380 protein-coding genes, 3 rRNA genes, 5 pseudogenes and 3 riboswitches (2 of these 391 running past the window's edge) are annotated in these 461,373 nt (G+C 71.8%); of the genes and pseudogenes, 170 read left to right on the forward strand and 218 right to left on the reverse strand.

Features of this window, described 5'->3' with window-relative positions; genetic code table 11:
- Positions 1-1,318, reverse strand: partial view of a DUF6421 family protein gene (locus OHT61_RS03580; protein WP_329034970.1) — the 5' portion only. The gene continues 80 nt to the left of window position 1, outside the view; only the first 1,318 of its 1,398 coding nucleotides appear in the window; it begins with the start codon at positions 1,316-1,318; its stop codon lies off the left edge, out of view.
- A gap of 280 nt (positions 1,319-1,598) precedes the next feature.
- Here OHT61_RS03580 and OHT61_RS03585 point away from each other — a divergent pair, with 280 nt between their 5' ends.
- The gene (locus OHT61_RS03585; protein WP_329034971.1) at positions 1,599-2,249 is read left to right on the forward strand and encodes a glycerophosphodiester phosphodiesterase; all 651 of its coding nucleotides are present in this window, start codon (positions 1,599-1,601) and stop codon (positions 2,247-2,249) included.
- Between the two features lie 27 nt (positions 2,250-2,276).
- On the opposite strand, the gene OHT61_RS03590 is transcribed toward OHT61_RS03585, so the two are convergent.
- Positions 2,277-2,825 carry a GNAT family N-acetyltransferase gene (locus OHT61_RS03590; protein ID WP_329034972.1) on the reverse strand — a complete coding sequence of 183 codons (549 nt, stop codon included), beginning with the start codon at positions 2,823-2,825 and terminating at the stop codon, positions 2,277-2,279.
- Between the two features lie 179 nt (positions 2,826-3,004).
- Here OHT61_RS03590 and OHT61_RS03595 point away from each other — a divergent pair, with 179 nt between their 5' ends.
- From OHT61_RS03595 to OHT61_RS03615, 5 genes are all read left to right on the forward strand, one after another.
- On the forward strand, positions 3,005-3,586 hold the full coding sequence (locus tag OHT61_RS03595) for a DUF5134 domain-containing protein (protein WP_329034973.1): 582 nt from the start codon (positions 3,005-3,007) through the stop codon (positions 3,584-3,586).
- A gap of 86 nt (positions 3,587-3,672) precedes the next feature.
- A complete protein-coding gene (locus tag OHT61_RS03600) occupies positions 3,673-4,608 on the forward strand; it encodes a M56 family metallopeptidase (RefSeq protein ID WP_329034974.1) in 936 nt (311 codons plus the stop codon).
- A 34-nt stretch (positions 4,609-4,642) separates the two neighbouring features.
- Positions 4,643-5,350, forward strand: coding sequence for a phosphatase PAP2 family protein (locus OHT61_RS03605; protein WP_329034976.1), 708 nt, complete (start codon positions 4,643-4,645; stop codon positions 5,348-5,350).
- 7 nt (positions 5,351-5,357) lie between these two features.
- Positions 5,358-6,083 carry an HAD family hydrolase gene (locus OHT61_RS03610; RefSeq protein WP_329034978.1) on the forward strand — a complete coding sequence of 242 codons (726 nt, stop codon included), beginning with the start codon at positions 5,358-5,360 and terminating at the stop codon, positions 6,081-6,083.
- Between the two features lie 80 nt (positions 6,084-6,163).
- Positions 6,164-6,343 carry a hypothetical protein gene (locus tag OHT61_RS03615; RefSeq protein WP_329034979.1) on the forward strand — a complete coding sequence of 60 codons (180 nt, stop codon included), beginning with the start codon at positions 6,164-6,166 and terminating at the stop codon, positions 6,341-6,343.
- A gap of 174 nt (positions 6,344-6,517) precedes the next feature.
- Here OHT61_RS03615 and OHT61_RS03620 read toward each other — a convergent pair whose 3' ends face one another.
- Positions 6,518-8,008 carry an LVIVD repeat-containing protein gene (locus OHT61_RS03620; RefSeq protein WP_329034981.1) on the reverse strand — a complete coding sequence of 497 codons (1,491 nt, stop codon included), beginning with the start codon at positions 8,006-8,008 and terminating at the stop codon, positions 6,518-6,520.
- A gap of 193 nt (positions 8,009-8,201) precedes the next feature.
- Between OHT61_RS03620 and OHT61_RS03625 the strand changes: the two genes are divergently transcribed.
- Positions 8,202-8,849 (forward strand): DUF305 domain-containing protein, encoded by a 648-nt coding sequence (locus tag OHT61_RS03625; RefSeq protein ID WP_329043078.1) that lies wholly within the window; start codon positions 8,202-8,204, stop codon positions 8,847-8,849.
- A 26-nt stretch (positions 8,850-8,875) separates the two neighbouring features.
- On the opposite strand, the gene OHT61_RS03630 is transcribed toward OHT61_RS03625, so the two are convergent.
- The 8 genes from OHT61_RS03630 to OHT61_RS03665 all read right to left on the reverse strand — a co-directional run bounded on the left by OHT61_RS03630 (position 8,876) and on the right by OHT61_RS03665 (position 17,393).
- Positions 8,876-9,259 carry an ArsR/SmtB family transcription factor gene (locus OHT61_RS03630; protein WP_329034983.1) on the reverse strand — a complete coding sequence of 128 codons (384 nt, stop codon included), beginning with the start codon at positions 9,257-9,259 and terminating at the stop codon, positions 8,876-8,878.
- A 21-nt stretch (positions 9,260-9,280) separates the two neighbouring features.
- The gene (locus OHT61_RS03635; RefSeq protein ID WP_329034984.1) at positions 9,281-10,012 is read right to left on the reverse strand and encodes a class I SAM-dependent methyltransferase; all 732 of its coding nucleotides are present in this window, start codon (positions 10,010-10,012) and stop codon (positions 9,281-9,283) included.
- A 28-nt stretch (positions 10,013-10,040) separates the two neighbouring features.
- The gene (locus OHT61_RS03640) at positions 10,041-11,141 is read right to left on the reverse strand and encodes an NADH:flavin oxidoreductase/NADH oxidase (RefSeq protein WP_329034986.1); all 1,101 of its coding nucleotides are present in this window, start codon (positions 11,139-11,141) and stop codon (positions 10,041-10,043) included.
- Between the two features lie 144 nt (positions 11,142-11,285).
- On the reverse strand, positions 11,286-11,687 hold the full coding sequence (locus OHT61_RS03645) for a hypothetical protein (protein ID WP_329034988.1): 402 nt from the start codon (positions 11,685-11,687) through the stop codon (positions 11,286-11,288).
- Positions 11,688-11,856: 169 nt separating this feature from the next.
- Complete coding sequence (locus tag OHT61_RS03650; RefSeq protein ID WP_329034989.1) at positions 11,857-14,259, reverse strand: glycoside hydrolase family 3 N-terminal domain-containing protein; 2,403 nt, start codon at positions 14,257-14,259, stop codon at positions 11,857-11,859.
- Between the two features lie 52 nt (positions 14,260-14,311).
- On the reverse strand, positions 14,312-15,211 hold the full coding sequence (locus tag OHT61_RS03655; protein WP_329034990.1) for a carbohydrate ABC transporter permease: 900 nt from the start codon (positions 15,209-15,211) through the stop codon (positions 14,312-14,314).
- A gap of 5 nt (positions 15,212-15,216) precedes the next feature.
- On the reverse strand, positions 15,217-16,146 hold the full coding sequence (locus tag OHT61_RS03660) for a carbohydrate ABC transporter permease (RefSeq protein WP_329034991.1): 930 nt from the start codon (positions 16,144-16,146) through the stop codon (positions 15,217-15,219).
- 2 nt (positions 16,147-16,148) lie between these two features.
- Positions 16,149-17,393, reverse strand: a complete 1,245-nt coding sequence (locus OHT61_RS03665) for an extracellular solute-binding protein (protein ID WP_329034992.1) — start codon at positions 17,391-17,393, stop codon at positions 16,149-16,151.
- Between the two features lie 214 nt (positions 17,394-17,607).
- Between OHT61_RS03665 and OHT61_RS03670 the strand changes: the two genes are divergently transcribed.
- Positions 17,608-18,666 (forward strand): LacI family DNA-binding transcriptional regulator, encoded by a 1,059-nt coding sequence (locus tag OHT61_RS03670; protein ID WP_329034993.1) that lies wholly within the window; start codon positions 17,608-17,610, stop codon positions 18,664-18,666.
- Between the two features lie 255 nt (positions 18,667-18,921).
- Positions 18,922-20,007, forward strand: coding sequence for a WD40/YVTN/BNR-like repeat-containing protein (locus OHT61_RS03675; protein WP_329034994.1), 1,086 nt, complete (start codon positions 18,922-18,924; stop codon positions 20,005-20,007).
- A 46-nt stretch (positions 20,008-20,053) separates the two neighbouring features.
- Here OHT61_RS03675 and OHT61_RS03680 read toward each other — a convergent pair whose 3' ends face one another.
- The 4 genes from OHT61_RS03680 to OHT61_RS03695 all read right to left on the reverse strand — a co-directional run bounded on the left by OHT61_RS03680 (position 20,054) and on the right by OHT61_RS03695 (position 24,531).
- Positions 20,054-20,470 (reverse strand): universal stress protein, encoded by a 417-nt coding sequence (locus OHT61_RS03680; RefSeq protein WP_329034995.1) that lies wholly within the window; start codon positions 20,468-20,470, stop codon positions 20,054-20,056.
- Position 20,471: 1 nt separating this feature from the next.
- On the reverse strand, positions 20,472-21,965 hold the full coding sequence (locus OHT61_RS03685) for an APC family permease (RefSeq protein WP_329034996.1): 1,494 nt from the start codon (positions 21,963-21,965) through the stop codon (positions 20,472-20,474).
- Positions 21,966-22,096: 131 nt separating this feature from the next.
- On the reverse strand, positions 22,097-23,317 hold the full coding sequence (locus tag OHT61_RS03690) for a saccharopine dehydrogenase family protein (protein WP_329034998.1): 1,221 nt from the start codon (positions 23,315-23,317) through the stop codon (positions 22,097-22,099).
- Between the two features lie 536 nt (positions 23,318-23,853).
- Positions 23,854-24,531, reverse strand: a complete 678-nt coding sequence (locus OHT61_RS03695) for a uracil-DNA glycosylase (RefSeq protein WP_329035000.1) — start codon at positions 24,529-24,531, stop codon at positions 23,854-23,856.
- Between the two features lie 207 nt (positions 24,532-24,738).
- On the opposite strand from OHT61_RS03695, the gene OHT61_RS03700 reads away from it, so the two are divergent.
- Both OHT61_RS03700 and OHT61_RS03705 read left to right on the forward strand, forming a co-directional pair.
- Positions 24,739-25,737 (forward strand): N-acetylglucosamine kinase, encoded by a 999-nt coding sequence (locus OHT61_RS03700; RefSeq protein WP_329035001.1) that lies wholly within the window; start codon positions 24,739-24,741, stop codon positions 25,735-25,737.
- Between the two features lie 139 nt (positions 25,738-25,876).
- Complete coding sequence (locus tag OHT61_RS03705; RefSeq protein WP_329035002.1) at positions 25,877-26,800, forward strand: sirohydrochlorin chelatase; 924 nt, start codon at positions 25,877-25,879, stop codon at positions 26,798-26,800.
- A gap of 132 nt (positions 26,801-26,932) precedes the next feature.
- Here OHT61_RS03705 and OHT61_RS03710 read toward each other — a convergent pair whose 3' ends face one another.
- The 8 genes from OHT61_RS03710 to OHT61_RS03745 all read right to left on the reverse strand — a co-directional run bounded on the left by OHT61_RS03710 (position 26,933) and on the right by OHT61_RS03745 (position 34,119).
- Positions 26,933-28,006: a lactonase family protein gene (locus OHT61_RS03710; RefSeq protein ID WP_329035004.1), complete on the reverse strand. Its 1,074-nt coding sequence runs from the start codon at positions 28,004-28,006 to the stop codon at positions 26,933-26,935.
- Positions 28,007-28,170: 164 nt separating this feature from the next.
- Positions 28,171-29,682 carry an FUSC family protein gene (locus tag OHT61_RS03715; RefSeq protein WP_329035005.1) on the reverse strand — a complete coding sequence of 504 codons (1,512 nt, stop codon included), beginning with the start codon at positions 29,680-29,682 and terminating at the stop codon, positions 28,171-28,173.
- Between the two features lie 587 nt (positions 29,683-30,269).
- Positions 30,270-30,740 carry a DUF3618 domain-containing protein gene (locus tag OHT61_RS03720; RefSeq protein ID WP_329035007.1) on the reverse strand — a complete coding sequence of 157 codons (471 nt, stop codon included), beginning with the start codon at positions 30,738-30,740 and terminating at the stop codon, positions 30,270-30,272.
- Positions 30,737-31,108, reverse strand: coding sequence for a phage holin family protein (locus OHT61_RS03725; protein WP_329043079.1), 372 nt, complete (start codon positions 31,106-31,108; stop codon positions 30,737-30,739). Before OHT61_RS03725 ends, OHT61_RS03720 begins: the two co-directional genes overlap by 4 nt.
- Positions 31,109-31,282: 174 nt before the next feature.
- Positions 31,283-32,344 (reverse strand): YihY/virulence factor BrkB family protein, encoded by a 1,062-nt coding sequence (locus OHT61_RS03730; RefSeq protein ID WP_329035009.1) that lies wholly within the window; start codon positions 32,342-32,344, stop codon positions 31,283-31,285.
- Between the two features lie 63 nt (positions 32,345-32,407).
- Positions 32,408-32,626 (reverse strand): hypothetical protein, encoded by a 219-nt coding sequence (locus tag OHT61_RS03735; RefSeq protein WP_329035010.1) that lies wholly within the window; start codon positions 32,624-32,626, stop codon positions 32,408-32,410.
- Between the two features lie 210 nt (positions 32,627-32,836).
- A complete protein-coding gene (locus tag OHT61_RS03740; protein ID WP_329035011.1) occupies positions 32,837-33,280 on the reverse strand; it encodes a hypothetical protein in 444 nt (147 codons plus the stop codon).
- A 329-nt stretch (positions 33,281-33,609) separates the two neighbouring features.
- Positions 33,610-34,119, reverse strand: coding sequence for a DUF3592 domain-containing protein (locus OHT61_RS03745; protein WP_329035012.1), 510 nt, complete (start codon positions 34,117-34,119; stop codon positions 33,610-33,612).
- A gap of 502 nt (positions 34,120-34,621) precedes the next feature.
- On the opposite strand from OHT61_RS03745, the gene OHT61_RS03750 reads away from it, so the two are divergent.
- The 3 genes from OHT61_RS03750 (at position 34,622) to OHT61_RS03760 (ending at position 37,245) form a co-directional block, all read left to right on the forward strand.
- A complete protein-coding gene (locus OHT61_RS03750; protein ID WP_329035014.1) occupies positions 34,622-35,104 on the forward strand; it encodes an Lrp/AsnC family transcriptional regulator in 483 nt (160 codons plus the stop codon).
- A gap of 12 nt (positions 35,105-35,116) precedes the next feature.
- Positions 35,117-35,812: an HAD family hydrolase gene (locus tag OHT61_RS03755; protein WP_329035016.1), complete on the forward strand. Its 696-nt coding sequence runs from the start codon at positions 35,117-35,119 to the stop codon at positions 35,810-35,812.
- Positions 35,813-36,051: 239 nt separating this feature from the next.
- Positions 36,052-37,245: a serine/threonine-protein kinase gene (locus OHT61_RS03760; RefSeq protein WP_329035018.1), complete on the forward strand. Its 1,194-nt coding sequence runs from the start codon at positions 36,052-36,054 to the stop codon at positions 37,243-37,245.
- A 10-nt stretch (positions 37,246-37,255) separates the two neighbouring features.
- Here the strand turns inward: OHT61_RS03760 and OHT61_RS03765 are convergent, their stop codons facing one another.
- On the reverse strand, positions 37,256-38,248 hold the full coding sequence (locus OHT61_RS03765; protein ID WP_329035019.1) for an aldo/keto reductase: 993 nt from the start codon (positions 38,246-38,248) through the stop codon (positions 37,256-37,258).
- Positions 38,249-38,304: 56 nt separating this feature from the next.
- Positions 38,305-39,222 carry a glycoside hydrolase family 16 protein gene (locus OHT61_RS03770; protein WP_329035020.1) on the reverse strand — a complete coding sequence of 306 codons (918 nt, stop codon included), beginning with the start codon at positions 39,220-39,222 and terminating at the stop codon, positions 38,305-38,307.
- Between the two features lie 206 nt (positions 39,223-39,428).
- On the opposite strand from OHT61_RS03770, the gene OHT61_RS03775 reads away from it, so the two are divergent.
- Together OHT61_RS03775 and OHT61_RS03780 are read left to right on the forward strand one after the other, a co-directional pair.
- Positions 39,429-39,944, forward strand: a complete 516-nt coding sequence (locus tag OHT61_RS03775) for a DUF4232 domain-containing protein (RefSeq protein WP_329035022.1) — start codon at positions 39,429-39,431, stop codon at positions 39,942-39,944.
- A 124-nt stretch (positions 39,945-40,068) separates the two neighbouring features.
- A complete protein-coding gene (locus tag OHT61_RS03780) occupies positions 40,069-40,644 on the forward strand; it encodes a DNA polymerase ligase N-terminal domain-containing protein (RefSeq protein WP_443049601.1) in 576 nt (191 codons plus the stop codon).
- A gap of 257 nt (positions 40,645-40,901) precedes the next feature.
- On the opposite strand, the gene OHT61_RS03785 is transcribed toward OHT61_RS03780, so the two are convergent.
- Together OHT61_RS03785 and OHT61_RS03790 are read right to left on the reverse strand one after the other, a co-directional pair.
- Positions 40,902-41,594, reverse strand: coding sequence for a class F sortase (locus OHT61_RS03785; RefSeq protein ID WP_329035025.1), 693 nt, complete (start codon positions 41,592-41,594; stop codon positions 40,902-40,904).
- A 132-nt stretch (positions 41,595-41,726) separates the two neighbouring features.
- Positions 41,727-42,563 (reverse strand): hypothetical protein, encoded by an 837-nt coding sequence (locus OHT61_RS03790; protein ID WP_329035026.1) that lies wholly within the window; start codon positions 42,561-42,563, stop codon positions 41,727-41,729.
- Between the two features lie 695 nt (positions 42,564-43,258).
- On the opposite strand from OHT61_RS03790, the gene OHT61_RS03795 reads away from it, so the two are divergent.
- Positions 43,259-45,439, forward strand: a complete 2,181-nt coding sequence (locus tag OHT61_RS03795) for a discoidin domain-containing protein (protein WP_329035028.1) — start codon at positions 43,259-43,261, stop codon at positions 45,437-45,439.
- A gap of 72 nt (positions 45,440-45,511) precedes the next feature.
- Here the strand turns inward: OHT61_RS03795 and OHT61_RS03800 are convergent.
- A pseudogene (locus OHT61_RS03800) lies at positions 45,512-47,133 on the reverse strand (FAD-dependent monooxygenase).
- A 639-nt stretch (positions 47,134-47,772) separates the two neighbouring features.
- On the opposite strand from OHT61_RS03800, the gene OHT61_RS03805 reads away from it, so the two are divergent.
- From OHT61_RS03805 to OHT61_RS03820, 4 genes are all read left to right on the forward strand, one after another.
- Positions 47,773-48,000 (forward strand): type A2 lantipeptide, encoded by a 228-nt coding sequence (locus OHT61_RS03805; RefSeq protein ID WP_329035030.1) that lies wholly within the window; start codon positions 47,773-47,775, stop codon positions 47,998-48,000.
- Between the two features lie 82 nt (positions 48,001-48,082).
- The gene (locus OHT61_RS03810) at positions 48,083-48,889 is read left to right on the forward strand and encodes an HlyD family efflux transporter periplasmic adaptor subunit (RefSeq protein ID WP_329035033.1); all 807 of its coding nucleotides are present in this window, start codon (positions 48,083-48,085) and stop codon (positions 48,887-48,889) included.
- Complete coding sequence (locus OHT61_RS03815; protein WP_329035034.1) at positions 48,886-51,147, forward strand: NHLP family bacteriocin export ABC transporter peptidase/permease/ATPase subunit; 2,262 nt, start codon at positions 48,886-48,888, stop codon at positions 51,145-51,147. The genes OHT61_RS03810 and OHT61_RS03815 overlap by 4 nt, the downstream gene beginning before the upstream one ends.
- A 1-nt stretch (position 51,148) precedes the next feature.
- Entirely contained in the window at positions 51,149-54,007 is a 2,859-nt protein-coding gene (locus tag OHT61_RS03820; protein ID WP_329035035.1) for an NHLP bacteriocin export ABC transporter permease/ATPase subunit, read from the forward strand.
- Positions 54,008-54,064: 57 nt separating this feature from the next.
- Here the strand turns inward: OHT61_RS03820 and tkt are convergent, their stop codons facing one another.
- Complete coding sequence (gene tkt / locus OHT61_RS03825; protein WP_329035037.1) at positions 54,065-56,239, reverse strand: transketolase; 2,175 nt, start codon at positions 56,237-56,239, stop codon at positions 54,065-54,067.
- A gap of 467 nt (positions 56,240-56,706) precedes the next feature.
- Here tkt and OHT61_RS03830 point away from each other — a divergent pair, with 467 nt between their 5' ends.
- Positions 56,707-58,530, forward strand: coding sequence for a SpoIIE family protein phosphatase (locus tag OHT61_RS03830; protein WP_329035039.1), 1,824 nt, complete (start codon positions 56,707-56,709; stop codon positions 58,528-58,530).
- A gap of 313 nt (positions 58,531-58,843) precedes the next feature.
- Positions 58,844-60,643, forward strand: coding sequence for a sugar-binding protein (locus tag OHT61_RS03835; RefSeq protein WP_329035041.1), 1,800 nt, complete (start codon positions 58,844-58,846; stop codon positions 60,641-60,643).
- Positions 60,644-60,700: 57 nt separating this feature from the next.
- Here the strand turns inward: OHT61_RS03835 and OHT61_RS03840 are convergent, their stop codons facing one another.
- The 5 genes from OHT61_RS03840 to OHT61_RS03860 all read right to left on the reverse strand — a co-directional run bounded on the left by OHT61_RS03840 (position 60,701) and on the right by OHT61_RS03860 (position 66,395).
- A complete protein-coding gene (locus tag OHT61_RS03840; protein ID WP_329035042.1) occupies positions 60,701-61,609 on the reverse strand; it encodes a Gfo/Idh/MocA family protein in 909 nt (302 codons plus the stop codon).
- A gap of 124 nt (positions 61,610-61,733) precedes the next feature.
- The gene (locus OHT61_RS03845; protein ID WP_329035044.1) at positions 61,734-62,942 is read right to left on the reverse strand and encodes an ROK family transcriptional regulator; all 1,209 of its coding nucleotides are present in this window, start codon (positions 62,940-62,942) and stop codon (positions 61,734-61,736) included.
- A 91-nt stretch (positions 62,943-63,033) separates the two neighbouring features.
- Positions 63,034-63,900, reverse strand: coding sequence for a carbohydrate ABC transporter permease (locus OHT61_RS03850; protein WP_329043080.1), 867 nt, complete (start codon positions 63,898-63,900; stop codon positions 63,034-63,036).
- Between the two features lie 77 nt (positions 63,901-63,977).
- Complete coding sequence (locus tag OHT61_RS03855) at positions 63,978-64,958, reverse strand: carbohydrate ABC transporter permease (protein WP_329035046.1); 981 nt, start codon at positions 64,956-64,958, stop codon at positions 63,978-63,980.
- Positions 64,959-64,991: 33 nt separating this feature from the next.
- Positions 64,992-66,395: an ABC transporter substrate-binding protein gene (locus OHT61_RS03860; RefSeq protein WP_329035048.1), complete on the reverse strand. Its 1,404-nt coding sequence runs from the start codon at positions 66,393-66,395 to the stop codon at positions 64,992-64,994.
- A 136-nt stretch (positions 66,396-66,531) separates the two neighbouring features.
- Between OHT61_RS03860 and OHT61_RS03865 the strand changes: the two genes are divergently transcribed.
- The 8 genes from OHT61_RS03865 to OHT61_RS03900 all read left to right on the forward strand — a co-directional run bounded on the left by OHT61_RS03865 (position 66,532) and on the right by OHT61_RS03900 (position 76,058).
- Positions 66,532-67,578, forward strand: coding sequence for a zinc-dependent alcohol dehydrogenase (locus OHT61_RS03865; protein ID WP_329035049.1), 1,047 nt, complete (start codon positions 66,532-66,534; stop codon positions 67,576-67,578).
- 73 nt (positions 67,579-67,651) lie between these two features.
- Complete coding sequence (locus OHT61_RS03870; RefSeq protein ID WP_329035051.1) at positions 67,652-68,452, forward strand: sugar phosphate isomerase/epimerase family protein; 801 nt, start codon at positions 67,652-67,654, stop codon at positions 68,450-68,452.
- Positions 68,449-69,837 carry an MGH1-like glycoside hydrolase domain-containing protein gene (locus tag OHT61_RS03875; RefSeq protein ID WP_443049356.1) on the forward strand — a complete coding sequence of 463 codons (1,389 nt, stop codon included), beginning with the start codon at positions 68,449-68,451 and terminating at the stop codon, positions 69,835-69,837. Before OHT61_RS03870 ends, OHT61_RS03875 begins: the two co-directional genes overlap by 4 nt.
- Complete coding sequence (locus tag OHT61_RS03880; RefSeq protein ID WP_443049357.1) at positions 69,834-71,795, forward strand: amylo-alpha-1,6-glucosidase; 1,962 nt, start codon at positions 69,834-69,836, stop codon at positions 71,793-71,795. The genes OHT61_RS03875 and OHT61_RS03880 overlap by 4 nt, the downstream gene beginning before the upstream one ends.
- A 139-nt stretch (positions 71,796-71,934) precedes the next feature.
- A complete protein-coding gene (locus tag OHT61_RS03885) occupies positions 71,935-72,063 on the forward strand; it encodes a hypothetical protein (protein WP_329035053.1) in 129 nt (42 codons plus the stop codon).
- Positions 72,060-72,965 carry a LysR family transcriptional regulator gene (locus OHT61_RS03890; RefSeq protein WP_329035055.1) on the forward strand — a complete coding sequence of 302 codons (906 nt, stop codon included), beginning with the start codon at positions 72,060-72,062 and terminating at the stop codon, positions 72,963-72,965. The genes OHT61_RS03885 and OHT61_RS03890 overlap by 4 nt, the downstream gene beginning before the upstream one ends.
- A 103-nt stretch (positions 72,966-73,068) precedes the next feature.
- Positions 73,069-74,430, forward strand: a complete 1,362-nt coding sequence (gene hisD / locus OHT61_RS03895; protein ID WP_329035057.1) for a histidinol dehydrogenase — start codon at positions 73,069-73,071, stop codon at positions 74,428-74,430.
- A gap of 176 nt (positions 74,431-74,606) precedes the next feature.
- A complete protein-coding gene (locus OHT61_RS03900; RefSeq protein WP_329035058.1) occupies positions 74,607-76,058 on the forward strand; it encodes an amino acid permease in 1,452 nt (483 codons plus the stop codon).
- Between the two features lie 4 nt (positions 76,059-76,062).
- Here OHT61_RS03900 and OHT61_RS03905 read toward each other — a convergent pair whose 3' ends face one another.
- The 3 genes from OHT61_RS03905 to OHT61_RS03915 form a co-directional block, all read right to left on the reverse strand.
- Positions 76,063-76,680, reverse strand: coding sequence for a sigma-70 family RNA polymerase sigma factor (locus OHT61_RS03905; RefSeq protein ID WP_329035060.1), 618 nt, complete (start codon positions 76,678-76,680; stop codon positions 76,063-76,065).
- Positions 76,681-76,853: 173 nt separating this feature from the next.
- On the reverse strand, positions 76,854-77,624 hold the full coding sequence (locus OHT61_RS03910) for a hypothetical protein (protein ID WP_329035061.1): 771 nt from the start codon (positions 77,622-77,624) through the stop codon (positions 76,854-76,856).
- A gap of 107 nt (positions 77,625-77,731) precedes the next feature.
- Positions 77,732-78,109, reverse strand: coding sequence for a winged helix-turn-helix transcriptional regulator (locus OHT61_RS03915; RefSeq protein ID WP_329035062.1), 378 nt, complete (start codon positions 78,107-78,109; stop codon positions 77,732-77,734).
- 105 nt (positions 78,110-78,214) lie between these two features.
- On the opposite strand from OHT61_RS03915, the gene OHT61_RS03920 reads away from it, so the two are divergent.
- Positions 78,215-78,580: a DoxX family protein gene (locus tag OHT61_RS03920; protein WP_329035064.1), complete on the forward strand. Its 366-nt coding sequence runs from the start codon at positions 78,215-78,217 to the stop codon at positions 78,578-78,580.
- Positions 78,581-78,639: 59 nt separating this feature from the next.
- Here OHT61_RS03920 and OHT61_RS03925 read toward each other — a convergent pair whose 3' ends face one another.
- Both OHT61_RS03925 and OHT61_RS03930 read right to left on the reverse strand, forming a co-directional pair.
- The gene (locus tag OHT61_RS03925) at positions 78,640-80,055 is read right to left on the reverse strand and encodes a PepSY-associated TM helix domain-containing protein (RefSeq protein ID WP_329035065.1); all 1,416 of its coding nucleotides are present in this window, start codon (positions 80,053-80,055) and stop codon (positions 78,640-78,642) included.
- A gap of 138 nt (positions 80,056-80,193) precedes the next feature.
- On the reverse strand, positions 80,194-80,835 hold the full coding sequence (locus tag OHT61_RS03930; protein WP_329035066.1) for a DUF1345 domain-containing protein: 642 nt from the start codon (positions 80,833-80,835) through the stop codon (positions 80,194-80,196).
- A 255-nt stretch (positions 80,836-81,090) separates the two neighbouring features.
- Between OHT61_RS03930 and OHT61_RS03935 the strand changes: the two genes are divergently transcribed.
- Positions 81,091-83,421 carry an FdhF/YdeP family oxidoreductase gene (locus OHT61_RS03935; protein ID WP_329035067.1) on the forward strand — a complete coding sequence of 777 codons (2,331 nt, stop codon included), beginning with the start codon at positions 81,091-81,093 and terminating at the stop codon, positions 83,419-83,421.
- Positions 83,422-83,543: 122 nt separating this feature from the next.
- Here OHT61_RS03935 and OHT61_RS03940 read toward each other — a convergent pair whose 3' ends face one another.
- A complete protein-coding gene (locus tag OHT61_RS03940) occupies positions 83,544-86,933 on the reverse strand; it encodes a CARDB domain-containing protein (RefSeq protein WP_329035068.1) in 3,390 nt (1,129 codons plus the stop codon).
- A gap of 569 nt (positions 86,934-87,502) precedes the next feature.
- Here OHT61_RS03940 and OHT61_RS03945 point away from each other — a divergent pair.
- Both OHT61_RS03945 and OHT61_RS03950 read left to right on the forward strand, forming a co-directional pair.
- Positions 87,503-88,120, forward strand: a complete 618-nt coding sequence (locus OHT61_RS03945; protein ID WP_329035069.1) for a hypothetical protein — start codon at positions 87,503-87,505, stop codon at positions 88,118-88,120.
- Positions 88,121-88,332: 212 nt separating this feature from the next.
- Positions 88,333-89,040, forward strand: a complete 708-nt coding sequence (locus OHT61_RS03950; protein WP_329035070.1) for a DUF2470 domain-containing protein — start codon at positions 88,333-88,335, stop codon at positions 89,038-89,040.
- 214 nt (positions 89,041-89,254) lie between these two features.
- Here OHT61_RS03950 and OHT61_RS03955 read toward each other — a convergent pair whose 3' ends face one another.
- Positions 89,255-89,734, reverse strand: a complete 480-nt coding sequence (locus tag OHT61_RS03955) for a transglycosylase SLT domain-containing protein (protein WP_443049602.1) — start codon at positions 89,732-89,734, stop codon at positions 89,255-89,257.
- A 495-nt stretch (positions 89,735-90,229) separates the two neighbouring features.
- The gene (locus tag OHT61_RS03960) at positions 90,230-91,264 is read right to left on the reverse strand and encodes an ArsR/SmtB family transcription factor (RefSeq protein ID WP_329035071.1); all 1,035 of its coding nucleotides are present in this window, start codon (positions 91,262-91,264) and stop codon (positions 90,230-90,232) included.
- 238 nt (positions 91,265-91,502) lie between these two features.
- Here OHT61_RS03960 and OHT61_RS03965 point away from each other — a divergent pair, with 238 nt between their 5' ends.
- The 6 genes from OHT61_RS03965 to OHT61_RS03990 all read left to right on the forward strand — a co-directional run bounded on the left by OHT61_RS03965 (position 91,503) and on the right by OHT61_RS03990 (position 98,839).
- The gene (locus OHT61_RS03965; protein WP_329035072.1) at positions 91,503-91,922 is read left to right on the forward strand and encodes a hypothetical protein; all 420 of its coding nucleotides are present in this window, start codon (positions 91,503-91,505) and stop codon (positions 91,920-91,922) included.
- A gap of 50 nt (positions 91,923-91,972) precedes the next feature.
- A complete protein-coding gene (locus tag OHT61_RS03970; RefSeq protein WP_329035073.1) occupies positions 91,973-92,713 on the forward strand; it encodes a D-Ala-D-Ala carboxypeptidase family metallohydrolase in 741 nt (246 codons plus the stop codon).
- A gap of 197 nt (positions 92,714-92,910) precedes the next feature.
- A complete protein-coding gene (locus OHT61_RS03975; RefSeq protein WP_329035074.1) occupies positions 92,911-94,479 on the forward strand; it encodes an N-acetylmuramoyl-L-alanine amidase in 1,569 nt (522 codons plus the stop codon).
- A gap of 626 nt (positions 94,480-95,105) precedes the next feature.
- Entirely contained in the window at positions 95,106-96,518 is a 1,413-nt protein-coding gene (locus tag OHT61_RS03980) for a family 2B encapsulin nanocompartment shell protein (RefSeq protein WP_329035076.1), read from the forward strand.
- Positions 96,519-96,629: 111 nt separating this feature from the next.
- Positions 96,630-97,934, forward strand: coding sequence for a family 2 encapsulin nanocompartment cargo protein terpene cyclase (locus OHT61_RS03985; protein ID WP_329035078.1), 1,305 nt, complete (start codon positions 96,630-96,632; stop codon positions 97,932-97,934).
- Positions 97,935-97,951: 17 nt separating this feature from the next.
- On the forward strand, positions 97,952-98,839 hold the full coding sequence (locus OHT61_RS03990; protein WP_329035080.1) for a geranyl diphosphate 2-C-methyltransferase: 888 nt from the start codon (positions 97,952-97,954) through the stop codon (positions 98,837-98,839).
- A 129-nt stretch (positions 98,840-98,968) separates the two neighbouring features.
- Here OHT61_RS03990 and OHT61_RS03995 read toward each other — a convergent pair whose 3' ends face one another.
- Positions 98,969-101,203: a serine/threonine-protein kinase gene (locus tag OHT61_RS03995; protein ID WP_329035082.1), complete on the reverse strand. Its 2,235-nt coding sequence runs from the start codon at positions 101,201-101,203 to the stop codon at positions 98,969-98,971.
- A 659-nt stretch (positions 101,204-101,862) separates the two neighbouring features.
- Here OHT61_RS03995 and OHT61_RS04000 point away from each other — a divergent pair.
- From OHT61_RS04000 to OHT61_RS04010, 3 genes are all read left to right on the forward strand, one after another.
- Positions 101,863-102,273 carry an FKBP-type peptidyl-prolyl cis-trans isomerase gene (locus OHT61_RS04000; RefSeq protein WP_329035084.1) on the forward strand — a complete coding sequence of 137 codons (411 nt, stop codon included), beginning with the start codon at positions 101,863-101,865 and terminating at the stop codon, positions 102,271-102,273.
- Between the two features lie 203 nt (positions 102,274-102,476).
- Positions 102,477-103,031, forward strand: a complete 555-nt coding sequence (locus OHT61_RS04005) for a hypothetical protein (RefSeq protein ID WP_329035086.1) — start codon at positions 102,477-102,479, stop codon at positions 103,029-103,031.
- A 255-nt stretch (positions 103,032-103,286) separates the two neighbouring features.
- Positions 103,287-104,552 carry a DUF6357 family protein gene (locus tag OHT61_RS04010; RefSeq protein WP_329035088.1) on the forward strand — a complete coding sequence of 422 codons (1,266 nt, stop codon included), beginning with the start codon at positions 103,287-103,289 and terminating at the stop codon, positions 104,550-104,552.
- 75 nt (positions 104,553-104,627) lie between these two features.
- Here the strand turns inward: OHT61_RS04010 and OHT61_RS04015 are convergent, their stop codons facing one another.
- A complete protein-coding gene (locus OHT61_RS04015) occupies positions 104,628-105,095 on the reverse strand; it encodes a cupin domain-containing protein (RefSeq protein ID WP_329035090.1) in 468 nt (155 codons plus the stop codon).
- Between the two features lie 131 nt (positions 105,096-105,226).
- On the opposite strand from OHT61_RS04015, the gene OHT61_RS04020 reads away from it, so the two are divergent.
- The gene (locus OHT61_RS04020; protein WP_329035092.1) at positions 105,227-106,171 is read left to right on the forward strand and encodes a tellurite resistance/C4-dicarboxylate transporter family protein; all 945 of its coding nucleotides are present in this window, start codon (positions 105,227-105,229) and stop codon (positions 106,169-106,171) included.
- A gap of 332 nt (positions 106,172-106,503) precedes the next feature.
- Complete coding sequence (locus OHT61_RS04025; protein ID WP_443049603.1) at positions 106,504-107,700, forward strand: M23 family metallopeptidase; 1,197 nt, start codon at positions 106,504-106,506, stop codon at positions 107,698-107,700.
- A 131-nt stretch (positions 107,701-107,831) separates the two neighbouring features.
- Here OHT61_RS04025 and OHT61_RS04030 read toward each other — a convergent pair whose 3' ends face one another.
- The 12 genes from OHT61_RS04030 to OHT61_RS04085 all read right to left on the reverse strand — a co-directional run bounded on the left by OHT61_RS04030 (position 107,832) and on the right by OHT61_RS04085 (position 121,538).
- Positions 107,832-109,181, reverse strand: a complete 1,350-nt coding sequence (locus OHT61_RS04030) for an NADase-type glycan-binding domain-containing protein (protein WP_329035094.1) — start codon at positions 109,179-109,181, stop codon at positions 107,832-107,834.
- Positions 109,178-109,780, reverse strand: coding sequence for a phage tail protein (locus tag OHT61_RS04035; protein ID WP_329043085.1), 603 nt, complete (start codon positions 109,778-109,780; stop codon positions 109,178-109,180). The genes OHT61_RS04030 and OHT61_RS04035 overlap by 4 nt, the downstream gene beginning before the upstream one ends.
- A gap of 59 nt (positions 109,781-109,839) precedes the next feature.
- Positions 109,840-111,798 (reverse strand): putative baseplate assembly protein, encoded by a 1,959-nt coding sequence (locus tag OHT61_RS04040; RefSeq protein ID WP_329035096.1) that lies wholly within the window; start codon positions 111,796-111,798, stop codon positions 109,840-109,842.
- Entirely contained in the window at positions 111,798-112,241 is a 444-nt protein-coding gene (locus OHT61_RS04045) for a GPW/gp25 family protein (protein ID WP_329035097.1), read from the reverse strand. Before OHT61_RS04045 ends, OHT61_RS04040 begins: the two co-directional genes overlap by 1 nt.
- Entirely contained in the window at positions 112,241-114,091 is a 1,851-nt protein-coding gene (locus OHT61_RS04050; RefSeq protein ID WP_329035098.1) for a VgrG-related protein, read from the reverse strand. Before OHT61_RS04050 ends, OHT61_RS04045 begins: the two co-directional genes overlap by 1 nt.
- On the reverse strand, positions 114,091-114,813 hold the full coding sequence (locus tag OHT61_RS04055) for a CIS tube protein (protein ID WP_329035099.1): 723 nt from the start codon (positions 114,811-114,813) through the stop codon (positions 114,091-114,093). The genes OHT61_RS04050 and OHT61_RS04055 overlap by 1 nt, the downstream gene beginning before the upstream one ends.
- 3 nt (positions 114,814-114,816) lie before the next feature.
- Positions 114,817-115,254 (reverse strand): phage tail protein, encoded by a 438-nt coding sequence (locus OHT61_RS04060; protein ID WP_329035100.1) that lies wholly within the window; start codon positions 115,252-115,254, stop codon positions 114,817-114,819.
- Between the two features lie 84 nt (positions 115,255-115,338).
- Positions 115,339-115,488, reverse strand: a complete 150-nt coding sequence (locus OHT61_RS04065; RefSeq protein ID WP_329035101.1) for a hypothetical protein — start codon at positions 115,486-115,488, stop codon at positions 115,339-115,341.
- 3,281 nt (positions 115,489-118,769) lie between these two features.
- A complete protein-coding gene (locus tag OHT61_RS04070) occupies positions 118,770-118,928 on the reverse strand; it encodes a DUF6760 family protein (protein WP_329035102.1) in 159 nt (52 codons plus the stop codon).
- The gene (locus tag OHT61_RS04075; protein ID WP_329035103.1) at positions 118,925-119,407 is read right to left on the reverse strand and encodes a hypothetical protein; all 483 of its coding nucleotides are present in this window, start codon (positions 119,405-119,407) and stop codon (positions 118,925-118,927) included. Before OHT61_RS04075 ends, OHT61_RS04070 begins: the two co-directional genes overlap by 4 nt.
- On the reverse strand, positions 119,407-119,850 hold the full coding sequence (locus OHT61_RS04080; protein ID WP_329035104.1) for a phage tail protein: 444 nt from the start codon (positions 119,848-119,850) through the stop codon (positions 119,407-119,409). Before OHT61_RS04080 ends, OHT61_RS04075 begins: the two co-directional genes overlap by 1 nt.
- Positions 119,851-119,924: 74 nt before the next feature.
- Positions 119,925-121,538: a phage tail sheath family protein gene (locus OHT61_RS04085; RefSeq protein WP_329035105.1), complete on the reverse strand. Its 1,614-nt coding sequence runs from the start codon at positions 121,536-121,538 to the stop codon at positions 119,925-119,927.
- 341 nt (positions 121,539-121,879) lie between these two features.
- Here OHT61_RS04085 and OHT61_RS04090 point away from each other — a divergent pair, with 341 nt between their 5' ends.
- Entirely contained in the window at positions 121,880-123,406 is a 1,527-nt protein-coding gene (locus OHT61_RS04090; RefSeq protein ID WP_329035106.1) for a COG1470 family protein, read from the forward strand.
- Positions 123,407-123,429: 23 nt separating this feature from the next.
- On the opposite strand, the gene OHT61_RS04095 is transcribed toward OHT61_RS04090, so the two are convergent.
- The 3 genes from OHT61_RS04095 to OHT61_RS04105 all read right to left on the reverse strand — a co-directional run bounded on the left by OHT61_RS04095 (position 123,430) and on the right by OHT61_RS04105 (position 127,134).
- Positions 123,430-125,517 carry an ATP-binding protein gene (locus OHT61_RS04095; RefSeq protein ID WP_329035107.1) on the reverse strand — a complete coding sequence of 696 codons (2,088 nt, stop codon included), beginning with the start codon at positions 125,515-125,517 and terminating at the stop codon, positions 123,430-123,432.
- Positions 125,514-126,203 carry a DUF4255 domain-containing protein gene (locus OHT61_RS04100; protein ID WP_329043086.1) on the reverse strand — a complete coding sequence of 230 codons (690 nt, stop codon included), beginning with the start codon at positions 126,201-126,203 and terminating at the stop codon, positions 125,514-125,516. The genes OHT61_RS04095 and OHT61_RS04100 overlap by 4 nt, the downstream gene beginning before the upstream one ends.
- 292 nt (positions 126,204-126,495) lie before the next feature.
- Entirely contained in the window at positions 126,496-127,134 is a 639-nt protein-coding gene (locus tag OHT61_RS04105; RefSeq protein ID WP_329035108.1) for a helix-turn-helix transcriptional regulator, read from the reverse strand.
- Positions 127,135-127,263: 129 nt separating this feature from the next.
- Between OHT61_RS04105 and OHT61_RS04110 the strand changes: the two genes are divergently transcribed.
- The 3 genes from OHT61_RS04110 (at position 127,264) to OHT61_RS04120 (ending at position 136,968) form a co-directional block, all read left to right on the forward strand.
- Complete coding sequence (locus tag OHT61_RS04110) at positions 127,264-130,227, forward strand: helix-turn-helix transcriptional regulator (protein WP_329035109.1); 2,964 nt, start codon at positions 127,264-127,266, stop codon at positions 130,225-130,227.
- Between the two features lie 526 nt (positions 130,228-130,753).
- Positions 130,754-133,012 carry a M4 family metallopeptidase gene (locus OHT61_RS04115; RefSeq protein ID WP_329035110.1) on the forward strand — a complete coding sequence of 753 codons (2,259 nt, stop codon included), beginning with the start codon at positions 130,754-130,756 and terminating at the stop codon, positions 133,010-133,012.
- A gap of 77 nt (positions 133,013-133,089) precedes the next feature.
- Positions 133,090-136,968 (forward strand): S8 family serine peptidase, encoded by a 3,879-nt coding sequence (locus tag OHT61_RS04120; RefSeq protein ID WP_443049358.1) that lies wholly within the window; start codon positions 133,090-133,092, stop codon positions 136,966-136,968.
- Positions 136,969-137,441: 473 nt separating this feature from the next.
- Here the strand turns inward: OHT61_RS04120 and OHT61_RS04125 are convergent, their stop codons facing one another.
- Complete coding sequence (locus tag OHT61_RS04125) at positions 137,442-137,852, reverse strand: hypothetical protein (protein ID WP_329035113.1); 411 nt, start codon at positions 137,850-137,852, stop codon at positions 137,442-137,444.
- Positions 137,853-138,026: 174 nt separating this feature from the next.
- On the opposite strand from OHT61_RS04125, the gene OHT61_RS04135 reads away from it, so the two are divergent.
- From OHT61_RS04135 to OHT61_RS04140, 3 genes and pseudogenes are all read left to right on the forward strand, one after another.
- A complete protein-coding gene (locus tag OHT61_RS04135) occupies positions 138,027-138,305 on the forward strand; it encodes a hypothetical protein (RefSeq protein WP_329043456.1) in 279 nt (92 codons plus the stop codon).
- A gap of 45 nt (positions 138,306-138,350) precedes the next feature.
- Positions 138,351-138,443: pseudogene (locus tag OHT61_RS32470) on the forward strand (LuxR family transcriptional regulator); the annotation flags it as partial.
- A gap of 55 nt (positions 138,444-138,498) precedes the next feature.
- Complete coding sequence (locus OHT61_RS04140; RefSeq protein WP_329043088.1) at positions 138,499-139,860, forward strand: hypothetical protein; 1,362 nt, start codon at positions 138,499-138,501, stop codon at positions 139,858-139,860.
- 480 nt (positions 139,861-140,340) lie between these two features.
- Here OHT61_RS04140 and OHT61_RS04145 read toward each other — a convergent pair whose 3' ends face one another.
- The gene (locus OHT61_RS04145; RefSeq protein ID WP_329035114.1) at positions 140,341-140,763 is read right to left on the reverse strand and encodes a secondary thiamine-phosphate synthase enzyme YjbQ; all 423 of its coding nucleotides are present in this window, start codon (positions 140,761-140,763) and stop codon (positions 140,341-140,343) included.
- A gap of 180 nt (positions 140,764-140,943) precedes the next feature.
- Between OHT61_RS04145 and OHT61_RS04150 the strand changes: the two genes are divergently transcribed.
- On the forward strand, positions 140,944-142,011 hold the full coding sequence (locus OHT61_RS04150) for an NAD(P)-binding domain-containing protein (protein ID WP_329043089.1): 1,068 nt from the start codon (positions 140,944-140,946) through the stop codon (positions 142,009-142,011).
- A 34-nt stretch (positions 142,012-142,045) separates the two neighbouring features.
- Here OHT61_RS04150 and OHT61_RS04155 read toward each other — a convergent pair whose 3' ends face one another.
- Positions 142,046-143,857 carry an ABC transporter ATP-binding protein gene (locus OHT61_RS04155; RefSeq protein WP_329035116.1) on the reverse strand — a complete coding sequence of 604 codons (1,812 nt, stop codon included), beginning with the start codon at positions 143,855-143,857 and terminating at the stop codon, positions 142,046-142,048.
- 193 nt (positions 143,858-144,050) lie between these two features.
- Between OHT61_RS04155 and OHT61_RS04160 the strand changes: the two genes are divergently transcribed.
- Complete coding sequence (locus tag OHT61_RS04160) at positions 144,051-144,497, forward strand: MarR family winged helix-turn-helix transcriptional regulator (RefSeq protein WP_329035118.1); 447 nt, start codon at positions 144,051-144,053, stop codon at positions 144,495-144,497.
- A gap of 208 nt (positions 144,498-144,705) precedes the next feature.
- On the opposite strand, the gene OHT61_RS04165 is transcribed toward OHT61_RS04160, so the two are convergent.
- Positions 144,706-145,290, reverse strand: a complete 585-nt coding sequence (locus tag OHT61_RS04165) for a DinB family protein (protein ID WP_329035120.1) — start codon at positions 145,288-145,290, stop codon at positions 144,706-144,708.
- Positions 145,291-145,851: 561 nt separating this feature from the next.
- Here OHT61_RS04165 and OHT61_RS04170 point away from each other — a divergent pair.
- The 3 genes from OHT61_RS04170 to OHT61_RS04180 all read left to right on the forward strand — a co-directional run bounded on the left by OHT61_RS04170 (position 145,852) and on the right by OHT61_RS04180 (position 151,005).
- The gene (locus OHT61_RS04170; protein ID WP_329035121.1) at positions 145,852-147,684 is read left to right on the forward strand and encodes an ABC transporter ATP-binding protein; all 1,833 of its coding nucleotides are present in this window, start codon (positions 145,852-145,854) and stop codon (positions 147,682-147,684) included.
- Positions 147,681-149,462, forward strand: coding sequence for an ABC transporter ATP-binding protein (locus OHT61_RS04175; RefSeq protein ID WP_329035122.1), 1,782 nt, complete (start codon positions 147,681-147,683; stop codon positions 149,460-149,462). The genes OHT61_RS04170 and OHT61_RS04175 overlap by 4 nt, the downstream gene beginning before the upstream one ends.
- 181 nt (positions 149,463-149,643) lie before the next feature.
- Positions 149,644-151,005: an NAD(P)/FAD-dependent oxidoreductase gene (locus OHT61_RS04180; RefSeq protein WP_329035124.1), complete on the forward strand. Its 1,362-nt coding sequence runs from the start codon at positions 149,644-149,646 to the stop codon at positions 151,003-151,005.
- A gap of 104 nt (positions 151,006-151,109) precedes the next feature.
- Here the strand turns inward: OHT61_RS04180 and OHT61_RS04185 are convergent, their stop codons facing one another.
- Together OHT61_RS04185 and OHT61_RS04190 are read right to left on the reverse strand one after the other, a co-directional pair.
- Positions 151,110-152,645 (reverse strand): ATP-dependent DNA ligase, encoded by a 1,536-nt coding sequence (locus OHT61_RS04185; RefSeq protein WP_329035126.1) that lies wholly within the window; start codon positions 152,643-152,645, stop codon positions 151,110-151,112.
- Between the two features lie 103 nt (positions 152,646-152,748).
- Positions 152,749-153,540, reverse strand: coding sequence for a metal-dependent hydrolase (locus tag OHT61_RS04190; RefSeq protein ID WP_329035128.1), 792 nt, complete (start codon positions 153,538-153,540; stop codon positions 152,749-152,751).
- 157 nt (positions 153,541-153,697) lie between these two features.
- Between OHT61_RS04190 and OHT61_RS04195 the strand changes: the two genes are divergently transcribed.
- Together OHT61_RS04195 and OHT61_RS04200 are read left to right on the forward strand one after the other, a co-directional pair.
- Positions 153,698-156,211: a DEAD/DEAH box helicase gene (locus OHT61_RS04195; RefSeq protein WP_329035130.1), complete on the forward strand. Its 2,514-nt coding sequence runs from the start codon at positions 153,698-153,700 to the stop codon at positions 156,209-156,211.
- Positions 156,212-156,245: 34 nt separating this feature from the next.
- Positions 156,246-157,121, forward strand: a complete 876-nt coding sequence (locus OHT61_RS04200; RefSeq protein WP_329035131.1) for an acyl-CoA thioesterase — start codon at positions 156,246-156,248, stop codon at positions 157,119-157,121.
- 12 nt (positions 157,122-157,133) lie between these two features.
- On the opposite strand, the gene OHT61_RS04205 is transcribed toward OHT61_RS04200, so the two are convergent.
- Entirely contained in the window at positions 157,134-157,361 is a 228-nt protein-coding gene (locus OHT61_RS04205) for a DUF6011 domain-containing protein (protein WP_329035133.1), read from the reverse strand.
- A 190-nt stretch (positions 157,362-157,551) separates the two neighbouring features.
- Between OHT61_RS04205 and OHT61_RS04210 the strand changes: the two genes are divergently transcribed.
- The 3 genes from OHT61_RS04210 (at position 157,552) to OHT61_RS04220 (ending at position 161,506) form a co-directional block, all read left to right on the forward strand.
- Positions 157,552-158,508, forward strand: coding sequence for a DUF389 domain-containing protein (locus OHT61_RS04210; RefSeq protein WP_329035135.1), 957 nt, complete (start codon positions 157,552-157,554; stop codon positions 158,506-158,508).
- Between the two features lie 106 nt (positions 158,509-158,614).
- Positions 158,615-160,045: a DUF2252 domain-containing protein gene (locus tag OHT61_RS04215; protein ID WP_329035136.1), complete on the forward strand. Its 1,431-nt coding sequence runs from the start codon at positions 158,615-158,617 to the stop codon at positions 160,043-160,045.
- 129 nt (positions 160,046-160,174) lie between these two features.
- On the forward strand, positions 160,175-161,506 hold the full coding sequence (locus OHT61_RS04220; protein ID WP_329035138.1) for a chloride channel protein: 1,332 nt from the start codon (positions 160,175-160,177) through the stop codon (positions 161,504-161,506).
- Here OHT61_RS04220 and OHT61_RS04225 read toward each other — a convergent pair.
- Entirely contained in the window at positions 161,463-161,894 is a 432-nt protein-coding gene (locus tag OHT61_RS04225) for a DUF7144 family membrane protein (RefSeq protein WP_443049359.1), read from the reverse strand. The genes OHT61_RS04220 and OHT61_RS04225 overlap by 44 nt on opposite strands.
- Before the next feature lie 149 nt (positions 161,895-162,043).
- Between OHT61_RS04225 and OHT61_RS04230 the strand changes: the two genes are divergently transcribed.
- Genes OHT61_RS04230 through OHT61_RS04240 form a run of 3 tightly spaced genes read left to right on the forward strand, consistent with a single transcriptional unit; the run spans position 162,044 to position 163,714 of the window.
- Complete coding sequence (locus OHT61_RS04230; protein ID WP_329035141.1) at positions 162,044-162,619, forward strand: helix-turn-helix domain-containing protein; 576 nt, start codon at positions 162,044-162,046, stop codon at positions 162,617-162,619.
- Between the two features lie 19 nt (positions 162,620-162,638).
- On the forward strand, positions 162,639-163,178 hold the full coding sequence (locus tag OHT61_RS04235; protein ID WP_329035143.1) for a GNAT family N-acetyltransferase: 540 nt from the start codon (positions 162,639-162,641) through the stop codon (positions 163,176-163,178).
- A 47-nt stretch (positions 163,179-163,225) separates the two neighbouring features.
- Positions 163,226-163,714, forward strand: coding sequence for a glutathione peroxidase (locus OHT61_RS04240; protein ID WP_329035144.1), 489 nt, complete (start codon positions 163,226-163,228; stop codon positions 163,712-163,714).
- Between the two features lie 68 nt (positions 163,715-163,782).
- Here the strand turns inward: OHT61_RS04240 and OHT61_RS04245 are convergent, their stop codons facing one another.
- Complete coding sequence (locus OHT61_RS04245; protein ID WP_329035146.1) at positions 163,783-165,009, reverse strand: acyl-CoA dehydrogenase family protein; 1,227 nt, start codon at positions 165,007-165,009, stop codon at positions 163,783-163,785.
- A gap of 170 nt (positions 165,010-165,179) precedes the next feature.
- Between OHT61_RS04245 and OHT61_RS04250 the strand changes: the two genes are divergently transcribed.
- Positions 165,180-165,830: a TetR family transcriptional regulator gene (locus OHT61_RS04250; RefSeq protein ID WP_329035147.1), complete on the forward strand. Its 651-nt coding sequence runs from the start codon at positions 165,180-165,182 to the stop codon at positions 165,828-165,830.
- A gap of 18 nt (positions 165,831-165,848) precedes the next feature.
- Here OHT61_RS04250 and def read toward each other — a convergent pair whose 3' ends face one another.
- Positions 165,849-166,400 (reverse strand): peptide deformylase, encoded by a 552-nt coding sequence (gene def / locus OHT61_RS04255; protein ID WP_329035148.1) that lies wholly within the window; start codon positions 166,398-166,400, stop codon positions 165,849-165,851.
- Positions 166,401-166,514: 114 nt separating this feature from the next.
- On the opposite strand from def, the gene OHT61_RS04260 reads away from it, so the two are divergent.
- The 5 genes from OHT61_RS04260 to OHT61_RS04280 all read left to right on the forward strand — a co-directional run bounded on the left by OHT61_RS04260 (position 166,515) and on the right by OHT61_RS04280 (position 171,013).
- Positions 166,515-167,753 (forward strand): Mur ligase family protein, encoded by a 1,239-nt coding sequence (locus OHT61_RS04260; RefSeq protein ID WP_329035149.1) that lies wholly within the window; start codon positions 166,515-166,517, stop codon positions 167,751-167,753.
- A 34-nt stretch (positions 167,754-167,787) separates the two neighbouring features.
- Positions 167,788-168,516, forward strand: coding sequence for a type 1 glutamine amidotransferase (locus tag OHT61_RS04265; RefSeq protein WP_329035151.1), 729 nt, complete (start codon positions 167,788-167,790; stop codon positions 168,514-168,516).
- A 183-nt stretch (positions 168,517-168,699) separates the two neighbouring features.
- Positions 168,700-169,725 carry a 6-phosphofructokinase gene (locus tag OHT61_RS04270; protein WP_327121014.1) on the forward strand — a complete coding sequence of 342 codons (1,026 nt, stop codon included), beginning with the start codon at positions 168,700-168,702 and terminating at the stop codon, positions 169,723-169,725.
- A 111-nt stretch (positions 169,726-169,836) separates the two neighbouring features.
- On the forward strand, positions 169,837-170,787 hold the full coding sequence (locus OHT61_RS04275) for a cytochrome c oxidase assembly protein (RefSeq protein ID WP_329035153.1): 951 nt from the start codon (positions 169,837-169,839) through the stop codon (positions 170,785-170,787).
- Between the two features lie 67 nt (positions 170,788-170,854).
- Positions 170,855-171,013: a hypothetical protein gene (locus OHT61_RS04280; RefSeq protein WP_327121010.1), complete on the forward strand. Its 159-nt coding sequence runs from the start codon at positions 170,855-170,857 to the stop codon at positions 171,011-171,013.
- A 30-nt stretch (positions 171,014-171,043) separates the two neighbouring features.
- Here the strand turns inward: OHT61_RS04280 and OHT61_RS04285 are convergent, their stop codons facing one another.
- A complete protein-coding gene (locus tag OHT61_RS04285; RefSeq protein WP_329035155.1) occupies positions 171,044-171,586 on the reverse strand; it encodes a 2'-5' RNA ligase family protein in 543 nt (180 codons plus the stop codon).
- 174 nt (positions 171,587-171,760) lie between these two features.
- Here OHT61_RS04285 and OHT61_RS04290 point away from each other — a divergent pair, with 174 nt between their 5' ends.
- The 3 genes from OHT61_RS04290 to OHT61_RS04300 all read left to right on the forward strand — a co-directional run bounded on the left by OHT61_RS04290 (position 171,761) and on the right by OHT61_RS04300 (position 172,918).
- The gene (locus OHT61_RS04290; RefSeq protein WP_329035157.1) at positions 171,761-172,012 is read left to right on the forward strand and encodes an HU family DNA-binding protein; all 252 of its coding nucleotides are present in this window, start codon (positions 171,761-171,763) and stop codon (positions 172,010-172,012) included.
- 27 nt (positions 172,013-172,039) lie between these two features.
- Entirely contained in the window at positions 172,040-172,417 is a 378-nt protein-coding gene (locus OHT61_RS04295) for an SRPBCC family protein (protein WP_329035159.1), read from the forward strand.
- 126 nt (positions 172,418-172,543) lie between these two features.
- Positions 172,544-172,918, forward strand: coding sequence for a VOC family protein (locus OHT61_RS04300; RefSeq protein WP_329035161.1), 375 nt, complete (start codon positions 172,544-172,546; stop codon positions 172,916-172,918).
- Between the two features lie 270 nt (positions 172,919-173,188).
- On the opposite strand, the gene OHT61_RS04305 is transcribed toward OHT61_RS04300, so the two are convergent.
- Positions 173,189-173,317 carry an LPFR motif small protein gene (locus tag OHT61_RS04305; protein ID WP_267883626.1) on the reverse strand — a complete coding sequence of 43 codons (129 nt, stop codon included), beginning with the start codon at positions 173,315-173,317 and terminating at the stop codon, positions 173,189-173,191.
- Between the two features lie 335 nt (positions 173,318-173,652).
- On the opposite strand from OHT61_RS04305, the gene OHT61_RS04310 reads away from it, so the two are divergent.
- The 3 genes from OHT61_RS04310 (at position 173,653) to OHT61_RS04320 (ending at position 176,920) form a co-directional block, all read left to right on the forward strand.
- Positions 173,653-174,597 carry a hypothetical protein gene (locus OHT61_RS04310; protein ID WP_329035163.1) on the forward strand — a complete coding sequence of 315 codons (945 nt, stop codon included), beginning with the start codon at positions 173,653-173,655 and terminating at the stop codon, positions 174,595-174,597.
- A gap of 494 nt (positions 174,598-175,091) precedes the next feature.
- Positions 175,092-175,805: a lysophospholipid acyltransferase family protein gene (locus OHT61_RS04315; RefSeq protein ID WP_329043091.1), complete on the forward strand. Its 714-nt coding sequence runs from the start codon at positions 175,092-175,094 to the stop codon at positions 175,803-175,805.
- Positions 175,806-175,891: 86 nt separating this feature from the next.
- On the forward strand, positions 175,892-176,920 hold the full coding sequence (locus OHT61_RS04320) for an NAD-dependent epimerase/dehydratase family protein (RefSeq protein ID WP_329043093.1): 1,029 nt from the start codon (positions 175,892-175,894) through the stop codon (positions 176,918-176,920).
- 124 nt (positions 176,921-177,044) lie between these two features.
- Here OHT61_RS04320 and OHT61_RS04325 read toward each other — a convergent pair whose 3' ends face one another.
- The 8 genes from OHT61_RS04325 to OHT61_RS04360 all read right to left on the reverse strand — a co-directional run bounded on the left by OHT61_RS04325 (position 177,045) and on the right by OHT61_RS04360 (position 184,090).
- Positions 177,045-178,631: an alpha/beta hydrolase gene (locus OHT61_RS04325; protein WP_329035164.1), complete on the reverse strand. Its 1,587-nt coding sequence runs from the start codon at positions 178,629-178,631 to the stop codon at positions 177,045-177,047.
- Between the two features lie 160 nt (positions 178,632-178,791).
- Positions 178,792-179,571 (reverse strand): urease accessory protein UreD, encoded by a 780-nt coding sequence (locus tag OHT61_RS04330; protein WP_329035166.1) that lies wholly within the window; start codon positions 179,569-179,571, stop codon positions 178,792-178,794.
- The gene (ureG, locus tag OHT61_RS04335; protein ID WP_329035168.1) at positions 179,568-180,245 is read right to left on the reverse strand and encodes an urease accessory protein UreG; all 678 of its coding nucleotides are present in this window, start codon (positions 180,243-180,245) and stop codon (positions 179,568-179,570) included. The genes OHT61_RS04330 and ureG overlap by 4 nt, the downstream gene beginning before the upstream one ends.
- Positions 180,246-180,305: 60 nt before the next feature.
- Positions 180,306-180,971 carry an urease accessory protein UreF gene (locus OHT61_RS04340; RefSeq protein WP_329035170.1) on the reverse strand — a complete coding sequence of 222 codons (666 nt, stop codon included), beginning with the start codon at positions 180,969-180,971 and terminating at the stop codon, positions 180,306-180,308.
- A gap of 17 nt (positions 180,972-180,988) precedes the next feature.
- Entirely contained in the window at positions 180,989-182,710 is a 1,722-nt protein-coding gene (locus OHT61_RS04345) for an urease subunit alpha (protein WP_329035171.1), read from the reverse strand.
- Positions 182,703-183,014 carry an urease subunit beta gene (locus OHT61_RS04350; RefSeq protein ID WP_329035172.1) on the reverse strand — a complete coding sequence of 104 codons (312 nt, stop codon included), beginning with the start codon at positions 183,012-183,014 and terminating at the stop codon, positions 182,703-182,705. The genes OHT61_RS04345 and OHT61_RS04350 overlap by 8 nt, the downstream gene beginning before the upstream one ends.
- Before the next feature lie 14 nt (positions 183,015-183,028).
- Positions 183,029-183,331, reverse strand: coding sequence for an urease subunit gamma (locus tag OHT61_RS04355; protein ID WP_014157609.1), 303 nt, complete (start codon positions 183,329-183,331; stop codon positions 183,029-183,031).
- A 138-nt stretch (positions 183,332-183,469) separates the two neighbouring features.
- The gene (locus OHT61_RS04360) at positions 183,470-184,090 is read right to left on the reverse strand and encodes a TetR/AcrR family transcriptional regulator (RefSeq protein WP_329035177.1); all 621 of its coding nucleotides are present in this window, start codon (positions 184,088-184,090) and stop codon (positions 183,470-183,472) included.
- A gap of 107 nt (positions 184,091-184,197) precedes the next feature.
- On the opposite strand from OHT61_RS04360, the gene OHT61_RS04365 reads away from it, so the two are divergent.
- From OHT61_RS04365 to OHT61_RS04380, 4 genes and pseudogenes are all read left to right on the forward strand, one after another.
- Positions 184,198-185,193, forward strand: coding sequence for an ABC transporter permease (locus OHT61_RS04365; protein WP_329035179.1), 996 nt, complete (start codon positions 184,198-184,200; stop codon positions 185,191-185,193).
- Between the two features lie 180 nt (positions 185,194-185,373).
- A pseudogene (locus OHT61_RS04370) lies at positions 185,374-185,756 on the forward strand (ATP-dependent Clp protease proteolytic subunit); the annotation flags it as partial.
- Between the two features lie 7 nt (positions 185,757-185,763).
- On the forward strand, positions 185,764-186,072 hold the full coding sequence (locus OHT61_RS04375; RefSeq protein WP_329035181.1) for a hypothetical protein: 309 nt from the start codon (positions 185,764-185,766) through the stop codon (positions 186,070-186,072).
- Between the two features lie 363 nt (positions 186,073-186,435).
- Positions 186,436-186,608: riboswitch (cyclic di-AMP (ydaO/yuaA leader) on the forward strand.
- Between the two features lie 3 nt (positions 186,609-186,611).
- Positions 186,612-187,082 carry a C40 family peptidase gene (locus OHT61_RS04380; protein ID WP_329035183.1) on the forward strand — a complete coding sequence of 157 codons (471 nt, stop codon included), beginning with the start codon at positions 186,612-186,614 and terminating at the stop codon, positions 187,080-187,082.
- Between the two features lie 44 nt (positions 187,083-187,126).
- Here OHT61_RS04380 and OHT61_RS04385 read toward each other — a convergent pair whose 3' ends face one another.
- Positions 187,127-187,768, reverse strand: coding sequence for a LysE family translocator (locus OHT61_RS04385; RefSeq protein ID WP_329035185.1), 642 nt, complete (start codon positions 187,766-187,768; stop codon positions 187,127-187,129).
- Between the two features lie 72 nt (positions 187,769-187,840).
- Here OHT61_RS04385 and OHT61_RS04390 point away from each other — a divergent pair, with 72 nt between their 5' ends.
- Positions 187,841-188,755 (forward strand): LysR family transcriptional regulator, encoded by a 915-nt coding sequence (locus OHT61_RS04390; RefSeq protein ID WP_329035188.1) that lies wholly within the window; start codon positions 187,841-187,843, stop codon positions 188,753-188,755.
- A gap of 7 nt (positions 188,756-188,762) precedes the next feature.
- Here the strand turns inward: OHT61_RS04390 and OHT61_RS04395 are convergent, their stop codons facing one another.
- Positions 188,763-189,194 (reverse strand): ATP-binding protein, encoded by a 432-nt coding sequence (locus OHT61_RS04395; RefSeq protein WP_329035189.1) that lies wholly within the window; start codon positions 189,192-189,194, stop codon positions 188,763-188,765.
- Positions 189,195-189,424: 230 nt separating this feature from the next.
- On the opposite strand from OHT61_RS04395, the gene OHT61_RS04400 reads away from it, so the two are divergent.
- A complete protein-coding gene (locus OHT61_RS04400) occupies positions 189,425-190,387 on the forward strand; it encodes a helix-turn-helix domain-containing protein (RefSeq protein WP_329035190.1) in 963 nt (320 codons plus the stop codon).
- A complete protein-coding gene (locus OHT61_RS04405) occupies positions 190,315-190,545 on the forward strand; it encodes a DUF397 domain-containing protein (RefSeq protein ID WP_329035191.1) in 231 nt (76 codons plus the stop codon). Before OHT61_RS04400 ends, OHT61_RS04405 begins: the two co-directional genes overlap by 73 nt.
- Here the strand turns inward: OHT61_RS04405 and OHT61_RS04410 are convergent.
- Positions 190,538-191,686: an 8-amino-7-oxononanoate synthase gene (locus OHT61_RS04410; protein WP_329035193.1), complete on the reverse strand. Its 1,149-nt coding sequence runs from the start codon at positions 191,684-191,686 to the stop codon at positions 190,538-190,540. The genes OHT61_RS04405 and OHT61_RS04410 overlap by 8 nt on opposite strands.
- A 142-nt stretch (positions 191,687-191,828) precedes the next feature.
- On the opposite strand from OHT61_RS04410, the gene bioB reads away from it, so the two are divergent.
- The 4 genes from bioB to OHT61_RS04430 all read left to right on the forward strand — a co-directional run bounded on the left by bioB (position 191,829) and on the right by OHT61_RS04430 (position 195,767).
- Entirely contained in the window at positions 191,829-192,992 is a 1,164-nt protein-coding gene (bioB, locus tag OHT61_RS04415) for a biotin synthase BioB (protein ID WP_329035194.1), read from the forward strand.
- Positions 192,985-194,289, forward strand: coding sequence for an adenosylmethionine--8-amino-7-oxononanoate transaminase (locus OHT61_RS04420; RefSeq protein ID WP_329035196.1), 1,305 nt, complete (start codon positions 192,985-192,987; stop codon positions 194,287-194,289). Before bioB ends, OHT61_RS04420 begins: the two co-directional genes overlap by 8 nt.
- Position 194,290: 1 nt before the next feature.
- Positions 194,291-194,980, forward strand: a complete 690-nt coding sequence (gene bioD / locus OHT61_RS04425; RefSeq protein WP_329035198.1) for a dethiobiotin synthase — start codon at positions 194,291-194,293, stop codon at positions 194,978-194,980.
- Positions 194,981-195,071: 91 nt separating this feature from the next.
- Positions 195,072-195,767: a class I SAM-dependent methyltransferase gene (locus tag OHT61_RS04430; RefSeq protein ID WP_329035200.1), complete on the forward strand. Its 696-nt coding sequence runs from the start codon at positions 195,072-195,074 to the stop codon at positions 195,765-195,767.
- Positions 195,768-195,839: 72 nt separating this feature from the next.
- Here OHT61_RS04430 and OHT61_RS04435 read toward each other — a convergent pair whose 3' ends face one another.
- Both OHT61_RS04435 and OHT61_RS04440 read right to left on the reverse strand, forming a co-directional pair.
- Positions 195,840-196,211, reverse strand: a complete 372-nt coding sequence (locus tag OHT61_RS04435) for a fic family toxin-antitoxin system, toxin component (protein WP_329035203.1) — start codon at positions 196,209-196,211, stop codon at positions 195,840-195,842.
- Positions 196,208-196,435 (reverse strand): antitoxin, encoded by a 228-nt coding sequence (locus OHT61_RS04440; RefSeq protein WP_329035205.1) that lies wholly within the window; start codon positions 196,433-196,435, stop codon positions 196,208-196,210. Before OHT61_RS04440 ends, OHT61_RS04435 begins: the two co-directional genes overlap by 4 nt.
- An 876-nt stretch (positions 196,436-197,311) precedes the next feature.
- Here OHT61_RS04440 and OHT61_RS04445 point away from each other — a divergent pair.
- The 5 genes from OHT61_RS04445 to mug all read left to right on the forward strand — a co-directional run bounded on the left by OHT61_RS04445 (position 197,312) and on the right by mug (position 202,892).
- The gene (locus OHT61_RS04445; protein ID WP_329035207.1) at positions 197,312-198,649 is read left to right on the forward strand and encodes a hemolysin family protein; all 1,338 of its coding nucleotides are present in this window, start codon (positions 197,312-197,314) and stop codon (positions 198,647-198,649) included.
- Positions 198,646-199,665 carry a hemolysin family protein gene (locus OHT61_RS04450; protein ID WP_329035209.1) on the forward strand — a complete coding sequence of 340 codons (1,020 nt, stop codon included), beginning with the start codon at positions 198,646-198,648 and terminating at the stop codon, positions 199,663-199,665. The genes OHT61_RS04445 and OHT61_RS04450 overlap by 4 nt, the downstream gene beginning before the upstream one ends.
- 101 nt (positions 199,666-199,766) lie before the next feature.
- Complete coding sequence (locus tag OHT61_RS04455; RefSeq protein WP_329035210.1) at positions 199,767-200,603, forward strand: SGNH/GDSL hydrolase family protein; 837 nt, start codon at positions 199,767-199,769, stop codon at positions 200,601-200,603.
- 267 nt (positions 200,604-200,870) lie between these two features.
- Positions 200,871-202,313 (forward strand): adenylosuccinate lyase, encoded by a 1,443-nt coding sequence (gene purB / locus OHT61_RS04460; protein ID WP_329035213.1) that lies wholly within the window; start codon positions 200,871-200,873, stop codon positions 202,311-202,313.
- Positions 202,314-202,331: 18 nt separating this feature from the next.
- A complete protein-coding gene (gene mug / locus OHT61_RS04465; RefSeq protein ID WP_329035215.1) occupies positions 202,332-202,892 on the forward strand; it encodes a G/U mismatch-specific DNA glycosylase in 561 nt (186 codons plus the stop codon).
- A 79-nt stretch (positions 202,893-202,971) separates the two neighbouring features.
- On the opposite strand, the gene OHT61_RS04470 is transcribed toward mug, so the two are convergent.
- The 3 genes from OHT61_RS04470 to OHT61_RS04480 all read right to left on the reverse strand — a co-directional run bounded on the left by OHT61_RS04470 (position 202,972) and on the right by OHT61_RS04480 (position 205,727).
- Entirely contained in the window at positions 202,972-203,412 is a 441-nt protein-coding gene (locus OHT61_RS04470; protein ID WP_329035218.1) for a hypothetical protein, read from the reverse strand.
- A gap of 618 nt (positions 203,413-204,030) precedes the next feature.
- Positions 204,031-204,774: an ABC transporter permease gene (locus OHT61_RS04475; RefSeq protein ID WP_329035220.1), complete on the reverse strand. Its 744-nt coding sequence runs from the start codon at positions 204,772-204,774 to the stop codon at positions 204,031-204,033.
- A 5-nt stretch (positions 204,775-204,779) separates the two neighbouring features.
- Positions 204,780-205,727 (reverse strand): ABC transporter ATP-binding protein, encoded by a 948-nt coding sequence (locus tag OHT61_RS04480; RefSeq protein WP_329035222.1) that lies wholly within the window; start codon positions 205,725-205,727, stop codon positions 204,780-204,782.
- 108 nt (positions 205,728-205,835) lie between these two features.
- Here OHT61_RS04480 and OHT61_RS04485 point away from each other — a divergent pair, with 108 nt between their 5' ends.
- The 3 genes from OHT61_RS04485 to OHT61_RS04495 all read left to right on the forward strand — a co-directional run bounded on the left by OHT61_RS04485 (position 205,836) and on the right by OHT61_RS04495 (position 208,950).
- A complete protein-coding gene (locus tag OHT61_RS04485; protein ID WP_329035224.1) occupies positions 205,836-207,008 on the forward strand; it encodes a sensor histidine kinase in 1,173 nt (390 codons plus the stop codon).
- A gap of 4 nt (positions 207,009-207,012) precedes the next feature.
- Positions 207,013-207,663 (forward strand): response regulator transcription factor, encoded by a 651-nt coding sequence (locus tag OHT61_RS04490; protein ID WP_329035226.1) that lies wholly within the window; start codon positions 207,013-207,015, stop codon positions 207,661-207,663.
- Positions 207,664-207,792: 129 nt separating this feature from the next.
- Positions 207,793-208,950 carry an ROK family protein gene (locus OHT61_RS04495; RefSeq protein WP_329035228.1) on the forward strand — a complete coding sequence of 386 codons (1,158 nt, stop codon included), beginning with the start codon at positions 207,793-207,795 and terminating at the stop codon, positions 208,948-208,950.
- A 190-nt stretch (positions 208,951-209,140) separates the two neighbouring features.
- On the opposite strand, the gene OHT61_RS04500 is transcribed toward OHT61_RS04495, so the two are convergent.
- Positions 209,141-209,905 carry a GntR family transcriptional regulator gene (locus tag OHT61_RS04500; RefSeq protein ID WP_329035229.1) on the reverse strand — a complete coding sequence of 255 codons (765 nt, stop codon included), beginning with the start codon at positions 209,903-209,905 and terminating at the stop codon, positions 209,141-209,143.
- Between the two features lie 820 nt (positions 209,906-210,725).
- The gene (sigJ, locus tag OHT61_RS04505) at positions 210,726-211,610 is read right to left on the reverse strand and encodes an RNA polymerase sigma factor SigJ (protein WP_329035230.1); all 885 of its coding nucleotides are present in this window, start codon (positions 211,608-211,610) and stop codon (positions 210,726-210,728) included.
- A gap of 164 nt (positions 211,611-211,774) precedes the next feature.
- Here sigJ and OHT61_RS04510 point away from each other — a divergent pair, with 164 nt between their 5' ends.
- The 3 genes from OHT61_RS04510 (at position 211,775) to OHT61_RS32475 (ending at position 216,099) form a co-directional block, all read left to right on the forward strand.
- Positions 211,775-212,605 carry an alpha/beta fold hydrolase gene (locus tag OHT61_RS04510; protein ID WP_329035232.1) on the forward strand — a complete coding sequence of 277 codons (831 nt, stop codon included), beginning with the start codon at positions 211,775-211,777 and terminating at the stop codon, positions 212,603-212,605.
- A gap of 941 nt (positions 212,606-213,546) precedes the next feature.
- Complete coding sequence (gene pdxR / locus OHT61_RS04520; RefSeq protein WP_443049360.1) at positions 213,547-215,052, forward strand: MocR-like pyridoxine biosynthesis transcription factor PdxR; 1,506 nt, start codon at positions 213,547-213,549, stop codon at positions 215,050-215,052.
- A 693-nt stretch (positions 215,053-215,745) separates the two neighbouring features.
- Entirely contained in the window at positions 215,746-216,099 is a 354-nt protein-coding gene (locus tag OHT61_RS32475) for a DUF6221 family protein (protein WP_443049361.1), read from the forward strand.
- A 231-nt stretch (positions 216,100-216,330) separates the two neighbouring features.
- Here OHT61_RS32475 and OHT61_RS04525 read toward each other — a convergent pair whose 3' ends face one another.
- The gene (locus tag OHT61_RS04525; protein WP_329035234.1) at positions 216,331-216,816 is read right to left on the reverse strand and encodes a hypothetical protein; all 486 of its coding nucleotides are present in this window, start codon (positions 216,814-216,816) and stop codon (positions 216,331-216,333) included.
- 206 nt (positions 216,817-217,022) lie between these two features.
- Between OHT61_RS04525 and OHT61_RS04530 the strand changes: the two are divergent.
- Positions 217,023-217,547, forward strand: a pseudogene (locus OHT61_RS04530) (alkaline phosphatase D family protein); the annotation flags it as partial.
- Positions 217,548-217,806: 259 nt separating this feature from the next.
- Positions 217,807-219,282 carry a GNAT family N-acetyltransferase gene (locus OHT61_RS04535; RefSeq protein ID WP_329043096.1) on the forward strand — a complete coding sequence of 492 codons (1,476 nt, stop codon included), beginning with the start codon at positions 217,807-217,809 and terminating at the stop codon, positions 219,280-219,282.
- Here the strand turns inward: OHT61_RS04535 and OHT61_RS04540 are convergent.
- Entirely contained in the window at positions 219,209-220,432 is a 1,224-nt protein-coding gene (locus OHT61_RS04540; protein ID WP_329035235.1) for a trans-sulfuration enzyme family protein, read from the reverse strand. The two genes, OHT61_RS04535 and OHT61_RS04540, sit on opposite strands and share 74 nt — an antisense overlap.
- Positions 220,433-220,491: 59 nt before the next feature.
- On the opposite strand from OHT61_RS04540, the gene OHT61_RS04545 reads away from it, so the two are divergent.
- The 3 genes from OHT61_RS04545 to OHT61_RS04555 all read left to right on the forward strand — a co-directional run bounded on the left by OHT61_RS04545 (position 220,492) and on the right by OHT61_RS04555 (position 223,818).
- Positions 220,492-221,010: an Lrp/AsnC family transcriptional regulator gene (locus OHT61_RS04545; protein WP_329035237.1), complete on the forward strand. Its 519-nt coding sequence runs from the start codon at positions 220,492-220,494 to the stop codon at positions 221,008-221,010.
- A gap of 67 nt (positions 221,011-221,077) precedes the next feature.
- Positions 221,078-222,763 carry a DUF885 domain-containing protein gene (locus tag OHT61_RS04550; RefSeq protein ID WP_329035238.1) on the forward strand — a complete coding sequence of 562 codons (1,686 nt, stop codon included), beginning with the start codon at positions 221,078-221,080 and terminating at the stop codon, positions 222,761-222,763.
- 98 nt (positions 222,764-222,861) lie between these two features.
- Positions 222,862-223,818, forward strand: coding sequence for an ATP-grasp domain-containing protein (locus tag OHT61_RS04555; RefSeq protein WP_329035239.1), 957 nt, complete (start codon positions 222,862-222,864; stop codon positions 223,816-223,818).
- On the opposite strand, the gene OHT61_RS04560 is transcribed toward OHT61_RS04555, so the two are convergent.
- Entirely contained in the window at positions 223,737-224,222 is a 486-nt protein-coding gene (locus OHT61_RS04560; RefSeq protein ID WP_329035241.1) for a rhodanese-like domain-containing protein, read from the reverse strand. The genes OHT61_RS04555 and OHT61_RS04560 overlap by 82 nt on opposite strands.
- 151 nt (positions 224,223-224,373) lie before the next feature.
- Between OHT61_RS04560 and OHT61_RS04565 the strand changes: the two genes are divergently transcribed.
- The 6 genes from OHT61_RS04565 to OHT61_RS04590 all read left to right on the forward strand — a co-directional run bounded on the left by OHT61_RS04565 (position 224,374) and on the right by OHT61_RS04590 (position 234,203).
- Positions 224,374-224,883 (forward strand): SseB family protein, encoded by a 510-nt coding sequence (locus OHT61_RS04565; protein ID WP_329035244.1) that lies wholly within the window; start codon positions 224,374-224,376, stop codon positions 224,881-224,883.
- On the forward strand, positions 224,880-225,527 hold the full coding sequence (locus OHT61_RS04570) for a hypothetical protein (RefSeq protein WP_329035246.1): 648 nt from the start codon (positions 224,880-224,882) through the stop codon (positions 225,525-225,527). Before OHT61_RS04565 ends, OHT61_RS04570 begins: the two co-directional genes overlap by 4 nt.
- Positions 225,527-230,149, forward strand: a complete 4,623-nt coding sequence (locus OHT61_RS04575) for a putative T7SS-secreted protein (RefSeq protein ID WP_329035247.1) — start codon at positions 225,527-225,529, stop codon at positions 230,147-230,149. Before OHT61_RS04570 ends, OHT61_RS04575 begins: the two co-directional genes overlap by 1 nt.
- A 17-nt stretch (positions 230,150-230,166) precedes the next feature.
- Positions 230,167-230,517 (forward strand): hypothetical protein, encoded by a 351-nt coding sequence (locus OHT61_RS04580; RefSeq protein WP_329035249.1) that lies wholly within the window; start codon positions 230,167-230,169, stop codon positions 230,515-230,517.
- 729 nt (positions 230,518-231,246) lie between these two features.
- Positions 231,247-232,554: a hypothetical protein gene (locus OHT61_RS04585; RefSeq protein ID WP_329035251.1), complete on the forward strand. Its 1,308-nt coding sequence runs from the start codon at positions 231,247-231,249 to the stop codon at positions 232,552-232,554.
- 1,199 nt (positions 232,555-233,753) lie between these two features.
- Positions 233,754-234,203, forward strand: coding sequence for an Lrp/AsnC family transcriptional regulator (locus OHT61_RS04590; RefSeq protein WP_329043097.1), 450 nt, complete (start codon positions 233,754-233,756; stop codon positions 234,201-234,203).
- Here OHT61_RS04590 and OHT61_RS04595 read toward each other — a convergent pair.
- The 3 genes from OHT61_RS04595 to OHT61_RS04605 form a co-directional block, all read right to left on the reverse strand.
- On the reverse strand, positions 234,193-237,270 hold the full coding sequence (locus OHT61_RS04595; RefSeq protein WP_329035254.1) for an SMC family ATPase: 3,078 nt from the start codon (positions 237,268-237,270) through the stop codon (positions 234,193-234,195). The genes OHT61_RS04590 and OHT61_RS04595 overlap by 11 nt on opposite strands.
- Positions 237,267-238,433: an exonuclease SbcCD subunit D gene (locus OHT61_RS04600; protein WP_329035256.1), complete on the reverse strand. Its 1,167-nt coding sequence runs from the start codon at positions 238,431-238,433 to the stop codon at positions 237,267-237,269. Before OHT61_RS04600 ends, OHT61_RS04595 begins: the two co-directional genes overlap by 4 nt.
- 132 nt (positions 238,434-238,565) lie before the next feature.
- Positions 238,566-239,201, reverse strand: a complete 636-nt coding sequence (locus OHT61_RS04605; protein ID WP_329035258.1) for a YigZ family protein — start codon at positions 239,199-239,201, stop codon at positions 238,566-238,568.
- A gap of 82 nt (positions 239,202-239,283) precedes the next feature.
- Here OHT61_RS04605 and OHT61_RS04610 point away from each other — a divergent pair, with 82 nt between their 5' ends.
- Positions 239,284-239,700, forward strand: coding sequence for a CoA-binding protein (locus OHT61_RS04610; protein ID WP_329035259.1), 417 nt, complete (start codon positions 239,284-239,286; stop codon positions 239,698-239,700).
- 93 nt (positions 239,701-239,793) lie between these two features.
- Positions 239,794-240,609 (forward strand): aminoglycoside N(3)-acetyltransferase, encoded by an 816-nt coding sequence (locus OHT61_RS04615; RefSeq protein WP_329035261.1) that lies wholly within the window; start codon positions 239,794-239,796, stop codon positions 240,607-240,609.
- Here the strand turns inward: OHT61_RS04615 and OHT61_RS04620 are convergent.
- Both OHT61_RS04620 and OHT61_RS04625 read right to left on the reverse strand, forming a co-directional pair.
- Positions 240,606-240,782, reverse strand: coding sequence for a hypothetical protein (locus OHT61_RS04620; protein ID WP_329035263.1), 177 nt, complete (start codon positions 240,780-240,782; stop codon positions 240,606-240,608). The two genes, OHT61_RS04615 and OHT61_RS04620, sit on opposite strands and share 4 nt — an antisense overlap.
- 23 nt (positions 240,783-240,805) lie before the next feature.
- Positions 240,806-241,390, reverse strand: coding sequence for a helix-turn-helix domain-containing protein (locus tag OHT61_RS04625; protein WP_329035265.1), 585 nt, complete (start codon positions 241,388-241,390; stop codon positions 240,806-240,808).
- Positions 241,391-241,483: 93 nt separating this feature from the next.
- On the opposite strand from OHT61_RS04625, the gene OHT61_RS04630 reads away from it, so the two are divergent.
- On the forward strand, positions 241,484-242,350 hold the full coding sequence (locus OHT61_RS04630; protein ID WP_329035267.1) for a DMT family transporter: 867 nt from the start codon (positions 241,484-241,486) through the stop codon (positions 242,348-242,350).
- A gap of 121 nt (positions 242,351-242,471) precedes the next feature.
- Here OHT61_RS04630 and OHT61_RS04635 read toward each other — a convergent pair whose 3' ends face one another.
- Positions 242,472-243,224: an acyltransferase gene (locus OHT61_RS04635; protein ID WP_329035269.1), complete on the reverse strand. Its 753-nt coding sequence runs from the start codon at positions 243,222-243,224 to the stop codon at positions 242,472-242,474.
- Positions 243,225-243,370: 146 nt separating this feature from the next.
- Here OHT61_RS04635 and OHT61_RS04640 point away from each other — a divergent pair, with 146 nt between their 5' ends.
- Entirely contained in the window at positions 243,371-243,901 is a 531-nt protein-coding gene (locus OHT61_RS04640; protein ID WP_329035271.1) for a gamma carbonic anhydrase family protein, read from the forward strand.
- Positions 243,902-243,952: 51 nt separating this feature from the next.
- Here the strand turns inward: OHT61_RS04640 and OHT61_RS04645 are convergent, their stop codons facing one another.
- Both OHT61_RS04645 and OHT61_RS04650 read right to left on the reverse strand, forming a co-directional pair.
- Positions 243,953-244,615 (reverse strand): DedA family protein, encoded by a 663-nt coding sequence (locus tag OHT61_RS04645; protein WP_329035273.1) that lies wholly within the window; start codon positions 244,613-244,615, stop codon positions 243,953-243,955.
- A gap of 129 nt (positions 244,616-244,744) precedes the next feature.
- Positions 244,745-245,197 (reverse strand): DUF4442 domain-containing protein, encoded by a 453-nt coding sequence (locus OHT61_RS04650; RefSeq protein ID WP_329035275.1) that lies wholly within the window; start codon positions 245,195-245,197, stop codon positions 244,745-244,747.
- Between the two features lie 118 nt (positions 245,198-245,315).
- Here OHT61_RS04650 and OHT61_RS04655 point away from each other — a divergent pair, with 118 nt between their 5' ends.
- Positions 245,316-246,353, forward strand: coding sequence for a hypothetical protein (locus tag OHT61_RS04655; RefSeq protein WP_329035277.1), 1,038 nt, complete (start codon positions 245,316-245,318; stop codon positions 246,351-246,353).
- 69 nt (positions 246,354-246,422) lie between these two features.
- Positions 246,423-247,733, forward strand: a complete 1,311-nt coding sequence (locus tag OHT61_RS04660; protein WP_329043098.1) for an MFS transporter — start codon at positions 246,423-246,425, stop codon at positions 247,731-247,733.
- Here OHT61_RS04660 and OHT61_RS04665 read toward each other — a convergent pair.
- The 3 genes from OHT61_RS04665 to OHT61_RS04675 all read right to left on the reverse strand — a co-directional run bounded on the left by OHT61_RS04665 (position 247,695) and on the right by OHT61_RS04675 (position 250,846).
- Positions 247,695-248,540 carry a spermidine synthase gene (locus OHT61_RS04665; RefSeq protein WP_329035279.1) on the reverse strand — a complete coding sequence of 282 codons (846 nt, stop codon included), beginning with the start codon at positions 248,538-248,540 and terminating at the stop codon, positions 247,695-247,697. The two genes, OHT61_RS04660 and OHT61_RS04665, sit on opposite strands and share 39 nt — an antisense overlap.
- Before the next feature lie 95 nt (positions 248,541-248,635).
- Positions 248,636-249,805, reverse strand: coding sequence for an elongation factor Tu (gene tuf, locus OHT61_RS04670; RefSeq protein WP_329035281.1), 1,170 nt, complete (start codon positions 249,803-249,805; stop codon positions 248,636-248,638).
- Positions 249,806-250,126: 321 nt separating this feature from the next.
- Positions 250,127-250,846 carry a DNA alkylation repair protein gene (locus tag OHT61_RS04675; protein WP_329035282.1) on the reverse strand — a complete coding sequence of 240 codons (720 nt, stop codon included), beginning with the start codon at positions 250,844-250,846 and terminating at the stop codon, positions 250,127-250,129.
- A gap of 49 nt (positions 250,847-250,895) precedes the next feature.
- Between OHT61_RS04675 and OHT61_RS04680 the strand changes: the two genes are divergently transcribed.
- The 7 genes from OHT61_RS04680 (at position 250,896) to lnt (ending at position 257,776) form a co-directional block, all read left to right on the forward strand.
- Positions 250,896-251,618, forward strand: a complete 723-nt coding sequence (locus OHT61_RS04680) for a TVP38/TMEM64 family protein (RefSeq protein ID WP_329035285.1) — start codon at positions 250,896-250,898, stop codon at positions 251,616-251,618.
- 215 nt (positions 251,619-251,833) lie between these two features.
- Complete coding sequence (locus tag OHT61_RS04685) at positions 251,834-252,706, forward strand: undecaprenyl-diphosphate phosphatase (RefSeq protein ID WP_329035287.1); 873 nt, start codon at positions 251,834-251,836, stop codon at positions 252,704-252,706.
- A 336-nt stretch (positions 252,707-253,042) separates the two neighbouring features.
- Positions 253,043-253,450 (forward strand): ester cyclase, encoded by a 408-nt coding sequence (locus OHT61_RS04690; RefSeq protein ID WP_329035288.1) that lies wholly within the window; start codon positions 253,043-253,045, stop codon positions 253,448-253,450.
- Between the two features lie 201 nt (positions 253,451-253,651).
- Positions 253,652-253,825, forward strand: coding sequence for a hypothetical protein (locus OHT61_RS04695; protein ID WP_329035290.1), 174 nt, complete (start codon positions 253,652-253,654; stop codon positions 253,823-253,825).
- A gap of 259 nt (positions 253,826-254,084) precedes the next feature.
- A complete protein-coding gene (locus OHT61_RS04700) occupies positions 254,085-255,434 on the forward strand; it encodes an MFS transporter (RefSeq protein ID WP_329035292.1) in 1,350 nt (449 codons plus the stop codon).
- A gap of 130 nt (positions 255,435-255,564) precedes the next feature.
- Entirely contained in the window at positions 255,565-256,035 is a 471-nt protein-coding gene (locus OHT61_RS04705; protein ID WP_329035294.1) for a nuclear transport factor 2 family protein, read from the forward strand.
- A gap of 112 nt (positions 256,036-256,147) precedes the next feature.
- A complete protein-coding gene (gene lnt, locus OHT61_RS04710) occupies positions 256,148-257,776 on the forward strand; it encodes an apolipoprotein N-acyltransferase (protein WP_329035295.1) in 1,629 nt (542 codons plus the stop codon).
- On the opposite strand, the gene OHT61_RS04715 is transcribed toward lnt, so the two are convergent.
- Both OHT61_RS04715 and OHT61_RS04720 read right to left on the reverse strand, forming a co-directional pair.
- On the reverse strand, positions 257,700-258,605 hold the full coding sequence (locus OHT61_RS04715; RefSeq protein WP_329035298.1) for a Gfo/Idh/MocA family protein: 906 nt from the start codon (positions 258,603-258,605) through the stop codon (positions 257,700-257,702). The genes lnt and OHT61_RS04715 overlap by 77 nt on opposite strands.
- A gap of 34 nt (positions 258,606-258,639) precedes the next feature.
- A complete protein-coding gene (locus tag OHT61_RS04720; protein WP_329035300.1) occupies positions 258,640-259,851 on the reverse strand; it encodes an FAD-dependent monooxygenase in 1,212 nt (403 codons plus the stop codon).
- 79 nt (positions 259,852-259,930) lie between these two features.
- Here OHT61_RS04720 and OHT61_RS04725 point away from each other — a divergent pair, with 79 nt between their 5' ends.
- Positions 259,931-260,551, forward strand: coding sequence for a TetR/AcrR family transcriptional regulator (locus tag OHT61_RS04725; protein ID WP_329035301.1), 621 nt, complete (start codon positions 259,931-259,933; stop codon positions 260,549-260,551).
- A 40-nt stretch (positions 260,552-260,591) separates the two neighbouring features.
- On the forward strand, positions 260,592-261,104 hold the full coding sequence (locus tag OHT61_RS04730; protein ID WP_329035302.1) for a DinB family protein: 513 nt from the start codon (positions 260,592-260,594) through the stop codon (positions 261,102-261,104).
- Between the two features lie 31 nt (positions 261,105-261,135).
- On the opposite strand, the gene OHT61_RS04735 is transcribed toward OHT61_RS04730, so the two are convergent.
- The 11 genes from OHT61_RS04735 to OHT61_RS04785 all read right to left on the reverse strand — a co-directional run bounded on the left by OHT61_RS04735 (position 261,136) and on the right by OHT61_RS04785 (position 291,379).
- Positions 261,136-261,654 carry a hypothetical protein gene (locus OHT61_RS04735; RefSeq protein ID WP_443049362.1) on the reverse strand — a complete coding sequence of 173 codons (519 nt, stop codon included), beginning with the start codon at positions 261,652-261,654 and terminating at the stop codon, positions 261,136-261,138.
- A 75-nt stretch (positions 261,655-261,729) separates the two neighbouring features.
- A complete protein-coding gene (ung, locus tag OHT61_RS04740) occupies positions 261,730-262,449 on the reverse strand; it encodes a uracil-DNA glycosylase (protein ID WP_329035303.1) in 720 nt (239 codons plus the stop codon).
- Positions 262,450-262,540: 91 nt separating this feature from the next.
- Positions 262,541-264,121 carry an ABC transporter substrate-binding protein gene (locus tag OHT61_RS04745; RefSeq protein ID WP_329035304.1) on the reverse strand — a complete coding sequence of 527 codons (1,581 nt, stop codon included), beginning with the start codon at positions 264,119-264,121 and terminating at the stop codon, positions 262,541-262,543.
- Between the two features lie 120 nt (positions 264,122-264,241).
- Entirely contained in the window at positions 264,242-264,997 is a 756-nt protein-coding gene (locus OHT61_RS04750; RefSeq protein WP_327120833.1) for an SDR family oxidoreductase, read from the reverse strand.
- 22 nt (positions 264,998-265,019) lie between these two features.
- Positions 265,020-265,781, reverse strand: a complete 762-nt coding sequence (gene fabG / locus OHT61_RS04755) for a 3-oxoacyl-ACP reductase FabG (RefSeq protein ID WP_329035305.1) — start codon at positions 265,779-265,781, stop codon at positions 265,020-265,022.
- Positions 265,782-265,982: 201 nt separating this feature from the next.
- Complete coding sequence (locus tag OHT61_RS04760) at positions 265,983-266,366, reverse strand: DUF3037 domain-containing protein (protein ID WP_329035306.1); 384 nt, start codon at positions 266,364-266,366, stop codon at positions 265,983-265,985.
- Entirely contained in the window at positions 266,363-267,247 is an 885-nt protein-coding gene (locus OHT61_RS04765) for a HipA family kinase (protein WP_329035308.1), read from the reverse strand. The genes OHT61_RS04760 and OHT61_RS04765 overlap by 4 nt, the downstream gene beginning before the upstream one ends.
- Positions 267,248-267,349: 102 nt before the next feature.
- On the reverse strand, positions 267,350-267,817 hold the full coding sequence (locus OHT61_RS04770) for a hypothetical protein (RefSeq protein WP_329035309.1): 468 nt from the start codon (positions 267,815-267,817) through the stop codon (positions 267,350-267,352).
- Between the two features lie 868 nt (positions 267,818-268,685).
- On the reverse strand, positions 268,686-276,251 hold the full coding sequence (locus OHT61_RS04775) for a non-ribosomal peptide synthetase (RefSeq protein ID WP_329035311.1): 7,566 nt from the start codon (positions 276,249-276,251) through the stop codon (positions 268,686-268,688).
- Complete coding sequence (locus tag OHT61_RS04780) at positions 276,248-290,689, reverse strand: non-ribosomal peptide synthetase (protein WP_329035313.1); 14,442 nt, start codon at positions 290,687-290,689, stop codon at positions 276,248-276,250. The genes OHT61_RS04775 and OHT61_RS04780 overlap by 4 nt, the downstream gene beginning before the upstream one ends.
- Positions 290,690-291,160: 471 nt before the next feature.
- On the reverse strand, positions 291,161-291,379 hold the full coding sequence (locus OHT61_RS04785) for an MbtH family protein (RefSeq protein WP_329035314.1): 219 nt from the start codon (positions 291,377-291,379) through the stop codon (positions 291,161-291,163).
- An 825-nt stretch (positions 291,380-292,204) separates the two neighbouring features.
- Here OHT61_RS04785 and OHT61_RS04790 point away from each other — a divergent pair.
- From OHT61_RS04790 to OHT61_RS04800, 3 genes and pseudogenes are all read left to right on the forward strand, one after another.
- On the forward strand, positions 292,205-293,455 hold the full coding sequence (locus tag OHT61_RS04790) for a cytochrome P450 family protein (protein WP_329035316.1): 1,251 nt from the start codon (positions 292,205-292,207) through the stop codon (positions 293,453-293,455).
- A 212-nt stretch (positions 293,456-293,667) separates the two neighbouring features.
- The gene (locus tag OHT61_RS04795; protein ID WP_329035318.1) at positions 293,668-294,108 is read left to right on the forward strand and encodes a Rieske (2Fe-2S) protein; all 441 of its coding nucleotides are present in this window, start codon (positions 293,668-293,670) and stop codon (positions 294,106-294,108) included.
- A 91-nt stretch (positions 294,109-294,199) separates the two neighbouring features.
- A pseudogene (locus OHT61_RS04800) lies at positions 294,200-294,302 on the forward strand (IS5/IS1182 family transposase); the annotation flags it as partial.
- 100 nt (positions 294,303-294,402) lie between these two features.
- On the opposite strand, the gene OHT61_RS04805 reads toward OHT61_RS04800, so the two are convergent.
- A complete protein-coding gene (locus tag OHT61_RS04805) occupies positions 294,403-294,936 on the reverse strand; it encodes a hypothetical protein (RefSeq protein ID WP_329035319.1) in 534 nt (177 codons plus the stop codon).
- A gap of 388 nt (positions 294,937-295,324) precedes the next feature.
- Here OHT61_RS04805 and OHT61_RS04810 point away from each other — a divergent pair, with 388 nt between their 5' ends.
- Positions 295,325-295,792 carry a pyridoxamine 5'-phosphate oxidase family protein gene (locus OHT61_RS04810; protein WP_329035320.1) on the forward strand — a complete coding sequence of 156 codons (468 nt, stop codon included), beginning with the start codon at positions 295,325-295,327 and terminating at the stop codon, positions 295,790-295,792.
- Between the two features lie 58 nt (positions 295,793-295,850).
- Here the strand turns inward: OHT61_RS04810 and OHT61_RS04815 are convergent, their stop codons facing one another.
- Positions 295,851-296,765 (reverse strand): LysR family transcriptional regulator, encoded by a 915-nt coding sequence (locus OHT61_RS04815; protein ID WP_329035322.1) that lies wholly within the window; start codon positions 296,763-296,765, stop codon positions 295,851-295,853.
- A gap of 73 nt (positions 296,766-296,838) precedes the next feature.
- Here OHT61_RS04815 and OHT61_RS04820 point away from each other — a divergent pair, with 73 nt between their 5' ends.
- Entirely contained in the window at positions 296,839-297,876 is a 1,038-nt protein-coding gene (locus tag OHT61_RS04820; RefSeq protein WP_329035323.1) for a DMT family transporter, read from the forward strand.
- Here the strand turns inward: OHT61_RS04820 and OHT61_RS04825 are convergent.
- Positions 297,867-299,198, reverse strand: coding sequence for an aminotransferase class I/II-fold pyridoxal phosphate-dependent enzyme (locus OHT61_RS04825; RefSeq protein WP_329035325.1), 1,332 nt, complete (start codon positions 299,196-299,198; stop codon positions 297,867-297,869). The two genes, OHT61_RS04820 and OHT61_RS04825, sit on opposite strands and share 10 nt — an antisense overlap.
- Before the next feature lie 34 nt (positions 299,199-299,232).
- Here OHT61_RS04825 and OHT61_RS04830 point away from each other — a divergent pair, with 34 nt between their 5' ends.
- Positions 299,233-299,919, forward strand: coding sequence for a pyridoxamine 5'-phosphate oxidase family protein (locus OHT61_RS04830; protein ID WP_329035327.1), 687 nt, complete (start codon positions 299,233-299,235; stop codon positions 299,917-299,919).
- A gap of 130 nt (positions 299,920-300,049) precedes the next feature.
- Here the strand turns inward: OHT61_RS04830 and OHT61_RS04835 are convergent, their stop codons facing one another.
- The 3 genes from OHT61_RS04835 to OHT61_RS04845 form a co-directional block, all read right to left on the reverse strand.
- Positions 300,050-301,084 (reverse strand): EamA family transporter, encoded by a 1,035-nt coding sequence (locus tag OHT61_RS04835; RefSeq protein ID WP_329035329.1) that lies wholly within the window; start codon positions 301,082-301,084, stop codon positions 300,050-300,052.
- A 67-nt stretch (positions 301,085-301,151) separates the two neighbouring features.
- Positions 301,152-301,694 (reverse strand): Clp protease N-terminal domain-containing protein, encoded by a 543-nt coding sequence (locus OHT61_RS04840; protein WP_329035332.1) that lies wholly within the window; start codon positions 301,692-301,694, stop codon positions 301,152-301,154.
- A gap of 199 nt (positions 301,695-301,893) precedes the next feature.
- A complete protein-coding gene (locus OHT61_RS04845; protein ID WP_329035333.1) occupies positions 301,894-302,493 on the reverse strand; it encodes a PadR family transcriptional regulator in 600 nt (199 codons plus the stop codon).
- Positions 302,494-303,240: 747 nt separating this feature from the next.
- Between OHT61_RS04845 and OHT61_RS04850 the strand changes: the two genes are divergently transcribed.
- Together OHT61_RS04850 and OHT61_RS04855 are read left to right on the forward strand one after the other, a co-directional pair.
- Positions 303,241-304,041 carry a phosphotransferase gene (locus OHT61_RS04850; RefSeq protein WP_329035335.1) on the forward strand — a complete coding sequence of 267 codons (801 nt, stop codon included), beginning with the start codon at positions 303,241-303,243 and terminating at the stop codon, positions 304,039-304,041.
- Between the two features lie 239 nt (positions 304,042-304,280).
- On the forward strand, positions 304,281-305,102 hold the full coding sequence (locus tag OHT61_RS04855; protein ID WP_329035337.1) for a PhzF family phenazine biosynthesis protein: 822 nt from the start codon (positions 304,281-304,283) through the stop codon (positions 305,100-305,102).
- Positions 305,103-305,135: 33 nt separating this feature from the next.
- Here OHT61_RS04855 and OHT61_RS04860 read toward each other — a convergent pair whose 3' ends face one another.
- Both OHT61_RS04860 and OHT61_RS04865 read right to left on the reverse strand, forming a co-directional pair.
- Positions 305,136-305,915: a CPBP family intramembrane glutamic endopeptidase gene (locus OHT61_RS04860; protein ID WP_329035338.1), complete on the reverse strand. Its 780-nt coding sequence runs from the start codon at positions 305,913-305,915 to the stop codon at positions 305,136-305,138.
- A 91-nt stretch (positions 305,916-306,006) separates the two neighbouring features.
- A complete protein-coding gene (locus OHT61_RS04865; RefSeq protein ID WP_329035339.1) occupies positions 306,007-307,512 on the reverse strand; it encodes a glutamate-cysteine ligase family protein in 1,506 nt (501 codons plus the stop codon).
- Positions 307,513-308,004: 492 nt separating this feature from the next.
- Here OHT61_RS04865 and OHT61_RS04870 point away from each other — a divergent pair, with 492 nt between their 5' ends.
- Both OHT61_RS04870 and OHT61_RS04875 read left to right on the forward strand, forming a co-directional pair.
- Positions 308,005-308,601 carry a hypothetical protein gene (locus OHT61_RS04870; RefSeq protein WP_329035340.1) on the forward strand — a complete coding sequence of 199 codons (597 nt, stop codon included), beginning with the start codon at positions 308,005-308,007 and terminating at the stop codon, positions 308,599-308,601.
- A 284-nt stretch (positions 308,602-308,885) separates the two neighbouring features.
- Positions 308,886-309,092: a DUF5999 family protein gene (locus tag OHT61_RS04875; RefSeq protein WP_103759919.1), complete on the forward strand. Its 207-nt coding sequence runs from the start codon at positions 308,886-308,888 to the stop codon at positions 309,090-309,092.
- 70 nt (positions 309,093-309,162) lie between these two features.
- On the opposite strand, the gene gcvP is transcribed toward OHT61_RS04875, so the two are convergent.
- Positions 309,163-312,048, reverse strand: coding sequence for an aminomethyl-transferring glycine dehydrogenase (gcvP, locus tag OHT61_RS04880; protein WP_329035342.1), 2,886 nt, complete (start codon positions 312,046-312,048; stop codon positions 309,163-309,165).
- Between the two features lie 192 nt (positions 312,049-312,240).
- A riboswitch (glycine riboswitch) is annotated at positions 312,241-312,336 on the reverse strand.
- Positions 312,337-312,470: 134 nt separating this feature from the next.
- Between gcvP and OHT61_RS04885 the strand changes: the two genes are divergently transcribed.
- Entirely contained in the window at positions 312,471-312,851 is a 381-nt protein-coding gene (locus tag OHT61_RS04885) for a PRC-barrel domain-containing protein (protein WP_329035344.1), read from the forward strand.
- Here the strand turns inward: OHT61_RS04885 and OHT61_RS04890 are convergent.
- The 13 genes from OHT61_RS04890 to OHT61_RS04950 form a co-directional block, all read right to left on the reverse strand.
- Positions 312,764-314,218 (reverse strand): DNA polymerase IV, encoded by a 1,455-nt coding sequence (locus tag OHT61_RS04890; RefSeq protein ID WP_329035346.1) that lies wholly within the window; start codon positions 314,216-314,218, stop codon positions 312,764-312,766. The genes OHT61_RS04885 and OHT61_RS04890 overlap by 88 nt on opposite strands.
- Positions 314,219-314,293: 75 nt before the next feature.
- Positions 314,294-314,911 carry a MerR family transcriptional regulator gene (locus tag OHT61_RS04895; RefSeq protein ID WP_329035348.1) on the reverse strand — a complete coding sequence of 206 codons (618 nt, stop codon included), beginning with the start codon at positions 314,909-314,911 and terminating at the stop codon, positions 314,294-314,296.
- Positions 314,912-315,080: 169 nt separating this feature from the next.
- Positions 315,081-315,554 (reverse strand): bifunctional nuclease family protein, encoded by a 474-nt coding sequence (locus OHT61_RS04900; protein WP_006123076.1) that lies wholly within the window; start codon positions 315,552-315,554, stop codon positions 315,081-315,083.
- 53 nt (positions 315,555-315,607) lie between these two features.
- Complete coding sequence (ftsR, locus tag OHT61_RS04905) at positions 315,608-316,351, reverse strand: transcriptional regulator FtsR (protein ID WP_329035350.1); 744 nt, start codon at positions 316,349-316,351, stop codon at positions 315,608-315,610.
- Between the two features lie 42 nt (positions 316,352-316,393).
- Positions 316,394-317,143, reverse strand: a complete 750-nt coding sequence (locus tag OHT61_RS04910; protein WP_329035351.1) for an FHA domain-containing protein — start codon at positions 317,141-317,143, stop codon at positions 316,394-316,396.
- A gap of 190 nt (positions 317,144-317,333) precedes the next feature.
- A complete protein-coding gene (locus OHT61_RS04915) occupies positions 317,334-318,155 on the reverse strand; it encodes a DUF881 domain-containing protein (RefSeq protein WP_329035352.1) in 822 nt (273 codons plus the stop codon).
- 5 nt (positions 318,156-318,160) lie between these two features.
- On the reverse strand, positions 318,161-318,493 hold the full coding sequence (locus tag OHT61_RS04920; RefSeq protein ID WP_003970459.1) for a small basic family protein: 333 nt from the start codon (positions 318,491-318,493) through the stop codon (positions 318,161-318,163).
- Complete coding sequence (locus OHT61_RS04925; protein ID WP_329035354.1) at positions 318,490-319,410, reverse strand: DUF881 domain-containing protein; 921 nt, start codon at positions 319,408-319,410, stop codon at positions 318,490-318,492. Before OHT61_RS04925 ends, OHT61_RS04920 begins: the two co-directional genes overlap by 4 nt.
- Positions 319,411-319,507: 97 nt before the next feature.
- A complete protein-coding gene (locus OHT61_RS04930) occupies positions 319,508-322,003 on the reverse strand; it encodes a mannose-1-phosphate guanyltransferase (RefSeq protein ID WP_329035356.1) in 2,496 nt (831 codons plus the stop codon).
- Between the two features lie 109 nt (positions 322,004-322,112).
- Entirely contained in the window at positions 322,113-322,721 is a 609-nt protein-coding gene (locus OHT61_RS04935; protein WP_329035358.1) for a CDP-alcohol phosphatidyltransferase family protein, read from the reverse strand.
- 145 nt (positions 322,722-322,866) lie between these two features.
- Positions 322,867-322,983 (reverse strand): 5S ribosomal RNA (gene rrf, locus OHT61_RS04940).
- Positions 322,984-323,062: 79 nt separating this feature from the next.
- Positions 323,063-326,188 (reverse strand): 23S ribosomal RNA (locus OHT61_RS04945).
- A 304-nt stretch (positions 326,189-326,492) separates the two neighbouring features.
- Positions 326,493-328,018, reverse strand: a 16S ribosomal RNA gene (locus tag OHT61_RS04950).
- Together the 16S, 23S and 5S rRNA genes form the textbook arrangement of a ribosomal RNA operon.
- Before the next feature lie 686 nt (positions 328,019-328,704).
- On the opposite strand from OHT61_RS04950, the gene OHT61_RS04955 reads away from it, so the two are divergent.
- Positions 328,705-329,154, forward strand: a complete 450-nt coding sequence (locus tag OHT61_RS04955) for a PTS sugar transporter subunit IIA (RefSeq protein WP_329035359.1) — start codon at positions 328,705-328,707, stop codon at positions 329,152-329,154.
- Between the two features lie 76 nt (positions 329,155-329,230).
- Positions 329,231-330,901 carry a phosphoenolpyruvate--protein phosphotransferase gene (gene ptsP, locus OHT61_RS04960; protein ID WP_329035361.1) on the forward strand — a complete coding sequence of 557 codons (1,671 nt, stop codon included), beginning with the start codon at positions 329,231-329,233 and terminating at the stop codon, positions 330,899-330,901.
- A 75-nt stretch (positions 330,902-330,976) separates the two neighbouring features.
- Here ptsP and OHT61_RS04965 read toward each other — a convergent pair whose 3' ends face one another.
- Positions 330,977-331,891, reverse strand: a complete 915-nt coding sequence (locus tag OHT61_RS04965) for a hypothetical protein (RefSeq protein WP_329035363.1) — start codon at positions 331,889-331,891, stop codon at positions 330,977-330,979.
- 78 nt (positions 331,892-331,969) lie between these two features.
- Positions 331,970-333,946, reverse strand: a complete 1,977-nt coding sequence (locus OHT61_RS04970) for an acetoacetate--CoA ligase (RefSeq protein WP_329035365.1) — start codon at positions 333,944-333,946, stop codon at positions 331,970-331,972.
- Positions 333,947-334,166: 220 nt separating this feature from the next.
- Between OHT61_RS04970 and OHT61_RS04975 the strand changes: the two genes are divergently transcribed.
- Positions 334,167-336,536, forward strand: coding sequence for a glycoside hydrolase family 31 protein (locus tag OHT61_RS04975; protein ID WP_329035367.1), 2,370 nt, complete (start codon positions 334,167-334,169; stop codon positions 336,534-336,536).
- Positions 336,537-336,565: 29 nt separating this feature from the next.
- On the opposite strand, the gene OHT61_RS04980 is transcribed toward OHT61_RS04975, so the two are convergent.
- Positions 336,566-337,063 carry an NUDIX domain-containing protein gene (locus OHT61_RS04980; RefSeq protein WP_329035369.1) on the reverse strand — a complete coding sequence of 166 codons (498 nt, stop codon included), beginning with the start codon at positions 337,061-337,063 and terminating at the stop codon, positions 336,566-336,568.
- Positions 337,064-337,123: 60 nt separating this feature from the next.
- On the opposite strand from OHT61_RS04980, the gene OHT61_RS04985 reads away from it, so the two are divergent.
- Complete coding sequence (locus OHT61_RS04985; protein WP_329035371.1) at positions 337,124-337,948, forward strand: M15 family metallopeptidase; 825 nt, start codon at positions 337,124-337,126, stop codon at positions 337,946-337,948.
- A gap of 121 nt (positions 337,949-338,069) precedes the next feature.
- Positions 338,070-338,417: a DUF962 domain-containing protein gene (locus OHT61_RS04990; RefSeq protein ID WP_329035373.1), complete on the forward strand. Its 348-nt coding sequence runs from the start codon at positions 338,070-338,072 to the stop codon at positions 338,415-338,417.
- A gap of 141 nt (positions 338,418-338,558) precedes the next feature.
- Here OHT61_RS04990 and OHT61_RS04995 read toward each other — a convergent pair whose 3' ends face one another.
- From OHT61_RS04995 to OHT61_RS05010, 4 genes are read right to left on the reverse strand one after another with little or no spacing between them, the layout of a single operon-like run.
- Positions 338,559-339,164 (reverse strand): GTP-binding protein, encoded by a 606-nt coding sequence (locus OHT61_RS04995; protein ID WP_329035375.1) that lies wholly within the window; start codon positions 339,162-339,164, stop codon positions 338,559-338,561.
- Positions 339,145-339,582 (reverse strand): DUF742 domain-containing protein, encoded by a 438-nt coding sequence (locus OHT61_RS05000; RefSeq protein ID WP_329035376.1) that lies wholly within the window; start codon positions 339,580-339,582, stop codon positions 339,145-339,147. The genes OHT61_RS04995 and OHT61_RS05000 overlap by 20 nt, the downstream gene beginning before the upstream one ends.
- A gap of 9 nt (positions 339,583-339,591) precedes the next feature.
- The gene (locus OHT61_RS05005; protein WP_329035377.1) at positions 339,592-340,032 is read right to left on the reverse strand and encodes a roadblock/LC7 domain-containing protein; all 441 of its coding nucleotides are present in this window, start codon (positions 340,030-340,032) and stop codon (positions 339,592-339,594) included.
- Positions 340,029-342,827, reverse strand: a complete 2,799-nt coding sequence (locus OHT61_RS05010; RefSeq protein WP_329035378.1) for a sensor histidine kinase — start codon at positions 342,825-342,827, stop codon at positions 340,029-340,031. The genes OHT61_RS05005 and OHT61_RS05010 overlap by 4 nt, the downstream gene beginning before the upstream one ends.
- A 507-nt stretch (positions 342,828-343,334) precedes the next feature.
- Here OHT61_RS05010 and OHT61_RS05015 point away from each other — a divergent pair.
- Positions 343,335-343,799: a hypothetical protein gene (locus tag OHT61_RS05015; protein WP_329035380.1), complete on the forward strand. Its 465-nt coding sequence runs from the start codon at positions 343,335-343,337 to the stop codon at positions 343,797-343,799.
- Between the two features lie 18 nt (positions 343,800-343,817).
- Here the strand turns inward: OHT61_RS05015 and OHT61_RS05020 are convergent, their stop codons facing one another.
- The 5 genes from OHT61_RS05020 to OHT61_RS05040 all read right to left on the reverse strand — a co-directional run bounded on the left by OHT61_RS05020 (position 343,818) and on the right by OHT61_RS05040 (position 353,547).
- Positions 343,818-348,569, reverse strand: coding sequence for a hypothetical protein (locus OHT61_RS05020; protein WP_329035381.1), 4,752 nt, complete (start codon positions 348,567-348,569; stop codon positions 343,818-343,820).
- 73 nt (positions 348,570-348,642) lie between these two features.
- The gene (locus tag OHT61_RS05025; RefSeq protein ID WP_329035382.1) at positions 348,643-349,554 is read right to left on the reverse strand and encodes a hypothetical protein; all 912 of its coding nucleotides are present in this window, start codon (positions 349,552-349,554) and stop codon (positions 348,643-348,645) included.
- 67 nt (positions 349,555-349,621) lie between these two features.
- Complete coding sequence (locus OHT61_RS05030; protein ID WP_329035383.1) at positions 349,622-351,148, reverse strand: hypothetical protein; 1,527 nt, start codon at positions 351,146-351,148, stop codon at positions 349,622-349,624.
- 345 nt (positions 351,149-351,493) lie between these two features.
- Entirely contained in the window at positions 351,494-352,912 is a 1,419-nt protein-coding gene (locus OHT61_RS05035; protein ID WP_329035385.1) for a HEAT repeat domain-containing protein, read from the reverse strand.
- Between the two features lie 242 nt (positions 352,913-353,154).
- On the reverse strand, positions 353,155-353,547 hold the full coding sequence (locus OHT61_RS05040; RefSeq protein WP_329035386.1) for an ankyrin repeat domain-containing protein: 393 nt from the start codon (positions 353,545-353,547) through the stop codon (positions 353,155-353,157).
- Positions 353,548-353,865: 318 nt separating this feature from the next.
- Here OHT61_RS05040 and OHT61_RS05045 point away from each other — a divergent pair, with 318 nt between their 5' ends.
- Both OHT61_RS05045 and OHT61_RS05050 read left to right on the forward strand, forming a co-directional pair.
- The gene (locus tag OHT61_RS05045; protein ID WP_056787333.1) at positions 353,866-354,060 is read left to right on the forward strand and encodes a hypothetical protein; all 195 of its coding nucleotides are present in this window, start codon (positions 353,866-353,868) and stop codon (positions 354,058-354,060) included.
- A 37-nt stretch (positions 354,061-354,097) separates the two neighbouring features.
- Positions 354,098-355,711, forward strand: coding sequence for a hypothetical protein (locus tag OHT61_RS05050; RefSeq protein ID WP_329035389.1), 1,614 nt, complete (start codon positions 354,098-354,100; stop codon positions 355,709-355,711).
- A 10-nt stretch (positions 355,712-355,721) separates the two neighbouring features.
- On the opposite strand, the gene OHT61_RS05055 is transcribed toward OHT61_RS05050, so the two are convergent.
- Positions 355,722-357,221: an SCO1417 family MocR-like transcription factor gene (locus tag OHT61_RS05055; protein WP_329035390.1), complete on the reverse strand. Its 1,500-nt coding sequence runs from the start codon at positions 357,219-357,221 to the stop codon at positions 355,722-355,724.
- A gap of 100 nt (positions 357,222-357,321) precedes the next feature.
- Between OHT61_RS05055 and yczE the strand changes: the two genes are divergently transcribed.
- The 4 genes from yczE (at position 357,322) to OHT61_RS05075 (ending at position 360,801) form a co-directional block, all read left to right on the forward strand.
- The gene (yczE, locus tag OHT61_RS05060; RefSeq protein ID WP_443049363.1) at positions 357,322-357,990 is read left to right on the forward strand and encodes a membrane protein YczE; all 669 of its coding nucleotides are present in this window, start codon (positions 357,322-357,324) and stop codon (positions 357,988-357,990) included.
- Positions 357,987-358,751, forward strand: a complete 765-nt coding sequence (locus OHT61_RS05065; protein ID WP_329035391.1) for a glycerophosphodiester phosphodiesterase family protein — start codon at positions 357,987-357,989, stop codon at positions 358,749-358,751. Before yczE ends, OHT61_RS05065 begins: the two co-directional genes overlap by 4 nt.
- 46 nt (positions 358,752-358,797) lie before the next feature.
- The gene (locus OHT61_RS05070; RefSeq protein WP_329035393.1) at positions 358,798-360,162 is read left to right on the forward strand and encodes an MFS transporter; all 1,365 of its coding nucleotides are present in this window, start codon (positions 358,798-358,800) and stop codon (positions 360,160-360,162) included.
- 264 nt (positions 360,163-360,426) lie between these two features.
- On the forward strand, positions 360,427-360,801 hold the full coding sequence (locus tag OHT61_RS05075; protein WP_014044757.1) for an RNA polymerase-binding protein RbpA: 375 nt from the start codon (positions 360,427-360,429) through the stop codon (positions 360,799-360,801).
- A 155-nt stretch (positions 360,802-360,956) separates the two neighbouring features.
- Here the strand turns inward: OHT61_RS05075 and fxsA are convergent, their stop codons facing one another.
- The 4 genes from fxsA to OHT61_RS05095 all read right to left on the reverse strand — a co-directional run bounded on the left by fxsA (position 360,957) and on the right by OHT61_RS05095 (position 365,104).
- The gene (gene fxsA, locus OHT61_RS05080; RefSeq protein WP_329035397.1) at positions 360,957-361,553 is read right to left on the reverse strand and encodes an FxsA family membrane protein; all 597 of its coding nucleotides are present in this window, start codon (positions 361,551-361,553) and stop codon (positions 360,957-360,959) included.
- Between the two features lie 83 nt (positions 361,554-361,636).
- Positions 361,637-362,404: a polyprenol monophosphomannose synthase gene (locus tag OHT61_RS05085; protein WP_329035399.1), complete on the reverse strand. Its 768-nt coding sequence runs from the start codon at positions 362,402-362,404 to the stop codon at positions 361,637-361,639.
- A 549-nt stretch (positions 362,405-362,953) separates the two neighbouring features.
- A complete protein-coding gene (locus OHT61_RS05090) occupies positions 362,954-364,594 on the reverse strand; it encodes an amidohydrolase (protein ID WP_329035401.1) in 1,641 nt (546 codons plus the stop codon).
- Positions 364,595-364,663: 69 nt separating this feature from the next.
- Positions 364,664-365,104, reverse strand: coding sequence for an Lrp/AsnC family transcriptional regulator (locus tag OHT61_RS05095; protein WP_329035403.1), 441 nt, complete (start codon positions 365,102-365,104; stop codon positions 364,664-364,666).
- A 201-nt stretch (positions 365,105-365,305) separates the two neighbouring features.
- On the opposite strand from OHT61_RS05095, the gene OHT61_RS05100 reads away from it, so the two are divergent.
- A complete protein-coding gene (locus OHT61_RS05100; protein ID WP_329035405.1) occupies positions 365,306-365,716 on the forward strand; it encodes a hypothetical protein in 411 nt (136 codons plus the stop codon).
- Between the two features lie 405 nt (positions 365,717-366,121).
- On the opposite strand, the gene OHT61_RS05105 is transcribed toward OHT61_RS05100, so the two are convergent.
- On the reverse strand, positions 366,122-367,294 hold the full coding sequence (locus tag OHT61_RS05105; RefSeq protein ID WP_329035407.1) for an acyl-CoA dehydrogenase family protein: 1,173 nt from the start codon (positions 367,292-367,294) through the stop codon (positions 366,122-366,124).
- Between the two features lie 342 nt (positions 367,295-367,636).
- On the opposite strand from OHT61_RS05105, the gene OHT61_RS05110 reads away from it, so the two are divergent.
- The 8 genes from OHT61_RS05110 (at position 367,637) to OHT61_RS05145 (ending at position 376,898) form a co-directional block, all read left to right on the forward strand.
- Positions 367,637-368,899, forward strand: a complete 1,263-nt coding sequence (locus OHT61_RS05110; RefSeq protein ID WP_329035408.1) for a glycoside hydrolase family 18 protein — start codon at positions 367,637-367,639, stop codon at positions 368,897-368,899.
- A 257-nt stretch (positions 368,900-369,156) separates the two neighbouring features.
- Positions 369,157-369,876: a cupin domain-containing protein gene (locus OHT61_RS05115; RefSeq protein ID WP_329035411.1), complete on the forward strand. Its 720-nt coding sequence runs from the start codon at positions 369,157-369,159 to the stop codon at positions 369,874-369,876.
- Positions 369,873-370,931 carry a hypothetical protein gene (locus OHT61_RS05120; protein WP_329035413.1) on the forward strand — a complete coding sequence of 353 codons (1,059 nt, stop codon included), beginning with the start codon at positions 369,873-369,875 and terminating at the stop codon, positions 370,929-370,931. Before OHT61_RS05115 ends, OHT61_RS05120 begins: the two co-directional genes overlap by 4 nt.
- Entirely contained in the window at positions 370,889-372,142 is a 1,254-nt protein-coding gene (locus tag OHT61_RS05125; protein WP_329035414.1) for a hypothetical protein, read from the forward strand. Before OHT61_RS05120 ends, OHT61_RS05125 begins: the two co-directional genes overlap by 43 nt.
- Positions 372,139-373,029 (forward strand): hypothetical protein, encoded by an 891-nt coding sequence (locus OHT61_RS05130; RefSeq protein WP_329035416.1) that lies wholly within the window; start codon positions 372,139-372,141, stop codon positions 373,027-373,029. The genes OHT61_RS05125 and OHT61_RS05130 overlap by 4 nt, the downstream gene beginning before the upstream one ends.
- Before the next feature lie 100 nt (positions 373,030-373,129).
- Positions 373,130-373,642, forward strand: a complete 513-nt coding sequence (locus OHT61_RS05135; protein ID WP_329035417.1) for a hypothetical protein — start codon at positions 373,130-373,132, stop codon at positions 373,640-373,642.
- A 71-nt stretch (positions 373,643-373,713) separates the two neighbouring features.
- Positions 373,714-375,480, forward strand: a complete 1,767-nt coding sequence (locus tag OHT61_RS05140; RefSeq protein ID WP_329035418.1) for an asparagine synthetase B family protein — start codon at positions 373,714-373,716, stop codon at positions 375,478-375,480.
- A gap of 50 nt (positions 375,481-375,530) precedes the next feature.
- Positions 375,531-376,898 (forward strand): aldehyde dehydrogenase family protein, encoded by a 1,368-nt coding sequence (locus OHT61_RS05145; RefSeq protein ID WP_329035421.1) that lies wholly within the window; start codon positions 375,531-375,533, stop codon positions 376,896-376,898.
- Positions 376,899-376,966: 68 nt separating this feature from the next.
- On the opposite strand, the gene OHT61_RS05150 is transcribed toward OHT61_RS05145, so the two are convergent.
- The 5 genes from OHT61_RS05150 to OHT61_RS05170 form a co-directional block, all read right to left on the reverse strand.
- Positions 376,967-377,230, reverse strand: coding sequence for a GlsB/YeaQ/YmgE family stress response membrane protein (locus OHT61_RS05150; RefSeq protein WP_329035422.1), 264 nt, complete (start codon positions 377,228-377,230; stop codon positions 376,967-376,969).
- A gap of 130 nt (positions 377,231-377,360) precedes the next feature.
- A complete protein-coding gene (locus tag OHT61_RS05155; RefSeq protein ID WP_329035423.1) occupies positions 377,361-378,380 on the reverse strand; it encodes a hemolysin family protein in 1,020 nt (339 codons plus the stop codon).
- Entirely contained in the window at positions 378,377-379,705 is a 1,329-nt protein-coding gene (locus OHT61_RS05160; protein ID WP_329035425.1) for a hemolysin family protein, read from the reverse strand. The genes OHT61_RS05155 and OHT61_RS05160 overlap by 4 nt, the downstream gene beginning before the upstream one ends.
- Before the next feature lie 560 nt (positions 379,706-380,265).
- On the reverse strand, positions 380,266-381,198 hold the full coding sequence (locus tag OHT61_RS05165; protein ID WP_329035427.1) for a M56 family metallopeptidase: 933 nt from the start codon (positions 381,196-381,198) through the stop codon (positions 380,266-380,268).
- 4 nt (positions 381,199-381,202) lie between these two features.
- A complete protein-coding gene (locus tag OHT61_RS05170) occupies positions 381,203-381,604 on the reverse strand; it encodes a BlaI/MecI/CopY family transcriptional regulator (protein WP_329035428.1) in 402 nt (133 codons plus the stop codon).
- A 272-nt stretch (positions 381,605-381,876) separates the two neighbouring features.
- On the opposite strand from OHT61_RS05170, the gene OHT61_RS05175 reads away from it, so the two are divergent.
- Complete coding sequence (locus OHT61_RS05175) at positions 381,877-383,262, forward strand: LCP family protein (protein WP_329035431.1); 1,386 nt, start codon at positions 381,877-381,879, stop codon at positions 383,260-383,262.
- A gap of 75 nt (positions 383,263-383,337) precedes the next feature.
- Here OHT61_RS05175 and OHT61_RS05180 read toward each other — a convergent pair whose 3' ends face one another.
- Positions 383,338-384,693 (reverse strand): peptidase C39 family protein, encoded by a 1,356-nt coding sequence (locus OHT61_RS05180; RefSeq protein ID WP_329035433.1) that lies wholly within the window; start codon positions 384,691-384,693, stop codon positions 383,338-383,340.
- 183 nt (positions 384,694-384,876) lie between these two features.
- On the opposite strand from OHT61_RS05180, the gene OHT61_RS05185 reads away from it, so the two are divergent.
- Positions 384,877-385,491: a uridine kinase family protein gene (locus OHT61_RS05185; RefSeq protein ID WP_329035435.1), complete on the forward strand. Its 615-nt coding sequence runs from the start codon at positions 384,877-384,879 to the stop codon at positions 385,489-385,491.
- Positions 385,492-385,855: 364 nt separating this feature from the next.
- Positions 385,856-387,757, forward strand: coding sequence for an AAA family ATPase (locus OHT61_RS05190; protein WP_329035437.1), 1,902 nt, complete (start codon positions 385,856-385,858; stop codon positions 387,755-387,757).
- A gap of 54 nt (positions 387,758-387,811) precedes the next feature.
- Here the strand turns inward: OHT61_RS05190 and OHT61_RS05195 are convergent, their stop codons facing one another.
- The 11 genes from OHT61_RS05195 to OHT61_RS05245 form a co-directional block, all read right to left on the reverse strand.
- Positions 387,812-388,900 (reverse strand): hemolysin family protein, encoded by a 1,089-nt coding sequence (locus tag OHT61_RS05195; protein ID WP_329035439.1) that lies wholly within the window; start codon positions 388,898-388,900, stop codon positions 387,812-387,814.
- Entirely contained in the window at positions 388,897-390,261 is a 1,365-nt protein-coding gene (locus OHT61_RS05200; RefSeq protein WP_329035440.1) for a hemolysin family protein, read from the reverse strand. Before OHT61_RS05200 ends, OHT61_RS05195 begins: the two co-directional genes overlap by 4 nt.
- Before the next feature lie 191 nt (positions 390,262-390,452).
- Complete coding sequence (locus OHT61_RS05205; protein ID WP_329035442.1) at positions 390,453-390,932, reverse strand: PH domain-containing protein; 480 nt, start codon at positions 390,930-390,932, stop codon at positions 390,453-390,455.
- A gap of 41 nt (positions 390,933-390,973) precedes the next feature.
- Positions 390,974-391,822 carry an ATP phosphoribosyltransferase gene (hisG, locus tag OHT61_RS05210; protein ID WP_329035444.1) on the reverse strand — a complete coding sequence of 283 codons (849 nt, stop codon included), beginning with the start codon at positions 391,820-391,822 and terminating at the stop codon, positions 390,974-390,976.
- A 52-nt stretch (positions 391,823-391,874) separates the two neighbouring features.
- Positions 391,875-392,147, reverse strand: coding sequence for a phosphoribosyl-ATP diphosphatase (locus OHT61_RS05215; protein ID WP_031097852.1), 273 nt, complete (start codon positions 392,145-392,147; stop codon positions 391,875-391,877).
- 35 nt (positions 392,148-392,182) lie between these two features.
- The gene (gene ribH, locus OHT61_RS05220; RefSeq protein WP_073751806.1) at positions 392,183-392,668 is read right to left on the reverse strand and encodes a 6,7-dimethyl-8-ribityllumazine synthase; all 486 of its coding nucleotides are present in this window, start codon (positions 392,666-392,668) and stop codon (positions 392,183-392,185) included.
- Between the two features lie 26 nt (positions 392,669-392,694).
- Positions 392,695-393,984 (reverse strand): bifunctional 3,4-dihydroxy-2-butanone-4-phosphate synthase/GTP cyclohydrolase II, encoded by a 1,290-nt coding sequence (locus OHT61_RS05225; RefSeq protein WP_329035448.1) that lies wholly within the window; start codon positions 393,982-393,984, stop codon positions 392,695-392,697.
- Positions 393,981-394,625, reverse strand: coding sequence for a nicotinamide mononucleotide transporter family protein (locus OHT61_RS05230; protein WP_329035450.1), 645 nt, complete (start codon positions 394,623-394,625; stop codon positions 393,981-393,983). Before OHT61_RS05230 ends, OHT61_RS05225 begins: the two co-directional genes overlap by 4 nt.
- Positions 394,622-395,242: a riboflavin synthase gene (locus OHT61_RS05235; RefSeq protein WP_329035452.1), complete on the reverse strand. Its 621-nt coding sequence runs from the start codon at positions 395,240-395,242 to the stop codon at positions 394,622-394,624. Before OHT61_RS05235 ends, OHT61_RS05230 begins: the two co-directional genes overlap by 4 nt.
- Positions 395,243-396,316 carry a bifunctional diaminohydroxyphosphoribosylaminopyrimidine deaminase/5-amino-6-(5-phosphoribosylamino)uracil reductase RibD gene (ribD, locus tag OHT61_RS05240; protein WP_443049604.1) on the reverse strand — a complete coding sequence of 358 codons (1,074 nt, stop codon included), beginning with the start codon at positions 396,314-396,316 and terminating at the stop codon, positions 395,243-395,245. It lies immediately after the preceding gene.
- 188 nt (positions 396,317-396,504) lie between these two features.
- Positions 396,505-396,635, reverse strand: a riboswitch (FMN riboswitch).
- 67 nt (positions 396,636-396,702) lie between these two features.
- Positions 396,703-397,935, reverse strand: coding sequence for an ROK family transcriptional regulator (locus OHT61_RS05245; protein WP_329035455.1), 1,233 nt, complete (start codon positions 397,933-397,935; stop codon positions 396,703-396,705).
- Positions 397,936-398,078: 143 nt separating this feature from the next.
- Between OHT61_RS05245 and OHT61_RS05250 the strand changes: the two genes are divergently transcribed.
- Positions 398,079-399,308, forward strand: coding sequence for an MFS transporter (locus OHT61_RS05250; RefSeq protein WP_329035456.1), 1,230 nt, complete (start codon positions 398,079-398,081; stop codon positions 399,306-399,308).
- A gap of 174 nt (positions 399,309-399,482) precedes the next feature.
- On the forward strand, positions 399,483-400,874 hold the full coding sequence (locus tag OHT61_RS05255; RefSeq protein WP_329035458.1) for a uracil-xanthine permease family protein: 1,392 nt from the start codon (positions 399,483-399,485) through the stop codon (positions 400,872-400,874).
- A 12-nt stretch (positions 400,875-400,886) separates the two neighbouring features.
- On the opposite strand, the gene OHT61_RS05260 is transcribed toward OHT61_RS05255, so the two are convergent.
- The 6 genes from OHT61_RS05260 to OHT61_RS05285 form a co-directional block, all read right to left on the reverse strand.
- Positions 400,887-402,008, reverse strand: a complete 1,122-nt coding sequence (locus tag OHT61_RS05260) for a glycoside hydrolase family 6 protein (protein WP_329043103.1) — start codon at positions 402,006-402,008, stop codon at positions 400,887-400,889.
- A 549-nt stretch (positions 402,009-402,557) separates the two neighbouring features.
- Positions 402,558-404,270 (reverse strand): flavin monoamine oxidase family protein, encoded by a 1,713-nt coding sequence (locus OHT61_RS05265; RefSeq protein ID WP_329035460.1) that lies wholly within the window; start codon positions 404,268-404,270, stop codon positions 402,558-402,560.
- 56 nt (positions 404,271-404,326) lie between these two features.
- Positions 404,327-405,124 carry a carbon-nitrogen hydrolase family protein gene (locus OHT61_RS05270; RefSeq protein ID WP_329035462.1) on the reverse strand — a complete coding sequence of 266 codons (798 nt, stop codon included), beginning with the start codon at positions 405,122-405,124 and terminating at the stop codon, positions 404,327-404,329.
- A 232-nt stretch (positions 405,125-405,356) separates the two neighbouring features.
- A complete protein-coding gene (locus OHT61_RS05275; RefSeq protein ID WP_329035463.1) occupies positions 405,357-405,812 on the reverse strand; it encodes an Lrp/AsnC family transcriptional regulator in 456 nt (151 codons plus the stop codon).
- A gap of 109 nt (positions 405,813-405,921) precedes the next feature.
- On the reverse strand, positions 405,922-407,382 hold the full coding sequence (locus tag OHT61_RS05280; protein ID WP_329035465.1) for an aldehyde dehydrogenase family protein: 1,461 nt from the start codon (positions 407,380-407,382) through the stop codon (positions 405,922-405,924).
- A gap of 206 nt (positions 407,383-407,588) precedes the next feature.
- A complete protein-coding gene (locus OHT61_RS05285) occupies positions 407,589-409,055 on the reverse strand; it encodes a GuaB1 family IMP dehydrogenase-related protein (protein WP_329035467.1) in 1,467 nt (488 codons plus the stop codon).
- 315 nt (positions 409,056-409,370) lie between these two features.
- Here OHT61_RS05285 and OHT61_RS05290 point away from each other — a divergent pair, with 315 nt between their 5' ends.
- The gene (locus OHT61_RS05290) at positions 409,371-410,432 is read left to right on the forward strand and encodes a terpene synthase family protein (protein ID WP_329035469.1); all 1,062 of its coding nucleotides are present in this window, start codon (positions 409,371-409,373) and stop codon (positions 410,430-410,432) included.
- A gap of 61 nt (positions 410,433-410,493) precedes the next feature.
- On the opposite strand, the gene OHT61_RS05295 is transcribed toward OHT61_RS05290, so the two are convergent.
- From OHT61_RS05295 to fmt, 4 genes are all read right to left on the reverse strand, one after another.
- Positions 410,494-411,480: a sugar-binding transcriptional regulator gene (locus OHT61_RS05295; protein WP_329043104.1), complete on the reverse strand. Its 987-nt coding sequence runs from the start codon at positions 411,478-411,480 to the stop codon at positions 410,494-410,496.
- A gap of 138 nt (positions 411,481-411,618) precedes the next feature.
- Positions 411,619-412,302 carry a ribulose-phosphate 3-epimerase gene (gene rpe / locus OHT61_RS05300; RefSeq protein WP_329035471.1) on the reverse strand — a complete coding sequence of 228 codons (684 nt, stop codon included), beginning with the start codon at positions 412,300-412,302 and terminating at the stop codon, positions 411,619-411,621.
- Positions 412,303-412,442: 140 nt separating this feature from the next.
- On the reverse strand, positions 412,443-413,876 hold the full coding sequence (locus OHT61_RS05305) for an RsmB/NOP family class I SAM-dependent RNA methyltransferase (RefSeq protein ID WP_329035472.1): 1,434 nt from the start codon (positions 413,874-413,876) through the stop codon (positions 412,443-412,445).
- Between the two features lie 187 nt (positions 413,877-414,063).
- Positions 414,064-414,996, reverse strand: coding sequence for a methionyl-tRNA formyltransferase (fmt, locus tag OHT61_RS05310; protein WP_329035474.1), 933 nt, complete (start codon positions 414,994-414,996; stop codon positions 414,064-414,066).
- Positions 414,997-415,223: 227 nt separating this feature from the next.
- Between fmt and OHT61_RS05315 the strand changes: the two genes are divergently transcribed.
- The gene (locus OHT61_RS05315) at positions 415,224-415,751 is read left to right on the forward strand and encodes a hypothetical protein (RefSeq protein ID WP_329035475.1); all 528 of its coding nucleotides are present in this window, start codon (positions 415,224-415,226) and stop codon (positions 415,749-415,751) included.
- A gap of 72 nt (positions 415,752-415,823) precedes the next feature.
- Here OHT61_RS05315 and OHT61_RS05320 read toward each other — a convergent pair whose 3' ends face one another.
- From OHT61_RS05320 to pyrR, 14 genes are all read right to left on the reverse strand, one after another.
- Positions 415,824-417,968 carry a primosomal protein N' gene (locus OHT61_RS05320; protein WP_329035477.1) on the reverse strand — a complete coding sequence of 715 codons (2,145 nt, stop codon included), beginning with the start codon at positions 417,966-417,968 and terminating at the stop codon, positions 415,824-415,826.
- A 145-nt stretch (positions 417,969-418,113) separates the two neighbouring features.
- A complete protein-coding gene (gene metK, locus OHT61_RS05325; protein ID WP_329035478.1) occupies positions 418,114-419,337 on the reverse strand; it encodes a methionine adenosyltransferase in 1,224 nt (407 codons plus the stop codon).
- Between the two features lie 239 nt (positions 419,338-419,576).
- Positions 419,577-420,779, reverse strand: coding sequence for a bifunctional phosphopantothenoylcysteine decarboxylase/phosphopantothenate--cysteine ligase CoaBC (gene coaBC / locus OHT61_RS05330; RefSeq protein WP_329035480.1), 1,203 nt, complete (start codon positions 420,777-420,779; stop codon positions 419,577-419,579).
- A 175-nt stretch (positions 420,780-420,954) separates the two neighbouring features.
- Complete coding sequence (gene rpoZ / locus OHT61_RS05335) at positions 420,955-421,227, reverse strand: DNA-directed RNA polymerase subunit omega (protein ID WP_003970369.1); 273 nt, start codon at positions 421,225-421,227, stop codon at positions 420,955-420,957.
- A 106-nt stretch (positions 421,228-421,333) separates the two neighbouring features.
- Positions 421,334-421,951, reverse strand: coding sequence for a guanylate kinase (gene gmk, locus OHT61_RS05340; RefSeq protein WP_329035482.1), 618 nt, complete (start codon positions 421,949-421,951; stop codon positions 421,334-421,336).
- A gap of 38 nt (positions 421,952-421,989) precedes the next feature.
- Positions 421,990-422,313 carry an integration host factor gene (locus tag OHT61_RS05345; protein ID WP_024490957.1) on the reverse strand — a complete coding sequence of 108 codons (324 nt, stop codon included), beginning with the start codon at positions 422,311-422,313 and terminating at the stop codon, positions 421,990-421,992.
- A 244-nt stretch (positions 422,314-422,557) separates the two neighbouring features.
- A complete protein-coding gene (gene pyrF / locus OHT61_RS05350; RefSeq protein ID WP_329035483.1) occupies positions 422,558-423,397 on the reverse strand; it encodes an orotidine-5'-phosphate decarboxylase in 840 nt (279 codons plus the stop codon).
- Positions 423,394-424,503, reverse strand: coding sequence for a quinone-dependent dihydroorotate dehydrogenase (locus tag OHT61_RS05355; RefSeq protein WP_329035485.1), 1,110 nt, complete (start codon positions 424,501-424,503; stop codon positions 423,394-423,396). Before OHT61_RS05355 ends, pyrF begins: the two co-directional genes overlap by 4 nt.
- A 60-nt stretch (positions 424,504-424,563) precedes the next feature.
- Entirely contained in the window at positions 424,564-427,872 is a 3,309-nt protein-coding gene (gene carB, locus OHT61_RS05360) for a carbamoyl-phosphate synthase large subunit (RefSeq protein WP_329035486.1), read from the reverse strand.
- Positions 427,865-429,007, reverse strand: a complete 1,143-nt coding sequence (gene carA, locus OHT61_RS05365) for a glutamine-hydrolyzing carbamoyl-phosphate synthase small subunit (RefSeq protein WP_329035488.1) — start codon at positions 429,005-429,007, stop codon at positions 427,865-427,867. Before carA ends, carB begins: the two co-directional genes overlap by 8 nt.
- The gene (locus OHT61_RS05370; protein ID WP_329035489.1) at positions 429,004-429,615 is read right to left on the reverse strand and encodes a PH-like domain-containing protein; all 612 of its coding nucleotides are present in this window, start codon (positions 429,613-429,615) and stop codon (positions 429,004-429,006) included. Before OHT61_RS05370 ends, carA begins: the two co-directional genes overlap by 4 nt.
- The gene (locus OHT61_RS05375) at positions 429,612-430,898 is read right to left on the reverse strand and encodes a dihydroorotase (protein ID WP_329035491.1); all 1,287 of its coding nucleotides are present in this window, start codon (positions 430,896-430,898) and stop codon (positions 429,612-429,614) included. Before OHT61_RS05375 ends, OHT61_RS05370 begins: the two co-directional genes overlap by 4 nt.
- 2 nt (positions 430,899-430,900) lie before the next feature.
- Positions 430,901-431,917 carry an aspartate carbamoyltransferase catalytic subunit gene (locus tag OHT61_RS05380; protein ID WP_329035492.1) on the reverse strand — a complete coding sequence of 339 codons (1,017 nt, stop codon included), beginning with the start codon at positions 431,915-431,917 and terminating at the stop codon, positions 430,901-430,903.
- Between the two features lie 90 nt (positions 431,918-432,007).
- Positions 432,008-432,592 carry a bifunctional pyr operon transcriptional regulator/uracil phosphoribosyltransferase PyrR gene (gene pyrR, locus OHT61_RS05385; RefSeq protein WP_329035495.1) on the reverse strand — a complete coding sequence of 195 codons (585 nt, stop codon included), beginning with the start codon at positions 432,590-432,592 and terminating at the stop codon, positions 432,008-432,010.
- 221 nt (positions 432,593-432,813) lie between these two features.
- On the opposite strand from pyrR, the gene bldD reads away from it, so the two are divergent.
- Positions 432,814-433,314 (forward strand): transcriptional regulator BldD, encoded by a 501-nt coding sequence (gene bldD / locus OHT61_RS05390; protein ID WP_014157378.1) that lies wholly within the window; start codon positions 432,814-432,816, stop codon positions 433,312-433,314.
- A 179-nt stretch (positions 433,315-433,493) separates the two neighbouring features.
- Here the strand turns inward: bldD and nusB are convergent, their stop codons facing one another.
- From nusB to OHT61_RS05455, 13 genes are all read right to left on the reverse strand, one after another.
- A complete protein-coding gene (gene nusB, locus OHT61_RS05395) occupies positions 433,494-433,925 on the reverse strand; it encodes a transcription antitermination factor NusB (protein WP_015576379.1) in 432 nt (143 codons plus the stop codon).
- Positions 433,926-433,927: 2 nt separating this feature from the next.
- Complete coding sequence (efp, locus tag OHT61_RS05400) at positions 433,928-434,494, reverse strand: elongation factor P (RefSeq protein ID WP_329035499.1); 567 nt, start codon at positions 434,492-434,494, stop codon at positions 433,928-433,930.
- 73 nt (positions 434,495-434,567) lie between these two features.
- The gene (locus tag OHT61_RS05405; RefSeq protein WP_329035501.1) at positions 434,568-435,674 is read right to left on the reverse strand and encodes an aminopeptidase P family protein; all 1,107 of its coding nucleotides are present in this window, start codon (positions 435,672-435,674) and stop codon (positions 434,568-434,570) included.
- Positions 435,675-435,744: 70 nt separating this feature from the next.
- On the reverse strand, positions 435,745-436,545 hold the full coding sequence (locus OHT61_RS05410) for a Pro-rich N-terminal domain-containing protein (RefSeq protein WP_329035503.1): 801 nt from the start codon (positions 436,543-436,545) through the stop codon (positions 435,745-435,747).
- Positions 436,546-436,652: 107 nt separating this feature from the next.
- Positions 436,653-437,093, reverse strand: a complete 441-nt coding sequence (gene aroQ, locus OHT61_RS05415) for a type II 3-dehydroquinate dehydratase (protein ID WP_329035505.1) — start codon at positions 437,091-437,093, stop codon at positions 436,653-436,655.
- Positions 437,090-438,736, reverse strand: a complete 1,647-nt coding sequence (aroB, locus tag OHT61_RS05420; protein WP_329035507.1) for a 3-dehydroquinate synthase — start codon at positions 438,734-438,736, stop codon at positions 437,090-437,092. Before aroB ends, aroQ begins: the two co-directional genes overlap by 4 nt.
- The gene (gene aroC / locus OHT61_RS05425; protein WP_329035508.1) at positions 438,733-439,917 is read right to left on the reverse strand and encodes a chorismate synthase; all 1,185 of its coding nucleotides are present in this window, start codon (positions 439,915-439,917) and stop codon (positions 438,733-438,735) included. Before aroC ends, aroB begins: the two co-directional genes overlap by 4 nt.
- A 147-nt stretch (positions 439,918-440,064) precedes the next feature.
- Complete coding sequence (locus OHT61_RS05430; RefSeq protein WP_329035510.1) at positions 440,065-440,901, reverse strand: shikimate dehydrogenase; 837 nt, start codon at positions 440,899-440,901, stop codon at positions 440,065-440,067.
- On the reverse strand, positions 440,898-442,760 hold the full coding sequence (gene mltG, locus OHT61_RS05435) for an endolytic transglycosylase MltG (RefSeq protein WP_329035512.1): 1,863 nt from the start codon (positions 442,758-442,760) through the stop codon (positions 440,898-440,900). Before mltG ends, OHT61_RS05430 begins: the two co-directional genes overlap by 4 nt.
- A 101-nt stretch (positions 442,761-442,861) precedes the next feature.
- Entirely contained in the window at positions 442,862-443,347 is a 486-nt protein-coding gene (gene ruvX / locus OHT61_RS05440) for a Holliday junction resolvase RuvX (RefSeq protein WP_329035514.1), read from the reverse strand.
- The gene (alaS, locus tag OHT61_RS05445; RefSeq protein ID WP_329035516.1) at positions 443,344-446,013 is read right to left on the reverse strand and encodes an alanine--tRNA ligase; all 2,670 of its coding nucleotides are present in this window, start codon (positions 446,011-446,013) and stop codon (positions 443,344-443,346) included. Before alaS ends, ruvX begins: the two co-directional genes overlap by 4 nt.
- A complete protein-coding gene (locus OHT61_RS05450) occupies positions 446,013-446,309 on the reverse strand; it encodes a hypothetical protein (protein ID WP_329035517.1) in 297 nt (98 codons plus the stop codon). Before OHT61_RS05450 ends, alaS begins: the two co-directional genes overlap by 1 nt.
- Positions 446,310-446,316: 7 nt before the next feature.
- Positions 446,317-446,766, reverse strand: coding sequence for a DUF948 domain-containing protein (locus tag OHT61_RS05455; protein ID WP_329035520.1), 450 nt, complete (start codon positions 446,764-446,766; stop codon positions 446,317-446,319).
- 236 nt (positions 446,767-447,002) lie between these two features.
- Here OHT61_RS05455 and OHT61_RS05460 point away from each other — a divergent pair, with 236 nt between their 5' ends.
- Complete coding sequence (locus tag OHT61_RS05460) at positions 447,003-449,228, forward strand: ATP-binding protein (RefSeq protein ID WP_329035522.1); 2,226 nt, start codon at positions 447,003-447,005, stop codon at positions 449,226-449,228.
- 14 nt (positions 449,229-449,242) lie between these two features.
- On the opposite strand, the gene rpsD is transcribed toward OHT61_RS05460, so the two are convergent.
- Positions 449,243-449,857: a 30S ribosomal protein S4 gene (rpsD, locus tag OHT61_RS05465; RefSeq protein ID WP_014157362.1), complete on the reverse strand. Its 615-nt coding sequence runs from the start codon at positions 449,855-449,857 to the stop codon at positions 449,243-449,245.
- Positions 449,858-450,045: 188 nt separating this feature from the next.
- Here rpsD and OHT61_RS05470 point away from each other — a divergent pair, with 188 nt between their 5' ends.
- Positions 450,046-450,744, forward strand: a complete 699-nt coding sequence (locus OHT61_RS05470) for a DUF2470 domain-containing protein (protein WP_329035524.1) — start codon at positions 450,046-450,048, stop codon at positions 450,742-450,744.
- 11 nt (positions 450,745-450,755) lie between these two features.
- Here OHT61_RS05470 and OHT61_RS05475 read toward each other — a convergent pair whose 3' ends face one another.
- The 4 genes from OHT61_RS05475 to OHT61_RS05490 form a co-directional block, all read right to left on the reverse strand.
- Positions 450,756-452,132 carry a replication-associated recombination protein A gene (locus OHT61_RS05475; protein WP_329035525.1) on the reverse strand — a complete coding sequence of 459 codons (1,377 nt, stop codon included), beginning with the start codon at positions 452,130-452,132 and terminating at the stop codon, positions 450,756-450,758.
- A gap of 44 nt (positions 452,133-452,176) precedes the next feature.
- Positions 452,177-452,812 (reverse strand): vitamin K epoxide reductase family protein, encoded by a 636-nt coding sequence (locus OHT61_RS05480; RefSeq protein ID WP_329035528.1) that lies wholly within the window; start codon positions 452,810-452,812, stop codon positions 452,177-452,179.
- Positions 452,813-453,344: 532 nt separating this feature from the next.
- Positions 453,345-454,607, reverse strand: coding sequence for a histidine--tRNA ligase (gene hisS / locus OHT61_RS05485; protein WP_329035530.1), 1,263 nt, complete (start codon positions 454,605-454,607; stop codon positions 453,345-453,347).
- Positions 454,608-454,622: 15 nt separating this feature from the next.
- Entirely contained in the window at positions 454,623-455,309 is a 687-nt protein-coding gene (locus OHT61_RS05490) for an MBL fold metallo-hydrolase (RefSeq protein ID WP_329035533.1), read from the reverse strand.
- 148 nt (positions 455,310-455,457) lie between these two features.
- On the opposite strand from OHT61_RS05490, the gene OHT61_RS05495 reads away from it, so the two are divergent.
- Positions 455,458-456,252: a peptidylprolyl isomerase gene (locus OHT61_RS05495; RefSeq protein WP_329035534.1), complete on the forward strand. Its 795-nt coding sequence runs from the start codon at positions 455,458-455,460 to the stop codon at positions 456,250-456,252.
- 190 nt (positions 456,253-456,442) lie between these two features.
- Positions 456,443-457,672 carry a DUF349 domain-containing protein gene (locus OHT61_RS05500; RefSeq protein ID WP_329035537.1) on the forward strand — a complete coding sequence of 410 codons (1,230 nt, stop codon included), beginning with the start codon at positions 456,443-456,445 and terminating at the stop codon, positions 457,670-457,672.
- 113 nt (positions 457,673-457,785) lie between these two features.
- Here the strand turns inward: OHT61_RS05500 and OHT61_RS05505 are convergent, their stop codons facing one another.
- The 3 genes from OHT61_RS05505 to secF all read right to left on the reverse strand — a co-directional run.
- Positions 457,786-460,428: a RelA/SpoT family protein gene (locus OHT61_RS05505; protein ID WP_329035539.1), complete on the reverse strand. Its 2,643-nt coding sequence runs from the start codon at positions 460,426-460,428 to the stop codon at positions 457,786-457,788.
- A 169-nt stretch (positions 460,429-460,597) separates the two neighbouring features.
- The gene (locus OHT61_RS05510; RefSeq protein ID WP_329035540.1) at positions 460,598-461,149 is read right to left on the reverse strand and encodes an adenine phosphoribosyltransferase; all 552 of its coding nucleotides are present in this window, start codon (positions 461,147-461,149) and stop codon (positions 460,598-460,600) included.
- Positions 461,146-461,373 carry the final stretch of a protein translocase subunit SecF gene (secF, locus tag OHT61_RS05515; RefSeq protein WP_329035543.1) on the reverse strand. The gene runs 894 nt beyond the window's last position, so the window shows 228 of its 1,122 coding nt (coding positions 895-1,122); its start codon lies off the right edge, out of view — the gene reads right to left on this strand; its stop codon occupies positions 461,146-461,148. The genes OHT61_RS05510 and secF overlap by 4 nt, the downstream gene beginning before the upstream one ends.

The raw sequence follows: 461,373 nt of genomic DNA on the forward strand, positions 1-461,373 counted from the left end.
CCTCATAGAACATGCTCAGGGGAAACTCGTCCGGAAGCACGTCGTCGACGAGCTTACGGGGCGGTTGTTCGAGGTCCAAGGCGTCCGGGCCCTTGGCCCAGCGGGAACCCGGGTGCGGAGAAAGATAGGTCGCGACCAGGTCGTAGGCCGCGAACCAGTGGACCAGCTTCGGGCGGTCGATCCCCTCGCGGTAGAGCGTCTCGATCTCTCCGCAGAGCTGGTTGGTGATCTGCGGGGCGCGGGCCCAGTCGATCTTGAGCGTGTTGTCGGTCCAGCGCACCACGTCGTGCTTGTGGAGGTACGCGAAGAGCAGCTGGCCGCCGAGGCCGTCGTAGTTCCGCACGCGCTCGCCGGTGACGGGGAAGCGGAACATCCGGTCGAAGAGGACCGCGAACTGCACGTCACGGCCCTGCCCGAAGCCGTCCGCCTCCAGCTTCACGGCCTCCCGGAAGGCGGTGAGGTCGCAGCGCAGCTCCTCCAGCCCGTACATCCAGAACGGCTGCCGCTGCTTGATCATGAAGGGGTCGAAGGGCAGGTCGCCGTGGCTGTGGGTGCGGTCGTGGACCATGTCCCACAGCACGAATGCCTGCTCGCAGCGCTTCTGGTCGCCGAGCATGGCCTCGATGTCCTCGGGGAGCTCCAGGCCCAGCAGGTCGACCGACGCCTCGGTCACCCGGCGGAAGCGGGCGGCCTCGCGGTCGCAGAAGATGCCGCCCCAGCTGAAGCGCTCCGGGGCCTCGCGCACGGCGATGGTCTCGGGGAAGAGGACGGCGGAGTTGGTGTCGTAACCCGCGGTGAAGTCCTCGAAGGTGATGCCGCAGAACAGCGGGTTGTCGTAGCGCGTGGCCTCGAGGTCGGCCAGCCACTCGGGCCAGACCATCCGCAGCACGACGGCTTCGAGGTTGCGGTCGGGGTTGCCGTTCTGCGTGTACATCGCGAACACGACGAGGTGCTGGAGGCCGTCGGCGCGGTTCCTGGCGGGCTGGAAGGCCAGCAGGGAGTCGAGGAAGTCCGGGACACCGAAGCCGTCCGCGACCCAGCGGCGCAGGTCCGCGACGAGCGCGCGGTGGTAGTCCGCGTCGTGCGGGAGCAGCGGGGAGAGCTGCTCCACGGCGGTGGTCACCCGCTCGACGACGGAGGCCGCGGCCTCCGCGGAGGGCGCGTTCTCGGCCTCCAGGTCTATGGAGCCGTCCTTGGACTGCCAGGGGCGCAGCTCCTCCACGGCACTCTTGAGCGCGGGCCAGGCCGGGTGCTCCACGACCCGCTGGGCAGCAGTTGTCGCGCCGGCGGTGGCGGTCTGCTCAAGAATTTCCGTCATGACACTTCCTTCACGGGAGAACCTCGCGTCAAGTAACCGTATCCATGTGCGGTTCCTTCGGACAAGTGGAGGGCAGAAAATTATCCTGCCGCCCCCCATGCTCACCGTTATTTTTCCTGCCACACATCCGTAGGACAACTTCTTCCTCACGACTGGCCGGGCAGCCGCGGCCGGGCACGCGCGAACTGGTTCCCTGGGGGCAGGAGTCGCACGCAGGGCAAGGACGACGGACGGAAGCGGGAGTGTCTTGACTTTTCTCACCATCGGTCATCGCGGAGTCATGGGTGTCGAACCGGAGAACACGCTGCGCTCGTTCGCGCACGCGGAGCAGGCCGGCATGGACGCCGTCGAACTGGACCTCCATCTCAGCAAGGACGGCGCACTCGCCGTGATGCACGACGCGTCGGTGGACCGGACCACGGACGGGCAGGGACTGATCGCGGAGAAGACGCTCGGGGAGCTCCGTGAGCTCGACGCCGGACAGGGCGAGCGGGTGCCCGTGTTCGAGGAGGTGCTCGATGCCGTCCGGTCTCCGCTCCAGGCGGAGATCAAGGACGTGGCGGCGGCGCGGGCCCTGGCGGACGTGATGCTGCGACGCGGCCTGGCCGGCCGCGTGGAGGTGTCCTCGTTCCATGACGAGGCGGTCGCCGAGATCGCGCAGCTGGTGCCCGGGGTGAGGACCGTCCTCATCGCCAGCCGCTGGGAGGGCGACGTGGTGGACCGGGCGAAGGCGGTCGGTGCGGCGACCCTGGCCCTCAACATCCGCCGCCTCACCCTCGAGGTGGTCGAGCAGGCGCACGCGGAAGGCCTGAAGGTGATCGGCTGGGTCGTGAACACCCAGGACCACCTGCGGCTGGTGCGCGCGCTGGGCCTGGACGGAGCGACGACCGACTACCCGGAGATCCGCAGGTCGGGCCGCTTCACGGCGTGAACCCGGGATCCGGCACGCGGGCCGCCGCTAGAGCTCCTTCACCAGCAGCTCGAACGCCAGGTCGTCGCGCTGCGGAATCCCGAAGCGCTCGTCGCCGTACGGGAAGGGCGTCAGCTCTCCCGTGCGGCGGTAGCCCCGGCGCTCGTACCAGGCGATCAGTTCCTCACGGACCGAGATCACCGTCATGTGCATCTCCGCCACCCCCCAGTCGGAGCGGGCCGTGCGCTCGGCCTCGGCGATGATCACCTTCCCGAGTCCCGCGCCCTGCATCCCCGGCCTGACGGCGAACATGCCGAAGTAGGCGGCCCGGCCGCGGTGTTCGAGCTGGCAGCAGGCGACGGGGGCGCCCTCCTGCTCGGCGACCAGGATCCGCCCCGAGGGATCGGCGATGATCTCGCGTACCCCGTCGGCGTCGGTGCGCCGGCCCTGGAGGATGTCCGCCTCGGTGGTCCATCCCGCCCGGCTCGCGTCCCCCCGGTAGGCGGACTCGACGAGTCGCACGAGGACCGGGACGTCGTCCTCGGTCGCGTCGCGGAAGGTGAGTTCTGCCCGTGCCGTGGCGGGTGCGATGTCCATGGGGCTCTTCTCCGGTGAGGCGCTGCCGACTGTGCCTTCCCGAGACTAACCCGCCCCCCGACCGCCCCCGCGGGCCCGGGCGCGCTCCCCCAATACTTCAATGCGCCCCGGTAGGAGCGGGCCGGACGGGGCATCGATGGGACGACACCGGAGTCGTTCGCCGTAGGGGGAGGTGCGCCGTGCACGGACCGGCACTGTCCGGCTGGCTGCTCATGGTGCTGTGCGGGCTCACCGGGACGTACTGCCTGCTGCGCACCCGGGACGGTACGGCGCGGGAGCGCAGTGCGGCGCGCGCCGAGGCGCTGATGGGTTTCGGCATGGCCGCGATGGCGCTGCCCGCCGCCCTGCTCACCCTCCCGGGGTGGATGTGGGCCGTGTACGCCGTGACGTTCGGCGCGTCGGCCCTGCGCGCGCTCGTGTACGCGCGGACCGGAGGACATCATCTGCACCATCTGGTCGGCTCGCTGGCCATGGTCTACATGTCCGTCGCGATGATTCCGGCGTCGGCGCACGCCGTCGGAGGTCACGCGGGCCATGGTTCCGGTGCCGCGGGAGGCGTCCCCGCCCTGACGGGAGCGCTGCTCGTCTACTACGCGGCGTACGTCCTGCGCTCGGCGGGGCGGCTCATACCGGCGCCGGCGGCCGTGGCCGTGCCGGACGGCGGGGCGGCCGGCGTCTCCTGGGGCGCCCGGCCCGAGCTGGCACTCGCCTGCCGACTGACCATGGCGATGGCCATGTTCGCCATGCTGCTCACCCTGTGAGACAGCGGCCGTCCCCCGCCGTGGCGTACGTCACTTGACGCGCGCGGCCATATCCCGGGATACGGCGGACTCATAGGCTGACGCCCATGTTGGTCTCCCTGGCCCTGCTGCTGCTCGGTGCGCTGGCCGCCGTCGCGGCCCCGGGCCTGATGGCGAGGGCCCCATGGCCGGACCGGGAGCCCGTCGTCGCACTGTGGGTGTGGCAGTGCGTCGTGGCGGGTGTCCTGGTCTCGTTCGCGCTCTCCATGACCTTCAGCGCGGCAGCCGCCTGGCAGGCGGTCCGCGGTCATGTCTTCGCGCCCGCCCCGCACGGTGTGGTCGAGGCGTACGCCCTCGGCGCGTACGGGCCGTGGTCCGCGGTCATCGCCGTGCTGCTGGCCCTGGGAGGCGTGTGGAGCGGTGCGATGCTCGTACGGGAGATCCACCGGGCGGGCCGGCGGCGTCGGCTGCGCCGCACCGAACTGCTGGCGCGTTCCCCGCTGATGCCGGGCGAAGAGCCCGGCGACGGGCGCCTCGTGGTCCTGGAGGGCGAGCGCCCCGGTGCGTGGTGGCTGCCCGGTTCGGCACCTCGACTGGTCGTCACCACCGCGGCTCTGGACCGGCTGAAAGGCCGTCAGCTGGATGCCGTGCTGGCTCACGAGCAGGGACACGCCCAGGCCCGGCACGACTGGCTGCTGCACTGCTCGGGCGCCCTCGCGAACGGATTTCCGCAGATCCCCGTCTTCGCGGCGTTCCGCGACGAGATGCACCGCCTCGTCGAGCTGGCGGCGGACGACGTGGCGTCACGACGTTTCGGGCGGCTGACCATCGCCCTCGCCCTGGTCGAACTCAACGAGGACCGTGGGGTGTTCGGGCCCGGTCCGGCATCCGGCGCCCATGTGCCGCTCCGGGTCGACCGCTTGCTGGCACCGACGCAGCGGCTCTCCGCGGGGCACCGGCTGCGGCTGACGGCGGCGGCCGCGCTGGTGCCGGTCGTACCGCTGGTGGTGGCCTTCGTGCCGGGACTCCGCGCACTGGGATAGCCGGGCTCGCGTCCTTTCCGCCAGGATCGTCCCCATGCACTCGTCCTCACGCCCAGCGCATGCCGCCGTCCCCCTGCTCGTCACCGGTCTCGTCTGCGCGGCCCTCTCCGTGGTCCTGTTGTCACTGGTCGTCGTGCGCTGGCCGCCGCTGATCTCCGCGGACGCCACGATCGCCGAGGCGCTGCACCGCGACGCGGTGGAAGAACCGGGGCTGGTCCACGTCAACCGCGTGCTGACGGACTGGGTGTGGGACCCCTGGACGATGCGTGCGCTGACGGCGGCGGCCGTGATCGCCCTGTGGTGGCGGGGAGCGCGGACGCTCGCGGCGTGGGTGGCCGTGACGAGCGCCGTCACCACGCTCGTGCAGCAGGGGCTCAAGGCCCTCGTGGGGCGGGAACGGCCTCGGTGGCCCGATCCGGTGGACTCGGCGAACTACGCCGCCTTCCCCTCGGGACACGTGATGACCGCGGCGGTGACGTGCGGGCTCCTCCTGTGGCTGCTGCGCCTGCACGGCGCGCAGGCGCCGCTGTGGTGGGGCTCACTCGCCCTCGCCGCGGTGTCGGTGACCGGCGTGGCGCTGACACGCCTCTACCTGGGCGTGCACTGGCCGAGCGACGTGCTGGGCGGAGCGCTCCTGGGCGGGGCCGTGTGTGCGCTGTCCCTCGCCGCGTACGCACACCGCACCGGCGGGGCGCCTTCGGCGCGCAGACGCCCTTGCAGGCCGGTCGCTGGGCGCCGATGATCACGGCATGCAGATCAAAGGCGCGCTTTTCGACTTCTCCGGGACCCTCTTCAGGATCGAGCCCGTCACCTCATGGCTGCGCGCAGCCCTGGACAGCACGGGCACGGGCCTGGACGAGGCCGGCTTCGAGGGAGCCGTACAGCGGCTGACGGCGGCCGGAGCACTGCCCGGAGGCCCCGCGCCCGAGCGGATCCCGCCTGAACTGGCCTCCGCCTATGCCGTTCGCGACAGCAGCGCGCGCCACCACAGGGAGGCGTACACGGGCCTGGCCCGACAGGCGGGCCTGGACGCCGGCCTGTGCGACGTGCTGTACGAGCGCCACATGGATCCCGCCGCCTGGCAGCCGTATCCCGACGCCGGGGAGGTGCTGGGCGGACTGCGCGAGGAGGGGGTCCCGGTCGGCGTCGTGAGCAACATCGGCTGGGATCTGCGGCCCGTCTTCCGGGAGCACGGCCTGGACGGTCTGGTCGACGCCTACGTGCTGTCCTACGAGCACGGGATCCAGAAGCCCGATCCTCGCCTGTTCCGCACGGCGTGCACGCTGCTGGGGCGCGATCCGGCGGACGTCGTCATGGTCGGTGACGACCGCCACGCGGACGGGGGCGCCGCGGCACTCGGCTGCGAGGTGCGCTTCGTCGACCACCTCCCCGTGGCCGAGCGGCCGGGCGGACTCCGGGCGCTCGGTCTGACGGCACGACTCTCGGCGGAGGGCCGCGACACCCGCGGTTCGTGAAGGATTCCGGGAGGCGGTGTGAGGGATATCCCTGTCCCCGAGGGGGGTCGGCCGCTCTGACGGGGCCTAACCTGGTGGGCATGTCCCCGTATCCGAACACGTCCGCCCGCGTGCGCCCCGCCTCTGTGGTCAACGAAGCGATCCGCGACCTGTGGCAGCGCTCGGGGGGACTGCTGTCTCCGGAGGACGAGACCGAGTACCAGCGCCTGCTCGTGGAGTGGGCCGCCGCCGCGGGTACGAGCGTGCGGCCGGCCGCCTGACGCTTCGCGGGCCGCACACGCCCCCGCGGCTGATTCCGGCGATCCCCCGCATCGCCGGAGTCAGGGGTACAGCATGTCCCCGCGCCGCCCACCGGTCAATGAGACGGGCGTGCCCCGCCGGACGGAGACCGTCCGGCGGGGCACTCGTTCTCACCTGCGGCTGGAGCTGCCGGATCAGTGGCGGAAGTACTCCGGCTGCGTCTGCACGTTGAGCTCGGGCAGGCGCACCCGCTTGGCCGGGTCCGTCCGCCGGTCGTCGAGCTTCAGGACGTCGAAGCCCTTGGCGATGTCGTTGGAGTAGATGTAGCCGTTGTAGTAGTACGCGGACCAGGGGCCCGCGGTGGTGACGGCGTCCGTGGAGACGGGGCCGCGCTCGAAGTACGCGATCTCCTTCGGCTTGGAGGAGTCGGTGAAGTCCCACACGGAGACCCCGCCCTGGTACCAGGCCTGGACCATCAGGTCGCGGCCCTTCACCGGGATGAGCGACCCGTTGTGGGCGACGCAGACCTCCGTGTCGGCCTGGGGGCGGTCGATCTTGAAGTAGCTGCGGAAGACCAGCTTGCGCTTGTCGCCCTTGCCGGTGATGTCGTAGATCCCGTCCGCGCCCCGGTTCGGGCCGATCTCGTCGTTGCAGGTGGCGGCGCCGCCCCCGCCGAGCTCGTCCGTGAACACGACCTTGTCGGCGTCCTGGTTGAAGCTGGCGGAGTGCCAGAACGCGAAGTTCACGTTGTCCTGGACCCGGTCGATGATCTTCGGGTTCTCCGGGTCCTTGATGGAGAACAGCAGGCCGTCACCCATGCAGGCGCCCGCGGCCAGGTCCTTCGACGGCAGGACGGTGATGTCGTGGCAGCCGGTGGTCTTGGACACGCCCGGGTTGTCCGGCGCGCCCGGGTTGCCGCCGTCCGGGAAGAGGACGGGGAAGTTGACGATCCGGGCGTCCTGGGGAGCCTTGCGTGGCACCTTGATGACGGAGATTCCGTCGTGCGGCGGCTGGCAGTCCGGGAACGTCGCGTTCGGCGAGTAGGAGGAGACGTAGACGTACACGTCCTTCCGCTCGGGAATGATCGTGTGGGTGTGCGAACCGCATGCCGTCTCGACCGCCGCGACGTACTTCGGGTTGCGCTTGTCGCTGATGTCGAAGACCTTCATGCCCTCCCAGGAGGACTTCTCCGTGGCGGGCTGGGTGGTGCTGGCACACGAGTTGTCGCTGCGCGAGGAGTCGGTGGACAGGAACAGCAGGTTGCCCGAGACCGAGATGTCGTTCTGCGAACCGGGGCAGAGGACCTGCGCGACGGTCTTCGGCTTCTTCGGGTTGCCGATGTCGAAGATGCGGAAGCCGTCGTAGTTCCCGGCGAAGGCGTACCTGCCCTGGAAGGCCAGGTCCGTGTTGAGCCCCTGGAGCGCGTCCTTGGGGATGTTGGTGACGTGCTCGATGTTGTCGCTGTGGACTATCTCGTCCACGCCGGGTATCTCGCCGCTCTTGATGGCGGCCCTGGCTTCGGCCTGTTCGCCGGCGGAGACGCCACCGCGGGTGGTGGCGGCGTCGCCCGGGTCCGGCGTGGCGGCGGCGGGCCCGGCTGTCAGCAGAGTGGCGAAGAGCCCGGCCGCGGCTGCCGCCACACCCAGACGTCTGCGCCGCACGCTTGTGGTGTGCAACGAGGTCACTGCGTCCTCCCTTGTATCCGTTCATCGTGGAACGGTTCATGGACCCCGGCAGTATCGTCCCTCCCATGTACACACCAACAGATGGCAACACAGACGTAATGAAAGTTTTTGATCACCGCCCGGTGGAAGGTGTTAGGACGGTCTGCAACACAACCAAGTGCTCCTGGAGGTAGTTGTGCTGATACCCCGTCGGATGGCGCGCCTGCGCTCCGTCGCCCTGGTGGCCGTCCTCTCGGCCGCGCTGTTCGCGAGCGGGTGCGACGAGGACGGCGGCGACGGTGCGACGAAGTCCGCCGCGGACAGGGGCCCCTCGGTCATCGCTCCCGGGAAGCCGGGGGAGCCCGCCCGGACGCTGTCGCCCGACGAGGCCGCCGAGGCCGCCGGGGACGACACCCCGAACTCCGCCGACATCAGATACGCGCGGATGATGATCGAGCATCACCGGCAGGCGCTGGTGCTCACCGCGCTCGTGCCCGAGCGGGCGCGGTCGGGCTCGGTCGAGCGGCTCGCCCAGCGGATTTCCGCCGCCCAGAAGCCGGAGATCGCCGCCATGGAGGGGTGGCTGAAGAACAACGGTGCCGACGACCGCGAGGAGACCCATGAGCATTCCTCGATGCCGGGCATGGCGACCGAGGCCCAGCTGGCCGACCTGCGCGCGGCGCGGGGCCAGGCGTTCGACACGCTCTTCCTGCAGCTGATGATCACTCACCACCAGGGGGCGGTCACGATGGCCACCGAGGCCCTCGCGGACGGCAACAACGTGCTGGTGGAGGAGATGGCCAACGACGTCGTGGCACAGCAGACCGTCGAGGTCGAGCGCATGCGGGCGCTGATGACCTGAACCGTGCCGGGGTCGCGGGCGGGGGCTCAGCTCTCGCCGTGGCGCCGGGCCTGGAGGGTGGCCGCCCCGAGGACGCTGTCCAGCAGCCCGGGGAACAACGCGTCCAGGTCGTCCACCCGCACACAGTTCAGCTTCGCCGTGCCGCGGTAGAACTGGCTGACGACGCCGCTCTCGCGGAGCACCCTGAAGTGGTGCGTCAAGGTGGACTTGGACACCGGGAGGTCGAAGCGTGAGCAGGCCAGTTCGTCGGCCGCCCCCGCCAGCTGGCGCACGATCCTGAGCCTGATCGGGTCGGAGAGCGCGTGGAGCACTCCCTCGACGCGGATCTCCTCGCGCGAGGGGTGGGCGAGGACGCGAGCGGCGTTCGGCGTCGGCGTCACGACGGCTCCACTTCGGACGGGGGACTCCATTGTACGAGGGTCATCGAACTCCTATTCCGGGACCGCTGCCACCACGAGGCGGGCGCGCGGGCTCCCGTCCGGTCTCCGGCCGAGGCTCTCCAGCGGCAGGAGCCGGGTTCCGAAGCCCGCGCGGGAGAGATCGGCCAGGACCCCCGGCAGCGGGAACGTGCGGTAGTACATGATGAATCGCGGGCGCAGGAGGGCGTTGCGCACCCTCATGGCCGCATCGAAGCCGAACAGCGACCAGTAGGCCCGGGAACCGACCGCGGGCGGCGCGCCCACCGGGAAGACGAACAGTCCGCCCGGCCTCAGGGAGGCACGCACCTGGGCGAACAGACCGGGGCGTTCCGACGGCAGGAAGTGCCCGAAAGCTCCGAGGCTCACGGCCAGGTCGAAGACCGGCCGGAACGGCAGGGCCCGCGCGTCCGCCCGCACCCAGCCGACGTCGGGGCCGCCGCCGCCGGCCGGGTGCGATGCCCCGGCGACGGCGAGCATGCCCGCGCTGAAGTCGACGCCGGTGACGCGCTCCGTGCACAGACCCCGCAGCACGCCCACCCCGGCGCCGGTGCCGCAGCAGACGTCGAGGCCGCTGCCGAAGGGCCCCAGGGGCCGCACCGCGTCGGTGACGGCGTCGAGGACCCGGTCCGGGGTGCGGTACGGCGTGAGGTCGAACTTCGGGGCGAGCAGGTCGTATCCGCGCATCGTCGAGGAGAGCGCCTGTACGGCCAGTTCGCGGAGCGTGGGGCCCTGCGGAGTGGACATCGCGGTCAGCGTACCGACAGCGGTGGCGTCACACCGCCCGGCCGTACTGATCGGGCGTGCGGACCTCGCCGCCGAGCTCCCTCGACGCCCTGCGGGCGAAGTAGGGGTCGCGCAGAAGTGCACGGCCGAGCAGGACCGCGTCCGCACCTCCGTCGGTGACGATCTTCTCGGCCTGGACCGCGTCGGTGATCAGTCCGACGGCCGCGACCGGGAGGCCGGTCTCGGTGCGTACGCGTTCGGCGAACGGCACCTGGTAGCCGGGCTCCACGGGGATCCGCGTGTTCGGCGCCAGTCCGCCGGTCGAGACGTCCAGGAGGTCGACTCCGTGCGCGAGCAGCAGACGGGCCAGGCGGACCGTCTCGTCGGCGGTCCAGCCCTCGCGTGCGTCGTCCGCGTTCTCGGTCAGCCAGTCGGTCGCGGAGATGCGGAAGAACACCGGGAGTTCCTCGGGCCACACCGCGCGCACCGCGTCGACGACCTCCAGGGCGAGACGCGTGCGGTTCTCGAAGGAGCCGCCGTAGGAGTCGGTGCGGTGGTTGCTGTGCGGGGACAGGAACTGGCCGATGAGGTAGCCGTGCGCACCGTGGACCTCGGCGACCTGGAAGCCCGCGGCGAGCGCGCGCCGGGCGGCCGCCGCGAAGTCGTCGACGATCTTCTTGATGTCGTCGACGGTCAGCTCGGCGGGTGCGGGGTCGCCCTCGTCGTACCCGAGAGGACTCGGGGCGACCGTCTGCCAGCCTCCGGGCTCGCCGGCCCCGATGGGAGTGCCGCCGCGCCAGGGCAGATCCGTCGAGGCCTTCCGCCCGGCGTGCGCGAGCTGGATGCCGGGGACCGTTCCCTGGCTCAGGAGGAAGTCGGTGACGCGCCGGAACGCCTCCACCTGCCGGTCGTTCCAGATACCGAGGTCCGAGGGGCTGATCCGCCCCTCGGGACTGATGGCGGTGGCCTCCGTCAGGACGAGTCCCGTGCCGCCCACCGCGCGCGCCGCGTAGTGGGCGAAGTGCCAGTCGTTGACCGTGCCCGCGTCGGGCCCGGAGGCCTCCGCGCTGTACTGGCACATCGGAGCCATCCAGACACGGTTGGGGACGGTCAGCGACCTCAGGGTGTAGGGCTCGAAGAGTGCACTCACGGGGGGCTCCGATTCATCGGGACGCGACGGGGGCGGCCGGCCGGGACGCACCCGGTCGCCACTTCGTACGAGAATCACCGTACTACGAGAGTTACCGTACTACGACGAGCGTCGGATTATGAAGCCGCGCGACGGCCGCCCCGGTCAGCTCCCCGGGCGCAGCCGGCGCCTCAGCCCGATGTCGGTCTCGGCCGAGTAGACCTGGCTCCAGCTGCGTCCGGCTCCCGATGTCCACGTCACCAGGACGTTCGCCCCGTCCGGCTTGACCGACTCGACCGTCATGGTCCGGTTCCCGTCGCGCACGTCGCCGCGCAGCAGTTCACCGGCCTTGACCGTGACGGGCTCCGACCTGGTGTTCTCCGCCTCGGCCGCCACGGCGACGAGCGCCGCGGCCAGTTCCCTGGCCACAGCCGGGGAACACGTCCAGGAGGCGCGTACCGCGGGTCCCTCCACCTGGATGCCGACCCGTGCGGGCCCGTCCTCCGGGCCGGGGGCGATGCCGAGCACCACCTCTCGGCCGTCGGTGTCCTGGACCTCGACGCTCATCCGTGTCTCCTCCTCGTCCCGCTCCGGCCGGCGGACCTCGGACCACCGGTCCTCATGGAGTACCACGACGGGCAGGCCGGGCGGAATCCGAGGGCCCGTGACCCGGGCCGCCCGAAAGTTTCGACAGAGCCCCGCACCCCTTCGGATGACGGGTGCGGGGCTCCGCTCCTCACTCCTGGGCGCGCGGCGGTCCGAGCGACGTGGCGCACACCATGCGGCGCCGGTGATCGACGGTGCGCTCGGGTCCGGTGAGACGCAGCCGCACGGTGTGCTTGACGTCCGCCGCGTCACTGGACGTGGCGAAGCGGAGTTCGAGGTCTCCCGGTTCCACGATCCGGCGCCCCGCGGTCCCGGTGAAGGAGACCAGGTCCGCGTGGAAGCGGAAGCCGACCGTGCGGGACTCCCCCGCGGCGAGCGGCACCCGGGCGTAGGCGATCAGCCGGGCCTCGGGGCGCGTGGTCTGGGCTACCGGGTCGTGGGCGTAGAGCTGGACGACCTCGGCCCCGTCGCGGTCGCCGGTGTTGCGGACCGTGATCGCGATGTCCGTCTCTCCGTCGGTGGGAAGCTCGGCCGGCACATCCGGGCCGGGCTCCCAGGCGAACGAGGTGTAGGACAGTCCGTGCCCGAACGGGTAGAGCGGGCTCGGGTCGAGGTTGCTCACCCCGTTGGCACGGCCCAGCGGGGGCTGGAGGTACGTCCACGGCTGTCCCCCGGGCCCCTCGGGGACGCCCAGCGGCAGACGTCCGGAGGGGTTCACCCGGCCCGAGAGCACACCGGCGAGCGCAGGACCGCCCTCCTCGCCGGGAAAGAACGCCTGCACACAGCCCGCCAGCCGCGCGGCACGTCCGCCGAGCGCGTACGTACGTCCCGTCAGCAGGACCAGGACGACCGGGGTGCCGGTGGCCAGGAGTGCGTCCAGGAGTTCGCCCTGCCGCCCCGGCAGGGCGAGATCCGCCGCGTCACAGCCCTCTCCGGACGTGCCCCGTCCGAACAGCCCGGCCCGGTCACCGAGCACGGCGACGCAGACGTCGGCCCCGGCGGCCAGCGCGGCGGCCGCCTCGATGCCGGAGGTGTCCGTACCGTCCACCTCGCAGCCCTGGGCGTGGTCGACGCCCGCGCCCGGGAACTCCGCGCGCAGGGACTCCAGCAGCGTCGGAACCTCGATGCCCATCGGCGAGGCGGGGTGCTGGACCCCGACGTGGCTGGGGAAGGAGTAGCAGCCCAGCATGGCCAGGGGGTCGTCGGCGCGTGGTCCCACGACCGCGATCCGGCCGGTGCCGGTCAGCGGCAGAAGGCTGTCGGGGTTGGCCAGCAGCACACAGGACCTCTCGGCGAGCAGCCGGGCCAGGTCCCGGTTCCCGGGCGGGTCCAGGTCCACCGTGCCGCGCGCCCGTCCGGGCTCCACACCGTCGAGTGCGCCGGGCAGGACGGACGGGTCCGGGTCGAGCAGTCCGAGCGCGCACTTCTGGAGCAGGACGCGGTGCAGGGCGCGGTCCAGGAGTTCCTCCGCGACACGTCCGTCCCGCACGGCGGCGACCAGTTCGTCGCCGTAACTGCGCACGGTGGGCAGTTCGACGTCGACCCCCGCGGTCAGCGCGAGGCGGGCGGCGTCCCCGCGGTTCCCCGCCACCTTGTGCAGGGTCTCCAGGAAACCGATGCCGAAGTAGTCGGCGACGACCGTGCCGGTGAATCCCCAGGTGTCCCGGAGGAGTCCGGTGAGCAGGGAGGGATCGGCGGCGGCGGGCACGCCGTCGATCTCCGCGTAGGAGTGCATCACGGAGCGTGCGCCGCCTTCCAGGACGGCCATCTCGAAGGGCGGGAGGATCACGTCCGCCATCTCCCGGGCGCCCGCCCTGACGGGCGACAGGTTCCGTGCGCCGGCCGACGCGGAGTACCCCGCGAAGTGCTTGAGAGTGGCGACGATCCCGGCGGACTCGAGACCCCGGACGTAGGCCGTGCCGATGGTCGCGACCAGGTAGGGGTCCTCACCGATCGTCTCCTCGACCCGGCCCCAGCGCAGGTCGCGCACCACGTCCAGGACCGGCGCGAGTCCCTGGTGGACGCCCACCGACCGCATGTCGTGGCCGATCCGCCGGGCCATCTCCGTGACGAGGCCGGGGTCCCAGGCCGCGCCCCAGGCGAGCGGGACCGGGTAGGCCGTCGCACCCCAGGCGGTGAAGCCGGCCAGGCACTCCTCGTGGGCGAGTGCCGGGACACCGAATCTGCCGGCTGCGACGATCCTGGCCTGGGCGGTGGCCAGGGCGACGGCTCCGACGCCCGGGTCCACGGGAGCGGTGCCGAACGGCCGGGTGAGCTGGCCCAGTCCGCGGGTGGTGAGGTCCTCGAAGTCGACGGGGTCGACCATGTCGTTCTGGTGCGGCGCGACTCCGTCGCCCTCGGCGTCGGCACCCACCCAGATCCCGTACAGCTGGGCGGCCTTCTCCTCCAGCGTCATCCGGGACGCCAGATCGGCCACCCGCTCCTCGGGGCTGAGCGACGGGTCGCGCCACGGTCCGTCCACGGCCGGGGACGGGTCGGCCGGACGGGCCTGCGGTGCGGGGTGGATTGCCATGGCGGCAGGGGTTCCTCTCATGAGTGCGGTGGTCCGGGGCGGCGTCTGCGCTCTATTTGCCGCCCACCCCCATCAGTCCGTCGATGAGGGCGCGCCGGGCGACGAGGTACACGGCGAATATGGGGACGACGGAGAGGACGATCGCCGCGAGCACCGCCGGGATGTTCACTCCGAACTGGGTCATGAAGGTGAACAGCCCGAGCGTCAGGACGCGGTTCTCCTGCGACTGGGTCAGGATCAGCGGGAACAGGAAGCCGTTCCACGCCTGCAGGGCGGAGAAGATCGCCACCGTGCTGATCCCGGCCCTGGACAGCGGGACGGCGAGCTGCCAGAGCATGCGGACGGGTGACGCGCCGTCCAGGGCCATCGCCTCGTACATCTCCTCGGAGACGTCGCGCATGGTGCCGCTGAGGACCAGGACCGCGACCGGCATCGCGAAGGCGGCGGTGGGCAGGATGACCGCCCAGAGGGTGTCGTACAGACCGAGCTTGCCGATCATCAGGTACAGCGGCACGATCACCGCCTGGGCCGGGATCGCGACGCCCAGCAGGAACATCCGGAAGGCCAGCGACGAGAGGCGGCTGCGGGTGCGCACCGCCACGTAGGCCACCGGCACGGAGAGCACCAGGACGAGGGCGACCGTGGCGGCGGCGACGATCGCGGTGTTGCCGAGCAGTGCGGCGAAGCCGCTGTCCAGCACGGTCCGGTAGTTCTCGAAGGTCGGGTCGGCCGGAAGCGCGAGCGGGTCTCCGCCCAGCGCCTGGTCCTGCCGCATCAGCGACGCGGAGACCAGCGTGTACAGCGGTACCAGGACGACGACGAGCCAGATCAGCGAGCCGAGGCCGGCCACCGGGTTGCCGTGGGACCTTCGGCGGCGGACCGGGCGCGCCCCGCGGCCGGCGGCGGGCACCGGCCGGTGGGTGGGCGTGGCGGGACGGGTGTCGGTGGACATGGGCGTCACATACCTTCCCGGGTGGAACGCATGGCCCCGAACCCGCTGAAGCGGACCATGACCAGCGAGATGCCCGTGGCCACGACGACGAGCGCGGTGGCGATGGCCGCGGCGTAGCCGAGGTCGTACGTCTGGAAGCCGGTCCGGTACATCAGGTAGGGCAGGATCGTGGTGTCGGTGCCGGGTCCGCCCTTGGTCATGATGAGGACGGTGTCGAAGTACGTCAGCGATCCGACGACCATCAGCACCGAGGACGTCGTGATCGTGTGACGCAGCTGCGGCAGCGTGATGTGGAAGAACTGCCGCACCATGCCCGCGCCGTCGATGGCGGCGGCCTGGTGGAGGACTTCGGGGATCTGGCGGGCACCGCCCTGGTAGATCAGTGTGTGGAAGGGCATGAACTGCCATCCGCCGACGAACGCCACCACGAGCAGGGCTCCGGTGGACGATCCCATGACGTCGGGATCGATGCCGAGCCAGGGCCCGATCGTCCTGATCACGCCGAAGTTCGGGTCCAGCAGGGCGTGGAAGAGCATCGCTATGGCGGTGGTGGAGAGCAGCAGCGGGACGAAGAAGACCGCCGACAGGAAGGCGCGGCTGCGTTGGCGACCCGCCGCCCAGACGCCCAGCAGCAGTGCCACCGGGGTCTGGAAGGCCCAGCTGACCGTGGTGAGCAGCAGGCTCAGCCATGCGGCCTGACCGAACTCCTTGTCCTGGAACAGCCGGGTCCAGTTGTCCAGGCCGGTCAGGGTCGGGGAGTCGAGCCCGTCCCACCGGCAGAAGGAGAGGCAGACGGCGATCGCCAGGGGCACGACCGCGAAGACGGCGAAGAAGAGGATGCCGGGGAGCGCCCAGGCGACCGGGGGGCGGCCGGTGTTTCCGGCGGCCGCGCTCCCGCCGCCGCGCCTCTTCGCGACCGGGGTGTGGGAGGACATCGTTACCTGGCGGCCTTCATCGCTGCGACGAACTGCTCGGGCGTGCTCTTGCCCGCGAACAGCTTGCTGATCTCGGTGAGGAGCGGGGTGGCGTAACGGGCTTCGAGCGCCTGGTCCCACGAGAGGGTGAAGCTCGGGGCCTTCTGGACCATGGCGTACTGGTCTGCGGCGAACTGCGGATTGGGCGAACCGCTGAGCATCGAGGCCGCGTTGGACGTGGTGGGCACGTCGCCGTTGTCGACGAGGGACTGGGCGTAGGCCGTGGACGCCATCGTCTTCAGGAACGCGACGGCGGTGTCCTTGTGCTTGGTGCGGGCGTTGACCGACCAGTAGTTGGTGGGGTTGCCCACGACGTTCGCCGCGTCGCCCACTCCCCCGGCGACGGTCGGGAAGGCGGTCCAGCCGAGGTCCTTCTTCGCGAACTCGGGAGCCTTGCCCAGCTGGGTCGAGTACTCCCACGACCCCATGAGGTGCATGGCCGCCTTGCCCTTGTTGAGCAGGGTCGGGGCGCCGCCGTTGCCGTAGTCGACCGAGTTGAAGTTCGTGCCGAAGGCCCCGTCGTCGACGAGTTCCACGACGGTCCTGGCGGTCTCCAGGACCGCGGGGTCGCCCCAGCCGTCGGTGTCACCGTCCTGGATCTTCCGGAAGACCTCGGGCCCGCCGATCCGGTCCAGCAGATACTCCATCCACATCAACTCGGGCCACTTGTCGGAGCCCCCGAGGGCGAACGGCGTGATGCCGGCGGCCTTGAAGGTGGTGACCGCCTTCTGCAGGTCCTCCCAGGTCCGGGGCGCCTGGAGACCGTGCTCCTCGAACAGGGCCTTGTTGTAGAAGAGCATCACGGGCTGCATGCCGCGCATCGGGACCCCGTAGATCTTGCCGTCGAGGCTGCCGGCCGTCATGACGGACGGCAGGAAGCCCTCCTTGAGCACGGGGTCCTTCCCGACCGTGGAGGTCAGGTCGACGAGCTTGCCGGAGTCGACGTACGGCTTGATGGACCCGCCGCCCCAGTTGAAGAAGACGTCCGGGGCGCCGGGTGAACCCATGGCGCTGCGCAGCTTGTTCACGTAGTCGGTGCCCGGGACGGACACCAGCTTCACCTTGACCTCGGAGGTCTTGTTGAAGGCGTCGACCGCGGCCTGCTGGACCTTGACCGCGTCGTCGCCGTAGACGTAGGCGGTGATCGTGCCGCCGTCGCTCCCGCCGGCCCCGGAGCCGCAGCCCGCCAGCAGCCCTGTCATCACCATCGCCGCACCTGCGGCGGCCCACCTCGTCGTACGCGTGCCCTGAGCGAATATCCCCGACCGCATGACCGCACCTCTGTCGAATGTTTCGGCGTGCTGCTCGAATGTTGCCGGAACCGTACGATCGGGTGTGAGGCTCGTCAAGGGGTCGGGAGCAAGGATTCGCGCACCCCGGCCGGACCACCGCCGCCCGGACCGGGGAAGCTACGATTCGTGCATGAGCCCTGCAAAGGTCCAGCACCACAAGGAGAAGGCATCCTCCGGCGAGCCGACGGAGAGCACCGCCACGCTGGCAGAGATCGCCCGAGCGGCCGGAGTGTCGGCTCCGACAGTTTCGAAGGTGCTGAACGGCCGGGCCGACGTGGCCCCCGGCACGCGCGCACGGGTGGAGGAGCTCCTGCTGCTGCACGGCTACCGCCGCCGGCGCGGCGCCTCGCAGCAGTCCCAGCTGATCGACCTCGTCTTCCACGAGCTGGACAGCGCCTGGGCGATGGAGGTCATCCGAGGCGTCGAGAACGTCGCGCGGGAGCAGGGGCTGAGCCTGGTCCTCTCGGAGAGCGCGGGCCGGCTCACCCCGGGCCAGACGTGGGTGGACGGCGTCCTGGCCCGTCGCCCGGCCGGCGTCATCCTGGTGCTCTCCGATCTCGACGCGGCGCAGCGGGCCCAGCTGACCAGCCGGTCCATCCCCTTCGTCGTGGTCGATCCGGCCGGCGACCCCGGGGACGACATCCCGTCGGTCGGGGCGGCCAACTGGCAGGGCGGCATCGCCGCCACCCGCCATCTGACGGCCCTGGGGCACCGGCGGATCGGCGTGATCGGCGGACCGGCCCGCATGATGTGCAGCCGGGCGCGGCTGGATGGCTACCGCGCCGCCCTGGAGACGTCCGGGGTGGAGATCGACCCCGAGCTCGTCCGGGAGGGCGAGTTCAACCACGAGGACGGGTACACGGCGGCACTCGACCTCCTGCGCCTGCCCGAGCCCCCCACCGCCGTCTTCGCCGGCAACGACCTCCAGGCCCTCGGCGTGTACGAGGCCGCACGCGAGCTGGGGCTGCGCATCCCGGAGGACCTCAGCGTCGTCGGCTTCGACGATCTGCCGCTCACCCGCTGGATCGGGCCGCCCCTCACGACCGTGCGGCAACCGCTCGTGGAGATGGCCGAGACCGCTGCCCGGCTGGTCCTGGACCTCGGGCAGGGACGGCGGCCGGCGACCACGCGGGTCGATCTGGCGACGAGCCTGGTGGTGCGCAGCAGCACGGCTCCGCCGTCGCGCTGAGACGGCCGCGGCCGTGCGGCCCGGGAACCCGTGGGCACCAGGGCCGCGCCGGGCTCTGCCGGGCGCCCGGGGCCGCGCCGGGGCCGGACGGGTCATCAGTCCGCCGTTCCGGGGGCGGCCTGATCCCCCGTCCGGCCAGGAGCGGCCGCGTGATCCGGCCGGGGGCCGTGCGGGCGTCGTCGCTACGGGCCGTTGTCAGTGGCGGGGTGCAGACTGACCCGTATCCGGCACAACGGCGTCTCGGGAGGTCCTGTCATGACCGATGTACTCCTCACCGTGGGTACCCGCAAAGGTCTCTTCATCGGCCGCAGGCGGGGCGGGACATGGGAGTTCGGCGATCCGCAGTTCAACGCGCAGGCGATCTACTCGATCGCGATCGACACCCGGGGAAGCACTCCGCGGCTGCTGGTGGGCGGGGACAGCGCGCACTGGGGCCCTTCCGTCTTCCACTCCGACGACCTGGGCGCGACGTGGGCGGAGCCGAAGCAACCCGCCGTGAAGTTCCCCCGGTTCACCGACGCGTCGCTGGAGCGGGTCTGGCAGCTGCACCCCGCCGGCCCCGAGGCGCCCGACGTCGTCTACGCGGGCACCGAGCCCGCCGCCCTGTTCCGTTCGGACGACCGGGGCGAGTCCTTCGAGCTGGTGCGTCCGCTCTGGGAGCATCCGACGCGGTCCCGATGGGTGCCCGGCGGCGGCGGTGAAGGGCTGCACACCATCCTGACCGATCCCAGGGACGCCGCGGCCGTGACCGTCGCCGTGTCCACCGCGGGCGTGTTCCGGACCGAGGACGGCGGCGAACGCTGGACGCCCTCGAACAGGGGCGTCTCGGCTGTGTTCCTCCCGGATCCCGATCCCGAGTTCGGCCAGTGCGTACACAAGGTCACCCGTGACGCGGCCGATCCCGACCGTCTCTATCTGCAGAACCACTGGGGCGTGTTCCGCAGCGACGACGGCGGGAAGCGCTGGCAGGACATCGGCGCGGGCCTGCCCTCGGACTTCGGCTTCGCCGCAGCCGCTCACCCGCACCGCGCGGACACGTTCTACGTCTTCCCGATCAACGCCGACGCCGACCGGGTGCCCGCCGGTCACCGCTGCCGGGTCTTCCGCACCCGGGACGCGGGTGAGACCTGGGAGCCGCTGACGCGGGGTCTGCCCGACGGCGACCACTACGGCACGGTGCTGCGCGACGGCCTCTGCACGGACGACGCCGACCCGGCCGGCGTCTACTTCGGCAATCGCAACGGCGAGGTGTACGCGAGCGCCGACGACGGTGACAGCTGGCAGCAGCTGGCCTCCCATCTGCCGGACGTGCTGTGTGTGCGGGCGGCGGCACTCGGCTGACCCGCGCGGCCGGGCGACACGGCCCCGCCGGCCGGCCCGGGCCGGGTCAGACGTCGGTCGGCACGCACAGCACGGGGACGGTCGACAGGTGCAGGAGCTTGTGCGGGGTGGAACCGAGCAGCGCCCCCCGCATCGGGCTCTCGCCCCAGCTGCCCACGACGATGACCCGCGCCTCGTGGCGGGAGGCCGCCTCGATCAACGCCTGCGCCGGGCTCAGGTCGATGACTTCGACGGTGGTCGGCACCTCGGCCGCCTCCGCCGAGGCGACGGCGCGTTCCAGCCCCGTGCGTCCGGCCTGCCGAATGGCCTCGTAATGGGCGCGGTACTCCTCGCCGGTGGGGCCGGGCGGAGCGGCGCCGTACACGAGGACGAGCTTCTCGCCGAACGCGGCGGCCACCTCGATCGCCGCCCGCAGGGCACGCGCCGCCCCGGGCGACTCGTCGTACCCGAGGACCACCGACATCTCAGGACTCCCTGCCGTGTACGAGGTCGGGGTCGACCACACCTCGCCGCTCGGCCCAGAAGGCCGGCGACAGGAACCGCAGGACCACCATGATGACCACGCCGATCAGGATGATGGCGATGCCGATGACGAGCGGCGGGCCCAGTCCGAACCAGGAGGTTCCGCTGTAGGAGTTCGCCGGGTCGGACATGTCGATGACCGACCGGACGAGCAGCCAGGTGAGCAGACCCGCCCCGACCAGCGGACCGAGACCGATGAGGAGGAAGTTGCGCACGCTCTCGGTCAGATGGCGGCGGTAGTAGACCGCGCAGGCCAGACCGGTGAGCGCGTAGTAGAAGGCGATGAGGAGGGAGAGCGCGGTCAGCGAGTCGAAGAGGGCGTTCTCACTGATCTGGCCGACGATCAGGTACCAGGCGATGGCGATGCCTGCCACCCACCAGGTACTCACGTCGGGGGTCCGGAACCTCGGGCTGATGCGGGCGAAGTGCTTGGGCAGCGCGTGGCGCCGGGCCATCGACAGGGCGGTGCGCGAGGCCGGGATGATGGTCGTCTGGGTGGAGGCGAGCGCGGAGGTCGCGACCGCGAGGAGCACGATCCAGTCCCAGTCGCCCATGACCTCACCGGCCAGCAGGGCGAAGATGAACTCCTCCTCCCCGGCGTTCTCCACCAGATACTCCGTTCCGGCGAACGCGACGACCGCGAAGCCGACGGAGAGGTAGGTCACGAGCAGGATGACGGTCGACCACACGCCGGCCTTGCCCGGCGCGGTCGCGGAGTCCTCGACCTCCTCGGTGAGGTTGACGGCCGATTCCCAGCCCCAGTAGATGAACACGCCCAGCAGCAGACCACTGGTCAGCGCCGCACCGCCCGCCCCGAAGGGGTTGAGCCAGTCGACCGCGGGTGTGATCGAGTCGAAGTCCGTCGTGCCCGCGTAGACGCGGTAGAGCGCGACGATCACGAACACGAGGAGGAAGGCCACCTGAGCCAGGATCAGGGCGTTCTGCACCTTGGCCGACAGCTCGGTCCCGATGACGCACAGCCCGGTCATCACCACGATCAGGACGACGGTCAGCAGTTGGCGGACGAAGTCGTTCTCCGCCCAGCTGTCGAGCCCCACGGCGAGCAGTCCGAAGCTGACGGCGATGTCGGCCAGTGATCCCACGACCAGCACACCGGTCATCGCGATGGCCCAGCCCCCGAGCCACCCGGCCCAGGGGCCCATGGCGCGGGTCACCCAGGAGAAGGTCGTCCCGCAGTCCTGGTCGGCCTTGTTGAGGTAGTAGAAGGCCGACGCGATGAACAGCATCGGTACGAACGAGGCGAAGAGCACCCCGGGTGCGTAGATGCCGACGAGCGCCACGACCGGGCCGATGACCGCGGCCACCGAGTAGGCCGGGGACGTGGCGTTCAGCCCGATGACCAGCGCGTCGACGAAGCCGATCGCGTTCGGCTTCAAGCTTGCCGGTGGTGCTGATCCGGCACGGTCCTCTGCCATGCTCCCTCGCTCGGGTTCACAGGCCTGAAGAGAAGGCGGAATATTTCCTTCCACATGCTAGGGAGGTACCTCCCGGGGCGCACGTCCGGTGAGGCGCACAAGCGCCCCCGCACAAAGGCGTCTCACCGCCGTCACTGCTCGCGCATGCCCCAGGGAACGCCGTACTCGTTCAGCAGGTCGAGGAACGGCCGGGGCGGCAGGGCCTCGGGTCCGAGTACTCCGCTCCCGCCCCAGACGCCTTCGGCCAGGAGTTCGAGAGCGGCCACCGGGTTGATGGCCGTCTGCCAGACGACGGCCTGGGAGCCGTACTCGCGCATCGACCACTGGTTGTCGACCACGTGGTAGAGGTACACCTCCCGGGGCCGCCCGTCCTTGACACCCTTCACCCAGGTGCCGGCACAGGTCTTGCCGTGCATCCGCTCCCCGAGTCCGGCCGGGTCGGGCAGGCACGCGGCCACCACGTCACGGGGGGAGACCTCGGCGGCCCCCGTACCGCTCTTCACCGACACGGGATCCGTACGGTCCAGGCCCAGCTTGTGAAGCGTACGCAGGACACCGATGAACTCGTCGCCCAGCCCGTACTTGAAGGTGACACGGCGGGCCTTCAGCCAACGCGGTACAAGCAGGACCTCCTCGTGCTCGACGTTGACGCACTCGACGGGGCCGATGCCCTCCGGGAAGTCGAACACCTCCGGTTCGCTGAAGGGCTCGGTGGTGAACCAGCCCCGGTCCTCCTCGTAGACCACCGGCGGGTTCAGGCACTCCTCGATGGTCGTCCAGATGCTGAAGGACGGGGCGAAGTCGTAGCCCTCCACCGTCAGGTCGGCGCCGTCACGGATCCCGATCTCCTCGATCTCGTCGAAGAGCTCGTCGGAGGCGTAGCGCGCGAACACGTCCGAGAGCCCGGGCTCCACACCGATCCCCACCAGTGCGAGCTTGCCCGCGGCCTCCCAGTCGGCCGCCCGCTCGAACTGCGCGTCCCCCAGCTTGACCCCGCACTTCTCGTACGGGCGGGAGGGATGAGGCCGGGACAGGGACATGGCCATGTCGAGGTAGTGGGCACCGTGGGCGAGGGCTGCCTCGAACAGCGGCATGACGAACCGCGGGTCCGTGGCGTTGAGCAGGACATCGCACCGGTGTTCCGCGAGCGCCGCGCGCACGGCGGCGGGGTCCGAGGCGTCCAGCCGGGCAGCGCCGAACCGGGCCCCGCTCTCCCCCAGGAGGGCGACGGCGGTCTCGGCCCGCCCGAGGTCGTAGTCGGCCACCGTCATGTGCTCGAAGAAGGACCGACGGGCCGCGATGCGCGTGATCGCCGTACCCACGCCTCCCGCCCCGACCAGGAGGACACGCATGGGACACCTCTCCTCTGCCGTTCCGGCGCTGCGAACGGCTGCAGCCGGGCCGGCCGGTCCGGTGGTCCGGGGACGCTAGCAGCCGGGCGCCCCCACGACGCGCAACCGTCCGGAAGGTGTCCCGCGTCCGGGCTATCCGCGCCCCCGGCCCCCACTCCGACGGGCGCCCGAGCCGGTGGCTCCGCCGGGACGCCGGGCCTGCCGTTCTCGACCCGGATCCGCAAGCAGACACCGGGCCGTTACGCCAGCGCCTCGATCACACCGTGCGCGGTCACGGGGGCCACGCACAAGTCCGGCCCCACCGACGGGGGGATGACGGTGGGGCCGGAGGCTCACACAGGTGCCGGGGGGGGAGGCACCGACCGGAGCTCGGGTCACAAGGTCTCGTGCCCCGGAATCGGGAGCGCATGCAGCGTCGGTACCGGGAATCCGCCCAGGCGTCGCGAACAGCGCCCACGACGGCACGGGCCGTCGGACGACACGCCTCGGGCATCACCCGGGAGCGCCGTGGGACATCTGGTCCCGCGGCTTCCGGATCAGGGCAGACGCCAGTCGACGGGCTGCTGCCCCAGACTGCTCAGGAAGTCGTTCGTGCGGCTGAAGGGCCGAGAACCGAAGAACCCGCGGTCGGCCGACATGGGCGAAGGATGTGCGGACTCGACCGCGGGCAGATCCCCCAGGAGCGGGCGCACGTTGCGCGCGTCGCGGCCCCACAGCACCGACACCATCGGCTTCCCACGCGCGGCCAGTGCGCGGATCGCCTGCTCGGTCACTTCCTCCCAGCCCTTGCCCCGATGGGCGGCGGGCTTGCCCGGCGCCGTCGTCAGCGCCCGGTTGAGCAGGAGCACTCCCTGCCGCGTCCACGGTGTCAGGTCTCCGTTGGAGGGCCGGGGCAGACCGAGGTCGGTGTGCATCTCCCTGAAGATGTTCTCCAGGCTGCCGGGCAGACGGCGTACGTCCGGGGCCACGGCGAAACTCAGCCCGATGGCCATCCCCGGGGTCGGGTACGGGTCCTGACCGACTATCAGGACGCGTACGTCGTCGAACGGCTGCTGGAAGGCGCGCAGGACGTTCTGCCCGGACGGCAGATACGTGCGCCCGGCGCCGATCTCGGCGCGGAGGAAGTCACCCATCTCCGCGATCCGGCCGGCCACGGGCTCCAACGCCTGAGCCCAGCCGGGCTCCACAAGTTCACTCAACGGTCGCGCTGCCACGTGCGTCACCCTACCGGCCTACACCGACAACGTGATCATGCGGTCCTCCGCGGCCGCCGTCCTGGGGATAGGCTGCGCGTCATCCTCGGTCCTCCAGCCCCCGGAGTCGGTCCCCATGGTCACGCAGGCGTTCGTCGAGGAACGGCGGTGCCCCGCGCCCGGGTTGGCCGCAGGGGCCGGACGGCCCCCGTCCGAGAGGTGGGCGCGGTGAGCGACGGGACCGTCGAGCTGGTCCTCGGGGTGGACTCGGGTGGTTCCGGTCTGAGGCTGGCGCTGGGCGCCGTGGACCCCCGGTACCCCGTCCGTACCGCCGTCTGCGCCGAACCGGTGCGGACCGGTTCGGCCGGGATCGACGCCGCACACCTGCTGGAGCAGGTGCTGCCCGTGGTGCGCGGACTGCTGGAGGCGGCGGGACCGGGGGCGGCCGTGACCGCGGCGGCGATCGGCGCCGCAGGCATGGCGACGCTCGGTGACCGGCTTCGCGCGGAGCTGCCCGCCGCGCTCGCGTCCGCGCTGGGCATCGGACGCCTCGCCCTCGCCGCCGACGCGGTGACGGCGTACGCCGGCGCGCTCGGCCAACGGCCCGGCGCGGTGGTCGCCGGGGGCACGGGCATGATCGCGCTCGGCACCGACCTCTCGACGTGGCGCAGGGCCGACGGCTGGGGTCATCTGCTGGGCGACAGCGGCGGCGGTGCCTGGATCGGGCGGGAAGGGCTCGACGCGGCCATGCGGGCCCACGACGGCCGGCGCGGTGGTTCCCCGGCCCTGCTGGAGCGGCTCGAGACGGTCTTCGGTCCCGCGGCCGGTCTGCCCGGCCTGCTCTATCCGCGTACGGACCGCCCGGCGCTGCTCGCCTCCTTCGCGCCGGAGGTGGCGGCGTGCGCGGGCACGGACGGGACGGCGGCGACGATCCTGCGGCGGGCGGCCGCCCACATCGCGGCGGCCGCGGCCGCCGTGTGCCCGGGCCCGGCGGAACACCACACCGAGGCGTACGAAATCGCCCTGACCGGTGGGTTGTTCCGCATGGGCGAGGCTCTTCTCGGACCGGTGCGCGAGGAGTTGGCGGAGCAGGTGCCGCGGGCACGGCTGGTACCGGCGGCGGGCGATCCGCTGCACGGCTCGCTGGAGATCGCCCGGGCGCTGGCGGGAGCGGGACTGCGACTGCCGCCCCACCCGGCCCTGTTGTCCGTACCGGGAGTAACGTGAACAGGTCGGGCGATCCCCGCTCCGGTACAGAGCAGGTCAGTTGCCCGCTATGCCGCTCTACAGACATATACGGACAGATAACGCCCAGCAGCCCCCTCCCCGAACAGAGAGGTACCCAAAACCAGTAGCATGCGGCGCCATGAGCACCCCCACTGGGCCCGCCTCCGGCCTGCCAGTACGAATGCCGCGACCTCGCCAGTCCGGACGGCACCGCCGCCCTGAGCCCGTGGTCGCACCTGAGGGCGCAGCCGCGCTCGTTCTCGCCGTCCCCGGCACGCCTTCCCCGGCATCGCGCAGCCTTGCCGAGGAGGTCATCAGCATCGCCCGTTCCGAGCTGCCCGGCCTGAACGCGCAGATCGGTTACCTCGACGGCGACGACGCGGAGTTTCCCGCGCTCGCCTCCGTCCTGACCCAGGCCGCCGCCGAGCGCGTCGCGCGCTTCGAGCAGGCCACCGCGGCCGGTCGCGAGGTCGCCGCGCCGACCGGCCCGTCCGCCGTCGTGGTGCCGCTCCTCGCCGGCCCCGACAGCGCGCTGATCCGGCGCATACGGCAGGCCGTGATGGAGAGCGGCACGCAGGTGGAGCTGACCGACGTGCTCGGTCCGCACCCCTTGCTCGCCGAGGCGCTGCACGTCCGCCTCTCGGAGGCGGGGCTGGCGCGTGCCGACCGTGCCAGGCTGTTCACCGTGGCGACCGCGGCCGACGGAATCGTGCTGGCCACGGTCGGGGGCGAGGAGGCCGTGCAGGCCGCCGGCATCACGGGCATGCTGCTCGCCGCACGTCTGGCGGTTCCGGTGATGGCCGCGGCACTGGACGTGGAGGGCTCAGTCGCCGCCATCGCCGCCCAGCTCCAGGGGTCCGGCTCCGTACAGCTCGCGCTCGCGCCCTACCTCGTGGGGCCGGAGATCGACGCCGAACTGCTGGAAGCCGCCGCGAAGGAGGCCGGCTGCGCGACCGCCGAGCCCCTCGGCGCGTACCCGGCCATCGGCAAGCTGGTGCTCTCCCTCTACGCGACCACGCTGGGCATCACCCCGGCGACGCCGCAGGGGGCGCAGACGCACTGAGGCACCGACGCCGTGAAGGCTGTGGCGCGGACCGGCGGTTGCGGTTCGCGCCACAGCCTTCACGGCCGGTGTCCACGCGCTTCGCGCGGACACCGGCCCTCCCGGGCCGAGGGCGGACGAGCAGCCCGGGTGTCAGGCGAAGACCACGCAGGAAGCCGCCGGGACGTCGATGGAGCCCGCGGGCGACGGGATTCCCGTCTCCGCGTCGAGGGAGAACCAGCTGACGTTCCCGGAGCGCTCGTTGGCCGCGTACAGCCACTGCCCGGTGGGGTCCAGGGTGAGGTCACGGGGCCAGCTCCCTCCGCAGCCCACGGCCGCCACGAGGACGGGCTTCTCGGCCGTCTCGTCCAGGGCGAGCACGGAGATGCTGTCGCGCCCCCTGCCGGCGGCCCACAGGAACCGTCCGTCGTGCGACACCACCACCTCGGAGGGGTACGTACGCACCGCCTCGCCGTCGTCGTCGGCACTCCGGGGCAGCACCGAGGTCTCGCCCAGCGGTTCGAGCAGGCCGGTGGCGGCGTCCCAGCGGCACACGGTGAGGGTGGGCTCCAGCTCGTTGAGGACGTAGAGGTGTCCCCCGGACGGATGAAAGGCGAGGTGACGCGGGCCGGTCCCCGGACGCAGCACCGCCTCGGAGTGCGTGCGCAAGGAGCCCGTGCCGGGGTCGAGTGCGCAGACGCGCACGGAGTCCGTGCCGAGGTCGACGCTCAGCACCCAGTTCCCCGACGGGTCTGCGAGGACCTGGTGGGCATGGGGGACGGCCTGGCGCGCGACGTCGGGTCCGGCGCCCTCGTGCCGCAGGACGCAGGCGGCCGGGCCCGGCGAGCCGTCGGGCCGCAGGGGCAGGACGCTGACGCTGCCGGAACCGTAGTTGGCGGTGAACAGATGGCCGGCCCGGACGTCCACGTGCGTGGGTCCGTCGCCCTGCACCGGCTGCGGCTCGCCGATGAGCACCGGCGCGCCGCGGCCGCCGATGTCGAAGGCCGCTGCGGCACCCTCGGAGACCTCACTCACCGCGTACAGCACGGCGGCGCCGGTGTCGGGCAAGCGGCCGACCGCGAGGAAGGAGGGGTCGGCCAGGATGTCCGTCGACGCCAGGACCGACAGCTCCCCGGTGGTCCCGTCGACGTCGGCGACGGTGATCCCGAGTCCACCCGCCGAGGTGAACGACCCTATGAATGCCCGTCCGCCAGTGTTGGCGCCCATCGCGCTACCCCTCTTCACATGCGTCGCGATCTTCAGCGTCGACGGTAGCAGGCAGCCCCTTCTGGTCCAGACCAATTCGCGCCGCTTCGGCGGGCCTCCGACACGGGCGCCGCCGCCCCGGACACGCCGGCACCTGCCCGCCCGAGGGCGCGGGCAGCCAGGTGTCAGGCCCCCACGAGCGGAGCGCGCGGGGAGCTGTGCAGGGGGGCAGCCAGCTCGGCGAGCGCCCGCTCCAGACCGTGCAGATGGGCGAGCGCGGGTTCGACGGCACCCGCGGGCTGCGGTACGCCGACGGCAGCCGCGGCCTCACGACGGCGGCGGGCCGGGGCGGTCAGCGCCTCCACGGACGACTCCACCCGCCAGCACGCCGCGGCGAGCCGCGCGTCGTGCGAAGCCTCCGGATCCGCCGCGACGGAGGCCAGGCCCCGCACCTCACGTGCGCAGTCGTCGAGCAGGGCGAGCACCTGCCCCGCTCGCGCCTTCCGGGCGCGCAGCGGGCTCAGGGGGTGCACGAGCGGACCGAGGGACAGCCGCACGCGGCCCAGGAGCGCTTCCAGCTCCGCGACGCGGGAAGCGGGGTCGGCGGACGCCGATCCGGCGAGCCTCGCGGTGGCCTCGGCGGTGCAGGCGTGCACACAGCGCAGGGCGCGTTGGATCCACGCGTCCGTCGTGGCATGGGTGGTGACCGGCAGCACCACGAGCACCGCCAGCATCGCCCCGAGGGCCCCGACACCGGTCTCGACGAGGCGCAGCGCGAGCAGCGCGGGATCGAGCACCCCGAGCGCCCCGTACAGCGCTCCGGCCAGGACCGTCACCGAGAACATCATCCAGGTGTAGGAGACCGCGGCGGAGTAGAAGATCCCGAACACGCCGAGCGCCACCAGGATCGCCGTGGGCACCGCGGCACCGTGGAGGGGGGCGATGACGACGAGACCGACGGGTATCCCGATCAGCGTCCCCAGGATCCGGCGGAAGCCGCGGACCAGTGTCTCGCCGCGCGACGCCGTGTTGACGAACACCCACCAGGTCGCCCCCACGGCCCAGTACCAGCGCTGGTCGGAGAGGAGCTGGCCGGCCAGGAGCGCGAGTGCTCCGCCGGTGACCGCCTGGACGGCCTGGCGGGTCGTCGCCCGGGAGAGCCCTCGGCCGGCGACGGGTGCGAGCAGGGCGGCCACCGGGAGCCGGCGCTCGTAGCACCACAGTCCGAAACGGACGGACGACGCCGCCAGCAGCGAGAGCAGGACGGCGGAGAAGAGTTCCGGCAACTGGCCGGGCAGTGTGTGCAGGAACTGCGTGATGAAGAAGGACATGAAGGCGAAGACGCCGAGGGCGTGCCCGCGGGGCCCCCACCGCCGGGCGTAGACACCCGCCCCCATCACCGCGAGGAAGGCCAGGTCACGGGCCACCGGCTGGTCGTGCAGGGCGGCGGCCAGCGCGAGGACGGGCAGACCGGCCGCGGGAAGCAGCGCGGTGGTCACCGCCTGCCCCCGCACGGTCGTGTCGGTGACCGTGAAGAGGGCCAGCAGGGCGGCGAGCCCGCCGGTGATCGCGGCGACGAGCGAGTGCCCGGCGACGCCGCAGACGACGACCGCCAGCCCGATGCCGAGGACGGCCCTGGTCGCGTGCCGCAGCCGCAGCCGCCCCGGGTCCGGAGCCACGAACACCTTCTTCAGCAAGACTTCCCGCCCCTTCTCATGAAAAAGGGCGCCACGGAATCCGCGGCGCCATCGACAGGACCATCAGACCACGCTCACGGCCGATGGCTCAACCGACCCGAGTCCGACTGGACCATTGGCACACAAGAAGGACGCTTTTCCTGGACCAGAACCTTGCCATTGGCAGAGTCGGGACGCCATCGAGCAGTCGACCCGCCCACCCGGGGTCCCGCCGTCGTGCGCGCACTCCCGGAGACAGCCGCCCCCGGCGGGCCGCCCCACTCCCGCGTCCCGGTGCGGACGGGCCGCGGTACGTGGGTCCTCGGCCGGCGTCCTCGGCCGGTCGTCCGCAGCCAGTGGTCCTCGGCCGGCGGTCCGCAGCGAGTGGTCCTCGGCCGGCGGTGCACGACCGGCGGTCCTCGGCCGCCCCGAGGCGCAGCGGAAGGCCGCCGGGGCGCCCTGCGGACACGACGGAGGGTGCCGGGATCCATCCGGTCCGGCGCCCTCTCCCTCCGACTGCGCGTCGCAGGTCCCGCTGGTCCCACCCGGGGGCCGTGGCGCGCGCCACCGGACAGGCGTCCGGGGCCCATGCCGTACGGGCCCGCCGCTCAGCTCCTGCGGCGGCGGAACGTCACCCACGCGACGAGCGCGGCGCCCGCGGCGACCAGCAGCACCGTGCGGTTGTCCCGCGCCACCAGGGCACCCTCGGCCGCCTTCCGCCGCACCGGCTCGGGCGCCTTGTCCTCCCACAGGCTGCCGGCCTGTGCGGCCTTGGCCCGGACTTCGCCGGCCGCCTGGGCCGCCTTGTCCTTGACCGGTGACGGCACGGTGTCCTGCACCCGGTGGGCCGCTTCGGCCGCCTTGGCCTTGAGCTCGCCCGCCTTGACCGCGGCCTGCTCCTTGGCCTCGGCGGACTTCTGCCTGACCTCCGCCGTCTTCTGCTTCGCCTGCGCCTTCACATCGGCCTTGGCCGCCAGCGCCTCGACCGTCCGGCCGAGTTCGTCGCGGGCCTCCTCGACCTCCTGGCGGAGTGCCTCCGGGCCGGAGGCGTTCGGCTTGTCGTCGAATGGCTTGGTCATCGGTGGGCACTCCTCTTGATCTCGGCCACGTCGGCCTTCACGTTCTCGATCGCCTGCTCGGGGGCGGGGGGCGCCGCACGGACGACCTCCTTCTTTCCGGCGAAGGCCATCACGGCGGCGACGGCCCCGAGCACAGCGGTGACGATCAGGGCAGCGGCCCACACCGGCAGAGGCACCGCCAAAGCGGCGACGGCGGCGACCACCAGGGTCTGCAGCATCAGGAAGCCGACCAGTCCGGCCCCGCCGAACAGCCCTCCGCCCTTGCCGTAGTGCCGGCCCTTCTCCTTCACTTCCGCCTGCGCCAGCCGCAACTCGCTGCGCACCAGCTCCGTCAGCTGCTGCGAGGCCCGCTGCACCAGCTCGCCCACCGGCTCCGCCCCGGATGCGTGCACATCACGGTCGGAGCGCGGGGGGTACGGCTGCGTGTCCGACACGGCAGTCACCTCCTGTCCCTCTCCTCGATGAAGCCGGACGCCGTGGGGGCGCCCTGACCTTGCGTGAGCCGACGCGTACCCCGAACGGAGCGGTTCATCGGGTGGCGCTCACATCTCGTCCAGGCGGCGCAGGTCCTTCTCGTCCCACGTCCGGGTGGAGCGGGGCCGGGTGTAGGGCTCGGCCTCCGGCGGGTGTCCTCCCGCGATGGCCCGCTGCCTGGCCGTCTCGGCGTCGAACTGCAGGCCGAACAGGATGGCCAGGTTGCCGATCCACAGCCAGACCAGGAAGACGACGAGGCCGGCCATGGTCCCGTACGTCTTGTTGTACGAGGCGAAGTTGGCGACGTACAGGGCGAAGCCCCCCGAGGCGGCCATCCAGATCACCAGCGCCAGGACACTGCCCGGGGTGATCCATCGGAAGCCCTTGACCTTGGCGTTCGGCGCCGCCCAGTAGAGGATCGCGATCATGGCGGTGACGAGCACGATCAGCACCGGCCACTTGGCGTACGCCCACACCGTCAGCACGCTGTCCCCGATGCCGAGCACGCTGCCGGCCTGATCGGCGAGGGTGCCGGTGAACACCACGATGAGCGCGCTGACGACGGCGAGAACCATGAGGACGGCCGTCACCCCGACCCGCACGGGGAGGATCTTCCAGACGGGGCGTCCCTCGGGCATGTCGTACACGGCGTTCGCGGCCCGGATGAAGGCGGCGACGTAACCGGAGGCCGACCAGACGGCCAGGGCGAGGCCGACGATCGCGAGGACCGATCCGGTGCCCGCACTGTCCTGCAACTGCTCCACGGCCTGCGTGATGATGTCCCGGGCCGAGCCGGGCGCCAGCTTGCCCAGCCCGGACACGATCTTGTCCGTGGCGGACTTCCCCGTGATGCCGAGCAGCGACACCAGTACGAGCAGCGCCGGGAACAGCGACAGCACGCCGTAGTAGGTCAATGCGGCGGCGCGGTCGGTCAGCTCGTCGTCCCTGAACTCCCGCAGCGTCCCGCCGATCACGGCACCCCAGGCCCGTTTCGGCATCTTCGTGGGCCCGTCGGGCTCCGCCGCCTCCACCTCAGGGCCCGGACCGGCCTGCTCCGGATCGGGTGTCCCCCGGTCGTGCCGCCGCTCGTCCCGCCGGTCCTGCCGCCCTGGAAATCGCAGATTCGCCATAGGACTCGGATAGCCGCAGGAACGCTCCCTACACCCCCGGCGCGCGGCGGACCCCGGACGGCCTCAGGCGGCGGGCGCCTCTCCGCCCGCCCGGGCAGGGCGGCCCGGCACCGGGGCGGCCGGCGACCGCGGCGAGGCCTCCCCACCGCCGCCCACCAGACGCAGGTGGCGGCCGGCCGCGTGGCGCGCCGGTGGCCTGCGGAACACTCGGTCCTCGAAGCGGTCCATTCCGTACAGGAGCAGTCCGAGCGCGGGCAACAGCAGAAGCGCGACAGCGATCACGACACAGTCCTTCCCGACCGGCGACAGTCCATCGGGTGCCCCCGGGGGGCGCGGGTCAGCGACCACGGAGGTGAAGGTCCGGTGACCGCCGGCCGCGGGTGCCCGGTGCTGCGGGTGCGGAGGCCCGGTACCGGGCTGTCCGTTTCCCGGTTTCCGGGCACGCATCCCGGCTGCACCGGCCGCCTCGTGTCCGGTGCGGCCGGGTCGCCGTCACCTGCCGTACGTGGCCCGGCACAGGTCGACGATGCCCGCGGAGGCGACGCCCTGGCCCGTCGCGCACACGGACCGCATGTCGAACGTGCGCTTCGGCTTCACCCAGCGGGGTACGGCCCGGCGGGGGCGTTCGGGCCGGGCGAGGGCCGGTCGGCGCGACTGCTCACGCGCCCTCCTCGGCGCGGCCGGGGCTGCCGCTTCGGCCCGGTGGGGACGCGCGCCCTCGCGTTGCTTCCGCTTCTTCCCGTCCCCGTCAGGCCGCCGCCCTTCCGTCCTTCCGAGTGCGTCGTGGACGGCAGCGGGCGCGGAGGGCACCGCGGAAGCCTGTGCAGCGGGCGTGTTTCCGTACGGCCCGGGGGCGACCGGGTCGTGCCTGTCCGCGCCCGCCGGGACGGAGACACAGCCGGACGCACTCAGCAGGGCAACGAGCAGGAGGGACATCGACCGCAGCTTCATGCACTGGTGAACGACGGCCGGCCCGGCCGGACACGTCCGTCCGTTTCCGGATCGCCGCCGCACGGGACGACCCGCTCGTCCTGTCGGCGGACGGCGTGGGCAGCCTGCGGATCGCCCCGTCAGCGGAACGCTGACCGGCCGGGCCCGGGCAGTCTCCCGCCGGCCGGTCCCATGGGACGCGGGCGGGGTTCGGCGGGACGCACGGCCCCGCGACAGGCCCCCTTCGAACCCGTCACATCAGGACGGCTCCCGCGGCGCTCGCCACCGCCCCGAGCAGGAGGATGAGCATGACGAAACCGAGGTCCAGGACGTTGTCAGCGGTGTGAGGCTGCGGGGTCGAGCGTGAAGCCCTCGGGCTCGCCGGGCACGTAGTGGACGGTCACCTCCCGGCCGTAGGCGTCGGCCGGGTCCTCCGGAGCGGTGGGGAGGAGGGCGGTGACCGCCTTTCCGTCCCCGGTGGTGAAGCCGAGGACCGCGGCGTACCTGGTCCAGACACCCTCGCCGTCGTCCCGGACCGTCTTGGTGACAGCGATGATGCGGCCCGGCACGGCGAGGGCGGTGGCCAGTCGTGCGGACTCGCGGCGCAGCAGGCGGAGGTCGTGAAACAGGACGGACGCCATGGCGATGGTCAGCGGTCCGCCGGCTCCGAGCAGCGCCCAGGGATAGCCGTGGCTGATCGCGATGTCGGTGACCAGCCCCGCGTACAGGAGGAAGACCGCGAAGTTCGGGCCGGCCCGTCCGCTCAGTCCGTCCCGCAGCGTGTGCGCGACTTCGAACCGCTCCGGGTCCCCGGGCGGGTGGAGGACCGCGACCTCGCGCCCCACCCAGACCGTGTCCAGTCGGACGCCGCGCGGCTTCGTACGGCAGTGCGTGCCCCTGTCCGGTGACGGGGTCGGGAAAGGCGATGACCACGGGTATACCGGGCGTGCCAGGGGCGCCGTGTCGGGGGGCCCCGACCTCCACTATCCGCCCGGTCACCCGCACGGCCCGCTGCCGACGAGTGGCCCCCGCGAACGACAGCCCATAACCGACGACCGCCCACACGGCGCATGCCGCGCACCCCAGCAGCCGGATCGTGTGTCCATGGCGTCGCCCCCGTCGTCGTCGCGCGAGATGGTCTACCACGGTCCGGCTGCCGTCGGCAGGGGCAGGGACCCCGGTCGCCATCCAGCGTGGCCCTGCGGGTCATGGAGTCAACGGAGATCCGCTCTCACTCCTTCCGGCGCACCGCGCCCCGGCAGGATCCGGGTCACCCTGCCGCACGTCGGGACCCCCGCATCGGTAGAGTCGGTGACCCACGACGGAGCCCGAAGGAGCCGGCCGGACATGGCGGTGGACGCCCTCGACACCCGCATCCTGCGTCTGCTCATCGAGCAGCCGCGCACCAGCGTCCGCGAGTACGCGCGCGTACTGGGCGTGGCACGCGGCACCCTCCAGGCGCGCCTCGACCGTCTGGAGCGGGACGGCGTGATCACGGGCACGGGCCCCGCGCTCTCACCGGCCGCCCTGGGCCACCCGGTGCTCGCCTTCGTGCACCTGGAGGTCACCCAGGGGCACCTGGACGAGGTGGGGGACGCGCTCGCGGCCGTCCCGGAGATCATCGAGGCGTTCTCGACGACCGGCGGCGGGGACCTGCTGACCCGCGTCGTGGCACGTGACAACGGTCATCTCGAGGACGTGATCCAGCATCTGATCCAGCTCCCCGGCGTCGTCAGGACCCGGACGGAGGTCGCCCTGCGCGAGCGGGTGGCGTACCGGGTGCTCCCGCTCGTCGAGGCCGTGGGACGGGTGACCGCCGGCTCCGGCTGAAAGGCGTCGGGCATGCTGGAGGCCATGATGACCCCGCGCGTCCCGGCCCTCTCCGTGCTGTTCGACCTGGACGGAACCCTCGTCGACAGCGAGCCGAACTACTACGAGGCGGGTCGCCGGCTCCTCGCCCGTCACGGCGTAGGGGACTTCAGCTGGGAGGACCACACCCGCTTCATCGGCATCGGCACCCGCGAGACGCTGACGGTCCTGCGCGCGGAGTACGGCATCGAGGCACCCGTCGACGAACTGCTGGCCGGCAAGAACGCCCTGTACCTGGAGCTCGCCGGGACGTCCACCACCGCCTTCCCCGAGATGCGCACCCTCGTCGAACGGCTCCACGCCGCGGGGGTTCCCATGGCGGTCGCCTCGGGGTCGTCCCGGGCCGCCATCGCGGCCGCGCTCGCGGTGACCGGGCTCGACGCGTACCTGCCCGTGTACGTGTCCGCCGAGGAGGTCGAGCGCGGGAAGCCCGAACCCGACGTGTTCGTGGAGGCCGCCCGGCGGCTGGGAGTGGAACCCTCCTCCTGCGTGGTCCTGGAGGACGCGGCCCCGGGTGTACGGGCGGCGCACGCGGCCGGAATGCGCTGCATCGCGATTCCGGATGCCGAAGCGGCCCCGGACGACGCCGTGTTCGCCGGGGCCGATCTGCTCTTCCCGGGCGGCCAGGCCGAGTTCACCGCCGCCGCCGTGCTCGGCTGGCTCGCCTGAGATCAGGCGGGGCGGCTCTCCGACTGGCCGGATCCGGCGCCCGCGCCCCGGGCCGGGCGACCGGAAGCCCGGCGTGCGGATATCCTGATCACGCCGCGCAACCCGACGCACGTAACGAGGCGATGAGCCCGATGATGTCGCCGCCGCGGCAGTCGGAGCGGGCCACAATTCGAGATAGGTGTGCACAGGTGCTGGTTGCTGGACGGTACCGGTTGATATCCCCCATCGGCCGTGGCGGTATGGGTGAGGTGTGGCGCGCCACGGACGAGGTGCTGGGCCGTGCCGTGGCGGTGAAGCTGCTGCTGGGCGACCACGCCGACGCCTCGTCGACGGCGCGGTTCCGCCTGGAGGCGCAGACCGCCGCCCGTCTGAGCCACCCTCACCTGGTGGCCGTCTTCGACTTCGGTTCCTGGGAGGACCGCTTCTATCTGGTGATGGAGCTGGTCGAGGGCAGGAGCCTCGGGGACCTGCTGGAGGCCCAGGAGTCCGTCCACCCGGAGCAGGTGGCCCACATCGCCGGCCAGGCGGCCGCGGGCCTGGCCGCCGCGCACCGGCAGGGCATCGTGCACCGGGACATCAAGCCGGGCAACCTGATGCTGGACGCCGACGGGTCCGTGAAGATAGGCGACTTCGGTATCGCGCAGTTCGTCGACGACCCGTCGACCGCGCTCACGACGGCCGGCCAGATCGTCGGGACGAGCCTCTACCTCGCCCCGGAACGGGCCCTGGGCCGGTCGGCCGACGCCGCTTCGGACATGTACTCGCTGGGCTGTGTCATCTACCAACTGCTGGTCGGCCAGCCGCCGTTCCGGTCCGACACGGCGACCGCGACGCTCTACCAGCACGTCGACACCCCGCCGGTTCCGGTGAGACAGCGCGGGGTGGAGATCTCCCCCGCCTTCGACTCGTATCTGCTGGGCCTGCTGGCGAAGAAGCCGGAGGACCGGCCGAGCGCCCAGCAGGTGTCCGACTGGTTCCGCACCGACGCCTGGCGCGGGCGGCCGGAGCCGCTGCCCCGCCATTCGGCCCCGAGCCGCCGGAGCACCGCCCCGGCAGCACCCACGGCCGCTTCGGGGGGCCCGGGCACCGGGACGGGTTCGACGTACCGGCTGCCGCAGGCCTCCGGCCGCCGACGGGCCGCCCCTGCCCCGCGGGCGTCGAAGTCGGCGACCACCCGCACGAGCGAGGCCATCCGCCGCCGTCCCCGCGTGGCGAGCGCCGTGGCCGGGACGATCGCCTTCGTGGCGGCGGTCTACCTGGGCACGGTCCTGTTCGCACCGGACACCGGTGCCGCGGACACGCCTGACCCCGGCACCACGCCGACGGCCGGCGTCGGCTCCCCCGCCCCGGCCGACCCCTCGGCCGGGGCCGTGCAGGACGGCTCAGGCCAGGACGGTCAGCAGGACGGCGACGACGGGGACGGGGACGACTGAGTCCCGCGCCTCACCAGCGGGCGTGGACCTCGGCGCGGATCCGGCGGTCGTACAGGTCGCGTACGGCGTCCAGGGTGCTCTGCGGGAGCGGCGGGAGCGCGGCGGCCGCGGCGTTGGCGCGGGCCTGCTCCACGGAACGCGCACCGGGGATGACGCTGGTGACACCGGGCTGCTGAAGGATCCAGCGCAGCGCGGTCTGCGCCGGAGTGGCGCCCTCGGGCGCGAGTTCCGAGAACTCGGCGGCGGCGGCAACGCCGGTGGCGTAGTCGACGCCCGAGAAGGTCTCGCCCTGGTCGAACGCCTCGCCGTGGCGGTTGTAGGTGCGGTGGTCCTCGGCTGCGAAGACGGTGTCCGCGGTGTACCGGCCGGACAGCAGTCCGGAGGCGAGCGGGACACGCGCGATGATCCCGACCCCCGCCTCGGCCGCTGCGGGCAGGACCTCGTCGAGCGGCTTCAGACGGAACGGGTTGAGGATGATCTGGACGCTCGCGACACCCGGCCTGGCGATGGCGGTGAGCGCTTCGGCACAGGTCTCGACGCTGACCGCGTAGGCGGCGATCCGCTGCTCGGCGACGAGCGTGTCCAGCGCGTCGTACACGGCGTCGGAGGAGTACACGGCCGTGGGCGGGCAGTGAAGCTGTACGAGGTCGAGGGTGTCGACCCCGAGGTTGGTCCGCGAACGGTCGTTCCAGGCGCGGAAGTTGTCGAGGACGTAGTTCTCCGGCAGTTGGTCCGCGCGTCGCCCCATCTTGGTGGCGACGAGGACGTCCGCGTCCGGCCGGTCCTTCAGGTAGCGGCCGATGAGCTGCTCGCTCCGGCCGTCGCCGTACACGTCCGCGGTGTCGAAGAAGGTGATCCCGGCCTCGACCGCGGCGTCGAGGACGCCGAAGGCGTCCGCCTCCCGCACCTCGCCCCAGTCCCCGCCGAGCTGCCAGGTGCCCTGTCCGACGACCGATACGTCACGGCCGGTCCTGCCGAGTGTGCGCTGCTCCATGCGGATCATGGTACGCCGGTGTGCGGGGCCGGCGGCTGTGTGCGCCGCGGGCCCCGCACCGGTGCTCAGTCGCCGGTGGTCACGCGGACGTAGTCGACCACGAGCTGCTGCGGGAAGCTGGTGCTTCCGTCGGGGTCGCCGGGCCAGTAGCCCCCGACGGCCAGGTTGAGGATGAGGAAGAACGGCTTGTCGAACACCCAGGCGTTGCCGTTGAGGTCCGCGGGGGTGCGCCGCTGGTAGACGGTGCCGTCGACGGACCAGGTGATGGAGCCGGGCGCCCAGTCCACGGCGAAGGTGTGGAAGTCGTCGGCGAAGGCGGCTCCGCCTGGGAGGGTGTAGCCGGCGCCGATGCCGCCGCTGCCGGAGTAGCCGGGGCCGTGCAGGGTGCCGTGGACCGTGCCGGGTTCGAAGCCGACGTTCTCCATGATGTCGATCTCACCGCTGTCGGGCCAGCCCACACCGCCTATGTCGGCGCCGAGCATCCAGAACGCGGGCCAGATGCCCTGCCCGCGCGGGATCTTCATCCGGCTCTCGACGTGCCCGTAGGTCGAGGTGAACCTGCCGGAGGTGTTGAGCCGGGACGAGGTGTACTCGCAGGTCCCGTACCAGCACTGGTAGTTGCCGGGGTTCTCCTTGCGGGCCGTGATGACGAGGTTGCCCTGGCCGTCGAGGGCCGCGTTGGAATTGCCGGCGGTGTAGTACTGCCGCTCGTGGTTGTTGACGTTGTCGCCGGTCTCGGTCTGCCACTTGCCGCCGTCGACTGCCGAGCCGGCCGGCCCGTCGAACTCGTCGGCGAAGGCCACGGCGGCCGCCGCCCGGGGAGCCGTGGAGGACGCAGCCGTGTGGGGGTCGGGTGCGGCCGAGGCTCCGGCGGGAAGTGCGGTCAGGACCAGGGAGCAGCAGAGCAGGGAGAGGGCGGACAGGGTCGTGCGGCGCCGGTCGGCGGGGCGCTTGTGGGCCCGGTGGGGGGAAGGCACGGACATCACGTCATTTCGGTGGGGGATGGCGACGGATACATCGCCAATCATGCACATGACAGATATGCGTCGAGAGATGAACGCGGTAAGGGCTTACCCCCGGCGCATACTTCACTACTTGATTTAAGGCAGGGCCCACGCGGGCCGTCAAGGACTTGGTCCGGACCGGACGGGCGCGGGTAGAAGTCGGCCCGGCGGGGAAGCGACAAGTCATGCCCATTCGTACCGTACTCGTCCTTCCCGCAGTTCTGGCCCTTGCCCTGCCCGCCTCGGCAGGGGCCGCGACCGCCGCCCCGGCCGTCGCCCCCCAGGCGTGCCGTGAACCCGACCTGACCGTCGCCGCACGCGCCTCGGACGTGCCCGACACCGTGCGGATCAGCATCAGGAACCACGGACGGCACGCCTGTGTCGTCGACCGCATCCCCACGGTCGTCTTCGGCGACCTGGACGGAGCGGCCCTGCCGGTGCCCGGCGGCACGAGCGCGCCGTACCGCGTGGCAGCGGGCGGCACGGCGTACGCGGCGGTGCGCACCCTCGATCCGGCCACCACGGAACTGCGGGTCGTGCACCGGCTGACGGTCGCCGGTGATCCCGCCCACCGGGGGCGGACGTTCGGCGCGGCCGCCCTGGGAGCGCCCGGCGGCCTCCGGGTATGGGAGCCGGTCACCACCCGGTGGCACCGGTCGGCGGCTTCGGCGGATGCCGTGCTCGCGCGGCACACCGGCTGACCGGCCACACCGCCCCGGTACCGCCCGCCGCGATGCGGCGGGCGGCGCGCGGACGCAGAGTGGAGATACGCACCGTGCGGGGCCGTCCGGACCCGGCCACAAAGGGCGCCACCGTCCGACCCGCATCCCGGCGGAGGGAGCCGGCGTGGACAGCGAAAGCACACAGCGCTTCGTGGTGCAGATCCACGAGGCCCGGCGCATGCACTTCGACTTCCGGCTGGAGGTCGACGGCGTCCTGAAGTCCTGGGCAGTGCCGCGCGGCCCGTCCGACAACCCCAGTGACAAGCGGCTGGCCGTTCCGACGGAGGACCACCCCTTGGAGTACCGCGAGTTCGAGGGCGTCATCCCGCGCGACGAGCAGGGCAGCGGCACGGTGATCGTCTGGGACCAGGGCACCTACCGGCCGCTCGGCCACGACCCCGCGGGAGACCCCGTCCCGTTCGCCGAGTCCCTGGAACGGGGGCACGCGGACTTCTGGCTCGACGGGGCGAAACTGCGCGGCGCGTTCACGCTCACCCGCTTCCGCATCGACGACGGGGACGGCACCCCGGGCCCCGAGGCATGGCTGCTCATCAAGGCCGACGACCGCCAGGCCGTGCACGACCGGCCCGGCACCCCTGACCCGCACCACGCACGCTCCGCCCGCACTGGCCGGACGCTGCACCAGGTGGCCGTGGCGGGACGGGCGGGCAGGACCTGACCGAGCCGGCTCTGCGTTCAGCGGCGGCGGTGAACCGGTCCAGGACCAGCCCTCGCCCCCGTCGGCGCATCCGAGCGGGTGTTGCCCGGACGCCGGGGCCGTCGGCCGGGTCCACTATCCGGAGGGGTCGTCGTCACCCGTGGGATCGTGGGTCCGCCCCGCCCGGTCCGGCCCGGCCCAGCCGGCGGACATCGGGCCGGGAGCCCGGTGGTCTCCGGACTCCCGCGCCCCGTGCGCCGGCGGCGGGGCAACGGGCCTCAGGTGCTCTTGACCGAGGCCAGATGGGCGAAGACCACGACGTTGTCCTCGTAGTCCTTGGCCTTCTTGTCGTAGTTGCCGCCGCAGGTGATCAGCCGCAGCTGGGCGGTGCCCTTGTCGGCGTACACCCTGTTGTTCGGGAAGTCCGTCTTGCTGAACGTCTCGACCGAGTCGACCTCGAAGGTGGCGACGACCCCGTCCTCCCGGGTGATGTCCACCGTGTTGCCCGCCTTGAGGGTGCTGAGCAGGAGGAACACCGCGGGGCCGGTCTTCGTGTCGACGTGGCCCGCCACCACCGAGGTGCCCCGCTCGCCGGGGGTCGCGCCGTCCTTGAACCAGCCGGCCAGGTTCGCGTCGTTCGCGGGCGGCGGATCGAGCCGCCCGCTGGAACCGATCGACAGAGGGGTGAAGGGCGCGTCGACCGCGATCGACTTGATCGAGATGCGCTCCGGTTCGGAGCGGGGCAGACCCGACGGCAGGAGCGAAGGCGTGCTGGACGGCGCGGACGAGGCAGCCGACGCCGACGGTGCGGGCAGGGAGACGACGGCGGGAGCGGGCGTCACACCCGCCGAAGCGTCGAAGGAGTTGTAGACGAGGAGGAAGCCCAGCCCCACCGCCGCGACGGGCCACAGCAGGGAACGGCCGAGGGCAGGGGAAGCGGGTACGGATTCTGATTTCTGCGGGGCGGCCATGCGCGTGCTGCCTTTCGCGTACGGGGGATGGCGGGTCCGGCGTGGGCGCCGGGAAAATCGGCGCGGCCACCGCCCGGGTGGGGGCGGCGGCCGCGACAGGATTCATTCGGTGCTGCGGGTCGCCTGCCTGAGTCAGACCGCGGCGGTACCCGAGGCGTTGCGACGGCGCAGCTTGTACGCCACGGCGCCGATACCGCCGAGCATCAGCACCGAGCCCGCGGCCAGACCGCCGCCGGAGAGCGCCATCGCGCCACCGCCGGTGTGCATGCCGCCCTCGGGCTTCTCGTGCTTCCAGCTCTTCTCGCTGTCACCGCTGCCGGAGCCGGACTCCTTGTCCTTCTCCCAGTCGTCCGCCGACACGCCGGCCAGCGCACCGCCACCGGCGTGCATGCCGCCTTCCGGCTTCTCGTGCTTCCACGAGTCCGGCTTCTCACGGTCGTCGTTGTTACCGGAGCCGGACTCCTTGTCCTTCTCCCAGTCGTCCGCCGACACGCCGGCCAGCGCGCCACCACCGGTGTGCACGCCACCCTCGGGCTTGTCGTGCTTCCAGGAGTCCGGCTTCTCACGGTCGTCGTTGCTGCCGGAGCCGGACTCCTCGTCCTTCTCCCAGTCGTCCGCCGACACGCCGGCCAGCGCGCCACCACCGGTGTGCACGCCACCTTCCGGCTTCTCGTGCTTCCACGAGTCCGGCTTCTCACGGTCGTCGTTGCTGCCGGAGCCGGAATCCTTGTCCTTCTCCCAGTCGTCCGCCGACACGCCGGCCAGCGCGCCACCACCGGTGTGCACGCCACCCTCGGGCTTCTCGTGCTTCCACGAGTCCGGCTTCTCACGGTCGTCGTTGCTGCTGGCGGAGGAACCGCTGTCCTTGTCCCAGCCGTCCGCCGAGGTCACGGCGTATGCGGCGGGGGTGGTGACCGCGAGGACCGCCGTGACGGCGGCCGAGGCGAACAGGGTGCGGGCAGTGCGCATGGATACACAGTCCTTTCGCCACTCCCGCGTCGGCCGGCTGGTTGTCGGCTCATCGGATCACGGGTGCGACGTGATCCACCGTCAGTCCGATCGGGAGCGTGCACCACTCGGGGAGGCCTCATTGGGGCCATGCGGTGGGCCCATCGTGTGACAGGGAGCCAGATGTCACCCGTCTGACGGCACGCCACGCCGGGAGGAGGTTTGAGCGGCGACGATCATCGGTGTAGGGGGGCCCGGCCGCACCGTTGCGGGTCGCACCGCGACCCGGACGCCCCTCCCAGCTGCTGCGGGTCCGGCCGAGCGCCCGCCTGACGACCCGTCCGGGCGGCCCTGCCCGGCCGGTCACCGCCGGAATCCGGAGGCCGACGCGCCGGTGGAGGCAGGGCGCGCCGCCCTCCGGCCAGGCGCGCCGGACGCCGCGGACCGCCGGCGGCCCCATCGCCCAGGAAGCCGCCCGCCACTTCCTGAACCCATGCCGCGCCGAAGGGCGGACGTCGTCTCCACGGGGGGCGGCAAAAGGGGGAATCGAACGGCGTCGCCATCAGGCCTTGTCGCCAACAGCCCTCAGCACAACGGTTGTTGCACATCTATTGACGTGTTCGTAACAAGGGTGGAGTATCTCGCACAGTCGGAGAGAGCGCTCTCTGACTGTGCGCGTCGCGTCGTGTACCCGCCCCACGACTCAGGAGACCCCCATGTACGCACATCCCCGGCTCCGCAGCCCCCTCCCCCCTTCACGGGCCAGACGCAGCGGCGTACTGGCCGTCATAGCCGGAATGGTCCTCTCACTGCTCGCCCTCGTCCCCCAGACCCCCGCGAGCGCCGCGCCGTCGTTGCTCTCCCAGGGCAGGACGGTCACCACCTCCAGCCAGGAGAACGACGGCACCCCCGCCTCCGCGGCGGTCGACGGCAACACCGGGACGCGCTGGTCGAGCGCCTTCTCCGACCCCCAGTGGATCAAGATCGACCTCGGCGCCGCCGCCTCGGTGAGCCAGATCGTGCTGCGCTGGGAGGCGGCCTACTCCAAGGCCTACCGGATCGAGTTCTCCGCGGACGACAACAGCTGGAGCACCGCGTACTCCACCACCACCGGCCCCGGCGGCACGGAGACGCTGAACGTCTCCGGCACCGCCCGCTACGTCCGGCTGACCGGCACCGCGCGTGCCACCGGCTACGGCCACTCCCTCTGGGAGTTCCAGGTGTTCGGCACGACCGGCGGCAGCGACCCGCAGATCCCCGGCGGTGGTGACCTCGGCCCCAACGTGCTGGTCTTCGACCCCTCGACGCCGGGCATCCAGGCCAAGGTCGACGCGATCTTCAAGCAGCAGGAGTCCGCGCAGTTCGGCACGGGCCGCTACGCGCTCATGTTCAAGCCGGGCACGTACAACAACATCAACGCCCAGATCGGCTTCTACACCTCCATCGCCGGCCTCGGCCTCAAGCCGGACGACACGACCTTCAACGGCGACGTCACCGTCGACGCCGGCTGGTTCAACGGCAACGCCACCCAGAACTTCTGGCGTTCGGCGGAGAACCTCGCCCTGAACCCCGTCAACGGCACCGACCGCTGGGCCGTCTCCCAGGCGGCCCCCTTCCGCCGCATGCACGTCAAGGGCGGACTCAACCTCGCCCCGAACGGCTACGGCTGGGCCAGCGGCGGCTACATCGCCGACAGCAAGATCGACGGCCAGGTCGGCCCGTACTCCCAGCAGCAGTGGTACACCCGCGACAGCTCCATCGGCAGCTGGGGCAACGGCGTCTGGAACATGACCTTCTCCGGCGTCGAGGGCGCGCCCGCCCAGAGCTTCCCCGAACCGCCGTACACCACCCTGAACAACACTCCCGTGTCCCGCGAGAAGCCGTTCCTCTACCTCGACGGCAACGACTACAAGGTCTTCGTCCCCGCCAAGCGCACCAACGCACGCGGCGTCTCGTGGAACGGCACCCCGCAGGGCGAGTCCATCCCGCTGAGCCAGTTCTACGTGGTCAAGCCCGGCGCGACCGCGCAGACCATCAACGCGGCCGTACGGCAGGGTCTGCACCTGCTGTTCACCCCGGGGATCTACCACGTGAACGAGCCCATCGAGATCAACCGCGCGAACACGGTCGCACTGGGCCTCGGCCTCGCCACGATCATCCCGGACAACGGCGTGACCGCGATCAAGGTCGGTGACGTCGACGGCGTCAAGCTCGCCGGACTCCTCGTGGACGCCGGCACGCAGAACTCCTCGGTGCTCGTCCAGGTGGGTCCCGAGGGCGCGGCGGCCGACCACTCGGCGAACCCGACCAGCCTCCAGGACGTGTTCGTCCGGGTCGGCGGCGCGGGAGCCGGGAAGGCGACCACCGGCATGGTGGTCAACAGCGACGACGTCATCATCGACCACACCTGGCTGTGGCGCGCGGACCACGGCGACGGCGTCGGCTGGGAGACCAACCGGTCCGACTACGGTCTGCGGGTCAACGGTGACGACGTCCTGGCGACGGGCCTGTTCGTCGAGCACTTCAACAAGTACGACGTCCAGTGGTACGGCGAGAACGGGAAGACGATCTTCTTCCAGAACGAGAAGGCCTACGACGCCCCGAACCAGGCCGCCATCCAGAACGGCGACATCAAGGGCTACGCCGCCTACAAGGTGGGCGACTCGGTCACCACGCACGAGGGCTGGGGCATGGGCAGCTACTGCTACTTCAACGTCGACCCGAGCATCCGCCAGCAGCACGGGTTCCAGGCGCCCGTGAAGCCCGGAGTGAAGTTCCACGACCTGCTCGTCGTCTCCCTCGGCGGCCAGGGGCAGTACGAACACGTCATCAACAACACCGGATCACCGACCTCCGGTACATCGACCGTCCCGTCGCAGGTGGTGTCCTTTCCCTGAGCCGGGGTGAGATGAGCCCGGTCGGCTCATCGCGCGGTGCGGGGCCCGGCGGTACCACCGCCGGGCCCCGCGTCACGTCCCGAGGAGGGCGGACAGGTGGGCTGCCACCTCCGGTCCGCCCGTGGCTCCGGTACGCATGCCGAGGTACCCGTCGGGACGCACCAGGAACGCCTCGCCGCCCCGGGCGCCGTACGAGCGGCGGAACTCACCGAGGGTGTCGTGCACCGCGGGCACACCCGGTGCGGGCGCCCGCACCCCGGGACCGAGGACCGCGCAGGCGTTCAGCATGCCGTGCGCGGCGCCGAGTGCCTCGGCCGCCACCGCGCCGAACACCGCGGCGTGCTCCTCACGCTCCGCGTACAGCAGCAGCGTGTGGTCCCGCTCCCTCAGCAGGGTGAACAGCCGCACCGGGAACGCGGCGACGGCGTGGACGAGGCCGCCGCAGTCGGGCGCCCGGTCGCCGGGGGCCGGGCCCTCCGGGGCCGGGCCGGGCCCGGTGATCGGGCCGCCGCGGTAGCCGAGCAGGAGCTGGGCCTCACGGAGCAGCAGCGTCGTGCGGTCCTCGGGTTCGCTTCCGATACCGGCCCGTGCGTGGCGCAGCGTCCGCGCGACGACCTCCTCCCCCACGGGCCGGCGTTCGGCGTCGTAGCTCTCCAGCAGGCCGGGACCGGCGTGTCCCCGGACGGCCGCCGCGAGCTTCCAGGCAAGGTTGAAGGCGTCCTGGATGCCCGTGTTCATCCCCTGGGCGCCCGTGGGCGGATGGATGTGCGCCGCGTCCCCGGCCACGAACACCCGTCCTTCGCGGTAGCGGCCGACGATGCGGTGGCTGATGCGGAAGACGGAGGACCACCGCAGCGCCGAGGCGGTCGTGGGATGCGGGGAGAGCCGGTCGAGCACCGCCTGGATGTGCTCGATCCCCGGCAGCGGGCCCTGGTCACCGCTCAGGCCGTGTGACACACCGCCGGCGCCGTTCGCGCCCGCCCGGGAGAGTTCCGGGGGCGTCGGCATCGACATCCGGTAGCGGCGGTCACCGGGCAGCGGGATGCAGACGAGGAGGTCGTCCGTGCGCCCGTCGACGACATGGGTGGACCGGACGCCGTATCCGTCGGGCAGGTCCCAGTCGACCTCGACGTCGCCCAGCATGTACTCCTCGGGGAGAGAGACCCGCCTTCGAAGGGGAGTCCCAGGGTCCTGCGTACGACGCTGTGGGCGCCGTCGCAGCCCAGGAGGTATCCGGCCGTCAGTTCCTCGGTGCGTCCGGAGGGTGCCGAGAGGACGGCCCTGACCTCGCCGGAGTCCTGCTCGAACGAGAGGAGTTCGGTGCTCCGCTCGATCTCCCCGCCCCAGCGGACCAGGAGTTGGGCGAGGAGGCGCTCGGTGTCGTACTGCGGGAGGGCGGCGAAGCCGTAGGGCACCTCCGGGGGCAGTTCCAGGTCGATCCGCGCCTGTTGGGCGCCGTTGACGTAGAGGAGCTGGCCCCGCATCGGGACAGCCGCCTCCAGTGCTTCGCGCGCCATGCCCATCCGGTCCCAGATCTCCAGGGTCCTGGGCTGGACCCCCACGGCCCTGGCATAGGGCAGCCGCTCGGGGAGGCGGTCCACGATCCGGCACCTGACGCCCCTTCGGCACAGCTCGGCGGCCGCCGTCAGACCCACCGGCCCCGCCCCCGCGATCAGCACGTCGACGTCCACCACGGGCACCTCCCAGGGCCGGATGACTTCATTCCAATGCAGCACACCATGAGCGGTATGTCCATTTCGCGCCGCACGCTTCATTCACCGGCGACCGCAACACGCCACACCTTCTCCATATCTCGGAGGAGAAAGTGGGGTCACGAACACAACAACGCGAGAAATGCTTCATACCGGCACTCCGCCCATATTCGGAGGCCACCGAAAAAGAGAGCCTTGTTCATCTTCTTCGGCACCGTGAATGCGACCGGCCACCGAAACGGTCCTCATACCGGCTGTGCCCATTCCTGGGGCCCGGAACTCGGGCGGATCTGCACACCGTGTGCGCACAGCGATCACACCACGTGGGTCATAGCCGCTGGTCCGGACCACTGCGCGAGGCGTTTGGGGCGGGAGTGCCCCACTTGGGACGCCCGCGGCCGGACCGGCCGGGAAAGCACACGCCCGAATCTCGTGAAGGACCTGCCGCCATGAAATGAACACTTCTGCACGAAAGTCGATTTCGAGGCCGGATCGGCGACGGATCAGCCGCCGTCGGATTCGCTGTGCGCGGCACGGTCGTGCTTTGATCCTGGCCCATACGGAAGCCGCACCCCCGGTTTCCGTATGGAAGCAATTTCCATACGAAGGGCAGCGCTCATCATGAACTACACCCCCCAGGTCGAGACCGCCGAGATCTCCGACAGCGACCTCGACAACGTCTCGGGCGGCCTCATCGGCGGCCTCGCCGGCAACGTCACGGGCACCGTCGACAGCATCGTCCCGGTCTCCGGCATCGTCGGCTCGGTCACGGGTCTCGTCGAGTCGGCCACCGGTGTGAACACGGGCGCGGTCACCGGCCTGGCCTCCGGCCTCACCGCCGGTCTCTGAGAGACGGCAGTATCCACCGAGCCCCGGAACCCGTCGGTTCCGGGGCTCGGTGCCGACCGCCGACAGGTGAGGGAAGAGTTCCGTGCAGTTCCGTCAACAGGCGCTCTCCAAACTGCAGTCGCCCGAACAGCTCGACCTCCCGGTGCGCTTCGCCCGCCCCCAGGGGCTGCTCGTCCTCTGCGTCACCGTCGCCGTGATGGCCGCCGCCTGCCTCTGGGCCGTGACGGGGTCCGTCGCCAGCACACTCGACGCGCCCGGCATCCTCACGCACGCGCGCGGCAGTTACGTCCTGCAGAGCCCGGTGGCCGGCCAGATCACCGAGGTGCTGGCGGACGAGGGAGCCACCTTGCCCGCCGACGCCCCCCTGCTCAGGGTCCGTACGCAGGAGGGTGAGAAGGTCGTACGCACCATCGGCGCCGGCCGTCTCACCTCCGTCACCGCGACGATCGGAGCGGTCGTGGCGACGGGCGCCGACGTGGCGAGCGTCGAGCGTATCGAGGGCCCCGACGACCCCCTCGTCGTCCTGCTGTACGTGTACGGCGGCAGCGCGGCGTCGGTCCCGGTGGGCGCGAAGGTCGACCTCACCGTGCAGTCGGTGCCCGCCCAGCGGTACGGCGTGCTCCGCGGCAAGGTGGCCGCGGTCGGCCGGGCGCCGCAGACGCGTCAGCAGATCACCCGTTTCCTCGGCGACGCCCAGCTCGGGGCGCAGTTCTCCCGGCACGGACGGCCGCTCGCCGTCCTGGTGCGGATCGAGCGCTCGGGATCCACGGAGTCCGGCTACCGGTGGTCCTCGGCCGAGGGCCCCCCGTACGCGATCGGTTCCATGACCCTCGCCACCGGCTCCGTGCGCCTGGCCGACCAGCGCCCCATCGATTGGCTGCTCCCGTGACCGCACCCCACCCGTCCCCCGCCGCGCAGCAGCTGCCGCCGTCCGGCCGGGGCAGACACCGGCCGGAGAGCGGGCGCCGGTCGCGTCCCGCCCCGAAGCCGGGACGGACGAGGACCGTGCGCTCCCCCACGGTGCTCCAGATGGAGGCCGTGGAATGCGGTGCCGCCTCGCTGGCCATGGTGCTGGGGCACCACGGGCGCCACGTGCCGCTGGAGGAACTGCGCATCGCCTGCGGCGTCTCGCGTGACGGTTCGCGCGCCAGCAACGTGCTGAAGGCCGCGCGCGGTTACGGACTGCGGGCCAAGGGCATGCAGATGGAACCCGCCGCGCTGGCCGAGGTCCCCGCACCGGCCATCCTGTTCTGGGAGTTCAACCACTACGTGGTGTACGACGGCATGGGTCGCCGTCTGGGGCGGCGTGGCGTGCACATCAACGACCCGGACAAGGGCCGCAGGTTCGTGCCCACCGAGGACTTCGACACCAGCTTCACCGGGGTCGTCCTCGTCCTGGAACCCGGCGAGGACTTCCGCCGCGGAGGCCGCAGACCCGGGGTCCTCGCGGCCCTGCCCGCCAGGCTGCGGGGCACCACCGGCACGATGCTGGTCGCCCTGCTGGCCAGCCTGCTGCTGGTCGCCGTCGGGGCGACGCTGCCGGCCCTGAGCCGCACGTACATCGACATGTTCCTGATCGGCGAGCAGACCTCCCTGCTGGGGCTGCTGTTCGCCGCGATGGGCACCATGGTGGCCCTCACCGTCGCGCTGACCTGGCTGCAGCAGGCGAACCTGCTGCGCGGACGCATCATCTCGTCCACGCTCGGCAGCGCGCGCTTCTTCCGGCACCTGCTCAGGCTGCCGGTCACCTTCTTCGCGCAGCGCAGCCCAGCGGATCTCGTCCAGCGGCTGCAGTCGAACGACGCGGTGGCCGAGACGCTCGCCCGGGACCTCACCGCCGCGGGCGTGGACGGCATCGTCGTCCTGCTCTACGCGTTCCTGCTGTGGACGTACGATACGCAGCTGACCGTCATCGGGGTGGGGATCGCCCTGCTCAACGTGGTGGCGATGCGCATCGTCGTACGGCTGAGGGCCACCGGCACGCAGAAGCTCCGGGCCGACAGCGCCCGGCTGACGAACACCTCGTACACCGGCCTCCAGCTGATCGAGACGATGAAGGCCACCGGCGGTGAGAACGGCTACTTCCGCCGGTGGGCGGGCCAGCACGCGACGACTCTGGAGGAGCAGCAGCGCCTCGGGGTGCCGAGTGCCTGGCTGGGTGTCGTCGCCCCGCTCCTCGCGACGCTGAACAGCGCGCTCATCCTGTGGATCGGCGGGCTCAGGGCGGTCGAGGGGCACATCTCGATCGGTCTGCTCGTGGCTTTCCAGGCGCTGGTGACCAGGTTCACCGCACCGGTCACCCGGCTCAACGGGATCGCCGGACGCGTCCAGGACTTCGCGGCGGACGTGGCGCGGCTCAAGGACGTCGAGAACTTCCCGGTCGATCCGCTGTACTCGCGCCGCGAGCCCGCCGAGAGCACCCGCCGGCTGAAGGGCCACGTGACGCTGGAGGACATCACCTTCGGCTACAGCCCGCTCGACAAGCCGCTGCTCACGGGATTCTCGCTGGCGGTCGGCCCGGGACAGCAGGTGGCTCTGGTCGGCGGTTCGGGCAGTGGCAAGTCGACGGTGTCCCGGCTGATCTCGGGGCTCTACAGCCCCTGGGAGGGGGTGATCCGCATCGACGGACGGCGACTGGAGGACATACCCAGGGGCGCACTGGCGGCGTCGGTCTCCTTCGTCGACCAGGACGTCTTCCTCTTCGAGGGCACGGTCCGGGACAACGTGGCGCTGTGGGACCCGTCGGTCCCCGACGAAGCGGTGGCCGAGGCGCTGCGGGACGCCGCGCTGTACGACGTGGTGGCGCGGCGCCCGCGGGGCATCCACAGCCGTGTCGAGCAGGACGGGCGCAACTTCTCCGGGGGGCAGCGCCAGCGCCTGGAGATCGCCCGGGCGCTCGTACGCCGTCCCAGCGTCCTGGTGCTCGACGAGGTCACGAGCGCGCTGGACGCCGAGACCGAGCGGGTCATCATCGACAACCTCCGGCGGCGCGGCTGTGCCTGTGTGGTGATCGCGCACCGGCTGAGCACGGTGCGCGACAGCGACGAGATCGTGGTCCTGGACCACGGGACGGTGGTGGAACGGGGCCGGCACGAGCACCTGGTGGCTGCCGGGGGCCCGTACGCCGAACTGGTCAGGGAGCACTGACATGGCATCCGCACACCCCTTCCCGGCCACGACCGCCCCCGGGCTCGACCCCGTCATCGACGCGCTGGGGACACTCGGCGCACCGGTCGACTGCACGGGCCTGCGGAGTCTCCCGCTGGAGGGACCGCAGGTGCTGTGGCTGGTCACGGGCGGCGCCCTCGACCTGTTCGCGGTGGACGCGGCGGCGCAGGGGCACTGGCACTTCCTGGGCCGTCTCGAACCCGGGGCCCTCGTCCTGGGTCCGGTCGAGGGCCCCCGGCACACGCTGGTCGGCCGCCCGCTCCAGCACTGCGAGCTGCGCCGGATCGCGCTGCGCGAGCTGTACCGGCCCGCGCACCCGGACCAGGGCGGTTTCGACGGGCAGTTCCGCAGCCATTACGACACCGGCGACGCGACGCTCAGCCTGCTGGAACACGCGTTCTCGCTCGGTGTGGGGCGCAGTCGGCAGGTCCTGTTCGAGGCCCCGCTCGACGGGCGGACCACGGTCGACGAGGCGGTCGGCGACGACGACGTCCTGTGGCTGCCGGTGTCGCCGGGGGACGTGCAGTACGGCGCCGCCTTCAGCGCCGAGGCGGCCGGTGATCTGCTCGTCGACGCCGCGATGTGGCAGGGCATGGTCAATCAGCAGTTCCGTCTGCTGTCGGCGCTGGACCGCTGGATCGAGCAGCTGGAGCGGGCGCACGAGGACCGGACCGCGGCCGGGCTGAAGGCGGGCGAGGCCGTCCGCAAGGAGGCCGACGAGGCACTGCTGACGTCGATGGGCCGGTCGGGGAAGGGTGCCCCGCGTTCGGCGGGTGCCTCGGACGACGCGGTGTACGCCGCCTGCCTGCTGGTGGCGCGGGATTCGGGGATCGTGCTCTCCGCGCCCGCGACGGGCGGCGCGGTCAGCGACCGGATCGATCCGGTCGAGCAGGTCGCCGTCGCCTCGCGCGTCCGGACGCGCGCCGTGCGGCTGGACGGCCGCTGGTGGCGGACGGACGCCGGCCCGCTCGTGGGGCACCGTGCGGCGTCGGGCGCACCCGTGGCGCTGCTGTGGCGCCGCGGCCGTTACGAGGCCGTGAACCCGCTGACCGGGCGGCGCGCCCGTGTGGACGCGGACAGCGCGCAGGAGTTCGAGGAACGGGCCGTGATGTTCTACCGGCCGCTGCCCGAGCGGCCGCTGGGCAGAGGGCAGTTGCTGCGCTTCGCTCTCTTCGGCACCCGGACCGATCTGCGGAGGCTGGTGCTGACCGGACTGGTGACGGTCGCCCTGGGCTCACTGGTGCCGGTCGCGACGGGCCGGGTGCTCGGCGTGTACGTGCCCGAGGCCCGGACCGGACTCATCGTGCAGGTCTCCCTGGCGGTGATCATCGCCGGCGTCGTGTCGGCCGCTTTCACGCTGCTGCAGAACCTGACGATCCTGCGGATGGAGGGACGTGTCGAGAGCACCCTCCAACCCGCGGTGTGGGACCGGCTGCTGCGGCTGCCGACGAGGTTCTTCACCGAGCGGTCCACCGGGGAACTGGCGAGCGCGGCCATGGGGGTCAGCGCGATCCGGCGGGTGCTGTCCGGCACCGGTCCCGTCGTGGTGCAGGCGGGCACGCTGGGTGCCATGAATCTGGGGCTGCTGCTGTGGTTCAGTGTCCCGCTGGCGCTCACCGCCGTGGCGATGCTGGTGGTGATCGCCGGCGTGTTCCTCACCATGGGCATGTGGGAACTGCGCTGGCAGCGCAGGCTGGTCGAGCTGGGCAACAAGCTCAACAACCAGGCCTTCCAGACCCTGCGCGGCCTGCCGAAGCTGCGCGTCGCCGCGGCGGAGAGCTTCGCGTACGGGGCGTGGGCGGCGGAGTTCGCGCGGAGCCGTGAGCTGCAGAAGCGGGCCGGCCGGATCAAGAACGCGACGACGGTGCTCAACGCGGTCTATCTGCCGCTGTGTTCCCTGGCCGTCTTCATGCTGCTGGCCGGTCCGGCGCGCGGTTCGCTGTCGGCGAGCGAGTTCCTGACCTTCAACACGTCCGTGACGATGCTGCTGACCGCGGTCACCCAGCTCACCGGCGCTTTCGTGTCGGCGGCGGCCGTCCTGCCGATGTTCGAGCAGATCAAGCCGGTGCTGGACGAGGCACCCGAGGTGCGGGGCGCCAGCACGCAGCCGGGGCCGCTGTCCGGGGAGATCGAGGCGAGGGGTGTCACCTTCCGCTACACGGACGACGGTCCCGTGGTCCTGGACGACGTGTCGCTGACCGTGCGGCCGGGCGAGTTCGTCGCGATCGTGGGACCCAGCGGGTGCGGCAAGTCGACGCTCCTGAGGATGCTCATCGGCTTCGACCGGCCCGTGTCGGGCAGCGTCCTGTACGACGGCCAGGACCTCGCCTCGCTGGACCAGGCCGCGGTGCGCCGCCAGTGCGGGGTCGTCCTGCAGAACGCCCAGCCGCTGTCGGGGTCGATCCTGGACTGCATCTGCGGCGCCGAGGTCTTCACACAGGAGGAGGCGTGGGAGGCCGCCGCCATGGCGGGTCTCGCCGAGGACATCAAGCGCATGCCGATGGGCCTGCACACGATGATCTCCGGCGGCGGGGCGATCTCCGGCGGACAGCGCCAGCGGCTGATGATCGCGCAGGCCCTCGTGAGGCGCCCGCGCATCCTGTTCTTCGACGAGGCGACCAGCGCGCTGGACAACGAGACCCAGCGGACGGTGATCGAGAGCACCAGGTCGCTGCGGGCCACCCGGGTCGTGATCGCGCACCGGCTGTCCACGGTCCTGGACGCCGACCGCGTGATCGTCATGGCGGACGGCCGTGTCGTCCAGCAGGGGCCGCCCGCCCTGCTCCTCGCGGACACGGGCGGGCAGCTCCATGAGCTGGTGCGGCGCCAGATGGCCTGAACCGTCCGCCGCCGGGCCGGGAGGACGTCCGGCTCCCGCCCGGTCCCGGCGGGGGCCTCAGTCCCTGCGGCCGCCGGGCACCGCGACGTCCGCGGCGTCCCGGATGCTGTCGTGCGCCGCCGCCTCCACGGCCTCGGCGGTGATACCGAACTCCTCGTACAGGCGCTGGTAGTCGGCCGAGGCACCGTAGTGCTCCAGGCTCACGATCCGGCCGGCGTCGCCGACCACCTCGCGCCAGCCCTGGCCGACCGCCGCCTCGACACTGACCCGGGCGCGCACCCCGGGAGGCAGCACCTCGTCCCGGTAGGACTGCGGCTGCTCCTCGAACCACTCACGGCAGGGCATCGACACCACGCGTACGGCCAGCCCCTCGCCCGTCAGCCGGGCGCGCGCGTCGAGCGCGATCTCGACCTCCGAGCCCGTCGCCACCAGGATGACGTCGGGTGTGGCCTCGGCGGAGTCGGCGAGGACGTACGCACCGCGCGCCGCACCTTCGGCCGAGGCGTGGGCACCGTCCCCGCGGTCGAGCACGGGCAGGTTCTGCCGGGTCAGCACGAGACCGGCGGGGCGGTCGGTGTGCTCCAGGATCGTCCGCCAGCAGACGGTGGTCTCGTTGGCGTCGCCGGGGCGTACGACGTCGAGGCCGGGAATCGCCCGCAGGGCCGCCAGGTGTTCGACGGGCTGGTGGGTGGGGCCGTCCTCACCGAGCCCGATCGAGTCGTGCGTCCAGACGTAGGTGACGGGGAGCCGCATCAGGGCACCCAGCCGCACCGCGGGACGCATGTAGTCGCTGAAGGTGAGGAAGGTGCCGCCGTACGGACGGGTGAGGCTCTGCAGGCCGATTCCGTTGAGGACGGCCCCCATCGCGTGCTCCCGGATGCCGAAGTGCAGGGTGCGCCCGTAGGGGCCGCCCGCGAACTCCGAGGTCTGCCGGTCGGACGGGACGAAGGAGGGCTCGCCCTCCATGGTGGTGTTGTTGCTGCCCGCGAGGTCGGCGGAACCGCCCCACAGCTCGGGGAGCACCGGCGCGAGGGCGGTGAGCACCTCGCCGGACGCCTTGCGCGTGGCCATGCCCTTGGGGTCCGCGGGGAACACCGGGAGGGCGTCCGTCCATCCGTCCGGCAGTTCCTGCTTCCGCAGCCGGTCCAGGAGCGCGGCCCGCCCGCTGTCGGCGCCGCGCCACGCCTCGTAGCTCTTCTGCCACTCCGCCTTGGCCGCCCTGCCCCGCTCCCCCGCCTTGCGGGTGTGCGTGAGGACGTCGTCCTCGATGGGGAAGTACACGTCGGGGTCGAAGCCGAGGAGCCGCTTGGTGCCGGCGACCTCGTCGTCCCCCAGGGCCGCGCCGTGTGCCTTGCCCGTGTTGCGCTTCGTCGGTGCCGGCCAGCCGATGATCGTGCGCAGCATGATCAGGGAGGGGCGTGAGCGTTCCGCCTTGGCCGCCTCGATCGCGGTGAGCAGCGCGTCGACGTCCTCGACGTAGTCGCCCGTGCGGGTCCAGTCCACCGTCTGCGTGTGCCAGCCGTAGGCGGCGTAGCGGGCCGGGACGTCCTCGCTGAAGGAGATGTCGGTGTCGTCCTCGATGGAGATGTGGTTCGAGTCGTAGAACACCACGAGGTTGCCGAGCTGCTGGTGGCCGGCGAGCGAGGATGCCTCGGAGGCGACGCCCTCCATCATGTCGCCGTCGGACGCGAGGACGTACACGTGGTGGTCGAACGGGCTGGTGCCGGGGGCGGCGTCGGGGTCGAGCAGTCCGCGCTCCCTGCGGGCCGCCATGGCCATTCCCACGCTCGCGCCGAGCCCCTGTCCGAGCGGCCCGGTGGTGATCTCCACGCCCCGGGTGTGCCGGTACTCCGGGTGGCCGGGGGTCGCCGATCCCCAGGTGCGCAGGGCCTTCAGGTCCTCCATCTGCAGGCCGTACCCGGCCAGGTACAGCTGGATGTAGAGCGTCAGACTGGAGTGGCCGCAGGAGAGGACGAAGCGGTCCCTGCCGAGCCACTGGTCGTCCTCGGGGTCGTGGCGCATGACCTGCTGGAACAGCAGGTAGGCGAGCGGCGCCAGGCTCATCGCCGTACCCGGGTGGCCGTTGCCCGTCTTCTGTACGGCGTCGGCGGCCAGGACCCTGACGGTGTCCACCGCCCGTACGTCGACGTCGGTCCAGCCGGCCCGTTCCGCCACAGGGAGCGCGAGCCCGGGGTCACGGGTGCTGCCGGAAGAGGATCGCTCGGGCGCCATGGGTTGTCTCCCTCGGATGTGGCATCTCTTGACGACGGGGCCGTTCGGTGCGGCTCGCCACCCTTCGCATCCTCTGTTCCCTCGTCCCCGCCCGCACCCGGAGCGGGCCCGGGCGGCGAGCGGCCGCTGCGGGTGGCGGCGACACCTGTCCCGTCGCCCGGTCGCCTACCCGCGCGGGCGCCGGGCAGGCCCGTGGAGATCGCGTCCCGAGCGGCGGAACGGGCCGGGCGGATGAATGATGGGCGAAGACGTGGCCCGCCCGCGGGCGGGGCCGCTCCCCGGACGGAACGTTCTCTGCTCCGGCCGGCGCATCGACCGGAAGGGCATGAGCGCATGACTTCCCAAACGGCTGTCACGGCGGGGGAAGCGGCGTTCGCGGCGAGGGACGGCAGGACGCCCGGGTGGGAACCCGCCGGCCTCCCGGCACCGGCCGGGGCACGCCGCCCCCGAGGACACGGGGGCACGCCATGAGGGACGAGGACGGGCTGCTGGAGCTGGGCCTCATGCGGACCGTGTTCGACAGCCTGGGCGCGGGGGTGTTCGTCATCGACACCAGCGGCACGCTCACCGCGTCCAATCCCCGGGCGCAGCAGATGCTCGGCCGTTCGAGGGACCAGCTCCTCGGTCACGACATGCACGACCTGCTGCACCGCCGGAAGGACGGCGGCACCTTCCCGCGCGCCGGGTGCGCCATGCTCGCCGTACTGGAGAGCGGCCGGCCGGACGAGGGCAGTGACGAGCTGTTCCTGCGCGGGGACGGCAGTCTGGTGCCGGTCATCTGGGCGGCCACCCCGCTGCGGCACCAGGGGCGCCTGAAGGGCGTGGTGATCGTCTTCCACGACTTCAGCCTGCACCGCGACGCGGCGGAGCAGACCGCGGCCCACCTGGCGGCCCTGGAGGGACTCACCGCGCGGCTGACCATGGTGGCGGAGGTCTCCACGGTCCTCATCTCCACCACGGACACCCCGGAGATGCTGGACAGGCTGGCCGGGCTGCTGGTCCCGGAGATGGGCGACTGGGCGGTCGTCGATGTGCACACGTCCGGCGAGAAGGGCGGGATGCGGCGCGTCGCCGCCCGCAGCATGGACGACCCCGCGGCGGCCGACGCGCTCAAGGGCCCGCTGCCGCCACTGGCGGAGTCGTCGGGCTCGGCCGGTGTCCAGGCGCTGCGGAGCTTCCGCCCGGTCGTCCTGGACGAGGCGGCCCTGGCGGAGCCGCCGGACACCCCGCTCGCGGCTGCCCACCGGCAGCTGTTCGAACGTCTGGGCGGCAGGTGCGGTGTCGTGGTGCCCCTGCACACCCGGCGGCATGTGTTCGGCGCACTGACCGTGGCACGCGCGGCCGCCGGGGCGTCGTACACGGAAGCCGAACTCTTCCTGCTCGCCGACATCGGACGCCGCGCCGGGCTCGTGATGGAGGCGGCGGAGCTGTTCGAGCAGCAGCGCCATGTGGCGGAGACCATGCAGCGGCAGCTCCTCACCCCGCTGCCCCAGGTCGACCATCTGCGGCTGGCCGCCCGCTACCGTCCCGCCGAGAGCGCGGCGGAGATCGGCGGGGACTGGTACGACTCCTTCCTCCTCGGCGACGGCGTGTTGACGATGGTCATCGGGGACGTCGTGGGGCACGACCTCAAGGCCGCCGCCCACATGGCCGAGGTCCGCAACATGCTCCGCGCCCTGGCGTGGGACCGCACGGAACCTCCGAGCCTGATCATGCGCCGGCTCGACGAGGCGATGACCCACACCAGCGACGCCCCCATGGCCACCTGTGTCTTCGGCCGCATCGAGGGCCCGGAGGGCGGGCCCTGGCACTTCAACTGGGTCAATGCCGGGCACCCGCCGCCCCTGCTGATCACGGCGGACGGTCGCACCCGTTTCCTCGAGGAGGGACACGGCCCGCTCCTGGGCCTCAGTTCGGCCCTGCACATGGATCTGGGCTGGCCCGACGCGCGGACGGAACTCCCGGCCCGGTCGACCCTGTTGCTCTACACCGACGGCCTCGTGGAGAGCCGCGCCCGCGACATCGAGGCGGGGCTCGCCGCCCTGCGCCGGCACGCTTCGGACCTGGCCGGGCTCGGCATCGAGGACTTCCTCGACGAACTGCTCGCCCGCATCGACCCCAGCGGCGACGACGTGGCGCTGCTGGTTCTCCGCGTACCGGCCGCGGGGGTCGGGGCGGGCCCCCACGAGGCTCCCCCGCAGTACGCGCACAGTCCGGCGGCGCCCGACCGGGGCGCACCCGGCTCGCATGTCGAGGGCTCCCCGGTGCGGGACACCTCGGAACCCGCCTGACACACCGGGCAGTCCGGGCCGCGGCGTGGCGGAGCGCTGCGCGGAGTCCGGCAGGCGGGAGGCACCAGCCTCGGATCGCGTCGGCCCCGCGACGCCCGGCCCCCCCGCCCCACACAAGTCGACCCGCGGAAAAGGTACTTGTGGGCCGCTCCTGAGCGGTGGGCCATTTGACCGCGCACCGGACCTCATAGTTTACTTGCCTAGGCAAGTAAATAACGGCGAGGCGCGCCACCACTCACGCGGGCCCCGCCGCACCAGCACCATGAGCGAGGCGCCCTCACCGGGCCGCCACCAGCACGGGAGTCCTCCGCAGATGAGCACCGTTCGCCGCAGAACCGTCCTGTCGACCGCGCTGACCGCCGCCGTCACCTCGGCGGGGCTGCTGCCGGCCGCCGCCGAAGCCCGCCGGACACCTCCCCCCGGCACCGAACCCGCCCACCACGACGTCCTCTTCGTGGGCGCCCACCCCGACGACGAACTGCTCAGCTTCTGCGCACTGGGACAGTGGCGCGAGCGGTACGGATGGGAGACGGGCGTGGTCACCGTGACCCGCGGCGAGGGCGGCGGAAACGCGGTGGGCCCGGAGGAGGGGCCGGAACTCGGCCTGATCCGGGAGGCCGAGGAACGCGAGGCCACCGCCCTGGCCGGCATCCGTAACATCTTCTACCTCGACAAGCCGGACTTCTGGTACACCCTGTCGGCACCGCTGACCGCCCGGATCTGGGACGAGCCGGACACCCTCGAGCGCATCGTGCGGCTGATCCGGGAGACCACACCTCACACGGTGGTCACCATGGACCCCAGGCCGTTCGACCAGCACGGCGGACACCAGTTGTCGGCGAGGCTCGCGGTCGAGGCCTTCCGGCTGGCCGGCGACCGGCACGCGTTCCCCCGGCAACTCGCCCACGAAGGGCTGAACGTCTGGCAGCCCCGGCGGCTGCTGGCCCAGAACAACCGCTTCGACGGTCTCCTCGGCGAAGCGGCGGCCGCGCAGCACCGGACCGATCCGGACTCAGGGCTCCCCGTCGTCGGCTTCTGGTCGGGTCACCGCTCCCGGCGGCACGGTACGACCTGGGCGCAGGCCAGACTCAGCGCCGCCCGGCACTACCGCACCCAGGGATGGGGGACCCTCCCGCCCGAGGCCCCGTCGGATCCGGAGATGCTGAACTCGGAGTGGTTCACCGTGCTGGCGGACCGCGGGCGCCCCGTCCGCAGGCCCGTGCACCGGCAGACCGGACTCCTCCCGCTGTACGCGGAGTTCCGCGGCTGGGCGCACAAGGCCGGCATGCCGTGGCTGGCGAACAACGTGCAGCCCCCGTATCCGGCGCGCCCGACGACCACCGTTCCGGCGGTGGCCACCGCACCCGTACTGAACGGCCTCGAGGGGAACGGCGAGTACCCGGGCCCCGAACTGGCCCTGCGGTACTGGCAGGGCGAGACGCCGACCGCCGCCGACTGCTCGGCGACCGCCAAGCTGTCCCGGCACGACGACGACCTGTACGTCCTCGTCCGCGTCACCGACGAACGGGCCGGGGCGCCTCTTGACCGGGACGACGTCAAGCGGCACTGGCGCGCCGACTCCGTCGAGATCGCCCTCGACCCCCGGGGCGACGCGGACGACACGTCCGTGACGTTCAAGACCGGCATCGTGCCGCTCACGGCGGACGGCGAGGGCCCCGAGGCGGGGCGCGACGCCGACAACCACCAGGGCCCGGCCTCCATGACCGCTCCCGGCATGCGGGTCGTCAGCACGGTCACCGAGCCCTACCGGGGCTACACCGTCGAGGTGAGGATTCCCCTGGGCGAGCTTCCGGCGGCCGCAGATCCCGAGCGCTTCGCGCTGAACGTGCTGGTGTACGACTCGGACACCGATGACCGGACGGGGCAGACGCGGCTGGCCTGGGCGCCCTACGGCAGCGCGCAGGCCGACCCGTACGTCTGGGGGACGGCCCGGCTGGAGGGCTACACGCCCCCGGCGGACCGCCCGTCGACCCCGGCCCGGCCCCGCATTCCCGCGGACGCCGCGCGCAGCGAGGACTCCCCCGCCGCACTCGCCCAGGCCCGCCGTACGGGTGTGCCGATCGCGGGCGGACCGCGGGTGATCAGGGGCTGAGCGCCTTCGGCGGGCGGGGAGGGTGCGCGCGGGCGCCACCTCCCCGCCCGCCGGACCTCAGTCGGCGCTCCGCGCGGCCTGGTCGAGCAGACGCTGGATGCGCAGTCCGTGGGCCGCGTCGATACCGGTTCCGGCCCCGGTCCGTACGGCGGTGGCGAACTCCCGGCGGAGCACCGGCCAGCACTCCTCGTGGTCGATGCCGGCGGTGTCGTAGACCAGTTCCTCTCCGGCGCCGAAGAGTTCGACGCGGGTCCGGGCCTGGGGTAGCCGCACGCTGCCGGACAGGGACGCCTGGCTGACCGCGCCGTTCTCGTGTTCGCAGGTGAGCTCGACCCAGCGGCGCGGGTCTCCCGCGGCGCGGACGGAGACGATGGGCGCGACCGCGGTGTCGAGGATGTCCAGGAGATGCGGGCCGAGGTCGAGCAGGGCGCCGTGCTCCAGCCGCCAGGAGGTGGCGAACTCCCCGCCGAGGAAGGCCCCGTGCAGATAGCAGGAGCGGGCGCCGGTCACCTCGCGGGTGGCCGCCTCGGCGAGGAAGGCGCGGGTGACGGGGTGGTACCGCTTCGTGAGGACGAGCTGGGAGATCACCCCGTGCTCGGCGACGGCGTCCGCCACGGCGCGCGCGGAGTCGAGGTCGGCGCCCAGCGGCTTCTCCAGCAGCAGGGCACGGCCCGCGGCGGCCGCACGCGGGGCGAGGGCGGCCTGCACGGCGGGCGGCACCGCGAACGCCACGGCCTCGCAGGTGTCGAGGAGTTCCTCGAAGGAGGCGGCCACCGGGGCTCCGTAGGGCTCGGCGACCTCGGCGGCGGCCTCCGGGCGACGCGCCCAGACCCCCGCCAGCACCGTCTCGGGGCCGGTCGCGAGCATGCGGGCGTGCATGGTGCGCGCCCAGGGGCCGGCGCCCACGAGACCGACGCGGACGGGCTCGTGGGACCAGGTGGGCGTGAGGGGGGTGGTGCTGGACATGGTGCTCTCCGTCGGTTCTGCGGGGGATGTGGTGCGGCCGGTCACCGGTGGCGCCGGTCACGGCCGTGGTGGCCCTGCGGGCACACGGCGGGGCCGCACCGGTGGTGGTCCGGTGCCGTGCCCCTCAGGCACCGGCCCCGGCGAGGGCCGCGAGCCGGGCGTCGGCCCGGTCGGGGGCGTAGAGGTGGTCGATGACCATGCGGGCGGCCCCGGTGAGCGCCGCCCGGTCGCCCAGTTCCGAGGTGACGACCTGCAGATGGGCGGTGGTGCGCGGCATGGCCCGCTGGTAGATGAGTTCGCGTACGCCGGTGAGGAACGGGGTGCTCGCCAGGTCTCCGCTCAGCATCAGCACCCCGGGGTTGAGCAGGGTGACGACGGTGACCAGCACCTCGCCGACGCGCTGTCCCGCCTCGCGTGCGAGCCGGACCGCGTCGGGCTGGCCCGCGGCGAGGTGGTCGCGCACATCGGACCCCGAAGCGGTGGGCACGCCCGCCGCGGTGAGCTGACCGGCGATGGACCGGCCGCTGGCGACCGCCGCGAGGCAGCCGTAGGAACCGCACATGCAGAGGGCGTCGGGGCGGTCGTGCAGCCGGATGTGGCCGATGTCGCCGGCTCCGCCGTCGATGCCCCGGTAGACCTCGCCGCCCACGACGACTCCGGCACCGATACCGGTCGACGCCTTGACGAGGACGAAGGCACTGCAGTCCGGGTGCCCCGCGCGCTGTTCGGCCAGCGCCATCAGGTTGGCGTCGTTGTCGACGAACACCGGCAGCGGGCCGGCGGCCGGCATCGGGCCGACGTGCTCGGTCCAGGCGTCGCGCAGGCGCTCGCGCACGGGGAACCGGTCCCAGCCGGGCATGATCGGCGGCTGCACGATCTGGGCGGTCTCCCAGTCGACCGGCCCCGGCACGGAGAGCCCGATGCCGCAGACCCGTTCGGGTCCGACGGCGGCCTCGGCAAGCAGCGGGCCGAACCAGCGGGCGAGTTGGTCCAGTGCCCGGTCGGGGCCGTCCGCGATGACGAGGGTGCCGGTGTGCTCGGCGAGGACGGTGCCCGAGAGGTCCAGCACGGCGACCCGGGCGTGCCGGGTCTCCAGGTCGGCGACGAGCACCACGGCGTGCGCGGGGTCGAACTCCAGCCGGGCGGAGGGCCGCCCGCCGGTGGAGGTGCCGGTGGCGCCTCGCAGCCACCCCGCTCCGAAGAGCTGGTCGAGCCGGTGTCCCACCGTCGAGCGTGAGAGGCCCGTCGCCTGCTGGAGTTCTCCGCGCGTGGTCGCCTCGCCACTGCGGATCAGCTGGAGCAGATGCCCCGCGCTGGCCTGGTTTCCTGCCATCCCCGCCGTCCTCGCCCTGTCCGTCTCGCCTGTGCCCGTGCCCGCCCCCGGTGGCCTTCCGGCCGTCGTCCCGGGGACCCGGCTCATGGCGTCAGCTCTTGTCCGCACCGCTGGTCAGGCCCTCGGTGAGGAGCCGTTCGGCGGAGAAGAACAGGAGTACCACAGGGATGGTCAGGACGACCGACCCGGCCATCAGTACGGTCTTCGACACCTCGATGCCGTTGGCCAGTTGTTGCAGGCCGAGGGAGACCGTCCACCGGTCGGGGTCGGCCGCGAGGAAGAGGAGGGCGAACAGGAACTCGTTCCAGGCGATCATGAAGACGTACAGTCCGGTGGCCATGAGCGTGGGGAGCGCGAGCGGAAGGATGATCTTGCGTACGGTCTGCAGCCGTGACGCGCCGTCGATCGCCGCCGCCTCCTCGATGCTGAACGGGATGGTGACGAAGTAGTTCTTCAGCATGTAGATGGAGACGGGCACGGTCTGCGCGATGTAGACGATGGCGAGTCCCACGAGGCTTCCGGACAGGCCCATCTTGGCGAACATCACGAAGAGCGGCACGGCAAGCAGCGTCGCCGGGAACATGTACACGGCGAGGAAGAGCGCGCTGACCTGCCGGCTGCCGAAGAACTTCAGGCGGCTGACGGCGTAGGCGCCGGGCACGGCCGCCGCGAGGGTCAGGAGGACGGTCGCGATCGCCACGAGCGCCGAGTTGAGCAGCATCCCCAGGAAGCCCTGGCCGCCGTCGGAGGTGGACTTGAGGACGCTCTCGTAGGTGTCGAAGGTGAAGTCCTTCGCCGACACCCAGAGGTTGCCCGGGTCCAGGAGCAGGGAGTCGATGGGCTTCACCGACAGCAGGAGCATGTAGTAGAAGGGCACGATCGTGATCGCCGCGAGGAAGACGATCACCACCCAGCGCAGCACACCGAAGAACCGGTTCTCGAACTGCGCGCGGGTCAGGCGGCCCCGGGCACGCGGGGGCGACGTCGCCGGGCGGGCGGTGCGTCCCGGCTGTTCACGGGTCATCGTGGGGGTGGTCATGCCGATTCCTCCTGGACCTTCTTGCCGAAGAACTTGAAATAGACGCCCAGGAGGACCATGAGCACGACCGCGAGGACGAGGGCCTGAGCGGACGCGGCGCCGACGTCGAAGCGCGAGGTGAGGAAGTCGTAGACGCGGACGGCCACGACGTCCGTGCCCGAGCCGCCGCCGGTGAGCAGGTAGATGTCGTCGAACTTGTTGAACGTCAGGATGAAGCGCAGGACGGACAGCAGGGCGATGACGGGCATCAGCTGCGGCAGCAGGATGTGCCGGAAGCGCTGGGAGATCGTGGCGCCGTCGACCTCGGCTGCCTCCTCCAGTCCCGCCGGTACCGCCTGGAGGCGGGCCAGCATGAAGAGGAAGGCGAAGGGGAAGTAGCGCCAGGTCTCGAAGGCGATCACGGTGAGCAGCGCGAGCGGGATGTGGAAGTGGACGCCGAGCACGCCCACTTCGTAGGACCGGGTCGACAGGAACGCGATCGGGTCGTCCCACCCGAAGAGCTTGCGGCCCCACTCGTTGACGATGCCGTACTGCGGGCTGAGCGCGACCTCCCAGACGAACGAGACCGCGACCACGGGGGCGACGTACGGCAGGAGCATCGCGGCGCGCAGGATTCCGCGTCCGCGGAAGGGCCTGCGCAGCGCGAGGGCGGCGATCAGGCCGAGGACCACGGATCCCGCGGTGGCGCCGACGGTGTAGAGGAGCGTGGTGCCGAGGCTGCTCCAGAACCCGGGCGAACCGAAGACCTGCGAGAAGTTGTCGAGGGTCCAGCGGCCGAAGAGGCCGTTCTGCTGGATGTCGACGAGTTTGGCGTTCTGGAAGGCGAGCAGGACGGTCCACAGGATCGGCAGGATCACCACGACCAGGACCACCAGGAAGGTGGGCGTGACGAAGGCGAGACCTGACCGGTTCTCGCGCCGGCTGCTGCTCTGCGGTGGGACGCGGCGCTTCTTCGCACCGCTCGTTATGGAGCTCATGGGTCGGTTACCTCGGTGACGGAGCGGCTGCGGCTACTGGAGGGACTTCTGGAGGGCGGACACTTCGTCGTTGGCCTCCTTGGCGGCCTGCTCGGGCGAGATCTGACCGCTGGTCATCGCGCCGATGGCCTTGGCGACGGGGAGCTCGCCGTTGGTGGCGCCGACGAGGGTGCCCTGCCCCTGGGTGAGGCCCCAGCGCTTCATGTCGCCGACACCGGTGACGAGCCGGTCCAGGAGGGCCGGGGGGTAGGCCTTCTGCATGGACTCGCGGTGGTCGACTCCCATGACGCTGCCGCGCCACGCCTGCTGGAAGGAGCCGGGCTTCTCCGGGGTGCCGGTGCGGACGGGGATCTTGCCCTCGGGGGCCATGCCGAACCAGTCGGCGTACCCCTTGCCCATCATGTATTCGATGAACTTCCGGGACGCGCCGGTCTCCGCGGTCCTGGTGACGGCCCACGACGTGATCTCGCCGAACTGGGCGGGCTCCTTGCCGTCGGGGCCCTTGAGGGAGGTCACGATCCCGGTGTTGCGGGCCAGGAACTTCGGGTCCTTCTTGCAGTCGGAGCAGCTGGGCAGCGCGTCGTCGCGCAGACCGGCCATCTCGTCCAGGAGGAACGACGACCAGACGGCCATGGACGACTTCCCGGCGAAGTAGGTGGCGCGGGTGGTGTCCACGGTCTGGCTGCCGGGCGCGCCGTGCTTGCGCGCGAGGTCGTTGTACGCGGTGAAGGCGTTGCGGCACGCCGGGGAGTCGAGGGCGGGCTCGCCGGCCTCGTCCACCAGCTCGCAGCCGTTGGCGAGGGCGAGGTCCTCGAAGCTCTGCTGGGTGAAGACGTCCGAGGGGTCGGAGGCCAGGGAGATGCCGTCGCGGCCGCCCTTGTCGAGCTTCGCGGCCGCCTTGAGGGCGCTCGCGTAGCTGTCGGGTGCGTCGAGTCCGGCCTTGGCGAAGAGGTCCTTGCGGTACACGAGGATCTGGAGCCACGCGTCGGAGGGGACCCCGAGCCGGGTGCCGCCGTCGGCGGTGAGTGAGAGCGCGTTGCTGTTGAACGTCTCCGGGTGAAGGTCCTTGACCACCTGGTCGGCGACCTCGGTGTTGAGCAGGCCGTTGCCGTACATCTGCCAGACCTGGCCCATCGGGACGGCCCCGATGACGTCGGGGAGCTTGCCGGCAGCGGCCGCGGACATGATCAGCTGCGGCAGCTGGGTCTCGTCCACACCGACGAGGTCGACCTTGACGCCCGTCTCCTTCTCGAACCGGTCGACGACCTTCTGGGTCGCGGCCATCCGCGGCGGCAGGTTCTCCTGGGACCACACCGTGATCCTGTTGTCGGGCCGCTCGGCACCTGTGCTGCCGGAGCAGCCTGCCAGCAGACCTGCAGCCAGGGTCCCGGCGAGCCCGAGCAGGGTCGCCTTCGACCGTCGGGTCTTCATCACCATGCTGTGTCCTCACGCCACTTACGCACTTTCCTGATGCATCTCAGCATCACTTTTGCTTCTTGACAAGACATAACTCTGAGATATCTTCGACTGAAGTCAGCGAGCAACACCCCTTCCAGCACCAACGGAGCTCCCCGTGGAACGCGTCGTCCAGTTCACCGGCCCCCGCCAGGTCGAAGTCGCCGAGCACGAGAGCGCTCCGCTTCCCGTGGGGCACCTGCGAGTCCGCACTCGCTATTCGGGCATTTCCGCAGGAACCGAACTCACCGCCTATAGGGGTACGAACCCGTATCTGACGCGCACTTGGGACGCCGAGGCCAGGATCTTCCGGGACGGCGCGGCCGGCATCGAGTACCCGGTCGCCGGCTGGGGCTACTCGGAGGTCGGCGAGGTCACCGAGGTCTCACCCGAACTGGTCGGCACCCCGGGGATGCCGGTCACCGGCGATCTGGTCTGGGGCATCTGGGGCCACCGCAGCGAGGGCATCGTCCCGGCCGAGCGCATGGTCGGCCACACCCTGCCCAAGGGTCTGGAGCCGCTCGCGGGGGCCTTCGCCCGCGTCGGCGCCATCGCGTACAACGCGATCCTCGCCGCCGACATCCACCTCGGCGAGGACGTGGCCGTCTTCGGCCAGGGCGTCATCGGCCTGCTGACCACGCGCCTCGCCCAGCTCAACGGCGCACGCGTCACCGCGGTCGACGCCTTGGACGGCCGGCTGGCGACGGCCCGGGAGTACGGTGCCCGCAGCACCCTGAACGCCCGCGCCGACAGCGTCGCCGAGAGCATCCGCGCAGCCACCGGCGGGGCCGGGGCCGACGTCGCCATCGAGATCAGCGGTGTCTACCCCGCGCTGCACGAGGCCATCCGCTCCGTCACCGTCGGCGGCCGTGTCGTCGCCTCCGGGTTCTACCAGGGCGACGGCGCCGGCCTGCGGCTCGGCGACGAGTTCCACCACAACCGGGTCCAGCTGATCTGCTCCCAGATCGGCGGAGTGCCCCCGCAGCTCGCCGGGCGCTGGACCGTCGAGCGGCTCCAGCAGACCTTCCTCTCGCTGGTCGCCGAGGGCCTGGTGGACGTGAAGTCCCTGGTCAGCCACGTCGTCCCGGTGGCCGATGCGGCCGACGCCTACGTGCTGCTCGACGAGACCCCCGCCGACGCCCTCCAGGTCGTGCTGGAGTTCTGACCCCCGCGGTCCCCCACCCCGTACGAAACAGCCAGACCCCAGCGCGCCCACCGTCGGCGCCGAAAGGCATCCCATGCTGAAAACCGCCTGCCAGGAACAGCTCCTTCCCGGCGACACGCTCCAGGAGAAGTGGGCCTTCGCCCAGGACGCCGGCTTCGACGCCGTCGAGCTGCGGTCCAAGGGCGACTTCCACTTCCGCGACCGGCTGCCCGAGCTGAAGCAGGCCCTCGCCGACGGCGTCGTCATGCCGACCGTCTGCGTCGACATGCTCCACTTCTTCGCCGCGTTCGACGACGATCTGCGCCGGGACGCCCTGGAGCAGATGAAGTCGCAGCTCAGCGTCGCGGCCGAGATCGGGGCCCTGGGTGTGCAGACCCCCGCCTCGTACGGGATGTTCTCGCGCCGGCTGCCGCCCTTCGAGCCGCCGCGCACCGAGGAGCAGGACCGCGAGGTGCTGCTGGCCGGTCTCACCGAGCTGGGCGAGCACGCGCGCCGCGAAGGCGTGAGCCTCTACCTGGAGCCGCTCAACCGCTACGAGGACCACATGGTCAACCGGCTGGAGCAGGCCGTCGACCTGATCCGCACGGTGGGCCTGGACTCGGTCCGCATCGGCATCGACAGCTACCACATGAACATCGAGGAGACCGACCCGTCGGCCGCCATCCTCGCGGCCGCCCCGTACATCGGCCACGCCCAGGTCAGCGACTCGAACCGGTTCCAGCCGGGCGCCGGCCACCTGGACTGGCCGGCCTGGATCGGCGCGCTGCACAGCATCGGCTACGACGGCTACCTCGCCGCCGAGTGCCGGCTGACCGGCGACCCCGTCGCGGCCGTCCGCTCCATCCCCGCGTTCCTGCGGAGGTCCGGCGCGTGACGTCGCTGCTCGAAACCCCCGTGCCCGCCGTCGCCGATGACCTGACACTTCGGCACGGCGCGGCACGGGTACTCCTCGCCAACTGGACCGGCGGTTCGACCGTCCCGTCGCGGGGCCTGTACCCGCACCAGTGGAGCTGGGACTCGGCCTTCATCGCGATCGGGCTGCGCCACCTGTCCGTGCGCCGCGCCCAGCGCGAACTGGAGAGCCTGCTCGGTGCCCAGTGGTCCGACGGGCGCGTGCCGCACATCGTGTTCAACGCCTCCGTCCCCCTCGACGCCTACTTCCCCAGTCCGGACTTCTGGCGTTCGTCGGCCGACGGCGCCGCGGCGGGCGCGCCCGCCGGGACCGAGACGTCGGGCATCGTGCAGCCGCCGGTGCACGCGCTCGCCGCGTGGCTGGTCCACCTGTCGGACCCGGAGACCTCGCGCAGCCGCGGCTTCCTGCCCCGGGTGTACGAGCGGCTCGTGGCCTGGCACGACTACCTCACCGGGTCCCGCGACCTCGGCGGCGGCGGGCTGGCCGCCATGGTGCACCCGTGGGAGCCGGGCATGGACAACAGCCCCTGCTGGGACGGGCCGCTGCAACGCGTCGAGCCCGCGGCCCCGGGCTCGTACCGGCGTGCGGACCTCGACCACGGCCAGGCCTCCGAGCGTCCCACCGACCTGGACTACGGGCGCTACGTACGCCTGGCGGCCGACTACCGCGACAGCGGCTACGCCGATGTGCGGGGCTCGCACTCCTTCGCCGTCGAGGACCCGTGCGTCAACGCGCTCCTGATCGTCTCGGAGCACGCGCTCGCCCGGATCGCCGCGGAGACGGGGGCGGACCCCGCCCCCCACGAGGCGCGCGCCGCGCGCCTCACGGCCGCGCTGGTGGAGCGCCTCTGGTCGCCCGCCGACGGCATGTTCCTCTGCCGGGACCTGGTCGGCGGCGAGCTGATCGCCGAACGCAGCGTCGCCGGGCTCGTCCCGCTGATCGTCCCCGGGCTCCCCCAGGACATCGTGGACGCCCTGCTCGTCACGGCGGAGGGCCGGGGCTTCCGTCTCGGCGAGGTCCCGATGGCACCTTCGTACGACTTCGAGGGGCACGCCTTCGACCCCTCCCGCTACTGGCGCGGACCCGCCTGGTTCAACACCAACTGGCTGCTGGAGCGCGGTCTGCGGCTGTACGGGCGGACCCGGGCGGCCGACGCGCTGCGCGGGGCCATGCTCGGCGCGGCGGGCGGCAGCTCCTTCGCGGAGTACGTGGACCCGGTCACCGCGGAGGCGCGCGGGACGCGTGCGTTCGGCTGGACGGCGGCCCTCACCCTCGACCTGCTCGCCGCGTCCGGACCGGCGGACGACGGAGCCTCCCTCTCCCCGTCGAACGGAGCACGCTCGTGAACGGCACCGCGGACACCACCCTGGTCCGCGCGGGCACCTTCGTCGTCCTCGGGGCCGACGGCGGCCTGACCGGCCGCGGCGGTACCTCCCCGGACGGCCTGTTCCACCGTGACGCCCGGCACCTGAGCCGGTGGACGCTGACCGTCGACGGCACCGCGCCCACGGTGCTGGTTCCGTCGAGCGGCGAGCAGTCCGCCGGTTGCGTACTCACCCCGCCCGGCACCCGGGACGAGCCGGCCGCCTACGCCGTGTTCCGCGAACAGGCCCTGGGCACAGCAGTACTGACGGAGCGTCTGTGGTTGGTCAACAACCGCCCCGCGCCCGTCTCCGCGACCCTCTCGCTGACCGCGGACGCCGACTTCGCCGACCAGTTCGAGCTGCGGTCCGACAAGCGCAGCTACGACAAGGCCGGGGCGCGGCGCACGGCGGACGTCCTCCCCGACGGCATCGTGTTCGGATACGAGCGCGGCGAGTGGAGTTCGCGCACGACGGTCGGCGCGTCCCCCGCCCCGGCCGCCGTCCGGCCGGTCGACGGGGAGCCCACGGCCCACCGGCTGGAGTGGCTTCTCGAACTGCCGGCCCACGGCACCGCCGAGATCCTGCTGACCGTCACCGCGCACGCGCACGGCGCGCCGGCCCCGGCAGCCGCGGGCACGCCCGCGGAGGCGGTCGCCGAACAGGCCGCCGACACGGAGGCCTTCACCGGGGCACCGCTGCCACTGCCGGCGGACGCCCCCGCGGGCCTGGCCGCCGCGTGCGAGCGGGGACTGCGCGACCTGGCCGCCCTGCGGGTGCCGGCCACGGGACCGGACGGCGAGGACGTACGCGTCCCCGCGGCCGGCATCCCCTGGTTCCTCACGCTCTTCGGCCGGGACTCGCTCTTCACCTCGCTCTTCGCGCTGCCCTACCGGCCCGCACTCGCCGAGGCGACGCTGCTCGCCCTCGCGGCGACGCAGGGCACCGGCTACGACGTCGGCCGGGGCGAACAGCCCGGGCGCATCGTCCACGAGATCAGGCACGGCGAGCTGGCGCACTTCCGTCAGGTGCCCTACGGGCGCTACTACGGCGCGGTGGACGCGACCCCGCTCTTCCTGGTGCTGCTGGACAGCTACACCCGGTCGACCGGTGACACGGCCCTCGCGACCCGGCTGGAGAGCCGGGCCCGCGCGGCCGTGGACTGGATGTTCCGGGACGGCGGCCTGGACGACGGCGGCTACCTGGTCTACTCGCCCGACCCCCAGGGCCTGGTCAACCAGAACTGGAAGGACTCCGAGGGAGCCATCTGCTTCCTGGACGGCACCCAGGCCGAGGGCCCGATCGCCGTCGCGGAGGCACAGGGCTACGCCTACGACGCGCTGGTGCGCACCGCGCGGATCGCCCGGTGGCTCTGGGACGACGCGCCGTACGCCGAGCGGCTCGAAAGGGCCGCCGAGGATCTGCGGGAGCGCTTCCTGCGGGACTTCTGGATGTCCGGGCCCGACTTCCCGGCGCTCGCCCTGGACGGCGAGGGCCGGCAGGTCGACTCGCTGGCGTCGGACGCCGGTCACCTGCTGTGGTCCGGCATCCTCGACGACCGGCACGCCCGGCGGGTCGGACAGCGGCTGCTGGAGCCCGACTTCTTCTCGGGCTGGGCCATCCGCACCCTGGCCTCCGGGCAGCCCGGCTACCACCCGCTGTCCTACCACCGGGGCACCTCCTGGCCGCACGACAACGCGGTGATCCTGCTCGGCCTCGCACGCTGCGGCCTCAAGGACGAGGCGCGCACGGTCGCCCTCGGCCTGCTGGACGCCTCGGCGCACCACGGGCACCGGCTGCCCGAGGTGATGGCCGGCTACGCGCGGACGCAGCACCCGCGCCCGGTCCCGTATCCCCACTCCTGCTCCCCGCAGGCCTGGGCGGCGGCGACCCCCCTCGCCGTCCTCACCGCACTGCGGGAGGGCGAGGGCGGCCCGTCGTAGCCCCTCCGGCCGGGCCCGCCTCCCCCGGGCGGTCCGGCACCCGGCCGGCCCGGCCCGCGGCATTCCCCGCCGCGGGCCGGGCCGGCCGCGCGTGTGGTCCCGTGCGTGCTCCCGGTCCGCCGGTTCCTAAGGTGCAGACATGAACGCAACCACGTCACCGGCCGTCGAGCGGCGGGAGCGCACCCGCAGCCCCCTCGCCGCCGCGCGCGCCCTCGCGTACGGACGCGCCCTCACCCCCGTAGGCGACCGGCGGGAGGGGGCCTCATGACGCTCAACCAGCTGAGGGCGTTCGTCGAGGCCGAGAGGCTCGGGTCGTTCACCGCCGCGGCCCAGGCCATGGACATCGCCCAGGCCTCCGCGTCCGAGCTGGTCCGGCGTCTGGAGGCGGAGCTGGACGCCGAGCTGTTCCTGCGCGGAAGCCGGACCCTGACCCTGACGTCCGCCGGACAGGAACTGCTGCCCTACGCCCGGGAAGCGGTGGGGGCGGCGGACGGCGGGGCGAGGGCCGTACGGTCGCTCGGGTCGCTGGGCGGCGGCACCGCGACGTTCGGGGTGCTGCGCAACGCGGACTACTACCTGCTCTCCAACCTCGTACAGATGTTCCACGCCCGGTATCCGGCGGTCCGGGTGCGGCTCGTGGGACAGAACTCCTCCGAGACCGCCCACGCCGTCGCGTCGGGCAGGATCGAGGCCGGCCTGGTCATCCTGCCGATCGACGACGAGGGTCTCGCGGTCACCCCCCTCATGCGCGACGAGGTGCGCTACGTCAGCGCGAGCGCGGAGCGCACCGCCGCCCCGGTGACCATCGAGGCGTTCTCCCGCGCGCCTCTCGTCCTGTACGACGCGCACTACGGGTGGAGCGACCCGACCCGTCGGCAGATCGCCGAGCGTGCCCAGCTCGCCGGTGTCGCCGTCGACCCGCTCATCGAGCTCGAACACGTCGAAGCGGCACTGAAGTTGGCCGCTGCCGGCATCGGCGACACGATCGCGAGCCGGGCGGTGATCGCCGGCCCGGCCTTCCCCGCCGGGCTGCGGACGGTCTCGTTCGCCGAGCCCCTGTACGACACGATCGCGCTGGTCAGGCGCCGCGGGCATCCCCTCTCGCGGGCGACGCGGGAACTCGCCCGGCTCGCCGAGGACACCATCCGGGAGATCGCGGCCGGCCTCTGACGGACGGGTGGAGAGCCCCATGGCGACCCACAGGAAGAACCTGTGGGTCGCACAGGAATGGCCCCTCTAGTCCTGTGGCGGCAGCGCGTCTAGCGTCCGGGGCATGCAGATCACGCACGACGAACAGCAGACCCTCGCCCCCTTCCAGTGGATCAAGAAGCCGGCGGTCGACGGTCCCCCCGCCCAGCGCGACCCCAAGGTGGTCGAGCGCGTCTCCCAGATGCTGAAGGAGATCGAGAACAAGGGCATGGACGCGGTCCGCGCCTACGGCCGGGAGCTCGACGGCTGGTCCGGCGACCTGGAGATCGGCTCCGCGGAACTGAAGAAGTCCGGTGACGCGCTGCCCGCCGACGTGCGCACCGCCCTCGAGATGGGGTACGAGCGCACCCACCGCTTCGCCTCGGCGCAGCGCGACCACCTGACCGACTTCGAGATCGAGGTCGCGCCCGGTGTGGCCGGCGGCCAGCGCTACGTCCCGGTGTCCCGGGTCGGCGCCTACCTCCCGGCAGGCCGCTTTCCGCTCCTGGCCAGCGCGTTCATGACCGTGGGGGTGGCCAAGACGGCCGGTGTGCCCACCGTCGTGGCGTGCACACCGCCGTCGGGCGAGCACGGCGCCCACCCCGCCGTCCTCTACGGTGCCCACCTCTCCCGGGCCGACCGGGTGTTCGCGGTGGGCGGCGTCCAGGCTCTCGGCGCGATGGCGTTCGGCCTGCTGGGCGAGGCCCCGGTCGACATGCTCGTCGGGGCGGGCAACGCGTTCGTCACCGAGGCGAAGAGGCAGCTCTTCGGCCGGGTCGGCATCGACCTCCTGGCCGGTCCGTCGGAGGTCGCCGTCCTCGCCGACGACACCGCCGACCCGGTCTGGGTCGCGGCGGACCTGCTCGGCCAGGCGGAGCACGGCCCGAACTCGCCGGCCGCCCTGATCACGACGTCCGAGAAGCTCGGGCGGGCGGTCGCCGCCGAGATGGATCGCCAGCTGGAGACCCTGCCCACCCGGGACATCGCGGGACCGGCCTGGCGGGACTTCGGATCCGTCGTCGTCGTCCGCGACCGCGAGCAGGCCGTGGCCGTCGCGGACATCCTCGGTCCGGAGCACCTGGAGATCCAGACCGCGCAGGACGACTACTACCTGCGGAACCTGACGAACTACGGTTCGCTCTTCATCGGCCCCTGGTCCACCGTGGCCTACTCGGACAAGGGCATCGCCGGTACGAACCACGTGCTGCCGACCGGGAAGACCGCCCGCTACAACGCGGGCCTGTCCGTGTCTAGGTTCCTCAAGCCGCTCACCTACCAGAGGACGGCGAAGGAGGGCACCGCCGCGCTCGCGCCCGCCGTCGAGCGGATCTCCGCCTTCGAGGGCCTTGCGGCACACGGCGCGACCGCCACGATCCGGATCGACCGGATCGGCCGTGCCTCGGGAGCGTTCGACGCCGTCCCGGAGGCCCTGCGCGAACAGCTCTGACCCGCCCCTCCCCCGCCGCCGGGCCGGGCCCCGGTCCGGCGGCGGGACCGTACCGGCGCCCGGACTCCATGACCGCGGCCCCTCGTGTCCCGGACCGCCGGTGGTGTCGTCCGCCCGGCGGGTGGCTGCCGTCCGGCCAAGGGCACCCGCGTTCCCACTCCCCCGAGGATCTCCCCATGCACCGTCCCCCGAACGCTCCCACCCCGTCCGGCGGGGCGGGCCCCGCGCTCACCCAGGGCCTCAAGGGCCGTCAGATCACCATGATCTCCATCGGAGGCGTGATCGGGGCCGGGCTGTTCGTCGGCTCGTCCACCGCCGTGGCCGCTGCGGGCCCCGCCGTCCTGATCTCGTTCCTGCTGGCGGCCGTCCTCGTGGTCCTCGTCATGCAGATGCTCGGCGAGATGGCCGTCGCCAGCCCCGACACCGGCTCCTTCTCCACCTATGCCGACCGGGCCCTGGGCCGCTGGGCGGGGTTCTCCATCGGCTGGCTCTACTGGTGGTTCTACATCCTCGTCATCCCCATCGAAGCGATCGCCGCCGGGGAGGTCGTCGCGGGGCTGACGTCGGTCCCGGGCTGGATCCCCGCGCTGGTCATGATCGCGTTGCTGGCCGGCAGCAATCTCCTGGCCGTCCGCAACTACGGCGAGTTCGAGTACTGGTTCGCCCTGCTGAAGGTGGTCGCGATCGTCGCCTTCCTGGTGCTCGGCTGCCTCGCGGTCCTCGGCGTCCTCCCCGGTTCCGACGCCCATGGCGTGTCGCACCTGTGGAGCGACGGCGGGTTCGCGCCCAAGGGCGGGGTGGCCGTACTCGCCGGTCTGCTCACCGCGATGTTCAGCTTCCAGGGCAGCGAGATCGTCACGATCGCGGCCGCCGAGTCGGAGGAGCCCAGGAAGAACATCAGGAAGGCGGTCCGCGCGGTGGTCTGGCGCCTGGGGCTGTTCTACGTCGGCTCGATCTTCGTCGTGGTGAGCCTCGTGCCGTGGAACTCCGACGACCTGGCCGCCGGTTCGTACCAGGCGGTCCTCGACCGCATGAACATCCCGGGCGCGGGGCGGATCATGGACGTGGTCCTGGTCGTCGCGGTGAGCAGCTGCCTCAACTCCGCGATCTACACGGCCTCACGCATGGCGTTCTCCCTCGCCCGCCGCGGTGACGCGCCCGCCGCCTTCGCCGCCGCGTCGGCATCCGGGGTGCCCCGCAACGCCGTTGTCGCCTCGACCGTGATCGGGGTCGTCGCGGTGATCGCCAACTACCTGCTGCCCGGCGTCTTCACGTATCTGATCGCCTCCAGCGGTGCGATCGCCCTGATGATGTACATGGTCATCGCGATCACCCAGTACGCGACCCGGCGCAAAGGGCCGGAGCCGGGTGAGGTGCGGATGTGGGCGTTCCCGTACCTGACGATCGCCACGATCGTCTTCATCGCCGGGGTGCTCGTCCTCATGGCGGTGCTGCCCGGCCACCGGCTCGAACTCTGGCTCTCCCTCGCCCTGGCCGCTGTCCTGGTCGCTGTCGGCGCCGTACGGCAACGACGTGACTCCGGCCGTCCCTCGGCCGGGGCGTCCGCTCGCGGGAAGGCCCCGGCCGCGGCCGGCTCCCCCGCGCGAGCGGACACGTCATCGCGGTGACCCGTCAGGGGCGGCGGGCAGAGCCTTTTTCCCCGTCGCCCAGGAGCGCGATCAGCGAGGTCCGCGCCCGGGCGACGCGTGAGCGCACGGTCCCGACGGGACAGCCGACGGCCGTCGCGGCCTCGGCGTAGGGGAATCCGAGCAGCTGGGTGAGCACGAACGCCTCACGCCGCTCCTCGCGGATCAGGGACAGGAGTTCGGCGAGTGCCACCCCCTCGTCGAAGCCGGGCACACCACGGGGCTGTGCGCGCTCCGCGGCGCTCTGCCAGTCCTGGCGGTCCGCGAGGCGCGGCCGGGCGGCGGCCCGGCGGAAGCTGTCCGCCACCGTGCGCCGGGCGATGGAGAGTATCCAGGTGCGGGCCGAGGAGCGGCCCTCGAAGGCGGGCAGGCCGGTGAGTGCCCGGAGGAACACCTCCTGGGTGAGGTCGTCGGCCGCCTGCGGGTCGGCGCTGAGATGGGTGACGTAGCGCCAGACGTCGCGGTGCAGCACGCGGACGAGCCGGTCGGCCTTCTCGGGATCTCCGTCCCGGGCCTCCAGGGCCAGCCGCGTGGCTGCCTCGTCGAAGGCCGCGGTACGCCGGTCCGGAGTTCCGCCGAGGGGTGGGTACGGGGCATGGGGCATCGCCACAAGGTCCTTTACGGGCATGGGTGATCCGGCGGCGCGCGGCCGGCCGGTGACGGATTCGGCCTGCGGGAGGGCAGCGCCGATGCCCGAGTCGCGGCGGAGTGCGCGCTCGGGGAACCCGCCGTCGCCGAGGAGTGCCCCTCGATCCGCGCGGGGACCGGGGACGGCTCTCAGACGGCGGCCGTTCCCGTAGGGGGACCTCGCGAGGTGATGCTGTGGACCAGCGGCAGGAGCCCGGGGGCGCGGACCGTGCGCGGACGGCGCATGCGCGTGCGGGGCCGCCGCGGGGGTGCGCAGAGGCACAGGAGCATGCGGAGCGGTGACCCGATCCGCCCCGCGAAGGCGCGCACGACGCGGAAGAGGGCCCGCTCGCCGTGGGCGAGCCACAGACCGCACAGGACGGCGGCCAGCAGGTGGGCGACGAGCATGCCCGTGGAGGGCATGCCCTCCGTGGCATGGGAGCCGTGGATCCAGGAGGCGGGAGCGTCCGGCATGCCGGACACCATGTGGTGGGCCGGGTGCGGGACTTGGCCGGGAGGGGGCTGCGAGATCAGGTTGCCCAGACCCGCGTCGCGCACGACCTCGGCCGCCTCCTGGTCGGAGAGCCGGGCCGCGCCCTCGCCGCACAGGAGCTGTTCGGCCCACCGGTGCGCGAACGACACGGGTGCCGGCCGTGGGGCCCGGGGGACGGACCGTGCCAGGGCGAAGCCGGTGTGGAGCACGGTCTGCACCACGACGGCGGCCGAGGTGACGGCGAACAGTCCTCTCTCACGGCTCGCGAGGAGCCAGGCCGCCGCCGCCGTGCCCAGGAGCGCGAGGGCCATCGCCCACCAGGGCACCGCCGCTCCCGCCATGAAGGCGTGGCCGGTGGCCGCGAGCAGCACACAGACGGCTGCGAACAGCGCAGCCCGTACAGCGCGGTGGCCCCGGCCCGGATTCATGGCGGGCCCATCGTCGCACCGACCGGGGCTCCGCCGCAGGTGCCCGTCCCGGACCGCCGGTTCCGGACTCTCCCCGCGCGGGCGACCACCGGGCACACGGCCGGAGTTCACGAGTCCCGCGCTCCGTACGCGGCTCTGCTGGCCTGGATCTCGGCGTCGTGCTCGGCGGCCCAGCCCGCGAGGGCCAGAGCCGGCGCGATGAGGCTCTTCCCCAGCGCGGTGAGCGCGTACTCGACCCGCGGAGGAACCTCGGCGTAGGCGGTACGGGAGACGAGACCGTCCCGCTCCAGGTTGCGCAGGGTCAGGGTCAGCATGCGCTGCGAGACCCCGGGAATCCGCGTGTGGAGTTCGGTGAACCGCAGTCGCCCCTCGTCGAGCGTGGCGACGACGAGCAGTGTCCACTTGTCGCAGATGCGGTCCAGCACGGCCCTGATCGTGCGGCCGCCGTCGCCCCGGATCATGCAGGTGTGCTCGTTCCGCGGCATGACGACTCCTTGTGCCTTGCGCACATCCGTGTGCCTTTTGCAGGCGTTGCGCAGGTGACTCATGATGACGCCATTCGCCTTCCGGCAGTGACACGAGGGGTCTTCATGCATGCCGCGTACTGGATCGTCGCCGCGCTCCTTGCCCTGTTCTACGTGTACGCGGGAGGCATGAAGCTTCTCCGGTCCCAGGAGCGACTGCGGCCGATGATGGGCTGGGTGGACCGGGTGCCGATGCCCGCGGTCCGGCTCATAGGCGGCGTCGAGGTGCTCGGCGCCCTCGGCCTGCTCCTGCCTCCGCTCACGGGGATCGCGGTGTGGCTCGCCGTCGTCGCCGCGACCGGCTTCGTGCTGCTGCAGGTCGCGGCGACGGCGCTGCACCTGTCGCGGGGCGAGGTGCGCGAGACGGGGCTCAACGTCACGCTCGTCGTGGCGGCGGCTGCTGCCGCCTGGCTCGGCACCTCCTGGCTCTGACGGTCCGGCGCTCCCGTCCCGCCGGACCGCCCCTGGGCGTGCCGACGGGACGGGGGTCTTCAGCCGGCCTGGGTGTACGTCCGTTTCCCGCGCCGGTGCGCGATCTCGCCGAGCAGGACGTCCACGGCGAGGAAGGCGGCCAGCGGAATGCCGAGGAGCGGGAGGAAGTAGCCGAGGACGGCGACGGCCGCCATCGACGGGACCAGGACGTGGGGCGGGACCTTCTGCCAGGAACCGCGCGGCATCGGCCGGCCGAACGACGAACCCCGCCCGCGCTGCCACCACATCCGGTACCCCAGCAGGATCAGCACGATCAGCCCGCCGGTGAGGGCGGCCAGCACGAGCTGGTTGGCCCACCCGAACAGAATGCCGCTGTGCGCGTCGATGCCCCAGCGCGTGAGCTTGGCGAGCGGCGGATGGTCGGCGAACCGGACGACGTCGGTGACCGCGCCGGTGGCCGGGTCGATCGCGACGGCGTCCTGCTTCTCCGGCCAGCTCCGCTGGATCTGCCGCACGACGTACGCCGACGAGGCGTCGGCGGGCGGCACGATCTCGACGGGGTCCGCGAGACGCTGTGCGCGGGCCTCCTTCAGCACGGCGTCGAGACCGACGCCCGCACCCCGCGCGTCGCCGGAGCCCCCGGAGCCCGTGTGCTCGGCGTGCTCGCCTCCGGACGCCAGACCCGCCGAGACGGACGGCGTGGTCTGACCGACCGCCTCGCGCAGGTCCGACACGCTCTGCCCCGCGTAGGCCGACCAGGTGAGGCCCGTCGCCGACAGGAAGAAGAGGCCGGCCGCCGCCCACACGCCCACGGTGCCGTGCAGGGAGAGGGTGCGCCGACGACCGGTCGCTCCGCGCACCGTGCGCCGGGCCCGCCGTCGTCCGAACCACAGCACGAGGCCGCCGCCCGCGGTCACCCACAGCCAGCTGGCGGCGAGTTCGCTGTAGAGGCGGCCGGTCTCTCCGAGGTGCAGATCCCGGTGGAGCTCGTCGATCCAGGTACGCAGGGGCAGCGCGCCGGTGGAGCCGTAACTCTCCAGGGCCCCGGCCACCTCGCCGGTGTACGGGTCGACGAACACGGCCAGGGGGTGGTCCGGGTCGACACCCGGCACGCCCGACAGCAGGACCCGTGTCGTCGCCCCGTCCTCCGGTGACGGACGTACGGCGCTTATCGTCCCCTCCGGGTGCGCTTCGCGTGCCGCGGCCACCTGGCGTGAGACGGGCAGCTCACCGCTGCCGACCGGGACCCGCAGCTCGTCGGCGTAGAGGATCCTCTCGGCCTGGTACGAACCCGCGTAGAGCAGGCCCGTCGCGGCGGCGACCAGCAGGAACGGGGCGATGAGCACCCCGGCGTAGAAGTGCAGCCGCAGCACGAGCGGGCGGAGCGACGCCCATCCGCCACGGCCGGCGGGTGGTTCGGCTCGTGGGCTCTGCTCGTCGTCGTGCGAGGCGAGGACCGCTGGTTCGACGGACAAATCTGCTCTCCTTGACGCGGGACGGCGCGGGCGGGCCGTGATCGGCCGGATCAGTAGTCGGACCGCACCGCCCGGTGGTTCCCGGGGATCCGCGCCCGTCCGCTCGTCCCGCGTCCCGGGGGAGGAAGGAGCGGGACGTCAGGTCACGATCCCGATGACCAGGTTGATCGCGGTGGCCAGGATGCCCGTGCCGAACACGTAGGAGAGCAGGCAGTGCCGGAGTGCGACCGCTCTGATCGTCGAGCTGGAGACGTCCGTGTCGGAGACCTGGTAGGTCATGCCGAGGTTGTAGCTGAAGTACAGGAAGTCGACGTACTTCGGCCGCTCGTCGGTGTTGAAGTCGATACCGCCCTCGGGCTCCAGGTAGTAGAGGTGGGCGTACCGGGTGGCGTACATCAGATGAAGTGACGCCCACGCCATGAAGACGCCGCAGAGCGCCACGGCCGCCGCCGCGTGACTCAGTCCGGCATCACCCACCAGGAGCAGCAGTACGATGCCGACCAGCCCGCACAGGGCGGTGACGACGACGGCGAGTTCCTGGGCGACCGGGCGGAATTCCTCGCGCCGGACGTTGTGGTGCGTGGTCGCCGCGTCCATCGGCCACAGCGCGAACCATCCCGTCACGACGAAGACCGCCTCCGCCGCGGCGATGCCCGCGAGGAAGCCCAGCGCCAGGTTGGTGGGCAGGCCGGTCGCCACGCCGGTCACGGAGCCCGCGGCCAGCGCCGCCGCGAGCCTGGGCGCGGCCGAGCCCGCCGTCGGTCTGTTCGGGGACGTCACGGGCGACCACCTCCACAGCTCGGTACGGGCCCCGGTCTCCCGGGGCCGCCGCATGGGTCCGGCGGCGCCGCGGAGGGAGGTGCCGAACCGGGGGAACGGCACGGGGGTGCCGCCCTGGTGTCCCGGCCGCGGCGCCCGGATACGCCGGAACCGCGCGTCCGGGGGCCGAGTGGCAGGTCCGGTCCCGCCTGCATAGCCTGCCCTGAAGTGTGGTTTTTGTCGCTGTGTGCCCCGTGTGGTGAAGGACTGGGATCCGTGAGCATCGACCGTGACGAGCAGCCGTCCGTGGAACCCGGGGTGGGCCCCGCCCCCGAGGGCGAGCCGCGGTTCCGCCCCTACCACCATCCCGCTGCGGGCTGGGGTGCGGCGAAGAGCGTGAGCCGCTTCCTGGTACGCGAGAGGGCGCTGGTGGACGGCCCGCGGGCGATCATGCGGATGAACCACGAGAACTCCGGGTTCGACTGTCCCGGATGCGCGTGGCCCGACGACCTGAAGGGCCTGCACCTGGACATCTGCGAGAACGGCATCAAGCACGTCACCTGGGAGATGACCCCCAAGCGGGTGGGACGGGACTTCTTCGCGGCGCACTCGGTGACCGAGCTGTACGGGTGGAGCGACTACGACCTGGAGAACCAGGGCCGGCTGACCGAGCCCATGGTCTACGACCCCGCGTCGGACCACTACGTCCCGATCAGCTGGAAGGACGCGTTCGAGGTGGTCGGCCGCGCCCTGCGCGAGCTGGACAGCCCGGACCAGGCGTCCTTCTACACCTCGGGCCGCCTCGGCAACGAGCCGACGTTCCTCTACCAGTTGCTGGCCCGCGAACTGGGTACGAACAACCTGCCCGACTGCTCCAACATGTGCCACGAGGCGAGCGGCCGCGCCCTCCAGGCGTCCCTGGGCACGGGCAAGGGGACGGCGGACCTCAAGGACTGGGAGACGGCCGACGCGCTGTTCATCATGGGGGTCAACGCCGCTTCGAACGCGCCGCGGATGCTCACCGCGCTCGCCGAGGCCCACGACCGGGGCGCGAGCATCGTCCACGTCAACCCGCTCATCGAGGCCGCCGCCACGCGCACGATCGTCCCGCACGACTTCACGGACATGGCCCTGTTCAAGTCCACCCGCACCAGCACCCTGAACCTGCAGGTCCGGATCGGCGGCGACATGGCCCTGATGCGCGGTATGGCCAAGGTGATCCTGGAGGAGTCGAAGACCGACCCCAAGGTCCTGGACCAGGAGTTCATCGACCGCTACACCACGGGCTTCGCCGAGTACCGGACGCTGTGCGAGGCCACCTCATGGGAGGAGATCGAGGAGCAGTCCGGGCTGAGCCGCGACGACGTCCTCGCGGCAGCGCGCGTGTACTGCGAGGCCGACCGCACCATCATCAGCTGGTGCCTGGGTGTCAGTCAGCACGAGCACGGTGTCGACACCGTGCGCGAGATCGTCAACCTGCTCCTGCTGCGCGGCAATCTCGGGCGCGAGGGTGCCGGCCCCTCGCCGGTGCGCGGGCACAGCAACGTCCAGGGCAACCGGACCTGCGGCATCGACCACCGCCCCACCGAGCCGTTCCTGGACCGCCTGGCCGAGGTCTGCGGGATCGACCCGCCCCGGGAGCACGGCCTGGACACGGTCGGCACCATCGAGGCGATGCTGCGCGGCGACGTGAAGGTGTTCGTGGGCATGGGCGGCAACTTCGCCCTGGCCGCACCCGACACCCCCGTCACGTACGAGGCGCTGCGCAGGTGCGACCTCACGGTCCAGGTGAGCACCAAACTGAACCGCAGCCACCTCGTCCACGGCGCCGGGGCGCTCATCCTGCCCTGCCTCGGCCGCACCGAGAAGGACCACCAGCGCAGAGGTGTCCAGCGCACGTCCGTCGAGGACTCGATGAGCATGGTCCACCTCTCGCTCGGCATGAAGCGGCCCGCGTCGAAGGACCTGCTGTCGGAACCGGCCATCATCGCCGGCATCGCCCGGGCGGCCCTGCCGGAGTCCTCGACGCCCTGGCAGTGGTACGTCGAGGACTACGACCGCATCCGCGACACCATGGCCAAGGTCCTCGACGGCTTCGAGGACTTCAACCGCCGGGTCCGCCTGCCGCTCGGCTTCCGCATCAAGCAGCCGGCCCGCGAGCTGGTCTTCCTGACCCCGTCCGGGCGGGCCGAGTTCTCCTGCGCCGCACTCCCCGACGTCGTCCCCGCACCCGGCACGCTGGCCCTGGGCACGATGCGCTCGCACGACCAGTGGAACACCACGATCTACTCCGACGACGACCGCTACCGCGGCGTCGAGAACCTGCGCACGCTGGTGTTCATGAACAGGGCGGACATGCGCGAACGGGGAATCGAGGACCTCGCCCCCGTCGACATCACGAGTACCGCGCGGGACGGCAGCGAGCGGCACCTGAACGGGTACCTCGCCATCCCCTACGACATCCCCCGTGGCTGTGCGGCCGGCTACATGCCCGAGATGAACGTGCTGTGCGCGCTCGTGGACCGCAGCGCCCAGAGCGATCAGCCCGTCATGAAGCACGTCAAGGTCACGATCGTGGCGTCGTCCGGCGCCGCCGCCCACCGCTGACCGGTGGCGGCACCGGCGCTCCACGTCCTCGCCCGGTCACCGGGCACACCGCGGCCCCCGGGCGGCACGCTCGACGGCGTGCCGGCCGGGGGCCGGGTCGTGCACGGCCCGGGGGGCCGGACCTACCTGCGGGCTGCCGCCCTGGTCGCGCTGCCGTTGATGACGAACTGCGATCCGGGTTCGACCACGACGTCTCCGTCGGCCGAGCCGGTGATCGTCACGTCGGTGAGCGTCGCACTGCCCCGCGCTCCTCCGTGGGCCAGGATCCCGGAGCCGTTGACGGAGTTGTCGATCCGTACGCGCTGGATCTGCGCTCCGGGTACGGAGCCGCCGCCGGACTTGAACTGGATCCCGTCGTAGGTCGAGTCGTGGATGTCGGTGTCGCGGATCGTGACGCCGGGGATGTCCTGACCGGCGGCGAACAGCGTGATGGCTCCGAACTCCTGTGCCTCGCCCCAGAAGGCCCCTCCCGTGCGGTGGAGGGCGTTGTTGGCGATCAGCGTCTGCCCGGAGAAGGGCAGCGGGTCGTGGTCGGTCGCCAGCATGATGCCGGGGTAGTTCATCGTGTCGGAGATGATGTTGTTCTCGATCGTGTTGCCGTAACCCCCGTAGACCGCGATGCCGTTGGCCCGCCAGGGCAGCTGGATCGTGTTGTTGCGGAAGTGGTTGTCGTGGCCGATGTCCACCGACGGGTTCTTGACGTACTTGCTCGACCAGACGGCCAGCGAGTCGTCACCGGTGTTCCTGAACGAGGAGTTGAAGACGGTGGAGTTGCGCGTGCCGTTGGCGAAGTTGATGCCGTCGGCGTAGGTGTTGCGGATCCGCATGCCGGTGAACTCGACGCCGTCGCCGGGGCCCCAGAGGTCGGGGATGTTGTCGTAGTCGCGGCCGACCCACACACCGACGTTCGCGTGCTCCAGCCACACGTTGGTGATCTTGGTGTCCTCGCCGAAGCGTCCGTTCAGCCCCACTCCGCCCTCGGCGTTGCCGTCACCGCCCCGGATGGTGCCGGAGCCGAAGATCGCCAGGTCGGAGATCTTGGTGTTGTCGTCGATGTCGAAGCCGAAGTTGCCCTCGTGCGGGTGGTTGATGCCCCCCGCGTTCTGGGGCTGGGTGAGCGTGTAGAGCTGCGAGTGCCACATGCCCGCACCGCGGATGGTGACGTCCCTGATCCCGACCTGGTTGAACTGGCCCCGGTTCAGCGGGTCGTCGGTCAGGATCTTCTGCTCCTGCCGCCACTGCCCCGGCGGGATCCACACGCAGCCGATCTCACCGTTCTGGTCGGCGGTGACCGCCCGCTGGATGGCGACGGTGTCGTCGATGCCGTCGTTCGGGACGGCGCCGTAGGTGGTGATCGAGGTGCATCCGGAGGGCTGCGACGCCGCCGGCGCGACCTGCTCCAGGTCGACGAGGTCGATGATGTAGAAGGACGCCGTGTCGCCGGCGTCGCGCTGGAGGCGGAACTTCGTCCCTGCCGGATAGGTCTGTCCGAGCAGGGCGTTGGACTCGTCGAAGAGCCTCCGGGCGTCCGCCTGCGGCTGGTTGGTCAGGCCCTCGGGGCTGTCCGTGTCGCCGTAGAGCCAGCTGTGCTTGGAGGAGAGGGTCAGCTTCCGGGCGAAGGTGTTGTTGACGTACAGGCTGATCGTGGCCTCCGCTCCGCCGCCGCCGGGGGCGTCGGGGATGGAGTTGCGGACCACGATGGAGTTGGACGGCACGGTCGAGGTGATCTCGACGTACTGGCCGGTGGAGTTCAGCCGTACCGACTGGCGGCCGGAGGACTCGGTGGCGAAGTTGGTGTGCCCGAAGGTGCGCTCCTGGTCCGACTTCAGCAGGGTGCCCTGGTAGGTGCCCTGTTCGGCCTCGTACTCCGTGTACGGCACCGCGGCGCCGCGCCCGACCACGATGGCGCGCGAGAAGACGTTGTTGTTCTCGTTCGTCTCGGCCACGACGCCGGTCGCGTCGGCGGTGGCCGTGAGGTTGGCCCCGCCGCTCTTCGCCGTCCAGCTGCCGCTGATGGGCACGGTGACGGTGCCTCCGGCGGGGACGGCGCCCGTCGTGCCGTTCAGTGTGGTGCTCTCGACGAGGAGCCGGGTGACCGTCGAGGCGCTGACGGCGGTGGTCCCCCGGTTGTGCACGGACACGGTGAAGGTGACGGCGGCGCCGACCGCCGGGTTCGACGGGTTCGACGTGATGCCCAGCACCTCGAGGTCCGGGCCGGGGCTCTGGCCGACGACCAGCTTGGACGAGGCGGTGCGGCTGTTGTTGCTGTTGTCCTGCTCGGCGATCGTGTCACTGGGGTCGACCACCGCCGACACGCTGTAGGAGCCCATCGGACGCTTGCCGACGGCGACCGGCACCGTGGCCGACGCGCCGGCCGCGAGGGCGCCGACGGCCGCGCTGCCGGCGACCACGCCTTCCAGACTGACGTCGACCGCGGTCGCGGAGGCGGCGGCCGTACCCGTGTTGCGCACGGTCGCGTTCACGGTGACGTCGTCCTTCTCCGAGGGCGTCGCCGGGGACCACGTCAGGTCGGAGACGACCAGGTCCGGGTTGGGGGCCGCGGTGCCCACCACCTGCATCTCGGCGACCTGGGCACCGGGCGCACCGGTGTTGGCGAAGAACTTCAGCTGGATGTCCGCGTACCGCCCGCTGACCGGGATCGTCACCGTGTTCTGGTTGCCGGAGGGGCTGAACGCGTAGTCGGCCCGGGCCTTCAGCGAGGTGAATCCGGTGGCGGACTGGGCCCGGCCGAGCACCTGGACACTCTGGGTGCGCGCGGCCCACGCCTGGTCCGGCGAGAGCTTGAGGACGACCGCCTCGACGTCTGCGTCGGCACCGAGCTTCACGGTCAGCGTCGCGGGCTGGCCGTTCGACTCCCAGTAGGTGCCGGTCCTGTCGTCGTTGGCGTTGGCGGCCAGGTAGGTCTGCGTGTACGAGGAGGCCTCGATCGGCTTGTCGAGCGCCAGGTTGGAGCCGTTCGCGGGCGGCGGGCCGGAGTCCTCCTCGCCGTAGACCTCCACCTGGGAGAGCTGGGCGGCGTTCCAGCCGGTGTTGGCGGTGATCTGCACGCGGACCTGGCGCACCTGCCTGGCGGTGAAGCCGATGGTCACCGTGTTTCCGGACGACGGGCTGAACACCCTGGCGGCCGAGGCCGAGAGCGCGCTGAAGGTGCTCCCGTCGGTGCTCCCCTGGATGCTGAGCGTCTGGGTCCGCGCCTCCCACGAGGTCGGGAGTTTCAGCACGACCTGGTCGACGTCGAACTGGTTGCCCAGGTCGATCTGCACCCACTGCGGCAGGGCACCGGAGCTCTCCCAGTACGTCTGCTGGCTGCCGTCCGTGACGTTGGACGCCGGGTAGGCGCCGTGCGACGTCCCGGCCGTCACCTGCTTACCGAAGGCGAGATCGGTCTCCTGGGCGGCGGCCGACGCGGCCACCGGCAGGAGTCCCACGGTCATCAGCGCGGTGGTCACCGCACCCACGACGAGACGCCATCGGAGTTGCTTCCATCTCATGCTGTCCTCTGTTCCGGGGGCCTGGGGACCGGGAGGGCACGGCGACGAGCCGCACGACCGTCCGGGCGCGTCTGCTGCGCCGGGCGGCCGGCGACGGCCGGGTACGGGCTGCCGGTACACCGATGAGGGAGGGATCGGGAGCGCCGGCAAGAGGGAGAGCAGGCCATCTGCCGGAAAAAGCGCGCTGGTTGCCTAGATTTTTGAGTGATCTGGTCAATATTTTGCGGTGTCGAGGTGACAGGTTTCTAGCAGGTGACACTTTTGTCAACGGTCCTCACAGCCGCACGCGCATCGCCGCACGGTCACCGCAGCTCAGCGCCACGGGCCGGGTCGCCCGGCGCGCATTCGCTGTACGAAGTCGCCATCCCTGCACGGGCGTCGCCGGTCACACCGGGGGCGCACGGCAGGACGGGCGGATCCCCCGGCGGCCCCCTGGCGCACGCGGACGAGGACGTCGGCGCACGGCTCCCACCGGCGAGCCCCGAGCCCCCTCGCGCGCACGAGGGGGCCGACGCCCCTCGCAGGCCATAGGGTGACGCGTCGCATCCGAACATCCCGTGGGGGGATCCATGTCATTTCCGCCGCCACCGAACCAGGAGCCGCACCAGCCTCCACAGTGGAGCCCGCCGCCGGCGGAGCAGCAGTACCGGCCGTGGCCGGACCCGGTGTGGGGTGCGCCGCCTCCCCGCAGATCCCGTACGGGACTGATCGTCACCCTGTCCGTCGCGGGCGGGCTGGTCGGACTCCTGCTGATCGTGGGCGCGATCGCCGCGACCCTGGGAAGCCTGTCCCGCCCGCCCGCGGAGCGCGGGACACCCGCGGCCGCGCCGCCCGGGAGCAGTGCTCCGGCGGAGCCCTCGCCACCCGCGGAGGCATCCACGGACCCCGCCGAGGCGGAGAGCGGCGCCGAGGCGGACGTGAAGCTGTCCGCGTGCGAGATCGACTCGTTGACGCGGTGGCCGTCGGTCGTCGTCACCATCACCAACGGAACTGCCGAGCCGATGAGTTACATCGTGTCCGTGGAGTTCGTGGACCGTTCCGGCACACGCGTCGCCGAGGGTGTCGCCTCGACGAGCGCTCTCGCTCCGGGGCGGGCGTCGAAGCAGAAGGCCCAAGGCGTGGGTGAGGTACCCACCGGCACGAAGTGCCGGGTCTCCGACGTGTCCAGATTCCCGGACGCCGGCTGACAGCCGCCGCGATCCGGCACCGCCGGAGCCGCGAAGGCCACGGCAAGCGCCACTGACGCCCCGCCACCCCACGGGATGGCGGGGCGTCAGCCGTGCCACGCGCGGAGTCCGAGACGGATTCCGGCGTCACCCGAATCCCCTTTCAAGGTTTAGGTTAGGCTTACCTAAGTAAAGGCCATGGAGTGCCCCGCCCGCCCCTCAGGAGAAACTGGATGCGTCCTTTCACGTCACGCGTCACGCAGCCGACCCCCGCCGAACGCGTACTGGCGATCCTGACCTCAGCGCATTCGATGACGGTGGTGAGCGACGGACTCGACCCCGTCGAGGTGCACCGCCTCGACGCCACGAGCGCGATGGGGCACATCCACCTGCACGAACCCGCCGAAGCCGGCCGCACGGGCCCCGGCGCACGCATCCCCGTCCGCCTGGAGTTCACCGACGTCGCCCCCACCCCCGTCCGGGACCGCACGCGCGCCCGTGTCACCGTGACCGGGCTGCTGTCGGCCCCGTACAGGGGCGACGCCTCGGAGAGCACCTGCATGGAGTTCGGCCAGGCCGTACTCGAGGACCACGGGGGCCGGTCCTTCGTCACGCTCGACGCGCTCCAGGCGACGGAACCGGACCCGGTCTCCGGCAGTGAGGCGGCGATGCTGACCCACCTCGTCGACGACCACGGCGAACTCGTCCCCCTGCTGCTGCGCCTCGCGCAACCCCAGCCCGCGAAGGGCGTCACCCGGGCGCTCCCGCTGGCACTGGACCGCTACGGCATCATCCTGCGTCTGGAGTACCCGGGCTCCCACCGCGATGTACGCCTGCCGTTCGCGAAGCCCGTGACCCGGATCGATCAGGCCGGTCCGCAGATCCACGCCCTGCTCACGGCGGCCCGCCGCGCCTCCCACACCAACCGGCTGCTCACCTGACCGGGGGCACACACGCGTATGCCGTCGGCCACGGGGGTCCGCTCCCGCCCGGAGGGGTGCGGACGTGCGCACGCCCGCCGACGGCACACCACCACCGCGCGGGCGCACCTTCACGGTCCGTGTCCGGGCCACCCGACGGGAACGGCCACGCACCCCGTGGGGGTGCGTGGCCGTTCGGCTCGACCGAGGTGGCCGGCGTGCGTGGTGGGACCGCTCAGTAGGCCGAGTCGACGTTGTCGATCGAGCCGTACTTGTCGGCGGCGTAGTTGGCCGCCGCGGTGATGTTGGCGACCGGGTCGGTCAGGTCCCGCTTGGTGCCGTCGACGTGGTAGGCGTCGAAGGTCGGCTTGATCACCTGCAGCAGACCCTTGGAGGGCGTGCCGTTCTGGGCGTTGACGTCCCAGCCGTTGGACGCGTCGGGGTCACCGCCGGACTCACGCATGATGTTGCGGTGCAGGCCCTCGTAGCTGCCCGGGATGCCCTCGGCCTTCATGATCTTGAGGGCCTTGTGGATCCAGCGGTCCAGCTTGTCGGGGTCGGTGGCCTTCTTGGTCACCGCCTGCGCGTGCACGGCGGCCGGTGCGGACACGCTGCGCGCGACCGGCTCGGACGCCTGCGCGGGGGACGGGACGAGCGTGACGGCCGCCGCTGCGGCTCCGGCGGCACACAGCCCGGCAACCGAGAACCTGCGGATGCGGACGGCGGAGGTCGGGGTCTGAGCGGACGTACGGATAGAACACTCTCCTTGCGATGACGACAGGGGGGCCAGGGGACCTGCGGAACGGAAGGCGCGCCATGTGGGGAACACGCGGGGCTCGACCGGTCCTGAGCGACGGCGCCCGGGCCTCGGTCCATGGTTAGCGGCACACCGCCAGGGTGGCAACGACCGGTGGTACTACCTGCCTACGTACCCCGGGACACCCGGGCGCGGGCCCGGGCGCCCGAGCACGGCGCGGATGGGTCTACTACGCGGTGTCGTATGTGATCCGCGCCCTATGTCCTGATTCACAGAGGACACCACCGGAGCCCCGTCCGAAGCCCTCCTCCGCGCGGCCCGGCGCCGGAAACCGCGGGGGACAGGGGGTCCGCGCCGCATCCGGCGACCGTGGACGCCCGGCTTCACCGGGCCTCGCACGCCCGGCCCCGTCGCCACGCGCCGGTACGGGGTTCCGCTCCGGCGGGACGCCCCTCACCGCGCCCCGTGCGCCGACGAGAAGCCCTGGAGGGGGCTCCCCGGGTTGCTGGTCAGCATCGTCGCTCCCAGCAGGGTGAGCGTGTGGATCACCGTGTTGCCGTCGCGGTGGCTGGTGATGAGCCCGGCGTCGCGCAGGGCCGTGGTGTGATGCGTCGCGGTGGCGGGTGAGACTCCTGCCCGCCGCGCGGCCTCGGTGGTGGTCGCACCGGAGGCAGCGGCCTGCAGGACGGCGGCACGGGCCCGGCCCAGCAGCACCTGAAGGGACGACGGACCCGCGCTCCCGGCCGGGCTCCTGACGGGCGCGGTGGGCACCTCGTGGTGCAGGGAGTAGATGAGGACGGGAGGCAGCGCCGGGTCCGCGAGGGAGATCGGCCCCTTCCAGCAGAAGTACGACGGGATGAGCAGCAGACCGCGCCCTTCGAGCCGGATGTCGTTCTCGGTCGGATACGGACGGACCTCCAGGCGCGGGTGCTCCCACCGCACCGCGGGACCGATCCCCTCCAGCAGGCCCTCGGTCCCCCCGTCGAGCAGGTGCCGGGCCAGCCGGATCCGCTCGGTGTGCAGGCTCTCGTCCACCCAGCGCTCATGGGGTGCGATGACGGCCCGGTGGTAGGCGCGCAGGATGTCCACCAGCTCGGCGCGCGCCTCCCGTTCCGTCAGCCGGCCCAGCTGGGCCGGCACCCGTACGACCCGTGCGAGCGCGGCCAGTTCCGCCGCCACCTGGTCCGCAGGCGTGGCGAGGATGGCTTCCAGTCCGGCCTCCAGCCCTTCCGTGCCCTCCAGCGGGGTGAGGAAGTCGGGGAAGTAGGCGGCGCGCGGGAAGAGGGGCAGCAGGACGCGTCGCACTGCGCCCTCGAGCCCGGCCTCCCGGAGCCGCTCGCGCGCGGGGCGGTACCAGTGCGCGTACGCCCAGCGGCCCGAGGGGGTCTGGAAGCGGTGCAGGCTCGAAGCGATCTCCCACAGCGGATGCGGCGCCGCTGCGACCCGGGTCCTGGCCAGGTCCTCGGCCGAGAAGTGGAAGCGAAGCACTGCAACACCCTTTCCACCTGCGTCATTTCAACTCCTTCGAATGAGCATGACAGCCCGGGTCACAGGCCGGAGCATGAACTCGCTTCGTCGCACAGGTCCCCACCGCATCACCCGCCGCCCACGCCTCTTTCCGCTGCTCCCGTCAGGCCTCGAACCGAGCAGAACCCGAAGGCCCGCCACCAGGTCCGGCCCTCGGCCTTCCCACCCGCCCACACCGCGACACAGGGAGTTCAGACAGATGACTCGAACCCGGGGAACCGTCGCCGTGCTCGCCGCCGCGACCGCCCTCCTGGCCGGCGGCGCCACGTCGCCGGCCCTCGCGCAGTCCACCGCGGCCGCGGCCTCCTGCTACGACGGTGCGAAGTCGCTCACCTACCGGTACTCGGCAGCGGCCGTGGAGTTCGGCACCTACACCGCGAGCTCACGGTGCTCCGACATCAACATCAAGCTGAACACGTCGGCTCCGGGGGTGTTCCTGGACGCCTGTGTCGTCTTCGTCGACCACACCTCGCTGTGCAACCACGGCAACACCTACTCCACCTTCGGCCCCCAGTGGGCCACCGTCGCCACCGACGTCAAGGACGGCACCCGCTTCAAGCTGCGCGTGCACGCGTACGACACCGACGCACAGGTCGTGCCGTTCCAGCTCGCCTACTGAGGCGGCCTCCCTCACGCACCACCCACTCCCCCACATCCCAAGGAGCACCGATGACCTCGTCCCCGAACCGCCGCACCATCCTGCGCGGCACCCTCGTCGCCACCGTGGGCGCCTTCGCGGGCCCGCTGCTCCTGTCGGGCACGGCCCACGCCTACAACTGGACCCGCACCATGAACCAGGGGGCGAGCGGCGCCGACGTAACAGAGCTGCAGATCCGCGTCGCGGGGTGGGCCGCGGACTCGGCCTCGCACTCCCGGGTGAGCGTCGACGGTGACTTCGGCGCGGGAACGGCCGCGGCGGTCCGCAGATTCCAGGCGGCCTACGGCCTGTCCGTGGACGGCAGCGCGGGACCGGCCACCCAGGCGCAGCTCAACGCCCTGGAACAGTCGGACGGTTCGACCGCACACTTCAACTGGAGCGAGTTCACCGACCGTTCGAGCGGAACCTTCAGCGGCGGGAAGGTGAGCGCGGCCGCCACCAAGGAGAACGCCCGCCGCGCCATGTACAAGTTGGAGGCCCTGCGCAAGAAGCTCGGCAACACCGCCATCACGGTCAACTCGGGCTTCCGGAGCATCGCCCACAACGCGGAGATCGGCGGGGCGAGCGACAGCATGCACCTCTACGGCACCGCGGCCGACCTCACCGTGCCCGGCGTCAGCAACCGCACCGTGTACCAGAAGGCGGAGACCTGCGGTTTCTCCGGCCTGGAGCGGTACACGGTGGATCACCAGCACGTGGACAGCCGTGCGGACCTCGGCCGGGCCTGGTGGTGGGAGAGCGGCACCATCTGAGGCGCGACGGCCCCGACCGCCTTCGGCCGACGCCCGCCGTTCGTCCGGGGACCCGAGCAGGTTTCCCGGACAGCGCCGAAGCATCCGGGGACCTCGCACAGTCCCCGGACGGCCCTCCGAAGCGACCGGCCGCGCCACCGCACTGCCGGGCTCCGCCACCGCGCGCCCGAAGTCACCTTTCCACCGGAGGCACACCGATGAATCGCAGACCGCCGCGCACACTCCTGCGCCGCGCCGCCCTGTCCGTCCTCGGCACTCTGGCCGTACTGACCACCGCCGTACAGCCCGCCGGAGCCGCGCCGCGCGCCGGAGGCACCCCGGCGCCGGATCCCGTCGGCCGTGCCTTCACGGAGGCCGCCGCGGAGTACGGGGTACCGCGCGACCTCCTGGTCGCCCTGGGGTACGGCGAGACGCACCTCGACGGTCACGCGGGCCGGCCGAGCCAGGACAACGGCTACGGGGTCATGCACCTGGTGAGCAACCCGGACCGGCACACCCTGGAACTCGCGTCCCGTCTGACCGGCGAATCGCCCGTCGCCCTGCGGGAGAAGACCGCGGCGAACATCCGCGGCGGAGCCGCCGTGCTGCGTTCCTACGCCGACGAGTCGGGCCTCGACCGGGCCGGGCGGCGCGACGCCGACGCCTGGTACCCGCTGGTGGCACGGTACGGTGGCGCGGCTGATCCCTCCGGCGCACGCCTCTACGCGGACACGGTCTACACCTTCCTGGCCGAGGGCGTGAAGGCCCGTACCCCCGGAGGCGAGGAACTGACCGTCCGCGCCCGCACCGTGGCCCCCGACCGCGGTGCGTACGAACACGCCGCGGTGGCGTCGGCACAGAGCCCGGACTATCCGTCCGCCCTGTGGGTCCCCGCCAGCTCGGCGAACTACGCGGTCGGCAGGACCGCCTCCATCAGCAAGGTCGTGGTGCACGTCACCCAGGGCTCGTACGCCGGGACGCTGAGCTGGTTCCAGAACCCCTCGGCGCAGGTCAGCGCCCATTACGTCGTGCGCTCCTCGGACGGCCAGATCACCCAGACGGTGCGCGACAAGGACACCGCCTGGCACGCCCGTTCGGGCAACGCGTCCGGGATCGGCATCGAGCACGAGGGGTACGTCGACAATCCGAGCTGGTTCACCGACTCGATGTACCGGTCCTCCGCGGCACTCACCGCCCACCTGTGCGACCGGTACGGCATCCCCAAGGACCGCGCCCACGTCGTCGGCCACTCCGAGGTGCCGGGCAACGACCACACCGACCCGGGACCGAACTGGAACTGGACGTACTACATGCAGCTGGTGGGCGGCAGCACGGGAGGCGGCAGCGTCCAGCTGACCTTCCCGTCCTACGACACCCTGCGCGCCGGTTCGTCGGGGGCTCAGGTCTCGGCCGCGCAGTCGCTCCTCAACCAGCAGGGATTCGACGCGGGCACGGTGGACGGCAGCTTCGGGACGAAGACCACCATGGCCGTCACGTCCTTCCAGCGGGCGCGCGGGCTCGGCGCGGACGGGGTCGTCGGCGCGCGCAGCTGGACCGCGCTCCTCTCGGCCGGCACCACACCGGCGCTCGGCCAGGGCAGCACCGGCTCCGCCGTCCAGCGCCTGCAGAGGGCGCTCACGGCGGCCCTCGGGCGCACCGTGTCGGCGGACGGCGACTTCGGCTCGGGGACCCAGCAGGCGGTCCGCGACTACCAGAGCAGCCGGGCGCTGAGCGTCGACGGCTCGGTCGGCCCCGCCACCTGGACGGCTCTGCAGGCAGGGCGCTGAACCGCGGCGGCCTCGGGCCGGGCGCGGAACGACGACGGGGGACGGCGGGCGGCCACGGGCCGTCCGCCGTCCCCCGTCGTGCTCCGGGAGCAGCCCGAAGTACCCGGACTCCGACCGGCCTTGTGAGGCCACCGCCGGTCGTGCGGCGCCGCCGCCGACCCGATGCCCGGCCGAGCCCGCCGGAGCATCGCCGAGGCCGGGCTCGCCCCCGGCCCGGCCGTGTCGCATTTACGACGTCGTGCGGTGGAGCCGTTCGTGACGCGCAGGGCCCGGGACTCCGGGCGACGGCGTGGCCCATCCGCCTCTGCGGCCGGGGCCGCCCTTGCTGTCGGGCGCTTCCGTACCCCTGGGCCCGCCGCTGCCGCGTCGCCGGAGCCGGACCGGGCCGCTCGCCCGGACCCCTCTCCGGTCACGGCCGAAACACATCGGTACCTCGACAAACATCGCGCGGGCGCGATCATCGCATCGAGTTAATGTCGGCGACTTCCCTTGGTCCGGGGGGCGGGGCGGCCCGTAGTGTTCCCAGCGATCTGGACGGGTTCCCGGTCACCTACCCCATTTCCCTCCTGATGCCCGGTGACGTCCTCATACGCGCTTCACCGCCCCGACCAAGGAGAGCGTGCCCGATGACTGTTGACTCGACCCCGGAAGTGGGACTGGAGCTGCCCCGGCAGTCCAGTCTGGGCACGGCCGCTGCCCGCAATCTCGCCACCACGAGCAAGTCCGCCCCGCAGATGCAGGAGATCACCTCCCGCTGGCTGCTGCGCATGCTCCCCTGGGTGGAGACCCAGGGCGGGGCCTACCGGGTGAACCGGCGTCTGACCTACACCGTCGGCGACGGGAGCATCGACTTCGTCCAGGACGGAGCCGACGTCCGGGTGATCCCCCGGGAGCTCGGCGAACTCGCCCTGCTGCGTGGCTTCGACGACGTGGAGGTGCTGACCGCCCTCGCCGACCGCTGCGTCCAGCGCGACTTCGGCGCCGGCGAGACACTGGTCGAGCGCGGCGCCACCGCCGACAAGCTCCACCTGATCGCCCACGGCCGCATCAACCGGGCCTCGACCGGTCAGTACGGCGAGGAGGTGGCGCTGGACGTGCTCGCCGACGGCGACCGGTTCGGCGACGACGCCCTGCTGGACGAGGACGCCCGGTGGGAGCACTCCGCCACCGCCGAGACCTCGGGCACACTGCTCACCCTGTCACGCGCCGACTTCGCGTCCGTGCTGGCCACGGCACCGAGTCTGCGCGCCCATGTCGAGGAGTACTCCGCGCTCTCCCGCCGGCGGCAGAACCACCGCGGCGAGGCGGAGATCGCGATGTCGGCCGGCCACCTGGGCGAACACGAACTGCCCGGCGCCTTCGTCGACTACGAACTGAAACCGCGCGAGTACGAACTCTCGGTCGCCCAGACGATCCTGCGGATCCACACCAGGGTCTCCGACCTCTACAACGGTCCGATGGACCAGACGAAGGAGCAACTCCGGCTCACCGTCGAGGCACTGCGCGAGCGACAGGAGCACGAGCTCGTCAACAACCGGGAGTTCGGGCTGCTCCACAACGCCGACTTCAAGCAGCGCATCCAGCCGCACGCCGGCCCGCCGACGCCTGACGACATGGACGAACTGCTCTGCCGGCGGCGCGGCACCAAGTTCTTCCTCGCCCACCCGAGGACGATCGCGGCGATCGGTCGCGGCTTCAACGCGTGCGGGATCTATCCGGACCACGTCGACCTCGGCGGGCAGCGTGTTCCGGCTTGGCGCGGGGTACCGATCCTGCCCTGCAACAAGATCCCCGTCACGCCGGAGAAGACCAGCTCGATCCTCGCCATGCGCACCGGCCTGGAGAACCAGGGCGTCATCGGTCTGCACCAGACCGGGCTGCCCGACGAGTACGAACCGGGTCTGTCCGTCCGCTTCATGGGCCTGGACGAGAGGGCTATCACGTCCTACCTCGTCAGTACCTACTACTCCGCGGCCATCCTCGTGCCGGACGCCGTCGGTGTGCTGGAGAACGTACAGATCGCCCACTGGCCGAGGTAACGGGCGCGGACCCTCCGGGCCCGGCGTGACCACCCCGACCGTCCCGGGGCGGTCGCCCGCGCCCGCAGGGCCTCAGCCGCCGTCCACCCCACCAAGGCCAAGGAGTCATGGATGCCCGTGCCTGAGCTGCCACCGCCACGATCGAGCCTGCCGGATTCCGCGTCCCGCTTCGGCGCGCACCTGCTCGCCGCCGCGGCCCGCGCGTCCGACGTCGGGGCCGCCACCGGGGCCCTGCCCGTCGTGCCGTCCGTACCCGCCCCGCCCCCGCTGCCCGCCCCGGCTCCGGCCGCCTCGAGCGCGCCCACGGCGGACGTGCCGGGCGCCGGCCTGAGCCGGGTCCTGCGCGGCCCCAGCGGCCTGGGGACGGCGGGACTGCGCCTGACCCTGCGGGGTGAAGCACCGGTCCTTCCGGACCCGTCAACGGGCGGCGCGGCGGAGGGCACGCCGGTCCCCGGCCTGTACTTCCATCCGGTGCCCGAACCGGACCCGGCGCGGGTCGAGGAGGTCAGCCGGCGGATCAAGGTCTGGGCCATGGACGAGATCAGCCTCTATCCCGACGACTGGGAGGAGGAGTTCGACGGCTTCTCCGTGGGCCGGTACATGGTCGGCTGCCATCCCGACGCCCCCAGCGTCGACCATCTGATGCTCGCCACCCGCCTGATGGTGGCCGAGAACGCCGTGGACGACTGCTACTGCGAGGACCACGGCGGGTCGCCCGTCGGCCTCGGCGAACGCCTCCTCATGGCGCACACCGCGCTGGATCCCCTGCACACGACACAGGAGTACCAGCCGCAGTGGGCGACGTCGCTGCACGCGGACGCGCCCCGCCGGGCCTACCGGTCCGCCATGGAGTACTTCGTACGGGCGGCGAGCCCGTCGCAGGCGGACCGGCTCCGGCACGACATGGCCCGGCTGCACATGGGGTACCTCGCCGAGGCGGCCTGGGCGCAGCTGGACCACGTCCCGGAGGTGTGGGAGTACCTGGCGATGCGCCAGTTCAACAACTTCCGCCCCTGCCCGACCATCACCGACACCGTCGGAGGCTACGAGCTGCCGGCTGACCTGCACGCCCAGGCCGCCATGCAGAGGGTCATCGCTCTCGCGGGAAACGCGACGACCATCGTCAACGACCTGTACTCGTACACCAAGGAACTCGACTCACCGGGTCAGCACCTGAACCTGCCCGTCGTGATCGCCGAGCGTGAGGGCCTGTCCCAGCAGGACGCCTACCTGAAGTCCGTCGAAGTCCACAACGACCTCATGCGCGCCTTCGAGACCGAGACGTCCGCGCTGGCCGAGGCCTGCCCCGCCCCGCACGTGCACCGCTTCCTCCGGGGAGTGGCCGCGTGGGTCGACGGCAACCACGACTGGCACCGGACCAACACCTACCGCTACAGCCTGCCCGACTTCTGGTAAGAGAAATGGACTCATCTGTGACCAGCACCGAACTCACCGCCCCCGCCGCCTCCACGTCCGTGCGCATCCCCCGCCCGGCGACGCCCTACCAGGGGGACATCGCCCGCTACTGGGACGGGGAGGCCAGGCCCGTGAACCTGCGGCTCGGCGACGTGGACGGCCTGTACCACCACCACTACGGCATCGGCGACGTCGACCACGCGGCCCTCGGCGACCCGGAGGACAGCGCGAGCGAGAAGAAGCTGATCGCCGAGCTGCACCGGCTGGAGTCGGCGCAGGCGGACTGCCTCCTCGGGCACCTCGGTGACATCGGGCGGGACGACACGCTGGTGGACGCCGGCTGCGGGCGCGGCGGTTCGATGGTGATGGCGCACCAGCGCTTCGGGTGCACGGTGGAGGGCGTGACGCTGTCGGCCAAGCAGGCCGACTTCGCCAACACCCGTGCACGCGACCTCGGCCTCCAGGACCACGTCCGCGCCCGCGTCTGCAACATGCTCGCCACGCCGTTCGAGACCGGTTCGGCCGCCGCCTCGTGGAACAACGAGTCGAGCATGTACGTCGACCTGGACGACCTCTTCGCCGAGCACTCCCGCGTGCTCAAGGTCGGCGGCCGGTACGTGACCATCACCGGTTGTTGGAACCCGCGCTACGGCCAGCCGTCCAAGTGGGTCTCCCAGATCAACGCGCACTTCGAGTGCAACATCCACTCGCGCCGCGAGTACATGCGCGCCATGGCCGACAACCGCCTCGTGCCGCAGGCCGTCATCGACCTCACCCCGGACACCCTGCCCTACTGGGAGTTGCGGGCCACGTCGTCCCTGGTCACGGGAATCGAGGACGCGTTCATCAACTCGTACAGGGACGGGTCCTTCCAGTACCTGCTCATCGCGGCGGACCGGGTCTGACCCGCCGCTGACGGGCGGGCCGTCCGTGCCGGGGGCGGGCCCCCACTGGGGGAGGGCCCGCCCCTCGCGCGACGGCTCTCCCCCATGACCGCGGCGCCGCCGTGATCCGCTCAGCCGGATCCCGGCGGCTCAGCCGGATTTCGGCGGCTTCCGCGCGTCGAAGGCGAAGACGGTGTTCTCGGTCGCGGCCACGATCACCGCACCTCCCACGACGGTCACGCGGGGGCTCGCGTTCTGATCGCCCGTCAGGCCGTCGGCCTGCGGGTCCGTCGACCACAGCGTCCTGCCCTCGGACGGCGACAGGGCGACCACCCGTCCCGTGGGCGAGCTGAAGTACAGCGCGTCGGCTCCCGCGACCGGACCCGACGCGCCCTCCACGCTCGTCTGCCGCGACCACTTCTCCCGGCCCGTCGCCGGGTCGAACGCCGTGATGAGGCCGGTCCGCCCGCTGATGTGGACGGTGCCGCCAGCCATACCGGGCGTCCCCGCGTAGGTCCTGGCCAGCCGCGCGTACGTCACCTTCCCGGTGGCGATGTCGACCCGCGCCACACCGTCGTAACCGGACATGGCCGTTCCCTCCATGTGCACCTGAAGGAGTACGAGCCTGCCGTCGGCCACGCCCAGCGGCACGGCGGGGCCCTCGACCGCGAGGGGCCTGCCCAGCTCCCCCGTGGCGCGGTCGAGCGTGTACAGGGTGGGGCTGCGCACCTCCGATGCGTCCATCTCCGCGTCCTTCGCGCACATCGCAAGGAGCCGGGGGCCGGCCAGGACGGGAGCGCACCGCGTACCCGCGGGGAACGACGTCGTCCACGCGATCCGTCCGCTGTGCGCGTCCCGGGCTTCGAAGCGCGAGTCGGAGCCGTCGACCGTCACGACGGCGGAACCGGCCACCACGGCGTCCTGGGACCGGCCCGTGACGGCCGTCGACCGGGCGCCGGAGGGCGCGGACCACAGCTCGCGGCCGCTGTCCGCGTCGAGCGCCACGACCTCGGTGGAAGGGTCCTGCGGTGCGTCCTCGGCGGCGAAGCGGTAACCGAGCACCGTGTCGCCGGTGGCGCCCACCAGGTGCGTGCCCTGGACGGGAACACCCGGGCTCTTCGCCGTCCACACCCGCGAGCCGTCCCGGGCTCGCATGCGCGTCGCGACGACGCCTCCGCCTCCGCAGAACACCGCGTCGCCGTGCGCGACACACCGCAGTTCGTCGGGGATGCCCTCCTGCCCGGCCGGCACCGTCGTACGCCACGATGCGAAGCCGTCCGGCAGCACCGCGCTCGCCGCAGCGGTCCCCGGGCTCCCGTCCCCGCCGTTCCCGCCGAAGCCGCCCGTCTTCATCGCGGCCACTCCCCCGCCGATCGCCGCGACCGCGACCGCGGCGGCGAGCACGGGACGCCAGCGGCGACGCAGACGGCGGCCGAGAGGGGCGGCGTCACCGGGACCGGGCGGACGGGTGACCGGGGCGGGCGCAGCCGGGGTGGCAGGGGTCGGGCGGTGATGCTGGGTGATCATGTCGCGGGTTCGGCCGCTCGCGGCCCCGCCGACCGCACCGGACCCGCCGAGGTCGGTCGGCAGATCCCGTAGCAGCACGAGGAGTTCGTCCGCCGAGGGGCGCTTCCCGGGCTCCTTGTGCAGGCACGGCTCGACGACGGCGCGCAGGGCCGCCGGCACCGCGCCCAGCGACGGCTCCTCGTGCACGACCTGATACGCCGTCATGTAGGGACTGTCGGCGTCGAAGGGCCCGTGGCCGGTCGCCGAGTACACCAGCAGCGTCCCCAGCGAGAAGACGTCGGACCGCGGCCCCACACCCCGCGGAGCCTGCAACTGCTCGGGGGACATGTAGGGCGGCGTGCCGATGACCCGCCCGGTCATGGTCAGCGTCTGCTGGTCCGCGGCGCGCGAGATGCCGAAGTCGATGACGCGGGGACCCTCGGGCGAGAGCACGACGTTCGAGGGCTTGAGGTCGCGGTGGACGACTCCCGCCCGGTGGATGTCGCGCAGCGCCTCCGCCAGCCCGATCGCGAGCTTCCTCAGCTCCGCTCCGTCCAGAGGCCCCTTCGCGGCGATCCGCTGGGCGAGCGTGTCTCCCTCGATGTACGTCGTGGCCATCCACGGCTGGTCGGCCTCCGGGGCGGCGTCGACCACGGCGGCGGTGAACGCACCGCTGACCCGTCTGGCCGCCGCCACCTCCTGCCGGAAGCGGATGCGGAACTCGTCGTCCCCCGCGAACTGCTGGTGGATCAGCTTGATCGCGACGGGCCGTCCCGAACTCGTCCGGGCCAGGAAGACCGTGCCCATGCCACCCGAACCGAGCCGCGCCTCGAGCGGATAGCCCCCGATCTCGGCTGGATCACCTCCGCGCAGCGACACTCTTCCCGCCCTCCCGTCCCTCGTGGACCCCTGCGTCCACGGGCCTGCGAATCCGTCTGTCCTGCACCCAAACTAGCCGTAGGGCGGGACGGTGGATCGAAGCGGGTGACGAACTGCGCCCGGCGGGCGGTTCCGTACCCCACCGTCGAAGCCCGGAACGATGGCGCGCGGCAGGGATTCCACCGGGGACACCCGTCGATCCGCCCGGCCGAGACGTCCACGTGACCGGCCCTCGGACGCATCTCCCGCGCCTTGTCCGTGGCGGCCTTCTCGACGCACCTGGAGGTCTTCGTGCCGGAGCGGTGCCGCGCACCGGTGGCCGTGGCGGTTGCTCCGGCACCGTCACCAGCCCCTCCGGTTCCCGCAGTCCCGCGGTGGGACGGCAGTTCGGCGCCGACACGTACGACAACAGCACGACGATCGGCAGCCGACGCCCTGACCGGCCGCAGTGCTGCTTGCGGCGTGCGCGCGGCGGCACCACCGCGACGACGGCGCGGTACGGCGACGGAACCGGGCGTACGTCTGCGGTGGTCACGGCACATGCGGTGGACCTCGGTGCATGCCCATGACCAGGTACCGTGAGCGCCTGCCGCATGGAATGTCCATGCGTGTCCGGCCGGCCCGTGCCGGGGGTTCCGCCGGCGAGCGAGGGGACCGTGATGAGCGAACCGACGAAGCCCGCAGTCGAGGTCCCGGAGGGTGACCCGCCCACCGAGCTGACGATCCGGGACCTCGTGGTCGGGGACGGGCCCGAGGCGCAGCCGGGCAGGGTCGTCCGGGTGCATTACGTAGGGGTCACGTTCGCGTCGGGAAGGGAGTTCGACTCCTCCTGGGAGCGGGACCGGCCGTTCAAGTTCGCCGTGGGCGGCGGTAAGGCCATCAAGGGCTGGGACCGGGGCGTTCGCGGGATGAAGGCCGGCGGCCGGCGCGAGATCATCGTCCCCCCGCGTCTCGCTTACGGCAAGCAGTCACCCTCCGCGTCGATCCCGGCGAACTCGACGCTGATCTTCGTCGTGGACCTGCTCACGGTCGTGGGCGGGCCCACCGGGACGAGGCCCGGCCCGGCCTGAACGCGCCGGGACCGTGGCCGCGGACGGTGGTGGGTGAACGGCGCGTCCGTCTGGTCCGGTGCGGCTACGCTGGCGCCGGCATCACCTTTGAACGAAGGACAGTCATGGCTCGCCCTTACCGGCCCGGACCGAAACAGTTCGTCTTCGCGGGCGGTGACGGCGCCGACCAGCAGGTCTCCGTGGGCGACCCCCAGGAGGCGTACGTGGCGTTCTCCGCCTTCTTCCGCGAGCGGAACGCCGATACCTACACCATCGACGAAGTACCGGCGGGCCAGAGACTGGTGCTCATGCCCGGTCGAGGTGTGATCGCCAGGATCGATGGGGCGGACCGGCGCCGCTCCGAGTACCTCAAGGCCGACAGGGCCAATCGCTACATGCCGGGTGCGATGCTGTTCTTCGAGAACGGATATGGCGGCCTCGACCACTTCGGCCAGTGGTTCACGGATCTCGGTGACCTCGACGCGTCACCGGAGACGCGCGGCGCCACCCGCGCCGCCACGATCACGACCGAGGCCGCGGCGATCGAAGAGGTCGGCCGGATCTGGGGGAATTCGGGCATCGTGGATCCGGGCGACCAGTTCTACGTCTTCTTCGATTCGCATGGTCTCGGCGACGACCGGGCCGAGCGGGCGGAACTGCTCGGGTTGATCGAATTCCTCGGTCTCGAACGGGTCGACGCCCCGGCAGAGGCCGCCGATGGCGAAGTCTGGGTGCGTACCGACACGCGCCTCGATGCCGAATTCGAACGGTGGTCGTGAACGGACGGAACGGTGGTCATGGACGGACGGACAGGGCTCATGGTGCCGTGACTCCCCCGCGATGCCCGCCGTGACCCGGCAGCCCGCGGTGTCCGACCTGAGCCGTTCTGGACATGACTCGCCTGGGCGTCGGCCGGTGACACGGCGCCGACTTCCTCCGGTGGGGCGTCGTCAACGGTTCCCGGCCGGCCGCCACCGGTCCGCATCGGTGCGGGCGGGACTCACTCGCCTTGCCCGGTGGGGAAGACTGGCCCCATGAGAGACGTCGTTTTCACACGCATGAGCGGCTGGATCCCGAACGTGGTCCGCGAGGACGGTGCGCTGATGCTGTCGCTCGGTGCCGGGGCCGACGCCAACCATGAGCCTCGCACGTTCACGTTCGCGATCGGAGAAGCCCACCTCGCGGTGATACGTGAGGACCTGGCCAGGCACCTGCTGCTGTGGAGCGCGGTCCTGCCGCTGTGCGACGCCGCCGGAACGCGGGGCCGGCTCGACGAGGACGCCGCCGTCTCGCTCCTGGACCCGATCCTGCTCTCCGCTCCCGCGGACGTCGACGCCCTCTTCCGCCGCGTCCCGTGGGACAAGGGCCGGCTCATCGCCCACGGAGCCGACATCGGTCTCCTGGAGCGGGGTGAGGTATGCGCGGCGATGGGCACGGCGACGGAGACGCCCCATGAGCGACGAGCTCAGGAGTACCACGCGAACCGCCGTCGCGCGGAGCGCGGAACCGTACTCGGCCCGCTCGACGCCGCGATCCTGAGGTACACGGGCCAGTATCTGCACGGCGCGACGGTCCCGAAGCGGCTACCCGGCGCCGTCGACCCCGCGCTGCTGCCGCAGGTCATGCAGGTGATCGCCACGGCGGAGCAGGCATGCGCCGGTATGCGGATCGGCCGCGATCCGCGCCGGGGCAGACGCGCCACGGACAAGCGCGCCTGGGACCGGATGGCGACGACGGTCGACGCGGCCGTGCGCCGCGCACATCCTGAACTGGTCGACGACGCGGTGCGCACCGTGAGCTTCCTGATGTGCTCGGAGGCCTCGGAACGCTCCAGGAACGCCCCCGTGGAGGACGACGGGGAGGAAGCCGGCGACCATACCGACCTGGGTGGGAGTGCGAGGAAGACGGCCCTGACGTTTACCGATGACAAGGGCGTCGAGAAGAAGTGGCATCTGGGTGGTCCCCGCACCGCCACAGCCGAGTTCTGGGAGTTCGTCGGCGACCGCTCTGCCTCGGACAACGAGGTGTTCACCATCGAGGACGAGGAGTTGGGCGAGGGGATCCAGCTCCACTTCTACGCGGATTCCATCGCCCGGGTCACGACGGTACGCAAGGGCGGGGGCGACGGGTCGGATCCGGAGTACCGGGTCGAGTACAGCCTGGTCGACGGGATCAGCGGGTACCGGAGCCTGCTGGGCGCCTTCGTCCGCGGCGGCTGCGCCGCACTCGACCGGCACGGCTCCTGGATGACGGACAACGCCGAGTTCGAACGCGCACGGCGCCGGCGCGACGCCAGGTAGGCCGCCACCCTCGCCACGGGTACTTCGGAACCTGCCCCGAGGCGCCGGGTATGTGAACTCACGCGCCTCGCGATCTCACCGGGCGGCCCGCCAGTCGGGAATGTTCTCGAAGTACACGTCGTAGCGCTCCTGTTCGGGGATGAGCGACTCGAACTTCGCCTCCCCGCGGCTGATAGCACCCAACTGCTCGAAGTAGCCGAACCGTTCGATACCAGGGCTGAGGACGACGTAGACGTCGGCCCCATCCTCCTTCACGGCGCCGAAGACGTGCGGCAGCCCGGGCGGGATGATGACGAACCCGCCCTTTCCCACCGTGGTCAGAGTGTCGCCGAGGCGGAAGAGCATCGTTCCGTCGAGAACGTAGAAGACCTCGTGGGAGAGCTTGTGGTGATGCGGGGGCGCACCGTCGGCGCCGGTGGCGAGTGTGAGCCTGCTGGCACTCACCGCGCCTCCGTCAGCCAGCAGCTCGAACGCGCCATCCGCGAGCGACGTCCCGGCCGCCTCACCCGGCTGCACGACCAGTGCACCGGCCTGGGTTCCCATAGCGGGTCCTTTCGATGCGCTCACGCCCGTCGGACGATTCGACTCGTTCAGCGTAAGTGGGTGTGCAGCCGGACGCATGTTGCTCCGGGGGTCGAGTGGTGAGCGATGGCACTTGGTGATGGCATGGGGACGTGGAACGCAGGACGGTGGGTGACAGCGGTGAGCTGCGTGCCGGTGCCGGCGCCGCCGTGATGGCGGCGGCCATCATTTCGGCCGGCCTGCACCTGATCGGGCACGATGTGTTGTCGCTCGCGGCGCTCGCAGTCGCCGCCGCTTGGTGGGTCGTACTGGCAGTGGCCTTCGCGGCCATGCTCGTCCGGGACCGCGGCGGCTGGATCGCGGTCGCCGGGACACCGCCCGGGCTGACGGCCGTTGCTGCGACCGCGGTGCTGGGTACCCGTCTGGTTCTCCTCGGCTGGCGAGACACGGCCGCGGCCATGCTCGCCCTGGCGGTGCTGCTTTGGCCGGTCCTGACGATCCGCGTCCTGCGCCGGCTCACCCGTGGCATGCCCGGGGGCGTGTTCCTGATCGCCGTGCCCCCGCAGGCGATCGCGGTTCTCGGTGAGCGGCTGGCCGTCGCGTATGACTGTGCCTGGCTCGGCTCGGCAGCCCTCGGATTCTTCTGCCTGGGGTTGGCCCTCTACGTCGTGGCCTTGTGGTGCTTCGACTTCCGGCAGATCCTCACCGGCGCTGGTGATCAGTGGGTGGCGGGCGGCGCACTGGCCATCGCGGCCCTCGACGGATCGGCTCTCGTCGCTTCACCGCAGTGGAGCGGCGACGCCCACGGCGTGCTGGAGACGGCCACGCTGGTGATCTTCGCGCTGACCTGTGCGTGGTACGCGGTCCTGCTGGGGGCGGAAGTGCTCCGGCCGCGCCCCGGCTACGACCTCCGGCGCTGGTCCACGATCTTTCCCCTGGGCATGATCGCGACCGCCTCGCTCTCCCTCTCCGCACCACTCGGCATCACGTGGCTGGAGCCGCTGGGCCAGGTACTGCTGTGGATCGCGCTGGCGGCATGGCTCATCGCCTTCGCCGCACTGCTCCGGATCCGGGCCCGGCCGCGCACGCCGGCTTGAGGCGATGCGTCGAACGGTTCTCCGGGGCTCACACGCGGATCGGATCGGCACACCGTGCCAGGGGGTGGTGAGCGCGCGGCGGACGCCGGTCGCGCGGTGCGGATCGGCTCGCGTGCCCCGCCGTACGCGGAGGAGTTCCTGTGCGGAGGAGTTCCGGCGGGGCGCCGGCCCCCCGGGGCGGGCGCCCCGGACCCGAGGGTCCCGCGGCGCCCTGTACGCCGCACCACCGTTGGTACCGGACCGCCGGAAGGTCCTCTGCCTCCGGATGACATAGTGAGCCCCACCACCACGCGCAGACAGGGAAGTTCGGGCTTGTGAAGATCACTCGCTGGATGGTGCCGGTCATCGTCGCGGTCGTGGTGACGCCCTTGTCGATCGGCTTGGGAACCGTGCTGCTCGGGACGTTCGAGGACGACAAGGCGCCCGGCACGGAAGTCACCGCACCGAAGGGCACCGAGTTGAAGGCGGGCGATGTGGGTGTACCCGTCGCGTACGCGAGACTCATACGCGACGCAGCGGCCGACTGTGGCGACGAGTTGCTCACCGCGCCCGTGCTGGCGGCGCAGTTGAAGCAGGAGAGCAACTTCAACCCCAGGGCCAGGTCGATCGCCGCCGACGAGCCCACGGTCGGCAGCGGCTCGCTGACGGACCCGCGCAGCGCGGAGCAGCGGGCGAAGGACGAGAAGGCGGACGGGAAACCGGCCGGAGACGACGCCGACGGGTCCGGACCCGGGAAGCGCTCCTCGGGCAGGGAACTGCCCGACGTGTCCCCGGCCGAGCGCCCCGTGACCAGGGGCATCGCACAGTTCTCCGATGCCGACTGGGCGGCCGAGGGCGTCGACGGGAACAACGACGGCGTCAAGGACGTCCTGGACCCCTCGGACGCCATACCCGCACAGGGCAGGAAGATGTGCCGGCTCCTGCGGACCGCGGGGAAGCACCCTGACTACCGTGGAACACGTCTGGAACTGGCCCTGTCCGGCTACCGGTCGAGCTGGAAGGCGGTCGAGGGATACGGCGGTGTGCCACGGGCCAGTGGAGCGGACGGGGATACGTACGACTACGTCAAGGCCGTCATGAAGTCCTACCCGAAGATGGTCGTCCCGGCCGGCCGCGGTGTGTCCGGCGGCTGGACCCTTCCCGTCGAGGGACCGGCCGGCACCCCTTACCACCAGCGGGGCCCCGCCTGGTCCACCGGACTGCACACCGGCGTCGACTTCGTGGTCCCCACCGGTACGCAGGTCGGGGCCATCGGTCCTGGTGAGGTCGTGACGGCCGGGCCCGGTGGCGACTACGGCAACCAGGTCGTCATCCGCCACGAGGACGGCACGTACAGCCAGTACGCCCATCTCTCCCAGGTGGAGGCGGTCGTCGGGCAGAGCGTCCAGGGCGGCACGCTCATCGGGTGGTCCGGCGACACCGGCAACGCCACGGGGCCGCATCTGCACTTCGAGGTGCGTACGGGGCCCGCGTTCGGGTCCGACGTCCCCCCGGTCCCCTATCTGCGCGACAAGGGCCTGATCCTCTGAAGGACGCGGCGGCCGTGCGGCGGATGAGCTCCGCCCCACGGCCGGACGCACCCGCCCCCTCGGCACGACCTGCGTGAGCAGGGCTGCCGAGGGGGCGGGTGCGTCCGGGAGTGCGAGGGCCGGGGCGCCCGTCAGGTGCCGCTGGTCGTGGCGCGGGTGAAGAACTCGATCTCCGCCATCGAAACCTGTTTGTCGGAGCCGCTGTTGAAGGCGGAGCGGATGACGAACCGCACGCTGACGACGTTCTGTGCCCGGAACTTCCGCTGCTGAGGACCGCTCACCTGGTCGAGCGTGATGTGGCGCGTGGTCTTCTTCCCGTCGGCCGTGGTGATCACGGCGTCCATGCGGTGCGGCAGGGCGGCCTCGGAGAGGTCGGAGGGCTTGGTGGAGATGCCGGAGGTGATGAGGATGTCCAGCAGACGGGTGGGCTCCTGGAAGCGCGCCTCGACCCACTCGCCTTCGCCGGCCTCCGAGACCCCTGGGCCCCACCAACTGTTGTTGATCTTGTCGAACAGGACCTTCGGCGGGTGCCCGCCGAACGAACGGGACGCCGCGAATGAGTCCGGGCTGATCTGTGCCCGCTTCGCGAAGTGGTCGCGTGCCGCGTTCCACGCCGTACTCGCGTTGAACGCCGCGTAGATCACCAGGCCGAGCGCGAGGCCGTACGCGACCCAGGTGAAGACGCGGCCGATACCCCGGCGCAGCCTCGGGCGGTCACCCGCCCAGGGCACCGGGCCCTTGCCGAAGTCCCGCATCCGGCGCCACCAGGGTCGGCCGGCCTCCGGCACGCCGGGACGCTCCGCGAGGGACATGCCGCAGCGCCGGCAGAAGTGCCGGTCGGGCCGGTTGCCGACCTCGCACCAGGGGCAGGGCGGGCCTGTCTCGTCGGCGGGTTCGCCTCCGGGGGCCTGGACCCGGGGACGGGAGGCTGCGGGCACGCCCGGGAGGACCGGGGCGACGTCCGGTGCCGGTGCGGCGGCACGCTGGTCGGCGACCGGCACGAGCAGCGCCCTTGCCCGCGCGCTCGCGTGCGGGGGCGCGGCCTCCGGAGTGGCTCGGGGGGCGTCGGGTGCACCGGGGGCCGCCACGGGCGTGGGCAGGGTGGGGGCCTCCTCCGGTGGCGCCGTCGGCGCGTCCGCGCGTACGGGTTCGCGTACCGGTTCCGTGCGCGGTTCGCGTACCGGTTCCGTACCCGCTTCGGGCAGCGGTTCCGCGCTCCCGGCCGCGGCGTCCGGCTCGGCCGACGTGACCGGGCCGGGGTGCGGGCCCGAGGAACCCGGTGCGTCGGTGCCGGTCGCCGTCTCCGCCCCTCGCGCCCGGGTGCCGGGGGTCCAGCTCAGTACCGCGCCGCAGTCGTCGCAGAAGGACTGTCCCGGGGTCGGTGTGCTGCCGCACTCGGCACACCGGCGTGGCTGCTCCGCCGTGTCCCCGGCGGCCTCGGAAGGAGGTGGCGTGGAGGGGAACGCCTGCTGACTGGTCAACTGTCGGAAGTCCTTTCGGCTGCGGTCACATGGACCGTGTACGGCATATGGGCGGGACGAGCTGCCGCGACGAGGCGCTCCAGACGGTGCTCGGCGGCGGGGCCGGGGTCGGGCAGACGTACGGTGACGTGCAGATGCGGGCGGCTCTCGCCGGGGACCGGCCCCAGGGGCGCGGCGTCCCAGCCGGCCGCACCGCTCTCGGTGATCTCCGGCTCCACTCCGAAGGCCAGCCGTACCGCCTCGGACAGTCCCCGCCGGGTACCGCGGATACGGTGCAGCCGTACGGCGGCGGTCACCGCGGCGCGCAGGGCGGCCGTCGCCTCCGTGTCCTGGGGGCCGCCGGCGGACGGGGCGGTGGGCACGGCCCCGGGCACGTCGCGGCCGACGGGAGCGGCCGCACGCCCGGCGGTCTCCGGCCCGTCGGTCTCCGCGCCCACCCAGCTCCCGAGCCAACGGGTGAAGTCGGCCGGTGCGAGCGAGGGGGTGAAGTAGGCGTCCAGGCAGTCGAGCACGTTGTGGAGCGGTGCGAGGACCTCGTCGATCCCCGCGACGAAGCGCTGGGCGAGGTCGTCCTCGGCGAAGACCGCCGGCAGCATCATGCCCAGCGGCGCCGAGGACCCCAGCCCGTCCACGGAGCCGCGGGTGCTCCGGCTCGTGGTCACGAGGCGTCCCCGATCACCCGGACGCGGTGGTCGAACGAGAAGACGAGCGCGGGGGCTTCGAGGTCGATCCGTTCCGTGGGGTCGCCGCGCTTGCCGCTGAGCGGGTCGGCGGGGTGCAGCAGCACCTCGTCCACCAGCTCGACACCGGGCACCCGTTGCAGCACGGCGAACACCTCGCCCGCCTGCACCGGACGGCCGAAGGGCCATCCGGTGCCGTGCGCTCCGCCCGTCAGCGGATCGAGATGGCGGTACAGGGCGTCGTGTGCCTGCCTCCTGACCCGGTCGGTGTCGGTGCCGCGGAAGGCGTGCACCGTCGCGACCACCGTCACCCCCTGGTAGAACGGCGGCCCGACGGCCAGCCGGGTACCGATGAGGCGGCGCTCGTCCAGGTACCGGGTGATGCGCCCCAGCAGGGCGTCGCCGGGCACGAGCTGCTCGAAGCGCAGCCGTCCGCCCGGGTCCGAGACGGCCTGGGGGACGACCAGCACCCGTACCGCGTGCGCACCGTGCTCGTCCGGGTCGGCGGCGAGGCAGGTGATGCGCGCGGTCTCCGGCGCCGCGCGCCGCGCGAGTTCCTCGTAGTCCCGCAGGGTCACGGCACGGTCCTGCGCGCTCAGCGCGATGGGCGCCCTGCGCTTCGCCTCCTCGACGGTCTCGCCGTCGACCCCGCCTCGCGCGGCCTCCCGGTTGACGACGTCGGAGACGTAGGGGACGGAGTCGCGCAGCACCTGGATGGCGCCCCGTGCGACGTTGCCGGCCTTTCCTCCGCCCGTGCGGTAGCGGCGGGCCCTGATGGGCGCGCCCTTGGGCGGTACGGCCCCGTACTGGCGCAGGGTCCCGTCCGGTTCGCGCACGGACGGGCCGAAGGCGATCTCACCGGTGGTCGCGTCCAGGGTGATGTGCCGGTCGGCGGGACCCGAGGCGGCGAAGTGCCCGACGGTCTGCCAGTCGACCCAGCCGTCGCGCTCGGCGACCTGGAGGAGCAGCGGCTCCACGTCCCCCACGACGGGGCTGGCGGCCAGCCGCAGCCGGTGTCCCGGCAGTCCGGTGGACTCCCCCAGCGCTTCGTCCCGCACCGTCTCGGCGTGCACGACGCCGGTGGTACCGCCGATGCTGAAGGCCTCGGCGGAGCGGACCGTCGGCGAGGCGGTGTAGAAGGGCTGGCCCTGCTCCGGCTCGGTGACCCGGCAGCGCAGCCAGCCCGCTTCGCGGCGGCCGGCGCGGGAGAGCGCGTGGCCGCCGGGGACGTGCAGCACGACCTCGCCGGGGCGGTTGAGGCCACCTGTGGTGTCCCGTTCGACCTCGCAGGCGGCCCAGCCGTCGGCGGTCCAGGCCTCCCAGGCGAGCGGTGGCTGCCTGGGGTCGACGCCGACGCCGTCGACCTGGCTGTCGAGCTCCAGGACGACCACGCAGTGCGGTACGGCGGCGCTGAGCCCGAACAGCATGCGGTCACCGGGGCGCGGAGCCTCCGTGAAGCAGTGCACGTCCTTGGACTCCGCGAGGTCCGAGGTGCGCTCGATCGCCTCCTGGCCGGCCGGGTGGACCACCACGTGCGACAACTCGCAGGGGATCACCGTGAGTTCGTGTTCGGTGGCGAAGACCACCGCGTCCTCGGTCTGGGTGCGGACCGTGGCGACCTCGGTGCCCGTCGCCAGCACCACGGGCTGCTGCTGCGGCGCCGACAGCCAGAAGGTGACGTCGGCACGCGCGGCGGACGGGGGGAAGAGCGTGATCCCGATGAGGTCCAGGAACGCGAGGTGGTTCTTCTCGGGCACCCGGTTGAGGCGGTAGACCAACTGGTCGGCCATGTGGGCGACCGTCTCGACGAGGGTCACGCCCGGATCGGAGACGTTGTGGTCGGTCCACTCGGGGGCGCGCTGCTGGATGTAGCGCTTGGCGTCGTCGACGAACTGCTGGAAGCGCCGGTCGTCGAGGTTCGGGGAGGGCAGGGCCATCAGAGGTCGCTTCCAAGGTGCTCGTCGGGCGTGCCGGACCCCTCGGGCCCGTCGTGGGAGGGGATCACGTAGAACGGGAAGACCAGACTGCGCGGGTTGTTCGTGCCCGTGATCGAGTAGCGGACGTCGATGTGGAGCACGCCCTGTTCCTCGCCGGCCGTGACCGTGACGTCGTCCACCTCGATGCGCGGTTCCCACCGGTCCAGGCAGGTGCGCACCTCGTGCTGGATCCGGCCGGCGGTGGCCTCGTTGACGGGTGCGAAGACCATGTCGTGGATGGCGCAGCCGAACTCGGGGCGCATCGGCCGTTCACCGGGGGCTGTGGAGAGGACGAGCCGGATGGCCTCCTCGACCTCGCGTTCCCCGCTGACCAGGGCGATGCCCCCGGTGGGGCTGATGCGCAGGGGGAAGGCCCATCCGGAGCCGACGAACTGTTCGGCCATCAGGCCCCTCCCATGGTCAGCACCGGCTTCATGTTGGAGGTGAGCATGCCGCTGGACTTCACCGTGGCCGCCTGCAGGCCGATGTTGATGCCCGCGGTGATCTGCAGCGAGAGGCCCGCGGTCACCGACACGGCGGCGCCGGAGCTCACACTGAGCGCCCCGCCGGAGTTCAGGTTCATGGTTCCGCCGCTCCGGATCGTGAGGGAGCCCACCGCGTTCAGCGAGAGGTTGCCGCCCGCGTTGACGGCCACCGCGCCGGTCCCTCTGATCGAGACCTTGCCCTTGCTGTCGACGACGATCTCGGTCTTCGTCCGGTCCAGGTTGATGGTGAGCCGGTTGTCGCCGGTGGAGAGGCGGACCCCGCGCTTCAGACCGACGCTCTGGTCGAGCAGGTCGAGCCGGTTGTTGCTGCGGTCGGACAGGGTGCGCCGGGTGACCTTGCCGCGCGTCGGGTCGTACACCGGCACGTCGACCGGGTCCGGCTTGTCGACGCCGTTGTAGAGCCCTCCGATGACGTACGGGTGGTCCAGGGCGCCTCGGTCGAACGCCACCAGCACCTCGTCGTCCACGTCCGGGGCGATCATGCTGCCGCCCCGGACACCGCCGAACTGGACGGTCCGGGTCCAGTCGCTGACGTACATGTCGTCCAGCCAGGGGAACATCAGCTTGACCCGGCCCTGCTTCAACGGGTCCTTGATGTCCGTGACCAGGGCGTTGGCGACGCTCGGCATCCCGGCGGGGCCCGCGCCGCCGCCTCCGGAGGTGAGCCCGTACAGCGAGCGCCACTGCCGTCCGCTGACGTTCAGGAACGTCTCGTAGTGCTCCTGGTCGCCGAAGGTGTGGCGGGCGGCCGTGACCGTGTACTTGCCCTGGAACGGCTTGCCGACGTCCTTGAGGGTGACGGCGACACCGGGGCGCAGTTCGGTGTTGCCGCGTGCCGTGATCTCCACCTCGGCGAAGGAGGACGTCACGTCGTCGGCCACGGCGTCGGCGGCGTGCTTGACCTCGTCGAGCTTGTCGTAGGGCGTGTCGGTCACGACGAGTTCGGCCGTGCCGAACGCCTTGGACACCTCGGACGGCGTCGTGCCGATGGCGAAGCCGGTGTTGTCCAGGGCGGGCGCCTTGGAGACCAGGGTCTGCTTGGTGGTGACGTTCCAGCCGCGCGCCTCGACGGCGGTCACCTGGTCGGCCGCGGTGACTCCCGCGCGGCAGCGCAGGATCTCCTCGCCGCCCTTCAGGAGGAGCGCGCTCCGTGCGCCCGGCATGCTTCCGGAGGGAGCGAGCACCGCCTCCTGCCGCCTGACGAACTGGAACCGGCCCAGGGAGTTGACGGACATCACCATCTCGTTCTCGTCCGCGAGCCGCTGGACGAAGTCCCAGTCGGTGACGTTGGCCTGGCTGATGAACTCGTACTGTCCCTTGGTCCGCTGGGTCTTCCCCATCGGGATGCCGCTCTTGCGCGCCAGTTCGACGGCGATCTCGGTGGCGGTCTTGTTCCTGTACGCCGCGACCCTGCGCTGCCGGAGCATCCGGTGGCCTCGGTCGTATCCGCGGATGACGGTGAAGGTGCCGGTGCGGTCGTAGTCGGTCTCGAGCGCGGTCACCTCTCCGGTGATCAGCGGCGTGCCCTTGCCGTCGGAGAGGGGGGCGATGACCACGGGCGCGCCGATCTCGGCGTTCAGCCTGGCCAGGATGTCCTTCTTCTGGTCACGGAAGGTGAGCCGGAACGCGCCGGGCACCCCCGCACCGAAGTCGACGCGGCCCGCCACCAGTTTCGTGTTCTCCGGGGACTTGAGCTTCGTGCCGGCGATCTGGACGGTGAGGATGTTGGAGAAACCGATGTCGGCCATCAGACGCCGACCTCTTCGGCGGCGGGGAGCATCAGTTCGCGGCCGGGAGTCAGCGCCTTCGGGTCGTCGATGCCGTTGGCCTCGGCGATGGTGCGCCACACGGTGGCGTCGCCGTACTCGCGCCAGGCGAGGAGCGGGAGCGAGTCACCGGCCACGACCCGGTGCACCCGGCGGGTGGTGAGCGCGCCGGAGGTGGGGTTCTGGCCGAGGGTGCTGCTCGGGATCTCGTGCAGGTTCACCTGGCAGACGGCCCGGATCGGCATGCCGTTGGTGTTGAAGAGGGTGTACTGGGCCTCCACGGAGCTGACATAGGCGTTGAAGCGGGCCGTGGAGAAGGCCCCCCACTCGAAGACCACCCACGGCGTCGACGGCTGGTTCGCCGCGATGCTGGCGGTGGTCGTCTCGCAGCAGGAGAAGAGGGCTTCGACCTTCTTGCGGACGTCGTTGCTGTCGGGGTCGTCGGAGCGGTCGAGGAAGATCTCCACCGTCATCTCCCGGGGCTCGGGCCCCATGAACTCCGGTACGGCGCCGTCCCTCACCGCGGCGGTGGGCGTGGTCTTCCACTGAGCCCTGCGGGTCAGCGACAGCTGGGACGGGTTGAAGTCGAAGTTGAACGTCTTCATGAGCGCGCCGGGACTGGTGCTGCTGCCGATCGGCGGCTGGTGGATGGCGAGTGTCGCCCGCACCAGGCTGTCGCCGATTCCGAAGCTGGAGAGGTTCATCGGCTACGCCTCCCCCGCGTCCGTGAAGCCGTGATGGGCGATCTCCAGGATCTCGGTGGCCACGGCGGGGCTCGCCGGGTCGAAGGACGGACCGCGCCAGCTCACCGGGAGCACGTCGATCAGCCCCCACTGGGCGACGGTCGAGCCGTCGGCGCGCAGCGCGGCGATCTGCCCGGTGGGCCGGGTAACCCCCGTGGTCACGGAGGAGATCCACTCCGCCACCATCGCGGTCTCCTCGGTGAGGGGCCGGGTCAGCGTGATGTGGGAGAAGGTGACACGGGTGGGCAGCTGCCAGACGAATCCGTTGTTGCCGCCCTCCTGCCGCTGCTCGATCTCGACCTGGGAGGAGAGCCCTTCGCAACCGTTCCAGTTGCCCAGGCTCTCACCGTCGATGGTGAGGTTGAAGAAGATGGTGGAGCCTGCGTCGAGTTCCTGCGGCATCGGGTGGGGCCTTCCTGCTGTTCCACGTTCGGTCGGTGCGGGAGTTGCGGCGGGGTGGGGGTACGGGCGTTCTTCCCGGACCTGTCAGTGGCGTGGGTCGCGCAGCCTGCCGATCCGCTCGCGGTCGAGCCGCAGCTCGGTCCTCAGCAGCCGGGTCAGCGGCTCGATCAGCCGGTGGACCAGCTCCGCCACCTGGTCCTCCTTCAGCTCGCGCGGTGCGAACCGGCTCGTCACGGAGGGCGCGGCCCTGTCCGCGGAGGCTTCGCCCCCGCGTTCACCGCGTCGCGCCGCGACGGACGTGCCGCGCGGCGGCGCCGTCGCCCGCAGGGGCGACCGGGCCGGGACCGGTGGTGCGGCCGGGGGCTGAGAGGGCATCACGGCAGGTGCCGCAGACCGCTGTACGGGGAGCGCTGCGGCCGGAGCCGGCCGGGCGGGCGCCGGGGGCACGGCGGGTCCCGCGACGGGCGGAGCGGCCGGGGCGTGGGACGTTCCTGGCCCGGTGGCCCCCGTCACCGGCGTACGGACGGTCGCGCCGGGGCCGGCAGGCGCGGGTGCGGGCCCGGACGGGACTCGCGGCACCGCTGCCGAGCGCTGGACGACCGGCGCGGCCGACGCCCGCTGTACGACCGGGACGGCCGTGGAGCGGTGTACGACCGGGACGGCCGAGGAACTCCGTACGACCGGGGCGGCCATGGAGCGGTGTACGACCGGAACGCCCGCGGTCGCCGTGTCGGGACGGCGTCCTTCGCTGCCGGGTCGCGCCGAGGCGGACGTCGTGGTGGGAGCGGTTTCGGTGCGGGCGGAGCGAGTGGCTGTCCCGGGCAGCGGGCGGACGACGGCAGTCGGCGCCGCGGAACGCTGTACCGCGTGCCGAAGGGCACCGGCACCACCTGTGGCACCCGGGGCCGTGGTGGGCAGGCGGCGCAGACGCACGGCAGCGGGTGGGGCAGCGGCCACCGTGGTGTCGTCGCGTCCGGGTGAGCCGGTGCCCGGAGCGCCGCCCGCCATCGCGACAGGGGCCACGGGCCCCTTCGGCTGGGCGGGCGTCATGGACCCGGCGGCCCCGACCGGTCGCGGGGAGCCCACGAGCGGGACGACCGGCACGGGCCGCGACCGCGGCGCCGAGGGCGCTTCGGGCGACGTCAGGGGGGCGGCGGTCGCAGGGGACGCGGCGGTCGGCCGCACCGCGGGCGGCAGGGCGTGCCCCGGGGCCACGGGAGTGCGGGACGCCGGGACCGGGGTGAAGGTGGCGGGGGTGGATGTCCTGGCCGACGCCCGGGGCTGGGGAGGCTGCGGGGCCGTACGGGCGAGGAACCGCTGCACCGGCAGCGGGCCGCCCGGTCGACCGGCTCCGTGCGCGTCGTCCACGGGGGCGTCGACCGGCACCTGCTTCGTCCCGGGACCTGCGCCGGGCGCGGGCAGCGGGTGGCTGACGGGAGGGACGGCCGAAGCCGGCCCCGGCCGTCGCACCGGCACGGGGGGAACCGCTGCCCGCCGCTGCACCGACGGCGCGGCGGCTGTCCGGTCGGCCCCTCCGGCCACCACGGGGCGCGCCGAGCCCGTCCGGGGACCGGAGTTGCGGGCGCCACCCGCCTCGGGCCCGCTCGGCGGCCGGACGGGTGCACCGGACAGGTCCGCACCGGGAGCACCCGGCGGGCCGGAGGGGCGGACGGAGGCGGCATGCGCGGTCGCCGAAGGGGTGTCGGAGCCGGGACCTGGCACGGCGCTCGCTGGGGTTGCCACGGCCGCTGAGGGCACGTCACCGGCCGTGGGCGCGGCACCGGCTGAGCGTGTGACAGGTCGGCGCGCCGGTGGTCCGGCCGGCGGTCCTGGCTCGCCGGGCCGGCCGCTCGGCACCGGCACGGCGCCACTCACAGGCGAGCTGGAAGCGGCCGAAGGAACGGGGGCGGACTCGGAGGGACCGGCCACCGGACGCGGGCCGGCCCCGGTACCCACCGGCCGGGACGGCCCTGGTGCCTTGCCGTCGGCACCGCCGTCGCGCCGCTGGGCGGACGGCGCGGGAGCGGCAGGCACGTCCCGGTGCCCGGGCACCGGGGCTGACGACGGCCCGTCGGCCGCCGGTGCACGCTGTACGCGCGGCGCCCGGCCAGGAGTCGGAGCACCGGTCTGCCGGCGCTCCACCGAGGCGGCGGCCGGATTCGCCTGGCCGTCGGCACGGCCGTACGACGGAGCTCCCAGCCCCGGCCGGACGGCCGGACGGGACGCGGGAGTTCCCGCGTCCGGGCCGGGCGCAGCGGATCCCGGCACGCCTGGACCCGGTGTGCCTGCAACCGGTGTGCCTGCCGGGCGCCCCGGTGTGCCTGCCGGGCGCGCGGCGGAGCGCGGCCCGGCTGCCGGTGGCCTCGGCACGCGGGGCACCGTGCCGTTGCCGGGAGTGGTCGCAGGCGGAACTGCGGCCGGGTCAGATCCCCGCGGGGCCGGCCGCACGGCGGGAGCGGCGGCGGGCCGCCCTCCCGGCGGTGCCGTCCGGGAGGTCGGCGGAGCCGGGGGAACCACCGGGCCTGCCACCGGGGGGCCGAGCAGTGGACGCCGGGGCGACGCGGGGACGGCGGGGCCGCTCGCCCGGCCGTGCGCAGTCGTCTCACGCCGTTGCACAGGGGTTCCCGCCGCACGTCGGGGTGCGGCGGGTGAGGAGTCGTGGGCCGCGGGACTCGGGGCCGGCTGCGGGGCGGCCCCGGGTGCTCCTGCCGGGCCCGGCTGCCTGGGGCCCGGCGGCACCGGCCCTGCGGACCCGCCGGGAGGGCCGTGCCGGTCCCCCTCCGGACGAGCACCGCCGGCAGGGGGTGCCGGCGTGAGGGAGGACGACGGGGGCGACGTGCGGTCAGCAGGGGCCGGAGCACGGACGGTGGACGGCGAAGGCGCCGCCGCGGCCTCCACGGCGTCCTTCGCCGGGACCGGGACAGGAGTCGCCGTGCCGGTCGCCACCGCGGGAAGCACCCTGAGCCGCGGCGCGGTCGGGGTGGCGGCACGGGTCAGCGCCGGGTGGACGGCCTTGGGCCGGGGACGTACGGGAGCGACCCGCGGCCCCAGGGCGCGCTCGACGGAGGGCGCCTGCCGGGAGCCGCCCGCACCGCCGCCCTCCCCGTCACCGTGAACGTCGTCGACGACAGCGGCCGTCGGCAGGAGCCTGGGCTCGCCGGTACCGGCCGGCCCGGATCCCGGGGTGAACGCCGGCGCGTCCTTGATGAGACCCGCCGGAGCATCGTCCAGAACGGCGTGCGAGAGCGTCCCGGAGAACGAGGGGTTCCGCCAGGTGGTCAGCGAACCGCCGAACTCCGCGGAAGCGACCGTCGGACCGGCCGGTGCCGGTGCCGAGAGCCGCATCGGCGGCAGACCCGCCCACTCCCGTCCCCGGCCTGGGGCACCGGCGGCGGCACCCTCGCCGGCGGACGGCCCGGGAGGGGGAGCCGGTGCCGGACCCTCCCCGCCCGCGCTCCGGGCCGGGCCCGGCTTGCCGCCTCGGGCCCGGCCCTTGAGCCGGTCGAACATGCCCATCACCGCTCCGTTGCAGCACGCGCCACCAAGGTGGCGATCTGGTCGGCGAATCGCCGCCGCTCACGGTGTTCGAGGTCCAGAATGTCGTTCAGGTTCCAGTGGAAGTGGTAGGCGATGTACGCGATCTCCTCATGGATCCGGTCGGTCGCGTACGTCACGATTCCCCCAGGCGGCTCCCGCCGAGCTCGACCTCGAAGGGCTGCTCGCAGTGCGGGCAGGACACGCCGGCCCTGGTGTGGCCCTCGGCGTTGATCTGCCGGTAGAAGTCCTGCAGGAAGGCCAAGTCGGAGGCGAACATGTTCTCCACCACACCGTCGTGGATGTACGCCACGGTGCCCAGCCGGGTGATGACCCGGCCGAGCAGGACCACCGAGAGGTACGCGGGGTTCTCCTGCACCCGCATGTCCTTCAGGGGGATCAACTCGTCCCGGGCGGTGGCCAGTCGCATGACCCCCTCGCGGTGCACCGTTCCCATGTCGTCGACGTAGCCGCGCGGCAGTTCGAACGCGAACTCCGTCCGCAGCGACTGCCGTACGGGTGGGGCCTCCACCGGAGCGACGGCCGGGGCCGCCACGTCCGCTCCCGCGGCCGTGGCGGCAGCGGCGTCGGTGGCGGGCCTGGCAGGTCCGCGTCGCATTACTCGGTGACCAGCTCTTCGTAGACGATGGTGACGGTCTCGGTCATCACGGAGGCCTCGCCCGCCGTCGCCGCGGCGCCCATCACCTTGGAACACCAGGCGTTGCGCAGGTGCTGACGCCGGACCGGGTTGTACTGGTAGTCCATGTAGATGATGCTCGCGTTCTTGCGGGCGGCGCCCATGTCGCCGCGCAGCGACGCGTTGATCCACTCGGTGAACGCGGTGGACTGCTCCATGCCGCGCGTGACGGTGGTCTCGCCGGCCCGCTTCACGCCGGGCATCTTCCGGGTGATCGGCTGGCCGTTCGCGGAGACCTGCTGGTACTCGATGACGTCCTGTTCCATCCCCACCTCGCCGACGGCGTGGAGGTACTCGACCATGACTCCGTCGATCTGGAGGCCGAAGTTGTGGGTGGTGAGGGCGTCACCCTGGGAGAGACTCATGAAAAGCCGTTCCTTCTGCTGAGGCGGGGACCTGGGGCTGTGCGCGAAGTCGAGCGGGCCGGAACCGGTGGCACCTACTCCTCCAGCTCACCGGAGCCGCCGGAGAACTGCGCCAGCCGGAAGATCACGAACTCGGCGGGCTTGACCGGTGAGACACCGATCTGGCAGATGACGCGTCCCAGGTCCACGGACTCCGGCGGGTTGGTCTCGGCGTCGCACTTCACGTAGTAGGCGTCCTCCGGCGTGGCGCCGAACAGTGCGCCGCTGCGCCACTCGGTCACCAGGAACGCGGAGATGTTCCGCCTGATCCGGGCCCACAGCGCCTGGTCGTTGGGCTCGAACACCACCCACTGCGTGCCGTTGAGGATCGACTCCTCCAGGTAGTTGAAGTACCTGCGGACGTTGAGGTAGCGCCAGGCCGGGTCGGAGGAGAGGGTGCGCGCGCCCCAGACGCGGATGCCGCGGCCGGGGAAGGTGCGGATGCAGTTGACCCCGATCGGGTTGAGCAGGTCCTGCTCTCCCCGGGTGATCTGCATCTCCAGGTCGACCGCGCCGCGTACGACCTCGTTGGCGGGGGCCTTGTGCACACCGCGCTCGGAGTCGTTGCGGGCCCAGATGCCGGCGATGTGACCGCTCGGCGGGATCAGCCGGGTCTGGCCGCCCGCCGGGTCGAAGACCTTGATCCACGGGTAGTACAGCGCGGCGTACTTGGAGTCGTAGTTGGACGTCTCCTGGCGCCACACCCGGACCTGCCGGGCGTTGAGGCCGGGCGGCGGGTCGATGATCGCCAGCCGGTCGCCCATCAGTTCGCAGTGGGCGATCAGACCGAGCTGGACGGCCTTCACGGCCTCCAGGTCGATCGCGCCGCGCTGGTAGGCGGCCATCAGGTCGGGGACGGCGACCATCGAGATCTCGTCCACCGCCTCGAGGCCGCCGAAGCCGGTGCGGTCCGAGGAGTCGCCCAGGTACTCGGCGATGCCGACGGACTCGCCCTGTTCCGCGTCCGGGACGGCGGGGGCCTGCGCGGCGGCCACGGGTGCGTCGATCGCGACCGTCTGGTTGTCGGGGCGGGCGAGTTGCGACGCCGCGGCCCCCTCCTGCACGGAGATCAGCGCGGAGCGTTCCCTGACCTGGGTCACCACGTAGTTGCGGGCGCTCTTCTTCGCCGAGACGTCGAAGGTCTCGACGGGCTTGGTGCCGTCCTTGACGATCAGACGGAAACGCTCGGCGGGGCCCTCGCCCTCGGCGTCCGTGACCTCGACGCTGAGCGTGCCGCTCTCACCCTGGGCGACGGCCGACACCTTGAACGTCCCGAGGGCCGCCGGCTCCCCGGCCGTCAGCGCCGCGGGCGCCGCACCGCCGGCGACGGCCGACCGGCCGCGCTGCGTTCCGGCTTCGCCCTGCGTTCCCGCCACACCGCCGGGCACCCCGCCCACGCGGACCACGTAGGCGGCCGACCCGCCGTTGTTGAAGAAGCCGTACACCGAGTGCGCCAGGAAGTAGCCGTCGGTGAACTCGCCGAAGGAGGCGACGTACTGGGTCCAGTTGGTGACGAGCGTCGGCTCGTTCAGGGGTCCGTCGGGTGCCAGCCCGACGAAAGCAGCCACCGAGGTGCCGACCCCCTCGATCGGGCGGGAGCCGCTGGCCACCTCTTCCACGTACACGCCCGGCGACAGATAAGACGGCATGCTCTGCTCTCCTCGGGGTACCCATACAAGATCAGATTCACCTTCGCTGGCGCGGCCCTTGCGGGTAAACGTCCTCAGGTGCCTCATCGAGGGCGCCGTCCGTGCCCCAAGGGGCAACCGCGGGACGCCCTCGGGGCCTCCTCTGCCGCCACGGCTCCGCGAGGAGGCGGCGCGGCCGCGCCGGGGCCCAGTGCCGTGGAGCAGGGCCGCGAGCGCCGTCCGGCGCTTTCGACGGGGCGGTCCCGGCAGGGTGTTCGGGGGCAGCGGGCGCAGCCGTTCGGGCAACCGCGATACCCCACGGCCTCTGACGCGCCCTTTCCCGTGGGCATAGCGTCCGACGGGTGACCACCTGGACATCCCTGGAGCCCGCCTCGACCACGGTCGACCCGGGCAGCAGCACCACCGTACGACTGCGTCTGCGCAACACCGGCGACGTCGTCGATGAGTACCGCTTCGAGGCGGTCGGCGACGTCGCACCGTACGTCTCGGTGGAACCGCCGTCCCTCAGGCTCTTCCCGGGTACCACCGGAGTGGTGGAGCTGACGTTCGCCCCGCCCAGGACGCCTGACGCGACCGCGGGTCCGCACCCGTACGGGGTGCGCGTCCTGCCCACGGAGCACCCCGGGGCCACCACGGTGGCCGAGGGCAACGTCACCTTCACCACGTTCATGGAGGTACGGGCCGAACTCGTCCCGCAGAGGGTCAAGGGACGTTTCAGGGGCCGGCCCAAGCTGGCCGTCGACAATCTCGGCAACACCGTGCTCACGGCGTCGATCGGCGGCGGCGACAAGGCCAGCGACGACCTCTCGTACGAGATCGTGCCGTCCAACGTCCAGATCCCGCCCGGCCGTGCGGCCTTCGTCGACGCGACGCTCAAGCCCCGGCAGATCACCTGGGTGGGGCAGAAGCAGGAGCGGCCCTACGAGCTGTCGGTGCGGCGCTCGGGGTTCGAGCCCCTGGCGGTGAGCGGGACGTTCGTACAGCGCAGCCTGCTGCCGTTCTGGCTGATGACCACACTGAGCCTGCTGCTCGCCCTCACGGTCACGGGCCTCGTGCTCTGGTTCACCTACAAGGCGCCGGTGCGCTCCCTCGCCCTGCCGAAGTCGGAGCGGGCGGCGATCACCGCACTGCCGGAGGAACCGCCGGAGAAGCCCGCCCCGAAGCCCACACAGGCACCGGCCCCCGACTCGAAGGGGTCCGGTTCGTCCGGTGGCGGCGGAGGGGAGAAGAAGCCCGAGGAGAAGAAGGTCGAGCGGAGTCCGTTCCCCATCACGTCGGAGGACGAGCCGAACCTGTTCGTGCAGTTCGCGCAGGTGCGGCTGGTCGAGGGGGCGGGCGGATGCAAGCTGACCGCGACGCACACGGAGGGCAAGCTGGACGCCGCGACCCGGGAGGCTCTGAAGTGCTTCCAGGAGTCCAACGCCGCAAGCTACGGCACCTTCAGCGCGGTGGTGGAGAGCGACGGGCTCGGAAATCTGGGCCGCTCCACGATGACGGCTCTCCTGGCATCGCACTTCGTCGCGGCGAAGACGGTGCCGCTCAACGCGGACGAGGAGAGCCCCGAGGTGCCTTGGGTCCGGAACATGCTGCTGTGGGGCACGCAGGGCGAGTTCGACGACGACGACCTCGCCGTCACGGTCGCGTGCACGAAGGCCAACATCGACTATCTGCGCGATGGCGTCCAGCTCAAGGAGAAGCCGAGCCAGGCGCTGTTCGACAGGATCAAGGAGTACCAGGGGCAGTTCCCCGACGAGAGGACCGGTGTGCTCGACGAGCAGACACTCAATAAGACGAAGGTGGGCTGGGTCCACGCGCAGCACGATCCGGGCACCGTGGTGGCCAAGGGCTGGCTGCCGGCGCCGATGTAACAGGGCGCTCCGCCCGACCGCGTCTACCAGGACGCGTCGTCCAGGACCAGCCGGCCCGCCTTGCGGTATTCGCGGCGGGCGCCCGCCAGGAGGTCGGCGGTCGACACGCCGTCCCCGCGGCCCGCCGCCGCGTACGCGGCCGTGACGACCGCGCTGCGGATCGAGCCGCCCGCCAGCTCGAAGTCCGCGGCGCAGGAGGCCGGATCGACGTCGTCGGCACACGGGACATGGGCGAGGCTGTGCCGCCACAGCGCCAGACGCTGCTCCTCGTCGGGGAACGGGAAGTCGACCACGAGGTCCAGGCGGCGGGTGAAGGCGTCGTCGATGTTCGCGCGCAGGTTGGTGGTCAGCAGGGCGATACCGTCGAACGACTCCAGTCGCTGGAGGAGGTAGGCGCTCTCCATGTTCGCGTGGCGGTCGTTGGAGCTGCTCACCTCGGAGCGCTTGCCGAAGACGGCGTCCGCCTCGTCGAAGAGGAGCACCGCATCCGTCCGGTCGGCCTCGGAGAAGATCCGCTCCAGGTTCTTCTCCGTCTCCCCGACGTACTTGTCGACGACCGACGGCAACTGGACGACGTAGAGGTCGAGTCCGAGTTCACCGGCGACCACCTCCGCGGAGAGTGTCTTGCCCGTACCGGAGTCGCCCGCGAACAGTCCCACCACTCCCCTGCCGCGCCCGCCGCCCGCACTCAGCCGCCAGTCCCCGAGCACCCGGTCGCGGTGCCGGGCACGAAGGACTAGTTCGCGCAGCTGCGTCAGCGGGCCCTCGGGGAGGACCAGGTCCGGCCAGCCGACGTCGGGCCGGATACGGCGGGCATGGCGTTCGAGGCCCGACGCGGACTGCTGGCGGGCCGCGAGCCGCAGATGCGCGGCGGACAGTTCCGTACCGTCGAACGCGGCGTGGTCCAGGGCGCTCCGGGACGCACGGTCGATCCCGCCGGGACCGAGGCGGTAGGCGGCGACCACCGGTGCCAGGTCGAAGGCAGGCTCCTGCGGACCGAGCGCCGCCCGCCAGGCGTCGAGATCGCCCGCACGCTGCCGGGGGGCGTCGAGCACGAGCGGGTCGCGCCCCGCATCGCACCACTGCGGGTCGTACGGACGGGGGTCGGCGAACAGCACCGGGACATCGTCGACCGCGAGCGCCCGGATCAGTTCCCCGGGCCGCTCGGGCAGCGAGGTGACCACGATCGCGCGGCCCGTCAGCCGTGCCTCGCGGAGGAGTTCCCGGTACGGGAGGCGCTCCCCCGCCGTGCGTTCCGCCGGTGCGTGCTCCGCGGGGTGGTGGTCGGGCGGGTGCTCCCCCGGCACGAGGTGCAGGGCGGGAACACCGGCGATGCCGAGGGCGTCGGTGGCGAAGGCCAGCCCGTCGCCGTCGCGGTGCTCGCGCAGGTAGACCGTGAGGGGGTGCACCGAGAGCTGCCCGGCCAGCCTGCTCGCCAGTGGGTCGACGCCGTGTGCCGCGCCGGGTCCGGCCGCGCCGTCCGGGCTCTGCGCGTCCTGCGGGGGCGGCCGGTACGGAAGCAGGCGTGCGGTCCCGGCGAGGGCCGGGTCCGGGGTGTCGTCGCCGAGCAGATGGGCCACGACCCGGTCGGGCACGCGCAGGGAGCGGCTGAGGAAGGGGCGTTCGGGATCCTCCACCTCGATCAGCCCGAGTGCGAGCAGCCGGGCGGCCGGATGGAACCGGGACCGTCCCGCGGCGGAGTGCGCGGGCACTCCGCACAGGTCGAGGGCGAGCCCGACGGTGGCCCGGCGACGTGTGACGTCGTCGTTGAGGTACCCGTACAGCGGCTCGAACGCACGGTCCAGGTCGGGGGCCAGCGCGATCAGCAGGACACGGGTGTCGAGCGGGCTGAGACGCAACCAGTGGGCGAGCCAGGGGAGCCGGTCGTCGTCAGCCGGTTCGGCCGCCGTCTCCGGCTCGTCGGAGCCGGGGGCGGGTGTGTCCTCCGCGCGCCCGGAGAGCAGACGACGGACCGCGTCGTCCGTCAGATACATCCCGCGCATCGGATCGGCGGCCGTCGGGTCGGTCGCGCTGCGGCGTTCGACGAGGAGCGCCACCCGCTCGCGCAGTTCGCCGAGCCGTCCGAGCAGCGAGGAGGAGGGGTCGCTCACGTCCGCCGCTCCCGGATCGTGTTCGTCGCGCCGTGCCTCCTCGCGAAGTCCTCCTTTGCGGCGTCGACGCTGGACGCGCTGTGGTGGCGCGCCGGGCTGTCGTCGGGCCGGCCGTCCGTCCCGCGCACCTGGACGCCGAGCCCTTCGGTGACGGGCGGACCGACCTGGTACTCGGGGGACGCGAGGAAGGGCGCGGTGATCACCACGTCGAGGGAGGGCTTGAGTTCACCGCCGAGCGCCGACCAGATGTCCGCGAGCGAGCGGGCTTCGGTGTGCAGCCCCGCGACGGTCAGCGGGACGGAGAGGCCGAGTTGGGCGAGCGTGCCGGTCAGGTCCTCCGGCGGGAGGATCTCCTTGGGAAGAAGGGTGTGCAGGACGGCGGAGAGCATCCGGTGTTCGTCCTGCGGGCGCTTGGTCCAGGCTGTGACGAGATACGACAACCGGAACCAGCGGGGCGGCTGATGCTGTCCGAGGAGGATCCCCTGCTCGTCGCGGAGGGAGACCTTGCCGCGCTGGCGCCGGTTGGTGTCCTCACGGATGTCGTAGAGGTAGGCGTCGATGGTCGGGGCGTTGCGCCGGGCCGCCCAGTCGCGCGTCGGGGCGTCGAAGGTGACCTCGACGTCGGACCCGGCGAAGGCGCCGCGGACGAGGAGTCCTCTCAGGATGTCATCGACCTCGTGGATCACGGTCGTCCTGCCCTTCACCTTCGCTGCTGATGGAACCCGCCCGTCGCCCGACGGGCCCGCGTGCGTCGTATCGACATGTCGCGAAATGGACCTGGTGTGACGTCAGCCGGTCACCGCACGCGGCCGGTCGCGTGTGCGCCGACCGGTCGCGCAGGGGCCCCGGGACGAGCCACCCCGTCGCATCGTCGCCGCGAAGGCGGCGCACCGGAAGGCACTGGGGGGCCGATCACGGGGCAACACCGCTGCCCTGTGCCACCCTTCCCCTGCCCTCGAAGTCCTTGACTCATCAAAGTCAGATGTAGCCTTCACGCAAGGCATAGGCCACGGCATGGGCACGGTTGCGGAGCTGCAGCCGGGTCGTCAGGCCGTGCATCACGTTCTTGACCGTGCGTTCGGAGTACGAGAGTTTGCTGGCAATCTCCCCGGTGTCCATCCCCGCCGCCACCAGCCGGAGCACATCGACCTCGCGTGGTGCCAGACCGGACGCCGTGGTGCCCGTCGCGTTGCTCGTGCCCCGCTGCAAGGTGCCCACCTGGGTGATCAGCCGCCCCAGCAGGTCCGAGGGCAGATCCCCTTCGCCCCGGGAGGCCGCGAGGACCGCGCGGAGCAGGCGGTGGCTGGTGGCCTCGCGCCGCCAGACGATCGCGCCGACGCCGCACTCGATCACCTGGAGCAGTTCCGCTTCACGGATCAGGCTCGTGACGAGGACCGCCTTGGTGCCGTCGGCGCGTGTCAGCCGCCTCAGCCGCGACAGCGTGGGCTCGTCCAGCGCCTCGGCGAGCAGGACCGCGACCGTGCCCGGCCTCCCCGCGCCCTCCTCGATCAGCTCCACCTCGGAGTGCCGCCGAAGCTGGCTGACCGCTCCGTCCATGGACAGCGGGTCCGACGCGTGGACCTCCACGGGGATTCTCACCGGGGGTCGAAGAACCATGCCTGTACGTCCTCGCGTCTTGCCTCAGCAGAACAAACCGTTCCTGCCCCTTCCATCCTTCCTCCGCCGACAGGACGACAACAACGTGGCCCACCACGAGACCGACCACGAGATCGGCGGCACATCCTCATGACGGCGCTGTCGACCCGGCCGGGCCCCTGTCCGCCGGTCCCCGAACCGCGGCCCGGCCTGGGCCACGTCTCCACCGGACTGCTCGAACGCGGTCCCGCGCTGGACCTGCTGGCCGCGGAGGCGCACCGGGCCGCGAACGGATCCGGACGGCTGGTCCTGTTCCGCGCCCCCACCGGTACGGGCCGCAGCGCGCTGCTGGACGCCGCCGCCGAAATCGGCGCGGGGGCCGGGATGCGAGTGCTGCGGGCCTACGCCTCCCCCGAGTGTTCCGGTGCCCCGCTCGCCCTCGTACGGCAACTCCTCGGCCTGCCGCACGATCCCGGCCGGCCCCACGACGACGGCGCGCACCACCCCGGCCACGAGCCCCGCCTCTGGCAGTCGCTGCGCGACCACGCGGCCGCATCACCCCTGCTGCTCGCCGTCGACGACGCACACCTCGCCGACCCGGCCTCCCGGCGCTGGCTGGCCGAGGGAGCCCGGCGGCTGGCCGGGTCGCCGGTCCTGATGGTGGTGACCGAGCGCGGTCAGTACGACATCGCCCCGGCGGCTCCGGGCATGGCGTACTCCCTGCCGCCCGGTGTGGTCCGCATGCACGCGGTGGCGCCGCTGAGCCGTCCCGCGGCCGAGGAACTGGTACGTGCCGCCCTGGGCCCGGACACCGGTGGCACCTGGGTGGACGGCTGCGTGCGGGCGGGCGCGGGAAACCCCCTGCTGCTGCGCGCGTTGCTCGACGACCTGCGGGCGGTCCTCCCGCACGGCGTCCGGGCCGCCGCCGCTCAGGGCGGCGCGGAACCGGCACTGCCCGAGCACTGCGCCGAGTTGTACCCGGGGAGCTTCGTGGCTGCGGTCTCGTGGTGGCTGAGGAGTGCGGGCGAGGGAACCACCGTGGTCGCCCGCGCGCTCGCCGAACTGGAGGACGCCGCACGGTACGACGACGGGGAGTGCGGGTCCCCCGACGGGTCCGGGGTGCTGGGCACCCGCCCCGGCCCCTTTCCGGACGACGCCTCGTGCCGGGGCCGGGCACCCGGCGGTGAGTTCAGCTGCTTCCTCTCCGAGCTCACCCACACCGATCCCGACCGCGTCGACGGCTGGATCACCGCGATGGCCGGTCTCGGGCTGCTGCGCCGCGCCCCCGGCACGGACATCCCGCGCTTCGCACACCCGCTCCTGCGCGGGGCGGTCCTCGACGGCTGGCCCCGCTCGGACCGGCAGGCCCTGCACCTGCGCGCCGCCGAACTGCGCCGGCGACGGGGCCACGGGGCCGAAGCGGTGGCCGGGCATCTGCTGCGTACCGCCCCGGGCAGTGCGGAGCACGGGGCCGACACCCTCCTGGACGCGGCAGCCGCAGCGTCCAGGGCCGGCAGGACCGGCGCCGCCGCGCGGTACCTGCGCCGCGCACTGGACGAGCCCCTACGGCGGACGCGCCGGGCCCGGGTACTCACGGAACTCGGCGAACTGGAGCTCGCCACCTTACGGGCCGGCGGGATACCCCGCCTGACCGAGGCGCTGCGCCTCCAGCAGGAGCCCAGGGAGCGGGTGCTGGCGGCGGTCCGTCTGGGCAGCGCCCTGCTCGGCCGGGGCACACCGCGTGCCGCGCTCGACGTCATGCGCGAGCTGGGCCCGCTGGACGAGGAACCCGCCCTCGCCCGCACGGTCCAGACGGCTTCCGCCTTCTTCTCGGACCACGACCCGGCGATCCGGCGGGCCGTCCACACGCGGCTGCGTGAGCGCGCCGGGCACTCCCCGGAAGGCATCAGCCCCGCCCTGCACGCCCTGCTGATCCGGTACGACTCGACCGCCGGGCTGCTGTCGGCCGAATCGGCCATGCGGCGGATCCGGCACCTGCTGGCGGCCCCGGAGGATCCCCTGCTGGTGCCCTACCTGCTGGGCACGGCGGCCGCCGTGGCCCAGTGGGCGGACGCCTCGGACGACGCCGAACGCATCATCAGGAGCGGACTGACAGAGCACGGGCTGTCTCCCCTGCACCCCGCCCACCGGTCGCTGCTCGACACGCGGTTGGACACCGCTGCCGCACGGGGCCACCACCGGTGGGTCCTGGAGGAGACCGACCGGAGGTCACCGGTGCCGGGAGACGCGCCCGGCACCGGTGCGAGCAACCTCCTGGCCCACCGCGTCATCGCGCTCGTCGAGTGCGGCCGCCCCGCCGAGGCCGAACGCCTCGTCGTCGGCGTCGAGGTCGGCGCAGCCGGGAACGACCGCGAGGAAAATCGATTCCTCTACGCCCGTGGCGTGCTGCGCGCGTCGACGGGCGATCATGCGGGCGCCCTGGCCGACTTCCGCAAGTGCGGCAGGCGCCAGGCCGGCCGCGACGTGGAGAACCCCGCCGTCACACCGTGGCGCTCGGCCGCAGCCGAAAGCCTGCTGTCGCTGGGGCATACACCGGAAGCCGTCGCACTCGCCAAGGAGGAGAACCGCTACGCCGCCGCGTGGGGCACACCCCGGGTACGGGGCCGCGCGCTGCGCGTGCTCGGCGCGGCCACCGGCGGCCGACGCGGTCTCGAACTCACGGCGGAGGCGGTCGGATTGCTGCGGAGCGCGTCGCTCGATGCCGAACTGGTCCCCGCGCTCATCACCCACGGGCTCCAGCTCACGGCCGCCGGACAGTCGCGCAGCGCGCGTCCGCTGCTCAGGGAGGCGGCGACCACGGCCGAACGACTGGGCGCGGTACGCCTGTCGAGCCGCGCGGAACTGGCCCTCAGCGCGAGCGGCGCCCGCCGCAGGAACGCCCCGCTCACAGGCCGCGACTCGCTGACCGCCGGTGAGCGCCGCGTCGCCGCCCTCGCCGCCGAGGGGCGGACGAACGCCGAGATCTCCGAACTGCTGCACCTGGCGCGACGTACCGTGGAGACCCACCTGACCAGCACCTACCGCAAACTCGGCATACGCCGCAGACTGGACCTTCCGGCCGCGCTGAACACGGAGACGCCGGGCCCGACTTGACGGGGCCGGGCCCGACTTGACGGGGTCGGGGCCGACTTGACGGGGTCGGCGTCCGCACGCGGAGAACCGGTGGGCATGCCGCCCGGTCTTCTCCGGCGAACGGTTCTCGTCGGTCGGCACATCCGGCTTCCACGGTTTCCTCGACGACCGTCGCGGGGCGTACGCCATGAGCAACCTCTGCTCCGCCCGGGCAGCGCAGCGCCGGTCTGCGCGATGTCCTGAAAGCGCCGCCGGGGACGGGATGCAGGTACGCAAATCTCCCCCGCCACGCAGGCGGTTCGTGCCGCCTATGCGCCATGTCGCAGATGCGACAGCCGGATCAGTGGCTCTTCAGGCCTTGTCAGCTGATCATTTCCGAGGGTTTACCTCCAGTCGCACATTCGTTTTCTACAACGCGGTAGACGCTCCCGCCACGGCTGTATCCGGCCGGTCCGCGCCGTCAGGTCCAAGCGCGGGTGGCACCGAGCACCCTTACCAAGCTGTTCGTCGGCCGTCGCCCCCCGTGGCCGCCGCAGAAGGAGTCCGAGTGAGACCATCCCCTCGCACGTCGGTCGCAGGCGCGCTGATAGCCGGCGCAACAGTCCTCGCCATCACCGCGTCCTCAGGCAGCGCGACGGCCGGCGCCCCCCAGGCGCACGCCAGTGCGGTCCGGATCCAGCCACGGGCGGGCGCTCTGCCGGTCCGGCTCTCGGCCTCCGAGCAGGCGCGGCTTCTCGGAGTGGCCCAGAAAGGCCGGGCGGCAACCGCCCGGGCGCTGCGTCTGGGGGCAGAGGAGCAACTGGTCCCCATGTCGGTCCTCAAGGACTCCGACGGCTCCGTGCACACCCGCTACGAGCGCACCTTCGCCGGGCTGCCGGTCCTCGGCGGCGACCTGGTCGTCCACACGGCCGCCGACGGAACCCCGAAGGGGGCCGACAAGGCCACCGAGGCGCGCATCAGCGTACCGAGCACCACCCCGGCCCGTTCCGCCGCGTCGGCGAAGACTTTCGCGATCGGCCGCGCCAGAGCCGAAGGCGCCGCACACCCGACGGTGACCAGTACCCGCAGAGTGGTCTGGGCCGCCTCCGGCGACCCGGTCCTGGCGTGGGAGTCCGTGGTCGGTGGCCTGCAGGAGGACGGCACCCCGAGCAGGTTGCACGTCATCTCGGACGGCAGGACCGGCGGCAAGCTGTTCGAGTACCAGGAGATCAAGACCGGCGCCGGCAACAGTGAGTACAGCGGCACGGTCGACCTCAGGACCACGCTGACGGGGTCGGCGTACAGCATGACCGACGACACCCGGGGCGGCCACAGCACGTACGACCTGGAGCACGGCACCTCGGGTACCGGCACCCTGTTCACCAACTCCACCGACATCTGGGGCGACGGTACGCCGTCGAACGCGGAGACCGCCGGTGTGGACGCCGCCTACGGCGCCCAGGTCACCTGGGACTTCTACAAGAACGCGCTAGGCCGAAACGGAATCCGCAACGACGGTGCCGCCGCCTATTCCCGCACTCACTTCGGTGTCGCCTACGCCAACGCCTTCTGGGACGACGGCTGCTTCTGCATGACGTACGGCGACGGTGACGGCGACAAGCACCCCCTCACCTCGCTCGACATAGCCGGCCACGAAATGAGCCACGGCCTCACCGCGGCCACCGCGGGTCTCATGTACAGCGGCGAGTCCGGCGGCCTCAACGAGGCGACCTCGGACATCTTCGGGACGTCGGTCGAGTTCTCCGCGGACAACGCGAGCGACGCCGGCGACTATCTCATCGGCGAGAAGGTCGACCTCTACGGCGACGGCAGCCCGCTGCGCTCCATGGACAAGCCCTCACGCGACGGCCTTTCGCCGGACAACTGGTCCCCCGGCCTGGGAAACCTGGACGTGCACTACTCGTCCGGTCCGGCGAACCACTTCTTCTACCTGCTGTCCGAGGGGAGCGGGGCGAAGGTGATCAACGGCGTCAGCTACAACAGCCCCACCGCCGACGGTGTGGCGGTGCCAGGCATCGGCAGGGAGAACGCCACCAGGCTCTGGTACAAGGCACTGAGCGAGCGCTTCACCTCCACAACCGACTACGCGGACGCCCGCGCCAAGACCCTGCAGGCCGCTGCCGAACTCTGGGGGGCCGGCAGCGCCACCTACAACACGGTCGCCAAGACCTGGGCCGCCATCGGCGTGGTCGCCCGCGTCACGGTCAGCAAGCCGGCGGACCAGAACACGATCGTCAAAACCCCCGTGAACCTGCAGGTCCAGGCCGGCACCAACAACCCGGGAGCGCTGACGTACTCCGCCACCGGCCTGCCGGCGGGTCTGTCGATCAACGCGACCACGGGTCTGATCTCCGGGACGCCGACCACCATCGGCCTCAGCAGCGTGACGGTCAAGGTCCAGGACTCCTCCAAGGTTGCCGGCTCGGCGACCTTCGGCTGGGGAATCACCGCAGTCGGCGGCAACGTCTTCACCAACACCACCGACGTGCCGGTGCCGGACGCCGGCGCAGCCGTCTACTCCGCCATCAAGGTCTCCGGTCGGGCCGGCGCCGCGCCGAGCACCCTGTCGGTCGGCGTCGACATCGTCCACCCCTACCGCGGTGACGTGATTGTCGACCTGGTCGCCCCCGACGGCAGCATCTACCACCTGAAGAAGTCCAACGGCTTCGACTCGGCGGCCGATGTCATCGCCGCCTACACCGTCAACGCGTCGAGCGAGACCGCCGGCGGCACCTGGAAGTTGAAGGTCCAGGACGCTTACCACAAGGACAGCGGCCACATCAACAGCTGGAAGCTCACCTTCTGAGCGGTGCCCCGCCCCCAGCCGGGCTGCGCTTGTTACCGCAGCCCCACCCCACTTGCCCTACGAGAGGTACCTCACTGATGTCTGGAATCCGCCTCCTGGCGGCGGCGTCAACAGGATTGATACTGGTTGCCGGAGTCGTGCCGGCCGCGTCGGCGGCGCAGCCGGACCGCACCGGGACCGCCGCCCCTCCCGCCGCGCCTGCGGCCCACTCCGCGACCGTACGGCTGGTGACCGGTGACAGGGTGACCGTGACGACGCTCGCCGGCGGTCGGCACACCGCGTCGGTGCAGCCCGGCCCCGGACGCGAGCACATCCCCTTCCGGACGTCGGAGGGCGACAGCAAGGCACTGACGGTGATGCCGTTCGACGCCCAAGGGCTGGTGGCCGCCGGAACCCTGGACCGACGCCTCTTCGACGTGACGGCCCTGATCGCCGACGGCTACGACGAAGCCCACAGCACCGCGCTGCCACTGATCATCTCGTCGCAGCCGGTGCCGTCACGCTCCGGAGCAAGAGTCACGGCGCAGGCGTCGAAGGCGGCGACGGCCACGGCCGACCGGCTCGTACGGCTCAAGTCGGCCGCGACGCCCTTGCGCGACCTGGAGAGCATCCACGCGCGATCGCTGCGGGTCGCCGGCGACGACCTGGGCACGTTCTGGAAAACCCTGAATCGCGGCGGATCGACGGACGCCGCCCGCTCGGCTGTCACTCCGCGGATCTCGCTGGACGGCAGGGTGAAGGCGCTGCTCGACCGCAGCACCGCACAGATCAACGCACCCACCGCCTGGAAGGCGGGCTACGCGGGCCAGGGCGTCAAGGTGGCTGTGCTGGACACCGGTGCCGACGCCGCTCACCCCGACCTCGCCGGGCGCATCGTTCGGGCCAAGGACTTCTCCGGCAGCGGGAACACCGGGGATCACTTCGGGCACGGCACGCACGTCGCCTCGATCGTCGGCGGCAGCGGTGCGGCGTCCGGCGGGACCCGCCGCGGTGTCGCCCCCAAGGCCGACCTGCTGATCGGCAAGGTGCTGGACGACAACGGCTACGGCGAGGAGTCGGGCATCATCGCCGGCATGGAGTGGGCGACCGACGAGCACGCCAGGGTCGTCAACATGAGCCTCGGCGGGTCCATCCAGACGGACGGCACCGACCCGCTGAGCGAGGCCGTCAACGCCCTGACCGCCGCCACCGGCACGCTCTTCGTCGTCGCGGCGGGCAACGACGGCCCGGGAACGTCCACCGTGGGCACGCCGGGCGCGGCCGACTCCGCGCTGACCGTGGGGGCCGTCGACCGTGACGACTCCCTCGCCCCCTTCTCCAGCAGGGGCCCGCGCTTCGGCGACGGCGCGGTCAAGCCCGACGTGACCGCCCCCGGCGTCGGCATCGTCGCCGCCCGTGCGGCCGGCACCACCTTGGGCGACCCGGTCGACACCGACTACGTCTCGCTGTCCGGGACCTCCATGGCCACCCCGCACGTCGCCGGCGCCGCCGCCCTGCTGGCCCAGCAGCACCCGGACTGGCATGCGCAGCAACTCAAGGACGCCCTGACCAGTACAGCCGACATCGTGCCCGGCACCGAGGTGACCGAGCAGGGCGGCGGTCGCATCGACCTCGCCTCGGCCATCGGCACGGTCACAGCCACCGGCTCCGTCACCCTTGACCCGCTGCACATCGGCGGCGCGGCCGGAGAGCAGCAGACCGCCACCGTCCGCTACACCAACACAGGCGATCAGCCGGTCACCCTCTCCCTGACGGCCCGTCTGGCGACCGACACCGGCAGGGCACTCCCGCCCGGAGTGGTCAGCCTCGGCTCCAGCGCCGTGCAGCTGGCGGCCGGAGCCACCGCCGACGTGCCGCTGAACGTCGACGCGACGCACGCCGTCCGTGGCAACTTCTACGGATACGTCACCGCCAAGTCCGCGGCCGGCGACGTGGTGGCCCACACCACCGTCTCCCTCGTGGTGCACGCCCCGCAGCACCGGCTGACCGTGGTCGTCAAGGACCGCGCCGGCAAGGTCGTGCCGGGCGCGCTGCCCAACATCTGGAGCCCGGCCGGCTGGGCGCCGTACACCGACAGGGACGCGGCGGTCGCCGTCGTGGAGGAAGGGACGTACTACCTCAACAGCGGTTTCTACGACCAGACGCCGGACGGTGACCAGGTGGGCGACATCGTCCTGCCCGAGGTCAAGGTCACCAAGGACATGACGGTGACGCTGAACGCCGCCGATGTCACCGAGGTGAAGATCCGCACCCCGCGCCCCGCCGAACAGCACGGCGTCATCAGCACCACGCTGTACCGGCAGATCGATGGCCACGGCCTGCTGCAGGGCGCCCTCTACTTCGACACGGTCAATCATCTCTACATCAGCCCCACCGCTCCGGTGACCGACGGCGCCTTCGAGTACACCTCGCGCTGGCAGATGGTGGCTCCCCAGCTCCAGGCGAAGATCTCGGGCAGCTCGCAGACCGTCCGTCCGTACTACGAGCCGCTCTCCCCGGTGTTCGGGGACAAGGGCGCACGGCTGACCGCTGTGGACGCCGGGTCGGTGACCGAGCCCGACCTCGGCAACGTGCGGGGCAAACTGGCCGTGGCCCGGTTCAGCTGGCCCACGGGCGACTACGCCGGGTTCTCGCGGCTCGCTGCCGAGGCAGGGGCGAAGGCCGTGCTGTTCGCCTGGGAGCCGGTCGGAGGCGCGGCCTGGACGCGGTGGCAACCGGACGGTGAGCGCCTGGAACTCCCCTCGATGCGGACCAACTGGAAGATCGGTGGCGCGCTGCTGGAGCGCATCAAGAAGGGCACCACGACGCTGGAGTTCTCCGGCACGGTGCGCAGCCCCTACCTGTACGACGTGATGCCGGTCTCGAAGGGTTCCATCCCCCGGACGATGGTCCACGTCGTCTCGGACCGCAACACCGCGCAGGTCCGCGCCACCTACACCCGCACCGGTGCCTCCACGTGGGCGAGCGAGCAGCGGTTCGGATGGCGGCCGTACCAGGACACCGCGTGGAACCAGTACAGCCGCTACGTGCCGGTGGGCCAGCAGCGTCTCGAGTACGTGAGCAGTGACGCGGACACGCTGTGGAGCCACACGGTGCACCACAACGTCGTCTGGAATCCGGACTTCGCCCTGGGCGCAGGATCACAGGACTCCCCGCACACCTACCAGCCCGGCCGGCACGCCACGGAGCGGTGGTTCGGAGCGGTCGTCCGCCCCTCGATCCCGCGCGGCTTCTCCGGGACGTCGGTGCGCAACGGTGACACCCTGTCGGTGTACGTACCGGAGTTCACCGACTCCGGACCCGGGCACTGGTCGTTCTCCGAGTTGCCGGCCTTCGGCGGCATCGGCGGCGAGGCCGGCTCACGCACGGCCACGGCGGACACCCGCAGGTACGACAGCGTTCCCGACACCGCCAAAGCCGTGCTGTACCGCGACGGCAAGCAGATCGCGGCATCCGACAAGGGCGCCTGGGGCAACTTCGAGGTGCCCTCGGGCAAGGCCACCTACAAACTGGATCTGACGACGGCACGCGAATCGGACGACTGGAACTTCGGTACCGACACGCACACCTCGTGGACGTTCCGCTCCGACACCGCGGCTCGCCCGACCATGCTGCCCCTGCTCCAGCTCGACTACGACGTGCCGGTCGACGTGAACAACGCGGTGGACCGGGCGCGCACTCACAAGATCGGCTTCAACGTCCGCATGCAGGACGGGATGCCCGCCCCCCGATGGGCGAAACTGAAGGTCGAGGCATCCTACGAGGACGGGAAGAACTGGACGACGGTGCGCGCCAAGCAGCACGGCAAGCGCGGGCAGTTCGTCGCGGACCTGCAGCGGCCGTCGTACATACACGGCGACGCCTACGTGACACTGCGGGTGACCGCATCGGACGCGGCCGGGAGCAGCGTCCAGCAGACCGTCGTCCGCGCCTTCCTGCACCGCGGCCCCAAGTAGGCCGCCGGCGGTCAGCGGTGAGGTGAATCCTCCCAGCACGAGCGGTGGGTGTCGGTTCCTGCGGGACCGGCACCCGCCACGGCGTACGGCGAGGCCTGTCGTGCGGGGCCCCTCTCGTCACGGAGCCACGGGCCCAGGCCGGGACGGGTCACGGGATCCGTGGACGATCTGGGTCAGCCGAAAAGCTCAACCGAACCTGACGGTTGTGATTCGAGATGTTGGTGTCCACCAACATCCGTTAAGGCAACCTCCACGCTACCCGATCGCTGGCACCACGTGATATGTCATCGAAAAGATGTCGGCCCGAGCGCGTAACGGAAAAGCCCAGGTCAGAGACCATAACTAAGATCGCCATCCTGCATGTGGCTACCTTGAGCGTCAAACGAGCGTCGTGGCCGACGGCCGGTGCGCCAGGCTCAGCTGTAGTCCCCCGCACCAGCAGCAGCCAGACCCGGACTTCGCCTGTCACCGGTTCAGGTGTTGTGACCGGGGCCGATCCGCTGCGGGGCTGCCTCGCGGAAGAGGGTCAGGAGGGCGTGTGCCTGCGGGGCGCCCGCGTCGAAGAACTGCGTGGCCAGTGCGGGTGGCACGGCAGTTCCATGCATGCGGACTTCATGGCAGCTGAAGCAGAACGCCGCCTCGAACAGCGCCTGGTCGAGAGTGTCCGCGTACGCCCGGACGCTCCAGCCGGGCGAGAAGCCACAGCGGTGCTGCACGCTGCCGGGCAGGCTCTCGATCAGGGTCAGGACGCCGGCCGCCTCGCTCCCGATCAAGTGGGCGCCCGCCCTGCCCGGATACGCGGCACCCCGCTTTGTCGGGAGTTCGGAGATCCTTACGACCTCCAGCAACACGGTGGTGGCTACGGCTTCGGCGGGCAGCTGCATGTGCGAAGTCTGCCCGCGTCCGGTGCCACATCACCCACCGCATCCGCCTTCAAGGGAGCCGAATCCTCGCAACGGGTGGGCCGCCACCGCTGGACCGTGGGATGCACCATGGCCTGGCTCGCCGACTGCCGCCGCCTTCACCGAGGCTACGAACGCGGGCGCCGACACCAGGCAGTGAGCGGAGCGACTGGTGTCTCCTTCGGCACTCTGAAGCGCAGTCTGGCCGGGACGAAGCCGCAACCCACCCCCAGCCCTGACGCCTCCACTCCGACGATCATCACCCCCGGGCACACGACCGGCGGTGCAGGCGGTATCACCGACACCGACGGCGGAGCACTGGCCTCCACAGGGGCGCAGGTCGGTGCACTCGTCGGCTTCGCGGCCCTGCTCGTCGCCACCGGGTGGCGCACGGCCGTCGTGGCCCACCGCCGCGCAACGCGAAACCGGATATGAGGGCCCGTTCTTGGCGCCGAGCCGTGCAGGCGGTTCCGCGCTCCTGCCGCCCTCGGCAGCGGCAGCCGCGCCCAACTCGGCTACCTCATCGCCCGCTCGGGCATCCTCGACCACCGCACGGCCGACCCGGCGGACTGAAACCGGCCCTCCTCCCCCGTACAACCATCCGCCAATCTCCGCTGTCTTGATCCCAGTGAAGATGACGCTCATCGCCTCCGCCGCCGCACTCGGCGCGCTCGCCGCCGTCACCGGCCCCGCCGCGGCCCCCGCCGCGGCCGCAACCGCCTCCGACGCCCTGTGGCTCTGGTCCGACCCGTACGAGATCACCCTCGCGGGCCCGTCCGAGGACGGCTCCCCCGCACCGTCGCAGTCGCTGACCGTGCAGATCAGCCACGACAACACGACGACCACCGTCCCGGCCGGCACGCTCACCGTCGACGCCTCCGGAGTCGCCTCGTTCGCCGAGGTCACCTGGCCCGCAAACTGCCGCCCGGAGGACGAGACCACCGCCGTCTGCACCACCCCCGAACTCCCCGGCGGCGCCAACGCCCCCGCCGCGAGGATCGGCCTGACCACGAAGCCGGGCGCCACCGACGGCAACGACGGCTACGTCCGCTACACCGCCCAGGCCGGCGGCATGAACGCCTACCCGGGCGAGACCTACGTCGCCGTCAACGACGGCCCCGCGCTCGGCCTCACCCAGGCCGAGTACCGCAGCGGCATGGCACCCGACCAGCCCTTCGACTCCTCCGTCGTCCTCGGCAACCAGGGCAACCGCACCGCCGACCGCACCCTGCTCACCGTCTTCACCTCCCGCGGCATCCGCCTCGGCATGTCCGTCCCCTCCAACTGCGAGTCCACGAACGCCGTCACCGGCCGCACGTTCCTCTGCATCCTGGACGAGCGGACGACTCCGGGCTCGTACCACTCCCTCCCGCTGAAGTTCCGCACCAAGGACATGGCCCTCTTCGACCGCGTCGACTATTCGGCGCAGCCCTATTCCGAGCAGGCGCTCGCCGAGGCCCGCGCCGGCCGCGCCTTCACCCCGGGCGCCGGCCCGGAGCTGAACCTCACCCCGGCCGCCGCCCCCTCCGACGAGCTCCAGCCGTACCGCAGCTTCACGGTGAAGACCGTCAACCAGGCTGACTACCGGCTGACCGCCTCCACCGTCTCCGGCGCGGCCGGCGACACCGTCCCCGCCACCGTCACCGTCCACAACGCGGGCCCCGCCTGGGTCGCCTCCCTCGGCGCGGGCGAACCCGCCGCGACCGTCGACATCGACATCCCCGCCGGCACCTCGGTGACCTCCGCCCCCGACGCCTGCTGGTCCCAGTCCGAGACCCGCTACCGCTGCAACACCCCCATCTACCTCACCGAATCCGGCAAGCCCGCCACCCACGCCTTCCCCTTCACTCTCCACATCGACGAGGTCATCCCGAACGCCACCGCCCGCGCCGCCATCTACAACGACGCCTACGAACCCGCCGTCCGCACCTTCGACCCCGACCTGACGAACAACACGGCCACCCTCACCGTCAACCCCTCGACGAGCTGACGCACGTCCCCTCCGGCTGCCCGGCCCGACCCCTGCACCGGCCCTGTACGAGCCGGGCAGCCGACCCCCGCACCTCCCCTTGTAACCCCACCCGCACCACCCGTGGGCGACTGGCCCGCTCAGAGGGCGGAACGGGCAACGGGCGGACCAAAGCGCCGAGCGCCCGACGCCGCCCACCCCCGCCCCACACGCACCCAGACGGGACACAGAATCGGTGGCGCCCGAGGCCTCCCAGTCGTCGGCCCAGCCGATGATGTGCGCGCCCACGGACGCTGCGGCTGTGAGGACGTTCTCCCGCTGGCGCTCAGGGGACGACGTCGCCAGCTTCACGCGCGACAGGCGCCGCACGCCGAGCAGGCATTTACCGCATCCGTCGTAGGGGCGTTCGATCACATGTGGGGTCGTACCGTGCAAGATTCTTTCCGTTCGCGCACGCACAGTACGGAGAATCGGCGGCACGCCCCAGCTGGACGATCTGGGTCAGCCGAAAAAGCTCAGCCGCACCTGACGGTTGTGATTTGAGATGTTGGTGTCGACCAGACACACGGACTGCCACGTCCCGAGCTCCAGCCGGCCTCCGATCACCGGCAAGGTCGCGTGCGGCGGCACCAGGGCGGGAAGCACGTGGTCGCGGCCGTGTCCCGGGCTGCCGTGGCGGTGGCGCCAGCGGTCGTCGGGCGGGAGCAGGTCCTGGAGAGCGGCGAGGAGGTCGTCGTCGCTTCCGGCCCCCGTCTCCAGGATCGCGATCCCGGCTGTGGCATGGGGGACGAAGATGTTGAGCAGGCCGTCCCTGCCAGGAGCCGAGCGGGCCAGGAACTGGGCGCAGTCCTCTGTCAGGTCCGTGACCGTTTCGGTCCGTCCCGTGGTGACGCTGAGCAGGTGTGTGGCAAAGGTGTCGGACATGGACTCATTCTCCCGGGCGGGGCGGAGGTCCGCGAAGTCCGCCCCGCCGGGGACCAGCCTGCCGGCGGGACCTGAAAGGGGTCCGGGCGGGCTGGGGAAGGCGAGGCCAGGGAAGCTCCGGTTCCGCCCGGGAAGACACGGGCCTCCCCCACAGTTGGTAGAAGCGTGAACGATATCGGGATCCGCGAGCTGGACGTGGTCGTCATCGGCGCCGGTCAGGCGGGACTGTCCGCCGCGTACCACCTGCGCCGCAGCGGGCTCGAGCCCGACCGGGACTTCGCGGTGCTCGATCATGCGCCCCGCCCCGGTGGCGCCTGGCAGTTCCGCTGGCCCTCGCTCACGTACGGCAAGGTGCACGGCATGCATTCGCTCCCGGGCATGGAGCTCACCGGCGCCGACGGGAACCGGCCTTCGTCCGAGGTCATCGGCGAGTACTTCGACGCGTACGAGCGACGGTTCGGCCTGCGCGTGCACCGCCCCGTCGAGGTGAGCCGCGTACGCGAGGGGGTCGGCGGGCGTCTGCTCGTGGAGACCTCGGAGGGTGCCTACTCCACGCGCGCGCTGGTCAACGCCACCGGCACGTGGGACCGGCCGTTCTGGCCGCGCTGTCCCGGCCAGGATTCCTTCCTCGGCCGGCAACTGCACACCGCGAACTATCCGGGGCCCGCCGAGTTCGCCGGTCTGCGGGTGGTGGTGGTCGGCGGTGGCGCGTCGGGTACCCAGCATCTGATGGAGATCGCCGAGGTGGCCGAGGAGACGTTCTGGGTGACACGTCGCCCGCCGGTGTTCCGCGAAGGACCCTTCGGTGAGGACGCGGGCCGTGCCGCCGTGGCCATGGTGGACGAGCGCGTACGCAGCGGACTTCCTCCGCGGAGCGTGGTCAGCGTGACCGGCCTGCCGCTCAACGACGCCATTCGGCGCGCACGCGAGCGGGGGATCCTGGACCGCCTCCCGATGTTCGAGCGGATCACCCCGGACGGCGTGGTCTGGCCCGACGGCCGTTCCGTCCGGGCCGACGTCATCCTCTGGGCGACCGGCTTCCGCGCCGCCGTCGATCATCTGGCGCCGCTGAGGCTCCGGGAGCCCGGAGGTGGCATTCGCGTGGAGGAGACCCGAGTCGTACGGGACCCACGCGTCCATCTCGTCGGCTACGGCCCGTCCGCCAGCACCATCGGCGCCAATCGGGCCGGGCGGGCCGCCGCCCGCTCGTTGACCCGGCTGCTGGACGGCGTTCCGGCCCTGCACTGACCCCGGGACGGTGGGTCGGCCAGGCCCCGGACCGTCAGACGGCGGCCGCGGGGACGGTCACGCCGCTGTCGCGGCGGATCAGGGCGGCGTAGCGGCCGTCCTTGGCGAGCAGTTCCTCATGCGTTCCCCGCTCCGCCGCCGAGCCCCCGTCCAGCACCACGATCTGGTCCGCGTCCCGGACGGTGGACAGCCGGTGCGCGATGGTGAGCGTGGTGCGTCCTTCGGACAGGGCGTCGATGGCCTGCTGCACGGCGTGTTCGGTTCGGGTGTCGAGGGCGCTGGTCGCCTCGTCGAGAATCAGCACGGGCGGGTTCCGGAGAATCGTCCGGGCGATCGCCAGGCGCTGCTTCTCGCCGCCCGAGAACCGGTAGCCGCGCTCCCCCACGAGCGTGTCGTAACCGTCGGGCAGACCGGCGATGTGGTCGTGGATCTGGGCGGCGCGGGCGGCGGCCTCGATCTCCTCGTCGGTGGCGTCGGGCTTCGCGAAGCGGAGGTTCTCGGCGACCGACGCGTGGAAGAGGTAGGTCTCCTGGGAGACCACACCCACGGCGCGGGCGAGGGTGTCGAAGTCGAGGTCGCGCACGTCGACGCCGTCGATCGTGACGCGGCCCCCCGTGACGTCGTACAGGCGCGGCACGAGGTAGCTGAGGGTGGACTTGCCCGATCCGGTGGGACCGACGACGGCCAGACTGTTCCCGGCCGGTACCGATACGTCGATGCCGCTCAGCGTGGGACCGCTCTTCTCGTCGTAGCTGAAGGTGACGTCCTCGAAGGCGACCTCGCCACGGATGTGCTCCAGGCGAACCGGCTTGTCGGGTTCGGTGATGTCCACCTTCAGGTCGAGGTACTCGAAGATGCGGGCGAACAGGGCCAGGGACGTCTGCATCTGCACCCCGGTGGAGAGCAGGCTCACGGCCGGGCGGAACAGCCCCTGCTGGAGCGAGACGAAGGCGACGAGCGTCCCGATGGAGACGCCGGTGGCGCCCGACTGGAGGGTGAGTCCCGCCGCCCAGTAGATGACGGCGGGCATGGCCGCCATCACGATCCCGATCGTCGACATCCGCCAGCGTCCGGCCATGTTGGAGCGCACTTCGAGGTCGACCAGGCGTTCGGACTCCTCGGAGAAGGTCTTCGTGAGGGAGTCCGAGCGGCCCATCGTGCGGCCGAGCAGGATGCCGCTGACCGAGAGCGATTCGGTGACGGTGGCGGCCATGGCCGCCATCTGCCGCTGGCGCTGCGTGGTGATCTTCTTGCGCTCACGGCCCACGCGACGGCTGATCCAGACGAAGACCGGCAGGAGCAGCAGCGAGACGACGGTGAGCCGCCAGTCGAGCGCGAGCATGGCGACCACGGTGGCGATGACCGCGGTGAGGTTGGAGACGAGGGAGGTCGCGGTGGAGGTGACCGTCGCCTGCATCCCGCCGATGTCGTTGGCGATACGGGACTGCACCTCGCCCGTACGGGTCCGGGTGAAGAAGGCGAGCGGCATCCGCTGCAGCTGTGTGTAGACGGCGGTCCGCAGGTCGTGCATGACGCGCTGGCCGACGGTGGTGGAGATGAGGGTCTGCAGGACGCCGAAGACGCTGTTCATCACGGCGGTGAGGATCATGCCGAGGGCGAGCAGTGTCAGCAGGCCGGTACGCCCCTGGGGGATCGCGGTGTCCAGGATCTCCCGGAGGAGGAAGGGCGACGCGACCGACACCAGGGAGGATGCGCCGACCAGGAGTGCGACCACCGCGAGCCTGCCGCGGTAGGGCCGGAACAGCCGGAAGATGCGGCGCAGCTCGGCGGGCGGTTGCCCGGCCTCGGCGGCGGAGGGTGTCCAGGTGGGTTCGTCGGGTTTCATGGGCTCCTTCGAGAGCGTGTGGGGAGGGACCGGCCGGGCTCGGGCCTGCGGGGTGGATACGGAGCGTGGGCAGGGCGGGCATGCCCCGGAGGACACCGAGGCCGCACGAGCCACGAGCCACGAGCCACGATTCGAGAGCCTAGCTCATTGTTACCTCTATACACAATGAACCACATCCTGATATTGTTCCCTCATGGAATCCCCAGACTCCGACGGCATGCTGGCCGAACAGCTGCTGAGGCTCACGCGCCGCCTCCAGCGCATCCAGAGCCGTCAGCTGGAGCCGATCGGCATCACGCCGGCCCAGTTCCGCCTGCTGCGCACGACCGCTCACTACGACGGGCCGCCCCGCATGGCCGATCTGGCCGAGAGGCTGGACGTCGTCCCCCGGGCCGTCACCACCCTCGTGGACGGCCTGGAGGCGAGCGGCCGGGTACGGCGTGCACCGGACCCGACCAACCGCAGGGTGATCCGCATCGAGATCACGGAGGAGGGCCGGGCCGTGCTCCGCTCGATGCGCGCCGCGCGCAAGGCCGCGGCGGAAGAGATCCTGGCTCCGTTGACCGCCGACCAGCGCGAGGTGCTCGGCGGACTGCTGACCGCGCTGGTCGACGGGATGCCGGAGCGCCGCCGCTGCTGAGACACGCGGTGCGACACCCGCACGCCACAGCCGTGAACACCGCCCGCTCGTCACGCGGGGAGGTTCCGCCACCTTGCGGTCGAGCCGCGTACGACGCCAGGAGCGGGGCGGCCAGCGCCCGGAGCCCCTCGGGAATCAGACGCTTCGACAGATCAGCCCTCGCGGCACCATCGTGCCGCTCGAACCTCAAGTCACCGGGCACAGCCCTCTAGACGCCGGCCGATGCGGCCGATCTGGCGGCCTGGTCGATCTTCGCGCAGTAGGCGGCGCGGGCTTCCTCATCGATCTGCGCCTCATGTTCGGGGCGCATCCCCGTTCGACCGTCGACACCTTCGCGCAGGATGTCGGCATGCCCGGCATGCCGGTTCGTCTCGCCGAGGACGTGGACGATGACGGCGAACAGGTTCGTGCTGGAATGAGGCTCCGGCCACCAGGGCACGCGGCCGTGGGCATCGAGGGGCAGCGCCTGGATCGTCGCGTCCGAGTGTTCCCACGTGCGCCGGTAGTACTCGGTGATCTGATCGCAGGTCTCGCCCTCGGTCGCCCACAGATCGCTGCCGTCGTGGTCCTGCCACCGGGGCAGCGGTTCCGGGAAAGGGCGGGCGAAGACCTCGCCGAAGTACCTGGCCTCCACGCCGGCCACGTGCTTGATCAGGCCGAGGAGGTTGCTCCCGGTGACTGTCAACGGGCGGCGGGCGTCGTATTCGGACAAGCCGTCGAGCTTCCAGAGCAGCGCCTCGCGGTCCCGCCGCAGTCTCCCGTGCAGGTTGTCCTTCGCGAATTCGTCGATCATGCGGCATGAGCCTGCCACGGGCTACCAGCGGCCTCAAGGTTCCGTTCGTGGGCCGCAACGACCGGACCGCCCGAAGTCCGGCCATGGCCGGTGCCCCGAGCAGCCACAAGAAGCCGGGGAACCGGCCACGCGGGAACGAGCTGCTGGGCGCAGGCCGTCAGGACGTGGGCGGTGGGTGTCGGCCGCGTCCGTCGTCGGTCGTGCCGACCGCTGCGGAGCAGCCGGGACGGGCCCCGGGTTCCACGGTTCCGCCCGGGTCGGCGGCCTGTCTCCGGGACGGACCGCGCGACCGGCCGGCACCACCACTGCGCGCTCATCGAGCCGGAGGAGGCGACTCGCCCCGTCGCCCGACCGCCACCGATACGGCCATGGATGCGGCCTCGGCCTCGGCCACCGCCACCGCCACCGCCACCGCCACCGCCACCGCCACCGCCACCGCCACCGCCACCCGCGAATAATCGGTTGCCCCGCGCCAGGCCGGGACGCGAAGCTTGCACGGTTTGGTCCCCCGCTGGCCACGTGGTCCGCACGTGGCCTCCGCCATCCGATTCCTGGGACGACATGCAGATTCGCGATCTCCCGTACTCCGATCCCGGCGATCCTGATGTCCGGTCCGGCCCCCGTTTCCTGCTCTGGCTCGGCCGGGGTCAGATCGCCGGTCAGCTCAAGTCCCTGTCCTGGGGGCTGCTGCACCACTGCGCGATCGCGGGCCTCCCGCTCGCCGTCGGATTCGCGGTCCAGGCCGTCATCGACCGTTCCGGCCGGGACCTGGCGCTGGCGGGCGGGCTCCTGCTCGTCCTCGGCGTCCTCATCGCCGTGGGCGACACCATGCTCCACCGCACCGCGGTCACCAACTGGATCACGGCCGCCGCACGCGTGCAGCAGCTTCTGGCCCGCAAGACAGCCGAACTGGGTTCGGCCCTGACCCGGCGGGTGGCGGCGGGTGAGGTGGTCGCCGTCTCCACCGGTGACGTCGAGAAGATCGGCTGGTTCGTCGAGGCGCTGTCCCGTTTCGCCGCCGCGGCCACGGCCCTGGTGCTGATCTGCGTCGGACTGGTCCTCTACCTGCCCGCCCTCGGCGTGCTGGTCGCCATCGGCACGCCCGTCCTCGCTCTGGCCATGCTGCCGCTGCTCCCCCGCGCAACCCGCAGGGCGGATCTCCAGCGCGAGAAGGCGGGCCGGGCCACCGAGCTGGCCTCCGACACAGTGGCCGGTCTCCGGGTGCTGCGCGGCATCGGCGGCGAGGACCTGTTCCTCGACCGCTATCGGCGCGCTTCCCAGGAGGTGCGCGAAGCCGCGGTGCGCAGCGCCCGTATGTGGGCCGTCATCTCCGCCGTCCAGGTGTTCCTGCCGGGAGTGCTGCTGATCTCGCTGGTCTGGTACGGGGCGACGCTGGCGAGGGACGGCCGCATCGACATCGGCCAGCTGGTGACCGTGTACAGCGCGGCGACCCTGATGCTGTTCCCGCTGCGCAACGTGGAGGAGATCGCGATGGCGTACTCCTTCTCGCGCCCTTCCGCGCAGCGGGCCGTGCGGGTGCTCTCGCTGCACCGCACCACCCGCAGCTCAACGGCCGACGCCGCACCGCCGGGTGATGTGTACGACCCGGTGACCGGACTCATGGCCCCGCAGGGCCTGTTCACCGCCGTGGTCTGCGGCGATCCCGACGAGGCGGGCAGGCTCGCCGAACGGCTGGGCGGTCACGCGGAGCAGGACGACGCGTCCGCTCCGCCCTCGGTACTGCTGGGCGGTGTGCCGCTGGACGATCTGCCGCTCGCGGTGGCGCGGGCCTCGGTGCTCGTGCAGGACAAGGATCCGGTGCTCCTGTCGGGCACGCTGCGCGAGCTGCTGGACGTGCCGTCGTCGGGTGACGTCCCGCCGGGCGACGCGCTGGCGGCGGCCCAGTGCGGCGACGTGCTGGACGCGCTGGCCCAGGCCTCGGCCGACACGGCCGGCGACCCCATGGACACCCGCATCACCGAGCGGGGACGGTCGCTGTCGGGCGGTCAGAGGCAACGGCTCGCGCTGGCGCGTTCACTGGTCACCGATCCGGAGGTCCTCGTACTGGACGAGCCGACGTCTGCCGTCGACTCGCACACGGAGGCCAGGGTCGCGGCCGGCGTCGAACGGCTGCGCCGGGGCCGCACCACGGTGGCCTTCGCGTCGTCCCCGCTGCTGCTGGACCTGGCGGACCGCGTCGTGCTGCTGCACGAGGGCGCCGTCGTGGCGGCCGGTACACACCGCGAACTGCTGCGGGACGAACCGCGTTACCGGGCGGTCGTCACCCGCGAGACCGAGGACGAGGCCGCGGTACCGGACGCGCGGGGCGGTCTCGCCGTCGTCGACGGACTCCGGCCGGCCCGGACGGCCGATGAGATCGAGGAGAGAGCATGATCGGCGTGGCTCCACCGGCGTACGACCCGGCCGCCCCCGAGTCGGCGACGACCCTGCCCGTGGGGACGCCGGCGACGGTGCGGGCGTACGTGCGCGCGCTGCTGCGGCGCCACCGCAGGGCGTTCGCGGTGCTGATCGCGGTCAACGCCGTCGCGGTGATCGCCTCGATCACCGGTCCCTACCTGCTGGGCGGGCTGGTCGAGGATCTGTCCGAAGGGGTGACGGACCTGCATCTGGAGCGCACCGTCTCGGTGTTCGCGGTGGCGCTGATCGTGCAGACCGTGTTCACCCGGACCATGCGGCTGCGCGGTGCGATGCTCGGTGAGGAGATGCTCGCGGATCTGCGCGAGGACTTCCTCGTGCGCTCGGTCGGGCTGCCGCCCGGTGTCCTGGAGCGGGCCGGTACCGGGGATCTGCTGTCCCGGATCACGACGGACATCGACCGGCTGGCCAACGCGATGCGTGAGGCCGTGCCGCAGCTGGCGATCGGGGTGGTGTGGGCCGGTCTGCTGCTCGGCGCGCTCGCGGTCACGGCTCCGCCCCTCGCGCTCGCCGTGCTGATCGCGCTGCCGGTGCTCGTCGTGGGCTGCCGCTGGTACTTCCGCCGGGCGCCGTCGGCGTACCGCTCGGAGGCCGCGGGTTACGCGGCGGTCGCGGCGGTGCTCGCCGAGACCGTGGACGCCGGCCGGACCGTGGAGTCCCACCGGCTGGGCGCCCGCAGGATCGCGCTGTCGGACCGGCGGGTGGCGGAGTGGACGGCCTGGGAGCGGTACACGCTCTTCCTGCGCTCGGTGCTCTTCCCGGTCATCAACACCACCTACGTCACGATCCTCGGCGCGGTGCTGCTGCTGGGCGGCTGGTTCGTGATGGAGGACTGGATCACCGTCGGTCAGCTGACGACGGGTGCGCTGCTGGCGCAGATGATGGTGGACCCGCTCGGCCTGATCCTCCGCTGGTACGACGAACTCCAGGTCGCGCAGGTGTCGTTGGCCCGGCTGGTGGGTGTCCGGGAGATCGAGCCGGACGCGGGCGACGACCTGGTCGGCCCGGACGGTCGTGAGGTCAGGGCCGAGGGGGTGCGGTTCGGGTACCGCGCCGGTGTGGACGTCCTGCACCAGGTGTCCCTGGAGGTCGCCCCGGGCACCCGGATGGCACTGGTGGGGCCGTCGGGTGCGGGCAAGTCCACCCTGGGCCGTCTGCTGGCGGGGATCTACGCCCCCCGGACCGGCGAGGTCACCCTGGGCGGCGCCGAGCTGTCCCGCATGACGGCGGAGCGGGTGCGGTCCCACGTCGCGCTGGTGAACCAGGAGCACCACGTCTTCGTGGGTTCGCTCCGGGACAACCTCCTGCTGGCCCGTACGGACGCCGGGGACGCGGAACTGTGGGCGTCGCTCGCCGCGGTGGACGCGGACGGCTGGGCCCGTGCACTCGACAAGGGGCTGGACGCGGAGGTGGGCTCGGGCGGCCTGGCCCTCACGCCCGCGCAGGCGCAGCAGATCGCGCTGGCGCGGCTCGTGCTGGCGGACCCGCACACGCTGGTGCTGGACGAGGCGACGTCCCTGCTCGATCCCCGGGCGGCCCGTCATCTGGAGCGTTCGCTGGCCAAGGTGCTCGACGGGCGTACGGTCGTGGCGATCGCGCACCGGTTGCACACCGCGCACGACGCCGATGTGATCGCGGTGGTCGAGGACGGCCGGATCAGTGAGCTGGGCAGCCATGACGCGCTCGTGGCCGCGGACGGCGCCTACGCGGCGCTGTGGCGCTCCTGGCACGGCTGAGCCGACGACCGGGCCGACGTGGCCCGGACCCCGGAGCCGCCGGTGGGGGAAAGAGCCCACCGGCGGCTCCGGCGCGCACGGGAGGCGAACTCGGTCCCGTCCGGTGAGGATGAGGGGTGACTGGCTCCGGATACGGGGCAGGCGAGCGATGACCGCGTAAGCCCGAGAAGGGACGCACACCGTGGCACGACCCAGGATTCTCGTTGTCGGCGCCGGCTTTGCCGGGGTCGAGTGCGTGCGCAGGCTGGAACGCACCCTCGCCCCGGGCGAGGCGGAGATCGCGCTCGTCACCCCGTTCTCGTACCAGCTCTACCTGCCGCTGCTCCCCCAGGTCGCCTCCGGGGTGCTCACCCCGCAGTCGGTGGCCGTGTCGCTGCGCCGCAGCAGGCGCCACCGCACCCGGATCGTGCCCGGCGGGGCCATCGGAGTGGACACGAAGGCCAAGGTCTGCGTGGTCCGCAAGATCACGGACGAGATCGTGAACGAGCCGTACGACTACATCGTGCTCGCGGCCGGCAGCGTCACCCGGACGTTCGACATCCCGGGCCTCGTCGAGAACGCCCGGGGTATGAAGACCCTGGCGGAGGCCGCGTACATCCGTGATCACGTCATCTCGCAGCTGGACCTGGCCGACGCCAGCCAGGACGAGGAGGAGCGGGCGTCCAGGCTCCAGTTCGTGGTGGTGGGCGGCGGGTACGCCGGTACGGAGACGGCCGCGTGTCTGCAGCTGCTCACCACCAACGCCGTCAAGCACTACCCCAGGCTGGACCCGAAGCTGATCAAGTGGCACCTGATCGACATCGCGCCGAAGCTGATGCCGGAACTCGGTGACAAGCTCGGAACCAGCGCCCTGGAGATCCTGCGCAGGCGCGGCATCGAGGTCTCGCTCGGTGTGTCCGTCGCGGAGGCGGGCCCGGACAAGGTGACGTTCACGGACGGCCGGGTGCTGCCCTGCCGCACGCTGATCTGGACCGCCGGGGTCGCGGCGAGTCCGCTGATCGCCACCCTCGGCGCCGAGACGGTGCGCGGCAGGCTCGCGGTGACACCGGAGATGACCCTGCCGGGGGCCGACGGGGTGTTCGCGCTCGGCGACTCGGCGGCGGTCCCCGACCTGGCGAAGGGCGGCGACGCGATCTGCCCGCCCACCGCGCAGCACGCCATCCGCCAGGGCCGGAAACTCGCCGACAACATCATCGCGTCGCTGCGGGGCGGCGCGCTCCAGCCGTACGTCCACAAGGACCTCGGTCTGGTCGTGGACCTCGGCGGCCGGGACGCCGTCTCCAAGCCGCTGGGCATCGAGCTGAAGGGTCTGCCCGCCCAGGTGGCGGCCCGCGGGTACCACTGGGCGGCGCTGCGGACCAACGTCGCCAAGACCCGTGTCATGACGAACTGGCTGCTGAACGCGATCGCGGGTGACGACTTCGTGCGCACCGGCTTCCAGGCCCGCAAGCAGGCCACGCTGCGCGACTTCGAGTACACCGACGCCTACCTCTCGCCGGAGGAACTGCACGCCCGCACGGCCGGGGCGGACCTCCGGGGCTGACGGCAGGACCTGCGGCCCCCTTCCCGGATCGTGCGTCCGGGGCGGGGGCCGCCGGCTTGTCCCGCGTCCGGGCCGGGGGCCGCCGGCGTGTCCGGGGAAGGCCGTCAGGCCCGGCGCGCGAGCACCGTCTCGACCGTGTCCGCCTCGTCGGCGCGCTTGTCCTCGCGGTAGCGCAGGACACGGGCGAACCGCAGCGTGACACCGGCCGGGTAGCGGGTGGAGCTCTGGAGCCCGTCGTAGGCGATCTCCACGACGAGTTCCGGGCGCACGGTCACGACGTGGCCGTCGTCGCCGGTGGAGAGCTCCTGGAGACGTCCGGTCTGCCAGCCGAGCATGGTGTCGGTGAGTCCCTTGAAGGTCTTGCCGAGCATCGCGAAGGTGCCGTCCTCGCGGCGAGCCCCCAGGTGCAGGTTGGAGAGCTTCCCGGTGCGCCTGCCGTGCCCCCATTCGGCTGCCAGGACGACCAGGTCCAGGGTGTGCACGGGTTTCACCTTCAGCCAGGACGCGCCGCGCCGGCCCGCGCTGTAGGCCGCCCCCGTGCCCTTGACCACCACGCCCTCGTGTCCGCGGGCCAGGGTGTCCTCGGAGAACGCCACCGCCGCGGCGCGCAGGCCCTCGTCCCCGGGGTCCGCCACGACGACGCGCCGGACGCGCATGGGTTCCGGCACGAGGGCGGCCAGTTCGCGGTGGCGGTCGGCGAAGGGCAGGTCCAGCAGGTCGCGGCCGTCGGCGGACAGTACGTCGAAGAACACCGGGACCACGGGGACGGTCTCGGCGGCGTCGGCGACGTCCCGGCGGGAACCGACGCGCCCCGCGGTCTCCTGGAAGGGCCGGGGCCTGCCGTCGGGGCCGAGCGCGATCACCTCGCCGTCGAGGATGAACCGCCCGGCGGGGAATCCGGTCACGGCCGTCGCGAGCTCGGGCAGCCGGTCCGTGATGTCGTCGAGCGTGCGGGTGTAGACCCGCACGCTCGCGCCGTCCCTGTGCACCTGTACGCGGATCCCGTCCAGTTTCTCCTCGACCGCGCAGGGGCCGAGCTTGTCGACGGCCTCGAGGACCGAGCGTGCGGTGTGGGCGAGCATCGGCTGCACCGGCCGGCCGACGGTGAGCCGGAAGGACGCGAGGGCGCCGGGTCCCTCCGTGAGCAGCGCCCGGGCCACGTCTCCGAGGGAACCGGCGAGCATCACGGCGCGCCTGACCTCGGCGGCCGGCGCTCCCGCGGCGTCGGCGAGGGCTTCGGCGGCCACGGCGTCCAGTGCGCCCTGGCGCACCTCACCGGTGAGCAGGGCCCGCAGGAAGCGCTGCTCCTCCGCGGTGGCCGCGCCGAACAGCGAGGTCAGACGTTCCTTGCGGGCGGTCTGCGAGCCGGGGCCCTTCAGTGCGCCGATCGCGGTCAGCTCCGCGTCCGTCCCGGTCACGGTCAGCGTGGGGGTGTCCGCGGGCGTCACGTCGCCGCGCAGGGTGCTCCAGCCGATCCCGAGCCGCCCCTGCGGGAGGCGGCCGGCGAGGTACGGGATGACGACGGGGACGTCGTCGGGCCCCGTCTCCCGGAACAGGGCGGCGAGGAGCGCGGTCTTCCGGGTCCGGGCCGACGTCTCGGCGACCTCCAGGGACACGTGGGCGAGCCGGGCGAGCAGCATGCGGCCATGGTGCTACGCCGCCGCGCCCGCCGCCCCCGGAACGGTCCCGCGCCTGGCCTCGGCAGGTCCCCGCGGCGGGATCGTGCCGGGGCGGGGCGCCGCGTCAGATGACGTTGAGGGCTGCGGCAGCGCCCACTCCCCCGAGGATCATGAAGGCCGGCATCAGCACCTTGATCTCCACCCAGCTGCCGGCGCGGAAGCGCATGAACTTGGGCGGTCCGAGGGCGTACCAGCGCTTGCGGCCGAGCGGTATGGGCCACAGGATCGGGCAGCCCGAGACGGTGAGCGCGTCGCCGATGTCGTGGACGAGGGCGCCGAGCACGATCGGGAGCCCCAGCCAGAGGTACTCCTGCCCAGGGGCGTCGAAGAGCCAGGTCGAGCCGTTGCCCTGCTTGTCGAGGACGCCGGCCAGGATCCAGGCGCTGGTCGCCCCGAGCAGCCACACGAGGACGTCGCTGGACACCCTGGCCGCGCGCCAGAGGAGACCTTCGACGGCGAGGACGAGGTGGACGAAGAGGATGGCCAGGACGGCCCACCGGCCGCCGAAGACCGCGGCGGCCGAGGCGGTGGCGCCGGTCAGGACCGCCCACAGCCAGGTGTGGGTGAGTGTGCGGTGGCCACCGGTCCTGCGGGGGTCGCCGGGTCCCTTCGTCGCCTTGTAGACGGCGTACGAGAGCTTGTCGACGATCTCGCAGACCGCCTTGGAGACGGGGCCGAAGGCGCGCGAGATCGTGGCCGACTTGTGGTCGAGGTCCGGGGCGAGAGCCGCACCGGCGGTGATCAGGGCTCCGACGACGAGCACGGGCCAGGGCATCGTGTGACCCGCGGCTGCGGCCGCGGCACCCACCCCCAGCCAGGCCGCCGCCCCTGACAGAGAGTGTGCCGGTCCCATCATGGCTTTTTCCCGCCCCCATCGTCGTTCGGCCGTGTGCCACGGCAGGGCCGCCATTGCCTCTGCGAGGCGGCCGAGTTGAGTGGGCAGCGTATCGTCCGTGATCTTCACGCGGTCCTCCGGTTCCCTCATCCGGGCCGGAGGCAGGCAAGATGGGCACGTGACCCTTATCGATCAGCTCCCCCCGACCGCCGACCCGGACGCCCTCTTCGAGTCCTTCTCGTCATGGACCGAATCCCAGGGCATCACCCTCTACCCGGCTCAGGAGGAGGCGCTGATCGAGGTGGTCTCCGGGGCGAACGTGATCCTCTCCACGCCCACGGGCTCGGGGAAGAGCCTCGTCGCGGCGGGCGCGCACTTCACCGCTCTGGCCCAGGACAAGGTCACGTTCTACACCGCGCCGATCAAGGCGCTGGTCTCGGAGAAGTTCTTCGACCTGTGCAAGCTCTTCGGCACGGAGAACGTCGGCATGCTGACGGGCGACGCCTCGGTCAACGCGGACGCGCCGGTGATCTGCTGTACGGCCGAGGTCCTCGCCTCGATCGCGCTGCGTGACGGCAAGTACGCCGACATCGGCCAGGTCGTGATGGACGAGTTCCACTTCTACGCCGAGCCCGACCGGGGCTGGGCGTGGCAGATCCCGCTGCTGGAGCTTCCGCAGGCGCAGTTCGTGCTGATGTCGGCGACCCTCGGCGACGTCTCGATGTTCGAGAAGGACCTGACCCGTCGCACCGGGCGCCCGACGTCGGTGGTGCGTTCCGCGACACGGCCGGTGCCGCTGAGCTACGAGTACCGGCTGACGCCCATCACCGAGACGCTGACCGAGCTGCTCGACACCAGGCAGTCGCCCGTCTACATCGTGCACTTCACGCAGGCCGCGGCGGTCGAGCGCGCCCAGTCGCTGATGAGCATCAACATGTGCAGCAAGGAGGAGAAGGAGAAGATCGCCGACCTGATCGGCAACTTCCGCTTCACCACCAAGTTCGGCCAGAACCTCTCGCGGTACGTGCGCCACGGGATCGGGGTGCACCACGCGGGCATGCTCCCCAAGTACCGCCGCCTCGTCGAGAAGCTGGCGCAGGCGGGCCTGCTGAAGGTGATCTGCGGGACGGACACGCTGGGCGTCGGCGTCAACGTCCCCATCCGCACGGTGCTGTTCACGGCGCTCACCAAGTACGACGGCACCCGGGTCCGCACCCTGCGCGCACGGGAGTTCCACCAGATCGCGGGCCGCGCCGGCCGGGCCGGCTTCGACACGGCGGGCTTCGTCGTGGCGCAGGCGCCCGAGCACGTCATCGAGAACGAGAAGGCCGTCAAGAAGGCCGGGGACGACCCCAAGAAGAAGCGCAAGGTGGTCCGCAAGAAGGCCCCCGAAGGCTTCGTCGCCTGGTCGGAGACCACCTTCGACAAGCTGATCCAGTCCGACCCCGAGCCGCTGACCTCCCGCTTCCGGGTCACGCACACGATGCTCCTGTCGGTCATCGCCCGGCCGGGCAACGCCTTCACGGCGATGCGCCATCTGCTGGAGGACAACCACGAGCCGCGCCGCGCCCAGCTGCGGCACATTCGCAGGGCCATCGCGATCTACCGCTCGCTGCTCGACGGCGGGGTGGTGGAGCGGCTCGGCACACCCGACGCCGAGGGCCGGATCGTGCGGCTCACCGTCGACCTGCAGCAGGACTTCGCCCTCAACCAGCCCCTGTCGACGTTCGCGCTGGCCTCGTTCGACCTGCTGGACGTCGAGTCACCCTCGTACGCCCTGGACATGGTCTCCGTGGTCGAGTCGACGCTCGACGACCCGCGGCAGATCCTGGCCGCTCAGCAGAACAAGGCGCGGGGTGAGGCCGTCGGGCAGATGAAGGCGGACGGCGTCGAGTACGAGGAGCGCATGGAGCGGCTCCAGGAGGTCACCTACCCGAAGCCGCTGAGCGAGCTGCTGTGGCACGCCTACGACGTGTACCGGACGAGCCACCCGTGGGTCGGCGACCATCCGGTGTCGCCGAAGTCGGTGATCCGGGACATGTACGAACGGGCCATGACCTTCACGGAGTTCACCTCGAACTACGAGCTGGCCCGCACCGAGGGCATCGTGCTGCGCTACCTGGCGAGCGCGTACAAGGCGCTCGAGCACACCATCCCCGACGACCTGAAGTCCGAGGACCTGGAGGACCTGATCGCCTGGCTGGGCGAGATGGTGCGCCAGGTGGACTCCAGTCTCCTGGACGAGTGGGAGCAGCTGGCCAACCCGGAGGTGGAGACCGCGGAGCAGGCGCAGGAGCGGGCCGACGAGGTCAAGCCGGTCACGGCCAACGCCCGGGCCTTCCGGGTCCTGGTGCGCAACGCGATGTTCCGCCGGGTGGAGCTGGCCGCCCTGGACCGGGTCAGGGACCTGGGCGAGCTGGATGCCGACGCGGGCTGGGACGAGGACGCGTGGGGCGAGGCGATGGACGCCTACTGGGACGCGCACGAGGAGCTGGGCACGGGCCCGGACGCGCGTGGCCCGAAGCTGCTGAAGATCGACGAGGATCCCGGTCACGGGCTGTGGCGGGTGTGGCAGGCGTTCGCCGACCCGGCCGGGGACCACGACTGGGGTATCAGTGCGGAGGTCGATCTCGCGGCCTCCGACGAGGAGGGCCGGGCAGTCGTCCGGGTCACGGCCGTGGGCCAGCTGTGACGGCGCACCGGCCGGAAGAGTGGAGAACAACCGCATGACGAACCCCGCCGACAGCCTGGTCGAACTGCTCGACCTGGAGCGGATCGAGGTCAACATCTTCCGCGGCCGGAGCCCCGAGGAGTCCCTGCAACGGGTCTTCGGCGGTCAGGTCGCGGGCCAGGCGCTGGTCGCGGCCGGCCGCACCACGGACGGGGACCGTCCGGTGCACTCCCTGCACGCGTACTTCCTGCGGCCGGGGCGCCCCGGCGTGCCGATCGTGTACGACGTGGAGCGGGTGCGGGACGGCCGCTCCTTCACCACCCGCCGGGTCACGGCGGTGCAGCAGGGCCGGACGATCTTCAACCTGACCGCGTCCTTCCACCGGCCGGAGGAGGCGGGCTTCGAGCACCAGCTGCCGCCCGCCCGCACGGTGCCGGACCCCGAGGATCTGCCGACGGTCGCCGACGAGGTGCGCGAGCACCTGGGCGGGCTGCCGGAGGCGCTGGAGCGGATGGCGCGGCGCCAGCCCTTCGACATCCGCTACGTGGACCGGCTGCGCTGGTCGCAGGAGGAGATCAAGGGCGCGGACCCGCGCAGCGCGGTGTGGATGCGCGCGGTCGGCCCGCTGGGCGACGATCCGCTGGTGCACACGTGCGCGCTGACGTACGCGAGCGACATGACGCTGCTGGACGCGGTGCGCATCCCGGTCGAGCCGTTGTGGGGACCGCGCGGCTTCGACATGGCGTCGCTGGACCACGCGATGTGGTTCCACCGGCCGTTCCGGGCCGACGAGTGGTTCCTGTACGACCAGGAGTCGCCGATCGCCACGGGGGGCCGGGGGCTGGCCAGGGGCCGGATCTACGACCGTCAGGGGCAGTTGCTGGTGTCCGTGGTGCAGGAGGGGCTCTTCCGCCGTCTCGACGCCTCGTAGGCGGGCGGCGGGTCAGATCCCGGGCAGCGGGTCCTGGTCCACCTCGTGCCGGCGGGTCCGGATGTCAGGGCCCGCCGGGTGCAGTTTGGCGTCGCAGGCGGGTCCCAGCCCGGCACGGCGGGACTCCGCTCCGGTGAGGGGGCGTCCGCAGAGGTCGCAGCGCACGGCGCGGCGGCCCGGGGCCGGGGCGGGCCCGGTCTGCGGTTCGGGGAATTCGGGAAAGGGCTCGGCGGACTCCACGGGTCGATCCTCTCAAGCCGGTGGGGCGCGCCGCGACGGTGTGGTCACCCGCCCGCAGGTCGGCCTCCGGAAACTGTGCCGTTGTGGGAGGGTATCGGTCCATGACCGCCCGATCTCTGTCATACCCCTGCGAAAGCACCTGTCCGGCAGGGGGTCCGGGGCCGTTCCTCCGGCGTCACGGGGGTGCCGCGTGGACATGATCCACGTCCGGGCCGTCAGCCCTCCGGATCTCACCGACCGGGTGGAGGAGCTCCTCGCCCGCGATCCGTACGTCCTGAACCTGGTCGTGCTGCGGGGTGCGGCGCGTGGTCCCGACGGCGACTTCGTCGCCTGCGACGTGCTGACGGGGGCCGCGGACGAGGTCCTGCGCGGCCTGCGGGAGCTCGGGGTGGACCGGCGCGGTTCCGTCGTCGTCGAGTCCGTCGACATGGCGTTCCCGGGAAGGGCCGCCGACGACGCGACGAGCAGGCTCGGGGTCCTCGTCGGGGCACCGGTCTGGGAGCAGGTGGAGGCACGCATCCGGTCAGGCGGGAGATACCCTCCGAGCTTCTACTTCTACCTGGTCGTCGCGGGCCTGATCGGCTCGGTCGGCATCGTGACCAACTCGCAGATCCTGATCGTCGGGGCGATGGTCGTCGGACCCGAGTACGGGGCCATCGTCGCGGTCGCCCTGGGCATCGAGCGCAAGGACCGGCCCATGGTCCGCAGGGGGCTGTCCGCGCTCGGTGCGGGTCTCCTCCTGACGATCGCGATCACCCTCGTCTTCAGTCTGCTCATCCGCGCCTTCGGCCTCCAGTCCGAGGCGTTCGACCGGGGGCTGCGGCCCGTCTCCGACCTGATCAACACCCCCAACTTCTTCTCGTTCGCCGTCGCGGCTCTCGCCGGTGTCGTCGGCATCGTCTCGCTCACCGAGGCACGCACGAGCGCCCTGCTCGGGGTGTTCATCTCCGTCACGACCATTCCGGCGGCCGCGGCCATCAGCGTCTCGACGGCCTTCGCGAGCTGGTCCGAGGCGTGGGGGTCCCTGGTGCAGCTGCTGGTCAACATCTCGGTCCTCATCGTGGTGGGCGCCGGTGCGCTCAGGTGCCAGCGGGCGATCTGGCGGCGCGCGGGCCCGGGCGGGTTCCTCGCAGGCCCCCGCTCCTGATCGGTGGGACCGGGACGTCGCCGAGCGGCCGGAAACGGGCCGACCCGGGATGATGGAGGGGTGCGGGCCGCCCCCCACGGCCTCACGAGCCGCCAGGAGGGTCGTCATGCCCCAGGAACCCACCTCACCGCTCCGTGCCGCTCCGGGTGCGACACCCCAGGAACGGGCCGCGCTCGGCCGGTCCGCCCGCAAGCGGGCCCCCCGGTCGGGCCACAGCGTGTACGAGCGACCGGCGGGGCGGCCGGATCCGCTGGCCCTCCTCGAGGCCCAGTCGGCCGCCAGGGTGCACGAGCTCGTTCCCATCCGGTACGGGCGGATGACGGAGTCGCCGTTCCGCTTCTACCGCGGGGCCGCCGCGATCATGGCATCCGACCTTGCCGGGACGCCGGTCTCCGGCATCAGGGCCCAGCTCTGCGGTGACGCCCACCTGCTGAACTTCCGGCTGCTCGCCTCCCCCGAACGCAATCTGCTCTTCGACATCAACGACTTCGACGAGACCCTGCCGGGGCCCTGGGAGTGGGACGTGAAGCGGCTGGTGGCGAGTCTCGTCATCGCGGGGCGCGCCAACGGCTTCTCGGACAAGGAGCGGGCCGGCGTCGTGCGGGCCACCGTGCGCTCGTACAGGGAGGCGATGACCGGGTTCGCGGCGATGCGGAATCTCGAGGTCTGGTACACGAAGACGGACGTGGACCGCCTGCGGGCGGTGGCCTCGGACAAGCTCGCCGCGCGAGGGCGCAAGCGGGTGGCGAGGGCGACGGCGAAGGCCCGCACCCGCGACAGTCTGCAGGCGTTCGGCAAGCTCACCGAGGTGAGCGGCGGGAGGCTCAGGATCGCCGCGGACCCGCCTCTGGTCGTGCCGGTCGCCGACCTGCTGCCCGACGCGGAACGACGCGCGACGGAGGGGCAGTTCCACAGGCTTCTGCGACGCTACGGCCGCAGCCTGCCCTCGGACCGGCGGGCGCTGCTGGCCGACTTCGAGCCCGTGGACCTCGCCCGCAAGGTCGTGGGCGTGGGCAGCGTCGGGACGCGCTGCTGGATCATCCTGCTGCTGGGCAGGGACGGCGGGGACCCCCTCTTCCTCCAGGCGAAGGAGGCGGACACCTCCGTGCTCGCGCCGCACGCGGGGGCGAGCGCCTACCGGAACCAGGGCGAACGGGTGGTGGCGGGCCAGCGCCTGATGCAGGCCGCGGGTGACATCTTCCTCGGCTGGGAGCGCGTGGAGGGGTTCGACGGGAAGCGCCGGGACTTCTACCTGCGTCAGCTGCGCGACTGGAAGGGCATCGTCGAACCCGAACTCATGGTGCCGCGCGGCATGACCGCCTTCGGTGAGCTGTGCGGTTCGACACTGGCCCGCGCGCACGCGCGGTCCGGCGACCGCATCGCGATCGCGGCCTACCTCGGCCGCGGCGACGTGTTCGACCGGGCGCTGGTGCCGTTCGCCGAGCTGTACGCCGACCAGAACGAGAGGGATCACCGGGCCCTGGTCGACGCGGTGTCCGCCGGCAGACTTCCGGTCGCCCACGAGAGCGCTGCCTAGCGGACCCGCATTCGCTGCCACTCGACAGCGGGTACATCACAGACATAAGCGGACATCGTGGTATCACCGTGTGGACCCCCGCCGGGCGGAACGCCCCGGCCGGGACCCGACACCGAGGAGACCATGACCATGTCGGCCGAACCGGTCGGAGCACCCGGCGCGGAGGCCCCCGATCCGCTCACGGTGGTCCGCACCCGGGGATACGCGGTGCTGCTGATCATGGTGGCACTCCTCGGAGTCCCCCTCTCCGCTGCGGCGTTCGGGTTCCTCGCCCTCGTCCATGAACTGGAGACCCTGACCTTCGAGGACCTCCCCCGCGGGCTGGGCTTCGACGGCGCACCGTCGTGGTGGCCGGTGCCTCTGCTCGCCGTGTCGGGTCTGCTCACCGGGCTGGCCGTCCATTACCTGCCCGGGACGGGTGGACACGAGCCGGCCGAGGGGTTCGTCAATTCAGGGTCGCCGACCGCCGCGCAGCTTCCCGGGGTGGCGCTCGCGGCGCTGGCGTCGCTCGGGCTCGGCGTGGTCCTCGGCCCCGAGGCACCTCTCATCGCCCTCGGCGGCGGACTCGCCGCGTACGCGGCTCACCTGCTGAAGCCGGGCATCGAGCCGCGCGCGGGCGCGATGGTGGCGGCGGCCGGCAGCTTCGCCGCCGTCAGCGCACTGCTCGGCTCACCGCTTCTCGGTGCGTTCCTGCTGATGGAGGCGTCGGGACTGGCCGGGATGATGCTCGGCATCGTCCTCGTGCCGGGGCTGCTGGCCTCGGGAATCGGTTCGCTCATCTTCATCGGCCTGGGCTCGTGGACCGGCCTGGGTACGTACTCCCTGACGCTTCCTCACGTGCCGCACACCCCCCAGCCCACCGTGGCCGAGTTCGGCTGGGCACTCGTGCTCGGGGCGGCTGCCGCCCTCGTCGGAACGGGCGTCAGACGGCTCTCGCTGTCGCTCAGGGACCGTGTCGCGCAGCGGCGGATCGTCGCGACCGTGGTGATGGGTCTGACCGTCGGCGTCCTCGCCCTCCTCTACGCGGAGAGTACGGGCAGGGAGGCCTCCGAAGTGCTCTTCTCCGGCCAGGACGACCTCGGCGGCCTGCTCGCCGAGGACGCCACGTACACGGCCGCGACCCTCCTGGTGCTGATCGTCTGCAAGGCGCTCGCCTACTCCGCCTCGCTGAGCGCCTTCAGGGGCGGCCCCATCTTCCCGTCGATGTTCCTCGGCGCGGCGGGCGGGCTGGCGCTCTCGCACCTGCCCGGCCTGAACGCCACCTCGGGTTTCGCGATGGGCATCGGGGCGATGTGCGTGGCCATGCTCCGCCTGCCCTTGACGTCGGTGCTGCTGGCCACGCTGCTGCTGGGACGCGAGGGCATCACCGTCATGCCGCTCGTGATCGTCTCCGTGGTGGTCTCCTACGTCCTGGTGCTCAGGTTCGAGCGCCCTTCGAAGGCGAGCACAGCGCCCAGATGACGAAGATGTTGATCGCGATGAGGACGATCGACCAGAACGGGTAGTACGGGAGCCACAGGAAGTTGGCGACCACCAGGAAGCCCGCGAGCAGGACCCCGACGGCCCGGGCCCAGAACGCCCCGGTGAACAGCGCGCAGCCGGCGATCACCACCACGATGCCCAGGATGAGGTGCACCCAGCCCCAGCCGGTCAGGCTGAACTGGAAGACGTAGTTGCGCGTCGAGACGAACAGGTCGTCCTTGGCGATCGCGGCGACCCCTTCGAGGATGGCCATCGCGCCGCCGAAGATCATCATTACCGCGGCGAAGGTGGTCCACCCGGTCACGGCGACCCGGCGTCCGCCACCGGAGTCGTGACCCGCCCGCGTCCCGCTCATGCTTCCAGCCATGTCGGCCTCCTCGTTTCCGCAGCCGATGCCGGCACGCAAGCGCCGAAATGCGGCTTATGTTGCCTTTACCAAGACTGACACGCCATCACCCGATCGGCACATGGACGGCCGCGACCCCTCGATCCCAGAACAGAGATATGCTCCCGAATATGAGAGGCGATGCGTGCCGGGACTCCGTGGACGCCCGGCTCGCGGCGCGACTGGCGGCGCTGCGTACCGAGCACGGCTGGTCCCTCGACGAACTGTCCGGCCGGGCCGGCGTGAGCCGGTCCACGCTGTCGCGGCTGGAGCGGGGCGAGCTGAGCCCGACCACTTCGGTCCTCGGACAGCTCTGCACGGCCTACGGGCGGACGATGTCACGTCTCCTGATGGAGGTGGAGGAGGAACCCGCACCCCTCGTCCGGGCCGCGAGCCAGCCGGTCCGGCGCGACGAGCGGTCCGGATTCACGCGCCGGTCCGTCTCCCCGCCCCATCCCGCGCTGCGCGGCGAGGTCGTCGAGGGCACGCTCGACGCGGGTGCCTCGATCGTCTACGGGAACGCACCCGTGCCGGGGGTCGAGCAGCACGTCTGGGTGCTCGACGGCACGGTCGAGATCACCGTGGAGGGCGCCGCGCACACCGTGCACAGGGGCGACTGCCTGCGCTTCCGGCTGCACGGCCCCTCCCGCTTCCACTGCCCCGGACCGGACCCGGTCCGCTACGCCCTGCTGATCGTCCTGCCGTGAACGTGAAAGGACCCGCTTCATGACCGAGATCGTCTCCGTGTCCGGCCCCGAACTGGTCACTTACGCCGATGAACTCGCCACCCTGCTCATCGAGGCCGTGGAGGGCGGCGCCTCCGTGGGTTTCCTCTCCCCCCTGGACCGGACGACCGCGGCCGACTGGTGGCGCGAGCGGGCCGGGGCCGTGGAGTCCGGCAGCCAGCAGGTGTGGATCGCACGCGACGGCGACGCACGCGCGGTCGGCACGATCAGCCTCGTCAGGACGGCCCTGCCCAACGCCCGTCACCGTGCGGAGGTCGCCAAGCTCGTCGTCGCGCCGTCGGCGCGCGGCCGGGGCATCGGCCGCGCACTGCTGACCGCCGTCGAGGAGTGGGCGGCCGCGGCGGGCCTGACCCTGCTGGTCCTGGACACCGAGACGGGGAGCGACGCCGAGCGCCTGTACCGGTCCGAGGGCTGGACTCCCTGCGGATCGGTCCCGGACTACGCGGCGGACCCCTACGGCACGCTCCGGGCCACCACCTTCTACTACCGGTCCCTCGGCCGCCCGGGGGCCGCCGCCTGAGGGGCGTCACAATGGGAGCGACGCCACGCTCATCGAGGAGATACTTCATGACCCTGCACGACATCCCGCTCCGCACGCTCACCGGCGAGCCGACGACCCTGGGCGCCTACAAGGGCTCGGCCGTCCTGCTGGTGAACGTCGCCTCCAAGTGCGGGCTCACTCCCCAGTACGCCGGCCTGGAGAACCTCCAGAAGACCTACGGGGACCGCGGGTTCACGGTTCTCGGCGTGCCCTGCAACCAGTTCGCGGGCCAGGAGCCGGGCACGGCGGAGGAGATCCAGACGTTCTGCTCGACGACGTACGGGGTCAGCTTCCCGCTGCTGGAGAAGGTCGACGTCAACGGCGAGAACCGGCACCCGCTCTACACGGAGCTGACGAAGCTCGGCGACTCCGAGGGCGCGGCCGGTGACGTCCAGTGGAACTTCGAGAAGTTCCTGATCTCGCCGGCCGGTGAGCCGGTCGCCCGCATCCGCCCCCGCACCGAGCCGGAGGCCCCCGAGGTCGTGGCGGTCATCGAGGCGAACCTGCCGCGCTAACGGGCGGGCCGGCACGGGGGCCGGACCGCTTCGGCGGTCCGGCCCCCGTCGCGCCCGGGCGGGAGGCCTTACCGGATCGGCATCCCGGACAGGGTGCGGGCGATCACCAGGCGCTGGATCTCGCTCGTGCCCTCGAAGATGGTGTAGATCGCGGCGTCACGGTGCATGCGCTCCACCGGGTACTCGCGGGTGAAGCCGTTCCCGCCTAGGATCTGCACGGCCTGCGCGGTGACCGTCTTGGCCGTCTCGCTGGCGTAGAGCTTCGACATCGACCCCTCGGCCGCCGTGAACGGCTTCCCGGCGCTCGCCATCCAGGAGGCGCGCCAGACGAGGAGGCGCGCCGCGTCGATCTGCGTACGCATGTCGGCCAGCTGGAAGGCCACGCCCTGGTTGTCGATGATCGGGCGGCCGAACTGGGTGCGGGTCCTGGCGTAGTCGAGGGCGACCTCGTAGGCGGCGCGGGCGGTGCCGACCGCCATGGCGCCGACGGCCGGGCGCGACGCCTCGAAGGTGGCCATCGCCGCGTTCTTGAGGCGCTCGCCGCCGGACTTCGCCCGCTCGCGGGCACGGGCCAGACGCTCGTCGAGCTTCTCCTTGCCGCCGAGCAGGCAGTGGCCGGGGATCCGCACGTCCTCCAGCACCACCTCGGCGGTGTGCGAGGCGCGGATGCCGTGCTTCTTGAACTTCTGGCCCTGCGACAGGCCGGGGGTGGCCGGCGGGACGATGAAGGAGGCGTGGCCCTTCGAGCCGAGTTCGGGGTCGACGACGGCGACGACGACGTGGACGTTGGCGATACCGCCGTTGGTCGCCCAGGTCTTGGTGCCGTTGAGCACCCACTCGTCCTTGGCCTCGTCGTAGACCGCACGGGTGCGCATCGAGGCCACGTCCGAACCGGCGTCGGGCTCGGAGGAGCAGAAGGCGGCGACCTTGACGTCGTCGGCGTCACCGTACATCTGGGGAATCCAGGTGCCGATCTGCTCCTCGGTGCCGTTGGCGAGGACGCCCACGGCCGCGAGGCCCGTGCCGACGATCGACAGGGCGATGCCCGCGTCGCCCCAGAACAGCTCCTCCATCGCCACGGGGATGCCGAGTCCCGTGGGGTCGAAGAACTGCTGGGCGTAGAAGTCGAGGGAGTAGATGCCGACCTTGGCCGCCTCCTGGATGACGGGCCACGGCGTTTCCTCACGCTCGTCCCACTCCGAAGCGGCCGGCCGGATCACCTCGGCGGCGAATCCGTGCAGCCAGTCACGGACCTGCTTCTGGTCGTCGTTGAGCTCGAGCGTGAACTCGGCCATGTTCCCTCCATGCACTTCCGGATAACCCGTTACTAGCGGTAACAACAGTCTGTTACCAGCAAGTAGCCTCTGTCAACCGCCCCGCTGCGGATCAACGTGCGGCCGAGCAGGGTGTTACGTTGCCCGGGCGTGACGAGATCGAGGACAGCCGGTGGGGCGGGAGAGACGACATGGAGACCGCACGAGGAGCCGAACGGCAGCGAACAGCGGCGGAACGGCGTCGCAGGGAACTGCTGGAAGCGGCGGACCGAGTGGTGCTCAGGGACGGCCCCAAGGCCTCGATGAACGCGATCGCCGCCGAAGCCGGGATCACGAAGCCCATCCTCTACCGGCACTTCGGCGACAAGGGCGGCCTGTACCGCGCCCTGGCCAAGCGGCACACCGACGCCCTCCTCAGCGCCCTCAGGGCCGCCCTGGACGCCCCCTCCGAGCGCCGCGAACGCGTCGAGGCGACCCTGGACACCTACCTGGCGGCGATCGAGGCACGGCCGCAGGTCTACCGCTTCCTCATGCACCCGTCGGACGACGCGGCGCCCTCGCCCGAGCAGGGCTTCGACGTCGGCCGGCACTCGGCACCCCTGCTGCGCCGGCTCGGCGAGGAGCTGGGCAAGGTGATCATGGAACGGGTCGACCTCGGACCGGACGGCGAGCAGATGGCCCGGATCTGGGGCCACGGCATCGTCGGCATGATGCACGCGGCCGGTGACTGGTGGCTCGGCGACCGCCCCTGCTCGCGCGAGCAGCTCGTGCGCAGCCTCGCCGATCTGCTCTGGGGCAGGCTGGCCGAGGCGAGCGACCGGCCGGGTGGCCAGGGCTTCTGAGACCGCCTGGGACGCGGGTCAGGCGGTGTCCGTACGCCCCCACGGGGAACGCCGGACGGCCCGCAGCGCCCTGGTGCGCCGGAAGCCGGTCAGCCGGTCCGTGTAGACCCGGCCGTCGAGGTGGTCGCACTCGTGCTGCAGGCAGCGGGCGAACCAGCCCGTGCCGGTGATCCGTACCGGCTCCCCGGTCACGCTCCGCCCCTCGACCACGGCCCGGTCGAAACGCGGCGTGCCCGCTTCGAGGCCCGGAAGCGACAGACAGCCCTCCGGTCCGCGTACGGTGATCCCGTCCGCCTCGACGAGTACCGGGTTGACGAGGTGACCGAGGTGCCGGACCTCGTCGTCGTCCGGGCAGTCGTAGACGAACACCTTGAGCGGGACGCCGATCTGGTTCGCGGCGAGCCCGACACCGTTCGCGGCGTACATGGTGGCGAACATGTCCTCCACCAGCCGGGCGAGCGACGGTCCGAAGTCGGTGACGTCGTCGCACGGGGCGTGGAGCACGGGTGCGCCGAACAGGCTCATGGCACGAACGCGTCCGGAACTGCCGGGGATCGGGCGGTTTCGCATGGGGAGAAGCGTACGTTCCACGTGACCTCCACGTTCCGCGTGGTGCCGAGGTGCGGTCGCCGCGCCGGACATCGATAGGCTGGGCGCGGACTTACGCAAGGAGGATCAAGGACGATGGCAGGCAACACGGAGCCGTTGTCGCCGCGGGCCAAGCTCGCCGTGACGGCGGGCAAGGCCGCGGCGGCGGTGTCGCGCGCTGCGGGGCGCGGCAGCGGATCGGTGATCGGCGGCCGGGTGGCGCTCAAGCTCGACCCCGACCTGCTCGGGCGGCTGGCGCAGCACCTGGACGTGATCCTCGTGTCCGCGACCAACGGCAAGACGACCACGACCCGGCTGATCGCGGAGGCGCTGAGGGCCGCGGGGCCCGTCGTGTCGAACGCGCTCGGGGCGAACATGCCCGCGGGGATCACCTCCGCGCTGGCGGGCGGCTCGGACGCCAGGTACGGCGTGATCGAGGTCGACGAGAAGTACCTCGCCGGCGTGGCGCGCGACACGACCCCGAAGGTGATCGCGCTGCTCAACCTCTCCCGCGACCAGCTGGACCGCGCGGCGGAGACCCGGATGCTGGCCGAGAAGTGGCGGGAGGGCCTGTCGGGCTCCAAGGCCGTGATCGTGGCCAACGCCGACGACCCGCTGATCGTCTGGGCCGCCTCCTCCTCCCCCAACGTGGTGTGGGTGGCGGCGGGACAGGCGTGGAAGGACGACGCCTGGTCCTGCCCGTCCTGCGGCGGTGTGATGCAGCGCCCGGGCGACGACTGGTTCTGCGGCGAGTGCGGCTTCCGGCGCCCCGCGCCGAGCTGGGCGCTCAACGGTGACTACGTCCTGGACCCGCACGGTTCCGCGTGGCCGATCCACCTGCAGCTCCCGGGCCGGGCCAACAAGGCCAACGCCACGAGCTCCGCCGCCGTCGCCGCGGTCTTCGGCGTCCCGCCGCAGGTCGCGCTGGAGCGCATGTACCAGGTGCAGGCGGTGGCCGGACGCTACGACGTCGTGTCCTTCCTCGGCCGCGAGCTCCGGCTCCTGCTGGCGAAGAACCCGGCGGGCTGGCTCGAGACGTTCTCCCTGATCGACCCGCCGCCCACGCCGGTCATCCTCTCGGTGAACGCACGCGGCGCCGACGGCACGGACACCTCCTGGCTGTGGGACGTCGACTACACCCAGCTCTACGGCCACCCGATCTTCGTGCTCGGCGACCGGAAGCTGGACCTGGCGGTCCGGCTCGAGGTGGCCGGACTCGACTTCCGCGTCTGCGAGAACCTGGACGAGGCCGTCCAGATGGCTCCGCCCGGCCGCATCGAGGTCATCGCCAACTACACCGCCTTCCAGGATCTGCGCCGTCGTGTCGGCAACTGACCCCCGCGCGGGCTCCCCCCGGAGAGGACGAAGCATGAGCAACAACAGCCTGCGGCTGGTGTGGGTCTACCCGGACCTCCTCAGCACGTACGGCGACCAGGGCAACGCCCTGGTCGTGGAGCGCCGGGCACGGCAGCGCGGCCTCGACGTGTCGCGCGTGGACGTGCGCAGCGACCAGCCCATCCCGACGTCGGGCGACATCTACCTCATCGGGGGCGGTGAGGACCGGCCGCAGCGTCTCGCGGCGGAGCGGCTGCGCCGCGACGGCGGACTGAGCAGGGCCGCGTCGAACGGCGCGATCATCTTCTCCGTCTGCGCGGGCTACCAGATCCTCGGCCACGAGTTCATCAACGACCTCGGCGAGCGCGAGCCCGGCCTCGGGCTGCTCGACGTCGTCTCCACCCGGGGCGAGGGCGCGCGCTGCGTCGGCGACGTCCTCGGTGACATCGACCCGAACCTGGGGCTGCCGCCCCTGACCGGATTCGAGAACCACCAGGGCGTCACCCACCTCGGGCCGTCGGCCCGCCCGTTCGCCCGGGTCCGGCTCGGCCGGGGCAACGGCACGGGTGACGGCACGGAGGGCGCGTACAACGACACCGTGTTCGGCACCTACATGCACGGTCCGGTGCTGGCGCGGAATCCGCTGATCGCGGACCACCTGCTGAAGCTGGCCCTGGACGTGAACGCCCTGCCGCCGAGCGACGACCGGTGGTACGAGGCGCTGCGCGCCGAACGCATCTCGGCGGCGACGCAGCCCGCCTGACACACCGTGCCGGACCGGCCCTCCGCGGGCCGGTCCGGCACGTCCGCGGCCCTCGTACATCCGAGGGCCGTCCAGCAGTCGGACAGTGGGTTCGGTACGGCCACCCGGCGCCGGTAGGGTGGCGGGGATCCAACCGGACGACGTGGTCCGGCGTCGGCCCACGTTGCAAAGGTTTCCCGGGCAATGCGAATTGGTGTGCTCACCTCCGGTGGCGACTGCCCCGGCCTCAACGCCGTCATCCGTTCCGTCGTGCACCGCGCGGTGGTCGACCACGGCGACGAGGTCATCGGCTTCCACGACGGGTGGAAGGGCCTCCTCGAGTGCGACTACCGCAAGCTCGACCTCGACGCGGTGGGCGGCATCCTCGCCCGCGGCGGCACGATCCTCGGCTCGTCCCGCGTGCAGCCCGCGCACCTGCGTGACGGTGTGGAGCGGGCCAGGGGCCACGTGGCCGACCTCGGCCTGGACGCGATCATCCCGATCGGCGGCGAGGGCACGCTGAAGGCCGCCAACCTGCTGTCCGAGGCGGGGCTGCCCATCGTCGGGGTGCCGAAGACCATCGACAACGACATCGCCTCCACCGACGTCACCTTCGGGTTCGACACGGCGGTCGGGGTCGCGACCGACGCCCTGGACCGTCTGAAGACGACGGCGGAGTCGCACCAGCGGGTGCTGATCGTCGAGGTCATGGGCCGCCACACCGGCTGGATCGCCCTGCACTCCGGAATGGCGGCCGGCGCCCACGCCATCGTCGTCCCGGAGCGGCCCTTCGACATCGAGGAGCTGACCGAACTCGTCGGCCGGCGCTTCTCGGACGGCAAGAAGTTCGCGATCGTCGTGGTGGCCGAGGGCGCCAAGCCGCGCGAGGGCTCCATGGACTTCAACCAGGGCACCAAGGACATCTACGGCCACGAACGCTTCGCGGGCGTCGCCACGCAGCTCTCCGGCGAGCTGGAGCACCGCCTCGGCAAGGAGGCGCGCCCGGTCATACTGGGCCACGTCCAGCGCGGCGGCACGCCGACCGCGTACGACCGCGTCCTCGCCACCCGCTTCGGCTGGCACGCGGTGGAGGCCGCCCACCGCGGTGAGTTCGGCATGATGACGGCCCTGCACGGCACCGACATCACGATGGTTCCGCTGGCCGCGGCCGTGGAGACCCTCAAGACGGTCCCGGCCGAGCGCTACGCCGAGGCACAGGTCGTTCTCTGAGCACCGCGACTCCCCGTGAACCGCCCCCGGCCGCATCAGCGGCCGGGGGCGGTTCTAGTCTGGTCCGGACAACCGGCACGAAACGGGGACGTCCCCAGCGGGAGTGAACAGATGGATCACAGCGGGCACGGCATGAACATGGATCTGCCGCCGTTCACGCTGGGACGGGGGCTCGAGTTCTCCGCGGACCCGGTCTTCCTCGTCGGCTGCGTCCTCGCGCTCGCCCTGTACGGGTACGGGGTCGTGCGGCTGCGCGTGCGGGGCGACGGATGGCCGGTGAACCGCATCGTCTTCTTCGTCGTCGGCGTGCTGTCCATCGCCCTCGTGATGTGCACCGGCCTCAACGACTACGGCATGGTCATGTTCAGCGCGCACATGGTGCAGCACATGGTCATCAGCATGGTCTCGCCGATCCTGCTGCTGCTCGGCGCGCCCGTGACGCTGGCCCTGCGGGCCCTGCCGGTCGCCGGGCGGGGGCGGACGGGTCCGCGTGAGCTGCTCCTGAAGCTGCTGCACAGCCGCTACATGAAGATCATCACGCACCCGGCGTTCACGATCCCGCTCTTCATCGCGAGCCTGTACGGGCTCTACTTCACCCCGCTGTTCGACTTCCTGATGGGATCGAGGACCGGCCACATCGCGATGATGGTGCACTTCCTCGCGGTCGGCCTGGTGTTCTTCTGGCCGATCATGGGCGTCGACCCGGGGCCGCACCGGCCCGGTTACGTGATGCGGATGCTGGAGCTCTTCGCGGGCATGCCGTTCCACGCGTTCTTCGGTATCGCCCTGATGATGGCGAGCCAGCCGATGGTGAAGGTCTACGAGAACCCGCCGGCCTCCCTCGGCATCGACGGCCTGAGCGACCAGTCGGTCGCCGGCGGCATCGCGTGGGCGTTCAGCGAGATCCCGTCGGTGCTCGTGCTGATCGCGCTGGTCTTCCAGTGGTACCGCTCCGAGCAGCGGACGGCCAAGCGCTCGGACCGCGCCGCCGACCGTGACGGCGACCAGGAGCTGAAGGCGTACAACGCCTATCTCGCGTCATTGCAGGCACGCGGACGGTAGCGGCGGGGGCGCCCGAGGGGTGACCATGGCTCCAACGGCCGTGCGGCCGGGTGAGGAGCGTGCGCTCATGCCTGGATCGACGAAGACCATGGGAGTGCTCACTGTCGGCACGCTGGTCGCGGTGACCGCGTACACGGTGGCGCTGGGGAGCAACGGCTGGCTCTGGTTCGGCTGGGTGGTGCTGGGGCTCGCCACGCTGGGCATGGCGGCCACGCGCGACACCTGAGCCGGCTCCGGGGAGCGCGGAGCCGGGGTCTCACCGGCCCAGCGGGGCGGTGGTGCGGGACTCCGAGTCGTAGGTCCGCGCCCCGGTCCAGTGGCCCTCCAGGGCGCCGGTCGCCGTCCCCGCGGCGCTGAGGAACGGTTCGGCGTCGAAGGCCGCGGCGGGAAGGCCCCTGCCGCGGCCGAGGCTGACGTGGGGAACCCAGCGTGCGGGGTCGTGCAGCGGATGGGACCGCTCGTTCCCCGGTGCTTCGCGCAGGATGCGCCACACCGTCGTGTGCAGGCGCAGCAGGGCGTCATCGGGTGCGACCGCCCAGGCGAGCACCGGTGTCCGCCCTCCCGTGAACCGCAGGAGCCCGTCGAGACGCAGCGGCACGGGCAGCACGGCCAGAGCCTCCTCCAGGCGCTCGCACGCGACCGGCGGAAGGACGTCCGCGGTGGCGAGGGTGAGGTGCGGGCGGTTCGTCGGATGCCGGTGGGACGCGAGGCTCGGCAGTCCCGCACGCGCCAGTCCCTCCCACGCGTCCCGGACCGCGCGCTCCGTCGATTCGTCGGGCAGGAGCTCCACGCTGTGCACCGGGCCAGCCTAAGGGCCGTCCCGTGGTGAGGGGCGGTGCACGGTGTGGCGCACCGCGGCATGCGGCCATGCACCTGAAGTGCCACCATGGTGACGTCGTGTAGCTGGAGGCGGCCGGCGCCGGTGGACGCTCCTGCCGGTCCCGGGTCCCGATGTCGAGAAGAGGTGCTCCCTATGGACAGGTCCGGGCTGATCGAGGCGGTCGGGCGCAGGACGGCGGACGACGGCGAGCTGTCACCCGAACGGATCGGCCGGGTGGTCGACGCCGTGTTCGGCACCGTCGCCGAGGCGGGCGCGATCGCCGAGACGCTGAGGGCGGGCGGAGCGGTGACCCTGGTGGGGTTCGGCAGCTTCCACCACGCCGACGGAGGGGCGAGCCTGCGGCCGGGCAAGGCACTCGACGAGTTCGTCAACGACCAGGTCTGACGACCGGGCAGCGGACGAATGGCCGTCATGACACTGCGCGCCACGGGGCGCGCGGACGCTGAGGACGTGTGGCAGCGCTACGTCACACCGGCGCGCTGGCCGAGCTGGTCGCCGCAGATCAGAGCCGTGCGTGCGGACGGGGAGCGGCTGACGCCGGGCATGCGCGGTGAGGTCGTCTCGGTGTTCGGCGTGACGGCGGCGTTCGTCGTCGAGTCCGTCGACGACGAACGGTGGGAGTGGGTGTGGCGGGTACGGATCGGGCCCGTCCGTCTGCGGTTGCGGCACCAGGTCAGCCACCGGCCGGGAGGCTCGTCCACGCGTCTCGTCGTCGAGGGCCCCGCGATCGCTCTGGCGGCGTATGCCGCTCCCGCGCGGTGGGCACTGTCCCGGTTGGTCCGCGGCTGATGCTCTCCGGCAGGCCGGACGATCGCGGGCGCGGGCGCCGGCTCCCCCGGCATCGGCCGTGAGGCGACAGGGCTGCGCGCCGCGGACCGGAAGCGTGGGCTCCCCCGCCGGGGGCAGGGTGGGTTCATGACGACACGCCTCGGCGCCTTCGTGCTCGGCACTCCCGACCCTCCCGCACTGGCCGACTTCTACCGGGCCCTGCTGGGATGGCAGGAGGTGGACCGTGAGCCCGCGTGGGTCCGACTGCGCGCCCCGGAACAGGAGCGCCCCGGCCTGAGCTTCCAGCTGGAACCGGACCACACACCCCCGGCGTGGCCTCAGCGCCCCGGCGCGCAGCAGATGCAGGCGCATCTGGATGTGCAGGTCGACGACCTCGACGCGGAAACGGAACGGGCCTGCGCCCTGGGCGCCACGCTCGAGGAGCACCAGCCCCAGAAAGGCGTCCGGGTCCTCCGCGACCCTCACGGCCACCCCTTCTGCCTTTTCCTCCCCGGGGCCTGAGGACCCGCCGCCCTGCCTGGGCCGAGGCCGGGCCCGCCGCATGGCCCGTGTTCCCGCTTTCCTCGGGGGCCGCTGTGCGCGGCCCCCGTGGCGGACGACCGGAGGGAAGTCCGCCGCCCCGGGGGTTCCGAATGACCGGCCTCGAGCGTCGTCGTGTTCCGGCGCGCGCGGCGCGAAATGCTCAGCGCATTCCGTGGCATTCACGCCCGGTCGCGCCCGCCGGACCGAGCCGTTACCGGAGCGGGCGTTGTCCCGCAAAGGCACGAGACCTCAGTGATGACCGTGTGCCGTGTCGGACGCGCCGCCGAACAGCCGGGCGACAGCACGGAAGGGAAGCGTGACCACGGTGGCGATGGCGCCGCCGATGGAGCGAAGGACATCCGCGATTGCCTTGAGCATGTGAGGGTCTCCTTCTTTTCGTAGCCGCAGCGCCTCCGATGGCGCCGCGATCAGGTTCTCCGGCCTCGTACCCGGTGAAGCGGGGTGGAAACTCCGCCCCTGTTCCGTCGGCGGGTGGAACCGTTCGGTGCGATGCACGCACGTGATTCCCGGGGACCGGTCGGATTTCCTTTCGAGCCGCCTTCTGCACAGCACCACGGAATCTCTCGGAGCGCACACTCGCTTTCCAGCGATCTCTTACGGAATGCCGATCGGGAGATTGCGTGATGATTTCCCCAGGTCGACACTTGAACGGGGAGATCATCACGGATGTCGACCGAGGATGTGCGCGTACCATGCCCAGCTCCGAAAGCGCCGGCCACGAGGACGACGGCTCGCAAGGCAACGACTCGGACAGCAACGAGGTCGAACCGTCGCACGACCGCAGTCCCGACAGGGGCCCGTCGGACGTCTTTCTCGATGTCCCCGCGCTCCATGTGGACGAACTCGATCTGGAGGTCGACGATCTCGAGGCCCATGTCTCCCTGCAGGCGGAGGTGCTGGACCTGCTCAAGCTGAACGTCGGCGCCGATGTACGGCTGGGACACGTGAAGCTGGACATCGACGGCGTGGACGTACAGGCACAGCTCAGGGTGCGGCTCCACAACATCGCCGTGGTCGTCACCCGGCTCCTCACCACGGTGGACCGCAATCCCCAGGTGCTCGAGCAGCTGACACGCGGCATGGGCACGGCGCTGGAGGACATCGCGTCCGGCACGGGGCGGGCCGTGGGCGAACTGGGTGAGGGGGCCGGCGCCGCGGTGAGCGACCTCGGACGCGGGGCGGGCACGGCGGTCGAGACCGTCGGCGAGGAGGCGGGCGCGGTGGCGGGAAGCGTGGGTGCCGCGGCCGGGGATGCGAGCCGCGGCGGGGTGGAAGCCGTCGGCGGCGCTGTCGCGGACGCGGGTGCCGGGGAGTCCGGTCCGGACGCCCGGGACGTGGCGGAGCCGGACGGCGCGGAGGAGGAACGCCCGCCCGCCCGGCGCCCGCACCGGGCACCGAAGCGACGTGCCGGGTCCGGCGGCACCGGACACCCGGACGCGGACGACGAACCGCGTCCGCGCGCGAGGACGAGGGCCGGAAGCGGCGCCGCGGCCGGAAGGGCGGCCCCCGCCAGGAAGCCCGCGGCCGGGAAGCGGGCCTCCGCGAAGCCCGCCCCGAGGAAGGCCGGGGCCTCGACGGCGAGGTCGGGCGGCAAGGCCGCCAGGAGTGCCGCGGGCCGCCCCCGTCGCCGCTCCTAGGCGTACAGGCGCGCCGCGTCGGCGACGCGGCGTCACCGGCCGGTCCGTGCCCGGCCGGTCCGTGCCCGGTCGGTCCGTGCCCGGTCGGCCGGCGACCTGAGGGCCGCCGCCCGGCCAGGTCTGCGTCCCGGCTGCCGTGGGCACACGTCACAGCATGATGACGCTCCATCAGGACGGGCGGTGGGACACAGCGGGCCCGCCGGCTCGACGACGTGTGCGGCAGACCCCCCTTCCCCGCCCGGACCATCCGCATGACCGGGCACGCTCCGCTTCCCGGGGCCTTTGGAGGTCCCTGGAACACAGCTACGATCGATCACCGGAACGCGTCCGGCCGGCGCACACCGACGGGATGCTTCGGGGTGGGCCGGCGGGGAGTCGGCGGCCGGGCTGTGCCGGTGCCGGCCGCACCGGTACGTCCGAGAAGAGCGACAACACCGTGCGTGACCTGGCAGAACGCGGCCACCAGCCCGGTCAAGAAGGCTAGGAGAATAGCTGTGTTCTATTACGTCCTGAAGTACGTCGTGCTGGGTCCCCTGCTGCGGCTGACCTTCCGGCCGCGCATCGAGGGCCTGGAACACATTCCCGACGACGGTGCGGCCATCGTCGCGGGCAACCACCTGTCCTTCTCCGACCACTTCCTGATGCCCGCGATCCTGAAGCGCCGCATCACGTTCCTCGCGAAGGCCGAGTACTTCACCGGCCCCGGGGTCAAGGGGAAGCTGACGGCGGCCTTCTTCCACAGCATCGGGCAGATCCCCGTGGACCGTTCGGGCAAGGAGGCGGGACAGGCCGCCATCCGAGAAGGGCTGGGAGTGCTGAGCAAGGGCGAGTTGCTCGGCATCTATCCGGAGGGCACGCGGTCCCACGACGGACGCCTCTACAAGGGCAAGGTCGGGGTCGCGGTGATGGCGATCAAGGCCGGGGTCCCGGTCATCCCCTGCGCGATGGTCGGAACCTTCGAGATCCAGCCGCCCGGACAGAAGATGCCGAAGGTCAGGCGCGTCGCGATCCGCTTCGGCGAGCCGCTCGACTTCTCCCGCTACGCGGGACTGGAGGACCAGAAGGCGGCGATCCGGGCGGTCACCGACGAGATCATGTACGCCATCCTCGGTCTCTCCGGGCAGGAGTACGTCGACGAGTACGCGGTCAAGGCGAAGGCGGCCCAGGCGGCCGACCAGCCCAAGAAGTTCCCGCGCCGGTCGCGCTGAGGGGGGAATCTGCTGACGGCAGACGCTCATGGTCCGCCCGCCGGGGGCGCCGTAGCGTCGTGCGTATGAGCAGAGGACGAGCGTTCGTGCTGGGCGCCACGGGACAGATCGGGCGGGTCGCCGTGCGGGCCCTTGCCGAGGACGGCTGGGACGTGACGGCGGCCTCGCGCGGCGGCGGCCGCGACGACGACTGGGCCGGCGGTGTCCGCGCCGTGGCGGTGGACCGTGACGAGAAGGGGGCGCTGGAGGGCGCGCTGGGCGACGGCTGCGACGTCCTCGTCGACATGGTCGCCTTCGACCGGCGTCACGCGGCACAGGTGGCGGCGCTCGCGGACAGGACCGGGTCCGCCGTCGTCATATCCAGCGGGGCCGTCTACGAGGACGACCGCGGCCGGAGCTTCGACACGCAGGGGGAGCCCGGCGGTTTCCCGCGCTACCCGGTGCCGATACCCGAGACGCAGCGCACGGTCGGCGCCGGGGACGCGACGTACGGGACGCGGAAGGTCGGCCTGGAGCGTGAACTGCTCGCTCCGGGTGAGGCGTTGCCGGTGACGCTCCTGCGGGCCGGCGCGATCCACGGGAAGCACTGCCGCACACCCCGTGAGCTCTACTTCGTGAAGCGTGCGCTGGACGGCCGCCGGCGGCGGGTGCTCGCCCACGGCGGGCTGAGCCGGTTCCATCCGGTCCACGTGTCCAACGTCGCCGAGCTGATCCGGCTCGCCGCCGCGCAGCCGGCCTCGCGGGTGCTCAACGCCGCGGATCCGCGGGCGCCGACCGTGGCGGAGATCGGCGCGGCCGTGGACGAGGTGCTCGGGGTGACGACCGAGACGGTGCTGCTGCCGGGCCCGCCGTCCGAGGGCGGGATCGGCGAGACCCCGTGGAGCGGCGCGCACCCCGTCGTCTACGACATGGACGCGGCCGGGAGGGAGCTGGGCTATCGCCCCGTGACCGACTACGTCCGGTCGCTCCCGGAGACCGTCGAGTGGCTGGCGGACCGACTGCGGGGCCGGGAGTGGGCCCTGGCCTTCCCGAAGATGGCACGGAGCTACGGCGAGGTGCTCTTCGACTACGCGGCCGAGGACGCCTGGCTGGAGCGGCACGGCCCCGGGGCCTGAGTCCGCCCCGCGGGCCCGGCCGGGCGAGAGGGGCCCGGCATGCCCGGCGTCAGTCGCTCCGCACAGGGGTGAGCGGACGGCCGCCCGACGTCATCGGCCGCCCGCTCACGTCCTGGGAGGGGTGTTACGGCTTCGGCGTGGCGTGCGGGGTGCACGTCACGTCGTGCCGGTCGGTCGCCCCCGTGAGCAGGTAGGTCTCCACCCGCTCGTTGACGCAGGGGTTCACCAGGCCGGTCACACCGTGGGAACCGGCGTCCTTCTCGGTGATGAGACGCGAGCCCTTGAACCGCTTGTGCAACTGGACGGCGCCCTCGTACGGGGTCGCGGCGTCACGCGTGGACTGCACGATCAGCACCGGGGGAAGGCCCTTTCCGGTGCGGACCTCCAGCGGCCTCTGCTGCTTGGCGGACCAGGTCGCACAGGGCAGGTTCATCCAGGCGTTGGCCCAGGTCATGAACGGGTTGTCCCGGTGCAGCCGCGTGTTGTCGCGGTCCCACTTCCTCCAGCTGGTAGGCCACTTGGCGTCGGCGCACTCGACCGCCGTGTACACGGCGTTGCCGTTCTCCGCGCTGATGTTGCCCGCGGTGTCCGACAGGTCGGGCGCCGCGGCGTCGATCAGCGCCTGGGTGTCGCCACCCAGGTAGGCGCTCCAGACCCGAGCGGTGGGCGCCCAGGCGGAGTCGTAGTACGGCGCGCTCTGGAAGAAGCCGATGAGCTCGGCGGGCCCCACGACACCGCCGATCGGGTTCTTCTTGGCGGCGGCACGCAGCGTCAGCCAGGCCTGCTCGACCTTCGCCGGCGTGTCCCCGATGTGGAAGGCGGCGTCGTTCTTGGCGACCCACGCCTTCCAGTCGTCCCAGCGCGTCTGGAAGGCGACGTCCTGGTTGAGGTTGGCCTCGTACCAGATGTTGTCCGTCGAGGGGTCGACGACGCTGTCCACGATCATGCGGCGTACGTGCGACGGGAACAGCGTGCCGTAGACCGCGCCCAGGTAGGTGCCGTAGGAGACGCCCAGGTAGTTGAGCTTCCGCTCACCGAGCGCGGCGCGGATGACGTCCAGGTCGCGCGCGGTGTTCGGGGTGGTCATGTGCGGCAGCATCTCGCCACTGCGCTCGGCGCAGCCGTCGGCGTATTCGGCCGCCAGCTTGCGCTGGGCCCGCTTGTCCGCCTCGCTGTCCGGAACCGGGTCCGCCTTCGGGGCCTTCACGAACTCCTGCGGGTCGATGCAGGAGATCGGCGCCGAGTGGCCGACCCCGCGCGGGTCGAAGCCCACGAAGTCGTACGCCTTCGCGGTGTTCGTCCAGAGCGGGTTCTTGGTCACGATGCGCTTCGGGAACGCCATTCCGGAGCCGCCGGGGCCGCCGGGGTTGTAGACCAGGGCGCCCTGCCGCTCGGCCTTCGTCCCGGTACTGGTGTGCCGGTCGACCGCGAGCTTGATCTGCTTGCCGTCGGGCTTGCTGTAGTCGAGCGGAACGCTGACCCATCCGCACTGGATGGGGGCGGCGATGGCCCAGTCCGCCGGACAGTCCTTCCAGTCGATGCCGGCCCGGGCGGCCCGGGCGGCGGCCGTCTGGACACCGCGCGCCTCGCGGTCGACGTGGTGACCGTGGTGGCGACCGTCGGCACCGGCGGCCGGTGCGGCTATCGCGCCCGCTATGAGCGTGCCCGCGATCAGCGTGCCGGCCGAACCGAGCAGAGCTGTGCGTCTCAAAGTGGAACCTCCCCCTACGTGATGCGCCGTCGATGACGGCGCTGTTGTTCATGCGTTCGGCAGATCCTTTCGTCTGTGAGGTTGCTGAGAACAGGGCGTACACGTGTTTCTTTACCGAACCAATAACCGGTGCACCCTGTCCCGCTGAGCGAACTCGGGCTTACACGAGCGGCCGTGCCGGCCCCCGGAGCTCGTTCAGCGCCTCGTCCAGGAGGCGGCGCAGCAGCCGTGCGTCGGCGGCGAGAGCGGTCACCAGGACGGCGGGGCCGGCCAGGGGAACGAGTGAGGCGGTCGGCCCCAGCAGTCTGGGGGCGGGCAGGTGGTCGGCGAAGGCCGGGTCGACCACCAGCAGTTGTCCCACGGCGCGGTGTCCCCCGAGGACGGCCGCCCCGTCCCATCCACCCGGCGCGTCGGGACCGAACGTCAGCTGCTGGTCGAACAGGGGCCGTCCGGCCCTGCGCACCGTCAGCCGGGTGGAGAGGCGGCCGGTGGTCTCACCGTGCCGGCCCAGGATCTGCTCCTCACGGAGTACCAGGCGGGCGGATGCGGCGAGTTCGACCCGGGTCGTCATGTCGAGTGTGCTGCCCCGCGCCGAGATCAGCTGCTCGGGCAGCCAGAGCAGTTCGGCCCGCTCCCCCACGTCGAGCCGCACGTCGTAGGACGCGGGTACATCGTCCGGGCCGGCGCCCGGCAGGGCCACGGTCGCGGCTGCGGAGTCCACCGTCACCCGGCTCCCGTCCCCGGCCCGGACCTCGATGCCGAGCCGGTCGCCGCCGAGGGGCGCGCTCATGGCGCCGATCACGGTGACGCGCGTGTGGGCGGGGTCCGGCGATCTGGTCCGGCGCAGGGCGAGCGGGCCTTCGCTCTCGAGTACGGGCAGCGACGTGCAGCCGCGCCCGTCGGCGACCGCGGTGATCCGGGCGGTGGCCGTGACGCTCATGCGGCCCAGGCCGCGAGCCGGGCCCGTACCCAGTCGGCGACGGGCGCGACCCCGTCCTCGGCCTTCAGGGAGGTGAACACCACGGGCAGATCGCCGCGTTGCTCCGCGGCATCCCTCGCCATCCGGCCCAGGTCGGAGCCCACGTAAGGGGCGAGGTCCGTCTTGTTGACGACGAGCAGGTCGGCGGTGGTCACCCCCGGACCCCCCTTGCGCGGGATGTCGTCGCCGCCGGCGACGTCGATCACGAACACCTGCGCGTCGACGAGGCCCTTGGAGAAGGTGGCGGTCAGGTTGTCGCCGCCGGATTCCACCAGGATCAGATCGAGCGGGCCGACGGAGTCCTCCAGGTCCTCGACCGCTTCGAGGTTGGCGGAGATGTCGTCGCGGATCGCCGTGTGCGGGCAGGCGCCCGTCTCCACGGCCTGGATGCGTTCGGGCGGGAGGACGGCGTTGCGCAGGAGGAAGGCGGCGTCCTCGCGGGTGTAGATGTCGTTGGTGACGACCGCGATGGAGAGCCGGTCGCGCAGGGCACGGCAGAGGGCTGCGACCGTCGCGGTCTTCCCGGACCCCACCGGACCGCCGAGGCCGATGCGCAGGGCTCGGCGGGTGCCGTCGGGGCGTGCGGCGTCGGCACTGACGGCCGCGGGACCGTGGTGGGCGTGGTCGAGGTGCATGGGTGCGGCTCCTGGTGCGGCTGGCGGTGGGCATCGGTGGTTCGGGGGGCGAGCGGCGGTTCAGGACGCGAACAGGCGGACCGGCCAGGCCGCGTGGGCCTCCGCGGAGATGTCGAGCAGGGGGGCGGAGGCGGCGGGCAGCGCGTCGATGCCCTTGCGCGCCGCCGCGGCCGCCTGCGCCGCGACCCGGTCGAGTTCGGGTGCGAGGCGGGCGAGGACCGCGGCGGCCTCGAAGGGATCGAGGGAGAGCAGCCGGACCACCGCGGTGGCCGGGCCGCTGACCGTCTCGTAGGCGACGCAGTGGGCGGCGTCCTCGGGTCCGAGACCCGCTGCCCGCGCCGTGAGGCCGAGGACGACCGGCTGGTGGGCCCCGCGGGGCAGGGCCGCGGCAAGGGCCGACAGTTCGGGGCTGGGCCAGGTGGCGCGGGCGGCCCGCATCAGCTGGCGGCCGAGTTTGCGTGCGGCGGCGCGTAGGGCGGGCGAGGGGGTACGGGCGTCGGCGGCCTCGTCGAGCGCGAGCGGATCGAGACCGTGGGCCGCGGCGGCGGCCAGTGCGGCGGAGGTGAGGCCGGTGGTGTGGAGCCTGCCCAGGCAGAAGCCGGCCAGGTCCCGGGCGTCGCGGATGCGTCCCGCCTTGACGGCCGGCTCCGCGCCACCCGAGTGGGCGTGGCCACCGGCGGGGAACCGGCCGTCGGCGAGGACGAGCAGTGCTGCGCGCGTCGTCATGAGGTGCTGACCTGCTGTCAGAAGAGGAAGTAACGCTGGGCCATCGGGAGTTCCGCCGCGGGAGCGGGTTCGACACGCTCGCCGTCGATGGTGACGGCGAAGCTGTCGGAATCGACGCGCACCTGCGGCAGCGCGTCGTTCTCCCGCATGTCCGCCTTGGTGACACCTCGGGTGCTGGTGATCGGCACGAACCGCTTGCCCAGCCCCAGCCGCTCGGGGAGTCCGTCCTCGACGGCCGCGGCGGAGACGAAGTTGAAGGAGTTGGCGGCGGGCGCCCTCCCCACGGCCCCGAACATCGGCCGCGGCATGACCGGCTGCGGCGTGGGGATCGACGCGTTGGCGTCACCCATCTGTGCGTACGCGATCTGGCCCCCCTTGATGACGAGTTGCGGCTTCACCCCGAAGAAGGCGGGATCCCACAGCACGAGATCGGCGAGCTTCCCCGTCTCGACGGATCCGATCTCACGGTCCAGCCCCTGGGCGACGGCGGGGTTGATGGTGTATTTGGCGACATAGCGACGGGCCCGGTTGTTGTCGGCGGCGCCGTCGCCGGGCAGCGCTCCCCTCCGCCGCTTCATGACGTGGGCGGTCTGCCAGGTCCGCAGGACCACTTCACCGATCCGGCCCATCGCCTGGGAGTCGGACGAGATGATCGAGATGGCACCCAGGTCGTGGAGGATGTCCTCCGCCGCGATGGTGGACGGCCGGATGCGGGACTCGGCGAAGGCCAGGTCCTCCGGCACGGTGGGGTTGAGGTGGTGACACACCATCAGCATGTCGAGGTGTTCCTCGATCGTGTTGACCGTGTGCGGCCGGGTCGGGTTGGTGGAACTGGGCAGGACGTAGGGCTCCGAGACCACGCTGATGATGTCGGGCGCGTGCCCGCCTCCCGCCCCTTCGGTGTGGTAGGCGTGGATGGTCCGCCCCGCGACGGCTGCGAGCGTGTCGGCGACGAAGCCGGCCTCGTTGAGCGTGTCGGTGTGGATGGCGAGCTGCGCACCCGTCTCCTCGCAGACGCTCAGGCACGCGTCGATCACGGCGGGAGTAGCACCCCAGTCCTCGTGGATCTTGAACCCCAGCGCGCCTGCCCGCAGTTGGGAGTGCATCGCGTCCCGGGACATCGTGTTGCCCTTGCCGAGCAGTCCGATGTTGACCGGGTACCCGTCGAGCGCCTCGAACATGCGGGCGAGGTGCCAGGGTCCGGGGGTGATCGTCGTGGCCTTGGTGCCTTCGGCGGGGCCCGTGCCTCCGCCGACGAGGGTGGTGATGCCGGAGGAGAGCGCCTGGTCGATGAGGGTCGGCGAGATGAAGTGCACGTGCGCGTCGATGGCACCCGCGGTGACGATCTTGCCGTTGCCCGCGATGATCTCGGTCTCGGGTCCGATGACCAGGTCGGGGTGGACTCCGTCCATCGTGTCGGGGTTGCCGGCCTTCCCGATGCCGGTGATCCGGCCGTCGCGGATACCGATGTCGGCCTTGACGACACCCCAGTGGTCGAGGACGACCGCTCCGGTGATGACGGTGTCCGGTGCGCCTTCGGCACGGGTGGTGCGCGCCTGGCCCATGGATTCCCTGATCACCTTGCCGCCGCCGAAGACGGCTTCGTCCCCGGCGCGCCCGGGACCGCCCGACCTGTCCTCGTCGATGCGGACCACGAGATCGGTGTCGGCGAGCCGGATGCGGTCACCGGTGGTGGGGCCGAACAGGTCGGCGTACAGGGGACGGCTGAGTTCAGGCATCGAGGGGACCTCCGGTCTCGCCACGCAGTCCGGGGACGATGCGCAGGCCCGCGAGCGGGACGAGTTCGACGTCGACGGGGATGCCGGGTTCGAAGCGCACAGCGGTTCCGGCAGCGATGTTCAGGCGCAGTCCGCGGGCCGCCAACCGGTCGAATTCCAGACCGCTGTTGGCCTCGGCGAAGTGGTAGTGCGAGCCGACCTGGACCGGCCGGTCGGCGGCGTTGAGGACGGTGAGGCGGGTGACGGGGCGGCCCTCGTTGAGTGGCACCGCGTCTTCCGCGTACAGGATCTCTCCGGGGATCATCGGCCGCTCCCCCGTCAGACGATCGGCTCGTGGACGGTGACGAGCTTGGTGCCATCCGGGAAGGTGGCCTCGACCTGGACGTCGTGGATCATCTCCGGGATGCCCTCCATGACATCGTCACGCGTGAGCACCTTGCGGCCGGAGGCCATGAGTTCGGCGACCGTCCGCCCGTCGCGTGCACCTTCCAGGAGGTGCGAGGTGATCAGCGCGATCGCCTCGGGGTGATTGAGCCGCAGGCCGCGTGCTCTGCGCTTCTCGGCGACGTCGGCCGCCACGTGGATGAGCAGGCGTTCCTGTTCGTGCGGGGTCAGTTGCACGCTTCCACCTCTTCGTCTTCCGCCCGGTACCTGCCCCGGGCGCAGCGGGACCCTATCCCGCCTTCAACACTCTGTTGAACGATGAAGAGGGTTCCGCGGCCAGGTATTGCACGTTAGGGCGAAAGTTTTTCCGGCGCGTTAACTGATCTTTTGCGGCCCCATGGACATCAGGCCCCGCAAGCCGTTCTCCAGCACCTCGGGTTCGACTCCGCCGAACAGCGCTTCCTGCACCATGAACCCCTGGGCGGTGGCGATCATCGTGCGGGCGACGTCGTCGGCGGAGACGTCGGCGTGCATGATGCCGGCCGCGCGGTAGGCCTCCACGAGCTTCGCCCAGCCCACGCGCATGCCGGCGTAGCCGTCGCTGAAGGCTGTGGACAGACGGTCGCTGCGCAGAGCCTCGGCCCAGACCTGGACGATGAGCGCCGCGCAGGTCCGCCGCTCCATGCCGTACAACTGCCCCGCCAGGAAGGTGCGCAGCACCCTGCCGAGGAGCACGTCCGGAGTGGGCGGCGGGGTGATCTCGGCGGCGTCCTCGAAGGCGTGCCGGATGCCGCCGAACGCCTCGTCGGCGATGGCCGCGATCAGGTCGTCCTTCCCCGCGAAGTAGCGGTAGACGGCTCCCGCGGACAGCCCGACCTCCTTCAGCACGTCCTGCATCGATGTTCCGTGGAAACCGTTGCGGGCGAAGCAGCGGGCGGCGCCGGCGAGGATCTGCCGGCGGCGGGCGTCGAGGTGCTCCTGGGAAACGCGTGCCATCCGAAAAGCGTAGAACGAACATTCATTCTCGACAAGCCGAGCGGCGGGCCCGCACAGTTGACAACGAAAAACGAACGATCCTTCTCTTTGGAAACGAGGCATCCTCCATGCCTGCTGCACCGAACCGCCGGGCGGCGGCCGCCGTGCTGCTCGTCCCCCTGATCGTCACGCTCGCGCTCTGGGCCTTCGCGTGGCCCGCCGCCCGGATCGCGCCCCGCGACCTGCCCGTCGGCGTCGCCGGCGCGGCTCCGGCCGCCGATCAGCTGCAGAAGCGGTTCGAGCAGGAGGAGGGAGCCTTCGAGATCCACCGGTACGCGGATGAGCCCGCCGCCCGCACCGCGATCGAGGAGCGGGTCGTATACGGGGCCGTCGTGGTCACCTCCGAGGGCCCCCGGCTGCTCACCGCCTCGGCCGCGAGTCCGGTCGTCTCACAACTGCTCACCGGCGCGGTGGCGGCGGCCGCACCCGGCGGGGGCGGCATACCCGTCACCGACGTCGTCGCCGCCCCGGAGGCCGACCCCCGCGGCAGCGCGCTCGGCGCGAGCATCCTGCCGCTCGCGCTGGCCGGAGTCGCCGCAGGGGCGATCGTCACCCTGCTGAAGCTACGCGGGGCCCGGGCGGCCGCGACCCTGATCGGCGCCTCGGCCCTGGTCGGGCTCGTGGCGACCGCTCTGGCCCACAGCTGGCTCGGCGTGATCACGGGCGACTGGTGGGCAGAGGCAGGCGTCGTCGGACTCACCGTCGTGGCGATCGGCTCGGCGGTGGCGGGGCTGGCCGCACTCCTCGGCACGCCGGGCATCGGCCTGGGGGCGCTGCTGATGGTGCTGTTGGGCAATCCGTTCTCCGGCGTGACCAGTGCGCCCGAACTGCTTCCCGCACCGGTCGGCGTCCTCGGGCAGTGGCTGCCGCCCGGGGCGGGCGGCTCCCTGCTGCGGTCGGTCGCCTTCTTCGACGGTCACGCGGCGGGCGGACCTGCGCTGACCCTCGCGGTGTGGGCCGCCCTCGGCCTGACCGCCGTACTGGTGGGCGGGCGCGGGCACCGCGACGATCCGGCACGCCGCGTCGAGACCGCCGAGCACGCACCGGAGCCCGCACTCGCCTGAACGGCCCGCCCTCCGCGCCGAGTCGCGTCCTCCCCGCCCGCGCGGCGGAGGGCGCGACTTTGCGTTCCGTCGGCGGCGGGAGCCCCGGTCGGTCGGTCGTCCCGGTCGTGGCCGCGGTGCTCCGCGGCGACGCCGAAGCGGCGCCGTCCGCACTCGGCCGGCTCCGAGGATCGGATCGACGACACCATGCGCTTCCTCGTCTGCGAGGTGGAGACCTTCTGCATCGGCCGAGCGGGTTCCGGCGCCGCGGTGCTGCTGGCCGCGGGCGCCCCCGGTCGCGACATGCGCTGCCCGGCGCCCGGGTAGTCATTCAGCAACCCGCCCTGGAGGAGCCGGTGCGGGGGCAGCCCTCGGATCTCGGGATCCCGGCACGCGAGTTGTCGCGCGAGCGTGAGCTGCTCACAGCGATGCCGGCGTTCCACACAGGGCGTTCCGCACAGGAGATCAGCGCCGACATCAAGCGGGACACCATCCTCGACGCCCCGGCCGCCCTGGCGTTCGGGCTGGTGGACCACGTCGTGGAGAACCGCACTCCGTCCCAGCCGCCGCACCCCGCGAGGTGAACCAGCGATGCTCACACCCCAGTTCCCGCCCCTGCCCGCACTCACCCGCGCCGAGGCCGAGTTCATCGACTCCTACCTCGAGGCGCTCGACCAGCTCGGCCGCATCAACCCCGCCCGCGGCGGCGATACGTACGGGGCGCTGCGGGCGGCGCAGGCGCTCGCCTCCAGGGCGGTCGTCCTGCGCGACGCGCTCACGCTCATGCACGAACGGGGTGAGTCGCGGATCCACGCGGAGACGCTGGCCAGGGCGTTACGGGTGCTGGACGGGGAGCGGCGGGCCGGGCGGGTCGCCGTGCCGCCCGCGCCGGCCGGCTGAACACAGGCGCCTGACTCCCCGGCGAGGGAACTCCCTTGCGGCGCTCTTGCCGACACGCCCGACGACTCGATGAGTTTTCCTCGCTCGTTCGGCGTAGAAGGTCCCCCTCCCGAGGGACAGCCCAACTTGCGCATGCGGCGCGGACAGTGAACGGAATCTGTCGTTCCACCGCTGGTGCGGGGCTGGTCCGGCGCGGCCGAGCGGCCACGGGATCAGCCTCGTCCACCCGAATGGATCAGTGGTGACGACTCTCACACAGCGCGGCTTCAGCGAGGAAATCCGGCGGGGCGTGCGTAAAGATCCCTGGGACGACAAGCCCCCGCCGCCGCGGCGGGGCGGTCCGGGCGGACGCCGAGTCCTGCCGCTGTCCGGATGCCTGGTCGACAGAAGTGGATCGGCAGGAGTGGAGGACCCGAGCACAACGGGCCGCCCGGACATCCGGACGGCCCTCGGGGTGAAGCCGCCTTGCGCGGCCGGGCAACTTCGCCAGCCCGAACCCGACAGGTCATCCTTCACAGGCGGCTGACGAAGGGTTGCGCATGACTGCGCAGGTTCATGTCCCGTCTCTGTTCGCCCGGGTCGGCACGGCCTCGGTTCTCACGTTCGCCGTAGGCACCACGATGCTGGCGCCCGGTTTCGTCGAGGACGCCGAGGCCGCGAGCCATTCGACGAGGGCTCTCGACATCGCCGCCTCGAAGAAGGGCGCGCCCTACAGATACGGCGCCACAGGCCCGCACCGGTTCGACTGCTCCGGGCTGACGCTCTACTCGTATCGGAAAGCGGGCAAGAAACTTCCCCGCACGGCGCAGCAGCAGTACAACAAGACCCGCCATATCTCCAGGTCGCAGCGGAAACGCGGCGACCTGGTCTTCTTTCACTCGGGGCGCGGTGTCTACCACGTCGGGATCTACGCCGGAAGCGGCCGGATCTGGCACTCCCCGAAGACCGGGGCGGTGGTCCGGCTGGAGAAGATCTGGTCGAACAGCGTCTGGTACGGGAGGGTCCGCTGACCCCTTCGTCCGCCCGACGCCTTCGGCACCACTTCCCACCGTGATCAGTGCAGCAGGGGCCCGGTCACCAGCACGAGTCCCAGCGCGGTGAGCGCCGTGCCGCTGCCGCCCTCGATGGCGCGGGCGGTACGCGGCCGGCGCAGCCACCTGCCGAGACGGTCCACGAGCAGCGCCACGGCCGGGAACCAGACGAGCGCGAGCAGCACGACCACCGAGGCGAGCAGCAGCGTCCTCGGCAGGGGCGCCTGGCCGTCGGGGACGAACTGCGGCAGCAGGCTGAGGAAGAGCACGGGCGCCTTCGGGTTCAGCGCGTTGGTCAGGAAACCCTGGCGCAGCGAGCGTCCCGGGCCCGGCGCCGTCCCGCCCCGGCCCGCCTCCTCCGTGCCCGGAGCCGAGGCGGGCCGCTTACGCATCGCCCGGAGTCCGCTGAGGCCCAGGTAGAGCACGTACGCCCCGCCGAGCAACTGGACGGTGCGGAAGAGAACGGGCGTCGCCACGAGCACGGCGGCGAGCCCGGCCACCGCCAGCGCGGTGTGCACGAGCAGCCCTCCGGCGACTCCGACCGCGGTGGCGAGGCCGGAGCGGCGGGATGCCAGGGCGTTGCGTACGACCACGGTGAAGTCCGCGCCGGGCAGCGCGACCATGCCTGCCGCCACGGCGACGAAGGCCAGAAGTTGTGCGTCCATGGAGACACTCTGACCCGTGGGAGCCTTTAGCGTGTACTTGCAATCTTCTGGGTCTGCCAAAAGGAATGCTTCATGTACGACCCCGTCAGGCTGGCCGCACTGGTGGCGGTGGCCGAGGCCGGATCGATCACCCGGGCCGCCGCCCGGCTGGGCTACACGGCGCCGGCGCTCTCCCAGCAGCTGGCCAAGCTGGAGAGGGAGGCGGGCGCCGCCCTCCTCGTCCGGCACCACCGCGGGGCACGGCTGACCGCCGCCGGCGAGCTGCTGGCCGGCCGGGCCAGGCGCGTCCTCGACGAGATGGACCAGGCACGGCACGAGCTGGCCCGGCTCACGGGACTGTCGGGCGGCAGACTGCGGGTGGGCACCTTCGTGACGGCCGGAATCCACCTGCTGCCGCCGGTCCTGACCGCCTTCCGGCGCGCCCACCCGGATGTGGAGCTGGCGGTCACGGACTACGAGCCTCCCGCGGGTGTGGCCGCCGTGGCGGCGGGCGACGTGGACCTGGCACTGACCCACGCGTACGAACCCGCTGCCGCGGCGCCCCTGCCGGCCGGGGTGTCGGCCGATGCGCTGCTCGTCGAGGACCTGGTGCTCGTCACCGCGCCGGGGCAGATGCTGTCCGGGAGCAGCGGCCCGCTTCCCCTGGCCGATCTGGCGGGTCGCCCGCTGATCAGCAGCGCGCCGCTGCATCCGCCCCGCCGCGGGGTGGAACGCGCGCTGGCCGAGGCGGGTGCGACCCCTGCGGTCGTGTGCGAGTCACCGGGGTACGCACTCGTCTGCGCGCTGGTCAGCGCCGGCCTCGGTGTCGCCGTGGTACCCGAGATGGTCGCGGCCATGTCCCCGGCGCCGCTGGCCGTCCGACGGCTGGAGCAGGCAGGGTTCCGCCGGACGATCTCGGTGGTCCACCGGGGCCGGGAGAACACGGCGGCCGCCGCCACGCTGCTGGCACTGCTGCGGAGTGGTTTCGGCCGGGCAGGCGCGCCGTGAGTCTGTGTCAGGCCTGCGCGGGGACGGGCCAGGGCAGGACGATCGAGACGGTCTTGCCCCCGTCGGGGGTGGGGATGACGCTGAGTCTCCCCCCGCACTCCTTCGTGAGGGAGCGGATGATCACCATGCCACGGCCGTTGTCCTGGCGGACGGCCGCGGGCAGCTTCTGCGGCCAGCGGGGGTGGCTGTCCGTCACACCCAGGTAGAACTCCTCGTCCCGGTCGAGCCGGAGGTCGACGGTGAAGGTGGGTGACAGTCCGAAGGTGTGCTGGACGGCGTTGGTGGTGAGTTCCGAGACGATCAGCCTTACCGCGTCGGCCAGTTCGCCGCCTTCGGCGAGGCCCCACTCGGTGAGTACCCGCGCGACGTAACCGCGGGCGGCGGACACCGAGGCCGGGTCGCTCGGCAAGGTGACGGTCGCTTCCTGATGGTCTGCCATGGCGTCGCCGTCCCTTCCCGCCCCGACCGTTCCGCAACCGGTCCGGAATGTGGTTCGCGTCAGACTGCCATCTCCCGGGCCGTCCGTACCTGCGATCCACCAAGATATGCATATATCTGTCGCCCATTCCGGTGAACCATGCCCCGGGAACCGTGACCGGGCGCCACACTGGCCACTTTCCGAGCCGCCCCGGACGGGGTCGGCTCTCCGTACAACGGAGGGAGGCCGCCGTGCGCAACGGCCCGGTCGTACGCCGCCGCAAACTCGGCGAAGAGCTGCGCGGTCTGCGTCACACATCCGGACTCACGAGCCGGGAAGCCGCGGGCATGCTCGGCTGGCACCAGTCGAAGGTGAGCCGGATCGAGACGGGCGCGAGCGGGGTGTCCCCCGACGACGTGACGCGGTTACTGGACGTCTACGGCGTGGACGACGGGCAGTTGCGCTCCCTGCTCCAGACGCTCGCCGGATCCGCGGGCGGGGGCGGAAGCGGCTGGTGGCACGCCTATCGGGGCCTCATTCCGCCGCAGTACCGTGACTTCATCAGTCTCGAGTCGCAGGCGGAGGCCGCACGCACACTTGAGACATCGGTGGTGCCGGGGCTCCTCCAGACCGCCGACTACGCGCGAGCCGTGACCCTCTCCACCCTGGACGGCCTGCCCCCCTCGGCTCTCGACTCCCTGGTGGAGGTCAGGCTCGCCCGGCAGAGCGTCCTCCACACGCCCGGACCACTGCGCCTCAGCGTGGTGCTCGACGAGGCGGTCCTCAGGCGCCAGGTCGGGGGCGCCAGGGTGATGCGGGAACAGCTGCGGCACCTGCTGCGGGCCGCCCGGCTTCCGCACGTGACCCTGCAGTTGCTGCCCTTCGAGGCGGGAGGGTACGTCGGCCTCACCGGACCCTTCGTTATCTTCTCCTTTCCGAGCACATCTGATCTGGATGTGGTCGTTCTTGACCACTTGACGAGTAGCCTCTATCTGGAGCGGAGAGAAGACCTCGAGGCGTACAGCTCGGCCTTCCGCACGATGCAGGCCCACGCGCTGTCGCCGGAGCGTTCGCTGGACCTCATCGCCGCGCTGGCCGGCGACGGTGAGACGGAACCTTCAGACTGCCCGAGGGGGGCACGATGTCCGACCGTCCCGCACAGCTCACCACGTCCGCGACCGAGTGGCGGCGCAGCAGCCGCAGCACCGGAATGAACAACTGCGTGGAAACCGCGCTCGTCGCCCCCGGCAGACTCGCCGTCCGGGACTCCAAGGACACGTCACGTGCGCACCTGAGCCTCTCAGGTGCGGCCTGGGCGGCCTTCGTGACCTCGCTGCGCGGCCCCGACGGCCGCCCAGGAGGCCTCAGCTGACCTGCGGGGGCGCCGATCCGGCGATCGTGGCCACCGCGAAGCCGATCTGCTCCGCCGTGAGGTCGGCCCGGGCCGTCAGCCGCAGGCGCGAGATGCCGTCGGGCACCGAAGGAGGCCGGAAGCACCCGACCGCGAGTCCCGCGGCGCGGCAGTCGGCGGCCCAGCGCACCGCCGACTCCGCCGACGGTGCGCGGACCGAGACGACGGCGGCGTCCGGGCGTACGGCGGTGAGTCCGGCGGCGGTCAGCAGGCCGTGCAGTTCGGCGGCCACTTCCCTCGCCCTCGCGGCACGCTCCGGCTCACGGCGGAGCAGCCGCAGGGCGCCGGAGGCCGCGCCGGCCGCCGCCGGGGCGAGGCCCGTGTCGAAGATGAACGTCCGGGCGGAGTTGACCAGATGGGCGATGACCCCAGCCGGCCCGAGCACCGCTCCGCCCTGGCTCCCGAGCGACTTCGAGAGGGTGAGCGTGGCGACGATCCCTTCCCCGCCCGCGAGTCCCGCGGCGGCGAGGGCGCCGCGCCCACCGTCCCCCAGCACGCCGAGACCGTGTGCGTCGTCCACCAGGAGGGCCGCGCCCGCCTCCCTGCAGGCATCGGCGAGCGGCACCAGCGGAGCCGCGTCGCCGTCCACCGAGAAGACGGAGTCGGTGACGGCCACCGCCCGTCCGCCGTGCGTCAGGAGCGCCTTCCGCGCCGCCTCGGGGTCCGCGTGCGGCACGACCGCCGTGGCCGCACGGGAGAGCCGGCAGCCGTCGACGATCGAGGCGTGGTTGCCCGCGTCGGACACGATCAGCGAGTCGCGCCCGGTGAGCGCGGTGAGAGCGGCGAGGTTGGCCGCGTAACCGGAGGAGAAGACCAGGGCGGCCTCGAACCCGCAGAATTCGGCGAGTTCGCGTTCGAGCCGGGTGTGCAGCGTGGTGGTCCCGGTGACCAGTCGCGAACCGGTGGCACCCGCACCCCATTCGCGCGCGGCCTCGGCGGCGGCGGACGTGACCTCGGGATGCCTGGTCAGCCCCAGGTAGTCGTTGCTCGCGAGATCCAGCAGATCCGTCCGTGACGCGCGGGGGCGCAGGGTCCGGACGAGTCCGGCATCGGCACGGCGGCGGGCCTCGTCGTCGATCCAGTCGAACGGGGCGTAGGACATGAGCGGGTCCCTTTGTAGGCAGTTCACAGACCCTAGCCCGGGGCGCAACAGGCCAGGGTGTGGCAATACACACAGCATCGTCCGCCGGTCCTGTCCGGTTCCTCCTTGGCCGGAGGCGGTGTCGTACGCCAGGATCGACGCCATGGACCTGCTGAACACGCTGGTGGACAAGGGGCTGCGGCGCGAACTGCCGACCCGTGACGAAGCGCTCGCCGTACTGGCGACCTCCGACGACGAACTGCTCGATGTGGTGGCCGCGGCCGGAAAGGTGCGCCGCCAGTGGTTCGGCAGGCGCGTCAAGCTCAACTATCTGGTCAACCTGAAGTCGGGACTCTGCCCGGAGGACTGCTCCTACTGCTCGCAGCGTCTCGGCTCCAAGGCCGAGATCCTCAAGTACACCTGGATCAAGCCGGACGAGGCGGAGAAGGCCGCCGCCGCGGGCGTGGCCGGCGGCGCCAAGCGCGTATGCCTGGTGGCGAGCGGCAGGGGCCCCACCGACCGGGACGTCGACCGGGTGTCGAAGACGATCGAGGCGATCAAGGGACAGCACGAGGACGTCGAGGTGTGTGCCTGCCTCGGCCTCCTGTCCGAGGGGCAGGCCGAGCGCCTCAGGTCCGCCGGCGCGGACGCCTACAACCACAACCTCAACACGTCCGAGGCGACGTACGGGGACATCACGACCACCCACACGTACGCCGACCGGGTGGACACCGTGCAGCAGGCCCAGGCCGCCGGCCTCTCGGCGTGCTCCGGGCTGATCGCGGGCATGGGAGAGACCGACGCCGACCTCGTCGACGTCGTCTTCTCGCTCCGCGAGCTGGACCCCGACTCGGTGCCGGTCAACTTCCTGATCCCCATGGAGGGGACCCCGCTCGCCAAGGACTGGCACCTCACTCCTCAGCGGTGCCTGCGCATCCTCGCGATGGTCAGGTTCGTGTGCCCGGACGTCGAGGTCCGGCTCGCGGGCGGCCGCGAGGTGCACCTGCGCTCGATGCAGCCGCTCGCCCTGAACCTGGTCAACTCCATCTTCCTGGGCGACTATCTGACCAGCGAGGGCCAGGCGGGCCAGACCGACCTGGACATGATCGCGGACGCCGGCTTCGAGGTGGAGGGGGCGGAGACCAGGACGCTCCCCGGACACCGGGCGGAGCCTTCCGAGGGCTGCGGTTCGCACGAGGGCGGCTGCGCGCCGTGCGGCGACGGCCCCCGGGCGGTCCCGGAGCAGACCGAGGCGCAGGCGGCGCGCACGGATCTGGTGGCGGTTCGCCGTCGCGGTGCCGGGACGGACCTCGCGCCCAATGCCTGACCGGTTCACCCCCGCCGAGCTCCGCGCCCTGGACCGGGCCCACGTCTGGCACCCCTACGGGCCGATGCCCGGCCGTCAGGAACCCCTGATCGTGGAATCCGCGTCCGGGGTGCGGCTGCGGCTCGCCGAATCCGCTTACGGGCGGGACGAGTTGGTCGACGGCATGTCGTCCTGGTGGTCGGCGGTGCACGGCTACAACCACCCGGTGCTCAACGACGCGGCCCGGGGCCAGCTGGACCGGATGAGTCATGTGATGTTCGGCGGGCTCACGCACGAGCCCGCCGTCCGGCTGGCGGCCCGGCTGGTGGAGATCACCCCGGAGCCGCTGCAGCACGTCTTCCTCGCCGACTCCGGCTCGGTCTCGGTCGAGGTCGCGGTGAAGATGTGTCTGCAGTACTGGCGCTCGGCGGGCCGGCCGGCCAAGCACCGGCTGCTGACCTGGCGCGGCGGGTACCACGGGGACACCTGGCAGCCGATGTCGGTCTGCGATCCCGAGGGCGGGATGCACGACCTCTGGTCGGGCGCGCTCCCCCGGCAGGTCTTCGCGGACGCGCCTCCCGACGGCTTCGCGGCGGGACCCGACGAGGCGTACGTACGGCACCTGAACGACCTGATCGCCGCACACAGCGACGAACTGGCCGCGGTGATCGTGGAGCCGGTGGTGCAGGGAGCGGGCGGGATGCGCTTCCACTCGCCGGCCTATCTGCGGGCGCTCCGCGAGGCGTGCGACGCCCACGACGTGCTTCTGGTCTTCGACGAGATCGCGACCGGTTTCGGGCGGACGGGAGAGCTCTTCGCGGCCGGGCACGCGGGGGTTTCGCCGGACGTGATGTGCGTCGGCAAGGCGCTGACCGGGGGCTATCTGACGCTGGCGGCGACCCTGTGCACCGCGCGCGTGGCGGAGGGCATCTCACGCGGGGAGGTGCCCGTGCTGGCCCACGGGCCCACGTTCATGGGCAATCCGCTGGCCGCGGCCGTGGCGTGCGCGTCCGTCGACCTCCTCCTGGGCCAGGACTGGCAGGTCGAGGTGAAGCGGATCGGTGCGGGGCTCCGGGACGGTCTCGCGGAGGCCGAGGGGCTGCCGGGCGTGCGTGACGTCCGGGTACTGGGAGCCATCGGCGTCGTACAGCTCGACCACGAGGTCGACATGGCGGCCGCGACGCGGGCCGCGGTCCGCGAGGGCGTGTGGCTGCGGCCGTTCCGGGACCTCGTGTACACGATGCCGCCCTACGTGACCGGGGACGACGACGTGGCGAGAATCAGCCGGGCCGTGTGCGCGGCGGCGAAGGAGGGCTGAGATGACGATCCTGGTGGTGACCGGAACGGGCACCGAGATCGGCAAGACGATCGTGACGGCGGCGGTGGCCGCTGCCCGCGCGGACCGGCGTGTGGCGGTCCTCAAGCCGGCCCAGACCGGCCTGGCACCGGGCGAACCGGGCGACGCTGCGGAGGTCGTACGGCTCGCGGGCGCCCATGTGACAGCCGTGGAACTGGCGCGCTTCCCCGAGCCCCTGGCCCCCGAGACGGCGGCACGGCGGGCGGGAATGGCACCCGTGCGCCCCTTCGAGATCGCGGAGGCGGCGCAGAAGCTGGCCACGGAGCACGACCTGGTCCTCGTGGAGGGAGCGGGCGGCCTTCTCGTGCGCTACGACGGTCAGGGGGCCACGCTCGCGGACGCCGCCCGGCTCATGGCCGCACCCGTCCTGGTCGTGGCGCAGGCCGGCCTGGGCACGCTGAACGCCACCGCGCTGACGACGGAGGCCCTGCGGACCAGGGGGCTTGCCTGCACCGGCGTGGTCGTCGGCAGCATGCCGGCCGATCCGGACCTCGCTTCGCGGTGCAACGTGGAGGACCTCCCGGTCTCGGCGGGGGTCCCGCTGCTGGGCGCGGTACCGGCCGGCGCGGGCGCTCTGGATCCGGCCGACTTCCGTGCACGCGCGGGGAGTTGGCTCGCTCCGGAACTCGGGGGGAATCGCAGGGCGGACTGAGGGGGCTGAGCAGGCCCATACGGGGGAGAATCGGAGAAGAGGAGAGAACCAGAGAAGAGCCGCATCTCCGCGTCCTCCGAGGAGGCCTGCCATGCGTCGGCGCAGTTCGAACGTCACCAAGGACGCCGTGCACCACCCGGTGTTCGCCCGCTTCTACGCACGGATGAGCGTGACCGCGGATCTGAAGGCCGGTATAGCCGACCACCGCGAGGAACTTCTCGCCGGGCTGTCGGGCCGGGTCATCGAGATCGGCGCGGGCAACGGGCTCAACTTCGCACACTACCCCGGGGCCGTGTCCGAGGTGGTGGCGATCGAGCCCGAACGGAGTCTGCGGCGACTGGCGGCGGCAGCCGCGCGGCGCGCGGAGGTTCCGGTCGACGTGGTGCCGGGAACCGCGGAGGCCCTGCCGGTCAAGAGTGAGGCCTTCGACGCGGCCGTGGCCTCGCTGGTGCTGTGCACCGTGCGCGACCTCCCACGGGCCTTGGCGGAGATGAAGCGGGTGCTGCGGCCGGACGGCGAACTCCGGTTCTTCGAGCACACCCTGGCCTCGGGACGGACGCTGGCGACGGCGCAGCGGGTGGCGGACCGAACGGTGTGGCCCCTTCTGTTCGGTGGCTGTCACACGGCGCGGGACACCGTCGCGGCGATCGAGGAGGCCGGGTTCCGGATGGGGACGTACCGCAGATTCCGTATCCCGGAGAAGGGTGTGCAACTTCCGACCACGCCGTGCGTGATCGGGGTCGCCCGCAGGTCGGCCGTGGTCGACAGGACGGCGGAGGCGGGCTGACGGGGGCTGGGTGGCCGATGAGGCGGGTGGCCGATGAGGCGGGGTCAGAGGCGGGTGGCTGATGAGGCGGGGTCAGAGGCTCCACCGGCGCAGTTCGTCGGCGATGGCCCGGACGTCCGCCTTGCCCTCCTTCACCAGTCGCGCGAGATCGCGGACCTGTTCGGGCGAGGTGATGACCTTCATCCCGGAGGCGACGAGGTAGCCGTAGGCCACAGCGGAAGCGAACATCGCGTTGGAGTGCTCCAGCGCCGGCACGTGGAGCAGGAGCTGCAGCATGGCGGCCGCCCGTGCGTGCGGCTCGCTGTAGACGGGGCTGCCGAAGATCTCCGCCTCGTGCCGGCTGACAGCCGCGACGAGCGCTCCCCAGTCGACGACCTGCGGATCACCGGGCGTCTTGTGCTCGGCGACCATCAGCAGCCAGGAAAGGTCGATCTGCAGGTTCAACGGGTGCCTTCGCGCTCCGGGCCGAACTCTTCGGCGAACACCGACTCGTACTGCTTCATGAAGTCGGCCGCGGCTTCGACGAACGTGTGTCCGACCTCGCCTGCATCCCGCTTGACGAGTTCCTCTATGTAGCGGTTCACACTCATCCCCCGTTGCAGGGCGCGCTGTCGCGCCGCCTCGGCGGTGGCCTCGTCCACGCGTACGTTCAGCTGAGTCTTGGTCACCCCATCACGCTAGCGCGCGACCGCTAGCACCGGCAAGAGGACGGACGCGGACATCTCTCGCCTCCTCTCGCCTCCCCTGGCCTCCTCTTCATGCCGCCGTACGCGATGGCGGCGACCGGCCACGCCCCGCGGCGGCGGGGACGCGCGCAGGATTTGCGGGGAGGGCTGGCGGAGCGGGGCTGGCGGCATCTGGGTGCGCGGCTTGCCGGGGTGCGGGGTGGGCGGCGCCTTGGTGCGCCGCCTGCCGGGCAGCGGGGCGCGGGGCGGAGCGTCGGTGCACGACCTGCCTCGCAGCGGGGTGCTGGGTGCTGGGTGCTGGAGGAGCGTGAAGCAGCCTGCCGAGCCGCAGCGCGGTACGAGTGGAGCCCCGGCGTGCGGCCGGGTGGGCGGCCTGCCGGTCTGCCGGCCGGCCGAAGGGCACCTCGGGCGCGCGGCAGGCCGAGGGACACCGGGGACGTGGGCCGAGGGACAGCCGGTCAGCCGGTCAGCCGGTCAGCCGCAACTCCCTCCAAGGCCGTCGGGTCGGCGCCCGCATCCCGCCCCGCATCTCGCCGGAGCCTCCGCCGCACCCGGACATCGCGTCACGCCAGAAGCGGCCCGCGTCCGGTTCCTCAACCCTACGAACGGCGAGTTCGACACCGAACCGACCCCGCTCGGACCCAGCACACCCACCTCCCACATCGATAGGTTGAGGGCGGCGTCCCGGCCCGGCCCGGCACGATCACGTCTTTGCCGACCCTTTACTATGAATGTTCGACCGTCCGACCCACTCGAAAGGTGTGAGCGTCCGCCCATGGGCGAGCCCCCCAGTAGTCCATTCCGCCGACATCGCGCGATCCTCCAGCCCCTGCCCGATCATGGGACGGAGGTGAACCGATGACCGAAGTGCTACTGCTCCTCATGGCCTTGCTGCTCTCCCTCGCCTGCGGTGTGTTCGTGGCGGCGGAGTTCTCCCTGACCACGGTGGAGCGCGGCCAGCTCGAACGGGCCGTCGAGCAGGGGGAACGGGGTGCTGCCGGAGCCCTCAAAGCCGTACGCAGCCTCACCTACCAGCTCTCGGGCGCACAGCTCGGCATCACCGTCACCAATCTGGTGGTCGGCATGCTCTCCGAGCCGTCCATCGCGGCGCTGATCCGGGGGCCGGTGGAGGCCACCGGCTTGTCGCCGGGCGTCTCCTCCTCGCTGGCGCTCGTGATCGGCACGGCCCTGTCCACCGTGGTCCTCATGGTCGTGGGCGAGCTCGTCCCGAAGAACTGGGCGATCTCGTCGCCGCTGGCCGTCGCCAGGAGGGTCGCCGCACCGCAGCGCGTGTTCACCGCGGTCTTCCGCCCCTTCATCAGCCACCTCAACAACACCGCCAACCGGATCGTGCGCCGCTTCGGTCTGGAGCCGGCCGAGGAGCTGGCCTCGGCGCGCAGTCCGCAGGAACTGGTGGCCCTGGCCCGCCACTCCGCGAAGGAGGGCGCGCTGGAGGCGGACACCGCCGAACTCTTCGTACGCACCCTCAACCTGTCCGAGCTGACCGCGGAGAACGTGATGACGCCCCGCGTCCAGGTCACCGCCCTCGAGGTCCAGGCGACCGCCGAGGACGTCGCGAACGCCACGCGGGCGACGGGCCTCTCCCGCTTCCCGGTCTACCGCGGCAACCTGGACACGGTCGTCGGCATCGCGCACATCAAGGACGTCCTGGCCATCCCGGCCGACCAGCGGCCTCGCAAGCGGGTGTCGGACATGCTGCGCGAACCTCTGCTCGTGCCCGAGTCCCTCACCGTGGACCGTCTGCTGGACCGGCTCTCGGGAAAGCCGGCCATGGCCGTCGTCATCGACGAGTACGGCGGCACGGCGGGAGTCGTGACGCTGGAGGACATCGTGGAGGAAGTCGTCGGCGAGGTACGGGACGAGCACGACCCCCACGAGACACCCGACCTGGCCTCGGCCGGCGAGGACGCGGACGGCCGCACACTCTGGTCGGCCGACGGGGCGGCCCGCACGGATCAGCTCCGCACGATCGGGCTGCGGGTCCCCGACGGTCCGTACGAGACACTGGCCGGGCTCATCGCGACGGAGGTCGGCCGCATTCCGGTGGCCGGTGACACCGTCGAGCTCACGGGCTGGCGCATCGACGTCGTGGACGCCTCGGGGCACCGGGCGGCTCGCGCGCTGCTCCACGCGCCACTGCTCAGTGACGACGAACCGGCGGAGGACGAGCGATGACCGCCATCCAGCTGTTCGTCGGCCTGCTCACCCTCGTCGTCAACGCGTTCTTCGTCGGCGCGGAATTCGCACTGATCTCCGTGCGCCGCAGCCAGATCGAGCCCGATGCCGAGGCGGGGAACCGTCGCGCGCGCAGCGTCATCTGGGGCCTGGAACACGTGTCGGCGCTCTTGGCGGCGGCCCAGCTCGGCATCACGCTCTGCACCCTGGTGCTGGGCATCGTCGCCGAACCGGCCATCGCCCATCTCCTGGAGCCGCTGTTCGACGCGGTTGGAGTGCCTCATGGGCTGGTGCACCCGATCTCCTTCGTCATCGCTTTGACCGTGGCGACGTATCTCCACATGCTGCTGGGCGAGATGGTGCCGAAGAACATCGCGCTGGCCGAACCGTCCAGGACCGCGCTGCTGCTCGGGCCTCCCCTGGTGACCCTCGCCAGAGCGCTCAAGCCGGTCATCTTCGCGATCAACGCCTTCGCGAACGCCCTGCTCAAGATCCTCCGGGTGGAGACGAGGGACGAGGTCTCCGCGACCTTCTCCGACGACGAACTCGCGCGTCTCGTCAAGGACGCGGAGGACTCCGGACTCGTCGACGACCGTTCGGCGGACCGGCTGCGGCATGCCCTGGAGCTGGGCCGTCGTCCCGTCCGGGACGTGATCCTCCCGGTCGACCGCGTCCTGTACACGAGGGTCGGGACGACTCCGGAGGAACTGGAGCGACTCTCGCACGAGTCCGGCTTCTCACGGTTCCCGGTGATGGACAGTGAACAGCGGATCATCGGCTACCTCCACGTGAAGGATGCCCTCGACGCGGCGCCTCGCGATGTCCCGTTCCCAGTCTCGGCGCTGAGGCCGATCGCCCGGGTACGTGCCGCGACCCCGCTGGACGACGTGCTGACCGCACTGCGGCGCAGCCGTACACACCTGGCGGCCGTACTGGACGAGGACGGCCGCCTGTCCGGCATGGTGACGATGGAGGACGTGCTGCGCGAACTGGTGGGCAGGCCGCAGGACCGCTGACAGCGGTGCGACGAGGCGAGCGGAGGGGGCGGGGCGGGAGGGAGCCCCTCTCTCCGCTCGCCTGTCTCCCCCGGCGCCCAGGCGGTACGATCGACGTCGCCATGGAATTGAATGCCTCCTACACCAGTCTCGTAGCGGTCGGCGACTCGTTCACCGAGGGCATGTCGGATCTGCTGCCCGACGGCTCCTACCGCGGTTGGGCCGATGTCCTCGCCTCGCGCCTCGCGGCGCGGTCTCCCGGCTTCCGGTACGCGAACCTCGCTGTGCGCGGAAAGCTCATCGGCCAGATCGTCGACGAGCAGGTCCCCGTCGCCGCGGAGCTCCAACCGGACGTGATCACCCTCGTCGGCGGGCTCAACGACACCCTGAGGCCGAAGTGCGACATGGGCATGGTGCGCGGTCGGCTGGAGGAGGCGGTGGAACGCCTCGCGCCCGCGTGCAAGACCCTGGTCCTGATGCGCAGCCCCGGCCGGAACGGCCCCGTGATGGAGCGGTTCCGTCCCCGGATGGAGGAGCTGTTCTCGCTGGTGGGAGAACTGGCCGATCGCCACGGCGCACTGGTGACGGACCTGTACGGCGCACCGTCGCTGGGCGACCCGCGGATGTGGGACGTCGACCGGCTGCATCTGACCGCCGAGGGGCACCGCAGAGTCGCGGAAGCCGTCTGGCAGACGCTGGGCATGCCCGAGGAGAGCGACTGGCAGACGCCGATGGCGGCAACGGCGCCCGTGCGCTGGGCGCAGCGGCGGGTCGAGGACGCACGGTTCGCCAAGCAGCATCTGATGCCCTGGATCGGGCGACGCCTCACGGGCCGCTCATCCGGCGACGGGCGAGCAGGTGCCCAGTACGACGCCGGGCTCGGGCAGGCCTTCTGGATCACCCCCGAGGACACGTCGGCACCCGGGCCCGTCACGGGCTGGCGCCGGCTGGACGGCTGACAGCCACGGCGGGCGGTCGTCTGTCAGACTGCCGGCTCCACCTGGCACCGGCAGCCGGGAACCCGGGGGCCACTCGTCGGCCCCCGGCCCGGGTCGTGTCAGCGCGCTCAGCCTGCTTCGCGTGAGCCCGTGGCCCGTGATGCTCCCGCTGGTCGCGACGGACCCTCGCCCGCACGTACACGCTGGGAGCCTGGGCGGCCCTTCGTAGAAAGCCACAGACCGGCCCTCGGCGCGGACCTGCAGAAACCGCCAGTAGAATCCGGACACGTGACTGCTGTGTCTGCGAAGCCTCGCATCCCCAATGTCCTGGCCGGCCGCTATGCCTCCACGGAGCTGGCCGTCCTCTGGTCCCCCGAGCAGAAGGTGAAGCTGGAACGTCAGCTGTGGCTGGCGGTGCTGCGCGCTCAGAAGGACCTCGGGATCGAGGTTCCCGATGCGGCGCTGGCCGACTACGAGCGCGTGCTCGACCAGGTCGACCTGGCCTCGATCGCCGAGCGCGAGAAGGTCACCCGGCACGACGTGAAGGCTCGGATCGAGGAGTTCAACGCCCTCGCCGGCCACGAGCAGGTCCACAAGGGCATGACCTCCCGGGACCTCACCGAGAACGTGGAGCAGCTGCAGATCCGGCTCTCCCTGGAACTGATGCGGGACCGCACGGTCGCCGTCCTGGCCCGTCTCGGCAAGCTGGCGGCGGAGTACCGCGAGCTGGTCATGGCGGGCCGGTCCCACAACGTCGCCGCCCAGGCGACGACCCTCGGCAAGCGCTTCGCGTCTGCGGCGGACGAGCTTCTGGTGGCGTACGGGCGGCTCGAGGACCTGCTGGGCCGATACCCGCTGCGCGGCATCAAGGGCCCGGTCGGCACGGCGCAGGACATGCTGGACCTGCTCGGCGGCGATACGGCAAAGCTGGCCGATCTTGAACAGCGCATCGCCGGGCACCTGGGCTTCGGTCAGGCGTTCACCTCCGTGGGCCAGGTCTACCCCCGCTCCCTCGACTACGACGTCGTGACCGCCCTGGTGCAGTTGGCCGCGGCCCCGTCGTCGGTCGCGAAGACGATCCGGCTCATGGCCGGGCACGAGCTGGTGACCGAAGGCTTCAAGCCGGGCCAGGTCGGCTCCTCGGCGATGCCGCACAAGATGAACACCCGCTCCTGCGAGCGCGTCAACGGCCTGATGGTCATCCTCCGCGGCTACGCGTCGATGACGGGTGAGCTCGCGGGCGACCAGTGGAACGAGGGCGACGTGTCCTGTTCCGTGGTCCGGCGCGTCGCCCTGCCGGACGCCTTCTTCGCGTTCGACGGTCTGCTCGAAACCTTCCTCACCGTGCTCGACGAGTTCGGCGCGTTCCCCGCGGTGGTCGCGCGTGAGCTGGACCGCTACCTGCCCTTCCTCGCCACCACCAAGGTGCTCATGGGTGCGGTGCGGGCCGGGGTGGGCCGTGAGGTGGCTCACGAAGCCATCAAGGAGAACGCGGTCGCCTCGGCACTCGCGATGCGGGAACAGGGCACGGAGCGCAACGAACTGCTGGACAAGCTCGCCGCCGACGAGCGCATCCCGCTCTCCCGTGAGCAGCTCGACGCCCTGATGGCCGACAAGCTCTCCTTCACCGGAGCTGCGGGAGACCAGGTCAGCGCTCTCGTGGCCCGCATCGAGGAGATCGCCAAGCAGCACCCCGAGGCTGCCGGGTACACCCCCGGCTCCATCCTCTGACGGCACTGCACCGATCGCATGGAGCCCGAAGAGTCTCCCGCCGCCCGCGGCCGCGTCGTACCCGACGTGGTCGCGGGCGGCCTGCGTGTGTTGTTCTGCGGCATCAATCCCAGCATCATGACGGCTGCAACCGGTCATCACTTCGCCCACCCGGGCAATCGCTTCTGGCCTGTACTGCATCTTTCGGGATTCACCTCCAAAAAGTTGAGACCGTCCGAACAACGGATGCTCCTGGACTATGGCTTGGGCATCACCAACGTCGTGGCAAGACCCACCGCACGGGCCGACGAACTGAGCACGGAGGAATTCCGCCAGGGCGGCAGAATCCTCGCGGCCAAAGTGGAAGAGTTGCGGCCCGCGTGGCTGGCCGTCGTGGGGGTCACCGCCTACAGGACGGCTTTCGGCGACCGTCGCGCACAGATCGGTCCTCAGGAACGCAGGGTCGGCGGCGCACGCGTGTGGGCCCTGCCGAATCCCAGCGGCTTGAACGCTCACTGGACCGTGGAGACCATGGCCGACGAGTACTCCCGCTTGCGGTCGGCCGTCGATGAGCAGGTACGCGAGGACTCGAAGCCTTAGGCACTGAGGGCCGACGCTCACGCCCTCCCGGTCAGGGCATCGTCGCCGTGTCGGCTGCCGAAGGGCTCGAGGTGGGTCGTCAAGGTGGGTCGACGACCGTCACGATGACGCCCAGCTCGCAGTCGGCTCCGGCTTCCTGCAGATACAACACCATGGCTATCCAACGCTCGTCGACCCGCCACAACTGCAGGTATTCGCAAGCTGAGACAGGTTCGGCCCAGGGGTCCGCTATCACCTCGCCTGCCCTCATGCGTTCCTGGGCGCTCCACATACTGACCACCTGTGGTTCGCCCCAGCGAAGAGTGAGAAGCGTGAGCAGTGCGTCGTGTTCCGCCAGGCACTGTGCACGTCGCTGCGCGCGGTCTGAGGCGTCGTCCTCTCCGTACAGGTCTTCTTCGCCGAGCAGAAGCGCTGCGTGGTAGCCGGGTCCGCTGACGCCTGTGCCCGAGTGAAGGCGCTCCGAAGGAAAGTCCTGGGTGCGCATTCCATCGATGAGGCCGAGGTGATGTGCGGTCGTCATATCGTCAGTAAACCTCTCCACACTGACACATGGCCTTCCGCCCGGGCACAACCCGGGGCCTTCGGCTTCGTCAACAGGACGCGAGCTGACGCACAGACTTGCCCCGGCGGCCGGCCAGGGCCAGCGCCTCGCTTGGTGCCCCTCGCCTGGAAGCGCTGGTCGTCCAGGCGGGAGCCGCGCCCGCCGACTGGTCGCGTTCCCTCGACCTGCAACCCCCACTACGCCCGACACGGCCGGCAGTCGATAGGTCAAGGGCGTCCGTTGAGGATGCGTCGGCACGGCCGTGACGCAGGTTCGTCCTCATGAGCGCTGATGCGTCAGCGCGGGGTACGGACTGCGCCTTGAGGGCACAGGTCTGTGATCTGCGTGGTGAGCCGAAATCGCCTCACTGACCATCGGCTGGCGGCCCCGGCGGACAGGGCCTTGCGTGGCACAGACCCACCCTGTACGCGCGATCTCCGGCCGGGCCTTGCGGGACCCGCAACCAGCAGGAGTAAGGGCACTCACTCACCCACAACTCTCGCGCGGTGCCCCGTATCCGCCATCCGGTATCCGGCACCGGCGGACTTTCGCGCCCCGTCCGCACGTGGACCGTGGCGTCCGTGGCCCACGCGCTTTCTAGGCGTCTCGCCGGCTCATGGACCACCACCCGGCGAGAAGTGCGAGGCCGGCCCATGCCGCGGTGACAGCGAGTCCCGTCCAGGGTCCCAGACCCGCCTCCTGATGTGCGTGCAGGACCGACTGCCCCGCTTGATCGGGGAGAAATCGAGCGGTGTCTCCGGCTATGTCTCCGATCACGAAGGACACGATGAGAATGAACGGAATCAGCAGACTCAGCACGGCGACCGCGCTGCGCAGGAGTGCTGTCAGTCCGGCCGCGAAGAGGGCCATCAACCCGAGGTAGACGCCCCCACCGAACGCCGCCCGCAACGCACCCTCATGTCCGAGGGATATCGCGTAGTCCCCCATGAACAGCTGCCCGACGAGAAACGTGCTGAAGCTGGTGATCAGGCCCACTCCGAGGGCAAGCCCGCCGACCACCGACATCTTGCAGCCGTACAGCAGGCCACGTCGGGGAACCGCCGCGAACGATATGCGCAATGCACCGTTGAGACACTCCGACGACAGGGCGGTCGCCCCGAACACCATGGCGGCGATCTGTCCGAAGTTCAGTGCGTAGAAGGCTGAAAACACCGGGTCGTCAGTTGCACCACTCGCCTCAGCCCGGCCGATGGAGGCGAACACGAGCACGGTGATGAACAGTGTCGCACCGAAGACCGACATCAACGAACCTGACACCGACCGCACAGAGCTGATCTTGATCCACTCGGAGCGCAGAACCGCTGCCACAGATTTTGTCACGGTGCTCAAACCGCCTTACGGCAGACCGGCTCGCCGGGTAGGGCCGCAGATGCGGCGAACTGGGTCTCGCTCGCGGTGAGGTCGAGGTATGCCTCTTCCAAGGTGGCCTGCATCTGCACCAGCTCGGTGAGTGGAATGCCCTCCGCGGCCGCTATCGCGCCGATCTCCTCCACGTGTGCTCCTTCGATCGTCCAATCCCCGGAGTCGCCCTCGACGGGTGTGTGCCCTTTGCGTGTGAGAGCGTCCCAGAGACGAGAGGCTTCGGAGGTCCGCAGCCGGACACCGGGGCGGGCGTGGGAACCGAGAAACTGCCGCATCGTCCGATCGGCCAGCAGCCGGCCCTTGCCCAGCACGATCAAGTGGTCGGCGAACGATGAGGTCTCACTCATCAAGTGGCTGGAGACCAGGACGGTTCGACCTTCGCGCGCCATGCGACGCATCAGCTCTCGGATCCATACGATGCCTTCTGGATCAAGCCCGTTGGAAGGTTCGTCCAGCATCACCACTTCCGGCTCACCGAGCAGTGCCGCGGCGATGCCGAGCCGTTGCCGCATGCCGAGCGAGAAGGTCTTGATCCGCCGCCCTGCGACTTCTGTGAGGCCGGCGTCCGCGAGCGCCTTCTCGACTCTGCTGTCGGCTATGCCGTTGCTTGCCGCGAGAACGCGCAGGTGACTACGCGGGGTCCGTCCGCCGTGCGCCGCCTGGACATCGAGCAGGGCTCCGACCCGCCGCAGCGGGTTGTCCAGCGCCGAGTAGGGTCGTCCACCGATGGTGACCGAGCCGGCCGATGGGCGGGCCAGCCCGAGCGCGAGTCGCATGGTGGTGGACTTCCCGGCACCGTTGGGTCCGAGAAAGCCTGTGACGCGCCCCGGCCGCACGCTGAACGTGAGGCGGTCGACAGCGCGGACAGGACCGTAGTCCTTGGTGAGTTCGTGAACTTCGATGCTGGTCATGGTTCAAGGCTGTCCTGCGGCCCGTTCTCGCCGCCTCCCCCATCGGAGGGGTCGATATCCCTCGCTCGGGGGAGCCGCCTTCCAGCGCGGCGCTGACACGATTGCGGCATGCACCACTTTCTGGGACCGCTGACCCGCCCCGTCACCTACAGCCGCTGGCTGCATCTGCTCATTCCGTCCGCAGTCGTCAGCGTGTGGCTGTTCATTTCCATGGAGACACCGTGGATGCCTTGCCTGTTCGCGGTGCCGATCGGTCTGCTGCCCGGATTCCGCCTCGCCGAAGGCCTGCAGGCTCAACTGCTCCTCACACCTGCGGAACGTGGCAGGCCGAATGCGTCGATCTCAGCCGCTCCATCCGCCACGTGGGCCGAGCGGTGGCGGACTGTCGCCTGGCTCGAGGTCAGACTGCTGCTGGCAGCAGCAGCAGGCTTCGCCACCGTCTGGTTGCCGACGACGACGGTCGACCTCATAGGCGCAGCTGCCGGCGCCCGGCCGACCACGGGCTGGCTGGCCGAACTGCTCCCCGCGCGCTGGCTGTGCGCACTGCTCGCGCCGGTGCCCCTCCTGATACTCCTCGGGGTGGTCATCCTCTGCGGTGAAGTGGCCACAGCAGCGGCCCGCGGGTTGCTCAATCCGTCCCCGACCGAGCGGTTGACCGCCTTGGAGGAACGCACCCAGCTGTTGCTGGAGCGTAATCGGATAGCCCGAGAACTCCACGACTCCATCGGTCACGCACTGACGATCGCAGTGGTGCAGGCGGGAGCCGCCCGGACCGCGGACAGCCCGGAGTTCACCGCACGCGCCCTCGCCGCCATCGAGGAGACAGCACGCACCGCGCTGGAAGATCTGGAGCGGGTCCTGCGAGTTCTGCGGGAGCCGGATCTTCCCGTCGGCGGACGTCCGACGCTCCTCGAAGCCGGCAGGCTGCTGGATTCGGCCCGCGACTCCGGCGTGATCATAGACGTGGACATGGCGGGATCACTTGAACTGCTGCCCGGCCCGGTGTCACGCGAGGGGTACCGGATCCTGCAGGAATCGCTCACGAACGTGCTGCGTCACGCCGGCGCTGTTCCCGTACGGGTGAGGATCTCCGTGGCGGAGACCTGCCTGGATCTGGAGGTGGCCAATCCGATTGTTGGGCCGCCTCGCCGCCGAGGAGGCGGTAGCGGTCTTCGAGGTATGAGGGAGCGGGCCGCGCTGCTCGGCGGTAAAGCGAGGACGGGACCGAACAAGGGGGAATGGATCGTGCACGCGAGCCTGCCGTTGGACCACATACGCTGACCTGATGCCGATTACCGTACTTCTGGTCGACGACGAACCCCTGGTGCGTGCGGGGTTGCGCGCGGTCCTGGAGGCTCAGCCCGACATCGAGGTGGTGGGCGAGGCTGCGGATGGCGCGGCAGTGATTCCGCTCGTGAGCCGCCTTCGGCCCGAGGTCGTCGCCATGGACGTACGCATGCCGTTGATGGACGGCATCGAGGCGACCCGTCTGGTGCTGCGGACCGTCCCCCACCCGCCGAAGATCCTCGTGGTGACGACGTTCGAAAACGACGAGTACGTGTACGAGGCGCTGCGAGCCGGCGCCGACGGATTCCTCCTCAAGCGTGCCCGCCCCTCCGAGATCGTGCATGCCGTGCGCCTGGTGGCGGAGGGCGAGTCGCTGCTGTTCCCCGCCGCGGTTCGGCAGCTCGCCGCGGAGTACGGCAGCAGCAAGGCGCGGGATCGCATGCACAGAGCGGCACTCACCGACCGTGAGGGCGCAGTGCTCAGGCTCATGGCACGGGGGCAGTCCAACGCGGAGATCGCTGCCGAACTCGTCGTGGGAGTGGAGACGGTGAAGACACATGTCAGTGCGATTCTCGCCAAATTGGGGGCCAGGGACCGGACCCAAGCAGTCATTGCGGCCTACGAGTCCGGCTTCGTGGCTCCGAGCTGACCGGGGCCCGCCCCCGTCGAGCTCGATACACCGGACGCCCTGACCGAAGTCTCCTCTCGGTTGCTGGTCGCCCCGGTCCGAGGCAGCGAGTACCATCCGGCAGACACGCACGACCTGGGAGGACACACGGTGGGCAGGCTGACCGGTGGGGATCCGTCTCTGCTTCGGCGGATCAATTCCGCAGTGGTGCTGCACGCCCTACGTGGCGCGGATTCGCCCACACTCACGGATCTGACGCGGATCACCGGCCTGTCCCGCCCCACGGTCGAGGGGGTCGTCGAGGGCCTCTTCGGTGAGGGGCTGGTGGTCGAGGCGTCGCCCGACGACAGCGGAGCCCGCCGCCAGGGGCGGCCTGCCAGGCGCTTCAGGTTTCGTGCCGAGGCCGGCTATTTGCTGGGCGTCGAGATCGGCCCTCATCGGGTGTCCGCCCTCATCTCGGGACTGGACGGCAGAGTGGTCGGCGCCGGTGCCCGCGACGTCTCGGAGACAGCGTGTGCGGATGACAGGCTTGAGCAGGTCAGGGCCATGATCGTGGATCTGTTGCGCCGCACCGGGGTGGCGAGGAGCAGCCTCCGCGCGGTGGGGGTCGGAAGCCCGGGCATCGTGGAGGCGGACGGCACCGTACGGCTGGGAACGGCGCTGCCCGACTGGACGGGGCTCGCGCTCGGCGAGAGGATGCGGCGTTCGTTCCGTTGCCCTGTTCTCGTGGAGAACGATGCCAATGCCGCAGCGGTGGCCGAGCATTGGAAGGGTGCGGCAACCGAGTCCGACGACATCGTCTTCGTCCTGGCCGGCTTGAGCCCGGGCGCCGGTTCACTGATCGGGGGGCGACTGCACCGGGGATTCGGCGGAGCAGCCGGCGAGATCGGCGCACTTCATCTCCTGGGCAGGGATGTCACACCGGAGCACCTGCTCTCCACGACAGACACTCCGCTCGACCCCCTGGACGAGCAGGCGGTCGCTGCGGTCTTCGCCAAGGCCAAGGACGGGGACTCGGGCGCCAAGGCAGCGGTCGCACGGTTCAATCAGCGGCTGGTCCACGATGTCGCCGCACTGGTACTGGCGCTCGATCCCGAGCTCGTGGTGATCGGCGGGTGGGCCGCAGGCCTCGACGGGGTGCTGGACCCGCTACGCGACGAGCTCGCGCGCTTCTGTCTCCGGCCGCCACGTGTCGCCCTCTCTCTCCTCGGAGAAGCCGCCGTCGCCACCGGCGCGCTGCGGCTGGCACTGGACCACGTGGAGGAGCAGCTCTTCGCCATCGAGGGAACGATGACGGCCCGCCGCTGACGGCGGCGGGCCTCTCCGAAAGAACCGTGACGCCGACTCGTTCCTAGGCATCGCATCGCACGAACGCGTCGGCCCGGATCAGGCACCTCAGGCATCCTGGACACCCAGGCGCACCGACGCACCGACGCACCGACGCACCGACGCACCGACGCACCGACGCACCGACGCACCGACGCACCGGAGAACGGCGTCAGGAAGCCTTGCGTTCCTGTTCGGCGTGACTGATCTCAAGTGCTCCCGAGTCCCCGAAGGTAAGCCGGCAGGTATCGGCCCGGTAGGTGGCAACGGATACGGCCGCCGTGACCTTGGCGGCGAGGTAGCGCGTCGTGACGACGAGAACCGGGGCCCCCGGCAGCCGGTCGAGTTCCTTGGCGTCGTCCGCACGGGCTGAGCCCAGCTCGACCGAGCGGTCCTGGCCATCGAGGTCGAGACGGTGCAACTCCCTCAGGACACCTCTCGCCCTGGCCGGCCCGGACGCCGCCTCGATGCCGGAGAGTTCGGGTACGGAGGACGCCGGCACGTAGAGGAGCTCAGCGGCGACGGCCTGCCCATGGGTGATCCGGATGCGGCGCACCACATGCACCGTCTCTCCTGCTGCGACGCCGAGTTCGGCGGCGACCACCGCGGGTGCGACGGCCATGGTGCACTCGACGGGCTGCCATGCCTCGTCCCCGTCGCCCGACCACCCGTGTTGCGCGGTCGCGACAGCGACTCCGACACGCGGCGGTGCGACGGTCGTGCCCACGCCGCGTCGGCGCTGCAGCCGCCCTTCGAGTTCGAGCTGCTCAAGTGCCTGCCGGAGAGTGGCGCGTGCGACACCGAAGCGCGCTGCGAGATCCCGCTCGTTGGGCAGAACCTCTCCCACCGCGAAGTCCGAGTCGAGTGCCTCACTGAGCACGGTCTTGAGGTGCCAGTACTTCGGCTCCTGCACCGATTCCAGCTGCGTGGTCCCCACCCTGTCCTCCGCAATCGCTCGAGAGCTTTCCGCGACGTTATTTATTAAAGGTTCCTACCTTAACGTTCAGACCTTAGGGCGGCTCATCACCTTGGTCAAGACCAATCCTCGCGCGGTAACGGAGAGAAACCACCCCGCGCCGCAGAGCGTTCACGGGACGTTCGTACAGCCGTGAACCCACACCATGCGCAGCGCATCCTCGGGACGGACGGATCACCTGGGGCTGGTGCGACATGAGCGGCTGCGGCTGCGGCTGCGGCTGCGGCTGCGGCTGCGGCTGCGGCAGATCACCGCGAGACCGGCGAGATGGCGACTGCCCGCTCGCCCGAGCGGGCAGCCCGGACCCGGCGAAGTGGCTGGGAGAAGCCAGAGCACCGTGAAAGGCGTGCCACCCCGGTCAGAAGGGGCGGCCCCTGCGAAGCACGAGCGAGCCGCACACCTGCACCTTGACGCCAGTGCCCAGAGCCCTGGGCACTGGGCACTGGGCCCAGGAATCGCGGAACCCAGAAGCCCAGAGCCGAAATCCTGGAAGCCCGACCCCGGCCCCTGAAGCGCCGAAGCCCGACCCCGAACCGCGAGCCCTCAGTCCCCGAACCCCGGTCGACCGACTGAAACTCACTCCCCCGCGAGCAGCCTCAGCCGCCGCCTCGCCCGCGCCTCGCTCGGCCCGCCCCAACCCGCGGCCAGAAAGCGCCCAGGATCCGCAGCCCGGGGATCCCCAGCGCCGGTAGCCCCCGCGCCCCGGCAAGGGCGCCCCCCTAGCGCGCGCACTCCCACTACCGTGCCGGGCATGCGGCCAGGTAGACGGGACCGGTCCCGTCTAGCTGCCGTGCAGCCCCGTCAGCTTGTCGGGGTTGCGGATCACGTAGACACACCGGATCACCCCGTCGGCAACCTCGGTCTGGAAGACGGTGTCCACCTGACCGTCCACGCCGAAGACCAGGGCGGGGCCGCCGTTGAGCTCCAGGATTCGGGCCTCCATCCGCGAAGGCCAGTCATGCGCCACCGCGAAGAGGAAGCGCCCCACCTTGTCCGCGGTCTCGATGATCCGCCTGGGCGCCTTGGCCTTGCCACCGCTGTCGCTGACAAGCCGCACGTCGGGCGCCAGCAAGGCCAGGAGCTCGTCGAGTCCGCCGCCGGATGCGGCGGCGAGGAAGCGCTCCGTCAGATCGCGCCGCTCGGCCGGGTCCACGTCGTAGCGCGGCCGGCCTTCCTCGACATGCCGCTTCGCGCGACCGGCGAGCTGGCGCACGGCCGCCTCGGACCGGTCGAGGGTGATGCCGATCTCCGCGTAGGGAAAACCGAACGCCTCGCGCAGGACGAAGACCGCGCGCTCCAGCGGGGAGAGCGTCTCCAGGACGATGAGGACGGCCAGCGAGACGGAGTCCGCGAGGACCGCCCGCTCCGCGGAGTCGGGAACCGCCTGGCCGAATCCCGTGACCATGGGCTCGGGCAGCCAGGGCCCCACGTACGCCTCTCGCCTGGACTGCACGTGGCGGAGCCGGTCGATGGCGAGACGGGTGGTGACGCGTACGAGATAGGCCCGTGGTTCCCGCACGTCCGCCCGGTCGGCGGAGGCCCAGCGCAGCCATGCCTCCTGCACCACGTCCTCGGCGTCGGCTACGCGGCCGAGCATGCGGTAGGCGACCCCGGTCAGGACAGGCCGGTGCTCTTCGAAGAGATCAGTCACGGATTCGGCGGTCACCTCTCCATCCCAGCCGACGCCCCGCGAGGTGTCCAGCGGGAATCGGGCGGCCCTTGAACTGCGACCTGCGGACCCTTGAACTGCGAGCTACCTGGCGGTAATTATTGCTGACGCGGTGTCTCATTCACTCCGGCCCAAGCGGCCGGACGATCCCGAGGAGCGGTATGGCCGACACGATCTCGTTCGACGTCGACTCCCCCGCCGGCCGGCGCACGGTCGAGGTGGCGTACGAACGAACGGGCGCGGGCGAGCCGTTGGTCCTGCTGCACGGCATCGGCCATCACCGGCAGGCCTGGGATCCGGTCCTGCACATACTGGCGGCGGAGCGGGACGTGATAGCCGTCGACCTGCCTGGGTTCGGCGCCTCGACGCCGCTGCCGGACGGGCTTTCGTACGACGTGCGGACGGTGGTACCGGTGCTCGCGTCGTTCTTCGACGCACTCGGCCTCGTACGCCCTCACGTCGCGGGCAACTCTCTGGGCGGCCTGCTGGCACTGGAGCTGGGACGGGAGAACAGGGTCCGTTCGGTCTCCGCCTTCTCCCCCGCCGGGTTCTGGACCGGGTGCGAGCGCAGGTACGCCTTCGGGGTGCTGCGCGCGATGCGCCGTGCGGCGCTGGCGATGCCCCTGCCGCTGATCACGCGACTCTCGCGCAGCGCCGCCGGTCGAACAGTGCTGACCAGCACCATCTACGCACAGCCCGGGCGCCGTTCACCGGATGCGGTCGTGGCCGAGACCTTCGCTCTGCGCGAGGCCACCGGGTTCGACGGCACCCTGGAGGCCGGGCGGTTCACCGCCTTCACCGACGACGTGCCCGGCATCCCCGTCACCGTCGCATGGGGCGGAAAAGACCTCCTTCTCCCGCGCCGGCAAGGCATCAGGGCGAAGAGCGTCATCCCCGGCGCCCGGCTCGTCCGCCTGCCACGCTGCGGACACGTGCCCATGAGCGACGACCCTGCGGCTGTGGCGCGGGTTGTCCTCGACACGAGCCGCTGACCCCTCCGCGTCGCTCCGTCCGAAGACCCCAGACCCCAGCGCCACTCCCGCACCGACCAGCAGGCTTCCCAAACCCTGACCGACGCCGTACGCGCCCGTGCCGGCCAGTGGTGCGGTGACGGCGGCGGCAACCGGGATGAGCCCGGAGAAGAGGGCCGCCCGTTCCGCCCCGATCCGGCGCATGGCGCTGTACCAGCACACGAATCCGACCACAGTCACGACGGCCGCCTGCCAGAGGAGCGCCGTCGCCTCCACGGGCGTGGGCATGCTGATGAAGCGGGACCCGTCGAGTGCCAGACCCAGCAGCACGGATTCCAGTGCCGCAATGGCGCACACGGCGGCGGACAGCAGCCGCGGCCCGAGCGGGCGCAGGATCGGTACCGCCAGCAGCGCGAAGCCCACCTCCCCGCCGAGAGCCCCGACCGAGAAGAGCACCCCGGGCAGGTCCGTCCGCCCCCACCCCTGGACCGTGAAGGCACCGAGGGCGACGAGCAGAGCGGCGCCCAGGACCGCTCGCGACGGGCGCCGTCGCGCCAGGACGGGTACGACGACGCCCACGACGATGGGTGCGCAGCCGACGAGCACTCCTGGGACCGCCGGCTCCGCCGTGCGCTCGGCGGTCAGGACGGCCAGATTGAAGCCGACCATCCCGATGGCGGCGAGGGCTCCCAGACGCACCCACTGACGACCCCCGAGGTGCCTGAGTGCGGCCGTTCCTGGACCTCCGCCGCGGCGGAGGAGCGGCAGGAGCATGAGGGCGGCGAGGGCGTAGCGCAGCGCCTGGCCACCTGCGTACGGATAGTCGCCGAGCACGCTGTTCGCGGTGAAGGAGGCACCGACGAGAGTGCAGGCGAAGGCGGCCAACAGGGCTCCGCGCAAGGGGTTCGCGTCCATGTGGGCGACGCTAGGTTCCTCCGTGGCCCGGTTTAAGGTCCACTTCCATGACGTCTTCGGGGACCAATCCGCCGCGGGACCCGCTCCGGGCGGTCGGGCGCACGGCGATGGAACGCACAGCGGTCGACAGCGAGGCGATGGAGCGCGCAGCGGTGACACCCGCCTGGGAACTGCTGCTGCCGGCGGCTTCGGCGCCGGTGCGGCAGCGGGGCCGGGCGTTGCAGTCCGCTCTGCGTGAGGCCGTCCGCACGGGCCGGCTGCCGGCCGGGACCCGTCTCCCCGCCAGCCGCGCGCTGGCAGCCGACCTGGGCGTGTCCCGGGGCCTGGTGACGGAGGCGTACGAGCAGCTGACGGCGGAGAGCTATCTGCGCGCGGGCCGTGGCGCGGGCACCTGGGTGAGCGGAGCGGTCCGGCCCGCCGACGGCGGCGCCCGGGACCTGTCCGCGGGACGGCCGGCGGTGCGCGTCGACTTCCGGCCTGGCACCCCGGACCTGTCCCTGTTCCCGCGAGCGGCCTGGTCTGCCGCGCACCGCGCGGTGCTGGACCGGGTGCCGCATCACACCCTCGGCTACCCGGATCCGCGCGGCCTGCCGGAACTGCGCGTGGCACTGGCTTCGCTGCTGACGAGACGGCGCGGGGTGGTGGCCGATCCGGAGCGCGTCGTGGTCTGTTCGGGTGTGGCCCAGGCGACGACGCTGCTCGGCTTCGTCCTGCGGGCCAGGGGCGCCACGGCGGTGGGCGTCGAGGATCCCGGCAGCGCCGAACACACGTCGTTGTTCGCCTCCGCCGGGCTCACGGCGCTCCCTCTGCCCCTGGACACGGAGGGCTTGGCGATGGGGCCGCTGCTGCGCTCGGGTGTGCGTGCGGTGGTGACGACCCCCGCCCATCAGTTCCCGACCGGGATCGCCTACTCCGCCGAGCGCCGCCGCGCGCTCCTTGACTGGGCCCGCGACACCTCCGGGGTGATCATGGAGGACGACTACGACGGTGACTTCCGGTACGACCGCGCCCCGGTGGGAGCGCTGCAGGGGCTGGACCCGGAGCACGTCGTCCACAGCGGGTCGGTGAGCAAGTCCCTGGCACCCGGTCTGCGGCTCGGCTGGCTGGTGCCGCCCGTGTCGATGACCGACGAGATCGTCGAACGCAAGCGGACGATGGACCTCGGCAACCCCGTGCTCGACCAGGCCGTGCTCGCCCGCTTCATCGATGGTGGCGGCTACGACCGGCACCTCCGCCGGTGCCAACGGGCGTACCGGGAGCGCCGGGACGCTCTGATACGCGCGCTGGACGGGCACTTTCCCGGGACGGAGGTCAGCGGCATCGCCGCCGGCCTGCACCTCATCGCCCGTATGCCCGGACGATACGGCCCCACGGCCCCGTTCCTGCGCCGGGCGTCGGAGGCGGGCATCGCGTTGCGCCCGCTGTCCACCGCTCCGGTGGACGGCCCCGACGACCGCGGGGTGTGCCTGGTCCTCGGCTACGCGCACCTGGCGCCGGCCGCCCTCTCGGACGGCGTCCGCCTCCTCTCCGAGGCAACGCGGGCCGGGCGCTGAGGCACCTCCCGTCGTGCCGGTTCCGGGAAGCCGCCCCGCACCGGCTCCGTGAAACCACCCCGGACGCGGCCCGGTTCGCCTCCCCCGGCCGTCCGGGCACGGGCATCGCGCACGCCCCACCGCCGTCAGCGCCGACCCCGAGCCTCGATCCGCTCGCACAAGCGCCCTTCGCTCATCCGGGGTTGGCCCTCCCGCCGCTACGGGCGACGATGCATGAGCCACAACAGGCCCGTAGGGAACCGCTGTTCCACTGCCGGCTCGCCTCCGGAGGCGCATCGATCGAACCGTCCTCGTATTCCGGCTCCCGCCCGCCGCACCGTGCTGCGCGGGTCGTCATCGCCGCCGCGGGCTCCGCGGTGCCCGCGGCCTTCACCGCCGCGCCCGCCCTCGCACTGTCGGGCCGGCCGGACGCCTCATGGGGTGTGCGGGTCGGCTGGAGCATCCGCCCCCGGAGCTGCTGACGCGCGGTTCGCCTCCGCTCGCGCGGAGAGCACGGATCGAACGTGAACTGTGCTCGGTGCGGAGCCGGTTCACCTCTGCTCGCGCGGAGGTGAACCGCCCCCAGCCGGCTGGCACCAGTGGACGCAGCCGTCCTCTCCGCGCGAGGGGAGGTGAGCCGCAGGCATCGGGCCTGACGACCGCTGCAAGAGGCGGGCCCGGCCGGCTCCGCAAGGCGCAGGTCGAAGAGTCATCATGACCGACCTGGTGGCCCTCCCCCGGGCCCGACTCGACGAGGACGGGCGGGTGGTGCGCGCCTGTCCTGGCGATAGCGCCTGGACCGCCTGGGCTCTTGATGCCTACGGCCCAGATCTGTCCGACGTGGTGCGCGCCCACGCTGCCCGCCACGGCCCGGCCCGCATCCTGCGGAGGTCAAGGCGAAGCGGCGATCCTCTCAGTGTGCACGCCCGGTCCATGCCTGGCTGGTGCACCTGCTGCGACGTGCCCGGCGACTACCAGGGCAGGCCGCACGGCTGTACCACGGTTCGCCTACTCGCCGCCGCCGTGTACGCGGACCACCCCGGGTACTGCCAGGAGTGGGTTCCGTAGCGGTTGTCGCCCGCGAGCTACGACAACCCGTCAGACCGCGGCCATGGGTGCGAGGTACACGGTGCCGGCAGGTCTGAGCATGAGTGCCGGGAGCCGCTGGACGACCTGTGCCGGAAACTCCCCGTCGCTGTGATCATGCTGCCGACGGACGTGCTGGGCGGCCGGGTCGCCCGCGTCGCCCGCAAAGAAGCCCCGGACCATGAGGTCCGGGGCTTCGCTGTGCGGTGACTTCTACCGACGCTTGAGCGGCTCGCAGTTGCTGACGCTGACGACGCCGTCTGCCTCTTCGAGCGTAATGATGATGCGCTCGTCAGCGTTCGCGGTTTTGATCTTCGGCATGGTCAGGTCGCCGGTCGGTTCGGTGGTGATGGAGCAGAACTCGAAGACGCCCTTCTCGGCGCCGGCGGACGTGTACGTCCCCGCGGGGATGTCCTCACCAACGACGTAGTCGCCGGACGGGTACTCCCGCCCCTTCTTCGACTCGGGTTTCGTCTCGGCGGGCTCTGCCTTCTCCGGTGCTTCCTCCGGGGCCCTCTCGGCGGGCTCGACGGCTGCCGGTGTCGGTGTCGGTGTCGGAGACGCGGTGACTTCGAGGATCGAATCCTTGCCGTCTGCGTGGTTGCTGTCGTCGCCGATGGCCAGGCCGAGAATGACGAGGAGGACGAAGAACCCGAAGATGCTGCCGAGGACGATCGCAATGATCTTCCCGGCGCCCATCTTCTTCTTCGGCGGCGGGTAGCCGGGGCCACCGTAGGGTTGTGCAGGGTGCGGCTGGCCGTAGGGCTGCCGCGCGTACTGATTACTCAAGGTCCCCCCAGGGGTCGTGCGTGAGACCGGGATGGTATCGGCTACTAGGTGCAGAGTGCCGGAAGTGCACGGACTGGTACGGCGGGGTGGTCGAGACCTCCGCGACGGAATCGTTTGAGCGCGAGCTGTCGAGGTCGCGGGCGGTCTGGAAGGTGATCGCGGCGGACATGCCCCTGGGGCTGGTGGTCCCGGACGGTGCGACCGACTTCGAGGCGGTGGCGCAGGGCGACCCGGGCGCGCCTCTGGGACGTGAACTGCAGATCGCCGAGTTGCTGCGTCACATCAAGCACCGGCGTATCACCGGCACGCTCTGGCTGACCGTGGATGTGCACTACACGTCCGCCCAGCCTTACGCTCCCGAGCGGGCGGCGGTCACGGACTTCGCCCCGTTCTGGGAGTTCGTCTCGGGTCCGCCGGCCGCAGGGGGCTTCCCCGCGAACGCGCTGGACGGGACGTTCGGACCCGACCACGTCTTCGTCCGGGCGCCCGACCGGGCGAACGTCTCCCCGATGGAATCGCCGCAGTTCTTCGGCGAGGTGGACATCGACGGGGGAAGCGGGGAGCTGACGGTGCGACTGCGGGCCGAGGACGGCACGGTCCTCTCCGGGAGGACGCTCCAGCCGGGGCGCGTCGGCCGGTGAGCCGCCCCGCCCGGCACCGACGGCGCCCGCGGCAGGCTTCGCATCGGGCCACACCAGCAGGGCGGCGGTCCCTTGCCCGCGGGACACCCTTCCCCTCAGGACACCCTTCCGGAAGCGGCACCGAGGATCCCTCCTCATGGCCTCTCCCGAAGAAAGGTGCCGAACGCGACCAGAACGGCCGGATCCACACGTAACCCATCAGTCACAGTGCGTTCGTTGTCAGGCAACACCGTTCGGTCACAGTAAACACATGACTGATGTGACGTCCGCGAAGAGTGCCCGCCGCCCGCACCACTGGCGGCGTGATCTGATCGAGCTGGCCGCGCTCTTCACCGCGGTCGCGGTGGCCGACGCCGTCGCCAACCTGATCGGACACCAGCCCGACGGCCCCTATCTGCTCGTCGCCTCGGCCGTGGCCCTCGTGGCCACGGCCGCGTTCCACACGTGGTGGGCGCGACGCCACAGCCACGCGCCGCCCCCGGGATCCGATACCGACACCGGCGCCGGTACGCAGGCCGAGACGGCCCCGGCCGGTGCGGACGAGGAGCTGGAGGCAGTGCTGTGGCGGATGCGGACGACCGTGCAGGACACTCCGGGTGCCCTGGCGGCCCTCTGCACCGCACTCGCCCGGCGGCGGATCGACATCCTCACGCTGCAGACGCACCCCCTGGCGGAGGGCACGGTCGACGAGTTCCTGCTGCGGGCACCGGGCGCGCTGCCGGCGCAGCAGCTCACCCGGGAGATCGCCTCCGCCGGCGGTACCTCCACCTGGATCGAGCGCGCGGACGCGCACGACTTGGTCGACACGCCCACCAGGGTCCTCGGCCTCGCCACCCGCACGGCCCTGGACGCGGCCGAACTCCCCCTGGCCCTGCGTCAGCTCCTCGGCCGGTGCACCATCCACTCGCTGCCCGCCCAGACGGTCACCGGGCGGTCCACCGGGGAGAGCGCACCGGTGGAGGGTGTCCTGGAGGACACCGTGATGAGGCTGCGCGATCCGTCCGGCGGGGTCATCAGCGTCGAACGCCCGTACCTGCCCTTCACTCCGACGGAGTTCGCCCGGGCGCGGGCCCTGGTCGAGCTCGACGCCCGGCTCGGACCGCGGGTACCTCGCAGCGAGGACGTCCTCACGCTGCCGGAGGGCAACGACATCACGGTCCGCCGGGCCGATCGAAGCGACCTCGGAGCAGCGGTCGCCATGCACGACCGCTGCTCCGAGCGCACCCTCGGCCTGCGCTACCACGGCCCGGTCCGCGACGCCGACCGCTATCTCGACCACCTCCTGAGCCCGCGCTTCGGCCGCACCCTCGCCGTGCAGACGGCCTCCGGCCGCCTGGTGGCGCTCGGGCACCTGCTCTGGGACGGGGACGAGACCGAGGTCGCGCTCGTCGTCGAGGACGACTGGCAGCGCCGCGGCATCGGTTCACAGCTCCTGGAGCGCCTCGTGGGCCTGGCGGTCGAGGCCGGATGCGAGAGCGTCTACGCCGTGACACAGGCCCACAACACGGGGATGGTCGCCGCCATGCGCGCGCTGTCACTGCCCCTCGACTACCAGATCGAGGAAGGCACCCTGGTCATCACCGCGCGGCTGACCCCGGCTCGCGACCGGTCGGCCGCGGAGTCGGCCCACCGGTCGGCGGCGGAGCAGGCGGACCGGCCGACTACCGGGCCCTCGGGGCAGGCGTCGCGGCCGCTCCCGGGACCCGGGCCGGCGGGACGGCCGTTCCGTCACTGAGGGCCTGGCACAGGTCCGCCCACAGGTCCTCGACGTCCTCCAGTCCGACCGACATGCGCAGCAGCCGGTCACCGACGCCCGAGGCGCGCCGGTCTCCCTCACCCACGATGCGGTGGCTGATGGAGGCCGGATGCTGGATCAGCGAGTCCACGCTGCCGAGGCTCACGGCGGGCGTGATCAGGCGTACCCCGGCGATGATCCTGTGCGGATCCCCGTACACCTCGAAGGACACCATCGCCCCGCCCACCTCCGGGTAGTGGACGCGGGCGATACGGGGGTCGGCGGAGAGCCTGCGGGCGAGTTCGGCGGCGGACGCCGACGCGGCCCTGACCCGTACCGGGAGTGTGGACAGACCGCGAAGCAGCAGGTATCCGGCCATCGGGTGCAGCACGCCCCCGGTGGCGAACCGGACCTGCCGCAGGGTCGCGGCGAACTCCTCGTCGCAGGCGACCACTCCGCCCATCACGTCGCCGTGCCCGCCGAGGTACTTGGTGGCGCTGTGCAGGACGATGCGCGCCCCGTGCTCGACCGGCCGCTGGAGGACCGGTGTGGCGAAGGTGCTGTCGACCAGCAGCGGCACGGACCCGCAGGAGTGCGCGACGGCTCTGATGTCGATCTCGGCCAGCGTCGGGTTGGCGGGTGTCTCGACCATCACCAGACCGGTGTCCGGACGGATGGCCTCGGCGATGCCCGCGGGGTCCGTCCAGGTCACCTCGGTGCCCAGCAGCCCGGCGTTCAGCAGGTGGTCGCTGCAGCCGTAGAGGGGCCGCACCGCCACCACGTGGCGGAGCCCCAGGCTCGCCCGGGCGAGCAGGACGGCGGTGAGGGCCGCCATTCCGCTGGCGAAGGCCACCGCGCTCTCGGCGCCTTCGAGCCGTGCGAGTGCCGTTTCGAAGCGCGCCGTCGTGGGGTTGTCGAGCCGCGCGTAGACAGGCGGCCCGTCGGGCCTGGCTCCGGTCGTGGCGAAGGCGTCGATGCGTTCGGCCTCGCCCCGGGAGTCGTACGACGGGTAGGTGGTGGAGAGATCGATCGGCGCGGCGTGCAGACCGAGAGAGGCGAGATCGTCGCGTCCGGCGTGCACGGCTTCGGTGGCGAGCGCCCTGGACCGGAAGGGGGCCTGGGATGTCAGGGAAATGGCTTCGGCGTCCATGGCACCAGCCTGAACAAGCAACGGCCGATCGTGCCCGATCGCCGTGCTACGTTCGCCGGATGCCAGAATCCGTCGCTCTCGATCCGGTCGACCTGCACATTCTGCGACTGCTGCAGAACGATGCCCGGACGACGTACCGGGAACTCGCCGCCGAGGTGGGTGTGGCGCCGTCCACGTGTCTCGACCGGGTCGCGCGCCTGCGCCGCTCGGGAGTGATCGTCGGGCACCGGCTGCGCATCGATCCGGCGCGGATCGGCCGCGGGCTGGAGGCGCTGCTGCTGATCCAGGTCAGGCCGCACCGCCGTGAGCTGATCGGCCCGTTCGTCGAACGGATCCGGGCGCTGCCCGAGTCGCGCGCGTTCTTCCACCTGACCGGCCCGGACGACTACCTGGTGCATGTGGCCGTCGCCGACCCGGCCGACCTGCAGCGGCTGGTGCTGGACGAGTTCACCTCACGCCGGGAGGTGGCCCGGGTGGAGACGCGGCTGATCTTCCAGCAGTGGGAGTGCGGCCCGCTGATGCCGCCGCCGTCCGGTCCGGGGGCCAGGGAGCAGCATCAGGAGCTTCCGGCCCCGTAATGGATCTTTCCCGGCCGAAGTCGTATTACCCGTGACGTGAAGGGCTCACCCGTACGAGGATGGCCACATGTCAGACACATCGAGCAGCGCGCTGCCCCGCCAGGTCGCCGACGCCTACGTCGACGCGTACATCGAACTCGACCCGATCACAGGCACCTACCTCGGTGTCGCGGAAAGCTCCAGCAGGCTGCCCGATCTCTCGCCCGACGGTCAGGCGGCCGTGGCCGCTCTCGTCCGGCGGACCCTGGTGGAGCTCGACGCGGCCGAGCAGGTGCCCGGCGCCGACACCGCGGAGGAGAAGCGCTGTGCGCGGCTGCTGCGCGAACGCCTGACGGCCGAACTCGCCATCCACGACGCTGAGGAGGGGCTGCGGGCGGTCTCCAACATCCACTCCCCCGTCCACAGTGTGCGGGACATCTTCTCGGCTACGCCGACCGCGACGGACGAGGACTGGGCCGCCGTCGTGGAGCGTCTGCGGGCGGTTCCGGCCGCGATCGAGGGGTACCGCTCCTCGCTCGCACTCGGGCTGGAGCGCAAGCTGTACGGCGGGCCCCGGCCGACCGCCACGTTCATCGGGCAGCTGGGGACCTGGACGGGCGACGACGGCCCGGCGTTCTTCGAGGACTTCGTGGCCCGGGGACCGGACTCGCTCCGCGCGGACCTGGACGGAGCGGCCGGACAGGCGACCGCGGCACTCGTCGCGCTGCGCGACTGGCTGAGCGAGGTGTACGCCCCCGCGATCGAGGGTGCCCCGGACACCGTGGGCCGCGAGCGCTACGCCCGCTGGGCCCGCCAGTTCAACGGCACGGACCTCGATCTGGACGAGGCGTACGCCTACGGCTGGTCCGAGTACCACCGGCTGCTGGCCGAGATGAAGTCCGAGGCGCACAAGATCCTTCCGGGAGCGGGCCCGTGGGAGGCCCTGGCCCATCTCGACGTGCACGGCAAGCACATCGAGGGCGTGGAGGAGGTGCGGGAGTGGCTGCAGGGCCTGATGGACGAGGCCATCGAGGCGCTGGACGGCACGCACTTCGAACTGGCCGAGCGGGTACGGAAGGTGGAGTCCCGCATCGCTCCGGCCGGCGGCGCCGCCGCCCCGTACTACACGGGACCTTCGGAGGACTTCTCGCGCCCCGGCCGCACCTGGCTGCCGACGATGGGCGAGACCCGCTTCCCCGTGTACGACCTGGTGTCCACCTGGTACCACGAGGGCGTGCCCGGACACCACCTGCAGATCGCGCAGTGGACGCACGTGGCGGAGAGCCTCTCCCGCTACCAGGCGTCGATCGGCCACGTCAGCGCCAACGCCGAGGGCTGGGCGCTGTACGCCGAGCGGCTGATGGACGAGCTCGGCTTCCTTCCGGACGCGGAGCGGCGCCTGGGCTATCTGGACGCGCAGATGATGCGCGCGTGCCGGGTGATCGTCGACATCGGTATGCACCTGGAGCTCGAGATCCCCACGGACTCGCCGTTCCACCCGGGTGAGCGGTGGACGCCGGACCTGGCGCAGGAGTTCTTCGGCGCCCACAGCGGCCGTCCGGCGGACTTCGTGGAGAGCGAGCTGACCCGCTACATGTCGATGCCGGGGCAGGCGATCGGCTACAAGCTGGGTGAGCGCGCCTGGCTGCTGGGCCGGGAGAACGCCCGCAAGGCGCACGGGGACGCGTTCGACCTCAAGGCCTGGCACATGGCCGCACTGTCGCAGGGGTCGCTCGGCCTCGACGACCTGGTGGACGAGCTGTCCAGGCTCTGACCACGTCGGTGGCGGGGCCGGGTGCACCGCGCCCGGCCCCGCCACCTCTTTCACCGTCGGCGTCGACGGGCCCACGTCGTCCGAGAATCGAGTGGTGCGTGACTTCCCCCGGATTCCTCTTCTGCCGCGACCCGCTGCGGCCCGGCCGGCCGGATGCCGCGTTCGTCCGGGAGGCCGCGGCGGCTCGCCGGACCGGCGCCCAGGTCGTCACCATCGACCACGACGCGCTGCTCGCCGGGGACGCGGAGACGGCGGTGAGCCGGGTGCCACGTGACTCGGGCCCGTACCGGTACCGGGGCTGGATGATCCCGTCGGAGCGTTACGAGGACCTGGAGCGGGCGCTCGTGGCTCGCGGCTGCGCGCCGTCCACCGACGCCGCCGCCTACCGGCGGGCGCACGAACTCCCCGGCTGGTACGACGTGTTCGCGGACCTGACCCCGCGCAGCGTCTGGCGGTCGGCGCACATCGGAGGCGAGCCGGCGGGTCCCGCGGGCTGGTCCGCCCTCGCCCGGTCTCTCGGCTCTGGGCCGGCGATCGTGAAGGACTTCGTGAAGTCGCGCAAGCACGAGTGGCACGAGGCCTGCTTCGTGCCCGAACTCGGGGACACGGCACGGCTCACCGCCGTCGTGGACCAATTCCTCTCCCTGCAGGGCGAATTCCTTTCCGGTGGAGTCGTGCTGCGGGCCTTCGAGCCGTTCGTGCCGGGTGGTGAGGCACGTGTCTGGTGGGTGGACGGTGAGCCCGTGCTGGTGACGGCCCATCCCGACACACCCGGCCACGTGCCGGAACCCGCGCTCGGGCAGGTCCGCGCGGCCGTGCGGGAGCTGGGCTGCCGGTGGGTCACCACCGACATGGCCCTCCGCGAGGACGGGGTGTGGCGGGTGGTGGAGGTGGGGGACGGTCAGGTCAGCGGACTGCCCGCGGACGACGACGGCGGGATCCTCTTCGCCGCCCTGTCGGCCGTCGGCGCGGGTCAGCAGCCGCAGGCCGCGTCGTGGGCGGGCGCGGTGAGCGGGTCAGCGGTGCGTCGCTCCGGCCCCTCCGAGGTCTCGTAGGCAAAGCCCTCGCGTACCCAGTACTCGAATCCGCCGAGCATCTCCTTGACCTGGTAGCCGAGTTCGGCCAGAGCCAGCGCGGCCCGGGTCGCACCGTTGCAGCCCGGCCCCCAGCAGTACGTGACGACGGGAACGGCCGGATCGAGAAGCCTGGCCGCCCCTTCGGCGATGAGAGCGGTCGGCAGGTGCACCGCGCCCGGCACGTGCCCCTGGTCCCAGGAGGCGGTGGACCGGGAGTCCAGCACGACGAACCCGGCTTCCGCCCCGGATCCGAGCGCCGCAGCGACGTCGGACACGTCCGCGTGGAACGCGAGCGAGGCACCGAAGTACGCGGCGGCGGCAGCCGGGGTGGCGGGCGGGACGCGGAGGACGGGGTTGCCTGTGGTGATCTTCTGTGTGCTCATGGCCAGAAATCTACGGTCGGAGTCTCACCACCGGAAGTGAGGATCCCCGGCGATACCTTGTGTCCCGGGAGATATCACTGTTGCCTGGCCGACATGGCCGAGCATTTTTGCTCGTTGCTCTCGGGAAGAGTGTCGTGACAGCATTCGACACGTGTTCGATAACGGGGATGACATAGCAGGGCCACCGGCTCGGCGTTCGAAGCTCGCAGACCTGGTGGATTGGCCTGTGGGCGAGGTGCCGCTGCGTGATGTACCGGCGCCCGGCGTTGCGATGCCGGTTGACGCCGAGGCGGACCGTGCGCGGGCGGCTCGGCGCGAGTTTGCTGTGTTGCTGGGTGAGTTCCGGCGTACGGCGGTGCTGGTGCCGCTGGATGAGGCCGGTGATCTGTGGTCGGCGGAGCAGAACGGTGTGCGCTGGATTTGCACCTTCTCGGATGAGGCGGCGTTGGCCCGGTTCGCGCTGGCCCGTGGCGAGGCCGGGCGGGAGTGGACGTATCAGACTGTGCTGGGTGCCCGGTTGCTGGATGTGATGGTGCCGTTGCTCCCGGGGCCGGCAGGGGTCGCTCTGGACGCAGGCAGTGTGGACGGCGGGATGTTGTTCCCGCCGGTGGCGGGCATCGTGCCGGACGCGGTTGCGGTGGATCTCGGGGGGATGCGGTGAGCGGGGACAACGCCGATCTTCAGGTGCCGCCGGAGGCGTTGGCTGAGATCGCGAAGGGGATCGATCTGGCGCATGCGGAGCTGAAGGATCTCGGCATGATCGGCCAGGCGTCGACGGGCCGGGGGTTCTCGGATCTGGCTTTGTCGGGGCTGGAGTTGGGGCATGGCGGGCTGGCGTCGGAGTTCGAGACGTTCTGTAACCGTTGGGAGTGGGGTGTGCGGGCTCTGACGCAGAGGGGGAACGGTTTCGCTCTCGGGGTCGGTTTGTCGGCGGGTTCGTATGCGGAGCAGGAGCAGTACATCAAGGACTCGTTCAAGATCGGTGTGAACTCCCTGAACGGGAATCCTCATGCGTCCGAGGACGAGGTCAAGGCCATGAGCTGGGACACGATCCGTGCGCAGTCCGCGTACGACAACCCGGACTACAGCCGCGAGTCATGGGACGCCGCCCAGGCCCAGGTGAACCAGACCTGGAAGAACACCGCCTACGACGTGGAGGACGCCGCCCTCGACTCGATGGAGCGCAACGGGCTGATGGACCCGCAGGTGCGGGCGGCGGCGGATGAGCGGCTGAAGGAGCAGCTCGATCCGTCGCAGGAGACGATTCGTCAGGCTGAGCAGCCGCGGTGGGGGGAGAGCCGCTGATGGCGGACTGGGGGAAGTGGGGCGGAGCCCTCTACGACGGTGCCGGTGATCTGGTCGACAAGGGTAAGGAGATCGTCGGCGAGGGCATCGACAAGAGCACTGACATTGTCGGCTCCGGTCTGGAGAAGGTCGGGGCCGACGAGTGGGCCGACAAGGTTGAGGACTGGGGCGATGAGACCGCGTCCTCGCTGGGTGCGGAGGTCGGGGAGCAGCAGCTCGGTCAGAGTGAGGAAGCGAATGAGCTGATCCATGGCCGGCCGGAGAAGATCAGTGCGGCGGTGAAGAATCTCCGGGACTTCCGACGCGCGTTCGATCTTGTCGGTGGCGGGATGAGGAAGCTCGACTCCGGTCATTGGAAGGGTGAGGCTGCCGACGCCTTCCGTACCAAGTTCCAGACCTTGCCCACCGACTGGCTGCGCGCGGCGGATGCGTTCGAGGACGCGGCCACAGCGTTGGAGACGTTCGCGGGGACGGTTACCAGCGCGCAGGCCAAGGCCGGTGAGGCGATCGCCCTCTACAAGGAGGGCAAGCGCGACTACGAGACGGCGGCGGCTGCGTTCAAGGAGAAAGCGCAGGCGTACAACGCGGTCCGCAACACCGACCACCCCCTCCCGCACCCGGGTGCGTTCACCGACCCGGGCGCGGCCAAGCGCCGGCACGCCCAGGAGATCCTCCAGCACGCTCGACGGGCGCGTAACGAGGCGGCCGAAGCGGCCAAGGGTGCAATCACGGCCGCGATGGCGCACGCTCCGAAGGAGCCCACCGGTCTGGACCGGGCCAAGCAGGAATTCTTCGACTACGGGGTCGGTCAGGGCATCGAACTGGCGCACTTCGGTGGTGGTGTCGTCAAGGGCACGGCAGGGCTGCTGAACTTCGTCCGCTCGGTCGATCCGACCGATCCGTACAACCTGACGCACCCGGCCGAGTACTACAAGGGTGTCAACATGACGCTCGCCGGCCTCGTCTCCAGCGCCGCCAACCCGGACCGGACACTCAAGAACGCCTGGGACGCGGCCAAGGGCGACCCTTCCGAATTCATCGGCCGACTCGTGCCCGAACTGGTCGGTACCAAGGGTGGTGGCCTGCTCAAGGGCGGCCTGCGGGCCGGAATGAAGGACCTGCTCGAACGTCCCAAGGGCAAGAACCGGCAAGGGCACGAGAAGAACCCCGAGTCCAACGCCAAGAAGTGCAGCGAGGTCAAGTGCGCCGGAGACCCCGTCGACGTAGCGACCGGGCGCATGCTGCTCCCGCAGACGGACATCGTGCTGCCCGGGTCGCTGCCCCTGGTCTTCGAGCGTGTCTTCGACTCCTCGCACCGCGCCGGCCTCTGGTTCGGCAGCGGCTGGTCGAGCACGGTCGACCAGCGCCTGGAGATCGACGCGGAAGGCGTGGTCTTCAGCTGCGGCGAGGGCAGCCTGCTCGCCTACCCGCATCCCGCGCCCGGCGCCCCTGTCATGCCCACACACGGCCGGCGCTGGCCCCTGGACCGGGTGGCCGACGGCTACACCATCACCGACCCCGAAACCGGCCAGGTCCGCCACTTCGCCGACCAGCCCACCGGAGACTCGGCGCTCCTGGTCCAGATCGACGACCGCAACGGCCGCTGGATCGCCTTCGAATACGACGAGACGGGTGCTCCGACCTCGATCGTGCACCACGGCGGCTACCACCTGAAACTCACCACCGCCGAAGGCCGAGTCACCGCCCTGCACCTGGCAGGCGCCGCCCCCGACGGCACCGACCAGGAGATCCTCCGCTACGGCTACACCGACGGCCACCTCACCACGGTCACCAACTCCTCAGGCAAACCCCTGCGCTTCGACTGCGACGAGCTGGGCCGCATCACCGCCTGGACGGACACCAACAACAGCCGGTACGAGTACGTCTACGACGAGCACGACCGATGCGTGTACCAGAGCGGCACCAACGGGCACCTCGAAGCCCGTTTCACGTGGGACGACACCGACCCCGACACCGGCATGCGCATGACGTCCATGACCGATGGCTGCGGCAGCACCACGCGATACGTGATCAACGACCGATCTCAGATCGTCGCCGAGATCGACGCATTGGGCGCGGTCACCCGCTTCGATTACGACCGCCTCCATCGGCTTCTGTCCGTCACGGACCCACTCGGACATATCACCCGCTCCACCTACGATGAGCACGGCCACCTAACGGTGATGATGCGCCCGGACGAACGGCAGAAGCGAACCGAGTTCAACAAGCTCGGGCTTCCCATACGCATCATCGGCACAGACGGCAATGTCACGAGTCAGACGTTCGACGAGCGCGGCAACCGAACGTCAGTGACGGAACCTTCAGGCGCGACCACAATATTCACCTACAACGACACGGGCACGCTAACATCCGTCACAGATCCAGTCGGTCATACCACGACGGTCACCACCGACGAGGCTGACCTTCCCCTCAGCATCAAAGATCCGCTGGGGGCAGTCACCCGTTATGAGCGCGACACATTCGGCCGACCCGTGTCCATCACCGATCCGTCGGGCGCCGTCACACGGCTGGAGTGGACAGTCGAGGGACTGCTCGCCCGGCGTGTCGAGCCCGACGACAGCACCCAGGTGTGGACTTACGACGGCGAAGGCAACTGTTTGACCCACACGGACGCCATGGGCGGAGCAACCCATTTCGAGTACACGGTCTTCGACCTGTTGACCGCCCGCACCGGCCCGGACGGCGTGCGCTACGAATTCACCCACGATACGAATCTACGCCTGACAAAGGTGGTCAACCCACAGGCGCTGACGTGGACATACGCATATGACCGGGTAGGCCGCCTGGTCACGGAGACCGACTTCGACGAGCGGGCGGTGGCCTACGGGTACGACGCGGCCGGTCGCCGGACGTCCCGCACGAACGCGCTGGCCCAAACCATCACGTACGATCACAATGCAATCGGTCAGGTCGTTCGCAAGGATGCGGCGGGCGCGGTCACGACGTTCGAATACGACATCTTCGACGAGCTGGCGGCGGCCACCGGCCCGGACGCGACGCTGGTACGACTACGGGACCGCTTCGGCCGCCTCAAGTCCGACTGGGTAAACGGCCGTACGCTCACCTACACCCATGATGCGCTGGGTAGGCGAACAGGCCGGACGACTCCGGGCGGAGCTGTGAGCAGCTGGTCTTACGATGCTGCGGGCCGACGCGCCTCGCTGACGACTTCCGGCCGGACACTCACCTTCACTCACGATGCGCTCGGCCGCGAGACATCCCGCCTCGTTGGCGACTTTGCGTCTCTGACCTCCTCGTTCGACGTGATGGGTCGCCTCACCGCCCAAGAGGTATCCGCAAGTAGTGGCCATCGTCTCCAGCACCGCACTTACGCCTACCGTCCCGACGGCAACCTTGTCGCCACGGCCGACGCACGTGTCGGCACTCGCCGGTTCGACCTGGACGTGGCAGGCCGCGTGACAACCGTGCACGCGGCAGGGTGGACTGAACGGTACGCCTACGACGAGGTCGGAAACCAGGTCGAGGCTTACTGGCCGCCCACGCACCCGTCACACGAGTCGACCGGTCCCCGCACGTACACGGGCACGAACATCAGGAGCGCGGGCTCCGTCCGTTACGAGCACGACGTCCAAGGTCGTACCATTCTGCGTCAGAAGACCCGCCCCTCGCGAAAGCCTGACACCTGGCGCTACGCGTGGGACGCCGAGGACCGCCTGACGTCGGTGAGGACGCCGGACGGCACAGTCTGGCGGTACGCATACGACCCTCTGGGGCGCCGAATAGCCAAGCAATCCCCCGTGGAGACCGTCCACTTCACCTGGGACGGTGCGACCCTCTGTGAGCAGATGACAGAGGACACGACCCTCACCTGGGACTACGCCGGCTTGCACCCCCTGACTCAGACGGAACGCCGCCACGGGTCCACGGATGACCGCTTCTTCGCCATCGTCACGGACCTGATCGGTACCCCGACGGAACTCGTCGACGAATCGGGCCGCTTGGCTTGGCGCACCCGCGCCACCCTCTGGGGCACCACCACCTGGGCCCGCGATGCCACTGCATACACCCCGCTCCGCTTCCCCGGCCAGTACTTCGACCGCGAATCAGAACTCCACTACAACTTCTTCCGCTACTACGACCCGGAGGCGGCCCGCTACCTAGCCCCAGACCCCCTGGGCCTGGCCCCGGCCGACAACCCGGTCGCGTACGTCCAAAACCCGCACACGTGGAGTGACCCGCTCGGGCTCGGTCCCTGTCCGCCCCGGATCGAGAATGGCGGCTGGGACCTCAGAGGCGATACGGACCCGCTGAGCATCATCCCGAAGGACGCAGTTCAGGAACCGTGGAGGGCGATCCCGGGCGGTGTCGAACACGGCATCAAGTGGTCATGGACGGACGACGTCACGGGTAAGACGGTGCGTATGCGCGTCCACGGTCCCGATCTCGGGCCGCACGCCGGGCCAAATGCCAGTAGCGGCCCCATCTACCGTCTCCAGATCGGTCGCCAATTCCAGGACGAAGCCGGGAATCTCTATCATGCGCAGATCGGAAACTCGAAGAGTCCGAACTATAATGAGACGGCGATCAACGACACCCACATTCCGTGGCCCAGCCATCTTCCGATACCATACCCGCATTGAATTGGATGATGAGAAATATGGAAAGTAAATATTACCTCGACTTCCTCCGAGATCTACTGAGTCCCGACGAAAAGGTGCGCACGGAGGCGAGCAATCGTGTTCAGGACTTTGTGAACCTGCTCTCCGACACCCAAGCAGGAGTGACGGGCGAACTCCTCGCAATGCTGGCCTCACACGAGAAGTCCCGCGTAGCCCTGGAGGCACTCCTGCACGCACTGTCCGATCTTGACGGGTGCGGGAAACTCGACAGAGTCGACCTGTCGCCCTTGGGGGAGATCCCGGAATCCGCGATTCACGTAGAGCACCGCGAGTACATGGAAGAATTTGCCCCGCGCATCGCGGGCTCGATTAACGGCGCGGGAGGTTGAGGGCGGGCTCGGAAATGCGCCTGCACGCGGCCGAGGCCCACACGATCGAGGACGTCGCGCCGATCCTGCACGGCCTCGGGCGCGGCAGCCGCTCTGCGGCACCACAACCGCACCCCAGGGCGCTGGAGCTTTGGCTGCTGCCTTGTACCGACTACCCGCCGCCGGCCGGCAGCTCGCTCTTGCCGGGCCGCAGGCCCTGAGCCTGGCGCGGGGCGGCCTCGTCACCGACGTCTTCGAGCACCCGGCACCCGGACCGGACAACCACCGCTTCCGACCGGTCCACCCTCACCAGCTGGAAGCGTTGTCCCGCTCGTACAAGGCAGTCCTGCCGGCGGAGCAAGCGTCGGCAGTGTCGCTGCTGGACGTGGCAGCGCAGGCTGGGGTTCCAGTACCGCGCGCGCTGCTCGATGCCGCTGCACACAGCACGCTGGCGGCAGCCGCGCAGGGTTGGGGACGGGCCCGGAGAGCAGCCAGGCTGGATCAGTCCGGGGTCAGCGTGCAGCAGAGGCCGCAGGTGCGGCAGCGGCGAACGAGTCTGTAGCAGCTGTGCCGCTGCCGGTCCGTCAGCGCCGGTCGACCATGTGCGGCCGGACAGCGGAGGTCCAGCGAGCGCGTGGCACGACGTGCATCCCTAAGACGATCACCATGCATCTCAATGTCATTGCCGATCATTACAGTTGCTTCGCCGGCCGTCCGTGCGGCCGGATCCCCTCTCGAAGGAGCTGTGAAATGCGCATACGAAGACGTGCGGCGGGTGTTCTGCTGGTCCTGGCGACCGCGCCGCTCCTGCTCGGTACCCCCGCTACGGCAGCGGCACAGGCTCAAGGCGGCATCGTTCTGCCCGTGCGGTCGCACTGGCAGACTCTCGCCGACAGCCGTCATGTGTATGTCAGCTCGCCCGGCGATGACGTGGTGCTGGCCACCGACCACGACGGACAGGTGATGAAGAAGGTAGAGGGTCTCGACGGGGCGCGAGGCATGACCGAGTCAGCCGACGAGTCCACCCTGTACGTGGCACTCCCGGATGGCGACGCGATCTCCGTGATCGACACTGCGACCTTGACCGAGACGCAGCGCATCCCGACCGGTGCCGACACCCAGCCGGAAAGCCTCGCCCTCGCCGGTGGCCGTCTGTTCTTCAGCTACCAGTCAAACGTCTTCGACGCCGGCATCGGGTCGGTCGCCATCGGTGACGCGACGCCGGCCGTCACGCTGGACGACAACCCCGTCTGGTACGGCAAGCCGCGACTCGCCTCGTCGCCGGGCGCGCCCGGTCGGCTCGTCGCCGCGGACAGCCAGGGCGCGAACGGCATGCGCGTCTACGACGTGGGCTCCGGCACGCTTCAGGAGACCGCCTACACCGAGGCCATCGGCGATGTCGAAGACCTGGTGGTGACGCCGGATGGCAGCAGTGTCATCACCGCGAACGGCTCCGACTACTACCACCAGCGGTGGCGCCTGTCAGACCTGACCGAGGACGGTCGGTACGACACCGGCAGCTATCCCAACTCCGTGGCCGTCGACTCCCGTGGCACGGTCGCCGCGGGGACCGTGGCGGGAGGGGAGTGGGACATCCACATCTACCGCCCCGGAGAGGCAACCGCGTACCGCACAGTCGCACTGTCGTGGCCGTACTGGGATCTGCTCGACCGAGGCGTCGCCTGGGCGCCCGACGGCAGCAGGCTCTTCGCCACCCGATTCCCCTACTCCGGCGAGGTCATTCTCGACGTCGTCTCCGACCTGGCCAAGGCATCCAGCACCATCACCCTGTCAGCCCCGCAGACGAACCCCAAGGGCACGCCGGTCACGGTGACGGGCAAGCTGACCTCTCTGATCACCTTCCCGAAGGGCGGTCAGGTCAAGGTGACGCGCAACGGCCTGGAGCTGCCTGACGCGAAGGTCCGGCGTGACGGCACCTTCAGCTTCAGTGACACCCCGCCCGACTGGAACATGTACGCCGAGTACACGATCACGTACACCGGCGATGCCCGGCATGTGTCCGGAACGGCGACCGCCACGGTCGAACTCGTCAGCTGACAAAGCCGGGGACTCGACCGTCTCTCGCATCTCGGTGAGCCGGGCCGCAAGGGTGCTGACATCCGGCGCCCGGTGTTCCGCGGCACCCAGCACGGCGGCGTACGGACTCGTCCGCAGAATCTCCCACGCCGTCTCAACGGCCCGGCTGCCGCGATCCGAGCCTCCGCGGCCTCCCGCCATCCCGCAGCGCGCTGTTCGACGGCCTGTTCCTCGAGCTTCAGATGCTCCTTGCGGGAGGTGCCCGCCAGGCGCAGCGCGAGCCGGCCCCTGTCGTCGGCGGCCGCCAGCCGGCGCACATGCTCATCCGCCCTCGCCGCGTGGGCGGCGGCGGTCTCGCGGGCCTGCTCGGCTTGCGCGAGTACCAGCTGCCCGCCAGCCAGGTCGAGCAGCGGATAGATGGGCGCGACCTCCCGTCGGCCCCGAGCTTCCCCGCGGGCCTTGTCCGCTGCGATCTGCTGTCGCAAGGGCGCGCAGTCTCTGCGGCTTCGGCTGCCGCTTGGTCCTTGCGTCGTGCTTCGACGGGGCTGGTGGCGATGAGCCGGGCGAGCTCCTGGTCGGTCCGGTCGCGTCGCCGTACGGACGACGGTCCCCAGCCGGAGCTCCTGCCGGCTCCCGCTCCTCCTCTGTTGGTGCGAGCTGCTGCCTCTGCTCGTCGGTAAGCCGGTACTCGCTCGGCTGCCGCTCATCGTGAGCGGTCGAGGTCGGCGCTCGCGGGGCGAGCTTCGCACAGGGTCGCGACTGCACCAGGAAGTGCACGAAGGCGTCCACGGCGCACTCCGGATGCTCCTTTTCCGTGCGGGCGTCACCGAGCCGTGCCCGGGTGTCCTCGCTCTCGATGACCGCGAGCGGCAGCCACAGGTGGTTGGCCTTCCTGCCCCGGGTGAGGCCCGGGTACGTGGCGAACGCTTTGGCGCCTTGCCCGTAGAGCAGGCTTCTGTCGCAGGTCATCCCCTCCGAGGCGGCGATCGTCATTGCGTAGCCCAGAGACACGGCGCCGGAGGCGACTTGGTCGGGTAAGCCACGCGGACACGGAGGCGTCGTCCTCACCGCGCGGGCGCGTGCGCCACGTGATCTCGATCCGTCCATCCTCGGAGATCTCGCTGACGACCGCGCGGCACCCGTTCCGCAGGTCCGGGCCGTCGCCGCGTCGCCTCCTGTGGTCCTCGACGCGCAACCGCCCCGCGTACCCGGTAGCCAGGGTGACCCGGACCCCGCCGGGTAGGTGTAGGTGTGTTCGTCGCCGAGTTCGCCGGCGACGCGACGGACGTGCCTCCTTCGCCGGACTGGCCCGGGCGGTGGCGATGTCACCGAGCGCCGTCACCGAGCGGGTGCGCCGGCTGGAGGAGGCCGGGGTGATCAGCGGGTACTCCGCCGTGGTGGACCCGGAGCGCCTGGGGATGCCGATCCTCGCCCTGGTGCGCCTGCGCTACCCGAACGGCAACTACAAATCTTTCCACGACCTGACGGACACGACCCCGGAGATCGTGGAGGCGCACCATGTGACGGGCGACGACTGCTTCATCCTCAAGGTGACCGCCAGGTCCGTGCGCCACCTGTCGGAGGTCACGGGCCGGATCGGCACGCTCGGTTCCGTGACGACGAGCATCGTGTACTCCTCGCCGCTGCCCCGGCGGGCCGTCAGCCGCTGAGCGGCCCGCCCGCCCGGTGGCGCACCGCCGACCCGTGACGCTCCTTCACCACTTCGAGCTGGGCGGGGATGCGGCGGCGCAGGTCGGCGACGTGGCTGACGATGCCGACGCTGCGGTCCCGCTCCCGCAGGGAGTCCAGGACGTCCAGCACCTCGTCGAGGGTCTGGTCGTCCAGGCTGCCGAAACCCTCGTCGATGAACAGCGTGTCCAGCCGCACGCCGCCCGCCTCTTCCGTCACGACGTCCGCGAGGCCGAGGGCGAGGGCGAGCGAGGCGAAGAACGTCTCCCCGCCCGAGAGGGTCGCCGTGTCGCGCTCCCTGCCCGTCCATGCGTCGACGACATGCAGGCCGAGCCCCGCCCTCCGGCCGCCGCTGCGCTCGTCTGAGTGGACAAGGGTGTAGCGGCCGGAGGACATGCGCTGCAGGCGGGCCGTCGCGGCGGCCGCCACCTGTTCGAGGCGGGCCGCGAGCACATACGCCTCCAGTCGCATCCTGCGTTCGTTGTCCGCCGACGTCCCGGCTGTCAGGCCCGCGAGGCGGGCCACCCGCCCGTACTCCTCGCGCAGCGGGCCCAGCCGGCGCACCTCGTCCGCCGCGCGGCGCGAGAGCCTGTCGAGTTCGGTGCTGCGGTCCTGCGCGGCCGCGTGGGAGGCCGCACCCTCACGCAGGGCCCTGACCGACAGGTCGTACGCCGCCTGCGCGTCACCGGGCGCGGCGGGCGGGCGCTCCGCGGCGTCCCTGGCGTCCTTCTCGGCCAACCGGTCGGCGACCGTGGCGGCCTCCGTCTGCCAGGCGTCGATCCGATGCTGGAGTTCCCGCTGCGCCGCGTCGTCGAGGACCTTCGCCGCGGCGGCCCGCGGGGTGTCGAAGCCCGCCCGGAACGCGGCGTCGGCGAGCCTGCCGTCCGCCTCCTTGAGTCGGGCGGCGGCCGTCTCCTCCGCGCGGAGGGCCTCCGCCGCGACCGCGAGCAGCCGGGCCCGGCGCGCCAGCAGGCCGGCGTGCTCGGCGACCGTTCCGCAGGTGCCGCGCGCCTTCACCAACTCGGCTTCCAGCGCCCCCTGCTCACGGTCGAGCGCCTCCCTCTGCGAGGTGCGGGCCGCGGCGCGGCGCTCGGCCTGCTGGCGTTCGTCGAGCCTGCCGAGGTGCTCGCGTTCGGCGGCGGCGAGCGCTTCCCGGGCCGCGTGCGTCCCAGCGGCCAGCCGGTGCGCGTGCGCGTGCTCCGCGGTGAGCAGGTCCACGGCCTCCTGGAGCCCGGCGACCGAGGCGGGCTGCTCGGCCGGCGCCGGCTCGTGCCCCTCCGCGGCCGTATCGGCGGAATCGGTGGCGTCGACGTCTCCTGCCGCTTCCGCCCGGGCCGCCGCGAGCCGTTCGCGCAGCAGGCCGAGCGCGCTCTCCGCCTCCGCGCGTGCCTGTTCGGCGCTCCGGTGGACGGCGAGTGCGGCTTCCTCCGTGGCCCGGTCCACGTGGCCCGCCGCAGGTCGGGCGGGGTCGGGGTGTTCGGCCGAGCCGCACACCGCGCAGGCTGTTCCGTCGACCAGTCGGTCCGCGAGTTCCGCCGCGATGCCCTGGAGGCGCTGTTCGCGCAGCCCGAGCCAGTGCTCGTGGGCCCCGGCCGCCCGTTCGCGGGCGCGTGTGAGGTCGGACGCCGCCCGGTCCTCCTGCGCGGCGAGTGCGTCACGCCGGCGTGCCGCGTCCAGCCTCCTGCGGGCGGGGCCGAGCCGGCCCGCCAGCTGTTCCGCCCGGGTCGCCGCGAGCTGCGCCGCCTCCAGCCGGTCCGCGAGACCCCGGCGGGTGGCGTCCCAGCCCGACAGCCAGTGCGCCGCCTCCTGGATCAGTTCGTCGTCGGCGCGGGACTGCCTTTCGAGACCTGCGCGTTCGGCGTCGATCTCCGTGCTGCGCCGTTCGGCCCGCCGGGCGGCGTCGAGTGCTCCCAGCTCCGCCCGGATGTCCCGCTCCCTCTCGGCGAGCTCGTCGGACCCCGCATCGGCGAGCGGGGCCGGGAGTCCGGTGCGGGAACGCTCGCGCTCGGCGACGGCGGAGCGGTGCGCGCGTCCGGCCTCGTCCCGGAGTTCGAGCGCGGGTACGACGAGGTCCGCCTTGCGCGCGCGGGTCAGCTGTTCGTGGCAGCGGTCGCGCTCGGCGCGGCGGTCCTCCAGGCCGGCGGCACGGCGGCGGGTCTCCTCGTACCGCTGCTGGAGGCGGGCCAGTTCGCGCTCGGCCTCCAGTGCTTCACGCGCGGCCTCGTTCCTGCCCTCCACGGCGTCCAGGACGCACCGGGCGATGTCGAGCCGCTCCCGGGCTCCGCTGCGCGCGACCGCGGCCCACTGCAGGACTCCTTCGGCCAGTCCGGGTTCACCCGCGCGGTCCACGGGGAGGGCCGCCTCGCCCGCGGCCGGTCCGGCGGCCTGCGCGATGCGCTGGGCCAGGGCGAGGATCTGCTCGTCGGCTGCCTTGACCCGCGCCTCGGCGGTACGGCGCAGCTCGGCCAGGCGGTCTTCGACGGCCGCGAAACGGCGGGTGTCGAAGAGCCTACCGAGCAGCTTGCCCCGCGCCTCGGCGTCGGCGCGCAGGAAGCGGGCGAAGTCGCCCTGGGGAAGCAGAACGACCTGGCAGAACTGGTCGCGGCTCATCCCGATGAGCACGCCGATCTCCTCGCCGATCTCCTGGTGCGAGCGGCTGAGGGCCTGCCAGCCCTTCTCGGCGTCGTACTCCCGCAGCAGGCTCTGGGCCTTCTCCGTCGTGAAGCCCCCACCCCGCTTCTTGGGGCGGGGCTGCGCGGGGCGCCTGGTGATCTCCAGGCGGCGTCCGCCGACGGTCAGTTCGAGGCTCACCTCCGTCGGGAGTCCGGCCTCGGCGTGGTCGCTGCGCAGCGAGGTGCCCGGGCTCTGCCGGGCGCCGGGCACGGCGCCGTACAGCCCGTAGCAGACCGCGTCGAGTACGGAGGTCTTGCCGGCGCCGGTCGGTCCGTGCAGCAGGAAGATCCCGGCGGCGGACAGGGCGTCGAAGTCGACTTCCTGGGTACCGCCGAAGGGCCCGAACGCGGTCAGGGTGAGCTTGTGCAGCCTCAACGTGCCACCTCGCCCGCCACGTCGGCGACCCGCACGTCGTCGAAGGCGTCGCGCAGCACCGTCCGCTCCTGTGCGCTGGGGCCGCTCCCGCCGCGCACATGGGCCACGAAGTCCTCCGCGATCTGCTGGTCGTCGCGTCCCCTGAGCCGCTGGGCGTACGACGCGAGGGGGTCCTCGGGGGTCCGTTCCGGCTCGAAGACCAGGCTGAGGGTGTGCGGGAACCGTTCCGTGAGCCTGGTCATGGGCTCGTCGGGGCGGGCCGGGTCCGTGAGGGTGGCCTCCACCCAGGACTCGCGGTGCCGTTCGAGTGCGGGGTCGTCGAGGAGCCGGTCCAGGTGTCCGCGCAGGCGGGCGAGGGGGCGGGGCACGGGGCAGTCGATCCGTTCGGCGCCGAGTTCGCCGCCGGGGCCGAGGTCGACGAGCCACATGGACTTGCGGTGCACGTGCTCGGAGAAGGAGTAGGCGAGCGGCGAGCCCGAGTAGCGCACCCGCTCCGTGACGGTCTGGGAGCCGTGCAGGTGACCGAGCGCGACGTAGTCGACGCCGTCGAATACGCCGGCGGGCACGGCGGCCACGCCTCCGACGGTGATGTCGCGCTCGCTGTCGCTGGGTTCACCGCCCGCGACGAACGCGTGGGCCAGGACCACGGAGCGGGTACCGGAGGGCCGGGAGGCCAGGTCGGCCCGCACGCTGTCCATGGCCGCCGTGAGGACGGCCTCGTGGCCGGCCTTGCGGGCGCCCAGGGTGTCCTTCACGAGGGCGGGTTCGAGGTAGGGCAGCCCGTAGAACGCCACCTCGCCATGGCTGTCGTCCAGCACGACCGGGGTGGCGCAGTCGGCGGGGTCGGTACGCAGATGGATGCCGGCCCGGGCGATCAACCCGGCGCCGACGCCCAGCCTGCGGGCCGAGTCGTGGTTCCCGGAGATCATGACCGTGGGCACCCCGGCCGCTGCCAGCCGGTGCAGCGCGTCGTCGAACAGCTGGACGGCCGTGAGCGGCGGGACGGCCCGGTCGTACACGTCGCCGGCGACGACGACGACGTCGACCTCGTGCTCCCGGACCGTCTCGACGAGATGGCCGACGAAGACCGCCTGGGCGTCGAGCAAGGAGACCCTGTGGAGCGACCGCCCCAGGTGCCAGTCCGAAGTGTGCAGGATCCTCACCACGTCACCCCGGCCGCCTCGCCCCGCATGTTCCGCTTCCTCCGCCCCGGGACCTCACAAGGTCCCGCCCTCCGCCCGCCGCGGGAATCCGCGCCGGGCCGACCACGCTAGTGCCGTACGGCCCCGGACACCTCATCCGCCCCGGACGTCGCCGTACGCCTCGCCACCCAGTTCGAGGGCGGCGGAGCCGGCCGTGGCATCTGCCAGCCAGCTCCTGAAGTCGTCGACCTCGGCATCCGGGAGCCCGATCCCGAAAGTCACCGCTTCCGCGTACGCGACGTCGTGGACGGCGTGGCCGCTCGCGCGCAGGTCGTTCTCCAGCTTGCCCGCCCGCTGGTGGTCCACGGTCACCGTGGCGAGCCGGAACCGGCGCCGGGTGACCGTGCCCAGCGCGTCGAGTGCTTCCCCGACCGCGCCTCCGTACGCGCGGATCAGCCCGCCCGCGCCGAGTTTGACGCCGCCGAAATAGCGGGTGACCACGGCCACGCTGTAGCGGATGTCACGGCGCATGAGCATCTGCAGCATCGGGACGCCCGCCGTCCCGCCGGGCTCGCCGTCGTCACTCGCCTTCTGCACCGAGGCGTCGGCCCCGATGACGTAGGCGAAGCAGTTGTGGTTGGCGGTCGGGTGCTCCTTGCGGACGCGCGCGACGAACTCCTGCGCCTCGTCCTCGGTGGCGGCGGGAGCGAGCGCGCAGAGGAAGCGCGATCGGCCGACCTCGGTCTCGTGCACACCCGCGCGGGCGACGGTGCGGTACTGCTCCTGCATCCGCCCACCCTATGCGCCGGTCCCGCCGCACCGTTCACCCTCCCGTGGGGAATGGTCCGGCGTCACCGTCCGTTGTCCGGGCATGTACGCAGACGATGACACGATCCGCAGGATTCTCCAGGACTCGGGCGACACCTGGGCGGTGGTCGGCCTGTCCGGCAACCGTTCCCGTGCGGCATACGGAGTGGCCGCGGTGCTCCAGCGCTTCGGGAAGAAAGTGGTGCCGGTCCACCCGAAGGCCGAGACGGTCCACGGCGAACAGGGATACGCCTCGCTGGCCGATATCCCCTTCCCGGTCGACGTGGTGGACGTCTTCGTCAACAGCGAATTGGCCGGGGGAGTCGCCGACGAGGCGGTGCAGGCGGGGGCGAAGGCGGTCTGGTTCCAGCTCGGCGTGATCGACGAACAGGCCTGCGCGCGCACCCGGGAAGCCGGGCTCGACATGGTCATGGACCGGTGTCCCGCGATCGAGATACCCCGCTTGCCCGGCCGCGCCTGACCGCTTTCGCGCGCCCCCGCGCACGCTGCGAACCCCTGCACACCCGCGTCCGCCGGGTAGGCGTGGTGTCGCAGCGGGTCACCGGCGTGGAGAATGTGCGCCGTGACACGGCATCCCCTCCTCACCCGGGACGGCACGGCCACGCAGTTGCGCGAGCTCGGCGTGCGGCGGGGCGGCGTCCTGCTGGTGCACGCCTCGATGCGCTCGGCCGGTGCGGACGCCCCGTCGATGGCACGCGCGCTGCGCACGGCTCTGGGGCCCGGGGGCACGCTGGTCGTCCCGTCCTTCACGCCCGAGAACTCGGACACCTCGCGCTCCTATCTGGACCGTGTCCGGGGTCTGGGCGACGAGGCGCGCGCGGCCCTGCGTGCGGCGATGCCCCCGTACGACGCGGAGACCTCTCCCGCACCGGCGATGGGGGCCCTGGCGGAGACGGTGCGGCTCACCGCCGGTGCCGTGCGCAGCGCTCACCCGCAGACCTCGTTCGCGGCGCTCGGCCCGGCGGCCGAGAAGCTGCTCTCGGGTCACCGCGAGACTTGCCATCTGGGCGAGGACTCCCCGCTCGCCCGGCTCTACGAGTCCGACGCCCAAGTCCTGCTGCTGGGCACCGGTTTCGACAGTTGCAGCGCCTTCCACCTCGCGGAGTACCGCCTGCCCGCGCCGTTGCCCAGGCGCGCCTACCGCTGCGTGGTCGCGCCCGACGGACGGCGCCGCTGGTGGGAGTACGAGGACGTCGTACTGGACGACGGCGACTTCGCGGCCCTCGGCGACGACTTCCAGCGGGAGGACCGCGCGGGGACGGTTCGGTCGGGCACGGTGGGCTCGGCGCGCAGCCGACTCTTCGGCATCCGCGCGGCGGTGGACTTCGCCCAGGAATGGCTCGGGCGGCACCGGCAGGCGCGGCGTTAGCCCCTGGTCCGCTCCCCGGCTCGGGCTTCGGCGGCCCGGGTCCAGGCTTCGGCGGGGGCACCGCCCCGGCCCGCCGACACCGCGTGGGCGACGGGCGGGGTGGGCAGGTCCGGCCGGCCGGCGGCGGGCGAGACATCCGTGAAGGTGCCCAGGGGTGCGTGCACGCGGCTCACGCCGACAGCCCGGGAAACTCGGCTCACCTGCTCTCCCGGCGCACCGGCGGGATCGACACCGCCATGGTCATCTCGGCCGGTTCGGCACCGTCGTTGCGGTAGCTGTGCGGCACGTGCGCCTCGAACGTCGCCGACGTCCCCGCCGGCACGGGGTGGGCCTCACCGTCCACGACCAGCGTCATCTCTCCGGCCGTGACGTGGAGGAGTTCGACCGTGCCCTCGGGGTGCGGGTCGGAGGCGCTGACGTCGCCGGGCATGAGGCGCCAGGACCAGAGCTCGATCGGCCCCCGGGCCTCGGTGCCGACCAGGAGCGTGGTCGAACTGCCCGCTTCTGTCGACCACATGCGCACCGCCTGCTCCTCGGGCACCAGCCGCACCTGGGACCCCTGCTCGTAGTCGAGCAGCGTCGTGATGCTGACCCCCAGCGCGTCGGCCAGTTTGACGGTGATGCCGACGCTCGGGTTCGTACGCGCCTGCTCGATCTGGATGATCATGCCCCTGCTGACCCCCGCCCGGGCCGCCAGGGCGTCCAGTGTGAACCCGCGTTCACCTCGCCAGCGCTTGAGGTTGCGGGCCAGCGACTGCGTGAGCTGATCGAGGTCAGACACATTCCGTCCAATATTTTGAATGGCAGAGTCGAAAATAGTGCACTACGGTGCGGTGTACCCACCCGACCACCGCACTGTACTGCGAGGCGCCCGATGACAGCCCTGTTCGCCCTGGCCACGAGCCTGCTGTGGGGTCTGGCCGACTTCGGCGGCGGACTGCTGACCCGGCGCACGCCGGCCCTGACCGTGGTGGTCGTCTCGCAGTGCGTCGCCGCCGTGGTGCTCGGCGCAGTCGTGATCGCCACCGGTGCGTGGCACGAGGCCGGGACGCGGCTCTGGTTCGCGGTGGCGGCGGGCACGGTCGGGCCGGTCGCGATGCTGAGCTTCTACAAGGCCCTGGCCCTGGGCCCGATGGGTGTGGTCTCCCCGCTCGGCTCACTCGGGGTGGCCGTACCGGTGGGGGCCGGCCTGCTCATCGGCGAGAGGCCGGGGCTGCCGCAGTTCGCCGGAATCGTGATCGCCGTCGCCGGGGTCGTCCTGGCGGGTGGGCCGCAACTGCGCGGAGCGCCGGTGCAGCGCCGGGCCGTGGTGCTGACGCTGCTGGCCGCTTTCGGCTTCGGGGCCGTGATGACCCTGATCGCGGAGGCATCCACGACGGTGACCGGCCTCTTCCTCGCCTTGTTCGTGCAGCGCGTCACGAACATCGCGGTCGGCGGTACGGCCCTGTACGTCTCGGTCCTCCGGGGCGGCCGCGCGCTCCCCGAGGACGGTGGCCGGCAGGCGGTCCGGGCCTCGCTGCCCGCCCTGGCCTTCGTCGGGCTGGCCGATGTGGCGGCGAACGGCACGTACTCGGTCGCGGCACAGCACGGTCCGGTCACCGTTGCCGCGGTCCTGGCATCGCTGTATCCGGTCGTGACGGCGCTGGCCGCACGGGGGATGCTCGGCGAACGGCTGCGCGGGGTCCAGGCGGCGGGCGCCGCCCTGGCTCTGCTGGGGACGGTCCTGCTGGCGACGGGCTGAGGCGAGGCCGACGGGCGCGAACCCGGGACGTGCCGGGACAGGAGCCCCGGAGCCGGGCGCCCGACGTCCCCGCACGGCTCCCGGGGCCGGGCACCCGACGTCCCCGCACGGCTCCCGGGGCTCAGGCCTCCGCCGCCGGCTCCTCCAACAGGAGCGCCACGGCCTGCAGCTGTTCGGGAGTGACCCCGTCCGGGATGGGCACCGGGGCCGGCGTACGCAGCGGCGGCTGCCAGCCCTGCTCCGGGTCCCAGCTGCGCACCACCCGGGCCGGCGCCCCGGCCACCACCGCGTGGTCGGGCACCTCGCCGCGCACGACGGCCCCGGCCGCGACGACGACGTTCCGGCCCAGGCTGGCGCCCGGGAGGATGACCGCCCCGGTGCCGATCCAGCACCCCGGCCCGATCGAGACCGGCTCCATACGGGGCCACTGCCGGCCGACGGGCTCGTGGGGGTCGTCGTAACTGTGGTTGGTGGACGTGATGTAGACGTACGGGCCGCAGTACGTGTCGGAGCCGATCGACACCGTGGTGTCGGCGATGACATGGCTGCCACGGCCGAGCACGACACCGTCGCCCAGCGTCAGGATGGGTGCGGAGCCGAGGTCGAGATCGGGCATCAGCCCCGCGGTCAGGGTCACCCGCTCACCGATGATGCAGTGGTCGCCCAGCTCGATCCAGGACTCCCCGAACACCGTGCCCTGCGGGAAGGCCAGCCGGGTGCCCGCACCGATCCGGCCGAACCGGAGCCTCCCCGGGTGCTGCGCGGTGACCGCGCCGGTCTCCTGCGCCCAGGCCCAGACACGGTGGACGGCGCGGGACGCGACACCGCGGCGCAGGCGGGCCAGCGAGGAGAACGTGTTTCGGTTCTTCGGCACCCGCTCACGGTAGCCGCCGGCCCGGGAGGGGTCCCCGCGGCGAGCTGTGACGTTCACCCCACCTCACCGGGCAGGCGGGGCCGTCCATTACGGTTCGTCCGGAGCAGGGGCGCCACGCGCGCCACGGTCCGGCGAGGGAGCAGGCGATGGCAGAGCAGGCGTTGGTCACCGGAATCGGCGGCAGGAACCCGGACATCGACCCGGACGCCTTCCTCGCACCGACGTCCGTCGTCATCGGCGAGGTGTCGTTGTCCGCGGGCTCCAGCGTCTGGTACCAGGCGGTGCTCCGCGCGGACTGCGGCCCCATCTCGATCGGGCCGGACAGCAACGTCCAGGACAACTGCAGCGTCCACACCGACCCCGGCTTCCCGCTGACCGTGGGCGCCCGGGTCTCCGTGGGCCACAACGCGGTGCTGCACGGCTGCGTGATCGAGGACGACGTGCTGGTCGGCATGGGGGCCACCGTGCTCAACGGCGCCCACATCGGAGCGGGTTCACTGATCGCCGCGCAGGCGCTCGTCCCGCAGGGGATGCGGATCCCCCCGGGCTCCCTGGTCGCCGGCGTACCCGCCAAGGTGAAGCGGCAGCTGACCGAGGAGGAGCGGGAGGGCATCGCCTTCAACGCGGCCGGTTACGTGGAGCTGGCGAAGGCGCACCGCGAGGCGCACCGCGGCTGACCGGGCAGCGGGCCATCGGCACGACCGCCCCGGGTGCCGTGGCGCGGGGCCTCAGTCAGCCGCCGGCACCGCGTCCGGTTCGGGCGCCGGGGCCGTCCGGTCGGCCTGCTCGGCGGCCTTCTTGGCCCGGTTCTTCAGCACCAGCATGGAGACCAGGCCGATCAGTACGGCCGCCAGCAGTCCCAGCCACGAGAACCGCTTGAGCCACGCCTCGGCGACGACGCCTACCGAGTAGATGACGGCGGTGGTGCCGCCGGCCCAGACGATGCCGCCGAGCACGTTGGCGATCAGGAACTTCCAGTACGGCATGCGCAGGACGCCCGCCAGTGGCCCCGCGAAGATCCGCAGCAGTGCGACGAAGCGGCCGAAGAAGACCGCCCACATGCCCCACTTCTCGAAGGACCGCTCCGCCAGCGCGATCTGGGGCTCCCCGAAGTGCTTGGGGAACTTGCCGCCGAGCCATGCGAGCAGCGGCCGGCCGCCCTTGCGGCCGATGGCGTACCCGACGGAGTCGCCGATGATCGCCCCGGCCGAGGCGCAGGCTCCGAGCACCACCGGGTCGATGTCTCCGTGCTGCGAGGCGAGCAGGGCCGAACTCACGAGGATGATCTCGCCGGGCAGCGGGATGCCCAGGCTCTCGAGCCCGATGACGACCCCCACCAGAAGGTAAATGCTGACCGCGGGTACGGTCTCCAGCCACTCCTGGACGTGCATCGCCGGTCCTTCCCGTAAAAAATCTGCCGCCGTGCACCACGAAGGGTGCACGGCGGGCAGCCTACCGGTCCGGCGAACGGGAGGGGCCGCCGCGGCCCCCGGTCGGGGGCGTGCGGGGGCGGGGTCCCGTCAGCGGTTCGGACGCAGGGTCCAGACCACGCTCATCTCGCTCGTCACGGCGCCGTCGGCACGTCGGATCTCGACGCTCACGGGGAACTCGGGGCGCTTGCCCTCGTCGAGTTCGGCCACGACGTCCGCCGCCGGGCGGCCCAGCACCGCGGTGGCGGTGAGGTCGCCCATGGCCACCTTCTTGAAGGCCATCTCCGTCGTCACGGGCAGCGGGACCGCCCGGGCCATCTGGTCACCGAACGCGGCGACGACGATCGCGCCGCTCGCCGATTCCGCGAGGGTGAACATCGCTCCGGCGTGCGGCCCGCCGAGGTGGTTGTGGTAGTCGGCCTGGTCCGGAAGCGAGAGGACAGCGCGCTCCGCGGTCGTCTCCAGATAGGTGATGCCGAGGGTGCGGACCATCGGGACGCTCGCGGACAGCATGTCGCCGACCGTCGTCTCTTGAGTGCTCATGCACGGATGTTACTAGCGGGTAGCAGGCTTTGGCCATCCCCTCGCGGCAGGCCCCGCCGTCCCTCCGGTCAGGGGCGCCCGTAGCTACGGCCGCCCCTCCCCTCTATGGTTACTGGCCATGTGGCCAGGACAGCAGCCGCCCGGGGGCGAGCAGAACCCGCAGGACCAGAACCAGAATCCGTACCAGCAGCCGGGGTACCACCAGCCGAATCCCTATCAGCAGCCGGGATACCAGCAGCAGAACCAGCAGGGATACCAGCAGCCCAACCCGTACCAGCAGCCGACCGTTCCGCAGTACGCCGTTCCGGGGCAGCCCGGCGGCCCACGGCCCGACGACAAGAGGAAGACGGCGATCGTCGCCGTCGTGGCCGCCACCGCGGTCGTCGTCGCTGCGGTGGTGACCGGTGTCGTGGTCATGAACAAGAAGGACGACGAGGGCGGTCCGACGGCCGACGGCAAGTCGTCGGCGTCGCCTTCGGCGAAGCCGTCCGACACCGCTTCCTCCCCCGCGGCTAACCCGCGTGGCGGCGAGGAAGCCGCGCCCACCGTGCCGGGCTGGAAGGTCGTGACCAACCCCAAGTGGGGCACCCGGTTCGACGTGCCCGGCGACTGGGAGGTCGCGGGCACCGGAGTGTTCTCCGGCTTCGAGGACGAGAAGAACCCCACGGGCCCGCCGGCCGTCGGCTTCTCCGCTCCCGCCCACTACAAGAGCAAGTGGTGCGTCGACGACGCGGACAAGGACGGCACCAAGGAGGACACCGGCCTGGCCGGTGTCGGCACCAAGGGCGGCCAGGGCGCCAAGAGCACCGACGAGGCGGCGAAGAACGAGGCGGCCAACTGGGTCTGGGCCGCCTACGCGCAGGGGGATCCCAAGAACAAGGTCAAGATCGGCGAGCCCAAGCCGTACACGACCAAGTCGGGCCTCTCGGGGAGCGTCGCCACGGCCACCGCGACCGGACTGGCTAACAAGGACAAGTGCGACACCGACGGCAAGTCGATCGCCTTCACGTTCAAGAACGCCAAGGACGAGTTCGCGTCCTGGATCCTCTACGCCAATGCCGGGGTCGACGACGAGCTCCCGGACGCCACCATCCAGAAGATCCTCAGCACCGTACGCCTGACGGAGGACGCCGGGAGCGGCGCCGGCCCCTCCTGACCTCCGGCACCAGGCACCCGCGGGCCCGCCCATTTGGCGGCAGGGGGTCGCGGCGGGGATAGTCCCTTGGTGACTTCCCCCGCCTCTTCCCCCGTTCCCGCGCGCCGCGCCCCGAGGGGAGACCGTAATTTCGGTCTGCTGACCGCCGCCGCGATCATCACGAACCTCGGAACCAGCGGCGCTCTGATCGCGGCGGCGTTCGCGGTTCTTGAGTCGGGCGGCGACGCCGGTGACGTCGGTCTCGTGGCCGCCGCGCGCACGGCGCCCCTGGTGCTCTTCCTGCTCATCGGCGGCGCGGTCGCGGACCGGATCCCCCGGCACCGGGTGATGGTGGCCGCCAACGCCCTGAACTGCGTCTCCCAGGCCGTGTTCGCCTGGCTGGTCCTCACCGGCTCCGCCGAGCTGTGGCACATGATGGTGCTGACGGCACTCTGCGGCACCGGCCAGGCGTTCTTCGGCCCGGCGTCCGAGGGCATGCTGATGTCCAGCGTCGACGGCGAGCACGCGGCGCGGGCCTTCGCCCTCTTCCGGATGGCGATGCACGGCGCGGCCATCGGCGGGGCGGCGCTCGGAGGCGCCATGATCGCGGCCATGGACCCGGGGTGGGTGCTGGCCGTCGACGCCGCGGCGTTCGCGGTCGCCGGTTTGCTGCGGGCCTTCCTGGACGTGAGCCACATCCCCGGGCGGGCCGCGGGCGGGGGGCTGCTCTCCGATCTGCGTGACGGCTGGCGGGAGGTCGCCGGACGCCCCTGGCTCTGGGCGATCGTGCTCCAGTTCAGCGTGGTGGTCGCCGTCGTCGGGGCGGCGGAGGCCGTCTACGGGCCGCTGGTGGCCCGGGACCAGCTCGGCGGTGCCCGTCCGTGGGGCCTCGCGCTCGCCGCGTTCGGCGTCGGCACGCTGGGCGGGGCGCTGCTGATGATTCGCTGGAGACCGCGACGGCTGCTGCTGGCCGGGACCCTCTGCGTGTTTCCGCTGGCGCTGCCCTCCGCGGGCCTCGCGATCCCCCTCCCGGTGACCGGGCTCTGCGCGGTGATGTTCGTGACCGGCGTCGCCATCGAGGTGTTCGGGGTGTCCTGGATGACCGCTCTGCACCAGGAGATCCCCGAGGAGAAGCTGTCCCGGGTGTCGGCGTACGACTGGTTCGGCTCGGTCGCGATGGTTCCGCTGGCCACGGCGGCGGCCGGTCCGGTCGAATCGCTCGTGGGCCGCAGCGCGGCGTTGTGGGGCTGCGCGGGGCTGATCGTGCTGGTGACCGCGGGCGTGCTGCTGGTGCCGGACGTACGGAATCTGACGCGCCGCGGCACGGTCAAGGGCATCGGGGCGCCGGCCGCCGCCCCGGAGTCAGCCGATGCTGAAAGCCCCGTCGGGCGGCTCGGGTGAGGCGACGGCCTCGCTGTCCCGAACCGGCTTCGCCCCGTTGAGCAGTCGCTTCAGCGGCGCACCGTGCTCCACCCGGGCGGGGAAGGCGTCGGCGGCGCACAGCCTGGTCAGCGGGGCGATGTCGAGCGGCGCCCGGGAGGCGAGAAGCACCGTGTTGCCGAACCGCCGGCCGCGCAGGACGGCCGGTTCGGCGATGACGGCGAGCTCGTCGAACACCTCTGCGAAGGTGGCCAGTTGCGAGCCCAGAAAGGCGAAGGGCGCGCTGTCGGCCAGGTTGGCCGCGTAGATCCCGTCCGCCCGCAGGACGCGGGCGGCGGACCGGGCGTATTCGGCGGACGTCAGATGGGCGGGCACCCGCGCGCCGCCGAAGACGTCGGCGATCAGGAGGTCGGCGGAGTCCGACGGCGCCTGTTCGAGCCAGGCCCTGGCGTCGGCGGCGTGCACGGTGACCCCGGAACCTTCGGGCAGCGGCAGGTGGGCGTGGACCAGCTCGACGAGTTCCCCGTCCGCCTCGGCCACGTCCTGACGGGAGCCGGGGCGGGTCAGCGCCGCGTAGCGCGGCAGCGTGAGCGCGCCGCCGCCGAGGTGCAGGATGTCCAGCGGGACACCCGGGGCGGCGGCGCGGTCGACGACGTGGCCGAGCCGGCGCACGTACTCGAACTCCAGGTGCCCCGGGTCGTCGAGGTCGACGTAGGACTGCGGGGCGCCGTCCACCGTGAGCAGCCACGCCCGGTCCCGGTCGACGTCGGGCAACAGCCTGGCGGTGCCGTGGTCGGTGTCGCGGATGACGGGTATCGGCTCGTTCACTCCCCCATTGTGACGGGCAGGCGAGCCTCCGGCGGACGAACCGGCGCCCGCCGTCCGCATCCCCCGGGCCGGGGGATGCGGACGGCGGCGTACGGTCAGAGCAGTGCGGTGACCGTACCTGCCCCCACCGTCCGGCCTCCCTCGCGGATCGCGAAGCCCAGGCCGGACTCGAGCGGGATGTCGCGGCCGAGCTCGACGGTCATGGTGACCGTCTCGCCGGGCCGCGCGACCGCCGCCTCGCCGAGGTCGACGTCGCCGACGACGTCCGCCGTGCGGATGTAGAACTGCGGCCGGTACCCCGTGGTGACCGGTGTGCTCCGGCCCCCCTCCCGGCCCGACAGGACGTACACCTGCGCGGTGAAACGCCGGCTCGGGGTGACGCTGCCCGGCGCCGCGACGACGTGGCCGCGGCGGACGCGGTCACGCTCGACCCCGCGCAGCAGCAGCGCGACGTTGTCGCCCGCCTCCGCGGACTCCATCGGCTTCCCGAAGGTCTCCAGGCCGGTCACGACCGTCTCGACGTCCGCACCGAGCACCGACACGCGGTCCCCCACGCGCACCGTGCCCCGCTCGACCGCCCCGGTGACGACGGTCCCCCGGCCGGTGATCGTCAGCACGTTCTCCACGGACAGCAGGAACGGCGCCGCGGTGTAGCGCACCGGGACCGGTACGTAGGTGTCGACGGCGTCCAGCAGCCCCTCGATGGACGCCGTCCAGCGCGGGTCGCCCTGCAGCGCGCCGAGCCCCGACACCCGCACGACCGGCACGGAGTCACCGCCGTAGCCGTGCGCGCTGAGCAGTTCGCGGACCTCCAGCTCGACCAGGTCGGTGAGCTCGGGGTCACCCGCGTCGGCCTTGTTCAGGGCGACGACGATGTGGTCGACACCGACCTGACGGGCCAGCAGGACGTGCTCCGCGGTCTGCGGCATGATGCCGTCGAGCGCGGACACCACGAGGATCGCCCCGTCGAGCTGCGCCGCTCCCGTCACCATGTTCTTGATGTAGTCGGCGTGTCCGGGCATGTCCACGTGCGCGTAGTGCCGGGTGTCGGTCTCGTACTCGACGTGCGCGATGTTGATGGTGATGCCGCGCTGCGCCTCCTCGGGAGCCCGGTCGATCCGGTCGAAGGGCACGAAGGTGCCGGTTCCGCGGTCGCTGAGCACCTTGGTGATCGCGGCGGTCAGGGTGGTCTTCCCGTGGTCGACGTGACCCATGGTGCCGATGTTGAGGTGCGGCTTGGTGCGCACGTATGCCGTCTTGGGCATGGCTCGTTCCTTGGTGTTCGAAGCTGAGAGAGAAGACCCCAGGGCCCCGCCGACCCTCCCCTCACGGGGTCCGCCGGACTGTCGGGGGAGGGTCAGCTTCGGGCGCCGCCGAAGGGCGCCGCGGCAGCGGTGAACGCTGCGTCGAGTGCTGCTGCTGCGGTCGCGTCCGCAGGGCTCACGGCAGCCTTCGGCGTGTCCGCGACTGCGGACTGCGCTGTGGGGAAGGCGTACCGGAACATGCCCCGATCATGGCGGAGCGGCCGGGCGCCGTCGACTGGTTTTCCGTCCGCGCGGCCACCCGGGACCGCGAACCGGGGCTCGTCAGCCGATGTTCCTGAGCGCCTCGCGCACGGAGAGCGGCGACAGACGGTCCCGGGCTCCGTCGACGAAGTCGCGTACGGCGTCCGGATCCGTCTTGGCGTACTCGCGCAGGGACCATCCGATCGCCTTGCGGATGAAGAAATCGGGGTGCTCCGCGCGCAGCAGGCAGTAGCGGAAGAGCCGGCCGGTGTCGGTCCGCTCCTTGTAACGGAGCTGGTGCAGCAGCGCGGTCCGGGCGATCCAGACGCTGTCGTCCCCGATCCAGGCGTCCATCGCCGTACGCAGTTCCGGTTCCGCCGCGACGAGGGGCCCGGCGACATGGGCCGCCAGCACGTCGACGGTGTCCCACCACGGGACCGTCGAGACGAGATGACGCAGGACGGGGAGGAAGCCCGCCGAACAACGTGCGGCGTGGCGGCGCAGGAGGTCGGCGGCGAAGTACTGGTACTCGCGTTCGGGCAACTCCCAGCACCGCAGGGCGATCGCGGTGAGATCCGTCTCGTCCGGCCTGCCCGTGCCCGCCAGCACGGTCCTGGACAGATCCCTGCGCCGCGGGGTGGGGATGCCGAGGAAGGGCGCGACGTCCTTCATGTACGCAGCCGCCTGGACTGCGCGTTCGGGATCGGCGGCGCCGGGATACACCCGGACGAGACGGTGCAGCACGGTGTCCGCGAGCGCGCTGGCCGGCACGACGGGGACTGGCTGCGCCGGTGTGCTCATGCCGTGCACATTACGACGATCACACACCTGTTTCGGTTACGCTCCCCAGATGTTCGACCCCGTCCCCGCAACACGGCCCTCCGGCGGCCTGGCAGTGCGCTGTACGAGGGCGCTGCTCTCCCCCTGGTCCCGGTTCACCCTCCTCGTGGCGGTCCTGCTGGCCGCCGCCACCACGATGGTGCTGTTCGAACCACAGAGACTGCTGGCCTCGGGCTGGCCACCTCAACTCACCGGGTCCGCGGCGGCGATGCTGTTCGGGCTGGCGTACGGGGTGTGCACCGTCGCCTTCGTGCCGCGCCCGCTGCTCAACCTCGCCGCCGGGGCCCTCTTCGGCGCCCAGGCGGGCCTGGCCGCGGCGCTGGCGGGCACCGTCCTCGGCGCGGGGATCTCCTTCCTGCTGGGCAGGGTGCTGGGGCAGGACGCGCTGCGCACCCTGCTGCGGGGCAAGTACCTCAAGGCCGCGGACGGACTGCTGAGCCGGCACGGGTTCCGGTCCATGCTGGCGCTGCGGCTCTTCCCCGGGGTGCCGTTCGCCGCGGCCAACTACTGTGCGGCGACCTCCCGCATGGGCTACCCGCCGTTCCTCCTGGCCACCGGGCTCGGCTCCATCCCCAACACGGCGGCGTACGTCGTCGCGGGCAGCACCGCGTCGTCACCGACCTCGCCGGTGTTCCTGGCCGCGATGGGCTTCATCGTGGTCTCCGGCGCCGGGGCGGCCCTCGTCGCCTGGCGCAGGCGCCACCGGCTGGCCGTGGCGGCCGGCCCCTCCTGAGAGGGCGGGCGGCCCCTCCTGAGGGGGCGGGTGGCGCGGCGAAGCCGGGGGCAGCGGGCGGGCCGTTCACCCGCAGGCGATACGCTGCGCGCATCCGACAGAGGATGTCCGGGACCGTGGTGTCCCGCCCCCTTTTCTGACCGCATCCGCACACCGCCGACGGACTTCGTGTCCGTCGGCCGTTGCATGAGCATCTCCGGGATGGCCAAAGCCCCATGAGCTGGTTCGAATCATTCGTCCTGGGCCTCGTTCAGGGACTGACCGAGTTCCTGCCGATCTCCTCCAGCGCGCATCTGCGGCTGACCGCGGCGTTCGCGGGCTGGCACGACCCGGGAGCGGCGTTCACCGCGATCACCCAGATCGGCACCGAGGCCGCGGTCCTCATCTACTTCCGCAAGGACATCGCGCGCATCGTCTCGGCCTGGTTCCGGTCGCTGACCGATTCCGCCATGCGCAGTGACCACGACGCCAAGATGGGCTGGCTGGTCATCGTCGGGTCGATCCCGATCGGTGTGCTCGGCGTGACCTTCAAGGACCAGATCGAGGGCCCGTTCCGTGACCTGCGTCTGATCGCCACGACCCTGATCGTGATGGGTGTGGTCCTCGGCGTCGCCGACCGTCTCGCCGCACGTGACGAGACCGGGGGCAAGCACCGGGCGATCAAGGAGCGCAAGTCCCTGAAGGAGCTGGGCGTCAAGGACGGTCTGATCTTCGGATTCTGCCAGGCCCTTGCGCTGGTTCCGGGCGTCTCGCGGTCCGGTGCGACGATCAGTGGCGGTCTGCTGATGGGGTACACCCGTGAGGCGGCGGCCCGGTACTCCTTCCTGCTGGCCGTTCCCGCGGTGCTCGCCTCGGGCGTGTTCGAACTGAAGGACGCGGGCGAGGGGCACGTCTCCTGGGGACCCACCATCTTCGCGACGATCATCGCCTTCGCGGTCGGATACGCAGTGATCGCCTGGTTCATGAAGTTCATCACCACGAAGAGCTTCATGCCGTTCGTCATCTACCGCATCATCCTGGGCATCGTGCTGTTCGCCCTGATCGGCGCGGGCGCCCTGAGTCCGCACGCCGGTGAGTCGGCGGGCTGAGACGCCCCTCCGCGGCGGTTCTCCCCGCGTTCATGGCGAGGTGGCATTCCGGATGAAACGCGACCTTTCGCCGGCCGCCGGACAAGATCCTCTCCCGGAATTCTCCCATCCGGACGCTCCCCGGTAATCGGACCGGGCGGCGGAACAGCCGGGCAGCCGGGTGCGGCCAGGGCCCTCTTCCTGGTGGCACCCGGCTGCGGCGTGTGGGGGCAAGCCATGACCCGTACGGGGTGACCCTCGGCATGTCGGCACGCGCCCACGGGCCGCCGCAGCAGGATCGGTGTCCGCGGCGGCTGTTCCGGCGCCGCGGCGCGTTCACGAGACCGAGGAGCAGCCGTGTCCCAGCAGGAGAACATCGCCGTCCAGACCGCGTTCGGAGAGGCGGTCAGCACGGGGAACCTCGACGCTCTCACCGATCTGGTCGCCCCCGGGGCCGTGGACCACGACCCGGCGCCGGGCCAGGGCCCGGGCCCGGCGGGCTACCAGCACATGTTCCGCGAGCTCAGGATCGCGTTCCCGGACCTGCGGGTCGAGGTCGAGCACCTGGTGGCCACCGACGACGAACTCGCCTTCGCCTACACCATCAAGGGGACACACCGGGGCGAACTGCTCGGCCACGCGCCGACGGGCAAGGCGGTCGCGTACCGGGGCATGCAGATCAGCCGCTTCGAGGACGGCAAGCTCGTGGAGCGCTGGGGAAGCAGCGACGAACTCGGCATGATGCGACAGCTCGGTCTCGCCTGACACGGACTGATGCGGGCCGGGGCGGGCCGCCACCTGCAAGGACAGGGGGCGGCCCGCCCCTGTGCGGCACCGTCGGCACGGCCGGCCTCCGCCGCCGCGGAGACGGGACGACCGGCCGTGTGACCGGAGGATCCACGGCGATCGGGGAGAACGCCCTACGCGCCCGGTCAGATTGTCGGCCCGCACCCTTAGAATCGACGTATGCCCATCCCTTCCACCGAGCCGACACCGGTCCGCTCGCTCGCCGAGCTGAACGCGCAGATCCGCACGCTCGTGGACGGTGGCCTGGGTACCCTGGAGGCCCGTCAGGAGTACGAGCGGCTGCTCGTCGAATGGGGGTCGGCCGTGCACCAGGGCGCGGCCGAAGCGGCGTGACCACCGCTCCGGCGCACCTCCCGGAGCGGCTCCGGTGACGAGCGCCCGGACAGGGTGTCCGCGAGCGGCAGACGGCATACGAGGAGTTGCGGACATGCCCGGTCGTCCGAGCGCGCGTTGACATCCCGGCCGTCATCGGCCCGTCATCGCGTGCCGCCCCTGAAATCACGGCACAGCGAGCCTTCTTGAGCCCGGATCCCGGACGCACCTGTGGTGTGCCCCGGTGCGGGCCTCGTCGTCCGCAACCCGAGGGGTCCGCGTGCCGCCCGCCTTCTCCGCCGTTCCCGATTCCGGACCGCCAGTCGCGTCGGGCCTCCGGCGGGACCGTGACTTCCTCCGGCTGTGGTGGGGGCAGACGGCCTCCCAACTCGGCGAACACACGACGCTGGTGATCCTGCCGCTCCACGCCGTCCTCACGCTCGGTCTCGACCCGGGCAGGCTCGGTGTCCTGCGCGCCGTCGGCCAGGCGCCGGTGCTGCTGCTCACGCTCTTCGTGGGCGCCTGGGTGGACGGATGGCGCACGCGTACGGTGATGGTCCTGGCGGACGGCGGCCGGGCGTTCGTCCTGTGCGCTGCCGCGTCGCTCGCGCTCCTCGGGGAGTTCGGTCCGGCGGCGCTGTGCGCGACCGCCTTCGCCGTCGGGGTCCTGTCCGTCTTCTTCGACGTGGCCTACCAGGCCTCTCTCGTACGTCTGGTGCCTCGCGACCGGCTGGTGCGGGGCAACAGCGCGCTCGAGGGCAGCCGTTCGGCGGCCCAGATCGGCGGTCCCGCCCTCGGCGGCGCCCTGGTGTCCCTGCTGTCCGCGCCCCTCGCGGTGGCGTCCGGCGCTCTGTTCTTCGCACTCTCGTGCGTGTCGGTCCGCCGGATCCGCCGGGGTGAACGGGTCCCGCAGCGCACGGAACGGCAGCCCCCGGTACGGCGCCGGATCCTTGAGGGTCTCCGTCTCGTCCTGGGCGACATCTCGCTGCGGGCCGTGTGCCTGGCATCGGCCGTCTTCCAGTTCTCCTTCGCGGCACTGATGACGGTCCATCTGCTGTTCCTGCCCCTCGAACTGCACCTGTCGGGCACCGCCGTGGGCCTGGCACTCGCGGCGTCGGGGCCGGGTGCGCTCCTGGGCTCCGTGCTGGCAGCCGCCCTCCCGAAGCGGTTCGGTTACGGCGTGGTGCTCGTCTGCGCAGCGGCGATCGGCGACGGCGCGTTCCTCTGCGTACCCGGACTGCACGGCTCCCCCGCGGTGACGCTTCCCGCACTCCTCGTCGTCGGCTTCGTGTTCGGCGCGGGGGGACAGGTGGTGAACGTGGCGGTCATGGCCATCCGGCAGAGTGTGACGCCGTACGGGATGCAGGCCCGTGCGGCAGCGACGATCACGTTCGTCGGCATGGGGCTGACGCCGCTCGGTTCCGTGCTGGGCGGTGTCCTCGCCGAGGAGTGGGGACTGCGCACCGGTCTCCTGGTGACGGCGGCGGGCATGCTGCTGTCCCCGGCGGTGATCGCGCTGTCCCCGCTCGCCCGCCTGGGGCGGGCTCTTCCGGACGTGCCCGCCGAGCGGGCGCCCGGCCGGTGCGAGGGACCCGCGACGGGCGGTGCGGCCTCACCGGACGCCGGGTGAGGGGACGGGCCGCCGGTGGTCCCCGCGCTCGCGCCCCCGGCCCTCCCCCGCGGCGGCCACCCGGGACCCGGATCGGCAGAGGCACTGCAGGACTCTTGGCGTGCCGCTCGCACTGGCCGAGACTTGGCCGATGACGCAGCGCGTGGCTCTCGCGACGGTGATGGACCGCCTCTCCATCGACTCGGTGATCAGTGAATACGCCGCCGCGGTGGACGAGGGCGCGTGGGAGGCGTACGGCGCGCTGTTCACGCCGGACGGCCGCGTCGACCACCGGGGCGCGGGCGGACGTGCAGGGCCGGTGGCCGAGTCCGTGCACTGGCTGGCGGACATCCTGCGGCTCCTGCCCGTCCGTCAGCACCTGATCGTGAACCGCCGCCTCGAACTCCAGGACCTGGGCGGCTATCCGGGCGACCTCGCACGGGTGCGGGCGGACTACCTCAGCCCGCGGGGCGGCGGGGGCGCGGAGGGGACCGCGCCGACGACGATGTCCGGAGGCCGGTACGTCTTCGACCTGCGGCGCACCGACCCGGGGTGGCGGATACACACCGTCACGATGGAGGAGACCTGGCGGCACGGCCCCGGGGTCGCCGCCACGGTGTGATCACCCCTTCGCCGCCTCCCCGGACCGGCGGATCCGCGGGACTCCCCCTGTGCGCTCCCGATCTTTCGGCGCACACTGGAATCAAGCGGAGGACCGGCGAGGAGGACAGGTCATGCCGATGCGGGGCACGCGGCTTCCGGACGCGACGGCCGACGGGGGTGCGGCGCGGCCGCACGAGCGGCTGCTGCGCTCGCGCGTCGGACGGGGCGTCGTCGCCTTGTGCGCCGGCGCGCTCCCCGCCCTGGCGTTCCCGGCCCCGTCGCTCTGGTGGTTCGCGTACGTCGCGCTGGTGCCGTGGATGCTGCTGATCCGGTCGGCGGGCACGGGCCGGAGGGCCGCCCTGGACGGCTGGCTCGGCGGGGTGGGCTTCGTGATCGCCGTCCACCACTGGCTGATGCCGAGTCTGCACGTGTTCATCGTGGTGCTCGCGGCGTTCCTCGGGCTCCTGTGGGCTCCCTGGGGTCTTCTGGTGGCCCGTCTGCTCGGCGGATCACCGTCCGCGGGCAGGGCCTTCGCCGCGGTCGTCGTGGTGCCCTCCGGCTGGCTGATGATCGAACTCGTGCGCTCGTGGGAGGGCCTCGGCGGGCCGTGGGGTCTGCTGGGGGCCAGCCAGTGGAACGTCCCGTTCGCGCTGCGCACCGCGTCGGTGGGCGGAGTGTGGCTGGTCAGTCTCGGTGTGGTCGCCGCGAACACGGCCCTGGCGCTGCTGGTCGCCGTGCCGTCCGCGCGGCGGACCGCGGCCGTGTGCGTCGTCGCGGGCGCGGTCGGTACGGGGGCGACGGCCCTGTGGGCACCACGGCCCGAGCAGGAGGGCACGGTCCGTATCGCGGTCGTACAGCCGGGGGTCGTCGACGGCCCCGGCAGCATCGGGCACCGCTTCGCGCGCAGCGAGGAGCTGACGCGCGGTCTGGCCGGCCGGGACGTGGACCTCGTGGTGTGGGGCGAGAGCAGCGTGGCGGTGGATCTGTCGCGCCATCCGGAGACGGCGGACCGGGTCACCGCGCTGTCGCGTCAGGTCGGCGCGGACATCCTGGTCAACATGGACGCCCGGCGCACGGATGGCCCCGAGCGCACCGGAATCTTCAAGTCGGCGGTGCTGGTGGGCTCTGACGGCCCGACCGGCGACCGGTACGACAAGATGCGACTGGTGCCGTTCGGCGAGTACGTGCCGGCCCGCTCCCTCCTGGGCTGGGCGACCTCGGTGGGCAAGGCAGCGGGCGAGGACCGGCTGCGCGGCGGCGCCCCCGTGGTGATGGACCTGCCCGACGGGCTCCGGGTGGGGCCGCTGGTCTGCTTCGAGACCGCGTTCCCCGACATGAGCAGGCGCCTGGTGGAGGACGGCGCCGAGGTGATCGTCGCCCAGTCGTCCACCTCGACGTTCCAGCACAGCTGGGCTCCCGCGCAGCACGCCTCGCTGGGAGCGCTGCGGGCGGCGGAGACGGGCCGTCCGATGGTGCACGCCACGCTCACCGGCGTGAGCGCCGTGTACGGTCCGCGGGGCGAGCGGGTGGGCGCCCCGATCGGTACGGACGCGAGCGAGGCGGCCGTGTTCGACGTGCCGCTCGCCCAGGGCACCACGCTCTACGTCCGGCTGGGCGCCTGGCCCGTGTACGGCGCGCTGGCCGTGCTGGCCGTGTTCTTCGGCGTACTGGGGCTGCGGTCCCTCAGGAAGCCTGCTCCAGGGCGTCCAGGACCACCCGTTCGCACAGCCGGTGGGTCTCCAGAGCGTCCTGCGCGCTGAGCACCTCGCCGGCCCGCACCGCGTCCAGGAACGACACGACGCACTGCTCGATGCCGCGCTGACGGGCGACCGGCACCCAGTCGCCGCGGCGCCGCAGGGTCGGCTGGCCCTTGTGGTCGACGACGTCGGCGAGGTTGAGCACCTGTCGCTTGGAGTCCTGGCCGGAGACCTCGAGGATCTCCTCCGTCGACCCGTTGAGCCGGTTCATCATGCCGATGGCGGTGAACCCGTCGCCGGACAGCTGCAGCACCACGTGGTGCATCATCCCGTCCACGATCCGCGCGCGCACGACGACCCCCGACACCGGGCCGGGAGCCAGGAAGCGCAGGGTGTCGACGACGTGGATGAAGTCGTCGAGCACCAGGGTGCGCGGATCCTCGGGCAGCCCCACCCGGTTCTTCTGCAGGAGGATCAGCTCACGCGGGTGCTCGGCGCACTGGGCGTAGGACGGGGCGAGCCTGCGGTTGAAGCCGACGGTCAGCGTGACACCGCGCTCCTCGGCCAGAGCCACCAGCCGCTCGGAGTCGGCGAGTTCGTAGGCGAGCGGCTTGTCGACGTAGGTGGGGACGCCCGCCTCCAGGAGCCGCTCGACGATCTCCGCGTGCGCCGCGGTCGACGCGTGCACGAAGGCGGCGTCCAGTTCCTGGTCCAGGAGCGCGCCGAGGTCCTCGTGGCACCGCTCGGCGGGGATCCGGTGCGCGGCGGCCACGTCCGCCAGTGTGGCGGGGGTGCGGGTCTGCAGATGCAGTTCGACGCCGGGCAGGGCGGTGAGTACCGGCAGATACGCCTTCCTCGCGATGTCTCCGAGCCCGATGCAGCCGACCTTCACGAGGTTCTCCCTGTCGCCTTGGCCAGGGTCCTGGTCACGGCCGCGTCGTCCGCCCGTCCCTGGTTCCGGCAGCATACGTGCGCTGCGGCGGCCGCCAGTCGGCGATCCCGTCGAACGCCCTCAGGACGAGCCCGGGGCCCAGCCGGGAGACCGCGGACATCAGTCCGTCGCGCAGGGCGACGGCGGGCCTGCCGGAGAGGCCCGTCAGCCGGGACACCCGCGCCGCCTTGCGGACCATGGCGGTCGTGCGCGGCACCCGGGCCGCGCTGTAGGCGGCAAGGCCCGCGGCCAGGTCGCCGTCCGGACCGACGTGGTGGGCGAGCACGACGGCGTCCTCGATGGCCTGGTTGCCCCCTTGGCCGAGGAACGGCGCCATCGCGTGCGCCGAGTCGCCGACGAGGACGGTGCGGCCCCGGTGGAAGGCCGGCAGCGGATCGGCCAGGTGGTGGACGTCGTGGCGCAGGACCTGGCCGGCCCCGACGGAGGCGATGATGCCGGGGATCGGGTCGTGCCAGTCGCCGTACCTGCGGAGCAGTTCCGCCTTCTCGTCGTCGGCGGCCCGCCCTCCGGCGGGGACGGCGGCCGCGGCGTAGGCGTAGATCCGGCCGTCCTTCATCGGGTGGCTGCCCCACAGGGCGCCCCTCCCCCACGTCTCGTGCGAGTCGAAGGGCCGGCCGAGCCCGGGGGCGATGACGCGCCAGGTGGTGAATCCGCTGTACGAGGGCCCCGGGTGGCCGGGGAAGAGCGTGTCGCGCACCGCTGAGCCGATCCCGTCGGCGCCGATGACGAGGTCGGCCTCCAGGTCGCCGCGCGTGGTCCTGACGACGGCCCGCCTGCCGTCCGCACGGCCGGGAGAGACGAGTTCGGCCGCCGTGGCCGTGTGCACGGCGGACTCGGGGAGGCGGGCGCGGAGCAGACCGATGAGCGCGGACCGATGGAGCAGGACCAGCGGCCCGCCGAAGCGTTCGGCGGCCGCGGCGCTGTCCGTGCGGGCGAGCCAGCGCCCCGACGGCGTACGCATGCCTCCGTCGCCCTGCCAGGCGGCGAGCGATCTGACCTCGTCGCCGAGTCCGATGACGTCCAGGGCGCGCTGGGAGTTGGGTGCGAGGCTGATGCCCGCGCCGACGGGTTCCAGCGAGGCGGCGCGTTCGAGGACGGTGACGTGCCAGCCGCTTTGGTGCAGCGCCGCGGCGGCGGCGAGACCTCCGATGCCGCTTCCGACGACCACCGCTCTGGATGTCCCCATGACCGAACCCCTTTGACACTACACCTGTAGTAACCCCTTCACGGTACTACAGCTGTAGTGGCGACGGTAGATTGGCCTCATGCCCCCACGCTCCGTTTCCGCAGGCGCCCGACGCCCGCCCGGGTCCTCCCGCGCCGATCTGATCGCCGACGCCGCACTCTCCCTCCTCGCGGAGCGCGGCATGAGGGGACTCACCCACCGGGCCGTGGACGAGCGGGCCGGGCTCCCCCAGGGGTCCACGTCGAACCAGGCCCGCACCCGGGAGGCCCTGCTGGAGGCCGCCGTGCGCCGGCTCGCGGAACTCGAGGCGCGGGTGCTCGCTCCCGGCGAGCTGCCCGCGGGCGGTGGTCCCGACCGCATCGCGGCCGGGCTCGCCCATGCGCTGCACCGCTACCTGACCGGCGGCACCGCCCTGCTGGTGTGCCGCTACGAGCTGGCCCTGGAGGCCACGAGGCGGCCCGCGCTGCGGGAGTTCTACGACGAGGCGGGCAGACGCTTCCGCGAACCGCTGATCGCCCTGATGGCCGCTGCCGGGTCGGCCGAACCGGAACGCCACGCCCTGTCCGTCGTGGCCTGGGCCGAGGGCATGATGTTCACCTGCGCGGCCGGCTCGTACCACCGCGCCGTGCCGACGGAGGCCCAACTGGCCACCGGCTGCGCCGAACTGCTGCGCGGGATGCTGGGGGCCGGGCCCGCATAAACCATGGCGCCGCTGATCATCGGTGCGCGACGATGACCGCATGACGACAGAAGAACGGCCCGAACCCGCCTTCGACGCCACCGAGCGCGAGATGCTGGAGGGATGGCTCGACTACCACCGGGCGACCCTGGCGATGAAGTGCGAGGGCCTCACGGACGCCCAGCTCCGCGAGGCATCCGTGCCTCCGTCGGCGTTCACTCTCCTGGGGCTCGTACGGCACCTGGCCGAGAACGAGCGGGGCTGGTTCCGCGACGTGCTCGCCGGCGAGGAACTCCCGCCGCTCTACTTCACGGACGAGGACCCGGACGGCGAGTTCCACGTCACCGAGGCGGACACCTGGGAAGAGGCCCGCACGACCTGGCAGGCGGAGATCGAGGCCGCACGCGCCAACGCCGCGAAAACCGCCCTCGACGGACTCTCGGTGGGCAGGAGCAGCAGCGGCAGCCCCTTCACCCTGCGCTGGATCTACACCCACATGATCGAGGAGTACGCCCGCCACAACGGTCACGCCGACCTGGTGCGCGAGCGGATCGACGGCGCCACCGGACAGTGACGCCCGGGCCCGCGGGGGCGCCGGCCCCTCTTCACTCCCCCGCGGGTCTCCCCCGCATCCGCTGCTCCAAGCGGCCGATCGCGGCGCGGACCGCGTCACCGTAACCGTCGTCCTCCAGCACGCCGACCGCGTCCCAGGCCAGGTCCAGGTGGGTCCGGGCGGCTTCGAAGCGCTGCAGCTTCAGATAGTCGGCGGCCAGGTTGAGGTGCAGGGAGGGGAAGAACGTCCGGACCGCCGACGCGTCCCGCCACCCTTGGGGAACACCGCTCCCCTCGCTCCCGGCGGCCCCCTTCACGGGACCGTGCGCCATCCCCTCGGCGGCGGTCAGTGCCCGCAGATCCCAGGCCAGCTCGTCACCGGGGTCGTCCTGCGTGTCGGCCATGTAGTGGGCGAGAGTGCAGCGGTGCAGGGCGTCTCCGCACTCCCCGAGCTCCGACCAGAGGGCGCCGAAGCGGTTGCGCGCCTCTTCCCTGTCCCCCGCGTGGAGCAGCATGATCGCCTGGCCGATCCTGGTCATGACGGGGTCCGCCCGCACGTCCCGCTGCTCCACGTCAGAGGTCTCCCTGGTCCGCGTCCGGCCTGATCCGGTCGGTCGAACGCTAACCGCAGCCGCGCGCAATACCGCTCAGGCGCGGGCCCGAGCCGCCGGCCGGGTCGCCTGAAGGCCCAGGTCAGGGATGCGCCAGTCGATGGCCTCGTGCCCCTGCGCGGCGACGGCCTCGTCGATCTGCGTGAAGGGACGGGACCCGAACCACTTCTTGGCCGAGAGCGGCGAGGGGTGCGCGCCCTTCACCACCACGTGGCGCTCCTGGTCGATCAGGGGGATCTTCTTCTGCGCGTAGTTGCCCCAGAGGACGAAGACGGCCGGGTCGGGCCGCTCGGCCACCGCGCGGATCACCGCGTCGGTGAACTTCTCCCAGCCTTTGGACTTGTGCGAGTTCGCCTCGCCGCCGCGGACCGTCAGCACCGCGTTGAGCAGGAGCACGCCCTGCTCGGCCCACGGCATGAGGTAGCCGTTGTCCGGGACGGGCAGGCCGAGCTCGTCGTTCATCTCCTTGTAGATGTTGCGGAGCGAGGGGGGTGTCCTGACGCCCGGCCGCACCGAGAAGCACAGCCCGTGCCCCTGGCCCTCGCCGTGGTACGGGTCCTGCCCGAGGACCAGCACCTTGACCCGGTCGTACGGTGTGGCCTCCAGGGCGGCGAAGACCTGGTCCCGCGGCGGATACACCGGCCCGCCGGCCCGCTCCTCCTCGACGAAGTCCATGAGCTCCTTGAAGTAGGGCTTCTGCAGCTCTTCGCCGAGGACGCCGCGCCAGGACTCGGGCAGCAGGTCGGTGTCGGTCACGTGCACAACCTCCGGTAAGCGATCCGTTCTTGACCTCAGAACCTACCGGGGAGCACTGACAGGCGGCCTGCCGCGCCCGCTGCCCGCCCTCCTACCAGCTGGTCTTGCGGAACAGCTCCCACATCTGCATGACGGTCTGCGGGTCGAGCGCGCGCTCGCCGCCGCCGATGTCCTCGCCCGCCGCGACGTAGAGCTTGCCCTGCCACAGCGGGAGCAGCCGGACGTCCTCCACGAGGATCTCCTGGGCCCGCTTGAACTGCTTCGAGACGGAACCGCGGTTGCTCTCCCTGCGTGAGGACGGCAGCAGTTCCCGGGTGATCTCGTCGGTCACGTAGGGGGTGCCGGTGACGCTGTCCCGTCCCACGAACGGGGCGATGAAGTTGTCCGGGTCCGGGAAGTCGGGGAACCAGCCCCGCCCGAAGACCGGGTAGTCGCCCTTGGTGAACCCCTTCTGGAAGGTGGTCCAGGGCGCGCTCCGCAGCGTGACCCGGAACAGGCCGGACGCCTCGAGCTGCCGCTTGAGCTCGGCGAACTCGGGGGCGGTGGAGGAGCCGTAGCGGTCCGTGGTGAACCACAGGGTCAGCTCGACCGGCTCGGTGATGCCCGCGTCGGTGAGGATCTTCTCGGCCTTGGCCGGGTTCGGGTCGCCGAAGGAGTCGAAGAAGCTCGTGGTGTGCCCGGCGATGCCCTTGGGGACCATGGAGTAGAGCGGTTCTGCGGTGCCCCGGTAGACCTTGGCGACGAGGGCGTCGCGGTCCACGAGCTGCGCGATCGCCCGCCGGACGGGGAGCTTCCCGACGGCCCGATCCTTGGGGTTGAACACCAGGAAGCGGATGTCCGCGCCGACCGTCTCGACGATCTGGAGCCCGTCGTTGTCCTTCTTGTTGTCCTCGAGGCCGACGACCTCCTCGGCGGTCAGACCGCGGTAGGTGGCGTCGATCTCCTTGTCCTTCAGTGCCTCCACCATGGGCGTGGAGTCCTTGAAGTAGCGAATCGTGACGGCGGTGTTCTTACGGTCGGCGAAGCCCTTGTAGCCGGGGTTCTTCGTCAGCTCGGCCTTGTTGCCCGGCTCGTACGACTCCAGGACGTACGGCCCCGATCCGGTGACCTTCCCGTCGTCGCGGATCCTGTCGGCGGGGTAGTCGCCGGGCGCGACGATCGACATCGCGGGGGTGGCGAGGATGAAGGGGAAGGTCGCGTCCGCCTTGCCGAGGCGGAAGACGACGGTGTCGTCGCCCTTGGTCTCCACCCGGTCGAGCGAACCGAGCAGACCGGCCGGGCCGCCCTTCACCTTGATCTTTTTGATACGATCGATCGAGTACTTGACGGCGTTCGCGTCGATCTTCTCGCCGTTGGAGAATTTAAGGCCGGGCTTCAGGGTGCAGCTGTAGGCCATGCTGGTGGCATCGGTGAATGCGCACGACTTCGCCGCGTCCGGCTCCGGGCTGGTGCTGCCGGTCGGGAAGCTGACGAGGGTCTGGAAGACGTTCCGCATCAGCTCCCAGGAACCGTCCCAGGCCGCCGCCGGATCGAGGGTCGAGGGCGAGCTCGTCGTCCCGACCGATATCTGCTGGTCCGTCTCGGAACCGCTGTCCGACAGCAGGCCGCAACCGGCGAGAACGGACAGGGAAGCTACGGCCGCAGTGGCCTGCAGACTGGCCCGGTAGAACACGTGCACGCTCCTCGATCGGCCTTGGGGTCGGCAGACCATACCGCAGCGCCCCGCCGGGTCAATCCGCTGACCCGGCGGGGCACTTGAGTCATTTCAGGGCGAAACCGTTCCAGGCCTGCGTCAGGCCACGCCGGCGTTCAGGAAAATGCCGCCGTCGACCACGAGTGTCTGACCCGTGACCCAGTCGGACTGCGCGGACGTGAGGAACGCGGCGGCTCCGCCGATGTCCTCGGGCACACCGAGCCGGCCCAGCGGGTACGCGGCCGCCGCCTCCGCCTCCCGGCCCTCGTAGAGCGCCTGGGCGAACTTGGTCTTCACCACGGCCGGGGCGATCGCGTTGACCCGTACGACCGGTGCGAACTCGTGCGCCAGCTGCAGGGTCAGGTTGACCATGGCCGCCTTGCTCATCCCGTAGGCGCCGATGAACGGCGACGCGGAGACACCGGCGACGGAGGCGATGTTGACGATGGCGCCTCCGTTGTCCTTCTGCCAGGCCTTCCAGGTCTGCTGGGCGAAGCCGAGCGCCGAGATGACGTTCGTCTCGTAGACCTTGCGTGCGACACCGAGGTCGAGCTCGGCCATCGGCCCGAACACGGGGTTCGTACCGGCGTTGTTGACCAGGAAGTCGACCCGGCCGAACGCCTCCATGGCACGCTCGACGGCCGCCGCCTGGTGCGCCTCGTCGTGCGCCTTGCCCGCGACGCCGACCGCCCGGTCGGCGCCGAGCTTCTCGACGGCCTCCTTCAGCGCGTCCTCGCCGCGTCCGGTGATGACGACCCGGTCACCCCGGGCGACGAACGCCTCGGCGACGCCGTAGCCGATGCCCCGGCTCGCGCCCGTGATGAGCGCGACCTTGCCACTGTCCTGCACAGTCATGGTGTCCGTTGCCCTTCCGGGATCAGTTGAGCGGTCCGCCGGCGACGTACATGACCTGCCCGGACACGAAGCCCGCGGCGTCGCCCGTGAAGAACGCGATGGCGTTGGCGATGTCCTCGGGGTGCCCCACACGCTGGACGGGGATCTGCGTGGCGGCGGCGGCCTGGAACTCCTCGAAGCCCATGCCGACCCGGGCCGCGGTCTGCGCGGTCATCTCGGTGACGATGAAGCCCGGCGCGACGGCGTTGGCCGTGACGCCGAACTTGCCGAGCTCCTTGGCGAGCGTCTTGGTGAAGCCCTGGAGACCGGCCTTGACCGCGGAGTAGTTGGCCTGGCCGCGGTTGCCCAGCGCCGACGAGGAGGACAGCGAGACGATCCGGCCGAACTTGGCCTCCACCATGTGCGCCTGGACGGCCTTCGCCATCAGGAACGCGCCTTTGAGGTGCACGTTCATCACGAGGTCCCAGTCGGACTCGCTCATCTTGAAGAGCAGGTTGTCGCGGAGCACACCCGCGTTGTTCACCAGGATCGTCGGGGCGCCGAGCTCGGCGGCCACGCGCGCGACCGCGGCCTCGACCTGCGCGCTGTCCGACACATCGCATCCGACGGCGAGGGCCTTGCCCCCGGCGTCGGTGATCTTCTCGACCGTGTCCTTGCACGCGGCCTCGTCGAGGTCGAGTACGGCGACGGCGCGGCCCTCGGCCGCCAGGCGTACGGCGGTGGCGGCGCCGATGCCCCGCGCCGCTCCCGTCACGATGGCGACGCGCTGCTCGGTGGTGGACATGCTTGGTTCTCCTCGCCCTTGGATCGCGGCTCAGCGGACGTCAGGAAGTTCCCGATGACTGAGCAACCGCTTAGTACCTTCAGCAGACGAGACGCTAGAAGCCCTGGCACCCGGTGTCAACGGCACACGGGGGCACGGGCGCATGTCACACCGGACGGCGCTGCGGCCGTCCGGCTCGCCCGGGGCGGCTCCCGGCGCGGGTCAGCGCACCAGCAGGTCGAGCAGCCGCTCCACCTCGGCCGCCGGGTCCGTGGTCAGACCGCTGTGCACGACACCCGGCTGGACGACCGTGGAACGCGGCGCGATGAGCCAGCGGAAGCGGCGTCCGGCGTCGTCCTCGGCCGCCTGACCCGCCGCCCGGCCGCCCCCGCAGACCCCCTCCACCGCACGCAGGGCGGCCCGCACGCCGACCACGTCGGCCTTCGGGTCGAGCGCCCTGAGCTTGTCCTCGTCCAGGAGCGTCCGCGCCGCCACGAAGGACTTGGCCCGGCAGTACACCAGCACCCCCGCGTTGAAGCACTCGCCGCGCTCGACGCGCGGGACGACCCGCAGGACCGCGTACTCGAAGACATCGCGCTGACTCATCGGCCGCCGTCCTTGCTGTCTCGTCCTGCGGCCGCCTGTGCGTCGCGGTCCTTCTTCGTGGGATGCGGCCACGGGGCCGCGGGTTCGGTGAGCCAGCCCGGGGCCCGGGAGGGCTGCGCCGGGGTCGGCTCCCCCACGGTGATCCGCTCGTGGATGCCGGCGGCCCGGGCCAGCAGCGGCTCCGCGTAGGCGCGTCGCAGCAGATCCGTCATGTCGAAACCGGGCTCGCCGGCCAGCCATTCGTCGGGGACCTGCGCGATCACCTCGGTGAGCAGTCCCTCCGTGACGAGCGGCGCGAGCTCGGCGGCGGCGGCCGCGATGTCCGGGGCGAAGCCGGCCAGGACGTGGTCGGAGGCGTTGTACGGCTTGGCCGCGGAGGCCTGCGCGCCCGGCCAGTTGTGGTGCCAGATCATGGTGGCGCCGTGGTCGATGAGCCACACGTCGCCGTGCCAGACGAGCATGTTGGGGTTGCGCCACGACCGGTCGACGTTGTTGATCAACGCGTCGAACCACACGATGCGGCCCGCCTCGACCGGGTCCACCTCGTAGGCGAGCGGGTCGAAACCCAGCGAGCCGGGGAGGTAGTCCATCCCGAGGTTGAGACCGCCACTGGCCTTGAGGAGTTCCTGGACCTCCTGGTCCGGCTCGGCGAGCCCGATGACGGGGTCGAGCTGGATGGTCACCAGCTCGGGCACGCGCAGCCCCAGCCGCCTGCCGAGCTCCCCGCAGATGACCTCGGCGACCAGGGTCTTGCGGCCCTGGCCCGCTCCGGTGAACTTCATGACGTACGTGCCCAGGTCGTCGGCCTCGACGATGCCGGGGAGCGAGCCGCCCTCCCGCAGGGGTGTCACGTAGCGGGTCGCGGTGACTTCTTTCAGCATTTCCCCAGGTTATACGGCGTGGTTCCCTTCATACGGCGCGGTTCCCCGAGGAGGTCGCCGGGGACCGGTGGCCTGTCCGCGGGGCGTCGTCGAGGGGCGCCCTCAGGCACTCAGCACCTCGAATGCCGCCTCCGCGGCGTCCTTGAGCCTGCCGATCGCCTCGCCGAGCCGCTGCTCGTACCGGCCGCGCGCCGCGGCGGCCACCGGCACCGGCAGGTCGGCCACCTCGATGATGGCGGCCTCGATCCCGGCGATCTGCGGCAGCTTCTTGTTGACCTTGGCCAGGCGCGTGAACGCGGGGCGGAGGCGACGGATCGCGGCCACGTCGGCCGGCGTGACGCTCCGGTCCGTGCAGTCGTCGAGGATCTCCTGCAGCGCCAGGACCTGGGCCCGCGCACGGTCCGCCTTGTTGTTGTACGACGTCCTGATTCCCAGGACCGCGCTGAGGCCCACACCGAGCACGGCGGCTCCGGCAGCCACCCAACTGGCCACGCTGCCCGGGTCGGCGGACGCGGTGGCGACGACGGCAAGCGCTTCGCTGGATATGCCAATAGGAATAGCGGTACCCATTAGTCTGTTCTCCGTGTAGAGCCGGACGTCGCCCCAACTGCCTGCAACGGAAAGGGGCGTCGCGGTTTGAGGGAAGGCCGCTCGTGCGCGCCAACGCATGAGCAGGCGCTTAGAACTGTGGCCCCGAAGAACTCACTCTCCGGGGCCACAGTCGTGCGTGATCGGGGCGCAATCCGCCCGGCGCACAAGTGGAACGTGGGGACGACCGTTCATCAACACCTCCTTGAGGGGATCCGCGTCGGCACCCCGCACCGCGCGCGTTCCGGTGGCGCACTTCCGCGAAGTGCTCCCGGTGCCGTCGGCGAGGTGCGCCACGCGCCGGTCACCCGACTCTACTGGGCCCGGGCACCCGGTCAGCGACCTGGGATCCGCTCATACGGCAACGCATATGAGGGACGGTCAGCTCGCATTCGTAGACATCCGACAGTGGCCCCGCGCGATTTTTGTGGTGGCCGGAACGCGCCTTCTGTTCGAGCCGCGCTCCCTGCCCGCCCAGGCCATCGCGCTCATCCGGGAATGCCCTGCTCAGACGTGCGGCGGGTGAGGCGGACGCGTCAGGACCGTATACGGCGGGTGTGTCGCGGATGGCGGCGGACCGAAGAGGGGGCACCGTGCGAAGTGTGACCCGCATCACGGCGCGCGCCGGATGGGCGGCGCCACCCGTTCGTGCGACGCGTGCGCATACGGGATCTCGTAGACCGTCGGACCGGTGGAACGCCTCTTGCGAGGCCACGTACGGGACCGCCGACGGGACCACACGGCAACGGCTCGGCCGCCCCCGGGTACGGGGCGGCCGAGCCGCGTGGCCTCTCGTCGCGCTGTCCGGTCCGGGGCCCCGGTCTGCCGGTGCCGTTCCCCGGGACAGCCCTCAGGCCCCGGTCCCCGCCCTCCGTGGTGCGGGCAGGAAGCCCGTGCGCTGGAAGTGGGCCAGGTAGCGGGCCAGGATCTCGTCGCTCAGGTGCGGCAGGTGGATACCGAGGGCGGCGGCTGCCTTCGCCGTCCTGCTCGAGTCGAAGTGCCGGCGGTCCGAGGTCTCCTGAGGGGACCGGTCCTCACCGAGGAACAGCTGCGCCGCGTTGTCGTGCTGCGCGGCGACGCGGGCGTGCCACGACTCCGCCGGGACGGTCGCCAGTTCGTGGCCGAGGAGGGCCGCCGTGCCGAACACGCGGTCCAGGCCCGGTGCGTCGGGGTTGGTGAAGTGGTACGTGCCCGTGTCTCCCGGGCCCGACAGGGTGAGCGCCACGACCGCCGCGCTGACGTAGTCGACGGGCACCCAGTCGGTCGTCCCGTGGGGCAGGTCCGGTACGGCTTCCGCCTGGAGACAGCCCTTGATGAGCTGCCACAGCAGGTCGCGGTCCTGGCAGGCGCCGGTGGTGGTGTCGCCGCTGATGCGGCCGGGCCGGTGGACGGTCACGGGCAGGCCGCGTTCACGGGCCAGGCCGACGATCCCCTCGGCGACCCACTTGCTCCGCGCGTATCCCCCGGTCAGCCCGGAGGCGGAGCCCACCGGCGTCGACTCCGTGATGACGACGGGGCCGGGCGCCGGGGCGAAGACGCTCGTGGTCGAGATGTAGTGCATCCCGGGTGAGTCGGAGTCCGCGAGCAGGCGCAGCAGTTCCTCGGTGCCGGCCACGTTGGGTGCGCGCAGATCGCCGTACCCGGCCGCGAAGTTGACGCGTGCGCCGTTGTGCAGGACGGGTCCGAGGCGGCGTGCCAGGGCGGCCCGGTCCCCGGGGGCGAGGCCGAGTCCGGGGGCGGCGAGGTCGCCGGGGAGAGGGCGGATCAGGTCGGCGTACCGGGGGCGCCACAGGCCGTAGTGCTCCAGGTTGGTCCGCAGCCGGTCCGCCGCACGCCGCTCGTCCCCGGCGCGGACGAGGCAGTCGACCGGGCCGTCGGTGCTCTCGACGAGGTCCCGCAGGAGGAAGGCACCGAGGAATCCGGAGGCACCGGTCAGCAGCGGCCGGGGGGACGGGCGGGCCGGCCGGCCGCGGGCCGGGACGGGCACCCGGGGTGAACCGGCCCGTCCGGTCCCCGTGATGTCCCCGGCCAGCCGGATCTCGGAGGCGAGGTCGGGCTCGGGGAGGTCCGGCGGGTGTTCCTCACCCTCCGCACGCCGCAGGGCCCCGTCGACGCCCTCGACGGTGGGGGCCGCGAACAGGTCGCGCAGGTGGAGGCGCGTGCCGCACCGTTCCTCGATCCGCCGGGCGAGGGTCACGGCGAGCAGCGAGTGGCCGCCCAGCGCGAAGAAGTCGTCCGTGACTCCCACGCCGGGCACGCCCAGGGTGTGGGAGAACACCTCGCACAGCGCGCGTTCGCGGGCGGTGCGGGGTGCGCGGCCCCCGGTCTGCGCGGCCGGTCCGGGTGCGGGCAGGGCGCGCCTGTCGGTCTTGCCGTTGGGGGTGACGGGCAGAGCGTCGAGGCGTACGTGCGCGGCGGGGATCATGTGACTCGGCAGGGTGGCGGCGAGGTGTGCGCGCACCTCGGCGTCGTCGGGGCCCGCAGCGCCGTCCGCCGGCACGGTGTACGCGACGAGCCGCCGGTCGCCGGGACGGTCCTCGCGGACGACGGCGCAGGCCGCGGCGACTTGGGGCATCGCGGCGAGCGCGACCTCGATCTCGCCGAGCTCGATGCGGAAGCCGCGCAGCTTGACCTGGTCGTCGACGCGGGAGACGTAGACGAGTTCACCGTCGGCCGTCCAGCGCACGAGGTCGCCGGTTCGGTACATGCGGCCTCCCGCGCGGTCGAACGGGTCGGCGACGAAGCGGGTGGCGGTGAGGCCCGGACGGCCGTGGTAGCCGCGGGCCAGCCCTTCGCCGGAGACGTACAGTTCGCCGGTGACGCCGGGCGGCACGTGCGCCAGCCGGTCGTCCAGGACGTGCACCCGGGTGCCGTCGACGGGGACGCCGACGGGCACGGTGCGGTCCGGGGCGAGCGGCCCGTCCGCGTGCTGGAAGGCGCTCATGGTGGCGCACACGGTGGTCTCCGTGGGGCCGTAGGCGTTGGTGAGGTGACGGTCGCGGGCCCAGGCCCGCGCCAGGGCCGGCGGGCACGCCTCGCCGGCGAGGACCACGGTGGTTCCGCCGGGCAGCGAGCCGGGCGGCATCACCGCGAGGGCCGCGGGCGGCAGGGTGAGGTGGGTGATGCCCCGCTCCCGCACGAGGGATGCGAGGGCGGGCCCGGGCAGCAGGGCCTCGCGCTCGTCGATCTCCAGGCAGGCGCCGGAGAGCAGGCCCATGCACAGCTCCCAGAACGCGGCGTCGAAGCTGACGGACGCCATGTGCAGCACCCGGCTCCCAGGGGCGACGCGCAGCCGCCGGATCTGGGTCCCGGCCATCGCGTGGACGCCCCGGTGGGGGACCACGACGCCCTTGGGGCGCCCGGTGGACCCGGAGGTGTAGATGACGTAGGCCGGGTGGGCCGGAAGCGGAAGGGGTACGGCGCCGGTGTGCGCGTCCGTGGTGACGCCGATGTCTCCGGTGTACAGGTGGGGCACCCGCGACGCCGGGAGGCGGTGGTGGACGGCGGGCGTGGTGAGGAGCAGGCGCGGCCGGGCGTCGTCGAGCATGTGGGAGAGGCGCCGCGCCGGGTATTCGGGGTCCAGCGGCACGTACGCCGCCCCGCTCCGGAGGATGCCGAGCAGTGCCACGACGAGTTCGTGGGTGCGGGGCAGGGCGACCGCCACCCGGTCCTCGGGGCCGATGCCCCGGGCGGTGAGGTGGCGTGCCAAAGCATCGGCGCGCTCGGCGAGTTCACGGTAGGTGAGGGTGGTCGAGGCGTCGCGCACGGCCGGGGCGTCCGGGGTGCGCCGGGCCCATCGCTCGAAGAGGGCCGGGAACGTCTGTGCGGGGCCCTCCGCGACGGGGCCGGTCCCCCAGGCGGCGAGGCGGGTGCGCTCGGTGGTGGTGAGCACGTCGTACGAGCGCAGCGGGCGGTCGGGGTCGGCGGTGACCGCCGTGAGCAGCAGCACGAGCCGCTCGGCGAGTCCTCGGACGGTCGCCGCGTCGAAGAGTTCGGTCGCGTAGTCGACCGCGGCCCGCATGCCGGTGGGCGCCCCCTCGTCGTCGTACGTCTCGGTGAAGCTGAACGACAGGTCGAACTTGCTGACTCCGGGGTCGACGGGCACGGCGCGCACGGTGAGGCCGGGCAGGCCGAGGGGGGCGGCGGGGGTGTGGTTCTGGAGGACGAGCATGGTCTGGAAGAGGGGGTGGTGGTTCCGGGAGCGGGCGGGGTTCAGCATCTCCACCAGGCGTTCGAAGGGAACGTCCTGGTGTGCGTACGCGGAGAGATCGAACTCCTTGACCCGGTCGAGCAGTTCCAGGAACGTCGGATCGCCCGTCAGGTCCGTGCGCAGGACGAGGGTGTTCACGAAGAACCCGACGAGCTCCGAGGCCGCCTCGTCGTCGCGTCCGGCGACGGCGGTGCCCAGGGGGATGTCGTCACCGGCTCCGTGACGGGAGAGCACGACCGAGAGTGCGGCCTGGAGCACCATGAAGACGCTGCACCCGCGGCCGCGTGCGAGCTCGGCGATCCCTCGGGCCGTCGTGCGGTCGAGGGCGAACGGGTGGGTGGCGCCGGTGTGCCGGGGCACGGCGGGACGCGGCCGGTCCCACGGCAGGGTGATCGTCTCCGGAAGTCCGCGCAGGGCTTCCCGCCAGTGGTCGAGCTGGTGGGCCGCCAGGCTCTCGGGGTCGTCCTCGTCGCCGAGCAGATCGCGCTGCCAGAGGGTGTGGTCGACGTAGTCGACGGTGAGTCGTGCCCATGCGGGCGCCTCGGCGCGGGCGCGGGCCCGGTAGGCCGTCCCGAGGTCGCGGGCGAGGGGCGCCAGCGAGGTGCCGTCCGCCGCGATGTGGTGGATGACGAGGACGAGGACGTGGGCGTCGTCGCTCAGCCGCAGCAGGGTGCCCCGGATCGGCAGGTGCTGCTCGATGTCGATCGTCTCGCTCGCGGCCGCCCGGAGCCGGCCGGGGAGCGTGTCCTCGTCCACGGTCCCCAGGGTCAGCGGGAGGCCGGCGTCCTCTGCGGCGACGACGTGCTGGCGCGGGCCTCCTTCGTGCTCGGGGAAGACGGTGCGCAGGGCCGTGTGGCGGGTGAGGACGTCGCGCAGGGCACGCCGCAGGGCCGGCACGTCGAGCGGTCCGTCGATGCGCACGGCGAAGGGGATGTTGTACGTGGCCGAGGGCCCCTCCAGCCGGTGGAGGAACCACAGCCGTCGCTGGGCGTGGGACAGCGGGATCGCCTCGGGGCGCTCCTGCGGTACGAGGGCGGGACGTGCGGGCCGGGCCGTCGTCTCCAGGGCGGTGGCGAGGGCGGCGACGGTGGGGTTCTCGAAGAGGGTGCGGATCTCGGTCTCGGTGCCCAGTGCGGTGCGCACGCGGCCGACGAGGCGGGTGGCGAGCAGTGAGTGGCCGCCCAGGGCGAAGAAGTTGTCGTCGATGCCCACGCGCGGCACCCCGAGGACGTCCGCGAACAGTCCGGCGAGGATCTCCTCGCGGGCGCTCCGCGGCGGGCGGCCCGCCGCGCTCTGCGGGGTGAGAGGCACGGGCAGGGCCGCCCGGTCGAGTTTGCCGTTCGGGGTCAGCGGCAGCGCGTCGAGCGGCTGGACGACGGCGGGCACCATGTACGCGGGCAGTTGGCGGCCGACACCCGCGGCGAGCAGGTCCGGGTCAGGCGCGTGGCCGGCCGCGGGGACGACGTAGGCGGTGAGGACGCGGTCCCCCGGCCGGTCCTCGCGCACCAGGACGTGGGCGGCGCGCACAGAGGGGTCGGCCAGGAGCGCCGCCTCGATCTCGCCGGGTTCGATCCGGTGGCCGCGCAGTTTGATCTGCTGGTCCGCCCGGGCGATGTGGTGGAGGGCGCCGTCGGCACCCCATCGCACGAGGTCCCCGGTGCGGTACATGCGCGCGCCGTCACCGGCGAACGGGTCGGCGGTGAAGCGGGTGGCGGTGAGGCCGGGGCGCCCCAGGTAGCCGCGCGCCACTCCGGGGCCGGCGACGTACAGTTCGCCCTCGGCGCCGGGCGGTACGGGGCGCAGCGCCGCGTCCAGCACATAGGCGCGCATGCCGTCGAGCGGACGCCCGACCGGGGGTACGCCGCCGGGTGCGTCGCCGGGGCCGACCCGGTGGAGCGTGGCGAAGGTGGTGGCCTCCGTCGGCCCGTAGGCGTTGAGGACGACGGTGCCGGGGTGGTCGGCGGCCAGGCGCTGGAGGACACCGGGCGCGGCGGCCTCGCCGCCGGCGGCTGCCAGGCGCAGCAGGCCGAGGGCGCCGGGGTCCGTCTCGGCGATGACGTTGAACAGGGCCGTCGTCAGGAACGCCGCGGTCACCCCGTGCCGGGTGACGAGATCCCGGAGCACCGCGGGCTGGAGTGTCCCCTCGGGGGCCACGACCACACGGCCGCCGTTGAGGAGGGGGGCCCAGATCTCGAAGGTGGAGGCGTCGAAGACGTACGCCGAGTGCATCAGCACCGCGTCGGCCGCGCCGCCGCCCCAGGTGCGGTCGGCCGCGAGGGCCGTGATGTCGGCGTGGGTGACGCCCACGGCCTTGGGCAGGCCGGTGGAGCCGGAGGTGAACACGACGTACGCGAGGCCGGCGCCGCCGGTGAGCTCGGGGAGGGGGCCGGGAGCCGCGGGGTGCCCCTCCTGGAGCCGTCCGGCGGCGTCGACGGTCAGCACGGCGACGTCGGGGCCGAGTCCGCGTACCCAGGGGTGCGTCCTCGTGGTGCCGTCGGTGATCACGGCGCGCAACGGGGCCACCTCGGCGACCCGGGTGAGCCGTTCGTCCGGCCAGCGCGGGTCGAGGGGTACGTAGGCGGCGCCGGCGCGCAGCGCCGCGAGGGATGCGGTGACCGTCGCCGCGGAGCGGCCCAGGAGGACACCGACCCCGTCCTCCGGCCCCGTCCCGTGCCCGGTCAGGGCGCTCGCCAACTGGGTTGCCGTGCAGTAGAGCTGCCGATACGTCAGTTCCTCACCGGCGTCCGACACGGCCACCGCGTCCGGCTGTGCGACGACCTGTCGGGCGAGGGCGTCCGGGACGCTCTCGCCGGCCGCTCCCCCGGCGGGTGCGGCGCCCCGCCCCCGTGCGAGCTGGGCCTCGCGCTCGCCGGGCAGGAGGACGGGGACGGCGTCGGCCCGGAGGTCCAGCCCGTCCGCCATCACCGTCAGCAGTCGCCGCATGCGGGCGACCGTGCGGGCCACCTCGTCGGCGTCGAGGGCGGCTGCGCGGTAGCCGAAGGTGATCTTCAGCGCGTCACCGGGAGCGATGGTGAGGGTCAGGGGGTAGTGGGCCGCGTCCGTCCCGGTGAAACCGGTGACGGCGAGGCCGGGGAGCTGCCGCTGTGCGGTCCGCAACGCCTCGGCGTCCATCGGATAGTTCTCGAACACCGCGAGCGTGTCGAAGAGTTCGTCGAGTCCGGTGACTCCGCGTATCTCGGTCAGGCCGACGAACTGACTGCCGAGGAGCCGGCCCTGCTCCTCCTGGAGCCGGGTCAGCAGCGCGGCCAGCGTTTCGCCGGACGCCGGGCGGATACGGACCGGCACGGTGTTGATGAACAGGCCGATCATCGACTCGACGCCGGGGACCTCCGGCGGGCGGCCGGAGACGGTGGTACCGAACACGACGTCGGGGCGGCCGGTCAGGTGGGCGAGCAGCAGGCCCCAGGCGCCCTGGATCAGCGTGTTGAGGGTGAGCCGGTGGGCACGGGCCGTGTCACGCAGCCGCTGCGTCGTCGCCGCGTCCAGGGCGAGGACGAGCGTCTGCGGGAGTTCGCCCGGGCCCTGGGCGTCCGCGCCGCCGCGCCCGGCGAGGAGGGTGGGCGCCTCGATCCCCTCCAGCGCGCCGCGCCAGGTGTCCAGCGCCGCCGCGCGGTCCTGCTGGGCCAGCCACGCGAGGTAGGTGCGGTAGGGGGCCACGCGCGGCAGGGCACTGTCGTCGCCCCCGCGGGCGTACAGCTCGAAGAGCTCCCGCACGAGCAGGGGCATCGACCAGCCGTCGAGCAGGATGTGATGACTCGTCATGACGAGCCGGTGCAGCTGCGGCCCCGTGCTCACGAGGGTGAACCGCATCAGCGGCGGACTGCCCAGGTCGAAGCGCCGGACGCGGTCGGCGGCCAGGAAGGCGGCGAGGTGCTCGTCCGCCGCGCCGGCATAGCGCGCCCCCGTCAGGTCGAGCTCCTCCAGAGGCACCGGCACCTCGGCGGCGACGGCCTGGACGGGCCGGTCCAGGTCCTCGTGCAGGAATCCGGCGCGCAGATTGGGATGCCGCCGCAGCAGGCCGCCGACCGCGGCCCGCAGCGCGGGCACGCTGACGGGGCCCTCGAGGTCGAAGACGAACTGCGCGGTGTAGACGTCCGCCGCGCGGGAGTCGTACAACGCGTGGAAGAGCATGCCTTCCTGAAGCGGCGTCAGAGGAAGTACGTCCTCCAGTCGGAACCCGGTCACGTGCGTCCACCCCAATTGTTCTGCAGTCGGTCGAGCTGGGCCTGGTCGAGCGAGACCAGGGGAAGGTCGGACGGCGTCCAGCCGCCCGCGTCGGGTCGTTCCGCGTGTCCGGCGAGAGCGCGCAGGGCGTCGTTGAAGGCGCCGGAGAGCGCGTCCAGGTCCTCCTCCTTGAGCAGGTCGCAGGGCCAGGTCCACCGGGTCACCAGGCACGGGCCGCCCGGCAGGTCCTCGGTGTGCGCGTTGATGTCGAGGACGTGGTGCACGGGCATGTCCGGGTTCTGGCTGCGCGGCCCGCCGCCGTTCAGCAGGACCTCCCAGTCGGTGCCGGCGGTCTCTTCGCCGTCCTCCGGGCCCTGGGGGGCGACGTACCGGCCGAGGTAGTTGAAGCCGATCTGGGGGCCCGGTGCCGCGGCCAGCCGGGAGGCCGTGCCGGGGTTGAGGTGGCGCAGCATGCCGTAGCCCACCCCGTGGTCGGGGACGGTACGGAGCTGCTCCTTGACGCGTTTGAGGGCGCGTTCCACCAGAGCCGCGTCGAAGTGCCCGGGACGGCGGGTGTCCACGGGCCCCGGGTCGAGCCGGACCGGGTAGAGGCTGGTGAACCAGCCGACCGTGCGGGACAGGTCGACGTGGTCGGCGATCTGTTCACGGCCGTGGCCCTCCAGGTCGAGGAGGACCCCGCCGTCGCCCGTTCCCTGCCCGCCGGGTCCGGCGCCCCGGTTCGCCCGCCAGTTGCGGACGGCGAGGGCGAGGGCGGTGAGCAGGACGTCGTCCACGCCGGCGTGGAAGGCGGCGGGGACGGTGGTGAGCAGGGGTTTCGTCCAGGTGGCGGGGAGGCGGGTGGTCAGGGTGCGCGTGCGGTCCGCGGTGTCCAGATGCGGGTCGAGCGGCCGGTAGCCCAGCTGCGGGTCGGGGGTGCTCAGCGCCGCCTCCCACAACGGGAGTTCCGCCTCGCGCGCGGCATCGGTCGCCTGGGAGGTGAGGAGGTGCGCCCATTGCCGGTAGGAGGTGGTGACGGCGGGCAGCGCCGCCGCGGTGCCGGCGGGGCCGGTGACGGCCTGCCAGGCGGTGGCGAGGTCGGAGGCCAGGATGCGCCAGGAGACCGCGTCGATCGCGAGGTGGTGCACGACGAGCAGGAGCCGCCCGCGCGCGTGCGGTCCGGCGTCGCACCAGACGGCCTCGACCACCTCGCCGTGTGCGGGCCGCAGCCGTCCGCGCGCCGCCTCCCCCGCCTCGGTGACGGCGGCCCGGACCGCGTCGGCGTCGAGGCCCGTGACGTCGAGACGGGTGAAACGCCCGGGGGCGGACACGGCGCCGGACGGCAGGGCTTCGAGGACGGGCGGGCCACCCGCCCGGCGGGTGACCTTGAGGCGGAGCATGTCGTGGTGGTCGATGAGCACTTGGAGGGTGGCGACGAGAGAGGCCTCGTCGGCGCCCGCGGGTGTGCGCAGCACCCCGGACTGGTTGTATCCGTCGGCGGCCCCGGGCCGTTCCAGGAGCCAGGCCACGATCGGTGTCGGCGGCATCTCGCCGGTTCCCCGGCCGGCCGGCACGCCGGTGTCCTGCCCGAGTCCGGTGGCGGCGGCCGCGACGGCCTCGGGCGTCCGGTGGACGAAGACGTCCCGGGGGGTGATGCCGAGCCCGGCCGCGCGGACCCGGCTGACGAGCTGGATGGAGATGATGCTGTCCCCGCCGAGTGCGAAGAAGTCGTCGTCGGTGCGGACGGACGGGACGCGCAGGACGGACGCGAACACGTCGCACAGGACGCGTTCCCGTTCGGTGCGCGGCTGCCCGCCCGGACGGACGGCCGAGGGCCGTACCGGGGCGGGGAGGGCGCTCCGGTCGGTCTTGCCGTTGGGCGTCAGCGGCAGCGCGTCCAGGGTGACGAAGAGGGCGGGCACCATGTACGGCGGGAGGATCCCCGCCAGCCGCGCGCGCAGTTCGCCGTCCGAGGGAGCGTCGTGGCCGCCTCGCCGGTCGGGGACGGTCCAGGCGACCAGTCGCCGTTCCCCGGGCCGGTCCTCGACGACGGCGGCACAGGCGGCGGTGATGCCGTCGAGCGCGGTGAGGGCGGCCTCGATCTCGCCGGGTTCGATGCGGAAGCCGTTCAGCTTGACCTGGTCGTCGGCGCGGGAGACGTAGGTGAGCAGACCGTCGGCGCCCCGCCGGACGAGGTCGCCCGTACGGTACATGCGGCTTCCGGAGGGGCCGTACGGATCGGCGACGAACCGGGCGGCGGTCAGGTCCGGGCGGCCCAGGTAGCCGCGCGCGAGTCCGTCGCCCGCGACGTACAGCTCTCCGGTGACGCCCGGTGGCACCGGCTGGAGCGCGGCGTCGAGCACGCGGGCGTGGGTGTTGTCGACGGGACGGCCGAGCGGCACTGTTCCCTCCCCCGCCGCGCCGCCCGTCCGGCGGTGGCGGTGAGCCGTGGCGTCGATGGTCGTCTCCGTGGGGCCGTAGAGGTTGTGCACCTCCGCCCCCCACGCCTCCCCGGCCCGCTCGGCCAGGGACCCCGGCAGAGGCTCCCCGCCGCACAGGACGGCCCGCAGGGTCGCGGGGGCCTCGTCGGGGCCGGTCTCGGTGAGGACGACCGCCAGGTGGGAAGGGACGAACTGGGCGAGGGTCACGCCGGTGTCGCGCATCCGGGCCAGCAGCCCGGCGGGGTCGTGGTTCAGGGCGGGCGGCACGGGGCAGGTGCTGCCGCCGTGCAGGAGCGGCAGCCAGGTCTCCCACACCGAGGCGTCGAAGCTCGGCGAGGTGCGGGCGAGGACCCTGTCGTCGTCGGTGAGCCCGAGGTGGCCCGCCATCCACGCCATGTGGTTGGTCAGGGAGGCGTGGGTGACGACGACGCCCTTGGGACGGCCGGTGGAGCCCGAGGTGTAGATGACGTACGCCGCGTCGAGCGGGTGCGGTGGGGTTGCGGGGGGCGCCGTGTGCCCGGTGGACCAGGAGGCGCGGTCGTCGAGCGCGAGGCAGGCCACGGACGGGCCGTAGCGGGCGGCGCGGGTGGTGTCGTGGGTCAGGAGCAGCGCGGGGCGCGCGTCGTCGAGCATGTGCGCGATGCGGGCATGCGGGTACTCCAGGTCGACCGGCAGGTACGCGGCCCCGGCCTTCACCACGGCCAGCATCGCCACCACCTGGTCGGCGGTGCCCTCCAGGGCGAGGGCCACGAGGTCGCCGCGGCCGATGCCCCTGCCGTGCAGGTGGTGTGCCAGGTCGTCGGAGAGGGCGTCGAGTTCGGCGAACGTGAGGCGGTGCGCACCGTCCCGCACCGCGACCGCCCCGGGCCTCCTGGCGCACTGCGCGCGGAACGCCTCGGGCGCGGTGCGGGCCGCCACGGACCGTACGGGGCCGTGGCCGGCCACATCCAGCCGCCGCCGCTCGTCGGCGTCCAGGATCTCGACGGTGCGGACACGCAGGCCGGGGTCGGCGGAGAGCCGCGCCAGCAGACGGTTCAGCCGGGCCGCCAGGGCGTGGGCCGTGTCGTGGGTGAAGAGTTCGGTGGAGAACTCCAGGACGCCGCCCAGACCGGCGGGGCGCCCCGTCCCGTCGTGCGTCTCGGTGAAGGTGAAGGTGAGGTCGAATTTGCTGATCCCGGTGTGGACGGGCTGTTCCGTGACGGTGAGACCGGGCAGGTCGATCGTCGCGCCGGCCTGGTTCTGGAGGACGAGCATGGTCTGGAACAGCGGATGGTGGTTCTGGGCCCGGACCGGGCTGAGCGAGTCCACCAGCCGCTCGAACGGCACGTCCTGGTGGGCGTAGGCGGCCAGGTCGAACTCCCGGACCCGGTCCAGCACTTCACCGAAAGTCGGGTTCCCGCTGAGGTCGGTGCGCAGGACGAGGGTGTTGACGAAGAAGCCCACCATGTCGTCGAGGGCCTCGTCGGTGCGTCCGGCGACGGCGGTCCCGAGGGGTATGTCCTCGCCGGCGCCGTGCCGCGAGAGGAGCACCGACAGCGCGGCCTGGAGCACCATGAACAGGCTGCATCCGCGGGCACGGGCGAGGGCGGCGAGCGCCCGGTGGGTGTCCGCGTCGACGGGGAAGGCGAGGGCGTCGCCGCAGTGCGCCGGGACGGCGGGGCGGGGGTGGTCGCAGGGCAGGGCGAGCAGTTCGGGGGCGCCGGCGAGTGCGGTGCGCCAGAAGTCCAGCTGGCGGGCCGCCGGGCTGGAGGGGTCGTCCGCGTCGCCGAGCAGCGCACGCTGCCACAGGGTGTAGTCGGCGTAATGGACGGCCGGTTCGGTCCAGGGGGGCTCCTCGCCCCCGAGGCGCGCCCGGTACGCCTCGCCCAGGTCACGGGCGAGCGGGGCCAGCGACCAGCCGTCGCCCGCGATGTGGTGGATGACCAGCACCAGGACGTGGGCCTCGGCTCCGAGACGCACCAGCCGTGCGCGCACGGGGAGTTGGGTGCTGATGTCGAAGGCGTGCGCGACCTCCGCCGTCAGGACCTCGTCGAGATGGGCGGGTTCGGTGTCACGGGGCGTCAGGTCGAGGTCGGCGCCATCGGCGTCCAGCACCTGCTGGCGCGCCACTCCGTCGGTGTCGGGGAACACGGTGCGCAGGCTCTCGTGGCGCCCGACGACGTCCGCCAGGGCGCTTTCCAGGGCCTCCGCGTCGAGCGGGCCGTCCAGACGCAGCACGAGGGGCACGTTGTACGTGGCGCTGGGCCCCTCGAAACGGTTGAGGAACCACAGGCGCTGCTGGGCGTAGGACAGGGGCAGCGGATCGGGACGGCCGGGTACGCGCTCCAGGGGGCTCCTGGCCCGTTCGGCCCCGTCCAGCACGGTGGCGAGCGCGGCCGGCGTGGGGTGCTCGAAGAGGGTCTTGACCTGGATCTCCACTCCGAGCGCGGTACGTATGCGGGCGGCGAGCCGGGTGGCGAGCAGTGAATGGCCGCCCGAGGCGAAGAAGTCGTCGTCGACGCCCGCCCCGTCGACGCCGAGCACGTCGGCGAAGAGGCCGCAGAGGATCTCCTCGCGCGGGGTGCGGGCGGCGCGGGCGGGGGCCGGTGTGCGGCCTCCGGGCTCCGGCAGGGCGCGGCGGTCCACCTTGCCGTTCACGGTCAGCGGCAGGGCGTCGAGCAGGACGAACGCGGAGGGCACCATGTAGGCGGGCAGGGAGCGTCCGACAGCCCGGGCCAGGTCGTCGGGTTCGGGACGGGCGCCGGACGCGGGGACCACGTAGGCGACGAGCCGGCGGTCGCCGGGAGTGTCCTCGCGGACGACCGCGAAGGAGCCGGCCACACCGTCGCAGCAGGCCAGCACGCCCTCGATCTCGCCGGGTTCGATGCGGTAGCCCCGGAGCTTCACCTGGCCGTCGGCACGTTCGACGTACGAGATGTGCCCCTCGCGGGTCCATCGGACCAGGTCACCGGTGCGGTACATGCGGCCGCCCGTCGCATCGGACGGGTCGGCCACGAAGCGGGTGGCGGTCAGGCCTGGGAGTCCGGTGTAGCCGCGTGCCACTCCCCGCCCGGCGAGGTACAGCTCACCCACGACGCCCGGTGGCACGGGGGCGAGGGACCCGTCGAGGACGTATCCCCGCATGCCGTCCAGAGGGCGTCCGACGGGCGGCGGGCCCTGCGGCAGGTCGGCCGCCACGTCGTGCCGGGTGGCGAAGGTGGTGGTCTCCGTGGGGCCGTAGACGTGCAGGACGCGCAGTCCGGGCACGGTGCCGGCGACACGCTGCATGGCGTCCGGGGAGGCCAGTTCACCTCCGGCGCACACGAGCCGCAGGCCGGTGAAGGCCCCCGGGTCGGTTTCGGCGATGACGTTGAACAGGGCCGTCGTGAGGAACACGGCGGTGACTCCGTGGTCGTGGACGGCGTCCCCGAGGACACCGGCCTCCAGGACACCGTCGGGTGCCACGACGACCCGGCCTCCGTTCAGGAGGGGAGCCCAGATCTCGAAGGTGGAGGCGTCGAAGACGTACGCCGAGTGCATCAGCACCGCGTCGGCGGCGCCCCCCTGCCAGGCGGCGTCGGCGGCGAGCGCCGCGACGTCGTCGTGTGTGACACCCACGCCCTTGGGCAGGCCGGTCGAGCCGGAGGTGAACATCACGTAGGCGAGGGAGCCCGGGCCCGGCACGCCCGCCGGCCGGCCGGGCCGCCCGGGCGCGCCGCGCACGATCCGGCCGAGGCGGTCCACCACCAGCACCGGCATGCGCCCGCCCGCCCTGGCCACCCAGGGCGAGGCGGCTGCGGCCTCGTCGACGACGAGTGCCCGCAGACCGGCCACCGCTGCGGCCTGGTCGAGCCGCTCGTCGGGCCAGCGCGCGTCCAGCGGGACGTACGCGCCGACGCGAACGGTGCCGAGGGTCACCGACACCACCGCCGGTGACCTGCCGAGCAGTACCCCGACCCCGCACTCCGCGCCGACGCCGAGCGCGGCCAGGGCCTGGGCGACGCCGTAGGAGATCCGGTCGAGCCCGGCGTAGGTGAGGGTCGCTCCGTCGCCGGTGACGGCCACGGCGTCCGGTGTGCGACGCGCCTGGGCGGCGAACAGCGCGGGCAGGGTGCCGTCACGGCCGGTGGACGCCGGGAGGGCGCGTCCGGTGCCCCACCGGGTGACCCCGGCGTGTTCGCCGGGCGTCATCAGGTCGTAGGCCGCCAGCGGCCGACCGGGATCGGCGGCCACCTGTTCCAGGAGGCGGACCAGGCGGTCCGCGAGGTGCTCGACGGTGGCCCGGTCGAAGAGGGCGGTGGCGTACTCGATCCCGGCGGCGAGACCGCCGGCGAAACCGTCCCCGGCACGTTCCTCGGTGAAGGCGAAGGTGAGGTCGAACTTGCTCAGGCCGTTGTGGACCAGCCGGTCCTCGACCGTGAGACCCGGCAGTTCGGGCCGGAGGCTCTCCTGGTTCTGCAGGACCAGCATGGTCTGGAACAGCGGGTGGTGGTTGCGCGCCCGGACCGGGTTGAGGCTCTCGACGAGCCGTTCGAAGGGTACGTCCTGGTTGGCGTACGCGGACAGGTCGAACTCCCGTACACGCGAGAGCAGTTCGCGGTACGTCGGGTTGCCGGACAGATCCGTGCGCAGTACGAGCGTGTTGACGAAGAACCCGACGAGGTCCTCCAGGGCCTCGTCCGTCCGGCCGGCCACGGGCGAGCCGAGCGGGATGTCGTCACCCGCGCCGTGCCGGTGCAGGAGGGCGGCCACCGCCGCCTGGAGCACCATGAACAGGCTGCTGCCGGACTCGCGAGCAAGGCGCAGGAGTTGCGCGTGGAGGGGCGCGGGGACGTCGAAGGTGTGGACCGCCCCCCTCGGGTCGGTGCTGGCCGGTCGCGGCCGGTCGAGCGGAAGACCGGTCAGTCCGGGCAGACCCGCGAGTGCGGCGTGCCAGTGGTCCAGCTGCTGCCGCAGAACGCTGTGCGGCGCGGCGGCGTCCCCCAGGGCCGCGTGCTGCCAGAGGGTGTAGTCGGCGTACTGGAGGGGGGTGCCGGCCGTCGGCCCGGGCTTCCGGCCGGTGACGCGGGCACGGTAGGCGTCGCCGAGATGGCGGGTGAGGGGAGCGAGGGACCAGCCGTCGCCGGCGATGTGGTGCAGGACCAGCACGAGGACGTGGTGGTCGGGGGCCGGGCGCAGGAGCAGGGCGCGCAGCGGCAGGTCCGTGGTGACGTCGAAGGGCTGCCGCACGGCACCGAGCACGGCCGCTTCCAGCTCGGCCGGCGTCGTGCTCACGACCGGCAGGGACGGCGTTGCCGCGTGGGCGGGGACGATCAGCTGACGCGGCGACCCGTCCTGTTCGGGGAAGAGCGTGCGCAGCGCCTCGTGCCGCTCCACGACGTCGGCCAGCGAGCCCCGCAGGGCGTCCGGGTCCAGCGGACCGTCGAGTTCGAGGACGAGGGGGATGTTGTAGGCGGAACCGGGTCCTTCCAGCCGGTTGAGGAACCACAGCCGCTGCTGCGCGGAGGACGGCGGAAGCGGATCGGGCCGGTGCGCGGCGGACACGACCGGTGGGCGCTTTCGGCCCGGCCCGTCGAGGACGCGGGCCAGACCGGCGACGGTGGGGTGGTCGAAGAGGGTGCGTACGGCGATCTCGGTGCCGAGGACGGTGCGGACCCGGCTGACGACGCGCATGGCGAGGAGCGAGTGTCCGCCCAGGTCGAAGAAGCTGTCGTGCGGACCGACGCGCGGTCTGTCCAGGACGTCGGCGAAGATCCCGGCGAGCAGGTCCTCCTGGAACGTGAGCCGGCCGGGCCCGGCGGCGGTGTCCGGCCGGGGGTCCGGCAGGGCACGGCGGTCCGTCTTCCCGTTGGGGAGCAGCGGGAGGGCGTCGAGGAGCACGACGGTGCCGGGGACCATGTGGTGGGGCAGGGTCGCGGCGAGGGCGTCGCGCAGGTCCGTGGCGCGCGGGGCAGGCTCACCGGTGACGGCGTACGCGACGAGCGCGTCCCCGCGGATCGCGGCGCAGGCGGCGGTGACGCCGGGCCGGGCCAGGAGCGCGGCCTCGACCTCGCCCAGTTCGAGGCGGAATCCCCGGAGTTTGACCTGGTCGTCGGCGCGCGACACGTAGGCGAGCGGGCCCTGGGCGGTCCACCGCACGAGATCGCCCGTCCGGTACATGCGGGCGCCGGTGGCGTCGAACGGGTCGGCGACGAACCTGGCGGCGGTCAGTCCCCGGCGTTCCAGGTAACCGTGGGCGAGGTTGGGCCCCGAGAGGTACAGCTCACCGGTGACACCCGTCGGCACGGGCCGCAGGCGGCTGTCCAGGACGTAGGCCCGCATGCCGTCGACGGGGCGCCCGATCGGGACGGTCTCCGGCTGCCTGCCGGTGTCCGCGGGGCCGCCCGCGCCCTGTCCGCCGACGCGGTGGGCGGTGGCGTCGACGGTCGCCTCGGTGGGGCCGTAGAGGTTGTGCGCCTCGGCCCCCCACAGTGCGGCGATCCCGTCGGTGAGGGCGCGCGGCAGCGGTTCACCGCCGCACAGCACGGCCCGGAGGCCGGGCACGGGTGCGGCGTGGGCAGCCTCGGCGAGGACGAGGTTCAGGTGCGAGGGCACGAACTGGGCGATGGTCACACCGAACCGGCTCATCCAGCCGACCAGGGCATGGGGGTCCCGGTTGGCCCCCTGCGGCATGACACAGGCCTGCGCGCCGTACATCAGAGGGAGCCACACCTCCCACACGGAGGCGTCGAAGCTGCTGGATGTGCGGGCGAGGATCCGGTCGTCCGGGGTGACGGACAGGTACCGCGCCATCCAGGCCATGTGGCCGGCGAGGGCGGCGTGCGGCACGACGACACCCTTGGGGCGGCCGGTGGAGCCGGAGGTGTAGATGACGTACGCGGGGTCCGCCGGGTGAGGGCTGTGGTGGCCGGGTTCCGCGGGACCGGCCGGACGGTGGGCCGCATCGTCGAGAACGAGCATCGGCACCTCGCAGGCGGGCAGTTCCGCCCGGAGGTGCGCGGTGGTGAGCAGCAGGACGGGCCGTGCGTCGTCGAGCATGTACCGGATGCGGGCCTGCGGGTACTCGGGGTCGACGGGCACGTAGGCGGCGCCGCTCCGGAGCACGGCCAGCATCGCGACGAGCGTGTCCGCGGACGGCGGGGCGGCGAGGGCCACCACGTCCCCACGCCGCACGCCCCGCTCGCGCAGGGCGCGGGCCAGGTCATCGGCGCGTGCGTCGAGTTCGGCGTAGGTGAGGCGCGTGTGCGCGTCGCACGCGGCGACCGCGTCCGGCGTGCGCAGGGCCCACTCCCGGACCGCTTCGGGAGCGGTGCGGACGCGCGGCGGCCGTGCGGCGCCACGGCCACGGCCGAGGAGCTCGACCCGCTCCCCCGGGGCGAGCGGGTCGAGATCGCCGACGGCGCGGTCGGGGTCGGTCACGGCCTGGGTGAGGACGTGCGCGAAGCGGGCGCACAGGGCGCGGGCCGTGGCGGCGTCGAAGAGGTCGGTGGCGTATTCGAGGTACCCGCCGATGCCGGCTGCGAGGGCCGGCGCGTGCTCGCCGGGTGCCGGGGCGGGGTCCGTGGGTTCCCCGCGCTCGGTGAGGGAGAACGTCAGGTCGAACTTGCTGATCCCGGTGTGCCGGGAGCGGTCGTGGACGGTGAGTCCGGGCAGGTCGAGGTCCGTCCGCTCCTGGCTCTGGAGGACGAGCATGGTCTGGAAGAGCGGGTGACGGTCGCCGGACCGGTCCGGGTTGAGCTCCTCCACGAGCCGTTCGAAGGGGAGGTCGCTGTGGCTGAACGCGGCGATGTCGAACGCCTTGACCCGGTCGAGCAGTTCACGGAACGTCGGTTCACCGGTCAGGTCGGTGCGCAGAACGACCGTGTTGACGAAGAAGCCGATCAGATCGTCGAGTGATTCGTCGGTGCGGCCCGCCAGCGCGGTGCCCAGGGGGATGTCCGTCCCTGCGCCATGGGCTCGCAAGGTCACGGCCAGGGCGGCCTGCAGCACCATGAACGGCGTGCATCCCGCCGCGCGGGCGAGTCGGACGAGCGCGGCGTGCGCGGGTGCGGGCAGTTCGAAGGGGACGGTGTCACCCCGGTGGCTGGGGACGGCGGGGCGGGGACGGTCGAGGGGCAGGCCGAGCACGCCGGGGGCGCCGTCCAGTGCTTCCCGCCAGAAGCCGAGCTGGCGTGCGGCCAGGCTCTCCGGGTCGCTGTCGTCGCCGAGCAGGCGCCTCTGCCAGAGGGCGTAGTCGGCGTACTGCACCCGCGGGGCGGGCCGGCCGGGCGTACGCGTGTCGGAGGTTCTGGCCCGGTAGGCCGCGCCGAGGTCGCGGCTGAGCGGTGCGAGGGACCAGCCGTCGGCGACGACGTGGTGCAGGACGACGGCCAGGACGTGCCGGTCGGTACCGAGACGCAGCAGACGGGCCCGGACGGCGGTGTCGCCCGTGAGGTCGAAGGGCGTGGCGGCGAGGCGGCGCACCGTCTCCTCGGCCCACAGGTCGGCGTCCTCCCCCGCCGGGGCCGGCTCGACGGCAAGCGGAAGGAGCGCCGGGGCGGCGTCCGGGGCGAGGATCTCCTGACGGGGGACGCCGTCGTGCTCGGCGAAGACGGTGCGCAGGCTCTCGTGCCGGGTGACCACGTCGGCCAGGGCGCCGCGCAGGGCTTCCGTGTCCAGCGGGCCGTCGAGCTGGAGGACGAAGGGGATGTTGTAGGTGGCCGCGGCGCCCTCCATGCGGTCGAGGAACCACAGGCGCTGCTGCGCGTAGGACAGCGGAACCGTCTCGGGCCGCTGCTGCGGCGTGAGAGGAGGGCGGGAGGCGCCCGCGGTGTCGAGGACGGCGGCGAGCCCGGTGACCGTGGGGTGCTCGAAGAGGGTACGCAGGTCGAGTTCCGTCCCCAGGGCCGTCCTCACCCGGCCCAGGAGCCGGGTGGCGAGAAGGGAGTGGCCGCCCAGGGCGAAGAAGCTGTCGTCGGTGCCGACGGCGGCCATGCCCAGGACATCCGCGAACAGGCCGGCCAGGACCTCCTCGTAGGCGGTGCGCGGGGCGCGGTCCGTGGTGGCGGCGGCCCGGGGCACCGGCAGGGCACGGCGGTCGACCTTGCCGTTGGGGTTCAGCGGCAGGGCGTCGAGGGGGACGAAGACGGACGGCACCATGTAGGCCGGCAGGACGCGGCCGAGGCGGCGGGCCAGGGCGTCGTCGTCGTGCCGGACGCCCGGCACGGGCACGACGTAGGCGACGAGCCGCCGGTCGCCGGGCACGTCCTCGCGCACCAGGACGCGGGCGTCCCGGACGCCCGGGTCGGCGAGCAGCGCGTTCTCGACCTCGGCGGGTTCGATGCGGAATCCGCGCAGCTTGACCTGCCCGTCCGCCCGGCCGACGTACTCGACGTCACCATGGGGGGTCCAGCGCACGAGGTCACCCGTGCGGTACATGCGTCCGCCGCCCGCACCGTACGGGTCGGCGACGAACCGGGTGGCCGTCAGCCCGGGCCGGCCCTGGTAGCCGCGGGCGACACCGTGCCCGCTCACGTACAGCTCCCCGACCACGCCGGGCGGCACCAGGCCGAGCGCGGCGTCGAGCACGTACAGGCGCGTCCCGTCGAGAGGACGGCCGACGGGTGGCACGCCCTCGGTCTCCGCGCCGACCAGGTGCCGCGCGGCGAAGGTCGTGGTCTCGGTGGGGCCGTACACGTGCAGGACACGCGTGGCGGGCGCGGCGGCCGCGACCCGCTGCATCAGTCCCGGCGCTGCCGCCTCTCCGCCGGCGGCGACCAGGCGCAGGCCGGAGAAGGCCGACGGGTCGGCCTCCGCCACCACGTTGAACAGTGCCGTCGTGAGGAACACCGCGGTCACGCCGTGCCGGTCGACCGCGTCCGCGAGGGAACGCGCTTCCAGGACCCCCTCCGGAGCGACGACCACCCTGCCGCCGTTCAGGAGCGGCGTCCAGATCTCGAAGGTGGACGCGTCGAAGACGTACGCCGAGTGCATCAGCACCGCGTCGCACGGCCCGCCCTGCCAGGCGGTGTCCGCGGCCAGCGCGGCGACGTCGGCGTGGGTGACGCCGACTCCCTTGGGCAGACCCGTCGAGCCGGAGGTGAACATCACGTAGGCGAGCCGCTCACCGCGGACGCGGGCCGGTCGCCGTCCCGGCCGCGGCGGGGCGCCGCGCACGATCTCTCCGAGACGGTCGACGACGATCACCGGCAGGGTGGCCGACACCTCCTTCACCCAGGACAGTGCGGCCGCGGTCTCGTCGACCACCACGGCGCGCAGACGCGCGACTTCGGCGACGCGATGCAGGCGTTCCACCGGCCAGCCTGGGTCCATCGGCACGTACGCCGCGCCGGCGCCGACCGCCCCGAGCGTGGCCGTCACCACGGCGGCCGAGCGGCCGACGAGGACCCCGACGCCGTCCTCCGCCCGGACGCCCCGGCCGGCCAGGGCGGCGGACATCCCGTTCGCCGTCCGCTCCAGCTGCCGGTAGGTCAGGGTGACTTCGCCGTCGATGACCGCGGGCGCGTCCGGGGTGCGGCGCACCTGTGCGCCGAAGGCCTCCGGCAGGCTCATGGTGGCGGCGTCGGCCGGCAGCCCGGTGCCGCACCCCTGCGCGAGCAGCAGGGCCGCCGAGTCGTCGTCGACGAACGGCAGGTCCCGGAGGGGTGTCCCGGGGTCCGCGGCGGCCAGGGCCGACAGGAAGGAGACGATGGCGTGCTGGTGCTGCCGCACGTCATCGGGGTGGTAGATCTCCGGGTTGGTGTCGAACCCGATCAACGGGCCTGTTCCCTCGGACCGTTCCGAGACGAACAGGGACACGTCGTCGACCGGACCGATCGACAGGACGCGGGACGCGGCGGAGCTGCCGGCGAAGTCGAGGCCGTAGTCGTATCCCATGATGTTGACGACGACGCCGGTCAGCCGCGCCGCCCCGTCCGTCATCCGCAGCTCCCGGGCGAGTTGTTCCCGGGAGAACCGGCGGTGCCTCAGGGCCTCGCGCATCTCCGCGGTGACGGCGCGCACGAGAGCGCCGACCGTCATGTCGGCCGTGACGGACAGGCGGAGCGGCAGGATGTTGGCGGTCATGCCGACGATGTGCCGCATGCCTCCGTGACGGCCGTTGGACGCGAGACCGACGGCGACGTCCTGGCCGCCCGTCACCCGGCCCACGTAGGCCGCGACGGCGCTCACGAGCACGGCGGTCCAGGTGGTGCGGTGCCCGGCGGCGAGCCGGCGCAGGTCGTCGAGCACGGCGACGGGCAGGGTCTCGCCGGTGTGCAGCCGGACATCGGTACCCGAGGGCCCGGCTTGGGCAGGGACGTCGGTGCGCCGGCGGATGAGCGACGTGCCGCCCAGCGGTCCCGTGGTGTCGTCGGCTCCGGACCCGTCCGTCCCGGTGTCGGCCGCGGCGTCGGTGAACCTGCCGGTCCAGTAGGCGCGGTCCGCCTCGTAGCGGTCGGAGGAGCGGTAGCTCTCCTCGTCGGCCGACAGGTCGCGCAGGGCCCCTGCGGGCGGCTCGATCGTGTCGAGGTCCTCGCCCCGCGCCGCTCGGGTGTAGAGATCTGCCACCGTGCGCGCGAAGACGGCGCCGCCGAGGCCGTCGACGGCTATGTGGTGGTAGCGGATGTACCAGTAGTGCCGCGTGGGACCCAGCCGCAGGAGGGCGAAGTGGTGCTGGGGCGCGTCGAGCCTGTCGACCGCGGCCATGTCGTCGGCCATGTAACGCTCGGCCTCCGCGGCGGGGTCGTCGGCGCCCGAGAGGTCGACGGTACGGAGCCGGCCGGCGGACTCGTCCGGTGACCGGTGGACGACACGCTGGCGGACCGTTTCACCCCGGGTGACGAACTCGGTGTTGAGGCTGTCGCAGAAGGCGGCGGCCCGGCCGAGGGCGGCGGCGAACAGCGACTCGTCGAGTCCTCCGTCGATCTCGAAGCATTCACCGATGTTGAATTTCGGACTTTCCTGGTCGACCAGTTGCCCGTACCACACACCTTGCTGGGCAGCGGTCAGTTCGATGAGTTCTTCCGGGCCACCATCTGAGGGGAGCGAGCCGTTTCTGCGCATGCCGGACGACACCTTTGGGGAGAGTTTTCGGGGACGGCGGATCAGGGCGCACGGAACCGGCCACGCGATTCCCGCACGTCACTTCCGGAGCGGACCGGGAATGGGATGCGGAGCGTCGCCACGCCCACGACGCGGACACCGGAGGGACCTCTCGTCGGACGCGGCAGACCGACAGGAGAACGCCCCGCCTCGCACCCTCGAAACGGGGCACGAGACAGCGCACCAGTGTTTTATGAATGCCACATGACGTGCACGCGAGCACGTGCAGTCGAACCTCGATGAAGAATTGATCGCAGACGATCGAAAATGATCAGCCGCGGACAGTTCCGCCAGGAAAGGACCCACGAGGGGCGCAGGCTCCGGCAGACCCCGTCGACCGCCGGCCCGCACACCTCGGGCCTGGCCCGGCGCGCCGCCGTCGGCCGGCACCGACCGGCTGCGGCACGGGAGGCCGCGAGGACCGGGCCCGGCCTATCCGGCGTCGGCTTCCATCGCACGCACCAGGCCGGCGGGGCGCATGTCGGTCCAGGCGGCCTCGATCACGTCCAGGCACTCCTGGCGCGACCCCTCCGAGCCCTCGACGCGCCACCCGCCCGGGACGTCGAGACGCGCGGGCCACAGGGAGTACTGCCCCTCGTCGTTCACCAGCGCCACGAAGCGTTCCGACTCGTCGTCGAAAGGATTGGCCATGATTCCCCCACTTGTTCTCGCTGCTTCCGCAGCACATTAATCGACTGTCTCCGAACGCGCAGGCGGATCGCATTCCGCATTGCGCAGCATCGAGAACAGGCCCCCACAGCAAATTTCCAGCCACCCGGAGCGGCTCTGCACAGCGCCACCGAATAGCAGCGGCGAACCAGCCGCGGAGCCACGACTACCCGCACCCCGCCCGTCCATGCCAATCACATTAGATGCCCGGAAGCGGCCGAGAAGTGAACTCCCGGATTCACTTTCGATTACGCGGGCGAGCGGAGGTTCGCGGAACCCGTTCTCGGCATATGCCCCGGGTGCCGAACAGAAACTATCGAGCCATACAACGCCCTTCCTGTCTGGGTATGTCCGAATGTGAACCAGGCCATTCAGGAAATCCTCGGACGCGATACCCGTGAGCCCCCTGTGCTGACCCGAAAACCACGCCGAGCACCCATGCGCCGGGTGTGCGCCCCATACTCAACGGCGTCCTGGCATGAACGGGCCGCCACCCACCCGGGACGTGACACCGCGTCCCGGCCAAAGCCCGCACCGGGTTCCCAGGGCCGGGAGAGGCGCGACACCACAGCGCGAGGAGTGCTCCGCGACGGGTGCCGGGCCGAGGCCCCGAGCACCCTCCACCGGCGCGCCCGATCACCGGCCGGATCGGCACGGGTTGGCCTAGGCTGGCCATGTCCCTTGCGCAGCAACCGAGTTCGCCCGTCGCGGCGACCGCACATGCCTGGGTCCACGCCTCGACGCCGTCGCACGACCGAGGTGGCACAGGTACCCGGTCACGCACGCGCCGTTCCGTCAGGAGCCCTGTTGAACACGTCGCCGGAGAAGCCCGCGCCCGACACGCCGCACCGCCTGGACCCGTCCGGCGGGTGCCCCCACGCCGCCAACGCGCGACTGCTGGCCGGCGGCGCCGTCTCGTCGGTGGTGCTGCCGGGCGAGGTGAGGGGCATGGCGGTGCTGGGTCATGACGCCCTCAGGGAATTCTTGGCACATCCCGACGTCGCGAAGGACGCGCGGCACTTCGCGGCGCTGCGGGAGGGAGAGATCCCCGACGGCTGGCCGCTGAAGACCTTCGCGACCGTGCAGGGGATGACGACCGCGGACGGGGCGGACCACCGGCGGCTGCGGTCCCTCATGAGCAAGGCGTTCACCACGCGCCGGGTGGAGCGGCTGCGCCCGCGCGTCGAGGAACTGACCGGCTCCCTGCTGGACGGCCTCGAACAGGAGTCCGCGGCGAACGACGGCGTCGCCGACCTGCGCGCGCACTTCGCGCTGCCCCTCCCGATGGGCGTCATCTGTGAACTGCTGGGCGTCGACGAGGAGCACCACGACAGGCTGCACACCCTCTCCAACCGGATCGTCGCCACCGACATCGGCCCCGCCGAGGTGACGGCCGCCAACCGGGAGATGGTGGACGTGCTCGCCACGGTCGTCGCGGCCCGGGCCGAGGACCCGAGGGACGACCTGATCAGCGCGCTGATCGCGGCCCGCGAGGCGGACGGTGACCGGCTCGGCCCGCACGAACTGATCGGCACCCTCATGCTGACCGTCATCGCCGGACACGAGACGACGCTCAACCTGATCACCAACGCCGTGCGGGCCCTGTGCACCCACCGTGACCAGCTCGCGCTGGTCCGGGAAGGGACCGCGAGCTGGGCGGACGTCGTCGAGGAGACGCTGCGGTGGGACAGCCCGGTCAGCTACTTCCCGTTCCGCTATCCGACCCGCGACCTGACACTCGACGGCACCGTGATCCCGAAGGGGACCCCGGTGCTCGCCGGCTACTCGGCGGCGGGTCGCGACACGAAGGCGCACGGCGAGGATGCCGGACGGTTCGACGTCACACGCGAGAGCAGGGCCCGCCACCTCTCGCTCGGCCACGGCGCGCACTTCTGTCTGGGGGCGCCACTGGCACGCATGGAAGGCGCGGTGGCGCTTCGGGAGCTGTTCGCCCGCTTCCCCGCACTCACGCTCGCCGTCCCTGATCCCGAACTCCCCCGGCACGCCTCGTTCGTGGGGAACAGTGTGCGCGAACTTCCGGTGCGTGTGCACGGCTGAGCCGGCCCGCGCACCGGAAGTTCGCGCACCGCGTCGGGCTGCCGGGCCGTCGCCGCGCGCGATGGCAGGACTGCGGGGCCGTCGGCACGATCCCGCCCGGTCCGTGGCACCGGCCGATCCCGGCGGAAGGAGTCGGCACGGCCCTGAACACATGGCCCCGCGGGGCCGTATCACCCTGGGAATTCTCGTACACCGATGAAGGGAATGCCGGCATGAGCGCATCGCAGGAGCGTCAGGTCCACCTCGGGCGTCGTACCGTCGTGGCGGCGGTCGGCGCGGCGGGGGTGGCCGCCGCTCTCACCGCGTGCGGCGGCTCGAAGGACGGCGAGGGCGCGGACACGGTGCAGCCGGCCGGGAAGGGCGGCGGTGAGGTTCTCGCCAGGACCAGCGACATACCGGAGGGCGGAGGGGTCGTCTTCGCCGACAAGGGCGTGGTGGTGACCCAGCCGGCCGCGGGCACGTTCAAGGCCTTCTCCTCCAAGTGCACGCACCAGGGTTGCGCGGTCAAGGGCGTCGCCGACGGAGCGATCAGCTGCCCCTGCCATGGCAGTACCTTCGACGCGGCGACCGGAGAGGCCACGGCCGGACCCGCCACACAGCCGCTGCCCGAGACGCCGATCAAGGTGGCGGACGGCGCGATCACACTGGCTTAGAGCGTGCCTCTTCGATCGGTTGGTCAGTTGATCGGATGTGCCCGTCTGATGAGTGACCACTGATGCGATGTGAGACCGGATCGAGCCGCTGATGCCGGCCGATCCGGTCCGCGGTCGGCGACGGGCCGATCACCGTCGAACCCTGGAGGCCATCGCGGAAGTACCGCACCTGCTCGCACTGGCGGGATCTGCCGGACGGCCATGCGAACGGACAAGCTCGCGATTGCCCACCAGGCCGCACTCCACCTCGCGGCCATCCTCATCCGGGCCGGCAGATGACCCACTGGAGAAGCTCTAGGACTGGCCGTCGGAGTCGAGGGCGTGTTCCTTGAGGAAAGCGCCCGCGTGGGCTGCCGCCTCTTCTGCGGTCGCGTACGGCGCCCGCTCGGCGACCGTGCCGGATGCTCCATCAGCGCCTCGCCCAGTCCAGCCCCAACCACCTGAAGGCGACTGCACCAGCTCGGCAGTCCCTCCGAACAGCGCAAGCGCGCCCGCTGTCGCGGGTGCCGGGCGGCTGACGGCACCGGGCCATTTCTTGCGGGCGCCCTGGCGAGTGATACCCCAGACAGCTCCCAACTGCTCATAACTCGCGCCGTAGGAGCCGGCGGTCACTGCCGCCCTCTCCGTGAGCCGCTTGACCTCGCCATCCATCACCTTCCACGCGGCCAGGACGGACAGCGCCGCTTCGACGGGGCTCGCATCCCACATCCGGTCGGCGGACAACCCGGTCTCCCGGGAGCGGATGGCCGAGGCCAGGGGGGTCAAGGCGTCGTACAGGACCTTGTCGAGCTCTGCCTGCTCTTCTGGGGTGATCTCAGAGACCGTCATGCGACAACTTTAGTTCCCGAAACGGTCAATGTAAACAAAAGTCTCCGCGCCATATCGGTTGCCACCGCATCAGGGAGGCAGGCCCTAGGGGCGCGGGTTCGCGGGGGCTCCGGCGGGGCGCCGGTGGGCGCACGCTCCACGCGTGACGAGGCGAGCCGCTCCGGCTCCGGCGGAGACCCCACGCCGCCCCGCCTCCGGCGCCCGAACCCGCTTCCGGCGCCCGCGAAACCTTCGCCGGTGTCCGTCCCTCCGGCTCGTCCGGAACGCGCGGAGGCGACGTACGGCGGAGGCACGCACCGGCGCCCGCCGGGGCATTGCCCCCGGGCGGGCGGAAGCCCCATGCTGTCGGGCATCCGGACGAACCCGGCGAACGCAGGAGGCCCCGCCCATGTCCGCCACTCAGCGCCGCGGGCGCCGGATCATGATGACCGACGCCGAACGGGACGCCTTCCTGGCCGGCCGGCGCACCTGCCGGGTGGCCACGGTCTCCGCGGAGGGGCGGCCGCACGTCGGCCCGCTGTGGTTCGTGTGGGACGGCACCTCGCTGTGGCTCTACTCCCTGACGCGCAGCCTGCGCTGGGCACAGCTGCTGCGGAACCCGGGCATCGCCGTCGTGGTCGACGACGGAGTGGAGTACGGCGAACTGCGGGGCGTGGAGCTGTCCGGCCGGGCGGAGTTCGTGGGGGAAGTGCCCCGCACGGGCGAGGACCATGACGAACTCGGCCCGCCGGAGCGGATGTTCGCGGCGAAGTACTTCGACCTGGACACCCTGCCGCACGATTCCCGGCATGCCTGGATCCGGCTCACCCCGGACGCCGTCACCTCGTGGGACTTCCGGAAGCTGACCGGCGCTTGAGGACCGTCCCGCGGACCGCCGCCCACCGATCGCGGCGCCGGGTGCGGGAAACACGCGCTCAGCCGGCCGGCTCGTGCAGCGACCGCCCCGCCTCGCGCAGTGCGTCGACGGCGGCCCTGATCGACGGCCTGCGGTCCGCGTCCGTGCGCCACACGGCGTGGACGTGCCTGCGCATGGTCTGCCGCACCGGCACCAGCCGGACCCCCTCGGGGACGGGGCCACGCCCCAGCCGCGGTGCCACGCAGACACCGAACCCCGCCGCGATCAGGGCGAGTTGCGTGTGGTGTTCACCGGCCAGATGCGAGATACGCGGCTCGATGCCCTTGGACCGCAGCGTGAACACGAGCCACTCGTAGCAGAACTCGCCTTCGGGCCAGGAGACCCACTCGTCGTCGGCGAAGTCCTCGAGGCCGACCGCCGTCCGGTCGGCCAGCGGATGGCCGGACGGCATGGCGATGTCCGGTGCGTCGTCGAGGAGTCCGGCTCTGGCGAGACCGCCGGGGACCGGTAGCCGCTTGTTGCTCCAGTCGAGGACCACGGCGAGGTCCGCATCACCCCGGAGTACGGCGCGGATCCCGCTTTCCGGCTCCATCTCCGCCGTACGCACGGCCAGTTCGGGGTGCCGCGCCCGCAGGGCCGTCAGCGCTGCCGGAAACAGCCCGCGAGCAGCCGTCGGGAAGGCCGCGAGCCGCACCTCGCCCACCACTTGGCCGCGCTGCGCCTCGATGTCGGACTGTGCGATCTCGACCTGGGAGAGGATCTTCGCGGCATGGCCCGCGAGCAGGCGGCCGGCGTCCGTGAGCCGGATCCCGCGGCCGTTCCTGGCCAGGAGCTGCTGGCCGACCTCGCGTTCGAGCTTGGCCATCTGCTGGGAGACCGCCGATGTGGTGACGTGAAGACCGTCGGCGGCGCCGCTCACCGAGCCGTGTCGCGCGAGGGCGTCCAGGGTGCGCAGCCGCTCCAGGTTCAACATGTAAGTGATGCTACGCGTAGGACCCAACGAAGTCTCACTTGTTCTACGCAATCACCCCCGTCATGGTTACTCCATGAGCGCTCCCTCCGCACCGGGAACCCGGCCGGCCGCCGTCCCGTCGCCCGTGGCCCCGTCCCGGCTCCCCCGGCCTGCACGGCGGAGCCTGGACTGGCGTGTCCGCTTCGCCGCACTGTCCTTGATCTGGGGATTCAGCTTTCTGCTGATCAAGGTCGGCACCGAGGGGTACGCCCCCTTCCAGGTGACCTGGGGCCGCCTGTTGTTCGGCACCCTGGTACTCGTCGCCGCCATGGCCGTGCGCCGCGAGCGGCTGCCGCGTTCCGGCCGGACCTGGGTCCATCTGTTCGTGGCGGCGTTCTTCCTCAACGCCCTGCCGTTCTCGCTCTTCGCGTACGCCGAGCTGACCATCCCGTCCACGCTCGCCGGGATCTGCAACGCGACATCGCCGCTGTGGGGCATGGCCCTTTCGGTCGTCGCGCTGTCCGAGGACCGGCCGACCCGCCGCCGCGTCGCCGGGCTCGGCCTCGGCTTCATCGGCGTACTCACCGTGCTGGGCGCGTGGCAGGGGTTCGCCGGGCTGGATCTCAGGGGTACGGCGATGGCCCTGCTCGCCTCGCTGAGCTACCCCGTCGGCTGGATCCACGTCCGCCGGACCCTGGCGGGCACGGGTGCGTCGACCCTGTCCCTCACGGGGAGCCAGTTGTTCGTCGCCACCGTGCAACTGGCTTTGATCACACCACTGTTCACCTCGGTGCCGGCTCGCTTTCCGCTGCTGCCGACGCTCGCGGTGATCGCGCTCGGCGCCCTCGGGACGGGCCTCGCCGTTCTGCTCCAGTACGGGCTCGTCCAGGAGGTCGGCCCGACGACGGCGCAGATGGTGACCTACTTCATCCCGGTGATCGCCACGGCCGCCGGTGTGGCCGTGCTCGGCGAGGAACTGAGCTGGAACACCCCGGCCGGCGCACTGGTGGTCCTGGCCGGAGCCGCCCTCACCCAGAGCCGGGCCCGGGGTTCGACAGCCGCGTCCCGCCGGATCACGGGCGCGGGCACGGACGCCGGAGCCGGCGCGGACGTCGGGCGGACTCAGCCGTAGCTGACCGGGCGGACCGGGCGCGCCGCCTCCGCGACCGCGTCAGCCAGCGGTTCGATGTCGGCGGCGGTCAACGTCGACACGGTCAGCCGCACCCCCTGCGGCGACGCCATCCGGAAGCGCGCACCCGGGGCGACCGCCCAGCCCGCGTGCAGCATCCTGGCCACCGCGCCGGTCTCGTCGCTCACGGGCACCCACACGTTCATCCCGGCACGGCCGAACGCCGGCACCGCCCGCTCGGCGAGCGTCCGGATCAACGCGTCCCGCCGCTGCCCGTAGGACCGGGCGACCTCGACCGGGTCCACGGCGCCGGAGGCCCACAGGTGGTGCACGGTCCGCTGGAGCAGACCGCTCACCCAGCCGGGGCCAAGATTCTGACGTCCCGTCACCCGATCGACGGTCAGCGTGTCCCCGGTGAGCACAGCAAGCCGCAGATCGGGGCCGTACGCCTTGGAGGCGGACCGGAGGAACGCCCAGTGCTCCGTGACACCCGCGAGCGGGTGCACTGCCAGGTCGACGATCGCGTGGCCGTGATCGTCCTCGATCAGGAGCACCCCGGGATGCCCCGCGAGGACGGTCCGCAGCGCGGCCGCCCGCGCGGAACTCACCGCGGCGCCGGTCGGGTTCTGCGCCCTGTCGGTGACGACCAGGGCCCTCGCCCCCGAGCGCAGGGCGCGCTCGACTTCGTCGGGCAGGGGCCCTTCGTCGTCCAGCGCGACCGGGACGGGACGCATGCCGAGCGCCGGGATCAGATCGAGGAGGGCGCCCCAGCCCGGATCCTCGACGGCCACCGGGTCACCGGGTCTGAGGTGCGCCGTCAGCACCCGTTCGATCGCGTCGAGCGACCCGGACGCGAGCGCGACCGGCCCGGCCGGGACTCCGTCGGCGTCCAGACCGGCCCGGATCAGACGCTCGAATTCGGGGAGTACGGGCGCGTCTCCGTACAGGCCGGGCCGGTCGGCGTACGCCCGCGAGGCCGCGGCGAGCGCGGGACCGATGTCCGGCAGCAGCGCGGGGTCCGGGTTGCCGTCGCCCAGTTCACGCACGCCGGGAGGGGCTTCCACCCGGAGGGAGCCGCGCGTGGTGCTGGCCGGTCGCGGTCGCACCCTGCTCCCCCGCCTGCCCGCCGTCTCGATGACCCCGCGCTCCCGCAGCGTGCGGTAGGCGGCGGCCACCGTGTTCGGGTTGACACCCAGCTGGAGCGCCAACGCCCGCATCGGCGGCAGCATATGACCGGGCGCGAGCTCGCCCGAGGCCACCCCGCGCTCCACGCTCGCGGAAATGTCCGACGCGCCCCGCCCACTGATCCGATATTCTCCTAGCACAAAGACTATTATGCACTAGTGCAATGGAGAGCACATGCCGGACAGCGCCACACCCGCCGCACCCGGAGCGCCTGCCTACGAGCCCACGGAGCGCACGGTGCCGAGCCGCTCCAGGGAGCGCGCCTCGTACGACAAGGAGACCGTCCACGCGATACTCGACGCGGCGTACCTGTGCCATCTGGGCTTCGTCCGCGAGGGCGCGCCGGTCGTGCTGCCGACGCTGTTCGGCCGGATCGGCGAGCGGCTGTACGTCCACGGCTCGACGGGGTCACGCCCGCTGCGCGCGGCCGGCACCGCCGACCCGGGGCTCGCCGTCTGCCTGACGGTCACACACGTCGACGGTCTGGTGCTGGCACGCTCCGCCTTCCACCACTCGATGAACTACCGCTCCGTGGTGGTCCACGGGATCGCGCGCACGGTGACGGACCCCCAGGAGCGGCGCCTCGCGCTCGACGCGATCGTCGACCAGGCCGTGCCCGGCAGGTCCAAGGACTCGCGGCCCGCGGACACGAAGGAACTCGCGGCGACCGCGGTGATCCGCCTCGACCTCGACGAGGTCTCCGCGAAGATCCGCACGGGTGGCCCGAGCGACGATCCGGAGGACCTCTCCCTCCCCCACTGGGCGGGCGTCGTCCCGGTGACGAGGACCTACGGGACACCGGTGCCGTCCGAGGACCTGGACCCCGCGATCGGGGTACCGGACTACCTCGGCGGGCTCTGAACCGCCGTCGACGGCGAACGGGCTCAGGTACGCAGCATGGCACCGGGCGAGGGGCGGGGCGGGGCGCGACCGGAAAGGGCGTCATCGGACGGGCCCGGCCGGGGGTGCGACCGGACACGGCGTCACCGGGCTAGGACGGGCCGGGCCGCCCTGAGAACTCACCCTCGGGGCCGGCCGACTGCCGGCTCTCCACCGCCTCCGCACCCGGCAGGCCCGCGCCCGACGCGACGGGCCCCGTAGGCGGTTTCGGCGCGGACGACTGGGCGATGAAGGCTCCGATCAGGACCACGGCACCCCCCGCCAACTGCGGCGGGGAGAGGTGCTCGCCCAGCAGCACCCAGGCGAGCACGGTCGCGATGACCGCCTCCAGGCATGCGACGACCCCCGCCACCTGGGGCGAGAGCAGCCGCACCGACACCACGCCGGTGACGTAGGCGAGCACCGTCGCGAGCAGGACGATCCAGCCGAGCAGGATCCATGCGGGGACGCCGCGTCCGCCCATGACCGCGTCGCCGCCGAGTACCGACCAGTCCATGCCCCACGGCCTGGCGACGGCGGTCAGCACGACGGCCCCCACCAGCAGTCCGTAGGCGATCACCCCGAAGGGGTGCGGAGGTTCGGCATCCGGGGTGTCCCCGTGCCCGGCGCCCTGGTCCGACAGGACGAAGTAGCCCACCTGGCAGCAGGCCGCCCCGAGGGCGAGCAGCAGGCCCACCGCGTCGAACCGGAGTCCCGACCACACCTCCACGACGCAGGCGAGTCCGCCGACCGCGAGAACCACGCCGACGGCGGCGGCCCTGGTGACGGCACGGCGCTGGACGAACCGCACCCAGCCGAGGACGAGGGCGGGAGCCAGGTATTCGACGAGCAGCGCCACCCCGACGGGGATGCGCGAGATCGCCGCGAAGTAGCAGGCCTGGACACCGGCGACGGCGAACAGCCCGAAGCCCGCCAGCAGGGCGGGCCGCTCGCGCACCAGATGCCGGTGCCGCCAGGCGACGGGCAGCATGACGAGAGCGGCGCCCGCCACCCTGAGCCAGACCACGTGCAGCGGGTCGACTCCCGCCTCGATCAGCGGCTTCGCCGCGACCCCCGAACCACCGAATGCGAGCGCCGAGGCCAGGGCCAGGCCCAGTCCGGCGCTTCTCCCCTGAGACGCGTGCATCGGCACATCATGGCAGGAGCGGTCAGCAGCGTCACCCCCGATGCACCTGACCTCTGCGTGTCCATGATCACGATGACATCTCGCCGGCCGCCCGTCCGCTCTCGGCGCGTGCGGCCAGCCGCCCGGCTTCGACCCCGGCCCGTTCCAGCACTTCGACCGCCCGGCAGTGGGGATCCGCGAGCAACGCGGTCAGCAGATCGAGGCCGTCGGCGTGGGGTCGTCCCCGGCGGGCGGCATCCCGCCCAGCCCGCTCCAGCGCATCGGCCGCCGGAGCCGACAACCCCTCCCCGCCGGAAGCCCGCACGACCGGAACCGCGCCCGAATCCTCCCGCACCCCCTGCCACCGCAGGCCGTAGCCGATGCTGCGCTGCACGAGGTATCCGAGCACCCTGGCCAACTGCGGTGCTCCGTCGAACGCGTCCCGCACAGCGATGTCCGACTCGACGAGCGAGTGCAGGAGATGGGCCGTGTCGACGTGTCGGTCGCCGTCGCGCAGGGCACGCCTGCGCGCGCCGCTCACCACCGCGGCCATGGCGGGGCTCAGCGCCACCTCGGGGCGCGGAAGATTGGGCGGGATCTGCTCGGGGGTGTCTCGTGTCCGGAACTGCACCACTCCACCTCACCACCCACGTGGAGCGAAAACATCCCCGGTACGGTCCATCCGGCATCCCGCGAAAGGCGGGGGCCGTCCGGGGTTCCTCATCCTTCTGGATGAGATCACGCCATCACGGAGAGCATTTTCCGCCGCCCGGCACAAAAAGGGCCCCGCGGACGGGGCCCCTCCCGGACGCCAGGCGAAGCCTCACGGCTCAGTCCTCGTCGGCGAGGATGAGGTACAGCTTCTTGCGTGCGTCACCGATCACCGTCAGGGCCTTCTGCCGCTGGTCGGCGGAGCCCGTCTTCCAGACCTGGCCGAACGCCTCCATCAGACCGAAGCCCGCCTGCCGGATCTCGTTCACGCCCTCCCAGTCGACACCGCGACCGGCTTCCTCCCACGGCGCCTCGGGGCCGGACTCGGCCTCCGTACGACCCGCTTCCGTCAGGGTGAACAGCTTCTTGCCACCCTCGCTCGCGCTGACGATCAGACCCTCGTCCTCCAGCAGCTGGAGCGTGGGGTACACCGAGCCGGGACTGGGCCGCCAGGCCCCTCCGCTGCGCTCGCCGATCTCCTGGATCATCTCGTAGCCGTGCATCGAGCGGTCCTTGAGCAGCGTCAGGATCGACGCACGTACGTCACCGCGCCTGGCCCTTCCCCGGCCGCCTCCCCGGCCACGCCCGCCGCCACCGAAGGGTCCACCGCCGAAGGGCGGCCCGAACGGGCCGAAGGCGGGGCGGCCTCCCTCGAACTCTCCCCTGCCGGCGCCTCGGCGCCCGGGGCCGCATCCGTGTTCGTGTCCATGTGAACGCATGACTGCGCTCCTCTCCTGTGTCTTGTCACGCGACCCTGTCGTTGATCTGTCGCGATGCGTCAACGATATATCGGAAACTATCGCCTGACAAGGATCCACGCATCGGCCCTCCCCGACCTGCCTCATGAACCCGGCGCTGATCCCACCGAAGCGGCACCGATCCCACTGCGTCGGGTGACGCGGTCCGCAGACGCGTTACCGCCTCTGACCTGCTCCTTCATGGATCGTCTGCGACACGGGCGACGAGGTCACGCACACACCTCCCCCTGTTTTCCCCGCAGGCTCGGACGGGGACTGCCGGTGAGGTGCGCCCTCGGATGACCTGTCGTGCCGGTGGAGGGCCTGGGCGCAGTCACCGGGGTGCGGGATCCGGTCGCCAGGGTCTCGACCACGACCAGCGCCCCCGGATTCACCGGCCCGTGCTGCGGCCGGTTCCACGCGGAACTGCCGATGAACTACTCGGCCACGGCCCGTACCCGGGGACCCGAGCTTCGGCGGCACCGACGACTGAGCTCTCTCCGCACTCGAGCTGGAGCCCACCGGCCGTCCCCTCGCCGAGGACGGGATGATCGCCGTTCCGCCGGGTTGAGGGCGCCGCGTGGCGAGCGCTGCGGTCGCCGGACCTCCGCGCGGCGCCGCCATCCGGCATCACAGGCCGACGGCATGGGTTGCCGCGTCGCGCGTTCCGTCGAGCGCTGATCCACGTCGCGTCCGGCCGGGCACGGTCGAGCGATAGCGTGCTCCCTCATGACGGCTGAGGACGAGGCACTGGTCGGCGGCATGGCGAACGCGGGGACGGTCTTCCGCCGGGGGGACGTGGTGGAGCGACCGGCACCGCACAACGCCCGCGCCCTTCACACCTATCTCCGCGCGTTGCGCGAGCACGGCTTCGACGCGGCGCCGGCCCCTGTCGGCCTCACCGCGAACGGCCGTGAGTGGTTGACCTACCTCCCCGGCGACGTGGCTCTGCCACCGTTCCCGGACTGGGCGATGACACGTTCCGCCCTCACGTCGGTGGGAAGCCTGCTGCGGCGCCTGCACGAGGCCAGTGCCGCCGTCGAGATCGACTCCCGAGCCGAGTGGCCTGCGGACCTGGCCGACCCGGAGGGCGGGACGATGGTGTGCCACAACGACGTGTGCCCGGAGAACGTCGTCTTCCGCGACGGTCGTGCCGCAGCTCTGATCGACTTCGATCTGGCGGCCCCGGGCCGTGCTGCGTGGGACCTCGCCATGACCGCGCGCTACTGGGTGCCCATGCTCGATCCCGAGTCCGCGGCCGCGCTCCATCCCGAAGGACTGGATGCGCCCGCACGGCTGCGGATCCTCGTCGACGGCTACGGGCTCCCGGCGGGGAGCCGCGCCGAGTTGCCCGGCGTCATCGAGCAGGCCACGGACGCCTGCCGGGCCTTCGTCGCCCGCCGTGTGGCCGGCGGAGACCAGGTCTACACCCGGGCGTTGGCCGAGCGCGGCGGCTGGGAACGCTGGGACCGCATGCAGAACTGGCTGGTGAACCACCGCCAGACGTTCACGGCTGCCCTGCTGAGCTGACCGCCCCGGACGTTCGGTACCAGAGGGTCCTGGAGCATCGCCCCGCGTCGGCGGTACACGTTCCGACGACAATGCACGGTCCACGTCCGGCGCGAAGGCCTGTCGCGTCCTTGGACAGGGCCTGAACACAGCAGCGGTCGTCGTGGCGATCCGCGGGGCAACAGTCATCACACAGGGCAGGCCGCACATCCCCGATTGGCCTTGGACCGTCCAGAGGCGTCACGCCTACCGTCGACGGCATGAAGATCCGCATCGTCGACGCCTTCACCGACCGCCCCTTCGCCGGGAATCCCGCTGGGGTCCTCCTCCTCGAAGCGGGCCCGTTCCCGGAATCGGCCCGCCTGCAGCTGATCGCCTCGGAACTCAACCTCTCGGAGACCGCCTTCGCGCACCCGCTGCCGCCCGGCGGTGACGCCGACTGGGCGCTGCGCTGGTTCACCCCGGCCACCGAGGTGGACCTGTGCGGACACGCCACCCTGGCCACGGCCCACGTCCTGCACACCACGGGCACCGCGAGCGGCACCGTGCGGTTCGCCAGCCGCGCCGGGGTCCTTCGTACCGTCGCGCGCGATGACGGCTCCCTCACGCTGGACTTCCCCACGGCGCCCCTGACACCGGTCCCCGCTCCCCCCGGACTCGTGGAAGCGCTCGGCGCGTCTCCCGTCTCCGTTCACGACACGGGGGAACACGTCGGTGATCTCCTGGTGGAGCTGGCCGACGAGGCCGCCGTACGCGCCCTGCGTCCGGACTTCGCCTCACTGGCCGCGTGTTCCCGCCGCGGTGTCATCGCCACCGCCGCGGCCGGCGACCCGGCTGGCGGGTACGACTTCGTGTCGCGCGGCTTCTTCCCCCGGGTCGGTATCGACGAGGACCCGGTGACCGGCAGCGCGCACACCGCCCTGGCCCCCTTCTGGTCGGCCAGGTTCGGCCGGGACGACCTCACCGGACTGCAGGCGTCGGCCCGCTCGGGCCTGGTCCGCACCTCGCTGCGGGGGACGCGCACCCTGCTGACCGGCAGCGCGGTGACGGTCGTCGACGGCGATCTGCTGACCTCGCTCTGAGCACGCCGGAGCTGGGCCGGGCCGGGCCGTGTGTCAGGGGGTGGGCAGCCAGCCCACCTTCCCGGCGAGGAGGGCGTATCCGACGAACGCCCCGATATCGAGCAGCGCGTGCGCGACGACCAGCGGCCCGACCCGGCCCCAGCGCCGGTACAGCAGCACGAAGACCACGCCCATGACCACGTTGCCGATGAACCCGCCGATCCCCTGGTAGAGGTGGTAGGAGCCGCGGAGCACGGAGCTCGCCACCAGCGCGGCCGTCGGCGTCCATCCCAGTTGACCGAGCCGGCGCAGGAGGTAGCCGACGACGATGACTTCCTCGACGAGCGAGTTCTGCACGGCGGAGAGGATCAGGACGGGGAACTTCCACCAGACCTCGGGCAGCGACTCCGGCACGACCGTCAGGTTGAACCCCCCGGCGCGGGCCGCCAGGTAGAACGCCAGCCCGGCACTGCCGATCGCGGCCGCGACGAGGGTGCCCCGGCCGAGATCCTGCCCGGGCCGGGTACGGTCCAGCCCGAGGGTCCGCAGACCGGCCCCCTCGCGCAGGAGCAGGTGGGCCACCAGGGCGACCGGCACCAGCGCGGTCGCGATGCCGAACAGCTGCCAGGCGAGGTCGAGCCAGGGGCGACCGGGGGCGTACGACCCGTTCAGCGTCGCCGCCTGGTCCTTGAGGCCCCCGGGTTTCGTCAGCGAGCCGACGAAGCTGATCAGGGCGGAGACGCCGCTGGCCCCGAGCGAGAGAGCCAGCACGAGCAGGGTCTCCGACCTCAGGATCCGCGGGGACGCCTCCTCCCGGGGAATGGTTGCAGTCACGCGACCCGCCTTACCTGTACGCCTGCCGTCGGTTGTGCGTCCTAGCTTGCCCGACGGGACGGCGGTGGCGGGACACCGGGCGGCCGGATGCTCAGGGGGCGGGGAAGCCGACCGGCCAGGTGTGGACCGGCTCGCCGACCTGCATCAGCTCGCCGTAGCGCCGGGTTGTGGCCGCGAGCGCGCCCTCCCTCTCCAGTCCGGCCTCCAGGGCGCGGTGATAGGTGTCGACCTGCCAGGAGGCACCGTTCACCCGGAGCCGGCACCGCTCCTCGATCACGCCCAGGTAGCGGTCCCGGTCGGAGGGCTCGATGTTCCATGCGTCGAGCCCGGCGGCGGCGAGGGGCAGCAGTTCGTCGCGTACGAGCTTGACGGCGGGGACCTTCGCCACGCCTCCCGAACGGCCCGGGCGCGGCCACAGCAGTTCGGCGTCGATGCCGTGGCGGCAGGCGGCATCGAAGTTCTCCTCGGCCGCCTCGAAGGACAGCCTGGTCCAGACCGGCCGGGACTCGTCGGCGAGCGCGCGCACGAGGCCGTAGTAGAACGCGGCGTTGGCGATGACGTCGGTGACGGTCGGTCCCGCGGGCAGGACCCGGTTCTCCACCCTCAGGTGCGGGACGCCGTCGGCCATTCCGTACACCGGCCGGTTCCATCGGTAGACCGTGCCGTTGTGGAGGACGAGTTCGCCCAGGGCGGGCACTCCGCCCTCGTCGAGCACCCGCAGCGGCTCCTCCTCCTCGCAGATCGGCAGGAGCGGCGGGTAGTAGCGCACGTTCTCCTCGAAGAGTTCGTACGCCGAGTCGATCCAGCGCTCCCCGAACCAGGTGCGGGGCCGCACCCCCTGGTTCCTCAGTTCGGGCGGGCGCACGTCCGTGGCCTGCTGGAACAGCGGCGGCCTCGACTCGCGCCACAGCTCCTTGCCGAAGAGGAAGGGCGAGTTGGCGCCGAGCGCGATCTGCACGGACGCGATGGCCTGGGCGGCGTTCCAGACGTCGGAGAAGCGGTCCGGTGTCACCTGCAGATGCAACTGCACCGATGTGCAGGCCGATTCGGGGGCGATGGACGCGGAGGTGGAGACCAGCCGTTCGACGCCTTCGATATCGAGGACGAAATCCTCTCCGCGGGCCGCCGCCATTTGATCGTTGAGGAGTGTGTAGCGATCGACGTCCGAGAGGTTCGCCGACACCACGTCGTCACGTCCCAGCGTGGGCAGGATGCCGATCATCACGATGCCCGCGTCGACCTCGGCCGCCTTGCGATGGGCATAGGCGAGTCCGGTGCGCAACTCCTCTGCGAGCTGATCGAATACCCGGCCGCTCAACCGGTGCGGAAGAATGTTCACTTCCAGATTGAACATCCCCAGTTCCGTCTGGAAATCCCGGCTGGCGATGCGCTGGAGCACCTCAGCATTCCGCATCCTCGGCATGCCGTCGGAACCCGCGAGATTCAGCTCGATCTCCAGCCCCATGAGATTCCGGGGCCTGTCGAACCTCTGCTCCGACAGGAGCCTCTCCAGCCCGCTCAGGCACTGGACGAGCTTCTCGCGGTACGCCTGCCGATCGGACGGGGCGAAGGCGCCCGCCACGATCTTCTCGCCCATCGAAGGGTCCCTCCTCGAGTGGGCGGCCCACGGCACAGGCCGCTCGTATCAGGATCGATAATGCCCCGCCCAGATGATCCGTAACGCCCCCGCGGCCCGCGGACTCCCAGTAGTGTGTCGACTGAGACCGGAGGCACATTCCGTCGGCATGCGGCATATGCAGGGTGCGGTGTGCGCCGCGGGTGGAAACACCGATGGGTTTCAGCCTACCGCCGTGGAGGGAAAATACCTGGCGGCAGACGTCCGGAGCGGACCGAATCCACAGGAACTCCGCAATTCAAAGGCTCGAATCCGCCTTGCGCGCAATACGCGGGAAGGCTAGCCGAAACATCGTGTGAACATTTGTCGTATAAACTCTGCGAACGAGGCAGAGAGTTGACGCATCGGCCAGTCCGCCCGTCACCGGCCTTCCTCTGGCCCCGTTGCACGCCGACAGCGCCGTCTGCACCCGCCCACGCTCCACCGTGTCTCCGAAGTGAGAGGCGACCCACTATGCCGCTGCATGTTTCACCGGCTCCCGCGCCCGCACTGCGCAGCGTTCTCGCGGCCCTCGGTTCTCCCACCGCCGTCCGCGAGGCCCATACGCCCGCTCTCCGGTCCGTCCAGGGATCGCTGAGCCCCGAACTCCCGCTCCCCGTACACGTGCTGGACCGGATCGCGCCGCACGAAGCGGCGCCCCTCACCCGCCTCGCGGGCTGGCGGTTCCTGATCCGGGGCAAGGAACGCGCCGTCGCCGCCGCGGACACCATGCTGACCGCCGACGGCTGGACCTTCTCCCACTTCTTCGAGGGCCCGTACATCGTCTCCACCGAAATCGCCGTACGTCAGGCGGAGTCGTCGACGACGCACTACCAGCCGCGCCTGCTCTCGATCCCCGAGCTGTACATGCTCACGCTGTGGCTGCACCGCGACACCGAGGACGACGCCGGCTCCGGAGCACTCGCGCCGAACGACCTGCTGGTGCCCCTGGCTCCCGCGCCTCCCGGCATCACGCCCCACCGTCCGCACCGGGTCGCCGACCTCCTGCCGGTCATGACCCTGCGGGTCACCCCGGCTCCGCTGCCCGGTCTCCTCGGCACGCCTGCCTGATCCTCGTCGTCACGCCCCCGCCGGCCGTTAGGCGGGGGCACACGTGTACCCGGCCGGACTAGTCCGGCCGGGTCACCCCGAACCATCCGAACGGACAGTGCAGTTGGATTGAACCGTCCGGCCGGGTGATGCGTCATGGGAGGAGAACAGCAGCTGCCGCGAAATCCCTGCGGATCGACGCCCGTAGGGCAACACTGGGAACGGACCGACTTGATACGGGGACGGCCATGAACACCTCGTCCAGCCGCAGGACACTCGAATCGACGCAGCGAAAGAACCCCGCCATGTGCCAGCACCAGCCACCCTGCCCGACCGCCGACTCCAACGACCGGGAGGCCGCACGCCTGATGGCCCACCACCCGGAACAGGGCTGGAGCCTGCTGTGCAACGGCGTCCTGCTCTTCGAGGACACCGGCGAGCTGCTCCCGGACGGCCAGATCATCGCACCCCACCGGCCGCTGAAGAGCGGTCAGGTGATGAAGGCCGCCTGACCGCGGCCGGGGAAACACGGGGGCCGGCCCGGAGAGGACTCCGAACCGGCCCCGACGCGCGTCCGCGCGCCTACTGGTCGTACGCGTCCAGGGGCGGGCAGGAGCAGACCAGGTTGCGGTCACCGAAGGCTCCGTCGATCCGGCGCACCGGCGGCCAGTACTTGTCCGACGGGGTGACGCCGGCCGGGAAGACCGCCTCCTCACGGCTGTAGGCGTGCGTCCACTCGCCGCCGAGCGCGGCCGCGGTGTGCGGCGCGTTGCTCAGCGGGTTGTCCTCGCCGCTCCAGGTGCCGTCCGCGACCTTCTCGATCTCGCCACGGATGGCGATCATCGTGTCGCAGAACCGGTCGAGCTCCGCGAGGTCCTCGCTCTCGGTGGGCTCGATCATCAGGGTCCCGGCCACCGGGAACGACATGGTCGGCGAGTGGAAGCCGTAGTCGATGAGCCGCTTGGCCACGTCGTCGATGCTGACGCCGGTCGCCTTGGAGATCGGCCGCAGGTCGACGATGCACTCGTGCGCGACCAGACCGGCCGGGCCGTTGTACAGGATCGGGAAGTGCGGCTCCAGCCGCTTGGCGATGTAGTTGGCCGCGAGCACGGCGACCTGCGTCGCCCGCTTCAGACCCTCGCCACCCATGAGCCGTACGTACGCCCACGAGATGGGCAGGATGCCGGCCGAGCCCCACGGCGCAGCCGAGATCGGTCCGACACCCGTCTCCGGGCCCGCGGCGGGCTGCAGCGGGTGGTTGGGGAGGTAGGGCGCCAGGTGGGCGCGCACACCGACCGGGCCGACGCCCGGGCCGCCGCCGCCGTGCGGGATGCAGAACGTCTTGTGCAGGTTGAGGTGCGAGACGTCGCCGCCGAAGTGGCCCGGCTTGGCGAGACCCACCAGGGCGTTGAGGTTGGCGCCGTCCACGTAGACCTGGCCGCCGGCGTCGTGCACCTCGCCGCAGATGTCGGCGACGTGCTCCTCGAAGACCCCGTGCGTGGAGGGGTAGGTGATCATGAGCACGGCGAGCTCGTCGCGGTGCTTCGCGATCTTGTCGCGGAGGTCCGCGATGTCGACCTCGCCGTCGTCGGCGGTCTTCACCACGACGACCTTCATGCCGGCCATCACGGCGCTCGCGGCGTTGGTGCCGTGCGCCGAGGACGGGATCAGGCAGACAGTGCGTCCGTGGTCCCCGTTGGCGCGGTGGTAGGCGCGCACGGCCAGGAGACCGGCGAACTCGCCCTGCGAGCCGGCGTTGGGCTGGATGGACACGGCGTCGTAGCCGGTGACCTCGGCGAGGCGCTCCTCGAGCTCACGGATGAGGGTGAGGAAGCCCTGCGCCTGCTCGGCCGGCGCGAACGGGTGCAGCGCACCGAACTCGGGCCAGGTGATCGACTCCATCTCGGCCGTCGCGTTGAGCTTCATGGTGCAGGAGCCCAGCGGGATCATGCCGCGGTCCAGCGCGTAGTCGCGGTCGGCGAGCTTGCGCAGGTAGCGCAGCATCGCCGTCTCCGAACGGTGCTGGTGGAAGACCGGGTGGGTGAGGACGGCGTCGCTGCGCAGCCGGGCCTCGGGGAGCGCGTCGGGCGCCGAGGCGTCCAGCGCCTCGATGTCGCCCTCGGCGCCGAAGGCGGCCCACACCGCGGAGAGCGCGCCGCGGGTCGTGGTCTCGTCGCAGGCGACGGAGACGTGGTCGCCGTCGACGAGGCGCAGGTTCACCCCGCGCCCGCGCGCCGCGGCCACGACGTCGGCCGCCGTGCCGGGGACGCGGACGGTGAGGGTGTCGAAGTACGTGTCGTGCACGACGTCGATGCCGGAGGCGCGCAGTCCGCCGGCCAGGATGGCGGCGAAGCGGTGCGTGCGCCGCGCGATCGTGCGCAGGCCGTCGGGGCCGTGGTAGACGGCGTACATGCCGGCCATGACCGCGAGCAGCACCTGGGCGGTGCAGATGTTGCTGGTGGCCTTCTCACGGCGGATGTGCTGCTCGCGCGTCTGCAGGGCCAGGCGGTAGGCCTTGTTGCCGTCCGCGTCGACGGAGACACCGACGAGGCGGCCCGGCAGGCTGCGGGCGAACTTCTCGCGTACGGCCATGAAGCCCGCGTGCGGTCCGCCGAAGCCCATCGGGACACCGAAGCGCTGTGTGGTGCCGACCGCGATGTCCGCGCCCAGCTCGCCGGGCGACGTCAGAAGGGTCAGCGCCAGCAGGTCGGCGGCGACGGAGACGATCGCACCGAGCTCGTGTGCCTGGTCGATGACGGGCTTGATGTCGCGCACCGCACCGGACGCGCCCGGGTACTGGAGCAGCACACCGAACACGCCCCGCTCGGCGATCTCGGCGGGGATGCCGGCCGAGAGGTCGGCGACGACCACCTCGACGCCGGTCGGCTCGGCGCGGGTCTCGATCACGGCCACGGTCTGCGGCAGGGTGTCGGCGTCGACCAGGAAGACACCGTTCTTGACCTTGCCCACGCGCCGCGCGAGGGCCATCGCCTCCGCGGCGGCCGTGCCCTCGTCCAGGAGCGACGCACCGGAGGTGGGCAGCCCGGTGAGGTCGGCGACCATCGTCTGGAAGTTCAGCAGGGCCTCCAGCCGGCCCTGGGAGATCTCCGGCTGGTACGGCGTGTACGCGGTGTACCAGGCGGGGTTCTCCATGACGTTCCGCAGGATCACCGGCGGGGTGAAGGTGCCGTAGTAGCCGAGCCCGATCATCGGGGTGAGCACCTGGTTACGGTCCGCGAGGCTCCGCAGCTCGGCCAGGACCTCGGCCTCGGTGCGCGCCGACGGGAGGTCGAGTGCCTCGGCGCTCCGGATCACGTCGGGCACCGCGGCGGCGGTGAGCTCGTCCAGGGAGCCGTAGCCGACCTGGGCCAGCATCTTCGCCTGGGCCTCGGCATCGGGCCCGATGTGACGCTGCTCGAAGGGGATGCCCTGCTCCAGCTGGGAGAGCGGAGTGCGACGGGGGGTCATGATGGAGGCCTCCTGGTCTGTCACGACCTGCGAGGGGCGCCACGGCGTGGCTGCCCGAACGGCCTCCCCCTCTGTCATCTCGACCTGAGAGCTTCACCGGCACGCCTGCGGCACACCGGCTTTCACCGTCGGTGAGGGCGGGGCCCGACCCGGCGTGTGCCGTACGGGTTCCGTCCTGCTTTCCAGAGTGGCCTCGTCCGTGCGGTACGGGGGCCTGAGAGATTCCGGGGAGGAGTTGCTCCTTCGGCGCCTCCGGATCGCTCCGAAGGACTCTCCCGCGCGGGGTCAGCAGCCGTGTTCCAGCCTACCAGCGGGCCGGCCGATGCCCGTCTCGAGTGGCCGATGCCACGGATCTGGCCTTGTGTAGTGCCTGTGGAGCAGTCGCGACCACCCCGACGCAGTTGCGAGCAGTGGGAGGCACCGTGCAGACCGACATCGATCCGCGCAGCCTGATCGGCCGCAAGGCCTTCGACCGCCTGGGTGCCAAGATCGGAACCGTGGACGAGGTCTATCTCGACGACGCGACGGGTGTACCCGAGTGGGCCGCGGTGCGCACCGGGCTGTTCACCCGGGACGCGTTCGTGCCGCTGGAACCGAGCGAACTGGTCGACGGCACCCTGGTGATCCCCTTCGACCGGGCGCTGATCAGGGACGCGCCGGACTTCGGGGTGGGCCGCCACCTCTCACCCGAGCAGGAGCTGCAGCTCTACCGGCACTACGGGCTGGACTCCGCCCCGTCCGCCCCCTCGGGCCCGTCCGCCCCGGACAGGGACTTCGGGAAGCTGGCCGGCCAGGAGGAGTAGTCCACCGGGTCGCGCACCAGGGGGAGCGGATCGGCCGGCCGGAGCTCAGGGTCGTCGACACGGAACGTGCGCACCCTTCCCGGCGCGGTCCACGGCTCCTCGAACCGCACGGTGACGCGGCCGACACCACTGCCCTGCACCCACCCGTGCCCGTGCACCTCGTGCCGTACGTCGTGTCCGGCGGCCCAGCGGTGGCCCGAGGGCGGGGCGGTGCCGTCGGGAGCCGCAGCGTCGGCGGCGACGGGACCGGCCGCGACGGGTTCCGCCGCGGCTGCCACCTCGGCCTGCTCCGCCTCGGCGGCCTGGGCGAAGAGGTCCTCCTGCGTGAAGTCCGCGAGCCCCGTGACACCGACCCCGAGCAGCCGCACGCCGCCGGTGGTGTCCACGGCCTCCAGGAGCCGCGCGGCGGCCTCCCTGACCACCCCGGGGTCGTCGGTGGGCCCGCGCAGGGTCTCGGACCTGGTGAGCGTCGAGAAGTCGTAGCGCCGCACCTTGAGCACGACCGTGCGCCCGGACCGGCCCGCGTCCCGCAGCCGCCCCACGCAGCGGTCCGCCAGGCGTTCCACCTCGGTCCTGACCCGCACCCGGTCGTGCAGGTCGACGTCGAAGGTGTCCTCGACCGAGACCGACTTCGCGTCGCGCTCCGCGACGACGGGGCGGTCGTCGAAGCCCTGTGCCATGCGGTGCAGCGCGACCCCGTGCGCCTTGCCCAGGAGGCGCACGAGCTCCGCCTCACCGGCCTCCGCGAGGTCCTGGACGACCGTCATCCCGGCGCGCCGGAGGTGGTCGCCGGTGGCGGGCCCCACACCGGGAAGGATCCGCACCGACTTCGGTGCGAGGAGGTCGCGTTCGGTGCCCGGCTCGATCAGCATGAGCCCGTCGGGCTTCGCCTCCTCCGAGGCGATCTTGGCCAGCATCTTGGACCCGGCCAGGCCCACGGAGCCGCTGAGCCCTGTGACCGCCCTGATGACCGTCCGCAGCTGGACGCCGAGAGCCCGGGCCGAGGCGGAGTCGTCGGCGACGCCACCGGCCTCCAGATCGACGAAGGCCTCGTCGAGGCTGAGCGGCTCCACGAGCGGTGAGAGCCGGCCGAGCAGTTCCATCACCTGGTCGCTCACGGTGCGGTACAGCGAGAAGCGCGGGACCAGGTAGGCAGCGTTGGGGGCCAGCCGCCTGGCCTGCGCCATGGGCATGGCGGAGTGCACACCCAGGCGCCGGGCCTCGTAGGACGCGGTGGCGACCACGCCGCGCATGCCGAGACCGCCGACGACCACCGGCTTGCCGCGCAGGCTGGGCTTCGCCGCCTGCTCCGCGGAGGCGTAGAAGGCATCCATGTCCAGATGCAGGATGGTGGGCGCGGGTCTCACAGGATCCGATGGTGCCCTACGCCACTGACAACCGCCCCGCACGGCACGTGCGGGGCGGTCGGGGCGGGTGCCTCGTCAGCCCGCGCGGTTGCGCCGCCGGGCCAGTTCGTCGGCCGGGTTGTTGCCGACCAGCGTCTCGCCGGTGTCGATGCGCTCACCGTGGAGCTGCGACAGCGCCACGTCCACGTCCCGCCAGACGACGCCGACGGCGATACCGAAGACCCCCTGGCCCCCCTGGAGGAGGCTGACGACCTCGTCGGGCGAGGAGCACTCGTAGACCGTCGCCCCGTCGCTCATGAGAGTCATCCGCTCGAGGTCCGTGAACCCGCGGGCCCGCAGGTGCTGGACGGTCGTGCGGATGTTCTGGAGCGCCACACCGGTGTCCAGGAAACGCTTGACGATCTTGAGGAGCACGACGTCCCTGAAACTGTAGAGGCGCTGCGTCCCCGAGCCGTACGCCGGACGCACGCTCGGTTCCACGAGCCCCGTGCGCGCCCAGTAGTCGAGCTGTCGGTAGGTGATCCCGGCCGCCGCGCACGCTGTGGGCCCCCGATAGCCGATGTCCCCTGCCCCTGCCGCACCGTCCGCTGCCACCACCGCCGGCTGAACCGGCTGTCTGATGGAGTGGCCGGCCGCACTGCCGTGCTGCCGGTACGGCCCACCTTCAGCCGTACCGTCGCCGCTGCTTCTCACGCCGACCTCCGTCCTTGACCTGCCATCTCGACGGTAGGCAGTCACCAGGGGTGCGTCAACGATCGCCACACTCGGCACGCCGAGTGATAATCACCCTGAGGGTGGTTTCCCGTGACTGATTCGCGGGAACGGCTTGTCGGATGCGCTGATGCCGACCGTCGGCGCACGCTCACTGGCTGTTGGTACCGAAGTCCTCCGGCGAGATCTGGTCGAGGAACTCGCGGAACTTCTCCACCTCGTCCTCCTGCTCGTCGGGAATGGCGATGCCGGCGTCGTCCAGCACACCGTCACTGCCGTAGATCGGCGTACCGGTGCGCAGGGCGAGCGCTATGGCGTCGGAAGGCCGCGCGCTCACCTCGACACCGCTGGCAAAGACCAGCTCCGCGTAGAAGACCCCTTCCCGCAGATCCGTGATCCGGACCTCGGTGAGCTCCTGGCCCACGGCCTCGAGCACGTCCTTGAAGAGATCATGGGTCAGCGGCCTGGCCGGAGCCATGCCCTGCTGGGCGAAGGCGATCGCGGTCGCTTCCCCAGGGCCGATCCAAATAGGGAGGTACCGGTCGCCTCCCACTTCACGCAGGAGCACGATCGGTTGGTTGGAGGGCATTTCCACCCGGACACCCACAACGTCGAGCTCGTTCACACAGCAACCCTAGGACGTGCTCGCCATGTTTGGATAGTCGGGCTCCTCCGGGCTCAGTGGAACCCGGCTTTCAGCGCCGTCTGAACGAGCGCGGCGTGCAGCCGGACGGACAGGTCGGCGAGCTCCCTCGCCGTGGCCTCCGCATGGGCCCTGGTCTGCGGATTCCTGTGGCGGCGCAAGGGCGCGACCACCTGCTCGACCAGACCCGCCTCACGCTCGGCGGCGGCTTTCACGGCCCGCAGATGCCGAGGTTCCAGGCCGAAACGGCCCAGATCCGCCACCAGCCTGGCGACGGTCACCGCCTCGGCGTCGTAGCTTCCCCCCGCCGCGGGCACCACGAGGCCGTACGCCTCCCACTCGACGAGCTGCTCCTCGCTGATCTCGGCGGCCGCCAGCAGCTCCGGGCGCCCGATGCGGGAGGCGGTCGCCCGCGCGGCGTCCTGGTCCCACGGAGCGTCGCCTGGCTCACCCGGGCCGCCGGCGGACGGCAGACCGGCCTGTTCACCGCGCTCCAGGGCGTCCAGGTGCTCCCGGATGACCTTGAGCGGCAGATAGTGGTCCCGCTGCATCCGCAGGACCTGGGCCAGCCGCTCGACGTCGGCCGAACAGAACTTCCGGTAGCCCGATGGTGTGCGCTCCGGCTCCACGAGCCCTTCCGCCTCCAGGAAGCGGATCTTGGAGATGGTGACTTCGGGGAACTCGTCGCGCAGCTGGAGGAGCACCGTGCCGATGCTCATCGCTCGCTCGACCGCGGCGGCGGTGCCGTGACCGGCACCGCCTGTCGGTGTTCGCAGCATGGACCTTCCTGGGGGTCCCCCCGGACCGGGTCCGGGGAAGGGTCACACGCCGCGCTGGCTCGCGTAGAAGACCAGTCGGTACTTCCCGATCTGGACTTCGTCGCCGTTGGACAGCGCGACGGAATCGATGCGCTCACGGTTGACGTAGGTGCCGTTGAGGCTGCCGACGTCGCCCACGGTGAAACTACCGTCCGGATTCCTGTGGAACTCCACATGGCGCCGCGACACGGTCACGTCGTCCAGGAAGATGTCACCCTGCGGGTGCCGGCCGGCCGTCGTCAGGTCACCGTCCAGCAGGAAGCGGCTGCCCGAGTTCGGGCCTCGCCGGACCACCAGGAGTGCCGATCCGGCCGGCAGGGCGTCGACCGCGGCCTGCGCCTCGGGCGAGAGCGAGGGGAGGACCGTCTGGCCCGTCGCCTCGGCCTCGTAGGCCTCGATGCCGGAGATCGAGATCGTCGACGTCGTCTCCGAGGCACGCTCGGGGATCCCGCCCCGCAGCGGCGCACCGCAGTTGGAGCAGAAGCGGCCGGCCTCGGCGTTGTCGTGGCCGCACCTCGGACAGACCAGCCCTCCGCCTGCCGACGGGCCTCCGAAGCCTATGCGTCCTGCACCGGCCGGGCCGCCGGACGGCGCGCCGGACCCGCCGGGGGTACCCGGCATCTCATCACGGAAGAGCGGGCGCTCCGTGCCCTGCTCCTCGGCCCCCTGGCCCTGGCGCGGGGCGCGGTGACGGGCAGCACTGCCGCTGTCCTCGCGGGTGCTCTTTCCGAACAACTTCGCAAACAACTTCACGGGCGTTTCCCCTTGACCGAAATAGACCCGCCCGTGGGGCAGGACGAACCCTGAACGAACACACCTGCCGACCCGGACATCTTCACAACGTCCGTGTCCACCCGACAGTTTCCACCACGGGCCACCGATCCGTTGCGCCGACCCCCCGCAACCTCGTACCCATGTCCTTCGACCACTGTGCACCAGGTCCTCACCGCGACGACGACCGAGCGTAATCAGGCTGCTTCGCCGGACGCAAGGCATCGACGACGATGTCCTCGGCGCGGGCCACTTCCGCCGTGGCCTGCTCCTTCTCCAGCGTCTGCACCACACCGCCGGGGATGTTGAGGGCGGGCTCGAGATCCTGCGGCTTGCCGATGACCTTGAACTCGTACGGAGCCTCGATCCTGCGGCCGTCGACCCTCAGGTCTCCCCCGTCACCGGAGAAGTACGTGTTGGCGACCACGCGGACACCGTTGATCTCGATGGCCTCCGCACCCGCGGCCCTCAGTTCCTGGATGGTGTCGAGGAGCATGTCGGCCTCGACCGCACCACTCGGGTCGCCGATGCTCAGGGTGATCCCCGGGCCGTGCGCCGCGACCGTACCGGCCAGGATACCGAGCTGGCGCTCCTTCTCCAGCGTCTGCTTACGGGCCTCCTCCGCCTGGTCGGAGCTGTTCTCCAGCTCGGTGCGCTGGTCGTCGAGGCGCTGCTTCTCGTCCTCCAGGCGCTGGGTGCGGTTGTCCAGCTCGTCGAGGATGCGCACCAGGTCCTCCTGACGGGCGCCCCGCAGCGCGCTGTTGTCGCTGTTCGACCTGACCTGGATCGCGAGACCCAGCCCCAGGACGAACAGCAGCAGCGCGACGATGAGTTGGGCCCTGCTCACTCGGGGCGGCCAGAGCCCGGCCCTCAGCCGCTGACGGCCGGTGACCCCCTGTGCCGGAGCAGGCGGCGCCGACGGCGAAGGCCCGGGCGCCTCCGGCGGGAGCGCGCCGGGCGGTTCCTCGCTGCTCGGGTGCTGTTCGCTGCTCATCGGCCTCAAGCCCGGAAGACGTGGCGGCGGATCGCCGCGGCGTTGGAGAAGATGCGGATGCCGAGCACGACCACCACACCGGTGGAGAGCTGCGCGCCGACACCCAGTTTGTCGCCGAGGAAGACGATCAGGGCCGCCACCACGACGTTCGACAGGAACGACACCACGAAGACCTTGTCCACGAAGATCCCGTCGAGCATGGCACGCAGGCCGCCGAAGACGGCGTCCAGCGCCGCCACGACGGCGATCGGGAGATACGGCTCGACCACCGCCGGCACTTCGGGGCGGACCAACAGTCCGACCACGACTCCCACGACGAGGCCCAGTACGGCGATCACGATGTGCCCTTCCCTGAGTCTGCCGCACCACTGCCCGTGTCTGCGGCCTGAGGCTCTGCTGTACGTACGATCAGGCTGGGCGCGGCAGGCAGACGCACCATCTCCTGGGCGGAGATGCTGGTGCGGATGTCAAAGCTCTCGTGCAGTGCCTGCAGATAGAGGCCGTCCGCGCTGTCGCGGAACCTGCTGACGAGCTTCTTCCCGTCCCCCACCGCGAGCACCGTGTACGGCGGCACCAGCGGCCTGTTGTCGACCAGTATGGCGTCGCCCGCGGCACGGATCGCCGACAGGGCGGTCAGCCTCTGCCCGTTGATGGCGACGGCCTCCGCCCCGGACTGCCAGAGACCGTTGACGACGCGCTGCATGTCCCGGTCGCGCACCCGCCCCGTGTCGGCGAAGCCGGTGGACTCGCGCGGGCCACCGCCCCCCTGGTCGGTGTCCTCCGCGTCGTCGACGACAAGTTTGACGCCGGGCCCCTCGACCGGGGTCGCGCCGGAGAGCAGCGCCACGAGCCCGCCCTGGTCCCCGCCGTGCTGTTCGAGGGCCTTGCGCTGCCGTTCGCCGACGTCCTCGCGCAGGGCCTCTACGTCCTTCTCGAGCGCGTCCGCCGTCGAGGTCTCGGCGTTGACGCGGTCGATGAGCTCCTCGCGCTCCTTGGCCAGCACCGGTGCCGCGACCCGGGCCTCAGCGGCGCCGAGGGTCACCACGAGGGCGGCGAGCACCAGGCCCGCGCCGAGGCCGAGTTTCGCCTTGAGCGTGCGCGGCATTCCGGCGCTGCCGTCAGCCCTGCGGCGTGCCGAGGCTTCGGCGTATCCCTCGTCGAGGCTGTGCTCCATCACCGTGGTCAGCAGCGACATGGACGCGTCGGGACGGGGAGGCGGCGTTGCGCTACTCCGATCGGGGGGCGGCTGCGACATGCCGCACATCGTCGCACGTCATGGCTGCCACCGCCGAATGCGCCCGGCGACGGCCCGGAAGCCGCCTCGCGGGGGCTTCCGGGCCGTCACGACCCGCTCAGTCGCCCGCGCTGTCCACGACGGCCGCCCATTCGTCGAGGAGGGCCTGGGTCGCCGCCTCGTCGGGGCCTTCCGCCCACAGGTGGGTGACCGCCTCGGACGGGTCAGGAAGCACCATCACCCAGCGGCCGTCGGTCTCGACCACCCGGACACCGTCGGTGGTGTCCACGCTCCGGTCACCGGCCGCCTCGACGACCCGGCGCATGACGAGGCCCTTGACCGCCCAAGGGGTGGCGAGGTCCCGGCGCAGGACATGGGCACGCGGGATGCGCGCGTCGATCTGGCTGAGCGTGAGCTGCGTCCTCGCCACCAGACCGATGAGCCTGACGAAGGCCGCGGCGCCGTCGAAGACACTGCTGAACTCGGGGACGATGAAACCGCCCCGGCCGTCGCCGCCGAAGATGGTGGAGTCCTCACGGCCCACGCGTGTCAGGTCGTCCGGCGATGTCGTCGTCCACTCCACCTGGGTGCCGTGGTAGGCCGCGACCTGTTCGGCGACACGCGTGGTCGTCACCGGCAGAGCCACCCGCCCGCTGCGCCGTTCCGCGGCCACGAGGTCGAGCATGACCAGGAGGGCCCGGTCGTCCTCGATGATCCGGCCGCGCTCGTCCACCAGCGAGAGCCGCTCGCCGACCGGATCGAACCGCACGCCGAACGCCGCGCGCGCGGACGACACGATCTCGCCGAGACGCACCAGGCCGGCCCTGCGCGACTCCGCGGACTCGGTGGGCCGGGACTCGTCGAGCCCGGGGTTGATCGTGAGGGCGTCCACACCGAGACGCCCCAGCAGGCTGGGCAGGACGAGCCCGGCACTGCCGTTGGACGCGTCCACGACGACCTTGAGCCCCGCGTCGGCGATACCCGCCGTGTCGACGTTGCGAAGCAGGGACCCCGTGTAGGAGTCGAAGACACTGGACGGGAAGTACAGGTCCCCGATCTCACCCGGGAAGGCCCTGCGGTACTCCTGCCGTGCGTACACCCGGTCCAGCTTGCGCTGCCGGGCCTGGGACAGGTCGGCGCCCCGCTCGTCGAAGAACATGATGTCGACCGAGTCGGGCACGCCCGGCGACGTACGGATCATGATCCCGCCGGCGCTGCCCCGCGCGGTCTGCTGCCGCGCGACGGGCAGCGGGACGTTCTCGAGGTCGCGTACGTCGATGGCGCTCGCCTGCAGGGCCGAGATGACGGCTCTCTTCAGTGCGCGGGCACCGCGGGAGTGGTCTCGCGCGGTGGTGACCGTCGCGCCCTTCTTCAGCGTCGTCGCATACGCACCGGCGAGCCGCACGGCGAGCTCCGGCGTGATCTCGACGTTGAGGATTCCGGAGACACCGCGGGCTCCGAACAGGTGGGCCTGTCCGCGGGACTCCCAGATCACCGAGGTGTTGACGAAGGCGCCGGCCTCGATGGTCTTGAACGGATAGACCCGGACGTTGCCCTGGATGATCGATTCTTCGCCGACGAGACACTCGTCGCCGATGACCGCCCCGTCCTCGATACGGGCCGCGCGCATGACGTCGGTGTTCTTTCCGATGACACAGCCGCGGAGATTGCTGTGCTCACCCACGTACACGTTGTCGTGGACGACGGCCCGGTGCAGGAAGGCACCGGATTTCACGACGACGTTGGACCCGATCACGGTGTGTTCTCGGACTTCCGCGCCCGCCTCGACCTTGGCGTAGTCACCGATGTAGAGAGGGCCCCGGAGGACGGCATCCGGATGGACCTCGGCGCCTTCCGCCACCCAGACCCCGGGGGAGATCTCGAAGCCGTCGACTTCCACGTCGACCTTGCGCTCGAGCACGTCGGCCTGGGCCTTCACGTAGCTCTCGTGCGTGCCCACGTCCTCCCAGTAGCCCTCCGCGATGTAGCCGCAGATGAGCTTGCCGTCCTTCATGAGCTGGGGGAACACGTCGCCCGACCAGTCGACGGAGGTGTCGGCCTGGACGTAGTCGAACACCTCGGGCTCCATGACGTAGATGCCCGTGTTCACGGTGTCCGAGAAGACCTGGCCCCAGGTCGGCTTTTCCAGGAAACGTTCCACCTTGCCCTGCTCGTCCACGATGGTGATTCCGAATTCCAGGGGGTTCGGAACCCGGGTCAGGCACACCGTGACGAGTGCACCCTTCTCCTTGTGGAAAGCGATGAGATCGGTGAGGTCGAAGTCGGTGAGCGCGTCGCCGGAAATGACGAGGAAGGTGTCGTCCTTGAGGGCTTCCTCGGCATTCTTCACGCTGCCCGCGGTGCCGAGTGGCTTCTCCTCGTTGGCGTAGCTGAGCTCCATTCCGAGTTCTTCGCCGTCGCCGAAGTAGTTCTTGACGAGGGAAGCGAGGAACTGGACCGTAACGACGGTCTCATTGAGCCCATGCCTTTTGAGCAGCCTCAGCACGTGCTCCATGATGGGCCGGTTGGCCACGGGCAGGAGCGGCTTGGGCATGCTCGAAGTCATGGGGCGAAGACGTGTGCCTTCGCCGCCTGCCATCACGACGGCCTTCATGTCGGTAACGTCCTCCTCGAAGAGACGACGGTCGAGCCGACTTCACCCGTCGGGGCAGCACCGGCGGGCGGTGCGGGCCGGCGACTCTGCACGGCGCCACGACAACGAGCTAATCGGCTACTGCGTCCGCCTTCACCAGCCGGCGGACCTGGACCACGTACAGGATCCCTGCCCACCAATACAGGGTTGTACCCCATCCGGCGAACGCCCATCCGAAAATCGTACCCAGCGTAGCCAGCCAACCACTTCCGTCGCTGAGCAGCAACAAGGGGAAGGCGTACATCAGGTTGAAGGTCGCGGCCTTGCCGAGGAAGTTCACCTGGGGCGGCGGGTAGCCGTGCCTGCGCAGGATTGCCACCATGACGAGCAGCATCACCTCGCGGGCGAGAAGTGCGGCGGTCAGCCATAGCGGCAGGATCTCGCGCCAGGTGAGTCCGACAAGGGTGGACAGAATGTAGAGTCGGTCGGCCGCGGGGTCCAGGAGCCGGCCCAGACTGCTGATCTGATTCCACTTACGCGCGAGCTTGCCGTCGAGGTAGTCACTGACACCGCTCAGCATCAGGACCAGCAGGGCCCAGCCATCACTGTTGGGCCCCCCGAACACGGGACGAAGAATCAGCCACAGGAAAAGCGGTACGCCGACGAGGCGAGCCATGCTGAGGATGTTGGGGATGGTGAGTACTCGGTCCGTCTGAACTCGAGTCTCCTGGACCTCCACCCGGGGGCCTCCTGTGAAGAACGTGCCAATGATGCCCCCTGACCCTACCTCCAGTCCCCGGACGTCGGTGCACAGGGGGCCACAGCCGGCCGGGAACGCAGAAAAGCCCCGTGCCACAAGGGCACGGGGCTTTCCCGGAATAATTGTTCGGCGGCGTCCTACTCTCCCACAGGGTCCCCCCTGCAGTACCATCGGCGCTGAAAGGCTTAGCTTCCGGGTTCGGAATGTAACCGGGCGTTTCCCTAACGCAATGACCACCGAAACACTATGAAATTAACCAACATCGGAACACAACACGGCCGTTCGTTATTTCAGAACTAACACAGTGGACGCGAGCAACTGAGGACAAGCCCTCGGCCTATTAGTACCAGTCAGCTCCACCCGTTACCGGGCTTCCACATCTGGCCTATCAACCCAGTCGTCTACTGGGAGCCTTAACCACTCAAGGTGGTGGGAATACTCATCTTGAAGCAGGCTTCCCGCTTAGATGCTTTCAGCGGTTATCCTTTCCGAACGTAGCCAACCAGCCATGCCCTTGGCAGGACAACTGGCACACCAGAGGTTCGTCCGTCCCGGTCCTCTCGTACTAGGGACAGCCCTTCTCAATATTCCTACGCGCACAGCGGATAGGGACCGAACTGTCTCACGACGTTCTAAACCCAGCTCGCGTACCGCTTTAATGGGCGAACAGCCCAACCCTTGGGACCGACTCCAGCCCCAGGATGCGACGAGCCGACATCGAGGTGCCAAACCATCCCGTCGATATGGACTCTTGGGGAAGATCAGCCTGTTATCCCCGGGGTACCTTTTATCCGTTGAGCGACAGCGCTTCCACAAGCCACTGCCGGATCACTAGTCCCGACTTTCGTCCCTGCTCGACCCGTCGGTCTCACAGTCAAGCTCCCTTGTGCACTTACACTCAACACCTGATTGCCAACCAGGCTGAGGGAACCTTTGGGCGCCTCCGTTACTCTTTAGGAGGCAACCGCCCCAGTTAAACTACCCATCAGACACTGTCCCTGATCCGGATCACGGACCCAGGTTAGACATCCAGCACGACCAGAGTGGTATTTCAACGGCGACTCCACAACCACTGGCGTGGCTGCTTCAAAGTCTCCCACCTATCCTACACAAGCCGAACCGAACACCAATATCAAACTATAGTAAAGGTCCCGGGGTCTTTCCGTCCTGCTGCGCGAAACGAGCATCTTTACTCGTAGTGCAATTTCACCGGGCCTATGGTTGAGACAGTCGAGAAGTCGTTACGCCATTCGTGCAGGTCGGAACTTACCCGACAAGGAATTTCGCTACCTTAGGATGGTTATAGTTACCACCGCCGTTTACTGGCGCTTAAGTTCTCAGCTTCGCACACCCGAAAGTGCACTAACCGGTCCCCTTAACGTTCCAGCACCGGGCAGGCGTCAGTCCGTATACATCGCCTTACGGCTTCGCACGGACCTGTGTTTTTAGTAAACAGTCGCTTCTCGCTGGTCTCTGCGGCCACCCCCAGCTCACCGAGTAAATCGGATCACCAGTGATGGCCCCCCTTCTCCCGAAGTTACGGGGGCATTTTGCCGAGTTCCTTAACCATAGTTCACCCGAACGCCTCGGTATTCTCTACCTGACTACCTGAGTCGGTTTAGGGTACGGGCCGCCATGAAACTCGCTAGAGGCTTTTCTCGACAGCATAGGATCATCCACTTCACCACAATCGGCTCGGCATCAGGTCTCAGCCTTAATGTGTGACGGATTTACCTACCACACGGCCTACACCCTTACCCCGGGAACAACCATCGCCCGGGTTGGACTACCTTCCTGCGTCACCCCATCGCTTACCTAGTACAAGTCTGGTTCGTCGGCTCCACCACTACCCTCAACTCCGAAGAGATCAGGCCGGCTTCACGGACTTAGCATCGCCTGATTCAGTATTGGGCGTTTCAAAGCGGGTACCGGAATATCAACCGGTTGTCCATCGACTACGCCTGTCGGCCTCGCCTTAGGTCCCGACTTACCCTGGGCAGATCAGCTTGACCCAGGAACCCTTAGTCAATCGGCGCACACGTTTCTCACGTGTGTATCGCTACTCATGCCTGCATTCTCACTCGTGAACCGTCCACAACTCGCTTCCGCGGCTGCTTCACCCGGCACACGACGCTCCCCTACCCATCCACACAGGCGTTGGCCCTATATGTGTGAATGACACGACTTCGGCGGTACGCTTGAGCCCCGCTACATTGTCGGCGCGGAATCACTTGACCAGTGAGCTATTACGCACTCTTTCAAGGGTGGCTGCTTCTAAGCCAACCTCCTGGTTGTCTCTGCGACTCCACATCCTTTCCCACTTAGCGTACGCTTAGGGGCCTTAGTCGATGCTCTGGGCTGTTTCCCTCTCGACCATGGAGCTTATCCCCCACAGTCTCACTGCCGTGCTCTCACTTACCGGCATTCGGAGTTTGGCTAAGGTCAGTAACCCGGTAGGGCCCATCGCCTATCCAGTGCTCTACCTCCGGCAAGAAACACACGACGCTGCACCTAAATGCATTTCGGGGAGAACCAGCTATCACGGAGTTTGATTGGCCTTTCACCCCTAACCACAGGTCATCCCCCAGGTTTTCAACCCTGGTGGGTTCGGTCCTCCACGAAGTCTTACCTCCGCTTCAACCTGCCCATGGCTAGATCACTCCGCTTCGGGTCTAGAGCGTGCAACTCAATCGCCCTATTCGGACTCGCTTTCGCTACGGCTTCCCCACACGGGTTAACCTCGCTACACACCGCTAACTCGCAGGCTCATTCTTCAAAAGGCACGCAGTCACGACGCACCGAGCAAGCTCGATGCGCGACGCTCCCACGGCTTGTAGGCACACGGTTTCAGGTACTATTTCACTCCGCTCCCGCGGTACTTTTCACCATTCCCTCACGGTACTATCCGCTATCGGTCACCAGGGAATATTTAGGCTTAGCGGGTGGTCCCGCCAGATTCACACGGGATTTCTCGGGCCCCGTGCTACTTGGGTGGTTCTCAAACGAGCCGTTGATGTTTCAGCTACGGGGGTCTTACCCTCTACGCCGGACCTTTCGCATGTCCTTCGCCTACACCAACGGTTTCTGACTCGTCGACCAACCGGCAGATTGATCAAGAGAACTCCCACAACCCCGCATGCGCAACCCCTGCCGGGTATCACACGCATACGGTTTGGCCTCATCCAGTTTCGCTCGCCACTACTCCCGGAATCACGGTTGTTTTCTCTTCCTGCGGGTACTGAGATGTTTCACTTCCCCGCGTTCCCTCCACACTGCCTATGTGTTCAGCAGCGGGTGACAGCCCATGACGACTGCCGGGTTTCCCCATTCGGAAACCCCCGGATCAAAGCTTGGTTGACAGCTCCCCGGGGACTATCGTGGCCTCCCACGTCCTTCATCGGTTCCTGGTGCCAAGGCATCCACCGTGCGCCCTTAAAAACTTGGCCACAGATGCTCGCGTCCACTGTGCAGTTCTCAAACAACGACCAGCCACCCATCACCCCACCCTTACAGGTGAGTGCACTGGGGCCGGCAACCAAAGGATCAGACTCACACGAGCCCGTACCTTCAGATACCCAACAGCGTGCCCGACCCGACCAACCCGTTCCTGTTTTCCACGCCGAAGCAGTACTCACAAAAACTTGCTGATCGTGCCGAATAGTCAACGTTCCACCCATGAGCAACCAGCATCGAACATTCGCCGATGTACTGGCCTCTGGTCAGCCGAAGCCGACAAGAAGTGCTCCTTAGAAAGGAGGTGATCCAGCCGCACCTTCCGGTACGGCTACCTTGTTACGACTTCGTCCCAATCGCCAGTCCCACCTTCGACAGCTCCCTCCCACAAGGGGTTGGGCCACCGGCTTCGGGTGTTACCGACTTTCGTGACGTGACGGGCGGTGTGTACAAGGCCCGGGAACGTATTCACCGCAGCAATGCTGATCTGCGATTACTAGCAACTCCGACTTCATGGGGTCGAGTTGCAGACCCCAATCCGAACTGAGACCGGCTTTTTGAGATTCGCTCCGCCTCGCGGCATCGCAGCTCATTGTACCGGCCATTGTAGCACGTGTGCAGCCCAAGACATAAGGGGCATGATGACTTGACGTCGTCCCCACCTTCCTCCGAGTTGACCCCGGCAGTCTCCTGTGAGTCCCCATCACCCCGAAGGGCATGCTGGCAACACAGAACAAGGGTTGCGCTCGTTGCGGGACTTAACCCAACATCTCACGACACGAGCTGACGACAGCCATGCACCACCTGTATACCGACCACAAGGGGGGCACCATCTCTGATGCTTTCCGGTATATGTCAAGCCTTGGTAAGGTTCTTCGCGTTGCGTCGAATTAAGCCACATGCTCCGCTGCTTGTGCGGGCCCCCGTCAATTCCTTTGAGTTTTAGCCTTGCGGCCGTACTCCCCAGGCGGGGAACTTAATGCGTTAGCTGCGGCACCGACGACGTGGAATGTCGCCAACACCTAGTTCCCAACGTTTACGGCGTGGACTACCAGGGTATCTAATCCTGTTCGCTCCCCACGCTTTCGCTCCTCAGCGTCAGTAATGGCCCAGAGATCCGCCTTCGCCACCGGTGTTCCTCCTGATATCTGCGCATTTCACCGCTACACCAGGAATTCCGATCTCCCCTACCACACTCTAGCTAGCCCGTATCGAATGCAGACTCGGGGTTAAGCCCCGAGCTTTCACATCCGACGTGACAAGCCGCCTACGAGCTCTTTACGCCCAATAATTCCGGACAACGCTTGCGCCCTACGTATTACCGCGGCTGCTGGCACGTAGTTAGCCGGCGCTTCTTCTGCAGGTACCGTCACTTTCGCTTCTTCCCTGCTGAAAGAGGTTTACAACCCGAAGGCCGTCATCCCTCACGCGGCGTCGCTGCATCAGGCTTTCGCCCATTGTGCAATATTCCCCACTGCTGCCTCCCGTAGGAGTCTGGGCCGTGTCTCAGTCCCAGTGTGGCCGGTCGCCCTCTCAGGCCGGCTACCCGTCGTCGCCTTGGTAGGCCATTACCCCACCAACAAGCTGATAGGCCGCGGGCTCATCCTTCACCGCCGGAGCTTTTAACCCCGTCCCATGAGGGACAGAGTGTTATCCGGTATTAGACCCCGTTTCCAGGGCTTGTCCCAGAGTGAAGGGCAGATTGCCCACGTGTTACTCACCCGTTCGCCACTAATCCACCCCGAAAGGCTTCATCGTTCGACTTGCATGTGTTAAGCACGCCGCCAGCGTTCGTCCTGAGCCAGGATCAAACTCTCCGTGAATGTTTTCCCGTAATCGGGATCACAACACGAGAGCGGAACAACCAGGTCGGAATATGACCGGCTGTTCACAGCGTCCTCGCTGTTGTTGCCCACCCGATCCGAAGACCCGGCAGGACTTTTCAAAGGAACCACCAACCTGCGTGATGCAGGCCGGGGTATCAACATATCTGGCGTTGACTTTTGGCACGCTGTTGAGTTCTCAAGGAACGGACGCTTCCTTCGGTCCCGTTTCACCGGGGCCCTCCGGGCGCTTCCCTTCGTTCTTGCGTTTCCGACTCTATCAGACTCTTTCGTGTCCGATTCCCGGTCGAAGCGGGTTACTGCTTATTTTGCTTTCCAGTTCTTCGCTTTCGCGTTTCCCTTTCCGGCGAGTCCGACTCTATCAGGCCTTTTCCCTCTCCCTTGACCACGGTCTCGCAGGCATGCGGAACCACGATCAGGGTTACAGTCAGGGCTTGGAAGTCGCTGCCGACCCCGGACTTGAAGTCCCGATGGGGCCAGGCAGGGGTACGACAGTACAGGCCGCTGTGAGGCGAGGCAAATCGTTTGCTGAGCTCCCCTAGGCCGGCCAACCGGTAGCTCTCGGGCGGAACCGTGACTTCATATGACTTACGCTGCTGATCAGTACGCCGTCCTCCATCAGCCATGGCGGCAACCTACGGATCCCCACCCCCTGGAGGCTCTCCATGACCACTGTGACGTCCCCTCTCGCCGGCCGGGTCATCGGGCTCACCGCCGTTCCCGACCCCGTCTTCTCCGGCGCGATGGTCGGTCCCGGTACTGCCATCGATCCCGTGCGCGAGCCCTCCGAGGCCGTCTCGCCGGTCGATGGAATCGTCGTGTCCCTTCACCCGCACGCGTTCGTCGTCGTAGATGACGAGGGCCACGGGGTACTGACCCACCTCGGGATCGACACCGTGCAGCTCAACGGCGAGGGCTTCGAGCTCCTCGTGAACAAGGGGGACACGGTCACGCGCGGCCAGGGCATCGTGCGCTGGGACCCGGCAGGCGTCGAGGCCGCCGGCAAGTCGGCGATCTGCCCGGTCGTCGCCCTGGAGGCGACCGCCGACTCCCTCTCCGAGGTCCGCGAGGACGGCGACGTGAAGGTCGGCGACACGCTCTTCGGCTGGCAGTGACAGCCTCCTCGCATTGACAGGCCAGTTGGGCGACAACCGCGGTGGCACCGCCACCGCACGACCGGAGACGGGTGAAATGGAGACAACGCTGCGAGGCGTCGGCGTGAGCCACGGTGTGGCCATCGGCGAAGTCAGGCACATGGGGGCGGCGGTTCTGGAGCCCCCGGCCAAGCAGATTCCGGCGGAAGAGGCCGAGCGCGAGCAGGGACGTGCCCGCCAGGCCGTGGAAGCCGTCGCTGCGGACCTCAACGCGCGCGGCAATCTGGCGGGTGGCGAAGCACAGCACGTGCTCGAGGCCCAGGCCATGATGGCGCAGGACCCCGAGCTCATCGCCGATGTCGAGCGCCGTATCGCCGTCGGCAGCACCGCCGAGCGCGGGGTTTACGACGCGTTCGCGGCGTACCGGGCGCTGCTGGCCAACGCCGGGGAGTACCTGGCGGGGCGCGTCGCCGACCTGGACGACGTGCGGAACCGGATCGTGGCGCGACTGCTCGGTGTCCCGATGCCGGGCGTGCCGGACAGCGACGAGCCGTACGTGCTGATCGCGCGTGACCTCGCTCCGGCGGACACGGCCCTGCTCGACCCCGCCCTGGTGCTCGGTTTCGTCACCGAGGAGGGCGGTCCGACCAGTCACAGCGCGATTCTCGCGCGTGCGCTGGGCGTTCCGGCCGTCGTGGCGCTGCCCGGGGCGGGCGAGATCGCCGAGGGCACGGTCGTCGCCGTCGACGGCAGCACGGGTGAGATCTTCGTGGAGCCGAGCCCGGAGAAGCGCGCCGAGATGGAGAGCGCGTCCGCCGCCCGCAAGGCGGCCCTGTCCGCCGTGACCGGTCCCGGTGCGACGTCGGACGGTCACAAGGTGCCGCTGCTCGCCAACGTCGGCGGTCCCGCCGACGTGCCGGCGGCGGTCGAGGCCGGTGCCGAGGGTGTGGGCCTGTTCCGGACGGAGTTCCTGTTCCTGGACGACAGCAAGCAGGCTCCTTCCGAGGAGAAGCAGATCGCGGCGTACCGGGCGGTGCTGGAGGCGTTCCCCGAAGGCCGGGTCGTCGTGCGGGTGCTGGACGCGGGAGCGGACAAGCCGCTGGAGTTCCTCACACCGGCGGACGAGCCGAACCCCGCGCTGGGTGTGCGCGGTCTGCGCAGCCTGCTGGACCACCCCGACGTGCTGCGGACCCAGTTGACCGCGCTGGCGCGGGCGGCCGAGGGTCTGCCCGTCTACCTCGAGGTCATGGCGCCGATGGTCGCCGACCGCGCGGACGCCAAGGCGTTCGCCGACGCGTGCCGTGAGGCCGGTCTCCAGGCGAAGTTCGGGGCCATGGTGGAGATTCCGTCGGCCGCTCTCCGGGCCCGGTCGATCCTGCAGGAGGTCGAGTTCCTTTCGCTGGGCACCAACGACCTGGCGCAGTACACCTTCGCGGCCGACCGTCAGGTGGGCGCCGTCTCCCGGCTCCAGGACCCCTGGCAGCCGGCGCTGCTCGACCTGGTGGCGCTGTCCGCCGACGCCGCCAGGGCCGAGGGCAAGAGCTGCGGTGTCTGCGGTGAGGCCGCCTCGGACCCGCTGCTGGCGTGCGTGCTGACGGGTCTGGGTGTCACCTCCCTGTCGATGGGTGCCGCGTCCATTCCCTACGTGCGGGCGACGCTGGCGAAGCACACGCTCGCCCAGTGCGAGCGTGCTGCGTCCGCCGCGCGTGCGGCGGACTCCGCCGAGGATGCGCGTCTGGCGGCGCAGGCGGTGCTGTCGGGCGAGTGACCCGTCGCGGCTCGCTGGTGCGGGCCGGATGCTGAAAGGGGTTCCCACCGTGGGCGGTGGGGACCCCTTCGCGCGTCAGCGGTGTGTCTCGGGTTCGTCGGCGCCGAGGTCGAATCCGGCGCAGTATTCGACGCCCTCCTCGGGCGGGACCGGTTCGCCCGTGTCGGCGTCGGTGCAGTAGGCGCTGAAGACCTCGCCCGCGCTGAGCGGGAGGAGGCTGCCGCGCTGCAGACGCCAGCCGTGCACGCGGTCGGGGGTGCCGGGCGCGGTCGTGCGCAGGACGACGCCGCCCGGTGTCCGGAGTGCGACGCCGACGGCGAGCACGGTGGCGAACTCGGCTCCTTCGGACGCCTCGAGGTGCGCCGGGCCTTCGGTGTCGCGGGAGGTGTGGACGACGGCGAGGAGTTGTTCCGACTGCGCGGGGGTGCTGCACACCAGGTGGTGGCTGCCCGGGCCCGCGGTGTCCATGAGCCGCATCAGGAGGTGCGACGCCCGGTCGAAGGCGGCTCTGCCGATGTCCTGCCCGCAGTCGGCGCAGTCTCCGAGACCGGCCAGCAGCATCGTGGCGTACTCCCAGGTCGCCCGGCGGGCGGCTCGTGAGATCAGGACGGGGATCAGGGCGTCGATGCGCTGGCCGGTGTACTCCACGGTGGGGCCGGTCGCGGCGATGCGGGCGGTGAAGCGGCTGCGGCTGGTGTGGGCGTCGGGCTCGATCCCGGATTCGGCGCAGAAGTCGGCGTAGTCCCCGGGGTCGAAGAGGGCGACCGTGGTGTGCTTGCCCTGGGCCGCGAGGGAGCGGAGCAGTCCCTCGATCTGCCGCAGGTAGACGGCGTGGTCGTCGAAGGTGAAGCTGCGGTAGTGGCGCATCGCCGCGAAGTCCTCGGGGTCGGCCAGGAGGCCGACGGTACTGGGTGCTTCGCGGCGGAGCGCTCGTCGCATGGACGTGTCGGAGCGTTGCCGGATGTGCGTGAACTGCTCGGTGTGCGTCATGAGTCCCCCTGTGCACGGTCGATCGATGCTCACTCAGCGTAATCAGGGGGACTGACAACGGCCCGTGCCGCGGCCGGGTCAGCGGCGTTCGCGGGCGAGCTCCTCGTAGAAGTGGAGCAGTTCGACGTTGTCGACGGATCCCGGGTTGACCGCCTTGGACAGGGCCGTGCCCTGGAGGAGCCGCTTGACCGGGACTTCGATGCGCTTGCCGGTCAGGGTGTGCGGAATGCCGGGCACTTCGATGACCTCGTCCGGTACGTGGCGTGGGGAGAGGTTCTCCCGGATGGTGCGCTTGATGCTGTCGCGGAGGTCGTCGTCGAGCCTGGAGCCTTCGGCGAGGTGGACGAAGAGGGGCATCCAGTAGCCGCCGTCGGGTTCCTCGATGCCGATGACGAGCGACTCCCGGATCTGCGGGAGCCGTTCGACCGCTTCGTAGATGTCCGCGGAACCCATGCGCACCCCCTGCCTGTTGAGGGTGGAGTCCGAGCGGCCGTGGATGACGACCGAGCCCCGGTCGGTGAGGGTGATCCAGTCGCCGTGGCGCCAGACGCCGGGGTACATGTCGAAATAGCTGTCGTGGTAGCGGCTGCCGTCGGGGTCGTTCCAGAAGCGGACCGGCATGGACGGCATGGGCGCGGTGACGACGAGCTCACCGACCTCGTCCGTGAGCGGCTCGCCGGCGGGATCCCAGGACTGGAGGTCGGTGCCGAGGCAGGGGGCCTGGAGTTCACCGATGTGGACGGGCAGGGTGGGCACGGCGCCCGCGAAGCAGCTGCAGACGTCGGTCCCGCCGCTCACCGAGGCGATCCACAGGTCCTCCGCGACCTCGTCGTGGAGCCAGCGGAAGCCGTCGGGCGGCAGCGGGGAGCCCGTGGTGGCGACGCACTGGACGCGGCTGAGGTCGTGGTCACGGCCGGGGTGAATGCCGGCCTTGCGGCAGGCCATGACGTAGGCGGCGGAGGTGCCGAAGAGGGTCGCGCCGGTCTGTTCGGCGACGCGCCACTGGGCGCCGGTGTCCGGGTAGCCGGGGCTGCCGTCGTAGAGCACGACGGTCGTTCCGGTGAGCAGGCCGGAGACGAGGAAGTTCCACATCATCCACCCGGTGGAGGTGTACCAGAAGAAGCGGTCGTCGGGGCCGAGGTCGCAGTGCAGGCCGATCTGCTTGAAGTGTTCGAGCAGGATGCCGCCCTGGGACTGGACGATCGCCTTCGGGAGTCCGGTCGTGCCCGAGGAGTAGAGGACCCAGAGCGGGTGCTCGAAGGGGACCTGCTCGTAGGAGGGTTCGGTGGCGGCGGCGGTGAGCGCCGACCATTCGAGGGTGCCCTCGGGTGCGGGCGTACCGAGCAGGGGGATGTGGACGACGGCGCGCAGGGTGGGGAGTTCGTCCCGCAGCTCGGCGACGGTGGCGGTCCGGTCGTGTTCCTTGCCGCCGTAGCGGTAGCCGTCGACGGTGAACAGGACGACGGGTTCGACCTGCTGGAAGCGGTCCAGGACGCTGCGGGCGCCGAAATCGGGGGCGCACGAGGTCCAGACGCCGCCGACGGCCGCGGTGGCGAGGAAGGCGACGACGGCCTGGGGGATGTTGGGCAGGTATCCGCTGACGCGGTCGCCGGGGCTGACCCCGAGGGCGCGCAGTTCCGCCGCGAGCGAGCCCACCTGGCGCCGGAGTTCGTGCCAGCTGACGGACACCTGGGTGTGCGTCTCGTCGACGTACAGCAGCGCGGGGGCGTCGGCGCGGAGCGGGTCGTCGGCCGTGCGCAGGGCGTGCTCGGCGTAGTTGAGGGTGGCGCCGGGGAACCACCGGGCGCCGGGCATGGCGCGGTCGGCGAGGACGGCTTCGTAGGGCGTGGAGAAGCGTACGTCGAACCAGTCGGCGACGGCCGCCCAGAACGTGTCGAGCTCGTCGACCGACCAGCGGTGCAGGGCCGCGTAACCGCCGTCGGCGGGAGCGCCGTGGCGTTCGGCCGCCCAGCGCTGGAAGCGGGTGACGGCGGCGGCCTCGATGCGCTCGGGCCCGGGCTGCCAGAGGGGGGCGTCGCCGGCTGCTGAGGTCATGGAGGCTCCCTGGAATTCGGGGTGTACGCGGGGTCTGCGTGCGTCGCGCGCACGGGCTGGGGTGTGCGCGTGAACGGCACTGATGGACGATGCCATGTGATCGTCTTGCGCACCAGGGTCCCCCGGCCATGGTTGTGTGTCCGGCTGTGTGGCGGGGCCACAGGTGAACGGAAGCTGAACGGAGCACTCCCGGGTCCCGGCGGATGGCAGGGTGACCCGCATGGATGGTCGTGACCTGGTGCGCTCGGTGAAAATGGTCGGTTCTGTGCAGGGGATGCGTACGGTGCGCTCGGCGTGGCGCCGCCGGCGTGCGGACGCGCGGGCGCTGGCACCGCGCGGTGCGGAGCGGGCGCGTGTGCCCGGGCTCCTGGTGAGTGCGGAGCCTGGGCCGGGTGGTGGTGTGGTGCGGTTCGCCCGCTCGGAACTGCGGGTGCGGGTGGCGGTGGGCGGTGCGGTGTTCTGGTCGTGGGACGGTGCGGGGCCGCTGCCGTCGTACGCCCTGCCGGGTGACGAGCCGGAGCCGGATGGGCGGGCCCGGCTGGAGCCGGACAAGAACGGCGGCTGGCAGGTGGTGTCGGAGCGGCTGACCGTCGCCGTGTCGCGGCACGGTGCGCTGGAACTGCGGACGCCGGGCGGTGTGGTGCTCCGCCGGGACCTGCCTCCGCGCTGGTGGGAGCCGGTTGCGGGCGGCCCGGCCCGGTGGGTGCAGAAGTCCGAGGTGCCGGCCGACGCGGGTTTCTTCGGGCTCGGCGGGCGGGCCACCGGGCCGAGGCTGCGGGAGGGCACGTACCGCCTGTGGAACACCGATCCCGGAGGCCGTTTCGGCCCCGGGGACGATCCGCTGTACCTGACGATGCCGGTGCAGGTGGTGGTGTCGGACGCGGGGACGCATCTGGCGTTCCACGACAACTCCTGGCCGGGGCGGGTGACGCTCCGGGAGGGCGAGGAGGGTGCGGGCTCCGGGCACGACCGGCCGGGTACGTGCGAAGTGCGCATGGAGGGCGGTCCGCTGCGCTGCTGGGTGGTCGTGGGGACACCGGCCCGGGTGCTGCGGGGCTGGACGGCGCTGACGGGCGCGCCGGCGCTGCCGCCGTCGTGGGCGCTGGGGCCGCAGCACGCGCGGTGGGGGTTCGGCAGTGAACGGGAAGTACGGCGGATCGTCGCGGGGTACCGGGAGCGGGGTCTGCCGCTGTCGGTGCTGCACCTGGACATCGACCACTACGACGGGCACCAGGTCTTCACCGTCGACCGGGAGAGGTTCCCCGGGCTGCCGACCCTGGCCAAGGAGTTGCGGGAGGACGGTGTCCGTCTGGTGTCGATCGTCGATCCGGCGGTGAGGGCGTCTCCGGGGAACGCCGTGTTCGACAGCGGTTCGGAGGTCGGCGCGCAGGGTGCGTTCGTGCGTGATCCGTCGGGTCGTCCGGTGCTCGGTGAGGTGTGGCCGGGTGAGTGCGTGTATCCGGACTTCACCGATCCGCTGGTGCGGGAGTGGTGGGGCGGGCTGTACGAGGAGCGGCTCGGCCAGGGGTTCTCCGGTGTGTGGCACGACATGAACGAGCCGGTGTCCTTCTCGGCCTTCGGTGATCCCTCGCTTCCGCTTTCGGCGCGGCACACGCTGGAGGGGCGGGGCGGGGACCACCGGGAGGCGCACAACGTGTACGCCCTGACGATGGCCAGGGCCGGGTACGAGGGTCTGTGCCGGCTTCGGCCCGACGAGCGGCCGTTCCTGTTCTCGCGTTCCGGCTGGGCGGGGATGCAGCGGTACGGCGGTACGTGGTCGGGTGACGTCGCCACCGGGTGGCCGGGGCTCCGGGCGTCGCTGGCGCTCGTGCTGGGGCTGGGCCTCTGCGGGGTGCCGTACTCGGGGCCCGATGTCGGCGGCTTCGACGGGTCGCCGTCGCCCGAGCTGTATCTGCGCTGGTTCCAGCTGGGTGCGTACATGCCGCTGTTCCGTACGCACGCGGCGATCGACGCGGGGCGCCGGGAGCCGTGGGAGTTCGGGCCGGAGGTGCTCGGCCACGCCCGGGGGGTGCTGGAGGAGCGGGAGCGGCTGCACCCGTACTTCGTGACGCTCGCGCACACGGCCCGGCTGACGGGCGCTCCGTACGTCCGGCCCCTGTGGTGGAACGCCTCCGGGGACCGCGCGCTGCGTGCGTGCGAGGACGCCTTCCTGCTGGGCGACGCGCTGCTGGTGGCGCCGGTGTTCGAGGAGGGCGCGGTCCGCCGGAGCGTCCGGCTGCCGAGGGGCCGGTGGTACGACACGGCGACCGGGCGGGCGTACGAGGGGCCGTGCCAGGTCGCGGTGGACGCGCCGCTGTCACGCGTCCCGGTGCTGGCGCGGGCCGGCGCGGTGATTCCGGTGCGGGGCGCGGGCGGGGAGCTGGAGCTGGAGGTGTGGGCTCCGTCGCCGGGGCGCTCGGGGCGAGGGGTGGTCGTGCGGGACGTGGGGGACGGGTGGGCGCGGGCGGAGGTCGAGCGGTACACCTCGCGCCTGGCTGGGGGCCGCGTGGTCGTCGAGCGGGACGGCGGGGAGGGGGCGGTGCCGTATCCGGTCCGGGTGCGCGGTCTGCCGGAGGCGGCCCTGCCGTAGCGGCGGCCCGGCGCCGAAGGGGACCGTCCTCAGCGGTACCGGCCGGCGAACCAGGCGCGTACGGCCTGCGTGTGCAGCGGGAAGGCGAGGTCGTCCGGTGCGTGGAGCACGTCGTGACCGGCGGTTTCGTCGGTGGGCGTGGACGGCGGGAGTTCGTCGGCGCGGCGGGCCGGGAGGAGTCCGAAGAGGAGCAGGTGGCCGCCGGGCGAGCTGAGGGCGTCGGCGAGGCGTACGTCCGCCTCGTCGGCCTGGATGCCGGTCTCCTCCCGCAGTTCGCGCACGACGGCGTGGCGCCAGTCCTCGGTCCGGTCGACGAAGCCGCCGGGCAGCGCGATGCCGCCCACGTGCGGGGGGATGGTGCGGGTGATGACGACGAGGCCGGTGCCGTGCGGCGAGGTGACGGGCAGGAGCGCGACGGCGACGGGAAGCGGATTGCGGTAGGCGGTGCGGCCGCAGGCCGTACAGGTGCGGGGCCAGGTGTCGGCGGCGTACAGGGCTCCGCAGGTGCCGCAGTGTGAGTGCTCCACGGGCGGACTGTATCCGATCACCCTTCTCCTGCGGCCCCGGAACTGATAGACGGTGTGCCCATGACAGGAATTGCTCGTGTCCTCCGTGCCCTGACCGCCGCCGGCTCCGCCCTGCTCGCCGTGGCGGCCGCCGCACCCGTCGCGTCGGCCTCGCCCGTCGCGTCCGCCTCGCCCGAGCCGAAGGCTCCCCGGGAGTTCGTCGACCTCCGCTCCGTCGATCCGACGATCATCACGGAGATGCGCTACACCACCGCGCACAATTTCATGGGCGAGCCGGTGGACGGCTACCGGCGCCCCGTCTGCATCCTGACCCGCCCCGCGGCCCTGGCCCTGCGCACCGCCCAGCGGAGCCTGCTGCGCCGGGGCTACTCGCTCAAGGTCTACGACTGCTACCGGCCGCAGCGGGCCGTGGACCACTTCGTACGCTGGGCGAAGGACCTCGACGACCAGGAGATGAAGGGCGAGTTCTATCCGCTGGTCGACAAGACGCGCCTGTTCGCGGACGGTTACATCGCGGAGAAGTCCGGTCACAGCCGGGGCAGCACGGTCGACCTCACGCTCGTGAAGCTGCCGGCACTGCCGACGAGGCCGTACGAGCCGGGCGAGGCACTGGCCCCCTGCTACGGCCCGAGGGCCGAGCGCTTTCCCGACAACTCGGTGGACATGGGCACGGGCTACGACTGCTTCGACACCCGTTCGCACACGGACGACCCCCGGATCCAGGGGGTCCAGCGCGCGAACCGCCAGTTCCTGCGGAGCACGCTCACCGGCCTGGGCTTCGTGAACCTGGCCGAGGAGTGGTGGCACTTCACCTACAAGCCCGAGCTCTTCCCGGACACCTACTTCGACTTCCCCGTGGCCAGGCGTTCCGTCGCCGGCCACTGACGGCCGCCCCGCGAATCGAACGGGCGACCGGGACCACCCCCGTGGGCTCCGGCCGCCCGTTCTTGTTGACGGACGCGGAACTGCCGTATCCGGTTGCGGCCCGAGCCGTTACGGTGCCTTCATGCCTCAGGAGACGTTCGGTTCGTATGAAGAGTTCTGGCCCTACTACGTCGCCATGCACTCCAGGGCGGCGACCCGGTGGGTCCACCTGACGGGGACGCTGACCGGCCTGGCCATCACCGCCTACGGTCTTGCCCGGGGCCGGAAGCGGTACGCGATGGCGCTCCCGCTGATCGGGTACGGCACGGCGTGGCCGGCTCACTTCCTCATCGAGAAGAACAATCCGGCGACCTTCGGGCACCCGGCGTGGTCGCTCCGGGGCGACGCGCAGATGATCGGGATGATGCTGGCGGGCCGCGACGCGGAGCTGGCGGAGACCGCGTCCAAGTGGCTCGCCGAGAACGCCTGACAGGCCACCGTACGTGCGGGGTTGACGTTCCGTCACCTCGGGTGAAGACTCCTCCCACGCCCGCTGCGGGGCCGCACCGCACGCGCGGCCCGTACCCCGGTCGGCGGGGGTGCGGGCCGCGTTCCGCGCGGTCGCCCGGTGTCAGGTCCTGGCGGGTTCCCGGAGCCGGTCGGCGCGGGCCAGGGCGTGCTCGACGACCGCGACCAGCACGTCCCGGACGGACGACCGGTCGCGTGCGTCGCAGAGCAGCACGGGCACCCCGGGGTCGAGGTCCAGCGCCGCCCGCACGGTGTCGGCGGGGAACTGCCCGGCGCCGTCGAAGAGGTTGACGGCCACCGTGAACGGGATGTCGCGGCGCTCGAAGTAGTCGACCGCCGCGAAGCAGTCCTCCAGCCTGCGGGTGTCCGCGAGGACGACCGCCCCCAGGGCTCCCTGGGCCAGCTCGTCCCACAGGAACCAGAAGCGGTCCTGCCCCGGTGTGCCGAAGAGGTAGAGGACGAGGTCCTCACGCAGGGTGATGCGGCCGAAGTCCATCGCCACCGTGGTGGTGTTCTTGCTCTCGACCCCGGAGACGTCGTCGACGGGACGGCCCGCCTCGCTCAGCCGTTCCTCCGTGCGCAGGGGTCTGATCTCGCTGACCGCCCCCACGAGGGTCGTCTTGCCCACTCCGAAGCCGCCCGCGACCAGTATTTTCAGGGTGACGGGCTCGACGGGCCGCTTCGCGCGGCTAGAGCGCCCGAAGGCCATTGATCACCTCGCGGAGAATGTTCACGTCCGGCAGCTCGGCCGGCGGAACGGGACGGGTCACGTGCACCAGTTCGTCCTCGACGAGGTCGCCGACCAGGACCCGGACCACTCCGACGGGGAGGTCGAGGCCGGAGGCGAGTTCGGCGATGGACTGGGGCATGTCGCTGCACAGTTCGACGATCTCCACGTGTTCCGGGGAGAGCGTCTGGTCCCGGCCGGGATCGTCGGCCGCCGGTTCGGGGACGACGATCGCGATCAGGTCGAGACGGTGACGGGTGGCGCTGCTGGTGCGCCCCCGGGTCATCGCGTAGGGCCGGACCACCGGCCCCGCGTCGGCGTCGTACCAGCGCGAGGCGTCCGCTCCGGTGTCTGCGGACGGTCTTCCGGACGCGGCGTCACGGACGGAGTCGGCGCTCATGCCCTGCCCTCACCCTCCGGCGGGCATACCGGTCCGGGGAGCGTTGGCCAGGTGGGCGCCCACGCGCTTGACCATGAGGGTCATCTCGTACGCGACCTGGCCCACGTCGGAGTCCGCGTCGGCCAGGACGGCGAGACAGCTGCCGTCGCCGGCGGCGGTGACGAAGAGGAAGGCCTCGTCGAGCTCGACGACGGTCTGCCGCACCCGGCCCGCCTCGAAGTGACGGCCGACGCCCTTGGCGAGGCTGTGGAATCCGGAGGCCACGGCCGCCAGATGCTCGCTGTCCTCACGGGTGAGGTCTTGCGATGTGCCGGTGGCGAGACCGTCGCTGGAGAGAACCAGCGCCTTGCGGATGCTCGCGACGCGTTCGACGAGTTCGTCGAGGAGCCAGTTGAGCTCGCCGGAGCCCTGGCGTGCGGCGTTGGATGCTGCGGCGTTCGGTGCGGTCATCGACCGTCCCCTCCCGGAGTGGTTCGTGGTGCTGTCTCGCCGTGGCCGGTCACGTCCTCGGCGTTCTGCCGACGGCCGCGCTCCCAGCCGCGTTGAAGCGAAGCCATGCGAGTGCGTACGTCGTCCGCGTCACGTTCGAGGTCGTCGTCCGTTGCCGCGGGGGTGATGCCGGGGGTCCGCACCGCGGAGTCCTCCCGGAGCTGTGGGGCGAGGCTCGCCTGCCGGACCCGTCGCGGGAGGCCGCCCACGGTGTCCGGGGCGGTACCGGGGCGTCGCGGAGGGCGTGTGTCCTCCTGGGCACCCGCGTCCGCGGGGGCGCCGGAACTCCCCCGGGAGCCGGTGCCCGGGAGGGCCGTGACGGCGTCGGAGGCGGCCGGTTGCGCGCGGCCGCCGTGGCCGGCTCCGCGTCCCCGGTCCGTGACGAGCGTCGGCGGCTTGCGACGGGGCAGCGGCACCGGTCCGGCGGGCCGCATCGGCCGTACGTCGGCGGAGCGTTCCTCCGACGGGTCGAACGCCTGCTGGTGCTGTTCGCGACCGGTGTCCCGGCGCAGGTCGCGGGCCCTGAAGATGCCGCCCCGCTCGCTGTCGCTGTCCTCCAGGTCGGACACGCCGTCCAGGACGGGGCCCAGTGCGGGATCGAGGGCGCGGTCGAGCGCGGGGTCGTCGGCGAGTTCGAGCGCGCCCACCGGACCGTCCAGCTCGATGGGGCCGTCGAGGACCGAAGGGTCCGTGAGGCCCGTGGGCACCGGGGCCAGTCCGCCCGGCCTCCCGGGGATGTCGCCGTCGGCGATCCCGTCCCGTCGCGCCTTGTCGCTGCCGGGCACGCGGGCACCCGGCCGGCCGCCGTCGAGCGCCTTCTCCGCCCGGCGGTCGAGGCGGAAGCCGGTGCCGTGGGTGTCCGGGGCGTCGGTCAGCAACGGGGAGGGGATGAAGACGACCGCGGTGGTGCCCCCGTACGGCGACGTCTGGAGCGACACCCTGACGTTCTGCCGCTGCGCGAGCCGGCTGACGACGAAGAGGCCGAGCCGGTCGGTGTCGGACAGCTCGAATTCGGGTGTCTCGGCGAGCCTCAGGTTGGCGTCCAGGAGGATCTCGGGCGCCATCCCGAGCCCGCGGTCGTGGATCTCCAGCGTGAAGCCGTTGGCCACGCGTTCGCCGTGCACCTGGACCGCCGTGTGCGGGGGTGAGAACACCGTGGCGTTCTCCAGCAGCTCCGCGATGAGGTGGGTCAGGTCGGCCACGGCGGGGCCACCCACGCCGATGCGGGGCAGGCGCCTGACCTCGATCCGTTCGTAGTCCTCCACCTCCGCGACCGCCGCACGCACCACGTCCATGAGCTGGATGGGCTTGCGCCACTGCCGGGAGGGGGCCGCCCCGGAGAGGATCACGAGGCCTTCCGCGTGCCGGCGCATGCGGGTGGTGAGGTGGTCGAGGCGGAAGAGGTCGGCGAGTTCGTCGCCGTCGTCCGTACGGCGCTCCATCGTGTCCAGGAGCGTCAGCTGACGGTGCAGGAGCACCTGGTTGCGGCGGGCGAGGTTGACGAAGACCTCGGAGACGCCCCGGCGCATGTCCGCCTGTTTGACGGCGGCCTCGACGGCGGCCCGCTGGAGGGTGTTGAGGGCCTGGCCGACCTGGCCTATCTCGTCGCGTTCGTAGCTGAGGTGCGGGGCCTCGGTCTCGACGTCGACGTGTTCGCCGGCGGCGAGCCGCCGCATCACGCTGGGCAGCCGTACCCCGGACACCTCGTGGGCGTCCTTGCGGAGGCGGGAGAGGTCGCGGACGAGTTCGCGTCCCACCCGCACGGAGACGAAGACCGAGACGAGGAGTGCGACGAAGCCCAGGACGCCGGCGACACCGGCCCGGATCAGGACGCGGTAGCCGGCGGGCTCGGCGCGGTCCTGGAAGCGGTTGGACATCTCCGTGCCGTCGTTGGCCAGGTGCTCCAGGGCCGGCGGAGCGGCCTCCTGCCAGCGTTCCGCGTCGACGGCGCCCGGCTTCGTGAAGGGGCCCGCGGCGATGAGCTTCTGCTCGGCGGTGCGCAGGGGCTCGGAGTCGGGGCTGCTCCAGTACTGCTCCATGCGCGCGCGCTCGCTCTCCGGAAGGAGTTCGAGGTTGACGTCGTAGAGGAGCTTGCGGCTGGCGGCGAGGTCGGAGACGACGCGCAGTTCCGGGGCGCCGAGCCGGCCCGCGACCAGGCCCGACGCGACCAGGGCGTCCTCGCGGGAGAGCATCTCGCGGGCACGGGACACGCCGACCAGGGCGCGGACCTGCTTGTCCATCGAGACGTTCTCCATCTGGTGGAGACCGTTCAGGAAGCGGTAGCAGGGGTCGACGAGCCCGTTGTAGAAGTCGAGGGCCCTGGTCCGGTCGATGGTGCGCTTCTCGACCGATCCGCGCAGTGCGTCCAGCCCGTCGACCTCGCCGAGGATCGACTCGAGCCGGGCCTCGGACTCGGGGCTGAGCTTGTCGCGGACGTCCTTGCTCCGTGCGCTGAGCCGGACGTCGGCCACGACCCGGTCGGTCGCCGCGCGCTGCCGGCGCAGCAGGGGGAGGGCGTCCGAGGCCCGGGGGTCCGCGAGGTAGACGAGGGTCTGCCGTCGTTCGTCCTGGACGGCGCGGATGGTGTCCTCGAGCGGGTGCCCGACCTTCTCCACGATCGCGCCGGCGCCCATCAGGGCGTTGGCCTCGCGACCGGTGACGTAGGTCGCGAAGACCCACAGGCCCGTGAGGGAGGCGAGCGGCACCAGGAGCAACGCCACGATCTTCCTGCGGATGGACTTCCCGCGAAAGCGCATGGCCTCCCCCAGCTCGGCCCCGCGTGACGGGGGTGGTCGTGTCGGTGTTCCGGTTGGTGCGGTGTTCCCTGTCCTGCCGGTCGGCCCGTGGTCCCGCGGCGGTCCGCAGGGCACCTGCCGGTGTTCCGTCAACAAACGGCGCGAGCCTACTACTGACTTGTGGGTAACTCGAAGGCGCGTCCGAGTGCTTTCCGGCCGATCGGGCTGGAATTGCTCACCTGTTGTCCCGGTATTCCCGGCGAAGAAATTCGCGAAAGCGACAGAGAGGCCCAGGCCGGAGACGGTGCATCCTCACACGGCAGTTGGCTGGAATTCTTCGTTCCGTGACCTTTCGGGGCCTGATGGGGTGCACAGCGGGAATCTTCCCGTCCTGGCGTTCGTCCAGATGTACGGGGCAGAAGGACCTCACGGGGGTACGAGCGACAGGCGGGAGCGCGAGCCCGAGTAGAACGGGCGCCGGCCGGGCAGCCACCCCTGAGTCGGACTGCGGTGGGGAGTTGAAGGTCGTTGGATACGGAAGAGCGCCGGGGGGCAGGGCCGCCGGAACGGCCCGGGGCGGGCTCCGCGGGGGCGGACGGCACGATCCGGCGCCAGCTGTGGATCGAGGAGCCGGCGATACGGCGGAGGATGCCGGATCCCGTGCGTACGGCTGCCGTGCGCGCCGTCCTCATCCTGTCGTTGACGGTCATTCAGGCCATGGTGGCCTTCCTGTGCACCATGGCGGGTTCCTGGCTCGCCTTCCCGATGGTGCTCACGGGTGTGGCGGGCACAGTGGTCGCGACATGGTCGGTGCTGGACGTCTGGGTGACCCGGCAGGTGTGGAACCAGCGCAACGGTGTGGTCTCCCTGCCCGCGAGCACGGCCCGCCGCATGCGCCGGGAGCGCCGTGCCGCCCGGCGCGCGGCCAAGGCCCGGATACGCAGGGAGGACCGGCTGCGGCGGCGGGGCGAAGGCCGGCTCTCCCGGGCCTGACCGTCGCCCCGGTCCCCGCTACGGCTTCTCGGCCGTCTCCGTACGCCGCGCCGGTGTGCCGGGCATCTCCGAGCGCATCTCGGGGACGGCGGAACCCGAGGGCGCCTGACCGCTCCGCTTGAACATGCGGGTCGCCGTGATCTCACCGTGGACGGTCTCGGCCTCGGGGTCCTGCTGCGGCAGCCCGGGCCTGAGGTGCTCCTCCACGCTGATGTACTTCAGGCCCGCCCGCAGGTCCGCGTCGTTGCGGAGCCGGATGACGAGCGGGAACTCGGCGAGCGCCGTGGTGTCGAACAGGCCGGTCGTGTAGAGCAGTTGGACGCCCAGCGCGTCGGACACCGCGCGCTGCAGCTCCAGCAGGTACGTGGCGTTGGCGCGCCCGATGGGGTTGTCGAGGAACAGCGTGCCCGCGTGCCGGTGCCGGTCGCGCCCCCGGTCGTTGCTGCGCAGGGCCGCCATCGTGCAGTACAGCGCGATCGCGGCCGTGAGCAGCTGTCCTCCGGAGAACACATCACCCATCTGTCCGACCGGCACACGCTCGGCGCGCAGTACGGCGTCCGGCTTGAGGATCTCCACGGCGATGCCCTTGGGCTCCAGCGCCGCCTGGACTCCGCGCAGCAGGAGGGACATCCCGTCCCTGCGCAGGTCGGAGTTCTTCTTGAGCGCGGCGTGCGTGGCCTCGTCGACGACCTCTCCGAGGCGCTCGGTGAGCGTGGCCTGGTCGGGTTCCTCGAAGCGGATCCGGAGGAACTCCTGACCGGACCACTCCCCCAGTCCTTCGGGGAGCCGGGAGAGCCGCTGGGCGGAGCGCAGGGTCGTGAGGGCGGATTCGACCAGGCCCCTGAGCCGGTCGACGATGGAGTCGCGGTTGCGCTCCAGCTGGGCCAGCTCGTCGGTGAGGACGCGCAGCCTGGGGGCGAAGGCAGCCGCCCACTTCTCGGCGTGGTCGGGCAGCGCGGTCGCCGGGAGTTCCCTGATCTGCTGCCGTGCGGGGGTGCGGACCTGTTCGTAGCGCGTGGAGTTGGCGTGGCGTACGAGGACGTCGCTCGCCTCCCGCACCGAACTCTCCGCCGCGGACAGGTCGGTCGCGCAGCCGCGCAGGGACCGGCGGGCTTCGGCCGCCGCCTGCCTGGCTTCCTCCAGGGTCCCCGCGTAGGGATCGGGAGATCCGGTCTCGTCGTCGGCGCTGTGGTCCCTGAGCAGGTCGCGCAGGAGCGCCGCCGTCTCGTCGAAGCCGCCGGCCGAGTCCTCGGCGGTACGGTGCGCGCGCAGCAGCTCGGCGTGGACGCCTCGCGCGGTGTCCAGCGCCTCGGTGGCGGAGGCCAGTTCGGCCGTGGCCGTGCGCAGCAGGGTCTGGGCCTGTTCGGCGTCGGCGGGGACCAGACCGTCGGGGAGCTCGGTGTGCCGGGCCGTCTCGTCGGCGGGGGCGAGGCGCTCGGCCTCGCCGCGCAGCCGGCCGAGCTGTTCGCTGGCCGTGGACGCCCGGGTCTCCAGGAGCTGTACGTGCGACTCGGCGCGGGCCGCGGCGGCCTGCCGGGAGGGCCCGTCGGCCCCGTCGGTGCCTTCGAGGAGCTGGGCGGCGCGGGTGCGGACCTTGTTGGTGAGGCGGTCGAGTTCGGCCAGGGCGGCGCTCTCGTCGCTCTCGGCCCGCGCCTGTTCGGCACGCAGGTCGGCTCCGACGCCCACCTTCTCGTAGAGGCGCGAGGCGGCGCGGTAGGCCTCGCGGAGCGCGGGGAGCGAGGTCCGGACGGCCGGGTCCGCCGGCTCCGGAAGGATCTCCGGGACGCCCGCGATCTCGGCGCGCTCCGCGCGCAGGGCCCGCGCGGTGCGGTGGGCGTCGTCCGCGGCGCGCTGGGCGGCCCTGCGGTCCTCGTCGGCGGCGCGGGCCCGCTCCAGGAGCGTGGTGGCGCGGGCTTCGGACTCGGCGGCCTCGTCGGTCAGTTCGCGCAGCCGCGCCTGCCAGCCGGCCCGGTCGCGCAGGCGGTGGGCGAGGCCGGCGAGCGCGTCGGCCGCGCGGCGGGCACGCTGGGCGGCCTCCTGCCGCTCGTCACGGACGCGGGATGCCTCGGCCGCAGCCTCGTCGGCCTCTGCCCGGACGGTACGGGCCTCGGCCAGCGCGGCCTCGGCGGCCTCCGCGGTGGTCCGCGCGGTGTGCGCGGCCTCGGCGAGTTCGCCGAGCATGCCGGGCGGACAGTCGGCGCGCCAGGAGCCGATGCGGGCGGCCAGGGAGCGGTCGGCGGTGAGCCGCGCCGCGAGCGTCCTGATGTCCTCGTCGCGGGCGGCGGCGCGGGCACGGAGTGCCTGGCGCTCCTCGTCGGCGGCGTGTTCGTCGTGCATCGCCGGGTTCGGCGGGACCAGGAACACGTCCTCGCCCGCGGACCCGCCGAGGCCGCCGGGCGCCGGGACGGGGGCAAGGAGGGCGGCGGTCGTCCCGACGGCCACGGCCGAACGGGGCAGCAGGGCGGCCGCGGCCAGAACCTCCCGGGCACGTGTGTGGGCGTCGGGGTCGGTGATGACGACACCGTCGACGAGTTCGGGCCGTGCGGCGAGTACCGCGGCGTGGTCGGCGGGGTCGACGGCCTGCGCCAGGTAGCGCCAGCCCGGCAGCGCCGGGATGCCGTGCTCGCCGAGATATTCGACGGTGGCGAGCACGTCGGGCCCGGGGGGCAGCAGCCCGCCGTCGCCGAGGGCGCCGAGGATGCGTGAGTCGTCCGCAGCGGCGGTGCGGAGGTCGAAGAGCCTGCGCTCGGCCGCCGAGACACCCTGGTCGAGGAGTTCCCTCAGTTCGTCGGCGCTGTGGTCGAACTCCTCGGCCGTGAAGGGACCCGTATCGCCGCCGGTGGTCTCGTGCGCGCCGTGGCCGCTCTGCGCCGAACCGGACGCGGCGCCACGGGGCCGCGGGACTCCCGTACCGGCGCCCGGGGTGGCCGGAAGTCCCAGGAGGTCACCGAGTCGGGGGTCCGCGGCGATCGACTCGGCCGCCTTGCGTTCGGCCTCGTGGGCCTGCTCGGCGGCCCGTGCGCCGTCGGCGGCACGGGCGGCGGCGAGTTCGGCGCGGCTCTCCGCCCCCGCCGCCTCGCGTGCGTGGTCGCCGGTGGCGCGGGCGGCCTCACGTGCGGTGTCCCACGCGGCGACCGCGGTCTTCTCCGCGTCGTTCGCGGCGAGGGCCGCGCGTGCCGGGTCGGCGTCGGGCGCGGTGTCGTCCAGCCAGCCGGCCCGTACGGCCTCGGCGGTCTCCTGCTCGACCTCGGCGAGCCGCTGGCGCAGGTGGCCGGCCTCGCTGCGGGCCCGCTGGGCCTCGGTGGCGGCGGTGGTGGCGTCCCGGTGTGCCGTCTCTCCGGTGGCCTGGAGGACCGCGGAGCGCTCCTCCTCCTCGTTCGCCACACCCTCCCCCGCCTCGGCGGCGGTGTGGAGGGCGCGTACGAGGTCGGCGGCGGCCGTGGCGCGCGCGGCGAGGGCGGGGGCGGCGTCGCGCTCGGCCTCGCGGATGGCCACGGCGACACGGGCGGACCGGTCGGCGGAGGCGCGGTGGCGCAGGACCGCTTCGGCGGCCTGCCAGGCGGCGTGGAGGGTGCGTGCGTCGCCCAGTTCGCGACGCTGCGCAGCCGCGCTGCGCTCAGCGGCGGTCAGCGCCAGGGAAGCGTGCCGGTAGGCGAGTTCGGCGGCGATCAGGTCGCGGTCGCCGCGGGCCGACTCGGCCTCCGTGACGGTGTGGGCAGCGGCGGCGACCTGCTGGGACAGCTCCGCTGTGCGGCCGCGTTCCTCGGCCGCGCGGCCCGAGAGCCTGCGGACGAGGGTCCGGGTGCGGCGCTCGGCTCCGGCGTGCACGTCGCGGCTGCGGGCTCTGGTCGCGGTGGCCTCGACGATACGGCCCAGCAGGTCGACGGAACCGGCGGTGAAGTCGCATTCGGCGGTGAGTTCGGCCCGGCGGCCGAGCTTGTTGCCGAAGCCGCTGACGAGGTCGGCGAGGCCGTCCGTGTCACGGGTGTCGGTGACCGCCCGGAGCAGCAGGTCGGTGAAGTCGGAGTCCTTCTTGACCGCGAAGAGACCGGCCGCCTCGCCCTCGTCGGCGTTCATCTCCCGCTGGTAGCGGAAGAGTTCCGGGTCGAGCCCGAGATCGCCGAGGTGCTCGTTCCAGCGGTCGTGGATCTCCTCCCAGTGCACGTCGAGGTGCGGGTAGAACTTGCCCGCGTCCGTCAGGGCGTCGCGGAAGCCCTTCATGGTCCGGCGCCGGCCCTGCGCGCCCGACACGCCCTCGGCGGGACGCCCCACCGAGGTGGCCTCGGCCACGGGGAGGCTGTCGAGACCGAGGCCGGGACCGGGCCGGAAGGAGTACCAGGCCTCGGCGAACTTGCGCGGGTCGTTGGACACCTGGCGCCCGCGCCACTCGCTGACCTTGCCGACGACGACGCACTCCCCCGTGAGCGTGTGCTGCCACTCCAGGGCGACGTGGCCGCAGTCGTCGGCGAGCAGGAACTTGCGCAGGACGCCGGAGCTGGCTCCTCCGAGGGTGTTGCGGTGCCCCGGCAGCATCACGGAGAAGATCAGCTTGAGCAGGACCGACTTGCCTCCGCCGTTCTCCAGGAACAGCACACCGGCCGGAGCCGGGCGCCGTGGCGGGCCGACGGGCTCGTCCTCGAAGAACTCCGCCTGCGCCGGAGCGGGGCTGGGCACGGGTTTGCCGACTCCGCGCAGGTCGAGCACGGTGTCGGCGTAGCGGGCACCGGCGGGTCCGATGGAGTAGAGGCGGACCCGGGACAACTCGTACATGGCGGCGGACTTTCGTCGTTCAGGCGGCGGGCGGGCGGCTGGGGCGGCAAGCTGGCGGGGCGGTGCCGTGCGGTCAGGAGTGGAAGGGAAGCCCCGCGTCGGCGGCCAGTTCCAGGCCCTCGGCGTCGGGCGGGGGCAGCAGGGTGGCGGAGCCGTCCGTGACGGGGACGACTCCGAGCTCCAGCAGTTCGGCCATCGCGGCGCCGCCTGCCATGTCGCGCACCTGGAGCTGGTAGCGGGCCGTGGTGCGGTACGCGCCGCCCGCGTCGTCCCCGGTTCGCTGGAGGAAGCCCGAGTCGGTCAGGAAGGCGACGGCCTTGCCGATGATGCCGGTGGTGGATCCGGCGAGCCTGCGGGCGTCCTTGGTCGCTCCGGTGGAGCTGCGGCGGGCGTAGACCCGCCATCCCGACTCCAGGCCGGGGGCGTCGGTGGCGGGGTCGGTGTTGTCGCCCTGCTCCTCGGCGCGTTCCTCCAGGCGCCGGCAGGCCTGGCGGACGAAGGCGTCGACGCCGTTGACGGTGATGCGGCCGATGTAGGAGTCGTCGGCCAGGTCCTCGGGCCGGGGGAAGGCCATGGCCGCGACGGCGAGGTGGGCGAGCCCGTGCAGGAAGCGGTCGGCGGAGTCCGACGAGGCCCGCCGGGCGTAGTCACCCATGCGTACGGCGAAGACCGAGTCCTCGCCCGCGGTCACGGCCATGCCGGCGCGGGTGGAGACCTCCAGCACGACGAGTCCGAGCCCGGTGGCGACGGCGTCGGCCAGCCGGGCGAAGGCGGGCTCCTCCCGGTAGCGGCGGAGCAGGTCGGTGTACTCGGTGTCCCGGGCCGGCATCAGCTTGGGCTGCAGTCCGAACGAGACCAGCCGGGCGGCGTCGGCCGCGTCCGCGGGTGTCGCGGCTGCGGGAGCGGCCGGCCGTGCGGCCTCGGCCGCATACGTTGGGGACTGGTCGCCCCACGCTTCGGTGTACTCGGCGTGCTGCTCGCTCAACTCGGTGACTCCTCGGTGCGGGTGCCGCCCTCGGGCGGGTGCGGTGGGGTGATCGGTCCGTGGACGCTCATGAGGCGTCCTTGCGGTCCGCGGCCATACCCGCCGCGTCCAGCAGGGCCATGCCGACTATCAGGTCGGCCCCGCCGAATTCGTGGTCCTCCAGGGCCGTGCCGTCGTCGACGGCGAACAGGAGCCTGCGCTCGCCCTGGCGGTACGCCGTGCCGACGGGCGGACTGGCCGCGTGCACGGAGAGCAGGGCGACCAGATAAGGCAGTTCGGGGTCCCGCAGCCGGGCCTCGGCGAGGAGTCCGGAGAGCCGGCGGGGGGCGTCGTGCTCCAGGTCGAGCAGTTCCATGGCGCTCGCGAGCTGCTCCTCGCTGAACCGGCTGTCGTCCGGTGTGGCGATGAGGTCGGGTTCCGGCATCTCGGCGCCCAGGTGCTCCCGTTCCACCGGGGGTGTCAGGAGCAGGTCGACGAGGTCGCCGACGCGGACGGAGGCGGGGGTGCGCAGTCCGGTGCCGTGCGCGAAGAACGCGTCGGTGACCCGGCCGGCCTCCTCGACCGGGAGCGGGAGGAGGGGGGTGACGAGCTGGCCGTACAGGTCGAGACCCGCTTGTGCGGTGGGGGTGGCGAAGGCCTGCCGGTCCTGCTCGGCGCGGAACAGCGGGCCGGCGTCCAGCAGCCTGGACTGGAGCTGGGTGTGGCGGCGGATGCAGTCCTTCACGATGTCGACGAGTTCCGCGGCGCGGCGCTTGTTCTCGGGTTCCTCGGCCTCGTCCCTGGCCTTGCGGATGTTGGTGAGGATCGCGTTCTCGTGGCGGTAGCGGTCGGCGACGTGGTCCAGCGCCTCGGCGATCATGTCCGGGACGGCGTTGAGCCAGTCCACGGCGCGGACGTTGCGGCGGGTCGCGTCCAGGGTCCTGCGGAGCGTCTCGGCGTACTGCACGGTGCGGTAGCGGGCCTGTTCGGCCGCGAGTTGGGCGTCGGCGAGGCGGCCCCGGCTGACGAGGACCTCCAGCTTCACCTCGGCGGCGATCTGGGCGCTGGTGACGTCCGTGTCGAGGGCGCCGACCAGGACGTTCACCGCCTCGTCGGTGGCGCGGAGGTAGACGGTGCCGCCGTGGCCGGGGACTTCCTCGATGAGCTTGAAGTCGTAGTCCCTGCGGACGTAGACGCCGTCGGGGCCGAAGGTGCCGTACACGGCCCGGAAGCCGCGGTCCACGCTCCCGACGTTGATCAGGTTCTCCAGCACCCAGCGCGCGACCCGCTCGTGCTCGGTGACCGGCCGGCGCGGGGCCTGGGCCGCGACCCTGGGGAGCAGTCTGGCCACTATCTGGTCGTGGTCGGCCCCGGTGTCGAAGTCCATGTTGAGGGTGACCAGGTCGATCGCGGCGAGGGCGACCTCGGCCATGGCGTAGACGGTGTACTCGCCGGCCAGGTTCGCCTTGCGCACGTCGAGGTCGTGCAGCGGGGCCGTGCAGGCCAGCGCGCGCAGCCGGCGTGAGAGCCCCTCGTCGGCGGCGGGGCCGGGCGCGGGCCTCGGTCCCCCGCTGAGCTGGGGCGCAGCACTGAAGATGTCGGCAGGCGAAGTCACGCTGCACAGATTAGGTCCTCGCACCGACAACGGTCGAAACGGCGCAGAAGCGACCGACGGCCGGGCAGCGGCGCGCGTGCCCCGCCCCGTCGGGGTGACCGGTATCCGCCGCCGCCCGGGTGCGGACGACGAGGACGCCACCGGAGGCCGGCGCGGCGGTGTCGTACGGGACCGGCGGCGTCACCCCGGCTCCGCGCCGCCTTCAGCCGCGCGGTCGACGAACGCCCGCAGGGTGGGCGCGGGCAACAGCCCCGGCCAGGGCGTACCGCGCCCGCGCGTCCAGCCGTTCGGCGGCGCCGCGAGCACGGCGGCCCCCGACCGCCCGGCTTCCCGGGAGCCCACTCCTCAGAGTGCGGGCGCGTCCGGGCCGATCCTGCTGCGTACCGCCGTCTGGACCTCGGCCTCCTCGGCGGGATCGGCGGCGAGCCGGCGCAGGCGTTCGGCGACCCGTATGTCCCCGGTCTCGGCGTGCAGCGCGGCCAGTTCCCTGGTGGTCTCCTCGCAGTCCCAGAGGCATTCGACGGCGAATCCGGTGGGGAAGGAGGGGTCCGTGGCGGCCAGGGCGCGGGCGGCCCGTCCCCTCAGGTGCGACGAGGACGTCTCCCGGTACACATGGCGCAGCACCGGTGCGGCGCAGCCGATGCCGAGGCGTCCCGTGCCGTCGACGAGGGTCCACAGGCGAGGTGCGTCGGGGCCGTCCCCGCGCACGGCTTCGCGCAGGGCGCCGAGGACGAGCTGCGCGTCCCTTGCCGTGCCCCGGCAGGCGAGGACTCCGGCGGCGGAGGCTCCGAGGGCGTCGGGCCGGTGGGCCCAGCGCCGTGCGCGGTCGACCGCCGCGTCCCCGGCCATGCGCTCGAAGGCGGCCACGGCGGCGTCGGCGACCAGGGGCGAAGGACCGACGACCGCTTGTTCGACGAGGTCGAGCAGGTCGGGGTCCTGGACCTGGGCCAGGTAGTGCAGGGCGGCGCACCGGGCGCCCTCGGCGCCGTCGCGCGCGGCCTCGACGATCGCGGGCCGGTCCTCCGCACCGGCGACGGCGGCGAGACAGCGGGCAGCGGGGACGTGGAGCGCGCTGCCGCGCTCCAGCCCTTCCTGGGCCCAGTCGAGCACCGCCTGGACGCTCCAGCCGGGGCGCGGGCCGCGAGGGCTCATCTGACGCTGCCAGCGGTCGAAGGAGCCCTGCTCCGTCGCCGCCCTGATGCGGGCGCCGACCGCCTCGCGGGGGTCGTCGGCCCAGAGACGCCAGGGCCGGGGCTCGAAGGCGTCCCGCACGGTGGCGGCGAGTTCGGCGGAGCCCTCGGCCGTGGCGGGGAAGCGGGCCAGTACCGGTTCGGCCAGGGAGCGCAGCCCGGCGTCGTCGTCGCGCAGGGCCAGTTCGTCGAGCGCCCAGGCCCAGTTGGCGCCGGTCGCCGCGTAGCGCCGCAGGAGCGCGAGGGCGTCGTCGCGCCCGTAGGAGGCGAGGTGTCCCAGTACGGCGAGGGCCAGGCCCGTGCGGGAGTCGTCGGTGTCGAGGTGGTCCTCGGGGTCCGACAGGTGCCGCTCGATCTCCTCGACGCCGCCGTCGAGGTCGAGGTAGAGGCGGGCGTAGTAGAGGCTGCGGTTCTCCACCTGCCAGTCATGACGCGGATCGCTCAGGACGCAGTGGTTGAGAGCCGCGAGGGCCTCGGGGCGCGGTGCGGCGAGCGCGTGGAGCGTGCCGTCGCCGCGGCCCCTCTGCAGCAGGCCGAGCAGTGTGCCGCTCGGCGCTATGAACGGATCGAACATGGGGAAAGCCTCACATCAAGCTGTCGACGCAACCGGGACTGTGCTGTTCCATGTGCCGGGGAGACGTCCCCTAGGCCGCGCAGCAACATGATCGGCCGACCGCCGTCTTCTGCCTGGTGCTCATCTTCCTCTGCCTCTCGTCGGTGGCCCGGAGCGGGCCCGCGACGTCATGATGACCCAGCCATTTCGCCGACGCGACCACATTTACGGCGCAACGCCCCAGGGGCGGTCCGGACGGCGTCTCAGCGCGCACCGAAGAGTTCCAGCAGGTCGTCCTTGCCGAACATGCGCGCGGTGTCCACCGCGGACGGTGTTCCGGCGGCCGGATCGGCCCCCGCCGCGAGCAGGGCGTCGATCACCGGGCGCTCGCCCTTGAAGACGGCTCCGGCCAGTGGGGTCTGCCCCCGGTCGTTGGCGCGGTCGGGGTCGGCGCCGCGGTCCGCGAGCGCGACGACGGCGGGGGCGTGTCCGTGGTACGCCGCGAGCATGAGCAGGGTGTCGCCCCGGTCGTTGGTGAGGTTCGCGGGGACGCCCGCGTCGACGTAGGCGGCGAGCGTGTCGCTCTCGCCCCGGCGTGCCAGGTCGAAGACCTTGGTCGCCAGTTCGATCACCTCGGGATCGGGGGTTTCGCTCATCGGACGGACCGCCTTCCGTTGCCGTTGCCGACCTGGTGGGGGAGTACGGCGGGGGGACCGTACGAGTGAATCGACAGGGTACTGCTCCCCGGCCGTCGTCAGCCTGCCCCGACAGGGGGGAAGGTCACCGTGGCGGGCGTCACCCCCCGGTGGAGACGGGCGCCGGGTGGGCCGGGGAGTCCCCTGGGAGCCGCTTCCTGTCGTCCGGTCAGGTGAAAACGGGCGATATTCACTCACTTGCACCTTTAATCGTATTGATACATCTTGTGATCCTGGAAGTACTCATGGTGACTGTCCCCTCAACCAGGAGAACCGCTCATGATCCTCTCCATCTCCGGCGTGGTACTGCTCGGCATCATCGCCTTCCTGTTCTTCAAGAAGGACGGGCTCAAGGCCTCCCACGGCCTCATCTGCGCGCTGTTCGGCTTCTACCTGGCCGGCACCGCCATCGCCCCCAGCATCACGGCCGGCGGGGCGAGCCTCGCCAGCATGCTGGGCGGGATCAAGTTCTGACGCTCCGAAACCCACCCCACCCCTCCAGGAGACAGACGTGGCCCGGCGACCACTCCCCCGCATTCTGAGCAGCGGCAGCGCTTCGATCACCCGCAGTCGGGAGATCGCGCGCACGGCCGCCGACAACGCCACCGACGTCCTTCATCCGCTGATCACGGTCACCCGTGGACTGCGGCTGCTGGCGGGAGCAGGGCGGCAGAAGTGGGCCGCGACACCCAGGGAACGGCGCGGTCACGTGCTGTTCCTCGTCGCGGCCTGCGTACTGGCGGTGGCGCTCATCCCCTACGGGCCGCTGCTGGCCCTCATCTCGGTGATGGGCGCTGCCGCGTGGCAGGGGCGCGACCGCACCCCTGCGCACACCGGCCCCGACGAGGCGGCGACCGCCCGCCTGCGGGCCCTGTACGAGGCGCTGGTTCCGCACTTCTCCGTGGCCGACGACCCCGGTCCGCTGTTCTCCCACGGCGGCGACTGGGAGAAGGCCTTCGAGACGTCGTACGCCTTCGACGACGACGGGCGGCTCACCCGGCTCCGGGTGAACTACCCCGCGTACTTCACCGACGGCGATCCCGGTGCCCGCGCCCGGGTCGAGCAGGTGCTGCACGCCAAGTCCGGCCGGGGCCGCGAATACCAGTTCACCTGGGACGAGGAGGCCAACCGTCTCTCGATGGCCGTGCTCCCCGCCCTCCCCACCACCATCGCCGCCCAGCGGTTCGTCACCTCGCCCGGTGAGGCCGTCCTCGGCTTCACCGATCCCGGCGCGGTGCCGCGCACCGTCCCGGTCCAGGACGGCGACGCGGCGCGCGACGCCTCACCGGTGATCTGGCGGACGGGCGCCCGCTCCACGGAACCGCACCTGCTGGTCGCCGGACACCCCGGCAGCGGCGCCACGACCCTGATGCGCTCGCTCGCCCTGCAGGCACTCCAGCACGGCGACGTCCTCGTCGTGGAGGGCAGCGGGACGGGTGAGTACGGCTTCCTCGCCGGACGGGACGGCGTACTGGCCGTGGAACGCGGCCTCGCGGGCGCCCTCGCGACCCTCGAATGGGCCGCGCACGAGACGGAACGGCGCCTCATCGCGGCGAACCGGGCCCGCCAGGCGGGACACCCGGAGCCCGAGGACATCCGGCGCCCCCTCTGGATCCTGCTGGACCGGCCGAGCGCGCTCGGGCACCTGGCGGCCGCGGACGGCAGGCAGGACCCGCAGGAACTGCTCCAGGTGCCGCTGCGGCACGGCCGCGCCGCCGGTGTGACGGTGGTGGTCGCCGAGCAGCTCGACAGTCTGGACACCCTCACCGAGGCGGTGCGCACCCACACCCGGGCCCGGGCCGTGCTCGGTCCCGCCACCTGTGAGCAGGTCGAGTCGGTGCTGGGCGCCCAGCCGCACACCACCCCGACCGACGACGTGCCTCCCGGCCGCGGCTACACCCGGCTGGGCGCCGGACCGGTGCTGCGCCTCCAGGTACCCGCCACCCCGGACCCGCACGACGAGGCCACGAGCGAGGCGCACCGCCAGGCCGTGCTCCACCTGCTGCCGGGCGGAGGGCCCACCGTGGAGCGGCAGGCCGGCACGAGCATGGAGAAGGCGCCCGGCGAGCCCTCGGCCCCGCAGGCCGGTCCCCTCGTCGCGGCTCCCGCCGTCGCGGAGGGATGAGGCGGGCGCCTCAGGCCACGAACGACCGGGGCGTCTCCGCCCCCGCCGCGCCTCCCGAGCGGACCAGCTCGGCCGCCGCCGCCAGCCTCAGGGCCGCCTCGTCCGCCACCGGACCGCCCACGGTGAACGGCAGACGCACGTATCCCTCGAAGGCCCCGTCGACCCCGAACCTGGGACCCGACGGGACGCGCACGCCGACCCGCTCCCCCGAGACCGCGAGCCGCGAGCCCGACAGGCCACCGCTGCGCACCCAGAGCGTGAGGCCGCCACGGGGTGCCGCGAACTCCCACTCCGGGAGTTCGCGGCGCAGCGCCCGGACCAGGTCGTCCCGGTTCTGCTTCGCCTGCTCGCGCCGTACGGCCACCGCCTGCTCCCAGCCGCCGGTGCGCATCAGCCAGTTGATGGCGAGCTGCTCCAGGACGGGGGTGCCCATGTCCGCGTACGCGCGGGCGGCGACCAGGCTGCGGATGACGTCGGGCGCCGCCCTGACCCAGCCGATCCGCATCCCGGCCCAGAACGCCTTGCTGGCGGATCCGACCGTCAGGACCGTGCTGCCGGCGGGGTCGAAGGCGCACACCCGGCGCGGCATCTCCACGTCCTCGTCCAGGTGGAGCTCGTGCATGGTCTCGTCGACGACCAGGACCGTGCCCGCGGAACGGGCGGCTTCGACGAGGGCGCGCCGCTGCTGCTCGTCGGCCAGGGCGCCGGTGGGGTTGTGGAAGTCGGCGACGACGTACGCCAGGCGTGGCGCCGCGTCCCGCAGCACCTGCCGCCAGCGGTTCATGTCCCAGCCGCCCAGCCCCTCCTCCATGGCCACGGGCACGAGCCTGGCGCCCGCCTCCCGCATGAGCTGGAGGATGTTGGCGTAGCTCGGGGACTCGACGGCGATGCGCTCGCCGCGTCCGGCGAAGAGGTGGCAGATGGCGTCGATGGCGCCCATGGCCCCCGTGGTGACCATGATCTGTTCCGGCATGGTCGGGATGCCCCGCTCGGTGTACCGGTCGGCGATCATCTGCCGCAGCGCGGGGAGGCCGGCCGGGTAGTCCCCGTGGGTGTGCGCGTACGGGGGAAGTTCCTCCAGCGCGCCCTGCACGGCCCGCGTCAGCCACGGCTCGGGGGCGGGCAGCGAGGCGCAGCCCAGGTCGATCATGGAGCCGAGCGATTCGGGGGGCAGAGGTTCGAGACCGCGGGCGGGCAGCGGGTTGCCCGCCGGGACGGCTGTCCAGCTGCCCGCCCCTCGGCGCGACTCCAGGAAGCCCTCGGCGCGCAGCGCCTCGTAGGCGGCGGCCACGGTGGTCCGACTGTGGGACAGCGCGAGCGCGAGCTCGCGCTCGGCGGGCAGCCGGGCGGCGACCGGGACCCGGCCCTCCAGGACGAGCAGGCGCACCCCGTCGGCGAGCGCCCGGTAGGCGGGCGGCTTCCGGCCGCCCGGCGCCAGGGGACGGGCCTGCTGCGCCCGGAGCTGCCGGGCGAGCTGGGCCGCGCTGACCGTCGAAGTCCACTGCGCCATGGAAATCAGTCCACCTTCCTCGGATTGGCCGTAGTTGGCGGCCGATCCCCCGCCACACAGTGAGATGCAGCAGTCCACTACGAGCATACGGGGGCACCACTTGTCCGACATGACCGCCCGGAGCGGCACCCGGCTCACCCGGCGGCTGACCCATCTGTACGCCGGCCTGGCGCTGTACGGAGCGAGCTCGGCGCTCCTGGTGCGAGCGGGGCTGGGACTCGAACCGTGGGGCGTTCTGCATCAGGGCCTGGCGGAGCGGACCGGCATCTCGATCGGTGTCGTCTCGATCGTCGTCGGAGCGGTCGTCCTCCTCCTGTGGGTCCCCCTCCGGCAGCGCCCCGGGCTCGGCACCGTGTCCAACGTCTTCGCCGTCGGGCTCGCGATGGACGGCACGCTCGCCGTCGTACCGGACGTGCAGGGCCTCACGGCCCGGATCGCGGTGATGGCGGCCGGCATCGTGCTCAACGGGGTCGCGACGGGGCTGTACATCTCGGCGCGGTTCGGCCCCGGACCGCGTGACGGCCTCATGACCGGCCTGAACCGGCTGACCGGCCGCTCCATCCGGCTGGTGCGCACGGCGATCGAAGTGGCCGTCGTCGCGACCGGATTCCTGCTCGGTGGCTCGCTCGGCGCCGGCACGGTCCTGTACGCGCTGGCGATCGGCCCCCTCGCACAGCTCTTCCTGCGCGTCTTCGACCTCCCCGCGCCGGACGGGGGCCGTGGGGGCGTTGCCGGACGGCCACCCTCGGAGGCGATACTTCCGCAGTGACCTCTGGACGCCATCCCTATCTGGACCATCCCTCTCCGATCCCCTTCGCCCACCGCGGCGGGGCGGCCGACGGGCTGGAGAACACCGCCGCCGCGTTCCGGCGGGCGGCCGGGGCCGGTTACCGCTACTTCGAGACCGACGTGCACGCGACGGCCGACGGCCGTCTCGTCGCCTTCCACGACCCGACACTCGGCCGGGTGACGGACGCGCACGGCCGGATCGCGGATCTCCCCTGGGGCGAGGTGCGCCGGGCGAGGGTCGCGGGCCGCGAACCCCTTCCGCTCTTCGAGGAGTTGCTGGAGGAGTTCCCCGAGGCGCGATGGAACGTGGACATCAAGGCCGGGCGCGCGCTCGTCCCGCTCGTGGAGTTGATCCGCCGGACCGACGCCTGGGACCGGGTGTGCGTGGGGTCGTTCTCGGAGGCCCGGGTCGCCCGGGCGCACCGCCTGGCGGGTCCGCGCCTGGCCACCTCCTACGGCGTGCGCGGCGTCCTCGGCCTGCGGCTGCGCTCGTTCGGCATCCCCGCGGCGCTCAGGGCGGGCGCGGTCTGCGCGCAGGTCCCGGAGAGCCAGAACGGCATCCGCGTCGTCGACCGGAGATTCGTCCGCGCCGCGCACGCGCGCGGGCTGCAGGTCCACGTCTGGACGGTCAACGAGGCGGCCAGGATGGCGGCGCTCCTGGACCTCGGGGTGGATGGCATCATGACCGATCACATCGAGACGCTGCGCACGGTGCTGAGCGAGCGTGGGGCGTGGGCCTGACGCCGGGGCCAGCCGCGTCCGCACGGGACGAGCGAGGGGGCGCGGCGTGAGCGCAGACACCGCAGGGACGGCGGGGCGGGCCGGGCAGCCGGCCGGGAACGCCGAGCGCAGGCGGGAGCAACGGGGCTGGTACTTCTACGACTTCGCGTGCTCCGTGTACTCCACGAGTGTCCTCACGGTCTTCCTGGGCCCCTATCTGACGTCCGTGGCCAAGGCGGCTGCCGACGCGGACGGCTTCGTGTATCCGCTGGGCATACCCGTGCGGGCGGGGTCGCTCTTCGCGTACGCCGTGTCGGTGTCCATCGTCGTGGCCGTGGTCGTCATGCCGGTGGTGGGCGCGGCCGCGGACCGCACGGGACGGAAGAAGCCGCTGCTCGCCGCCGCGGCGTACACGGGCGCGACGGCGACGGCCTGCATGTACCTCCTGGACGGGCACCGCTATCTGCTGGGGGCGTTCCTGCTGATCGTGGCGAACGCGTCGATCTCGGTGTCGATGGCGCTGTACAACGCCTATCTGCCGCAGATCGCCGCCCCGGACGAACGCGACGCGGTCTCCTCGCGCGGCTGGGCCTTCGGGTACACCTCGGGGGCGTTCGTCCTGGTCCTGAACCTGGTCCTCTACACGGGCCACGACTCGTTCGGGCTCTCGGAGTCGGAGGCCGTCCGGATCTGCATCGCCTCGGCCGGTGTGTGGTGGGGCGCCTTCTCCCTCGTACCGCTGCGGCGGCTGCGCGACCGCCGGGTGGCCCCCGGGGGCGCGGGCGCGGTCGGCTCGGGCTGGCGGCAGCTCCGGGCCACGCTGCGCGACATGCGGCGCCATCCGCTCACCCTGTCGTTCCTGCTCGCCTATCTGGTCTACAACGACGGCATCCAGACGGTGATCTCCCAGGCCTCGCTGTACGGCTCCGAGGAGCTGGGTCTCGGCCAGACGACCCTGATCACGGCGGTGCTGCTCGTCCAGGTGCTCGCGGTGGCGGGTGCGCTGGGGATGGGGCGGCTCGCCCGGGTGTACGGCGCGAAGCGGACCGTTCTCGGCTCGCTGGCGGTGTGGACCCTGATCCTCGCCTCGGCGTACGTGCTGCCCGCCGGCGCGCCGGTGTTCTTCTACGCGCTGGCCGCCGCGATCGGCCTCGTGCTGGGCGGCAGCCAGGCCCTCTCGCGGTCGCTGTTCTCGCACCTGGTCCCGAAGGGGAAGGAGGCGGAGTACTTCTCCGCCTACGAGATGAGCGACCGGGGACTCAGCTGGCTGGGGCCCCTGGTGTTCGGTCTCGGCTATCAGCTGACGGGCAGCTACCGGGATGCGATCCTGTCCTTGGTGATCTTCTTCGCGCTCGGTTCGGCGCTCCTCGCGAGGGTCCCCGTCCGGGCCGCGGTGGCCGCCGCGGGCAATCCGGTTCCCGAACGGATTTAGACGTTGAAGTGAAAGGCCGGTAGTGTACGCCTTTGGCCTGCTCGGAGGACCGTTACTGCGTGTCGAAGAAGTCAAACCGTTGGGTGACAACTTCGACCAGATGTGACAAACCGGGCACCGGTGGGTAAGCAACCCAGACAAAGGCAGCGCACGACGGGCGACGCATGACCGGCAACGGGAATCTTTACCGCCGACCGGACGTTGACCGGATGACGACGACAGCGACTTCTGTCCTGTGGGCGACAAGCCCGGGAGGCACGATTCATGAGTGAGCGAGCTCTCCGCGGCACGCGACTCGTGGTTACCAGCTACGAGACGGACCGCGGCATCGATCTGGCCCCGCGCCAGGCGGTGGAGTACGCATGCCCGAACGGACATCGTTTTGAGATGCCGTTCTCGGTAGAGGCGGAAATTCCGCCGGAGTGGGAGTGCAAGGCGTGCGGCGCCACGGCACTCCTGGTGGACGGGGATGGCCCCGAGGAGAAGAAGGGCAAGCCTGCGCGTACGCACTGGGACATGCTCATGGAGCGGCGCACCCGCGAGGAGTTGGAGGAGGTGCTGGCCGAGAGGCTGGCCGTCCTGCGCTCCGGCGCCATGAACATCGCCGTGCACCCGCGTGACAGCAGGAAGTCCGCCTGACCGCGAGAACACCGCACAGCCGCAAGAGCCGCGGGCCGTGACACAGAACCTGTGTCACGGCCCGCGGCTCTTCGTGCGTTTCGCGGCACGTGTCCGACGTACGTCCCCGTAACGGGCGGGTGGGCTCAGGGCCGGCGGGTCAGCGGGTCAGCGGGTCAGCGGGTCAGCGGCGGACGGTCCGCGTCCGGCCCGTCGTCGGGGCGCGTGCCGCCGGCAGCCCCGTCCTCGCGGATGACCTCCCCCTGCACCACCTTGCCGTCGGGCCGGTGGATGCGGGCCTGCTGGAAGGCGTCGGAGAAGCCCCCCGGGGCCGCCGCGCGCATGCGCCGCTCCAGCGAGCGCTCCGCGGCGCGGCCGAGTACGGCGCGGACCGGGGGCAGCAGGAGCAGGAGCCCCGCCGCGTCGGAGATCACTCCGGGGATCATCAGGAGCAGCCCGCCCAGCATCAGCAGGCCGTTGCCCTTGCTTCCCGTCCGCCCGGTCGGCGCCTCGGTGGCGCCGGGCTGTCCGGGCATCTGCTGGAGCGTCTCCGTGAGGTTGCGGAAGGCCCGCCGGCCGGCCCTCTTGATCACCACGGCGCCCAGCACCGCTCCGGCGACCAGGATGAGCAGCACGGTGAAGCCGTTCGTCGCACCCGCCACCAGGATCAGCAGCCAGATCTCCAGCACGATCCAGACGGCGACGCCCAGCGGCAGGAGGGTGCGGGCGCGTGAGCGCCGCGGACGGTTCGGAGGCGGTGTGCCGGTCGTCATGTCCCCAGTGTGCCTGTACGGGCGTGCAAGCGGCGTAAGGGGGTGATCTTGAGGGTCGCGGCGGGAGGGCGCCGGAGCCGCGGTCAGGGCGTCCTGCGCCCCAGAACCTTGTTGGCCCGGCCGGTGATGCCCCAGCCGGTGACCCGCCACAGGGCTTCCACGAGGATGTCCTTGCTCATCTTCGAGTCGCCGATCTCGCGTTCCATGAAGGTGATCGGCACCTCGACGACGTGGTAGCCCGCCTCGACGGCGCGCCGGGCGAGGTCGACCTGGAAGCAGTAGCCCTGCGAGGCGACCTCGTCCAGTCCCAGGCCGTCCAGCGTCGGGGTACGGAAGGCCCGGTAGCCGCCGGTGACGTCACGCACCGAGAGGCTCAGCAGCATGCGGGAGTAGAGGCTGCCGCCGCGCGAGATCATCTCGCGGTGCCGCGGCCAGTTGACCACCCGGCCGCCGGGTACCCAGCGCGAGCCGAGGACCAGGTCGGCCCCCTTGAGGGCGGTGAGCAGACGGGGCAGTTCCTCCGGCTGGTGGGATCCGTCGGCGTCCATCTCGACCAGGACGCCGTACCCGTGCTCGGAGCCCCAGCGGAAGCCGGCGAGGTAGGCGGCCCCGAGCCCTTCCTTGCCCTTGCGGTGCAGGACGTGCACGTGGCCGTCGTCGGCCGCGAGCTCGTCGGCGGCCTTCCCCGTACCGTCGGGGCTGTTGTCGTCGGCGACGAGGATGTCCGCTTCCGGGACGGCGGCGCGCACCCGGGCGACGATGAGCTTGATGTTCTCGGCCTCGTTGTAGGTCGGGATGATCACCAAGACTCTGCCGAGCGGGCCGAACTGCCTCTGACCGCCGTCGTTCACTACTGCCCCTTAAAGTCCGTACGCAGGTGCACACCATATCCAGCGCGCGGGGGGCGTCACTCCGACGCGGTCACGCGGATGGAGTGCGGCGCGGGGACAGATGTGTGGAACTGCGGACAGAAGATGCGCGCGGGGGAACAGCGCTGCGGATCGGGGCCCGGTGTCCTTCGGGCCGACCTGGGACCCGCTGGCTGCGGGTCGACCGAAAGCCGTTGTCTACTGAACCTCCGGGCCCCACCCGGGTCACACCTGCCGTCCGGACGAAACCTTCCCTCGCCCCCGAGGCGCGGGCGCTGAACCTGGCTGTCAGCGGTGGTGCGCCGGTGCGGCACACCACCTCATGACCCAGCGGCGTTCGACGACTGCGTGGAGGTCTGACCGGTCGGACGTCCAGTGGTGGACCCGGCCGAACCTACCGGCCTGTGGGCGCTTTCTGTCAACAGTCGCCCGACCTGCGATTCCTTCCGAAAACGCCTGGTCAGTGGCGCGAGTTCACGGGCCCCGGCGGACCGCCCGCGCCATCGATCGGCGGTACGAAATCCCGAGACGTCACTCGTTCGGCCTTACGTAGACCGTGTGTCCGAACACCACCGTGCGCAGGCACACTGGGAGTTCGGCCCCGGGCGTGAGATCGGGCAGGCCGGGGGTGCCGGAGCGGGGATCGGTCGACCAGCGCGCCACCCGGTCGTCGGGGGCCTGGACGAGCAGTTCACCGGTACGCCAGACGGCGTAGTCGGCCGGGGCTCCCGGCACGAGCACACCCGCGTCGTCGCGGCCGACGGCCCGCCAGCCTCCCCGCGTGTGGGCGGTGAAACCGGCGCGTACGGAGATCCGGTGCTCCGGCGTGCGGTGGTGCGCCGCGGCCCGCACCGTCCCCCAGGGGTCCAGGGGGGTGACCGGGCTGTCCGAGCCGAAGGCGAGGGGCACTCCGGCGCGCAGCATCGCCGCGTACGGGTTGAGGGTCGCGGCGCGCTCCGCGCCCAGGCGCGCGGCGTACATCCCGTCGGTGCCGCCCCACGCCGCGTCGAAGGCGGGCTGGACCGAGGCGGTGAGGCCCAGTTCGGCGAAGGCCGCGATGGTCTCGGGAGTCAGCATCTCCACGTGCTCGACCCGGTGCCGCGACGCCCTGACGCGGGCGAGCCCGAGAATCCCCGCGGCGGCCCGGACCCCCTCCACGACGGCGGTGACCGCCGCGTCGCCGATGGCGTGGAACCCGGCCTGCAGCCCCGCCTCGGTACACGCCGTCACGTGGGCGGCGACACCCGCGGCGTCGAGCCGCCCGGTGCCGGTGTGCGGGGCGTCGGCGTAGGGCTCGTGCAGCAGGGCCGTGTGCGAACCGAGCGAACCGTCGACGAAGAGGTCACCGGCGGCGCCCACGGCACCGAGCTCACGGACGCGGCGGGCGCCCTTCGCGTCCTCGATCCGCTCGGCCCAGTAGCCGAACACCCGGGGGCCGGTCCGCTCGGCGGCGAGCTCGAGCAGCCCGGTGAAGTCGTCCTCGTCGGAGATGTCGGGACCGGCGCACTCGTGCACGGTGCCGATCCCGAGCGACGCGGCGTGCGCCAGGGCGGCCCGCTGGGCCTCCCTGCGCTGCGCGGGCGTGACGGCACCGTAGGCGGCCGCGCGGACGGCGTGGTGGGCGTCGCCGGTCAGGGGCGCGTCGGGGTGGTACCCGGGCATCGAGGTGGCGCCGGGGACGAGGTCGAGGAGAGCTGTGCTCACGACGGCGGAGTGGACGTCCACACGGGGCAGGTAGAGGGCGCGCCCGCCGGCCGCCTCGTCGAGTTCGGCACGGGACGGGTGGCGCCGCTCGGGCCAGCGCGCCGCGTCCCATCCGTGGCCCAGGATCACCCGGTCGCCCGGGTGGCCGTTCGCGAACGCGCGGACCATCGCGAGGGCTTCGGTGAGGGTGCGGGCGCCGGAGAGGTCCAGCCCCGTGAGGGCGAGTCCGGTCGACGTGGTGTGGACGTGGGAGTCGGTGAAGGCCGGGGTGACCAGCGCCCCTTCCAGGTCGATCACCTCGTCGACGCCGCTCGCGAAGGCGTCCGCGGCCCCCTCGGACCCGACCCAGGCGACATGGCCGCGTTCGACGACCATCGCGGTGGCGAACGGATCGGCGGGGCTGTGGACGTCTCCACCGCGCAGCAGCACGGTGCGGTGTTCGCTCTGGGGGGCGGTGCTCTCGGTCATGGGACCAGTCTCGCGCCTGCCGGAACCGGCGCCGCCCGCGCCCCCTCCCCCGAGCGGCCCGCGCCCGCCTCAGATGCGCGGCGGGCGGGCCTCGTACGGGGTGGACAGGACGACGGTCGTGCGGGTGGAGACCCCGGCGAGCGTACGGATGCGCGTGAGCAGGTGCTCCAGTTCCACGGGGGCGGAGACCCGCACCTTGAGGATGTAGTTCTCGTCCCCCGCGACGCTGTGGCAGGCCTCGAGCTCCGGCACGCCGGCGAGCCGTTCGGCGATGTCGTCGGGGGCGCTCGGGTCGAAGGGTTTCACCGAGATGAACGCGGTGAGGGGCAGGCCGAGCGCTTCGGGGTCGACGACCGCGGCGTAGCCGCGGATCACCCCGCGCTGCTCCAGCCTGCGGACACGCTGATGAACGGCCGAGGTGGACAGGCCCGTGGCCTTGCCCAGGTCGGTGTAGCTCATCCGCCCGTCCTTGACGAGCAACTCCACGATCTGACGGTCCAGCTCCTCCATGCCGTCAACCTATGGCCCCGAGTCCCTCCAAGCACAGCCGCGGGAGGCCCGGAAGGGCTCGTTCGAGGGGCATGTGACGAATGCCACAAGTTTGCGGGTGGGTTGCGGTCGGGCCGGCGATTACGGCAGACGCGCGGGGGGAAGTGCTTGCTGTGGCCGAGGCCGTGGCGCCTGGCCGGTCCATCTGAGGGGGAAGATCCCATGCAGAGCCTGAAGCTCACCGGACGTGTCGAGCCGGATCCCGACGAGTACGCCGCACGTGACGAGGACAGCGCTCCCGACGCGTACGACACATTCGAGATGTACCGGGTCGTCTGCCCGGACTGCGCGCAGCCGATCGCCCTGCTGGCGGACGAGGACGTGCTCCCCGAGCACGCCCTGTGCCCCTCGCCCTGGAACCCCTTCGTCCTCACCGTGTGCCCGGGGACGAACCGTGACGCCTCCCTCGCCCGTCCCGCCGACGAGACCCTGGAGGTCCAGGAGCAGGAGACGGCGCTGCTGCTGACGCTCCCCCAGGGGCTGGACTGGCGGATGCAGCCCTTCTCGCACGCCGGAGGCCCGGGATCGCGTCCGGTGCGGTACGTGCCCCCGACCCGGCGCCAGGCCGCCTGACACCGGCTCCGCCGTCGACGGACGCTCCACGCCGGTCACCCCGGCGGGGAGCGGACCGCCTCCGTCCCGTGGCGGGCCCGGCACCCGAGGAACGGGCGCGCGATTCGGACGGACAGTGACCCGGGGCCCCGTGACGGCGTTGGTTCTGTATGACCACGCTGCATCCAACAGCCGGCCCCGTACGTCGCCGTCTCACCGCACCGACGACCGGAGAATCGGTTCCGCAGCCCGGAGCCCCGCCCCGGGAGTCCGCACGCCAGCCCGTGCCGCAGCCCGCCGACCCGCCCATCTACCGCGCGATGCTGCGCCACTGGGAGAGCGCCGGCCGGACGATGCCCGGGCGCCAGGACCCGGAGTGGAACCGCATCATGACGACTCCGGTCTGGTCCTACCGGCCGGCCCGCCTCAGCGCGTCTCCGGACCCGCGAGGTGACGGGCGATGACCATGCGCTGGATCTGGTTGGTGCCCTCCACGATCTGCAGCACCTTGGCCTCGCGCATCAGCCGCTCGACGGGGAAGTCCAGCGTGTAGCCGTATCCGCCGAGCACCTGCACGGCGTCCGTGGTCACCCGCATGGCCGCGTCGGTGCAGAACAGCTTCGCCATCGCCGCCTGCCGGGAGAAGGGCAGACCCGCGTCGCGCAGGCGCGCCGCCTCCAGGTACAGCGCCCGGCCCGCCTCGATGTGGGTGGCCATGTCGGCGAGCATGAAGCGCAGCCCCTGGAAGTCCGCGACGGGCCGCCCGAACTGGTGGCGCCCGGTGGCGTATCCGACGGCCTCGTCCAGGGCCGCCTGGGCGACTCCGATGGCACACGCGGCGATCCCGAGGCGCCCCGAGTCGAGGGCGGACAGGGCGATCGCGAAGCCCTGGCCCTCCTCCCCGATCCGCCGGTCGTCGGAGATCCGCACGCCGTCGAAGTGCATCTGGGCGGTCGGCGAGCCCTTCATGCCCATCTTCTTCTCGGGCAGGGCCGCGTCGAGGCCCGCGGCGTCGCCGGGCACCAGGAAGGCGGTGATGCCGCGCGGGCCCTCCACGCCGGTCCGGGCCAGCACGGTGTAGAAGTCGGCCACGCCGCCGTGCGTGATCCAGGCCTTGGTTCCGGTGAGCACCCAGCCGTCGGCGTCCCGCACGGCCTTGGTGCGGAGCGAGGCCGCGTCGGAGCCCGAGGAGGGCTCGGAGAGGCAGTAGGCGCCTAGCAGTCCGCCGGAGAGCATCGCCGGGAGGCGGGCGGCCCGCTGCTCGTCGGTGCCGAAGCCGGCGAGCGCGTGGCAGGACAGCGAGTGGACACTGACGCCGAGGCCGACGGTCAGCCTGGCCGCCGCCAGTTCCTCCAGGACCTGGAGGTAGACCTCGTAGGGCTGGTCGCCGCCGCCGTGCGCGGAGTCGTAGGGGAGCCCGAGCAGTCCGGCCTCCGACAGCAGGGTGAAGACCTCGCGGGGGAAGGCTCCCGCCTCCTCCTCGTCGGCCGCCCGGGGAGCGATCTCCTTCGACACGATGTCGCGGACGAGCTCGATGAGCTGCCGGGACTCCTCGGTGGGCAGTCGGCGTTCCACGGGCTGCGGGGCACGGTCGGACATGACGGCGCTCTCCTCCCTGTCGGGGGTTACGGCGGTCGCGCGCGCGGGGTGTGAGCGGCTCCGCCGGACGGTCCCGGGCGATGCCCGGAAATCTACGGCTCCCCAGCCGATCCTGCCTTCCCGGATCACGGGAGGCGCTGGCCAGCGGCTGTGGCGCGTCGAGTATGCCCGATCGGAGCGCTTCCGTCACCGGGGGCCGGCGCCCTTGATCAGGGAAATTGGTCCGAACCATTGACCCAACTGGTCTAGTCCTCCTACGGTCTCCAGCACTGCCTCATCGCGTCCATGCCAAAAGCGACGGACCGTCGGGCATCCCCACGCCCTCCCCCACGAGGAGCCACGATGAACGGACTTCACCGCCCCCGCGCCCGCCTCCGGGCGCTCGCCGCGAGCCTCTGCACCGCCGCACTCGGAGCCGCCCTCCTCGGCGTCGCCGGCACGGCCCCTGCGGGCGCGTCCCCCACCGCCACCGCACCCGCCGCCGAGGCGGCTCCCGCCGCAGCCGGTGACAAGGTGGTCGGATACTTCACCAACTGGGGTGTCTACGACCGCAATTACCACGTCAAGAACATCGAGACCTCGGGCTCGGCCGACAAGCTCACCCACATCAACTACGCCTTCGGCAACGTCCAGGGCGGCAAGTGCACCATCGGCGACAGCTACGCCGACTACGAGAAGGCCTACACGGCGGACCAGGCCGTCGACGGGGTCGCGGACACCTGGGACCAGGAACTGCGGGGCAACTTCAACCAGTTGCGGAAGCTGAAGAAGCTCCACCCCGATCTGAAGGTCATCTGGTCCTTCGGCGGCTGGAGCTGGTCGGGCGGCTTCGGCGAGGCCGCGCAGAACCCCGCCGCCTTCGCGGAGTCCTGCCACAGCCTGGTCGAGGACCCGCGCTGGGCCGACGTCTTCGACGGCATCGACATCGACTGGGAGTACCCGAACGCCTGCGGCCTGACCTGCGACACGAGCGGCCGCGACGCCTACGGCAACCTCCTGTCGGCGCTCCGCTCCGAGTTCGGCGACGACAGCCTGATCACCTCGGCGATCACGGCCGACGGCTCCGACGGCGGCAAGATCGACGCGGTGGACTACGCGGGTGCCGCCACGTACCTCGACTGGTACAACCCGATGACGTACGACTTCTTCGGCGCCTTCGCGGCGCAGGGCCCGACGGCTCCGCACTCACCGCTGACCTCCTACCCGGGCATCCCGACGGAGGGCTTCCACACGGACGCGGCCATCTCCAAGCTCAGGGAACTGGGCGTGCCCGCCGGGAAACTGCTGCTGGGCATCGGCTTCTACGGGCGCGGCTGGACCGGCGTCACCCAGTCCGAGCCGGGCGGCACGGCGACGGGCGCGGCCCCGGGGACGTACGAGGCGGGCATCGAGGACTACAAGGTCCTGAAGAACAGCTGCCCCGCCACCGGCACGGTCGCCGGCACGGCGTACGCCCACTGCGGCACCAACTGGTGGAGCTACGACACCCCGGCCACCATCGGCACGAAGATGGACTACAAGGCCGAACAGGGCCTGGGGGGAACCTTCTTCTGGGAACTCAGCGGCGACACGGCCGACGGTGAACTCATCAGGGCCATCAACTAGCCCGGACGGGGTACACGCACGGCAGGGCGGGTCAGGGGTGGGGTGCCGGGCGGGCGCCCCACCCCACCCGTCGCGCGGGGCCGCGAGGGTCGCAGGACGTGCGCCCGGCCCGCCGCCGGGCTCCGGCTCCCGCGGCCCGTTCACCTCAGGTTCTCCCTACCGTCGGCCAACAGCCTCTGTGTAGTCGCACATTGTGGCGATTCGAGGCCATACGATGCGGCTGCGGAGCGCGCACGGGGAACACGGGGGGAGGCGCGGTGTCCGGAAGGCAGTACGCCGGGACGTCAGGCGGGGCGGTGCCGGAGAAGATCTGGGGCGCCCTGCCCAAAGGTGTGGAGCTGTACCACCTGAAGCCGGACGGCAGCATCGAACTGGCGGACCGTGAGGGCAGCCGGCCGCTGGGGGCCGGGCACGCCCTGCTCCGCTTCATCGACGACGGGCAGTTCGCCCACTACCTGATAGGCGACGCGGGCACGTCGCCCGAGCGTCCCTCGAACGCCACCGTCAAGCTCGGCGTCGTGGGCCCGCGCAGCGCCTTCACCCCGCACGCCCACGGCGGGGAGCACTTCGTCCTCAGCCTGGGCCATGCCGCGTGCGGCCTCCACGACGAGCACCGCGACCGGGTCACCGAAGTCCCCCTGGCACCGGGGATGCTGATACGTATCCCCGAGATGATGCCCCACTCCTTCGCCAACAGGGGCACCGGTCCGCTGACGATCCTCGCGGCCAACTCCGGTTACGGGATCGACCACGAGGACTACGCCGTGACCGCCGAGGAGGCGGAGCGCCGGGCCGGCGCCGGGACGGCGGCAGGCGGTCCCACCGTGGCGACCCCCGCCGAGTACCGCGCCCTCGCCACCGCCCTGCGCGGCATCGAGCACATGCAGCGGGAACGCGGCATCCCCGTCACGACGGTCCGCGAGCGCCTGGCGGCCCGGCTGCGCCGCGTGGCGACGGCGCTGGAGGCCCGCCGGTGATCTGCCCGCACTGCGCGAAGAACCTGCTCCAGAAGGAGCGCACCGGAAACACCTGCTCCCACTGCGGGCGCACGTACGCCCTCGATCCCAAGACCAACTCGCTGCGGCTCCACGACCTGCGCGTGCGCAGGGTCGCCGCCAAGGTGACGGAGGACGTGAGCATCGAGGTGACGTCGGACCAGCTCTGGTACGCGCTGTCGCGCTCGCGCCTCCGGAAGGCCGACTTCACGCCGGGCTGTGCGGGAGCGACCCTGCCACTGGGCGTGTTCATCGGATGCTTCGGCCTGGGCTTCGGGAGCACCCTCGTCCTGGCCGTCGCCGCCGGACTGCTCCTCATGGGGGCGGGGTTCGCGGTGGCGTGGGCGGCCGGGGTGGACCGGGGGTTCCCGGCCATGCCCCGCGCCGTGTTCGAGTCGCAGGCGCTGCGCCACTGGCGGTCCCGGTACGGGGGGCTGCCACCGGGGATCATCGACGCCGCGCGCACCCCGGCCGGGGGGACCGGTGGGTCCGCGGCCTCCCCGCACGTGGCCGTACTCCTGTGTCCCGACGACGCCGTCAGGGTGTTCCTGGCCGCGTCCGGTCTGCCCGGCCGTTTCGGCGTCCTGCTGGCCGACGACCTGGACACGGTCCGCGCCCTGCCCGGGGACGAGCCCGTGATCGTGCTCCGGGACGCGGACGCCTGGGGGGAGCTCTACGTCCGAGACGTGCGCGCGGCGCTGGAGAGGCGCCGGGTCGTCGACGCGGGGCTGCCGGTCCGTTCCGTCGTCACCCGTGCCCGCGCGGTTCCGTACCGGGACCGCGGCACCGTGCCCGAGCCGCGGACGATGGAGCGGCTGGCCGACAGCGGGGACTTCACCGCGCGGGAGCTGAAGTGGATGGGCAGGGGCTGGCGGTTCCCGCTCGTCGCCCTGCCGCCCGCCCGGCTGCTCGCCGTCTTCACCCGGGTCGCCGGACAGGCCGCCGCCGCGGCGGATCCGGAGCACGCGCGCGCCTCGGGCCTGGGATTCATGACATGGCCCGGTCCGGGCTCCCGGGGCGCCGGGAGGCAGGGGTGATCTGCCCGCACTGCGCGGCCTCCCTCACCGGCAAGGAACGCGCCGGCCGCGTGTGCGGTCCCTGCGGCAGGCGTTTCGCGCTGGATCCTGCGGTCGACGGCAAGGGTGCGCACGACATCCGTATCCGGAGGATCGTGGAGCACGCCACCGGCCAGGGCCGGCTGCGGATCACGCTCCACCAGCTCTGGTACCTGTCGCTGAGCCACCACGAGGCCTGGCCGCCGCGCCCTGCGCACGGCGTGCCGCCCCGGGTCCGGCGGCTCGTGGCGTGGCCCGTCGCCGTGGTCCTGCTCGGGTGCGCGGTCCTGGGCACGGCCAGGGGTCCGGCCCTGCTCGCGTGGGCCGCCGCGGGGGCCGCGTTCCTGGTCCTCGCCGTCGCGTCGTCCATGCGTCACCGCCCGGCCCGGCGCGCCGGCTTCGCCGCCGTCCCGGACAGCACGACGTTCTACCGGCGCATGGCCGACGGCTGGACGGACGTGTACGGCGGACTGCCCGACGGGGTGGTGGACGACGAGTACCCCCTTCCCGATCCATCTGTTCCCTCCGGCCGCCCCGAGGCCGTGATCCTCTGCACGGACTCGTCGGTCGGCGCCTTCCTGCGGATCAACGGCATCCCCGCGCGGCTGGGCGCCGTGGTCATCGCGCCGGGTGAGGAGGACGGCGCCAGGGAGGCCGGCTTCGTCGCCGACGCGCTGAGGGAACTCGCGCGTCACCGCGGCACCCTCCCCGTCGTGGTCGTGCACGACGCCGAACCGCTGGGCGTCCTGATGGCCCCCCTCGTCCGCGCCGCCCATCCCGGACGGACCGTGGTGGACGCGGGCCTCCCCGTGGCCGTCGCCAGGTCCAGGCCGGGCGCCGTCGTTCTCGCCCCGCACGGGAGTGCCGTCGGGGCGCACGAACTGCGCACGGTGGCGAGCCTGTCGGAGCCCGACGCGGCCTGGCTCGCCGAGGGCTTCTGGAGTCCGCTGGCGGCCGTCCCGCCGCAGTTGCTCGAATCGGTCGTCGTACGGGCCGTGGAACGCGCCCGGAGCGCCGGTCCGGCCGGCACCGGCGACGCGGACCCGGGCTTCCTCGCCTGGCCCGCCGAACAGTGGCCCGCGGACGCCTGTGCCGCCGCGGGTGCCGCGCGGAGCGACGGCGGAGCCCCGGACACCGGCCGTGGCCGCACCGGCCCCGGCGCATCCCGGAAGAAAGGCGGCGGCGCCCCGTGAACACACGACCTGGCCGCGGCGGCGTAGCCCTCACCGGCCCTCTCGGCCGTCCGGGGGCACGGCTCCTGGACGCGGCGGTCACCCGGGCCGCGGCCCGTGCGGCGGGCCCCGGCGGACTCCGGTTCACGGAACGCCAGCTCTACTACGAGACCTGCCGGGTGCTGAGCCCGGCGACCCGGCTCACCCGCCCCGCGCGGACTCCGGCACCCGGCCTCCGGCTGCCCGTGTTCACTCGCGCGCTGGACGCGCGGGGCCGGGAGTCGGTGCCCGGGCTGCTGCCGCCCCCGCCGGACGTACCGCCCCGGCTCCCCGCCGCGCGGGAGGGCGCGGAGAGCGACCTCCACGCCTACGGGCTGCCGCGCCTCCTGGTCTGCCAGGACCGTTCGATCGCCCGCATGCTGCTCTCCAACCACGTCCATGTGGAGGCGGCCTGTCCCGTGATCGCGGCGGACGACGCGCTGTCCCCCGATCCGCGCGTCGTCGCGGCCCTGGAGCGGGCCGGGGGCGCGACGGTCCACGTGCTGCACGACGCGAGTCCCGAGGGCGTCGGGCTTCCGGCCCGCGTCAGGGCCGCGTTCGGGCCCGTGCCCGGGGTGCGGGTCGCGTCGATCGGTCTCGCCCCGCGCCACGCGGCGGCGCTGCGCCTCCCCTCCGGCCGGGGTCCGGCGCCGGACCCCGGCCGGACGGTCCGGCCGCCCGCGCTCAGGCCCCAGGAGGCCGCCTGGCTGCTGCGGGGACGGTTCGCCGAAGCGGCAGCCGTGCCACCGCAGCGCCTGGTGCGCACGGTGCTGCGGCTCACCCGGGGGCCCCGCCCGCCGCGCACCTCCGTGTGGACGGACCTGCGCGGGCTGCGCGAAGCGGGCTTCCTCAGCTGGCCCGCCTCATGAGCCGCCGCCCTCACGCCCCCGCCGGGAGCGCCCCGGCGCGTTCCCGCGCGCGCAGACCCACGAGACCGCTCCTGCCCGGCACCCCGGAGGACCGCACACGATGATCCGCCCCCACGAGATCGGCTACTTCGACGAACTGCTCGCCGACGGCAGCGTCCACCGGCGCTACGAGGACGGCAGGCAGGAGTGGCGGCGCCGCGAGGGCTCGTCCCGTCGGCTGGTCCACTGGCACGACAGCGCGAACGCCTCCGGCACCGACGAACTGCTCGGCAAGCACATCGTCAAGCGGACTCTCGCCGACGGCACGGTGACGTACGGGAAGGACATCGGGTACGGGCGCACCCTGTGGGGCCGCGGCGAGACGCTGATGGTCAACCGGACGTCGTTCGGCGGCCGGGCGGGTGCGCTGCTCACCGGGCTCGGTGTCGCCACCCTCGCGATCACGGCGGCCCACCTGCCACCGCTGAGCATGACCCCGGAAGAGGAGGAGGCCCTGCGGCAGCAGAGCCAGTCGTCCTCCTCCGGCGGCGACTCCGGCGGAGACCCGGGTACCGGCGACTGGGACGCCGGCTGGCACGACGACGAGGCCTGGAGCGACGACGACTTCGGCTGAGCCACCGGCGAGGCCCCCGGGCGGCGGGCCGGACCGCACACGACAGCGACCGACTAGGAGAGGAGCGGCACGTGGCGCGCTTCTGCGTCTGCCTGGCCCCGACGACCCGCCAGGCCCGAGACCACGTCGAGGCCATGGGGGTTCCCACCGCCGACGTCGATGTCCGAGGGGCCGGGCTCGGGCCGGTCGCCGGCGAGACGGGCCCGGCCGAGGGGCCGTTCACCGCCCACGGCCTGAGCGCGATGGGTGAGGTCACCCTCCACAACCGCCCGGTCCTCCGGGCGGCGCTGCGTGCCGACGGAGCACCCGCCCCCGCACACTGCGGCGACGGTGAACTGCTGCTGCGCTGCTGGGCGCGGCTCGGTGAGGCGGGGGTGGCGCTCGCGGAGGGCATGTTCGCGCTCGCCGTCCTCGACGGGGACGCTCTGGTCCTCGTACGCGACCACGTGGGGGCCCGGACGGTCTTCTACGCCCGCGCGGAGGGCGCCTGGGCGGCCTCGACCTCGTTGCGTACGCTGCGGCGCTGGCCCGCGCTCGGCACCTCGATGAACCTCGCGGCGGTCCGCTCCTTCCTGACGTTCGCCTATCTGCCCGGCGAGGAGACGCTGCTCGAAGGTGTGCGGGAAGCGCTCCCCGGACGCGTCCTGCGCCTGGCCCCCGACGGCGGGGTCACCGAGTCGGTGTTCTGGGAACCCCGCGAACGGCTCGGCCGGCAGGGAGCGTTGGACCCCACGCCGTACGCCCTGGCGCTCCGGTCGCACCTGGAGGCGGCGATGGCGGCCAGACTCCCCGAGGCGGAGCCGGCAGCGGTGCTGCTGTCCGGGGGTGTCGACAGCTCGCTCGTCACCGCACTGGCCGCGAAGCTCCACAGCCACCCGGTGCACACCTACTCGATCAGCTTCGGGGACGAACTGCCCAACGAGCTGGGCTACTCGGGGCTGGTCGCGGCGCACTGCCACACCCGTCACCGGGTCCTCAGCGTGTCCGGCGAGGCCGTCGCCTCCCGGCTCGCGGAAGCGGCCGCGCTGCTGGACAGCCCGGTCGGCGACCCGTTGACGGTGCCGAACCTGATGCTGGCCGAGGCCGTGGCCGCGGACGGCGCGTCCGTGGTGCTCAACGGGGAGGGCGGGGACCCGGTGTTCGGCGGGCCGAAGAACCTCCCGATGCTGGTGCAGGAGATGCACCGGGAGCCGGGTGCGCCGTGGGACGATGACCGGGCGACGGCGTACCTGCGCGCCTACCGCAAGTGCTGGACGGATCTCCCCCAGCTGCTGACCGGGTCTGCCCTGGACGCGCTGCGGGGCGAACCGCTCCCTCAGCGGTTCGTCGAGCCCTACCTGACTCCCGGTCCCGGCAGCCCGCACCGCATGGACGGGCTGCTCAACCAGCTCCTGCACTGCAACCTCCGGACCAAGGGCGCCCACCACATCCTGACGAAGGTGGAACGTCTGACCGCCTCCCAGGGCGTCGAGGGCCGCTCCCCGCTCTTCGACCGCCGGGTGATCGACCACGCCTTCGCGACGCCGCCGGAGCTCAAGCTCCGCGGCACGGCGGAGAAGTGGATCCTCAAGGAGGCGGTCCGCGACCTCCTGCCCGGCACGGTCGTCGACCGGCCCAAGAGCGGGATGCGGGTCCCGGTGCAGCAATGGCTGGCGGGTCCGCTGCGCGATCTGGCCGGGGACCTGCTGCTGAGCCGGCAGTCGGCCGGCCGCGACCTCTTCCGGCCCGCCACCATCCGTACGTGGATGAAGGGCGAGGGCACCCTCCTGCCGCGGCAGGGAGGCAAGTTGTGGCTGGTACTGACCCTGGAACTCTGGCTGCGCTCGTACGGACTGTGAACGGCACGGTGCGTGAGGGAGCGGCGGGAGACGACGAACGGAGAGCGACGATGAACACCCGGCTCGAAGACCCGCGCACGGGCCTGCCCCGCGGGACGGCCCCTCTGTCGCGCGAACCGGAGGTCGGGGCCGCCGTGGCGGCCGGACGCGCGGCGCTCGGGGCGTGGAGCTCCCTGACCCCGCGGGAGCGGGCCGGCCGGCTGGACCGGCTGGCGGCCCTGATCGAGGCGGACACCGCACGTTACGTCGCCCGGGAACGCGCCGGGACCGGCAAACCGGACGTTGAGACGGCGGGTGAGGTGGCGCAGGTGGCTGACCTCTTCCGCTTCTACGCGACGGCGGCGCGCGCCGCGACGGCTCCCGCCGCGGGCGCCCTGGTGGCCGGGCACGAGAGCTGGGTGCGCTGGGAGCCCGTCGGCGTGGTCGGTGTGGTCGTGCCCTGGAACTACCCGCTGATGATGGCCGCATGGCGTTGCGCCCCGGCCCTCGCCGCGGGCAACACGGTGGTCGTGAAGCCGGCCGAGACCACTCCGGACACGGTGGAACTCCTGGCGGAGCACGCTGCCGCGGCCTTGGGCGAAGGCGTCCTCCAGTCGCTTCCCGGGGACCGTTCGACGGGCCGGCTGCTCGTCGGATCGCCTGTGGACATGGTCGCCTTCACGGGCAGCGGCCGGGCGGGCCTGGACGTCACGGCACGGGCCGGGACGCGCAGGACCAGCCTGGAGCTGGGAGGCAACGCGCCGGCCCTCGTCCTCCCGGACGCTCCCGCGGACACGTTCGCGTCGCTCGCCGAGGCGGCGACGTACAACGCGGGACAGAGCTGCGCGGCCCCGGCCCGCGTCATCACGCTCACCGAGAACTACGAGGCGACCGTCGCGGCTCTGTCCACGGCGATGGGCGCGCGGCTCGCGGGCCGCGACTTCGGGCCGCTGAACAACCGGGAGCAGGTCGCCCGTTACGACTCCCTGGTCGCCGCCTCGGCGGCGAAGCGGCGGTCGGCCGCGGGGATCTCGGCCGGGCCCGGTGAGGAGGGCGGCCACTGGCGGCCCGCCCTGGTGCTGGCGGACCTGCCTGAGGACGATCCGGCCGTCGTCGAGGAGGTCTTCGGCCCGCTCCTCACGGTCCAGCACGCCCCGACCGTGGACGCGGCGCTGCGCCTCGCGAACGGTGTCCCCCACGCCCTGGCCGCCAGTGCCTGGACGACGGACCTCGGCACGGGCCTCGACCTCGCGGGGCGTCTGGACGCCGGCGAGGTCTGGCTCAACTGCCACCTGGTGCAGACGGCGGAACTCCCCCACGGGGGCCGGGGCTCGTCCGGCCACGGTACGGACCTGAGTGCCCTGGCGCTCCGGGAGTACCAGCGGCCCAAGACGGTGACCGTCCGCCTGCCGCGGCGCGCGGGTGGGGCGCCCCGCTGAGGGCTGTGCCGTACGCCGCCGTGGCCCGGGTCCGCGGGTGCGGGCCCGGGCCACGGGAGACGGAGGCGTCAGCGGCGTGCCATGGCACGGTCCAGGGCGGCGACACCCAGAGCGGCGACCAGCACCTGTATCGCGATCTCGATCCAGTCGATGCCGTCGGTGCCGGAGACGCCGAACGCGGCGGCGACGGCCGTGCCGACGAACGCCGCGACGATGCCGACGACGATGGTCAGCAGGACGCCGATGCGCTGACGGCCGGGGACGACGAGACGTCCCAGGATGCCGATGATGATCCCGATCACGATCGCACTGACGATGCCCGCGATTCCCATGTCCGTCCGCCTCCGCGCTCCGGCTGCCGCTCTGCTTCGACAGCGCTGTCGAAGTACGAATGCCCCGGGTGCGGCGGCGCATGCGTGAGCGGCGCGGCAGCAGGGACTCCGGCGCGTGGGCCCTGCCCGTTCAGGCCGCCTGGAGGCCCATCAGCCGCGCGATCAGGTCGTCGAGGCTGACCAGGCCGACGAGGCGGCCGCTCCCGTCGCGGATCACGGCCAGGGACGCCCTGTGCCGCCGGAGTTCCTCCACGGCACGGGAGACGGTGTCCTCGGTACGCAGCTCGGGCACCGGCCGCGCCAGCTGACGCGCCGTCACCGATCGCCCCTGGGTGCGCGCGACCAGGGCGTCCCGGGCGTGCAGCGACCCGAGGACGCGCTCACCGTCGCTCACCAGGAGGCGGGTGCGGTCGGCCCGCCGCGCCCGTTCGAGGATCACGTCGAGACCGGCCCCGGCAGGCACGGTGATCATGTCCTTCGCCGGGGTGAGCAGCTCCGCCACCGGCGTCTGGGGCTCGGTCAGGGACCTGGTGATCAGCTCGGAGTCCGTCCGGTTGATCAGGCCGAGGCGTTCGGACTCGGCGACCAGATGGGTGAGCTGCTCCCGGTTGTGGACGTCCGCGAGCTCGTCGCGCGGCTCCACCCGGCAGAGCCGTACCAGGGCGTTGCTGACCTTGTTGAGGACCCTGATCAGCGGTCGTACCGTCCTGACCAGGGCGCGGAAGGGCGGTGCCAGCAGCATCGCCGAGCGCTCCGGGTGGGCGATGGCCCAGGACTTGGGGGCCATCTCGCCGGCCACCATGTGCAGGAACACGACGACGATCATGGCGACGGCGAAGGCGATGCCGTAGCTGAGACCGCTCGGGAGGCCGAGGCCGTGCAGGAGCGGGTCGAGCTCGTGGGAGATGGCGGGCTTGGAGATGGATCCGAGGCCCAGGGTGCAGATGGTGATGCCGAGCTGGGCACCGGCGAGCATCAGCGACAGCTCACGCATCCCGGCGAGGGCGGCCTTCGCACCCCGCTTCCCCTCCTCCACGGCCTTCTCCATGCGATGGCGCTTGGCGGCGACGAGGGCGAACTCCGACGCGACGAAGAAACCGCTGCCGATCAGCAGGAGCACGGTGATGAGGACTGCCAGCGGGAAGCTCACGTCTGTGACTCCTCGGTCGAGGGCTCGGCGGACGGCGCGTGCCGCTCGACGCGGACCCGGTCGGGCACGTGACGGTCCAGTGTGAGGACGGAGATGTCGACGTCCTGCACGGTGAGGCGGTCGCCGATGGCCGGGAAGCGGCCGAGCCGGTCGATGATCAGCCCGGCGACGGTGTCGTAGTCCGCCTCCTCGGGGAGGGCGATGCCCGTGGCCGACGCGACCTCGTCGAGGCGGCGGCCCGCGTCGACGAACCAGCCGCCGCCGTCCGCGACGGCGAGTTCCACGACGGTGTCGGACTCGTCGGCGATGTCGCCGACGAGTTCCTCCGCGATGTCCTCGTACGTGACGACCCCGGCGACACCCCCGTGTTCGTCCAGGACCACCGCGAACTCGTCGTCCCGCTCCCGCATCTGCGCCACGGCGTCCGGGAGCGGGAGCGTCTCCGGCAGCAGCAGGGGCCGCCGCGCGGCGTCACCCGCGGTGTCCCGGTCGAAGCCGTCCGCGGACAGCCGCATCAGGTCGCGCACGCCGAGCACTCCGGCGACGTCGTCGGGATGATCGCCCAGCACGGGATAGTTGGAGTGCCCGTGACGCGCGATCAGCCGCACGGCGTCGGCCGCGGTCGCGTCCCCGCGCACGAAGACGGCGTCGGCCCGGGGCACCATGACCTCGTGGAGAGTGCGCTCCGAGAAGGACACCGCGTGGTCGAGGAGTTCGGCGGTGTCCGGGGGAAGGTGGCCCTGCTCGTGGGACTCCCCGATCAGGTGGCTCAGCTCCTCCAGGGTCGCGCCGTGGTGCAGTTCCTCGACCGGTTCGATGCCGGCCTTGCGCAGCAGCCCGTTGGCGGCACCGTCGAAGACGCGGACGACGGGGCCCACGATCCTGAGGTACATCAGGGTCGACGCGGCCAGCGACTTGGCCAGCCTCTCGGGCACGGCGAGCGCGAGGTTCTTGGGGGCCAGTTCACCGAGCACCATCTGCACCACGGTGGCCAGGACGAACGCCAGCACCACGGAGATGACCGAGACGGTTCCGCCGGACAGCCCGATGGCTTCGAGCAGCGGCCGGAGCAACGCCGACACGGACGGCTCGGCGAGGAATCCGACCACCAGGCCCGTGACGGTGATGCCGAGTTGGGCGCCGGACAGCATGAACGAGAGGCGTTCGAGCACCGTGAGCGCGCGGGCCGCCCGCTGGTCGCCCTCCTCGGCCTCCCGCGCGAGGGCGAGCCGGTCGGCGGCGACGTAGGCGAACTCCTGGGCGACGAAGTAGCCGGTGCCCGCGGTGAGGACCAGGACCGCGAGCAGCCCCAGCACGGCGGTCATCGCGCACCGCCCCTGCGCGGGCCGTGGTCACGGCTGTACGGGCGGGGCGGCGGCCCCGGAGGGTCCGTCGGTGTGGCGGACACGAGCTCTCCTCGGTTCTGGATGGTCCCGGCGCCGGTCATGGGCCGCGCGGGGCGTCGCGGCAGGGTTCCCCTGGCGCGGGTGGGTCAAGCCGGACAGGGGCCGGCCGGGTGAGCGGCGTCCCGAGAGCCGGCGCGCGCGTCGCGCGGCGGCCCGGCCGGACACGGCGGCCGGACACGACGGCGGCAGCAATGGCGGCAGAAGCGGCCGGTGCGGCCGGACGACGGCGGCGCGGCTGGCCCATGCGGGTTCGGTCGCCCCTTCGTCGACGGTGCCGGCCGGTGGGCCGGGGTTCGGGATCTTCTACAACACTGTAAAGGAAAGGCAAAGCCCGTGGGTGGCGATGTCGCGCGGATCACCGGCCGCACGAGCACCGAGGCCGCCCGGACCGCACGGGAGTGGGTGGATCCGGGCACGAGGACGGACCCGGCGCCGGGCCGGACGGGTACGGGCGCAGGAACGGACCCGGGCGACAAGGGCTAGAGCGGCGTGGCCGCCTTCAGGATGAAGAACAGGGTGACGGCCGAGTTCGCCGACGCGAGCGCGGAGAACGCCGCACCGGCAGCCGCGCCCCACACCGCCAGCCCCACGGTCGTGGACAGCGGCGGCCAGGCCCGTGCGGCGGGCGCCGGACCGAGCAGCGCCGCCACCCGGCGCGGGACGGGGCCGGGTGCCGCCAGCGCCGCGAGCGTGGAGAGCGGGGCCCCCGGGGACAGCAGGGCGGCCTTGCCGATCGCCCTCGCCACGCTGCGCCGGTCCCCCACCGCGAGCGCCGCCTCCTCGTCGGCCCAGCGCTCGCCGGTGAACCCGACCGCCGTACGCAGCGGGCGCAGGAACGGGTTCGCCCGCGCGGCCAGTTGGACCGTCAGCAGGAAGCGGTGGTGGGCGCCGGCCAGGTGCGCCCGCTCGTGGGCGAACAGCGCGCGCCGCTCGGCCGCACCGAGGGCGGCGAGCATGCCGGTGGTGACGACGACCCGGCCACGCGGGCCGCCGGGAAGGGCGTACGCGTACGGCGTCGTGTCCGGCAGGAGCGCCACCTGCCTCGGCGGCAGCCCCGCCAGCGCGAGATGCGCCCGTCGCCGTACGAGGAAGTGGCGCGCGGCCGTCCAGCCGCAGGCCACGAACACGGCGAGCAGCAGCGGGATGGCCACCCTGCCGGCGACCTCGTCGTACGGCACGGCCTCCCGCACCTCGGGGTCGGACCATCCGTCGGGCAGGGGATTCCCCGGCAGTTGGGCGGTCCCGACCACGACCATCAGGACGAGTGACAGCGTGCTGCACACGGCGAGAACCGACGCGACACCCGACAGGAGCCAGGTCGCGGTGCGCGGGTGCAGGTGCTGCTCGGCCAGGCGTGCGACCGGCCAGGCACTCAGGGGCAGCACCATCGGCAGGAAGACGAAGATGCCCATGCGGTCAGTCTTCCCCCTCGTCGGCCGCCGCCAGCAAGTCCCTGAGCAGCCGCTCGTCGCCCGGGGGCAGCGCGGTCACGAAACTCGCCAGCACCGCCTCGCGGTCCGCCTCGGCGTCGAGCACCTTGCGCATGCGCAGGGCGGCCAGACCCGACTCGTCGGCGGTCGCGGTCCACGCGAAGGAACGGCCCGAACGCTCGCGCTCCACCACGCCCTTGACGTGCAGCCGGGTGAGGATGGTGATGACGGTGGTGTACGCCAGACCGCTGCCGAGCCGCTCCTGGACCCAGCCGGCGTTCACCGGGTGCGGGGCGCGGCGCAGCTCCGCGAGCACCTGGCTCTCCAGCTCCCCCTGACCCCTGCGGCGGGGCTGCCGGGCGGCACCGCCCTGGTTCTGGCCGGTCATGCCGTCTCCCTCCTGCCGCGGTGCCCGGAGATGCCCGGCGCCTGGGCCGCTCATCGTACTGAGATACGACCGGTGGTCCGCACGCGTCCCGGCCACGCCCGCCCCCGGCACAAGTGGCCGCACCCCGGGTCCGGCAGGAGGAACAATGGGGGCGGATCGGGGATCGGGAGGCGGCCGGCATCTACAGCCGTGTCGATGCGCGGCGCAGGGCCGCGCGAGAATGCTTCGGGGCGCATGGATCACATGCACGCCCACGACCGGAGGGGAAGCGCATGCAAGGGGCACAGGGGCGGGGGCGCCGCGGGCGCGGCGGGGGCCGCGGGCCGGTCCGCCTCACGCGGCGCGGGAAGTTCCTCGTCTGGACCGTCGGCGTCCTCGCCGTGGTGCTGGCCGGTTCGGGCGGCGCCGGAGCGTGGATCTACCGGAGCCTGGACGGGAACATCCACGCCGGCGACATCGACGGCAAGATCGGCGGGGACCGGCCGGACAACCTCAGTCCCGGGGCTCTGAACATCCTCGTCGTGGGGTCGGACAGCCGCGACGGCGCCAACGCGAAGTACGGCAAGGACCTGGACACCATGCAGTCCGACACGCTGATGGTCCTGCACCTGTCGGCCGACCGGAAGTGGGGCACGGTCGTCTCCATGCCGCGTGACTCGTGGGTGCCGATAGCGGCCTGCGACCGGGGCGACGGCACGACGTCGGCCCCGCACCGGGCGAAGATCAACGAGGCGTTCGCCATCGGGGGCATGAAGGGCGACGTCGGGGGCGCCGCAGCCTGCACCATCAGGACCATCGAGCAGAACACCGGGCTGCGGATCGACCACTTCATGTCGGTCGACTTCCAGGGCTTCAAGGGCATGGTCAACGCGGTCGACGGGATCGAGGTCTGTCCCGAGCAGGCGATGCGGGACGAGAAGGCCCATCTCGACCTGGCGGCGGGCTGCCAGACGGTGAAGGACGAGGAGGCCCTCGGCTACGTCCGCACCCGGTACAGCGTCGGCGACGGCTCCGACATCGGCCGGATAGGGCGCCAGCAGGAGTTCATGGAGGCGCTGGCCGCGAAGGCACGGAAGAAGCTGACCAGCCCGCGCGCCATGTACGGCGTGCTGGACTCGGCGACCAAGTCGGTGACGACGGATCCGAAGCTCGCCGGCATCAAGCCGCTGACCTCGCTCGCGTCGGACATCCGGGGCATCGCCTCCGACAGGCTGGTCTTCCTCACGGTGCCGAACTACCCGCGTGAGCTCGACGTCCCGACGGACAAGGCGAACATTTCCTGGCAGTACCCGCAGGCACAGGACCTCTTCACCGCCCTGGCCAGGGACGAGGAGGTCGACAAGGACCGGCTGACGACACCGGCGCCCCTGGCCGCGCGGACCATCAGCGTGCAGGCGCTCAACGGCACGGGTGAGGCCGGCGCGGCCGGCCGGGCCGCGGAACAGCTGCGCCTCGCGGGCTATTCGGTCGCCGGGACCGGTAACGCCGGGGAGTCGGCCGGGAAGACCACGGTGACCTGCCCCCCGGGCCTCGAGGAGCAGGCGCGCGCGGTGGCACAGCGGCTGCGCAAGCCGGTGAAGCCCCGGGCGGACGCGGAGGCGGCACCCGGGGTGGTCACGCTCACGATCGGCACGGACTTCGAGGGGGTACGCGGCTGACACGGACGCGAAGGGCGGGGGAAGCCGCCTTGCCGGCGCCCTTCCCCGCCCCGCGTCCGCGGCTGCGCCACCCGCTCACGCCAGGCCGAGCGACCTCAGTACGCGCCGCTGACGGGCGGACGGCGAAGCCGGCCAGTAGACGTAGCAGACACCGCCCGTGCCGCTCCTGACGGCGCCGTTCGCGTCGTAGCGCTTGGTCCTGAGCCAGATATTTTCCCACTCGCGCCTGGCGTAGACGTGGCGCACCGCGTCGTTGTCCGGGGACGCGGGGTCGTTGGCGATGATGTCGCCGTCGGCCGTGAAGCCGATGACCGTCATCAGGTGGCCCGACGTCCCGTAACCGGCGCCCGTCAGTTCGCCCTTGAGGAAGGACTGTGACGTTATGACCGGAATACCGGCGTCGACCAGCTTCTCCAGTCCGGCCAGCGAGTCGAGGCGCGTGACGGCCGCGCTCATGTCCTTGTACGTCGACGCGTAGGCGGCGTTGAAGGGCCAGTTGCCGCATCCGTCGTACTGGTAGTCGAAGGTGTAGCGCGCCGCGTGGCAGACCTGCGGATCGTCGAGGCCGGGCTTGACCCAGGCGAGGTCCTCGGCGGTGGGGCGCCGCCCCCAGTACTCGATGATCATCTGCGAGGAGGTGGGGCTGCACCAGGCCTCGCCGCCGTTGTCGTACTCCGGGTACTGCCCGACGTGGACGTTCTGCGAGTAGCGCGGCACCGCCAGTTCGCGGACGACGCCGGGTGTCGTGGCGGGGACCGTGAAGCGGTCCGGGACGTCCGAGGCCATGGCCCCGATGCGGTGGACCGTGGGGGTGAGACGGGTGCCGGGGGTCCGGTACAGGGTGAGCCGCAGACGGTACGAGACGAGACGCAGCCCGCTCGCCGCGTCGTCCACCGAGAAGGTGTCGGTCCAGACGGTGCTCTTCCCGTCCGTCTGGTCGTCGACGGAGGTGCGCCGGATGTCGGTGTCGGCCGAGGCCCAGCGCCCCATGACGTACCAGGGGGTGTCGGTCCCGTCGGAGTAGCGCCCGCGCAGCTCGGTCTGGATCCAGGTGCCCTCGGGGGTGTGGGCGTTCCAGGACGCGATCACCTCGGTGGCGGGGACGTCGGAGCGGTGGACCGGAGAGGTCCAGGTCGCGTATTCCCAGCTGCTGGTGGTGCCGGTGTGCGGGTCTGCGTAGTCGGTACGTCCGAGGGGGGCCGCGATCTCCAGGCCGGCCCGGCGGCCGGCGACGGCCCGGGTGCCGGCCCGCGAGCCGGAACGCCAGTCGGTGTACGTCGTCCAGAAACGGTTGTCCACGAGCGAGGCTGCCGCCGGGGAGGAGGAGGTACGGGAGACTGCGGCGCTCGCCGGGCCGGCGGAGGCGACGGCGCCTGCCCCGGCCGCGAGCGCGGCGGTGAGCACGGTCCTGCGTGAAGTCGGTCTGGTCATGGCGAGACCCCCGGTCGTGGGCGGATTGGGGCTGCGGGTGCCGATCGGTGGGGCAACTATCGCGGGTCGGGACCGGATCAGGCCAGTGATTCGGTCCGCGCCGCGAAACCAATATTGGTCTGGTCCACTGGCGTGACCTGCGCATGCTCAAGTCCGGACGGCCGGCCCTCGTAGGGTGGAGGCATGAACGATCTGGCGGCCCGCGCGCGGGGGCTTCGCTCCCTCCCGCCGTCCTGCGGGCCCGTGCGGCTGATCGCGGTCGACGGACACGCGGGCTCCGGCAAGAGCACGTTCGCCGGCCGCCTGGCAGAGGCACTGGGGGACGCTCCCGTGCTCCACCTGGACGACCTGGCCAGCCATGACGAGCTGTTCGCGTGGACGGACCGCCTGCGGACGCAGGTGCTCGAACCGTTCTCGCGGGGCGAGTCGGCGCGGTACGCCCCTTACGACTGGACGGCCCGCCGGTTCGGCGCGCCGCGGGCACTGGCCCCCGCCCCCGTGGTGCTGATCGAGGGGGTGGGGGCGGGCCGCGCGGCGGTGCGTCCGTTCCTCGCGCAGCTGCTGTGGATCGAGGGGGACCGCGAGGCGTCCTGGGAGCAGGGCCGGCTTCGCGACGGACCCGGGCTCGCCGCGTTCTGGGACGGATGGACGGCCGCGGAGCTGCGCCACTTCGCTGACGACCCCTCATATCCCTTCGCCGACACGGTCGTCCGGCGCACATCCACGGGGTACGCGTGGCTGAAAGGTCCTCGCGCGACTGCGGGGACGAGTCGGATCGTCACGGAGGGTGAGCGCTGAGCTCCACCCGTCCGGCCGGTCCGAAAAGCCCCGGGAACTGCGCCGACACCGCTTGACCGGGGGCCCGTACAGGTCTTACGTTCTCGATGTCGGCTCCCCGGAGCCCCCGCAGACGCGAAGCCCCCGGCCGTTCCCCCGTGACCGGGGGCTTCGTCCTGCCCGTGGACACCGCCGAACGGCCCCCGTTGATCACCGTCGGTCACGGCTCCGAAGTGCCGATCATGCCCTTAGCCGCTCACTCCCTGTACCGGTACGATGCGTCTCGGTGTGGTCAATTCCCTTCTCCGACACGGTGATTAGGCGCCCTGCGCTGGGCATGCTGTGCGGGCGGGACATTCTGGGGGCACGGTTTGTGGGGGACCTGATGGACATCGGCGCACAGGGGCTGCAGACCCCGGCCGACCTCGCCTGGCTGCGTGGGGTGGATGCCTACACCATGGGCGCGTATCCCCAGGCCGAGGAGGAGTTCCGCACCGCCGTGCGCCTCGATCCCGGCATGGCGGACGGCTGGCTCGGCCTGCACGCCCTGCGGATCGACACCACGACGGCGCTCCTGCGCATGTACCGCCACCGGGAGCGCTTCGGCGAGCAGCGCACCCGTCACCGCCGCACGCTCAACTCCTGGTACTGGCTGGGCTGGTGGGTGCAGCCCGTGCTGGAGAGCGCCCGGGACCTGCTGCTGGCCCACGCGTCGCACTGGCTCGACGGCCGTCACGTCCCCGAGCTGGACCGCGCGTTGGCCGGGCTGCCGCCCGTCGACACCGATCCCCAGGTCCGGTTCCTGCACGCCTGCCGGTCCTATCTGGTCAAGGACTGGGAGCAGCTCGTGCGGACCACGGAGCAGCTCGTCGACGATCCGCTGCTCGGGATCGAGTCGGGGCTCTTCGGCGGCATGGCCCGGGTGCGCCTGGAGATGTACGGGCAGGCGGAACCCCTTCTGTCGGCCGCCCTCATGCGGTGCCGCAGCGAGCAGCCGCAGCGCAAGGAACTTCGTTACTGGCTGGCGCGGGCCCACGAGGGCACAGGGCGCAGCGCGGCGGCCCTTCCGCTGTACCGGGCTGTCCACCGCGTCGACCCGGCGTTCATGGACACCTCGGCCAGACTCGCGGCGATCTCCGAGGGGGACGGTTACGACGAGGCCGTGGATCTCGCCGCCGTCTCCCTGGCCGGCTTCGGTTCGGACGGTACGGCGGTGGAGGGCCGGCCGGACGGGGACATGGTGCTCGACACGGACCTGTCCGAGGGCCGGGAGTCCTGGCTCGGCGGGGATCCGCAGCCCCTGGCCGGGGCCCCGCTGCCCGTGCCCGCGCCCGGCGGGACGCGGCGCAGGGCCGGGCCGGCACGGACCGCGGTGTTCCCGGCCGGTCCCAGCGATCCGGCCCTGCTCGCCGAGGCGCTCGCGGAACTGGAGCGGATGGTCGGGCTGGAGCCCGTGAAGCGCCAGGTCAAGGCGCTGTCCGCGCAGTTGAACATGGCGCGGCTGCGCGCCGAGCAGGGCCTGCCCGTCCAGCCGCCGAAGCGCCACTTCGTGTTCTCCGGGCCGTCCGGGACGGGCAAGACGACCGTCGCCCGCATCCTGGGCAGGGTGTTCTACGCCCTCGGTCTTCTCGGTGGGGACCACCTGGTGGAGGCCCAGCGCTCCGACCTGGTGGGCGAGTTCCTGGGACAGACGGCCGTGAAGGCCAACGAGCTGATCGACTCCGCGCTCGGCGGGGTGCTGTTCGTCGACGAGGCCTACAGCCTCTCCAACTCCGGTTACAGCAAGGGCGACGCGTACGGCGACGAGGCTCTGCAGGTCCTCCTCAAGCGTGCCGAGGACAACAGGGACCACCTGGTCGTCATCCTCGCCGGCTACCCCGAGGGCATGGACAGGCTGCTCTCCACCAACCCGGGGCTGTCCTCCCGTTTCACCACGCGCGTCGACTTCCCGAGCTACCGCCCCCTCGAACTCACCGCGATCGGCGGGGTGCTGGCAGCCGAGAACGGCGACGCGTGGGACGAGGAGTCACTGGACGAGCTGCGCAGCATCAGCGGTCACGTGACCGACCAGGGCTGGATCGACGAGCTCGGCAACGGCCGCTTCCTGCGCACCCTGTACGAGAAGAGTTGCGCCTACCGTGATCTGCGGCTGTCCGGTTACACGGCCGCGCCGACCCGGGACGACCTGGCCACCCTGCGGCTGCCGGACCTGATGCAGGCCTACGGCGAGGTGCTCTCGGGCCGGGGGCCGGTGGACCGGGGTACCCAGGAGCCCGGGACGCTGTAGGGCGCCGGACTCGCCGGCGGGCTGCCGCAGGGGGCCGCCCGCCGGCGTACCGGCTCAGCCCGCCGTGGGCGCCATGGCCTTCGGCGCCTCGACGGTCCGGCGGGGCACCGAGACGTGGTGGGCGGGGTCGCGGACCTCACCCACCAGCATCTCCAGGACGTCCTCCATGGCGACGAGGCCGAGCACCCTGCCCGAGGCGTCCGCGACCTGCGCCAGGTGCGTGGCCGCGCGGCGCATGACCGTCAGGGCGTCGTCCAGCGGGAGCTCGGCCCGCACGGTCGCCATCGGGCGCCAGATCTGCTGGGGAACGGCACGCTCGCCGTCCTCCAGCTCCAGGACGTCCTTGACGTGCAGGTAGCCCATGAAGGGGCCGCCGCCCTCGGCGCACACCGGGAAGCGGGAGTAGCCGGTCCTGACGGTCAGCTCCTCGATCCGGCGCGGGGTGACCGACGGGTCCACCGTCACCAGGGACGCACGGTCGAGCATGACGTCGGTGACCTGCCGGCTGCCCAGCTCCAGGGCGTCCTCCAGACGTTCCTGGGCCTCGGGCTCCAGGAGCCCTGCGAGGCCCGAGTCCTCGACGAGACGGTTGAGCTGTTCGCTGGTGAAGACCGCCTCGACCTCGTCCTTGGGCTCGACCTTGAAGAGCCTGAGCACGAGACGGGCGCACGCCCCGAGCGCCGAGGTGACCGGCCGGCACAGCCGGGCGAAACCGACCAGGCCGGGGCTGAGCCACATCGCGGTCTTCTCGGGGGCGGCCATCGCCAGGTTCTTCGGGACCATCTCGCCGATGACGAGGTGGAGGAAGACCACGGAGACGAGGGCGAGGGCGAAGCCGAGCGGGTGCACGAAGCCCTCGGGCACGTGGGCCGCGTGGAAGACCGGCTCCAGGAGGTGCGCCACGGTCGGCTCGGCGACGGCGCCGAGCGTGAGGGAGCAGACGGTGATGCCGAACTGGGCCGCGGCCATCATCTGCGGCAGGTTCTCCAGGCCGTACACGACCTGTCTGGCCCGGCTCGACCCGGCCGCGGCGAGCGGCTCGACCTGGCTGCGCCGCACGGAGACGAGCGCGAACTCCGCGCCGACGAAGAAGCCGTTCGCCAGCACGAGCAGGCCCGCGAAGACGAGCTGTACGAGACTCATCGCACGGCCTCCAGCATGTCCTGGGAGAGCCGTCCGGCCGTGTGCGGTATGTCGGTCAGCCGGACGAACCTCACGCGCTCGGCGCGGTAGTGGCCGACCTGACGGACGGAGATCCGCCAGCCGGGCAGTTCCGCCCGGTCCCCCGGGGCGGGGATGCGTCCCAGCAGGTCGGCGATCAGTCCCGCCACGGTCTCGTACGGTCCTTCGGGTACGTCGAGGCCTATCGAGTGCAGGGTCAGGACCCTGCAGCTGCCCTCCACGTCCCAGCCGGGCCGGCCGTCGTCGGCGACGACGGGGGTGAGCTGGGGGCGGTCCGCGCCTTCGGCGTCGTGCTCGTCCCTCACCTCTCCCACCAGCTCCTCGATGATGTCCTCGAGGGTGACGACGCCCGCGGTACCGCCGTACTCGTCGACCACGACGGCGATCGGCTGCTCACTGCGCAGCCGCTGGAGCAGCTGTTCGACCGGCAGTGTCTCCGGTACGAGGAGCGGCGGCACGGCGACGCGGCCGACGGGGGTCCGCAGCCGGTCCGGGGCGGGGACCGCGAGGGCGTTCTTGAGGTGGACCATGCCGACGACCTCGTCGATGCGGTCCCGGTACACGGGGAAGCGGGACAGTCCAGTAGCCCTGGTGAGGTTGAGGACGTCCGCGGCGGTCGCCGTCGACTGCAGCGCGCTGACCTTCACCCGTGGGGTCATGACGTGCTGCGCGGTGAGACCGGCGAGGGACAGGGTCCGCACGAAGAGGTCGGCGGTGTCCTGTTCCAGGGCGCCGGCCTCGGCGGAGTGCCGGGCCAGGGAGACCAGTTCGCCCGGGGTCCGGGCGGAGGCCAGTTCGTCGGTGGGTTCGACGCCCAGCAGCCGCACCAGCCGGTTCGCGACCGTGTTCAGCACGGTGATCACGGGCCGCAGGAGGGCGGAGAAGCGGTGCTGGGGGCCGGCGACGAAGCGGGCGACCTGGAGCGGCCGCGAGACCGCCCAGTTCTTCGGCACGAGTTCACCGATCACCATCTGGACGGCGGAGGCGAAGATCATGCCGGTGACCACGCTCACTCCGGGGACCACTCCCGCGGGCAGGCCCGTGGAGGTGAGGGGCCCGGCGAGCAGCTGGGCGAGCGCCGGTTCCGCCAGCATGCCCACGACCAGTGAGGTGATGGTGATGCCGAGCTGGGTGCCGGACAGCTGGAAGGAGAGTTCGCGCAGGGCGGCGACGACGGTGCGCGCCCGGCGGTCGCCCTCGGCGGCGGCGCGCTCGGCGTCCGGCCGGTCCACGGTGACGAGACCGAATTCGGCCGCCACGAAGAATCCGTTGGCGAGGATGAGGAGGAATGCCGCGAGGAGCAGCAACAGGGGGGTTGTCATGCCGCCGCCTCCGGGGAGGGGGCGGCGCAGGTACTACCGGACGATCCGTCCATTGCTGGAGGGAGTCACTCCTTGGGTCGCAGGAATGTGCCCCGCGGGGCCCGAAGGGCCTTCAGGTGCGGGGCGGCGGCGCACCCGGTGCACCGCCGCCATCCAGAATAATCGGGATCCGGCCGCGTGGGGCAGGGGGCTCAGCCGTTCCGAGTGGCGTCGTTCACTCCGCTGCCGTGGAACTCGACGAGGGCGCGGAGTGCGCGGGCGTCCCGGATGGCCTGTTCCCGGGCGATCCCCGGCTGGATGCCGAGGGCGGGCATGCTGGTGCCGTCGCCGATGTCGAGGAACACCCACGGGTCACCCGCGCGCAGGTTGACGCGGACGATCTCCGCCCACGCCAGCCGGCGCGTACGCGTGATGTTGACGACCGTGACTCCGGTCTCGTCGGCGGTGACGCGCGGGCGGCTCAGCAGGGCCAGGACGCCGAAGAAGAGCAGGGCGACGAAGACGAAGCTGGCCCGCTCCCCCGGCCCGAGGCTCTCCAGGATCATCGCGACGGCGGTGATGACGACGAACATCGCCGCTCCCACGGTCAGCAGGACGACCCGGGTGCGGGTCGGCCTGAAGGTGGCCGGGAGTTCGGGGAGTCCGGGAGAAGCGGGCGGGGAGGCGGACATCGCGGCGCTGCCTTCCTTCGGTTGTGCCGTCGTGCGGGCCGTCAGAGGCGGCAGGCGTGGATGGCGGTCGTGAGGATGGCGCGGGCGCCCAGTTCGTACAGGTCGTCCATGATCCGCTGGGCCTCCTTGGCCGCGACCATGGAACGGACCGCGACCCAGCCCTCGTGGTGCAGCGGCGAGATGGTCGGCGACTCCAGCCCCGGGGTGAGGGCGACCGCCCGCTCCAGGTGCTCGACCCGGCAGTCGTAGTCCATCATCACGTAGCTGCGCGCCACCAGGACGCCCTGCAGGCGGCGCAGGAACTGCTGCACCTTGGGGTCGTCGCCGGGGGCGCCCTTGCGGCGGATCACCACGGCTTCCGACTTCATGATCGGTTCACCGATGATCTCGAGGCCGGCGTTGCGCATGCTCGTGCCGGTCTCGACGACATCGGCGATGATCTGCGCGACCCCGAGCTCGATGGCGGTCTCGACGGCGCCGTCGAGGTGGACGACCGAGGCCTTCACGCCCTCGTCGGCGAGGTGCTTGGCCACGATGCCCTCGTAGGACGTGGCGATCGTCATGCCGTCGAAGTCCTGGGGGCCGGTGGCCGTGCCGGGCTTCGTGGCGTAGCGGAAGGTGGAACGGGCGAAGCCGAGCTGGAGGATCTCCTCGGCGTCGGCCCCGGAGTCCAGCAGCAGGTCACGGCCGGTGATGCCGATGTCCAGCCGCCCGGAGCTGACGTAGATCGCGATGTCCCGCGGCCTCAGGTAGAAGAACTCGACCTCGTTCGTGGGGTCGACGAGGACCAGTTCCTTGGACTCCTTGCGCTGCCGGTAGCCCGCCTCATGGAGCATCGCCATCGCAGGCCCGGAGATTGCACCCTTGTTGGGGACGGCGATGCGCAGCATGAGGTCAGGTTTCCTTTGTGCGGAGGGAGTTCCGGGGACGTGCGGGGTGTGCTCAGAGGTGGGCGTAGACGTCGTCGAGCGAGATCCCGCGGGCGACCATCATCACCTGGACGTGGTACAGCAGTTGCGAGATCTCCTCGGCGGCGGCTTCCTTGCCCTCGTATTCGGCGGCCATCCAGACCTCGGCGGCCTCCTCGACGACCTTCTTGCCGATGGCATGCACTCCCTTGTCCACCAGCTCGGCGGTGCGGGAGGTGGAGGGGTCGCCGTCGGCGGCCTTGAGCTGGAGCTCGGCGAAGAGCTCTTCGAAGGTTTTGTTCGCCATGATGGTCCCTAGAATACGGGGTCCCCGGGCGCTGCTCAGCGCCAGGGTTCGCTCACGGTGCGCAGCGTGGCCGCGGTGGCGACGGCCGCGGTGACCGCTTCGTGCCCCTTGTCCTCGTTGGACCCCTCGAGCCCGGCCCGGTCCAGGGCCTGCTCCTCGTTGTCACACGTGAGGACGCCGAAGCCCACGGGGACCCCGGTGTCGACGGTGACCTGCGTGAGGCCGTTGGTGACGCCCTGCGACACGTACTCGAAGTGCGGGGTGCCGCCGCGGATGATGACGCCGAGGGCGACGATCGCGTCGTAGCCCCGTCCGGCGAGCACCTTGGCGACCACCGGGAGCTCGAAGCTGCCGGGGACCCGGAGCAGTGTCGGCTCGTCGATCCCGAGGTCGTGGAGGGCACGCAGAGCCCCGTCCACGAGTCCGTCCATCACCTTCTCGTGCCACTGGGCCGCGATCACCGCGACCCTGAGGTCGCCGCAGTTGCGTACGGACAGTTCGGGTGCGCCCTTGCCGCTCATGTCTCTCCTGTGTGTTCGTTCGGTTCTTACTGGTTGCCGCAGGCCGACGCCGTGGTGGCGTCGAGCCAGGGCAGGTCGTGCCCCATCCGGTCCCGCTTGGTGCGCAGGTACCGCAGGTTGTGCTCCCCGGCCTTGACGGGCATGGGCTCGCGTCCGGTGATCCGGAGTCCGTGCCGCACGAGCGCGGCGGTCTTGTCCGGGTTGTTGGTCATCAGCCGGAGGCTGCGGACGCCGAGGTCGCTCAGGATCTGGGCGCCCGCCGCGTAGTCCCGGGCGTCGGCGGGCAGGCCGAGTTCCAGGTTGGCGTCGAGCGTGTCGGAACCGCGCTCCTGGAGTTCGTACGCCCGCAGCTTGGACAGCAGTCCGATGCCGCGGCCCTCGTGTCCGCGCAGGTACACGACGACCCCGCGGCCCTCGGCCGTGACACGCTCCATGGAGGCGTGCAGCTGGGGTCCGCAGTCGCAGCGCTGCGACTGGAAGATGTCGCCCGTCAGGCATTCCGAGTGGACCCGGACGAGGACGTCCTCGCCGTCGCCGATGTCGCCGTGCACCAGTGCCACGTGCTCGACGCCGTCGGCGATGGAGCGGTAGCCGTACGCGGTGAACTGCCCGAACGTGGTGGGCAGTCGGACCTCGGCCTCGCGGCGGACGGTCGGCTCGGAGGTGCGCCGGTAGGCGACCAGGTCCTCGATGGAGATGATCGTGAGGCCGTGCTTGCGCGCGAAGGGGATGAGTTCGGGCAGGCGCAGCATCACGCCGTCCTCACCCGCGATCTCCACGATCGCGCCGGCGGGACGCAGTCCGGCGAGCCGGGCGAGGTCGACGGCCGCCTCGGTGTGCCCGTTGCGGACGAGCACGCCTCCGGCCTTCGCGCGGAGCGGGAAGACGTGACCGGGGCGCACGAAGTCGCCGGGGCCGGCCTTGCCGTCCGCGAGCATCCGGAGGGTGGTGGCGCGGTCGGCCGCCGAGATCCCGGTGGTCACCCCGTGGGCCGCCGAGGCGTCCACGGAGACCGTGAAGGCGGTCTGCATCGACTCGGTGTTGTGGGCGACCATCTGCGGGAGTTCGAGGCGTTCGAGCTCGTCGGTCTCCATGGGTGCGCAGATCAGGCCGCGGCACTCGCTCATCATGAAGGCGACGATCTCGGGGGTCGCCTTCTCGGCGGCGATGACGAGGTCGCCCTCGTTCTCACGGTTCTCGTCGTCGACGACCACGACGGGCCGTCCGGCGGCGATGTCGCGGATCGCCTGTTCGACGGGGTCCAGCGAGAGGTCTTCGAGGGTGTGGTCGTGCAACCAGGTGGGCTGGGCAGTCATGCCGTGGCTCCTTCCAGAGCGGGTGTCCGCGTACGCAGCCACCAGTCGCGCATGCCCCACAGGACGAGGGCGCCGTAGACGACGTAGATGAGACCGGAGAAGGCGAGTCCGCTGTGGAAGTTCAGCGGGACGCCGACGAGATCGACGAGCAGCCAGGCGAACCAGAACTCGACCATGCCGCGGGCCTGGGCGAGCATCGCCACGAGGGTGCCGGCGAAGATGTACGCGTCGGCCCACGGACTCCAGGAGAGGGACGGGAAGGCCGTGAACAGTCCGCCGACGGCCAGGGTGCCGGCGGCAGCTCCGCCGGCGAGGTACGCGCGCTCGCGCCAGGTGGCGAAGCGCACGGCGATGGAACCGTCCTGCGCCTTCTGCCTGCCGCGGGTCCACTGCCGCCATCCCCAGACGGCGACGGCGACGACGATCAGCTGCTTGCCGACGCTGCCCGCCTGGTGGACGGACACGTTGGCGGCGACCAGCACGGCACCGGACAGGAGTTGGGCGGGCCAGGTCCACACCGAGCGGAGCCAGCCGAGGGCCAGGGCGATCAGGCCGATGGTGTTGCCGAGCATGTCGGACCAGATGATGCGCTGCCCGAAGGCGGTGAACGCCTCCGAGTCCAACCAGTCCACCGCGCTCATGAGACCGGCTCCCCGGGCTCCGGCGGTGTGCTCGTGCCGAGCAGCCGCTCGACGTACTTCGCGAGGACGTCCACTTCGAGGTTGACCGGGTCACCGGGCTGCTTGAAGCCCAGCGTGGTCAGTCCGAGGGTGGTGGGGATGAGGCTGATGGTGAAGTGGTCGGAGCCCGCGTCGACGACCGTGAGGCTGACGCCGTCGACCGTGATCGAGCCCTTCTCCACCACGTAGCGGGTCAGGTCGCCGGGCAGGGAGATCTTCACGAGCTCCCAGTGCTCGGAGGGCGTCCGCTCGACGATGTGCCCGGTGCCGTCCACGTGGCCCTGGACGATGTGTCCGCCGAGCCGGCCGCCGAGCGCCATGGGGCGTTCGAGGTTGACCCGGGAGCCGGTGGCCAGCGCGCCGAGGCTGGAGCGCTTCAGCGTCTCGGCCATGACGTCGGCGGTGAACTCGCCGTCCCCGGTCTCCACGACGGTGAGGCAGACGCCGTTCACCGCGATGGAGTCGCCGTGCTTGGCGTCCTCGGTGACCACGGGGCCGCGCAGCCGGAAGCGGGAGGCGTCGCCGAGCGTCTCGACGGCGGTGATCTCACCCAGTTCTTCGACAATTCCGGTGAACACTCAGTTTCCCTTCCGAGCAGGGGCGGGGACGGCGGTGACGCGTACGTCGGGACCGAGACGGACTGTCTCCGTCACATCGAGGCGCAACGCCTGGGAGAGGGTGGAGATTCCGGCGTCGGCGAGAGCGGAGGGGCCCGCGCCGAGGAGGACCGGGGCGAGATAGCCGACAACGGTGTCGACGGCTCCCGCGGAGACAAAGGATCCGGCGAGGACCGGGCCGCCCTCCAGGAGCACGGAGCGGACGCCCCGCGCGTGGAGGGCCGCGAGCAGGGCCTCGACGTCGAGGCCGGGACCGGCCTCGGCACGGGGCAGGCGCAGCACGTTCCCGGCGGGGAGGTGGTCCGTCGCGGCGTCGTCGGCGACGGCGATCAGGGTGGGCGCGGTCGCGTCGAGGACGCGGGCTCCGGGCCGTACCGCGGTGGCGCCGGTGTCGACGACCACGCGGAGCGGCTGGGTGGCGCCCTCGATGCCGCGTACGGCCAGCTGCGGGTCGTCGCTCCGCGCGGTGCCGGAGCCGACCACGACGGCGTCGGCCTCGGCGCGCAGCCGGTGGACGTCGGCGCGGGATTCGGGGGAGCTGATCCAGCGGCTGGTGGAGTCGGCGGCGGCGACCCGCCCGTCGAGCGTCGCCGCGTACTTCCACAGGACGTACGGGCGGCCCAGGCGCACCGAGGTGAGCCAGGCGATGTTGACGGCCTCCGCCTCTTCGGCGAGGAGCCCCTGCTCCACCTCGACGCCCGCGGCGCGCAGGGTGTCCGCGCCGCCCGTGGCCTGCGGGTTCGGGTCTGCGACCGCGTAGACGACGCGCCGGACGCCGGCCTCGATCAGCGCCTGGGCACAGGGGCCGGTGCGTCCGGTGTGGTTGCACGGTTCGAGGGTGACGTACGCGGTGCCGCCACGAGCCCTCTCGCCGGCCTCACGCAGGGCGTGGATCTCGGCGTGCGGCCCTCCGGCGCGCTCGTGGAAGCCTTCGCCCACCTTCTCACCGGCGGCGTCCAGGATGACGCTCCCGACGACCGGGTTGGGGCTGGTGGCGCCGAGTCCGCGTGCGGCGAGTGCGACAGCGCGCCGCATGGCGGTGTGTTCGGCCGTGGTGGCCACCGGGTTCTCCTGCCTCTTGGGGCACGAACTCCGGGGCCTGTCGATGACGACAGAGAAACGGAACGCAACAGGGGGACGCCGGAAACCGATGACGGGGACACGGTCTCCCGGATGAACGGGGAAAACGCGTCCGCCTACGGCGGCGTACCTGTGACGGCCCGCCGCGCACTGCCTCCCATCCGGACTTTAACCGTCGGTCCAGGAATCCCACCTGGTCAACCGGCCGCTGGATGCGGACGGGTCGCGGACTATAACCGCCGGTTCGGAATTGCACCGACCCCGGAGTGCGCTGCTACTGGTACACAACACATTGTGCCACGAAGTACCTTCACCCATACGGGCGCCCTCTGTGCAACAGCTCACAGGGGGAGCCCGGCGGCTTTCCGGGCGGTCGGGGCCCCGGGGGCGAAGAGGGCGTCCTGGGCGGCCTCACGGGCGGCGAAGAGGGCACCGCGCAGCACCGCGCCGCCACCCAGCGTCCCGGCCCTCACCTCCGTGGGCAGCGGCGACATCCGGGCCAGGCGGTCCTCGACCCGGGCGGCGAGCGCCCGGCCGCCGGCGAGGCCGACCTCGCCCGCGAGGACGAGGCACCCGGGGTCGAGCACGGAGACGACGGAGGCTGCGCCGAGTGCGAGGCCGTCGGCGAGCGCGTCGAGGAACACCTCGGCGTCCCCGCCGCCGGCCCGGAGTGCGGCCCGGACGGCGAAGGCGGCGGCGGGGTCCTGCTCCTGGCCGCCGCCCGCCGGAGGGCTCCACGCCCTGATGCCGTGCTCCGCGGCGAGCGCGCAGATCGCGCCGGACCCCGCCAACGAGTGAAATCCGCCGTCGCAGTTGACGGCGGAGGGGATTCCCCGTGTTCCGGGCACCGGCATGAAGCCGATCTCGCCCGCTCCTCCCGAGGCACCCCGGCGCAGCCGCCCGTCGAGCATGACGGCGGCACCGACACCGTGGCCCAGCCAGAGCAGCACGAACGTGTCCCGGTCCCGGGCCGCGCCGATGCGGTGTTCGGCGACGGCGGCGAGGTTGGTCTCGTTCTCGACGAGGACGGTCGCGGACAGCCGCCGCTGGAGTTCCTTGACCAGGCCCCGGTGCCAGGCGGGGAGCCCGGCGGTCTCCCTGAGTTCACCGGTGACGGGGTCGACGAGGCCGGGGGCGCCGATGCCGACGCTGTGCAGCGGTGCCGTGCCGGCGGTTCTCGCGACGTGTTCCACCATGGCGGCGGCCAGCTCCACGGCGGACTGCGTGCCCGTGTCGCTGCCGATCGGCAGGGTGGCCTCGGCGAGCGTGACACCGAGCAGGTCGGCCACGGCGACGGCCACGCTGTCCGTACGCACGTCGAGGGCGGCCAGATGGGCCCGGTCCGCGACGATCCCGTACAACCGGGCGTTCGGTCCCCGGCGGTCGGATCCGCTCTCCCCGACGACCGTGACCAGACCGGCGTCCTGCAACCGCTCCACCAGGTCGGCGACCGTGGGACGGGAGAGGCCGGTCATGGTCTTGAGCTGCGTGGCCGTCAGCGGGCCGTCCTGCTGGAGCAGTCGCAGGGCGAGCCGGTCGTTGATGGCCCGGGCGGTGCTCGGGGATGCGGGCATGCCGGGATCCTTCCAGATCGCTGCCGCCCCGCTTCCGTGGGGTTATTTATCAGGCAGGGTTCCTGATAGTTTACGGGCCGCACCGCGCGACGGGCGCCGTCAGGACGGCGCCCGAGCGATTTCCCAGGGGAGGGCCACGGCGCATGACAAAGGATTCAGCGGTCCCGGTCTTCGGCGCGGAGAAGGTCAGACGGGCCAGGTACGCCGTGGCCGCGGTCTTCGCCGTGCACGGGGCGGTGACCGGCAGCTTCGCGACCCGCGTCCCGTGGATCCAGGACCACGCGGCCGTGAGCGCGGGCCAGCTCGGTCTCGCCCTCGCCTTCCCCGCCATCGGCGCCTCGCTGGCCATGCCGCTGGCCGGCAGCGTCAGCCACCGCTTCGGCGCACGCACCGCCCTGCGCGGCCTGCTGGCCCTGTGGACCCTGGCGCTGATCCTGCCCGCGCTCGCCCCGAACCTGCTCACCCTCTGCGCGGCGCTGTTCGTCTACGGCGCCACCGCGGGGATGTCGGACGTGGCGATGAACGCGCTCGGCGTGGAGGTGGAGAACCGGCTCGACAAGTCGATCATGTCCGGGCTGCACGGCATGTGGAGTGCTGGGGCCCTGGTCGGCTCGGCGGCCGGCACCGTCGCGGCACACATCGGGACGGACGCCCGGCTGCACCACACCCTGGCCGCGCTGGTCCTCACCGTGCTCGGCCTCGCCGCCTGTCAGGGCGTGCTCGACCTGCGCAGCGAGCCGGACGAGGAACCGCCGCCGCGCTTCACCCTGCCGCCCAGGTCCGCGCTGATCATCGGCGCCGTCGGCTTCTGCGCGGTGTTCGCCGAAGGGGCCAGCCTGGACTGGTCGGCCGTCTACCTCCGGGACATCATGGGCAGTTCCGCCGGACTCGCCGCGGCCTCGACCACGGCATTCGCCCTGACCATGGCCGTGGCCCGCATCGCCGGGGACCGGATCGTCGACCGGTTCGGCGCGGTGCGCACCGCACGGGCCGGCGGTTTCCTGGCCACCGCCGGGGGGCTGCTCGTGGTCCTGGCGTCCGGACCGGCCCTGGCCCTCTGCGGCTTCGGGCTGATCGGTCTCGGCGTGGCGGTCGTCGTGCCGCTCGCCTTCGCCGCGGCCGGCCGCAGCGGCACGAATCCGAGCCGCGCCATCGCGGGGGTCGCCACCATCACCTACACCTCGGGGCTCATCGCGCCGTCCGCCATCGGTTCGCTCGCCGAGGCGACCTCGCTGATCGTGTCCTTCGGGCTGGTGACGGTGCTGGCGTTCGGACTGGTCCTGGGCGCCGGCGTGCTGCGGGCGGGCGACCGCAAGGTCACCCAGGGCGGCGTGGCGCGGCCCGCTCCGAGCAGCAGCCCGGCCGGCGGCTGACCTCCCGCGGCGCGCTGCCCCGGGAGAGCGGCGGCGCGGGGCCCGTGCGGGCTCCGCGCCGGCACCGCCACGGGGCCCCGCCACGAAGCCGGGGCCGTGCGGCACTAGGGTGACTCTGATCTTTTCCGCGGGTGGACCCATCGGGCGCACCGAAACAACCGATCAGGAGCGACCATGGGCCTCGGCGTGCGCTGGACCTTGCACGGCGACGGGAAGACGCCCGCACCGGGGGCCGTGGTACGCCCCGACGAGCGGCTCTCCTGGCCCCGCACGTTCGGTCTCGGCGCCCAGCACGTCGTCGCCATGTTCGGTGCGTCGTTCGTCGCGCCCGTCCTGATGGGCCTGGACCCGAACCTCGCGATCATGATGTCCGGTGTCGCGACCGCCATCTTCCTGCTCGCCACGCGCGGCAGGGTCCCCAGCTACCTGGGCTGCTCGCTCTCCTTCGTGGGCGTCGCCGCGACGATCCGCGCGAGTGGCGGCACCAGCGCGACCGTCACCGGCGCCATCCTCGTGGTCGGTGCCGTGCTGTTCCTGGTGGGCCTCGTCGTGCAGCGGTTCGGCGCGCGGATCATCCACGCGGCCATGCCTCCCGTGGTGACCGGCGCCGTGGTCATGCTCATCGGTTTCAACCTGGCTCCCGTCACCGCGTCGACGTACTGGCCGCAGGACCAGTGGACCGCCCTGCTGGTGATGCTGTTCACCGGTCTGGCCGTGGTCTGCCTGCGCGGGTTCTTCTCCCGTATCGCGATCTTCCTCGGCCTGGTCTTCGGATACGTGCTGTCGTGGGTGCTCGACCTGGTCTTCGGGAAGATCCACTCCCCGGCGGGCGGCGGCGAGGCCGTCGACCACTGGCGGCTGGACCTGTCCGCCGTGGCGCACGCCGACTGGATCGGGCTGCCCGACTTCCACGGCCCGAGCTTCGAGTGGTCGGCGATCCTCGTCGCCCTGCCGGTCGTGATCGCCCTGATCGCCGAGAACGCCGGGCACGTGAAGGCTGTCGGCGAGATGACCGGTGAGACCCTGGACGACAAGCTGGGCACCGCCATCGCGGCGGACGGGGCCGCCTCGGTGCTGTCCACGGCCGTCGGCGGTCCGCCCAACACCACCTACTCCGAGAACATCGGGGTCATGGCGGCGACCAGGGTCTACTCCACGGCCGCCTACTGGGCCGCCGCGTCCTTCGCACTGCTCTTCGGCCTCTGCCCCAAGTTCGGCGCGGTCGTCGCGGCGATCCCCGGTGGCGTGCTCGGCGGCATCACCGTCATCCTCTACGGCATGATCGGCCTGCTGGGCGCCCAGATCTGGCTGAACGCCGGGGTCGACCTGCGCAATCCGCTCAACCTCGTGCCGGCCGCCGCGGGCATCATCATCGGCGTCGGCGGCGTCAGCCTGAAGATCGGCGACAACTTCGAGCTGGGCGGCATCGCGCTCGGCACCCTGGTCGTGATCACCGGCTACCACGCGCTGCGCGCCTTCGCCCCGGCCCATCTGAAGACGCAGGAGCCCCTGCTGGACTCCGGTACGTCCCAGTACGACGACGAGCGGCCGGCCGGGACGTCCTGACCGGCGTCCCGTCTACCCGCCGGTGGCCAGCTCGTAGGCGTAGCCGGGCGTGAACGAGCCGGCGGAGCCCTTGCAGCCGTCGGACTCGCCCGGGAGCTTCACCCAGAGGTAGGCGTCGATCCCGGCCTGGCCGGTGTCCGTCGTCGGGGTCCTGCCGAGCGCCCGGCCCGCCGGGTCGCACCACTCGCCGGCGGCCGGGGCCCCGTTGCCGTTGCGGCTCGTGTCGATGACGGCACCCAGGTTCTCGCCGCCGAGCGCGGCGAGGACCTTGCGGGCGTACGCCGTCTCGTCGGCCGTGCTGTGGAAGTTGGACACGTTGGTGAAGACGCCGTCCCCGTCCGAGGCCGCCCCCGCCTCCCGCAGTGCGGCGGCCTGCTTCGCGGCGGAGTGCCAGCCGGAATGGCCCCCGTCGAAGTAGACCTTGGTGCGCGCGCCGGCGGCGTGCAGGGTACGGGCGGCCCGCGCGAGGGACGCGAAACGGTCGGCCCGCCGAGCTGCCGAGAGGCAGTTGGAGAGGGCGATCGCATCGGGTTCCAGGATGACGATCACGGGCCCGGAGCCCAGCCCCGCAGCGAAGTCCGCCATCCACGCGTCGTACGCGGCCGGGCCGGGCGCCCCTCCCTCGGAGGCCCCGCCGCAGTCCCGGTCGGGGATCGCGTAGGGCACCAGGACGGGCGTGCGGCCCGCGGCGGCGGCCGCCGACGTCACGTTCCGGACCTGGCGCGTCACCGCCCCCGGGTTGTACGAGGGGAACCAGACGGCGGCGGGCTGCGCCGCGATCCGGGACTCGATGAGCGGGCGCCGCGGGTCGTCCCGGTGGGCGTCCACCCAGTCCAGTACCTGCGACTCGGGGTGCCGGTAGAGCGCACCGGGCGTCCCGGCGCGGGGTGCGGGCCGCTTCGGGGCGGCCGGTGCGGTGGTCCTCCGGGCGCTCGGCGAAGGGCTCGGGGCCGCGGGCGGTGACACGGTCGCCGGGACGGACACGGAGGGGACGGGTACGGCGGGAAGGGGCTCCAGGACCGCGGACGCGTCCGTCTCGGGACGCGCGGTGCCGCGCCCGCCGTCTCCCCCGGCGGCGGCCACCACCCCGGTCGCCGCACCGGCCGCGACGACGGCCGAGGCGAACACCGCCATGGCGTGGCGCCGGGCGGCCCGCCCGTGCCGCCTCCCTCCGGTCCTGCTCTGCCCGCGTGCAGCCGACACCCTCGTTCCCTCTCCCTCGGCGCCAGGTGTGCGTACGTACCGGGGAGATCTCCGGCCCGACGGCGCCGCGGGCGAGCCTACGGTCGGGGCTCCGCGCGCAGGGGGCGATCACGCGGTTCGCGGACGGGCACGGGAGGCGGGCACGCCCCGGCAGGGCGCGCGCGGCCGGATGCCCTCGTCGCTCCGGGAACCCGCTCCCGACGGCGGCCCCGGCCCTGCGACCTGGGCCCGCGCGGCAGCGACCGTCGCCGGGGCCGCCCCCGCCTACGCCCGCTGCGGTTCGCACCGGCGGGGGCCTGGACGGCACCGGTCGCGGTTCCGCGCCGCCCGCGGTGGACACCTGCCGTAGCCCGGCTGCGTCCGCACGGGCTCCGGGAGGGGGCCTGTGGCCGTGCGGACGCGGCCTGGACTCAGCGGGATGCGGGAGCTGCGGTCGCACGACGGGGCGATGCGGCTCCGCCGACGGCGGGGCGGCCCGCCTCAGCCCTCCGGGAGTTCGACGGGCGCGATCTCGTCGAAGACGTCGCCCGGCCCGGGGTTCGCCGGGTCGGTGGCGCCGCCGAACTGGGCCATCACTCCCCAGACCGCGTTCAGCGCCGTCTGGACGGCGCCCTCGGCCCAGCCGGCGGTCCAGGAGATGTCGTCGCCGGCGAGGAACAGGCCGCGCTTGTCCTCGGGCAGCCGGTCCTGCATGAAGTGGGTGAACAGCCGTCGCTGGTAGCGGTAGTGGCCGGGCAGGTTGGCCTTGAACGCGCCCATGAACCAGGGCTCGTTCTCCCAGGAGACGGTGACCGGGTTGCCGATGACGTGCTTGCGGATGTCGACGCCCGGATAGATCTCCCCGAGCGACTTGAGCATGACGTCCATGCGCTCCTTGGGAGACAGCGGCAGCCACTTCAGGCTGTCGTCGCACCAGGTGTAGGAGAGGCAGATGACGGCCGGCTTGTCCGGGCCGTCGTCGAGGAGGTACGTGCCCCGGGTCATCCGGTCCGTCAGCGTCATGGACATCGTGTCCCGGCCGGTGGGGTTGCCCTGGCCGTCGACGGCCTCGTCCAGCCAGAACGGCCGGTCGACCGGGACGAACAGCTTGGACGACTCCATGTAGTGGGTGCGCTCCATCGCCGTCCAGTGGTCGATCGGGAAGAGCGCGTCGTCACAGGCGATCTTGGAGAGCAGCAGCCACGACTGCCCGGTGAACACGGCGGCCCGGTAGGTACGGATGTCGCCCGAGGCGTCGGTGACGGTGATCCGGTTCCCGGCCGTGCGGTCGAGCCGGGTGACCGCCCCGCGCGGCTCTCCCCCGTGCAGGGACGACAGCGACGTTCCCGGCGCCCAGTGCACGAGCTTCTGCGGCTCGCGCTCCCACAGGCGCAGCGGCAGCTGCTGGCTGCCGCCGACGATGCCCCGGTGGTGGTCGTCGGCCTCGGTGTAGACGACGCGCAGGATCTCCAGGATCGAGTTGGGGAAGTCGGTGTCCCAGCCGCCCGTGCCGAAGCCGACCTGGCCGAAGATCTCGCGATGGCGGAAGGAGGAGAAGGAGTCCGAACCGCAGAGGAAGCCGTAGAAGGTCTGGTCGTCGAGCTTCTCCACGAGCTTCGCCCAGATCTCGCGGATGCGCGGCACGTCGCGCTCGCGCATGGCGCGGTTCATGTCGGAGAAGTCGGCGCCCTCCTCCAGGCAGGAGTTCCAGGCGTCCATCACCTCGCGGTACACGGGCGGCAGGTCGTCGATGGTCTCCGCGTAGTGGGACTCCCCCTTGAGGTCGACGACGGTCGAGGGGGTCGCCGGGGAGAGCGGGTTGGGGAAGGGCCTGGTCTCCAGGCCCACCAGGTCGATGTAGTGCTGGAGCGCCGTGGACGAGGGCGGGAAGCGCATGGCGCCCATCTCGGCGGTGAGCGAGGGGTCGCAGCCCTCGAAGCCGACGGTGCGCAGCCGCCCGCCGATCCGGTCCGCCTCGTAGACGACGGGCTTGAGCCCCATCTTCATCAGTTCGTACGCCGCGATGACGCCGGAGAGCCCGCCGCCGATGACGGCGACCTCGGATCCGTGCTCGGTGGCCGGTATCTGGCCGATGCCCGCGGGGTGCGCGAGGAAGTCGTCGTACGCGTAGGGGAAGTCCGGCCCGAACATGGTGATCGGGGGCTGCGGCTGCGCGTCGGTGTGCTGGACGGCGTTGGGCACCGTGGACGTCATGGGGTACGGACTCCTTGCGGGGCGGGCGTGGCTGGGCTCGGGAAGGGGCGTGCGGGTCAGGCGAGGGAGCCGTACAGGCCGGGACGACGGTCCTGGAGATAGGGGTTGGCGGCCCGTGAGGCGGTCAGGAACCCGGGGTCGACGTCCCCGACGACGAGTTCCTCGCCGCGGCCGGCCCGGGCGCGGGCCGTGCCGTCGGGACCGGCCAGGCAGCTGAGGCCGGTGAACTCGAACTCGCCCTCCGTGCCGGTCCTGTTGACGTACGCGATGTACATCTGGCTCTCGAAGGCGCGGACCGGCACCACGGACTCGGCGACGAACGGGAAGGGGTGCATCAGCGCGGTCGGCACGAGCAGCAGTTCCGTCCCGGCCAGTGCGTGGGCGCGGACGTTCTCCGGGAACTCGACGTCGTAGCAGATCAGCAGCCCGATCCGGACGCCGTCGAGTTCGGCCTGGACGACCGGCGTGTCACCGGGGGTGAACCACGTCTGCTCGAAGGAGCCGAAGAGGTGGGTCTTGCGGTAGTTCGCCGACGGGGCGCCGTCGGGTCCGACGAGCTGGGCGCTGTTGAAGATCCGGTCGCCGTCGCGCTCCGGGTAGCCGTACAGGACGGCGAGACCGTGGCGTACGGCGATCTCGGCGACCGCTCGCGCGCCGGGCCCGTCGGCGGGCTCCGCCAGGTCGGGCACGGCGTCGCCGACGGCGTACCCGGTGAGGAACAGTTCGGGTGAGACCAGCAGCCGGGCACCCGCGCCGGCGGCCCTCGCGGCGGCCTCGTCCAGCGCCTTCAGGTTCTCCGCGACGGCTCCGGGCCGTCCGGAACTCTGGAGCAGGGCGGTGCGCAACGACGGCATGGCTGACCTCGGCGGGGCGGGCGGGGCGGGAGACGTATCGAAGGTACGGCGCCGGGAACACACCGGACAAGGCGCGATTGTTGCGCGTCCACCGTCGATCCATTGCGCGTGCGGGCCCGGGGGCGGCGATTCGTTGCGTGGAGCGTCACCGCAGGTCAGGCGAGTGATTTCCGTCTCGGCGAGAGCCCGGGAAGGAACCCGGCGCGGGAGGCGCGCCGGACGCGGCCGGCTCTCAGGCCGGCGGGGCCGAGGAGTAGCGCCGCAGCAGCGGGGACAGGACGAGCACGGACTTCGTGCGCTCGACGTACGGCTCTCCCGCGATCCGCTCCAGCACCTGTTCGAAGTGGCGCATGTCCGCTGCGAAGACCTGGACGATCGCGTCGGCGTCACCCGTCACGGTCGACGCGGACGCGACCTCCGGATAGGCGGCGAGGCCCTGCTTGATCGCCTCGGGGGCGGTGTTGCGGCTGCAGTAGATCTCGATGAAGCCCTCGGTCTGCCAGCCGAGCGCCGCCGGGTCGACCCGGACGGTGAAACCGGTGATGGCTCCCTCGGCCCGCAGCCGGTCGACGCGGCGTTTGACCGCGGGCGCCGAGAGCCCGATGAGCGTACCGATGTCGGCGTAGGAGCGGCGGGCGTCCTCGGCGAGGGCGTGGACGATGCGTTCGTCGAGGTCGTTCAGGCGCACGTCGGGCGGTTCACTTCTCTGCGGCGGGCGGTTCGGGGGCGGCACGTGCCGCCCCCGAAGTAGACCACGCGCGCCCGGCCCGGGCGCGCGCGCCGCGGGGCGCGGCCGGTCAGAAGGGGAACTGCGAGCGTCCGTGCTGGACGGATATCCACTTCTGGGTGGTGAACGCCTCGATCATCGAATCGCCGTTCAGCCGCCCGAGGCCGGAGTTCTTCTCGCCGCCGAACGGGACGACCGGCTCGTCGTGCACCGTGCCGTCGTTGATGTGGATCATGCCGGTGCGGATTCGCCGTCCCACCCGCACACCGCGCTCGGTGTTCCCGGTGTGGACGGCGCCGCTCAGCCCGTACGGGGTGTCGTTGGCGATGCGCACGGCCTCGTCCTCGCCGTCGAACGGGACGAGCAGGGCGACGGGCCCGAAGATCTCCTGGTGCAGGACCGGCGAGCCGGGCGCGAGCCCGGTCAGCACCGAAGGGCTGACGACGTTGCCGTCGGCGCGGCCGTGCAGCAGCGCCGTGGCACCCGCCGCCACCGTCTCGTCGACGAGCCTGGACACCGCGTCGGCCTGCGAGGAGTTGATCAGCGGGCCGATGTGCGTGGCGGGGTCGGCGGGGTCGCCCACGCGCAGGGAGGCGACCTTGGCGACGAACTTCTCGGTGAACTCCCGCTCGACCGCGCGGTCGACGAGGATGCGGTTGGCCGCCATGCAGACCTGGCCCTGGTGGATGTAGCGGCTGAAGACGGCCGCGTCGACGGCGTAGTCGACGTCGGCGTCGTCCAGGACGATCAGCGCGCTGTTGCCGCCCAGTTCGAGCACCGCCCGCTTGAGGTTCGCGGCGCAGACCGTCGCGACGTGGCGGCCGATCCTGTCGGAACCGGTGAAGGAGATGACCTGCGGTACGGGGTGCTCCAGCAGCGCGTCGCCGATCTCGGCGATGTCGGTGACCACGACGTTCAGCAGGCCGGCGGGCAGTCCTGCCTCCTCGAAGACCTTCGCGATCAGGGTGCCGCCGCAGACCGGGGTGTTCTGGTGCGGCTTGAGGACCACCGCGTTGCCGAGGGCCAGCGCGGGTGCGACCGACTTCAACGACAGCAGGAAGGGGAAGTTGAACGGGCTGATGACGCCGACGACACCGGCGGGAACCCGGTAGACGCGGTTCTCCTTGCCCTCGGTGGGCGAGGGGAGGATCTGACCGGCCGGCCGCAGGGCCAGGTGCACGGCCTCGCGCAGGAACTCCTTGGCCAGGTGCAGTTCGAAGCCGGCCTTCAGCAGCGTGCCGCCGAGTTCCGCGACGATGGCCTCGCCGATCTCCGCCTCGCGCTCCTCGACGATGCGCAGCGCCTTCTCCAGCACGGCCCGGCGGGCGTACGGGTTGGTGTCGGCCCATTCCTGCTGGGCCCGCTCGGCGGCGCGGTAGGCCTGGTCGACCTCACCCGACGTGGCCACGGTGATCGACGCGAGCTTCTCCCCGCTGTACGGGTTGAAGTCGATGATGTCCCAGGACCCCTTGCCCGGCCTCCACTCCCCGTCGATGTACTGCTGGGCCAGGTCGGTGAAGAAGGAGGACATGAGATCCCTTACCGCAGAGAGGCAGGCAGTCGAAGGAGGCTCATATTACTTATTCTGCAACGGAGTTGAAGGCGGACAAGAACGCTCCGATACGAAAAACATCGATCACTCCCGGCGTGCGAACGGCCGCACGCGCCGGTGCCCCTCCCGGGTCGACCGCCCGGGAGGGGCACCTGTGGGACGACGGGCCGCGAGGCTCGACGAGGTCAGCTCCAGCTGGCGTGCAGCGGCTTGCCCTCCGCGTAGCCTGCGGCGCTCTGCACCCCTACGACGGCCTTCTCCGAGAACTCCTCGAGCGAGGCGGCTCCCGCGTAGGTGCAGGACGACCGGACACCGGCGATGATCGAGTCGATCAGGTCCTCGACACCGGGACGGCCCGGGTCGAGGAACATCCGCGAGGTCGAGATCCCCTCCTCGAACAGCGCCTTGCGCGCACGGTCGTAGGCGGACTCGTCCGAGGTCCGGTTCTTGACCGCGCGGGCCGAGGCCATCCCGAACGACTCCTTGTAGAACCGCCCGTCGGCGGCCTGCTGGAGATCGCCGGGCGACTCGTACGTACCGGCGAACCAGGAACCGATCATGACGTTGGACGCACCGGCCGCGAGCGCCATGGCGACGTCGCGCGGGTGCCGGACGCCACCGTCGGCCCAGACGTGCTTGCCGTGCTTCCTCGCCTCGGCGGCGCACTCCAGCACCGCCGAGAACTGCGGCCTGCCGACGCCGGTCATCATGCGCGTGGTGCACATGGCGCCGGGGCCCACGCCGACCTTGACGATGTCGGCACCGGCCTCGATCAGGTCCCGCACGCCCTCGGCGGACACCACGTTGCCCGCGACGATCGGCACGGCCGGGTCGAGCGCCCGCACGGCGGCGACCGCGTTGATCATGGATTCCTGGTGCCCGTGCGCGGTGTCCACGACCAGCGTGTCGGCGCCCGCGTCGAGGAGCTGCTTGGCCTTGCCCGCCACGTCGCCGTTGATCCCGACGGCCGCCGCGATCCGCAGTCTGCCCTCGGCGTCGGTCGCCGGGGTGTAGAGCGTGGCGCGCAGCGCGGCCTTCCGGGTGAGGATGCCGACGAGCCGGCCGTCCTCGTCGACGGCGGGGGCGAGCTTGCGGTTGGCGCCGTCGAGCCTGTTGAAGGCCTCACGCGGGTCGATGTCCGCGTCCAGCACGACCAGGTCCTTCGACATGACCTCGGAGAGCTGGGTGAAGCGGTCCACCCCGGTCAGGTCGTGCTCGGTGACGACCCCGACGGGCCGGTTCCCGGCGTCGACGACGACACCCGCGCCGTGCGCCCGCTTGTGCAGCAGGGACAGCGCGTCGGCGACGGTCTGGCCGGGGGCGAGCACGATCGGCGTGTCGAGCACGAGGTGGCGCTTCTTGACCCAGCCGATGACCTCGGTGACGACCTCGATCGGGATGTCCTGGGGGATCACGACCAGCCCGCCGCGGCGGGCGATCGTCTCGGCCATCCGGCGGCCGGCGATCGCGGTCATGTTGGCGACGACCAGGGGGATGGTGGTGCCGCTGCCGTCCGGCGAGGAGAGGTCCACGGCCTGCCGGGAACCGACCGCGGAGCGGCCGGGAACCATGAAGACGTCGTCGTACGTGAGGTCGTGGGGGACCGAGGGGGCGGCCGTGTACCGACCGGTGCCGGGCTCAAGAAAACGCATAACACCCATTTTTTCATACGAAACGGTGCAGGTCGTTTCCACGAAGACACAGCAATGGACCCCCGCGTTCGTCGATTCCTCCAAGGGAACCGGCCGGGGGCCGGGCAAGTGGAAACCTGCCTTACCCAGGGACCCTACCCGAACAGGATTCGCCGCCGGGCGATCAGGATTCGCTTCCGAGCGATCACTATCGCTAGACCGGGTGACAGAGTGTCAGGTAACTTGAAATCCGCAGGTCTCTACGGTAGCGGCAACGCCGCCGATGGGCCCGGAACACCTGACACGTGTTTGACCGGAGAGGACGGGGATCCGCCTGTGGAGAACGAACTGCCGGACATCTTCTGCCCGTTCCCCCAGCGGAGCAATCCGTATGTGGGACACACCCGCGAGCACCTCAGCACCTGGATCCGGCAGACCGGCCTGGTGCACCGGGAGTCCGCGAGAGAGCGCTTCGAACAGGCCGACTTCGGCGCCTTCGTGGGGATGGTCTATCCCACGGCCGACAGTGAACACCTCGACCTCGTCGCCGACTGGTTCGTCTGGCTGTTCCTCGTCGACGACCAGCTGGACGACGGCCACCTCGGCCGCAGCCCCGAACGCGTACGCGACGTGGTCGAGCAGATGCGTGGCGTGGTCGAGGGCACGGGGCGGCGCCCCGGGCCGGACGAGGGGGCGCCCGCCGCCCTCATCGCCCTGTTCGACCTGTGGGATCGCACAGTCCCGCAGGCCGCCCCGCACTGGCGCACACGTTTCGCCTGGCACCTCATGATGTACCTGACGACCACGACGACCTGGGAGGCGGGCAACCGCGCCAACGGCATCGTGCCGTCGGAGGCGACCTACATCGCCCGCCGGCGGCACACCGGGGCGATCCACGTGTGCATGGACCTGATCGAGATCGTGGCCGGTGTGGAGGCGCCGGAGTGGGTCCACAACGACCCCCGGTTCATCACCGCGCTGGAGGCCTCCTGCAACGTGGTGTGCTGGGCGAACGACGTCTACTCCTACGAGAAGGAGCAGGTGCTCGGCGAGATCCACAACCTCGTCCACCTGGTCCGCCACCACCGCGGTCACGGCGAGCGGCAGGCGCTGGAGCACGTGTGCGCCGAGATAGCCACCGAGACCGAGCGGTTCCTCAGCGCCGAGGAGGAACTGCTCGACATGTACCCGCGGCTGTCGGCCGTCCTCGTGCCGTACCTCGACGGGATGCGGAGCTGGATGAAGGGCAACCTGGACTGGTCCCGGCAGACCCCGCGCTACAACCCCGCGGACGTCAGCCAGTACTCGGAGCCCGGGGCGTATCTGGAGGAGACCGTCTTCGGCGTGGGCGCGGACGGCGCCGGACGCGTCGCGGGCACCGACAGCGTCCTGAACTGAGCACGGCGGAGGCCGGACACCCCTCGGGGTGTCCGGCCTCCGCCGTGCTCGGGGTCCGGGCTCAGTCGTCCGGGTCGGCGCGCTCCAGGGCGGGCCGCTGCCCGGCGGCGGACTCGGTGAGGAGGAAGTCGGCGGCCGCGGTGTCCGTCACGAGGCTGGTGACGAGACCCGAGCGCAGCACGGCGCCGATCGCCGCGGCCTTGCGCTGACCGCCGGCGATGGCCACGACCTCGGGGATCCGGCGCAGCCGGTCGGCCTCCACGGTGATGCACCGCTCTCCGAGGTCCCTGCCGACCCGGCGGCCGTCCGAGTCGAAGAGGTGCGCGGACATCTCCGCGGCCACGCCGAGCGAGGCGTAGTGGGCCCGCTCGTCGTCCGAGAGCATGTCGTGGACGGTGGAGATGCCGGGCTCCCAGGAACCGATGGAGACCGCGGCCACCGTCACCTTGTCGAAGTACTCGAAGGCGCGGGCGATGCCCGTCTGGTGTCTCAGGGCGGCCGCCGTCGCCGGATCGGGCAGCAGCATCGGGGCGTAGATCGGGTGCGCCTCGCCTCCGGAGACCTGCGCGGCACGGCGGACGGCCTCGACCGAGCCGCGCTCGGCGGTCCCGGCGTCGTAGACCCCCGTCAGCTGTACGACCGTGCACGGCGGCAGCCGGTCGAGCGCCGCGGCCATGTGGATGGTGGACCGGCCCCAGGCCAGTCCCAGCACGTCGCCCTCGTCGACCAGCTCGCCGAGCAGTTCGGCCGCGACCTCGCCCAGGTTCTCGGGGTCGGCCGCGTCGTCCTGCTCCTCGGCCGGGGACTCGACCACGACGGCGTGCCGCAGGCCGTAGCGTGCCCTGAGCGCGTCGGAACGCTCCGCGTCCAGCTCAGCCGGTACCCGGATCTCGATCCGTACGAGATCACGCTCGAGGGCCGTCTCGAGGACCCGTGCCACCTTGAAGCGGCTCACGCCGAACTCCTCGGCGATCTGGATCTTCGATTTGCCCTCGAGGTAGAAACGACGCGCCATGGCCGCCGCCTGCACCAGCTCCGCGGGTCCCATCCGCATGGCTGACCGACCCGCCGAGATGCCAGACACCGCGATCTCCTCACTGCTGTTCACACGCCCGATACGCCTTCATCCTGTCAGATCCGGCGATCCTTGATCCGGCCCGTCGGGCCGCGTTCATCCGTGGTCGGTTCAGTGGCCGCACGCCCAGGGCGCGGAGGCCGTCGCCGTCTCCGCCTGTGCGCGCAGCGCCCGCACGGCCCCGGCCGGGTCCTCGGCTCCGTAGACGGCCGATCCCGCGACGAACACGTCCGCCCCGGCCTCGGCGCACCGCTCGATGGTGGTGGCCGAGACCCCGCCGTCGACCTGCAGCCACAGCTCCAGGCCGTGCTTCGAGATCAGGTCCCGGGTCCGGCGGATCTTCGGCAGCATGATGTCGAGGAACGACTGACCGCCGAAGCCCGGCTCCACCGTCATGATCAGCAGCATGTCGAGTTCGGGGAGCAGGTCCTCGTAGGGCTCGATGGGAGTCGCGGGCTTCAGCGCCATGGAGGCGCGGGCCCCCTTGGCCCTGATCTCGCGGGCGAGGCGCACGGGCGCGGCCGCCGCCTCCGCGTGGAAGGTCACGGAACCCGCCCCGGCCTCGACGTACTGCGGCGCCCAGCGATCGGCGTCCTCGATCATGAGGTGGCAGTCCAGCGGCGTGTCCGTGGCCTTGCTCAGCGCCTCCACGATCGGCACGCCGAGCGTGAGGTTGGGCACGAAGTGGTTGTCCATGACATCGACATGGAGCCAGTCCGCGCCTTCGACCGCCTTCGCCTCCTCGGCGAGGCGTGCGAAATCGGCGGACAGGATGCTGGGGTTGATCTGGGCCATGCCCCAAGCCTGCCATGCTCCGCGCCACTTCCCCGCCCCGGTGCGGCGCAAAGGCTCACGGGATCATCACGGTTCGCGCATTCCAGGCGTTTCCACGCCCCGGGCGGCCGTCGCGGGACCCGCGGAGCCCTCCCGCCCGGTCAGCCCGTCCGGCGCAGCAGGGCGAGGTACATCGCGTCCGTGCCGTGCAGGTGCGGCCACAGCTGGACGTCGGGCCCGTCACCCAGCGCGGGCACGCCGGGCATCAGCGGCCGGGCGTCGATCCACTCGGCCTCGACGGACGGACCGCCACGGCCCTTCAGCACGTCCTCGACGACGACCCTGGTCTCCGCGAGGTGCGGGGAGCAGGTCGCGTAGCCGACGACCCCTCCGACCCGCACCGCCTTCAACGCCTCGCGCAGCAGGCCGCGTTGCAGCGGGGCGAAGCTCTCCAGGTCCTCCGGGCGGCGGCGCCAGCGGGACTCGGGTCGCCGGCGCAGCGCGCCGAGCCCGGAGCACGGCACGTCCATCAGGACGCGGTCGAAGGAGCCGGGCCGCCAGGGCGGCCTGGTGCCGTCGGTGGTGATCACCTGGTACGGACCCGGGTTGCCGGCCAGCGCACGCTCGACGAGGCGGGCCCGGTGCGGCTGCTTCTCCGCGGCGAGCAGCGTCGCGCCGCGTCCGGCGGCCAGCGCGGCCAGCAGGGCGGCCTTGCCGCCCGGACCGGCGCAGCCGTCGAGCCACCGGGTGTCCCCGCCCTCGACCGGGGCTGCCGCCAGGGCGGCGGCGACGAGCTGGCTGCCCTCGTCCTGCACACCCGCGCTGCCGTCCCGCACGGCGGCCAGGGCGCCCGGCTCGCCGCCCTCGGCCATCCGCACGGCGTAGGGGGACCAGCGGCCCGGAAGGCCGTTCTCCTCGCCGAGGGCCGACAGCAGCTCGTCGGTGGTCGAGCGGCCGGGGCGTGCCACGAGCGTCACCTCGGGGCGCTCGTTGTCCGCCTCGAGCAGGTCCTCGATGCCGGCGCGGCCGCCGCCGAGGGCGTCCCACAGCGCGGAGACGATCCAGCGGGGGTGGGAGTGGACGACCGAGAGGTTCTCCTCGGCGTCCTCGTCGTACGCGGGAGCGACGCGCTCCACCCAGCCGTCGAGGTCGTGGGCCGAGACCTTGCGCAGCACGGCGTTGACGAACTTGGCGCGCCCCTCACCGAGGACCACCCGCGCCAGTTCCACGCTCGCGGAGACCGCCGCGTGCGTGGGGATGCGGGTGCCGAGCAGCTGGTGGACGCCCATGTTGAGCACGTCCAGCACCGGGGGGTCGACCTCGCGCAGGGGCCGGTCGATGCAGGCGGCGACGATCGCGTCGTACGTGCCCTGGCGGCGCAGGGTGCCGTAGACCAGCTCGGTGGCCAGCGCGGCATCCCGGCCCTCGAAGTCACCCTTGGCCCGTGCCTTCTTCAGCAGCGGCGGGAGGACGAGGTTGGCGTAGGCGTCCCGTTCGTCGACGGCCCTGAGCGCCTCGAAGGCGAGGAAGCGCACCGGGTCCTTCTTGGGACGGCGGTGCGGCTTGGCGGGACGGCGACGCTGCTGGTCGTTCACGTGAAAGGTGCTCCGCTGATGGTGAGAGGGCGAACCCGTCCAGCGTACGTCGCCCGGCCGGCAGCCCCGGTCCCAAGGCCCCCGGGGGCCGGAGCCCCGCCCCGGCACCGGACGCCGTGCCGCTCCACCGGCGGCGCGGCGGCCCGTCGGCCTGCCCGTGACCGGAGCCCCGGCGGCTGCCCCCGGCTCAGAGGCCCAGCAGCTCCCCGTGGGCGATGCGCACACCGCGCGCCCAGTCGGCGGCCTTCATGGGCTTCTTGCCCTGGGGCTGGACCCAGAGGAGCTCGACGGCGTGCGACCCGGTGCCCGCGTAGACGTTGTTCTTGCCCACGGACAGCTCGCCGGGGGCCAGGTCGGTGCGGTCGAACACCGGCTTGGCCTGGACCAGCTTGAGGCGTTCCCCGCGGAACACGGTCCACGCCCCCGGCGCGGGGGTGCAGCCGCGCACCACGCGGTCGACACGGAGCGCGGGCGCCGACCACTGCACCTGGGCGTCCTCCACGGTGATCTTGGGAGCGAGCGTCACGCCCTCGCCCGGCTGGGGAACGGCGTGCAGCGTGCCGTCCTCGATGCCGTCCATGGTCGCCGCGAGCAGACCGGCGCCCGCGAAGGCGAGGCGGGTGAGCAGGTCGCCGCTGGTGTCGGTGGGCCGGACCTCCTCGGTCAGTACGCCGTACACGGGTCCGGAGTCCAGCCCCTCCTCGATCAGGAAGGTGGAGGCTCCCGTGACCTCGTCCCCGGCCATGACGGCGTGCTGCACGGGCGCGGCCCCGCGCCACGCGGGCAGCAGTGAGAAGTGCAGGTTGACCCAGCCGCGGGCCGGCACGTCCAGCGCGGTCTTCGGCAGCAGCGCGCCGTAGGCGACGACGGGGCAGCAGTCCGGCCCGATCTCGCGCAGCCGGGCCAGGAAGTCCTCGTCGCGCGGCCTGGCGGGCTTGAGGACCTCGATGCCCGCCTCCTCCGCGCGCTCGGCCACGGGGCTGGCGACCAGCCTGCGGCCCCGGCCGGCCGGGGCGTCCGGACGGGTGATCACCGCGGCGACCTCGTGGCGGTCGGAGGCGATCAGGGCGTCCAGGGCGGGGACGGCGACCTCGGGGGTGCCTGCGAAGACGAGCTTCATGGGTGGCGCACTGCCTCTCGGGCCGGAACGTGACGTGGCGAGCAGCGCACCAGTCTAGAGCCCGGGGCCGGGGGGCGTACGCACGGCCGTGCGCCCCGCGCATATGCACATACGCCCCTATTGCGTGACCACATGGCCGGGTGACGCGTTGGTCAAGTGAGATTGACCGAAGTGGGCCGCCGCCGCGCGGTCCGATCCCTTTCAACGCCGGTTCGAGAGGCTTCTTCATGGCCGACCACGCAACCCACGACGCCCAAGCGCGTGCCAGTCTGCACCTGTTGGTGCGGGACATCGAGCGGGTCAGGCGGCAGGTGGACGCCCTGCGTACCCTCACTGCGCAGCTGGGCAACGTCTACCGTCCGCGCCGTTCGGGCCCCTCCGCGGGCTTCGTCGTCTACGGCAGGGCCCCGGCACCCACGGTCCGGCTGGCCCAGGAACTGCGGGACAGCGTCGAGACGCTGGTGACCGCCGCGGTGGACTTCGACCGCTCGCTGGGCTTCTCGTGGGACGCGGTGGGCTCCGCCCTCGGGGTCACCAAGCAGGCCGTGCACCGCCGTTACGGCGCGCGCAGGAACACCCCGCAGCAGACGCCCGCCGAGACCCCGGAGTCCGTGAGCCGCACGGTGCCGTCCCCGGGCTCCGTCCTGCCGGCCGTGCCCGCCGCCCGTTCGATGCCGCCGCAGCCGTCGGACCAGCACCCCGTCGCGCGTGAGGAACTGCGTCCGGGCGCCTTCCCCGGCCCGCGCAACGGCTGACACCGCTCCGTTCGGCACGCCCCGCGGCCCTCTGGCTCCTCGCCGGGACGTGCCGCGCGGACGGCCGCCGCGTCAGCCGATGTCCGGCGGGTCGATCCTGATCCGCACCGGGTCACCGGCGGCGCGGGCCGTCCTGGCCGCCTGCGCGGCCTTGAGCGCGGCCGCCAGTGCCGCGCCCCGGCCCGGCGGGACCCTGATCAGCGCCCGCTCCCAGGTCTCCCCCGCCGGGGCGTCGCCCTGCCTGCGGGGCCTGCCCGGCACGGCTCGCGGCACGGGTACGGGCCCGAGCACCTCGGCCTCCGCGGGCAGCTCGGCCCCGGCGAGCCAGGCGGCCAGAGCCTCCGGCGGGCCCGTGACCGAGGCCATCCGGGAGACCGGCGGGAAGCCGAGCTCGGCCCGCTCGGCGAGCTCCCGGCGGGCGTGGCCGACCGGGTCCCAGCGCACCAGGGCCTGTACGGGCCGCAGCGTGGGCTCGGCCACGATCACCACGGTCCCTCCCTCCGGCTGCCCGCGCACGAGCGCCGCGGCGGCGGTCCAGCGCCGCAGCGCCTCCTCCCCCGCCCGCAGATCGGGCCGCCCGACCATCGCCCAGCCGTCCAGCAGCAGGGCGGCGGCGTACCCGCCCTCCGCCACCGGCTCCGCCCCGGGCGTACTGACGACCAGCGCGGGCTGATCCGGCACGGAGTCCAGCACGTGGTCCCGGCCCGACGTGCGCACGGGCACGGTGGGAAAGGCACGCCCCAGCTCCTCGGCGGTCCTGCGGGCGCCGACGATCTGCGCGCGCAGCCGCAGGCCGCCACAGGCCGTGCAGCTCCAGGCGGTCTCGGCCCGCCCGCACCAGGCGCAGTCCAGGCCCCGCTGGTCCGGCGCCTGGAGCGGCCCCGCGCAGTGCCTGCACCGGGCGGGCTCCCGGCAGCGCTCACAGGCGAGCCGGGGCGCGTAGCCCCGGCGGGGCACCTGGACGAGCACGGGGCCGCTGCGCAGCCCGTCCCGCACGGTCTGCCAGGCGAGGCTGGGGAGCCTCGCCGAGCGGGCGGCGCCGTCCCGCGCCAGTTCGCCGTCGCCCACCGTGCGCACCAGCGGTGCGGCGATCCGCAGCTGGTCGCGCTCCGCGCGCAGCGGCAGGGCCCAGCCGCTCTCGACCAGTTGCGCGGCCTCCACGGTGCAGTTCGTGCCGCCCAGCAGGAACGCGCAGCGGCCGTGCGCCGCCCTCAGTTCCAGGACCTCCCGGACATGCGGGAAGGGGGCGTTGTCGTCGCTGTGGCTGGAGTCGCCGTCGTCCCAGACCGCCACCAGGCCGAGGTCGGCGACCGGGGCGAACATCGCCGCCCGGGTACCCACCACCGCGCGCACGGAGCCGCGGCGGACCGCCAGCCACTGCCGGTAGCGCTTCTCGGGGCCCGAGTCGGCGGTCAGAGTCGCGTGGCGGCCCTCCCCCAGGACCTCGGTCAGCGCCGCGTCGACCCGCCCGGCGCTCCGGCCGTCCGGCACGACGACGAGCGCGCCCCGGCCCGACGCCAGGGTCGCCGCCATCGCGCGGGCGATCTCCTCGGGCCAGTGCGGTCCCGGCAACGCCGTCCAGACCGCCCTGGGCGCACCACCCTCGCTCAGCGCGCGCAGGAACGCGGGTCCCTGCGCGTAGCGCTCCCAGGTTCCGGCGGCCGGGACGGGCGGCACGGGCAGGGGCGCGGGTGAGGGCTTGGACTCCGCGCGGCCGTTCCTCGGCGGCACGGCGAGCTGCAGCACGTCCGCGAGGCTGCCCGCGTACCGGTCGGCGACCGCGCGCGAGAGCTCCAGCAGCTCCGGTCCCAGCACCGGTTCGGGTGACACGACGTAGGCGAGGGCCGCGAGCGCGCCCTGGTAGTCGGACGAGGCGCGCCGCTCGATCAGGAAGCCGTCGATGAGACCGCCGCCCTCGCGCCGCCCGCCGCGGACCTGGCGTCCGCCGGCGCCGAACCGCACCCGCACCCGCACACCGGGCTGCGCGTCGGCGTCCAGCTCCTCGGGGACCGCGTAGTCGAAGTACTGGTCGAGGTGGAGGGCGCCCTTGTTCACCAGGACGCGGGCGACCGGGAGCTCCCCGGCGAGCGGGGCACCGCGCCAGGTCCTGGGCTTGGCCCGCGGCACCTTGGCCGCGCGCACCGTCTCCCGGATGAACGCAAGCTGCTCCGGTGCCCCGCCCTCGGGCTTGCCGGACCGCTCGTCGTCGCTGCTCACAGCTGAATTCCTACCAGATGCCACCGACAGCCGGCCGGGACGGCCCTGCGGCCCCCGCGGGTTCCGGGGAGACGCTCCGGGGCCCGGACACCGTGTCTGGCGGTGTCCGGGCCCCGGAGCGAAGGACGGCGAAGCAGCGGCGGTTCTAGAGACCCGCCGCCGTGCGCAGCGCCTCGACGCGGTCGGTGCGCTCCCACGTGAAGTCGGGCAGCTCACGGCCGAAGTGACCGTACGCCGCGGTCTGGGCGTAGATCGGACGCAGCAGGTCGAGGTCGCGGATGATCGCGGCCGGACGCAGGTCGAAGACCGCGCCGATGGCGTGCTCGATCTTCTCGGTGTCGACCGCGGCGGTACCGAAGGTCTCGACGAAGAGGCCGACCGGCTCGGCCTTGCCGATCGCGTAGGCCACCTGGACCTCGCAGCGCGTGGCGAGCCCGGCCGCGACGACGTTCTTGGCGACCCAGCGCATGGCGTAGGCGGCCGAACGGTCGACCTTGGACGGGTCCTTGCCCGAGAAGGCGCCGCCGCCGTGGCGGGCCATGCCGCCGTAGGTGTCGATGATGATCTTGCGGCCGGTGAGGCCGGCGTCACCCATCGGGCCGCCGATCTCGAAGCGGCCGGTCGGGTTCACCAGCAGGCGGTAGCCGTCGGTGTCGAGCTTGATCCCGTCCTCGACGAGCTGCGCGAGGACGTGCTCGACGACGAACTCACGGATGTCGGGGGCGAGCAGCGAGTCCAGGTCGATGTCCGACGCGTGCTGCGAGGAGACGACGACCGTGTCGAGACGGACGGCCTTGTCGCCGTCGTACTCGATGGTGACCTGGGTCTTGCCGTCGGGGCGCAGGTACGGGATGGTCCCGTTCTTGCGGACCTCTGAGAGCCGGCGGGAGAGCCGGTGCGCCAGGTGGATCGGGAGCGGCATCAGCTCGGGCGTCTCGTCGCAGGCGTAGCCGAACATCAGGCCCTGGTCGCCGGCGCCCTGCTTGTCGAGCTCGTCCTCCTCTTCCCTTCGGGAGGCACCCTGGACCCGCTTCTCGTAAGCGGTGTCGACGCCCTGCGCGATGTCCGGGGACTGCGCCCCGATGGAGACCGAGACACCGCAGGAGGCTCCGTCGAAGCCCTTCTTGGAGGAGTCGTATCCGATCTCCAGCACCTTGTTGCGCACGAGGTTGGGGATGTCGGCGTAGGCCTTGGTCGTGACCTCACCCGCGACATGCACCAGACCCGTCGTGATCAGGGTCTCCACGGCGACGCGCGAGGAGGGGTCCTCCCGCAGGAGTGCGTCGAGAATCGTGTCGCTGATCTGGTCGGCGATCTTGTCGGGGTGGCCCTCGGTGACGGACTCCGAGGTGAAGAGACGGCGGGACACATCGCTCCCTGGGGTTGCAGCGGCTGCTGGCTGATCATTGTGGGACTGCCGGGAGCTGCGCCCGGCACATTCCGTCGACCAGTTTATCGGTCGCATCCGGTGATTGAGCCACACGTCTCGCCCCTTGGGAGGTCTGTGACCTGCGGCACTGTTGACGACGGTACGACAATCCCTCCTTTCGGGTGCGGGCTATGGGCCTTTTGCTCGACAACCGTTCCGCCGGACGCGGGGGGCGGCGTCTAGTCCAGGCGCGTCACCACGAGGTCCCACACCGTGTCGGCCAGCGCCTCCTTGGGTCCGTACGGCACGGCGGTCTCGCCGCCGTCGGCTGCCAGCACGACCGCCTCGTTCTCCTCGGACCCGAAGGTCTTGCGCTCGCCCACCTCGTTGACGACGAGGAGGTCACAGCCCTTGCGGCGGAGCTTCTCGCGGCCGTTGGCGAGGACGTCGTCCGTCTCGGCCGCGAATCCGACGACGACCTGCCCCGGCCGGGCCCGGCCGGCGGCGACCTCGGCGAGGATGTCCGGATTGCGGACGAGGGCGACGGCCGCGGGTTCCTGGCCGTCCTTCTTCTTGATCTTGCCCGTGGCGTACTCGGCGGGGCGGAAGTCGGCGACCGCCGCGGCCATGACCACCACGTCGGCGTCGGCCGACGCCTCCAGCACGGCCTCCCGGAGCTGCACGGCGGTCCCGGCGCGCCGGACGTCGGCCCCGGCGGGATCGGGGAGACCCGTGTTCGCCTCGATCAGGGTCACCCTGGCTCCCCGGGCGACGGCGGTACGGGCCAGCGCGTAGCCCTGCTTCCCCGAGGAGCGGTTGCCGAGGTAGCGGACCGGGTCGAGGGGTTCACGGGTACCGCCCGCGCTGATCACCACATGGCGTCCGGCGAGGTCGGGGGTGCCGGGGCCCCGGGCCAGGACGCGTCGGCACACCTCGAAGATCTCCGACGGGTCGGGCAGCCTGCCCTTGCCCGTGTCGACGCCGGTGAGACGGCCGACGGCGGGCTCGATGACCACGGCACCGCGGCGGCGCAGCGTGGCGACGTTCTCCTGGGTGGCGGGGTGCTCCCACATCTCGGTGTGCATGGCGGGCGCGAAGACGACCGGACAGCGCGCGGTGAGGAGTGTGTTCGTGAGGAGGTCGTCGGCGAGGCCGTGGGCTGCCTTGGCCAGCATGTCGGCGGTGGCCGGGGCGACCACCACGAGGTCGGCGCCCTGACCGATGCGCACGTGCGGCACCTCGTGCACGCTCTCCCAGACCTCGGCCGAGACGGGATGGCCCGACAGGGCCGCCCAGGTGGCGGCCCCGACGAAGTTCAGCGACGCCTCCGTCGGCACGACCCGGACGTCGTGGCCTGACTCGGTCAGCCTGCGCAGCAGCTCGCACGCCTTGTACGCGGCGATGCCTCCGCTGACCCCCAGGACGACCCTCGGCTTGTCCACTGCGTCTCCCCGCACTCGTGTCTCCGGCGTACCCGGCCCCGGGCGGGCCCGGGGCATACGGACTCCATGCTGCCTCACGGTGCGCGCCGGCCCGCGGCGGGTCCGGTGCCGGACACACCACGGGCCCGGCGGTGAGGACCGCCGGGCCCGTGGTGAAGGTGCGTCTGCCGCCTGCTTACTGCGCGGGGCCCTCGATGGCCTCGGAGGTCAGCAGGCCCGCGTTGATCTCGCGGAGCGCGATCGAGAGCGGCTTCTCGTGCACGTGGGTGTCGACGAGCGGACCGACGTACTCGAGGAGGCCTTCACCGAGCTGCGAGTAGTACGCGTTGATCTGGCGCGCGCGCTTGGCGGCGTAGATCACAAGGCTGTACTTCGAGTCGGTGGCCTCGAGGAGCTCATCAATCGGCGGGTTGATGATGCCCTCGGGCGTGGTGATGGAAGAGGACACTCTCTGCCTTCCGAAGGGGATAGAGGTCAAAGAGATCTTTGACCGTGCTGGTTCCGCAGTGGTGATGCTCTGCGTCCGCGGAACGCCGGCGAGGGACCCGGGAGGGTCAGTCGTCGGTGCCGCGGAGGCCGGAAGCCTGCAGCATCAACGTTAGCAGCTCGCGTGCCACGTCCTCGACGGAGGTGTTGACGAGCGTCGTATCGAATTCGTCCTCGGCGGCCAGCTCGACCTTCGCGGCCGTGAGCCGGCGCTCGATCACGTCGGGCGCCTCGGTGCCGCGGCCGGTGAGCCTGCGCACCAGTTCGTCCCAGCTCGGAGGGGCCAGGAAGACCAGCTGCGCCTCGGGCATGGACTGCCGGACCAGCCGGGCACCCTGGAGGTCGATCTCCAGCAGCACCGGCTCGCCCGCGTCCAGGCGGTCGAGCACGGCGCGGCGGGGCGTGCCGTAGCGGTTGCCCGCGAACTCGGCCCACTCGAGCAGCTCGCCGTTGGCGATCAGCTTGTCGAACTCCTCGTCGTCCACGAAGAAGTAGTGGACGCCGTTGCTCTCCCCGGGGCGCGGCTTGCGTGTCGTGGCCGACACGGAGAGCCACACCTCGGGGTGAACCTTGCGCATATGAGCGACGACCGTGCTCTTGCCGACCCCGGAGGGGCCGGAGAGCACGGTCAGCCGCGGACGTACGTCCGGGGGTACGGGGGACGTCCCCCGGGATGTTGCAGCCATGGAGCGATTATCCAGCTTCTCAGGAGTGCCTGAGAACGTCAGGCGGGACTGCCGCCGAACTCACGCTCCAAAGATGCGATCTGGTTGGAGCCGAGACCCCGGACCCGGCGGCTCTCGGAGATGCCGAGCCGCTCCATGATCTGCTTGGCGCGGACCTTGCCCACGCCCGGCAGGGACTCCAGTAGGGCGGAGACCTTCATCTTGCCGATGACGTCGTTCTCCTGGCCCGACTTGATGACCTCGTGGAGGGAGGCGCCGGAGTGCTTGAGTCGATTCTTGACCTCGGCCCGCTCCCGGCGAGCCGCGGCGGCCTTTTCGAGCGCGGCTGCGCGCTGTTCAGGGGTAAGGGGCGGAAGAGCCACGCCTACGTCACCTCGGATGTCGATCTGTCGGATACGGACCGGCGAGGAGCCTGATGGCTCCGCACCTGGTGAGCAACGAACAGCTTGTGCTCGTTGGCTCTCGACGGAGACTAGCGGCCAAGGCCGCCCGAGTCAGCGAGAACAGACGAAAAGTCCTGGTCAGCTGTGCCCGACCGGGACATTTCGGCCATAACAACCCGGTTTTCCGGTCAGGATTCCTTCGACAGCCTGTTACGTGGCATGGTCAGCTTTCCGGGACGGCCGAACGGACCTCGTCCGCGAACCGTCCGGCGGCTTCGCGCAGCCCTGACGCGTCCGGTCCGTGGCGGAGCACGCCCCGGCTCACGCTGGGCACCACGTTGCGCACCGCGGCGCCGAAGACGCGGGGCAGATCCGCCGGCGTCGCGCCCTGGGCGCCGATGCCGGGGGCGAGCAGCGGGCCGTTGATCGCGAGATCCGCGCCCGTGTCCCCGAGCGTGGCACCGACCACGGCGCCGACCGAGCCGAGGGGCGTCGCGCCCTCGTTCTCCGCCGCCATGTGGTCGAGCATCACCTGGGCCAGCGTCCGCCCGTCACCGGCGGTGGCCCGCTGGACCTCCGCGCCCTCCGGGTTGGACGTGAGCGCGAGGACGAACACACCCGCGCCGGAGACCGCCGCGGCGTCGAGCGCCGGGCGCAGCGAGCCGAAGCCCAGGTACGGCGAGACGGTGACGGCGTCGGAGAAGAGCGGCGAGTCCTTGTCGAGGTAGGTGGCCGCGTAGGCGCCCATGGTGGAGCCGATGTCGCCGCGCTTGGCGTCCATGAGCACCAGGGCCCCGGCCGCGCGGGCCTCCTCGACCGCCTTCTCCAGGACCGCGACGCCGCGTGAGCCGAAACGCTCGAAGAAGGCGGACTGGGGCTTCAGGACGGCGACGCGGTCGGCCAGGGCCTCCACGACCGTGCGCGTGAACCGTTCGAGGCCCGCGATGTCGTCGTTCAGGCCCCACGAGGTCAGGAGCGAGGCGTGCGGGTCGATGCCGACGCAGAGCGGTCCGCGGGTGTCCATGGCGTGGCGCAGACGCGCGCCGAAGGGTTCGGGTGTCACCGGGTGGCCTTCCGGGTCTCGGCGCCGACGGCTTCGGCGAGGGTGGCGTACGGGGAGGCGGCCAGGCGGGCGGCCAGCCCCTTGTGGATCGCGCGGGCGTAGAACGGGCCCTCGTAGATGAACGCGCTGTAGCCCTGGACGAGCGTGGCGCCGGCGAGGATGCGCTGCCAGGCGTCCTCCGCCGTCTCGACGCCTCCGACGCCCACCAGGGTGAGCCGGGTGCCCACGCGGGCGTAGAGGCGGCTCAGGACCTCCAGGGAGCGCTTCTTGAGGGGCGCGCCGGAGAGTCCTCCGGTCTCGCCCGTCAGCGCCGCCGGCGACGTCAGGCCGAGGCCGTCGCGGGCGATCGTGGTGTTCGTGGCGATGATGCCGTCCAGACCGAGCTCCACGGCGAGGTCGGCGACCGCGTCGACGTCCTCGTCCGCGAGGTCCGGGGCGATCTTGACGAGCAGCGGGACGCGCCGGTCCGTCACGGTGCGGTCGGCCGCCTCGCGCACCGCGGTGAGCAGGGGCCTGAGCGATTCGGTGGCCTGGAGGTTGCGCAGGCCCGGGGTGTTGGGGGACGAGACGTTCACCACGAGGTAGTCGGCGTGGGCGGCGAGCCGCTCGGTGGACTTCACGTAGTCGCCCACGGCCTCGGCCTCGGGGACCACCTTGGTCTTGCCGATGTTGACGCCGACGGTCGTGCGGAAGACCGGGCGGCGTGCGGCGAGGCGCTCCGCCACGGCCGCCGAGCCCTCGTTGTTGAAGCCCATGCGGTTGATCAGCGCCCGGTCGGCGACGAGGCGGAACAGCCGCTTGCGGGGGTTGCCCGGCTGCGGTTCGCCGGTGACCGTGCCGATCTCGATGTGGTCGAAGCCGAGCATCGACATGCCGTCGATGGCGACGGCGTTCTTGTCGAAGCCGGCGGCCAGACCGAAGGGGCCGTGCATCCGCAGGCCGAACGCCTCGGTGCGCAGCGACTCGTGGCGGGGGGCCAGCGCGGCGGCGGCGAAGGTGCGCAGCACGGGGATCCGGGCGGCGAGGCGGATCCAGCGGAACGCCGCGTGATGGGCCTGCTCCGGGTCCATCCGCTTGAAGACCAGCTGGAAGAAGAGTTTGTACATCACGGTGTCCTCATGAAGAGGGGGACACCGTTTCCGGTGTCCCCCTGCTGGGCCTGACTGCTAGTCGCGTGCCGCGGTCAGATGTTCCGCGTGTTCCTGGAGGGAACGTACGCCGACCCCTCCGTGGTTGAGCGCGTCGATGCCCTGGACGGCGGCGGCGAGGGCCTGGACCGTCGTGAGGCACGGCACGGACCGGGCCACGGCGGCGGTGCGGATCTCGTAGCCGTCGAGCCTGCCGCCCGTGCCGTAGGGCGTGTTGACGATGAGGTCGACCCCGCCGTCGTGGATCAGCTGGACGATGGTCTTCTCACCGTTGGGCCCCTCGCCCTCGGACTGCTTGCGCACGACGGTGGCGTTGATGCCGTTGCGCTTGAGCACCTCGGCGGTGCCGGAGGTGGCGAACAGCTCGAAGCCGTGGGCGACGAGTTCGCGCGCCGGGAAGATCATCGAACGCTTGTCGCGGTTGGCGACGGAGATGAAGGCGCGGCCCTTGGTGGGCAGCGGACCGTAGGCGCCCGCCTGCGACTTGGCGTACGCGGTGCCGAACACCGAGTCGATGCCCATGACTTCACCGGTGGAGCGCATCTCCGGGCCGAGGACCGTGTCGACGCCGCGGCCGTGGACGTCGCGGAAGCGCGACCACGGCATGACGGCCTCCTTGACGGAGATCGGCGCGTCCAGCGGCAGGGTGCCGCCGTCGCCCTGCCGGGGCAGCAGCCCCTCGGCACGCAGTTCGGCGATGGTCGCGCCGAGCGAGATGCGGGCGGCGGCCTTCGCGAGCGGGACGGCGGTCGCCTTCGAGGTGAAGGGGACGGTCCGCGAGGCACGCGGGTTGGCCTCCAGCACGTACAGGATGTCGCCGGAGAGCGCGAACTGGATGTTGATCAGTCCGCGGACGCCGACGCCCTTGGCGATGCCCTCGGTCGAGGTGCGCAGCCGCTTGATGTCGAAGCCGCCGAGCGTGATCGGGGGCAGCGCGCAGGCCGAGTCGCCGGAGTGGATGCCGGCCTCCTCGATGTGCTCCATGACGCCGCCGAGGTAGAGCTCGGTGCCGTCGTAGAGCGCGTCGACGTCGATCTCGATCGCGTCGTCGAGGAAGCGGTCGACCAGGACCGGGCGGGTGGGGCTGATCTCGGTGGACTCCTCGATGTAGGAGGAGAGGCGGATCTCGTCGTAGACGATCTCCATGCCGCGCCCGCCGAGCACGTACGACGGGCGTACGAGGACGGGGTAGCCGATCTCGTCGGCGATGGCCTTGGCCTCGGCGAACGTGGTCGCCGTGCCGTGCTTCGGCGCGGGCAGGCCGGCCTCGGCGAGCACCCGGCCGAAGGCGCCCCGGTCCTCGGCGGCGTGGATGGCCTCGGGGGACGTGCCCACCACGGGGACACCGTTGTCCTTGAGCGCCTGGGAGAGGCCGAGCGGGGTCTGGCCGCCGAGCTGCACGATGACACCGGCGATCGGACCGGCCAGCGACTCCGCGTGCACGATCTCCAGGACGTCCTCCAGCGTGAGCGGCTCGAAGTAGAGCCGGTCGGAGGTGTCGTAGTCGGTGGAGACGGTCTCCGGGTTGCAGTTGACCATCACGGTCTCGTAGCCCGCGTCGCTCAGGGCGAACGAGGCGTGGACGCACGAGTAGTCGAACTCGATGCCCTGGCCGATGCGGTTGGGGCCCGAGCCGAGGATGATCACCGCGGGCTTGGTGCGGGGCGCGACCTCGCTCTCCTCGTCGTAGGAGGAGTAGAAGTACGGCGTCTTCGCGGCGAACTCCGCCGCGCAGGTGTCCACCGTCTTGTAGACGGGGCGGATGCCGAGCGCGTGCCGGACCTCGCGCACGACGTCCTCGCGCAGGCCGCGGATCTCACCGATCTGGGCGTCGGAGAAGCCGTGCCGCTTGGCCTGGGCGATCAGCTCGGCGTCGAGGCGCTCCGCGGCGGCCAGCTCGTCGGCGATCTCCTTGATCAGGAAGAGCTGGTCGACGAACCAGGGGTCGATCTTCGTGGCGTCGAAGACCTCTTCCTGGGTCGCCCCGGCGCGGATCGCCTGCATCACGGTGTTGATGCGGCCGTCCGTCGGGCGGACCGCCTCCGCGAGCAGTTCCGCCTTGTCGCCGGGCTCGCCGGTGAAGGCGAACTGAGAGCCCTTCTTCTCCAGGGAGCGCAGGGCCTTCTGCAGCGCCTCGGTGAAGTTCCGGCCGATGGCCATGGCCTCGCCCACCGACTTCATGGTGGTGGTGAGGGTGGAGTCGGCGGAGGGGAACTTCTCGAAGGCGAAGCGCGGGGCCTTGACGACGACGTAGTCGAGGGTCGGCTCGAAGGAGGCCGGCGTCTTCTCGGTGATGTCGTTCGGGATCTCGTCCAGCGTGTAGCCGACGGCCAGCTTGGCCGCGATCTTGGCGATCGGGAAGCCGGTGGCCTTCGAGGCGAGCGCGGAGGACCGGGAGACGCGGGGGTTCATCTCGATGACGATGACCCGGCCGTCGGCGGGGTCGATGGCGAACTGGATGTTGCAGCCGCCGGTGTCGACGCCGACCTCGCGGATGATCGCGATGCCGATGTCGCGCAGTCGCTGGTACTCGCGGTCGGTGAGGGTCATCGACGGGGCGACCGTGATGGAGTCACCGGTGTGGACGCCCATGGGGTCGAAGTTCTCGATGGAGCAGACGACCACGACGTTGTCGTTCCGGTCGCGCATGAGCTCCAGCTCGTACTCCTTCCAGCCGAGGATGGACTCCTCCAGGAGCACCTCGGTGGTCGGCGAGAGCGTGAGCCCCTGTCCGGCGATGCGGCGCAGCTCCTCCTCGTCGTGGGCGAAGCCGGAACCGGCGCCGCCCATCGTGAAGGAGGGGCGGACGACGACGGGGTAGCCGCCGAGCGTGTCGACGCCGGCGATGACGTCGTCCATGGTGTGGCAGATGACGGAGCGGGCGGACTCGCCGTAGCCGATCTTGGCCTTGACGGCCTCGACGACGCCCTTGAAGAGGTCGCGGTCCTCGCCCTTGTTGATGGCCTCGACGTTGGCGCCGATCAGCTCGACGCCGTACTTCTCCAGCACACCGTTGTCGTGCATGGAGATCGCGGTGTTGAGCGCGGTCTGGCCGCCCAGGGTCGGCAGCAGGGCGTCGGGGCGCTCCTTGGCGATGATCTTCTCGACGAACTCGGGGGTGATCGGCTCGACGTACGTGGCGTCGGCGATCTCCGGGTCGGTCATGATCGTCGCGGGGTTGGAGTTCACCAGGATGACGCGCAGGCCCTCGGCCTTGAGCACGCGGCAGGCCTGGGTGCCGGAGTAGTCGAACTCGGCGGCCTGACCGATGACGATCGGACCGGAGCCGATGACCAGGACGGACTGGATATCGGAGCGCTTAGGCACGCTGGCCCTCCATCAGGGTGACGAAACGGTCGAAGAGGTACGCGGCGTCGTGCGGGCCCGCGGCTGCTTCGGGGTGGTACTGGACGCTGAAGGCCGGCTGGTCGAGCAGCTGCAGCCCTTCGACGACCTGGTCGTTCAGGCATACGTGGGAGACCTCGGCCCGGCCGAACTCCGTGTCGGAGACCTTGTCGAGCGGGGCGTCGACGGCGAAGCCGTGGTTGTGCGCGGTGACCTCGACCTTGCCGGTCGTGCGGTCCTGCACCGGCTGGTTGATGCCGCGGTGGCCGTACTTCAGCTTGTAGGTGCCGAAGCCGAGCGAGCGGCCCAGGATCTGGTTGCCGAAGCAGATGCCGAAGAGCGGGGTCTTCCGCTCCAGGACGCCGCGCATGAGGGCGACCGGGTGGTCGGCGGTGGACGGGTCGCCGGGGCCGTTGGAGAAGAACACGCCGTCGGGCTCGACCGCGTACACGTCCTCCAGGGTGGCGGTGGCGGGCAGGACGTGCACCTCGATGCCGCGCTCGGCCATGCGGTGCGGGGTCATGCCCTTGATGCCGAGGTCGACGGCCGCGACCGTGAACCTCTTGGTGCCGACGGCGGGGACGACGTACGCCTCCTTCGTGGCGACCTCGGCCGCGAGGTCGGCGCCGGCCATCTCGGGCGCCTGGCGCACGCGGGCGAGGAGCGTCTCCTCGTCGGCGATGCCCTCGCCGGAGAAGATGCCGACGCGCATCGCGCCGCGCTCGCGCAGGTGGCGGGTGAGGGCGCGGGTGTCGACACCGCTGATGCCGACGACGCCCTGGCTCGCGAGCTCCTCGTCGAGGGAGCGGCGCGAGCGCCAGTTCGAGGGCACGCGTGCGGGGTCGCGCACGACGTAACCGGAGACCCAGATCCGCTTCGACTCGGCGTCCTCGTCGTTGACCCCGGTGTTGCCGACGTGCGGGGCGGTCATGACGACGACCTGGCGGTGGTACGAGGGGTCGGTGAGCGTTTCCTGGTAGCCGGTCATGCCGGTGGAGAACACAGCCTCGCCGAAGGTCTCCCCCACGGCCCCGTAGGCGCGGCCGCGGAAGGAGCGGCCGTCCTCCAGGACGAGTACGGCGGGAGCTTTTCCGGCTCCCCGGGTGGAGATCGTCATCGTGCGGTGCCTTCCGTCGTGCTGGTGGGGTGGTCGGCGGCTGCGCCGCCGAGGTGGTTGACCGCGTCGACCCATGCCTGGTGCTCGGCCGCGCGGTCGGAGCGGAAGCCCGAGTCGATCAGCCGGTCGCCGAGCGCCCAGGTGATGACCAGGAGACCGCCCTCGGGCAGGACCTTGCCCGCGAGTGCCTTGTCCAGCCTGGCCTCGCGCAGCGCGGACGCCGGGACGAAGAAGTCGGCTGCGCCGGGCCGTACGACGTCGAGGCCCTGCTCGGTGAGGGTCAGCTCGACGCGGCTCCGGGTGCCGAGGCCGTGCGCGACGATCCGGTCGAGCCACTGCCCGGCGGTCGTCGACGCGTGGTAGCGGCCGGACAGGGTGAGGAGTTTCCCGCCGTCCGCGAACCCTTCGGGGGTGGTCGCGAGTGCGGGGATGCCGGACTGCAGGCGGCCCCGCCACTTCCATCCCTGGCGCATGAGCCAGTAGACGAACGCGACGAAGACGATCAGTCCGACGACCCAGCTGATGCGGGCGGACCAGTCGGTCACCTCGGCCGATTTCTGGTCCGCGGCCAGCAGGTACAGCTGGGGTCCGGAGTTGAGTGATGTCACGCGAGCTTCCCGTCGACGACCGTGGCACGGCCCCGCAGGAAGGTGTGGGTCACTCGGCCGGGCAGCTCGCGACCCTCGTACGGAGTGTTGCGGCTGCGGGAGGCGAAGCCCGCGGGGTCCACTGCTCCACGGTATGCCGGATCGACCAGGACGAGGTTGGCGGGCTCACCCGCCGAGACGGGGCGGCCGTGTCCCTCGAGGCGGCCGATGGCCGCGGGGCGCGTCGACATGCGGTCGGCGACGCCCGCCCAGTCGAGGAGACCGGTCTCCACCATCGTCTCCTGGACCACGGACAGCGCGGTCTCCAGGCCGACCATGCCCATGGCGGCGGCCGCCCACTCGCAGTCCTTGTCCTCGTGCGGGTGCGGTGCGTGGTCGGTGGCCACGCAGTCGATGGTGCCGTCGGCGAGGGCCTCGCGCAGGGCCATGACGTCGGCCTCGGTGCGCAGCGGCGGGTTCACCTTGTAGACCGGGTTGTAGGACCGCACGAGTTCGTCGGTGAGCAGCAGGTGGTGCGGGGTGACCTCGGCCGTGACGTTCCAGCCCTTGGACTTGGCCCAGCGCACGATCTCGACGGACCCGGCGGTCGACAGGTGGCAGATGTGCACCCGGGAGCCGACGTGGGCGGCGAGCAGCACGTCGCGGGCGATGACCGACTCCTCGGCGACGGCGGGCCAGCCGCCGAGGCCGAGCTCCGCGGAGACGACGCCCTCGTTCATCTGGGCGCCCTCGGTGAGGCGGGGCTCCTGGGCGTGCTGGGCGACGACGCCGTCGAAGGCCTTCACGTACTCCAGGGCGCGGCGCATGATCACCGCGTCGTCCACGCACTTGCCGTCGTCGGAGAAGACCTTCACCCCGGCGGCGGAGTCGTGCATGGCGCCGAGCTCGGCGAGCTGCTTGCCCTCCAGGCCGACGGTGACGGCGCCGACGGGCTGCACGTCGCAGTAGCCGGACTCCTTGCCGAGCCGCCAGACCTGCTCGACGACACCGGCGGTGTCGGCGACGGGGAAGGTGTTGGCCATGGCGTGGACGGCGGTGAAGCCGCCGATCGCCGCGGCCCTGGTACCGGTGAGGACCGTCTCGGAGTCCTCACGGCCGGGCTCGCGCAGGTGGGTGTGGAGGTCGACCAGACCGGGCAGCAGGATCCGGCCCTCCGCCTCGATCACGGTCGCGCCCTCGGCGTGGAGCCCGGTGCCGGTCGCCGCGATGGTCTCGCCGTCGATGAGGACGTCCTGCGGCTCGCCGCCGAGGACCTTCGCACCGCGGATCAGGATCTTGCTCATGGTTACTTGTTCTCCTCGGTACGGGCGGCGGCGGACGTCAGGGCGGTCTCGGAGCCGCCCAGCAGCAGGTAGAGGACGGCCATGCGGGTCGAGACACCGTTCGCGACCTGCTCCACGGCGGTGCAGCGGTCGGAGTCGGCGACCTCGGCGGTGATCTCCATGCCGCGGACCATCGGGCCGGGGTGCATGACGATGGAGTGCTCGGGCATCCGGGCCATGCGCTCGCCGTCCAGGCCGTAGCGGCGGGAGTACTCGCGCTCGGTGGGGAAGTAGGCGGCGTTCATGCGCTCGCGCTGCACACGCAGCATCATGACCGCGTCCGACTTCGGCAGCACGTCGTCGAGGCGGTAGCTGACGTCGCAGGGCCACTGCTCGACGCCGACGGGCACGAGGGTCGGCGGGGCCACCAGGGTGACGTGCGCACCCAGGGTGTGCAGCAGGTGGACGTTGGAGCGGGCCACCCGGCTGTGCAGGATGTCGCCGACGATCGTGATCCGGCGGCCTTCGAGGTCGCGGCCGATCCCGGCGTCGGGGCCGACCAGCCTGCGGCGCATGGTGAACGCGTCCAGCAGGGCCTGGGTGGGGTGCTCGTGCGTCCCGTCGCCCGCGTTGACGACCGCGCTGTCGATCCAGCCGGACGTCGCGAGACGGTACGGGGCACCCGAGGCACCGTGCCGGATGACCACGGCGTCCGCGCCCATGGCCTCCAGCGTCAGGGCGGTGTCCTTGAGCGACTCGCCCTTGGAGACGGACGAGCCCTTCGCGGAGAAGTTGATGACGTCGGCGGAGAGGCGCTTGGCGGCGGCTTCGAACGAGATCCGGGTCCGCGTCGAGTCCTCGAAGAAGAGGTTGACGACGGTACGGCCCCGGAGGGTGGGGAGCTTCTTGATCGGCCGGTCGGCGACCCTGGCCATCTCCTCGGCGGTGTCGAGGATCAGGACGGCGTCGTCACGGGTGAGGTCGGCGGCCGAGATGAGGTGACGGGGGGTCCGGGGGTTGTCCCCGGGAGGGCGCAGCATCTGGGATCTCCGAGAGGGGTGGAGGATTCAGGCAAACGGGCGCGCGGAAGCTGCCGGGCGGCCGGTGGGGCGCGCGGAGTCCGGCCGCGGCTACTGCTCGCCCGCCGGGGCGGTCTGCTTGACGCCGAGCAGCACGGCGTCGCGGCCGTCCTCCTCGGAGAGCTGGACCCTGACCGTCTCCCGCAGGGATGTGGGGAGGTTCTTGCCGACGTAGTCGGCGCGGATCGGGAGTTCGCGGTGACCGCGGTCGACGAGGACGGCGAGCTGCACGGCGCGGGGCCGGCCGATGTCGCCGAGCGCGTCGAGCGCCGCGCGGATCGTGCGGCCGGAGAAGAGCACGTCGTCGACGAGGACGACGAGGCGGTCCTCGATGCCCTCGCCGGGGATCTCGGTGCGGGCCAGGGCGCGCGCGGGGCGCATCCTGAGGTCGTCGCGGTACATCGTGATGTCGAGGGAGCCGACCGGCGTCTTCAGGCCGGTGATCTCCTCGAGTTTTCCGGCGAGCCGGCGGGCGAGGAAGACCCCTCGCGTCGGGATGCCGAGGAGGACCACGTCGTCGGCGCCCTTGGCGCGTTCGACGATCTCGTGGGCGATCCGGGTCAGCACACGGGCGATGTCGGGAGCCTCGAGAACGGGGCGTGCCGCATTGCCGGTGTGGTCATGCTGTGCGTCCATAAGAAACGGACCTCCTTCTCCGCCTCACTGGACGGACGTTAAAGGACGTCGAAATTGCGTCATCCACGTTACCAGGGCTTGCGTGAGCACCCTGCCCCGCCCCCAGGAGGTGGCACTGCGGACCTCTCGGCTTGACGCAGCCAAGTAACGCTGCGTAACCTCACAGTGAGTTACCAGCCACGCGGCACAGCCGCGACACGTTCCAGCGTCCGGGGAGCCCTATGTCCAGCGAATACGCAAAGCAGCTCGGGGCCAAGCTCCGCGCCATCCGCACCCAGCAAGGCCTCTCCCTCCACGGCGTGGAGGAGAAGTCGCAGGGCCGCTGGAAGGCCGTCGTGGTCGGTTCCTACGAGCGCGGCGACCGCGCCGTGACCGTGCAGCGCCTTGCCGAGCTGGCCGACTTCTACGGCGTCCCGGTCCAGGAGCTCCTGCCCGGCACGACGCCCGGCGGTGCCGCCGAGCCGCCGCCGAAGCTCGTCCTGGACCTGGAGCGCCTGGCCCACGTGCCGCCGGAGAAGGCCGGTCCGCTCCAGCGGTACGCGGCGACGATCCAGAGCCAGCGCGGCGACTACAACGGCAAGGTGCTCTCGATCCGCCAGGACGACCTCCGCACCCTGGCCGTGATCTACGACCAGTCTCCTTCCGTGCTCACGGAGCAGCTGATCAGCTGGGGCGTGCTGGACGCGGACGCGCGCCGTGCGGTGGCCCACGACGAGGGCTGACCAGCCCCCGCAGAAACGTACCGCCGGGCCGGCGGGGTGCCTCAGGGCGCCCCGCCGGCCCGGCTTTTTCGTGCTCCGCCCGCGGACCGCGCCGGACGCGCGTGGGACACCGGGTACGCCGAAGGGCCCACGGCCGGATCGGCCGTGGGCCCTTCGTTCGGCTCAACGCCGCCGGACGGCTACTGCTCCCGGCGGAGGTTCGGCTTGAGGTCCTTGAACCGGGCCAGCAGGCCGTTCACGAAGGCCGGGGAGTCGTCCGTGGAGAACTCCTTGGCGAGCTGTACCGCCTCGTCGATCACCACGGCGTCGGGGGTGGAGTCCATCCAGACCAGCTCGTACGCGCCGAGCCGCAGGATGCTCCGGTCGACGACCGGCATCCGGTCGATCTCCCAGTCCACCGCGTAGGTGACGATGAGGTCGTCGATGCGGTCCGCGTACTGCGCGTACCCCTCGACCAGCTCCATCGTGAATTCGCCGACCGGCGGCTGACGGTCGTCGGTCCGCGAGAGCCGCACCCAGTCCGCGAGGACCGTCTGCACGGACTCACCGCGCTGGTCGGCCTCGAAGAGGATCTGGAAGGCGCGCTTGCGGGCCTTGTTCCGGGCAGCCACGGTTAGCTGTTCACCCGGCCGAGGTAGTCGCCCGTGCGGGTGTCGACCTTGATCTTCTCGCCGGTGGTGATGAAGAGCGGGACACCGATCTCGTAACCGGTCTCCAGGGTGGCGGGCTTGGTGCCACCGGTGGAGCGGTCGCCCTGGACGCCCGGGTCGGTGTGCTGGATGGTCAGCTCGACCGCGGCGGGCAGCTCGACGTACAGCACCTCGCCCTCGTGCTGCGCGACGGAGGCGGTGAAGCCCTCGATCAGGAAGTTGGCGGTGTCGCCGACGGACTTGCGGTCGACCATGAGCTGGTCGTAGGTGCTCATGTCCATGAAGACGAAGTACTCGCCGTCCATGTACGAGAACTGCATGTCCCGGCGGTCGATGGTGGCCGTTTCGACCTTCACGCCGGCGTTGAACGTCTTGTCGACGACCTTGCCGGAGAGCACGTTCTTGAGCTTGGTGCGCACGAAGGCGGGGCCCTTGCCGGGCTTGACGTGCTGGAACTCGACGACGGACCAGAGCTGGCCTCCGTCGAGCTTGAGCACCAGGCCGTTCTTGAGGTCGTTCGTGGAAGCCACGGTTGCGGAATCTCCTGGACTGAAGCTGGTGGACGACCGAGGATGCGCGCCAGGGCCTCCGCGAGGAGATCCCCTAGAGCGCGAGCAGCTCCTTGGTCGTAATGGTGAGTAGCTCGGGTCCGCCGTCCGCCTCGGGGCGCACGACGAGCGTGTCATCGATCCGGACACCGCCCCGGCCCGGGAGGTGGACCCCCGGTTCGACGGTGACCGGCACACAAGCGTCCAGTTTACCCATGGCTGTCGGTGCCAACTGCGGGTCCTCGTCGATTTCGAGCCCGACCCCGTGACCGGTGCTGGGCTGGAGGCCTTCCGAGTGACCCGCGGAGTCCAAAAGCTGGCGGGCCGCACGGTCGACGTCGCGGTAGGCGGCTCCGGGCACGAGAGCCTCCCTCGCGGCCCTCTGAGCGGCGAAAACGAGGTCGTAGAGCTCGATCTGCCAGTCCGCGGGGCTGGTCCCGATGACGAACGTCCGCCCGATCTCGCAGCGGTATCCGCGATAGTTCGCCCCGAGGCAGACGGAGAGGAAATCGCCCTCCTCTACCCTTCGGTCCGATGGCCTGTGCCGTCCCATGCCCGAATTGGGGCCCGTGCCGACCGATGTGGGGAACGCAGGGCCGTCGGCGCCGTGGTCCACCAGCCGGCGCTCCAGCTCCAGCGCCAGGTGGCGTTCGGTGCGGCCGACGAGGATCGACTCCAGGAGCTCGCCGAGCGCGTGGTCGGTGATCTCGGCGGCGATCCGCAGGCAGGCGAGCTCCTCCTCGTCCTTGACGATCCTCAGCTGCTGCACGGCGTTGCCGAGGTCGGCCAGACGCAGCCCGGGGGCGACGGAGAGCATGGCGCGGTGCCGGGCCACGGTCAGGTCGTTCTCCTCGACGGACAGCGCGCCGGCGTCCGCGGAGAGGGCGAGACCGGCCGCGGCGACGACGGGGTCGCCCGCGGGGTCGGGCAGGACGCTCAGCCGCAGCTGTTCGTCGGGGCGGCCGTGCACGGAGTCGTCGGACGGCACGCGGGGGCAGAGCAGGACGTCCTCGCGGGGGCCGAGCAGCAGCACGGCACCGGGCGGGGCGGCGCCCGCGAGGTAGCGGACGTTGGCGGGGCGCGAGACCAGGGCGGCCGCGGATCCGGCGGCGGCGTAACGGTCGCGCAGCAGCCCGCGTCGGACGGCGTACACCTCTGACATGTTTTCGAGCGTACGAGCGCGGGCGGTGGCCCGCCCGGTCAGCGCATCCGACCGGGGTCCCGCGGGGCCGCTACCAGGACGGCGGGCTGGCTATGGAGCGGGCCAGGACGTCGTCGAGGACGCGGGCGGTCGTCTCGACGTCGTAGGTGGAGTTGTCGATGATCGGGAGGCCGGAGCCGTACCAGCCGGCCATGCGGCCGTGGATCCTCGCCACCTCCTCGTCGGAGAGCCGGCGGTTGCCGCTGCGGGCCGCGTTGCGCTCCAGGACGACCTCCAGACCGGGCAGGAGGACGACGGGGAGCAGGCCGGGGCCGACGTGGCGCTTCCAGCCGCCGAGGCCGACGACGGGCCGGTCCGGGAAGACCGCGTCGTCGAGGATGCAGGAGATGCCGTTGGCGAGGAAGTTGCGGGCGGCGAAGCCGCAGGTGCGCCGGGCCAGGCGGTACTGCGCCTCGGAGTGGTCGTTCCAGCCGGCCTGCGGGTCGGCGAAGCCGGAGCAGACCCATTCGCGGACGTCGTCGAGCGAGACGTGCGCGGTGGGGACGCGGCGGCGGCCCGCCCAGAGCTTGGCGACCGTGGTCTTGCCCGCTCCGGCGGGACCGATGAGCAGCACCGCCAGGGTCGCCGCCCCGGTGCCCGCCTCGGCGGGCGGCGCGGGCAGCGGCACGGGTCCGCCGGGCGGCAGCTGGATGTGCCCGGTGGCCTCCCTGGAGGGCGGCATCGGGGCGTGCCGGGGCGTGGGCGGCGCCGGTGCCGCGGGCGGCGGCGTGCCCGGGGTGCCGGGATGGCCTGGGTGCTGGGCCTGGTGCGCCCACGGTCCGTTCCCGGGACCCTGGGGCGGCGGCAGCGGGGCCCCCACTGCGTGCTGCATCCGGTGCCACTCCGTCTCGTGCAGGCAACTGGCGCTGGTCGACGGCAACGGTACCCTCCCCGGCCGCCACGCTGTGAACGGGCGGGGAGGGCCCGAAGTGCCCGGTGTCAGTCCGCCAGTTCGCCGGCGAGGGCGCGCAGGGCGAGCCGGTAGGAGCCGATCCCGAACCCCGCGACGGTCCCGGTCGCAACCGGGGCGATCACCGAGGTGTGGCGGAACTCCTCGCGCGCGTACGGATTCGAGATGTGCACCTCGATCAGCGGGGCGGTGCGCTGGGACGCCGCGTCCCGCATCCCGTACGAATAGTGCGTGAACGCACCCGGGTTGATGACGACCGGCAGGGATCCGTCGGCCGCCTCGTGGAGCCAGCGAATCAGCTCGCCCTCGTCGTTGGTCTCGCGGACCTCGACGTCGAAGCCGAGTTCCTTGCCGAGCGCCTGACAGGCCTCGACGAGACCGGCGTAGGACGTCGCCCCGTACACGTCGGGCTCGCGGGAGCCGAGGCGTCCGAGGTTGGGTCCGTTGAGCACGAGGACCGTGCGGCTCACGCGGAGACCTCCCCGTAGGCGGCGAGCAGCACGGCCGGGTCGGGGCCTTCGAGCACGGTGGGCTTCCCGATGCCGTCCAGGACGATGAAGCGCAGCAGGTCGCCGCGGGACTTCTTGTCGACCTTCATGTTCTCCAGGAGCTTGGGCCACTGGTCGCCGCGGTAGGTGAGCGGCAGTCCGACGGACTCCAGGACGGCGCGGTGCCGGTCGGCCGTGGCGTCGTCGAGGCGCCCGGCGAGGCGGCCCAGTTCGGCGGCGAAGACCATGCCGACGGAGACGGCCGCCCCGTGGCGCCACTTGTAGCGCTCGTTCTTCTCGATGGCGTGGGCTAGCGTGTGCCCGTAGTTGAGGATCTCCCGGAGCCCGGACTCCTTGAGGTCGCTGGAGACGACCTCGGCCTTGACCCGGATGGAGCGCTCGATCAGCTCGGAGGTGTGCGGGCCCGCGGGCGTTCGGGCGCCCTGCGGGTCGGCCTCGACGAGGTCGAGGATCACCGGGTCGGCGATGAATCCGGCCTTGATGATCTCGGCCATGCCGGAGACGTAGTCGTGGACGGGCAGCGAGTCGAGCGCGGCGAGGTCGCAGAGCACCCCGGCCGGCGGGTGGAAGGCGCCGACGAGGTTCTTGCCCTCGGCCGTGTTGATGCCGGTCTTGCCGCCGACGGCCGCGTCGACCATGCCGAGCACGGTCGTGGGGACGGCGATCCACCGCACTCCGCGCAGCCAGGAGGCGGCGACGAAGCCCGCGACGTCGGTGGTGGCGCCACCGCCGACACCCACGATGACGTCGGTGCGGGTGAAACCGGTCTGGCCGAGCGCCTTCCAGCAGTAGGCGGCGACCTCGACGGTCTTGGCCTCCTCGGCGTTCGGCAGCTGGATCGCGATGGCCTCGTAGCCCTGGGAGGCCAGGTCCTCACGGACCGCCTCGCCCGTCTCGGCCAGTGCCTCGGGGTGCAGGACCGCGACGCGCTTGGCCCGGTCCCCGATGAGCGCGGGGAGCTCGCCGAGGAGCTGCCGCCCGACGAGGACCTCGTACGGGTCGGTGCCCGCGGTGCCGGCGATCTGGATGCGCGTGGTGCCCTGCTCGGTCATGGCTGTGGTCTCCCGGCCGGACGCCACGGGGTCACCCGTGCGCTCCGGCAGTTCCAGTGCGTCGAGGATCGCGCGGGCGACCTCTTCGGGGGTGCGGTCGTCGGTGGTGACGGTGGCCCGGGCCACTTCCTCGTACAGAGGGCGCCTGGCGTCCATGAGCTCGCGCCACTGCCGCCGCGGGTTCACCGCGAGGAGGGGCCGCGCGGTGTTCAGCCCGACCCTCCGGACGGCCTCGTCGACGTCCATCGAGAGGTAGACGACCGGACGCCCGGCCAGCAGGGCCCGGGTCGAGTCGTCCAGCACGGCGCCGCCGCCGAGGGCCAGGACTCCCGTGTGCTGGTCCACGGCGGCCCGCACGGCCTGCCGTTCCAGCGCGCGGAAGTGCTCCTCGCCCTCGTCGAAGAAGATCTCGGAGATCGCCTTGCCGGCCGTGGCCACGACGTCCGCGTCGGTGTCGCGGTAGCCGGTGCCCAGACGCTCGGCGAGCAGCTCGCCCACCGTGGACTTGCCGACGCCCATCGGGCCGACCAGGACGATCAGCGGCCCGCTCACCGGATCTGGAGGTGGGAGAGGTACGACTGCACGTTGCGGTGGGTCTCGGCGACGCTGTCGCCGCCGAACTTCTCCGCTACCGCGTCGGCCAGCACCAGGGCGACCATGGCCTCGGCCACGATGCCGGCGGCCGGGACCGCGCAGACGTCGGAGCGCTGGTGGTGGGCCTTCGCCGCCTCACCGGTCACGACGTCGACGGTGGCCAGCGCCTTGGGCACGGTGGCGATGGGCTTCATCGCCGCGCGGACCCGCAGCAGCTCACCGGTGGTGAGACCGCCCTCGGTGCCGCCGGAGCGGCCGGAGGCGCGCTTGATGCCGTTCTCGGTGGCGAGGATCTCGTCGTGCGCCTTGGATCCCGGCACCCGGGCGAGGTCGAAGCCGTCGCCGACCTCGACGCCCTTGATGGCCTGGATGCCCATGAGGGCCGCGGCGAGACGGGCGTCGAGCCTGCGGTCCCAGTGCACGTGCGAGCCGAGGCCCACGGGTACGCCGTAGGCGAGCACCTCGACGACGCCGCCGAGGGTGTCGCCGTCCTTGTGGGCCTGGTCGATCTCCGCGACCATCGCCTTCGACGCGTCGGCGTCCAGGCAGCGCACGGGGTCGGCGTCGAGGCGCTCGACGTCGGACGGCTTGGGGTAGACGCCGTACGGCGCCTTGGCGGCGGCCAGTTCGACGACGTGGCTGACGATCTCGATGCCCGCGGTCTCCTTGAGGTAGGAGCGGGCCACCGCGCCGAGGGCGACACGCGCCGCGGTCTCCCGGGCGCTGGCGCGTTCCAGGACCGGCCGGGCCTCGTCAAAGCCGTACTTCTGCATCCCCGCGAGGTCGGCGTGACCGGGCCGGGGGCGGGTCAGGGGGGCGTTGCGGGCCTGTGTGGCCAGCACCTCGGGGTCGACCGGGTCGGCCGACATGACCTGCTCCCACTTGGGCCACTCGGTGTTGCCCACCATGACGGCGACGGGGGAACCCATGGTCAGGCCGTGCCGGACGCCGCCGAGGAAGGTGACCTCGTCCTTCTCGAACTTCATCCGCGCGCCGCGCCCGTAACCGAGCCGGCGCCGGGCGAGCGCGTCCGCCACCATCTCCGTGGTGACGGGGATGCCGGCGGGAAGGCCCTCCAGCGTCGCCACCAGTGCGGGGCCGTGCGACTCCCCCGCGGTCAGCCAGCGCAACCTGCTCAACGGTGCTCCTCATGCTCGCGCCTGAAACTGCGACGGCGCGACCGGGTGCGCGGCCCTGGCCCGCCGCCACCGATCCTCCCACGTCCGGGGGTGCGGTCCGGTCGCCGGTCCAGCAGACGGACGTTCCGGAGCCGGTTGCCGCCGGGGCTAAGGGGTGTCCCGGGCCGCCAGCGCCCGCTCCCCCGCGGCCCGCATGGCGGCGAGTGGTCCGGGGCTCCGTCCGGTCATCTGCTCGACCTGGAGGACCGCCTGGTGGACGAGGAGGTCCAGGCCGCCGACGACGTCGCCGCCCGCCGCCGACCAGCGGGAGGCGAGCGCCGTGGGCCAGGGTTCGTACAGGACGTCGAACAGGGTGCCGGGCGCGTCGGGCACCGCGCCGGACAGGGTGTCCGTCGTGCCGGCCGGTGTCGTCGCGACGACCAGGGGGGCGCTCAGCGCCGTGGCGGCCTCCGTCCAGTCCTCGGTACGGACGTCGACCCCGAGGCGCTCGCCCCAGCCGCGCATCTCGTCGGCCCGTTCCCGGCTGCGCACGTAGGCGGTGACCGGACCTGTGCAGATCTCGGACAGTGCGCCGAGCGCCGAGGAGGCCGTGGCGCCGGCGCCGAGGATCGCCGCGGATTCGACCTTGTCCACGCCCCGTTCGCGCAGGGCCGCGACCATACCCGGGATGTCCGTGTTGTCACCCGTCCGTCTGCCGTCCCGGGTGAGCACGACGGTGTTGACGGCCTCGACCGCCGCTGCGGTCGCCGTGATCTCGTCGAGCAGCGGGATGACCGCCCGCTTGAGCGGCATCGTCAGGGAGAGGCCGGCCCATGAGGCGTCCAGTCCTTCGACGAACGCGGGCAGCGCGGCCTCGTCCACCTCGAACCGGTCGTACGACCAGTCGTGCAGACCCAGCTCGGCGTAAGCGGCCCGGTGCAGGGCCGGGGACAGCGAGTGGGCGATCGGCGAGCCCAGGACGGCCGCGCGACGGGTGGTGCTCACTGGTCGCCCTTGTTCTCTTCGTATTCCCGGCGGTTGCGCTCGTGCTCCTCGTTGGTCTTCGCGAACAGCGTCTTGTCCTCGGTCACGGAGACGAAGTAGTACCAGGGGCCGGAGGCCGGGCTGATCGCCGAGTTGAGCGCGTCCAGGCCCGGGTTCGTGATCGGCCCGAGCGGCAGGCCCGTGAACTTGTAGGTGTTGTACGGATCGTCGATCTTCCGCAGCTCGTCCACCGGTCCGAGATCGAGCGTGCTCTCGGCCCGGATGTAATTGATGGTCGAGTCGAATTCGAGGCGTCCGGCGGTCTCCAGGTTCGGCGCGAGCCGGTTGTAGACCACTCTGGCGACCTTGTCGAAATCGTGTTTGTACTTGCCCTCTTTCTGGACGAGGCTCGCCACGGTGAGGAGTTCGAGCGGCGTTTTGAGTTTCATCTTCGCCGCGTTCTTCTCGAGTTCGAGCGGCTTGTACTCCTTGTTGGCCCGGGTGACCATCTTCCTCAGCGCGTCCTCGGGCTTCGAGCCCTTGGGCACCGCGTAGGCCGCAGGGAAGAGGAATCCTTCCAGCGGGTCCTTGATCTTGGGGTCGTCGTCCGCCCAGCCGGGCAGCCCCAGGCTCTTGGCCTGAGCCTTCGCGATCTTGGCGGTGGTGCCCTTCTTGAGTTCCAGCCGCGTGTCGATCATCTTGTACACATCGACGGTGCTCGTGCCCTCGGGAATGATGAGCGCGTTCTGACTGCTCGGGCTGAGCATCAATGCGATGGCGCTGTCGGCGGACATCTCCTTCTTCAGGAGGTAGACACCGGCCTGCAGCGACTTCCCCTTGGGATTTCCGTTCTGGGCCGAGATGAAGGCGTCGGACGACTTCACGACGCCGGCCTTCTTCAGGATGTTCGCGATCTCGTTCCCGAGCGCGCCCTCCGGAATCTCGACCTCGACCGAGCTCGTGCCGCTGCCCGTGTAGTCGGGCGCCGCGCCGAACTGGTTCTGGTAGTACGAGTAGCCGAAGTAACCCGCCCCGCCGAGACCTCCGACGAGGATCAGCGAGACGCCGAGGCAGGCGCAGCCGTTGCGGTTCTTCTTCTTGCCCTTGCCACGGCGCTCGCCGCCGCCCCGCTGGGCGTCACGCGGGTCGTCGTCGTCGTCCTCGTCGTCGTCCGCGGGACCGTCGGAGTCGCGCGAGCGCCGGTCCGTGGCCGGCGCGTCCGCGCCCGTGAAGAAAGGATGCGTCTCCTCCTCCTGGACGTCCTGGTCCCAGTCCGGGTTCTTCTGTGCGGGCGCCTCCTCGCGGCGGCCCGGGGGCTGCGGCGGGGGGTAGGCCTCAGGCGTGCCGTAGTGGTCGGCCTGCTCGCCGTAGCCGCCGGGTCCGTTGGCGTAGGGCTGCTGGTCTCCGTACGGCATGGCGGGCTGCTGACCCGTGTCCCAGCCGGCGTCGTAGTGCGGCTGCTGCGGTTGCTGGGCGTAGGGGTCCTGGGGAGCGCCGTGCTGCTGGTGCTGCTGCTGCTGGTAGTACGGGGCCTGCTGCTGTTGCTGCTGCGCGTAGGGATCCTGCTGTTGCTGCTGCGCGTAGGGGCCCTGCTGTTGCTGTTGCGCGTAGGGATCCTGCTGCGGCTGCTGGGCGTAGGGGTCCTGCTGGGCCCCGTACTGCTGCTGCGCGTACGGGGCCTGCGGGTGCTGCTGCTGCGCGTAAGGGTCCTGCTGGTAGCCCTGCTGTGCGGCGTAGGGGTCCGGCGCGTAGGGCTGCTGCCGGCCGTCGTACTGGCCCTGGCCGTGGGCGGCCTCGCGGCCCTCCCATCCCTGGTCCCCGTACAAGGGGTCCTCGGGATGCCATGGTTCGGAGCCGGAGCCCCGGCCGTACTCAGTCATCGATCCCCTTGACGCCGCGAGACGACGCTCCGCCTCTTCGCTTGGCTGTGCGGTGTCTGTTCGAACACCGGCGCATCGCGCGGAACGTTACCGTATCGCGATCAGACAACCACTTCGACGCCCTCGCCCGGAGCAGTGCCTGACGCCCGTTCGGACTCCAGAGCGTTCTGGAGGATCACCACAGCGGCAGCCTGGTCGATGACAGACCGGCCCTTCTTGGACTTCACGCCCGAAGCCCGCAGCCCCTGCGTGGCCGTGACTGTGGTCATCCTCTCGTCCACGAGACGCACGGGGATCGGTGCGATCGCGCGTGCGAACACCTGGGCGAAGGCGCGGACCTTCGCGGCCGCCGGCCCCTCGCCCCCGCCGAGGGAGCGGGGCAGTCCGAGGATGACCTCGATCGGCTCGTACTCCTCGACGATCTGGCCGAGCCGCCGGTGGGCGGCCGGGACGTCACGTCCCGGCACGGTCTCCACCGGCGTGGCGAGAATCCCGTCGGGGTCGCACGAGGCGACCCCGATACGGGCGTCCCCGACGTCGACGGCTAGTCGGCGTCCGCGGCGCATCTGCGGCATGTCCGGCGTCATGCCGTCTCGGTGACGAGGCGTTCGACAGCGGCGACGGCGTCGCCGATGGCGTCCGGGTTCTGACCGCCGCCCTGGGCGACGTCCGGCTTGCCGCCACCGCCGCCGCCGAGGGTCTTGGCGGCGGTACGGACCAGGTCACCGGCCTTGAGACCGCGCTCGCGGGCTGCCTCGTTGGTGGCGATGACGGTCAGCGGGCGGCCGTTCGCCGTGGTGAACAGGGCCACCACGGCGGGCCTGCCGCCCTGGATGCGCCCGCGCACGTCGAGGACCAGCTTGCGCAGGTCGTCGGCCGAGGTTCCGTCCGGCACCTGCCCGGTGACCAGGGCGACGCCCCGCACGTCCTTCGCCGACTCCACCAGCCCGGCGGCGGCCTGGAGGACCTTCTCCGCGCGGAACTTCTCGATCTCCTTCTCGGCGTCCTTGAGCTTGCCGAGCATGCCGGAGATCTTCTCGGGAAGCTCCTCGGGACGGCCCTTCAGCAGTTCCTGGAGCTGCGCGACGACCGTGTGCTCCTTGGCCAGGAAGTTGTACGCGTCGACGCCGACGAGGGCCTCGATACGGCGCACCCCGGAACCGATGGACGACTCGCCGAGCAGCTTCACCAGGCCGAGCTGGGCGGTGTTGTGCACGTGCGTGCCGCCGCACAGCTCCTTGGAGAAGTCGCCGATGGTGACGACCCGGACCCGCTCGCCGTACTTCTCGCCGAACTCCGCGATGGCGCCCTGCTTCTTGGCGTCGTCGATGGACATGACCTCGGCCTGGACGTCGAGCTCCCGGGCGAGGACCTCGTTGATCTTCTGCTCGACGTCGGTCAGCACCGTGCCGGGGACGGCGGCGGGCGAGCCGAAGTCGAAGCGGAAGCGGCCGGGCGAGTTCTCGGAACCGGCCTGGGCGGCCGTGGGACCGAGGGCGTCACGCAGGGCCTGGTGGGTGAGGTGGGTGGCGCTGTGGGCGCGGGCGATCGCGCGGCGGCGCGTGTTGTCGATGGAGGCGTGGGCCGAGGCCCCGAGCGTCACCTCGCCGACCTGGACCGAACCCTTGTGGACCGAGACCCCGGGCACGGGCTGCTGCACGTCGCGGACGTGGATGACCGCGCCGGTGTCGAGCCTGATGCGGCCCTGGTCGGCCAGCTGGCCGCCGCCCTCGGCGTAGAAGGGGGTGCGGTCGAGGACGACCTCGACCTCGTCGCCCTCGCTCGCGGCGGGCGAGGGCACACCGTCGACGAGGAGGCCGACGACCGTCGACTCGCCCTCGGTGGAGGTGTAACCGGTGAACTCCGTGACGCCGGACCTGTCCGCCACCTCGCGGTAGGCGGAGAGGTCGGCGTGACCGGTCTTCTTGGCCTTGGCGTCGGCCTTGGCCTTGTCCCGCTGCTCCTGCATCAGGCGGCGGAAGCCCTCTTCGTCGACGGAGAGACCCTGCTCGCCGGCCATCTCCAGCGTGAGGTCGATCGGGAAGCCCCAGGTGTCGTGGAGCAGGAACGCCTTGTCGCCGGCCAGGACCCGGCCGCCGGCGGCCTTGGTCTCGGTGACGGCGGTCTCGAGGATGTTCGTGCCGCCCTTGAGGGCCTTGAGGAAGGCGGCCTCCTCGGCGAGCGCGACGGTCTCGATGCGCTTGCGGTCGGTGATCAGCTCCGGGTACTGCAGGCCCATGGTCTCCACGACCACGTCGATCAGCTCGCGGACGACCGGACCGGTGGCGCCCATGAGGCGCATGTTGCGGATGGCACGGCGCATGATGCGGCGCAGGACGTAGCCGCGGCCCTCGTTGCCGGGGGTGACGCCGTCGCCGATGAGCATCGCCGAGGTGCGGATGTGGTCCGCGACGACGCGCAGGGAGACGTCCGAGCCGTGGTCGGCTCCGTAGCGGACGCCGGTGAGCTCGGTGGCCTTGTCCATGACGACGCGCAGGGTGTCGGTCTCGTACATGTTCTGTACGCCCTGGAGGATCATGGCGAGGCGCTCGAGGCCGAGGCCCGTGTCGATGTTCTTCGACGGCAGGTCGCCCAGGATCGGGAAGTCCTCCTTGCCGTCGCCCGCGCCCCGCTCGTACTGCATGAAGACGAGGTTCCAGATCTCCACGTAGCGCTCGTCGTTGACGGCGGGGCCGCCCTCGACGCCGAACTCGGGACCGCGGTCGTAGTTGATCTCGGAGCAGGGGCCGCAGGGGCCGGGGACGCCCATGGACCAGAAGTTGTCCTTCTTGCCCAGACGCTGGATGCGCTCGGCGGGGACACCGATCTTGTCGCGCCAGATCTGCTCGGCCTCGTCGTCGTCGAGGTACACGGTGATCCACAGACGCTCGGGGTCGAGCCCGAAGCCGCCGTCCTCCAGGGAGTTCGTGAGCGCGGCCCACGCGAACTCGATGGCGCCTTCCTTGAAGTAGTCGCCGAAGGAGAAGTTCCCGCACATCTGGAAGAACGTGCCGTGGCGCGTGGTCTTGCCGACCTCTTCGATGTCCGGCGTGCGCACGCACTTCTGCACGCTGGTGACGCGCGGGGCGGGCGGCTTGACCTCGCCGAGGAAGTACGGCTTGAAGGGAACCATGCCCGCGGGGACCAGCAGCAGAGTCGGGTCGTCCGCGATGAGCGACGCCGAAGGCACGACGGTGTGACCGCGCTCCTCGAAGAAGCTCAGCCAGCGGCGGCGAATTTCAGCCGACTCCATTAGTGGTCCTCATTCCGGTTGTTCGAGTTGTAGGGAAGTGATCGGTAGCCGGCGGGGCCGGGCTCGTCGGCGGCCTCGATGCCGAGCGCCCCGCCCAGTTCGGCCTCGCGCCTGACCATGCCCTCACGTACGTCGAGGGCGAAGTCCTTCAGCTTGTGGCCTGCCTCGAGCGCCTTGTCGGCGGCCTGCGCCGCGAGGCTCTCGGGAGACAGCTGCCGGATCCTGCGGTTGACCTTGGTGGTGGCCCACACACCGGCGGCTGCGCCGGCGGTGAACCAGAACGTACGGCGGAACATCGCTGCGTCAGTCCTTCTGTCCGCGGGAGCTTCGGCCGTTCCGCTTCTTGTCGCGGGCGGACGGCACGGTACGGCCGACGATCACGGTGCGGCGGGGGGTGCGGCGGGCGGGTTCCGGCTCGGCGGCGGTGCGGCGGCCGATCGCCTGCCGTACCCCGTAGCCGAATGCCGCCACCTTCACGAGGGGGCCGCCGAACGTCGAGGCGACGGTCGTGGAGAGCGCGGAGGCGTTGGAGGTGACCTCCTGGACGTCGCTCGCGATGGCGTCGACCTTGTCCAGCTGGGTCTGCGCGGAGCGCAGCGTCGCGGAGGCGTCGGCGAGCAGCGGGACCGCCTGCTCCGTCACGTCCGCCACCAGGGCGGTGGCAGCCCTGAGCGTCTGGGCCAGCCTCACCAGTACCACGGCGAGGAAGGACACCAGGATCGCCCAGAAGACAGCCACCAGAATGCCGGCCACCTCTCCACCGGACACAGTGCACCGCTCTCTGTTCGTCGCCCGTACGGGCCGGTCTCTTCCGGCCCGCCCGGCCTGTCTCGGTTCGGCAGGCGCGTGCCGCCGTCGCTGCCGATCGTCGTCCCCCGAGCCTATCGCGCCGGGCGTCACGCCCCGTACCGCATTACGGGGCGTGCGGCGCGGTCCCGGGAGCATGGAGATTGTACGGAGAGCTTATGTGCCAGTACTCTGCGTGTTTCATGCGACGCCCTCAGCGCCCCTTCCCCGTATCCGACGACGCCGGGCCCCGTCCCGTACGGGGAAATCTCCCGGCGGAGCTCGACGCCTTCGTGGGACGCGACGAGGAACTGGCGGACGTCGGGGCGCTCCTGGGCGAATACCGCCTGGTGACCGTGGCGGGCGTCGCCGGGGCCGGCAAGACCCGTTTCGTCAGCAGGATCGCGGCGCTGATGGAGAAACGGTACTGCGATGGGGTCTGGATCGCGGAGCTGTCCGCCGTCCACGATCCCGGGCTGCTGGAGCACACGCTGGCCGCCGCGATGGGACTGACGGACCACACCAGCAGACCTCCGCGCACCATGCTGCTGGAGCACTGCGCGGGCCGCCGGCTCCTGCTCGTGATCGACGGTTTCGAACATCTCACCGACGACTGTGCCGCGCTGGTGCGGGAGCTGCTGCGCGGGGCGCCGGGGCTCCAGGTGCTCGCGGCGGGGCGCCGCCCCCTGCGGGTGGACGGTGAGACCACCTATCCGCTGGCGCCGATGACCGACGACGACGCGATGGAGCTGTTCGCCCGGCGGGCGGCCTCGGTGCGCCCCGGTTTCACCCTGACCGACGGCAACCGGGACACCGTGCGCGAACTGTGCCGCCGGCTCGACGGGATTCCGCTGGCGCTGGAACTCGCCGCGGGAAGACTGCGGGCCCTGACCGTGGAACAGGTGCTGCGCCGTCTCGACGACCGGTTCCGGCTGCTGACCGGAGGCAGCCCGAGCGCACTCCCCCGGCACCAGACCCTGCGCACGGCCATCGGCTGGAGCCATGAGCTGTGCGCCCCCGAGCAGCGGCTGCTGTGGGCGCGGCTCTCGGTGTTCGCCGGGCAGTTCGACCTGGAGGCCGTCGAGTACATCTGCAGCGGTCCCGGGCTGCCCGCCGACTCCGTGCTGGACGTGCTGGACGAACTGCTGGCGCAGTCCGTCGTGCTGCGCGAGGACTCGGCGCTCGGCAGCCGCTACCGACTGCTGGACACCGTGCGGGAGTACGGCGCGGAGTGGCTGCGGGCGACCGGGGACGCCGAGCGGCTGCGGCGCAGGCACCGGGACTGGTACCTGGGGCTGGCGACGTGGTGCGAGCTCGACTGGTTCAGCCCGAGGCAGGCCGAGGCCGCGGCGCGGATCGACGGTGAACTGCCCAACCTCCGCCGGGCGATGGAGTGCTCGATGGAGAGCGCCGACGAGGTCCATCTCGCGCAGTACCTGGCGGGCACGCTGTGGTTCTACTGGGCGGGCTGCGGGCGCCTGTCGGAGGGCCGCCACTGGCTGGACCACGTCCTGGAGGAGGAGTCGCCCCACGACCACGCCCGGCTCAAGGCGCTGTGGGTCCTGGGCTACGTCGCCGTGCTCCAGGGTGACGCGGTCGGCGCGGTGTCGGCGTTGCAGGAGTGCCGCGAGGAGGGCGAGCGGGCGGGGGACGCGTCCGCCGTCGCCTACGCCGTGCACCGCACGGGCTGCCTCTCCCTCGTCACGGACGATCCGGTCCGCGCCGAGGAACTGCTGCGGGACGCGCTCGCGCGCTACCGGGAGATCGGGGAACTGAACAGCAACGTGCTGATGGCGCAGGTCGAGCTGGGCATGGCGGTGGCGTTCCGCGGCGACCTGGCCGGGGCGGCGGAGATCTGCGCCGAGGTCCGCGACGTCTGCGAGGACCACGGAGAGCGGTGGGCCATGGCGTACGCGCTGTACGTCCTCGCCTACGCGGCGCTGATCGAGGGGCGCAACCAGCGGGCGCGGCAGATGCTCGGTGAGGCCCTGTCGATCGCGCACGCCTTCCACGATCTGCTCGGCACGGTCCTCTCACTGGAGTTGCTGGCCCTCGTGACGGCGACCGAGGGGGACGCCGCGGAGGCCGCACTGCTGCAGGGTGCCGCGGACCGGATCTGGCCGTCGGTGGGGCTGCCGCTGTTCGGCTCGGTCCACTACGGCGGTCCCCGGGTCCAGTGCGAGGAGCGGGCCAGGGCCGAGCTGGGCGACGCGCGCTACGAGTCGGAGCGGCACGCCGGCAGCCGGCTGGACACGCGGGCTGCCGTGACGCGGGCGCTCGGCGTCCGGGCGCACGGAGGGCCGGGGGGCACCAGGCCGGCGGACGGACGGACCGCGCGGGAGGGGGCCGCGGGCGGCGGAGCCGCCGGGGACGCGCGAAGGCCCGCCGCCTCCCGTACGACAGGGAGGGGCGGGCCCGAGCTCGGCTGAGCGTTACGCCTGGATCAGCGGGCGTAGTACTCGACGACGAGCTGCTCGTCGCAGATGACCGGAATTTCCTTGCGGTTCGGGTCACGGTCCAGGCGGAAGGCCAGGGCCTTCAGGTTCACCTGGAGGTAGCGCGGGGTCTCGCCGTCGGTGTCGTAGCCACCCTCGCGGGCCACCTGGAAGGGGACCTTGGAGCGGCTGCGCTCGCGGACCTGGACGACGTCGTCGGGGCGCACGCGGAAGGACGGCTTGTCGACCTTGCCACCGTTGACCTCGATGTGGCCGTGGACGACCATCTGGCGGGCCTGGTAGATGGTGCGGGCGATGCCCGAACGCAGGACCAGGGCGTCGAGGCGACGCTCGAGCTCGACGACCAGCGCCTCGCCCGTCTTGCCCTCGGCCTTGCGGGCGCGGTCGTAGGCACGCGCCATCTGGCGCTCGCTGATGTCGTACTGCGCACGCAGGCGCTGCTTCTCGAGCAGACGGACCTTGTAGTCCGAGTTCTGCTTGCGGCCACGGCCGTGCTCGCCCGGCGGGTAGGGGCGGGCCTCGAAGTACTTGACAGCCTTCGGCGTCAGGGCGATGCCGAGGGCACGCGACTTCTTGACCTTGGGACGCGACTGGTTAGGCACGTTCTCCAGACCTCCGTTGTAGGTTAGGTTAGCTTTACCTTACTCAAGGAGATCGCATGTCTCGCCCTGGGAACACCACACACGTCACGGACAGCACAGACAGCGACGGCACACACAAAGGTGCCGTAACGACGGAAGGCCGATCTGATCGTGGTCAGCCGCGTCCCAGCGGGCTTGAAAACACTCGGATGCCGTCAGCAGCCGAGCGCACACGAACTCTCGTACAGAGTACCTGCTCCGCGGTGCTGCTCGTACCGGGGCTGTCCGTCATCCATCCGGACCAGCTGATGCCCGACAGCAGGAGCATCGGTCCGGACGGGGATCTGTTCCTCGGTTTCCCCGCGGACTCCCCGGTGGCGCGGGCGGCGGCGCGCGCCCAGGGCGACGAACTGGCGGCCGTGCTGGAGATCACCGACGTCGCACCGGTCTCCGTCCCGCACCGCATCCGGGGCCGCGCCAGGATCGCCGGCTGGCTCACCGCCGCACGGGGACCGGCCGGGGCCGGGCGGACGACGCTCCGCCTGGAGACCGGGGAGGCGTCGGTCGACGATCTCTGGGGCGCCGAGGAGGTGGAGCCGGAGGACTTCCGGGACGCCGTCGCCGATCCGCTGGTGGCCCACGAGACCGAACTGCTCCAGCACCTGCACGCCGCCCACGCGGAGCAGATGGGGTCGCTGTCCGCCCTGCTCGGCGGGCGGGCGCGGGCCGGCGGTGAGCAGGTGCCCGCCGCCGTCCCGGTCGCCCTCGACCGCTTCGGCCTGCGGGTGCGGTTCGTCGAACACGCCGGCTCCTGCTTCGACGCCCGGTTCGACTTCCCCGAGCCCGTGCGTGACGTCACCGGACTGCGCCGCGCGATGTACACGCTGTTCGAGGCCGCCTCCCACTGAACCCGCGGGCGTCACCGGGACGCGGCGCCCTCTCCGGGCCCGCCGCGGCCGAGCCGCTCGCGGACCCGCTCCGCCACGTCGGCGTAGCGCGCCTCCGCCCCGTATCGCGTGGGTTCGTAGTAGCGCCTGTCGCGGACGGCGTCCGGGGCGTACTCCTGGGCGGCGATCCCACCGGGGACGTCGTGCGGATAGACGTAGCCCTGGGCATGGCCGAGCTTGGCCGCGCCCTTGTAGTGACCGTCCCGCAGATGGGCCGGGACCGGTCCGGCGAGGCCCCTGCGCACGTCCTCCTGCGCCGCGGAGATCGCCAGCGTCGCCGCGTTGGACTTGGGGGCGAGCGCCAGGGCGATCGTGGCGTGGCTGAGGGTGAGCGCCGCCTCGGGGAACCCGATCATGGCCACGGCCTGGGCCGCCGCCACGGCGGTGGGCAGCGCGGTGGGATCGGCCAGCCCGATGTCCTCGCTGGCGGAGATCATCAGCCGCCGCGCGATGAAGCGCGGGTCCTCCCCCGCCTCGATCATCCGGGCCAGGTAGTGCAGGGCGGCGTCCACGTCGGACCCGCGGATCGACTTGATCAGGGCACTCGCGACGTCGTAGTGCTGGTCGCCGTCCCGGTCGTACTTCACCGCCGCGCGGTCGACCGTCTCCTCGAGCGTCTCCAGTGTGATCTCCTGCTCGTGCTTGGAGAGCGCCGCACCCGCGGCGGCCTCCAGCGCGGTCAGCGCGCGGCGGGCGTCGCCCCCGGCGATCCGCAGCAGGTGCGCCTCGGCGTCCTCGGGCAGCGTGACGGCCTCCCCCAGCCCACGCCCGTCGGCCACGGCACGGCGGAGCAGGGCCCGCAGGTCGTCGTCGGTGAGGGGCTCCAGGGTGAGGAGCAGCGAGCGCGAGAGCAGCGGCGAGATGATCGAGAAGTACGGGTTCTCCGTGGTGGCCGCGATCAGCGTCACCCAGCGGTTCTCCACGGCCGGGAGCAGGGAATCCTGCTGGGCCTTGGAGAAGCGGTGGATCTCGTCGAGGAAGAGGACGGTCTCCTTGCCGAAACCGCCGGTGGCACGGCGCGCGCCCTCGATGACGGCGCGGACCTCCTTGACGCCCGCGGTGATCGCCGAGAGCTCGACGAAGCGCTTGTTGGTCGCCTTGCTGACGACGTATGCCAGAGTGGTCTTGCCCGTGCCGGGCGGGCCCCAGAGGATGACCGACGAGGGACCGGCGGGCCCTCCGCTGCCCTCGCCGACGAGACGGCGCAGCGGGGACCCCGGCTTGAGCAGGTGCTGCTGTCCGACCACCTCGTCCAGGGTGCGAGGGCGCATCCGGACAGCGAGGGGGCTGCTGGACGGGTCCTTCTCCTGGCGGTCTTCGGCGGCTGCGGTAAAGAGGTCGGGCTCCACGTCGTGAAGCCTATGTCACCCCGCTGACAGGACCGCGGGTCGAGTCAGCTGGTCCAGAAGTCCCACCAGCGGGTGAGGATCAGCATGCCGATGATCCCGATCCAGAGCACCGGGGGCACCCAGTGGAACTCGGTGAGGGCGTTCCGCAGTCCGGCGGGGGCGGGGATGATGCGGTGCTTGATGTTGTGCGTCGTGACGTAGCAGAACATGAAGATCGTGGCGACCCACGCCAGGCAGCACCACAGGCAGAGCGAGTTGATGTTGTACAGCGACTGGTACTGCAGCCAGGTGCAGAAGCCGACGCCGAACAGGGTGCCCGCGTTGAGGCCCAGCCAGTACCAGGCACGGAAGCGGGCGCCCGCGAGGAGCGCCATGCCGATCCCGATGACCACGGAGTAGGTGGCGATCCCGAGCATCGGGTTGGGGAAGCCGAAGGCCGAGGCCTGCTCGCTCTTCATGATGTTGCCGCACGCGACCACCGGGTTCAGGCTGCATCCCGGAGTGAAGCTCGGGTCCTCGAGCAGCTTGAACTTGTCGATGGTGATCACCCAGGCGGCGAGCAGCCCGGCCGCTCCCGTGATCACCAGCAGCAGTGCGAGCGCGCGGCTGCCGCCGAAGGTCTTCGCACCGTCGTCCTCGTCCTGCGCGGATGAGGGGTGGTCTACCGTTGCCATCGTCATAATCGCCGTTCCATCACTGAGTAGCCGGCCGGGCCTCGTCATTGTGCCGCACCGGCGACGCAGCCATCCGTTCGATACGCATAAAGGTGTTCGACGCCGCATCCGGTGCCGCAGGGTGGCGGCCCGCTCCTCCCCGGCACGGCGGGGAGGAGCGGCAGGAGCACGGGGAGCACGTGAACGGCGTGACCACCCGACCGCGCTGGACGGCCCCGACCTGCGGATCCGTCCCCGCGAGGCTCAGGGGCGCGCCGGAGCGGGAGGGGCGGCGGCGCCGGCGGCGCGTCCCGGTCACTCCGGCCCGGGCCGCCGCCGCGGTCGCGGTGCCCGCCGCCGGCCGGTGCCGCTTCCCGCCCGTCCCGATCGGACCCGTACGCCAGGTGAATCGGCTTCCGCCGGGTTGACGCCCGGCAACCGGTGGGGCTTCTGACCGGCCGCGGGTCACCCATCCTCCGGCTGCGGGCCGGGCGCCCCGAACGCCCTGTGCCCGCCCGGACGGGCCGGACGGGCACAGGGGTGGACGACGGGCCCCGGGTCAGGCCAGTTCGGCCCGGAGCACGCTCACCAGCTCGCCGACCGCGACGGCCTTCTGCTCACCCGACTCCATGTCCTTGAGCTGGACGTTGCCGTCGGCGAGGTCCCGCTCACCGGCCACGACCGTGTAGCGGGCGCCGGAGCGGTTCGCGCTCTTCATCGCACCCTTGAGGCCGCGGCCGCCGAAGGCGAAGTCCGTGGCGACGCCCGCCTTGCGCAGTTCGGTGACCAGGCCGAAGAGCACCCGCCGGGCCTCCTCGCCGAGCGGCACCGCGTAGACGCTGGTGGTGGCGGGGATGTCGAGTTCGACGCCCTCCGCCTCCAGGGCGAGCACCGTGCGGTCCACACCGAGCGCCCAGCCGACGGAGGGCAGCGCGGGGCCGCCGATCATCTCGGACAGGCCGTCGTAACGCCCGCCGCCGCCCACCGCCGACTGGGAGCCCAGGCCGTCGTGGACGAACTCGAAGGTGGTGCGCGTGTAGTAGTCGAGACCGCGGACCAGCTTCTCGTCGTCCTCGAACGCGACGCCCGCCGTCGTCAGCAGGTCGCGGACCTCCTCGTGGTACGCCTTGCAGGCGTCGCAGAGGAAGTCACGCAGCATCGGGGCGCCCGTCAGCTGCTTCTGGACGTCGGGACGCTTGTCGTCGAGGACCCGCAGCGGGTTGATCTCGATGCGCCGACGGGTCTCCTCGTCGAGGTCCAGGTCGCGCAGGAACGTCTGCAGCGCCTCCCGGTAGACGGGACGGCACTCCTTGTCCCCCAGCGAGTTGAGCAGGATGCGGAACCGCGTGAGGCCGAGCGAGCGGTAGGCCTGGTCGGCGAGGATGATCAACTCGGCGTCGAGCGCGGGGTCCTCGGTACCGATGGCCTCGGCGCCGACCTGCGAGAAGTGGCGGTAGCGGCCCGCCTGGGGGCGCTCGTAGCGGTAGTACGAGCCCGAGTACCAGAGTTTGACGGGCAGGTTGCCGGCCTTGTGGAGGTTGGCCTCCAGCGCGGCGCGCAGCACGGACGCGGTGCCCTCGGGGCGCAGGGCGAGCTTGTCGCCGCCCTTGGTCTCGAAGGCGTACATCTCCTTGGACACGATGTCGGTGGACTCGCCCACGCCGCGGGCGAACAGCGCGACGTCCTCGAAACCGGGCGTCTCGATGTATCCGTATCCGGAGTTCCTCAGGGGCGAGGAGATGGCCTCACGCACCGCGAGGAACTTCGCGGAGCGGGGCGGGGTCAGGTCGTACGTGCCCTTGGGGGCCTGGAAGGTGCTCACAGGTTTTTTCTCTCGTCACATTCCTCGGCGGGGCGCGTCCAGTCCGTGCATGTACGGATTGGAGGCGCGCTCGCGGCCGATGGTCGTCTGGGGGCCGTGGCCGGACAGCACCACGGTCGAGTCGTCGAGCGGGAGGCACACGCGGGCCAGCGACTCGAGCAGCTCGGCGTGGTCGCCACCGGGCAGGTCGGTGCGTCCGACGGAGCCGGCGAAGAGCAGGTCGCCCGAGAAGAGGATCTGCGGTACGTCCGCGGCCTCGGGCATCCTGAACGTCACCGACCCCTTCGTATGGCCGGGCGCGTGCGCGACGCCGAACTCCATGCCGGCCAGCCGCAGCGCGGCACCGTCGGACAGCTCCCTCACGTCGTCCGGTTCGCCGACCGTCAGCTCGCCCATGAGCGGCATCCCGATCGAACGGCCCAGCGCCTTCTCGGGGTCGCTCATCATGTAGCGGTCGTCGGGGTGGATCCAGGCGGGGACGTCGTGGGCGCCGCACACCGGGACGACCGAGGCGACGTGGTCGATGTGGCCGTGGGTGAGCACGACGGCGACGGGCTTGAGCCGATGCTTCGCGAGCGCTTCCTCGACGCCCTGGGCGGCCTGGTGGCCCGGGTCGATGATCACGCACTCCTCACCGGCGGCGGGGGCGACCAGGTAGCAATTGGTCCCCCAGGCCCCGGCGGGGAACCCGGCAATGAGCACGATCGTCCTTAAAGTTCGTCCGACGATGAGGGCCGTGGAGAGGAATGCGGCAGATCAGAGCCTACCGGCGCTCCTCATCACACAGCTAACCCATATACCGTACGGGGCAATCGAGGCCCGAACACACGACGTACAAGGAGACCATCCGGTGGTCAGCAGCGATCAGCGGCGGCGGCAGCTCGCCCGGGAGAAGTTCGAGCGGCAGCAGCAGCGCCGGGAGGAGGCCCGCCGCAGGACCAGGCGCCTCACGGCGATCATCGGTTCCTCGGTGGCCGTGGTGGCGGTCGTCGCTGCGGGCTCGTACCTCTTCCTCGACGGCGACGACGCGAAGGACTCCGCCGACGCGGCGGCGAGCGCGAGCCCGTCCGCTCCCCCGTCCCCCTCGGCCAGCGAGAGCAAGACGCCCGAGCCGGCGATGGCCATCGACAAGAAGGCCGCGTACGCGATGTCCCTGAAGACGAGCCAGGGCGACATCAGGATCACGATGGAGGCGGCGAAGACCCCGCACACCGTGAACTCGTTCAAGGCCCTCGCGGACAAGGGGTACTTCGACGACACGAAATGTCACCGCCTGACCACGCAGGGCATCTTCGTGCTGCAGTGCGGCGACCCGAAGGGCGACGGAACCGGCGGTCCGGGCTACACGATCCCCGACGAGAACCTCACCGCGCTGGGCAAGCCGGGCGACACCGGCTCGGTGACGTATCCCGCGGGCAGCGTCGCGATGGCGAACACCGGGCAGCCGGGGACCGGCGGCAGCCAGTTCTTCCTGGTGTACAAGGACACCGAACTGCCGCCCACCTACACGCCGTTCGGCACCATGGACGATGCCGGCCTGAAGGCCGTCAAGAAGGTCGCCGAGGCGGGCGTGACCGGCGGAGCGGGCGACGGTGCCCCGAAGAAGGCCGTGACGGTCGAGAAGGTGACGGTCGGCAAGGACTGACCCTCCCACGGGCGGCCGGCGCCCGGCCTCACGGCCGGACCGGAGAATTTCAGCCTCGCTGAGTGCGGACAGCCGGGTGGCCGGTCGCCTAGATTGGCGTTGTGCAGGGCGGGCGCGGCCCGCCCCAGGAAACTGTGGACGATGCGAGGGGGGCGAACCCCCCTTCGACGCATCAGGTGGAGGAGGCGCTGTGACCAGCGACCCGTGGGGCCGTGTCGACGAGACGGGCACCGTGTACGTGCGTACGGCCGAGGGCGAGCAGGTGGTCGGATCGTGGCAGGCCGGCAGCCCCGAGGAGGCTCTGGCCTATTTCGAGCGCAAGTACGAGGGCCTGGTGGTCGAAATCGGCCTCCTCGAACGGCGGGTGAAGACCACCGACCTGTCGGCGAAGGACGCCACCACCGCGATCGAGCACCTGCGTGTGCAGGTCGACGAGCACCACGCCGTCGGTGACCTCGCCGCGCTCGGCAAGCGGCTGGACACGCTCGTCGCGACGGTCGACTCGCGCCGCGAGGAGCGGAAGGTCCAGAAGGCGAAGCAGACCGACGAGGCCCGGCAGGCCAAGGAGGCGCTGGTCGTCGAGGCTGAGGAGCTGGCGCAGAGCGAGCAGTGGCGGTCGGCGGGTGAGCGTCTGAGGGCGCTCGTCGACACGTGGAAGGGGCTGCCCCGTCTGGACCGCAAGTCAGACGACGAACTGTGGCACCGCTTCTCGCACGCCCGTTCCGCCTTCTCCAAGCGGCGCAAGGCGCACTTCGCGGCCCTGGACGCCCAGCGCGAGGACGCCCGCAAGGTCAAGGAGCGGCTGGTCGCCGAGGCCGAGTCGCTCTCCGGCTCGACGGACTGGGGCACGACCGCTGCCCGCTACCGCGACCTGATGACCGAGTGGAAGGCCGCTGGGCGCGCCCAGCGGGAGTCCGAGGACGACCTGTGGAACCGCTTCCGCGGCGCCCAGGACGTGTTCTTCGCGGCCCGCAGCGGCGTCTTCGCCGAGCGGGACGCCGAGCAGGGCGAGAACCTGAAGCTCAAGGAGGAGCTCGCCGCCGAGGCCGAGAAGCTGGTGCCGGTGACGGATCTGAAGGCGGCGCGGGCCGCGTTCCGCTCCATCAACGAGCGCTGGGAGGCCATCGGTCACGTGCCGCGGGACGCGCGTCCCAAGGTCGAGGGCCGGGTGCAGGCCGTGGAGCGCGCGCTCCAGGAGGCCGAGGAGTCCGAGTGGCGCCGGACGAACCCGGAGGCGCGTGCGCGTGCCGCGGGTCTGACCGGCCAGCTCCAGTCGGCGGTCGACAAGCTGCGTACGCAGATCGACGCGGCGCGCGCCTCGGGCAACAACGCCAGGGCCGACAAGCTCTCCCGCGAGCTCGAGGGCCGGCAGGCACTGCTGGACCAGGCGCTGAAGGGCCTGGAGGAGTTCGGCGGCTGACGTCCGCCAGGACCGACGGGAGGGGCTCCCGTACGCATCGCGTACGGGAGCCCCTCCCGTGTGCCGGGGGCGGGTCGGCCGCCACCGGCTGTGGGGCCCTCTGCGGCGCCCGGCTACGGGCGTCGTGCCGAGGTGACCCGGTAGACGTCGTAGACGCCTTCCACGCCCCTCACGGCCTTCAGGACGTGCCCCAGGTGCTTCGGGTCGCCCATCTCGAAGGTGAAGCGGGAGGTGGCCACGCGGTCGCGTGACGTCTGGACGGCCGCCGACAGGATGTTCACGTGCTGGTCGGACAGGACGCGCGTGACGTCGGAGAGGAGCCGTGAGCGGTCCAGCGCCTCGACCTGGATGGCGACGAGGAAGACCGACGACTGGGTGGGAGCCCACTCGACGTCGAGGATCCGCTCCGGCTGCTGCGAGAGCGAGTCGACGTTGACGCAGTCCGCCCGGTGGACGGAGACGCCACTGCCCCGCGTCACGAACCCGATGATCGGGTCGCCGGGCACGGGCGTACAGCAGCGGGCCAGCTTGACCCAGACGTCCTCGACGCCCTTGACGACCACACCCGGATCCGCGTTGGCCCGGCGCTTGCTGCGGCCGTGCGAGGGCGGGGAGCTCTCCGCCAGGTCCTCGTTGGCGGCGTCCTCGCCGCCCAGTGCCTGGACGAGTTTCTGGACGACACCCGCCGCCGCGACGTGGCCTTCACCGATGGCCGCGTACAGCGACGAGATGTCCGGGTAGCGCATCTCGTGCGCCAGCGTGACGAGGGAGTCGCCGGTCAGGATGCGCTGGATCGGCAGGTTCTGCTTGCGCATGGCCCGCGCGATGGCGTCCTTGCCCTGCTCGATCGCCTCGTCGCGGCGTTCCTTGGAGAACCAGGCGCGGATCTTGTTGCGTGCCCGGGGCGACTTGACGAACTGGAGCCAGTCGCGGGAGGGCCCGGCACCGGCCGCCTTGGAGGTGAAGACCTCCACGAGGTCGCCGTTGTCGAGCGTCGACTCCAGCGGCACGAGCCGTCCGTTGACCCGCGCCCCTATGGTCCGGTGCCCGACCTCGGTGTGGACCGCGTACGCGAAGTCGACCGGCGTCGCACCGGCGGGCAGCGCTATCACGTCGCCCTTCGGCGTGAAGACGAACACCTCGTTGCGCGACAGGTCGAACCGCAGGGACTCGAGGAACTCGCTGGGGTCCTCGGTCTCCTTCTGCCAGTCCAGGAGCTGGCGCAGCCACGCCATGTCGTTGACGGTGTCCTGGCCCCGGCCGCCGGTGTTCTTGGGGACGTCCGTGCGCACCTTGGAGGCGCCCGCGACGGCCTCCTGCTTGTACTTCCAGTGCGCGGCGATGCCGTACTCGGCGCGGCGGTGCATGTCGAACGTACGGATCTGGAGCTCGACCGGCTTGCCGCTGGGACCGATCACCGTGGTGTGCAGCGACTGGTACATGTTGAACTTGGGCATCGCGATGTAGTCCTTGAACCGCCCCGGCACCGGGTTCCACCGGGCGTGGACGGTGCCGAGCGCCGCGTAGCAGTCGCGGACGGTGTCGACGAGGACGCGGATGCCCACCAGGTCGTAGATCTCGGCGAAGTCGCGGCCCCGCACGATCATCTTCTGGTAGACGCTGTAGTAGTGCTTCGGCCGGCCGGTGACGGTGGCCTTGATGCGGGCGGCCCGCAGGTCGGCCTGGACCTCGTCGGTCACTATGGCGAGGTACTCGTCGCGCTTGGGCGCGCGCTCGGCGACGAGGCGGACGATCTCGTCGTACATCTTGGGGTAGAGGATCGCGAAGGCGAGGTCCTCCAGCTCCCACTTGATGGTGTTCATGCCGAGGCGGTGGGCCAGCGGCGCGTAGATCTCGAGGGTCTCGCGGGCCTTCTTCTCCTGCTTCTCCCGCTTGAGATAGCGCATGGTGCGCATGTTGTGCAGCCGGTCGGCGAGCTTGATGACCAGGACCCGGGGGTCCTTGGCCATGGCGACGACCATCTTGCGCACGGTCTCGGCCTGCGCGGCCTCACCGAACTTGACCTTGTCGAGCTTGGTGACGCCGTCGACGAGCAGGGCGACCTGGTCGCCGAAGTCCTTGCGCAGGGTGTCGAGGCCGTACTCCGTGTCCTCGACGGTGTCGTGCAGCAGGCCGGCCATCAGGGTCGCCGGATCCATGCCCAGCTCGGCGAGGATCGTCGTGACCGCGAGCGGATGGGTGATGTAGGGGTCGCCGCTCTTGCGCTTCTGGCCGCGGTGCCAGCGCTCCGCCACCTGGTAGGCGCGCTCGATCTGGCGCAGGGTGGCGGACTCGATCTTGGGGTCGTTGCCCCGGACCGTGCGGAGCAGGGGCTCGAGGACCGGGTTGTACGGGCTGGAGCGCTGTACACCCAGTCGGGCGAGCCGCGCCCTGACCCGGTTGGACGAACCGCCCGCGCGGCCCGTGGCCGCCGGCGGGGCGGTGGCGGGCTTGGCCGGAGGCTTCGCCGCGGGAGCCGCGGGTGCCGGAGCGGACACCGGAGGCCTGACGGCGGGTGCGGGCGCCGAGGACGCGGGCGTACCGGTCTGCGCCGCGGGCGCGGCCTTGGCGCCGGTGGGTGCCGCCTTGGTGCCCGGAGGAGGCGTCGGCTTGGCCGCGGCGGCGGGACCCTGCGCGTGGTCGCTCGCGGACCCGGACCCGCCCTCCCGGTCGGGCTTCGCCTTCCCGGGCACGGGTGAGGCCCCCGCGGGCTTTTCGGGCTGCGGGGCGGCGACTGGCTGGGCCTCGTCTGGCAAGAGCGCTCCTCGTGCGGATCCGGGCTACCGGAAAGCCCATGGTAACGACCCCTGGGCGGGTCCTCGCCCGGGGAGTGTGAACCCCTGACAACACAGGACGGGTACCCGGATGTTCCCGGGTACCCGTCCTGTCCGTCTCCACACCCGTGCCGTTGCGGCACGGTGCAGGTCAGAGCGTGATCAGAGCCTCCAGCGGCGCTCCGCGCAGTCCTGCCTCGAGCCGGGCCCGGCCCGCGAGGAAGCCGAGCTCCATCAGCACCGAGACCCCGGCCACCTCGGCGCCGGCCCGCCGGATGAGCTCCAGCGACGCCTCCGCCGTGCCACCGGTCGCGAGGACGTCGTCGATGACCATGACGCGATCGTCCGCGGTCAGGTCCTCGGCGTGGATCTCGATCTCGGCCGTGCCGTATTCCAGCTCGTACGCCTGCCCGAGGGTGGCGCCGGGCAGCTTGCCCGCCTTGCGCACGGGCACGAACCCGATTCCGGACCGTACGGAGACCGGTGCGGCCAGGATGAACCCCCGCGCCTCGAGCCCGACGATCTTGGTGGCTCCGTGCCGTGTGCACAGCTCCGCGAAGAAGTCGGTGAGGGCGGCGAACGCGACCGGGTCCGCGAGCAGCGGAGTGATGTCCTTGAACAGCACTCCCGGCTTCGGATAGTCCGGTACGTCCCGGATGCGGCTGAGCAGCAGCTCCCGGGTCGCGTCCGTCACGCTCGTCATCGGTGGTTCCTGGGACTGCGGCCGTGGCCTCCGGCCTGCCTGCGCTGGCCGACGACCGCGCCCGCGGGCTCGGTGTCGCCGTCGGATCCGTCCTGCACCAGGTCGTCGCGCTCGCTCTCGGCGGACTCGCCCTTGGCCGCGGCCGAGGCGCGCTTGGCGAGGATGCGCTTCTTCAGTGCCTTTATCTGCGGCTCGCGCTCCTTGAGGTCGGCGACCAGCGGAGT

The organism is Streptomyces sp. NBC_00178, assembly GCF_036206005.1.
Classification (GTDB): Bacteria; Actinomycetota; Actinomycetes; order Streptomycetales; family Streptomycetaceae; genus Streptomyces.

What these genes read in the sequence shown, in the direction of transcription:
- OHT61_RS03750 (WP_329035014.1), top strand. Translation starts at nt 34,622, where the DNA reads ATGGCGGTGGACGCCCTCGACACCCGCATCCTGCGTCTGCTCATCGAG.
- OHT61_RS04805 (WP_329035319.1), bottom strand. Translation starts at nt 294,936, where the DNA reads ATGACGGTCTCTGAGATCACCCCAGAAGAGCAGGCAGAGCTCGACAAG.
- OHT61_RS04060 (WP_329035100.1), bottom strand. Translation starts at nt 115,254, where the DNA reads ATGCCGCAGGAACTCGACGCAGGCTCCACCATCTTCTTCAACCTCACC.
- OHT61_RS04445 (WP_329035207.1), top strand. Translation starts at nt 197,312, where the DNA reads ATGACCGAAGTGCTACTGCTCCTCATGGCCTTGCTGCTCTCCCTCGCC.
- OHT61_RS04015 (WP_329035090.1), bottom strand. Translation starts at nt 105,095, where the DNA reads ATGGGAACCCAGGCCGGTGCACTGGTCGTGCAGCCGGGTGAGGCGGCC.
- OHT61_RS04305 (WP_267883626.1), bottom strand. Translation starts at nt 173,317, where the DNA reads ATGCTCAAGGCAATCGCGGATGTCCTTCGCTCCATCGGCGGCGCCATC.
- OHT61_RS04245 (WP_329035146.1), bottom strand. Translation starts at nt 165,009, where the DNA reads ATGGCCGAGTTCACGCTCGAGCTCAACGACGACCAGAAGCAGGTCCGT.
- OHT61_RS05105 (WP_329035407.1), bottom strand. Translation starts at nt 367,294, where the DNA reads ATGTCCGACCGTGCCCCGCAGCCCGTGGAACGCCGACTGCCCACCGAG.
- OHT61_RS03770 (WP_329035020.1), bottom strand. Translation starts at nt 39,222, where the DNA reads ATGTCCGTGCCTTCCCCCCACCGGGCCCACAAGCGCCCCGCCGACCGG.
- OHT61_RS04220 (WP_329035138.1), top strand. Translation starts at nt 160,175, where the DNA reads ATGTCGGCCGAACCGGTCGGAGCACCCGGCGCGGAGGCCCCCGATCCG.
- OHT61_RS05355 (WP_329035485.1), bottom strand. Translation starts at nt 424,503, where the DNA reads ATGTACAAACTCTTCTTCCAGCTGGTCTTCAAGCGGATGGACCCGGAG.
- OHT61_RS04125 (WP_329035113.1), bottom strand. Translation starts at nt 137,852, where the DNA reads ATGCAGCTGCCCGCCGAAGCCGTAGCCACCACCGTGTTGCTGGAGGTC.
- OHT61_RS04685 (WP_329035287.1), top strand. Translation starts at nt 251,834, where the DNA reads ATGAGCTGGTTCGAATCATTCGTCCTGGGCCTCGTTCAGGGACTGACC.
- OHT61_RS04695 (WP_329035290.1), top strand. Translation starts at nt 253,652, where the DNA reads ATGCCCATCCCTTCCACCGAGCCGACACCGGTCCGCTCGCTCGCCGAG.
- OHT61_RS04785 (WP_329035314.1), bottom strand. Translation starts at nt 291,379, where the DNA reads ATGGCCAATCCTTTCGACGACGAGTCGGAACGCTTCGTGGCGCTGGTG.
- OHT61_RS05090 (WP_329035401.1), bottom strand. Translation starts at nt 364,594, where the DNA reads ATGACCGAGAGCACCGCCCCCCAGAGCGAACACCGCACCGTGCTGCTG.
- OHT61_RS05410 (WP_329035503.1), bottom strand. Translation starts at nt 436,545, where the DNA reads ATGCAGCACGCAGTGGGGGCCCCGCTGCCGCCGCCCCAGGGTCCCGGG.
- OHT61_RS05175 (WP_329035431.1), top strand. Translation starts at nt 381,877, where the DNA reads ATGCAAGGGGCACAGGGGCGGGGGCGCCGCGGGCGCGGCGGGGGCCGC.
- OHT61_RS04165 (WP_329035120.1), bottom strand. Translation starts at nt 145,290, where the DNA reads ATGATCGACGAATTCGCGAAGGACAACCTGCACGGGAGACTGCGGCGG.
- OHT61_RS04200 (WP_329035131.1), top strand. Translation starts at nt 156,246, where the DNA reads ATGACGAACCCCGCCGACAGCCTGGTCGAACTGCTCGACCTGGAGCGG.
- OHT61_RS05265 (WP_329035460.1), bottom strand. Translation starts at nt 404,270, where the DNA reads ATGACGTCCACGGTGCCCAACGCCGTCCAGCACACCGACGCGCAGCCG.
- carA (WP_329035488.1), bottom strand. Translation starts at nt 429,007, where the DNA reads ATGACGATCTCCACCCGGGGAGCCGGAAAAGCTCCCGCCGTACTCGTC.
- OHT61_RS04850 (WP_329035335.1), top strand. Translation starts at nt 303,241, where the DNA reads ATGACGGCTGAGGACGAGGCACTGGTCGGCGGCATGGCGAACGCGGGG.
- OHT61_RS05245 (WP_329035455.1), bottom strand. Translation starts at nt 397,935, where the DNA reads ATGCCCGCATCCCCGAGCACCGCCCGGGCCATCAACGACCGGCTCGCC.
- OHT61_RS04725 (WP_329035301.1), top strand. Translation starts at nt 259,931, where the DNA reads ATGCCCCCACGCTCCGTTTCCGCAGGCGCCCGACGCCCGCCCGGGTCC.
- OHT61_RS04280 (WP_327121010.1), top strand. Translation starts at nt 170,855, where the DNA reads ATGCCTGGATCGACGAAGACCATGGGAGTGCTCACTGTCGGCACGCTG.
- gcvP (WP_329035342.1), bottom strand. Translation starts at nt 312,048, where the DNA reads ATGACCCCCCGTCGCACTCCGCTCTCCCAGCTGGAGCAGGGCATCCCC.
- OHT61_RS04815 (WP_329035322.1), bottom strand. Translation starts at nt 296,765, where the DNA reads ATGTTGAACCTGGAGCGGCTGCGCACCCTGGACGCCCTCGCGCGACAC.
- OHT61_RS04235 (WP_329035143.1), top strand. Translation starts at nt 162,639, where the DNA reads ATGACCGAGATCGTCTCCGTGTCCGGCCCCGAACTGGTCACTTACGCC.
- OHT61_RS04040 (WP_329035096.1), bottom strand. Translation starts at nt 111,798, where the DNA reads ATGGCCCTGCCCTCCCCGAACCTCGACGACCGGCGCTTCCAGCAGTTC.
- OHT61_RS05450 (WP_329035517.1), bottom strand. Translation starts at nt 446,309, where the DNA reads ATGTTCCGCCGTACGTTCTGGTTCACCGCCGGCGCAGCCGCCGGTGTG.
- OHT61_RS03940 (WP_329035068.1), bottom strand. Translation starts at nt 86,933, where the DNA reads ATGAGATGGAAGCAACTCCGATGGCGTCTCGTCGTGGGTGCGGTGACC.
- OHT61_RS03805 (WP_329035030.1), top strand. Translation starts at nt 47,773, where the DNA reads ATGAACTACACCCCCCAGGTCGAGACCGCCGAGATCTCCGACAGCGAC.
- OHT61_RS03885 (WP_329035053.1), top strand. Translation starts at nt 71,935, where the DNA reads ATGAACGCAACCACGTCACCGGCCGTCGAGCGGCGGGAGCGCACCCGC.
- ftsR (WP_329035350.1), bottom strand. Translation starts at nt 316,351, where the DNA reads ATGCTGCGAACACCGACAGGCGGTGCCGGTCACGGCACCGCCGCCGCG.
- bioB (WP_329035194.1), top strand. Translation starts at nt 191,829, where the DNA reads ATGGACCTGCTGAACACGCTGGTGGACAAGGGGCTGCGGCGCGAACTG.
- OHT61_RS05380 (WP_329035492.1), bottom strand. Translation starts at nt 431,917, where the DNA reads ATGCTGCGCCCTCCCGGGGACAACCCCCGGACCCCCCGTCACCTCATC.
- def (WP_329035148.1), bottom strand. Translation starts at nt 166,400, where the DNA reads ATGCGAAACCGCCCGATCCCCGGCAGTTCCGGACGCGTTCGTGCCATG.
- OHT61_RS05165 (WP_329035427.1), bottom strand. Translation starts at nt 381,198, where the DNA reads ATGGGCATCTTCGTCTTCCTGCCGATGGTGCTGCCCCTGAGTGCCTGG.
- OHT61_RS04300 (WP_329035161.1), top strand. Translation starts at nt 172,544, where the DNA reads ATGACGACACGCCTCGGCGCCTTCGTGCTCGGCACTCCCGACCCTCCC.
- OHT61_RS05255 (WP_329035458.1), top strand. Translation starts at nt 399,483, where the DNA reads ATGGGCCTCGGCGTGCGCTGGACCTTGCACGGCGACGGGAAGACGCCC.
- OHT61_RS04835 (WP_329035329.1), bottom strand. Translation starts at nt 301,084, where the DNA reads ATGCACGCGTCTCAGGGGAGAAGCGCCGGACTGGGCCTGGCCCTGGCC.
- OHT61_RS03840 (WP_329035042.1), bottom strand. Translation starts at nt 61,609, where the DNA reads ATGTCCAGCACCACCCCCCTCACGCCCACCTGGTCCCACGAGCCCGTC.
- OHT61_RS04765 (WP_329035308.1), bottom strand. Translation starts at nt 267,247, where the DNA reads ATGCTGAAAGAAGTCACCGCGACCCGCTACGTGACACCCCTGCGGGAG.
- OHT61_RS04490 (WP_329035226.1), top strand. Translation starts at nt 207,013, where the DNA reads ATGCCGATTACCGTACTTCTGGTCGACGACGAACCCCTGGTGCGTGCG.
- OHT61_RS05470 (WP_329035524.1), top strand. Translation starts at nt 450,046, where the DNA reads ATGCCGTCAGCAGCCGAGCGCACACGAACTCTCGTACAGAGTACCTGC.
- OHT61_RS03830 (WP_329035039.1), top strand. Translation starts at nt 56,707, where the DNA reads ATGAGGGACGAGGACGGGCTGCTGGAGCTGGGCCTCATGCGGACCGTG.
- OHT61_RS04830 (WP_329035327.1), top strand. Translation starts at nt 299,233, where the DNA reads ATGCCGGACAGCGCCACACCCGCCGCACCCGGAGCGCCTGCCTACGAG.
- OHT61_RS03910 (WP_329035061.1), bottom strand. Translation starts at nt 77,624, where the DNA reads ATGAATCCGGGCCGGGGCCACCGCGCTGTACGGGCTGCGCTGTTCGCA.
- ruvX (WP_329035514.1), bottom strand. Translation starts at nt 443,347, where the DNA reads ATGACGCCGGACATGCCGCAGATGCGCCGCGGACGCCGACTAGCCGTC.
- OHT61_RS04035 (WP_329043085.1), bottom strand. Translation starts at nt 109,780, where the DNA reads ATGATGCTGCCGGCGGTCTTCGCCGAGGACGACCTCGCCCAGCGCTTC.
- tkt (WP_329035037.1), bottom strand. Translation starts at nt 56,239, where the DNA reads ATGGCGCCCGAGCGATCCTCTTCCGGCAGCACCCGTGACCCCGGGCTC.
- OHT61_RS04290 (WP_329035157.1), top strand. Translation starts at nt 171,761, where the DNA reads ATGGACAGGTCCGGGCTGATCGAGGCGGTCGGGCGCAGGACGGCGGAC.
- OHT61_RS04855 (WP_329035337.1), top strand. Translation starts at nt 304,281, where the DNA reads ATGAAGATCCGCATCGTCGACGCCTTCACCGACCGCCCCTTCGCCGGG.
- tuf (WP_329035281.1), bottom strand. Translation starts at nt 249,805, where the DNA reads ATGCCCAAGACGGCATACGTGCGCACCAAGCCGCACCTCAACATCGGC.
- ribD (WP_443049604.1), bottom strand. Translation starts at nt 396,316, where the DNA reads ATGCGGCGCGCTGTCGCACTCGCCGCACGCGGACTCGGCGCCACCAGC.
- mltG (WP_329035512.1), bottom strand. Translation starts at nt 442,760, where the DNA reads ATGACTGAGTACGGCCGGGGCTCCGGCTCCGAACCATGGCATCCCGAG.
- OHT61_RS05200 (WP_329035440.1), bottom strand. Translation starts at nt 390,261, where the DNA reads ATGACAACCCCCCTGTTGCTGCTCCTCGCGGCATTCCTCCTCATCCTC.
- OHT61_RS04145 (WP_329035114.1), bottom strand. Translation starts at nt 140,763, where the DNA reads ATGTCCGACACCTTTGCCACACACCTGCTCAGCGTCACCACGGGACGG.
- OHT61_RS04610 (WP_329035259.1), top strand. Translation starts at nt 239,284, where the DNA reads ATGTACGCAGACGATGACACGATCCGCAGGATTCTCCAGGACTCGGGC.
- OHT61_RS04410 (WP_329035193.1), bottom strand. Translation starts at nt 191,686, where the DNA reads ATGTCCTACGCCCCGTTCGACTGGATCGACGACGAGGCCCGCCGCCGT.
- OHT61_RS05480 (WP_329035528.1), bottom strand. Translation starts at nt 452,812, where the DNA reads ATGACGATGGCAACGGTAGACCACCCCTCATCCGCGCAGGACGAGGAC.
- OHT61_RS03820 (WP_329035035.1), top strand. Translation starts at nt 51,149, where the DNA reads ATGGCATCCGCACACCCCTTCCCGGCCACGACCGCCCCCGGGCTCGAC.
- OHT61_RS04340 (WP_329035170.1), bottom strand. Translation starts at nt 180,971, where the DNA reads ATGACGACGCGCGCAGCACTGCTCGTCCTCGCCGACGGCCGGTTCCCC.
- OHT61_RS03755 (WP_329035016.1), top strand. Translation starts at nt 35,117, where the DNA reads ATGCTGGAGGCCATGATGACCCCGCGCGTCCCGGCCCTCTCCGTGCTG.
- OHT61_RS03900 (WP_329035058.1), top strand. Translation starts at nt 74,607, where the DNA reads ATGCACCGTCCCCCGAACGCTCCCACCCCGTCCGGCGGGGCGGGCCCC.
- OHT61_RS03610 (WP_329034978.1), top strand. Translation starts at nt 5,358, where the DNA reads ATGCAGATCAAAGGCGCGCTTTTCGACTTCTCCGGGACCCTCTTCAGG.
- OHT61_RS04865 (WP_329035339.1), bottom strand. Translation starts at nt 307,512, where the DNA reads ATGGGCGAGAAGATCGTGGCGGGCGCCTTCGCCCCGTCCGATCGGCAG.
- OHT61_RS04845 (WP_329035333.1), bottom strand. Translation starts at nt 302,493, where the DNA reads ATGCGTTCACATGGACACGAACACGGATGCGGCCCCGGGCGCCGAGGC.
- lnt (WP_329035295.1), top strand. Translation starts at nt 256,148, where the DNA reads ATGCCGATGCGGGGCACGCGGCTTCCGGACGCGACGGCCGACGGGGGT.
- OHT61_RS04260 (WP_329035149.1), top strand. Translation starts at nt 166,515, where the DNA reads ATGGCAGGCAACACGGAGCCGTTGTCGCCGCGGGCCAAGCTCGCCGTG.
- OHT61_RS04560 (WP_329035241.1), bottom strand. Translation starts at nt 224,222, where the DNA reads ATGAGCACACAGAAGATCACCACAGGCAACCCCGTCCTCCGCGTCCCG.
- OHT61_RS03705 (WP_329035002.1), top strand. Translation starts at nt 25,877, where the DNA reads ATGAGCACCCCCACTGGGCCCGCCTCCGGCCTGCCAGTACGAATGCCG.
- OHT61_RS04675 (WP_329035282.1), bottom strand. Translation starts at nt 250,846, where the DNA reads ATGAGCACACCGGCGCAGCCAGTCCCCGTCGTGCCGGCCAGCGCGCTC.
- OHT61_RS03985 (WP_329035078.1), top strand. Translation starts at nt 96,630, where the DNA reads ATGCCCGTGCCTGAGCTGCCACCGCCACGATCGAGCCTGCCGGATTCC.
- OHT61_RS04750 (WP_327120833.1), bottom strand. Translation starts at nt 264,997, where the DNA reads ATGACTGTGCAGGACAGTGGCAAGGTCGCGCTCATCACGGGCGCGAGC.
- OHT61_RS03765 (WP_329035019.1), bottom strand. Translation starts at nt 38,248, where the DNA reads ATGATCCGCATGGAGCAGCGCACACTCGGCAGGACCGGCCGTGACGTA.
- OHT61_RS04585 (WP_329035251.1), top strand. Translation starts at nt 231,247, where the DNA reads ATGCGCATACGAAGACGTGCGGCGGGTGTTCTGCTGGTCCTGGCGACC.
- OHT61_RS05170 (WP_329035428.1), bottom strand. Translation starts at nt 381,604, where the DNA reads ATGACCGGCCAGAACCAGGGCGGTGCCGCCCGGCAGCCCCGCCGCAGG.
- OHT61_RS04680 (WP_329035285.1), top strand. Translation starts at nt 250,896, where the DNA reads ATGTTCGACCCCGTCCCCGCAACACGGCCCTCCGGCGGCCTGGCAGTG.
- OHT61_RS03605 (WP_329034976.1), top strand. Translation starts at nt 4,643, where the DNA reads ATGCACTCGTCCTCACGCCCAGCGCATGCCGCCGTCCCCCTGCTCGTC.
- OHT61_RS04780 (WP_329035313.1), bottom strand. Translation starts at nt 290,689, where the DNA reads ATGCGCAGAAACGGCTCGCTCCCCTCAGATGGTGGCCCGGAAGAACTC.
- OHT61_RS04645 (WP_329035273.1), bottom strand. Translation starts at nt 244,615, where the DNA reads ATGCACGTCCAGGAGTGGCTGGAGACCGTACCCGCGGTCAGCATTTAC.
- OHT61_RS04175 (WP_329035122.1), top strand. Translation starts at nt 147,681, where the DNA reads ATGATCGGCGTGGCTCCACCGGCGTACGACCCGGCCGCCCCCGAGTCG.
- OHT61_RS03950 (WP_329035070.1), top strand. Translation starts at nt 88,333, where the DNA reads ATGCGTCCTTTCACGTCACGCGTCACGCAGCCGACCCCCGCCGAACGC.
- OHT61_RS05285 (WP_329035467.1), bottom strand. Translation starts at nt 409,055, where the DNA reads ATGCGTTTTCTTGAGCCCGGCACCGGTCGGTACACGGCCGCCCCCTCG.
- OHT61_RS04990 (WP_329035373.1), top strand. Translation starts at nt 338,070, where the DNA reads ATGCCTCAGGAGACGTTCGGTTCGTATGAAGAGTTCTGGCCCTACTAC.
- OHT61_RS04250 (WP_329035147.1), top strand. Translation starts at nt 165,180, where the DNA reads ATGGAGACCGCACGAGGAGCCGAACGGCAGCGAACAGCGGCGGAACGG.
- OHT61_RS05405 (WP_329035501.1), bottom strand. Translation starts at nt 435,674, where the DNA reads ATGTCAGAGGTGTACGCCGTCCGACGCGGGCTGCTGCGCGACCGTTAC.
- OHT61_RS04810 (WP_329035320.1), top strand. Translation starts at nt 295,325, where the DNA reads ATGTCCGCCACTCAGCGCCGCGGGCGCCGGATCATGATGACCGACGCC.
- OHT61_RS05315 (WP_329035475.1), top strand. Translation starts at nt 415,224, where the DNA reads ATGGCCGACCACGCAACCCACGACGCCCAAGCGCGTGCCAGTCTGCAC.
- OHT61_RS04050 (WP_329035098.1), bottom strand. Translation starts at nt 114,091, where the DNA reads ATGGCCGACATCGGTTTCTCCAACATCCTCACCGTCCAGATCGCCGGC.
- OHT61_RS04010 (WP_329035088.1), top strand. Translation starts at nt 103,287, where the DNA reads ATGAGAGACGTCGTTTTCACACGCATGAGCGGCTGGATCCCGAACGTG.
- OHT61_RS04045 (WP_329035097.1), bottom strand. Translation starts at nt 112,241, where the DNA reads ATGGCCGAACAGTTCGTCGGCTCCGGATGGGCCTTCCCCCTGCGCATC.
- OHT61_RS03615 (WP_329034979.1), top strand. Translation starts at nt 6,164, where the DNA reads ATGTCCCCGTATCCGAACACGTCCGCCCGCGTGCGCCCCGCCTCTGTG.
- OHT61_RS04055 (WP_329035099.1), bottom strand. Translation starts at nt 114,813, where the DNA reads ATGAACCTCTCCAGCTTCGGAATCGGCGACAGCCTGGTGCGGGCGACA.
- OHT61_RS04930 (WP_329035356.1), bottom strand. Translation starts at nt 322,003, where the DNA reads ATGAAGGCCGTCGTGATGGCAGGCGGCGAAGGCACACGTCTTCGCCCC.
- OHT61_RS04550 (WP_329035238.1), top strand. Translation starts at nt 221,078, where the DNA reads ATGTCAGACACATCGAGCAGCGCGCTGCCCCGCCAGGTCGCCGACGCC.
- OHT61_RS05190 (WP_329035437.1), top strand. Translation starts at nt 385,856, where the DNA reads ATGGACATCGGCGCACAGGGGCTGCAGACCCCGGCCGACCTCGCCTGG.
- OHT61_RS05035 (WP_329035385.1), bottom strand. Translation starts at nt 352,912, where the DNA reads ATGTTCGATCCGTTCATAGCGCCGAGCGGCACACTGCTCGGCCTGCTG.
- OHT61_RS03720 (WP_329035007.1), bottom strand. Translation starts at nt 30,740, where the DNA reads ATGACCAAGCCATTCGACGACAAGCCGAACGCCTCCGGCCCGGAGGCA.
- OHT61_RS04395 (WP_329035189.1), bottom strand. Translation starts at nt 189,194, where the DNA reads ATGGCAGACCATCAGGAAGCGACCGTCACCTTGCCGAGCGACCCGGCC.
- OHT61_RS04360 (WP_329035177.1), bottom strand. Translation starts at nt 184,090, where the DNA reads ATGGCACGCGTTTCCCAGGAGCACCTCGACGCCCGCCGCCGGCAGATC.
- OHT61_RS04655 (WP_329035277.1), top strand. Translation starts at nt 245,316, where the DNA reads ATGTGGCCAGGACAGCAGCCGCCCGGGGGCGAGCAGAACCCGCAGGAC.
- OHT61_RS05195 (WP_329035439.1), bottom strand. Translation starts at nt 388,900, where the DNA reads ATGAGTCTCGTACAGCTCGTCTTCGCGGGCCTGCTCGTGCTGGCGAAC.
- OHT61_RS05180 (WP_329035433.1), bottom strand. Translation starts at nt 384,693, where the DNA reads ATGACCAGACCGACTTCACGCAGGACCGTGCTCACCGCCGCGCTCGCG.
- OHT61_RS04965 (WP_329035363.1), bottom strand. Translation starts at nt 331,891, where the DNA reads ATGACGCACACCGAGCAGTTCACGCACATCCGGCAACGCTCCGACACG.
- OHT61_RS04365 (WP_329035179.1), top strand. Translation starts at nt 184,198, where the DNA reads ATGCCTGCTGCACCGAACCGCCGGGCGGCGGCCGCCGTGCTGCTCGTC.
- OHT61_RS04575 (WP_329035247.1), top strand. Translation starts at nt 225,527, where the DNA reads ATGGCGGACTGGGGGAAGTGGGGCGGAGCCCTCTACGACGGTGCCGGT.
- OHT61_RS03890 (WP_329035055.1), top strand. Translation starts at nt 72,060, where the DNA reads ATGACGCTCAACCAGCTGAGGGCGTTCGTCGAGGCCGAGAGGCTCGGG.
- OHT61_RS03760 (WP_329035018.1), top strand. Translation starts at nt 36,052, where the DNA reads ATGGGTGAGGTGTGGCGCGCCACGGACGAGGTGCTGGGCCGTGCCGTG.
- OHT61_RS03845 (WP_329035044.1), bottom strand. Translation starts at nt 62,942, where the DNA reads ATGGCAGGAAACCAGGCCAGCGCGGGGCATCTGCTCCAGCTGATCCGC.
- OHT61_RS03635 (WP_329034984.1), bottom strand. Translation starts at nt 10,012, where the DNA reads ATGTCCACTCCGCAGGGCCCCACGCTCCGCGAACTGGCCGTACAGGCG.
- OHT61_RS04605 (WP_329035258.1), bottom strand. Translation starts at nt 239,201, where the DNA reads ATGCAGGAGCAGTACCGCACCGTCGCCCGCGCGGGTGTGCACGAGACC.
- OHT61_RS05045 (WP_056787333.1), top strand. Translation starts at nt 353,866, where the DNA reads ATGATCCTCTCCATCTCCGGCGTGGTACTGCTCGGCATCATCGCCTTC.
- OHT61_RS03855 (WP_329035046.1), bottom strand. Translation starts at nt 64,958, where the DNA reads ATGAGCTCCATAACGAGCGGTGCGAAGAAGCGCCGCGTCCCACCGCAG.
- OHT61_RS04225 (WP_443049359.1), bottom strand. Translation starts at nt 161,894, where the DNA reads ATGGCTGGAAGCATGAGCGGGACGCGGGCGGGTCACGACTCCGGTGGC.
- OHT61_RS03775 (WP_329035022.1), top strand. Translation starts at nt 39,429, where the DNA reads ATGCCCATTCGTACCGTACTCGTCCTTCCCGCAGTTCTGGCCCTTGCC.
- OHT61_RS03835 (WP_329035041.1), top strand. Translation starts at nt 58,844, where the DNA reads ATGAGCACCGTTCGCCGCAGAACCGTCCTGTCGACCGCGCTGACCGCC.
- OHT61_RS03870 (WP_329035051.1), top strand. Translation starts at nt 67,652, where the DNA reads ATGCTGAAAACCGCCTGCCAGGAACAGCTCCTTCCCGGCGACACGCTC.
- ureG (WP_329035168.1), bottom strand. Translation starts at nt 180,245, where the DNA reads ATGCACCTCGACCACGCCCACCACGGTCCCGCGGCCGTCAGTGCCGAC.
- OHT61_RS04190 (WP_329035128.1), bottom strand. Translation starts at nt 153,540, where the DNA reads ATGATGGGACCGGCACACTCTCTGTCAGGGGCGGCGGCCTGGCTGGGG.
- OHT61_RS04705 (WP_329035294.1), top strand. Translation starts at nt 255,565, where the DNA reads ATGACGCAGCGCGTGGCTCTCGCGACGGTGATGGACCGCCTCTCCATC.
- OHT61_RS03980 (WP_329035076.1), top strand. Translation starts at nt 95,106, where the DNA reads ATGACTGTTGACTCGACCCCGGAAGTGGGACTGGAGCTGCCCCGGCAG.
- OHT61_RS05020 (WP_329035381.1), bottom strand. Translation starts at nt 348,569, where the DNA reads ATGTACGAGTTGTCCCGGGTCCGCCTCTACTCCATCGGACCCGCCGGT.
- OHT61_RS04970 (WP_329035365.1), bottom strand. Translation starts at nt 333,946, where the DNA reads ATGACCTCAGCAGCCGGCGACGCCCCCCTCTGGCAGCCCGGGCCCGAG.
- OHT61_RS03730 (WP_329035009.1), bottom strand. Translation starts at nt 32,344, where the DNA reads ATGGCGAATCTGCGATTTCCAGGGCGGCAGGACCGGCGGGACGAGCGG.
- bioD (WP_329035198.1), top strand. Translation starts at nt 194,291, where the DNA reads ATGACGATCCTGGTGGTGACCGGAACGGGCACCGAGATCGGCAAGACG.
- OHT61_RS04375 (WP_329035181.1), top strand. Translation starts at nt 185,764, where the DNA reads ATGCTCACACCCCAGTTCCCGCCCCTGCCCGCACTCACCCGCGCCGAG.
- OHT61_RS03655 (WP_329034990.1), bottom strand. Translation starts at nt 15,211, where the DNA reads ATGTCCACCGACACCCGTCCCGCCACGCCCACCCACCGGCCGGTGCCC.
- OHT61_RS04985 (WP_329035371.1), top strand. Translation starts at nt 337,124, where the DNA reads ATGACAGGAATTGCTCGTGTCCTCCGTGCCCTGACCGCCGCCGGCTCC.
- OHT61_RS04915 (WP_329035352.1), bottom strand. Translation starts at nt 318,155, where the DNA reads ATGAGCAGCGAACAGCACCCGAGCAGCGAGGAACCGCCCGGCGCGCTC.
- OHT61_RS04120 (WP_443049358.1), top strand. Translation starts at nt 133,090, where the DNA reads ATGTCTGGAATCCGCCTCCTGGCGGCGGCGTCAACAGGATTGATACTG.
- OHT61_RS03630 (WP_329034983.1), bottom strand. Translation starts at nt 9,259, where the DNA reads ATGGAGTCCCCCGTCCGAAGTGGAGCCGTCGTGACGCCGACGCCGAAC.
- OHT61_RS03860 (WP_329035048.1), bottom strand. Translation starts at nt 66,395, where the DNA reads ATGGTGATGAAGACCCGACGGTCGAAGGCGACCCTGCTCGGGCTCGCC.
- OHT61_RS05260 (WP_329043103.1), bottom strand. Translation starts at nt 402,008, where the DNA reads ATGGCGGTGTTCGCCTCGGCCGTCGTCGCGGCCGGTGCGGCGACCGGG.
- gmk (WP_329035482.1), bottom strand. Translation starts at nt 421,951, where the DNA reads ATGGCTGCAACATCCCGGGGGACGTCCCCCGTACCCCCGGACGTACGT.
- OHT61_RS04310 (WP_329035163.1), top strand. Translation starts at nt 173,653, where the DNA reads ATGCCCAGCTCCGAAAGCGCCGGCCACGAGGACGACGGCTCGCAAGGC.
- OHT61_RS04925 (WP_329035354.1), bottom strand. Translation starts at nt 319,410, where the DNA reads ATGTCGCAGCCGCCCCCCGATCGGAGTAGCGCAACGCCGCCTCCCCGT.
- OHT61_RS03920 (WP_329035064.1), top strand. Translation starts at nt 78,215, where the DNA reads ATGCATGCCGCGTACTGGATCGTCGCCGCGCTCCTTGCCCTGTTCTAC.
- OHT61_RS04470 (WP_329035218.1), bottom strand. Translation starts at nt 203,412, where the DNA reads ATGACGACCGCACATCACCTCGGCCTCATCGATGGAATGCGCACCCAG.
- OHT61_RS04350 (WP_329035172.1), bottom strand. Translation starts at nt 183,014, where the DNA reads ATGATCCCCGGAGAGATCCTGTACGCGGAAGACGCGGTGCCACTCAAC.
- OHT61_RS05005 (WP_329035377.1), bottom strand. Translation starts at nt 340,032, where the DNA reads ATGACCGCACCGAACGCCGCAGCATCCAACGCCGCACGCCAGGGCTCC.
- OHT61_RS03665 (WP_329034992.1), bottom strand. Translation starts at nt 17,393, where the DNA reads ATGGTGATGACAGGGCTGCTGGCGGGCTGCGGCTCCGGGGCCGGCGGG.
- OHT61_RS04510 (WP_329035232.1), top strand. Translation starts at nt 211,775, where the DNA reads ATGGCCGACACGATCTCGTTCGACGTCGACTCCCCCGCCGGCCGGCGC.
- OHT61_RS04720 (WP_329035300.1), bottom strand. Translation starts at nt 259,851, where the DNA reads ATGGGGACATCCAGAGCGGTGGTCGTCGGAAGCGGCATCGGAGGTCTC.
- OHT61_RS04215 (WP_329035136.1), top strand. Translation starts at nt 158,615, where the DNA reads ATGCCCCAGGAACCCACCTCACCGCTCCGTGCCGCTCCGGGTGCGACA.
- OHT61_RS03600 (WP_329034974.1), top strand. Translation starts at nt 3,673, where the DNA reads ATGTTGGTCTCCCTGGCCCTGCTGCTGCTCGGTGCGCTGGCCGCCGTC.
- OHT61_RS03585 (WP_329034971.1), top strand. Translation starts at nt 1,599, where the DNA reads ATGGGTGTCGAACCGGAGAACACGCTGCGCTCGTTCGCGCACGCGGAG.
- OHT61_RS05160 (WP_329035425.1), bottom strand. Translation starts at nt 379,705, where the DNA reads ATGACCGCCGTGCTGGGGCTGCTCGCGGTCCTGGTCCTCACCGCGGGC.
- OHT61_RS04160 (WP_329035118.1), top strand. Translation starts at nt 144,051, where the DNA reads ATGGAATCCCCAGACTCCGACGGCATGCTGGCCGAACAGCTGCTGAGG.
- OHT61_RS03660 (WP_329034991.1), bottom strand. Translation starts at nt 16,146, where the DNA reads ATGTCCTCCCACACCCCGGTCGCGAAGAGGCGCGGCGGCGGGAGCGCG.
- OHT61_RS04295 (WP_329035159.1), top strand. Translation starts at nt 172,040, where the DNA reads ATGACACTGCGCGCCACGGGGCGCGCGGACGCTGAGGACGTGTGGCAG.
- OHT61_RS05010 (WP_329035378.1), bottom strand. Translation starts at nt 342,827, where the DNA reads ATGCGCTTTCGCGGGAAGTCCATCCGCAGGAAGATCGTGGCGTTGCTC.
- OHT61_RS04795 (WP_329035318.1), top strand. Translation starts at nt 293,668, where the DNA reads ATGAGCGCATCGCAGGAGCGTCAGGTCCACCTCGGGCGTCGTACCGTC.
- OHT61_RS03945 (WP_329035069.1), top strand. Translation starts at nt 87,503, where the DNA reads ATGTCATTTCCGCCGCCACCGAACCAGGAGCCGCACCAGCCTCCACAG.
- OHT61_RS04615 (WP_329035261.1), top strand. Translation starts at nt 239,794, where the DNA reads ATGTGCGCCGTGACACGGCATCCCCTCCTCACCCGGGACGGCACGGCC.
- OHT61_RS04080 (WP_329035104.1), bottom strand. Translation starts at nt 119,850, where the DNA reads ATGAGTCTCTCCCAGGGTGACGCCCTCACCACCCACAACTTCGGCCTC.
- OHT61_RS04380 (WP_329035183.1), top strand. Translation starts at nt 186,612, where the DNA reads ATGACTGCGCAGGTTCATGTCCCGTCTCTGTTCGCCCGGGTCGGCACG.
- OHT61_RS04580 (WP_329035249.1), top strand. Translation starts at nt 230,167, where the DNA reads ATGGAAAGTAAATATTACCTCGACTTCCTCCGAGATCTACTGAGTCCC.
- OHT61_RS05000 (WP_329035376.1), bottom strand. Translation starts at nt 339,582, where the DNA reads ATGAGCGCCGACTCCGTCCGTGACGCCGCGTCCGGAAGACCGTCCGCA.
- OHT61_RS05280 (WP_329035465.1), bottom strand. Translation starts at nt 407,382, where the DNA reads ATGTCCTCCTTCTTCACCGACCTGGCCCAGCAGTACATCGACGGGGAG.
- OHT61_RS04405 (WP_329035191.1), top strand. Translation starts at nt 190,315, where the DNA reads ATGTCCGACCGTCCCGCACAGCTCACCACGTCCGCGACCGAGTGGCGG.
- OHT61_RS03975 (WP_329035074.1), top strand. Translation starts at nt 92,911, where the DNA reads ATGAATCGCAGACCGCCGCGCACACTCCTGCGCCGCGCCGCCCTGTCC.
- OHT61_RS04110 (WP_329035109.1), top strand. Translation starts at nt 127,264, where the DNA reads ATGACGGCGCTGTCGACCCGGCCGGGCCCCTGTCCGCCGGTCCCCGAA.
- OHT61_RS04270 (WP_327121014.1), top strand. Translation starts at nt 168,700, where the DNA reads ATGCGAATTGGTGTGCTCACCTCCGGTGGCGACTGCCCCGGCCTCAAC.
- mug (WP_329035215.1), top strand. Translation starts at nt 202,332, where the DNA reads ATGGAGCCCGAAGAGTCTCCCGCCGCCCGCGGCCGCGTCGTACCCGAC.
- OHT61_RS03790 (WP_329035026.1), bottom strand. Translation starts at nt 42,563, where the DNA reads ATGCGCACTGCCCGCACCCTGTTCGCCTCGGCCGCCGTCACGGCGGTC.
- hisG (WP_329035444.1), bottom strand. Translation starts at nt 391,822, where the DNA reads ATGCTGCGCATCGCCGTCCCCAACAAGGGTGCAATCTCCGGGCCTGCG.
- OHT61_RS03795 (WP_329035028.1), top strand. Translation starts at nt 43,259, where the DNA reads ATGTACGCACATCCCCGGCTCCGCAGCCCCCTCCCCCCTTCACGGGCC.
- OHT61_RS04025 (WP_443049603.1), top strand. Translation starts at nt 106,504, where the DNA reads ATGGTGCCGGTCATCGTCGCGGTCGTGGTGACGCCCTTGTCGATCGGC.
- OHT61_RS04450 (WP_329035209.1), top strand. Translation starts at nt 198,646, where the DNA reads ATGACCGCCATCCAGCTGTTCGTCGGCCTGCTCACCCTCGTCGTCAAC.
- OHT61_RS05295 (WP_329043104.1), bottom strand. Translation starts at nt 411,480, where the DNA reads ATGGGACCCGCGGAGCTGGTGCAGGCGGCGGCCATGGCGCGTCGTTTC.
- OHT61_RS04345 (WP_329035171.1), bottom strand. Translation starts at nt 182,710, where the DNA reads ATGCCTGAACTCAGCCGTCCCCTGTACGCCGACCTGTTCGGCCCCACC.
- OHT61_RS04480 (WP_329035222.1), bottom strand. Translation starts at nt 205,727, where the DNA reads ATGACCAGCATCGAAGTTCACGAACTCACCAAGGACTACGGTCCTGTC.
- OHT61_RS04105 (WP_329035108.1), bottom strand. Translation starts at nt 127,134, where the DNA reads ATGGTTCTTCGACCCCCGGTGAGAATCCCCGTGGAGGTCCACGCGTCG.
- OHT61_RS03675 (WP_329034994.1), top strand. Translation starts at nt 18,922, where the DNA reads ATGACCGATGTACTCCTCACCGTGGGTACCCGCAAAGGTCTCTTCATC.
- OHT61_RS05270 (WP_329035462.1), bottom strand. Translation starts at nt 405,124, where the DNA reads ATGCCGTCGTTGCGCACCGCCCTGCTCCAGAGTTCCGGACGGCCCGGA.
- OHT61_RS03965 (WP_329035072.1), top strand. Translation starts at nt 91,503, where the DNA reads ATGACTCGAACCCGGGGAACCGTCGCCGTGCTCGCCGCCGCGACCGCC.
- OHT61_RS05460 (WP_329035522.1), top strand. Translation starts at nt 447,003, where the DNA reads ATGCGACGCCCTCAGCGCCCCTTCCCCGTATCCGACGACGCCGGGCCC.
- OHT61_RS04185 (WP_329035126.1), bottom strand. Translation starts at nt 152,645, where the DNA reads ATGCTGCTCGCCCGGCTCGCCCACGTGTCCCTGGAGGTCGCCGAGACG.
- OHT61_RS03625 (WP_329043078.1), top strand. Translation starts at nt 8,202, where the DNA reads ATGGCGCGCCTGCGCTCCGTCGCCCTGGTGGCCGTCCTCTCGGCCGCG.
- OHT61_RS03785 (WP_329035025.1), bottom strand. Translation starts at nt 41,594, where the DNA reads ATGGCCGCCCCGCAGAAATCAGAATCCGTACCCGCTTCCCCTGCCCTC.
- OHT61_RS03590 (WP_329034972.1), bottom strand. Translation starts at nt 2,825, where the DNA reads ATGGACATCGCACCCGCCACGGCACGGGCAGAACTCACCTTCCGCGAC.
- OHT61_RS05250 (WP_329035456.1), top strand. Translation starts at nt 398,079, where the DNA reads ATGACAAAGGATTCAGCGGTCCCGGTCTTCGGCGCGGAGAAGGTCAGA.
- OHT61_RS04545 (WP_329035237.1), top strand. Translation starts at nt 220,492, where the DNA reads ATGCCAGAATCCGTCGCTCTCGATCCGGTCGACCTGCACATTCTGCGA.
- OHT61_RS05375 (WP_329035491.1), bottom strand. Translation starts at nt 430,898, where the DNA reads ATGAGCAAGATCCTGATCCGCGGTGCGAAGGTCCTCGGCGGCGAGCCG.
- OHT61_RS03905 (WP_329035060.1), bottom strand. Translation starts at nt 76,680, where the DNA reads ATGCCCCATGCCCCGTACCCACCCCTCGGCGGAACTCCGGACCGGCGT.
- OHT61_RS05095 (WP_329035403.1), bottom strand. Translation starts at nt 365,104, where the DNA reads ATGGAGGAGCTGGACCGTCAGATCGTGGAGTTGCTCGTCAAGGACGGG.
- OHT61_RS04760 (WP_329035306.1), bottom strand. Translation starts at nt 266,366, where the DNA reads ATGAGTCAGCGCGATGTCTTCGAGTACGCGGTCCTGCGGGTCGTCCCG.
- OHT61_RS04000 (WP_329035084.1), top strand. Translation starts at nt 101,863, where the DNA reads ATGAGCGAACCGACGAAGCCCGCAGTCGAGGTCCCGGAGGGTGACCCG.
- OHT61_RS05185 (WP_329035435.1), top strand. Translation starts at nt 384,877, where the DNA reads ATGAACGATCTGGCGGCCCGCGCGCGGGGGCTTCGCTCCCTCCCGCCG.
- OHT61_RS03915 (WP_329035062.1), bottom strand. Translation starts at nt 78,109, where the DNA reads ATGCCGCGGAACGAGCACACCTGCATGATCCGGGGCGACGGCGGCCGC.
- OHT61_RS04275 (WP_329035153.1), top strand. Translation starts at nt 169,837, where the DNA reads ATGGATCACAGCGGGCACGGCATGAACATGGATCTGCCGCCGTTCACG.
- OHT61_RS04240 (WP_329035144.1), top strand. Translation starts at nt 163,226, where the DNA reads ATGACCCTGCACGACATCCCGCTCCGCACGCTCACCGGCGAGCCGACG.
- OHT61_RS04265 (WP_329035151.1), top strand. Translation starts at nt 167,788, where the DNA reads ATGAGCAACAACAGCCTGCGGCTGGTGTGGGTCTACCCGGACCTCCTC.
- OHT61_RS04075 (WP_329035103.1), bottom strand. Translation starts at nt 119,407, where the DNA reads ATGCGACGCGGACCTGCCAGGCCCGCCACCGACGCCGCTGCCGCCACG.
- fmt (WP_329035474.1), bottom strand. Translation starts at nt 414,996, where the DNA reads ATGAAGCTCGTCTTCGCAGGCACCCCCGAGGTCGCCGTCCCCGCCCTG.
- OHT61_RS03710 (WP_329035004.1), bottom strand. Translation starts at nt 28,006, where the DNA reads ATGGGCGCCAACACTGGCGGACGGGCATTCATAGGGTCGTTCACCTCG.
- hisD (WP_329035057.1), top strand. Translation starts at nt 73,069, where the DNA reads ATGCAGATCACGCACGACGAACAGCAGACCCTCGCCCCCTTCCAGTGG.
- OHT61_RS04385 (WP_329035185.1), bottom strand. Translation starts at nt 187,768, where the DNA reads ATGGACGCACAACTTCTGGCCTTCGTCGCCGTGGCGGCAGGCATGGTC.
- OHT61_RS04390 (WP_329035188.1), top strand. Translation starts at nt 187,841, where the DNA reads ATGTACGACCCCGTCAGGCTGGCCGCACTGGTGGCGGTGGCCGAGGCC.
- OHT61_RS05230 (WP_329035450.1), bottom strand. Translation starts at nt 394,625, where the DNA reads ATGAGCGCGGTGGACTGGTTGGACTCGGAGGCGTTCACCGCCTTCGGG.
- OHT61_RS03690 (WP_329034998.1), bottom strand. Translation starts at nt 23,317, where the DNA reads ATGCGTGTCCTCCTGGTCGGGGCGGGAGGCGTGGGTACGGCGATCACG.
- pyrR (WP_329035495.1), bottom strand. Translation starts at nt 432,592, where the DNA reads ATGGACGCACAGCATGACCACACCGGCAATGCGGCACGCCCCGTTCTC.
- OHT61_RS05110 (WP_329035408.1), top strand. Translation starts at nt 367,637, where the DNA reads ATGAACGGACTTCACCGCCCCCGCGCCCGCCTCCGGGCGCTCGCCGCG.
- OHT61_RS05100 (WP_329035405.1), top strand. Translation starts at nt 365,306, where the DNA reads ATGCAGAGCCTGAAGCTCACCGGACGTGTCGAGCCGGATCCCGACGAG.
- bldD (WP_014157378.1), top strand. Translation starts at nt 432,814, where the DNA reads ATGTCCAGCGAATACGCAAAGCAGCTCGGGGCCAAGCTCCGCGCCATC.
- OHT61_RS04650 (WP_329035275.1), bottom strand. Translation starts at nt 245,197, where the DNA reads ATGAGCACTCAAGAGACGACGGTCGGCGACATGCTGTCCGCGAGCGTC.
- OHT61_RS04730 (WP_329035302.1), top strand. Translation starts at nt 260,592, where the DNA reads ATGACGACAGAAGAACGGCCCGAACCCGCCTTCGACGCCACCGAGCGC.
- OHT61_RS04085 (WP_329035105.1), bottom strand. Translation starts at nt 121,538, where the DNA reads ATGCCGTCTTATCTGTCGCCGGGCGTGTACGTGGAAGAGGTGGCCAGC.
- OHT61_RS05510 (WP_329035540.1), bottom strand. Translation starts at nt 461,149, where the DNA reads ATGACGAGCGTGACGGACGCGACCCGGGAGCTGCTGCTCAGCCGCATC.
- ptsP (WP_329035361.1), top strand. Translation starts at nt 329,231, where the DNA reads ATGGAGACAACGCTGCGAGGCGTCGGCGTGAGCCACGGTGTGGCCATC.
- OHT61_RS04875 (WP_103759919.1), top strand. Translation starts at nt 308,886, where the DNA reads ATGTGCCAGCACCAGCCACCCTGCCCGACCGCCGACTCCAACGACCGG.
- OHT61_RS05125 (WP_329035414.1), top strand. Translation starts at nt 370,889, where the DNA reads ATGGCCCGGTCCGGGCTCCCGGGGCGCCGGGAGGCAGGGGTGATCTGC.
- fabG (WP_329035305.1), bottom strand. Translation starts at nt 265,781, where the DNA reads ATGTCCACCACCGAGCAGCGCGTCGCCATCGTGACGGGAGCGGCGCGG.
- OHT61_RS03970 (WP_329035073.1), top strand. Translation starts at nt 91,973, where the DNA reads ATGACCTCGTCCCCGAACCGCCGCACCATCCTGCGCGGCACCCTCGTC.
- OHT61_RS05215 (WP_031097852.1), bottom strand. Translation starts at nt 392,147, where the DNA reads ATGGCGAACAAAACCTTCGAAGAGCTCTTCGCCGAGCTCCAGCTCAAG.
- OHT61_RS04540 (WP_329035235.1), bottom strand. Translation starts at nt 220,432, where the DNA reads ATGGACGCCGAAGCCATTTCCCTGACATCCCAGGCCCCCTTCCGGTCC.
- OHT61_RS05055 (WP_329035390.1), bottom strand. Translation starts at nt 357,221, where the DNA reads ATGGCGCAGTGGACTTCGACGGTCAGCGCGGCCCAGCTCGCCCGGCAG.
- OHT61_RS03680 (WP_329034995.1), bottom strand. Translation starts at nt 20,470, where the DNA reads ATGTCGGTGGTCCTCGGGTACGACGAGTCGCCCGGGGCGGCGCGTGCC.
- OHT61_RS04230 (WP_329035141.1), top strand. Translation starts at nt 162,044, where the DNA reads ATGAGAGGCGATGCGTGCCGGGACTCCGTGGACGCCCGGCTCGCGGCG.
- OHT61_RS05145 (WP_329035421.1), top strand. Translation starts at nt 375,531, where the DNA reads ATGAACACCCGGCTCGAAGACCCGCGCACGGGCCTGCCCCGCGGGACG.
- OHT61_RS04155 (WP_329035116.1), bottom strand. Translation starts at nt 143,857, where the DNA reads ATGAAACCCGACGAACCCACCTGGACACCCTCCGCCGCCGAGGCCGGG.
- OHT61_RS32475 (WP_443049361.1), top strand. Translation starts at nt 215,746, where the DNA reads ATGACCGACCTGGTGGCCCTCCCCCGGGCCCGACTCGACGAGGACGGG.
- alaS (WP_329035516.1), bottom strand. Translation starts at nt 446,013, where the DNA reads ATGGAGTCGGCTGAAATTCGCCGCCGCTGGCTGAGCTTCTTCGAGGAG.
- OHT61_RS05040 (WP_329035386.1), bottom strand. Translation starts at nt 353,547, where the DNA reads ATGAGCGAAACCCCCGATCCCGAGGTGATCGAACTGGCGACCAAGGTC.
- OHT61_RS04430 (WP_329035200.1), top strand. Translation starts at nt 195,072, where the DNA reads ATGCGTCGGCGCAGTTCGAACGTCACCAAGGACGCCGTGCACCACCCG.
- OHT61_RS03645 (WP_329034988.1), bottom strand. Translation starts at nt 11,687, where the DNA reads ATGAGCGTCGAGGTCCAGGACACCGACGGCCGAGAGGTGGTGCTCGGC.
- OHT61_RS04820 (WP_329035323.1), top strand. Translation starts at nt 296,839, where the DNA reads ATGAGCGCTCCCTCCGCACCGGGAACCCGGCCGGCCGCCGTCCCGTCG.
- OHT61_RS05150 (WP_329035422.1), bottom strand. Translation starts at nt 377,230, where the DNA reads ATGGGAATCGCGGGCATCGTCAGTGCGATCGTGATCGGGATCATCATC.
- OHT61_RS04975 (WP_329035367.1), top strand. Translation starts at nt 334,167, where the DNA reads ATGGATGGTCGTGACCTGGTGCGCTCGGTGAAAATGGTCGGTTCTGTG.
- OHT61_RS03670 (WP_329034993.1), top strand. Translation starts at nt 17,608, where the DNA reads ATGAGCCCTGCAAAGGTCCAGCACCACAAGGAGAAGGCATCCTCCGGC.
- OHT61_RS04455 (WP_329035210.1), top strand. Translation starts at nt 199,767, where the DNA reads ATGGAATTGAATGCCTCCTACACCAGTCTCGTAGCGGTCGGCGACTCG.
- OHT61_RS04525 (WP_329035234.1), bottom strand. Translation starts at nt 216,816, where the DNA reads ATGGGCGCCGGGAAGATCATTGCGATCGTCCTCGGCAGCATCTTCGGG.
- OHT61_RS03685 (WP_329034996.1), bottom strand. Translation starts at nt 21,965, where the DNA reads ATGGCAGAGGACCGTGCCGGATCAGCACCACCGGCAAGCTTGAAGCCG.
- OHT61_RS05135 (WP_329035417.1), top strand. Translation starts at nt 373,130, where the DNA reads ATGATCCGCCCCCACGAGATCGGCTACTTCGACGAACTGCTCGCCGAC.
- OHT61_RS04630 (WP_329035267.1), top strand. Translation starts at nt 241,484, where the DNA reads ATGACAGCCCTGTTCGCCCTGGCCACGAGCCTGCTGTGGGGTCTGGCC.
- OHT61_RS04995 (WP_329035375.1), bottom strand. Translation starts at nt 339,164, where the DNA reads ATGGCCTTCGGGCGCTCTAGCCGCGCGAAGCGGCCCGTCGAGCCCGTC.
- OHT61_RS04640 (WP_329035271.1), top strand. Translation starts at nt 243,371, where the DNA reads ATGGCAGAGCAGGCGTTGGTCACCGGAATCGGCGGCAGGAACCCGGAC.
- OHT61_RS03740 (WP_329035011.1), bottom strand. Translation starts at nt 33,280, where the DNA reads ATGTCCCTCCTGCTCGTTGCCCTGCTGAGTGCGTCCGGCTGTGTCTCC.
- OHT61_RS04170 (WP_329035121.1), top strand. Translation starts at nt 145,852, where the DNA reads ATGCAGATTCGCGATCTCCCGTACTCCGATCCCGGCGATCCTGATGTC.
- OHT61_RS05225 (WP_329035448.1), bottom strand. Translation starts at nt 393,984, where the DNA reads ATGACTGCCCAGCCCACCTGGTTGCACGACCACACCCTCGAAGACCTC.
- OHT61_RS04770 (WP_329035309.1), bottom strand. Translation starts at nt 267,817, where the DNA reads ATGGGTACCGCTATTCCTATTGGCATATCCAGCGAAGCGCTTGCCGTC.
- OHT61_RS04420 (WP_329035196.1), top strand. Translation starts at nt 192,985, where the DNA reads ATGCCTGACCGGTTCACCCCCGCCGAGCTCCGCGCCCTGGACCGGGCC.
- OHT61_RS05075 (WP_014044757.1), top strand. Translation starts at nt 360,427, where the DNA reads ATGAGTGAGCGAGCTCTCCGCGGCACGCGACTCGTGGTTACCAGCTAC.
- pdxR (WP_443049360.1), top strand. Translation starts at nt 213,547, where the DNA reads ATGACGTCTTCGGGGACCAATCCGCCGCGGGACCCGCTCCGGGCGGTC.
- rpe (WP_329035471.1), bottom strand. Translation starts at nt 412,302, where the DNA reads ATGGCCCAGATCAACCCCAGCATCCTGTCCGCCGATTTCGCACGCCTC.
- OHT61_RS03650 (WP_329034989.1), bottom strand. Translation starts at nt 14,259, where the DNA reads ATGGCAATCCACCCCGCACCGCAGGCCCGTCCGGCCGACCCGTCCCCG.
- OHT61_RS05205 (WP_329035442.1), bottom strand. Translation starts at nt 390,932, where the DNA reads ATGTCCGCCTCCCCGCCCGCTTCTCCCGGACTCCCCGAACTCCCGGCC.
- OHT61_RS04870 (WP_329035340.1), top strand. Translation starts at nt 308,005, where the DNA reads ATGCCGCTGCATGTTTCACCGGCTCCCGCGCCCGCACTGCGCAGCGTT.
- ribH (WP_073751806.1), bottom strand. Translation starts at nt 392,668, where the DNA reads ATGAGCGGCAAGGGCGCACCCGAACTGTCCGTACGCAACTGCGGCGAC.
- OHT61_RS04955 (WP_329035359.1), top strand. Translation starts at nt 328,705, where the DNA reads ATGACCACTGTGACGTCCCCTCTCGCCGGCCGGGTCATCGGGCTCACC.
- OHT61_RS04330 (WP_329035166.1), bottom strand. Translation starts at nt 179,571, where the DNA reads ATGAGCGTCACGGCCACCGCCCGGATCACCGCGGTCGCCGACGGGCGC.
- OHT61_RS04485 (WP_329035224.1), top strand. Translation starts at nt 205,836, where the DNA reads ATGCACCACTTTCTGGGACCGCTGACCCGCCCCGTCACCTACAGCCGC.
- fxsA (WP_329035397.1), bottom strand. Translation starts at nt 361,553, where the DNA reads ATGACGACCGGCACACCGCCTCCGAACCGTCCGCGGCGCTCACGCGCC.